The 444,857-nt window shown below is 67.2% G+C and carries 432 protein-coding genes, 5 tRNA genes, 2 pseudogenes and 2 riboswitches (2 of these 441 cut by a window edge); of the genes and pseudogenes, 213 read left to right on the top strand and 226 right to left on the bottom strand.

Annotation, left to right across the window (positions count from 1 at the left end; all coding sequences use genetic code 11):
• The 5 genes from J2W22_RS06035 to J2W22_RS06055 form a co-directional block, all read left to right on the top strand.
• On the top strand, positions 1-240 hold the end of the coding sequence (locus J2W22_RS06035) for an alginate lyase family protein (protein WP_307117343.1). It extends 1,956 nt beyond the left edge of the window; the window shows 240 of its 2,196 coding nt (coding positions 1,957-2,196); its start codon lies off the left edge, out of view; it ends in the stop codon at positions 238-240.
• Positions 241-244: 4 nt separating this feature from the next.
• Entirely contained in the window at positions 245-1,537 is a 1,293-nt protein-coding gene (locus tag J2W22_RS06040) for an MFS transporter (protein WP_307117344.1), read from the top strand.
• On the top strand, positions 1,534-2,286 hold the full coding sequence (locus J2W22_RS06045; RefSeq protein WP_307117345.1) for an SDR family NAD(P)-dependent oxidoreductase: 753 nt from the start codon (positions 1,534-1,536) through the stop codon (positions 2,284-2,286). The genes J2W22_RS06040 and J2W22_RS06045 overlap by 4 nt, the downstream gene beginning before the upstream one ends.
• 30 nt (positions 2,287-2,316) lie before the next feature.
• Entirely contained in the window at positions 2,317-3,195 is an 879-nt protein-coding gene (locus J2W22_RS06050) for a rhamnogalacturonan acetylesterase (protein WP_307117346.1), read from the top strand.
• Between the two features lie 79 nt (positions 3,196-3,274).
• Positions 3,275-4,048: a TSUP family transporter gene (locus J2W22_RS06055; protein WP_307117347.1), complete on the top strand. Its 774-nt coding sequence runs from the start codon at positions 3,275-3,277 to the stop codon at positions 4,046-4,048.
• A 418-nt stretch (positions 4,049-4,466) separates the two neighbouring features.
• On the opposite strand, the gene J2W22_RS06060 is transcribed toward J2W22_RS06055, so the two are convergent.
• Complete coding sequence (locus J2W22_RS06060) at positions 4,467-5,501, bottom strand: sugar kinase (RefSeq protein WP_307117348.1); 1,035 nt, start codon at positions 5,499-5,501, stop codon at positions 4,467-4,469.
• Between the two features lie 129 nt (positions 5,502-5,630).
• Between J2W22_RS06060 and J2W22_RS06065 the strand changes: the two genes are divergently transcribed.
• From J2W22_RS06065 to J2W22_RS06080, 4 genes are all read left to right on the top strand, one after another.
• Positions 5,631-8,513, top strand: coding sequence for a TonB-dependent receptor (locus J2W22_RS06065; RefSeq protein ID WP_307117349.1), 2,883 nt, complete (start codon positions 5,631-5,633; stop codon positions 8,511-8,513).
• A 96-nt stretch (positions 8,514-8,609) separates the two neighbouring features.
• Entirely contained in the window at positions 8,610-9,356 is a 747-nt protein-coding gene (locus J2W22_RS06070; RefSeq protein WP_307117350.1) for a FadR/GntR family transcriptional regulator, read from the top strand.
• A gap of 374 nt (positions 9,357-9,730) precedes the next feature.
• Positions 9,731-16,915 (top strand): autotransporter-associated beta strand repeat-containing protein, encoded by a 7,185-nt coding sequence (locus J2W22_RS06075; protein ID WP_307117351.1) that lies wholly within the window; start codon positions 9,731-9,733, stop codon positions 16,913-16,915.
• A 29-nt stretch (positions 16,916-16,944) separates the two neighbouring features.
• Positions 16,945-17,313: an EF-hand domain-containing protein gene (locus tag J2W22_RS06080; protein WP_307117352.1), complete on the top strand. Its 369-nt coding sequence runs from the start codon at positions 16,945-16,947 to the stop codon at positions 17,311-17,313.
• 45 nt (positions 17,314-17,358) lie between these two features.
• Here J2W22_RS06080 and J2W22_RS06085 read toward each other — a convergent pair whose 3' ends face one another.
• Complete coding sequence (locus J2W22_RS06085; RefSeq protein WP_307117353.1) at positions 17,359-18,417, bottom strand: serine hydrolase domain-containing protein; 1,059 nt, start codon at positions 18,415-18,417, stop codon at positions 17,359-17,361.
• Between the two features lie 121 nt (positions 18,418-18,538).
• Between J2W22_RS06085 and J2W22_RS06090 the strand changes: the two genes are divergently transcribed.
• Positions 18,539-19,918: a LytR/AlgR family response regulator transcription factor gene (locus tag J2W22_RS06090; protein ID WP_307117354.1), complete on the top strand. Its 1,380-nt coding sequence runs from the start codon at positions 18,539-18,541 to the stop codon at positions 19,916-19,918.
• Here J2W22_RS06090 and J2W22_RS06095 read toward each other — a convergent pair.
• The 19 genes from J2W22_RS06095 to J2W22_RS06185 form a co-directional block, all read right to left on the bottom strand.
• Complete coding sequence (locus J2W22_RS06095; RefSeq protein WP_307117355.1) at positions 19,912-20,880, bottom strand: hypothetical protein; 969 nt, start codon at positions 20,878-20,880, stop codon at positions 19,912-19,914. The two genes, J2W22_RS06090 and J2W22_RS06095, sit on opposite strands and share 7 nt — an antisense overlap.
• A gap of 67 nt (positions 20,881-20,947) precedes the next feature.
• A complete protein-coding gene (gene cobU, locus J2W22_RS06100) occupies positions 20,948-21,454 on the bottom strand; it encodes a bifunctional adenosylcobinamide kinase/adenosylcobinamide-phosphate guanylyltransferase (protein WP_307117356.1) in 507 nt (168 codons plus the stop codon).
• Positions 21,451-22,908, bottom strand: a complete 1,458-nt coding sequence (locus tag J2W22_RS06105) for a cobyric acid synthase (protein WP_307117357.1) — start codon at positions 22,906-22,908, stop codon at positions 21,451-21,453. Before J2W22_RS06105 ends, cobU begins: the two co-directional genes overlap by 4 nt.
• Positions 22,896-23,834: an adenosylcobinamide-phosphate synthase CbiB gene (cbiB, locus tag J2W22_RS06110; RefSeq protein WP_307117358.1), complete on the bottom strand. Its 939-nt coding sequence runs from the start codon at positions 23,832-23,834 to the stop codon at positions 22,896-22,898. Before cbiB ends, J2W22_RS06105 begins: the two co-directional genes overlap by 13 nt.
• The gene (locus tag J2W22_RS06115) at positions 23,827-24,789 is read right to left on the bottom strand and encodes an aminotransferase class I/II-fold pyridoxal phosphate-dependent enzyme (protein ID WP_307117359.1); all 963 of its coding nucleotides are present in this window, start codon (positions 24,787-24,789) and stop codon (positions 23,827-23,829) included. Before J2W22_RS06115 ends, cbiB begins: the two co-directional genes overlap by 8 nt.
• Positions 24,786-25,505 carry an adenosylcobinamide-GDP ribazoletransferase gene (locus tag J2W22_RS06120; RefSeq protein ID WP_307117360.1) on the bottom strand — a complete coding sequence of 240 codons (720 nt, stop codon included), beginning with the start codon at positions 25,503-25,505 and terminating at the stop codon, positions 24,786-24,788. Before J2W22_RS06120 ends, J2W22_RS06115 begins: the two co-directional genes overlap by 4 nt.
• Positions 25,502-26,056 carry a histidine phosphatase family protein gene (locus tag J2W22_RS06125; protein ID WP_307117361.1) on the bottom strand — a complete coding sequence of 185 codons (555 nt, stop codon included), beginning with the start codon at positions 26,054-26,056 and terminating at the stop codon, positions 25,502-25,504. Before J2W22_RS06125 ends, J2W22_RS06120 begins: the two co-directional genes overlap by 4 nt.
• Complete coding sequence (gene cobT, locus J2W22_RS06130; protein WP_307117362.1) at positions 26,053-27,066, bottom strand: nicotinate-nucleotide--dimethylbenzimidazole phosphoribosyltransferase; 1,014 nt, start codon at positions 27,064-27,066, stop codon at positions 26,053-26,055. The genes J2W22_RS06125 and cobT (J2W22_RS06130) overlap by 4 nt, the downstream gene beginning before the upstream one ends.
• Positions 27,063-27,470 (bottom strand): DUF1636 domain-containing protein, encoded by a 408-nt coding sequence (locus J2W22_RS06135; RefSeq protein WP_307117363.1) that lies wholly within the window; start codon positions 27,468-27,470, stop codon positions 27,063-27,065. Before J2W22_RS06135 ends, cobT (J2W22_RS06130) begins: the two co-directional genes overlap by 4 nt.
• Complete coding sequence (locus J2W22_RS06140; protein ID WP_307117364.1) at positions 27,470-28,006, bottom strand: hypothetical protein; 537 nt, start codon at positions 28,004-28,006, stop codon at positions 27,470-27,472. Before J2W22_RS06140 ends, J2W22_RS06135 begins: the two co-directional genes overlap by 1 nt.
• A gap of 14 nt (positions 28,007-28,020) precedes the next feature.
• Positions 28,021-29,982, bottom strand: a complete 1,962-nt coding sequence (locus J2W22_RS06145) for a TonB-dependent receptor plug domain-containing protein (RefSeq protein WP_307117365.1) — start codon at positions 29,980-29,982, stop codon at positions 28,021-28,023.
• 148 nt (positions 29,983-30,130) lie between these two features.
• A riboswitch (cobalamin riboswitch) is annotated at positions 30,131-30,313 on the bottom strand.
• A gap of 44 nt (positions 30,314-30,357) precedes the next feature.
• Positions 30,358-31,050: a phytanoyl-CoA dioxygenase family protein gene (locus tag J2W22_RS06150; protein WP_307117366.1), complete on the bottom strand. Its 693-nt coding sequence runs from the start codon at positions 31,048-31,050 to the stop codon at positions 30,358-30,360.
• Entirely contained in the window at positions 31,047-31,820 is a 774-nt protein-coding gene (locus J2W22_RS06155) for an ABC transporter ATP-binding protein (protein ID WP_307117367.1), read from the bottom strand. Before J2W22_RS06155 ends, J2W22_RS06150 begins: the two co-directional genes overlap by 4 nt.
• Positions 31,814-32,806: a FecCD family ABC transporter permease gene (locus J2W22_RS06160; protein WP_307117368.1), complete on the bottom strand. Its 993-nt coding sequence runs from the start codon at positions 32,804-32,806 to the stop codon at positions 31,814-31,816. Before J2W22_RS06160 ends, J2W22_RS06155 begins: the two co-directional genes overlap by 7 nt.
• On the bottom strand, positions 32,803-33,582 hold the full coding sequence (locus tag J2W22_RS06165) for an ABC transporter substrate-binding protein (protein WP_307117369.1): 780 nt from the start codon (positions 33,580-33,582) through the stop codon (positions 32,803-32,805). Before J2W22_RS06165 ends, J2W22_RS06160 begins: the two co-directional genes overlap by 4 nt.
• Positions 33,583-33,662: 80 nt before the next feature.
• Positions 33,663-34,271: a cob(I)yrinic acid a,c-diamide adenosyltransferase gene (gene cobO, locus J2W22_RS06170; RefSeq protein WP_307117370.1), complete on the bottom strand. Its 609-nt coding sequence runs from the start codon at positions 34,269-34,271 to the stop codon at positions 33,663-33,665.
• A 20-nt stretch (positions 34,272-34,291) separates the two neighbouring features.
• Positions 34,292-36,232 carry a TonB-dependent receptor plug domain-containing protein gene (locus J2W22_RS06175; protein ID WP_307117371.1) on the bottom strand — a complete coding sequence of 647 codons (1,941 nt, stop codon included), beginning with the start codon at positions 36,230-36,232 and terminating at the stop codon, positions 34,292-34,294.
• Positions 36,233-36,406: 174 nt separating this feature from the next.
• Positions 36,407-36,628: riboswitch (cobalamin riboswitch) on the bottom strand.
• A 189-nt stretch (positions 36,629-36,817) separates the two neighbouring features.
• A complete protein-coding gene (locus tag J2W22_RS06180; protein WP_307117372.1) occupies positions 36,818-37,690 on the bottom strand; it encodes a hypothetical protein in 873 nt (290 codons plus the stop codon).
• Positions 37,691-37,763: 73 nt separating this feature from the next.
• Positions 37,764-38,993 (bottom strand): S8 family serine peptidase, encoded by a 1,230-nt coding sequence (locus tag J2W22_RS06185; protein WP_307117373.1) that lies wholly within the window; start codon positions 38,991-38,993, stop codon positions 37,764-37,766.
• 83 nt (positions 38,994-39,076) lie between these two features.
• On the opposite strand from J2W22_RS06185, the gene J2W22_RS06190 reads away from it, so the two are divergent.
• Positions 39,077-39,562 carry an RNA polymerase sigma factor gene (locus tag J2W22_RS06190; protein ID WP_307117374.1) on the top strand — a complete coding sequence of 162 codons (486 nt, stop codon included), beginning with the start codon at positions 39,077-39,079 and terminating at the stop codon, positions 39,560-39,562.
• A complete protein-coding gene (locus J2W22_RS06195) occupies positions 39,559-40,248 on the top strand; it encodes an anti-sigma factor family protein (protein WP_307117375.1) in 690 nt (229 codons plus the stop codon). Before J2W22_RS06190 ends, J2W22_RS06195 begins: the two co-directional genes overlap by 4 nt.
• Positions 40,249-40,294: 46 nt before the next feature.
• Here the strand turns inward: J2W22_RS06195 and J2W22_RS06200 are convergent, their stop codons facing one another.
• Complete coding sequence (locus tag J2W22_RS06200) at positions 40,295-41,137, bottom strand: LysR family transcriptional regulator (RefSeq protein WP_307117376.1); 843 nt, start codon at positions 41,135-41,137, stop codon at positions 40,295-40,297.
• A gap of 135 nt (positions 41,138-41,272) precedes the next feature.
• Here J2W22_RS06200 and J2W22_RS06205 point away from each other — a divergent pair, with 135 nt between their 5' ends.
• Entirely contained in the window at positions 41,273-41,983 is a 711-nt protein-coding gene (locus J2W22_RS06205) for an SDR family NAD(P)-dependent oxidoreductase (protein WP_307117377.1), read from the top strand.
• A 23-nt stretch (positions 41,984-42,006) separates the two neighbouring features.
• Complete coding sequence (locus J2W22_RS06210) at positions 42,007-42,246, top strand: tautomerase family protein (protein WP_307117378.1); 240 nt, start codon at positions 42,007-42,009, stop codon at positions 42,244-42,246.
• A 56-nt stretch (positions 42,247-42,302) separates the two neighbouring features.
• Here the strand turns inward: J2W22_RS06210 and J2W22_RS06215 are convergent, their stop codons facing one another.
• Positions 42,303-43,739, bottom strand: coding sequence for an NAD-dependent succinate-semialdehyde dehydrogenase (locus J2W22_RS06215; RefSeq protein WP_307117379.1), 1,437 nt, complete (start codon positions 43,737-43,739; stop codon positions 42,303-42,305).
• 1,364 nt (positions 43,740-45,103) lie between these two features.
• Between J2W22_RS06215 and J2W22_RS06220 the strand changes: the two genes are divergently transcribed.
• Together J2W22_RS06220 and J2W22_RS06225 are read left to right on the top strand one after the other, a co-directional pair.
• Positions 45,104-45,259: a hypothetical protein gene (locus tag J2W22_RS06220; protein WP_307117380.1), complete on the top strand. Its 156-nt coding sequence runs from the start codon at positions 45,104-45,106 to the stop codon at positions 45,257-45,259.
• Between the two features lie 109 nt (positions 45,260-45,368).
• The gene (locus J2W22_RS06225; protein ID WP_307117381.1) at positions 45,369-45,875 is read left to right on the top strand and encodes a hypothetical protein; all 507 of its coding nucleotides are present in this window, start codon (positions 45,369-45,371) and stop codon (positions 45,873-45,875) included.
• An 82-nt stretch (positions 45,876-45,957) separates the two neighbouring features.
• On the opposite strand, the gene J2W22_RS06230 is transcribed toward J2W22_RS06225, so the two are convergent.
• Positions 45,958-46,131, bottom strand: coding sequence for a hypothetical protein (locus tag J2W22_RS06230; protein ID WP_307117382.1), 174 nt, complete (start codon positions 46,129-46,131; stop codon positions 45,958-45,960).
• 250 nt (positions 46,132-46,381) lie between these two features.
• On the opposite strand from J2W22_RS06230, the gene J2W22_RS06235 reads away from it, so the two are divergent.
• Positions 46,382-46,543 carry a hypothetical protein gene (locus J2W22_RS06235; RefSeq protein ID WP_307117383.1) on the top strand — a complete coding sequence of 54 codons (162 nt, stop codon included), beginning with the start codon at positions 46,382-46,384 and terminating at the stop codon, positions 46,541-46,543.
• A gap of 307 nt (positions 46,544-46,850) precedes the next feature.
• Here the strand turns inward: J2W22_RS06235 and J2W22_RS06240 are convergent, their stop codons facing one another.
• Positions 46,851-47,609 carry a Crp/Fnr family transcriptional regulator gene (locus tag J2W22_RS06240; protein ID WP_307117384.1) on the bottom strand — a complete coding sequence of 253 codons (759 nt, stop codon included), beginning with the start codon at positions 47,607-47,609 and terminating at the stop codon, positions 46,851-46,853.
• Positions 47,610-47,886: 277 nt separating this feature from the next.
• Between J2W22_RS06240 and J2W22_RS06245 the strand changes: the two genes are divergently transcribed.
• Positions 47,887-48,186: a hypothetical protein gene (locus tag J2W22_RS06245; protein WP_373422942.1), complete on the top strand. Its 300-nt coding sequence runs from the start codon at positions 47,887-47,889 to the stop codon at positions 48,184-48,186.
• A gap of 52 nt (positions 48,187-48,238) precedes the next feature.
• Here J2W22_RS06245 and J2W22_RS06250 read toward each other — a convergent pair whose 3' ends face one another.
• A complete protein-coding gene (locus J2W22_RS06250; RefSeq protein WP_307117386.1) occupies positions 48,239-48,430 on the bottom strand; it encodes a hypothetical protein in 192 nt (63 codons plus the stop codon).
• Positions 48,431-48,859: 429 nt separating this feature from the next.
• Here J2W22_RS06250 and J2W22_RS06255 point away from each other — a divergent pair, with 429 nt between their 5' ends.
• Both J2W22_RS06255 and J2W22_RS06260 read left to right on the top strand, forming a co-directional pair.
• Positions 48,860-49,918: a sensor histidine kinase gene (locus J2W22_RS06255; protein ID WP_307117387.1), complete on the top strand. Its 1,059-nt coding sequence runs from the start codon at positions 48,860-48,862 to the stop codon at positions 49,916-49,918.
• Positions 49,919-50,164: 246 nt separating this feature from the next.
• The gene (locus J2W22_RS06260; RefSeq protein WP_307117388.1) at positions 50,165-50,722 is read left to right on the top strand and encodes a glycine zipper 2TM domain-containing protein; all 558 of its coding nucleotides are present in this window, start codon (positions 50,165-50,167) and stop codon (positions 50,720-50,722) included.
• 857 nt (positions 50,723-51,579) lie between these two features.
• On the opposite strand, the gene J2W22_RS06265 is transcribed toward J2W22_RS06260, so the two are convergent.
• Positions 51,580-51,993, bottom strand: a complete 414-nt coding sequence (locus tag J2W22_RS06265) for a hypothetical protein (RefSeq protein ID WP_307117389.1) — start codon at positions 51,991-51,993, stop codon at positions 51,580-51,582.
• A 52-nt stretch (positions 51,994-52,045) separates the two neighbouring features.
• Entirely contained in the window at positions 52,046-52,180 is a 135-nt protein-coding gene (locus J2W22_RS06270) for a hypothetical protein (protein ID WP_307117390.1), read from the bottom strand.
• A 410-nt stretch (positions 52,181-52,590) separates the two neighbouring features.
• On the opposite strand from J2W22_RS06270, the gene J2W22_RS06275 reads away from it, so the two are divergent.
• The 3 genes from J2W22_RS06275 to J2W22_RS06285 are packed head-to-tail and all read left to right on the top strand — an operon-like array spanning position 52,591 to position 53,547.
• Positions 52,591-53,079: a hypothetical protein gene (locus J2W22_RS06275; RefSeq protein ID WP_307117391.1), complete on the top strand. Its 489-nt coding sequence runs from the start codon at positions 52,591-52,593 to the stop codon at positions 53,077-53,079.
• On the top strand, positions 53,072-53,344 hold the full coding sequence (locus tag J2W22_RS06280; protein ID WP_307117392.1) for a hypothetical protein: 273 nt from the start codon (positions 53,072-53,074) through the stop codon (positions 53,342-53,344). Before J2W22_RS06275 ends, J2W22_RS06280 begins: the two co-directional genes overlap by 8 nt.
• Entirely contained in the window at positions 53,341-53,547 is a 207-nt protein-coding gene (locus J2W22_RS06285; RefSeq protein WP_307117393.1) for a helix-turn-helix transcriptional regulator, read from the top strand. Before J2W22_RS06280 ends, J2W22_RS06285 begins: the two co-directional genes overlap by 4 nt.
• 454 nt (positions 53,548-54,001) lie before the next feature.
• Here the strand turns inward: J2W22_RS06285 and J2W22_RS06290 are convergent, their stop codons facing one another.
• Entirely contained in the window at positions 54,002-54,265 is a 264-nt protein-coding gene (locus tag J2W22_RS06290) for a DUF3892 domain-containing protein (protein ID WP_307117394.1), read from the bottom strand.
• 137 nt (positions 54,266-54,402) lie between these two features.
• Here J2W22_RS06290 and J2W22_RS06295 point away from each other — a divergent pair, with 137 nt between their 5' ends.
• Positions 54,403-55,257, top strand: coding sequence for a hypothetical protein (locus tag J2W22_RS06295; protein ID WP_307117395.1), 855 nt, complete (start codon positions 54,403-54,405; stop codon positions 55,255-55,257).
• A 25-nt stretch (positions 55,258-55,282) separates the two neighbouring features.
• On the opposite strand, the gene J2W22_RS06300 is transcribed toward J2W22_RS06295, so the two are convergent.
• From J2W22_RS06300 to J2W22_RS06305, 3 genes are all read right to left on the bottom strand, one after another.
• Entirely contained in the window at positions 55,283-55,858 is a 576-nt protein-coding gene (locus J2W22_RS06300) for a hypothetical protein (protein ID WP_307117396.1), read from the bottom strand.
• Between the two features lie 284 nt (positions 55,859-56,142).
• Entirely contained in the window at positions 56,143-56,373 is a 231-nt protein-coding gene (locus J2W22_RS23475; RefSeq protein ID WP_373422943.1) for a DUF6471 domain-containing protein, read from the bottom strand.
• On the bottom strand, positions 56,300-56,785 hold the full coding sequence (locus J2W22_RS06305; RefSeq protein ID WP_307117397.1) for a hypothetical protein: 486 nt from the start codon (positions 56,783-56,785) through the stop codon (positions 56,300-56,302). Before J2W22_RS06305 ends, J2W22_RS23475 begins: the two co-directional genes overlap by 74 nt.
• Before the next feature lie 405 nt (positions 56,786-57,190).
• On the opposite strand from J2W22_RS06305, the gene J2W22_RS06310 reads away from it, so the two are divergent.
• From J2W22_RS06310 to J2W22_RS06325, 4 genes and pseudogenes are all read left to right on the top strand, one after another.
• On the top strand, positions 57,191-57,376 hold the full coding sequence (locus tag J2W22_RS06310) for a hypothetical protein (protein WP_307117398.1): 186 nt from the start codon (positions 57,191-57,193) through the stop codon (positions 57,374-57,376).
• Positions 57,377-57,573: 197 nt separating this feature from the next.
• Complete coding sequence (locus J2W22_RS06315) at positions 57,574-58,095, top strand: T6SS immunity protein Tdi1 domain-containing protein (RefSeq protein WP_307117399.1); 522 nt, start codon at positions 57,574-57,576, stop codon at positions 58,093-58,095.
• Between the two features lie 92 nt (positions 58,096-58,187).
• Entirely contained in the window at positions 58,188-58,460 is a 273-nt protein-coding gene (locus tag J2W22_RS06320) for a hypothetical protein (protein WP_307117400.1), read from the top strand.
• A gap of 52 nt (positions 58,461-58,512) precedes the next feature.
• Positions 58,513-58,647 (top strand): annotated as a pseudogene (locus tag J2W22_RS06325) (IS1595 family transposase); the annotation flags it as partial.
• Between the two features lie 164 nt (positions 58,648-58,811).
• On the opposite strand, the gene J2W22_RS06330 reads toward J2W22_RS06325, so the two are convergent.
• From J2W22_RS06330 to folK, 5 genes are all read right to left on the bottom strand, one after another.
• A complete protein-coding gene (locus J2W22_RS06330; protein ID WP_307117401.1) occupies positions 58,812-59,297 on the bottom strand; it encodes a hypothetical protein in 486 nt (161 codons plus the stop codon).
• A gap of 61 nt (positions 59,298-59,358) precedes the next feature.
• Complete coding sequence (locus tag J2W22_RS06335; RefSeq protein ID WP_307117402.1) at positions 59,359-60,666, bottom strand: tyrosine-type recombinase/integrase; 1,308 nt, start codon at positions 60,664-60,666, stop codon at positions 59,359-59,361.
• Positions 60,667-60,823: 157 nt separating this feature from the next.
• A tRNA-Lys gene (locus J2W22_RS06340) sits at positions 60,824-60,899 on the bottom strand.
• Positions 60,900-60,936: 37 nt separating this feature from the next.
• A complete protein-coding gene (locus tag J2W22_RS06345) occupies positions 60,937-61,347 on the bottom strand; it encodes a nuclear transport factor 2 family protein (protein ID WP_307117403.1) in 411 nt (136 codons plus the stop codon).
• Entirely contained in the window at positions 61,344-61,811 is a 468-nt protein-coding gene (gene folK, locus J2W22_RS06350) for a 2-amino-4-hydroxy-6-hydroxymethyldihydropteridine diphosphokinase (protein WP_307117404.1), read from the bottom strand. Before folK ends, J2W22_RS06345 begins: the two co-directional genes overlap by 4 nt.
• Positions 61,812-61,834: 23 nt before the next feature.
• On the opposite strand from folK, the gene J2W22_RS06355 reads away from it, so the two are divergent.
• Positions 61,835-62,437 (top strand): uracil-DNA glycosylase, encoded by a 603-nt coding sequence (locus tag J2W22_RS06355; protein ID WP_307117405.1) that lies wholly within the window; start codon positions 61,835-61,837, stop codon positions 62,435-62,437.
• Here the strand turns inward: J2W22_RS06355 and J2W22_RS06360 are convergent.
• The 3 genes from J2W22_RS06360 to aguB form a co-directional block, all read right to left on the bottom strand.
• Positions 62,406-62,804, bottom strand: coding sequence for a GFA family protein (locus J2W22_RS06360; protein WP_307117406.1), 399 nt, complete (start codon positions 62,802-62,804; stop codon positions 62,406-62,408). The genes J2W22_RS06355 and J2W22_RS06360 overlap by 32 nt on opposite strands.
• Before the next feature lie 58 nt (positions 62,805-62,862).
• On the bottom strand, positions 62,863-63,528 hold the full coding sequence (locus J2W22_RS06365; protein ID WP_307117407.1) for a sulfite oxidase-like oxidoreductase: 666 nt from the start codon (positions 63,526-63,528) through the stop codon (positions 62,863-62,865).
• A 353-nt stretch (positions 63,529-63,881) separates the two neighbouring features.
• Complete coding sequence (gene aguB / locus J2W22_RS06370; RefSeq protein ID WP_307117408.1) at positions 63,882-64,733, bottom strand: N-carbamoylputrescine amidase; 852 nt, start codon at positions 64,731-64,733, stop codon at positions 63,882-63,884.
• A 224-nt stretch (positions 64,734-64,957) separates the two neighbouring features.
• On the opposite strand from aguB, the gene lnt reads away from it, so the two are divergent.
• The 7 genes from lnt (at position 64,958) to J2W22_RS06405 (ending at position 72,867) form a co-directional block, all read left to right on the top strand.
• Entirely contained in the window at positions 64,958-66,496 is a 1,539-nt protein-coding gene (gene lnt, locus J2W22_RS06375; protein ID WP_307117409.1) for an apolipoprotein N-acyltransferase, read from the top strand.
• A gap of 72 nt (positions 66,497-66,568) precedes the next feature.
• Entirely contained in the window at positions 66,569-67,780 is a 1,212-nt protein-coding gene (gene metK / locus J2W22_RS06380) for a methionine adenosyltransferase (RefSeq protein ID WP_307117410.1), read from the top strand.
• A gap of 173 nt (positions 67,781-67,953) precedes the next feature.
• Positions 67,954-68,715, top strand: a complete 762-nt coding sequence (locus J2W22_RS06385) for an EAL domain-containing protein (protein WP_307117411.1) — start codon at positions 67,954-67,956, stop codon at positions 68,713-68,715.
• Between the two features lie 66 nt (positions 68,716-68,781).
• Positions 68,782-69,819 carry a hypothetical protein gene (locus tag J2W22_RS06390; protein WP_307117412.1) on the top strand — a complete coding sequence of 346 codons (1,038 nt, stop codon included), beginning with the start codon at positions 68,782-68,784 and terminating at the stop codon, positions 69,817-69,819.
• A gap of 254 nt (positions 69,820-70,073) precedes the next feature.
• Positions 70,074-70,904: an EAL domain-containing protein gene (locus J2W22_RS06395; protein ID WP_307117413.1), complete on the top strand. Its 831-nt coding sequence runs from the start codon at positions 70,074-70,076 to the stop codon at positions 70,902-70,904.
• Between the two features lie 38 nt (positions 70,905-70,942).
• Positions 70,943-71,623, top strand: coding sequence for a tRNA (guanine(46)-N(7))-methyltransferase TrmB (trmB, locus tag J2W22_RS06400; protein ID WP_307117414.1), 681 nt, complete (start codon positions 70,943-70,945; stop codon positions 71,621-71,623).
• A 17-nt stretch (positions 71,624-71,640) separates the two neighbouring features.
• Positions 71,641-72,867: an aminotransferase class V-fold PLP-dependent enzyme gene (locus J2W22_RS06405; protein WP_307117415.1), complete on the top strand. Its 1,227-nt coding sequence runs from the start codon at positions 71,641-71,643 to the stop codon at positions 72,865-72,867.
• A 121-nt stretch (positions 72,868-72,988) separates the two neighbouring features.
• Here J2W22_RS06405 and xth read toward each other — a convergent pair whose 3' ends face one another.
• The 4 genes from xth to J2W22_RS06425 form a co-directional block, all read right to left on the bottom strand.
• Positions 72,989-73,762 carry an exodeoxyribonuclease III gene (gene xth / locus J2W22_RS06410; RefSeq protein ID WP_307117416.1) on the bottom strand — a complete coding sequence of 258 codons (774 nt, stop codon included), beginning with the start codon at positions 73,760-73,762 and terminating at the stop codon, positions 72,989-72,991.
• A gap of 187 nt (positions 73,763-73,949) precedes the next feature.
• Positions 73,950-74,660 (bottom strand): Crp/Fnr family transcriptional regulator, encoded by a 711-nt coding sequence (locus J2W22_RS06415; RefSeq protein WP_307117417.1) that lies wholly within the window; start codon positions 74,658-74,660, stop codon positions 73,950-73,952.
• A gap of 106 nt (positions 74,661-74,766) precedes the next feature.
• Positions 74,767-75,927, bottom strand: coding sequence for a GNAT family N-acetyltransferase (locus tag J2W22_RS06420; protein WP_307117418.1), 1,161 nt, complete (start codon positions 75,925-75,927; stop codon positions 74,767-74,769).
• Positions 75,928-75,972: 45 nt separating this feature from the next.
• Positions 75,973-76,332, bottom strand: coding sequence for a SpoIIAA family protein (locus J2W22_RS06425; RefSeq protein WP_307117419.1), 360 nt, complete (start codon positions 76,330-76,332; stop codon positions 75,973-75,975).
• Positions 76,333-76,376: 44 nt separating this feature from the next.
• Here J2W22_RS06425 and J2W22_RS06430 point away from each other — a divergent pair, with 44 nt between their 5' ends.
• Complete coding sequence (locus J2W22_RS06430) at positions 76,377-76,838, top strand: DUF2721 domain-containing protein (RefSeq protein WP_307117420.1); 462 nt, start codon at positions 76,377-76,379, stop codon at positions 76,836-76,838.
• Positions 76,839-76,958: 120 nt separating this feature from the next.
• On the opposite strand, the gene J2W22_RS06435 is transcribed toward J2W22_RS06430, so the two are convergent.
• From J2W22_RS06435 to J2W22_RS06450, 4 genes are all read right to left on the bottom strand, one after another.
• Positions 76,959-78,632: an amidase gene (locus J2W22_RS06435; protein ID WP_307117421.1), complete on the bottom strand. Its 1,674-nt coding sequence runs from the start codon at positions 78,630-78,632 to the stop codon at positions 76,959-76,961.
• A gap of 167 nt (positions 78,633-78,799) precedes the next feature.
• Positions 78,800-79,963 (bottom strand): HlyD family secretion protein, encoded by a 1,164-nt coding sequence (locus J2W22_RS06440; protein ID WP_307117422.1) that lies wholly within the window; start codon positions 79,961-79,963, stop codon positions 78,800-78,802.
• Complete coding sequence (locus J2W22_RS06445) at positions 79,956-81,632, bottom strand: MFS transporter (protein WP_307117423.1); 1,677 nt, start codon at positions 81,630-81,632, stop codon at positions 79,956-79,958. The genes J2W22_RS06440 and J2W22_RS06445 overlap by 8 nt, the downstream gene beginning before the upstream one ends.
• A gap of 294 nt (positions 81,633-81,926) precedes the next feature.
• Positions 81,927-82,676, bottom strand: a complete 750-nt coding sequence (locus J2W22_RS06450; protein WP_307117424.1) for a DUF3658 domain-containing protein — start codon at positions 82,674-82,676, stop codon at positions 81,927-81,929.
• Between the two features lie 487 nt (positions 82,677-83,163).
• On the opposite strand from J2W22_RS06450, the gene J2W22_RS06455 reads away from it, so the two are divergent.
• Both J2W22_RS06455 and J2W22_RS06460 read left to right on the top strand, forming a co-directional pair.
• Positions 83,164-85,074, top strand: a complete 1,911-nt coding sequence (locus J2W22_RS06455) for a ribonucleoside-diphosphate reductase subunit alpha (RefSeq protein WP_307117425.1) — start codon at positions 83,164-83,166, stop codon at positions 85,072-85,074.
• 67 nt (positions 85,075-85,141) lie between these two features.
• A complete protein-coding gene (locus J2W22_RS06460; protein ID WP_307117426.1) occupies positions 85,142-85,621 on the top strand; it encodes an endonuclease domain-containing protein in 480 nt (159 codons plus the stop codon).
• A 2-nt stretch (positions 85,622-85,623) separates the two neighbouring features.
• Here the strand turns inward: J2W22_RS06460 and J2W22_RS06465 are convergent, their stop codons facing one another.
• Entirely contained in the window at positions 85,624-85,887 is a 264-nt protein-coding gene (locus J2W22_RS06465; RefSeq protein ID WP_307117427.1) for a DUF2171 domain-containing protein, read from the bottom strand.
• A gap of 101 nt (positions 85,888-85,988) precedes the next feature.
• On the opposite strand from J2W22_RS06465, the gene J2W22_RS06470 reads away from it, so the two are divergent.
• From J2W22_RS06470 to J2W22_RS06495, 6 genes are all read left to right on the top strand, one after another.
• Positions 85,989-86,321 carry a hypothetical protein gene (locus tag J2W22_RS06470; protein ID WP_307117428.1) on the top strand — a complete coding sequence of 111 codons (333 nt, stop codon included), beginning with the start codon at positions 85,989-85,991 and terminating at the stop codon, positions 86,319-86,321.
• Entirely contained in the window at positions 86,318-86,539 is a 222-nt protein-coding gene (locus tag J2W22_RS06475; RefSeq protein WP_307117429.1) for a hypothetical protein, read from the top strand. Before J2W22_RS06470 ends, J2W22_RS06475 begins: the two co-directional genes overlap by 4 nt.
• A 55-nt stretch (positions 86,540-86,594) precedes the next feature.
• Positions 86,595-87,653 (top strand): ribonucleotide-diphosphate reductase subunit beta, encoded by a 1,059-nt coding sequence (locus J2W22_RS06480; RefSeq protein WP_307117430.1) that lies wholly within the window; start codon positions 86,595-86,597, stop codon positions 87,651-87,653.
• Positions 87,650-89,323 carry an ATP-dependent nuclease gene (locus J2W22_RS06485; protein WP_307117431.1) on the top strand — a complete coding sequence of 558 codons (1,674 nt, stop codon included), beginning with the start codon at positions 87,650-87,652 and terminating at the stop codon, positions 89,321-89,323. The genes J2W22_RS06480 and J2W22_RS06485 overlap by 4 nt, the downstream gene beginning before the upstream one ends.
• Positions 89,324-89,498: 175 nt before the next feature.
• Positions 89,499-90,119, top strand: a complete 621-nt coding sequence (locus J2W22_RS06490; protein ID WP_307117432.1) for an opacity protein — start codon at positions 89,499-89,501, stop codon at positions 90,117-90,119.
• Positions 90,120-90,440: 321 nt separating this feature from the next.
• Positions 90,441-91,016, top strand: coding sequence for a hypothetical protein (locus tag J2W22_RS06495; RefSeq protein ID WP_307117433.1), 576 nt, complete (start codon positions 90,441-90,443; stop codon positions 91,014-91,016).
• 256 nt (positions 91,017-91,272) lie between these two features.
• On the opposite strand, the gene J2W22_RS06500 is transcribed toward J2W22_RS06495, so the two are convergent.
• From J2W22_RS06500 to J2W22_RS06520, 5 genes are all read right to left on the bottom strand, one after another.
• A complete protein-coding gene (locus J2W22_RS06500; protein ID WP_307117434.1) occupies positions 91,273-92,223 on the bottom strand; it encodes a lipase family protein in 951 nt (316 codons plus the stop codon).
• Positions 92,224-92,385: 162 nt separating this feature from the next.
• Positions 92,386-92,883 (bottom strand): c-type cytochrome, encoded by a 498-nt coding sequence (locus J2W22_RS06505; protein ID WP_307117435.1) that lies wholly within the window; start codon positions 92,881-92,883, stop codon positions 92,386-92,388.
• 379 nt (positions 92,884-93,262) lie between these two features.
• Positions 93,263-95,362, bottom strand: coding sequence for a S9 family peptidase (locus tag J2W22_RS06510; RefSeq protein ID WP_307117436.1), 2,100 nt, complete (start codon positions 95,360-95,362; stop codon positions 93,263-93,265).
• Between the two features lie 42 nt (positions 95,363-95,404).
• The gene (locus tag J2W22_RS06515; RefSeq protein ID WP_307117437.1) at positions 95,405-96,244 is read right to left on the bottom strand and encodes a hypothetical protein; all 840 of its coding nucleotides are present in this window, start codon (positions 96,242-96,244) and stop codon (positions 95,405-95,407) included.
• Positions 96,245-96,304: 60 nt separating this feature from the next.
• On the bottom strand, positions 96,305-97,465 hold the full coding sequence (locus J2W22_RS06520) for an MFS transporter (protein ID WP_307117438.1): 1,161 nt from the start codon (positions 97,463-97,465) through the stop codon (positions 96,305-96,307).
• 101 nt (positions 97,466-97,566) lie between these two features.
• Between J2W22_RS06520 and J2W22_RS06525 the strand changes: the two genes are divergently transcribed.
• Positions 97,567-98,475, top strand: coding sequence for a LysR family transcriptional regulator (locus tag J2W22_RS06525; protein ID WP_307117439.1), 909 nt, complete (start codon positions 97,567-97,569; stop codon positions 98,473-98,475).
• 119 nt (positions 98,476-98,594) lie between these two features.
• Here J2W22_RS06525 and J2W22_RS06530 read toward each other — a convergent pair whose 3' ends face one another.
• The gene (locus J2W22_RS06530; RefSeq protein WP_307117440.1) at positions 98,595-99,338 is read right to left on the bottom strand and encodes an energy transducer TonB; all 744 of its coding nucleotides are present in this window, start codon (positions 99,336-99,338) and stop codon (positions 98,595-98,597) included.
• 123 nt (positions 99,339-99,461) lie between these two features.
• Between J2W22_RS06530 and J2W22_RS06535 the strand changes: the two genes are divergently transcribed.
• The gene (locus J2W22_RS06535; protein WP_307117441.1) at positions 99,462-99,779 is read left to right on the top strand and encodes a hypothetical protein; all 318 of its coding nucleotides are present in this window, start codon (positions 99,462-99,464) and stop codon (positions 99,777-99,779) included.
• On the opposite strand, the gene J2W22_RS06540 is transcribed toward J2W22_RS06535, so the two are convergent.
• On the bottom strand, positions 99,776-100,840 hold the full coding sequence (locus tag J2W22_RS06540; protein ID WP_307117442.1) for a DSD1 family PLP-dependent enzyme: 1,065 nt from the start codon (positions 100,838-100,840) through the stop codon (positions 99,776-99,778). The two genes, J2W22_RS06535 and J2W22_RS06540, sit on opposite strands and share 4 nt — an antisense overlap.
• An 82-nt stretch (positions 100,841-100,922) precedes the next feature.
• Here J2W22_RS06540 and J2W22_RS06545 point away from each other — a divergent pair, with 82 nt between their 5' ends.
• The 3 genes from J2W22_RS06545 to J2W22_RS06555 all read left to right on the top strand — a co-directional run bounded on the left by J2W22_RS06545 (position 100,923) and on the right by J2W22_RS06555 (position 103,125).
• The gene (locus J2W22_RS06545; protein ID WP_307117443.1) at positions 100,923-102,719 is read left to right on the top strand and encodes an aminopeptidase P family protein; all 1,797 of its coding nucleotides are present in this window, start codon (positions 100,923-100,925) and stop codon (positions 102,717-102,719) included.
• Positions 102,701-102,835, top strand: a complete 135-nt coding sequence (locus J2W22_RS06550) for a hypothetical protein (RefSeq protein ID WP_307117444.1) — start codon at positions 102,701-102,703, stop codon at positions 102,833-102,835. Before J2W22_RS06545 ends, J2W22_RS06550 begins: the two co-directional genes overlap by 19 nt.
• Positions 102,836-103,050: 215 nt before the next feature.
• A tRNA-Thr gene (locus J2W22_RS06555) sits at positions 103,051-103,125 on the top strand.
• Between the two features lie 7 nt (positions 103,126-103,132).
• Here the strand turns inward: J2W22_RS06555 and J2W22_RS06560 are convergent.
• The 3 genes from J2W22_RS06560 to J2W22_RS06570 are packed head-to-tail and all read right to left on the bottom strand — an operon-like array spanning position 103,133 to position 106,124.
• Positions 103,133-104,407 (bottom strand): adenosylmethionine--8-amino-7-oxononanoate transaminase, encoded by a 1,275-nt coding sequence (locus tag J2W22_RS06560; RefSeq protein ID WP_307117445.1) that lies wholly within the window; start codon positions 104,405-104,407, stop codon positions 103,133-103,135.
• Positions 104,404-105,009 (bottom strand): dethiobiotin synthase, encoded by a 606-nt coding sequence (gene bioD / locus J2W22_RS06565; RefSeq protein ID WP_307117446.1) that lies wholly within the window; start codon positions 105,007-105,009, stop codon positions 104,404-104,406. The genes J2W22_RS06560 and bioD overlap by 4 nt, the downstream gene beginning before the upstream one ends.
• Entirely contained in the window at positions 105,006-106,124 is a 1,119-nt protein-coding gene (locus J2W22_RS06570; protein WP_307117447.1) for an 8-amino-7-oxononanoate synthase, read from the bottom strand. The genes bioD and J2W22_RS06570 overlap by 4 nt, the downstream gene beginning before the upstream one ends.
• Before the next feature lie 172 nt (positions 106,125-106,296).
• Between J2W22_RS06570 and J2W22_RS06575 the strand changes: the two genes are divergently transcribed.
• The 11 genes from J2W22_RS06575 to J2W22_RS06625 all read left to right on the top strand — a co-directional run bounded on the left by J2W22_RS06575 (position 106,297) and on the right by J2W22_RS06625 (position 113,974).
• Positions 106,297-106,944, top strand: a complete 648-nt coding sequence (locus J2W22_RS06575) for a hypothetical protein (protein ID WP_307117448.1) — start codon at positions 106,297-106,299, stop codon at positions 106,942-106,944.
• A gap of 58 nt (positions 106,945-107,002) precedes the next feature.
• Positions 107,003-108,115 (top strand): S-(hydroxymethyl)glutathione dehydrogenase/class III alcohol dehydrogenase, encoded by a 1,113-nt coding sequence (locus tag J2W22_RS06580; protein WP_307117449.1) that lies wholly within the window; start codon positions 107,003-107,005, stop codon positions 108,113-108,115.
• A 17-nt stretch (positions 108,116-108,132) separates the two neighbouring features.
• Positions 108,133-108,531: a VOC family protein gene (locus tag J2W22_RS06585; RefSeq protein ID WP_307117450.1), complete on the top strand. Its 399-nt coding sequence runs from the start codon at positions 108,133-108,135 to the stop codon at positions 108,529-108,531.
• Positions 108,528-108,887 (top strand): cupin domain-containing protein, encoded by a 360-nt coding sequence (locus J2W22_RS06590; protein WP_307117451.1) that lies wholly within the window; start codon positions 108,528-108,530, stop codon positions 108,885-108,887. Before J2W22_RS06585 ends, J2W22_RS06590 begins: the two co-directional genes overlap by 4 nt.
• The gene (gene purU, locus J2W22_RS06595; RefSeq protein WP_307117452.1) at positions 108,884-109,732 is read left to right on the top strand and encodes a formyltetrahydrofolate deformylase; all 849 of its coding nucleotides are present in this window, start codon (positions 108,884-108,886) and stop codon (positions 109,730-109,732) included. The genes J2W22_RS06590 and purU overlap by 4 nt, the downstream gene beginning before the upstream one ends.
• A gap of 11 nt (positions 109,733-109,743) precedes the next feature.
• Entirely contained in the window at positions 109,744-110,577 is an 834-nt protein-coding gene (fghA, locus tag J2W22_RS06600; RefSeq protein ID WP_307117453.1) for an S-formylglutathione hydrolase, read from the top strand.
• Positions 110,574-111,794 carry an NAD(P)/FAD-dependent oxidoreductase gene (locus J2W22_RS06605; protein ID WP_307117454.1) on the top strand — a complete coding sequence of 407 codons (1,221 nt, stop codon included), beginning with the start codon at positions 110,574-110,576 and terminating at the stop codon, positions 111,792-111,794. The genes fghA and J2W22_RS06605 overlap by 4 nt, the downstream gene beginning before the upstream one ends.
• 94 nt (positions 111,795-111,888) lie before the next feature.
• Entirely contained in the window at positions 111,889-112,095 is a 207-nt protein-coding gene (locus J2W22_RS06610) for a helix-turn-helix transcriptional regulator (RefSeq protein WP_307117455.1), read from the top strand.
• A complete protein-coding gene (locus J2W22_RS06615; RefSeq protein WP_307117456.1) occupies positions 112,088-112,489 on the top strand; it encodes a hypothetical protein in 402 nt (133 codons plus the stop codon). The genes J2W22_RS06610 and J2W22_RS06615 overlap by 8 nt, the downstream gene beginning before the upstream one ends.
• Positions 112,490-112,514: 25 nt before the next feature.
• On the top strand, positions 112,515-113,438 hold the full coding sequence (locus tag J2W22_RS06620; RefSeq protein ID WP_307117457.1) for a TraB/GumN family protein: 924 nt from the start codon (positions 112,515-112,517) through the stop codon (positions 113,436-113,438).
• A gap of 56 nt (positions 113,439-113,494) precedes the next feature.
• On the top strand, positions 113,495-113,974 hold the full coding sequence (locus tag J2W22_RS06625; RefSeq protein ID WP_307117458.1) for a DUF1440 domain-containing protein: 480 nt from the start codon (positions 113,495-113,497) through the stop codon (positions 113,972-113,974).
• Position 113,975: 1 nt separating this feature from the next.
• Here the strand turns inward: J2W22_RS06625 and J2W22_RS06630 are convergent, their stop codons facing one another.
• On the bottom strand, positions 113,976-114,740 hold the full coding sequence (locus J2W22_RS06630) for an exonuclease domain-containing protein (RefSeq protein ID WP_307117459.1): 765 nt from the start codon (positions 114,738-114,740) through the stop codon (positions 113,976-113,978).
• A 393-nt stretch (positions 114,741-115,133) separates the two neighbouring features.
• Between J2W22_RS06630 and J2W22_RS06635 the strand changes: the two genes are divergently transcribed.
• Positions 115,134-116,336, top strand: a complete 1,203-nt coding sequence (locus J2W22_RS06635; protein ID WP_307117460.1) for a c-type cytochrome — start codon at positions 115,134-115,136, stop codon at positions 116,334-116,336.
• Between the two features lie 53 nt (positions 116,337-116,389).
• Here J2W22_RS06635 and pgmG read toward each other — a convergent pair whose 3' ends face one another.
• The 3 genes from pgmG to J2W22_RS06650 are packed head-to-tail and all read right to left on the bottom strand — an operon-like array spanning position 116,390 to position 118,884.
• Positions 116,390-117,778, bottom strand: coding sequence for a phosphoglucomutase/phosphomannomutase PgmG (pgmG, locus tag J2W22_RS06640; RefSeq protein ID WP_307117461.1), 1,389 nt, complete (start codon positions 117,776-117,778; stop codon positions 116,390-116,392).
• Positions 117,779-117,829: 51 nt separating this feature from the next.
• Positions 117,830-118,090 carry a J domain-containing protein gene (locus tag J2W22_RS06645; RefSeq protein WP_307117462.1) on the bottom strand — a complete coding sequence of 87 codons (261 nt, stop codon included), beginning with the start codon at positions 118,088-118,090 and terminating at the stop codon, positions 117,830-117,832.
• Entirely contained in the window at positions 118,090-118,884 is a 795-nt protein-coding gene (locus J2W22_RS06650) for a division plane positioning ATPase MipZ (RefSeq protein ID WP_307117463.1), read from the bottom strand. The genes J2W22_RS06645 and J2W22_RS06650 overlap by 1 nt, the downstream gene beginning before the upstream one ends.
• 79 nt (positions 118,885-118,963) lie before the next feature.
• Here J2W22_RS06650 and panC point away from each other — a divergent pair, with 79 nt between their 5' ends.
• Together panC and J2W22_RS06660 are read left to right on the top strand one after the other, a co-directional pair.
• The gene (gene panC, locus J2W22_RS06655) at positions 118,964-119,803 is read left to right on the top strand and encodes a pantoate--beta-alanine ligase (protein WP_307117464.1); all 840 of its coding nucleotides are present in this window, start codon (positions 118,964-118,966) and stop codon (positions 119,801-119,803) included.
• A 111-nt stretch (positions 119,804-119,914) separates the two neighbouring features.
• The gene (locus J2W22_RS06660; protein WP_307117465.1) at positions 119,915-120,211 is read left to right on the top strand and encodes a hypothetical protein; all 297 of its coding nucleotides are present in this window, start codon (positions 119,915-119,917) and stop codon (positions 120,209-120,211) included.
• A gap of 230 nt (positions 120,212-120,441) precedes the next feature.
• Here the strand turns inward: J2W22_RS06660 and topA are convergent, their stop codons facing one another.
• Positions 120,442-122,997 (bottom strand): type I DNA topoisomerase, encoded by a 2,556-nt coding sequence (gene topA / locus J2W22_RS06665; protein ID WP_307117466.1) that lies wholly within the window; start codon positions 122,995-122,997, stop codon positions 120,442-120,444.
• A 130-nt stretch (positions 122,998-123,127) separates the two neighbouring features.
• Here topA and J2W22_RS06670 point away from each other — a divergent pair, with 130 nt between their 5' ends.
• On the top strand, positions 123,128-124,663 hold the full coding sequence (locus J2W22_RS06670) for a DUF4403 family protein (RefSeq protein ID WP_307117467.1): 1,536 nt from the start codon (positions 123,128-123,130) through the stop codon (positions 124,661-124,663).
• Between the two features lie 145 nt (positions 124,664-124,808).
• On the opposite strand, the gene yghU is transcribed toward J2W22_RS06670, so the two are convergent.
• Positions 124,809-125,702 carry a glutathione-dependent disulfide-bond oxidoreductase gene (yghU, locus tag J2W22_RS06675; RefSeq protein ID WP_307117468.1) on the bottom strand — a complete coding sequence of 298 codons (894 nt, stop codon included), beginning with the start codon at positions 125,700-125,702 and terminating at the stop codon, positions 124,809-124,811.
• An 85-nt stretch (positions 125,703-125,787) separates the two neighbouring features.
• Here yghU and J2W22_RS06680 point away from each other — a divergent pair, with 85 nt between their 5' ends.
• Positions 125,788-126,171, top strand: coding sequence for a hypothetical protein (locus tag J2W22_RS06680; protein WP_307117469.1), 384 nt, complete (start codon positions 125,788-125,790; stop codon positions 126,169-126,171).
• Positions 126,172-126,192: 21 nt separating this feature from the next.
• Here J2W22_RS06680 and J2W22_RS06685 read toward each other — a convergent pair whose 3' ends face one another.
• From J2W22_RS06685 to plsY, 4 genes are read right to left on the bottom strand one after another with little or no spacing between them, the layout of a single operon-like run.
• The gene (locus J2W22_RS06685; RefSeq protein WP_307117470.1) at positions 126,193-126,846 is read right to left on the bottom strand and encodes a hypothetical protein; all 654 of its coding nucleotides are present in this window, start codon (positions 126,844-126,846) and stop codon (positions 126,193-126,195) included.
• A gap of 7 nt (positions 126,847-126,853) precedes the next feature.
• Complete coding sequence (locus J2W22_RS06690; protein WP_307117471.1) at positions 126,854-127,324, bottom strand: GFA family protein; 471 nt, start codon at positions 127,322-127,324, stop codon at positions 126,854-126,856.
• Entirely contained in the window at positions 127,321-128,400 is a 1,080-nt protein-coding gene (gene dprA, locus J2W22_RS06695) for a DNA-processing protein DprA (RefSeq protein WP_307117472.1), read from the bottom strand. The genes J2W22_RS06690 and dprA overlap by 4 nt, the downstream gene beginning before the upstream one ends.
• Positions 128,393-129,043, bottom strand: a complete 651-nt coding sequence (plsY, locus tag J2W22_RS06700) for a glycerol-3-phosphate 1-O-acyltransferase PlsY (protein WP_307117473.1) — start codon at positions 129,041-129,043, stop codon at positions 128,393-128,395. Before plsY ends, dprA begins: the two co-directional genes overlap by 8 nt.
• A gap of 108 nt (positions 129,044-129,151) precedes the next feature.
• On the opposite strand from plsY, the gene J2W22_RS06705 reads away from it, so the two are divergent.
• Positions 129,152-129,874: a sigma factor-like helix-turn-helix DNA-binding protein gene (locus tag J2W22_RS06705; protein WP_307117474.1), complete on the top strand. Its 723-nt coding sequence runs from the start codon at positions 129,152-129,154 to the stop codon at positions 129,872-129,874.
• Between the two features lie 337 nt (positions 129,875-130,211).
• Positions 130,212-131,024: a glutamate racemase gene (murI, locus tag J2W22_RS06710; RefSeq protein WP_307117475.1), complete on the top strand. Its 813-nt coding sequence runs from the start codon at positions 130,212-130,214 to the stop codon at positions 131,022-131,024.
• A gap of 4 nt (positions 131,025-131,028) precedes the next feature.
• Here murI and J2W22_RS06715 read toward each other — a convergent pair whose 3' ends face one another.
• Positions 131,029-131,199, bottom strand: coding sequence for a hypothetical protein (locus J2W22_RS06715; protein WP_307117476.1), 171 nt, complete (start codon positions 131,197-131,199; stop codon positions 131,029-131,031).
• Positions 131,200-131,435: 236 nt separating this feature from the next.
• Here J2W22_RS06715 and hemA point away from each other — a divergent pair, with 236 nt between their 5' ends.
• Both hemA and J2W22_RS06725 read left to right on the top strand, forming a co-directional pair.
• Positions 131,436-132,677 (top strand): 5-aminolevulinate synthase, encoded by a 1,242-nt coding sequence (hemA, locus tag J2W22_RS06720; RefSeq protein ID WP_307117477.1) that lies wholly within the window; start codon positions 131,436-131,438, stop codon positions 132,675-132,677.
• Entirely contained in the window at positions 132,677-133,204 is a 528-nt protein-coding gene (locus tag J2W22_RS06725) for an SF0329 family protein (RefSeq protein ID WP_307117478.1), read from the top strand. Before hemA ends, J2W22_RS06725 begins: the two co-directional genes overlap by 1 nt.
• Here J2W22_RS06725 and J2W22_RS06730 read toward each other — a convergent pair.
• The 5 genes from J2W22_RS06730 to J2W22_RS06750 all read right to left on the bottom strand — a co-directional run bounded on the left by J2W22_RS06730 (position 133,201) and on the right by J2W22_RS06750 (position 136,985).
• Positions 133,201-133,728, bottom strand: a complete 528-nt coding sequence (locus J2W22_RS06730) for a DUF4199 domain-containing protein (protein WP_307117479.1) — start codon at positions 133,726-133,728, stop codon at positions 133,201-133,203. The genes J2W22_RS06725 and J2W22_RS06730 overlap by 4 nt on opposite strands.
• Positions 133,729-133,936: 208 nt before the next feature.
• Positions 133,937-134,350: a helix-turn-helix domain-containing protein gene (locus tag J2W22_RS06735; RefSeq protein ID WP_307117480.1), complete on the bottom strand. Its 414-nt coding sequence runs from the start codon at positions 134,348-134,350 to the stop codon at positions 133,937-133,939.
• An 11-nt stretch (positions 134,351-134,361) separates the two neighbouring features.
• Entirely contained in the window at positions 134,362-135,024 is a 663-nt protein-coding gene (locus J2W22_RS06740; protein ID WP_307117481.1) for a class I SAM-dependent methyltransferase, read from the bottom strand.
• The gene (locus tag J2W22_RS06745; protein WP_307117482.1) at positions 135,021-136,265 is read right to left on the bottom strand and encodes a DUF3419 family protein; all 1,245 of its coding nucleotides are present in this window, start codon (positions 136,263-136,265) and stop codon (positions 135,021-135,023) included. Before J2W22_RS06745 ends, J2W22_RS06740 begins: the two co-directional genes overlap by 4 nt.
• Positions 136,266-136,424: 159 nt before the next feature.
• Positions 136,425-136,985, bottom strand: coding sequence for a DUF1579 domain-containing protein (locus J2W22_RS06750; RefSeq protein ID WP_307117483.1), 561 nt, complete (start codon positions 136,983-136,985; stop codon positions 136,425-136,427).
• A gap of 126 nt (positions 136,986-137,111) precedes the next feature.
• Here J2W22_RS06750 and J2W22_RS06755 point away from each other — a divergent pair, with 126 nt between their 5' ends.
• Both J2W22_RS06755 and J2W22_RS06760 read left to right on the top strand, forming a co-directional pair.
• Positions 137,112-137,975 (top strand): LytTR family DNA-binding domain-containing protein, encoded by an 864-nt coding sequence (locus J2W22_RS06755; RefSeq protein WP_307117484.1) that lies wholly within the window; start codon positions 137,112-137,114, stop codon positions 137,973-137,975.
• Positions 137,976-138,401, top strand: coding sequence for a hypothetical protein (locus J2W22_RS06760; RefSeq protein WP_307117485.1), 426 nt, complete (start codon positions 137,976-137,978; stop codon positions 138,399-138,401).
• 124 nt (positions 138,402-138,525) lie between these two features.
• Here J2W22_RS06760 and J2W22_RS06765 read toward each other — a convergent pair whose 3' ends face one another.
• Together J2W22_RS06765 and J2W22_RS06770 are read right to left on the bottom strand one after the other, a co-directional pair.
• Positions 138,526-138,999, bottom strand: a complete 474-nt coding sequence (locus tag J2W22_RS06765; protein ID WP_307117486.1) for a hypothetical protein — start codon at positions 138,997-138,999, stop codon at positions 138,526-138,528.
• Positions 138,999-139,250: a hypothetical protein gene (locus J2W22_RS06770; RefSeq protein ID WP_307117487.1), complete on the bottom strand. Its 252-nt coding sequence runs from the start codon at positions 139,248-139,250 to the stop codon at positions 138,999-139,001. The genes J2W22_RS06765 and J2W22_RS06770 overlap by 1 nt, the downstream gene beginning before the upstream one ends.
• 58 nt (positions 139,251-139,308) lie before the next feature.
• Between J2W22_RS06770 and rpiB the strand changes: the two genes are divergently transcribed.
• The 6 genes from rpiB to J2W22_RS06800 all read left to right on the top strand — a co-directional run bounded on the left by rpiB (position 139,309) and on the right by J2W22_RS06800 (position 143,338).
• The gene (gene rpiB / locus J2W22_RS06775; protein ID WP_307117488.1) at positions 139,309-139,761 is read left to right on the top strand and encodes a ribose 5-phosphate isomerase B; all 453 of its coding nucleotides are present in this window, start codon (positions 139,309-139,311) and stop codon (positions 139,759-139,761) included.
• Positions 139,758-141,068 carry a serine hydroxymethyltransferase gene (glyA, locus tag J2W22_RS06780; protein WP_307117489.1) on the top strand — a complete coding sequence of 437 codons (1,311 nt, stop codon included), beginning with the start codon at positions 139,758-139,760 and terminating at the stop codon, positions 141,066-141,068. The genes rpiB and glyA overlap by 4 nt, the downstream gene beginning before the upstream one ends.
• Positions 141,069-141,197: 129 nt before the next feature.
• Entirely contained in the window at positions 141,198-141,659 is a 462-nt protein-coding gene (nrdR, locus tag J2W22_RS06785; protein WP_307117490.1) for a transcriptional regulator NrdR, read from the top strand.
• 165 nt (positions 141,660-141,824) lie between these two features.
• On the top strand, positions 141,825-142,574 hold the full coding sequence (locus J2W22_RS06790; protein ID WP_307117491.1) for an RNA methyltransferase: 750 nt from the start codon (positions 141,825-141,827) through the stop codon (positions 142,572-142,574).
• A 76-nt stretch (positions 142,575-142,650) separates the two neighbouring features.
• Complete coding sequence (locus tag J2W22_RS06795; RefSeq protein ID WP_307117492.1) at positions 142,651-142,911, top strand: hypothetical protein; 261 nt, start codon at positions 142,651-142,653, stop codon at positions 142,909-142,911.
• A 133-nt stretch (positions 142,912-143,044) separates the two neighbouring features.
• Positions 143,045-143,338, top strand: coding sequence for a hypothetical protein (locus tag J2W22_RS06800; RefSeq protein WP_307117493.1), 294 nt, complete (start codon positions 143,045-143,047; stop codon positions 143,336-143,338).
• A 15-nt stretch (positions 143,339-143,353) separates the two neighbouring features.
• On the opposite strand, the gene J2W22_RS06805 is transcribed toward J2W22_RS06800, so the two are convergent.
• On the bottom strand, positions 143,354-143,656 hold the full coding sequence (locus J2W22_RS06805) for a chorismate mutase (RefSeq protein WP_307117494.1): 303 nt from the start codon (positions 143,654-143,656) through the stop codon (positions 143,354-143,356).
• A 224-nt stretch (positions 143,657-143,880) separates the two neighbouring features.
• On the opposite strand from J2W22_RS06805, the gene rpsD reads away from it, so the two are divergent.
• Complete coding sequence (gene rpsD, locus J2W22_RS06810; protein WP_183999861.1) at positions 143,881-144,495, top strand: 30S ribosomal protein S4; 615 nt, start codon at positions 143,881-143,883, stop codon at positions 144,493-144,495.
• A 153-nt stretch (positions 144,496-144,648) separates the two neighbouring features.
• Here rpsD and J2W22_RS06815 read toward each other — a convergent pair whose 3' ends face one another.
• Positions 144,649-146,637, bottom strand: coding sequence for an alpha/beta hydrolase family protein (locus J2W22_RS06815; protein WP_307117495.1), 1,989 nt, complete (start codon positions 146,635-146,637; stop codon positions 144,649-144,651).
• Between the two features lie 258 nt (positions 146,638-146,895).
• Between J2W22_RS06815 and J2W22_RS06820 the strand changes: the two genes are divergently transcribed.
• The 3 genes from J2W22_RS06820 (at position 146,896) to J2W22_RS06830 (ending at position 152,230) form a co-directional block, all read left to right on the top strand.
• Positions 146,896-149,415 carry a TonB-dependent receptor gene (locus tag J2W22_RS06820; protein ID WP_307117496.1) on the top strand — a complete coding sequence of 840 codons (2,520 nt, stop codon included), beginning with the start codon at positions 146,896-146,898 and terminating at the stop codon, positions 149,413-149,415.
• Between the two features lie 173 nt (positions 149,416-149,588).
• The gene (locus tag J2W22_RS06825) at positions 149,589-151,031 is read left to right on the top strand and encodes a CehA/McbA family metallohydrolase (protein WP_307117497.1); all 1,443 of its coding nucleotides are present in this window, start codon (positions 149,589-149,591) and stop codon (positions 151,029-151,031) included.
• A gap of 524 nt (positions 151,032-151,555) precedes the next feature.
• Positions 151,556-152,230, top strand: a complete 675-nt coding sequence (locus J2W22_RS06830; RefSeq protein WP_307117498.1) for a hypothetical protein — start codon at positions 151,556-151,558, stop codon at positions 152,228-152,230.
• A gap of 143 nt (positions 152,231-152,373) precedes the next feature.
• Here the strand turns inward: J2W22_RS06830 and J2W22_RS06835 are convergent, their stop codons facing one another.
• Complete coding sequence (locus J2W22_RS06835; protein ID WP_307117499.1) at positions 152,374-153,693, bottom strand: alpha/beta hydrolase family protein; 1,320 nt, start codon at positions 153,691-153,693, stop codon at positions 152,374-152,376.
• A gap of 101 nt (positions 153,694-153,794) precedes the next feature.
• On the opposite strand from J2W22_RS06835, the gene J2W22_RS06840 reads away from it, so the two are divergent.
• Both J2W22_RS06840 and J2W22_RS06845 read left to right on the top strand, forming a co-directional pair.
• A complete protein-coding gene (locus tag J2W22_RS06840; RefSeq protein WP_307117500.1) occupies positions 153,795-155,414 on the top strand; it encodes a M28 family metallopeptidase in 1,620 nt (539 codons plus the stop codon).
• Positions 155,415-155,433: 19 nt separating this feature from the next.
• Entirely contained in the window at positions 155,434-156,414 is a 981-nt protein-coding gene (locus J2W22_RS06845; protein WP_307117501.1) for an agmatine deiminase family protein, read from the top strand.
• A 182-nt stretch (positions 156,415-156,596) separates the two neighbouring features.
• Here J2W22_RS06845 and J2W22_RS06850 read toward each other — a convergent pair whose 3' ends face one another.
• The 6 genes from J2W22_RS06850 to J2W22_RS06875 form a co-directional block, all read right to left on the bottom strand.
• Positions 156,597-158,021 carry a PQQ-dependent sugar dehydrogenase gene (locus tag J2W22_RS06850; protein WP_307117502.1) on the bottom strand — a complete coding sequence of 475 codons (1,425 nt, stop codon included), beginning with the start codon at positions 158,019-158,021 and terminating at the stop codon, positions 156,597-156,599.
• A 194-nt stretch (positions 158,022-158,215) separates the two neighbouring features.
• On the bottom strand, positions 158,216-160,414 hold the full coding sequence (gene katG, locus J2W22_RS06855; RefSeq protein WP_307117503.1) for a catalase/peroxidase HPI: 2,199 nt from the start codon (positions 160,412-160,414) through the stop codon (positions 158,216-158,218).
• 330 nt (positions 160,415-160,744) lie between these two features.
• A complete protein-coding gene (locus J2W22_RS06860) occupies positions 160,745-161,656 on the bottom strand; it encodes a hemolysin family protein (protein ID WP_307117504.1) in 912 nt (303 codons plus the stop codon).
• Positions 161,657-161,665: 9 nt separating this feature from the next.
• A complete protein-coding gene (gene ybeY, locus J2W22_RS06865) occupies positions 161,666-162,175 on the bottom strand; it encodes an rRNA maturation RNase YbeY (RefSeq protein WP_307117505.1) in 510 nt (169 codons plus the stop codon).
• 145 nt (positions 162,176-162,320) lie between these two features.
• Positions 162,321-163,322 carry a PhoH family protein gene (locus J2W22_RS06870; protein ID WP_307117506.1) on the bottom strand — a complete coding sequence of 334 codons (1,002 nt, stop codon included), beginning with the start codon at positions 163,320-163,322 and terminating at the stop codon, positions 162,321-162,323.
• A 226-nt stretch (positions 163,323-163,548) separates the two neighbouring features.
• Positions 163,549-164,385: an oxidoreductase gene (locus tag J2W22_RS06875; protein WP_307117507.1), complete on the bottom strand. Its 837-nt coding sequence runs from the start codon at positions 164,383-164,385 to the stop codon at positions 163,549-163,551.
• A gap of 74 nt (positions 164,386-164,459) precedes the next feature.
• Between J2W22_RS06875 and J2W22_RS06880 the strand changes: the two genes are divergently transcribed.
• Positions 164,460-164,894 carry a MerR family transcriptional regulator gene (locus J2W22_RS06880; protein WP_307117508.1) on the top strand — a complete coding sequence of 145 codons (435 nt, stop codon included), beginning with the start codon at positions 164,460-164,462 and terminating at the stop codon, positions 164,892-164,894.
• On the top strand, positions 164,891-165,556 hold the full coding sequence (locus tag J2W22_RS06885) for a DUF6624 domain-containing protein (RefSeq protein WP_307117509.1): 666 nt from the start codon (positions 164,891-164,893) through the stop codon (positions 165,554-165,556). The genes J2W22_RS06880 and J2W22_RS06885 overlap by 4 nt, the downstream gene beginning before the upstream one ends.
• A 4-nt stretch (positions 165,557-165,560) precedes the next feature.
• Here the strand turns inward: J2W22_RS06885 and J2W22_RS06890 are convergent, their stop codons facing one another.
• From J2W22_RS06890 to J2W22_RS06930, 9 genes are all read right to left on the bottom strand, one after another.
• A complete protein-coding gene (locus tag J2W22_RS06890) occupies positions 165,561-166,424 on the bottom strand; it encodes a GGDEF domain-containing protein (protein ID WP_307117510.1) in 864 nt (287 codons plus the stop codon).
• A 283-nt stretch (positions 166,425-166,707) separates the two neighbouring features.
• The gene (gene miaB, locus J2W22_RS06895) at positions 166,708-168,042 is read right to left on the bottom strand and encodes a tRNA (N6-isopentenyl adenosine(37)-C2)-methylthiotransferase MiaB (protein ID WP_307117511.1); all 1,335 of its coding nucleotides are present in this window, start codon (positions 168,040-168,042) and stop codon (positions 166,708-166,710) included.
• A 121-nt stretch (positions 168,043-168,163) separates the two neighbouring features.
• Positions 168,164-169,051 carry a lysophospholipid acyltransferase family protein gene (locus tag J2W22_RS06900; RefSeq protein ID WP_373422944.1) on the bottom strand — a complete coding sequence of 296 codons (888 nt, stop codon included), beginning with the start codon at positions 169,049-169,051 and terminating at the stop codon, positions 168,164-168,166.
• Between the two features lies 1 nt (position 169,052).
• Entirely contained in the window at positions 169,053-169,475 is a 423-nt protein-coding gene (locus J2W22_RS06905; protein WP_307117512.1) for a Fur family transcriptional regulator, read from the bottom strand.
• A 127-nt stretch (positions 169,476-169,602) separates the two neighbouring features.
• Positions 169,603-170,016, bottom strand: a complete 414-nt coding sequence (locus tag J2W22_RS06910; RefSeq protein WP_307117513.1) for a MucR family transcriptional regulator — start codon at positions 170,014-170,016, stop codon at positions 169,603-169,605.
• Positions 170,017-170,125: 109 nt separating this feature from the next.
• Entirely contained in the window at positions 170,126-170,611 is a 486-nt protein-coding gene (gene rimI, locus J2W22_RS06915; RefSeq protein ID WP_307117514.1) for a ribosomal protein S18-alanine N-acetyltransferase, read from the bottom strand.
• Entirely contained in the window at positions 170,608-171,237 is a 630-nt protein-coding gene (tsaB, locus tag J2W22_RS06920) for a tRNA (adenosine(37)-N6)-threonylcarbamoyltransferase complex dimerization subunit type 1 TsaB (protein WP_307118005.1), read from the bottom strand. Before tsaB ends, rimI begins: the two co-directional genes overlap by 4 nt.
• A 1-nt stretch (position 171,238) precedes the next feature.
• Positions 171,239-171,832, bottom strand: coding sequence for a malonic semialdehyde reductase (locus J2W22_RS06925; protein WP_307117515.1), 594 nt, complete (start codon positions 171,830-171,832; stop codon positions 171,239-171,241).
• Positions 171,833-171,861: 29 nt separating this feature from the next.
• On the bottom strand, positions 171,862-172,434 hold the full coding sequence (locus tag J2W22_RS06930) for a NifU family protein (protein ID WP_307118006.1): 573 nt from the start codon (positions 172,432-172,434) through the stop codon (positions 171,862-171,864).
• A gap of 134 nt (positions 172,435-172,568) precedes the next feature.
• Here J2W22_RS06930 and J2W22_RS06935 point away from each other — a divergent pair, with 134 nt between their 5' ends.
• Complete coding sequence (locus tag J2W22_RS06935) at positions 172,569-172,880, top strand: GIY-YIG nuclease family protein (RefSeq protein WP_307117516.1); 312 nt, start codon at positions 172,569-172,571, stop codon at positions 172,878-172,880.
• A 46-nt stretch (positions 172,881-172,926) separates the two neighbouring features.
• Here J2W22_RS06935 and J2W22_RS06940 read toward each other — a convergent pair whose 3' ends face one another.
• Both J2W22_RS06940 and J2W22_RS06945 read right to left on the bottom strand, forming a co-directional pair.
• Positions 172,927-173,193, bottom strand: a complete 267-nt coding sequence (locus J2W22_RS06940; RefSeq protein ID WP_307117517.1) for a hypothetical protein — start codon at positions 173,191-173,193, stop codon at positions 172,927-172,929.
• Between the two features lie 49 nt (positions 173,194-173,242).
• A complete protein-coding gene (locus tag J2W22_RS06945) occupies positions 173,243-174,070 on the bottom strand; it encodes an aspartyl/asparaginyl beta-hydroxylase domain-containing protein (RefSeq protein ID WP_307117518.1) in 828 nt (275 codons plus the stop codon).
• 421 nt (positions 174,071-174,491) lie between these two features.
• On the opposite strand from J2W22_RS06945, the gene J2W22_RS06950 reads away from it, so the two are divergent.
• Positions 174,492-177,386, top strand: a complete 2,895-nt coding sequence (locus tag J2W22_RS06950; RefSeq protein ID WP_307117519.1) for a M16 family metallopeptidase — start codon at positions 174,492-174,494, stop codon at positions 177,384-177,386.
• Between the two features lie 182 nt (positions 177,387-177,568).
• Here the strand turns inward: J2W22_RS06950 and J2W22_RS06955 are convergent, their stop codons facing one another.
• Positions 177,569-179,350, bottom strand: a complete 1,782-nt coding sequence (locus tag J2W22_RS06955; protein ID WP_307117520.1) for an AMP-dependent synthetase/ligase — start codon at positions 179,348-179,350, stop codon at positions 177,569-177,571.
• Positions 179,351-179,400: 50 nt separating this feature from the next.
• Positions 179,401-181,119 carry a gamma-glutamyltransferase gene (gene ggt / locus J2W22_RS06960; protein ID WP_307117521.1) on the bottom strand — a complete coding sequence of 573 codons (1,719 nt, stop codon included), beginning with the start codon at positions 181,117-181,119 and terminating at the stop codon, positions 179,401-179,403.
• A 164-nt stretch (positions 181,120-181,283) separates the two neighbouring features.
• On the opposite strand from ggt, the gene J2W22_RS06965 reads away from it, so the two are divergent.
• Positions 181,284-181,862, top strand: a complete 579-nt coding sequence (locus J2W22_RS06965) for an HdeD family acid-resistance protein (RefSeq protein WP_307117522.1) — start codon at positions 181,284-181,286, stop codon at positions 181,860-181,862.
• Here J2W22_RS06965 and J2W22_RS06970 read toward each other — a convergent pair.
• Positions 181,859-182,845 (bottom strand): quinone-dependent dihydroorotate dehydrogenase, encoded by a 987-nt coding sequence (locus J2W22_RS06970; RefSeq protein WP_307117523.1) that lies wholly within the window; start codon positions 182,843-182,845, stop codon positions 181,859-181,861. The genes J2W22_RS06965 and J2W22_RS06970 overlap by 4 nt on opposite strands.
• Positions 182,846-183,128: 283 nt before the next feature.
• On the opposite strand from J2W22_RS06970, the gene J2W22_RS06975 reads away from it, so the two are divergent.
• From J2W22_RS06975 to J2W22_RS07025, 11 genes are all read left to right on the top strand, one after another.
• A complete protein-coding gene (locus J2W22_RS06975; RefSeq protein ID WP_307117524.1) occupies positions 183,129-184,016 on the top strand; it encodes a helix-turn-helix domain-containing protein in 888 nt (295 codons plus the stop codon).
• Positions 184,017-184,095: 79 nt separating this feature from the next.
• Positions 184,096-184,572, top strand: coding sequence for an SUF system Fe-S cluster assembly regulator (locus J2W22_RS06980; protein ID WP_307117525.1), 477 nt, complete (start codon positions 184,096-184,098; stop codon positions 184,570-184,572).
• Between the two features lie 2 nt (positions 184,573-184,574).
• Positions 184,575-186,038 carry a Fe-S cluster assembly protein SufB gene (gene sufB / locus J2W22_RS06985; RefSeq protein ID WP_307117526.1) on the top strand — a complete coding sequence of 488 codons (1,464 nt, stop codon included), beginning with the start codon at positions 184,575-184,577 and terminating at the stop codon, positions 186,036-186,038.
• A complete protein-coding gene (locus tag J2W22_RS06990) occupies positions 186,035-186,439 on the top strand; it encodes a hypothetical protein (protein ID WP_307117527.1) in 405 nt (134 codons plus the stop codon). Before sufB ends, J2W22_RS06990 begins: the two co-directional genes overlap by 4 nt.
• Positions 186,436-187,011 carry a hypothetical protein gene (locus J2W22_RS06995; protein ID WP_307117528.1) on the top strand — a complete coding sequence of 192 codons (576 nt, stop codon included), beginning with the start codon at positions 186,436-186,438 and terminating at the stop codon, positions 187,009-187,011. Before J2W22_RS06990 ends, J2W22_RS06995 begins: the two co-directional genes overlap by 4 nt.
• Positions 187,012-187,019: 8 nt before the next feature.
• Positions 187,020-187,763: a Fe-S cluster assembly ATPase SufC gene (gene sufC, locus J2W22_RS07000; protein WP_307117529.1), complete on the top strand. Its 744-nt coding sequence runs from the start codon at positions 187,020-187,022 to the stop codon at positions 187,761-187,763.
• Entirely contained in the window at positions 187,760-188,065 is a 306-nt protein-coding gene (locus tag J2W22_RS07005) for a hypothetical protein (protein WP_307117530.1), read from the top strand. The genes sufC and J2W22_RS07005 overlap by 4 nt, the downstream gene beginning before the upstream one ends.
• Positions 188,062-189,192: a SufD family Fe-S cluster assembly protein gene (locus J2W22_RS07010; protein WP_307117531.1), complete on the top strand. Its 1,131-nt coding sequence runs from the start codon at positions 188,062-188,064 to the stop codon at positions 189,190-189,192. The genes J2W22_RS07005 and J2W22_RS07010 overlap by 4 nt, the downstream gene beginning before the upstream one ends.
• Before the next feature lie 53 nt (positions 189,193-189,245).
• Positions 189,246-190,439 carry a cysteine desulfurase gene (locus J2W22_RS07015; RefSeq protein ID WP_307117532.1) on the top strand — a complete coding sequence of 398 codons (1,194 nt, stop codon included), beginning with the start codon at positions 189,246-189,248 and terminating at the stop codon, positions 190,437-190,439.
• A complete protein-coding gene (locus J2W22_RS07020) occupies positions 190,436-190,912 on the top strand; it encodes an SUF system Fe-S cluster assembly protein (RefSeq protein ID WP_307117533.1) in 477 nt (158 codons plus the stop codon). Before J2W22_RS07015 ends, J2W22_RS07020 begins: the two co-directional genes overlap by 4 nt.
• A complete protein-coding gene (locus J2W22_RS07025; RefSeq protein ID WP_307117534.1) occupies positions 190,912-191,265 on the top strand; it encodes a HesB/IscA family protein in 354 nt (117 codons plus the stop codon). The genes J2W22_RS07020 and J2W22_RS07025 overlap by 1 nt, the downstream gene beginning before the upstream one ends.
• Here the strand turns inward: J2W22_RS07025 and J2W22_RS07030 are convergent.
• On the bottom strand, positions 191,262-192,308 hold the full coding sequence (locus J2W22_RS07030) for a glycosyltransferase family 2 protein (protein WP_307117535.1): 1,047 nt from the start codon (positions 192,306-192,308) through the stop codon (positions 191,262-191,264). The genes J2W22_RS07025 and J2W22_RS07030 overlap by 4 nt on opposite strands.
• Before the next feature lie 100 nt (positions 192,309-192,408).
• On the opposite strand from J2W22_RS07030, the gene mgrA reads away from it, so the two are divergent.
• The 3 genes from mgrA to J2W22_RS07045 are packed head-to-tail and all read left to right on the top strand — an operon-like array spanning position 192,409 to position 196,134.
• Entirely contained in the window at positions 192,409-193,470 is a 1,062-nt protein-coding gene (mgrA, locus tag J2W22_RS07035; protein WP_307117536.1) for an L-glyceraldehyde 3-phosphate reductase, read from the top strand.
• Positions 193,467-193,934 carry a GreA/GreB family elongation factor gene (locus J2W22_RS07040; RefSeq protein ID WP_307117537.1) on the top strand — a complete coding sequence of 156 codons (468 nt, stop codon included), beginning with the start codon at positions 193,467-193,469 and terminating at the stop codon, positions 193,932-193,934. The genes mgrA and J2W22_RS07040 overlap by 4 nt, the downstream gene beginning before the upstream one ends.
• Before the next feature lie 25 nt (positions 193,935-193,959).
• The gene (locus J2W22_RS07045) at positions 193,960-196,134 is read left to right on the top strand and encodes a penicillin acylase family protein (RefSeq protein ID WP_307117538.1); all 2,175 of its coding nucleotides are present in this window, start codon (positions 193,960-193,962) and stop codon (positions 196,132-196,134) included.
• Between the two features lie 235 nt (positions 196,135-196,369).
• Here J2W22_RS07045 and J2W22_RS07050 read toward each other — a convergent pair whose 3' ends face one another.
• The 5 genes from J2W22_RS07050 to J2W22_RS07070 all read right to left on the bottom strand — a co-directional run bounded on the left by J2W22_RS07050 (position 196,370) and on the right by J2W22_RS07070 (position 199,726).
• Entirely contained in the window at positions 196,370-196,738 is a 369-nt protein-coding gene (locus J2W22_RS07050) for a ribose-phosphate pyrophosphokinase (RefSeq protein ID WP_307117539.1), read from the bottom strand.
• Positions 196,735-197,289, bottom strand: a complete 555-nt coding sequence (locus tag J2W22_RS07055; RefSeq protein WP_307117540.1) for a DNA-3-methyladenine glycosylase — start codon at positions 197,287-197,289, stop codon at positions 196,735-196,737. The genes J2W22_RS07050 and J2W22_RS07055 overlap by 4 nt, the downstream gene beginning before the upstream one ends.
• Positions 197,290-197,479: 190 nt before the next feature.
• Positions 197,480-198,043, bottom strand: a complete 564-nt coding sequence (locus tag J2W22_RS07060; protein ID WP_307117541.1) for a hypothetical protein — start codon at positions 198,041-198,043, stop codon at positions 197,480-197,482.
• Between the two features lie 14 nt (positions 198,044-198,057).
• Positions 198,058-199,125, bottom strand: coding sequence for a DNA polymerase IV (dinB, locus tag J2W22_RS07065; RefSeq protein WP_307117542.1), 1,068 nt, complete (start codon positions 199,123-199,125; stop codon positions 198,058-198,060).
• Position 199,126: 1 nt separating this feature from the next.
• Positions 199,127-199,726 (bottom strand): TetR/AcrR family transcriptional regulator, encoded by a 600-nt coding sequence (locus tag J2W22_RS07070; protein WP_307117543.1) that lies wholly within the window; start codon positions 199,724-199,726, stop codon positions 199,127-199,129.
• A gap of 171 nt (positions 199,727-199,897) precedes the next feature.
• Here J2W22_RS07070 and J2W22_RS07075 point away from each other — a divergent pair, with 171 nt between their 5' ends.
• The 6 genes from J2W22_RS07075 (at position 199,898) to J2W22_RS07100 (ending at position 210,493) form a co-directional block, all read left to right on the top strand.
• Entirely contained in the window at positions 199,898-201,082 is a 1,185-nt protein-coding gene (locus tag J2W22_RS07075; RefSeq protein WP_307117544.1) for an efflux RND transporter periplasmic adaptor subunit, read from the top strand.
• An 11-nt stretch (positions 201,083-201,093) separates the two neighbouring features.
• The gene (locus tag J2W22_RS07080; RefSeq protein ID WP_307117545.1) at positions 201,094-204,333 is read left to right on the top strand and encodes an efflux RND transporter permease subunit; all 3,240 of its coding nucleotides are present in this window, start codon (positions 201,094-201,096) and stop codon (positions 204,331-204,333) included.
• A complete protein-coding gene (locus J2W22_RS07085) occupies positions 204,330-205,745 on the top strand; it encodes an efflux transporter outer membrane subunit (protein ID WP_307117546.1) in 1,416 nt (471 codons plus the stop codon). Before J2W22_RS07080 ends, J2W22_RS07085 begins: the two co-directional genes overlap by 4 nt.
• 310 nt (positions 205,746-206,055) lie before the next feature.
• Complete coding sequence (locus J2W22_RS07090) at positions 206,056-209,145, top strand: TonB-dependent receptor (protein ID WP_307117547.1); 3,090 nt, start codon at positions 206,056-206,058, stop codon at positions 209,143-209,145.
• Positions 209,146-209,210: 65 nt separating this feature from the next.
• Positions 209,211-210,269, top strand: coding sequence for an alginate lyase family protein (locus tag J2W22_RS07095; protein ID WP_307117548.1), 1,059 nt, complete (start codon positions 209,211-209,213; stop codon positions 210,267-210,269).
• 38 nt (positions 210,270-210,307) lie between these two features.
• The gene (locus J2W22_RS07100; RefSeq protein WP_307117549.1) at positions 210,308-210,493 is read left to right on the top strand and encodes a hypothetical protein; all 186 of its coding nucleotides are present in this window, start codon (positions 210,308-210,310) and stop codon (positions 210,491-210,493) included.
• A gap of 6 nt (positions 210,494-210,499) precedes the next feature.
• Here J2W22_RS07100 and J2W22_RS07105 read toward each other — a convergent pair whose 3' ends face one another.
• From J2W22_RS07105 to J2W22_RS07120, 4 genes are all read right to left on the bottom strand, one after another.
• Positions 210,500-211,171: a Crp/Fnr family transcriptional regulator gene (locus J2W22_RS07105; protein WP_307117550.1), complete on the bottom strand. Its 672-nt coding sequence runs from the start codon at positions 211,169-211,171 to the stop codon at positions 210,500-210,502.
• Positions 211,172-211,716: 545 nt separating this feature from the next.
• Complete coding sequence (locus J2W22_RS07110) at positions 211,717-212,427, bottom strand: gamma-glutamyl-gamma-aminobutyrate hydrolase family protein (protein WP_307117551.1); 711 nt, start codon at positions 212,425-212,427, stop codon at positions 211,717-211,719.
• Positions 212,424-213,383 (bottom strand): serine O-acetyltransferase EpsC, encoded by a 960-nt coding sequence (epsC, locus tag J2W22_RS07115; protein WP_307117552.1) that lies wholly within the window; start codon positions 213,381-213,383, stop codon positions 212,424-212,426. The genes J2W22_RS07110 and epsC overlap by 4 nt, the downstream gene beginning before the upstream one ends.
• Before the next feature lie 8 nt (positions 213,384-213,391).
• Positions 213,392-214,033, bottom strand: a complete 642-nt coding sequence (locus J2W22_RS07120) for a peroxiredoxin (RefSeq protein WP_307117553.1) — start codon at positions 214,031-214,033, stop codon at positions 213,392-213,394.
• A 170-nt stretch (positions 214,034-214,203) separates the two neighbouring features.
• Here J2W22_RS07120 and J2W22_RS07125 point away from each other — a divergent pair, with 170 nt between their 5' ends.
• Positions 214,204-214,404 carry a hypothetical protein gene (locus tag J2W22_RS07125; protein ID WP_307117554.1) on the top strand — a complete coding sequence of 67 codons (201 nt, stop codon included), beginning with the start codon at positions 214,204-214,206 and terminating at the stop codon, positions 214,402-214,404.
• Here the strand turns inward: J2W22_RS07125 and J2W22_RS07130 are convergent.
• Complete coding sequence (locus J2W22_RS07130; protein ID WP_307117555.1) at positions 214,394-215,629, bottom strand: MFS transporter; 1,236 nt, start codon at positions 215,627-215,629, stop codon at positions 214,394-214,396. The two genes, J2W22_RS07125 and J2W22_RS07130, sit on opposite strands and share 11 nt — an antisense overlap.
• Positions 215,626-217,023, bottom strand: a complete 1,398-nt coding sequence (locus tag J2W22_RS07135) for a glycoside hydrolase family 30 protein (RefSeq protein WP_307117556.1) — start codon at positions 217,021-217,023, stop codon at positions 215,626-215,628. The genes J2W22_RS07130 and J2W22_RS07135 overlap by 4 nt, the downstream gene beginning before the upstream one ends.
• 83 nt (positions 217,024-217,106) lie before the next feature.
• Here J2W22_RS07135 and J2W22_RS07140 point away from each other — a divergent pair, with 83 nt between their 5' ends.
• The gene (locus J2W22_RS07140) at positions 217,107-218,093 is read left to right on the top strand and encodes a cupin-like domain-containing protein (protein WP_307117557.1); all 987 of its coding nucleotides are present in this window, start codon (positions 217,107-217,109) and stop codon (positions 218,091-218,093) included.
• Positions 218,094-218,179: 86 nt separating this feature from the next.
• Here J2W22_RS07140 and J2W22_RS07145 read toward each other — a convergent pair whose 3' ends face one another.
• From J2W22_RS07145 to J2W22_RS07165, 5 genes are all read right to left on the bottom strand, one after another.
• Positions 218,180-219,676: a tryptophan halogenase family protein gene (locus tag J2W22_RS07145; protein ID WP_307117558.1), complete on the bottom strand. Its 1,497-nt coding sequence runs from the start codon at positions 219,674-219,676 to the stop codon at positions 218,180-218,182.
• 135 nt (positions 219,677-219,811) lie between these two features.
• On the bottom strand, positions 219,812-221,755 hold the full coding sequence (locus J2W22_RS07150; protein ID WP_307117559.1) for a glycoside hydrolase family 3 protein: 1,944 nt from the start codon (positions 221,753-221,755) through the stop codon (positions 219,812-219,814).
• 116 nt (positions 221,756-221,871) lie between these two features.
• On the bottom strand, positions 221,872-224,745 hold the full coding sequence (locus J2W22_RS07155) for a TonB-dependent receptor (protein ID WP_307117560.1): 2,874 nt from the start codon (positions 224,743-224,745) through the stop codon (positions 221,872-221,874).
• 167 nt (positions 224,746-224,912) lie between these two features.
• On the bottom strand, positions 224,913-226,016 hold the full coding sequence (locus J2W22_RS07160; RefSeq protein WP_307117561.1) for a LacI family DNA-binding transcriptional regulator: 1,104 nt from the start codon (positions 226,014-226,016) through the stop codon (positions 224,913-224,915).
• Between the two features lie 80 nt (positions 226,017-226,096).
• Entirely contained in the window at positions 226,097-226,726 is a 630-nt protein-coding gene (locus J2W22_RS07165) for a helix-turn-helix domain-containing protein (RefSeq protein ID WP_307117562.1), read from the bottom strand.
• 149 nt (positions 226,727-226,875) lie between these two features.
• Between J2W22_RS07165 and J2W22_RS07170 the strand changes: the two genes are divergently transcribed.
• From J2W22_RS07170 to J2W22_RS07200, 7 genes are all read left to right on the top strand, one after another.
• Positions 226,876-228,849, top strand: coding sequence for a serine hydrolase domain-containing protein (locus J2W22_RS07170; RefSeq protein ID WP_307117563.1), 1,974 nt, complete (start codon positions 226,876-226,878; stop codon positions 228,847-228,849).
• Between the two features lie 10 nt (positions 228,850-228,859).
• Positions 228,860-229,876: a dipeptide epimerase gene (locus J2W22_RS07175; protein ID WP_307117564.1), complete on the top strand. Its 1,017-nt coding sequence runs from the start codon at positions 228,860-228,862 to the stop codon at positions 229,874-229,876.
• 148 nt (positions 229,877-230,024) lie between these two features.
• The gene (locus J2W22_RS07180; protein WP_307117565.1) at positions 230,025-232,217 is read left to right on the top strand and encodes a TonB-dependent receptor; all 2,193 of its coding nucleotides are present in this window, start codon (positions 230,025-230,027) and stop codon (positions 232,215-232,217) included.
• Positions 232,218-232,228: 11 nt separating this feature from the next.
• Positions 232,229-233,266, top strand: a complete 1,038-nt coding sequence (locus tag J2W22_RS07185) for a DUF1611 domain-containing protein (protein ID WP_307117566.1) — start codon at positions 232,229-232,231, stop codon at positions 233,264-233,266.
• Positions 233,263-234,390, top strand: coding sequence for a YkvI family membrane protein (locus tag J2W22_RS07190; protein ID WP_307117567.1), 1,128 nt, complete (start codon positions 233,263-233,265; stop codon positions 234,388-234,390). Before J2W22_RS07185 ends, J2W22_RS07190 begins: the two co-directional genes overlap by 4 nt.
• Positions 234,387-235,961 (top strand): serine hydrolase, encoded by a 1,575-nt coding sequence (locus J2W22_RS07195; RefSeq protein WP_307117568.1) that lies wholly within the window; start codon positions 234,387-234,389, stop codon positions 235,959-235,961. The genes J2W22_RS07190 and J2W22_RS07195 overlap by 4 nt, the downstream gene beginning before the upstream one ends.
• Entirely contained in the window at positions 235,958-237,145 is a 1,188-nt protein-coding gene (locus J2W22_RS07200; protein WP_307117569.1) for a dipeptidase, read from the top strand. The genes J2W22_RS07195 and J2W22_RS07200 overlap by 4 nt, the downstream gene beginning before the upstream one ends.
• On the opposite strand, the gene J2W22_RS07205 is transcribed toward J2W22_RS07200, so the two are convergent.
• Positions 237,135-237,602: an Lrp/AsnC family transcriptional regulator gene (locus tag J2W22_RS07205; protein WP_307117570.1), complete on the bottom strand. Its 468-nt coding sequence runs from the start codon at positions 237,600-237,602 to the stop codon at positions 237,135-237,137. The two genes, J2W22_RS07200 and J2W22_RS07205, sit on opposite strands and share 11 nt — an antisense overlap.
• Positions 237,603-237,728: 126 nt before the next feature.
• Between J2W22_RS07205 and J2W22_RS07210 the strand changes: the two genes are divergently transcribed.
• A complete protein-coding gene (locus tag J2W22_RS07210; protein ID WP_307117571.1) occupies positions 237,729-238,796 on the top strand; it encodes a Glu/Leu/Phe/Val family dehydrogenase in 1,068 nt (355 codons plus the stop codon).
• Between the two features lie 3 nt (positions 238,797-238,799).
• Positions 238,800-239,030 (top strand): hypothetical protein, encoded by a 231-nt coding sequence (locus tag J2W22_RS07215; protein WP_307117572.1) that lies wholly within the window; start codon positions 238,800-238,802, stop codon positions 239,028-239,030.
• Positions 239,031-239,172: 142 nt separating this feature from the next.
• Here J2W22_RS07215 and J2W22_RS07220 read toward each other — a convergent pair whose 3' ends face one another.
• Complete coding sequence (locus tag J2W22_RS07220) at positions 239,173-239,802, bottom strand: TetR/AcrR family transcriptional regulator (RefSeq protein WP_307117573.1); 630 nt, start codon at positions 239,800-239,802, stop codon at positions 239,173-239,175.
• Between the two features lie 89 nt (positions 239,803-239,891).
• Between J2W22_RS07220 and J2W22_RS07225 the strand changes: the two genes are divergently transcribed.
• From J2W22_RS07225 to J2W22_RS07235, 3 genes are read left to right on the top strand one after another with little or no spacing between them, the layout of a single operon-like run.
• A complete protein-coding gene (locus J2W22_RS07225; protein ID WP_307117574.1) occupies positions 239,892-241,361 on the top strand; it encodes an efflux transporter outer membrane subunit in 1,470 nt (489 codons plus the stop codon).
• On the top strand, positions 241,354-242,517 hold the full coding sequence (locus tag J2W22_RS07230) for an HlyD family secretion protein (protein WP_307117575.1): 1,164 nt from the start codon (positions 241,354-241,356) through the stop codon (positions 242,515-242,517). Before J2W22_RS07225 ends, J2W22_RS07230 begins: the two co-directional genes overlap by 8 nt.
• A gap of 10 nt (positions 242,518-242,527) precedes the next feature.
• Complete coding sequence (locus tag J2W22_RS07235) at positions 242,528-244,057, top strand: DHA2 family efflux MFS transporter permease subunit (RefSeq protein ID WP_307117576.1); 1,530 nt, start codon at positions 242,528-242,530, stop codon at positions 244,055-244,057.
• 17 nt (positions 244,058-244,074) lie between these two features.
• On the opposite strand, the gene J2W22_RS07240 is transcribed toward J2W22_RS07235, so the two are convergent.
• Genes J2W22_RS07240 through J2W22_RS07250 form a run of 3 tightly spaced genes read right to left on the bottom strand, consistent with a single transcriptional unit; the run spans position 244,075 to position 246,172 of the window.
• Positions 244,075-245,166 (bottom strand): HlyD family secretion protein, encoded by a 1,092-nt coding sequence (locus J2W22_RS07240; protein WP_307117577.1) that lies wholly within the window; start codon positions 245,164-245,166, stop codon positions 244,075-244,077.
• Positions 245,163-245,582: a PaaI family thioesterase gene (locus tag J2W22_RS07245; protein WP_307117578.1), complete on the bottom strand. Its 420-nt coding sequence runs from the start codon at positions 245,580-245,582 to the stop codon at positions 245,163-245,165. Before J2W22_RS07245 ends, J2W22_RS07240 begins: the two co-directional genes overlap by 4 nt.
• Positions 245,579-246,172: a TetR/AcrR family transcriptional regulator gene (locus tag J2W22_RS07250; RefSeq protein WP_307117579.1), complete on the bottom strand. Its 594-nt coding sequence runs from the start codon at positions 246,170-246,172 to the stop codon at positions 245,579-245,581. Before J2W22_RS07250 ends, J2W22_RS07245 begins: the two co-directional genes overlap by 4 nt.
• A gap of 65 nt (positions 246,173-246,237) precedes the next feature.
• Here J2W22_RS07250 and J2W22_RS07255 point away from each other — a divergent pair, with 65 nt between their 5' ends.
• Entirely contained in the window at positions 246,238-247,785 is a 1,548-nt protein-coding gene (locus tag J2W22_RS07255; RefSeq protein WP_307117580.1) for a DHA2 family efflux MFS transporter permease subunit, read from the top strand.
• A 29-nt stretch (positions 247,786-247,814) separates the two neighbouring features.
• Here the strand turns inward: J2W22_RS07255 and J2W22_RS07260 are convergent, their stop codons facing one another.
• Positions 247,815-248,186: a winged helix-turn-helix transcriptional regulator gene (locus tag J2W22_RS07260; protein ID WP_307117581.1), complete on the bottom strand. Its 372-nt coding sequence runs from the start codon at positions 248,184-248,186 to the stop codon at positions 247,815-247,817.
• Between the two features lie 99 nt (positions 248,187-248,285).
• Here J2W22_RS07260 and J2W22_RS07265 point away from each other — a divergent pair, with 99 nt between their 5' ends.
• The 9 genes from J2W22_RS07265 to J2W22_RS07300 all read left to right on the top strand — a co-directional run bounded on the left by J2W22_RS07265 (position 248,286) and on the right by J2W22_RS07300 (position 259,446).
• Positions 248,286-249,398, top strand: coding sequence for an NADH:flavin oxidoreductase (locus tag J2W22_RS07265; protein WP_307117582.1), 1,113 nt, complete (start codon positions 248,286-248,288; stop codon positions 249,396-249,398).
• A gap of 178 nt (positions 249,399-249,576) precedes the next feature.
• Positions 249,577-250,164 (top strand): RNA polymerase sigma factor, encoded by a 588-nt coding sequence (locus J2W22_RS07270; protein ID WP_307117583.1) that lies wholly within the window; start codon positions 249,577-249,579, stop codon positions 250,162-250,164.
• A complete protein-coding gene (locus tag J2W22_RS07275; RefSeq protein ID WP_307117584.1) occupies positions 250,100-251,176 on the top strand; it encodes a FecR family protein in 1,077 nt (358 codons plus the stop codon). Before J2W22_RS07270 ends, J2W22_RS07275 begins: the two co-directional genes overlap by 65 nt.
• A gap of 125 nt (positions 251,177-251,301) precedes the next feature.
• Positions 251,302-254,292, top strand: coding sequence for a TonB-dependent receptor (locus J2W22_RS07280; RefSeq protein ID WP_307117585.1), 2,991 nt, complete (start codon positions 251,302-251,304; stop codon positions 254,290-254,292).
• A gap of 102 nt (positions 254,293-254,394) precedes the next feature.
• Entirely contained in the window at positions 254,395-255,642 is a 1,248-nt protein-coding gene (locus J2W22_RS07285) for a hypothetical protein (RefSeq protein ID WP_307117586.1), read from the top strand.
• A 66-nt stretch (positions 255,643-255,708) separates the two neighbouring features.
• Positions 255,709-256,854, top strand: a complete 1,146-nt coding sequence (locus tag J2W22_RS07290) for an alkaline phosphatase (RefSeq protein WP_307117587.1) — start codon at positions 255,709-255,711, stop codon at positions 256,852-256,854.
• A 305-nt stretch (positions 256,855-257,159) separates the two neighbouring features.
• Positions 257,160-257,336 carry a DUF3606 domain-containing protein gene (locus J2W22_RS23480; RefSeq protein ID WP_373422945.1) on the top strand — a complete coding sequence of 59 codons (177 nt, stop codon included), beginning with the start codon at positions 257,160-257,162 and terminating at the stop codon, positions 257,334-257,336.
• A 278-nt stretch (positions 257,337-257,614) separates the two neighbouring features.
• Positions 257,615-258,403, top strand: a complete 789-nt coding sequence (locus J2W22_RS07295) for an alpha/beta fold hydrolase (RefSeq protein ID WP_307117588.1) — start codon at positions 257,615-257,617, stop codon at positions 258,401-258,403.
• Between the two features lie 95 nt (positions 258,404-258,498).
• Positions 258,499-259,446 carry a hypothetical protein gene (locus tag J2W22_RS07300; protein ID WP_307117589.1) on the top strand — a complete coding sequence of 316 codons (948 nt, stop codon included), beginning with the start codon at positions 258,499-258,501 and terminating at the stop codon, positions 259,444-259,446.
• Between the two features lie 9 nt (positions 259,447-259,455).
• Here J2W22_RS07300 and J2W22_RS07305 read toward each other — a convergent pair whose 3' ends face one another.
• Complete coding sequence (locus J2W22_RS07305) at positions 259,456-260,028, bottom strand: TetR/AcrR family transcriptional regulator (protein ID WP_307117590.1); 573 nt, start codon at positions 260,026-260,028, stop codon at positions 259,456-259,458.
• A 124-nt stretch (positions 260,029-260,152) separates the two neighbouring features.
• On the opposite strand from J2W22_RS07305, the gene J2W22_RS07310 reads away from it, so the two are divergent.
• Both J2W22_RS07310 and J2W22_RS07315 read left to right on the top strand, forming a co-directional pair.
• Entirely contained in the window at positions 260,153-260,980 is an 828-nt protein-coding gene (locus tag J2W22_RS07310) for an alpha/beta fold hydrolase (RefSeq protein ID WP_307117591.1), read from the top strand.
• A 70-nt stretch (positions 260,981-261,050) separates the two neighbouring features.
• Positions 261,051-261,542 (top strand): DUF302 domain-containing protein, encoded by a 492-nt coding sequence (locus J2W22_RS07315; protein WP_307117592.1) that lies wholly within the window; start codon positions 261,051-261,053, stop codon positions 261,540-261,542.
• A 53-nt stretch (positions 261,543-261,595) separates the two neighbouring features.
• Here the strand turns inward: J2W22_RS07315 and J2W22_RS07320 are convergent, their stop codons facing one another.
• Positions 261,596-262,534: an AraC family transcriptional regulator gene (locus J2W22_RS07320; RefSeq protein ID WP_307117593.1), complete on the bottom strand. Its 939-nt coding sequence runs from the start codon at positions 262,532-262,534 to the stop codon at positions 261,596-261,598.
• 135 nt (positions 262,535-262,669) lie between these two features.
• Here J2W22_RS07320 and J2W22_RS07325 point away from each other — a divergent pair, with 135 nt between their 5' ends.
• Positions 262,670-263,452: an alpha/beta fold hydrolase gene (locus J2W22_RS07325; protein ID WP_307117594.1), complete on the top strand. Its 783-nt coding sequence runs from the start codon at positions 262,670-262,672 to the stop codon at positions 263,450-263,452.
• Between the two features lie 83 nt (positions 263,453-263,535).
• Here the strand turns inward: J2W22_RS07325 and J2W22_RS07330 are convergent, their stop codons facing one another.
• The 4 genes from J2W22_RS07330 to J2W22_RS07345 form a co-directional block, all read right to left on the bottom strand.
• The gene (locus J2W22_RS07330) at positions 263,536-264,000 is read right to left on the bottom strand and encodes a nuclear transport factor 2 family protein (RefSeq protein WP_307117595.1); all 465 of its coding nucleotides are present in this window, start codon (positions 263,998-264,000) and stop codon (positions 263,536-263,538) included.
• A gap of 219 nt (positions 264,001-264,219) precedes the next feature.
• Positions 264,220-267,483 (bottom strand): TonB-dependent receptor, encoded by a 3,264-nt coding sequence (locus tag J2W22_RS07335; protein WP_307117596.1) that lies wholly within the window; start codon positions 267,481-267,483, stop codon positions 264,220-264,222.
• Positions 267,484-267,606: 123 nt separating this feature from the next.
• The gene (locus J2W22_RS07340; protein ID WP_307117597.1) at positions 267,607-268,698 is read right to left on the bottom strand and encodes a FecR family protein; all 1,092 of its coding nucleotides are present in this window, start codon (positions 268,696-268,698) and stop codon (positions 267,607-267,609) included.
• Positions 268,698-269,210, bottom strand: a complete 513-nt coding sequence (locus tag J2W22_RS07345; RefSeq protein ID WP_307117598.1) for an RNA polymerase sigma factor — start codon at positions 269,208-269,210, stop codon at positions 268,698-268,700. Before J2W22_RS07345 ends, J2W22_RS07340 begins: the two co-directional genes overlap by 1 nt.
• Before the next feature lie 255 nt (positions 269,211-269,465).
• On the opposite strand from J2W22_RS07345, the gene J2W22_RS07350 reads away from it, so the two are divergent.
• Positions 269,466-272,411, top strand: coding sequence for a M16 family metallopeptidase (locus J2W22_RS07350; RefSeq protein WP_307117599.1), 2,946 nt, complete (start codon positions 269,466-269,468; stop codon positions 272,409-272,411).
• A 73-nt stretch (positions 272,412-272,484) separates the two neighbouring features.
• Here the strand turns inward: J2W22_RS07350 and J2W22_RS07355 are convergent, their stop codons facing one another.
• The 7 genes from J2W22_RS07355 to infA form a co-directional block, all read right to left on the bottom strand.
• Positions 272,485-272,853 (bottom strand): hypothetical protein, encoded by a 369-nt coding sequence (locus tag J2W22_RS07355; protein ID WP_307117600.1) that lies wholly within the window; start codon positions 272,851-272,853, stop codon positions 272,485-272,487.
• Between the two features lie 58 nt (positions 272,854-272,911).
• The gene (locus tag J2W22_RS07360; protein WP_307117601.1) at positions 272,912-273,226 is read right to left on the bottom strand and encodes a hypothetical protein; all 315 of its coding nucleotides are present in this window, start codon (positions 273,224-273,226) and stop codon (positions 272,912-272,914) included.
• 101 nt (positions 273,227-273,327) lie between these two features.
• Positions 273,328-273,403, bottom strand: a tRNA-Phe gene (locus J2W22_RS07365).
• 30 nt (positions 273,404-273,433) lie between these two features.
• The gene (locus J2W22_RS07370; RefSeq protein ID WP_307117602.1) at positions 273,434-273,619 is read right to left on the bottom strand and encodes a DNA gyrase inhibitor YacG; all 186 of its coding nucleotides are present in this window, start codon (positions 273,617-273,619) and stop codon (positions 273,434-273,436) included.
• A gap of 2 nt (positions 273,620-273,621) precedes the next feature.
• Positions 273,622-274,566: a ribonuclease gene (locus J2W22_RS07375; RefSeq protein WP_307117603.1), complete on the bottom strand. Its 945-nt coding sequence runs from the start codon at positions 274,564-274,566 to the stop codon at positions 273,622-273,624.
• On the bottom strand, positions 274,559-275,128 hold the full coding sequence (locus J2W22_RS07380; protein ID WP_307117604.1) for a Maf family protein: 570 nt from the start codon (positions 275,126-275,128) through the stop codon (positions 274,559-274,561). The genes J2W22_RS07375 and J2W22_RS07380 overlap by 8 nt, the downstream gene beginning before the upstream one ends.
• Before the next feature lie 11 nt (positions 275,129-275,139).
• Complete coding sequence (infA, locus tag J2W22_RS07385) at positions 275,140-275,358, bottom strand: translation initiation factor IF-1 (protein ID WP_003049127.1); 219 nt, start codon at positions 275,356-275,358, stop codon at positions 275,140-275,142.
• Positions 275,359-275,577: 219 nt separating this feature from the next.
• Between infA and J2W22_RS07390 the strand changes: the two genes are divergently transcribed.
• A complete protein-coding gene (locus tag J2W22_RS07390) occupies positions 275,578-278,496 on the top strand; it encodes a VIT domain-containing protein (protein WP_307117605.1) in 2,919 nt (972 codons plus the stop codon).
• A 333-nt stretch (positions 278,497-278,829) separates the two neighbouring features.
• Here the strand turns inward: J2W22_RS07390 and J2W22_RS07395 are convergent, their stop codons facing one another.
• The 6 genes from J2W22_RS07395 to hisG form a co-directional block, all read right to left on the bottom strand.
• The gene (locus J2W22_RS07395) at positions 278,830-281,010 is read right to left on the bottom strand and encodes a sodium-translocating pyrophosphatase (RefSeq protein ID WP_307117606.1); all 2,181 of its coding nucleotides are present in this window, start codon (positions 281,008-281,010) and stop codon (positions 278,830-278,832) included.
• Between the two features lie 110 nt (positions 281,011-281,120).
• Positions 281,121-281,963 (bottom strand): thiamine-phosphate kinase, encoded by an 843-nt coding sequence (thiL, locus tag J2W22_RS07400; RefSeq protein ID WP_307117607.1) that lies wholly within the window; start codon positions 281,961-281,963, stop codon positions 281,121-281,123.
• Positions 281,964-282,129: 166 nt separating this feature from the next.
• Positions 282,130-282,591 carry a transcription antitermination factor NusB gene (nusB, locus tag J2W22_RS07405; protein WP_307117608.1) on the bottom strand — a complete coding sequence of 154 codons (462 nt, stop codon included), beginning with the start codon at positions 282,589-282,591 and terminating at the stop codon, positions 282,130-282,132.
• 192 nt (positions 282,592-282,783) lie between these two features.
• Positions 282,784-283,173: a hypothetical protein gene (locus tag J2W22_RS07410; RefSeq protein ID WP_307117609.1), complete on the bottom strand. Its 390-nt coding sequence runs from the start codon at positions 283,171-283,173 to the stop codon at positions 282,784-282,786.
• Complete coding sequence (hisD, locus tag J2W22_RS07415; RefSeq protein WP_307117610.1) at positions 283,173-284,465, bottom strand: histidinol dehydrogenase; 1,293 nt, start codon at positions 284,463-284,465, stop codon at positions 283,173-283,175. The genes J2W22_RS07410 and hisD overlap by 1 nt, the downstream gene beginning before the upstream one ends.
• Complete coding sequence (gene hisG / locus J2W22_RS07420; RefSeq protein WP_307117611.1) at positions 284,462-285,208, bottom strand: ATP phosphoribosyltransferase; 747 nt, start codon at positions 285,206-285,208, stop codon at positions 284,462-284,464. The genes hisD and hisG overlap by 4 nt, the downstream gene beginning before the upstream one ends.
• A gap of 63 nt (positions 285,209-285,271) precedes the next feature.
• Between hisG and J2W22_RS07425 the strand changes: the two genes are divergently transcribed.
• Together J2W22_RS07425 and J2W22_RS07430 are read left to right on the top strand one after the other, a co-directional pair.
• Positions 285,272-286,369: a DUF2332 domain-containing protein gene (locus J2W22_RS07425; protein ID WP_307117612.1), complete on the top strand. Its 1,098-nt coding sequence runs from the start codon at positions 285,272-285,274 to the stop codon at positions 286,367-286,369.
• The gene (locus J2W22_RS07430) at positions 286,369-286,749 is read left to right on the top strand and encodes a DUF6157 family protein (RefSeq protein WP_307117613.1); all 381 of its coding nucleotides are present in this window, start codon (positions 286,369-286,371) and stop codon (positions 286,747-286,749) included. Before J2W22_RS07425 ends, J2W22_RS07430 begins: the two co-directional genes overlap by 1 nt.
• A 253-nt stretch (positions 286,750-287,002) precedes the next feature.
• Here the strand turns inward: J2W22_RS07430 and J2W22_RS07435 are convergent, their stop codons facing one another.
• Positions 287,003-287,890 carry an alpha/beta fold hydrolase gene (locus J2W22_RS07435; RefSeq protein WP_307117614.1) on the bottom strand — a complete coding sequence of 296 codons (888 nt, stop codon included), beginning with the start codon at positions 287,888-287,890 and terminating at the stop codon, positions 287,003-287,005.
• A 101-nt stretch (positions 287,891-287,991) separates the two neighbouring features.
• On the opposite strand from J2W22_RS07435, the gene J2W22_RS07440 reads away from it, so the two are divergent.
• Positions 287,992-288,477 (top strand): hypothetical protein, encoded by a 486-nt coding sequence (locus tag J2W22_RS07440; protein WP_307117615.1) that lies wholly within the window; start codon positions 287,992-287,994, stop codon positions 288,475-288,477.
• A gap of 349 nt (positions 288,478-288,826) precedes the next feature.
• On the opposite strand, the gene J2W22_RS07445 is transcribed toward J2W22_RS07440, so the two are convergent.
• The 3 genes from J2W22_RS07445 to J2W22_RS07455 all read right to left on the bottom strand — a co-directional run bounded on the left by J2W22_RS07445 (position 288,827) and on the right by J2W22_RS07455 (position 290,792).
• Entirely contained in the window at positions 288,827-289,726 is a 900-nt protein-coding gene (locus tag J2W22_RS07445) for a pirin family protein (RefSeq protein WP_307117616.1), read from the bottom strand.
• Positions 289,727-289,806: 80 nt separating this feature from the next.
• Positions 289,807-290,505 (bottom strand): glutathione S-transferase, encoded by a 699-nt coding sequence (locus J2W22_RS07450; RefSeq protein WP_307117617.1) that lies wholly within the window; start codon positions 290,503-290,505, stop codon positions 289,807-289,809.
• Between the two features lie 2 nt (positions 290,506-290,507).
• Positions 290,508-290,792, bottom strand: a complete 285-nt coding sequence (locus J2W22_RS07455; protein ID WP_307117618.1) for a BolA family protein — start codon at positions 290,790-290,792, stop codon at positions 290,508-290,510.
• A 36-nt stretch (positions 290,793-290,828) separates the two neighbouring features.
• On the opposite strand from J2W22_RS07455, the gene J2W22_RS07460 reads away from it, so the two are divergent.
• Entirely contained in the window at positions 290,829-291,443 is a 615-nt protein-coding gene (locus J2W22_RS07460) for a J domain-containing protein (RefSeq protein ID WP_307117619.1), read from the top strand.
• Here J2W22_RS07460 and J2W22_RS07465 read toward each other — a convergent pair.
• The 8 genes from J2W22_RS07465 to J2W22_RS07500 form a co-directional block, all read right to left on the bottom strand.
• Positions 291,440-292,081 carry a glutathione S-transferase family protein gene (locus tag J2W22_RS07465; RefSeq protein WP_307117620.1) on the bottom strand — a complete coding sequence of 214 codons (642 nt, stop codon included), beginning with the start codon at positions 292,079-292,081 and terminating at the stop codon, positions 291,440-291,442. The two genes, J2W22_RS07460 and J2W22_RS07465, sit on opposite strands and share 4 nt — an antisense overlap.
• Entirely contained in the window at positions 292,078-292,866 is a 789-nt protein-coding gene (locus J2W22_RS07470; RefSeq protein WP_307117621.1) for a VOC family protein, read from the bottom strand. Before J2W22_RS07470 ends, J2W22_RS07465 begins: the two co-directional genes overlap by 4 nt.
• 185 nt (positions 292,867-293,051) lie before the next feature.
• On the bottom strand, positions 293,052-293,402 hold the full coding sequence (locus J2W22_RS07475) for a DUF1428 domain-containing protein (protein WP_307117622.1): 351 nt from the start codon (positions 293,400-293,402) through the stop codon (positions 293,052-293,054).
• Between the two features lie 23 nt (positions 293,403-293,425).
• Positions 293,426-294,079 carry a glutathione S-transferase family protein gene (locus J2W22_RS07480; protein ID WP_307117623.1) on the bottom strand — a complete coding sequence of 218 codons (654 nt, stop codon included), beginning with the start codon at positions 294,077-294,079 and terminating at the stop codon, positions 293,426-293,428.
• Between the two features lie 10 nt (positions 294,080-294,089).
• Complete coding sequence (locus J2W22_RS07485) at positions 294,090-294,569, bottom strand: VOC family protein (protein ID WP_307117624.1); 480 nt, start codon at positions 294,567-294,569, stop codon at positions 294,090-294,092.
• A 30-nt stretch (positions 294,570-294,599) separates the two neighbouring features.
• On the bottom strand, positions 294,600-294,983 hold the full coding sequence (locus J2W22_RS07490) for a DoxX family protein (protein WP_307117625.1): 384 nt from the start codon (positions 294,981-294,983) through the stop codon (positions 294,600-294,602).
• A gap of 27 nt (positions 294,984-295,010) precedes the next feature.
• A complete protein-coding gene (locus J2W22_RS07495; protein WP_307117626.1) occupies positions 295,011-295,451 on the bottom strand; it encodes a VOC family protein in 441 nt (146 codons plus the stop codon).
• Positions 295,452-295,475: 24 nt separating this feature from the next.
• Positions 295,476-296,168 carry a DUF899 family protein gene (locus tag J2W22_RS07500; RefSeq protein WP_307117627.1) on the bottom strand — a complete coding sequence of 231 codons (693 nt, stop codon included), beginning with the start codon at positions 296,166-296,168 and terminating at the stop codon, positions 295,476-295,478.
• Positions 296,169-296,327: 159 nt separating this feature from the next.
• Here J2W22_RS07500 and J2W22_RS07505 point away from each other — a divergent pair, with 159 nt between their 5' ends.
• Positions 296,328-296,960: a winged helix-turn-helix transcriptional regulator gene (locus J2W22_RS07505; protein ID WP_307117628.1), complete on the top strand. Its 633-nt coding sequence runs from the start codon at positions 296,328-296,330 to the stop codon at positions 296,958-296,960.
• 382 nt (positions 296,961-297,342) lie between these two features.
• On the opposite strand, the gene J2W22_RS07510 is transcribed toward J2W22_RS07505, so the two are convergent.
• On the bottom strand, positions 297,343-297,999 hold the full coding sequence (locus J2W22_RS07510; protein WP_307117629.1) for a hypothetical protein: 657 nt from the start codon (positions 297,997-297,999) through the stop codon (positions 297,343-297,345).
• 176 nt (positions 298,000-298,175) lie between these two features.
• Between J2W22_RS07510 and cobS the strand changes: the two genes are divergently transcribed.
• Positions 298,176-299,180: a cobaltochelatase subunit CobS gene (gene cobS / locus J2W22_RS07515; RefSeq protein ID WP_307117630.1), complete on the top strand. Its 1,005-nt coding sequence runs from the start codon at positions 298,176-298,178 to the stop codon at positions 299,178-299,180.
• A 41-nt stretch (positions 299,181-299,221) separates the two neighbouring features.
• On the opposite strand, the gene J2W22_RS07520 is transcribed toward cobS, so the two are convergent.
• The gene (locus J2W22_RS07520) at positions 299,222-299,611 is read right to left on the bottom strand and encodes a hypothetical protein (RefSeq protein WP_307117631.1); all 390 of its coding nucleotides are present in this window, start codon (positions 299,609-299,611) and stop codon (positions 299,222-299,224) included.
• Between the two features lie 136 nt (positions 299,612-299,747).
• Between J2W22_RS07520 and J2W22_RS07525 the strand changes: the two genes are divergently transcribed.
• The 6 genes from J2W22_RS07525 to J2W22_RS07550 all read left to right on the top strand — a co-directional run bounded on the left by J2W22_RS07525 (position 299,748) and on the right by J2W22_RS07550 (position 306,729).
• Positions 299,748-300,638, top strand: coding sequence for a hypothetical protein (locus tag J2W22_RS07525; RefSeq protein ID WP_307117632.1), 891 nt, complete (start codon positions 299,748-299,750; stop codon positions 300,636-300,638).
• A 43-nt stretch (positions 300,639-300,681) separates the two neighbouring features.
• Complete coding sequence (gene cobT / locus J2W22_RS07530; RefSeq protein WP_307117633.1) at positions 300,682-302,508, top strand: cobaltochelatase subunit CobT; 1,827 nt, start codon at positions 300,682-300,684, stop codon at positions 302,506-302,508.
• On the top strand, positions 302,505-302,753 hold the full coding sequence (locus tag J2W22_RS07535; protein WP_307117634.1) for a ribbon-helix-helix domain-containing protein: 249 nt from the start codon (positions 302,505-302,507) through the stop codon (positions 302,751-302,753). The genes cobT (J2W22_RS07530) and J2W22_RS07535 overlap by 4 nt, the downstream gene beginning before the upstream one ends.
• Before the next feature lie 134 nt (positions 302,754-302,887).
• Positions 302,888-305,317, top strand: a complete 2,430-nt coding sequence (locus tag J2W22_RS07540) for a TonB-dependent receptor (RefSeq protein WP_307117635.1) — start codon at positions 302,888-302,890, stop codon at positions 305,315-305,317.
• Between the two features lie 12 nt (positions 305,318-305,329).
• Positions 305,330-306,046, top strand: a complete 717-nt coding sequence (locus tag J2W22_RS07545) for a tetratricopeptide repeat protein (RefSeq protein ID WP_307117636.1) — start codon at positions 305,330-305,332, stop codon at positions 306,044-306,046.
• Positions 306,046-306,729: a Fe2+-dependent dioxygenase gene (locus tag J2W22_RS07550; RefSeq protein WP_307117637.1), complete on the top strand. Its 684-nt coding sequence runs from the start codon at positions 306,046-306,048 to the stop codon at positions 306,727-306,729. The genes J2W22_RS07545 and J2W22_RS07550 overlap by 1 nt, the downstream gene beginning before the upstream one ends.
• A 339-nt stretch (positions 306,730-307,068) precedes the next feature.
• Here the strand turns inward: J2W22_RS07550 and J2W22_RS07555 are convergent, their stop codons facing one another.
• The 6 genes from J2W22_RS07555 to J2W22_RS07580 form a co-directional block, all read right to left on the bottom strand.
• Positions 307,069-307,953 carry an FAD:protein FMN transferase gene (locus tag J2W22_RS07555; RefSeq protein ID WP_373422962.1) on the bottom strand — a complete coding sequence of 295 codons (885 nt, stop codon included), beginning with the start codon at positions 307,951-307,953 and terminating at the stop codon, positions 307,069-307,071.
• Between the two features lie 216 nt (positions 307,954-308,169).
• On the bottom strand, positions 308,170-309,090 hold the full coding sequence (locus J2W22_RS07560; protein WP_307117639.1) for a DUF4198 domain-containing protein: 921 nt from the start codon (positions 309,088-309,090) through the stop codon (positions 308,170-308,172).
• A gap of 21 nt (positions 309,091-309,111) precedes the next feature.
• A complete protein-coding gene (locus J2W22_RS07565) occupies positions 309,112-309,636 on the bottom strand; it encodes a DUF2271 domain-containing protein (protein WP_307117640.1) in 525 nt (174 codons plus the stop codon).
• 14 nt (positions 309,637-309,650) lie between these two features.
• Positions 309,651-310,310, bottom strand: a complete 660-nt coding sequence (locus J2W22_RS07570; RefSeq protein WP_307117641.1) for a PepSY-associated TM helix domain-containing protein — start codon at positions 310,308-310,310, stop codon at positions 309,651-309,653.
• A gap of 469 nt (positions 310,311-310,779) precedes the next feature.
• Entirely contained in the window at positions 310,780-315,378 is a 4,599-nt protein-coding gene (locus J2W22_RS07575; RefSeq protein ID WP_307117642.1) for an NAD-glutamate dehydrogenase, read from the bottom strand.
• A 240-nt stretch (positions 315,379-315,618) separates the two neighbouring features.
• Positions 315,619-316,896, bottom strand: coding sequence for a PAS domain-containing protein (locus tag J2W22_RS07580; RefSeq protein WP_307117643.1), 1,278 nt, complete (start codon positions 316,894-316,896; stop codon positions 315,619-315,621).
• 194 nt (positions 316,897-317,090) lie between these two features.
• On the opposite strand from J2W22_RS07580, the gene J2W22_RS07585 reads away from it, so the two are divergent.
• A tRNA-Thr gene (locus J2W22_RS07585) sits at positions 317,091-317,166 on the top strand.
• 52 nt (positions 317,167-317,218) lie between these two features.
• On the opposite strand, the gene J2W22_RS07590 is transcribed toward J2W22_RS07585, so the two are convergent.
• Positions 317,219-317,620, bottom strand: coding sequence for a MerR family transcriptional regulator (locus J2W22_RS07590; RefSeq protein ID WP_307117644.1), 402 nt, complete (start codon positions 317,618-317,620; stop codon positions 317,219-317,221).
• 65 nt (positions 317,621-317,685) lie between these two features.
• Here J2W22_RS07590 and J2W22_RS07595 point away from each other — a divergent pair, with 65 nt between their 5' ends.
• The 6 genes from J2W22_RS07595 to J2W22_RS07620 all read left to right on the top strand — a co-directional run bounded on the left by J2W22_RS07595 (position 317,686) and on the right by J2W22_RS07620 (position 326,903).
• Positions 317,686-318,075, top strand: a complete 390-nt coding sequence (locus tag J2W22_RS07595) for a hypothetical protein (protein WP_307117645.1) — start codon at positions 317,686-317,688, stop codon at positions 318,073-318,075.
• A gap of 76 nt (positions 318,076-318,151) precedes the next feature.
• A complete protein-coding gene (locus J2W22_RS07600) occupies positions 318,152-319,300 on the top strand; it encodes an efflux RND transporter periplasmic adaptor subunit (RefSeq protein ID WP_307117646.1) in 1,149 nt (382 codons plus the stop codon).
• A gap of 3 nt (positions 319,301-319,303) precedes the next feature.
• Positions 319,304-322,489, top strand: a complete 3,186-nt coding sequence (locus tag J2W22_RS07605; RefSeq protein ID WP_307117647.1) for an efflux RND transporter permease subunit — start codon at positions 319,304-319,306, stop codon at positions 322,487-322,489.
• A gap of 333 nt (positions 322,490-322,822) precedes the next feature.
• Positions 322,823-322,909: transfer RNA gene (locus J2W22_RS07610), tRNA-Leu, on the top strand.
• 165 nt (positions 322,910-323,074) lie between these two features.
• A complete protein-coding gene (locus J2W22_RS07615; RefSeq protein WP_269574007.1) occupies positions 323,075-324,340 on the top strand; it encodes a tyrosine-type recombinase/integrase in 1,266 nt (421 codons plus the stop codon).
• Positions 324,341-324,830: 490 nt separating this feature from the next.
• Positions 324,831-326,903 (top strand): catalase, encoded by a 2,073-nt coding sequence (locus J2W22_RS07620; protein WP_269574008.1) that lies wholly within the window; start codon positions 324,831-324,833, stop codon positions 326,901-326,903.
• A gap of 95 nt (positions 326,904-326,998) precedes the next feature.
• Here J2W22_RS07620 and J2W22_RS07625 read toward each other — a convergent pair whose 3' ends face one another.
• The 3 genes from J2W22_RS07625 to J2W22_RS07635 all read right to left on the bottom strand — a co-directional run bounded on the left by J2W22_RS07625 (position 326,999) and on the right by J2W22_RS07635 (position 330,042).
• Positions 326,999-327,508, bottom strand: coding sequence for a hemerythrin domain-containing protein (locus J2W22_RS07625; protein WP_307117648.1), 510 nt, complete (start codon positions 327,506-327,508; stop codon positions 326,999-327,001).
• 159 nt (positions 327,509-327,667) lie between these two features.
• Entirely contained in the window at positions 327,668-328,930 is a 1,263-nt protein-coding gene (locus tag J2W22_RS07630; protein WP_269574010.1) for a cation:proton antiporter, read from the bottom strand.
• A 20-nt stretch (positions 328,931-328,950) separates the two neighbouring features.
• Positions 328,951-330,042: an extracellular catalytic domain type 1 short-chain-length polyhydroxyalkanoate depolymerase gene (locus J2W22_RS07635; RefSeq protein ID WP_269574011.1), complete on the bottom strand. Its 1,092-nt coding sequence runs from the start codon at positions 330,040-330,042 to the stop codon at positions 328,951-328,953.
• A gap of 408 nt (positions 330,043-330,450) precedes the next feature.
• Here J2W22_RS07635 and J2W22_RS07640 point away from each other — a divergent pair, with 408 nt between their 5' ends.
• From J2W22_RS07640 to J2W22_RS07660, 5 genes are all read left to right on the top strand, one after another.
• Positions 330,451-330,579 (top strand): hypothetical protein, encoded by a 129-nt coding sequence (locus tag J2W22_RS07640; protein ID WP_269574012.1) that lies wholly within the window; start codon positions 330,451-330,453, stop codon positions 330,577-330,579.
• Between the two features lie 40 nt (positions 330,580-330,619).
• Positions 330,620-330,892 (top strand): hypothetical protein, encoded by a 273-nt coding sequence (locus J2W22_RS07645; RefSeq protein WP_269574013.1) that lies wholly within the window; start codon positions 330,620-330,622, stop codon positions 330,890-330,892.
• A gap of 168 nt (positions 330,893-331,060) precedes the next feature.
• A complete protein-coding gene (locus tag J2W22_RS07650) occupies positions 331,061-331,267 on the top strand; it encodes a cold-shock protein (protein WP_269574014.1) in 207 nt (68 codons plus the stop codon).
• A gap of 71 nt (positions 331,268-331,338) precedes the next feature.
• Positions 331,339-332,244 (top strand): transglutaminase family protein, encoded by a 906-nt coding sequence (locus J2W22_RS07655; RefSeq protein WP_269574015.1) that lies wholly within the window; start codon positions 331,339-331,341, stop codon positions 332,242-332,244.
• Positions 332,244-332,414, top strand: coding sequence for a hypothetical protein (locus J2W22_RS07660; protein ID WP_184000639.1), 171 nt, complete (start codon positions 332,244-332,246; stop codon positions 332,412-332,414). Before J2W22_RS07655 ends, J2W22_RS07660 begins: the two co-directional genes overlap by 1 nt.
• Before the next feature lie 27 nt (positions 332,415-332,441).
• Here the strand turns inward: J2W22_RS07660 and J2W22_RS07665 are convergent, their stop codons facing one another.
• The gene (locus J2W22_RS07665; protein WP_184000638.1) at positions 332,442-332,696 is read right to left on the bottom strand and encodes a hypothetical protein; all 255 of its coding nucleotides are present in this window, start codon (positions 332,694-332,696) and stop codon (positions 332,442-332,444) included.
• A 314-nt stretch (positions 332,697-333,010) separates the two neighbouring features.
• Here J2W22_RS07665 and J2W22_RS07670 point away from each other — a divergent pair, with 314 nt between their 5' ends.
• From J2W22_RS07670 to J2W22_RS07680, 3 genes are all read left to right on the top strand, one after another.
• Entirely contained in the window at positions 333,011-333,370 is a 360-nt protein-coding gene (locus J2W22_RS07670) for a hypothetical protein (RefSeq protein WP_269574016.1), read from the top strand.
• Positions 333,371-333,569: 199 nt separating this feature from the next.
• Positions 333,570-333,791: a hypothetical protein gene (locus J2W22_RS07675; RefSeq protein ID WP_269574017.1), complete on the top strand. Its 222-nt coding sequence runs from the start codon at positions 333,570-333,572 to the stop codon at positions 333,789-333,791.
• A gap of 154 nt (positions 333,792-333,945) precedes the next feature.
• A complete protein-coding gene (locus tag J2W22_RS07680) occupies positions 333,946-334,185 on the top strand; it encodes a hypothetical protein (RefSeq protein ID WP_269574018.1) in 240 nt (79 codons plus the stop codon).
• 244 nt (positions 334,186-334,429) lie between these two features.
• On the opposite strand, the gene J2W22_RS07685 is transcribed toward J2W22_RS07680, so the two are convergent.
• The 24 genes from J2W22_RS07685 to J2W22_RS07800 form a co-directional block, all read right to left on the bottom strand.
• On the bottom strand, positions 334,430-334,630 hold the full coding sequence (locus J2W22_RS07685; RefSeq protein WP_269574019.1) for a helix-turn-helix domain-containing protein: 201 nt from the start codon (positions 334,628-334,630) through the stop codon (positions 334,430-334,432).
• Positions 334,627-334,839 carry a DUF2274 domain-containing protein gene (locus J2W22_RS07690; protein WP_269574020.1) on the bottom strand — a complete coding sequence of 71 codons (213 nt, stop codon included), beginning with the start codon at positions 334,837-334,839 and terminating at the stop codon, positions 334,627-334,629. Before J2W22_RS07690 ends, J2W22_RS07685 begins: the two co-directional genes overlap by 4 nt.
• A 1-nt stretch (position 334,840) precedes the next feature.
• Positions 334,841-336,064, bottom strand: a complete 1,224-nt coding sequence (locus J2W22_RS07695) for a TrbI/VirB10 family protein (protein WP_269574021.1) — start codon at positions 336,062-336,064, stop codon at positions 334,841-334,843.
• The gene (trbG, locus tag J2W22_RS07700) at positions 336,061-337,011 is read right to left on the bottom strand and encodes a P-type conjugative transfer protein TrbG (protein ID WP_307117649.1); all 951 of its coding nucleotides are present in this window, start codon (positions 337,009-337,011) and stop codon (positions 336,061-336,063) included. Before trbG ends, J2W22_RS07695 begins: the two co-directional genes overlap by 4 nt.
• The gene (gene trbF, locus J2W22_RS07705) at positions 337,008-337,814 is read right to left on the bottom strand and encodes a conjugal transfer protein TrbF (RefSeq protein ID WP_269574023.1); all 807 of its coding nucleotides are present in this window, start codon (positions 337,812-337,814) and stop codon (positions 337,008-337,010) included. Before trbF ends, trbG begins: the two co-directional genes overlap by 4 nt.
• Positions 337,814-339,118, bottom strand: a complete 1,305-nt coding sequence (gene trbL, locus J2W22_RS07710) for a P-type conjugative transfer protein TrbL (protein ID WP_307117650.1) — start codon at positions 339,116-339,118, stop codon at positions 337,814-337,816. Before trbL ends, trbF begins: the two co-directional genes overlap by 1 nt.
• A 114-nt stretch (positions 339,119-339,232) precedes the next feature.
• Positions 339,233-339,973 (bottom strand): P-type conjugative transfer protein TrbJ, encoded by a 741-nt coding sequence (trbJ, locus tag J2W22_RS07715; protein WP_269574025.1) that lies wholly within the window; start codon positions 339,971-339,973, stop codon positions 339,233-339,235.
• 5 nt (positions 339,974-339,978) lie between these two features.
• Positions 339,979-342,417 (bottom strand): conjugal transfer protein TrbE, encoded by a 2,439-nt coding sequence (trbE, locus tag J2W22_RS07720; RefSeq protein WP_307117651.1) that lies wholly within the window; start codon positions 342,415-342,417, stop codon positions 339,979-339,981.
• Positions 342,411-342,683, bottom strand: coding sequence for a VirB3 family type IV secretion system protein (locus tag J2W22_RS07725; RefSeq protein WP_307117652.1), 273 nt, complete (start codon positions 342,681-342,683; stop codon positions 342,411-342,413). The genes trbE and J2W22_RS07725 overlap by 7 nt, the downstream gene beginning before the upstream one ends.
• Complete coding sequence (locus tag J2W22_RS07730) at positions 342,680-343,006, bottom strand: TrbC/VirB2 family protein (RefSeq protein WP_269574028.1); 327 nt, start codon at positions 343,004-343,006, stop codon at positions 342,680-342,682. Before J2W22_RS07730 ends, J2W22_RS07725 begins: the two co-directional genes overlap by 4 nt.
• Positions 343,007-343,008: 2 nt before the next feature.
• Entirely contained in the window at positions 343,009-343,995 is a 987-nt protein-coding gene (gene trbB / locus J2W22_RS07735) for a P-type conjugative transfer ATPase TrbB (protein WP_307117653.1), read from the bottom strand.
• Positions 343,992-344,393, bottom strand: a complete 402-nt coding sequence (locus J2W22_RS07740; RefSeq protein ID WP_307117654.1) for a CopG family transcriptional regulator — start codon at positions 344,391-344,393, stop codon at positions 343,992-343,994. The genes trbB and J2W22_RS07740 overlap by 4 nt, the downstream gene beginning before the upstream one ends.
• Before the next feature lies 1 nt (position 344,394).
• Entirely contained in the window at positions 344,395-346,416 is a 2,022-nt protein-coding gene (locus tag J2W22_RS07745) for a conjugal transfer protein TraG (RefSeq protein ID WP_307117655.1), read from the bottom strand.
• Between the two features lie 175 nt (positions 346,417-346,591).
• Positions 346,592-347,281: an aquaporin gene (locus J2W22_RS07750; RefSeq protein WP_307117656.1), complete on the bottom strand. Its 690-nt coding sequence runs from the start codon at positions 347,279-347,281 to the stop codon at positions 346,592-346,594.
• Positions 347,278-348,012, bottom strand: a complete 735-nt coding sequence (arsH, locus tag J2W22_RS07755; RefSeq protein ID WP_307117657.1) for an arsenical resistance protein ArsH — start codon at positions 348,010-348,012, stop codon at positions 347,278-347,280. The genes J2W22_RS07750 and arsH overlap by 4 nt, the downstream gene beginning before the upstream one ends.
• Positions 348,009-348,515, bottom strand: a complete 507-nt coding sequence (locus J2W22_RS07760) for a GNAT family N-acetyltransferase (protein ID WP_307117658.1) — start codon at positions 348,513-348,515, stop codon at positions 348,009-348,011. The genes arsH and J2W22_RS07760 overlap by 4 nt, the downstream gene beginning before the upstream one ends.
• Positions 348,512-348,916 carry an arsenate reductase (glutaredoxin) gene (gene arsC, locus J2W22_RS07765; RefSeq protein WP_307117659.1) on the bottom strand — a complete coding sequence of 135 codons (405 nt, stop codon included), beginning with the start codon at positions 348,914-348,916 and terminating at the stop codon, positions 348,512-348,514. The genes J2W22_RS07760 and arsC overlap by 4 nt, the downstream gene beginning before the upstream one ends.
• Positions 348,913-349,251, bottom strand: coding sequence for an ArsR/SmtB family transcription factor (locus tag J2W22_RS07770; protein ID WP_307118007.1), 339 nt, complete (start codon positions 349,249-349,251; stop codon positions 348,913-348,915). Before J2W22_RS07770 ends, arsC begins: the two co-directional genes overlap by 4 nt.
• 120 nt (positions 349,252-349,371) lie before the next feature.
• Positions 349,372-351,333 (bottom strand): relaxase/mobilization nuclease RlxS, encoded by a 1,962-nt coding sequence (rlxS, locus tag J2W22_RS07775; protein WP_307117660.1) that lies wholly within the window; start codon positions 351,331-351,333, stop codon positions 349,372-349,374.
• Between the two features lie 255 nt (positions 351,334-351,588).
• Positions 351,589-351,945, bottom strand: coding sequence for a hypothetical protein (locus J2W22_RS07780; RefSeq protein ID WP_307117661.1), 357 nt, complete (start codon positions 351,943-351,945; stop codon positions 351,589-351,591).
• A 220-nt stretch (positions 351,946-352,165) separates the two neighbouring features.
• Positions 352,166-352,762, bottom strand: coding sequence for a lytic transglycosylase domain-containing protein (locus J2W22_RS07785; RefSeq protein ID WP_307117662.1), 597 nt, complete (start codon positions 352,760-352,762; stop codon positions 352,166-352,168).
• Entirely contained in the window at positions 352,750-353,328 is a 579-nt protein-coding gene (locus J2W22_RS07790) for a S26 family signal peptidase (protein WP_307117663.1), read from the bottom strand. The genes J2W22_RS07785 and J2W22_RS07790 overlap by 13 nt, the downstream gene beginning before the upstream one ends.
• Positions 353,325-353,552: a helix-turn-helix domain-containing protein gene (locus J2W22_RS07795; RefSeq protein ID WP_307117664.1), complete on the bottom strand. Its 228-nt coding sequence runs from the start codon at positions 353,550-353,552 to the stop codon at positions 353,325-353,327. Before J2W22_RS07795 ends, J2W22_RS07790 begins: the two co-directional genes overlap by 4 nt.
• 108 nt (positions 353,553-353,660) lie before the next feature.
• Positions 353,661-353,960: a DUF736 domain-containing protein gene (locus J2W22_RS07800; protein WP_277768902.1), complete on the bottom strand. Its 300-nt coding sequence runs from the start codon at positions 353,958-353,960 to the stop codon at positions 353,661-353,663.
• Between the two features lie 379 nt (positions 353,961-354,339).
• Here J2W22_RS07800 and J2W22_RS07805 point away from each other — a divergent pair, with 379 nt between their 5' ends.
• Both J2W22_RS07805 and J2W22_RS07810 read left to right on the top strand, forming a co-directional pair.
• A complete protein-coding gene (locus tag J2W22_RS07805) occupies positions 354,340-354,555 on the top strand; it encodes a hypothetical protein (protein WP_269574047.1) in 216 nt (71 codons plus the stop codon).
• On the top strand, positions 354,542-354,937 hold the full coding sequence (locus J2W22_RS07810) for a thermonuclease family protein (RefSeq protein WP_307117665.1): 396 nt from the start codon (positions 354,542-354,544) through the stop codon (positions 354,935-354,937). Before J2W22_RS07805 ends, J2W22_RS07810 begins: the two co-directional genes overlap by 14 nt.
• 34 nt (positions 354,938-354,971) lie before the next feature.
• Here J2W22_RS07810 and J2W22_RS07815 read toward each other — a convergent pair whose 3' ends face one another.
• The 3 genes from J2W22_RS07815 to J2W22_RS07825 all read right to left on the bottom strand — a co-directional run bounded on the left by J2W22_RS07815 (position 354,972) and on the right by J2W22_RS07825 (position 358,180).
• A complete protein-coding gene (locus tag J2W22_RS07815) occupies positions 354,972-356,741 on the bottom strand; it encodes a ParB/RepB/Spo0J family partition protein (RefSeq protein ID WP_307117666.1) in 1,770 nt (589 codons plus the stop codon).
• 102 nt (positions 356,742-356,843) lie between these two features.
• Positions 356,844-357,242 carry a DUF2958 domain-containing protein gene (locus J2W22_RS07820; protein ID WP_307117667.1) on the bottom strand — a complete coding sequence of 133 codons (399 nt, stop codon included), beginning with the start codon at positions 357,240-357,242 and terminating at the stop codon, positions 356,844-356,846.
• The gene (locus J2W22_RS07825) at positions 357,239-358,180 is read right to left on the bottom strand and encodes an ArdC family protein (protein ID WP_307117668.1); all 942 of its coding nucleotides are present in this window, start codon (positions 358,178-358,180) and stop codon (positions 357,239-357,241) included. Before J2W22_RS07825 ends, J2W22_RS07820 begins: the two co-directional genes overlap by 4 nt.
• A gap of 718 nt (positions 358,181-358,898) precedes the next feature.
• Here J2W22_RS07825 and J2W22_RS07830 point away from each other — a divergent pair.
• Positions 358,899-359,831, top strand: a complete 933-nt coding sequence (locus J2W22_RS07830) for a helix-turn-helix domain-containing protein (protein ID WP_307117669.1) — start codon at positions 358,899-358,901, stop codon at positions 359,829-359,831.
• A gap of 278 nt (positions 359,832-360,109) precedes the next feature.
• A complete protein-coding gene (locus J2W22_RS07835) occupies positions 360,110-371,113 on the top strand; it encodes an autotransporter-associated beta strand repeat-containing protein (RefSeq protein WP_307117670.1) in 11,004 nt (3,667 codons plus the stop codon).
• A 181-nt stretch (positions 371,114-371,294) separates the two neighbouring features.
• On the opposite strand, the gene J2W22_RS07840 is transcribed toward J2W22_RS07835, so the two are convergent.
• Positions 371,295-371,486, bottom strand: a complete 192-nt coding sequence (locus J2W22_RS07840) for a hypothetical protein (protein WP_307117671.1) — start codon at positions 371,484-371,486, stop codon at positions 371,295-371,297.
• A gap of 205 nt (positions 371,487-371,691) precedes the next feature.
• Entirely contained in the window at positions 371,692-371,832 is a 141-nt protein-coding gene (locus tag J2W22_RS07845; RefSeq protein WP_307117672.1) for a hypothetical protein, read from the bottom strand.
• Between the two features lie 595 nt (positions 371,833-372,427).
• Between J2W22_RS07845 and groES the strand changes: the two genes are divergently transcribed.
• From groES to J2W22_RS07865, 3 genes are all read left to right on the top strand, one after another.
• Positions 372,428-372,742, top strand: coding sequence for a co-chaperone GroES (gene groES / locus J2W22_RS07855; protein ID WP_307117674.1), 315 nt, complete (start codon positions 372,428-372,430; stop codon positions 372,740-372,742).
• Positions 372,743-372,794: 52 nt separating this feature from the next.
• Complete coding sequence (gene groL, locus J2W22_RS07860) at positions 372,795-374,414, top strand: chaperonin GroEL (RefSeq protein ID WP_269574056.1); 1,620 nt, start codon at positions 372,795-372,797, stop codon at positions 374,412-374,414.
• 1,250 nt (positions 374,415-375,664) lie between these two features.
• Positions 375,665-376,315, top strand: coding sequence for a GAF domain-containing protein (locus J2W22_RS07865; protein WP_307117675.1), 651 nt, complete (start codon positions 375,665-375,667; stop codon positions 376,313-376,315).
• 193 nt (positions 376,316-376,508) lie between these two features.
• Here the strand turns inward: J2W22_RS07865 and J2W22_RS07870 are convergent, their stop codons facing one another.
• Both J2W22_RS07870 and J2W22_RS07875 read right to left on the bottom strand, forming a co-directional pair.
• Positions 376,509-379,442 carry a PAS domain-containing protein gene (locus tag J2W22_RS07870; RefSeq protein ID WP_307117676.1) on the bottom strand — a complete coding sequence of 978 codons (2,934 nt, stop codon included), beginning with the start codon at positions 379,440-379,442 and terminating at the stop codon, positions 376,509-376,511.
• A gap of 205 nt (positions 379,443-379,647) precedes the next feature.
• Positions 379,648-381,357 (bottom strand): histidine kinase famiy protein, encoded by a 1,710-nt coding sequence (locus J2W22_RS07875; protein WP_373422947.1) that lies wholly within the window; start codon positions 381,355-381,357, stop codon positions 379,648-379,650.
• 196 nt (positions 381,358-381,553) lie between these two features.
• On the opposite strand from J2W22_RS07875, the gene J2W22_RS07880 reads away from it, so the two are divergent.
• The 4 genes from J2W22_RS07880 (at position 381,554) to J2W22_RS07895 (ending at position 383,520) form a co-directional block, all read left to right on the top strand.
• On the top strand, positions 381,554-381,817 hold the full coding sequence (locus tag J2W22_RS07880; protein WP_307117678.1) for a DUF7662 domain-containing protein: 264 nt from the start codon (positions 381,554-381,556) through the stop codon (positions 381,815-381,817).
• A gap of 92 nt (positions 381,818-381,909) precedes the next feature.
• Positions 381,910-382,737 (top strand): TIGR02587 family membrane protein, encoded by an 828-nt coding sequence (locus tag J2W22_RS07885; protein ID WP_307117679.1) that lies wholly within the window; start codon positions 381,910-381,912, stop codon positions 382,735-382,737.
• Between the two features lie 2 nt (positions 382,738-382,739).
• Positions 382,740-383,132: a hypothetical protein gene (locus J2W22_RS07890; RefSeq protein ID WP_307117680.1), complete on the top strand. Its 393-nt coding sequence runs from the start codon at positions 382,740-382,742 to the stop codon at positions 383,130-383,132.
• A gap of 205 nt (positions 383,133-383,337) precedes the next feature.
• Positions 383,338-383,520: a hypothetical protein gene (locus tag J2W22_RS07895; RefSeq protein ID WP_307117681.1), complete on the top strand. Its 183-nt coding sequence runs from the start codon at positions 383,338-383,340 to the stop codon at positions 383,518-383,520.
• Positions 383,521-383,825: 305 nt separating this feature from the next.
• On the opposite strand, the gene J2W22_RS07900 is transcribed toward J2W22_RS07895, so the two are convergent.
• The 6 genes from J2W22_RS07900 to J2W22_RS07925 form a co-directional block, all read right to left on the bottom strand.
• Positions 383,826-384,797 carry a DUF1861 family protein gene (locus J2W22_RS07900; RefSeq protein WP_307117682.1) on the bottom strand — a complete coding sequence of 324 codons (972 nt, stop codon included), beginning with the start codon at positions 384,795-384,797 and terminating at the stop codon, positions 383,826-383,828.
• A gap of 66 nt (positions 384,798-384,863) precedes the next feature.
• Positions 384,864-385,922 (bottom strand): glycoside hydrolase family 130 protein, encoded by a 1,059-nt coding sequence (locus tag J2W22_RS07905; RefSeq protein ID WP_307117683.1) that lies wholly within the window; start codon positions 385,920-385,922, stop codon positions 384,864-384,866.
• 24 nt (positions 385,923-385,946) lie between these two features.
• Positions 385,947-386,777, bottom strand: coding sequence for a carbohydrate ABC transporter permease (locus J2W22_RS07910; RefSeq protein ID WP_307117684.1), 831 nt, complete (start codon positions 386,775-386,777; stop codon positions 385,947-385,949).
• A 23-nt stretch (positions 386,778-386,800) separates the two neighbouring features.
• Positions 386,801-387,682, bottom strand: coding sequence for a carbohydrate ABC transporter permease (locus tag J2W22_RS07915; protein WP_307117685.1), 882 nt, complete (start codon positions 387,680-387,682; stop codon positions 386,801-386,803).
• Entirely contained in the window at positions 387,679-388,968 is a 1,290-nt protein-coding gene (locus J2W22_RS07920; protein ID WP_307117686.1) for an ABC transporter substrate-binding protein, read from the bottom strand. The genes J2W22_RS07915 and J2W22_RS07920 overlap by 4 nt, the downstream gene beginning before the upstream one ends.
• The gene (locus tag J2W22_RS07925; protein WP_307117687.1) at positions 388,965-390,278 is read right to left on the bottom strand and encodes a hypothetical protein; all 1,314 of its coding nucleotides are present in this window, start codon (positions 390,276-390,278) and stop codon (positions 388,965-388,967) included. Before J2W22_RS07925 ends, J2W22_RS07920 begins: the two co-directional genes overlap by 4 nt.
• Before the next feature lie 138 nt (positions 390,279-390,416).
• On the opposite strand from J2W22_RS07925, the gene J2W22_RS07930 reads away from it, so the two are divergent.
• The 4 genes from J2W22_RS07930 (at position 390,417) to J2W22_RS07945 (ending at position 397,867) form a co-directional block, all read left to right on the top strand.
• Positions 390,417-391,487 (top strand): LacI family DNA-binding transcriptional regulator, encoded by a 1,071-nt coding sequence (locus J2W22_RS07930; protein WP_307117688.1) that lies wholly within the window; start codon positions 390,417-390,419, stop codon positions 391,485-391,487.
• Positions 391,484-392,578: an ABC transporter ATP-binding protein gene (locus J2W22_RS07935; RefSeq protein WP_307117689.1), complete on the top strand. Its 1,095-nt coding sequence runs from the start codon at positions 391,484-391,486 to the stop codon at positions 392,576-392,578. The genes J2W22_RS07930 and J2W22_RS07935 overlap by 4 nt, the downstream gene beginning before the upstream one ends.
• 131 nt (positions 392,579-392,709) lie before the next feature.
• Complete coding sequence (locus J2W22_RS07940) at positions 392,710-395,430, top strand: TonB-dependent receptor (RefSeq protein WP_307117690.1); 2,721 nt, start codon at positions 392,710-392,712, stop codon at positions 395,428-395,430.
• A gap of 580 nt (positions 395,431-396,010) precedes the next feature.
• On the top strand, positions 396,011-397,867 hold the full coding sequence (locus tag J2W22_RS07945) for a tail fiber domain-containing protein (RefSeq protein ID WP_307117691.1): 1,857 nt from the start codon (positions 396,011-396,013) through the stop codon (positions 397,865-397,867).
• Between the two features lie 246 nt (positions 397,868-398,113).
• Here J2W22_RS07945 and J2W22_RS07950 read toward each other — a convergent pair whose 3' ends face one another.
• Positions 398,114-399,721, bottom strand: a complete 1,608-nt coding sequence (locus J2W22_RS07950) for a serine hydrolase domain-containing protein (protein WP_307117692.1) — start codon at positions 399,719-399,721, stop codon at positions 398,114-398,116.
• Positions 399,722-400,066: 345 nt separating this feature from the next.
• Between J2W22_RS07950 and J2W22_RS07955 the strand changes: the two genes are divergently transcribed.
• Entirely contained in the window at positions 400,067-400,957 is an 891-nt protein-coding gene (locus tag J2W22_RS07955; RefSeq protein ID WP_307117693.1) for an alpha/beta fold hydrolase, read from the top strand.
• A 224-nt stretch (positions 400,958-401,181) separates the two neighbouring features.
• On the opposite strand, the gene J2W22_RS07960 is transcribed toward J2W22_RS07955, so the two are convergent.
• The 3 genes from J2W22_RS07960 to J2W22_RS07970 all read right to left on the bottom strand — a co-directional run bounded on the left by J2W22_RS07960 (position 401,182) and on the right by J2W22_RS07970 (position 402,903).
• Positions 401,182-401,346: a hypothetical protein gene (locus tag J2W22_RS07960; RefSeq protein WP_307117694.1), complete on the bottom strand. Its 165-nt coding sequence runs from the start codon at positions 401,344-401,346 to the stop codon at positions 401,182-401,184.
• Positions 401,347-401,456: 110 nt separating this feature from the next.
• Complete coding sequence (locus J2W22_RS07965) at positions 401,457-402,080, bottom strand: hypothetical protein (protein WP_307117695.1); 624 nt, start codon at positions 402,078-402,080, stop codon at positions 401,457-401,459.
• A gap of 589 nt (positions 402,081-402,669) precedes the next feature.
• The gene (locus J2W22_RS07970; protein WP_307117696.1) at positions 402,670-402,903 is read right to left on the bottom strand and encodes a hypothetical protein; all 234 of its coding nucleotides are present in this window, start codon (positions 402,901-402,903) and stop codon (positions 402,670-402,672) included.
• A 222-nt stretch (positions 402,904-403,125) separates the two neighbouring features.
• Here J2W22_RS07970 and J2W22_RS07975 point away from each other — a divergent pair, with 222 nt between their 5' ends.
• Positions 403,126-403,329: a hypothetical protein gene (locus J2W22_RS07975; RefSeq protein WP_307117697.1), complete on the top strand. Its 204-nt coding sequence runs from the start codon at positions 403,126-403,128 to the stop codon at positions 403,327-403,329.
• Between the two features lie 231 nt (positions 403,330-403,560).
• Here the strand turns inward: J2W22_RS07975 and J2W22_RS07980 are convergent, their stop codons facing one another.
• Entirely contained in the window at positions 403,561-404,280 is a 720-nt protein-coding gene (locus J2W22_RS07980) for a hypothetical protein (protein WP_307117698.1), read from the bottom strand.
• Between the two features lie 56 nt (positions 404,281-404,336).
• Complete coding sequence (locus J2W22_RS07985; RefSeq protein WP_307117699.1) at positions 404,337-405,785, bottom strand: thiol-activated cytolysin family protein; 1,449 nt, start codon at positions 405,783-405,785, stop codon at positions 404,337-404,339.
• 459 nt (positions 405,786-406,244) lie between these two features.
• Between J2W22_RS07985 and J2W22_RS07990 the strand changes: the two genes are divergently transcribed.
• Both J2W22_RS07990 and J2W22_RS07995 read left to right on the top strand, forming a co-directional pair.
• Positions 406,245-407,075 carry a hypothetical protein gene (locus J2W22_RS07990; RefSeq protein WP_307117700.1) on the top strand — a complete coding sequence of 277 codons (831 nt, stop codon included), beginning with the start codon at positions 406,245-406,247 and terminating at the stop codon, positions 407,073-407,075.
• Positions 407,076-407,403: 328 nt separating this feature from the next.
• Positions 407,404-407,862 carry a hypothetical protein gene (locus tag J2W22_RS07995; RefSeq protein ID WP_307117701.1) on the top strand — a complete coding sequence of 153 codons (459 nt, stop codon included), beginning with the start codon at positions 407,404-407,406 and terminating at the stop codon, positions 407,860-407,862.
• Here the strand turns inward: J2W22_RS07995 and J2W22_RS08000 are convergent.
• Positions 407,804-408,241, bottom strand: a complete 438-nt coding sequence (locus tag J2W22_RS08000; protein WP_307117702.1) for an ASCH domain-containing protein — start codon at positions 408,239-408,241, stop codon at positions 407,804-407,806. The two genes, J2W22_RS07995 and J2W22_RS08000, sit on opposite strands and share 59 nt — an antisense overlap.
• On the bottom strand, positions 408,228-409,655 hold the full coding sequence (locus J2W22_RS08005; protein WP_307117703.1) for a hypothetical protein: 1,428 nt from the start codon (positions 409,653-409,655) through the stop codon (positions 408,228-408,230). The genes J2W22_RS08000 and J2W22_RS08005 overlap by 14 nt, the downstream gene beginning before the upstream one ends.
• Positions 409,656-409,843: 188 nt before the next feature.
• Here J2W22_RS08005 and J2W22_RS23485 point away from each other — a divergent pair.
• The 5 genes and pseudogenes from J2W22_RS23485 to J2W22_RS08025 all read left to right on the top strand — a co-directional run.
• Positions 409,844-410,206, top strand: a pseudogene (locus J2W22_RS23485) (Y-family DNA polymerase); the annotation flags it as partial.
• 78 nt (positions 410,207-410,284) lie between these two features.
• Positions 410,285-411,298, top strand: coding sequence for a DUF6504 family protein (locus J2W22_RS08010; protein ID WP_373422963.1), 1,014 nt, complete (start codon positions 410,285-410,287; stop codon positions 411,296-411,298).
• Between the two features lie 247 nt (positions 411,299-411,545).
• Positions 411,546-412,049, top strand: coding sequence for an Hsp20 family protein (locus tag J2W22_RS08015; protein WP_269574093.1), 504 nt, complete (start codon positions 411,546-411,548; stop codon positions 412,047-412,049).
• Between the two features lie 64 nt (positions 412,050-412,113).
• A complete protein-coding gene (locus J2W22_RS08020; RefSeq protein ID WP_269574094.1) occupies positions 412,114-412,344 on the top strand; it encodes a hypothetical protein in 231 nt (76 codons plus the stop codon).
• A 1-nt stretch (position 412,345) separates the two neighbouring features.
• Positions 412,346-412,555: a hypothetical protein gene (locus J2W22_RS08025; RefSeq protein ID WP_269574095.1), complete on the top strand. Its 210-nt coding sequence runs from the start codon at positions 412,346-412,348 to the stop codon at positions 412,553-412,555.
• An 88-nt stretch (positions 412,556-412,643) separates the two neighbouring features.
• Here J2W22_RS08025 and J2W22_RS08030 read toward each other — a convergent pair whose 3' ends face one another.
• The 3 genes from J2W22_RS08030 to J2W22_RS08040 form a co-directional block, all read right to left on the bottom strand.
• On the bottom strand, positions 412,644-412,910 hold the full coding sequence (locus tag J2W22_RS08030; RefSeq protein ID WP_307117704.1) for a GlsB/YeaQ/YmgE family stress response membrane protein: 267 nt from the start codon (positions 412,908-412,910) through the stop codon (positions 412,644-412,646).
• An 82-nt stretch (positions 412,911-412,992) separates the two neighbouring features.
• Complete coding sequence (locus J2W22_RS08035) at positions 412,993-413,403, bottom strand: low affinity iron permease family protein (protein WP_269574097.1); 411 nt, start codon at positions 413,401-413,403, stop codon at positions 412,993-412,995.
• A 91-nt stretch (positions 413,404-413,494) separates the two neighbouring features.
• The gene (locus J2W22_RS08040; protein WP_307117705.1) at positions 413,495-414,274 is read right to left on the bottom strand and encodes a transglutaminase-like domain-containing protein; all 780 of its coding nucleotides are present in this window, start codon (positions 414,272-414,274) and stop codon (positions 413,495-413,497) included.
• A 189-nt stretch (positions 414,275-414,463) separates the two neighbouring features.
• On the opposite strand from J2W22_RS08040, the gene J2W22_RS23490 reads away from it, so the two are divergent.
• The gene (locus J2W22_RS23490; RefSeq protein WP_269574099.1) at positions 414,464-414,706 is read left to right on the top strand and encodes a DUF6894 family protein; all 243 of its coding nucleotides are present in this window, start codon (positions 414,464-414,466) and stop codon (positions 414,704-414,706) included.
• Between the two features lie 71 nt (positions 414,707-414,777).
• On the opposite strand, the gene J2W22_RS08050 is transcribed toward J2W22_RS23490, so the two are convergent.
• A complete protein-coding gene (locus J2W22_RS08050; RefSeq protein WP_307117707.1) occupies positions 414,778-415,533 on the bottom strand; it encodes a Crp/Fnr family transcriptional regulator in 756 nt (251 codons plus the stop codon).
• A 171-nt stretch (positions 415,534-415,704) separates the two neighbouring features.
• On the opposite strand from J2W22_RS08050, the gene J2W22_RS08055 reads away from it, so the two are divergent.
• The 4 genes from J2W22_RS08055 to J2W22_RS08070 all read left to right on the top strand — a co-directional run bounded on the left by J2W22_RS08055 (position 415,705) and on the right by J2W22_RS08070 (position 420,297).
• Positions 415,705-415,956: a DUF6894 family protein gene (locus tag J2W22_RS08055; protein ID WP_269574101.1), complete on the top strand. Its 252-nt coding sequence runs from the start codon at positions 415,705-415,707 to the stop codon at positions 415,954-415,956.
• On the top strand, positions 415,953-416,672 hold the full coding sequence (locus J2W22_RS08060) for a Crp/Fnr family transcriptional regulator (RefSeq protein WP_307117708.1): 720 nt from the start codon (positions 415,953-415,955) through the stop codon (positions 416,670-416,672). Before J2W22_RS08055 ends, J2W22_RS08060 begins: the two co-directional genes overlap by 4 nt.
• 481 nt (positions 416,673-417,153) lie before the next feature.
• Positions 417,154-418,053 (top strand): iron-containing redox enzyme family protein, encoded by a 900-nt coding sequence (locus J2W22_RS08065; RefSeq protein WP_307118008.1) that lies wholly within the window; start codon positions 417,154-417,156, stop codon positions 418,051-418,053.
• Between the two features lie 99 nt (positions 418,054-418,152).
• Entirely contained in the window at positions 418,153-420,297 is a 2,145-nt protein-coding gene (locus tag J2W22_RS08070; protein ID WP_307117709.1) for a catalase, read from the top strand.
• A 99-nt stretch (positions 420,298-420,396) separates the two neighbouring features.
• Here J2W22_RS08070 and J2W22_RS08075 read toward each other — a convergent pair whose 3' ends face one another.
• Both J2W22_RS08075 and J2W22_RS08080 read right to left on the bottom strand, forming a co-directional pair.
• Positions 420,397-420,624: a hypothetical protein gene (locus tag J2W22_RS08075; RefSeq protein ID WP_307117710.1), complete on the bottom strand. Its 228-nt coding sequence runs from the start codon at positions 420,622-420,624 to the stop codon at positions 420,397-420,399.
• Positions 420,625-420,695: 71 nt separating this feature from the next.
• On the bottom strand, positions 420,696-421,091 hold the full coding sequence (locus J2W22_RS08080) for a DUF3597 family protein (RefSeq protein ID WP_307117711.1): 396 nt from the start codon (positions 421,089-421,091) through the stop codon (positions 420,696-420,698).
• A gap of 129 nt (positions 421,092-421,220) precedes the next feature.
• On the opposite strand from J2W22_RS08080, the gene J2W22_RS08085 reads away from it, so the two are divergent.
• The 5 genes from J2W22_RS08085 to J2W22_RS08105 all read left to right on the top strand — a co-directional run bounded on the left by J2W22_RS08085 (position 421,221) and on the right by J2W22_RS08105 (position 423,865).
• On the top strand, positions 421,221-421,796 hold the full coding sequence (locus J2W22_RS08085; protein ID WP_307117712.1) for a DUF4142 domain-containing protein: 576 nt from the start codon (positions 421,221-421,223) through the stop codon (positions 421,794-421,796).
• A 19-nt stretch (positions 421,797-421,815) separates the two neighbouring features.
• Positions 421,816-422,592, top strand: coding sequence for a histidine phosphatase family protein (locus J2W22_RS08090; protein ID WP_307117713.1), 777 nt, complete (start codon positions 421,816-421,818; stop codon positions 422,590-422,592).
• Positions 422,589-423,473 (top strand): NAD(P)H-hydrate dehydratase, encoded by an 885-nt coding sequence (locus J2W22_RS08095; protein WP_307117714.1) that lies wholly within the window; start codon positions 422,589-422,591, stop codon positions 423,471-423,473. The genes J2W22_RS08090 and J2W22_RS08095 overlap by 4 nt, the downstream gene beginning before the upstream one ends.
• An 87-nt stretch (positions 423,474-423,560) precedes the next feature.
• Positions 423,561-423,719: a hypothetical protein gene (locus tag J2W22_RS08100; protein WP_269574109.1), complete on the top strand. Its 159-nt coding sequence runs from the start codon at positions 423,561-423,563 to the stop codon at positions 423,717-423,719.
• Entirely contained in the window at positions 423,716-423,865 is a 150-nt protein-coding gene (locus J2W22_RS08105) for a hypothetical protein (RefSeq protein WP_307117715.1), read from the top strand. Before J2W22_RS08100 ends, J2W22_RS08105 begins: the two co-directional genes overlap by 4 nt.
• Here the strand turns inward: J2W22_RS08105 and J2W22_RS08110 are convergent.
• Complete coding sequence (locus J2W22_RS08110; RefSeq protein WP_307117716.1) at positions 423,862-424,461, bottom strand: DUF421 domain-containing protein; 600 nt, start codon at positions 424,459-424,461, stop codon at positions 423,862-423,864. The genes J2W22_RS08105 and J2W22_RS08110 overlap by 4 nt on opposite strands.
• 171 nt (positions 424,462-424,632) lie before the next feature.
• Between J2W22_RS08110 and J2W22_RS08115 the strand changes: the two genes are divergently transcribed.
• Complete coding sequence (locus J2W22_RS08115; protein WP_307117717.1) at positions 424,633-426,855, top strand: hypothetical protein; 2,223 nt, start codon at positions 424,633-424,635, stop codon at positions 426,853-426,855.
• Between the two features lies 1 nt (position 426,856).
• Here the strand turns inward: J2W22_RS08115 and J2W22_RS08120 are convergent, their stop codons facing one another.
• Complete coding sequence (locus J2W22_RS08120) at positions 426,857-427,045, bottom strand: hypothetical protein (protein WP_307117718.1); 189 nt, start codon at positions 427,043-427,045, stop codon at positions 426,857-426,859.
• Between the two features lie 7 nt (positions 427,046-427,052).
• Positions 427,053-427,352, bottom strand: coding sequence for a plasmid stabilization protein (locus J2W22_RS08125; RefSeq protein WP_307117719.1), 300 nt, complete (start codon positions 427,350-427,352; stop codon positions 427,053-427,055).
• Between the two features lie 130 nt (positions 427,353-427,482).
• On the opposite strand from J2W22_RS08125, the gene J2W22_RS08130 reads away from it, so the two are divergent.
• Positions 427,483-428,265, top strand: a complete 783-nt coding sequence (locus J2W22_RS08130) for an SDR family oxidoreductase (protein ID WP_307117720.1) — start codon at positions 427,483-427,485, stop codon at positions 428,263-428,265.
• A complete protein-coding gene (locus tag J2W22_RS08135; RefSeq protein ID WP_307117721.1) occupies positions 428,262-429,380 on the top strand; it encodes a glycoside hydrolase family 130 protein in 1,119 nt (372 codons plus the stop codon). The genes J2W22_RS08130 and J2W22_RS08135 overlap by 4 nt, the downstream gene beginning before the upstream one ends.
• 27 nt (positions 429,381-429,407) lie before the next feature.
• Here J2W22_RS08135 and J2W22_RS08140 read toward each other — a convergent pair whose 3' ends face one another.
• Positions 429,408-429,608, bottom strand: a complete 201-nt coding sequence (locus J2W22_RS08140) for a hypothetical protein (protein ID WP_307117722.1) — start codon at positions 429,606-429,608, stop codon at positions 429,408-429,410.
• A gap of 233 nt (positions 429,609-429,841) precedes the next feature.
• Between J2W22_RS08140 and J2W22_RS08145 the strand changes: the two genes are divergently transcribed.
• From J2W22_RS08145 to J2W22_RS08170, 6 genes are all read left to right on the top strand, one after another.
• Positions 429,842-430,348, top strand: coding sequence for a hemerythrin domain-containing protein (locus J2W22_RS08145; protein ID WP_307117723.1), 507 nt, complete (start codon positions 429,842-429,844; stop codon positions 430,346-430,348).
• Positions 430,349-430,486: 138 nt separating this feature from the next.
• Positions 430,487-430,780 (top strand): hypothetical protein, encoded by a 294-nt coding sequence (locus J2W22_RS08150; protein ID WP_307117724.1) that lies wholly within the window; start codon positions 430,487-430,489, stop codon positions 430,778-430,780.
• Between the two features lie 119 nt (positions 430,781-430,899).
• On the top strand, positions 430,900-431,916 hold the full coding sequence (locus tag J2W22_RS08155) for an ATP-dependent DNA ligase (RefSeq protein ID WP_307117725.1): 1,017 nt from the start codon (positions 430,900-430,902) through the stop codon (positions 431,914-431,916).
• Between the two features lie 243 nt (positions 431,917-432,159).
• Entirely contained in the window at positions 432,160-432,765 is a 606-nt protein-coding gene (locus J2W22_RS08160; protein WP_269574120.1) for an SRPBCC family protein, read from the top strand.
• A 34-nt stretch (positions 432,766-432,799) separates the two neighbouring features.
• Positions 432,800-433,990, top strand: a complete 1,191-nt coding sequence (locus J2W22_RS08165) for a zinc-dependent alcohol dehydrogenase (RefSeq protein WP_307117726.1) — start codon at positions 432,800-432,802, stop codon at positions 433,988-433,990.
• Positions 433,991-433,995: 5 nt separating this feature from the next.
• Complete coding sequence (locus J2W22_RS08170; protein WP_269574122.1) at positions 433,996-434,781, top strand: SDR family NAD(P)-dependent oxidoreductase; 786 nt, start codon at positions 433,996-433,998, stop codon at positions 434,779-434,781.
• Positions 434,782-434,939: 158 nt separating this feature from the next.
• Here J2W22_RS08170 and J2W22_RS08175 read toward each other — a convergent pair whose 3' ends face one another.
• Together J2W22_RS08175 and J2W22_RS08180 are read right to left on the bottom strand one after the other, a co-directional pair.
• The gene (locus J2W22_RS08175) at positions 434,940-438,143 is read right to left on the bottom strand and encodes a helicase-related protein (protein WP_307117727.1); all 3,204 of its coding nucleotides are present in this window, start codon (positions 438,141-438,143) and stop codon (positions 434,940-434,942) included.
• Between the two features lie 131 nt (positions 438,144-438,274).
• Entirely contained in the window at positions 438,275-438,811 is a 537-nt protein-coding gene (locus J2W22_RS08180; RefSeq protein ID WP_444875415.1) for a PRC-barrel domain-containing protein, read from the bottom strand.
• 358 nt (positions 438,812-439,169) lie between these two features.
• Here J2W22_RS08180 and J2W22_RS08185 point away from each other — a divergent pair, with 358 nt between their 5' ends.
• From J2W22_RS08185 to J2W22_RS08195, 3 genes are all read left to right on the top strand, one after another.
• Positions 439,170-440,309, top strand: a complete 1,140-nt coding sequence (locus tag J2W22_RS08185) for a DUF2252 family protein (protein WP_373422948.1) — start codon at positions 439,170-439,172, stop codon at positions 440,307-440,309.
• Between the two features lie 120 nt (positions 440,310-440,429).
• Positions 440,430-440,915, top strand: a complete 486-nt coding sequence (locus tag J2W22_RS08190; RefSeq protein ID WP_307117729.1) for a hypothetical protein — start codon at positions 440,430-440,432, stop codon at positions 440,913-440,915.
• Entirely contained in the window at positions 440,912-441,328 is a 417-nt protein-coding gene (locus J2W22_RS08195; RefSeq protein ID WP_307117730.1) for a hypothetical protein, read from the top strand. The genes J2W22_RS08190 and J2W22_RS08195 overlap by 4 nt, the downstream gene beginning before the upstream one ends.
• Positions 441,329-441,557: 229 nt before the next feature.
• Here the strand turns inward: J2W22_RS08195 and J2W22_RS08200 are convergent, their stop codons facing one another.
• Positions 441,558-441,953, bottom strand: coding sequence for a BLUF domain-containing protein (locus tag J2W22_RS08200; protein WP_269574127.1), 396 nt, complete (start codon positions 441,951-441,953; stop codon positions 441,558-441,560).
• A 147-nt stretch (positions 441,954-442,100) separates the two neighbouring features.
• Complete coding sequence (locus J2W22_RS08205) at positions 442,101-442,319, bottom strand: hypothetical protein (protein WP_307117731.1); 219 nt, start codon at positions 442,317-442,319, stop codon at positions 442,101-442,103.
• A gap of 249 nt (positions 442,320-442,568) precedes the next feature.
• Here J2W22_RS08205 and J2W22_RS08210 point away from each other — a divergent pair, with 249 nt between their 5' ends.
• Both J2W22_RS08210 and J2W22_RS08215 read left to right on the top strand, forming a co-directional pair.
• The gene (locus J2W22_RS08210) at positions 442,569-444,473 is read left to right on the top strand and encodes a hybrid sensor histidine kinase/response regulator (protein WP_307117732.1); all 1,905 of its coding nucleotides are present in this window, start codon (positions 442,569-442,571) and stop codon (positions 444,471-444,473) included.
• Positions 444,474-444,594: 121 nt separating this feature from the next.
• Positions 444,595-444,857 carry the 5' portion of an error-prone DNA polymerase gene (locus tag J2W22_RS08215; protein ID WP_307117733.1) on the top strand. 3,049 nt of this gene lie beyond the right edge of the window, so the window shows 263 of its 3,312 coding nt (coding positions 1-263); it begins with the start codon at positions 444,595-444,597; the stop codon falls past the right edge of the window.

Consider the following 444,857-nt stretch of genomic DNA (forward strand, 5'->3'; position numbering starts at 1 on the left):
GGCAATTACGATGCGGGCGAGGAGAAGACGACCGCCAGCAACAGCCGGGTGAAGGGCTTCACCTATGTCCGCACCGGCGATGCCGATGTGGTGACGATCAGGCTGGCCGATGGCCGCAGCATCACGCTCGCCATCGCCTTCTCCGCCGATGCCGCCGCAGCACACTCGGCCACGGTCGATGGCCGGAAGCTCGACTGGAAGGGCCATTTCGCGCGCTTCGATGCGGGCAAGGGAAACTGAGCCGATGACCAGGGTCAAAGGGCTTCGCTGGTTCGTCATCGGCCTGATCGGGCTGGTCACCGTCATCAACTATATCGATCGCAACGCGCTCGCCGTGATGTGGCCGGCCGTCTCCAAGGACATCGGCGCGGACAAGGCGGATTATGCCCTACTCGTGACCATGTTCATGGTCGCCTATGCGTTCGGCCAGTCGCTGTTCGGCAAGCTGCTCGACCGGATCGGCACGCGGATCGGCTTCGTCATCGCGATCGCGGTGTGGTCGGTGTCGATCGGCGCGCATGCGCTGGTCCGCTCGCTGGGCATGCTGATCGGCCTGCGCGTCACGCTGGGCGTAGCCGAGGCGGGCAACTGGCCCGGCGCGGTCAAGGCCAATGCCCTTTGGTTCCCGCCGCAGGAGCGCGCCTTCGCCCAGGGCATCTTCAACGCCGGTGCGGCGATCGGCGCGATCATCGCGGCGCCTGCGGTGGCGGCGCTCTACGGCTCGTTCGGCTGGCGGACGACCTTCGTGCTGGTCGGCGTGCTTGGCTTTGTCTGGCTGATCCCCTGGCTGTTCGTCTACCGCGCCGATCCCGATCGCCATCCCTGGCTGAGCGACGAGGAACGCGCCCATATCAATGCGCGCCCCGCCACCGCGGACGCGTCGGAGAGCGAAGCGCCGGCGCCCGGCATGCTCGAGCTGCTGCGCTATCGCCAGAGCTGGGCGATCCTGCTCAGCCGCTTCTTCCTCGATCCGGTCTGGTGGCTGTTCGTCTCCTGGCTGCCGATCTACCTGGCCGAGACCTTCCATTTCGACGTGAAGCAGATCGGCATGTTCGGCTGGGTGCCGTTCGTCGGCGCGATGCTCGGCAGCCTGGGTGGCGGCTGGTTCTCCGGCGTGCTGATCGCCCGGGGCTGGGACGCGCTGGCGGCGCGCAAGCTCGCCATCGCCATCGGCTGCGTGATCATGCTGCCGGCGCTGCTGCTCACCGCGCAAGCTTCGACGCCGCTTAGCGCCGTGCTGCTGATCGCAGTGATCCTGTTCGGCTTCCAGGTGGCGATCAACAACATCCAGACCATGCCGGGCGACTATTTCGCCGGCGGCGCGGTCGGCAGCCTCGCGGGCATCAGCGGCACCGCCGCGGTCGCCGGCACGCTGATCACCACCTGGCTCGTGCCGGTGATGACCACCCAGGGCTATGCGCCGATCTTCGCGCTGGCCGCGGCGATCGTCCCGCTCGCGCTCCTCTCCATCCTGCTCCTCGGCCGCGGACTTCCGCGCGCCGCGGGCACTACCTCCCCAGAACGGAATCCAGCATGAAATTGAAGGACAAGGTCGCCATCGTAACCGGCGGCGGGCGCGACATCGGCAAGTCGGTTTCGCTGCAGCTCGCAGCGGAAGGCGCCAAGGTCGCGGTGAACTATCGCAGCGACGAAGACGCGGCCAAGGCCACCGTCGCCGAGATCGAGGCCGCGGGCGGCACTGCGATCCTGGTCCAGGCCGACGTCACCAAGCCGGCCGAAGTCGCGCGGCTGGTCGAGGAGACCACCGCCGCGTTCGGCGAGCGGGTCGACGTGCTGGTCAACGTCGCTGGCGGCATGGTCGCCCGCAAGACGCTGGCCGACATGGACGAGGCGTTTTTCGACCATGTCATGGAGCTCAACCTCAAGTCGACCTTCCTGGTCACCAAGGCGGTGCTGCCGCATCTCGGCGAGGGCAGCGCGATCGTGAACCTGTCGTCGCTCGCCGGGCGCGACGGCGGCGGGCCGGGCGCGTCGATCTACGCCACCGCCAAGGGTGCGCTGATGACCTTCACCCGCAGCATGGCCAAGGAACTGGGCCCGCAGGGCATCCGGGTCAACGCGCTGTGCCCGGGCCTGATCGGCACCAGCTTCCACGACACCTTCTCCAAGCCCGAGGGCCGCAAGGCGGTGGCCGGCAACACGCCGCTGCGCCGCGAGGGTCATCCGGACGAAGTGGCGTCGGCAGTCGTCTTCCTCGCTTCGAACGACGCCGCGTTCCTGACCGGCGTGAACATGGACATCAACGGCGGCCTCGCCTTCTCCTGAGGGACGGAAGGCCGCAACCTGGGAGGGATTATGTTCAAGACTGCACTCACGCTGGCGGCCCTGCTCGCCGTACCGGGGGCGGCCTTCGCCCAGACTTCGGAGGCCCAGCCTCCGCTCGACAAGCGCGAGAAGCGGACCGATGCGCCGCCGATCTCCGCCTACAAGATCATCCTGGTCGGCGACTCGACCATGGCGCCGGGCAGCGGCTGGGCATCGGTGTTCTGCGCCTATCACGTCAAGTCGAACGTCGCCTGCCTCAACATGGGCCGCGGCGGCCGCTCGACCCGCAGCTACCGGGCCGAGGGCAGCTGGGACATCGCGCTGGGGGAAGCCAAGGCGCCCGGCTATGCCAAGAAGTACGTCCTGATCCAGTTCGGCCATAACGACCAGTCGACCAAGGCCGAGCGCTGGACCGACCTCAACACCGATTTCCAGTCGAACCTCAGGCAGATGGTGCTCGACGTCCGCGCCGCCGGCGCCGTGCCGGTGCTGGTCACGCCGCTGTCGCGCCGCGAGTTCCGCGGCGGCAAGCTCAACAACACGCTGGCCGCCTGGGCAGATGCGGTGCGCAAGATCGGCGTCGAGACCAAGGCGCCGGTGATCGAGCTGAACCGGGACAGTGCGAAGGCGGTCGAGCAGCTCGGTGCGGTCGAAGCGATGAAGCTCGCCATGGCCGAGCCGCTTCCCGAGGAAGTCGCGGCAGGCAAGGCCGGCACCACGCTGCGCCCGCGCCCGGCCCCGGAATCGCCGCCCGCCTCGACGCTTCCGAAGACCGGCCCGCGCGGCCGGATCGCCCCGAAGTTCGACTATACCCATGTCGGCGAAGGCGGCGCCAAGGTGTTCGCCAAGATCGTCGCCTATGACCTGGCCGTCGCCATTCCCGAATTGAGCAGCCAGCTGCTCCCCTGAGCTCCGTCCCTGGAGGTGCGGTTCGACTCCCTCGGCCGCGCCTCCTTTTTTATTCGGCCGCACCGCTCTAACGGAGCGCATGCATCTGACCCCCGACATCCTTGCCTTCCTCGTCTCCATGGCGCTGCTCGCCGGCACGATCGACGCGATGGCGGGCGGGGGCGGGCTGATCTCGATCCCCGCGCTGATGGCCGTGGGCATCCCGCCGGTCTCGGCGATCGCCACCAACAAGCTGCAGAGCGCCTGCGGCACCGCCTCGGCGGTGTTCGCCTATGCCCGGGCCGGCCATGTCGACTGGCGCCGCTTCGCGCTGCCGGCGCTCGGTGCCTTCCTCGGCGCGGCGGCGGGGGCGACCACGCTGCAATTCATCGACCCCGGCTTCCTCGCCGCCTTCGTGCCGGTGCTGCTGATCCTGATGGGGCTCTATTTCCTGCTCGCCCCCAAGATGAGCGAGGCGGACCGCCATGCCCGGATCGGCACGATCGGCCTGACGCTGATCGTCTCCGGCATCGGCTTTTATGACGGCTTCTTCGGACCGGGCACCGGATCCTTCCTGACCACCGTGCTGGTCGCGCTCGCCGGGCTCGGGCTGGTGCGGGCGATCGGCAATGCCAAGTTCCTCAACCTCTCGACCAACATCGCCGGGGTGCTGGCGATGGTCGCCGGCGGCAAGATGCTGTGGGGCCTGGCCATCGCGATGGCCGCGGCGAACATCGTCGGCAACCAGATCGGCGCGCGGCTGGCGATCCGCTTCGGCGGGCGCGGGGTGCGGCCGCTCCTGGTGCTGCTCTCGGTGGCGCTGACCGCGAAGCTGCTGGCCGATCCGAAGAATCCGATCTGGGGCTGGTTCTGAGCTTCCTATGCCGCTGGCGGCGCGACTCGTGGAAGTTCACTAAGTTCATCCCCAGCACGGGTTCTTGCCGGGCCTGAATTGACACGGTTGCCGCGAATGCGCGCCATCTCGCAACATTGCTGCGCGGGCGAGGTCCTATCTTTCCTACGGTTGAAAGAGCGGCCGGGTGGTGACCCGGCCAGGGGAGTGCAGCAGGCGGAATCCTATTTTGCAAGCTGGCCCTCCCAGAGGGAGCGCTTTCCTTCCTTCTTCGTCACCCCGGCCCCCTCGGCTGCCTGCAAGGCAGGCGCTCAGGACAAGCTTGTGCCGGGGTCCACCAAGCCGCACCGGATGCGCTCGAACCTCTTGCGCATGGCTCGCCTCCCGGTGGACCCCGGAACAAGTCCGGGGTGACGGTTTGGGGTTTTTTTGGGCGCCCTCAGCGCTTCACATCCACCCCTTCGCCCGAGAAGCCCTCCACATCTGCCCGCGCGAACAGCGCCATGTCCCCCGGCACGCTGTGCTTGAGGCAGGCCAGCGCCAGCCCGAGTTCCGCGACGCGGGAAACATCCGCGCCCTCGAGCAGGCCGTGCAGCACCCCCGCCGCAAAGGCGTCGCCGCCGCCGATCCGGTCGACGATGCCCGGCATCGCGACCTCGGGCGTCTGGAAGCCGGCCTCGGGCGTGTCGATGCGCGCGGCGAGGCGGTGGCAGTCGCTGGTCTCGACCTCGCGGGCGGTGGAGGCGATCCATTTGAGGTTGGGGAAGGCGGCGAAGCCGGCCAGCGCCGCCTCGCGCCGCCGCGCCGCGCCATCGCCGGAGAAGGGCTGGCCGAGCAGCAGCGCCATGTCGCGGTGGTTGGCGAAGAACAGGTCGGCCTGGCGGACCAGTCCGGTGAGGATCGCACGGGGATCGCTGTCCCAGCTCTCCCACAGCGCCGGCCGGTAATTGCCGTCGAAGGAGATGCGCATGCCGAGGGCGCGGGCGGCGGCCACCGCATTGTGCGTCGCCAGCGCGAGATCGGGGCCGAGCGCGGGCGTGATGCCGGAGACATGGAGCCATTCGGCGCCGGCGAATGCCGCGGACCAGTCGAAGCCGGACCAGTCCTGCGTCGCGAAGGCGCTGCCGGCGCGGTCGTAGAGGATCTCCGAGGCGCGCAGCGATGCGCCGGGGGCGAGGAAGTACAGGCCCTGGCGGCCGGGCGCGCGGAAGCTGCGCGACAGGTCGACGCCCGCGGCGGCAAGCGCGCGCCACGCGCCGTCGCCCAGGCCATTGGCGGGGATCGCCGAGACCATCGCCGCGCGGTGACCGAGCGTGGCGAGCGCCGCCATCACATTGGCCTCCGCCCCGCCGACATGGAGATCGAGGCTGGCCGCCTGGGGCAGCTGGACCTTTCCTTGCGTCGCCAGGCGGGTGAGCACCTCGCCGAAACCGATGATCCGCGCTGGTCCACAGCTGGCTAGTCCGGTTGCCATCCAATCCTCTCCTCTGGTTTTGCTGCGCCGCATTAATCGGATTGGAGAATTGGTATCAAGATGACATTGACTTCATCCGGACCGGTGGTACCTAGAATTGGTATAAAAAGACGATTGGGGAGGATTCGAATGGCTTTGGGCTCCATCCGTGCGCGCGTGCGCGCCCGCTCGGCGCTGCTCACCGGCGTGTCGATCGCCGCGGCCCTGGCGGCGGTGCCGGCCTGGGCGCAGGACAGCGCGCCCGCACCAGCGGAGACGGCCGCTCCCGAGGCGTCGCAGGAAGACCAGATCGTCGTCACCGCGATCCGCGAGACGATCCAGAGCTCAATCCAGTCCAAGCGCGATTCCGATGCGATCGTCGACTCGGTCTCGGCCAAGGAAATCGGTGACCTGCCCGGCCAGTCGGTCGGCGAAGTGATCGCGACGATCACCGGCGCTTCGATCGACCGCGCCAATTACGGCCCGACCGAAGTTTCGATCCGCGGCCTCGGCTCGGGCCTGAGCATGACCACGCTAAACAAGCGCGAGGCGACCAACGGCTCGGGCGACCGTGCGGTCAATTTCGGCCAGTTCCCCTCCGAGCTGTTCAACGCGATCAAGATCTACAAGACGCAGCAGGCCGATTTGATCGAAGGCGGCGTGGCCGGCCTGATCGAGCTCGAGACGCGCAAGCCGCTCGACCACAAGCGCCGTTCGATCCAGGCGGAGATCAAGGGCAATTTCAATCCGTACCAGGACCGGATCAGCGGCTCGAGCCCGTTCGGCTATCGCGCGACGCTCAGCTATATCGACCAGTTCGACGCCGGCGACCTTGGCAGGATCGGCATCTCGCTCGGCTATCAGCGCAACGACGTGAACGATCCGGTCGAGCGCTTCTATACCAGCTCGACCTGGTTCACCTGCAACGCGGCGATCGTCTCGACCACCAACTGCACCGAAGTGACGCGCCAGCAGGGCAATTCGGGCACGCCCTATTACCACGCGTCCAACTCGTATCTCTATCGCCAGATGATCACCTCGGACCTGCGCAACGCCGTGTTCGGGGCGCTGCAATGGCAGCCGAGCCCGACGATCGACGTCAATCTCGACCTGCAATATTCGCGGCGCCAGTATAGCGAGACGCGCAACGACTTCGGCACTGCCGAGGGGCGCTACAACCTCAAGAATGTCGTGGTCGGCGACAACCACCAGATGCTCTCGGCCGACGGCACCGCAACGCTGCAGACACTGTCCGGCCTGTTCCAGCGCGACGAGAAATATCTGGGCTTCGGCGGCAATGTCGAATGGAAGCCGAGCGACCGGCTGACGGTGACTGCGGACTTCGGCTATTCGCATACCAAGCGCGTCGACATCACGCGCACGGTGCGGCTGCGCACCGATCCGCTCGACATCTATGGCGTGCGGACCGCGATCAACAACCAGCGCATTCCCTATTCGGTGGACTTCTCCAAGAGCTTCCTGCCGGTCTTCAGCTTCGATCCGCGCTTCGATCCGAACAACCACAACCTGTTCAGCGACGATACCCAGCTGACCCGCTCGCAGGACGGCCGGGAGGACGAGATCTATTCGGGCCGGCTGGACGCCAGCTACAAGCTCGACGGCTTCATCGAGCGGATCGACATCGGCGGACGCTGGGCGAAGCGGCAGTTCTTCGGCTACAGCAACGACGTGGTGACCCTGTCGGCGCCGCTGGACAAGGACCGCGAGGTCAATCTGGCCTGCCGCACGCCGTTCCCCGAGCGCAACTTCTTCGCCGATTCGCCGAACAGGCAGACGATCAGCTACGCGACCTTCGACGTGCTCTGCCAATTCCGCGGCTATCTCGGCACCGAGGATCCCGGCCCCAGCGCGGACCTGCGTTCGGTCGACAATCCGGACGTCACCGAGGAGACGCTGGCCGGCTATGCGATGGCCACCTATTCGGGCAGCCTCGGCGGCATTCCGGTGCGCGGCAATTTCGGCGTGCGCGGCGTGCATACCCAGGTGACCGCGGTGGGTCTTCGCGCCGCGCTCAAGGTCATTCCACGCGCCGGCGGCAACATCTCGCTGGAGGCCGATCCGACCAGCTTCACCGAGACCCGGATCAGCTCGGGCACGATGCGCTGGCTGCCGAGCATCAACGCGATCTTCGACGTGGCTCCGAAGATGCGCGTCCGCACCGGCATCTACCGCGCCATGTCGCGGCCCGCGCCGAGCGCGCTGGGCGCCGGCCGCCGCATCACGCTGGAAGAGGATGCGGGCCAGGGCTTCCCCTCGGTGGACGAAGCGATCGGCACGATCGTCGCCTCGGGCAGCCCGCGGCTGAAGCCGGTGATGTCGTGGAATGCCGACCTGGCGTTCGAATATTATGCCAACAAGGACACGCTGTTCGCGGCGACCGGCTATTACAAGCGCTTCACCGGCGGCAAGATGCCGATCTCGATCGACGAGACCTTCGTGGTCGACGGGCAGGATTATCTGGTTCCGGTCAGCCAGACGACCAACAGCAACGACAAGACCGACCTGTACGGCGTGGAGATCACCGCCTCGAACCGGTTCAGCTGGCTGCCGCACCCGCTCGACGGGCTGGGCGTGAAGCTGAGCTACAATTACGCCTGGTCGAACTACAAGACGCAGGACATCCGGTACGGCGACATCATCGACAGCGCGACCGGCGACGTGATCCCCGGCCTGATCCCGGCGGCGGGGCTGAGTGGCTATTCGAAGCACGTCTTCTCGGCCCAGGCATTCTACGAGATCGGGCCGATCTCGCTGCAGGGCATCTATCGCTACCGCTCGCGCTATTATCAGGCGTTCACCAGCGACAATACCCAGTTGCGCTATGTGGAAGGCAACAACACCTTCGACGTGAACCTGAGCTACAAGATCAACAAGCAGGCGGATATTCGCTTCCAGGCGCTCAACCTCTTCAACGAACCGCGGGTCGAGTACATGCCGGTGGTCGGCAGCACCCGGAACGTCGAATATTACGGGCCGCAATATTTCCTGAGCTTCCGGGTTCGTCTCCGTTAAGGCGGAGTGGAAGCAGGCTGCGGACCAATTGCCTATTCCAAAATCCCGCAGCCTGGGGCATTGCTGATCGTCAGACCAAGCTTACCCGAGGACCCAATGGCCGAACGCCGTCTCTTCCAGGATATCGCCGAGCGTATCGCGGCGATGATCGCAGAGGGCACTTTCCCTCCCGGCTCGCGCCTGCCCGGCGAGCGCGAGATGGCGGAGCGGCTCGGGGTAAGCCGGGTGACGATCCGCGAGGCGGAGATCGCGCTCCAGGCCCAGGGGCTGGTGCGGATCAAGACGGGCTCGGGCGTCTATGTCTGCGACCGCAACGAGCCGAGCGTCGGCCAGCTGCCGGTGGTGAGCGCGTTCGAGCTGACCGAGGCGCGCTCGCTGTTCGAGTCCGAGGCGGCGGCACTGGCGGCGCCGACGATCAGCGACGAGCAGCTCCAGGTGCTCGAATCGCTGGTGGTCGCGATGGACGAGGCCGAGGAGGGCAGCGCAGCGGCGACCGAGGCGGACCGCGCCTTCCACCTGACCATCGCCAGCGCATCGGGCAACCAGGCGATCATGTTCGTGATCAATACGCTCTGGAGAATGCGCACCGAGATCCCCGAGATCTGCGCGCTCCACGCCTCGGTCTGCGGGCATGACGAGGACACGCGGCATGACGAGCATGCCGCGGTGCTCGAGGCGCTCAAGCAGCGCGACTCGGCGGCGGCGCGCACGGCGATGCGCAAGCATTTCAGCCGGCTGCTCGAGGCGATGCTCAAGGCATCGGAAGAGCGCGAGATCATGGAGCTGCGCCGCAAGGCCGAGGCGAGCCGCAACCGCTTCCTGATCAGCGCGCAGCTGAGCTGAGCGGCTAGCTTCCTTCGATTGCTGCAATTTCCACGCGCGCCCGGCACGCGCCGCGGCGCGCGTTTGCTTGTGCCGGCGCCGTAAATCGGTCCGGAAATTGGTATGCGAACCAATATGCCAAATATGGACTAACCATTCTATTGACTCTGGATTGAAGCTCTGGCCTTATCCGGCATGATAAGCTGGCGCTCACCTTGGTGGGACAAGCCGGCAAGCCGCCAGGGAGAGATGCCGGATGCGGATGCGAAGATAAGCGTGCGCCCATAGGGGCCGCAGCCGGCCGCCTGCCGTGCGCTGCCCCCCGCCGACACCAGAACAGCCGGCCATCGACCGGCCTTAGCCATGCGGCATTTGCCGCGATGGGGGGATGACTCATGACCTTTCCGATCCGCGCCCGCAGCCTGCGCACCCGCCTGCTGCTCTCCGCCTGCTTCGTCGCGCTGCCGACCGCCGCGCATGCCCAGAACACGACGATCGCCTCGGGCACGACCAAGACGAGCAACACCAATCTCGATGCCGACGACACGCTGACCGTCGAGGCGGGCGGGACGATCCAGGTGACCGGCAACCGCGCGGTGACGATCAACGGCGCAAGCACCGGGACCGGCATCGTCATCACCAACAACGGCACGATCGAAGGCGTGCCGAACTCGGCGACCAATGGCCGCGCGATCAGCGGCACCGGCGGCGCGGCCAATGGCAGCACGCCCGCGCCGGTCTGGGAGCGGACGCTCACCATCATCAACACCGGCCTGATCCGCGGCGCCAACGACGCGATCCAGATCACCGCGACCGCCGCCGACACCGGGGTGATCACGATCACCAATTCGGGCACGATCCTCAGCACCGGCGCCACCAATGCCGCGGGCATCGGCCAGGTCGCGCAGGGCGTCGAGGTGACGATCCCGGGCGCGACGCTCAACCTCACCAACGCGGCCGGGGGCTCGATCACCGGTAATGAGGGCGTGCTCACCTCGGCGACTTCGACGATCGTCAATGCGGGCACGATCACCGGCACCGGCGCGGTGGTGCAGACCGGCACCAACAGCAGCGGCGACCCGGTCTACAATGCCAGCCAGGGCGAAGGCATCCGCGCCAATGGCACGCTGACGCTGACCAACGAGGCGGGCGGCACCATCAGCGGCGTCTATGGCGTCATCGGCACCGGCAACACGACCATCGTCAATGCGGGCACGATCACCGGCGGCGAGGGCGGGCTGACCACCTCGACGCTGACCCGCGAGGCGATCCGCATCAATCTGAGCGCGACGAGCACCACCAACAGCATCACCCTGGCCGCCGGCAGCGTCACCAGCGCGGGCACCGGCCCCAATGCCAGCGGCGCGGCGGTGACCTTTGGCGGCTCGGCGGCGAACGTCGCGCCGGGCACGGTCAACACCGTCACGATCGAGGTGGGAGCGACGATCAACGGATCGATCACCGCCGCCTCGAGCATCAACGCCACCGACATCCTCAACCTGACCGGCAGCGGCGCGCAGGTGCTGGGCGTGGCGACCGGTTTCGACACGCTCAACGTGCAGGGCGGGACCTGGGGCATCACCAATGGCCAGACGCTGCGGAACGGCGCGACCATCGCGGCGGGCGCGACGCTGCGCTATGACGACAGCGGCAGCTCGGGCGGGTCGGTCGCCGGCGGAATCGTCAACAACGGCACGCTGATCCAGAACCGCACCAGCACGGTGACCAACACCGGCACGATCAGCGGCACCGGCGGCGTGCAGATCGTCAACACCGGCCAGCTCGTGCTGTTCGGCCAGAACAGCTATCAGGGCGATACCCTGGTCAGCAACGGGCGGCTGCGCTCGGGCATGACCGACAACAGCTTCTCGGCCAGTTCGGCGCTGATCGTCACCGATCTCGGCGTGGTCGACATGACCGACACGACCACCACGCTGGTCGACGGCGTCTCCACCAGCACCCCGGTCGCGCGCAACCAGATCGTCGCCAACATCTCGGGCAACGGCTCGATCCGGACGAGCAGTGGCGCCTCGGGCGGGGCGATCCTGACCACCGGGTCGGGTGGCGGCAACACCGAATTCTCGGGCGTGATCAGCGGGCTCGGCGGGCTGACCAAGGTCGGTAGCGGCACGCTCACCCTGTCGGGCGCCAACACCGCGAGCGGCCAGCTCAGCGTGACCGGCGGCACCGTCGAGCTCACCCGCTGGAGCGGCGCGACCAGCGTGACCAACGGGGCGACGCTGACCGGCGCCGCGCGCATCTACGGCGTGCTCAGCGTCGGCAACGGCACGCTCGCGCCGGGCAGCAACGGCATCGGCACGCTCAATGTCGACGGGCTGGTCCTGTCCGCGGATTCGGTGCTGAGCTACGACCTGGCCGCACCCGGTACCGGCGACCGCATCCAGGTCAATGGCGACCTGACCCTCGACGGCACGCTCAACATCAACGATGTCGGCGGCTTCGGGGAGGGCGTGTACCGGCTGGTCAATTACAGCGGCGCGCTGACCGACAACGGCCTGGTGATCGGCGGCGTGCCCGCGGGCGCCAATGCCGGGCTGATGACGATCCAGACCTCGGTCGCGACCCAGGTGAACCTGGTCTATGGCACCCCTGCCGCGACCACGATCCAGTTCTGGGACGGCACCGACAATTCGGGCGACGGCGTGGCGCAGGGCGGCAGCGGCAGCTGGACCAACGGCTTCCCCAACTGGACCAACGCGGCGGCGACCGACAATAGCGGCTGGGCCGGCGCGTTCGGCGTGTTCCAGGGCGCGGCGGGCGTGGTCACCGTCGACGACGCGATCCTGTTCACCGGCGCGCAGTTCATGACCGACGGCTATGCGATCGCCGGCGGCAGCGGCACGCTGACCACCAACAGCGCGCTGACCAATATCCGCGTCGATCCGGGCGTGACCGCGACGATCAGCGCGGGCATGGGCGGCACCGGCGGGCTGCTCAAGAACGATGCCGGCACGCTGATCCTCTCCGGCGCCAACAGCTATGGCGGCAACACCACCATCCTGGGCGGCACCGTCGCGGTGCTCGGCGGCGCGGCGATCCCGGTGACGAGCAGCGTCTCGGTGGCGACGGGCGCGACGCTCGACATACGGGCGGACCAGGCGATCGGCGGGCTCACCGGTTCGGGCGTCGTGCTGCTCAGCGGCGGGGCGCTGACCACCGGCGCGCTGGGCGGCAATGACAGCTTCACCGGCACGATCGACGGCGCCGGCGGCCTGATCAAGACCGGGACCGGGACCACCATTCTCGGCGGCGCCAACAGCTATGCCGGCGGCACCAGCGTGCAGGCCGGCACGCTGGCGTTGGCGAGCGGCGGCACGCTCGGCCAGGGCGATCTCGACATAGCGGGTGCGGGCACGGTCGATCTGGGCGGCCATGCGACCAGCATCGGCGCGCTTAGCGGCGCGGGCACGCTGCAGCTCGGCGCGGGCGGCGCGCTGACCACGAGCAGCACGGCGAACACCAGCTTCACGGGCACGATCCATGGGGCCGGGGCGAGCCTGACCAAGGCGGGCAGCGGCACGCTGACCCTGGGCGGCACCAATGATTTCGGTGCGCTCGACATCGCCGGCGGCCGTGTCGTCGCCGGCACCGCCGGAGCGCTCGGCGGCTCGACGAGCGTCACGGTGAATGGTGGTGCGCTCGAACTCGGCGCCAGCCAGAGCGTCGCCGCGCTGAACGGTGGCGGCGATGTGGCGCTGAACGGCAATCGCCTGACCATCGGCGGCGGCAGCTATGCCGGCGTCGCGAGCGGCGCCGGCGGCATCACCGTGGCGGGCAATGTGACGCTGAGCGGCGCCAATGTCTATGGCGGCACGACCAGTGTCGCCTCCGGCACGCTGGTGCTCAGCGGCAGTGTTGCGGGCGATGTCGATGTCGCGAGCGGCGCGACGCTGAACGGCATCGGCAGCGCTGCGGGCACGGTCAACCTTGCCAGCGGCGCGACGCTCGAGATCGGCAGCGGCGCGAGCGCGGGCAATTTCACCACCGGCGGCCTGGCCCTGTCCTCGGGCTCGACGCTCGCTTTCGGGCTTGGCGCGGCAGGCGTCGCCGGCGCAAGCGACCATATCCAGGTCAATGGCGACCTGGTGCTCGACGGCACGCTCGACGTCACCGATATCGGCGGCTTCGGCGTCGGCGTGTACCGCCTGATCGACTATACCGGTGCGCTGACCGACAATGGCCTCGAGCTCGGCACGCTGCCGGCGGGCACCAACCGGACCCGCACCCAGGTGCAGACCGCGATCGGATCGCAGGTGAACCTAGTGGTGGCCGACAGCCTGCCCGAAGTGCAGTTCTGGAATGGCGCCAGCAGCAGCTCCAACGGCACGATCGAAGGCGGCTCGGGCTCCTGGACTGTCGGGCGCACCGCCTGGTCCGATGCCAATGGCGCCGGCAACGACAGCTGGGGCGGCCGCTTCGCCGTGTTCCAGGGCGCCGCCGGCACCGTCACCGTCGACGATGCGATCGAATTCTCGGGCATGCAGTTCATGACCGATGGCTATGTCATCGCCGCCGGCACCGGCACGCTGAGCGCGATCGAGGCGCAGACCACTATCCGAGTCGATCCGGGCGTCACCGCGACGATCGCCGCGGGCATTGGCGGCAGCGGTGGGCTGAACAAGCTCGACACCGGCACGCTGATTCTGACCGGGGCCAACAGCTATGCCGGCGCCACGACAGTCGCGGGCGGCACGCTACGCGCCGGTGGCGTGGGGTCGCTGCCGACCAACACCGCCGTGACGGTGGCGGCGGGCGCGACGCTCGACATCGCCGCGGCGCAGACCATTGCCAGCCTTGCCGGCGCGGGCAGCGTCACCTTGTCGGGCGGCGGCCTTACCACGGGCGGCGACGACAGCAGCACGCGCTTCGCCGGCATGATCAGCGGCGAAGGCAGCCTGACCAAGACGGGCAGCGGCACCTTCACCCTGGCCGGCGCGAACAGCTATGCCGGCGGCACCAGCATCCTGGGCGGCACGCTACGGCTCGACGGCGGCACCATCGGCGGCGGCGACCTTGCCGTCACGGCGGGGGCGACCTTCGACCTGAACGGCAGCAATGCCAGCGTCGCGGCGCTGGGCGGCACCGGCAGCATCCTGCTCGGCAGCGGCACGCTCAGCGCGGGCGGCACGGTCGACAGCAGCTTCGCCGGCGTGATCTCGGGCGAGGGCGGGCTGGTGAAGACCGGCAGCGGCAACCTGACGCTGACCGGCGCCAATCTCTACACCGGCCTCACCAGCATCCGCGGCGGCACGCTGACCATCGGCAGCGGTATCCTCCCGACCGGCGGGGCGGTTGCGATCGATGCGGGCGCCGCGCTCGCGCTGACCGGCGCGGTGACGCTCGGCAATCTGGCCGGCGCGGGCAATGTCGCGCTGGGCGCCAACACCCTGACGCTGGCGGCCGGCAATTATGGCGGCGTGATCGCCGGCACCGGCGGCCTCACCAAGGCGGGGACGGGCGTGCTGACCCTGGCTGGCGTCAACCTTTATACCGGCGCGACCAATGTGAGCGGCGGCACGCTGGCGATCGGGGCGGGCGGGTCGATCGCCGGTTCTTCGGGCGTTGCCCTGTCGGGGGGCGCGAGCCTCAACATCGCCGCGGCGACTGTGCCCCAGGTCCTGGCCGGGCTCACCGGCGTGGCCGGTACCAGCGTGGTGCTCGGCGCCAACCAACTGGTCGTCAGCAACGGCACGGCGAACAGCTTCGCCGGCCTGATCAGCGGCACCGGCAGCCTGGGCAAGTCGGGGGCGGGCACACTGACGCTCGGCGCCGCGAACACCTACTCCGGCGGCACGGTGGTGACTGGCGGCACGCTGGCTGCGGGCGTGGCCAATGCCTTCGGTTCGGGGGTGCTCACCGTCACTGCGCCCGGCACGGTCAACCTAGCGAACTTCGCGACCACGGTGGGCGGGCTGGCCGGCGACGGCAATATCGCGCTGGGCAGCGCGGTGCTGACCGTGAACGGCTCGGGATCGACGGCCTATTCGGGCGTCCTCTCGGGCAGCGGCCGGCTGATCAAGTCGGGGGGCGGCACGCTGACGCTGAACGGCGCCAATAGCTACACCGGCTCGACGACGATCAACGAGGGCATGCTGGTGGTCAACGGATCGCTGGCCGGCACGCTGACGATCGGCGCGAACGGGCGGCTGGGCGGATCGGGCCGGACCGGATCGCTGAGCGTCGGCGGCATCGTCGCGCCGGGCAATTCGATCGGCACGCTCAACGTCGCCGGCAGCCTGACCCTGGCGGCGGGATCGACCTATCAGGTCGAAGTGTCGCCGACCGGCATCTCCGACCAGATCATCGCCACCGGTGCGGTGACGATCAATGGCGGCACGGTCTCGGTGCTGACCGGCGGGGCGACCAATTTCCTGCCGCTCACCACCTATACGATCCTGAGCGGATCGAGCGTGACGGGAACGTTCGGCAGCGTCGTCACCGACCTTGCCTTCCTGACGCCGTCGCTGGTCTACAATGCCGCGAACGTGCAGCTGCGGCTGCTGCGCAACGATGTCAGCCTGGGCGCGGTGGCGCAGACCAGCAACCAGGTCGCGGTCGCCGCGGCGGTTAGCGCGCAGAGCTCGGGCGGGGTGTTCGACGCGGTGATCGGGCTCAATGCGAGCGACGCGCGCACCGCCTTCGACCAGCTTTCGGGCGAGGTGTTCACCGCGGGGCTCGCGGTGGCCGGGCGCGACGGGCATGACGCGGCGCGCGAGCTGCTCGCCCGTGCCGATGCGCCGCGCGGCCAGGCGAAGAGCTTCTGGATCGCCGGCGATATCGGCCAGATCAGCGCCGGTGCGCGCAGCGGCCATGCCGAGATCGAATCGGATCGCCAGACCGTCTCGGCCGGTGTCGAGGTGACCGGCGACACGCTGCGCTACGGCTTCGCCTATCGCTATGCCCGCAACGACCTCCGCCTCGATGCGCGGGGCAGCGAGGGCGTGCTGGTGAGCAATTCGGCCTATGCCTATTTCGGCTACACGCTGGGTGGCCTGCGCGTCGCCGGCGGCGTCGGCTATGCCAAGCATGCGCTGTCGACCGATCGCCGGGTGGCGTTTGGCGGACTTTCCAACCAGCTTACTTCGGACGGCGACGGCAAGAGCTTCTCCAGCTTCGGCGAGGCGGCCTGGCTGGTCCCGGTCGGCAAGGCGTTGCGGGTAGGTCCCTATGCCGGGGCGAGCGTGACCTCGGCGCGCTTCGACCGGGTGCGGGAATGGGGCGGTGCGGCGGCACTGGTCGCGGACAAGGCGCGCAGCACCACCACGCTCGCCGGCTACGGCCTGCGCGGCACCGCGGTGATCGACGGCATCACGCTGAGCGGCGACATTGGCGGGCGCTCCTATCTCGACGATCCCGAGGCGCGGCGGGTGTTCAACTTCGTTGATACCGGCAACGGATTCGAAGCGGGGGCGGGGCAGTTCGGCAAGACGACCATTAGCGGGCGGTTCGACGCTTCCGCCGCGGTCGGGCGCTTCGTGCTGGGCGTGGGGCTGCGCGGCGAGAGCGGCAGCGGCGGCTCGAGCTACGGTGTGCGGGCCAGCGCCGGTTTCCGTTTCTGATCCAACAAGCGAACCAAGGAGAGAGAAGAATGATCAAGACCGTGAAGATCGCCATTACCGTCGGCGCGCTGCTGCTCTCGGGTCAGGCGCTTGCCCAGAAGGCCGGCCAGACCCGTGCCGAGGCGCAGGCGGCATCGGCGAAGAAGTTCAGGAACCTCGATGCCGATGGCAACGGCAAGGGCAGCCCGGCCGAGCTGCTCGCCTTCATGACCAAGGCGGCGGAGAAGCGCGGCGAGACCATGGACCAGGCCAAGGTCGATCGCCGGCTCAAGCGGCTCGACACCGATGGCGACGGCAATGTCAGCGCCGCCGAGCTGGCCGCCGAGGACCTCGCCAAGTTCGACAAGGCAGACGTCAACAAGAACGGCGTGATCGACGCCGACGAAGCCGTCCAGTGACGGCGTGCCCTCCCCCGGCCACGCGCGCCGGGGGAGGGACCTGCTTCAGTTCAGGCGGAGTGCCGCCTCGGCGACTTCGTCCATGGTCTTCTGCGAATAGCCGGTGTTGTTGAGGACCACGACGCTGCCCTTGCCGTCGAGCCGGTGGCCGAGCACCGAGCGATAGCCTTCGCGGTTGCCGGTGTCCCAGGCGCAGCGGACCGACTTGCCCCCGATAACCACCTCCCGGACGCGGCCGCCCAGCGCATAGTGATCCGACTCCACTTCGATCGTGGTCAGCGCGCGGCGCGAGTCCGGGGTGAGGAAGCGCGTGTCATAGACGAGATGGGCGAAGCGCATCAGGTCGCGCGCCGTGCCGTAGAAGCCGCCGCCCGCCGCGAGATAGTCGGCGGTAGGCGAGGTCCAGACGGTGCGCGGCTCGGTCGGGCGATAGGAGGTCGCGCCGCCGAGATGCTCGAGCCGTATGGCGGGCAGGCGCAGCGGGCCGGTGACCAGCGTGCGGATCAGCGCGGGATAGGGCGTTCCCGACACGGCCTCGAGGATCGCCAGCACCAGGATCCAGTTGGTCAACGCATAGTCGAACCGCGCGCCGGGCTCGAACACCGGATCGCCCGAGGCGAACAGCTTCACCGCCTCGGCGGCGGGCATCGGCTTGCCGAGCAGGCTGGGGTCTGCCTTGACCACCGCGCCGAACTGGTTGGGGATGCCGCTGGCGTTGGAGAGCAGGTGGCGCAGCGTCACCTTCGCGCCGCTGTCCTGGCGATAGGCGGGGAGGTAGCGGGCGATCGGCGCGTCGAGCGACAGCGTGCCGCGCTCGACCAGCCGCATCACCGCGACCGAAGTGATGCGCTTCGAGATCGAGGCGATCGCCACGGGCAGGTCGATGTCGAACGCGAGGCCGATCTCGACATTGGCGAGGCCCTGGGCGGCGTGGACCTGCACCTGCCCCTTGTGGCCGAGCGCGACCAGCCCACGAAAGCCCTGCTCGCCGGCCCATTTGGCGACCAGGGCGTCGAGCCCGGCCTGCCGGACGCTTGCCGCGCGGGCAGCGACGGGCAGCAGGGCTATGCCGGCGATCATCATGCGGCGATCGATACACTTCACTCTCATACTCCTTGCGGGCCTTGCGCGATCCCGGCGCGCGCGTCAGGAAAGCGCCATGGGGCGTTCCACTCACTCCTGCGATCGACCCTGGCGGGTTGCCACCGCCAATCGGTGAACGCCCGTGCCGCTCGGTGAACGCATCCCTGAGCGCCTGCGCGCACCGCTGCTCCTGCTGGCCGGACTGGCCGCGCTACTGATCGCCGCCTGGCCGTGGCACGCTGCTTCCCCCTCGACCGCGCCGCCCTGGTGGATCTGCCCGTCACAGGCCGCTTGCCATTGGGGCGACCCGACCCGCGAGCCGCTCGCCGCACCGGTGACGGTGCTGCGGCGGGTGGTGCGGATCGACGACCCGCGGCGGACCGCGGCACTGGCGGTCGAGGTGACTGCGATGGCGAGCGCCGAGGCGCGCTGGAACGGGGGGGCGATCGGCGCCAACGGCACGGTCGGGCTGGACCGCGCCAGCGAAGTGCCGGGGCACTTCGTCGCCCGCTTCCCGGTGCCCTGGGAAGCCATGCGCGCAGGCGACAACCTCGTCGAGGTGCGGCTGTCGGCGCATCACCTCTGGGTACCCGTCGCGCGGCCGGTGCACCGGCTGGCGGTCGGGCCGCCGCAGGAGCCGCTGCGCGGGGTGCTGCGCGCCTATCTGCCGACGCTGATCGCGCTGGGGCTGCTGGCAGCGACCTTGCTGCTCCAGCTGCTCGTCCGGACCGGCCGGGCGGCGGTGCTGCTCAACGCCGCGGTCCTCGCCCAGGCGATGGCCGAGGCGTCCAAGCTGATCCTCACCTATGCCTATCCCTGGCAGGTGACCCGGCTGTTCGCGGTCGCGCTGCTCGCCGGGATCGCCGCTTTGCTGCTCGCGCGGATCGCCGGCGGACTGGCGGAGCGCCGGGGCCGGACATTGCTGGCCGTGACGGCGCTCGCGGTGGCGCTCGCCTGGCTGCTGCCCGCCTGGGACGCCAAGACCTTATGGGCATTGCGCGCCGGGGCGAGCGCGGCGCTGCTGGCTGCCGCCTTCGGGCGCGGGCCGCTGCGCGCGGTGCTGGGCGGCTATGTCCTCGCCCTGCTCTGGCTGTCGCTGACCCCGGGTTTCCTGGACTCGAGCCACTATCTGCTCGCCGCGGTCTTCTTCGCCACCATCGCCTTGCTGAAGCGCAGCGCGCCCGTCGAGACCCCCGTCGCGCCGCCCGCGCCCAGCCTCGTCGCCCTGCCGCACGGCAATGCGCAGCACCGCATCGCCGTCGACGACCTGCTCTACGCCCAGGCCGAGGACGATTATTGCCGCGTCCACCTCGCCGATGGGCGCAGCCTGCTGGTGACCGCCAATCTCGGTGCGCTAGTGCGGATGACCGCGCCGCACATGGTGCGGGTGCACCGCAGCTATGCGGTCAACGGCGCCAGGGTCGCGGTGCTGCACCGGGGCGGGCCGCTCGCGCTGGCGAACGGCGTGTCGATCCCGGTCGGCCGCACCTATCGCGCGGCGCTGGCGGCCTGGGCTCAGTAGATCGCGGGCGGGTCGCTCGCCGGGAAGCTTTCCTCAAGCGCCTCGTCCAGCTCGCGATCGAGCTCCTCGGCGCGTTCGTCGACCGGCAGCCGGCCGGCCAGCCACAGCGCCAGGTTGCGCACATAGGCGCGGACCGATGCCTGCGCCTCGGGCGAGCCGGCCAGGCCGTCGCCCGGCGCCTCGCTCACGAAGCTCGGGCAGCCGGTGGCGGGATCCCAATTATAGTCGGCGAAATGGTGGAAGGTGGATTCGGCCCAGGCCGGGCCGCCCGCTTCCGACGGTTCGAAGGCGACCGCGATGTTGAACGCGCGGCCGGTGACCTTGCTGGTGCCGGTGGCGATCACCCGGGCGGTGACGTCGTTGGCCGGCACGCCGACCGCGCCTTCGTGCGGATGCGCCGGCAGGAAGCGGATCAGGCCGGTCGGGGCATCGGCGTCGCGCAGCACCGGATGCGGATCGCCATGGATCTCGATCTCCTGGAAGTCACCGTTCGCGCCCGAATGATAATTGGGCCAGAGGATGTAGCTGGTCTCCTCGTCGTCGATCACCCGGCGGCTCTCGTCGGGGTCGAGATGCTTGCTGTGGAAGAAATGCGCCGCGCCGACGCCGCCCAACGTGCAGACCGAGCTGCCCAGGTCCATATGGTCGCGCGTCACCATCAGGCCGCGGCCGCTCTCGCGGAAGCGGCTGATCGCGGCGCAATCCTCGGGCGTCAGGCCGTCGCCGGTGTCGACCGCGAACAGCCAGAGCGCGGCATAGTCCGACTCGTCGAGCGTCGAGAGCACCGGATCGGGCGTGCCCGGCGCGGTGCGGTCGCGTGCGGTCACCTCGAACAGCGGCGCGCCGTCCTCGCCGGTCAGCCCGGCAAGATGATCGCGCAGCAGCGAGAAGCGCGAGATGTTCCAGTCATCCTCGACCGTCGGGATCGTGGTCTGGAGGAGGATCTTGATCGGCGACGCCATGCTACACTCCCAAGCTATACCTTCCGATTATCACGGCGGCCCGGAGCGCTCCAGCACTCCTAAAGGGTTACTTGACGCGCATCGGCAGGCCGGCGACGACCAGCATGACCTCGCCGGCGATGACCGCCACCGCCTGGTTGATCCGGCCGGCGGCATCGCGGAAGCGCCGGGCCAGCGCATTGTCGGGGACGATGCCCAGGCCGGTTTCATTGGCGACGAGGATCAACTCCCCCTCGAAGCGCGCGATCGCCTCGGCCAGGCCGGCAGTCGCTGCTTCCATGTCCGCATCGGCGAGCAGCAGGTTGCTGGCCCAGAGGGTGAGGCAATCGACCAGCACCACCGCGCCGGTGCCGCTCGCCGCATCGAGCGCGGCGGCGAGGTCGCGCGGCGCGTCGACCGTCTCCCAGCGCGCATCGCGATCGGCGCGGTGGCGGGCGATGCGCTCGGCCATCTCTTCATCCCAGGCCTCGGCAGTGGCGATGAAGACATGGCGGCCGGCCAGCGCCTCGGCGCGCTGCTGGGCATAGCGGCTCTTGCCCGAGCGCGCGCCGCCCAGGACAAACAGGCGAGTCACGGCACCTCCTTCGCAAGCGCGAGCAGCGCGTCCACGTCGACATGCTCTTCGAGCCGGGCGGCGATCTCGTCGAGCGCTGCATCAACATCGGCGGCATAGTCGCGCCCGCTGCCGGTCACGCCGATCCTGGCGAGCAGCGCGGTGCGCGCCTCGGGCGAGGCGAGCAGGCCGTGGAGATAGCTGCCCATCGCCGATCCGTCGGGGCTGACCGCGCCTTCGGGACCGAGGCCTTCCAGCTCGGCAAAGGGCCGGGCGGTGTCGGGGCCGCGCGTATTGCCCATGTGCATCTCATAGCCGGTGACCGGCGCGCCGAGCGCGGTGCCGGCGGCGTGGCGGAGTATCTTGGCAGGCGCCAGCTCGGTCTCGACATCGAGCAGGCCAAGCCCCTCGACCCGGCCCGGCGGCCCTTCGATCCCGAGCGGATCGGCGACGCTGCGGCCGAGCATCTGATAGCCGCCACACAGCCCGAGCACCGCGCCGCCCCGGCGGTGATGCGCAAGAATGTCGATGTCCCAGCCCTGGGCGCGGAGAAAGGCGAGATCGGCGATCGTCGCCTTGGAGCCGGGCAGCACGACCAGCGCGGCATCGCCCGGGATCGGGGTACCAGGCGGGATCATGGCCAGTTCAACGCCGGGCTCGAGCTTGAGCGGATCGAGGTCGTCGAAATTGGCGATGCGCGGCAGGATCGGGCAGGCGACCAGCTTGCGGCCTTCGCGGCGCGGCGTGGTGCGGTCGAGCACCACGGCGTCCTCGCTCGGCAGGCGGACGGTGGCGGGCAGCCAGGGCACCACGCCGAAGCCGCGCCAGCCCGAGCGGGTCTCGATCGCGCGATAGCCGTCCTCGAACAAGGCCGGGTCGCCGCGGAACTTGTTGATCAGGAAGCCGCGGATCATCGCCGCATCGGCAAGCGTCAGCACCGCGCGGGTGCCGACGATCGCGGCGATCACGCCGCCCCGGTCGATATCGCCGACCAGCACCACGGGGACGTTGGCGGCGCGGGCGAAACCCATGTTGGCGATGTCGCCGGCGCGCAAATTGATCTCGGCGGGCGAGCCGGCGCCTTCGACCACCACCAGATCGCATTCGGCGCGCAGCCGCTCGTAGCTTTCCAGCACCTCGCCGAGCAGGCTGCGCCGCGCCTCGCGGAAATTGCCCGATCCGAGCGTGCCGCGCACCTTGCCGTGCACGACCAGCTGCGAGGTGCGGTCGGCCTGGGGTTTGAGCAGCACCGGGTTCATGTCGGTATGCGGCGACACGCGGCAGGCAATCGCCTGGAGCGCCTGGGCGCGGCCGATCTCGCCGCCGTCCATCGTCACTGCGGCATTGTTCGACATGTTCTGCGGCTTGAACGGGCGCACGCGCAGGCCGCGATTGGCGAAGGCGCGGCAGAGCCCGGCGACCAGCACCGACTTGCCGACGTCCGAGCCGGTGCCCTGCAGCATCAGCGCGCCCATGCGACGGCTCCCGCGAGGATCCAGAGCAGCAGGCAGGCACGGACATAGAGGCGCAATGCGTGGGCGATGTCGCCCGAATGCGCGTCGCTGCGTCCGTCGCCGATCCAGGGCTTGACGTGCATCACGCCGTCATAGGCGATCGGGCCGGCCAGGCGCAGCCCCAGCGCGCCGGCCATCGCCGCTTCGGGCCAGCCGGCATTGGGCGAGGCGTGCTTGCCATGATCGCGCCATAGCGTGCGCCAGCCGCCCGAACCGGCGAGGCAGAGCAGCAGGCCGGAAAGGCGGGCGGGGAGCAGGTTGAGCAGGTCGTCGGTCCGCGCCGCCGCCCAGCCGAACGCGCGCCAGCGGGGCTCGCGGTGGCCGATCATCGAGTCTGCGGTGTTGATCGCCTTGTAGGTCCAGATCCCGGGCAGGCCGAGCAGGAGCAGCCAGAAGAGCGGCGCGACCACGCCGTCGCAGAAGCTCTCGGCCAGGCTCTCGATGGCGGCGCGGGCGATGCCGGGTTCGTCGAGCGACGCGGTGTCGCGGCCGACGATCCTGCCGACGGCGTCGCGGGCGGCGGGAAGGTCGTCCGTCTGCAGGGCCTTGGCGATCGGCCGGACATGGTCGAACAGGCTGCGCTGGGCGAGCGCGGGCCAGGCGAGCAGCGCCACTGCCAGCCAGCCCCAGGCGCCGAGATGGGCGAGCAACATGGACTGGACGATCCAGCCGGTGCCGGCGGTGAGGATGACTAGCAGGAGGATGGTGAGGATGCCGAGCGCGCGCCGGGCGGTGGTTCCGCGCTCGGGCCGGTTCCACAGCGCCTCGCACGCCCCGATGATCCGGGCGAACAGGCCGACCGGATGGCCGATCCGGCGATAGAGCGCGCCCGGCCAGCCGATCGCCGCATCGAGCGCCAGCGCGGCGAGCGCCACCGGCTCAGCCATGCGCAAGCGCCGCCTCTAACCGGTCGAGGCCTTCGCCGCCGGGCAGGCCGATGCGGAGCCAGCGCGGCTGCTCGGCAAAGGGGCGGGTGAGGATGGCGTGCCGGGCCAGTCGCTCGAACAGCGCCATGCCGTCCGGCACCTCGATCAGGCGGAACAGCGGGCAGGCGCCGGCCGGGCGATGGCCGGCGCCGACGAGGGTTGCGTCGAGCGCTTCCGCTTCTGCCTGAAGCTGGCTACGCATCGCTTCGATCCATGCGCGGTCGCGATAGGCGGCGGTGCCGATCGTGATCGCGGCGGCGGAAACCGGCCAGGCGCCGAGCGCGGCGCGGACCGCATCGAGGACCAGTGCGGGTCCGAGCACGAAGCCCAGCCGCACGCCGGCCAGCCCGAAGAACTTGCCGAAGGAACGGAAGATCACCAGCCGCCGCGTATCGTCGATCGCTGGGGCGAGGCTCAGCGCGGGATCGACATCGGCGAATGCCTCGTCGAGCAGCAGCCAGCCATCGCCCCCGCGGGCGTCGAGCAGTTCGAGCAGCCGGACGGGGGGCAGGGTGCGGCCGTCCGGGTTGTTGGGATTGGCGAGGATCAGCGTGCCGCCTCCCGCTTCGTCCAGCGCGACCGGCGTGGCGCCCGCGATCATCTCGCCATGGGTGCGATAGGTCGGGGCGACATAGCGGGCGGTGCCGCCGATCAGCCCGCCGAGCAGCCGCAGCCCGATCTCGGTGCCGGGCACCGCGCAGACATGGCGCGGGTCGAGCCCGAAATGGCCGGCCGCGGCGGCTTCGAGTTCCGCCAGCGCGTGCGGCTCGGGCAGGCGCTGCCAGTCGATCGCGAGGGCATGGGTGCCGGGCCAGGGATGCGGGTTGATGCCCGTCGAAAGGTCGATCCAGTCGTCCCCGCCAAATTGGCGTCGCGCCGCCTCCAGGCCGCCGCCATGCCAGGTCCAGCTGGTCATGCGATCCTCGTCAGGATCAGCGCGGCGAGCAGCAGGCCGGTCTCCGTGACCTCGATCCCGCCGCCATGGCCGTCGCCGGAGATGCCGCCGAACCTGCGCCACAGCCATGCGGCCCAGCCGAACAGCAGTAGCGGCGCGACGAGCAGGCTCGGCGAGAACCAGGCGGCACCGAGCCCCGCGAGCGTCCACAGGGCAAGGTCGATCGGGCGCACCGCATCGCGGAAGCGCGCGGCGAGGCCAGGATGGAGATCGGGCAACCAACGCGTCCAGAGCAAGGGCCCTATACGCGCGGCAAACGGGATCAGTGCGATGGCGACGAAGCCGTTGATCGAGACCAGCCCGTGGAGCAGCACCAGCTTGGCGATCAGCTGCACGCCGATCGTGACTGCGCCGAAGCTGCCGATATGCGGATCGGCGAGCACTTCGAGCACGCGCTCGCGGCTCTTGTGCGCGGCCCCGGCGGCATCGGCGATGTCGCCCAGCCCGTCGAGATGCAGCGCGCCGGTCACTGCGACCCACAGCACCAGCCCGGCCAGCGCGCCGGTCCAGGGATCGATCCGCGTGCCCGCCCAGCAGGCGCCGGCGACGAGCGCACCGAGAATCAGCCCGACTGCGGGAAACCAGCGCATCGAGGCGGCGAACTCGGCATTGCTCACCGCGATGCGCGGCGTCGGCAGGCGCGTGAGGAACTGGATGGCGATAATCAGGCCCTTCACGGGTAGATCCCAACAATCTGCGCGCTCGGCTTGTCGCCGGGCCAGACGCGCAGCGAGACCAGCACGCCGTACGGCAGGTCGAACGCCCAGAGCCGGGGCTGGTCGAAGCCGCAGAGCAAATGGAGTGCCGCCCGCATCGCGCCGCCATGGCTGACGACCAGCGTCGGCACCGGCGCCAGCGCGTCGAGCGCGTCCGAGACGCGGGCGACCAAAGCCGACCAGCGCTCGCCACCTGGCGGCGGATTGGCGTCGGGGTCTTCCCAGAAGCGGACGAGCGCGGCGGAATCGACCTGGTCCGGGGCGAGCCCGTCCCAGTCCCCGAAATCGAGCTCGCGCCAGCGCGGGTCGATGGTCGCCGGGCCGACCGCCTCGGCGGCGGCGCGGGCGCGCAGCAGGTCCGAACTGACGATCCGCTCGACGCCAAGGTCTTCCGCCTGCGCGACACAGGCCGCGATCCCCTCGGGCGTCGGCGCGCAATCGGTGCGGCCCATCAGCCGGCCGGGCAGCATAGGGGCGCCGTGGCGCAGCAGGTGGAGCGCGAAGGGGGTCACAATTGCCCGGAAACCTGCGCCTCGGCAAAGGTCGCCATCTGGTCATGCGCGGCGAGCGCCGAGCGGATCACATTGACCGCCACGGCGGCGCCGCTGCCTTCGCCCAGCCGCATGCCGAGCGCCAGCAGCGGCTCCAGCCCCAGCCTGGCGAGAAGGCGGGCATGGCCCGGCTCGGCCGAGACATGGCCGGCGATGCAGTGCGCGGTGATGTCGATATTGTCGACCGCGAGCGGCGCGATTGCCGAGCTGCTGATGAAGCCGTCGAGCACGACAGGAATGCCAAGCTGCCGGGCGCGTAGCACGGCGCCGGCGATCGCGACGATCTCGCGGCCGCCGACGCGGCGCAACGTTTCGAAGGCGTCGGCGGGCGCATCGGCGTGAAAGGCAAGCGCGCGCTCGACCACTGCGGTCTTGCGGGCGATCCCTTCGGCATCGACGCCGGTGCCCGGGCCGATCCAGTCGGCCGCCGCGCCGCCATAGCTGCGCAGGCAGAGCGCCGCTGCGGCGGTCGAGTTGCCGATGCCCATCTCGCCGACGGTGAGCAGGTCGAGGTCGTCGGTCACTGCCGCTGCGCCGGCGTTCAGCGCGGCGAGGCATTCGGCTTCGGTCAATGCCGGCGCCATGGTGAAGTCGGCGGTCGGCGTGTCGAGGTCGAGCGCGGTCACCTGCAGCTCGAGCCCGGCGGCGCCCGACAGCGCATTGATCGCGGCGCCGCCGGCCTGGAAATTGGCGACCATCTGCACGGTCACGCTTGCCGGAAAGGCGCTGACGCCGTGTACGGTGAAACCGTGATTGCCGGCGAAGATCGCGGTGCGGGCATGTTCGATCCTCGGGCGCGGATTGCCCTGCCAGCCGGCGAGGAAGATCGCGATCTCCTCCAGCCGGCCGAGCGAGCCCGCGGGTTTGGTCAGCTCGGCCTGGCGCGCACGGGCGGCGGCGATGGCGTCCTGGTCAGGCGCGCGCAGATCGGCGAGCGCGGCGCGGAAATCGGCAATCGAGGCGAAGGTCATTCGGCGACAAATCCAGGAGGCGGGGTGCGGGTGATGAAATGGCCCTTAATCCCCTCGGGCCAGGCCGAATAGGGCACCCGGCCATGTTCGCTCGCCGCATAGTGCACGGCATAGTCGAGAATGGCGCGTGCGCTGTCCTCGTCCGGGGTGAACCGGCCAAGGACATAGCCGACCTTGTCGGGCGCGCGCAGGTGCAGGGTGCAGAAATCGGTGCAGGCGAACAGGCAGGGCATCTCCTGCACGGCGATCCCGGCATAAAGCGGATCGCTCGCCTGCACGGCGCGCAGGGCGGCGACCAGCCGGGCGCCGCCGCGCATGCCTTCGCCATCGTCGCGCGCGGCGAGCGAATGGCGACAGGTGTTGCAGGCGACGATCGCCGGGCCGTCCTCGACGCGGGTGAGCATCAGGCGGCGGCCAGCCTTCCGCCGGGCGCCGGGACGCCGAGCGCCACCAGCAGCCGGTAGAAGGCGTAGAGCCCGATCAGGATCGCGCCGTTGCGGACGAACTGGTCGAACGAATAGCCGGGATGCAGGGTGATCGCCACGCCGCCCAGTACCGCCGCCCAGCAGAGCGTGACCAGCTTGCCCGCGACGAACGCTGCGACATAGGCGATGGCCAGCTTCGCGATGGTCGAGCGGAGCTTGAGGCGGTCGAGCGCCGCATAGGCGCCGATCGCCGATCCTGCCGCGGCGGTGCCGAGCCCGACGCCCCAGAGGAGCGTCTTCGGGTCATGCGGATAATGGAGGACGAGGAAGCCCACCGCCTGGTTGGCACCCCAGGCGGCGAGGGCCAGCGCGACCCCGTCGCGCCGGCGCATGTGCACCGCCGCCAGCGCGGCGAGCGCCGCGACCGGGGCCGTGCAGGCAAGGGCGAAGCTGGTCGCCATGCTCGCCAGGGTGAGCAGCATGATCCACAGCGTGGAGGCACGTGCCTGCGTCATCTTGTCTTCTCCCATCAGAAGCGCCCGCGGATGCCGGCATAGATGCTGCGGCCCAAAGTGCCGTAGCGATAGGCGGTCATGTACTTCTCGTCGAACAGGTTCTCGGCGCGCGCGAACACGCTGAGATTGTCGCCTGCCTTCAGCTCGGCGCGCAGGTCGACCAGCGTATAGTCGTCGAGCTTCGTGGTGTTCGCCGCATTGTCGAAGCTGTGCCCGGCCCAGCGCACGGCGGCGCCGGTGGTCAGGCCGAACGGGAAGGCATAGCTGATCGAGCCGTTGGCGGTGTTCTGCGGGCGGCGCGGCAGCCACTTGCCGAAGGTCACGGTGCCGGCCGAGCGATCCTCGGCGACGGTCCAGCTGTAGTTGCCGTCCAGGGTGAAGCCGCCCAGGTTGAGCGCGCCGGCCGCCTCGATGCCGTGCGCCTCGGCGCGCGAGACGTTCGAATAATAGCCGAAGCGGTGGACGGTGGGGCTGCCGGGGACGAAGCAGAGCGGCACGGTCGAGGTCGCGGTGCAGCTGTTGAAGATGATCTGGCCGGTGGTCCTGCGCTCGAAATAGGTCGCGCCGAAGGTCAGCTTGCGGCCGAACAGCTGCTGCTCGACGCCGGCTTCCCAGCCCTTGGCCTGCTCGGGATCGAGCGCGGTGTTCCCATACTCGCTGAACTGCTGGTAGAGCGACGGCGCCTTGAAGCCTTCGCCGTAATTGGCGCGGACGATCGTGCCCCAGGAGGAGCGCCACACGCCGCCGGCCTGGAACAGCGTCTGCCCGCCGAAGCGGCTGTGATCGTCATAGCGGATGCCGCCATTGAGGGTCAGGCCGGTGATCGGCTCGACGCTGAGCTGGGCATAGGCGCTGGTCAGCTCGGCGCTGCCGCGCGCGAAGGCCGGCAGCGGCGTCACCAGCGACGCGGCGGGCGAGCGGCTGCGGAAGTCCGAATTCTCGTTCTCGACGCCGAACACTGCAGAGATCTGCTTGGTGAAGGCGAAGCTGCCCTGGTACTCGAAGCGCTTGTTCCCGCCGTCGGATTCGAAGCTCAGCGGGCGGGCGCGGGTCGGGCCGTAGCTGTCGCGATCGGTGTCGGTATAGGCATAGGCGACGCGGTTGCGGAACCGGCCGTCGAGCAGCGACAGGTTGATCCCCGCATAGCCGACGAACTCCTCGCTGGTCGAATAGTCGCTGTTGTCGCCGCTGGTCGCATCGATCTCGGTGCGGCCGTTCGAATAATAGCCGCGCACCTCGACGCTGAGGTTGCTGGTCAGCGTCAGCTCGGCGCGACCGCTGGCGCTGCTGTTGTTGTAGCCGTCCGCTTCCTTGCCGCCGAACTCGGGCGCGATCGCCGAGATGCCGGCGGTGGTGAAGCGCTGGCCGCCGATGCGCCAGGCGAGCGGGCCGGTCTTGCCGCCGATCGCGGCACGGGCGCTGACCGTCTCGCGCGAGCCGGCCTCGATGTCGAAGCTGCCTTCGAGCGGCTTCTCGGGCGCGGCGGTGACGATGTTGACCACGCCGCCGATCGCCTGGCTGCCCCACAGGATCGACTGCGGGCCGCGCAGCACTTCGATGCGCGCGGTGTCGCCGATCAGCAGGTTGGCGAAATTGTAGCCGCCGCCGGTGGCCGCGGGATCGTTGAGCTTGACGCCATCGATCACCACCACGGTCTGGTCGGACTCGGCGCCGCGGATGCGCAGCGAGGTGGAGGTGCCATAGCCGCCATTGCGCGCGATGCTGATGCCGGGCGTGCGGAGCAGGATCTCGGTCGCGCCGATATCCTGGCTGCGGTCGATCGCGGCCTTGTCGAGCACGGTGATCGAGGCGGGGACCTGATCGATGTTCACCGGCGAACGGGTGGCGGTGACGACGATCTGGTCGCTGTCCTCGGTCGCGGCGGCATCGGGCGCGGGCGCCTGCTGGGCGAAGGCCGCCGGCGCGGCGGCCAGGGCGGCGAGGGAAACGGAGAGACGGAAAACGGACTTCAGCATTGTCATTCGACCCAATCGACATGCCGCGTCCGCGCGCGGACGGTGCCGGGGCCGGAGAGGGCGCGCACGACAGCGTCCGCGTGCACACGCGGCCAACTTCGTCGTCGCTCGGGTTCACCCCCGTCCGCCCGGCACACCCTGTCCGCGCGAAAGACGACCGCGACGGGCAGGTCTCCTGGCTCGCGGGTCAATGCCGGTCCGGCCGCCTTCTCGGGATCGCTCCCAATGGCATCTGGCCGATGGCTCACCGCTTACAGTTGCAGGGGCAGCCGGAGTGCATCCGTTCCCTTTTCATCCCCGTCCCCGGGGAACCTGTCGCGCCGCCTCCCTAATCGTTACGCGCGCGGCTGGCAATCGCCGCAGTGCAGCGAAAGCTCAGGCGGCCTTGAACCAGATGACCAGCGCGAAGCGTGCCCTGTTCGCGGGCAGCGTGCGGTGGGGCGTGAAGCGATCGAGCAGCAGCACGGTGCCCGCCGGGCATTCGGGCTCGAGGCGCGGCATGCCGGCGATCGCGTCCTCGGTGATGCGCAGGCCATTGTCGGTCACGCTGGCGAGCGGGGCGGGCTGGCGGCCGGGGATGATCTCCAGCCCGCCATTGCCGGGGCCGGCGTCGCAGAGCGGGATCCAGGCGGTGGTCCAGACCTGGCCGCAGGCGACGCCATCGTCGCGCGCGACATCCGAATGCCAGGCGTGGCGATGCTCGGGGAAGCTGGCGATGCTGGCGCGGATGCGGACGACCTTGCCCGCTAGTTCGCGTTCGCTGACCCGCTCCGCTTCGGCGCGCAGGCGCGGGTCGTTGGCGATCTCCTGGAGGCGCGGGCCGCGATGCGCATCGGTACAGATCGCGACGCGGAGCAGGTTGGCCTGGCTGCGGTCGCTCTCGTAAATCCGGTCGAGCCGGTCGGCGAGCGGCGCGTCGGGGCAGCTCTGCTCGTAGGGGAGGTAGAGCGCGTGCGACAGCCGGTCGATATGCTCGGCGATGTCGGCCTGGGCGGCCTCGACCAGCGCGCGATCGAACAGTGGCAGGGCGGCGTAGCCCTGCGCGTGGTAGAAGGCGGGATCGCTCATCGGCTGCGGCCCAGGGTGGTGATCGTCGGCCAGTCGCCGGTGAGCTCGACCCGGGCGTCGATGCCATAGACCGACTTGAGGTTGGCGGGGGTGAGCACCTCGGCGGGTGTGCCCTCCGCGACGACGGTGCCGCCATCGATCAGCACCAGCCGGTCGCAATAGCGCGCGGCCATGGTGAGGTCGTGGAGCACGGCGATCACCAGCCCGCCGGCGCGAGCCTCGGACTGGAGCAGCTCCATCACGTCGATCTGGTGGCCGGGGTCGAGGCTGGCGAGCGGCTCGTCGGCGATCAGCGCGGGAGCCTCCACCGCCAGCGCGCGGGCGAGCAGGACGCGGGCGCGTTCGCCGCCCGAAAGCTCGGTGGCGATGCGGTCGCGCAGGGACACGACATCGGCGCGTTCCATCGCCCGCTCGATCGCGGTGGTGTCGCCCTCGCCGATGCGGGACATCGGGGCGAGATGGGGCAGGCGGCCGAGCTCGACCAGCCGCTCCACGGTGAGCGGCCAGTGCAGCGTCTGGCCCTGGGGGAGATAGGCGACGCGCTTCGCCAGCTCGGCGCGGGGCAGGGTCGCGACATCGGAATCGTCGACCAGGATCGAGCCCTTGTGCGGCACCAGCGCCAGCATCGCGCGGGCGAGAGTCGACTTGCCGGCGCCGTTCGGGCCGACGATGCCGGTCAGGGTTCCGGGGGCGAATGCGGTGCTGGCGTTTTGCACCACGATACGGTTTCCGAGCGTGACCGCGACGTTTTCGAGGCGAATGTTCACCACAGGCGGCGCTCCCGCATCAGATGGATCAGGAAGACCGGCACGCCGAGGAAAGCGGTGACGACTCCGAGCTTGAGTTCGTTCTTGGTGTCGATCAGGCGGACGGCGAGATCGGCAAAGGTGAGCAGGGCCGCGCCGCCGATCGCCGAGGGCAGCAGGATCGCCGAGGGGCTGCGGTCGGTGAGCGGGCGGACGAGGTGCGGGACGATCAGCCCGACGAACCCGATCGCGCCCGATACCGCCACCGCCCCGCCGACGCCGATCGCAGTGCCGAGCAGCAGGCGGATGCGGGTGCGCTGGATGTCGACGCCGAGCGCCTGCGCGCCATCCTCGCCCAGGGTCAGCGCGTCGAGCGCGCGGCCGTCCCAGAACAGCAGCAGCCCGCCGATCGCGATGCAGGGATAGGCGATCCAGACATGATCGAACGAGCGGTTCTCCAGGCTGCCGAGCAGCCAGGTCATGATCTCCATCGCCGCGAACGGATTGGGCGAGAGGTTGAGCGCGAGGCTAACCCCCGCCGTGGCCAAGGTGGCGATGGCGATGCCGGCGAGGATCAGGGTGAGCGGGCTCTCCGAGCGGCCGGCGAGCACCGACAGGCCGACCAGCGAGAGCAAGGCAGCCAGCACCGACAGCGCCGGCAGCATGATCGGGTGCAGCTCGGCCAGCCCGAAATAGAGCGCGGCGACCGCGCCCAGGGAGGCGGCATTCGAGGTGCCCAGCACCGCCGGCTCGGCGAGCGGGTTACGAAGGTATCCCTGCAGCGCCGCGCCGGCCAGGCCGAGCATCGCACCGACGCCAAGCCCGAGCAGCATGCGCGGCAGGCGCAGCTCGAGCAGGATGGTGGAGGCGATCCGGTCGCCATGGCCGGTGAAGGCGGCGAACATCCGGGCGAGCGAAAGATGGACCGGCCCGAACAGGATCGATCCGATCGCGGCGACCAGGGTGAGGGCGAGCAGCCCGGTTATCAGCACGGGGCGGGAGAGGGTCATCGGGCGTGGGTCCGATCCTGAAAACGGGCCAGTTGCTGCGCCATCCCTTCAGCCGCCTGGGCATAGGCGGGGCTGCCGCACACGGTCCAGGCCTGGGGGATGGAGATGCGGGGGATGCCGGCGAGCGCGGGATGGTGGAGCATCTCGGTGCCCTGGTCGGCGATCTTGTCGGTGGCGCTCTCGACGATCAGGTAATCGGGCTGGGCCGCGACCATCTCCTCGAGGCTGAGCTGCGAGAGCGGCGGCTTGTCGAGCTTTGCCGCGAGATTCACCAGCCCCATGCGCTGCATGAGGTCGTCGATCAGCGTGCCGGTGCCGGTCATGAAGCCGCGGCGCTGGTAATAGGCGGCGACCTTGCCGCCGCCGGGCTTGCCCAGCCGCGCCAGCGCCGCCTGCATGCGCGCGACCAGCGCCTCGCCGCGCTCGGGATGGCCGACCGCGACTGCAGTCTGGCGGACCGAGGCATAGATCTGGTCGACCGTGTCGGCGGATTGGAGGTCGAGCAGATTGAAGCGATGGCCCTTGAGCGCGCGCATCGGGGCGCTGCGGCTGGCGGGCATGCCGACGACCAGGTCGGGATCGATCGCGAGGATCTGCTCGGCGGAGTTCTTGAGCACCGGCAGCCCGCGCGCCTTCGCCGCCTCGCCCGACATCTCGCTGTCGGTGGCATTGCGCGTCACCCCGGCGATCTGGTCGCGATCGGCGAGGGCGAGGACGAGCTGGTCGGCGCACAGGTTAAGCGAGACGATGCGCCTGGGCTTGGTGGCGGGTGGCATGGTCGGTGCTGGAGCGCTCGCCCACAGCGCCGCGCCGCCCAAGGCAAGTAGAGGCAAGGCCAGGAGCTTGGCCGGAGCCATCAGAACTCGATCCCCGCCTGCGCCTTGACGTTCTGCTCGCGGAAGGGGTGCTTCACCTGCGCCATCTCGGTGACGAGATCGGCGGCGTCGATCAGCGCCTGGGGGGCGTTGCGGCCGGTGATGATGACGTGCTTCATCTCCGGCTTGGCGGCGAGCGCCTCGAGCACCTCCTCGGTCGGCAGGTAATCATAGCGCAGCACGATGTTGAGCTCGTCGGCGATCACCATCCTGTAATCGGGATCCGCGATCATCCGCTTCACCTCTTCCCAGGCCTCGCGCGCCACGGCGATGTCGCGGGCGCGATCCTGGGTGTCCCAGGTGAAGCCCTCGCCCATCGGCTTGAACTCCACGAGCTCGGGGAAGCGGTCGAACACCGCCTTTTCGCCGGTGGCCATCGCGCCCTTCACGAACTGGACGATGCCCACCTTCATGCCGTGCCCGATCGCGCGCACCGCCATGCCGAGCGCGGCGGAGGTCTTGCCCTTGCCCGGCCCGGTATGGACGATGATCAGGCCCTTTTCGACCGTCTTGGTGGCGATCTTCTTCGCCTGGGCGGCCTGGACCTTCTTCATCTTGGCATTGTGTTCTTCGTCGGTGCGCTGCTTCACGGCCGCTTCCCCCTGCCTGTTCAGAACGCGACGCGCACGCCGCCATAGGCGGCGGCACCCGGGCTCGCGAAGCTGAACACCTCTTCGTACTTCACGTCGAACAGGTTCTCGACCCGCCCGAACACCGAGAAGCGCTCGCTCAGCTTGTACTGGGCATTGAGATTGACCAGCGTGAAGGGCTTGAGCGAGACGCGCACCGGCACATAGCTCGGATCGGTATAGGCGACGTCGTCGATCCGGCCATTGTAGCGCACGGTCAGCGTGGTCGAGAAACGCTCGTCCTTGCTGAAAACCGTGGCGTTGAAGCTGGCGATGTCGCCGGGGCGGCGGACTTCGATCGTGCCGTCCTCGGTCGCGTCGAGGTGGGTATAGACCGCCTCGACCTGCACCTGGCGGACGGGGCGCAGGCTGGCGGTGACTTCGACGCCGTGCTGCCTGGAGTCAGTCGCGCGGTTGGCTGGCGTCGCAGTGAAGTTCGGCGCCGGATAGCTGGTGTAGATCTCGTCCTTGAGCTTGGAATCGAAGTACGTCGCGCCAAGCACGGCCTTGCCGTCCCAGAAGCTCTGGTCGACGCCGATTTCCCAGCCCTGCGACTTCTCCGGCTTGAGGTTGGGATTGCCGATATAGGTGCCGCTCGAATAGCCGTAGAGCTCGTAATAGCCGGGGTTCTTGACGCCGGTGCCATAGGCGGCATGGACGCGCGTGTTCGTCGGCAGGCGATAGCCGGCCTGGACGCGCCAGGTGGTGGTGTCGGCGAAGCGGTTATTGTCGTCGTAGCGGATCGAAGCGCCGCCGGTGAAGCCGCCCGCGGTTAGCTCATATTGCCCGACCAGGCCGAGGTTGTCGGTGTCGCGGCGGCCGCGGAACGCGTCATAGGGCGAGCCGGTCGATGGCGCGATGTTCTGGAACTGCTCGCGCTCCCAATCGACCGCGCCGGTCAGCCGGTGGCTGACCGCGTCGGTGCCGAAGCGGAAGCTCGACACGAACGATCCCTTGTAGCGCTGGCCCTTGTCGCCATAGTTCATCCCGAAGGCATTGTAGCCCTTGCGCGTCGTGTCCGAGAACTGGCCCGACAGCGTGTTGGTCCAGCGGCCGTCGAGCGCGGTCAGCTCGGCGCTGAGCAGGCCGTAGAATGCTTCGTTGGTGAAATAGGTGCCAGGGCTGTCGATCGTGTAGCCGAAGCTCGGGCTGGCCGGATTGGCATCGCTGTCATTGGCTTCGGCATCGGTATAGCTGTAGCGCAGCACGCCGCTGAGCTTGAAGTTCTCGGCCGGGGTCCAGTTGAGCTTGGTGGTCGCGCCGACATTGTCCGAGCCCACATCGCGGCTGCCGCCGCGCGCGGTGGGATAGCCCTTGGTGTGGTACCAGCTGCCCGACACGGCATAGTCGAAATCGCCCGAGGCGCCGGCGGCGCGGGCCGCGGTGCCGAGCGTGCCGAACGAGCCGCCTTCGACCCGGGCGCTATAACCCGGCGCCTCGCGGCCCGACAGGGTGATGTAGTTGATCACGCCGCCGATCGCGTCGGAGCCGTAAAGCGAGCTCTGCTGGCCGCGCAGCACTTCGACGCGCGCCGCCGGATCGGCGATCAGCGTGCCGAGGTCATATTCGCCATAATAGGGATCGGCCGCCTCGATCCCGTCGATCAGGACGAGGACATGATTGCTCTCCGAGCCGCGGATGCGGATCTGGGTCTGGCCGCCGATCGCGCCGATCCGGCTGACCGAGACGCCGGGCACGTCGCGCAGCACATCGGAGACGATGCGGGTCTGGCGCTGGTCGAGCTGCTGCGCGGTGATCACCGTGGCGGAGGCGGGCAGGTCCTTGAGCTCGGTGCCCTCGCCCGAGCGCGAGGCGGTGACGATGATCGTGTCCTGCGGATCGCTGGCGGGGTCCTCGCTCTGGGCGAAGGCCGGCGTGGCGGCGGCGATCGCGAGCAGCGAGACGAAACGGGTCTTCAACATGGGCAGTCCCCCCGGCGCCGGTGCAACGAGGGCAGGGGCCTGCCGCGAACGGCCGGTGCGAGACGCGAGGCGGGCGCTTGGTCGCCGTCGCGCACGTACCGAAGCGGCCCCGGCCGCTTGGTCGTCGCTCAGACGGAGAGATACCGTGCCCTGGCCATCCCCTGGACCAAAGCAAGAGCGACCGTTGCGCCGGCAGGTCTCCTGGCTCGCGGGTCAGGGCGTGATGCACGGCCTTCCCGGACCGATGGTCCAGTGGCTGCTCCCTCGAATGGGGAGCCAGTGCATCGCGCTCGCCGCTTACAGTTGCAGGGACAGCCGCGGAGTTGGACGGAAGGCCCGTCCGCACCGCATTCCCGTTTAAGCCCCTTTCGGGGCACCGGCGCGATCATTTCTGTGCGGCGCGTTAGCCTGTGCCCTGTCGGGAGGGAAGTCCGAAATTCGGGTCCGGGCGGACCATATGGCACGCGTCCGGCCTGGCCCATGCCGGCAGGATCGAACAGGACGACGCGCCCGGCCAGGGGGATGGCCGGGCGCGCCTGCGGGTTTCACGATCCTTGCTGTCCGATGGGAAGACCGCGAAGCCCGTTACTCCGCCGCCTTCTTCACCTCGCCCTTGCCCATCGCGGAGACGAGGGCGTTGCCCGAGCCGCTGAAGTTGGTGGCGGGCAGGGTGGCGGTCTTGTCGCCGGTCCGGACCAGCACCTGCTGGACGACGCCGCGCGAGGTCGAACGGACCGACTGGACCGTACCGATCAGCTTACCCCGGGCATCGGTGACCGGCATGCCGGCCGAGACCGGGAAGCTGCCGCTGCCATTGGCCGCCGCCGATCCGGCCAGCGCCAGCGTGCCGCTGCCCAGCGATGCCGCGCCATTCGCCGCACCCGAGGCCGTGCCGGACACCTCCGGCGTGGCGGGTACTGCGTTGCGGGCGCGCGAGACGGTGTTGCCGGCGGTATCCCGGGTGGTGCGCACGGCGTTGCCGCCGCGGTCGCGCAGGTTCGAGGCCGCATCGCGGGTCCGTCCGACTGCGCTGCCCGTAGTGCTGCGGACCGCATCGGTGCCGATCAGCTGGGCATCGGCGCTGCCGCCGGCATTGCCCGAGGCCGATCCGCTGCCGCCGATCGTCCGGTCGCTGACACGGCTGCTGTTGGCGATGGTGGAGTCGAGCGCGCTGTCGTTCGACGCCTTCACCCGGCCCTTGCGGGTATCGACATTCCGCTCGCTGCGGGTCGAGCCGCGGACATCGCCGGTCGTGTCACTGCGAGTGGGCAGGCGGCGCATCGAGCTGTCGAGCGAGCCGTCGAGCGAACCCATGCCCGAGCCGGTGAGGCCGCCGAGCGATCCGCCGAGATTGCCGCCCAGCCCGCCGCCGCCACTGCCGCCGAGCAGCTGCGCCGAAGCCGGCGTGGCCGCGAGCGCAAGGGCGAGGAAGGCGCTGGTGCCGAGAAACCTGATCATGTCCATTCTCCCAAAATCCACTGACATCGGGAGAACGGTGGCCGGATCGCGTTTAATCCCGGCGGCCGAAAAATTATCGCGCCGGGGTCCGGCAGGCCTCGCACAGCACGCCGCGGCCATAGCTGCGGTCCGGTCCGCGCGACCCGGCATCGCGCGCCTCGCGGTCGACCCTGGCGATCGCCGCGCCGAGGCCGGCGGGGTTGGGCGTGGGATAGACGCGCGCGATCACCGCCGCGACGAAGGGCGCGGCGAAGGAGGTGCCGCGCACCCGCATCGGGCGACCGCTTCCGGCCATGGCCAGCATGTCCGCCCCCGGGGCGGCGTAATCGAGATGGGTGGCGCGCCCGGCTTCGATCAGCGCCCGCCCGCGCCCGTCCACCCCGGTCACTGCGATCACGCCGGGATAGGAGGCAGGATAGGCGGGTGGTGCTGCCGGGCCATTGTTGCCGACCGCCGCGACGATCGCGACGCCGCGCGCCTGCGCCGCTGCGATCACGCGCGCCAGCAGCGGGTTGGCGGGGCCGGTCAGGCTGATCGTCACCACGCTCACCCGGTTCTGCACCATCCAGCCGATCGCCCGGGCGATGGCGGTGGCGTTGCCGCCCGCCGGATCGCTGCCATAGACATCGGCCGAGGCGATGCGCGCACCGGGCAGGCCGCCACGCACCGTGCCCGCGCCGGCGATCAGCGAGGCGACGGCGGTGCCGTGATCATTGGCGCGAGGAGCCCCCGTGGCGAAGCCCGCCGAGAGCGCCGCGCCCGAGACGCCGCCGTCGATCACGCCGACCAACGGCCCGGTCCCCGGCGCCACCGGTGCCGCGCTGCCCGGAACGCTGCCGCTCTGGGCATGGAGCTGGTCCGCGGTCACTTCCGCGGCACCGAGCTTGCGGATTTCGCGGATCGCCTGTTTCAGCGAGCGCCCGCGGGGTGCCTCGAGCCGGGCGAAGCCGATGCCAAGCACCTCCTGCCGCTCGATCAGGCGATAGCCCTTCGCGGTCGCCGCGGCGAGCAGCGCATCGCTCGGGTCCTCGACCACCACTTCGCCTGCGCGCGCGGGGAAGCCCTGGGGATCTAGCGCGATCCGGTCGGGATGCTCGCGGACCAGCGTCGCTGCTGCCGCGCGCCTTGTGTCCTCAAGCTGCCGGGCGACGTCGCCGGTGAGTGTCTCGACATCCTGTCCGACGCGATCCAGCACGCCGCTGCCGGTGGCCGGTAGCGACGGCAGCTGGGGCAATAGCTGCGCGCGGGCCGGTGCCGCCGCGCTCAGGGCGGCCAGGCCGAGGAGCCACATGCTGCGCATCATCGCGCCTTCCTTGCACATTTTCGCGATCATGTGGATTAAACGGCGCACGCCATCCGTTTCATCCCCGGAAAAGGAATTTGGGCTTGGCGGCATTCGAGGACGACCTGCTGGCGCTGCTGCCGCGATTGCGGCGGTTCGCGCGGGCGCTCGCCCGCGATGCGGCGGATGCCGACGATCTGTGCCAGGTGGCGCTGGAGAAGGCGCTCCGCGCACGCACGTCGTGGCAGCCCGGCACCAGGATGGACAGTTGGATGTACCGGATCATGCGAAACAGCTGGATCGATACCGCCCGCAGCCGGTCGCGTGCCGCGCAGACCTTCGTCGAGGAAGAGGCCGGCGTGGCTGTCGGCACCGAGGGCGATGCCGAGGCGCGGCTGGTGCAGCACGATATCGACGCTGCGATGCATGCGCTGCCCGACGAGCAGCGCGAGGCGGTCGCGCTCGTGCTGGTCGAGGGGCTGGCCTACAAGGAGGCGGCTGAGATACTCGACATCCCGATGGGCACGCTCACCTCGCGGCTGGTGCGCGGACGCCAGGCGTTGATGGCGCGGCTGGGGGAAGCGGCATGAGCATCGATCCCGAAATGCTGATGGCCTATGCCGATGGCGAGCTCGGTCCGATCGAAGCGAAACGGGTCGAACGGGCGATCGCCGAGGATCCGGCGCTGGCGGAGGAAGTCGCGCGCCACCGCGCGCTGCGTGCAGCGCTGGGCGCCCGGTTCGCGCCGATCGCCGACGAGCCGGTCCCGGACCCGCTCGCCGTGGTGCTCCGGTCGAACGTGATCGCACTGCCGCATGCCAGGGCGCGGCGGGCAGTGCCGGGCTGGGCGCGCTGGGGAGGCGCGATCGCGGCGTCGCTCGTCCTCGGGCTTGCCATCGGCCATGGCGTGCAGGATCCGGGCTATGTGCGCACCCAGGGTGGGCAGCTCTACGCGGCTGGCAAGCTGGCCAATGCGCTCGACACGCAGCTCGCTGCCGGCTCCGGCACGGTGCGGATGCCGGTGAGCTTTCGCGACGCGCAGGGTGGCTATTGCCGGGTCTTCACCTCGCCCGTCGCCGATGGCATCGCCTGTCGCGGTGCGCAGGGCTGGGCACTTCGTCAGACCCGTCCGGGTTCCGCCCGCGCAACGACCGAATATGCCCAGGCCGGATCTGTCGATCCCGCCCTGATGGCGGCGGCGCAGGAGATGATGGCCGGCGACCCGCTCGATGCCGCGGCGGAGGCGCGCGCGCGGTCCGCGGGCTGGAGGCGTTAACAGCCGCCCCGTCAGCCGAGACCCGCTGCGCTGACCGGCCGCGGCGTCACTCGAACAGCGTGCGCGCCGCGGCGAACAGGCCGAGGACCTCCTCGACGACGAGGCGGATCGCCGGGCTGTGGCGGTCGCGGCGCCGCGTCAGGAGATAGACGTCGCGCGGCGCGGGCGCCGGGCCGATCGCGCAGGGCCGCAGGCTCGGCTCGGCCCGTCCGATATAATGCGGCAGCAGCGCGATACCGACGCCCGAGCGCGCGGCGATCGCCTGGGCATGCTGGTTGCTCGCGCGGAAGGCGAGCCGCGCGCGGGGGAAATGGCGGCTGAGCCACAGGGCTTCGGGGAGATGCGCATCCGCTTCGTCGAACCCGATGAACACCGGCGCCTTCGCGTCCCAGCGTCCGCACGCCCCTTCGGTGCCGTAATAGCCATAGCCGATGGTTCCCAGCTGCCGGGCGATGATGTCGCCATCCTCCGGCCGGCCGACGCGGATCGCGATGTCGGCCTCATGCCGCTCAAGGCTTACCGAGCGCAGGCTGGTGGCGAGATCGATGTCGAGTGCCGTGTGGCGGGAGGCGATCCCGGCCAGCCCGGCGGTCAGGAAGGCGGCCGCCAGCGCGGGCGGTGCGTTGACCCGCACCAGGCCGGCCGGCGCACCATCGCCCGCGCCGCGGATGAGCGTATCGGCGGCGCGCTCCATCTCGCTCGCCGCCTCCAGCGCATAGCCGCCGGCAGCGGTGAGCACATAGCCTTCGGGCCGCCGTTCGAGCAGCTTCTCGTCCAGGTCCGCCTCCAGCGAATGGAGCCGCCGCGCGATGGTGGCGTGATTCACCGACAGCGCCCGTGCGGCGGCCGAAAGGCTGCCATGGCGCGCAACGGCAAGGAACACCCGCATGTCCTGCCAGTCTGGCTCTGTGCGTTTTCTATCAGCCACCGTGCGAAGATAGCCAATTTTGCGTGAGGCACCAGCCTCCTAGCTCTGGGCCACGGCGCTCCCCTGGCGCCGCGGCAACAGGCAGGAAGAAACATCATGTCGGACATTCAGAAGGTCGCCATCGTGACCGGCGCCTCGCAGGGCCTCGGCCTGGGCATCGTCAACGCATTCCGCGCGCGCGGCTACCGCGTGGTCGCCAATTCTCGCTCGATCGCGCCGTCGGACGATCCCGGCCTGATCGCCATCCCCGGCGATATCGGCGATCCCGCGACGGCGAAGCGGCTCGTTGAAGAAGCCGTCGGCAGGTTCGGCCGGCTCGATACGCTGGTCAACAATGCCGGCATCTTCATCGCCAGCCCGTTCACCGACTACAGCGAGGACCAGTATCGCCAGAAGCTGCGCACCAACCTCGACGGCTTCTTCTTCACCACCCAGGAAGCGATTCGGGTGATGGAGAAGCAGGGCAGCGGCCATATCGTCCAGATCACCACTACCCTGGTGGACAATGCGGATTCGCGCATTCCCTCGGTGCTGGCCTCGCTCACCAAGGGCGGGCTCGACGCGGCGACGCGCAGTCTGGCGATCGAATATGCGGCGCGCGGCATCCGGGTGAACGCCGTGGCGCCCGGCATCATCAAGACCCCGATGAACCCGCCCGAGATGCACGAGACGCTGGCTGCACTTCACCCGATGGGCCGGATGGGCGAGATCGAGGATATCGCGCAGGCCGTGCTCTATCTCGACGACGCCAAGTTCGTGACCGGCGAGATCCTCCACGTCGATGGCGGCCAGATCGCCGGACACTGAACCCGCAACCGAGGAACAAGATCATGCCTATCGTCACGATCCAAGTCACGCGGCAGGGAACCGTGCCCGGTGCCGATCGCACTACCGACGCGCAGAAGGCTGCGCTCTACAAGGGTGTGAGCGACCTGCTGCACCAGGTCATGGGCAAGCATCCCGACGACACCTTCGTCGTCTTCCAGGAAGTCGAACTCGAGGACTGGGGCCGCGGCGGCGTGCCGGTGCGCGAATGGTTCGCGCGGACCAGGCCGGCGGGAGCGGGCTAGGACCGGGCCGGCAGCGGGGCGCGTTGCGCTTGTCGTCAACGCGCCCCGCCCGGCGCTCAGCTGATATGGACGGCCTTGGTGATCATATGGCCTTCCACACCCTCGGGCCCGTCTTCCGATCCGAAGCCGCTTTCCTTGATCCCGCCGAACGGCGCGTCAGGCCAGGAAGTGCGGACATTGTTGATCACGACCATGCCGGACTCGACCGAGTCCGCGAGCAGGTTCTGCCGGCGGCCATTCTCGGTGAAGCAATAGGCGGCAAGGCCATAGGGCAGGCGGTTGGCATGGCCGATCGCCTCCTCGACGCTGCCGAAGCGGGCGAGCAGGGCGAGCGGGCCGAAGGGCTCGTCGTTCATCGCCGCGGCCTCGATCGGCACGTCGCCGAGCACGGTCGGCTGGAAGAAGAAGCCCTCGCCTTCGCCGCGCCCGCCGCCGGCGAGCAGCGTGGCACCGACGCTGCGGGCATTCTCCACCAGCGCCTCGATCGTGCCGGGGCGGCGCGGATTGGCGGTCGGGCCCATGTTGATGCCGGCCTCGCGCCCGTCGCCCATCCTGATCCGCCCGGTCCGCTCGGCAAAGCCGGCGGCGAAGCGGTCGTAGATCCCTTCCTGCACATAGAAGCGGGTCGGCGAGACGCAGACCTGGCCGGCGTTGCGGAACTTGTGCGCGACGAGCGTGTCGAGCGTCTTCTCCACATCGCAATCGTCGAACACCAGCACCGGCGAGTGGCCGCCCAGCTCCATCGTCATCCGCATCACCGTGTCGGAGGCGAGCTTCATCAGATGCTTGCCGATCGGCACCGAGCCGGTGAAGCTGAGCTTGCGGGTGACCGGCGAGGCGAGCAGCGTGCGCGAGACGGTGTCGGGCACGCCGAACACGATCTGGCAGACATCGCCCGGAAGCCCGGCATCCTGGAAGCACTTCATCACCGCGATGGCACTCGCAGGCGTCTCCTCGCTTGGCTTCAGGATCACCGAGCAGCCGGCGGCGAGCGCCGGCGAGATCTTGCGGACCGGATTGATCACCGGGAAGTTCCAGGCGCAGAAGGCCGCGACAGGGCCGACCGGCTGCTTGAGCACCAGCGAGCGCAGCCCCGGCGCGCGCGGCAGCACCTTGCCATAGTTGCGCAGCGCCTCACCGGCATGGAATTCGAGCAGCGCGGCGGAATAGAGCGCCTCGCCGCGCGACTCCGCCAGCGGCTTGCCCTGTTCGAGCGTGGCGATCTGGGCCAGCTCCTCGGCGCGCTCGCGCAGCAGCGCGGCGGTGCGCAGCAGCACGGCGGCGCGCTGCTCGGGCGGCGTCGCGCGCCAGGTTGCGAAGCCGCGCTCGGCGGTTTCGAGCGCATCGGCCAGGTCTTGGGCATTGGCCAGCGGCAGCTCGCCGATCGTCTCGCCGGTCGCGGGGTTGAGCACCGGCTGGGTCTCGCGCCCCGCCGGGCCGCGCCACTCGCCGCCGATATAGAGGTTCAGATCGGGGAGCACTCCAGCGGTCATCTCAAAGCCTTTCGCGAACATCCGGCAATTGATTCCGGCGTGTTCCCATCGGCTTTGCTGGCGGCCTTGTCGAGAGCGGTGGCTGGGTAGCCCGTCGCGTCGACAATGTTGGGAGAGGTGGTGGGTCCGATGCCTACTGGGGGCCCGGTCAGAAATGGCTGAAATCAGCCTTCCTTCGTGCCGACGATCACAAAACTACCCCTGCCAATACCCCCGGAAAATAATTCGTATGTAGCGTGTGTTCGGTGCCTCGGAACCGGCGAACCGCCACCCGCAGCACAAACATCGTTTCAAATCTCATGAACTATGCAATGATGCTTTTAGGCGGGGGCCTTTGGTACGTGGAGTAAATGATGGTCCTCGCTCTCACCCTGGCCGGGTTAATCGCCGTGGCTGTCGTCTACGGATTGCTCGAGCGTTCCAAGCGCCTTCGTCGTGCTTCATACAAGATCGACGTGCGTCGGAGGTAGTTCCGCGGCTAACGGATGACGCACGCGTAGTTGAGAGGACGTCTGTTCTTTCGATGAGACCCGTCTATCGTGCTCTGCGCGATGATACTTCGAATCCTCCTCGCCATATCTGCATCAATCACACTCGCGGCTTGTGGTAAAAGCGAGTCCGCGTGCGAGCGCGCGACGAGAGCCACTTTATCGGCGGGGAGCGAATACCAGAAGATCGCAGCAAAAGAGGAGCCTGGGAAAACGCCCGTGATGACCTATTGGGTCATCGATTATTTTGTAACTGCGCCGAACGGAGCGCGGCGACGGGAAACGGTGCACTGCTCTTACGTTTACGATACCGGCGAGGCGATCCCGCACCGGATCGCTTCAACCCCGGCGCCGTTGTGAATAGCGGTGTAATTCACCCGCAGACATAGCCTTCGTGGAGTCCCTTTCTGCAAGCAACCCATCTGCCCGCTGAACGCCGAAGGTGAAACGTGAACTCACCATCCCTAGGCAGGTCCATGTGCGCAATGTAGCGGATCGTAAGAGTGCGCGACGGCGGGCGCCCTTTTAGGACCTTGGATATTTTCAGGTCAGCGACCATGATTGCTGACAGACTGAACTCGCTGTCGAGCGTCTCGTAATCTCGGGTGGCTACATGCCCCTTTACGATGAGATCACCAGGCCGGAACCGAGCCTTCTCCTGGGTCACTTCAGCTGGGGCTGATTGCGACAGAGCGACCGATGCGAGGGCAAGCAGGAGCTTCATAGCTGCCGGTGTAACCACGCCTTGAGGGGTTGCAAACGGTCCGATAGCCGAGCGGATTGCAGCAATCTCCATATCCCACATCCCCGCCGATCGGCGCCAATCCGGTGTGACTAATGGGTGAATTTTGATCGGGCACCGGCTATGATCGGGACATGGCTGAAGACAAGACCCCGCCTGCCGAACCCGCGGATGCCGAGCGTGAGTCCGTCAAAGACGTTTCCGAAGCTCTCAGGGAGCGTCTGGGCGAGCCAAAAAAGGTTCGCGTGCAGCTTGCCGACAACACTGCCAAAGGTCGTAAGAGCGGTTAGGCGCTAGCCAGTTGTCAATCCGACGAATGGCTTTTTGATCTCGCGAGGGACCATTGCGGATCGGAAGGCGGGCATTGCACCGGCGGCAGATACCTCGATAGTCAGCTCTATGGACTGGTCGCAAATCGCTTCCGACTTCGAGGCAGACGGTTCCCTGCGGGACATCTACATCCTCGACACCTCGTTGGAAGATTGGGCAAGCGTCTGGGCGATCCTTACGGCCGCCTCGGGCAGCCTATTGTTCAACGTGGACGGCGAGTCTTGCTCGCCACCAGTCGACGTCGGGGAGGCCTTTGCCCTTCGCCTCAACCACTCTGTAGCTGCCTCCTACACTCTCGGTAGACAGCGGCTAAACTGCCACTTCTTCACGGAGGAGGAAGTGGAGTTCGACTTTGACCCACGCCAGGTCGACGGTCCCCAAGAAGCTGAGCACCTGGAGCAATTTTTGTCTGAACTGGGACGCGCGACATTAAAGGAGGTGCGCCTGACGCTCGAAAACGCGCCGGACGCCATAATCGCTCGCTACGAACCAAGCCGCGGGCAAGTCGTGTGGATCCCCGCTGCGGCGAACGTAAAAGCGATGTCGCCCAGTCAGGCAAGCTCCGCGGGCCTTTGACCGTCTTGGCCGCGGGAGGGCGCTCCCTATACCTCTCAGCAATTGGGGCGTTGGGGATCGAGCCGGGGTCATGATCGCCGAATCAGGACGAGCCTGCTTCGTCCCGACGCTGCCTGCTCTTGGCCTCGTCCGCTCGCATCTGGTAGAGCTTGGCCAGTTCCCGGTGAATGCGCGCGGTGCTGCGCTGGCCCAACGCTTCTGCAATCTCAAGTTCTCTCGCTGCACGCGCCCGGTAATACTCAATCGCATTTGACATGGGGTCGATCTTCGTTCTCCCATCCTATTGTCCGCACGAACCTTCTGAAACATGAAGTAGTTCCGTCGGTTGGGATTGCTCACGTACTTAGGACACGGCTCGCGCAGACGGCGTCCAGGCGGGAACGCGCATGACCCGTCAACCGAAGGACATGCCTCGCCCTTTGAAGGTTGAACGAATTTGCAGATATAGTGTTTTCGCCAGAAGGAGTTGAGCCTTGAGTGCGGACCGTATTGTCGCAGTAGCCCTTTTGACCCAGCTTGAGGCAGACCGCCTCAAGGGCACTCTGGAGCATTGCTATCCGGTACCGGACGAAGGCACGTTCGATCATTTGCTGGCGCAGCTCGACGGCGTGGACATCGAGGCATTCGGCAAGGGGGTGGTGATCCGTCCCACGGTCCCGACCAGGTAGGCAGTGCCTAATCTCTGCCAACGACCTTACATATATTTGATGTCCACAGCTGGGGCGTTAGCGCTTGACCGTTCCTAGCCGGTCAAATTGTGACCGGAATGGCTGAGGATGGGTGGAAGGCCTTCCGTTGCTAAACGCCTATTCGCGCGCTTGCGGATACGTCCAAGCTTTATGTGGTCGGAAGGCTTGAAGAGGGAGCCTCCCGACCACGCGCCCGAGGGGAGCGGTCTCAACCTGCCGCCACCGCCCCGGGGGCGCGACAACCTAAGTTACACAGCGTCAACTAAATCGGCTGCGAAAGCCAGACCTAGGATAAGTCGAGCAGGCGGAGGCTTTCGTCGGACGTTGCCGGAATATGGAGGTAGTTCGGCCGAAACTCGCCGGCTGCCACTAGCCTTCGCCAGTGCAGAATGTGCGCTTCGCGATCGTGAAGGACGACGAGATTCTCTTCTCTCAGTCCTCTCAGCACCCGGTTTACATGCACCGGGGTCAAGCCGGTGATGTCCGCGAGGTGCTCCTGGGTGAGCGGCATCGGAAAAACGATCTTTCCTGCGACCTCCCGGCTTCCGGAGCGAAGCGCAAGCTCGCAGAATAGATGAGCAATACGGGTCTTCGAATCGCGCCTCCCGATGTTGACCATCCACTGCCTCGTTATGTCGGCTTCGAGGGCGGCTTCGCGCCAGAGTGCCTCTGCGACGCCCGGCAGCCGGGCTGCGACCCTCCGCAGAGCCGTTATTGGGACGCGCGCGATTGTCGTCGGGACCAGCGCAATATGACCTGATGAGGACCGCAGCTGCACGATAGAGCGAGGGTTGACCGGATCACCTGGCAAATGAAGGGCGGTCAACAGCCGTGCGCCTTCGTCCGTAATGTCGAAACGAGCGGCCAAGCCGCTCGAAACAATGTCCACGTGCTGGACGATCTTCCCTGCCTCGATGAAGGCCTGACCCGGAAGGAGTGGGCGCGTATCGTATGGAAGGCCTGCGAGGGCGGCGCGTTCGCCAGGCATGAGAAGCGTGCGCGCTGCCAGACGGGAGGTGAACGATTCGAGTGATAGTTGAGCCATGCGGCGCTCCGGATGCGGAGCCCTATCACGGACAATCTCCGCGGTCGGTGAAATAACCCAGGTTAAAATCGGTTCCCCAGAAGCCGGTATGGGAGAGAATTTGAGGTTGCTTTGAGCGTGGCCTTTTGCCGCCGTGAGCGGGCTTGCGGCTCTCAAGTCGTGCATCGGACGAGCCAAAACCTGCGGCCTTCCCCGCCGCCTGCGCTCCATCCGTGACGCGAGGCCTTCTCAAGGCTATGGCGCCAGCATGCGGGAACGACATCAGATAGCGCTTCGGATGCGCGACGTGGGTGCAACCTTTCAGAAGATCGGCGAGGCGCTCGGCGTGAGCCCGAGCCGCGCGAACGAGATCTACAAGCGGGCGCTCGTCGTGCAAGAGGAGGAAGCGGCTGGAATGGGCGTGCAGGCCATCAGGATCCTGCGCGACTATCGGGGCGATCTGCACGAGCTTGCGTCCTTCGCTGAACGAGACCCTCATGGCGCGTGCACGTTGCTGATCCAGGAGCCCAATTGCCTTCGCCGGCACGCGTATCAAATCATCGCTTGGCTCAAGGCTGGCAACCGCAAGAAGCCTTGAGTGAGGGCGGGATCGGGGACCAGGCGACGGCTACGCAGCCCGCGTCGTTAGCTCAGTGTAGGCCACTTCCATTCTTCAGCTGAGGCACAGGCTGTCCCGCTATCAACGACCGCAGCTTACGCTCGTAGTGGCGCGCAAATTCGGTGTGAATACGATAGGTGGCCGGCTCACCAGCGCGCTCAGCTTTTTCGCGTTCTTCCTCAACCCGGCGGCTGAAATATTCGATGTCCGACTTGAGTGCCATTGCGCGCTCCGTGTGCCCCCCAGAGCCCGACTCGATCCTAGCCGATGAAGCGGAAAGCCGCCATCCCGGCCCCTCCCAAGCTCCGGATTCGCATGCAAATTTCGCTCGCGACGAGGGCCGTTATTAGGCCGTGGCCCTCTAAAGCAGCCCGTCGGCTAGCGCCCCACTAGACGCCGTTCGGCTGAATGTCGCCGATCCCTAAAGCGATCGTCGCTGTGGTGCCTACGATGTCAATTTCGCCGCCGTGATGACCGCCTGTCTTCTTAGCTATAAGCTACGCTGTCGGCGACCGTCCGAATAATAGCAAGGTTTGCCCTGGGCATGTGCTATGATTCCAGCAAGGCCGAGTCCGCCATCACTCATGCGTGCGGCCGTGTGCTCTACATAGGACTTCATTCCGGAGAAACCTGGGGGCCGAAAGGACTCCACGTGCCCGACACAGCATCCGAAGCTCCCGAGCTGAGCCTCAATCTTGCCATGGCCGTAGTCGCATCGTCGCATGCGCCGGTGTTGCTCCTCGACGAGAATCGCGTTGTGGTCGGGGCCAGCGAAGCCTTTTGCGATGCCTTCGGCATCGATGCCCACACCATCGCAGGCCGTGAGTTCGCCAAGCTGGGTGCCGGCGAATGGGCTGTCGCACAGCTCCAATCGCTGCTGAAGGCGACTGCGTCCGGCTTAGCCGAAGTTAAGAACTACGAGTTCGACCTGGAGCGCGAGGGACGCGCGTCGCGCTGCCTGGTTCTGAATGCCCATAAGCTCAATTATGGCAGGGGCGAACCGGTCAGGCTTTTGCTCGCCATTGCCGACGTAACCGATGCCCGGATCGCGGAAAAGATGACCGAGGATCTGATCCGCGACAAAGGGATGCTCCTTCAGGAGCTCCAGCATCGCGTCGCCAACAGCCTTCAGATCATAGCCAGCGTGTTGATGCAGAGCGCTAAGCGGGTGCAGTCCGAGGAGGCGCGCGCACATCTGCACGAGGCCCATCACCGCGTGATGTCGGTGGCCGCCATCCAGAGGCTGCTCGCCGTGTCCTCGATCGACCGCGTCAGGCTCAGGCCATACTTGACCCAGCTGTGTGAAAGCATTGGCGCATCGATGATCCACGATCCCGGTCAGATCAGCCTCAACGTCACCAGCGACGAGAGCAGCGTGAATGCCGAGGTGTCGGTCAGCGTCGGTCTGATTGTCACCGAACTCGTCATCAATGCGTTAAAGCATGCCTTCCCCGAAGGGCGGCGGGGCAAGATCATGGTGAACTATGGTAGCCGGGGGCCCGTCTGGAGCCTGTCGGTGGTGGACGATGGCGTCGGCATGCCGAAGCAGCCGTCCGGGACGCCTAAGGCGGGCTTGGGCACCAACATCGTCCAGGCACTCGCCAAACAACTCGAGGCGCATATCACGATCTTCGACGCGACACCCGGAACGGCGGTATTGTTGGAGCATGGCGAGGGCGGTCCTGGCACAGAGCCCGTCGCCGCTGTCTAAGCATGGCCACCGCCTCGGCGGGAACTACGGCGGACTTATTGGTCAAAGGGCGGTTCGTCCTCGGCGACACGAAGCGCGCATTCGGCGGGCGCTGGAGGATGTATTCTAGCATACTCGAATAACGCCAATGATAATTATTGGCGATCGTAAAATAAAATTTGCAAATTATATTTGATTTTATTTTGGGCTTTTACGCAGGGCGAGCCGTTCAGTACCTGATTATATCCGTAGTTAGGAACAGAGATCATGAAAAACATATATCTTGCGGTCGCCATATTGGTCGTCGCGGCTCCCTCCTGGCCCGCGCTGGCACAGCCCAATCAACCTCGAAACGAACAGCGCGGGGACCTCCGCGCGGCCGATCAGGAATATCATGGGGACCGCGATGCCGACAATTCACGCGAGGGTCGCAAGGCCCAGCGTGCGTATGCACGCAACCTCGCGGAAGCCAATCGCAACGCGCGACAGGCCAATCGCGGCTGGCGCAGATACGCCAATTATGACTGGGATCGCCGCGAACCCGGAATGAACCGCTATGACGCTGGGCGCTACTATCGCAGCGGCAACTACTATCGTACCCGGACGCTTGCCGCGAACGACCGCATCTATCGCGGCCAGAACGGGCGCTATTATTGCCGTCGTTCGGATGGCACGACGGGGCTGATCATCGGCGCCGCCGCCGGCGGACTGCTCGGCAATACCCTCGTGCGCGGCGACAGTCAGGTCCTGGGAACATTGGTCGGCGCTGCCGGCGGTGCGTTTGCAGGTCGAGCGATCGAGCGGGACGGCGTTCGCTGCCGATAAAGCTAGGCATCTCACAGGGAGGATGGTGGGAAACCGCCACCTCCTTCGAGAGGCCGGTGCCGGTATCGGGTGATCTGAATCGCCCTTGCCAGACCGAGTGCAAGAACTCCAGGCGCTGGAATTACCCATCGAACTGTACCTTTTCATTACCTGCATTCTGGCCGCAGTAATCGCACTGCTTGTCAGCGTGTGTGTCTGGACGCTGTGGAATGACGCGCGCCAGCGCCGGATCGCTCGGCGAAGTGAGCTATGATGGCTGGTGATTGGACAGTCTCCTCAACATGCTCGGTGTTCGCGGGGCCACGGCCTCCGAGGCTGAACGCAATCTCGGGCAATTCTCGCCTCCTGCGGCTTCCGCAGGATTTCCGACGCCATTGCCGCCGGATCCCGGAACTCCGCTAAACGACCGCTTCCGCCGGACCGCTTGCCGATAGCGGCCAGGAAGAATCACCCCTTCTCCGCCGTTCAGGCATCGCCGGGTTGATTTAGAAGCCGCCGGGCGGCTTCCGCCCCAAACACGACGTTCAGGAGGCCAGTCCCGCCGGGAACGGCTAGGGCGATCACCGCGACCATACACCAGAGGCTGCTGCCCCCATGCATTCTGGTGCAGGTACTAGCCGAATCATGCTTGTTCCCTTTATGTTCAGCCTGTGGACTACAACGATCCTCGAGCGCTACAGCACGCACTAGCCATCCTGCGTGAGAGCATCGCCGAAGGCCCAGGGAGGCCGTTGACGACTTGCGAGAAGCTGGCGTGCCGAATGCTCCTGCCGGTCGTCGGCCGACGCGCGCTGGTACATTTCTGCGAGACGGTCGAAGGGGCGAACCCGCTCTACCGGAAGTCACACTTGGCGCTGTCATGCGCTTCCATTGAGCGCGACGTGCAGCGGTATCTCAAGACCTGCAAATAATGGGGATGAGCCGAGGGCTCGTTGCAACGACGTATGGGCAGCATCGCTCCGCTCAATCGCCAACGTCACCCGCGCCGTGTCCGCCGGCGCCATCGCGGTTGCCGCCGGATAGGTACTGCGACCCGCGGCGAGTACGCCGAAGGCCAGGCGGTCGCCATCGGCGAGTTTGGCGCGGGTCGCCGGGTCGAACGCGCCGACGCTAAAGGCTGTCATTTCCGCCACGACGGCATAGCCATTCTCTATGCTGGCTGCGCGGTCCGCCGCCTTGGCGATGCTCGCCTCGGTGGGCGGCCGCACCTCGAACGAAGCGCACGCCGAAAGGCTCGCCACGAGGGCGAGCGCGAGGAAGAACCTCTTCATGATCGTCTCCTTGGGTTGCCGCGGAACCGCGCGGCGCGGTGTCAGAGAAGGGCTAGAGCCCGATCCGCTTCAGCTCGGCCGTCACGTCGAAGCTCGGGCAGGCCTTGGCCACGTTCGGCCAGTCGCGATGGCCGCGGATGCGCGCGCCGGGATATTGCGCGCGCAGCTTGACGAGCCGCGCGGCCATGGCGGCTTCCGCATCAGCAAGGCAGAGCCTGTTCGGCCGCGCCGCCAGCACGGCACGTTCGCAGAGGCAGAGGCGGAAGCCCGGCGGCTCTCCCGGGCAAATCCGGGAAGCGCCTTCGTCATTGCACAGGAAGTGGCCCGGGTCGTCAGCACCGGCCCTGGAGGTGAGCGGATATGACCTGCTCTACCTGCCAGCACTTCCTCAGCCGGGGCGTCATCGACGCCTCGGCTGAGCCCGGCGATCTCAAGGGGCCCCGTTGGACGGGCGTGTGCCGGCGGCATCCGCCCCGGATCGAGAGCGTCACCTGGGCTGAGTCCACCCCCGAGGGGTTCTCGGTCTTTCCCCTTGTCCACCCTGACCAGCACTGCGGCGAGTTCAGCGCCGCGGTGCCGCTGTAGGAGTTCCCTGACATGCTAGGTGTTTTCGACGCCAGTCGCGGCTGGGTGCCGTTCAGCTCGATCGCCCGCGCCAAGCCGTCGACTAATCAGTACGGCACCGAGGTGGCTGATTTCATTCTTACCGATGGCACTGAGTTGAAAAACTTCGGCCCGATATGGGAGGGGCTCTGGAGGCTGCCGACGCAGCTCATCCAAGCCGAGCCGGGATGGAAACTGTGTGACATCTGGGTCGAGGGTGAGCCCGGCATGCGTCTCACGCCGATCATTGCCTGGGCATATTGTGTCGACGGAGAAATCCGTCCGGTCACGCCCTGCGGCATCAATGACGGGCTCGCCGACCCAGCAATGGGCATCTTCGTCCAGCGGCCGGATGGGGCGGTCGAGTCCGCTTCGTCCTGGGGGGATGGCGGCACATTCCACAACCCCGCGCACCTGCTCGACCACTATGTTGCTCGTGAGCAGGCTCGGCGGCGTGAGGCTGAAGGTGCTGCCAATGCCTGACCCGCGAACCTGCGCTGCGTGCGCCTGGTGGAAGAGGTCGGCACCGAAGCTGGCCAATGCCCTGCGGGATCCGTCCGCCTCGGAGGTGGTCGGCGTCTGTCACCTCAATCCCCCGGTGGTCGTGCAGGGCAACGCGGCCTTCCCGGTGACCCTCTACCCCGAGACGCACGAGAGCCGCTTCTGTGGCTCTTGGCGGGATGCTTCCGACGGCCCGACCGGAGGAGCGCGGACGGTGGTCGAGTTCAAGCCCAGGGAGGCTGCATGATGTCCGCGCAAACGCCGAATTCCGACGCCTTCGTCCGGCTTCCGCAGGTTATCCAGCGAACCGGCCTGTCGAAGGCGACCATCCGCCGCAAGGAGCTGCGGGGCGAGTTCCCGCGCCGGCATAAGATCAGCGCGAATGTCGTCGCCTGGTACGAGAGCGACCTGCAGCGGTGGCTGCGGTCGCCGATGTTTTGGGAGGGGTAGGGTGAGCCCCGCGGCGCCGGTTTAGTTTGGCGTGATGTGGCTTCTTTGTCATCAGCAGCGACAAGACGGGCTGAGCGTTCCGTCACAGCAGGTTTTACGGCCGCCAGAGCACCCGCAGACGCCCCCATGATGCGAACAGCACCCCGATTGCCGAGCCTCGGCGACCGTGGCGAACGTGCGACCCAAGCAGTCGGGCTTATAGGCGCCCAGCGACGTCCCGAGCGCTAACAGCGCGATACCTACCTTTATCATTCTCCCCTCCGTATCGTTGACGAATCTGGCCTGGGTGGATTTAGATACCGCTACGGAACCATGATGTTGGGCTTCACCGCATCGACGGCAGGCTTGCAGCTTACCCTGACCCGCTCGAACGTGCCGGGCTTATGCGCCGCCCAGCAGTCTTTGCATTGGGCGAAAGACCCGAAAAGCTGCACCGCGCCGTTCGATGTGATGACTAGCAGTGTGGCAAGTTCAAAAGGTTATTCGGCGGAAAGCTGTCCCCTTCCGTAGTAAGGTACTTCCTGCCGTTGGAGTGCTGTCTGACAAGCACGTTAACACGGTAGCCTCGCACGCTGACCCAGAAGGTATGCCCTTCCTCGATCCAGCGGATAACGTCATCAATCGGCGCTGTCTTGAAGTTGGGGCCGCCTAGACTATCAATCCTTCTATCTGCATCGCGTCCATCTGGAATGATGCAGCCTACTTGATAGTCACCCATGATCTGTCCTCCCCCGAGTCGATCGGAGAAAAATACATCACCGGTACTACTGCACAATCCTCCACGTTGACATTTGCCCTGGCCTGAGATGAAATTTGCAAGGGGCTCGGGGCGCAAAGACGAGTCAAGGGGGTGCAATGAAAGCGATAGGAAAATGGTCGCTGGCGCTTGCCAGCTTTTCGCTGGCGATGCCCGCTCAGGCAGCGCCGCGAGTTGAGATACAGCCAGTTCAGCGAGGCGAGGAAACACTGCGTTGGGACAGGGGCTTCCCCACCCTAGACCTCAAGGGGGCGCGCGGTTCCGTGCAGGTCCGCCGACTCCTCTTCGACCATGGAAGCATGGTCTTCGCAGTCGCGGTGTACAACTCGAGTGATATCGAAGCCGATTTTGACGTCGAGAACGTTGAGGTTTCGGTCGGCGGCAAGCCCCAGCGCGCGATGAGCCTCCAAGAGGTCCAGGCGAAGGCGGAAAGCCGGGCCAGGTGGTCACAGGTCGGCATGGCGCTGCTTGGGGGATTCGCTGTTGCGGGTGCTGCCAGTCAGCGTGATCATTACACCAGCACCTATCGAACTCCCCGTGGCAGTTATCGCTTCGATTACAGCACTCCTAGCACCGCGGGGCAGATTGAAGCTGCGGCTATCGCCGCTGGGACAGCCTACAGCATCAAGATGATGCGGGATCGTTTGGATCGAACCCTTGGCGAGTTGGGGGACCGAGTTGTTCAACGCACGACGGTCGGACCCAGCGAAGGTTACGGCGGCCAGGTGATTATCACGAAGGCGGTATTCTCGAAGATGCCGACCCCGGTGGAGATGGTCGTTCATTGGAACGGCGAGGACTTCCGCTTTTCGTTTCGAGCAGTGCCTTTGGGGACGCCTGATCCGACGTGGATTCGGAAGCCCCTCTCGCCGCCCGCGCCCGCGCCTCAGGCGCCGGCACCTGAGGTGCCCGTGGGGCTCGTGCCTGCTGCGCCGAAGCCGACCAGCGCCTAGGTTTACCGTATTACAGTGCCAACTTTCATAGCGCCGCTTCATCAGCGGACGGCGGTTGATCCAAAGAATCATTTTCGTCCATCTGGCGCTCAGCGTCGCAGATGGCATCCATCGCGTCTCCGCCGTCGCGGGGACGAGCTTTGTACATTTGATCCAGTCGGTGTCGCTTGCCGAACACGTCCTCGTAAACGTGCCTCACCACGAGATAGAGCGTGATCTCGTTCTTGAGCCAGCGCGCCTTATCGGCTGGGGAGAGTGTTAGGCTGCGTCGAAAAGCCCCCAATGTTCGATCGGGTCCAAGCGTCTGCCCGGGCCTACTAAGAACGCTGTTGATATCGGGCAATTGGGGAGCGTGGTCCCAATCATCAAAATAGGCGTGAATCTCGCCTTTGACGTTTCGTGCAGGAGTTTGACCGCAATTTCGTAGGACGCAACTGTAGGTTGGCTTCTCAGACTTCGGCAGGCCACTGAACCCAACAATATCTATCGCGAGATAGGCCCGTAGCTGCCGGCGAGCAGTATCGCGTGCGATGATATTGGCTTTTCTCGCCTTTTTTAGGCCGGCCCTTCCTTGGACAAGGGTCCAGAGAAGCGCAGCCAAAGCAGCACCGCTCAAGAGCGTTGCGACAATTGCCCAAGTGCCCGCTCGCCTGGCCTCATGCGCTGCTTTCTCCGCAGCGATGGCGGCGCGCCATTGGGCGCACAGATCGGCGGCGTCCTTGTCCTTGGCATGGTAGCAGGGATCGGGATCATAGCCTACGTAAGGCGTAAACTTCGGGCCTGGGCTAGGTGTGAGCGCTGGCGCTGGCTGCGCCGCTGGGATGGTATTACGAGTGCGATTGCCGCCCTCAACCTGTTTTGCTGGCGGCTGAGCACCGCATAAAATTAGCCATCCGACAAGCGCAAGGACTGCGCGCCAATTGCCTCTAGACATTGTATCAAAAAAACCGCTGTGAATTTGCTCCGGCTGATTTTGTTCCTGATGTTTGGCTCGGAGTCCACCGGTGTAGAGGCGAGGCCACTCGAGCCCCGCCCCAAATCCTCAATGCTTCGGCTTGTCAGCGCTCGTCGTGACGGCGGGCGTGAGCGCCGGTGGCGCTGCCGCGACCGTCTCATTGGCCGGAGTGGCTGGCGCCGCCTTCACGGCCACGGCCATGACAGGAGCGGGCATCGCCGGATCCGTGCCCTCAGGCAGTGCGACCGGCAACGCTTCAGCGGTATGGGCCTTGAACTCTCGTCCAGCTGGAATGCGAGCTGACTTTCCGGTCACAACGAGCAGGGGCGCGGTGAGCACGATGGCACCGACTGCTGCCAGCGTGTTGCCCTCACCCTCTTGCCGGTACTTCCCGGTAAGCGGAATGCGCCGACCGTTGAGATCGATGAAGCGCAGCTCAATGTCCATCTTCCCCGACTTGCCGAACACCGCTCGACCAGTGCGCCAGGTCACCTCACCGCGCGCCAGGGTACCCTTGGGAATTACGACGAAGCCACTGAGCATGACGTCGTGCGATACGGTGAGGTCGAACATGTCGCCCTCCTCATGTCGCTTCGAGCTAAGCTCGCTGTTCAATGTCAGGAAGATCTCGGTATTCGCCGGCAGTGCCACGGTCGGCGCGCTCCGGGCGACCGCGGCGACAGGAACTGGCGGGGCCGGACTAGCAGGAGCAGCCGATGGCACGGCCTGGGCTGCGGTCTGGGCACTGGCGATCGTCGGAACCGCAAGCAAAGCGGCGCCTATCAGGCATAGTTGTCTCATAGTCATCCCCCCGAATTATTGGGGTATCATCTCCAAGCTTCTCCGAGAGTCAATTCCGTTGTTTTGGAGTAACAATAGAGCGATGTGCCTGATGGACACGATTTCTCGCGCGGATGGGTGCCGTTCAGCGCTATCGCTCGAGTAACGATAGGCAAGGACAGGTTCGACAACGAGGTAATGGGGCTCAAGCTTCACGACGGCACGAAGCTCGAGGAGTTCGGGCCGGTGCGGGAGGCGTTCGAGCGCCTGCCTGTTCAGCTGGTGCCTGCCGAGCCGGGCTGGCAGCTCTGCCGGATCTGGTTCGGGGATGACGAGGAAGGTCCCGGCGTGGGCTTCTGCGGGCCACATCATCTGGCAGGATGAGCACCAACTTGTGGCAGAACCCGGAGCCCGAAAATTCTGAGACGAAACGTCCGAGTTGCGGTGAGAGGTAATCGTACGACCAAATTTGGCTGACGGCGAACGCGACCTTCAATTCCGATGGTTCACGTGTAACAATATTTCGCACGCCGGGAGTGGGCGTGCGTGGGTGCATCAGTATCTACAAGGAGGGAGTGGTCATGTTTGGTTGGGGGAAAAGGCCAAAGCCGGACACGGGCGCCGGAAGCCGGGAAGGTGACAGCTATTTGCAAGGCGCCTACCGCCTGCATCGCCCGGAAGATGTCGCACATTTCACGGCTCTCGCGACGGAGGCTTTCCCGGAATTCGCGGAGCGGATCAGCTGCTTTGGGGCCGACTGGCTGGGGCGCCAGTTCGCGACGGATGAAGGCAGGATCATCGCCGGCAAGCCGCTCGTGCTATTGCTCGAACCGGGAACCGGTGAAGCGCTTGAGATACCGCTCGACCGCGTTTCATTCCATGAGCAGGAGCTGGTCGAAGAGCCGGACGCCGCGGTGGCGTATTCGTTCTTCGAGCAGTGGCTCGCAACGGGTGGAATTCGGCCAGGCTATGACCAATGTATCGCCTACAGGCAGCCTCTTTTCCTCGGCGGCGCTGATGAGGTGAGCAATCTGGAGCTGAGCGACCTGGACGTCTATTGGACGATTTCAGCGCAGCTGTTGGCCGAGGCTCGAAAGCGCTGATCGAGTGCCGGCCAGCCAAAAGGTGGCTATCTGAGCTTCCGAAGGCAACGCTATTGAGGTTTTTGGGAAGGACCGCCTGCTCGAAGCAGCGAATGATTTCGACCTATCACATCATTGCGCTGGTCCTCGGATTAGCGGCGGCGGTAGCCGCAGTGGAGGCAGAGAAACTCTTACTGCCACCAGCCGGCAATCCGCGAATCTTCACCTATTTCGGGTTGCCGAACGTCGCCATCTGGTTGGCTTTCGGCTTCCTGCTCGGGTTCATTTTTAATCAGCTCGAGCTGAAAGGCGGGATACGCCGCGTTGCCGTCCTGGAATTTGTGGTCGTGCTGATTGTCTACTCGAGGTTCCGTAAGACGAGATGAAGGACAGGCATCACGCGCGCTGCGTCTACTGGTACGCAGCGGCCTTTGCCCGCACCGCCGTCTGGCCGAGTTCGAGTTCCGGTATAACAATCGCATCGCCAACGGCGTTGATGATAAGCAGCGCGCCCGCAACGCAGTGGCGGGTATCGTTGGCAAACGGCTTACCTATCAACAATCTGATATCTGAGCCTCGCAAAAGCCGAGTCGCAACTCGACAAGTTCAAGCAAGCCGCGCGCGAGCTTGAGACTGACGACGATCCTTACCGCTTCAAGAGTGCGTGGTGAGGCTGGTGGAGTAGAAGCCAGTCGCGGAGCGCGGCAAAAGCGGGGGTAAATGGGGTTCCCGAGCGGCTAGAACTGCGCGCCCGAGGCAGGGGGTGTGGGCGAGTTGAGCGGAATAATCTCCGCATAAGCCCCCCGCACTGTGCCGATGCGCCAAGCCTTGCCCATCTCTTCAAGCTGGCCATTCATCCATTCGCGCGGCGGCAGTTCCAATCCTGCCAGTAATGCGGGTGAAAGCCCATCATGGCTGAAAATGTATAGCTGGGTGAGCTGGCGGATGACGGCGCTGTAGTCATCCCCGACGTCCCCATGCGCCTCGATCTGCGGGGGCGGGCTCTCGGTAGCCTGCCGCAGCTCCGACAGCTTACGCTCGCGATCCGCTATCTGCTCGTCCTTGAGCTTCAGGCGCTCCCCGACCGTGTCGAGTCGCGCAATGAACTGCCAGCCAGCGAGCTTGTAGCCCAGCATCCCGGCCAGCAAAACTGCGATCAGGAATGTGATCGGCGCTTGCCAGATCACTGAGCTTTCCTTCGCCAGATAGGTGAAGAACTCCATGGGCTCTTCATACGACTTTCCCCCATGGTGCGTACAGGGGCCTTTAAGGCCACCGCTAGATTCACCCCGCGCGGTCCCAGCCATCCAGCAAGGTGCCAGCCGGCGGCAGCCCCTTCATCGTCTCATCCGCCCACCACCGCGCCAGCTCCCAGCGCCGCGGCATGTGCCTGGCGCGGTTGTACGCCATCTCGGCCGCAGAGATGCCCCTGGGCTTATGGGAGAGCATCGCATCGATGATGGGCCGGTCGCCCTCAAGCCCGAGTACGGTGGCGCGCTCGTTCATGATGGTCGAGAACGCGCTGCGCCAACCGTGCGGGACATGACGATTGCGGTAGCCGCACTGGTTGTAGCGATAGCCGATCGTGTTCGCGCTCATGGGCTGGTGCGTCGAGCGGACGCTGTGGAAGAGGTAGGGGAACCGTCCGGATAGCCGGTGGACCGCGCGCAGGACGTCGACCGCCTGCGGTACGAGCGGCACGATATGCTCGAATGCCTCGTCGGCCTTGTTTTCCTGCTCGAGCTTCATCCGGTCCGCGGCGATCCGCCAGATCGGCTCCGGGGCATCGCCGGCGCCGGTCGGATCAGACCAGTCGATCCCCTCGAACTCCTCCCATCGCGCGGTCGGGATCAGGCCAGGGCGGACAAAGGTGAGGCCCAGCAGCCGCGACGCGAGCTTGGTCAGCGGGCCGCCCGTCGATGCGTCGATCGTCGCGTGCAACTCCCGGAGTTCGGCGATGGTCCTGAGGCCGGGTTGGCTTCCGCCGATCGGCGTCGGCAGCATCGCCTTGAGCAGATGCCTGCCGGCGGGGTCAGCGGCGCAGAGGCCCTCGGCCATACCATATCCGAAGACTGCGGAGATGTGCTGGCGGATGCGCTTTGCCGTGTCGATGGCGCCGCGTTGCTCGACCTTGCGCAGCACGGCGAGCACCGCGGGCCCGTCGATATCGGTGAGGGGGAGCCCGCCGATCTCGGGATACACGTCGCGCTGCATCGCCTGGGCGATCTTAGTCGCGTTGACCTTGGCCCAACGCCCGAGCTGGGCTTGGTACCAGCGCTCGGCGACGACCTTGAAGGTCGCGCCGGCGGCGGCGTAAGCTGCGGCCCTGATCTTGCGCGCCTCGATCGCCGGGTCGCGATGCTCCCGGAGCAGACGTTTCGCTTCATCGCGCCGGTCGCGCGCTTCCCGCAGGGGGACCTCCGGATAGAGGCCGAAGGTCAGCAGCTTTTCCTTGCCGCCGAATCGGTATTTGAGCCGCCAGGATTTTCCGCCCTTGGGGGTAACGAACAGGTACAGGCCGCCAGAGTCAGCGAGCTTGTAGTTGCGCTCACCTGGCGCGGCCTTCTGGCATTGCTTGTCCGTCAGCGGCATGCGTACCCCCATTCCCGATTTGGGCACCCCCGGCGTTACCCCCAAGATCAATGAGCTTGGGCAGCCCGAGGTGAACCTCGTTGAAGGTCGGGAAGGGCGGATTTCTGCGGGGAAGACAATCCCGTGAACCGGGATGATGCGCCCTGGATCGGGGGTTTGGTGGGTCCGATGGGATTCGAACCCATGACCTCTCGATTAAAAGTCGCTTGCTCTACCGACTGAGCTACGGACCCACACCGGCCCTGCCCCTAGGCGGCTGGGCCGGGCGGGTCAACGGCGGGCTTCGATCCGCGTCACCTGGACATGGGCGACCTGCCAGCGGCCGTTCGTCCTGCGAAAGGTATCGGCGAAGCGGATCCGGCTCGAGAAACGCTGCCCGCCCGAAGTGCCGCTGAGCATCGTCTCGGCATTGGCGACGGCCGCATCGGGGCCGAGCGGGACGATCACGCGGTCGACCAGCACGATCGGGTCATAGCGGTCGCCCGGCGCCATCCAGCCGTCGATGAACGCCTGCTTTCCCTGCCGCTTCCCCGATCCGTCGATAAAGACCAGATCGTCGGCGATCATCGCCTCCATCGCCGCGCGGTCCTGCCGCAGCTGTGCCTGGTCGAACGCGTCGGCAAAGGCGACCAGACTCGGGTCGGGGTCCGCCAGGGCAAGTGCCAGCAACGCCAGGATCATCGCTTCCTCCTCAGCCGCGCGTATAGCTGGCGCATGCTAAGCCCGGTGACCGGATCGCGCCAGTCGGGTGCCACCTGGACCAGCGGGGCCAGGACGAAGTCGCGCTGGCGAAACAGGCGGTGGGGCACGGTCAGCCGGGGCTCGCCCCAGCTGCCGCCCGACCACAGGACGATGTCGAGATCGATCACCCGCGCCGCCCAGTTCTGCCCGCGCCGGCGCCCGAAGGCGTGCTCAATGCCCTTCAGCCGGCGGAGCAGGGCGGGGGGCGCCTCGTTGCTCTCGATCAGCGTGACGGCATTGGCGAAGCGGCGCTTGGAGGGGCCGAGCGGCGGGGTGTGGTGGATCGGCGAGGCCGCGGTCACGCCGCCCAGCGCCCGGATCGCCGCCATCACTTCCTGTGCGGGGGAGCCGTGGCGGCCCCGGCGGTTCGATCCGATCGCGATGGCATAGCTTGTCCTCGGCACGCTCCCGCGCCTATCGCGCGGCCATGTCCGCGCCAAGCCATGATTGTCCGCTCTGCCCCCGTCTCGTGTCGCTGCGTACCGAGCTGCGCGCCGCCCATCCCGACTGGTGGAACGCTCCGGTGCCCGCGCTCGGTGACCTCGACGCGCCGATCGCGATCGTCGGGCTGGCGCCGGGTAAGCATGGGGCCAACCGCACCGGCCGCGCCTTTACCGGCGACGCCTCGGGCGAACTGCTGTTCGCGACGCTGGAGAAGTTCGGGCTCGCTGAGGGCGGCGAGCCGAAGGGCGTGGTGATCCTCAACGCGGTGCGCTGCCTGCCGCCCGAGAACAAGCCCGAGCCCGCCGAGATCCATGCCTGCCGGCCGTTCCTGGCGGCCGAGCTTAGGGCACCGGTGGTGCTGGCGCTCGGCCAGATCGCGCATCAGTCGGCGGTGAAGGCGATGGGCGGCAAGCTGCCCAAGCATCGCTTCGCGCACGGCGCCGAGCATCGCATGCACCGCGGGCAATGGCTGGTCGATAGCTATCACTGCTCGCGCTACAACCAGAATACCGGCCGGCTGACCCCCGAGATGCTCGAGGCGGTGGTGGCGCGGGCTATTGCCCTGGCGAGGCCGGAAGCCCCCTGACGTCGAGCGCCCAGGGGATCGCCGAATCGCACCAGATCTGGCTGCGCGGCGGCAGGTCGGCGCGCTGGTCGACCGAGCCGAGGCGGATCGCATAGACGCGCGGGTCGGCCGGGGTGAAGGCATAGAGGCCCGAGCCGCATTCGCCGCAGAAGGCCTGGCCGCGCCGCGTGCCGCTGTCGGCGGTCTTCACATAGACCTTGGGCGTGCCGGTGACGCGGAAGTCGGCGGCGTCGACCCGCACCGAGGCACGCCAGGCCGAGCCGCTTAGGACCTGGCAATCGGTGCAATGGCAGAGCGCGACCCGGGCAGGGTCGGCCTCGGCTTCGTAGCGGATCGCACCGCAATGGCAGCTTCCGGTGATGTGCATGGGCGTGCGCATAGCCGGATGCGCGGGCCTCCGCCACGAAGATCCGGGGAGCGCTGGGCTAGGAATCCCGGCTGTAGCGCTGCTCGGCCCAGGGATCGCCGCGCATGTGATAGCCGTTGACCTCCCAGAAGCCGGGCTTGTCCGCGCCGATCAGCTCGATCTTGCGGATCCACTTGGCGCTCTTCCAGAAATAGAGGTGCGGGATCACCAGCCGGGCCGGACCGCCATGGTCGCGCGCCAGCGGCTGGCCGGCCCAGCCATGCGCGATCAGCGCATCGGGCACGGCGAAGTCGGCGAGCAGCACATTGGTGGTGTAGCCGTCATAGCCGTGGAGCATCACCGCCGCCGCCTCGTCGCGCGGCTCGACATGGGCGAGCAGGTCGCGGGTCAGCACGCCCTGCCAGTCATTGTCGTAGCGCGACCAGCTGGTGACGCAGTGGATGTCGCTCCTGAGCCGGGTCTGGGGCAGCGCCATCAGCCCGGCCCAGTCGAGCGTCACCGGCCGCGCGACCATGCCGGCCACTTCGAGCTTCCAGCGTTCGCGCGGGATGTCGGGCTGGCGGCCGAGATCGAGCACCGGCCATTTGACCGTCAGGTGCTGGCCGGGCGGCAGCCGCTCTTCTTCGGGCCGCGCGATATGGCCGGTCAGGAACTTGCCCTGCTCCGCCCATTGCTGCTTCGAGCGCGTGAGCTTGCTGTCTTCCGGGACCTCGGGATCGTCCATCTGCACGGCTCCTGATCAGGTGGCGAGGATGACTCGGGCGGGGAAGCGGCGCAAGCAACACGAAAGGGTAGGGGCGTGGCTCCAACACGGGTCGCGCCGCCGACTCGTCAAAGTACGCGAAGTACACGCCTAGAGCGGGTTTTCGCGGCGGCAAAGTTGACACAGTTCCCGCGAGCGCACCCCATCTCGCAAGATCCTTGCGCGGTCGAGTTCCTATCTTTCCTACGGCGTCAAAGAGCGGCCAGCTGCGATGCCGGCGGCTTGAGCCGAGCAGGCGAAATCCTATTTTACAAGGCGGCTGTATATCTCCTGTTCCCCGGCTTTCGCCGGGGAACAGATCAGGGGATCAGCTATCAGATATCCTGCACCAGCCGGCCGTACAGCTCCGGACGGCGGTCGCGGAAGAAGCCGAAGGCGGCGCGGTGGCGCTTGGCGAGGGTCAGGTCGAGCGTCGCGGTGATCACGCCTTCTTCCTCGCGGTCCAGCTCGGCGCGGATGTCGCCGCGCTCGTCGGTGATGAAGCTGGTGCCGTAGAAGGTCTGGCCATGCTCGGTGCCGACGCGGTTGGCGGCGACGATCGGCACGACGTTCGACACGGCATGGCCGACCATCGCCCGGCGCCACAGGCGCGCGGTGTCGAGGCTGTCGTCATGCGGCTCGCTGCCGATCGCGGTAGGGTAGAACAGGATGTCGGCGCCCATCAGCATCATCGCGCGGGCAGTCTCCGGGTACCATTGGTCCCAGCACACGCCGACGCCGAGCGTCGCCTTTTCGGGGCCGTCCCACACCTTGAACCCGGTGTTGCCGGGGCGGAAGTAGAACTTCTCCTCGTAGCCGGGACCGTCGGGGATGTGGCTCTTGCGATAGACGCCGGCGATCTTGCCGTCGGGATCGATCATCGCGAGGCTGTTGTAGTAATGATGGCCGTCCATCTCGAAGAAGCTGGTCGGGATGTGGATCTTCAGCTCGCGCGCCAGCTCCTGCATCGCGCGCACCGACTTGTGCTCGGCGGTCGGCGCGGCATTGGCAAACAGGCCTTCGTCCTCGACCCGGCAGAAATATTCGCCTTCGAACAGCTCGGGCGGCAGCACGACCTGGGCGCCGCGCGACGCCGCCTCGCGGACGAGCCGCGACACGTTCGCGATGTTCGCGTCGATATTGTCGGAAAAGGCGAGCTGCAGGGCGGCGACGGTGATCTCGGTCATGGCGCGCCATGTAGTGTGGTCGGGGGGGATTCGCTACCCGATCCATTCCGCATATCCGTCACCCCGGCCTTGTGCCGGGGTCCACCAAGCCTCTCGGACTGGCGATAGAGCCTCTTGTCCATGACTTGCCTCCCGGTGGACCCCGGCACAAGGCCGGGGTGACGAAGAGGAGCGTTTCGGCTCCAGCTACCGCAGCGGGGGAGGATCGGTTAAGCACGCACCCGATGCTCACCCGCCCCCTGCTCACCGCGCTGATCGCCGGCTTCCTTTCCGCCACCGGATTCGCCCCGCTCGATCTGTGGCCGGTCACGCTGATCTGCCTGGCGGTGCTGCTGCACCTGACCTGGCATGCGCCGAGCGCGAAGAGCGTGCTGCTGCGCGGCTGGCTGTTCGGTGTCGGCCATTTCACCCTGGGCAACAACTGGATCCAGCACGCCTTCGATTTCCAGGACAAGATGCCGCCGGTGCTCGGCTATTTCGCCGTGCTGCTGCTCGCGCTCTATCTGGCCGTCTACCCAGCGGTCGCGATGGGGCTCGCCTGGCGCTTCACCCGGCTGGTCAAGGCGCGCTGGAACGAGCCAGACCTCGGCTTCGTCCTTGCCGCCGCCGCTGCCTGGATCGTCACCGAATATCTGCGCGGCACGCTGTTCACCGGCTATCCGTGGAACCCGATGGGGGTGATCTGGGTGCCGACGCCGATCGCGCAGCTGGCGGCCTTTGCCGGCACCTATGCGCTGTCCGGACTGACGCTGTTCGTCGCGGGCGCGCTCTATCTCGCCACCCAGCACCAGTATCGCGTGTCGCTCGCCACGGCAGCGCTGCTGCTCGTCAGCGGCTTCGCGCTCAATCCGGGCCAGCCGGTGGAGGACATGACGCGTCCCCATGTCCGCGTCGTCCAGCCCAATATCGGCCAGGAGGGCGTCGATCAGCCCGACTATGCGCCGCGCGTGCTCAACAAGCTCGCCGAATGGAGCGGCGCGCCCGGTGCCGTGCCGCGGCTGGTGGTATGGCCCGAGGGCATGGTCAATTATCTGATCGAGGACGGCTATCCCCGCGCCTATTACCGCCAGGGCGATCCGCGCTGGGTGCGTGGCCGGATCGGCGGTCTGCTCGGCGCCAGGGACCGGGCGATGGTGGGCGGCAACGCCTTGTTCTTCGACGGCGAGAAGCTGACCGGCGCCGGCAATTCGGTGTGGACGGTCGATCCGGCGGGGATGCTCGGCCAGCGCTACGACAAGGCGCATCTGGTGCCCTATGGCGAATATCTGCCGATGCGCACCTTGCTCGCCCCCCTCGGGCTGGCGCGGCTGGTGATGGGCGATGTCGACTTCATCCCCGGCCCGGGCCCGAAAACGCTCGATGTCGACGGGTTCGGCAAGGCTGGGGTGGCGGTCTGCTACGAGATCATCTTCTCGGGCGAGATCATCGACCAGCGCAACCGCCCCGACTTCCTGTTCAATCCCTCGAACGACGCCTGGTTCGGCAGCTGGGGGCCGGTGCAGCATCTGGCCCAGGCGCGGCTGCGGGCGATCGAGGAGGGCTTGCCGATCCTGCGCGCCACGCCGACCGGGGTCTCGGCGATCATCGATGCGCATGGCCGGCTGGTCGGCACGGTGCCGGCGGGGCAGGAAGGCGCGGTCGAGGCGCCGCTGCCTGCGCCGCTGCCGCCGACCTTGTTCTCGCGCCTCGGCAACTGGCTGGCGCTGATCGCCGCGCTGGCTTCCGTAGTCTTGGCAATTGCCATCCGGCGCTTCGCCCGCTAGGGGCTTGATATAAGGAAAGCTTTATATGGGCATGGCAACGGCCCGGCTTTCCTCCCCACAAGAGGAATTTCCATGCGTTCCAATTATCTCTTCACGTCCGAATCGGTTTCCGAAGGCCATCCCGACAAGGTCGCCGACCAGATTTCCGACGCCATCGTCGATCTGTTCCTGTCGAAGGACCCCGAGGCCCGCATCGCCTGCGAGACGCTGACCACCACCCAGCTGGTCGTCCTTGCCGGCGAGATCCGCGGCAAGGGCATCATGGACACCGAGGGCAACTGGGCCCCGGGCGTGCAGGAAGAGGTCGAGAAGACCGTCCGCGATACCGTCAAGCGCATCGGCTATGAGCAGGACGGTTTCCACTGGGAGACGCTCCGCTTCGAGAACAACCTGCACCCGCAGTCGGCGCATATCGCGCAGGGCGTGGACGCTTCGGGCAACAAGGACGAAGGCGCGGGCGACCAGGGCATCATGTTCGGTTTCGCCACCGACGAGACCCCGGACCTGATGCCGGCGACGCTCGACTACAGCCACAAGATCCTCGCGCGCATGGCGGCTGACCGTCATTCGGGCGCCGCGCCGTTCCTCGAGCCCGACGCCAAGAGCCAGGTCACGCTGCGCTTCGAGAATGGCGTGCCGGTCGCGGCCACCGCGATCGTCGTCTCGACCCAGCACGGCAAGGGCTATGACGAAGGCGACAAGGAAGCCGAGCTCAAGGCCTATGTGAAGAAGGTCGTCGCGGACGTGATCCCGGCCGCCCTGCTTTCGGACGCCACCGAGTATCACATCAACCCGACCGGCTCGTTCGAGATCGGTGGTCCGGACGGCGACGCAGGCGTCACCGGCCGCAAGATCATCGTCGACACCTATGGCGGCGCGGCTCCGCACGGCGGCGGCGCCTTCTCGGGCAAGGACCCGACCAAGGTCGACCGTTCGGCGGCGTACATCACCCGCTATCTCGCCAAGAACATCGTCGCCGCCGGCCTCGCCAAGCGCGTGACGATCCAGCTGGCCTATGCCATCGGCGTGTCCAAGCCGCTGTCGCTCTATGTCGACACCCACGGCACCGGCACCGTCGGCGACGACAAGATCGAAGCGGCGATCGCGGGCATCGAGAAGCTGGGCGGCCTCACCCCGCGCGGCATCCGCACGCACCTGCAGCTCAACAAGCCGATCTATTCGAAGACCGCGGCGTACGGCCATTTCGGCCGCAAGCCGGAAGGCGACTTCTTCCCCTGGGAGAAGACCGACCTGGTCGAGGATCTGAAGGCCGCGCTGGCCTGATCCTTCGCTTCGAAGGCAAGCAATCGAGAGCCCCGCGCCGGACCGTCCGGCGCGGGGCTTTCTCGTTTCCGGCCAACGGATTCGCGCGAATCCCCCGTAGTCGTACGGACCGTCCTATAAAGCACTGGGCAACCGTAATTCTGCATCAGGAAGGACGGGAAAGGAGCGAGTCGGTGGAGTCGGAGAATTCGATGATGGGTCCGGAGGCAACGGCGTCGGCTGGCGCGAGCGCGGGACTTGCGATCGCCTTCCAGCCCATCGCGGAGATCGCCGGCAGCCGCATCCATGCCTATGAGGCGCAGGTGCAGCGCAACGGCGCGCCTGCCGCGCAGGATTTCGACCAGCTCTCGGCCGAGCAGCGCTGCGACGTCGATCGCCGCTGCGCCGTGGCCGCGATCCGCTGGGCGGCGACCGCGGGCTTCGCCAATTCGGGCGGCCGCCTGGCCATTCCGATGAGCGCGCCGGCGATCGGCGACCCGGCCGAGCATATCCAGCCGGCGCTGGTCACCGCCCGCCAGTACAACATCGTGCCCGAGCGGCTGGTGTTCATGCTGCACCATTACCAGGCGATCACCAGCTCGCAGCTCGCCGACATCATGCATGTGTTCAACAAGCTGGGCCCGACGGTCGCCTTCCACGGCATCGGGCCGAATGAATCGGGTCTGGCCGCCTGCGGCAAGTTCGCCCCGCACATGGTGACGATCGAGCCCGAGCTGATCACCGGTGTCGCCTCCAGCTGGTCGCGCCGCATCGCGATCGAGGACCTGGTGCGCCGCATGCAGAGCCTCAGCCTGCGCATCGTCGCGGCGGGTGTGGACAGCGAGGCGGCCTATGAGCGGCTGCGCAGCTTCGGCGTGCCTCTGGTCCAGGGCAGCTATGTCGGCGCGCCTGCCGCCGGGATCCTGCCCCAGCCGATGTCGCGCAGCGCGGCCTGATCCGGCGCAATCTCCGGCTTGCGGTTTGACCGCCATCCCCTAGCCTTGGGGCAGGGGGATATCGTCATGCGCTTCACCATCCTGTTTGCCGCCGCCTTGTGCGCGAGTGCCGTTTCGCCTGCCGCCGCGCAGGACGCGGCCCGGATCGACGTGCCGGCCGCGGCGAGCTGGAAGCATGCCGGGACCGGCCTGGTCCTGCGACCCAGGATCGCCGGCTATCCGCGCGGCACGATCGCCGATTCGAGCGGAAGCGAGCTCGATGTGATGGTGCAATATGCCGAGGGCGGGGCGACCAGCGTGACGCTCTACATCTTCCGCCCCTCGCTGATGAGCGTGCCGATGTGGTTCGACCGGTCGGAGACGCAGATCCTGCTGCGGAGCGACGCGTATGGAACGCCCGTGCCCGCCGGCCCCGCCCGCGCCTTCACGCCGCCGCATGCCGAGGCCGCCTCCGGCCTGCAGCGCGTCTATGTGCCGGGAAGCGGCGCCTATAAGAGCACCGGGCTTGCGATGATTCCGCTCGGCGAGTGGCTGGTGGCGGTGCGCGCCAGCTCGACCGAGCTCGACCCGGTTGCGCTGGATGCCCGGCTGGGCGAGATCGTCGGCGGGATCGTCTGGCCCGACAAGGTCGCGGCATCGCCGGCGGCCGTACCCGTCGCCGCCTGCGCCGGCGTGCTCGCCTATGACCCGAAGGCCAAGCCGAAAAAGCCCGATATGGCCCAGGCGCTGATGGGCGCGGTGCTTCTCGGCATTCCCGCGGACAAGATCGAGAAGGAGACGCCGGCCAAGGCGTCGCCGCCGCCGGTCTGGTGCCGCGAGGGAACGCCCGGCAGCGACTATGGTGTCTACCGCGCCGACAATGCCGCCAACGCCTATCTGCTCGCGGTCGGCGATGCCGGGGTGACCATCGGCGTCGGGCCCGCCTTCCCGCTGGAGGGCAAGAAGGTGGGATCCACGCTGAGCGTCGGCACGCTCGACCGGACTCTCATCTATCCGAACTTCGACAAGCTGCCGGCGCCCCAGGCAGCCTTCGATGCGATCCAGCGGCTCAAGCCGATATCGAGCACGACGCGGGGTAGCGGGGATCTGACGATCACCATGTGATTCGCGTTGGGCGCACCACGATTCGCGCTCCCGTCCATCGGTAGATGCCGCCATTCCGGCTATAATCTTCGAACGATCGTTTCGCAGCCGACTCTCGCGATCCCGCTGCGACTCGCGGATTCCCGTGGGGCAAGCCGAATCCGCCGGCGGCCCGCTTGGTAGAATCCCCATGGGGGGAATCCCCCTTCGGCGACGCACGGAATGGAGTTGATATCGTTAACCATCTTTAAAGGGAGGCAGAAAGGAAGCGTTCCATGTCCACCGAAGCTGCCCCGCACGCACTCCAGTCCGGTCTCGCCATCGCCTTTCAGCCGATGATCGCCACGGCGACCGGCCTGCCCTTTGCCTGGGCGGCGATCGCCTCGGCCCAGGGACGCAGCTTCGCGCAGATTGCCGCCGCGCTGGCTCCCGAGGCGCGCGCCGAACTCGAGATGGAGCGGATCAGCGCGGCGATTGCCGGTGCGCTCGATGCCGGGCTGCTCGAGGGCGAGGCGCTGCTCGCCATTCCCGTCGGTGCCGCCGGCGGCTCTCCCGACGCGCTGCTCGCCCATCTCTTCCGCACCGCGGTCGAGCACCGTGTTGCCCTCGATCGCATCGTCGTCGAGATCAATGCCGACGAGCGCGGCGATCTTGCCCCCGTCGCCGCCCTGGCCCAGGCCTGTGTCGACCGCGGCATCGCCATCGCCTTCGACAGCTTCGCCGTCGGCCCGCTTGCCGTCCGCCTGCTCGGCCGCTTCACCCCGCGCTTCGTCAAGCTCGATGCCGGACTGGTCCGCAACATCTCCGACAGCCGCTCGCGCCGGGTGATCGTCGAGGGCGTGCTGCGCCTCGCCCGCAACATGGACGTGACGCTGATCGCCAACGGCATCGTCCGCCGCGAGGACCTGGTCCTGCTGTGCACCATGGGCATCCGCCACATGCAGGGCGACTGGATCGCCCCGGCCCAGGCGCATCCGCTGCCGCGCCCGCACATCGCCCGCCGCGAGCCGCGCACCACCGTGCCGCAGCACCGCCGCCTAGCCGCGCATCAGCGCAGCGCCGCCAGCCGCCCGCCCGCGCCTTCGTCGCTCGCCCAGGCGCTCTAAAGCTTGTCCTCTCCGCCGGGGACGCTAACAGCGCTCCCGTGTCCGATCCCGTTTCCATCCGCCGTCTCTATGGCCGCCGCGCTGGCCACAAGCTCCGCCAGGGCCAGTCCGAACTCGTCGAGGCGGCGCTGCCGCAAGTGAGCGTGCCCGAGTCCGGTCCGCTCGATTCCCGGATACTCTTCGGCGACGACCGTCCGCTCGAATTCGAGATCGGCTTCGGCGCGGGCGAGCATCTCGCCGGCCAGGCGACGGCGCGCCCCGATCACGGCTTCATCGGCTGCGAGCCCTTCCTCAACGGCGTGGTCGGCGCGCTCGGCCATATCCGCGACGGCGACCTGCAGAACGTCCGCCTGCACATGGGCGATGCGCTCGAAGTGCTTGAGCGGCTGCCCGATGCCAGCCTCGACCGGCTCTACCTCCTTCATCCCGATCCCTGGCGGAAAGCGCGCCACGCCAAGCGCCGGATGGTCAATCACGGCCCGATGGACATCATCGCCGCCAAGCTGAAGCCGGGCTGCGAGTTCCGTCTCGGCACCGACCATCCGGTCTATGTCCGCTGGGCGATGATGATCATGAACCAGCGCCGCGACTTCGAGTGGCAGGCGCAGACCGCCGAGGACTTCCTCACCCGTCCCGACGACTGGCCCGAGACGCGCTACGAACGCAAGGCGCGGCGGCTGGGGCACGAGGTCTGGTACTTCCGCTACATCCGCGTCTGAACAGGGAAGGGGAGATGATGGACCGCAGGACCCTGCTCGGCGCGGCCGCCGCCGCCGCTTCCGTCCCTCCCGCCCTTGCCGCAGACGAGGACCGCTGGGCGAAGATCGCCGCCCAGTATGACATCACCCGCAAGACCGTGCAGCTCGAGCATGGCAATTGGGGGATGATGGCCAGGCCGGTGCTCGCCGCCTATCGCGGCCAGGTCGAGCGGGTGAACCGCGACACCAGCTTCTATGCCCGGCGCGAGATGCCCGGCGAGATCGAGGCTATCCGCGCCCGGGTCGCCGCCGCGATGGGCGTCTCGGTGCAGGAGATCGCCTTCACCCGCAACGCTACCGAGGCGATGCGCGCGCTGATCCTCGGCTATAACCGCCTGCGCCCTGGCGACGCGGTGCTCCATGCCGATCTCGACTATGATTCGATGCAGGCATGCATGGAGTCGCTCAAGGCCCGGCGCGGGGTGGAGGTGGTGAAGATCGCGCTGCCCTGCCCGCCGACGCACCAGGGGCTGATCGACGCCTATGACGCGGCGTTCCGCGCCAATCCGCGCCTCCGCATGGTGCTGCTCACCCAGGTCAGCCACCGCACCGGGCTGGTATTGCCGGTTGCCGAGATCGCGACGATGGCACGGGCGCGGGGGATCGACGCGCTGGTCGATGCCGCGCACGGCGTGGGCCAGATCGACTATCGGCTGCCCGATCTCGGCGCCGACTTCATCGGCATCAACCTGCACAAATGGATCGGCGCACCGCTCGGCGTAGGGGCGATCGTGATCCGCGAGGGGCGCCTGGCGGATATCGATGTCGATGCGGCCGAGCCGAGTGCGAACCCCGGCGATATCCGTTCGCGGGTTCACACGGGCACGGTCGACTATGCAGCGCAGCTCTCGGTACCCGCTGCGCTCGACTTCCAGGAGAGCATCGGGCTTGCCGCCAAGCAGGCGCGGCTGCGGGCGCTGCGCGACCGCTGGGTACGGCCGGCGCGGGAATTGGCGAACGTCGAGATCCTCACGCCCGACGATCCGCGCTGCTACGGCGCGATCACGGCGTTCCGGCTGAAGGGGCAGGTCTCGCACGACGCCAATGTCGTGCTGGCGAAGCGGCTGCTGGAGGGACACGGCATCTTCACCGTGCATCGCGACGGACTGGCGAGCGGCAGCTGCGTGCGGGTGACGCCGGCGCTGGCGACGACGATGGACGAGGTTGATCGGTTCGTGGCGGCTTTGCGGAACGTGGCGGGCTAGATACTCTTCTTTTCCCCGACGAAGGCCGGGGCCCAGTCCTTGAAAGTCACGCGCCTTTGGCGCGTCTGCGACGCGCACGCTTAGTCTGGGCCCCGGCCTTCGCCGGGAAAAGAAGAGGCACTTACCCGGAAAGCTCGACCCACACCGGCGCATGGTCGCTGGTCTTCTCCCAGCCGCGCACTTCCCGGTCGACCTCCGCGCGCTTGAGCCGCTTTGCCGCGGGCGGGTTGAGCAGCAGATGGTCGATGCGCAGCCCGGCGTTGCGGGCATGGGCGTTCCGGAAATAGTCCCAGAAGGTGTAGATCGTCTCGCCGGGATGGAGGTGGCGCAGCGCGTCGGTCCAGCCCTGGTCGAGCAGCCGGGCATAGGCGGCGCGGGCCTCCGGCGCGAACAGCGCGTCGTCCAGCCAGCGCTCGGGCTTGTAGACGTCGAGATCGGTCGGCATGACGTTATAGTCGCCCGCCAGCACCACCGGCTCGCCGAGCCCGACCAGATCGGCGGCGCGCAGCGCGAAGCGCTCCATCCATCTGAGCTTGTAGTCGAACTTGGGGCCGGGCTTCGGATTGCCGTTGGGCAGGTACAAGCCGCCGACCAGCACCCCATTTACCGCCGCCTCGATATAGCGGCTCTGCACATCCTCGGGATCGCCGGGCAGGCCGCGATGCGTCTCGACGGGATCGCAACCGCGCGCGAGGATGGCGACGCCGTTCCAGCTCTTCTGCCCGTGCCAAACCGCGCCGTATCCCGCGTCGCGGATCGCGCCTTCGGGGAATTTCTCCTGCGGCGCCTTGAGCTCCTGCAGGCAGACCACGTCGGGCCGGGCCTCGGCCAGCCAGCGCAGCAGCACCGGCAGGCGCCCGTTGACGCCGTTGACGTTGTAGGTTGCGATCTTCACGCGGAGAGATGTCGTGGGGAGGGGAAGGGTTCCCTGACCCCAATCGTCATCCCGGCGAAAGCCGGGATCTCAGGCGAAGGCGCGGGACAGAGCCGCACGAGATCCCGGCTTTCGCCGGGATGACGGATTTGGCGGCGGATGACGGCTCTTATTTGGCGCCGGGGTGACCGCTATTGGCGAGGCCAGGCTACGCCGCCTCCAGCTTCGCCCTGTCCCGGATAGTGATCCCGCGTGCGCCCATCAGGTTGATCGCGCCTTCGGCCTTGAGCTTGCTCAGCTGGCGGCTCACCGTCTCGATAGTCAGGCCCAGCACTTCGGCGATCTCGCCACGAGTGAGGGGCAGGTCGAAGGTCAGCGGGCCGAAGGCAGTGGCGCTGCAGCCATGCGAGCGATCGGCCAGGTCGAGCAGAAAGCCCGCCAGCTTCTCGCGCGCGGAGAGCCGGGCAAGCGTGAGCATCCGCCCGCGCGCCTCGTCGAGCGCGGCGAGCGTGCGCTGGAGCAGCAGCCGTTCCATGCGGACGTGATCCTCCAACACCCGCTCGAACGGGCCGCGGGGGAAGACGCAAAGCTCGACATCGCCGAGTGCGGTTATGGTGAAATCCGCGGTTTCGGCCCAGGGGCGGCCGACGAAATCGGCGGGATAGAGCAGCCCGACCACCTGCTCGCGCCCGTCGGGCGTGGTGGCGCTGAGCTTGAGCACGCCCGAGACCAGGTTGCCGCAGACCAGGCTTTCCTCGCCCGCCCATTGCAGCGTCTCGCCGCGCGCGAGCCTGCGCTTCTGCCCCAGTGTGTTCAGCGCCTCCAGCTCGACATCGTCGAGGCTGGCGCAAAGCGCCCGGTCGCGCACCGCGCAGTCGGAGCAGAGCTGGGCCGTCATGCTCGCCACTATGCCGGCCATTTGACGATCGTCAAAGCGACGGATTGTCCCAGGGGGCAGGCAAGGCGGGTCAATATCCGAAAGAGGGAAGCCGATGTACCTCTATCTAGTTAGCGCCGCCTTTGGCCTATTCGTCGCCGCGCTCGCCTGCCTGAGCATCGACGACGCCATCCGCTTCCGCCGGCGCTGATTCGCCCTCGGCACGGCCGGTGCGCTTCCAGGCCGAGCGGAGCAGCTTGCCCGCCAGCGCGTCGATCCCGGGCCGGACGAACAGCCAGTCGCGGATCGCCGGGCCCTTCTCGGCACCGATCACCTGCTTGTAGCCGCTGTCGCCGGCGCCCCAGTCGACCTTGGCGATGCCGTCCTCGATCGCGCGGACCAGGTTGCGGTAATAGAGCAGCTTGCCCGGCGAATGCTTGGCGACGCGCGGATCATAGCTGTTGGCGATGGCGTATTTGAGCGTGCCGGCGTTCATGTCGAACGAGAAGGCGGTGGGCGCGCCGTCGATGCGGAGCAGCGCGGCCCACATCATGCCGGCGATCACCGGATCCTCGGCCGCCGCGCGCCAGAAGCCGCCATGGCCCTGCGCGGTGAACTTCGCGTCGGAGCCGTCGGTCCGCGCCGCGATCCAGCTCTTCTCCTCGATCTCCGCCAGCGCATCGAACGCCGCGCCGGTCCAGCCGCTGCCGTGGACGAAGCTCCAGTCGAGTTCGCCATGGCTGCCGAGGTGCTTCTCGTGGAAACGGTTCTTCTTGAGTGTCGAGTTGCGCGGCCAGGTGCCTTCGCCCCGCGCCGCCGCGATATCGAGCAGGAAGCTGTCGGCGACGAAGCGGTCGAGCACCGCCCAACCCTTGGCCAGGGCGGCTTCCCTGAGCAGCTCGAGTCCGGGATCGCCATCATAGACTGGCCCGACGCGCAGCGAGCGCGCCTCGCGGGCAAGGCGAGGGAGCAGCGCTTCCACGGCCTCGACCCCGGCGTCCTCGCGCACCGGGAAGCTGCGGAACGGCCAGTAGCAGCCGGGCACCGAGACGAGCCTGGCCCAGGCGGGACCGGAAGCGACGATCGGCAGCGCCACCACGGCCTCGCCCTCGCGCGCCACGGTGATCGTGCGCGCGGCGCCGCCATAGGCCTTGAGCGCGGCGGCGAACCAGCCATAGCGCAGGAAACGGTGCGACGGCGCCGCGCCGATGGCGACCGAATCGATCGCACCGGCCAGCCCGTCGACGCAATCGACGGTGAGCGCCGGCGGCAGGCGCGTGAATTCCTCGAGCAGCATCGGCTTCGACATGGCCATGCTCTTAGCGCACCACCCGTTACCAAGCCGTGATGACGCTCATCCCTCCCGAACCCAGGCGCGCGCGGCCTCGATCTGGTCGGGCTTGAACAGCTTCACCTCGGCGGGGACCATCACGCTGCCTGCCCTGGTCATCATCTCGATCCAGCTGCTGTCGGTCACGATCCCCGCGCGGCGGACCTTGCTCATATGGGTGGCGCCCCAGCTGACGTCCTTCCACCAGGCGCCCAGCTCCATGCCCGAGAAATCGCGGATCACTGCGATCGCCGAGAGCGTGCCCTTGCCGGCGATCACTGCCTCCATCGCGGCGACGCCGGCATCATATTCGGCGCGGGTCACCCCGCCATCGACGAGGAACTCGACCACTCCCGCCTGCGTATCGGTCTCGAACGTCATCATGCGCACTTCACTCCTCGTTTCGCACCCGGCATAAGGCTTAACTGATGGAAGGTCCCTATCTCTCCACGGTTTCGGAAACGATCCAGGCGGCGATCGCGCCGGTGTTCCTCCTCGCGGGCATCGGGGCGTTCCTCAACGTCATGGTCGGCCGGCTGGCGCGCATCGTCGACCGGGCGCGCAACATCGAGCAGCTCCACCCGCGCTCGACCGGGCCCGAGCATGACCGCCATGTCTGGGAGCTGCGGATCATCGATCGCCGGATCGCCGTGATCAACAATGCGATCTTCCTGTGCACCGCCAGCGGCCTCGCCATCTGCCTCGTCGTTGCGATGATGTTCGTCTCGCGCCTGGCCAACTGGCATATCGGCATCTGGGTGGCGATATGCTTCATCATCTCGATGCTGCTGCTGATGGCCGGGCTGATCTATTTCCTGGTCGAGGTACGCATGTCGCTCGAGGCGATCCATGTGCGCGAGGAACTGCTCGAGCTGGACGGGAAGAAGTAATAGTCGTCATCCCGACGAAAGCCGGGATCTCGTGCGGCTCCTTCCCGCGCCTTCGCCTGAGATCCCGGCTTTCGCCGGGATGACGGTTATTTCTCGCCGCTCACCCGGCTCCGGTTGCGGTTATTTCCGCGGCCCCAGGTCCGCCGGGATCGTCGCCAGGTATTTCGGCGCGACCCGGGCGTGCGTCGCCTGCTCATAGGCATAGCCCGCCTTGAGCAGCAGCCCGTCGCTATAGGCCGTGCCGATGAAGGAGAGTCCTGCCGGCAGCCCGTTCACCAGCCCCATCGGGACGGTGAGGTGCGGATAGCCCGACACCGCGGGCAGCTCGCTGGCTGAGGGCCCCTGGAACTGGTCGCCATGCGCGGGGTCGCTGAGCCATGGCGTGCCATAGGTCGGGGTGACCAGCAGCTGCGCGTCGGCGGCCTTGAGCATCGCGTCGATCCCCTCGGGGCCGGCCATGCGCGCGGACTTCTCCCGCGCCGCCTTGTATTCGGGATCGTCGAGCCCCTTGGTCTTGTCGGCCTTGATAAAGGTCTCCTGGCCGAAGAACGGCATCTCGCTGTCCTTGTGCGCGTCGTTGAACGCGATCAGGTCGGCGAGCGTCCTGGGACTGACGCTGGCAGGGGTGGTGGCGAGATAGGTCGCCATGTCGGCCTTGAGCTCGGTATAGAGCACCAGCCCCTCGGCCTCGCCCAGGCCCTTCAGCTCGGGCATCTTCACTTCGACCAGCACCGCGCCGGCCGCGGTCAGCTCCTCCAGCGCCTTGTCGAAGCGCGCGGCGAGGTCGGCGGCCATTTCGGGCTTCCAGTATCCGACCCGCATGCCCTTCAGCGCATCGGGGGTGAGGCCGGCGGCATAGTCCTTGCGGTGCTTGTCGGCGTCCTTCGTCGCCGGATCGGCGGGATCGCTGCCGATCATCGCGCCGAACAGGATCGCCGCGTCCTTGACCGAACGCGCCATCGGCCCCGGGGTGTCCTGGCTATGGCTGATCGGCACCACCCCGGTCCGGCTGACCAGGCCGAGCGTCGGCTTGAGGCCGACCAGCCCGTTCATCGCCGCCGGGCAGACCACCGAGCCGTCGGTCTCGGTGCCGACCGCGACCGCCGCGAGGCTCGCCGCCACCGCCGCGCCCGAGCCGCTCGACGAGCCGCAGGCCGAGCGATCGAGCGCATAGGGGTTCCGCACCAGCCCGCCGACCGCGCTCCATCCGCTCATCGAGTTGTTCGAGCGGATGTTCGCCCATTCGCTGAGGTTGGTCTTGCCGAGGATGATCGCGCCCTGCGCGCGCAGCTTCGCGACCAGCGGCGCGTCGCGGCCGGTGTCGTTGTTGGCGAGCGCCAGGCTGCCCGCGGTGGTGGGCATGTTCTGCGTCTCGATATTGTCCTTGATGAGGACCGGGATGCCGTCGAGCGGCCCGAGCGTCTTGCCTGCCTTGCGCCGGTCGTCGCTGGCGCGGCCGTCATAGCGCAGGTCCTTGGCCGGGGCGGTGACGATCACCGAGCGCAGCGTCGGCCCGTCGCGGTCGAGCCTGCCGATCCGCTCGACATAGAGGTCGGCGAGCTTCCACGCCTCGACCTTGCCGGCCGCCAGCATCGCCTGCAGCTCGTCGATCGAGCGCTCGGCGACCAGGTCGGTCGCGACGTCGCCGGTGCTGACCACCACGGCGTCCGCCGGCAGCGGGGTGGGGGTGATCACCGGTGCCGCCTCGGGCGCCGGTACGGGCGCCGCATCCTGCGCCCAGGCAGGCGCCGCCCAAGCCAGAGCCACCGCCAGAGCTGCCAGTCCCGTCCGCATATGCCGTCCTCGAATCCTGTTTCGGGGACAGCCTAGCGCGCGCGCCTCCACCCCCACAACCGTCATCCCCTTCACACCGTCATCCCGGCGAAAGCCGGGATCTCAGGCGAAAGCGCGGGGAAGGAGCCGCACGAGATCCCGGCTTTCGCCGGGATGACGGATATTGGTTACCGTCCAACCTCCACGCTCGCTTCCACCGACATGCCGGGCCGCAGCCGCGCAGCCATCGGCTGGTTCGGATCGATCCGGATCCGCACCGCGATGCGCTGGGGGATCTTGACGAAATTGCCCGTGGCATTGTCGCTGCGGATCACCGCGAACTCGGATCCCGCTGCCGGCGCCAGCTGCTCGACCACGCCGGTCAGCCGCGCGCCCGCCAGCGCGTCGACCTTGAAGCTCGCCTTGGCGCCCGGCCGGATCTTCGCGGTCTGGGCCTCCTTGTAGTTGGCGGTGACCCAGAGCGTCTGCGGCACCAGCGCCATCAGCTGGGTGCCGGCGGTGACATATTGTCCCTGCCGCCCGCCGATTTCGCCCAGCTGCCCGGCGACCGGCGCGCGGATCACCGTGTTGGCGAGGTCGATCTCGGCGAGGTGCAGTGCCGCCCGGGCGGCATCGACCGCGGCGACCAGCCCGCCCTTGCTGACCGTGACGCTGCGAATGTCCTGGCTCGCTACCGCGCGCGCCGCCTGGGCCTGGGCGACCGCCGACTGGGCGGTGCGCAGGGTGGCGAGCGCGGCGTCGCGGTCGCGCCGGGTGATGAAGCCGTCCTTGGCCAGCGCGTCGATCCGCGCATAATCGGCCTGCGCCTTGGTCAGCTGCGCCTGGGCCGAGGCGACCGCCGCCTCCTGCGAGCCATAGCTCGCCGCCTTGGCGGCCGCCTGCTGGGGATTGTTGGCGAGCGCGGCCTGGGCGCTGGCGACGTTCGCCTTGGCCTGGTCGACGCGCTGGCGATAGATGCGGTCGTCGATCGTCGCGAGCACATCGCCCGCCTTCACGCTGGCGAAGTCCTGCACCGGCACTTGCGTGAGATAGCCGCTCACCTGCGGGCTGATGATCGTCACCTGGCCGCGGACATAGGCATTCTCGGTCGACTGGACATGGCCCGCAAAGGGCCAGACCCGCCACGCCATCAGCACCGCGGTGACCCCGGCCAGGATCAGCAGCGCGGCGATCCCGATCGAGAGCAGTGGCAGCCTGGGCGGAGTCCAGCGCCGCGCGACGACCTCGGGCGCGGGCGGCGGATCGGCGCCCTCGCTCACGGCAGGCGGCGGCGGTGGCGGGGGTGCCGCTGCCGGTTCCGCTGCGGGTGTCGGGGCGGCCGGTTCAGCCATTCTGCGCTCCTGCTTGTGCTTGCTGTTCGGCGGCTATCCGGGCGAGCGTCTCGCGCCGGATCCGCATGATGTGGACCGAGGCCCAGAGGATCGTTCCCGCCGCGATCGCCGCGATCAGCAGGAATGTGTCGTTATAGGCCAGGATGTTCGCCTCGCGCGTCACCGTCTGCGAGAGGATCGCCGCACCCTCGGCCTGGCGCAGCCCAGGGTCGACCAGCACCCGGCCATAGGCGGCGGCGTTCTGCTGGAGGCGCTGCGCCACCAGCGGGTCGCCGCTCATCAGCCCGGCGACGATCGCATTGTTGTGGGCATGCTCGCGGATCACCTGGAAGGTGCCGAGCATCGCCGATCCGAACAGCCCGCCCAGATTCTGGGTGATGCCGAACAGCGCCGAGAAGCTGACGAAGTGCGTCGGTCCCTCGCGCAGCGCCCGGGTCAGCCCGACCAGCAGCGCCGGCCCGATGAACAGCGCGCTGGCAAAGCCGAGCAGCGCCTGGCTGAAATACATGTCGTGCGGGCGGATCAGGTTGGTCGAATCCGAATCGAGCAGCGCGCCGACGCAGATCAGCGCCAGCGCGATCAGGATCGGCTTGCCCAGGAAGGTCGGGTCGATCGTCATCGCCCCGATGACCGCCCCGGCCAGCGTGGCGACCAGCACCACGGCGTAGAGCATCCGCAGCTGGTCGTTGCCCATGCCCACCACCGCGAGCAGCCCCGACGCGCCGATCGTCTGCTCGGACAGCACCACGCGGGCCAGGATCGAGACGAGGGCGAAACGCACTATGGCGCCGCTGCCCAGCCAGCGCGTGTTGAGCAACGGGTTCCTGCGGTTGTGCTCGATCACCAGCGCGGTGGGGATCAGGACGATCGCGCCGATCAGCGCCGGGGCGATCCACGGCGCCTCGAACCACCAGAGCGTCCGCCCGAGGCCGAGCACCGCGCAGAGCAGGGCGATGCCGGTCGCGAAGATCGGGAAGGTGACGAAGTCGAGTGGCTCGAACGCCTTCATCCGTTCGACCGGGGGCAGCACGAGCAGGCGCACGCCGGCAAGGCAGAACAGAGCCAGGCCCAGCTCGAACAGGTATAGCGACTGCCAGCGATCCGCCTCGAACACCTCGGTCGGGAAGAGCCGGGCGAGCGGCACCGCGGTCTGGGGCAGCGAGACGGCGAGGACGATGCCCTTCAGCCGGTGCTCGGGCGTCCAGGCCTGCACCATGTAGAGCAACCCGACCGTGCTGCATGCCGCCGCCGCGATCCCGCTCAGCGCACGCACCGCCACGGCGGTCGCGAAGCTGTGGGTGAAGATATGCGCCCCGGTGGTCAGCGCGAAGCCGATCAGGAAGATCTGGGTGAACAGCCGGATGCCGAACTGCTGGCGGAACTTGATCAGCAGCATGTTCGCGCAGACGTTGGTCATCACATAGACGGTCGGCAGCCACTGGATCTCGGCGGAATAGAGGCCGAGCGAGCCCTGCAGCGTGGTCAGGTTGGCGGTGACGATCGCATTGCCGAGCGAGCCCGACATGACCACCAGCACCGCGACCGAGAAATAGGCGATGCGCCGCGGCAGCGGGTGCCAGGGGGTGGGGGGCGAGCCGGGGATCGGCGAGCGCTCGTGCGGAGCCGGCTCCCATGCCGCCTGCTCCTCCACTGCACCGTTCGTTGCCATCCCGACATAATCCCTTGCAGGGCGGAACGATCCGCCAAAGGACTGCCTCTAGACTGTGCTATCCTCGCATGAATATCGCGCAATCGGCAACGCTCGGTTGCGTAAACTGCAACTGCTCTTTGGGGTGGGCGCAGCGGGAAGGGCGGAGAGTGTCGCCGCGTCGGAAGAAAGCTCTCCCCGGCGAAGGCCGGGGCCCAGACTAAACAGTGCGCGGCGAAGGCGCGCGACTTTCAAGGACTGGGCCCCGGCCTTCGCCGGGGAAAGGAAAATATCTGCCTTGGCGCACGCGTTCCACTATTCTGGCAACCGCACCTCACACCCGCGCATTACGCTCAGATCGCCTCGCCACTCCAGCACCCCGGCCTCGGCAAGATCGGCCAGGCGCGCATGCAGCACGATGTCACCCACTTGATAGAGGCCGTTGTCGGCGAAGTCTCGAAGCGCCATCCCCACGATCAGCGCCATTTTCTGCCACGCCACCGTCGCATGCTTCAGCAGGTCCGCGTCGAAATGGTCGAGCGGCGCCGACTCCAGCGCACCGTCTGCGCCCAGCACGCGCAGGGGAGCATCCTCCGCCTGAAGCCGTGCCCAGGTCGCCAGCCATGCCGCGCGCCGTGCCGCCGGCAACGGCTCCGCCCGGTCGAGATAGTCGAGCAGTTCCTCGGCGTGGAGCGTGTGCAGGCGCGGCACTTCCAGGACCAGGCAGTCCCGTTCGCCCTGATGCGACAGCCACCATAGAAAGCCTGCCACGCTCTGTGCGCTGTCGGGGGAGATCCACGCTATCGGCGGGTCGCGTGTCTCGGCCGATGTCAAGAGGACCGGCAAGCTGTCCTCGACGGCCTCTCCCCAGTCCGCATAGCCCAACACCTCTTCCACCCATGCGGCGCGCGGGCGTGCGTCGTAGTGCGCGATCGGGCCGAAGCTGAGATCGTCATAAGGCGCGACTGCGATGTCGGCACGGCGTGCCAGCGCGAGCGCCTGCTCCAGGCTGCCCCGCGCGGAGCGGCTGAAGATCACATGAAGCCGGGATTCCGGTGAAGCCATGCCCGCGCCCTAACCAGATATTGTGACAGGCTCCATCTGCGGTGCGTTTCGGCGGGCACCTACAAGCCCTTGTGGTTGTCACGATTCCTTCACACCAAAAAATTTAACGTTCCGCGTTCGTTCCCTTGCCTTTCGGAAACCCTAGGGAAGTCCGCGCGTCGCGGCATTGCAGCAGATGTGAAGGTGCCATGAGACGAGTCATTTTAGCGATGAAACGTTGTGGAAATTAACCATTTCGGGTCTTGTGTGCGGACTCGGTTTGGCACAATCTGTTGTGGTTGCACTGAGGGGCAAGCTCAAGCACTGGTGGACTCGCTGCCGCATACCCATATGCGGAAGGGACCGACTCGTGCCTGGGTCAAGGTGCGATGGACATGTTTTGTTCTTCGCGCGCGACCGCGTCGATGCTATGGTCGTCAGCCCCTTGAGTCGGGATTTGGTGCCAGCCCTGCGGGGCGGCGAGTACGCTTTGCCAGGGGTGAGAGTCATGGAATTCAGGGACACGGAAAACAGCGTGAACGATACCGTCGCCGAAGCTCCTGCCGCCGCCGCCAAGGCCGGCGCGAAGGTGCGCAAGAAGAATGATTCGAAGTCCGTCGCTCCCCGTGCCTTCGACGTCGAGGTCGATCATTCGCGCGACGCGCTGCTGACCGAGTTCGGCAAGGAAACGCTGCGCGACCGCTATCTGCTGCCGGGCGAATCCTTCCAGGACCTGTTCGTGCGCGTCGCCTCGGCCTATGCCGACGATCAGGCGCACGCCCAGCGCATCTACGACTATATCTCGAAGCTGTGGTTCATGCCCGCCACCCCCGTTCTGTCGAACGGCGGCACCGGCCGCGGCCTGCCGATCTCGTGCTTCCTCAACTCGGTGCCGGACAGCCTGAATGGCATCGTCGACACCTGGAACGAGAATGTCTGGCTCGCCTCGCGCGGCGGCGGCATCGGCACCTATTGGGGCAATGTTCGCGGCATCGGCGAGCCGGTCGGCCTCAACGGCAAGACCTCGGGCATCATCCCGTTCGTCCGCGTGATGGATTCGCTGACGCTGGCGATCTCGCAGGGCTCGCTGCGCCGCGGCTCGGCCGCCTGCTATCTCGACATCTCGCACCCGGAGATCGAGGAGTTCCTCGAGATCCGCAAGCCGTCGGGCGACTTCAACCGCAAGGCATTGAACCTGCACCACGGCGTGCTGATCCCCGACGCGTTCATGGAAGCGGTGCGGGGCGGCGAGGAATGGATCCTGCGTTCGCCCAAGGACGGCTCGGAGCGCGGCAAGGTCGATGCCCGTGCGCTGTTCCAGAAGCTGGTCGAGACCCGTCTCGCCACCGGCGAGCCGTACATCGTGTTCGCCGATCACGTGAACTCCAACATGCCGAAGCATCACCGCGATCTGGGCCTCAAGGTCTCGACCTCGAACCTGTGCTCGGAAATCACGCTCCCCACCGGCAAGGACCATCTGGGCAATGAGCGCACCGCCGTGTGCTGCCTCTCGTCGCTCAACATGGAAACCTGGGACCAGTGGAAGGACGACAAGAACCTGGTCGAGGACGTGATGCGCTTCCTCGACAACGTCCTGCAGGACTATATCGACCGTGCCGAGCCCGGCATGGAAAAGGCCGCCTATTCGGCCAGCCGTGAGCGTTCGGTCGGCCTCGGCGTGATGGGCTTCCACTCCTTCCTCCAGGCGCGCGGCATCCCGTTCGAGGGCGCGATGGCGAAGTCGTGGAACCTGCGGATGTTCAAGCACATCAAGTCGCAGGTCGATCAGGCCTCGATGGCGCTCGCCGTCGAGCGCGGGCCGTGCCCGGATGCGGCCGACATGGGCGTGATGGAGCGGTTCAGCTGCAAGATGGCGATCGCGCCGACCGCGTCGATCTCGATCATCTGCGGCGGCACCTCGGCCTGCATCGAGCCGATCCCGGCCAACATCTACACGCACAAGACGCTGTCGGGCTCCTTCTCGGTCAAGAACCCGTATCTGGAGAAGCTGCTCTCGGAGAAGAGCAAGAACTCGGATGCGGTGTGGAACTCGATCCTCGAGCAGGGCGGCTCGGTCCAGCACCTCGACTTCCTCACGCCGGAAGAGAAGGACGTCTACAAGACGAGCTTCGAGATCGACCAGCGCTGGCTGCTCGAGCTCGCCGGCGATCGCACGCCCTATATCGACCAGGCCCAGTCGCTGAACCTGTTCATCCCGGCCGACGTCGAGAAGTGGGACCTGCTGATGCTCCACTTCCGCGCATGGGAACTCGGCATCAAGTCGCTCTACTATCTGCGTTCGAAGAGCGTGCAGCGTGCCGGCTTCGCGGGCGGCGTCGAGGCCGACAACACGATCGACAAGCCGCAGTTCAACCTGGGTGAGTCGACCGACTACGACGAGTGCCTGGCGTGCCAGTGAGGCAATGATCCCTCTCCCTCTGGGAGAGGGAGGGAGCCGCCAAAGGCGGCGGAAGGGTGAGGGCAGAATGCGCCTCTATCAGGATCAACCGTCAGGCACCGTGCCGCAGCTCCGAGCGCTGCGCCGCAATGCCACGGAAACTGAGAAGAGGCTGCTTCGCGCGCTGCGTGGCGCGTTCCCCGAGAGGAAATGGCGGTTTCAGGCCCCGGTCGGGCCGTATCGCGTCGATTTCCTCTGCTTCGCCGAGCGTCTGATCATCGAGGTAGATGGCGGCCAGCATGCGGAGGCCGTCGAATATGACGCGCGCCGCACGCGCTTCATCGAATCCGAGGGTTATCGCGTGCTGCGGTTCTGGAACAATGATGTGCTGGAAAACGCCGAGGGCGTGATCGCCCAAATCTCCCTCTCCCTTTGGGAGAGGGAAGGGGCCCGCTCGGCGAAGCCGAGTGGGAAGGGTGAGGGTCGCCAATCGCAAGCTGCATCGCGCTCACCCTCACCCCGCGCCGCTGCGCGGCTTGCCCCTCTCCCAAAGGGAGAGGGGTTGTGAGCTCAAGCCTCTTCCTCGAAGATCTCGACCGCCACATCGGCGTTCGCGCTCAGGCGGACCGTGTCGCCTTCCACGCCGGCGACCAGGCCGAGCGAGATGTAGTGGTGGTGCCCGGCATGCGAGCCCTCGGCGCCTTCGACCTCGGCGCCCGAATCCTTCTTGGTGAGCTTGATCCGCTCGCCCTCGACATGGTCGACGGTGCCGACATGCACGCCGTCGGCGCCGATCACTTCCATATGCTCCTTGATTGCGCTCGCGTCGGTCATTGGGGTTCTCCTTGGGGGAATGGTGCGCACGCTAAACGCGCGCGGCCACGAAACGATGCAGCGCGGCGCGCACGCTGTCACTCACCCGAAAGGGGTATTGCATGAAGCCGTTCCGCACCCTGTCCGTCGCCGCCTTCCTGCTGCTCGCCGCCTGCGCGAAGCAGGTGCCGAGCGCGGTCCAGCCCGAGGCGCCCGGCTTCCTGCTGGGGCTCTGGCACGGCTTCATCTTCCCGGTCGCCTGGTTCCTCTCGCTCATCATCCCCGACGTTGCGATCTACGCCGTGCCCAACAATGGCGGCTGGTACGACTTCGGCTATTTCCTCGGCATCTGCGTGTTCGGCGTCGGCGCCAATCGCGGCACCAAGGTGACCAAGGTCGTCTACCGCGACCGCGTCGTGCGCGAGCGCGGCGCCACGGTGATCGACCACGAATGACCCGCAGCCTCGCCTTGATGGCCGGCATCGCCGGAGCCGCGGGTGCCGCAGGGCTGGCGACGCTCGTCCGCCCGGCGCTGGCCCGCCGCGCGTTCGGCCTGCCCGAGGGCGAGGCAGCGACCTATGCCCTGCGCATCGCCGGCATGATGCTGCTCGCGCTCGGCCTGTTCCTCGGCGGCTTCGCGGCCGTCTTCACTTTGGCGGGAGGGACGGCATGACCGGCCCGCTCGCACCCGCCCTTCCTTTTCCCAAGTTCATCCCGGAGTAATCCCCATGCCGCTTCTCGAAGCCCGCAAGACCTACAAGCCCTTCGAATATCCTTGGGCGTTCGATTTCTGGAAGCGCCAGCAGCAGATCCACTGGCTGCCTGAGGAAGTGCCGCTGGGCGAGGATTGCCGCGACTGGGCGCAGAAGCTCACCGATCACGAGCGCAACCTGCTCACCCAGATCTTCCGCTTCTTCACCCAGGCGGATGTCGAGGTGCAGGATTGCTACCACGAGAAATACGGCCGCGTGTTCAAGCCGACCGAGATCAAGATGATGCTGACCGCGTTCAGCAACATGGAGACGGTCCATATCGCCGCCTATTCGCACCTGCTCGACACGATCGGCATGCCCGAGACCGAATATGCCGCCTTCCTCCAGTACAAGGAGATGAAGGACAAGCATGATTATCTGAGCACCTTCGGCGTCGACAGCGACGAGGACATCGCCAAGACGCTCGCCATGTTCGGCGGCTTCACCGAGGGCCTGCAGCTCTTCGCCTCGTTCGCGATGCTGATGAACTTCCCGCGCTTCAACAAGATGAAGGGCATGGGCCAGATCGTCAGCTGGTCGGTCCGCGACGAGAGCCTGCACTGCGAAGGCATCATCAAGCTGTTCCACGCCTTCACCAAGGAGCGCAACTGCCTCACCCCGTCGGTCCGCGACGACATTCTCGACATGTGCCAGAAGACGGTGCGCATCGAGGACGCGTTCATCGACCTCGTCTTCGAGATGGGCCCGGTCAACGGCATGACGCCCAAGGAGATCAAGAAGTATGTCCGCTACATCGCGGACTGGCGCCTGGGCCAGCTCGGCCTCAAGCCGATCTACATGGTCGAGGAGCACCCGCTCCCCTGGCTCGCCCCGCTGCTTAACGGCGTCGAGCACGCCAACTTCTTCGAGACCCGCGCGACGGAATATTCGAAGGCCGCCACCCGCGGCAACTGGGGCGAGGTGTGGGACTCGTTCGACAAGCGCCAGAAGGCCAAGGTGGCGCCGGTCGCCAACGAGGACGCGGCCGAGGGCGGGCCGGATATGTTCTCGGGGTCGGGGATTGCGGCGGAGTGAGGATCCTGAGAAAGCCAGCCTCTTCAAGTACTGCAAATTTTGCGCTCGTTTCGGCGACGTTAAGGTGCGAAGAACGGTTGGCTTTTAACGCTAACGATATTGTTGTTCTCGTCGGCTCTAATAACAGTGGTAAATCGACTTTCCTGCGGGGAGTGAAAGATTTCATAGAGGATAGCGATAGTTACAATGTGATATTTTCTGGATTGGCCTTTTCATCGTTTTCGAAGGCTAAAATTCAGGAGAGGTTGGAAAGTTATTATCACATTTTAACTGATGGAAATCTTCGATATGTATTAGATAATCGGGGCAGTCGAGATTTCTATATACATGAAGATTCGGAAGGGCCCTCAAGCTTTAGGCTTCGCCAAGGGGCGGGGGCTTTTGTGTCTCTGCTTAATTCAGAAAAGAGACTCTCTCTTTCTAACGACGTGCAAACGATCGATTTGCTCGCAAGTAAACCGAGGCATCCTTATCATATATTTATGATAGATCCCGATAAGTTGGCGAGCTTTTCTCGGAATATTGAGGAAGCTTTCGGAGTTGGTTTCACAATTACGAGGATTGGTAATCCAATCCGGGCTTATGTTGGAACTCAATTCCGGAAATCGGATACCGTATCTGCCGACCAAGAAATCCCGAAGCAGGGGGTTTCGCTCCTTACTCAAGGGGATGGTTTGCGCAGCTACATCGGAATGCTTGCTGAGATTCAAGCTATGTCCCATCCAATTGTGTTATTGGATGAGCCAGAAGCATTCTTGCATCCCCCGCAAGCACGTCGTTTCGGTAGAACTTTAGTTCGTGAGTTCGAGGGCGATCGACAAGCATTTATAGCTACGCACAGCTCTCATATCTTACAAGGTATCCTCTCGGGCGACACGCAACGCGTTAGAGTGATAAGGCTCGATAGGAAATCTAAAGAAAAGTACGCTACGGTTCTAGAAAATAACCAGCTAGCTGCGGCTATAGACCATCCTTCTGTTGCAAATTCTAACCTTTTAGACGCTCTATTTTTTGAGCAAGCGGTTGTTTGCGAAGGCGATGCTGATTGTAAGATATTTGACTGGATTGACAGGAGAAAGCAGCCATCAGAGAGAGTTGATCGTTTCTGGTATTCGGCTGGCGGTAAGCACCAAGTTACAAAAATATCAGCGCTCCTGAACTCATTCGGAGTCGATTGGCGAGTGATTCTGGATTTGGATGCATTACAAGATTGGGGAATTGTAAGTAGTCTTGCTAAGATGAAAGGCCTTGGCCTTGATGGTTACAAGGCCCGTATTAATCACGCTCTTAAGAATGCTCAAGATTCTGATTTGAAGGTTATTCGAGAAGGTGCTCTTAGAGCTCTTCGTGATTCTTGCGATGATGAGACGGCGTTGCGCGAGGCTTCGCGCGCGATGGAAGGTAGAAAATTAAGCTCGAGTCTCAAAAGATACGGAATTGGCGCCTTTCGGAACGGGCAAGAAAGGGAGGCAGTTGAGAGTCTGCTCTCGATGCTTGAGGATCGCGGCATATGCTTGCTCCGGAAGGGTGAGCTAGAAAGCTACGCGCCTACAGTAGGCAAGCACGGTCCTGTTTGGGTGTCGAGCGTTCTGGAAACGCCAGCAATATATTCGGAGGAGATTGGCGCTTTAGGTAAGGATATCGATAAGGCGCTCTGCCCATTGAGTTAAACTATTGGCCGCTCCCAACCGTGTCCCCCACGCAACACCCCCGCAGCAATCCCGCCCACCCCGCAACCCTCTGACTCCTCGCGCATTTCCTATAATGCCCCGCCGCCAGCGTCCGCGTATCCAGGGCGGCATTGGCGGGGCGTGTGTCTGAAGTAATCACGAGGTTTCCCCCAACATGCGTATCATCCTCGCCGCCGCGGCATTCGCCGCGCTGCCCTTCGCCGTCCCCGCCGCCCAGGCCCAGGCCCAGGACACCGATGGCACCGCCACCACCACCAGCGTCGCCGAGACCGCACCCGACGGCACCCGCGCCTTCGGCATCGAGCCCTATGTCGGCATCCTCGGCGGCTATGAGCGGTTCGACGAGCAGGCCAATGCCGGCATCCCGCTCCCCGCGGACGGCAAGGCTTATGATGGCGGGCTGGTCCAGGGCGTCGCCGGCATCAACGTGCCGCTCGGTCCGGTCTTCATCGGCGCCGAGGGCAATGTCGTGAAGGGCTTCAAGGGCGATATCGACTGGGAATATGGCGCCGCCGGCCGCTTTGGCGTGCGCGGGGGCGAGAGCGGCCTGATCTATGGCAAGGTCGGCTATCAATGGGTCAATTTCGCCGCGCTCGGCGATGACAGCCGCGATTTCCACGCGATGACCTATGGCGCCGGCGTCGAGGTCGGGCCCAAGGACATCGGCCTGGGCGGCATCACCGGCAACAGCGGGGTGCGCCTGCGCATGGAGATCAACACCTTCGGCGCCGCCAAGAGCTTCCGCCCGATGGCCGGCCTGATCGCGCATTTCTAAGGCACGGAAAGGCGGCGCGGTCTTCGGACTGCGCCGCCGTTTCTGGTTCGCACGATGGTGCGACAGCATAGAAAATCACGCGGAGGCACGTAGGACGCAGGGAGGTGCGGCTCGCCGCGTCGGCGGCTCGCTCTCCGCGAACTCCGACCAGTTCCTGCCACTGAAGCGGCGCCAGACCGTGCCGCCAGCACGATCTCCGCGCCTCCGTGTGAATGCCCTTCCTTCTTCGTCGCGCTCTCGCGTGAGTCAAAAAATGCTTTCCTACACGAACCAATATGGTTATCTGACTCGACTCACTTCAAACCAGAAGGAGTCGATGCGATGGAACACAAGCCGATCCAGCCCGAATCCGAGGCTGACCCGCTAGCCAGCTACACCCCGATAGTCCTGCGCACGCGCCGCGATGGCTGGACCGCCGATCGCCAGCGCCGCTTCCTGCTGGCGCTGGCCGAGACCGGCTGCGTGTCGGAGGCCTGCTCCGCGGTAGGGCTCTCGGCACGCTCAGCCTATGCCCTGCGGCGCCGCCCGGACGCGACCGCCTTTGCCGAAGCCTGGAACGACGCGCTGCTCGTCTCCACCGCCCGGCTCACCGCGCTTGCCTTCGAACGGGCGACGCGCGGCACGGTCCGCGAATATTGGAAGAATGGCGAGCTGGTCGGCGAAAGCCGCCAGCCTTCTGACCGGCTGTTGCTGTTCCTGCTCCAGCATCTGCGCAGCGACTGGTTCAGCGGCGCTGCGGTGCGCTCGCCGGTTGCCGGCGCACGCCAGCGCCTTGATGCGGCGGTGCAGGGGCTCGTCGACAATGAGGAGCCGGGCGAGCCGTTGACGTTGCGCGACTATCAGGCCCAGCCGCCGCGCGATCCGCTCGATCCGCCGGAAGACAGCGAGGAGTGGTGATCGCGCGCGTAGAGGTCGTGAACTTAGTGAACTTCCGCGCTGGCCGGGTGGGGTCGATGAAGAAGAAAGAAGATTGGTTCACGCGAAGGCGCGGAGACGCGAAGATGTACCGCGCGCGGCACCATCCGTTCGCCGCGTCAGCGGCATTCAAAGTTCGAAGAAGGAGGGCCGCTCACGCGGCTGGGCGAAGAATCTTCGCGCCTCCGCGCCTTCGCGTGAACCCCATTCTTCTTCTTCGCAAAACTGCGCGAAAACCTCAGGCCCGCTTGCGCGCCGGGGTCTCGCCGTGATCGCAGGTGAAGCCTTCGCCCTCGCAGATCAGCCGGTCATAGCCGCTGCCCGGGCAGATGGCGTGCGCGGTCAGGATCGCCGGGGTCAGCGCCTCAAGGCCCGATCCGCGGCGGTCGAGCAGGCGGCGCACGGGGCGGCGCGAGCCGGTCCAGGCCTGGTGGCCGGCCTTGGGCGCTGGCGGCGGGGTCACCAGCAGGCCGACCGGGCGGTAATCGCCCATCGCCAGCCTGGGGAACACGCCCTTGGCGATCTTGCGCGCCCAGCCCGGCGTCGCGGGGCTCAGGGGGAGGTGGGGGACGACGTCGCCCGGCATCTCGTAGCGCAGGCAGGCGATGCGGGTGCGCTCATAGCTGGCGGCGAAATCGGCATTGCCCGCGCGCGCCGCGGCGATGGTCGCCACGCTCACCGGCAGGTCGGTCCATTCGCTCGCCTGGGCCGCGCGCACCGCGGCAAGGTTGGCGAGCGCGCCGCCCTTGGAGTGGCCGGTCAGGAACAGGTGCCGGCGCGCCTTGCGGTCGAGCAGGCTCTGGTCGAGCATCGCCTGGATCGCGGTGCGCACGCCCGGGCCGGACCCTGCGTCGCTCCACAGCCGGCGCATCGATTCGGCGAAGCCGAAATGCACGCCGCCGCCATAATGCGAATCCTCGATGCACAAGGAGAAGGCGTCGTTCAGCCAGTCGAGCACCACGTCCCAGCCGTCATGCGCGTCGCCGAAGAAAGGGGGGAGCGAGCCGCGGAACGCCACCACCACGCCTTCGGGGGTGCGGCCGACCAGCGCCTGGTCGATCTGGCGGTTGCCGATCGCAGTCTCGCGGCGCACGACGAACGGCGCCTCGATCCAGCCGACATTGCGGCCATGGACCTGCATGCCCGGCTGATAGGCCTGGCTGGACGCGTAGAGCAGGCGGCGTTTCATGCAATCGTGCATCGGTGATACTCCCCGGGACCCTATGCCTGTGCGCCACATCATGGTGAATGCACAATTAAGGTTAACACCGGAAAGTAGAGTCGCGCAGCCGGGCTTTCGCCGCGCCGAACCGTTGCGGAGCGCCCCCGCGGGAGGGGCGCCCCGTCGGGATCAATGCTTCTCGTCGGGCTTGCGATAGCTGTCGTGGCACGCCTTGCAGGCCTTGCCCAGTTCGCCGAACTGGGCGGCGAAGCCGGGCTTGTCGCCGGCCTTGGCGAGATCGGCCAGCTTGGTCGCGGCGGCGGCATAGTCGGCGGCGCGCGCCTCGAAGCCGGCGCGGTCGCTCCAGATCGTGGGCAGCGCCTCGGAGGTCGGGGACGTGCTGCCGGCGGGGAACATGCCGGGAATCGCCTTGGCCCAGTTGGCGAGCGCGCGTGCGGCGAAGCCGACCGTCTTGGGATCGTCGTCCCGGTCGATCGCGCCCTTGATCTGGCCGGTCAGCGCGGCGGAGAGCAGGAAGGCGGCGCGGCGGCCGGCGATGAGGTCGGCATTGGCGTCGGCGGTGGTCGCAGCGGGGGCGGCGGCCACGGCGTGGCTGCCCTGGGCGGTCGCCGCCATGGTGACGAACAGCGCCGCGGCGGCGCCGAGTGCAAGCGTGGTAATGCGCATCGATGGCTCCCTTGGTCGGAGGGGCACAGGCTTAGGCCGGGCGGTGGCGGCCCGCAACGGGGACGGAAGCTTGTCCATAATGGAGGAGCTTCCGTCCGAAACGGCGCGCGGATCGCCTATCGTCCCGGCGTGGCAGAAGGCGAAGCTCCTCGGGTCGAACAGGCATGCGAACGTTGTGGCGGCGTGGCCGTCACCCGCGACGCCTGGGCCGAATGGGACGTCAGTTCCCAGGCCTGGGTGCTCAGCGAAACGTTCGATTTCGCCTTCTGCCACCAATGCCACCGCGAGACACGGCTGGTGGCACGGGGAGTGGAGGCGGGGCGCTGATGCTCGCGCGCTTCCACCTCTCTCCCCACAGTCTGCCGGATCGCGGCGGGCGTCAGCCGGCGGCGCCCAGCTGCCACAGCATGAAGGCCATCTCGTCGGCGGATTCCTTCAGGCTCTCCCAGCGGCCCGACTTGCCGCCATGGCCGGCGCCCATGTTGGTCTTGAGGACCAGGACATTGTCGTCGGTCTTGGTCGCCCGCAGCTTCGCCGCCCATTTGGCGGGCTCCCAGTACGTCACCCGCGGGTCGTTGAGCCCGCCCGAGATGAACAGCGGCGGATAGGCCTGGGCGGTGACATTGTCGTACGGGCTGTAGGAGCGGATCAGTTCGAACGCCGCGGCGTCCTCCAGCGGATTGCCCCATTCCGGCCATTCGCCCGGGGTCAGCGGCAGGCTCTCGTCGAGCATGGTGTTGAGCACGTCCACGAACGGCACGTCCGCCACGACCACGCCCCACAGCTCGGGGTCGGAGTTGACCACTGCGCCCATCAGCTCGCCGCCGGCCGAGCGTCCGGCGATGGCGATGCCGCCCTTGTGGGTGAAGCCCTGGTCGATCAGCCCCTTGGCCACGTCGACAAAGTCGTTGAACGTGTTGGTCCGCTTGGTCAGCTTGCCGTCGAGATACCATTGCTGGCCCAGATCGTCGCCGCCGCGGATATGGGCAATGGCGAAGGCGACGCCGCGGTCGAGGAAGGAGATGCGGCTGGTCGAGAAGCCCGGCGGGATGGCATAGCCATAGGCGCCATAGGCATAGAGATAGAGCTTGCCGCTGCCGTCCCTCGGGAAGTCCTTGGGGTAGACGATCGACACCGGCACCTCGGTTCCGTCGCGGGCGGCGATCTTCAGCCGCTCGGTGCGGTACTTGGCGCCGTCATAGCCCGACGGGATCTCCTGCACCTTCAGCGTCTCGAGCGCGCCGGTGGCGACGTCATAGTCATAGACCGTGCCCGGCGTGACCATCGACTCGTAGCTCAGCCGCAGCTTGTCGACAGCATATTCGGGATTGTCGCCCAGGCCCGCGACATAGCTCGCCTCGGGGAATTTGAGGCGGACCGGGGCGATGGCTGCGTCGTAGCGGTGGAGCTCGATCTGATCGAGCCCGTCCTCGCGGCCCTCGACGATGAAGAAGTCGGCGAAGCAGGCGACGCCGGTCATGTAGAAATGCGGCGAGGGCGCGATCCGCTCGGCCCATTCGCCCGGATTGGCGAGGCTGGCGGTGACCAGCCGGAATTGCGGGTCGGTATCGTTGGTATGGATGAACAGCGTGTCGCCGTGCAGGTCGACATCATATTCGCGGCCCCGCTTGCGCGGGCTGACCAGGATCGGCGTGGCGAGCGGATCGCTGGCCGGGTAGAGGCGGATCTCGCTGGTCTCATGATCGCTGGTGGTGAGCAGGATCCATTTGCGGTCGCTGCTCAGCTCGGCGCCAACCGAGAAGCCGAGCTCCTCCTCGAAATAGACCGTCACGTCACTGGCCGGATCGGTGCCCAGCCGGTGAAGCTTGATCGTCCGCGTCCGCCAGTTCTCGTCGGTCACGCCGTAGAGGATCGCGTCGCCGGTGCTGGTGAAGACGATGTTGCCGATCGTGCCTTCGATCGAGACGTCGCCCCATTTGCCCGCGGCGCCTTCGATCCGCTCGCCGATCGCCTCGCCGCCGGCCAGGTCCTTGAAGCGGATCGTGTAGCGCTCCGATCCGTCGTCATCGGTCGAATAGGCCATCAGCGCGCCGTCCTCGCTGATCGTGATCGCGCCGACGCGGAAATATTCCTTGCCTGCGGCGAGCGCCGGCTCGTCGAGGATCAACTGGTCGGCGCCGCCGGCGACCGGTTTGCGCCACAGCCGCGGATATTCGCCGCCGACCTCATGGTCGCTCCAGTAGAGCCAGTCGCCGTCCTTTTGCGGTACGGAGGATTCGTCTTCCTTGATCCGCCCGCGCATCTCCTTGAACAGCGTCTCGGAGAGCGGCTTGAGCGGCTCCATCACCTTCTCGAAGAAACCGTTCTCCTCCTCGAGATAGGCGAGCACGTCCTTGTCGGTGACGGTGGGATAGCCCGGGTCCCTGAGCCAGGCCCAGGGATCCTCGATCGTGACACCGTGGGTGGTGAAGCTGTGGGGGCGGGTGGCGGCGACGGGCGGCTTGGGAAGGTCGGTCATACCCGTTCCTTAGCCCAGCCGCGGCGTCTGTCGAACCCGCCTTTAGCGTGGTTGTGCAGCGTTGGGCGGTGTCGCCATCGCCTGCCGGATCAGCGTAACCCGAAATGCCGCAATCCCTTTCACGGGTGCGCCGGCGGGATTCTTTGCGGGAGTGAACAGCTTTTGCGCGACCAGCGGATCGCAGCCGAGCTTCTCGATCGGGTCGTTCGCCGGGGCTTCTTCGCGCTTGCAGCTGATGATCGCGCCATTGGGGGCAATGGTCACGCGGAAGAGATAATCGGCATTGGTACCGCTGGAGGCGCCGGCCAGCTTCAGCAACTGATCGTTGGTCAGCCAGTCGTCACGATCCTTGATGGCGACCGGGCGGGTGCCGCCGGGAGCGAACTGGGCAGGGTCCGCGCCCCATTCGAGCAGCTGGTCGTCGATGCATTTGCGGAGTGCGGCAATGGCCTCGCCCGCCCGCGGGACGTCGAAGCTGGCAAAGCTGCGGCTGGTGCTTCCCACGCTCACCGTGCGCGCGGCGGCAAAGGCGCCGAGCATTGCCGGCTTGAACGGGGCAAGCTGAAGTGCCGGGCCCGCTGCCAGCTTGCCGAGCGGGGTTGCGGTCGCGTTGATCGGCTTGCCGCCGTCGAAGCTTAGCCGGGCGGGGAAGCCTTCCGGCTTTCCGCCCTCGGGGACGTCCCTGCCGCTGGCCAGCACGATGAACTCATCGGTACCCGGCACCGTCCGCACTGCCAGCAATGCGGGGACGGGGGTCTGGACGACACGAACTAGCGAACACTCCGCAGGGGCGACCTTCACTTCCCATTTGCCCGCGCCCTGCGCCTGGGCGGAGAGTGGTACGAGCGCGAACAGAATGGCGTTCGATGCGATACGGATCATGAGGTGCCCCTTTTCGAAGGCTATCGTTCTTCCGCAATCCGCCGCTGCCGCGCAAGCGTTTCAGGCAAGGGCGGCGGGGCGTCGCACCAGCCGCGGCGCCAGCACCATGGCAAGGCTGACCAGCGCCATGGCGGCGGCGGCGAGCGAGACTGCCGGATAGCCCAGCCCCTCGCGGATCACTTCGCCGCCCAGCGCCGCGCCGATCGCATTGCCCAGGTTGAACGCGCCGATGTTCATCGCGGAGGCAAGGTTGGGCGCCTCATGCGCGGCGTCCATCACCCGCATCTGCAGCGGCGGCACCAGCGCGAAGCTGGCGGCACCCCAGAGCGGCATCAGGATGATGGCGACCGGCAGCGAGAACATGCCGAAGGCGAAGGCGACGAGCAGCACCGCCAGCGCCGCGGTCATCGTGATCAGCGCGCCCTCGACCGACTTGTCGGCATAGCGCCCGCCCAGCCAGTTGCCTGCGGTCAGCCCGACGCCGAAGATCACCAGCGCCGCGGTCACCCAGAAGGTCGAGGCGTGCGAGGCTTCGCGCAGGATCGGCGCGATATAGGTGAACACGGTGAACATCGCGCTGAACCCGACCATCGTCAGGGCGAGTGCGAACAGCACCGGCCCACGGCCGAGCACGCGCAGCTCGGCCATCATGTCGACATCCTTCTCGGCGGGCAGGGCAGGGACGAACAGCCGCAGCGCGATCATCGTGACCACGCCGATCGCGGCGATGGCGGCGAACACCGACCGCCAGCCGAATACTTCGCCCGCCCAGGTCGCGAGCGGCACGCCGCCGATCGTCGCGATCGTCAGCCCCATGAACATGGTGGCGATGGCGCCCGCGCGCTTCTCGGGCGCGACCAGCCCGGCGGCGACCACCGATCCGACGCCGAAGAATGCGCCGTGGTTGAGCGAGGTGACGATCCGTGCGGCGAGCAGTATCGCATAGCTGTCCGACACCGCCGCCAGCAGGTTGCCGGCGGTGAAGATCGCGGCGAGCGCGATCAGCAATGTGCGGCGCGGCACCCGGCCGGTGGTGAGCGTCATCAGCGGCGCGCCGATCAGCACGCCGATCGCATAGGCGCTGACCAGCAGCCCGGCGGTGGGGATCGATACGCCGAGGTCGCCCGCGATCACGGGCAGCAGGCCCATCGGGGTGAATTCGGTGACACCGATGCCAAAGGCACCGATGGCGAGCGCAGTGAGCGCGGGACGGGAACTCATGGGGCGATGCTCCGGGGATTTGTGCGGCAGCGCAAATGGACTGGCGCGGCCACTTCCGGTAGACGGCGTAAAGGCGAAACATCTGTGCACTGGATTCACGAATGACCCGCGCCATGGCCGATCGCTCGGGCGAGATGGAAATCTTCGTCACCGCGGTGCGCGAAGGCAGCCTTTCCGCCGCCGCCCGCCGGCTCGAGCTCACCCCTTCGGCAGTCAGCCGGGCGCTCGCCCGGATCGAAGCGCGGCTGGGCGTCCGCCTGATCACCCGCACCACCCGCAAGCTGGTGCTGACGCCCGAGGGCGATGCCTATCTCCATGCCGCCCAGCGCATCCTCACCGACATCGCCGAGGTGGAGGAGGAGCTTGCCGACCAGGCCTCGCCGCGCGGACGGCTGCGGGTCAGTGCGGCGCTCGCCCATGGCCGGCTGGCGATCGTGCCCTTGCTCGGCGAGTTCGTCACCCGCTATCCGGGCATCCTGGTCGACATCAGCCTGAGCGATACGCTGGAGGATGTAGCGGGCGGCCGCGCCGATGTCGCGATCCGCTTCGGCCCGCTGGCGGACAGCGCGCTCACCGCCCGCAAGATCGGCGAGACCGGGCGCTCGATCGTCGCCGCGCCGGCCTATCTCGGCCGGATGGGCATGCCGCAGGTCCCCGAGGACCTGCACGCGCATAACTGCCTCAACTTCAACTTCCGCCGTGCGGAGCCGGTCTGGCCGTTCCGCCAGGACGGGCGCGACTATGCGTTGCCAGTGGGCGGCAATATCGAGGCGAACAATGGCGAGACGCTGGTCGAGCTGGCGCTGGCCGGGGTCGGCATCGCCCGGGTCGGCAGCTTCAGCGTGGCCGCGGACCTCGCCGCCGGCCGGCTGGTCTCCCTGCTCGATCCGTTCAACCCGGGCGACCGGGAGGATATCCATGCAGTGTTCGTCGGCGGCGCGACCCGGCCCGCGCGGGTGCGGGCGTTCGTCGAGTTTCTGGTGGAGAAGCTGGCGGCCCGAGCCTCCTAGTTCTTCGTCACCCCGGCCTTGTGCCGGGGGCCACCGGGAGGCGAGTCATGTACCAGAGGCTCTACCGGCATAGTTCGCGGCGCAGTGGACCCCGGCACAAGGCCGGGGTGACGATGGAGTCAATTCTCCGGCCGGTCATACAGCTCCCATTGCTGCTCGCCGGTCACCACATCGGCATAGGGCCTGCCGCTGGCATCCCGGCTCGGCGCGTAGCGGAAGCGCTTCTTGATCAGCCGGCACGTCGTCTCGTCGAGATCGGCATTGCCGCTCGAGCGGGTCACTTGGCAATCGGTCACCCGCCCGTTCACGCCGACGATGAAACGCAGCCCCACCGTCCCCTGCGCGCCCGCTCGGGCTGCCGCTTTGGGATAGTCGCGCCCGGTGATGTCGCCTTCGAGCAATCGCAGCGCGGTGCCGCCGCCACCGCCGGCGCCATTGCCGCGCCCGCCCGATCCGGTGCCGTTGCCGACGCCGCCAGCGCCGGTTCCCGGCCCGGCGACCGGCGCGTTGCCCGAGCTGGCGTCGCTCCCCTGGGCAGGCGTGGTCGCGGCCGGCATGGGCTGGGGCAGGACCGTCTTCACCGGCGTCGCCACTTCGGTGGCGCGGGAGACGAGATTGGGCGGGGCGGCCTTGCCCTCCTCCTTGGGCGTGCGTGGCTTGGGTTTGGGGGCGATCTCGGGCTCCGGGGGCGGTGGTGGGGGCAGGGTGAAGTCGACCAGCTGCATCGCCCGGGTCGGCACCACGCTCAGCCGCACGCCCAGTCCGTGCATCAGCATCCAGACCAGCAGCCCCACCAGGACGAGCGCGCCGAGCGCGCTGCCCAGCCGCTCGCGCGGAGAGGAAATGCCGGCTCCTTGACGCATGCCCGATCAATGCCCTGTGGGGGCCGAACGATCCCATGAACGGCTTGTTGTTTTCAGTTCATGCAACCGGGCGTACCCGGGCGCCGTTCTAACCTGCATTGGTTTAAGGAAGGGATGGAAATCATGCGTAAGCTCATTGCGGCCGTTGCCGCTCTCGCGCTGGCCATGCCCGTCGCAATGCCGATCGAGGCGGCGCAGGCTCAGAGTCACTACAAGGGCAAGTCGACCAAGGGACGTGCCTATTACAAGAAATGCCGTCGCTCGCCCGGCCATGCCGGCCTGATCGGCGGTGCCGCGGTCGGCGTGCTTGCCGGTCCGGCGATCATCGGCCACGGCCTGCTCGGCGCAGCGGTCGGCGGTGTCGGCGGTGCCTTTGGCGGCCGCGCGATCGATCGCACGATCAGCGCCAAGCACCGCTGCTATTATGTTCGCCGCCGCTAGGTAGAGCGGCCTCGCGCGGTCACCGGCCAGCTGCCGGTGACCGTGTCGCCCTCTACCAGCCAGTAGCAATCGTACAGATTCACCGTCGGGTCGCAGTGCGGCGGCACCAGTGTCGTCCGCTCCGCCAGGCCCGGCAGATCCTCCCCGATCAGCGCTCCCTGCTCGTCGCCCATGAAGGCGTAACGCGCGGTGCCTGACATGGGTACGGGCACCCCGGCATCGGTGGCGAAAGACTTCAATCCCGCATCGATCGTCACCATGCCGGGCGTGTTCGCGCTGACCACGGTGGAATCCACCCAGAGCGCCTGCTCGAAGCTCGGCCCCGCCAGCTCGCAATCGCGATATTCGCGGTCGAGGAAGATGTAGCTGCCCACCTGCAGCTCGGTCAGCACGCCCAGTTCGGCATCGATCGCGAAGGTGCCAGTGCCCGCACCCGTCACCACCGGGATCGCGAAACCTGCCGCTTCCAGTGCCGCCAGCACCGTCTGCAGATAATCGGTCTTCCCGACGATCGCCGCATGCCGGTCGGCGAAGGTGGTGATGTGCTGCTCGGCGCCGCAATAATATTGCACCCCACCCAGCGTCAGCCCGGCCGCGGCGATCGCCCGGGTGAGCTCGACGGCGGCTTCGGGGGAAGTCACGCCGGTGCGATGCTTGCCCGGATCGACATCGACGAACACCGTCACGCTGCTGCCAGCGAGCGACCGCACCACGTCGGGATGGTCCGCCACCGCCGACAACCGGATCTTGCCCGCCAGCGCCGTCAGCCGCGCGATCCCGTTCTTGGTCACCACCGGCGAAGTGAGGTGGATGTCGCCCACCCCGTCCGCCGCCAGCGCCTCGGCCTCGGCCAGCTTGGCGCAGCATATGCCCACTGCGCCCGCCGCGATCTGCCGCCGGGCGATCTTGCCGCTCTTGTGCGTCTTGGCATGCGGCCTGAGCGCCAGTCCCTTCGCCCGCGCATAATCGGCCATCGCCGCGATGTTGCGGTCCATCGCCGCCACGTCGAGCAGCAGGGCGGGGGTGGGCAGGTCGGTACGGGGCAGAGGGAAATGCGTCATCGCTTCCGACTAGCGCAGGATGTGACTTTTGCCGAATATCGGCGCAAAGCAGCCCCATAGATTCCAGCAATAGAGTAATCCCATGTCCAGCTATGCCGACCGCCTCCAGGCCCTTCGCGAACAGCTGAAGCGCGACCGACTCGATGGATTCGTCGTGCCGCTCACCGATGAGCACATGTCTGAATATGTCGGCGCCTATGCCCAGCGCCTCGCCTGGCTGACCGGCTTCCAGGGCTCGGCCGGTACCGCGGTGGTGTTGCCCGAGGCGGCCGCGATCTTCACCGACGGCCGCTACACGATCCAGGTCCGCCAGCAGGTCTCGGCGGACGAGTGGGAATATGTCGGCGTGCCGGCCACCAGCGTTGCGTCCTGGCTGGGCGCGCATGCCCCCGACGGCGGCCGTATCGGCTATGATCCCTGGCTGCACACCCGCGCCTGGGTCGAGGAAGCCCGCAAGGCGTTGGCCGAGAAGGGCGCCGAACTGGTCGCGGTGAACACCAATCCGATCGATGCGGTCTGGCCCGACAAGCCCCAGCCCTCGGACGCGACGCTCGCCGTCCAGTCCGACGATCTGGCCGGCAAGTCCTCCCCCGCCAAGCGCGCCGAAATCGCCGACTGGCTGGCCGAGCGCAAGGCCGACGCGGTCGTCCTTTCCGCGCTCGATTCGATCGCCTGGGCGTTCAACATCCGCGGCACCGATGTCAGCCATACGCCCGTCGCGCTCGCTTATGCCGTGGTCAACGCCGACGGCACCGCTGATTTCTTCGTCGCCGAGGAGAAGGTGACCGACGAAGTCCGCAAGCATCTCGGCAATGCGATCCGCATCCACGACCGCTCGGCCTTCGCGCCGGCGCTCCAGGGCTTTGCCGGCAAGCGCGTCGCCGCCGATCCGGGCAGCGCAGTCGCGGCGATCTTCGATGCGCTCGATGCCGGCGGCGCCAAGGTGCTTTCGCTGCGCGATCCGGTGATCCTCGCCAAGGCGATCAAGAACCCGGCCGAGATCGCCGGCCAGAAGGCGGCCCAGGCGCGCGACGGCGCCGCTCTCTCGCGCTTCCTGAAGTGGTTCGAGGAAACCGCGCCCCAGGGCGGCCTCACCGAGATGTCCGCTGCCGACAAGCTGCGCGAATTCCGCGACCAGACCGGCGCGCTCAAGGATCTGAGCTTCGACACCATCTCCGCCACCGGCCCGAACGGTGCGATCCCGCATTACAAGGTCACCGACGAATCGAGCCTGCCGATCGAGCTGGGCCAGCTCTATCTCGTCGATTCGGGCGGCCAGTACGCCGACGGCACCACCGACGTGACGCGCGTCATGCCGGTGGGCGAGGCGAGCGACGAGATGAAGGACCGCTTCACCCGCGTGCTGAAGGGCCATATCGCCATCGCCACCGCGATCTTCCCCGATGGCACCACCGGCGCCCAGCTCGACAGCTTCGCGCGGCGTCCGCTGTGGGAAGTCGGGCTCGATTACGGGCACGGCACCGGCCACGGCGTCGGCTCGTACCTGTCGGTGCATGAAGGCCCGCAGCGCATTGCCCAGCCCTTCTATCCGGGCGGCCAGAGCCTCGAGCCGTTGCGCGAGGGCATGTTCCTGTCGAACGAGCCCGGTTACTATAAAGCGCAGGAATTCGGCATCCGCATCGAGAACCTGGTGCTGGTCACCAAGCAGTTGATTTCGGGTGCGGAACAACAAATGCTCGGCTTCGAGACGCTGACCTTCGCGCCGATAGAGCGAACGCTGATTAAACCATCTTTGCTAACCGAGCAGGAACTGGCCTGGCTCAATGCTTATCATGCTGAAGTTCTGCGGATTTTGGGGCCGCAGCTGAGCGGGGACGAGTATCAATGGTTAGAGGCGAAGTGCGCACCCATCGGGTGATGTGGTTCCTGGCCGGCGCGGTCACGATGGCGATGTATCTGCAGGGGCCGCACGCGATCGCGCGCAACGCCTATGATGCAAGCGAACGCGTATCGCTCTGGTTCGGCTCGCTCTGAGAATCGGGGGAGTCGCCGGGCGCGGCCTGCTCGCGGGCCTGGGCCTTGCGCTTCCTCAGATTCGCCCGCAGCGCCTCCGCCAATCGGGCTTTCTTTTCCGCATCGCTCATTTTCCCGCGATAAACCGTCCGCATGCGGGTTGACAATCAGGCGTACCCAAGCACATAGGCGCCTCCCGCTTGGGACCCGGCACCTGCCGGACCGTTCGAGCGAGTGCTGCCGTAGCTCAGTGGTAGAGCGCATCCTTGGTAAGGCTGAGGTCGTGAGTTCAATCCTCACCGGCAGCACCACTCGCCCCTAGAAGGCGAACAAGTCCCCCATGCGGGGCTCCTGCTCCAGGAAATCGGTGATCGTGCGATAGATGGCGTCGAGATCGGCGTCGTCGATGCAATAGGGTGGCATCACATAGACGGTGTTGCCCAGCGGCCGGATCAGCACGCCGCGCTCGTGTGCGAAGGCCTTGAGCCGCGGTCCCACCGAGTTGAGATAGGCCGATTCGCTCGCCCCGATCTCCGCCGCGACGATCGTGCCCAGCCGGCGCGGGTTGCGAATCAGCGCATGGGTGGCGAGCCGGTCGAGCCGGTCCTGCTGGCGGTCGCCCAGATCGGCGATTCGGTCTAGCACCGGTTCCTCGCGCCAGATCGCCAGGTTTGCATTGGCGGCGGCGCAGGCGATCGGGTTGGCGGTGTAGCTCGACGAGTGGAAGAACATCCGCGCGCGGTCTTGTGAGAAATGCGCCTTGAAGATCGGCGCGGTCGCCAGCGTCACCGCCAGCGGGATCGCGCCGCCGGTGAGGCCCTTGGACAGGCAGAGGATGTCGGGGACCACGCCTGCCCGCTCGCAGGCGAGCAGGCTGCCGGTGCGGCCCCAGCCGGTCATCACTTCGTCGGCGATGAACAGGACGTCGTATTTCGTGCAGATCTTGCGCATCTCGGCGAGCAGGCTGGCCGAGTAGAATTTCATGCCCCCGGCGCCCAGCACCAGCGGCTCGACCAGCAGCGCGGCCGGCTTCTCGCGGCACTGCGCCTCGAGCGCGTCGAGCGTCGCCTGGCTCTGGCCGGGCTCGGGGAAGGGAATGGTCGATACGTCGAACAGCAGCGGCTGGTAGGGCCGGTTGAACACCCCGCGCGCGCCGACCGACATGCCGCCGATCGTGTCGCCGTGATAGCCGTGTTCGAGGACCAGGATACGGTTTCTGGGTTCGCCGCGATTGTCCCAGAAGCCTAAAGCCATCTTCAGCGCGACTTCGACGCTGGTCGAGCCGCTGTCCGAGTAGAAGACGTGCTGGAGCGGGTCGGGCAGAATCCGCACCAGCTCGCGTGCCAGCGTCTCGGCAGGCTCGTGGGTCCAGCCGGCGAAGATGATCTGGTCCATGCGCGCCGCCTGCTCGGCGATCGCCGCCATGATGCGCGGGTGGCAATGGCCGTGGGTGGTCACCCACCAGGACGAGATCGCATCGACGAAGCGGCAGCCATCGCGGGTGTGGAGCGCGGCGCCTTCGGTGCGCACGACTTCGGGGATCGGCTCGCCGAGCCCGTGCTGGGTGAAGGGGTGCCAGACGGGCGAGGTCATGCGGGGAAATCCGGAAAGGCCTGGGCAAAGGCGGCGGCGAGGGCAGGGCGGTCGAGCGAGTCGAGGATCGGCAGGCGGCCGAGCCGGCGCACGCCGCCGATCGCGGCGATGGTCGTCTCGCTGTCTTCGTTGGCCTCGCCGACGAACGCCACGCCGAGGATCGGCACGCCGCGGGCGCGCAGCGCCTCGATCGAGAGCAGGCTGTGGTTGATCGTGCCGAGCGCGGTCCGCGCGACCAGCACCGTCGGCAGGCCCCAGCGCGCGAACAGGTCGGCATAGAGCAGCTCGCGCGTCACCGGGACCAGCACGCCGCCCGCGCCCTCGATCACCAGCGGATCGATATCGGGCGGCATCAGCCGGTCGGGATCGATCGTCACCCCGTCGATCTCGGCGGCGAGATGCGGCGAGCAGGGCGTGGCCAGCCGATAGGCCTCGGGCAGCACCGTCGCGCCCGAGAGCGCCGCGACCCGCTCGCCATCGCTCCCGCCGTCGAGCCCGCTCTGGATCGGCTTCCAGTAAGTCGTGCCCAGCGCGCCGGCCAGGCCCGCGGCGAAGACGGTCTTGCCGATATCGGTATCGGTGCCGGTGACGACGATCCTCATGCCAGCCCCCCGATCGCTTCGGCCAGCGCTGCGACATCGGCGTCGGTGACGTTGAGCGTCAGCGAGATGCGCAGCCGCGAGGTGCCCGTCGGCACCGTCGGCGGCCTGATCCCGCGCACGTCGAAGCCGAGCCGCTGCAGCTCCGCCGCCATCGCCATGGTCCGCGCATCCTCGCCGATCACCAGCGGCAGGATCTGCGATCCGGTCGCCTGCACGCCCACCGGCGCGAGCAGCGCCTCGGCGCGTGCGATCAGCCCGTGCAGCCGTTCGCGCCGCGCCGGATCGGCGATCAGCCCGAGCGCCGCTTCCACCGCCACCGCCATCAGCGGCGAAGGTGCGGTCGAGAAGATGAAGGCCCGCCCGCGATTGACCAGGAAGTCGCGTACCACGCGCGGCCCGCAGAGCAGCGCGCCTTCGCAGCCCAGCGCCTTGCCGCAGGTGTGCAGCGTGATCAGGTTCTCGCGCCCCGCCAGTTCCGCCGCCAGCCCGCGCCCGTCGGGCCTGAACACGCCGGTGGCATGCGCCTCGTCGACGATCAGGATCGCGTCGTGCCGGTCGGCCAGCGCGGCGAGATCGGCCAGCGGCGCCTGGTCGCCGTCCATCGAATAGAGGCTCTCGACCGTGATCCACACGCGCCCGGTGCCGCCTTCGTGTCGCCAGTCGAGGATCGCGTCTTCGAAGTCGCCGACATCGTTATGCGCCGCGCTCCGCGCCTCGGCCCGGCTCAGCCGCATCCCCTCATGCGCGCTGGCATGGACCAGCGCATCGTGCAGGATCAGGTCGCCGCGCTGGGGCAGAGTGGAGAGCAGAGCGGCATTGGCCGCATAGCCGGTCGAGAAATAGAGCGCGCTCTCGCTGCCGAAGAAACGCGCCGCCGTCGCCTCCAGCCGCTCATGCTCGCCGTGGTTGCCGCGCAGCAGCCGCGACCCGCCAGACCCGATCGGCACGCCCGCATCGATCGCGTCGCGCACCGCCGCCGCCAGCGCGGGATCGCCGGCGAGGCCGAGATAGTCGTTGGAGGAGAAGTCCAGGCCCGCACGTTCCGCCAGGCGCCGGGATCGGCTGCGTTCGGCAAGCTCGGCTAAGTCGCGCCGCTGCGCTTCGAAAGGATCCATGCGGGGCCCATAGGCCATCCTTGCTCCCCGGCGAAAGCCGGGGCCCAGGGTTTCTCTGCCGGATCGCTTGTGACCCTAGGCCCCGGCTTTCGCCGGGGAACAGTCTTGTCATTCGTCTTGCCTGTTAACACGACGGAGTGTATTATCAATACAATACACATGGAGGCGAGAGATGCAGCGGTCCTTTGTCGGCGATCATGGAAGGCCCTTCGGCACGGTCGCCGCGCTGCTTTGCCTGTTGTTCATCGTCGCGCTGTTCGTGCTCGGCGATGTCGCGCACGACCTGGCCGGGGCGGCGGACCCGTTCGCGGCGATCGCCCGCAACCGGCTCGACATGGCCCAGCCCTATTGGGGTCTGCTGCTCGCCAACGAGATCGTCCGCTGCGTATTCGCCGGCGCGCTGCTGCTGGCGATGCTTACGCTCGCAGGCCCGATCGGCCCGCGCAGCCCGGGGCGCGACTTCGCCCTGCTCGCGGGCGGCGCGGGTGTGGTCTGCCTCGCCGTCGCCGCGCATTTCCGGATCGAGGCGGCTGCGCTGATCGGCCAGGGCCGCATCTCGCCGCGCGCCGATCTCGTCGCCGCGCTGATGCTGCTCGGTCATGCCGGCGTCGCGCTCTGGGCGACGCTGACCGTGCGCGAGGCGCGTGCCGCCGCCAGCCTGCCCGCCTGGGTACAGCTCGCCGGCCTGGTCTTTGCCGGCCTCGCCTTCACCTCGGGCTTCGTCCGCCCCTTCCTCGAGTTCGCTGGCTTTGCCGCCATCCTCTGGTGGGGCGGCGTCTTCCTCACCCTCTATCGCCCGGAAGACCGCATCCGGAGCTGACTCCCATTGCAACCCGGCACCGTTTCCCCGATCAGGCCGGCAAGCAAGGAGAAAGCCCATGAAGACCCGCGCCGCCGTCGCCTTCGAAGCGAAGAAGCCGCTCGAAATCGTCGAGCTCGATCTCGAAGGGCCCAAGGCGGGCGAAGTGCTGGTCGAGATCATGGCGACCGGCATCTGTCACACCGATGCCTATACGCTGGACGGCTTCGACTCGGAGGGCATCTTTCCCAGCGTGCTCGGCCATGAAGGCGCCGGCGTGGTCCGCGAGGTCGGCCCGGGCGTGACCAGCGTGAAGCCGGGCGATCACGTCATCCCGCTCTACACGCCCGAATGCCGCCAGTGTAAGTCGTGCCTCAGCGGCAAGACCAACCTGTGCACCGCGATCCGCGCCACCCAGGGCAAGGGCCTGATGCCCGACGGTACCACGCGGTTCAGCTACAAGGGCCAGCCGATCTACCATTATATGGGCTGCTCGACCTTCTCGAACTTCACCGTGCTGCCCGAGATCGCGGTGGCGAAGATCCGCGAGGACGCGCCGTTCCAGAGCAGCTGCTATATCGGCTGCGGCGTCACCACCGGTGTCGGCGCGGTGATCAACACCGCCAAGGTGCAGGTCGGCGACAATGTCGTGGTCTTCGGCCTGGGCGGCATCGGCCTGAACGTGATCCAGGGCGCGCGCCTGGCCGGCGCCAACAAGATCATCGGCGTCGACATCAACCCGGACCGCGAGGAATGGGGCCGCCGCTTCGGCATGACCGAGTTCCTCAACTCCAGGGGCATGAGCCGCGAGGACGTGGTCGCCGCGATCGTCGCGATGACCGACGGCGGCGCCGACTATACGTTCGACGCGACCGGCAACACCGAAGTGATGCGCATCGCGCTCGAGGCCTGCCATCGCGGCTGGGGCACCAGCATCATCATCGGCGTGGCCGAGGCCGGCAAGGAGATCGCGACACGGCCCTTCCAGCTGGTCACCGGGCGGAACTGGCGCGGTACCGCGTTCGGCGGGGCCAAGGGCCGCACCGACGTGCCGAAGATCGTCGACATGTACATGGCCGGCAAGATCGAGATCGACCCGATGATCACGCATGTCATGGGCCTGGAAGAGATCAACAAGGGCTTCGACCTGATGCACGCCGGCGAGAGCATCCGCAGCGTCGTGGTCTTCTAAGCGAAGGGAGCGGGGACATGTTCAACCACATCATGGTCGGCGCGAACGATATCGAGCGGTCCAAGATCTTCTACGATGCCGTGCTGGGCACGCTCGGCGCGGGCCAGCCGGTGCGCAACGTTGCTGCCAGCGGCCATGTCCGCCTCTTCTACCGCCACAATGGCGGCAGCTTCGGGATCAGCGAACCGATCGACGACGAGCCGGCGACCTTTGCGAACGGGGGCACGATCGGCTTCAAGTGCGAGACGCCCGAGCAGGTGAAGGCCTTTCACGATGCCGGCATCGCGCATGGCGGCACCTCGATCGAGGATCCGCCCGGCCTGCGCGACGGCGGCGCGCTGGGAGCGATGCACCTCGCCTATGTCCGCGATCCGGACGGCAACAAGCTGTGCGCGATCTGCCGCGTGCCGGCATGAGCGACGGCGCCGTCAACCTGGCGGAGAAGTTCGCCACCTTCAGCGAGCATTGGGCGCCGCGCCTCGTCGCCAGCTACAACGGCAACGACATCCGCATCGTGAAGGTGGAGGGCGAGTTCGTCTGGCACAGCCATGACGACACCGACGACTTCTTCCTGGTGCTCGACGGCATACTCGACATCGAGCTTCGCGACCGCACGGTCACCCTTGGCCCGGGCGAGCTCTATGTCGTGCCGCGCGGGGTCGAGCATCGCCCGGTCGCCCGGCACGGCGAGGTACGGATGATCAACATCGAGCCGGGCGGCACGAACAATCTCGGCGAAGGCTCTCCGCAGCGCCCGGTGGTGTCGGCATGACGGCACCGGCCTGGATCCTCACCCTCGACTGCGAGGACCGGCCGGGCATCGTCGCCGCGGTGAGCGGGTTCCTGGCGGAGCGGGACGGATTCATTCTCGACAGCCAGCAATATGCCGATCTCGATGCCGGGCGCTTCTTCATGCGCGTCGAGTTCAAGGCGGCGGGGGCGCCGTTCGAGACCGACCAGCTGCGCACGGCCTTTGCGCCCGTAGCCACGCGTTTCGGGCTGCACTGGGCGCTGGCCGAGAGCGGGGCACGCCCGCGCATCCTGATCGCGGTGTCCAAGGGCTCGCACTGCCTCAACGACCTGCTCCATCGCTGGAAGACCGATCATCTCGGCGTCGAGATCGCCGGGGTGGTCTCCAACCACGAGACGCTGCGCGACCTCACCGAATGGCATGGCCTGCCCTTCACCTTGCTGCCCGAGGGCAAGGACGCGCAAGAAGCGGCGCTGCTCGCCGAGTTCGACCGGGCGGGCGCCGATTACCTGATCCTCGCGCGCTACATGCAGATCCTGTCGTCGGGTCTTGCCGACCGGCTGGCGGGGCGCTGCATCAACATCCATCACAGCTTCCTGCCCGGCTTCAAGGGGGCGCGGCCCTATCACCGGGCGCATGAGCGCGGCGTCAAGCTGATCGGCGCCACCGCGCATTTCGTCACCAGCGACCTCGACGAGGGGCCGATCATCGAGCAGGCGGTCGAGCGCGTCGATCACCGCGCCTCGGTAGACGACATGATCCGTATCGGCCGCGACATCGAGGCCCAGGTGCTCGCCCGCGCGGTGCAATGGGTGGGCGCGCGCCGCGTCTTCCTCAACGGCAACCGTACCATCGTATTTCGCTGAAAAGGCCGCCCATGGAACAGCTCTCCTCGAACAAGTCGCATGGCGGCATGCAGGGCGTGTACCGCCACGCCTCCGCGGTCACCGGCACCGACATGACCTTCTCGGTCTTCGTGCCCGATCATGCGCCGGGGGCGAAGCTGCCGGTGCTGTGGTTCCTCTCCGGCCTCACCTGCACCCATGCGAACGTCACCGAGAAGGGCGAGTATCGCGCGGCCTGTGCCGAGCATGGCGTGATCCTGGTCGCGCCGGACACGAGCCCGCGCGGCGAGGGCGTGCCCAATGACGAGGCCTATGATTTCGGCCAGGGCGCCGGCTTCTATGTCGATGCGACCGAAGCCCCCTGGGCGACGCATTTCCGGATGCGGTCGTATATCGAGCAGGAGCTGCCGGCGCTGATCGGTGCGGAATTCTCCGCCGACATGGACCGCCAGGGCATCACCGGCCATTCGATGGGCGGCCACGGGGCGCTCACCATCGGCCTGCGCAATCCCGGCCGCTTCCGCTCGGTCTCGGCCTTCTCGCCGATCGTCGCGCCCAGCCAGGTGCCCTGGGGGCAGAAGGCGCTGGCCGGTTATCTTGGTGAGGACCGTGCGGCCTGGCGGCCCTATGACGCTGTGGCGCTGATCGAGGATGGCGCGCGCGTCCCCGAGCTGCTGGTCGATACCGGCAGCGCCGACCAGTTCCTCGACGTCCAACTCAAGCCCGAGCTGCTCGAGGCCGCCTGCCGCAATGCCGGCATCGCGCTCACCCAGCGGCTCCAGCCGGGCTATGACCATAGCTATTATTTCGTCTCGACCTTCCTCGGCGATCATGTCGCCTGGCATGCGGAGCGGTTGAACAAATGAAGTTCGACGTCCTCATCGTCGGGGCCGGCCATGGCGGCGCCCAGGCCGCGATCGCGCTGCGCCAGAACAAGTTCGAAGGCAGCATCGCGCTGCTCGGCGACGAGCCCGAGCTGCCTTATGAGCGGCCGCCGCTCTCCAAGGAATATCTGTCGGGCGAGAAGGCGTTCGAGCGGCTGCTGATCCGCAACGCCGCTTTCTGGGAAGAGCGCCAGGTGACGATGCTGACGGGGCGCACCGTCACGGCGGTCGATTCCGTAGCGCACAGCATCACCGCCGATGGCGAGACGATCGCGTACGGCCAACTGGTCTGGGCGACCGGCGGCAAGCCGCGCCGCCTGTCGTGCGACGGGCATGACCTGGCCGGCATCCACACGGTGCGCACCCGCGCCGATGTCGACCAGATGATGGCCGAGCTGGACGGCGTCACCCGCGTCGCGGTGGTCGGCGGCGGTTATATCGGGCTGGAGGCTGCCGCCGTGCTCGCCAAGCTCGGCAAGCAGGTCGTGGTGCTCGAGGCGCAGGACCGTGTCCTCGCCCGCGTCGCCGGCGAGGCCCTGTCGCGCTTCTTCGAGGCCGAGCATCGCGCCCACGGCGTCGACGTCCGGCTGGGCGTGCAGGTCGAGGCGATCGAGGGCGAAACCAGCGTCACCGGCGTGCGGCTGGCGGGCGGCGAGGTGATTCCCGCCGAGATGGCGATCATCGGCATCGGCATCGTTCCCGCGGTCGAGCCCCTGCTTGCGGCAGGGGCCGCGGGCGGCAACGGCGTGCTGGTCGACGACCAGTCGCGCACCAGCCTGCCCGATATCTTCGCGATCGGCGACTGCGCGCTCCATGTGAACCGCTATGCCGCCGACAGCGCGATCCGGCTCGAGTCGGTGCAGAACGCCAACGACCAGGCGACGGTCGCGGCGAAGACGATCTGCGGGGTCGAGGCGGGCTATGACTCGGTGCCCTGGTTCTGGTCGAACCAGTACGACCTCAAGCTCCAGACGGTCGGCATCTCGGCCGGGCATGACGCGGTGGTGGTGCGCGGCGATCCCGCGGCGCGCAGCTTCTCGCTGATCTACCTCCGCGCCGGCCGGGTGATCGCGCTCGACTGCGTCAATGCGGTCAAGGACTATGTCCAGGGCCGCAAGCTGGTGGTGGAGGGGCTCGCCCTAAATCCCGCCGCGCTGGGTGACACCAATGTGCCGCTCAAGGAACTCGCCGCCAGCTAGTCCTGACAATATGTCAGGTCTTGTTGACAATCACATTCGACTCGCTATGTAAGGTGTGCCTGACAGAAAGTCAGGACATGGGAACAGCAACAGGATGCGAAATCGCCTGAAAGTGCTGCGCGCCGAACGCGACTGGAGCCAGGCGGAGCTTGGCGGTCGGCTCGGCGTGTCGCGCCAGGCGGTGAACGCGATCGAGACGGGCAAGCACGATCCTTCGCTGCCGCTCGCCTTCAAGGTCGCGCGCCTGTTCGCCATGCCCATCGAGGAGATATTTTTCGATGACGAGTCGGGGGATGGCTGAAGGTCCGGGCGAGCGCGCCGAGAAATCGCGCAGCAACCGTTTCTGGGGCCTGATGGGCGGCTTCATGCTGCTCGGTGGTGTGATCGGCGCTGCGCTCGTCCTGCTCGAGCGCGACGGCGCGTTGCCCGGCTGGGCGGCGATCGGAATCGTAGTGCTGCTGGTGATCGGCCTGGGCGGTGGCAGCTGGTATTTCTACCGCGGCATCGACGAAGTCGAGCGAAGCGCCAATCTGTGGGGTGCCGCGGTCGCGCTGCATTTCTACCTGATCGGCTATGCCTCCTGGTATTTCCTGTGGAAGGGCGCGCTGGTGCCCGAGCCCGATCATGAGGCGCTCTTCATCGCCACACTGATCGTCATGACCCTTGCCTATCTTTGGAAGAAAGTCCGGCCCTGACGGCCGCGCAATGTGGAGTGAATTCATGATGTTGAAGAAGAAGCTGCTCACTGCCGCGGCCGGCCTGGCCGTCGCGCTCTCCTTGCCCGTCGCTGCCCGTGCCCAGGCCGCGCCGGCCCCCGCGGCCCCGGCGACCAAGGATGCCGATCCGGCACTCTGGGTGGTCAAGGATGCCGATACCACCATCTATCTGTTCGGCACCGTCCATGTCCTCAAGCCCGGCCTCAGCTGGTTCGACGAGGCAGTGAAGGCCGCGTTCGACAAGAGCGACACCGTCGCGCTCGAGATGGTCATGCCCGATCCCGCGACGATGCAGGGCGTGACCATGCAGGCGGCGATGGCCCCGCAGGGCGATCCGGCGCTCACTGCCAAACTGCCCGAGGCCACCCGCCCAGCCTATGCCGCCGCGCTCACCAGCGTCGGTATCCCCGCTTCGGCGCTGGATCGCTTCGAGCCGTGGTTCGCCGCGATGACTCTCGCCATGGCACCGCTGCCCAAGCTCGGCTACGACCCCAGCAGCGGCGCCGAGATGACGATCACCGCCGCCGCCAAGACTGCCAACAAGCAGCTCATCGGCCTCGAGACCTTCGAGCAGCAGATCGGTTTCTTCGACAAGTTGCCGGAGGACGTGCAGGTCAAGTTCCTCGTCAACACGGTCAACGAGTTCGCCAATGTCGGTCCGGTGCTCGACAAGATGGTCGCGCAGTGGAGCGCCGGCGATCCGGATGCGCTGGGCAAGACGATGAACGAGGAAATGCGCAAGACGCCGGAGGTGGCGAAGGTGCTGCTTTCGGATCGCAACGCGCGCTGGGCGGACTGGATCAGCGAACGCATGGCCAAGCCTGGCACCGTGTTCATTGCGGTCGGCGCCGGGCACCTCGCCGGTAATGACAGCGTTCAGACCTATCTGGCCAAGCACAATCTGAAGGCCGAGCGCATCCAATATTGATGTGACCGGTTGAGCCGGGCAGGGAGCGTTTGCCCCCTTCCTGCCCGGAGACCCCAATGGCCAAGCCCCGCCCCCTTCTCGGTCTGCTCGCCGGCGTTGCCGCCGGCCTCGTCGCCTCGGCGGCGATGGCGGCCGTCCAGGCCCAGGCGAGGAATCTGCTGCCGGACGAAGGCGGGGACGAGGATCCGGCGACGGTGAAGGCAGCCGACGCGGCGAGCGAGGCGATCCTCGATGCGCCGGTGCCCGACGACTATCGCGAGCAGGCGGGTCAGGCCGTCCATTACATCACCGGCGCGGTGCTCGGCGGCATCTACGGCGTGATCACCGAATACAAGCCTGAGGCGAGCGCCGGTTTCGGCAGCGCTTACGGCATCGCCACCAGCGCCCTGCTCGACGAGGCGGCGGTGCCGGCGGCGGGCCTGGCCCCCGCCCCCGACGAGACCCCGCTGGCGGCCCACGCCTATGGTGCGGCCTCGCACCTGGTCTATGGCCTGGTTCTCGAAGGGGTACGCTGGCTGATCGCCGGGCGGCGCTAGCTCAGAACAACAGCCTTTGCGCCGGCGCGTCCGGCCCCACCGGCGCCCCACCGCGGCGGCGGGCGAATTCGGTCTGCGCGGTGAAGCGGATGTCCTCGTCGCGGTCGTTCATGAAGGCGGCGAGCGAGTCGTCATCGATCTCGCTCCATTCCTTGCCGCGATCGGGGCCGTAGCGGACGCGCGGCAACAGCCCCGGCGACTTCGACCATTCGATCAACTGCGCCACGCTCGCCTCGTTGAGCATGTCGCGCAGGTGATGCGCGGTCACATAGGCATCGGGGAAGGCACGGTGCGCCGGCAGGCCGCGCTCATGCTCCAGACCCACCGGATTGCGGAAATAGCGGAGAAACTGGTTCGAGAAGCCGCCGCTGTCCGGCCACAGCCGCAGCGCGCATTTCCAGGTGCAGATCCAGTCGGCACCGCGGGTGAGGGCCGGGGTGCAATATTGCTCCTCGAAGCTCGCGCGGTGCGCTGCCAGCGCCACCCGGCGCGGCCAGGGATCGAGGATCGGCCGCGCGACGTCGTGCCACCAGGGCGCATCGGCGACGTCCTCGTCGCGGATATGGTGGATCGCCATGGTAAGCGGCGGGATCGGCCGGCCGGGATTGACCAGGCGGTTGCCACCCTCGCCATAGAGCTCCCAGCGCCCGTCCTTGCCGAGCGCGACGTCCTGCCAGCCGATCTCGCACACGGCGTGCGCCGGCGGCTTGTCGCCGGTGGTCTCGAGATCGATGACGCGGATGATGGGCGGGTGGGATGACGCCATGAGGGCGCATGTGGGGGCTGGGGCGCGGAAATGCGAGTCAAAAGTCCCAGGTCGAGATACCTGGGGGCGGGGAGCAGGTTTTCCGCAATTGTAAGAATCACCATCAACCCGCTGATAAACGGAAATATAGCAAGTAGCGTTCAATGATCTGAAATGAATTCATTCAGGTTTTTCATGAAGAGATAATTGCGATAAGGTTCTGGATGTCTGTTCAAGGGGGTGGGCATGGCATATTCAAAATGGATTCGTAATTACGGACTGATTTCTGCAGCCGGAATTTCTCTTCTCTTGGGGCTGTACTCTACTTCGGCGGTTTCCGCGGAAGAAGAGCCTATTGCCTATATCGGGCATGGCGCATTCTTCGATGCCCGGGGCAAGCAGATCGAACCGACGATGGAGTTTCTCCAGAAGGCGGAGCGCTGGTACGAGAAGAAGCTGCTCTCGACCAACGCAAAGTCCGCCGAGTTCGAAGGCAAGGCGCGCGAGGTCACGCGCGGTCTCGACCTCAGCCCCTATGAGCGACTATTCGCGCGACAGGCGGTGTTGAGCTGGATGGCGAGCAACTCCGCGCTGGAGGGTGTCGCCGGCGAGACGCTCGGCAAGCTGCGGGCGCTCGAGTACCGGATGCGCCGCACGCTGTCGCAAAAGGGCATGAAGGCGCTGTTCAACACCGGAGGCGGGCCAGTCAATCTCCAGCTGTTGAGCCGTATCGATGCGCTGCCCAGGGCAAAGGCGTCGGCAATGAAGAGCCTGATGGCGGGGGAGGCCGCCGCCGGGGTCCGCGAGGGCAAGGACTATGTCGACGATTGTGCGGCAGCGGGCGTACCGATCCCTCCGCCGATCGGGCGGATGGCCGCGCCGGGCGTTGAGGGCTGGAAGGTCGAAGGCATGCTGCCGACGGCAAGCCAGTTCATCGTCGGTACGCCGGCCGAGCTGCGATCCTACGAGAATTCGCAGGGCATGTGCTATGCGCTGCCCCGGTACGAAGATGAGAGCATGTCGCAGGTGTCGCTCGATGGCGTGGTGTGCCTCAGCAAGACTACAGGCAAGAGCTGCTTCTGGGACAATCAGATGAACAAGCTGGGCTTCCCGTTCGCGCCAGGAACGGTGATCCCGATCGGCTATCCGGATCTAGCGGTGAATTCTGATGGCCTCTACCAGGCCGGCGGCGCCGAATTGGAGCAAGGCTCGGGGGGCGTCTGCACCAGCTGCCACGCCGGCGAGAATCCCTTCATCGTCCATCCCAAGCTGGAGCTTCGCCCCGGCTTCACCTGGGGCAGGCTGCAGAACAGCATGCCTGCCTTCGCGCCGGTGCGGTTCACGCCGATGGTGCCGGCATCCTGGCCTCAGAACGAGGCTTCCGCGCCGGATGACATGGTGCTGGCGGCCTGTGCCGGCTGTCACAGCCCCGATGGCGAGAAGGGGCGGCTGCCGGCGCTATCCCCGGCACTGCGTGGCTATTGCTTCACTATCCTGCCCCAGGCGTTGGAAAAGACCATGCCGCCCAACAAGCCGGGCAGCCAGGCCGACACGGCGGACGTGCGGGCCTATATCGCGCTGTGCGGGCCACCACCGCCGCCGGAAGACGGCAAATAAAACGCCCTGCACGGGCCGGTGCGCCAGAACCGTCCCGTGCAGCGTTGCGTCGCTCAATGCCCCACCGTCTCCCCGCGCACGACGCCGCTCTTGCCGAGCTGGTCGTCGATCTGCGCGAGCAGGCGGTCGAGGCCGGCCTGGTCCTTCGCCTCGGCGCGGGCGACCAGCACGTCCTGGGTGTTCGACGCGCGGAGTAGCCACCAGCCGTCGGCAGTGTTCACACGGGCGCCGTCGGTGCGGTTGACGTCGGCACCCTCGGCCTCGAGCCGGTCGAGCACCTCGTCGACCACCGCGAACTTGCGGCTCTCGTCGACCTGGAAGCGCATCTCCGGCGTGTTGACCAGCCTGGGCATCTCGTCCTTGAGCTGGGTCAGCGACTTGCCGATCACATGCACCGCCTGGATCAGCCGCACAGCGGCGTATTGCGCGTCGTCGAAGCCGTAATAGTCCTGGGCGAAGAAGATGTGGCCGCTCATCTCGCCGGCGAGCGGCGCATGGGTTTCCTTCATCTTGGTCTTCACCAGGCTGTGCCCGGTCTTCCACATCAGCGGCTTGCCGCCCAGCTCCGCGACTCGGTCGAACAGCATCTGCGACGCCTTCACATCGGCGATGATCGTCGCGCCGGGCTCCACGCGGAGAACAGGTTCAGCCAGAATGGACAGAAGCTGATCGCCCCAGATCACACGGCCTTGGCCGTCGATCGCACCCAGGCGGTCGCCATCGCCGTCAAAGGCAAGTCCGAAATCGAGCTGCTTCTCCGCGACGAGCTTCTTCAGATCGGCGAGGTTCTTCTCCTCGGTGGGATCGGGATGATGATTGGGGAAATTGCCGTCCACATCGGTGAACAGCGTGTGGTGCTCACCGGGCAGCAGCTTCACCAGCTTCTCGATCACCGGGCCGGCGGCGCCATTGCCCGTATCCCATCCGACGCGATAGGCGCCGCCGGCAAATCCCGCGAACAGCCGGCTGACATACAGGTCCTCGACGTCCGCCTCGGTCACCGTCTCGGTGCCGTCGCCTTCGTCCCAATCGCCTTCCGCCGCCATCTTGCCGAGAAGCTGGATCTTCTCGCCGAAGAAGCTGGCGTGCTGAAACACCATCTTGAAGCCGTTATAGTGACCGGGATTGTGGCTGCCGGTTATCTGGATGCCGCCATCAACCTCCAGCGTAGCCTCGGCATAATATAGCATCGGCGTCGGGCCCATGCCGGTGCGCACCACCGAGCAGCCCGAGGCGGTCAGGCCTTCGATCAGCGCAGCCTCGAGCGCAGGGGAGGAGAGGCGGCCGTCGCGGCCCACCGCGACGCGGGTGCCGCCGGCGCGGCGCAGCAGGGTGGCGAAGCCGCGGCCGATCGCGCGCGCGTCATCGGGGCCGAGGGTCTCCCCCACGATCCCGCGAATGTCGTACTCGCGCAGCGAAGTGGGGTCGAAACGATGCGTCATGATGCCTCCCGGGGAAATCCTGCGCGCCTAAATCGCGAGCAGGGGGAAAGTTCAATTGCGACTGCGCAGCAGCGTGTCGCGCGCCGCGTTTATCCGGCGCGTCAGCTCGGCGGAACCGCCCTTGTCGGGGTGAACCGCCGAAACGAGCCGCCGGTGCGCCGCACGGATCGCGTCGGCATCGGCTTCGCCCGAAACGCCCAGGATCGCGCGGGCCTCGTCCTCGGGCATGCGCGGCGGCGCCGAGCGCGGCTTCAGCACGAGCTGGTAGAGCGCGTAGAGAATCGCCGCCGCGATAAGCAGCTTGAACAGCATCAGGCGAACAGCGGCATGGTGACTTCGGGCAGCGCCAGCCCGGCCATCATTTCGCGCAGCTCCTGCCGCGCGGCGACATGCGCCAGGCCCATCTCGCCGAACTCGCGGCTGTCGAGCATGGTCAGGCCCTGGGGGAACAGCTCGCGGTAGATCACGCGCTCGGACAGGCCGGAGATCACCCGGAAGCCGACGCGCTTGGAAAGCTGGTCAATTGCCTCGGACACGCGCTTCATGTTGCGCGCCTCGATGTGCTGCATGCGGTTGCGCAGGACGACCCAGTCGATCGTCTCGCCGTCGGCCTTGGCGCGGCGCTTGCGCGATTCCCAGATCAGCTCGGAATAGAAGCTGGGGCGGACCACCTTGAACGTGTCCGGGTCCACCTGGCCGATCAGGTCGAAATCGACGAAGCTGTCGTTCATCGGCGTGACCAGCGTGTCGGCATTGGTCACCGCGATGCGCGCGAACTTGTCGTCACGGCCCGGGGTGTCGATCACCAGGAAGTCGGCGCCTTCGCCCAGCTTGTCGAGCGCCTCGGAGAAATAGGCCATGCTCTCGCCGTCATGCGTGTCATAGACCGGCATCGGCAGCGGCTTGCCCATCCGCTTGGCGGTCGCCGCGCGGTTGTCCAGATAGCGGCCCATGGTGCGCTGGCGGTGGTCCAGGTCGAAGCACGCGACGCGCGCGCCCTTGGACGCCAGCGCGATCGCCGTATGGACGGCGGTGGTGGACTTTCCGGTGCCGCCCTTCTCGTTCGCGAACACCAGAACGTGCAGCCGCTTCGACCCGTCGCTCAAAGTTCCAACATCCTTTATTGATCGAACCGCCTCCCCCCCATAGAAGGCCGCGCTTCCGTCTTATCGAAAGTGTTAACGCGTGCAAACAGTCCGTCAGCTCGAAGACCTTCGCGAGGCGACCGCCGCCTGGCGCCAGGCAGGCGAGCGTATCGCTCTCGTTCCCACCATGGGCGCATTGCATGACGGGCACATGGCGCTGGTCGAAGCGGCCAAGCGCGCCGCGAACCGCGTTATCGTCTCGATCTTCGTCAACCCGAAGCAGTTCGGCGCGAACGAGGACCTGGCGAAATATCCGCGCAAGGAAGCGGCGGATTCGCGCATGCTCACCGGCGCCGGCGTCGACCTGCTGTGGATGCCGCCGGTCGAGGTCGTCTATCCCGATGGCTTCGCGACCAACATCTCGGTCTCGGGCGTGAGCGAACTGCTCGAAGGCGCGCACCGGCCCGGCCATTTCGACGGCGTCGCCACCGTGGTCGCCAAGCTGTTCAACCAGGTCCAGCCCGACATCGCCCTGTTCGGCGAGAAGGACTGGCAGCAGCTCGCGGTGATCCGCCGCATGACGACGGACCTCAACCTGCCCATCGAGATCCAGTCGGTGCTCACCCAGCGCGAGGATGACGGCCTCGCCCTCTCGTCGCGCAACGCCTATCTGATGCCAGAAGAGCGCGCCAAGGCCGTGGCGCTGCCGCGGGCGCTGGGCGCCGCCGCCAAGGCGATTGCGGAGGGTGGCGATGTCGAGGCGGCACTGGCCCAGGCGCGCGAGGCGCTCGCCGCCGCCGGCTTTGAGATCGACTATGTCGCGCTGGCCGATGCCGAGACGCTGCAGCCCGCCACCGCCTATGAAGCCGGCAAGCTCCGCCTGCTCGCCGCGGCGAAGCTCGGCGCCACCCGGCTGATCGACAATATCGCGGTACCCTGAAGAAGTACGGACCTGAACAAATACAGTTAACGCTGTTAACCATTTGTTGTCGGTTTGGCTGCCAAACCCCAAGCCACCACAAGAGGGTGTGGTGAACAGGGGTTAAGCGACATGGGCAGCAGCCTTAAGAGTGCGCGTTTCCTCGTCGAGAGCCGGCTGCGCGATGCGGCCCGCGGCGACGCCAACGCGTGTTACGATCTGGGTATGGTCTATTCGAGCGGCGCCGACGGCGTCGGCGTCGATCTGATCGAGGCCCATAAGTGGTTCAACATCGCCGCCGTCACCGGGGACAGCCGCGCGCAGGAATGCCGCGCCGAGATCGCAGAGGACATGACCGCGCGCGAGATCATCGAAGCGCAGAAGGCCGCGCGTGCGTGGCTCCGCGGCTTCGAGGTGCGGGCGGCGTAATTCTCCTTCTCCCCTTCCGCTTGCGGGAGGGGCCGGGGGAGGGGCTATCGCAACTCCGCCCGAGGTGATGGGAGGCCACGCCCTCCCCTGACCCCTCCCGCAAGCGGAAGGGGAAGTTCGGTTTCTCCGTCACGGCTTCCACCACGCGTCATCCCGGCGAACGCCGGGATCTCAGGCGAGGGACGTTGGAAAAGAGCCGCACGAGATCCCGGCCTTCGCCGGGATGACGGCTATTCCTTGGCAGCAGCCTTCTTAGCCGCCGGCTTCTTCGCTGCGGCCTTCTTCGGCGCCGCAGCCTTCTTGGCAGGCGCCTTCTTCTTCCCCTTGCCCTTGGCCGGACCCGCCGCCGCGCGGGCGTCGATCAGCTGGGCGGCTTCCTCGAGCGTCAGCTGCTCCTTGTCGATCGACTTGGGCAGCGTGGCGTTGGTCTCGCCGTCGGTGACATAGGCGCCGTAGCGGCCGTCCATCAGCTTGATCTCGGCCTCGGTGCGTGGATGCTTGCCGAGCACCTTCAGCGGTTCGCGCGAAGCGCCGCGGGCCGGACGGCCCGAATTCGCCGCCGCCTCGGCCAGCTTGACCACCGCCGCGTTCATCCCGGTCTCGAACACTTCCATCGTGCCCTGCAGCCGGGCGTATTTCCCGTCATGCGCCAGATACGGCCCGTAGCGGCCGATCGAAGCGGTGATCGGGTTGCCCGTCTCGGGGTGGTCGCCGATCACGCGCGGCAGCTTGAGCAGCTTCAGCGCCAGCTCCAGGTCGAGCTCGACATCCTTGGGGATCGAGGCGCGCGCCGCTTCCTTGCCTTCGCCAAGCTGGATGTACGGCCCGAACCGGCCCGACTTGCGCTCGACATTCAGGCCCGTGTCCGGATCCTGGCCCAGCACTTCCGGCCCGCTGTCCTCGCCGCTTTCCCCGCCCGGCTGGGCGAAGCGCCGCGTGTATTTGCACTCGGGATAGTTGGAGCAGGCGATGAACGCGCCGAACTTGCCGCCGCGCAGCGCCAGCCGGCCATTGCCGCAGTTCGGGCACAGCCGCGGATCGCTGCCGTCCGCCTTTTCGGGGAACAGGTAAGGCGCCAGGAACTCGTCGAGCGCCGCCGTGATGTCCGACGGCTTCTGCTCCATCACATCGGCCGTGCGCGGCTTGAAGTCGCGCCAGAACGCCTCGAGCACTTCCTGCCACTGGGCGCGGCCGCCCGACACGTCGTCCAGCTCCTCCTCCAGCTCGGCGGTGAAGTCGTAGTTGACGTATTTCTGGAAGAAGCGCTCGAGGAACGCGGTCAGCAGCCGCCCGCTCTCCTCGGCGAAGAAGCGGTTCTTCTCGAGGCGGACATAGGCGCGGTCCTTGAGCACCTGGATGACCGAGGCATAGGTCGAAGGCCGGCCGATGCCGAGCTCCTCCATCCGCTTGACCAGCGACGCTTCGCTGAAGCGGGGCGGCGGCTGGGTGAAATGCTGCTCGGCGTTGACCGCCTTCTTGGCCGGCGTCGCGCCTTCGCTCATGCGGGGCAGGCGGCGCGAATCCTCATCGCCTTCGTCGTCGCGGCCTTCCTCGTACAGCGCGAGATAGCCGGGGAAGATCACCACCTGGCCGGTGGCGCGCAGCCCGTGCTGGCTGGTGCCGTCCTCCAGATCGATCGTCGTGCGCTCCATCCGGGCCGATGCCATCTGGCTGGCGAGCGCGCGCTTCCAGATCAGCTCGTACAGCTTGGCATGATCGCCCGAGCCCGCGCGGTCCTTGGAGAAATCGGTCGGGCGGATCGCCTCGTGCGCTTCCTGGGCGTTCTTCGCCTTGGCGGTGTAGATACGCGGCTTGTCGGGCACGTACGACCCGTCATAGCGTGTCGCCACGGCCTTGCGGGCGTCCTGAATCGCGCTCGGGTCCATCTGGACGCCGTCGGTACGCATATAGGTGATCGCGCCGTCCTCGTAGAGGCCCTGGGCGATCCGCATCGTGTGGCTGGCCGAGAAGCCCAGCTTGCGCGCGGCTTCCTGCTGCAGCGTCGAGGTGGTGAACGGCGCGGCCGGGTTGCGCATCGCCGGCTTGGTCTCGACCGAGACCACGGTGAAGCGGCCTTCCTCGACGGCCTTCTTCGCCGCCTCGGCCGTCTTGCCGTCGCCGATCGACAGGCGATCGAGCTTGTCGCCCTTATACTTGACCAGGCGGCTGACGAACGGCGTGCCGTCCTGCTCCATGTCGGCGGTGACCGACCAATATTCCTGCGGCTTGAACCCTTCGATCTCGCGCTCGCGATCGACGATGATGCGCAGCGCGACCGACTGGACGCGGCCCGCCGACTTGGCGCCGGGCAGCTTGCGCCACAGCACCGGTGACAGGGTGAAGCCCACCAGATAATCGAGCGCGCGGCGGGCGCGATAGGCGTCGATCAGGTCGGTATCCAGCTCGCGTGGATGCTCCATCGCGGTCAGGATCGCCGGCTTGGTGATCGCGTTGAAGGTGACGCGCTCCACTTCCTTGGGCAGCGCCTTCTTGTTGCGCAGCACTTCCTGCACGTGCCAGCTGATCGCCTCGCCTTCGCGATCAGGGTCGGTCGCGAGGATCAGTCGGTCGGCCTTCTTCGCCTCGTCGGCGATCGCCTTCAGCTGCTTCGATTTGTCGGCATAGGTTTCCCACTCCATCGCGAACCCTTCCTCGGGATCGACGGAGCCGTCGCGTGCCGGCAGGTCGCGGACATGGCCGTAGGAGGCGAGGACGCGGTAGTCCTTGCCGAGATATTTCTCGATGGTCTTCGCCTTGGCCGGCGATTCTACGATGACGAGCTGCATGGGGGGTAAGCGTTCCTCACGTGTACGCGTGTAAGGTGGGGAGGGGCAGAGGGGGCCGTCAAGCCGGTTGATCTGGAACTTGGTAACGCTTCGCGGGTATCACTTCGCCACGCCCAGGGGGAGCCAAACTTTGCCCGAGGACATCGCCGCACCATCGCCTCGCCGCCCGCACCGGCTGCTTTGGATATTCGGGACCGTCCTTGCCCTGCTCGCAGCCGGTGCTGGCGCGGGCTTCTTCTGGCTCCGCGCGAAGCTCGATGTCAAAGCCGAGCCGCCGCCCCGCGCCAGCGACGCGATCGAAGTGCCCCGCCAGGTCTCGGCGCTCGACGTGCCGCTCGACGTCAACGTCTCGGTCCTCAGCCGCGCGCTCGAGAAGTCGGTGCCGCGCACGCTCTGGTCGATCGACCAGCATGTCGACAAATGCGTGCCCGCCCAGCGCGTCAAGCTGTTCAAGGCGAAGCTCAAGGTCAGCCCCGATCTCGGCTGCGACGTGATCGGCACCGTCACCCGCTCCGCCATCCGGCTGCGCGGGGTGGGGGACGAGATCGTCGCCGACATGCCGATCCGCGCGACGATCGCCGCGCGCCATGTCGGCGGCTTCCTCAAGGGCGAGACCGCGACCGGATCGGCCATGGTCCATGCCCGCATCCGCCTGTCGGTAAGCGACAATTGGCAGCCCCGCGCGACCATCCGCCTCGCCTATGACTGGACCACCCCGCCGGGCATCGACTTTCTCGGCCGCCGGATCACCTTCACCGACAAAGCCGACGCGAAGCTCGGCCCGATCGTCCGCGATCTCGAACGCACGCTGCCGCGCGAGATCGCCCGGGTCGACATCCGCAGCCGCGTCGCCGACGCCTGGCGGCAGAGCTTCACCATCCTCCAGCTCAACCAGGAGAACCCGCCGGTGTGGATGCGGATCACCCCGGAGAAGCTCAGCTATGGCGGCTATCGCCTGACCGGCAACCGCCTGCGCCTCGGCCTTGGCCTCGCCGCGCTCACCGAGACCTTTGTCGGGCCCAAGCCCGAGGATCCCAAGCCCATCCCGCTCCCGCCGCTCGGCCACGACGCCAGGGGATCGAAGCTGCAATTCTTCATCCCCGTCATCGCCGATTATGCCCAGCTCGAGCCGGTGCTCCAGCGCGCGCTCGACAAGCGGGCCAAGCGCCCCTTCGAGCTGCCCCGCATCGGCCCGGTGGAGGCGCGTTTCAGCGGGGTGGTGATGTACGGCACCACCAACGGCCGCATCGCCGTCGGCTTGACCATCGCCGCGCGCCCGCAGAGCGGCGGCGGCGAGACGCATGGCCGGGTCTGGCTCACCGCCCGGCCGGTCAACGCCCCGGGCTCGCAGCGCGTCCATTTCGAGGACCTCTCCGTCTCGGGCGAGACCGACCGGATGGCCGGCGACCTGGTCGTGCTGCTCGCCCGGAGCCCGGGCGTGGCCGAGACTTTGGCGGAATCGCTCACCCAGAACTTCACCCATGATTTCGACAAGCTGCTCGGCAAGATCCGCCGCGCGATCGTCAGCAAGCGCGCCGGCGCCTTCCTCATCCGCGCCGACCTGGCCGAGGCCCGCAACGGCACGCTCAAGGCGAGCGGGCAGGGGCTGTACCTGCCCGTCTGGGCGGAGGGCACGGCGCGGGTGGAGTATCTGCCCGGCAGATAGCATGCGCTCATTCCCAACTCCCCTCCCTGGAAGGGAGGGGCTGGGGGTGGGTGGATGCATGCGATACGGTGGGGTGGCACCTGCGTCCGCAGTACGCCCGGACGCGACCCACCCCCGACCCCTCCCTTCCAGGGAGGGGAGGTTTCTACGCCAGCATCTTCGCCCGCACCGCGTCGATGTCCGCCGCCGAATGCCGCTCGGCGAGACGGAACTCCTCCGGACCCGAGCCGCGATTGACCAGCCGTCCGCGCTGTACCGCCTCGCGCTCGCCGACCTCGGCGACCCAGCGGTTGAAATGCTCATACTCGCCGACATTCAGGAACTCGGCGGCACCCGCATAGGCGTCGCCGCGCGCCACGCCGCCATACCAGGGCCAGATCGCGATGTCGGCGATCGTGTACTCGTCGCCGGCCATGAACCGGTTCTTCGCCAGGTGCGTGTCGAGAACGTGCAGCTGGCGCTTCACTTCCATCGCATAGCGGTTGATCGCATATTCGATCTTGAACGGGGCATAGGCGAAGAAATGGCCGAAGCCGCCGCCCAGGAACGGCGCCGAGCCCATCTGCCACATCAGCCAGCTCATCGTGGCGGCGCGCTTCGCCGGGTCGGTCGGCAGAAAGGCGCCGAACTTCTCGGCCAGATAGACCAGGATCGCGCCGCTCTCGAACACGGTGATGTTGGGCGAGACCGAATGGTCGACCATCGCGGGGATCTTCGAGTTCGGATTGATCCCGACGAACCCGCTGCCGAACTGGTCGCCCTCGCCGATATTGATCTTCCAGGCGTCATACTCGGCGCCCGCATGGCCGGCGGCGAGCAGCTCCTCGAGCATGATCGTCACCTTCTGGCCATTGGGCGTGCCCAGCGAATAGAGCTGGATCGGATGTTCGCCGACCGGCAGCACCTTCTCGTGCGTCGCGCCCGAGACCGGCCGGTTGATGTTGGCGAACTGGCCGCCGCTCGGTTGCTCCCAGGTCCACACCTTGGGCGGGACATAGCCGGCAGGCTGGTTGTTGGCGGGATCGGATGCGTCGGCCATGTCGATAGTCTCCCCTGGGGATTGCTGCGGGCATGTAGGAACGGCTCCGAAACTTGCCAGTCCCCCGCGCTTGAATCGCGTGCGAATGGCTGTCAGCCTGCGATGGGACTGGGGGAGGGATGCGATGAAAGGCCGGCATCTGCTGCTTGTTGGCGCGCTCGCCATGCTGGCCGCATGTGCTGCGAGCCATAGTGGCAAAAGCTTCACGATTCCCGCGAGCGAGATCACCACCGGCTGGACGAACGCGCTTTACCGGGAAATGGCTCGAGCCGCCGAGGACGGAACCGATCCCTCATGGAATATCGTGCCCAGCTTCTCGGATGCGCGATGCCGATGGACCGTCCCGGGGCGCGAGGCGATGTGCCGCTACACGTGGTGCAGCCGTCTGCACTGCCGGCCGCAGCTCACCGGCAGCGAACCCGAACACCGGACCACCAGGACCGAGCATGGCTGGGACTTCGGCCTCTAGCTGTGCCCGGCCGCTGCTCCCTCAGGCGAAGACCTGTTCGAGATCGTTCGACGGGCCGCGGGTCAGCCGATGGATCGCCACTGCCGTGTGCCAAGTCAGGGCCTGCGCGGTGTAGACCATCAGGTTCGAGAGCAGCGCCAGCCCGATCGGCACTGGGCCATATTCGGGATAGAAAAACACAGTCCCGAGGAACAGCAGCATGGGCACGCCCGACACCAGCATGGCAGCCGAGATCGGCACCACCAGCGGCTGCGTGCGCGACCAGCTCTCCCGCATCGCCTGACTGCTGGTCATGCCCTCGCCGACGATGAGCGGCGCCACGATCGACCAGCGCGCCCATAGATAGATGCCGGGCAGGATCAGGAAGAGGAAGCCGATCGTGATACCCAGGCCGCTGAGGATCAGCGCGAGGACGAAGGACCCGCCCCGCCCGCGCCGTCCTTCCGCATCGAGCAGTCCGGCGCCCCGCAGCGCGCCGCGGGTCACGCCATATTGGGCAAAGATCGTACCGATCCCGATGGCGAGGTTCAGCCCGGCGCCGTCCGAACCGATCGCATCGGCCGCGGTGCCCAGCAGCACCAGCACCAGCATGACGGCAAGCGTGGTCGGCAGGTTCGTGCTGAGCAGCGCAAAGCTGTTCCGCACGATCAGCGCGGTGTCGATCTTCTGTTCCATATCCCCCTCAGTTCCCTGTTTGGCCTGGCTGCCCGGGTCCGCCCATGCGGCGGATTCTGCGCCAGAGCAGGCGCGGCCCCCACTCCAGTGCCATCGACAGGGCGGAGCGTTTCCTCGTGTCGCCCTCGAAGCGATAAAAGGCCGGCTTGCCGTCATGGAATATCTCGTGCGTGAGCGTCAGGCCCTCCGCGTCGAACAGCCCCGCGCTGACCGCAATCTCGGGGCCGAGCGTCGGGCGATGGAAGATGCTGCTCCCGCACTTCTCGCAAAAGCCGCGCTCGGCAAAGCCCGATGCCTGGAAGGTGCGCAGGGTCTCGCCCGCAATCTCCGCCTCGGGCGCCTGGATCGCCATCCAGGGGCCGCTGCACCAGCGTCGGCACATCGCACAATGGCAGGCGCCGACCGCGCTGCGTTCGACGGGAACCGAGGCGCGGACGCCGCCGCACAGGCATCGGCCGTGGCGACGGGCCTCGCTCATGCCAGGCTCACCCGGCCGCCGGCGTGCCGCTCCAGCCGCCCGGCCAGTTCCAGCTCGAGCAGCACGGTCTGCACCACCGCGGGCGCCAGTCCCGATTGCCGGATCAGCTCGTCGACGCTGACCGCCACCGGCCCGAGCAGCCCGGTCACCGCGCGCCGATCGGCATCGCTGGCATCCTCGGGCGGCGGGCCCTGCCAGCCGCTCGCCGGCGCGCGCACCGCGCGGGGATCGATCGGGCGTACCATCTCGAGGATGTCGTCCACGCCCTGCACCAGGGTCGCGCCCTCGCGGATCAGCAGGTTGCAGCCCTGCGCGCGCGGATCGAGCGGCGATCCCGGCACCGCCATCACGTCGCGCCCGGCTTCGCCCGCGATCCGCGCGGTGATCAGCGAGCCCGATCGCGGCGCCGCCTCGACCACCACGGTGCCGAGCGCGAGCCCGGCGATGATCCGGTTGCGCGAGGGGAAGAAACGGGCGAGCGGCTCGGTGCCCGGCGGCTGCTCGGCGAGCAGCAGGCCCTCGCGGGCGACGCGCTCCTGCAATTCGCCATTCTCGGGCGGGAAGGCGATGTCGATCCCGCTGGCGATCACGCCCACCGTGCCGCCGCCCAGCGATCCTACATGCGCCGCCGTGTCGATCCCGCGCGCCAGGCCGGAGACCACGGTGACGCCCGCCTCGGCCAGCCCCAGCGCGATCTGCCGGGCGAAGCGGCAGGCGGCGGCGGAGGCGTTGCGCGCGCCGACGATCGCCACGGCCGGCCGGTCGAGCAGCTCCGTCCGCCCGCGCAGGATCAGCGCCGGCGGGGCGCTGTCCAGCTCGGCGAGCAGCGGCGGATAGCCGTCATCATCGAGGAAAAGATAGCGCGCGCCCAGCCGCTCCACTGCGGCGATCTCGCGCCGGACAGCGGCGGCATCGGCGATCACCGGCGCGCGGCCGCCGCCCCGCGCCGCCAGCATCGGCAGTGCGTCGAGCGCCGCCTCGGCGGTGCCGAAGCGCACGACCAGCTGGCGATAGGTTACGGGGCCGATATTGGCGGAGCGCAGCAGCCTTAGCCGTGCCTCGCGCCCGTCAGGCACTTTTCTTGCCGCCGCTCTTACTGCCGCCGACGCGCGGTTCGGTGCCGTTGAGCAGCCGATCGATATTGGCGCGATGCTTCCACAGCACGATCATCGTCAGCGCGAGCAGCATCAGCACCAGTTCGATCCGTCCGAAGAATGCGGCGCTCACCGGCGCGCTGATCGCCGCGCTCATCCCGGCGAGCGAGGAGATGCGGAGCGCCGCGAGCAGGCCGAGCCAGACGACCGCGAAGACGATGCCCGAGGGCCAGTGGAGCGCGAGCACCACGCCCATCATCGTCGCCACGCCCTTGCCGCCGTTGAACTTCAGCCACACCGGGTAGCAATGGCCGATGAACGCGGCCAGGCCGCCCAGCACGCCGCCGCCGGGCAGGATCGCGCCGGCGATCAGCACCGCCGCCGCGCCCTTGGCCAGGTCGAGCAGCAGGGTCGCCGCCGCCAGTCCCTTGCGGCCGGTACGCAGCACATTGGTCGCGCCGATATTGCCCGAGCCGATCTGGCGCAGGTCGCCGGCGCCGAAGAAGCGGGTCAGCAACAGCCCGAAGGGGATCGAGCCCAGCAGATAACCGAGCAGCAAGACCCCTGCGGGAACCAGCCATGGAATATCGTTCGTCAAAGGATCCCCCTGCGCACCGGTCAACATAGTGGGTTGCTGCGGGTGCGCAATGTGGATGGGGTACCAATCGCTCCGACTTGGGCGAAACTCGACTTTCGCCTAGCCTCGGGCGCCAATGGGGGCGGGGAGTTGCGCGTGCTGGACGATCGAATGCGGGCGGCGATCGCCCGGCTGACCGAGAATGAGAAGGAATGCCTGCGCCGCCGCCTGCTGCCCCAGACCGCCAAGGAAATGGCGATCGATCTCGGCGTCTCGCCGCATGCGGTCGAGAAACGGCTCAAGATGGCGCGCACCAAGCTGGGCCTGTCCTCCTCGCTCCACGCCGCCCGGCTGCTCGTCCAGGCGGAGTCCCATGCGTTGGTACCCCATGCGCCGGACCTCGTGCTGTCTGAGGATCGATTTCACATCACTCTCCTATCCGGCGGCAGGCGCCGGTGGTGGATTGGAGGTATCACGGCAATGAGCATCACGATCGCGGCGGCCCTCGCCGTCACCCTGGCCGGCGTGCCGGCACCGCAGCAGCAGGGCGCACCCGCGCCGCAGCAAAAGGCGAAGATGTACGACGGCCCCTTCGTCCCGGCGACGCCCGAGCAGGCCACGGCCTTCATCGCGGCGAGCTTCGTGACGATGGACAGGGACAAGTCCGGCTATCTCGAAGCCGGCGAGGCACCGCGTGCCTCCGTCAGCGTCAATCATGGTCCGCGCAAGGACATAGGGGTGGAGCAGGGCGGCCGGATGTTCCTCGCCCGCTTCGATACCAATGGCGACGGCAAGGTGAGCAGGGACGAATATATCGCGACGCGCCGCCCGATGGTCCTCGCCATGGGCATCCCGGCCAACTGGAAACCGCGCAACTGATTGCCGTGCGAGGACGGATCGGCATTCCAGTCCAGGGATGATGCCCGCGCAAAAAGCCTCGTCACCCCGGCCTTGTGCCGGGGTCCACGGTGCAGCACGCGTTGAACTGGAACCTCGAGCCCTGCCCCCGCCGCTCGGTGGACCCCGGCACAAGGCCGGGGTGACGGTAGGATGAGGGCGATGGCAGCTTTTCAATACTGAATGTCGATTTGGCCTGGTTCCTCAAGGTCGAAGGCCAAGCACGGCGTCTAGCAAATTGAACCTCGGATCCCCCCAGGGGGTGTTCCCAAACTCGGGGCGGTTGACGCTCACCCGTCGCGGAGCCATGCCCGCGGCGATGACCGACGACCGCCCCATATTGTTCTTCGATTCCGGCGTGGGCGGGCTCTCGGTGCTCGCGCCCACCGCCGCGCTGCTCCCGCATGCGCCTCTCGTCTATGTCGCGGATTCGGCTGGCTTTCCCTATGGCACGCGCAGCGAGGGCGAGATCGCCGCGCGGGTGCCGGCGCTGCTCGGCCGCTTGGCGGAGCGCTATGATCCGCGCCTGATCGTCATCGCCTGCAACACTGCCTCGACGATCGCGCTCCACCATGTCCGCGCCGCGCTCGACGTGCCGATCGTCGGCACCGTCCCCGCGATCAAGCCGGCGGCGGCGATCAGCCAGACCCGGGTGATCGGCGTGCTCGGCACCGAGGCGACCGTCCGCCAGCCCTATGTCGACGATCTCGCCGCCCGCTTCGCCGGCGACTGCACCGTGCTGCGCCATGGCTCGGCCGAGCTGGTCGAGATCGCCGAGGCCTCGCTGGAAGGGGTGAAGCCGCTGCCCGAGCGGATGCGCGCGGTGCTCGCCGGCCTGTTCGATCAGCCGGGCGGAGAGCGGATCGACGTGATCGTCAACGCCTGCACCCATTTCCCGCTGGTCGAGGCCGAGCTGGCGGCCGCCGCGCCGCATCCCGTCCGCTTCGTCGATGGTGGCCCGGGTATCGCCCGGCGAGTCGCGCACCTCACCAAGGGCCAATCCTGGCCCCATGTGGTCGGATCGGCGTCAGCGTTGTCGGGGAAGGCGGTGTTCACGGCGCGCAGTGCCCGGACCGATATGCTGGCGCCCGCCCTGGCGCGCTACGGCCTGGTCGAGATCGAGTCGCTCTAGCCGGTCAGGCGTGAGCGGAGGGCGCTCCGACGACATGGATGTCGCGCAGCCGGGCCGAATAGCGCTCGGCCATCTCCTGATGGACGCGCCGCGCGGTCATGTCGTCGCTGCGTTCGGCATGCTCGCGCTCCTGCCGTTCGCGCATGGTGAAATATTCTATGTCTCTGGCGCTCATATGGTGGTGCTCCTTGTACAAGCGGGAGCGCGCTAGGTCTCTCAGCCGCGGACTCGCTTGATAAGCCGACTCGCCCGCGATGATCCTTGTTTACCACATCCGGCTCGATTCCCGCAGCAAACCCTCTCAATTTCGGACCAACCGGCTTTTGTCTTGGATCAAAGGTGTTCCGGACCGCACCGATTAGGCAATATGTCCAACTGGAAATCGCCGTATTTTGACGGTAGGAACGCCTGATGCACAGCGCAGACAGCCACGCGCCCGTCGACTATGGCCGGGTCTTCACGTCCGCGATCGACCGGCTGCACGCCGAGGGCCGCTACCGCGTCTTCATCGACATTCTGCGCAACAAGGGCATGTTCCCCAATGCGCGCTGCTTCGCCGGGCACAACGGGCCGAAGCCGATCACCGTCTGGTGCTCGAACGACTATCTGGCGATGGGCCAGCACCCCAAGGTGATCGCGGCGATGGAGGAGGCCCTTCACGATGTCGGCGCCGGCTCGGGCGGCACGCGCAACATCGGCGGCAACACCCATTATCATATCGAGCTCGAGCAGGAGCTCGCCGATCTCCACGGCAAGGAGAATGCGCTACTCTTCACCTCGGGCTATGTCTCGAACGAAGCGACGCTTTCCACCCTCGCCAAGGTGCTGCCGGGCTGCATCGTCTATTCGGACGAATTGAACCATGCCTCGATGATCGCGGGCATCCGCAATTCGGGCTGCGAGAAGCGCGTCTTCCGCCACAACGACCTCGCGCATCTCGAGGAATTGCTCGCCGCAGACGATCCCGGCGTGCCCAAGCTGATCGCGTTCGAGAGCGTCTATTCGATGGACGCCGACATCGCCCCGATCGCCGAGATCTGCGACCTGGCCGACAAGTATAACGCGCTGACCTATCTCGACGAGGTCCATGCCGTCGGCATGTACGGCCCGCGCGGCGGCGGCATCTCGGACCGCGAGGGGCTGGCCGACCGGCTGACGATCATCGAGGGCACGCTCGGCAAGGCGTTCGGCGTGATGGGCGGCTATATCGCGGCCGACCAGATGATCATCGACGTGATCCGCAGCTATGCGCCAGGCTTCATCTTCACCACCTCGCTCTCGCCGGTGCTGGTCGCCGGCGCGCTGGCCAGCGTGAAGCATCTCAAGGGCTCGTCGGAAGAGCGCGAGGGCCAGCAGGCCGCTGCCGCCAAGCTCAAGGCGATGATGGCCGAGGCGGGGCTGCCCGTCATGGCCTCGACCACGCACATCGTGCCGCTGATGGTCGGCGATCCGGTCAAGGCCAAGAAGATCAGCGACATCCTGCTCGCCGAGTACGGCGTCTACGTCCAGCCGATCAACTATCCCACCGTGCCGCGCGGCACCGAGCGCCTGCGCTTCACCCCCGGCCCCGCGCATGACGAGAGCATGATGCGCGAGCTGGTCGATGCGCTGGTCGAGATCTGGGGCCGGCTGGAACTGCGCCGGGCCGCCTGATGCGCTGGAGCAAGCTCCGCCAGCTGGTGATCGAGCGCTTCGCCGAGCCGCTGCAGGGCAGGCTCGACATCCATAGCGCCGCTTATGGCAATTGCAGCTGCGGCCATGCCTGGCTGACGCTCGACGGCGATGTGATCGCCAATTTCTGCACCCGGGCGAACGGCAATGCGGAATATGTCATCCCGCGTCAGGATGGTGACTCGCCCATCAGGTACGCAGCCAACACCATGTATGACGAGCAGCTGACCGCCTATGGCGAGCGCAGCCGTCAGGATGTGTACCGGACGCTCTGGGACTTCGTGCACAGCGTGCCGGTCGAGGAAGCGTTGGCGAGCGACGACATGCTGTTCCAGGCGCTGGCGATCGTCGATGCCCGGATCGGCAAGCGCCGGCTCGCGCAGTTCGATCCCGACAAGCTTCATCCGCTCTGCGGCTACCTGCTGATGCTGCGGCGGGGCGAGGCCGATGGCCTCACGCCCGCCGACTATGCCGCGCTCCGCCGGGAGGCAGCAGCCGAGGCCGCCTAGGTTTCCCTTGGCCGCGCCGGCAGGAACCGGCTGTTGCGCAGCAGCGCGGCCGAAACCAGCGACACCAGCACGCCCACCGGGAATATCTCGACGAACGTCATCGGCAGCCGGAACAACGGGTTGTGATAGGCGGTGCGGAACGACGCCATCTCCGCCTGCGCCCTGGCCAGCTCCGCGCCGCTCTTGCCGTCGAGCATCGCCCCGGCGAACTTGTCGATGAACGCGTCGATGCCGATCGTCGCCAGCGCCAGGTCCCAGCACAGCGCATAGACAATGCCCGCGACCAGGCTGATCGCCAGCCCCATGCCGAAGGCTGGCCAGAAGCGGATCACCCCGCCCTGCGCCACGTCGCGCTGGCGCTTGATCGCGATGAAGATGGCGCTCAGCCCGATCAGCATGATCAGATAGCCGATCGCCATGCCGTACTGGCCGGTGGCGCCTTCGAAGTTGAGCACGATGACGGAGAGCAGGCCGCCGGCGATCAGTCCGCCGATCACGCCGTGGGTCAGGATGGTGCGCAGCATGGTCGTCCCCCTTGGGTTCAGGTTGCGCCCCGATCAGCCGCGCCGCAAGCCGCTGCGGCAATCCCCCGAAAGGATGATTTGCGTGAAACGGGGTCCAACTCGCTCCCCTTCCGCTTGCGGGAGGGGCCGGGGGAGGGGATGTGACGAACGCGGGAGTGGTCTTGGTAGACAGTCCCTCTCCTGACCCCTCCCGCAAGCGGAAGGGGGATTAGCGCACGATCCCCAGTTCCCGCGCTCGCGCCACGGCGTCCCCGCGCCGCTTCGCGCCCAGCTTCTCCAGCAGCCGCGCGACATGCGTCTTCACCGTGTTCAGCGACACACCCAGCCGCTCGGCGATCTCCTGGTTCGATCGCCCGGCGAGCAATTCCTCCAGCACCTGCAGCTCGCGCGGCGAGAGCCCCAGCACCGCCACCGCCTGGGGATTGCCGTCGAACGCGCGCGGGGCCGGCCGGGCGATCCCGCGCGCGCCGAGCCATACGCCCAGCACCAGGAAGCCGCCCGCGATCAGGAAGACATAGACGTCGCCGATGTGCGAGCGCACCAGCCGCTGGTAATCGAGCCATTGCAGCAGCAGCGTCCCCGCCGCCAGCAGCGTGCCGTACAGGACGATGCGCTTCCACATCGTCCCCGCCCTCAATCCCGCGTCAGCGTCGCGCTCCACACATAGCCGCGCAAGGTCGAGCGGAAGTCGAGCCGCAGTCCCTGCTCCTCGGCGACGCGCTTGAGCACCGCCGGCAGCGTGTCGCGCGGGAAAACGTGGAAGTCGTTCAGCGACTTGAAGTGCAGCCGCTTGGCAAAGCCCGGCAGCCGCTCATATTGCCCGAAATCGACGATGTGCAGGCTGCCACCCGGCGCCAGCGCCTTCGCGCCCAGCTCGATCGCCTCCACCCAGGGTGGGATCATCGAGAGCGTATAGCTCATGAACACCCGGTCGAGCTTCTCGACGCCGAACAGTGTCTGCACGTCGAACGCGCCGGCATCGGCCTGCGCCAGGGTGATCTTGCCGCTCAGGCCATTCTTCTCGACCGAGGCGCGTGCCGTCTCCAGCATCGCCTCGCTGATGTCGAAGCCATAGAAGCGCGCCTCGGGGAAACGCTTCGCCGCGACGATCAAGTTGCGCGCCGTGCCGCAGCCCACCTCCAACACCGTCCCGCCCCTGGGCGGGTTCAGCCCGCGGATCAGCGCGTCGCGGCCCAGCAGGTAGAACTTCCGCGTGAAGTCGTAGAAGTGGCGATGGAGCGCATAGGTCGCGTCCATCAGCCCCTTCTGGTCGGCGCCCCCGGTTGCAGCGCTCATGCGTGCGGCTTCAGCGTCCAGACGTGGGTCGCGCCATAGACCGACGAACGGTCGCGGCGCGTCCAGTCGTCGAGCTTGGCCTGGTCCTCATATTCCCACTGGCTCATCAGCTCCTCGGGGATATGGCCCTTCACCACATCGGGGATCGCCGCGGTGCGATAGAGCACGCGCGCGCCCGGCTTGGCGGTGCGGGTGATCTCGCCCCAGATGCGGGTGAGCTGCTCGTCGGTCATCCAGTCCTGCGCATCGAGCAGGATGTAGCGGTCGAGCGACTGGGCCGGCATCGTCTCGAGATAGTCGGCATAGTTGGTGTGGCGGATCTCGACGCGGTTGGCGCGCTCGCGCACCACGTCCCAGTTCTTCGCCTCGAGATACGGCGGCAGCGGCGCGTCTGGACCCTCGCCATAGCCGCGGCCAAAGGCCTGCCAGGCGTAGAAATTGTCCTTCAGGTCGAAGTCGCAGGCGAGCTTGCGCAGGCGGCTCTTGAGGGCGCCGGTGATGCCGGCCTTGTCGTCGATCTTGAGCAGGTCGTACTGCGCCGGCGGAATGCCGAAGCCGAACAGGGCGGCGGGCTGGTCGACCAGCCAGCGCAGGAACTTCTTCTCGAAGAACGGCTCGAAGCGCGTCTCGAAGATGTGGCGCTGCTCCTCGATGTTCTTCGCGGCGAGGATCTCGCGCGGATCGATCCCGTAGCGGTGCGCCAGCCAGTGGACGAAGCCGATCAGCCGGCCAAGCAGGCCGTATTTGTAGAAGCCATGCTTGAACGCCTCGATGCGGCGCGTGCCGTTCAGGCCGCGGCGCTCCCAGTAATCGCGATAGGGCGCATCGAGGTGCGGCGCGATGAACTGGCGATAGGCCTCGACATTCTCGGCCTTGTTGGCCTGGCCGAAGAAGCGGTGGAACGAAGCATAATCGGGCAGGTTCAGCGCCGCCTGCTTCTTGAGGTTGTTGAGCGCGATATGTGCCGGATTGAGATCGACCGCGGTGATCTTCGCCGGGTTCGCCGTCAGGTACGAGAAGACGTTGCACCCGCCCGAGGCGATCGTGACCATGTGGTGGTCCGGCTGGAGCTGCAGCGCCTCCATGTCGATCACCGGGTCTTCCCAGATCTGCGGGTAGACGAGGCCTCTGAACGCGAAGGTGAAGGCGCGCTCGAGCAGGCCCTCCTTGGTCATGTGCTCATGGCGGTGCACGGCGCCGCGGACGGCGACATTCTTCGGCGTCTTGGTAATCGAACCCATCAATAGCTCCTGGACGCCCCGGCGGACGAGCGGTGGTCCGCCACGCCCTATTACCCCTTTGTGACGAACCGGCGTCACTCTAGGGTCTATCCCCTGTGCCCGCAACGCCTCGTCGCGGGCACTCCCGGGGACGCCCCTAGGGTCAGGAGCCCAGCAAAATCAATCCCGTGTCACGCTGCCGGCGACCGGCCAGTCGCTGTCGCCGATGCGCTTGAGCACCATCTTGAAGAAGGGGCGGGCCGGTTGGCCCTCCGCGAGGAAATCACCGGTCTCGGTCCAGGTCGTGCCGTCGAAGCTCGCCTTGTACCGGACCTTGGCATTGGGACCGGCCGGCACTTCCCAGGCGTAACCCTTGTCGAGCACCGTCATCGGGAAGTTGCCCGATCGCCCGCCGGTATAGCTCTGCATCGAAAAACTCTGGGTCCGCGCGTCGTAGGAGACCACGGCGAAGGCGTTGAACGGCACCTTGCCGGCGTCGTCGAACGATTTGCCTTCGATCACCGTCACCGTGCCGTCGAGCAGCGTGCCGACGCGCTCGGTATGCACCACCACCTTCTCGCCGGCGCTCGGCATCAGCATCCGCGCCTCGCCGCGCCATTTGCCGTGCATCCAGTCGAGCCTGTGCATCGCCGCGGATTGCTGTGCCATCGCGGCGGTGTCGGTCTGCTGGGCGTGGGCGGCGAAGGGCAGGGCGAGGGCTAGGAGCAAGGCTCCGACCATCGGGCGCCTCCCATAACCGTCATCCCCGCGAAGGCGGGGATCCAGGGTTTCTCTACCCGTTCGCCTGTGACTCTGGATCCCCGCCTTCGCGGGGATGACGAAATTGAAGAACATGCGGGTCTCCCGTTGTCGTCGGACGCATCGCATGGCAGCCTCTCCGCCATGCCCGCCGCCCGGTCGCTCCGCACTGGCCCCGCCGCCCGCTCGCCGGGCAAGCGCGGTTTCGCGAAGCGCGCGTTCGGCTTCGCGAAACGTGCGCTGCCGAAAGCGCCGGTGCCGGGCTTTCCTCTGCTCTGGGTCGCCTGTCTTGCCGCCGCGGCGCTGATGATCGTCACCGGCGGGTTCAACACCGGCGCGCTGCCGCTCGGCCAGCGCACCGCCTTCTGGCTGCTGCTGATGGGCTGGAACGCGCTCAAATGGCAGGCGCTGTTCGCCTGGGGCGTCCGCAAGCCGAGCGACTGGCCGCGCGTCGCGCTGCTCGGTGCCATCCCGCTCAACCTGCCGTTGCCGCTCGAGATCCCGCTCGTCGGCGCGCTGATCGGCCGGAGCATGCGCGTGATGCCGCTCGACGTCTGGCTGCGCGCGGCGGCGATCAGCGTGGTGATCTTCGCCGTCTGCGCGCTGGTCGCCTGGATATTGCTGCGCCGGATGCGCCCGGTCCGCGCCGAAACCGGGCTGCTCGCCCGCACCCGGGTCCGCGCCGAGGACCTCGCGGGAATCGAGGCCGAGGACCATTATTGCCGCGTTCACCGCCGCGACGGGACGAGCGCGCTGCTCCATTACCGTTTCGGCGACGCGCTGGACGAAGTCGCCGGCATCGACGGTCTCCAGGTCCATCGCGGCGCCTGGGTCGCGGCGGAGGCAGTCGAAGGCGCCGAGCGCGACGGCCGCAAATGGCGCCTGCTGCTTGCCGGCGGCGGCAGCGTGCCGGTCAGCGCGACCTATGTGGCGGCGGCAAGGGCGCGGGGGTGGCTGCGGGGGCGGGGGTAGATGCTAGGTGCCATTCTCAACGCGTTGCGCGGCTATCGGCGTGTCTTCCTGCCGCTGGAGGCCGCCATCCTCGCCGAGGTCCGGTCCTCTCTTCCCGAGCAGGTGCATCCCGCATTCGATGATCGCCTTGCCCGGATCAACATGATCCAGCCCATTCTCGGCGGGCGAGAGGTCAATCTCTATGAGCGCCGCAACGGCGTGATCCTGTTCCCCGCGTCGAGCCGAATACTATCCGCCGACGCCTCGCTCTGCATCGCCACGGTAGAGCTTCTCTCATCTGATCCCATGTCCCGGCTGAAGGCACGGCTCTATTGCGGGCGCGGCGTCCTCACCTCGCTCGAATTCGACCAGCCCAGCGAACACGCGGAACTCGAAACCGTCACCGCGATGAAGGTGCAGGTGACGCCGAAATTGCCCTGGAACTGACGGAGGGCGCTGGCAGCAAGAACCAAGCTGATCCCCGGCGAGGGCCGGGGATCAGCTTGCGTCAGTGGTAACCGCGCGTTGTTGCGTGGCCTTGTGCCGGGGTAGCGGTTGGAGGTGAAGGACTTCAGTCCCGGCAATAGCCCTCGCCGGTATGCACGGTCAGGCAGTCCTTCTTGCCGGCGAGGTACTTCAGCCCCGTCGCATCGCCATCGCTAGCGTGGAGCGTCTGCTCGCCATCGGGCCGCTTGAACGCGATGCCCGCGCTGGTGCCCTTGCCGTCGAACGATCCCTTGTCGTCGAGCGTGTATTGCATCTCGAGCTTGTAGGTCCCCGGCTCGGCGCCCTTGGCGACGACCAGATAGGTCCCCTCGACGCCCTTCCACCGCCCGACCCAGTCGTCGCGGTCGACCGGCTTGCCGGACACTTCCTTTTTCAGGTCGGCAGCGCCCTGCTCCACGGCATTGGCGATCGACCCGCCCACCGCCACTGCGGCATTGCCGGCGGTCTCGGTGGCATTGGCCGTCGCGTCGGCAGCCTTGTCGGCGGTGTTGCACGCGGCGAGCGCCAGCGCCGGCGCGAGGATCAGCAGCGCGCGCATCAGCGAGTCGCCTCGTCGATCGCATTGCCGACATGTTCGGCGCGGTTGCCGATGTCGTCGGCGGTGTTGTCGAAGGCGTTGCCGGCATCGTCCGCCGCGGCGTCGATGCTGTTCCCCAGGTCGTTCGCGGCGTTGCTCAGCGAGTCGCCGGTGCGATCCAGCGAGTTGCTCAGATTGCTCTCCGCACTCGGCGAGCAGGCCGCGAGGCCCAGCGCGAGGGCGGGAAGCAGGGCGAAAATCGTCTTGCGCATGTTTCTCTCCGAATAGTCGGTCTAGCCAGCCGGTCCCGCGCGGCGTAGGGGAGCGCGCATGCCACACACCATCGCCATCGCATCGGACCATGCCGCCTACGCAATGAAGGCAGAACTCGCCGAATGGTTGCGTAACGAAGGGCACGAAGTGCTCGATTTGGGCACGAACGGCCCCGAGAGCGTCGATTATCCCGATTACGGCTATCGTCTCGCCAAGGCGATCGAGGATGGCCGGGCCGAGCGCGGCGTCGCGCTCTGCGGCTCGGGCATCGGCATCTCGATCGCGGTCAACCGCAATCCGGCCGCCCGCTGCGCGCTCGTCTCCGAGCCGCTCTCGGCCAGCCTTGCGCGCCAGCACAACGATGCCAATGTCGTCGCCCTCGGCGCCCGCCTCGTCGGCATCGAGATGGCCAAGGCCTGCATCACCACCTTCCTCGCAACCGAGTTCCTCGGCGACCGCCACCAGCGCCGGGTCGAGAAGCTCAGCCACCCCGAAAGGAACCCCGCATGAGCACCAATCCCGTTAGCAATGGCGTGCAGCCGGACGGTTTCTTCACCCGCGGCCTCGCCGAGGCCGATCCCGCGGTCTTCGCCGGCGTCGAGCACGAGCTGAAGCGCGAGCAGTATCAGATCGAGCTGATCGCCTCGGAGAACATCGTCTCCAAGGCAGTGCTCGAGGCCCAGGGCTCGGTCTTCACCAACAAATATGCCGAGGGCTATCCCGGCAAGCGCTACTATCAGGGCTGCCACCCCTCGGACGAAGTCGAGCAGCTGGCGATCGATCGCGCCAAGCAGATCTTCGGCTGCGACTTCGCCAACGTCCAGCCGCACTCGGGCGCGCAGGCGAACGGCGCGGTGATGCTCGCGCTCGCCAAGCCGGGCGACACGATCATGGGCCTCAGCCTCGATTCGGGCGGCCACCTCACCCACGGCGCCAAGGCGGCGATGTCGGGTAAGTGGTTCAACGCGGTCCAGTACGGCGTCGACCCCGTCACCCACCTGATCGACTTCGACGAGGTGCTGGCCAAGGCCAAGGAGAGCCAGCCGCGGATCATCATCGCCGGCGGCTCGGCCTATCCGCGCCACATCGATTTCGCGAAGTTCCGCGCGATCGCCGATGAAGTCGGCGCGATCTTCATGGTCGACATGGCGCACTTCGCCGGCCTGGTCGCCGGCGGCGTCCACCCGACGCCGTTCGGTCACGCCCATGTCGTTACCACCACCACCCACAAGACCCTGCGCGGCCCGCGCGGCGGCGCGGTATTCACCAATGACGAGGCGATCGCCAAGAAGATCAACTCGGCGGTGTTCCCGGGGCTCCAGGGCGGCCCGCTGATGCACGTCATCGCTGCCAAGGCAGTCGCGTTCGGCGAGGCGCTCCAGCCCGAGTTCAAGAGCTATGCGGCGGCGATCGTCGAGAATGCCAAGATCCTCGCGGCCACGCTCAAGGAGCGCGGCGCGGCAGTGGTCTCGGGCGGCACCGACACGCATCTCGCGCTGATCGACCTCACCCCGCTGGGCGTCACCGGCAAGGATGCCGACGAAGCGCTCGAGCGGGCGGCGATCACCTGCAACAAGAACGGCATCCCCAACGATCCGCTGCCGCCGGTCAAGACCAGCGGCATCCGCGTCGGCTCGCCGGCGGGCACCACCCGCGGCTTCGGACCCGCAGAGTTCCGCGAGATCGGCAACATGGTCGCCGACGTGCTCGACGGCCTCAAGAAGAATGGCGAGCAGGGCGACGCCCAGGTCGAAGCCAATGTCCGCGAGCGCGTCCGCGCGCTGTGCGAGCGCTTCCCCATTTATCCGGAGCTTTGATGGCTAATCTCCCTCTCCCCTCTGGGGAGAGGGCAGGGGAGAGGGGCATGAGCCGAGACCTCTCCTCTCTGCCCCTCTCCCTCCGCCGCTTCGCGGCTCCTCCCTCTCCCCAGAGGGGAGAGGGATAAGATGCGCTGCCCCTTCTGCGGACATGAAGACAGCCAGGTAAAGGACAGCCGCCCCACCGAAGACGGGGCGGCGATCCGCCGCCGGCGCCAGTGCGAGGCCTGCGCCGCGCGCTTCACCACGTTCGAGCGCATCCAGCTGCGCGAGCTGACTGTCCTCAAGAGCGAGGACAAGCGCGAGCCGTTCGATCGCGACAAGCTGGTCCGCTCGATCTCGGTCGCCACCCGCAAGCGCCCGGTCAACAGCGTGCAGATCGAGAAGCTGGTCTCCGGCATCCAGCGCCAGCTGGAGACGATGGGCGACACCGAAATCCCCTCGCAGAAAATCGGCGAGCTGGTGATGCAGGGGCTGAAGGGCCTGGATTCGGTCGCCTATATCCGCTTCGCCAGCGTCTATAAGGACTTCCGCGAGGCCAAGGACTTCGAGGAATTCGCGGGCAATGTGAGCGAGGTGGGGAAGGGGTAAGCCCCTTTTCGTCATCCCGCGAAAGCGGGGACCCATCTCCCGGACTATCCGGCCACGTACCGGTTATATCTGCCGATAGCGCAGGAGCTGGGTCCCCGCTTTCGCGGGGATGACGGTTGTTGGTACTAGTGCCAAGTTGAAGAGATCGAAGCAGTGAGCAAAGCCGTGGCCCCACCCCCCGTCATCGTCCTCGTCCGCCCGCAGCTCGGCGAGAATATCGGCAAGGCCGCGCGCGCGATGCTCAATTTCGGGCTGGTCGAGATGCGCCTCGTCGCCCCGCGCGACGGCTGGCCCAATCCCAGCGCCGGTCCGGCCGCCTCGGGCGCCGATATCGTGCTCGAAAAGGCCCGGGTCTATGAGACCGTCGCCGATGCCGTGGCCGATTGCGCGCATGTCTATGCCACCACGGTGCGCAAGCGGGGCGTCACCAAGCCGGTGATGACCCCCGAAGAGGCCTCGCACGAGATCCATCGCGAGGAAGGCCGCTCGGCGATCCTGTTCGGGCCCGAGCGCTCGGGGCTCGAGACCGACGACGTCGCCGTCGCCCGCACCATCGTCACCGTGCCGATCAACCCCGAGTTCGGTTCGCTCAACCTCGCCCAGGCGGTCATCCTCGTCGCCTATGAATGGTCGAAGCACGTGCCGAGTTCGGCAGAGGGCGGCGTGAGCCTCGCCCAGCCGACCCAAGAGGAGCTCGATCCCCCCGCGCCGCAGGAAGAACTCGACGGGATGATCGGCCAGCTCGATGCGATGCTCGAGGAATCTGGCTATTATTTCCCGCCCGATCGCGTGCCTTCAACCAAGCGTACGTTGCGCACTTTGCTCACCAAGCCGCGCTGGTCGAGCCAGGAACTGCGCACCCTGCGCGGCGTGCTCTCGGCCCTCGAAGGGAAGAAGCGCCACCGCAACGGCTGACACATTACTGCAATATGCTTCCGCTTTTCGCTGGCGTGAAACCGCGATACGCTCGGTGAATCTTGGGAGGGGCCCGATGCGTTTTGTTACCTTTGCTGCCTTGCTTGCCCTGTCTGCACCGGCATTGGCCCAGCAGACCGATACCGCGCCTGCGCCTGCCTCGCCGGTGAAGGAAAAGAAGATCTGCCGTGCTCTCGATGTGACCGGCTCGATCATGTCGAAGCGTACCTGTCATACCCGCGAGGAATGGCGCCAGATCGACGATTCCAATGGCGACAATGCCCAGCGGACGCTCGGCAATCGTCGGGCGGGCGCAACCGGTCTCGACCCGAGCTGAGCCGGCGCCACCTTGGCGACATAGGTGGCATTCGATTTGCTGATCCAGGATCGTCCCGCCAGACGACGCGGACCTGTTATCCGAACCGACGCCCGGCAGTGCGGGCGTTCTTGCTATTGCGGAGACTTGCCAGATGCGTTTCGTTACCGCGCTTACTCTCCTTGCTCTGGCGGCGCCCGTCGCCGCGCAGGAAGCTCCAGTCTATAGCGGCCAGGCCAGCGCCCCCGCCAAGGCCAAGAAGAGCAAGAATGACCCGGACAAGGTTATATGCCGCAGCGTCGCATCGACGGGCAGCCTGATCGTCGGTCGCAGCGAATGCCATACCCGCGCCGAATGGGAGCAGCTGACGCGCGAGACGCGCGAGGCATTGCGGGGGCGCGGTGCGACCGTGCCGGCTCCGCCGATCCGCCCCGGCGGCGGCGGTTGAAACCGGCAACCGTTTTCAGCGCCGGTCGAACGCCTCGAGCTCATAGGCGATCGAGGCTTCGACCAGTAATTCCCAGATCTCGCCGATCGCCGCATCGGGGATGCCCGCGGCCCGGGCATGGGTGCGGGCATTGGCGATCACCTGCGCCTTGCGGGCTTCGTCGCGGACATGGCCGCGCTCGGGCTTGATGCGGGCGGCGGCATCCATATAGCCGAAGCGGCGCTTGAGCAGCTGCACCAGCGCCGCGTCCACCGCATCGACGCCGGCACGGACTTCCAGCATCGTCGTGCAGGCTTCGGGGTCGAGTATCTCTTGCATCGCCGTTCCTTGGCGGCGCGGGGAGGCGCTGTCCAGCATGTGCGGTAATTCGTCCTCGAGACGGGCTCGTGGAGGCCCGGAGAACTTGACTCCAGCCCCCCGCGCCGCTAACCGCGCGCCTTCGCAATGGTCCCGCACCCCGGTGAAGCGGTGGCCCTGCCTCTCTTCGAGAACCGCAGGCGGATACCGGGAATACCGTTGTTAGCGATTGCAAGGATTACAGAATGTCGAAGCGTTCCAGCGCAAAGTACAAGCTTGACCGCCGCATGGGCGAGAACATCTGGGGCCGTCCCAAGTCCCCGGTGAACAAGCGCGAATACGGCCCGGGCCAGCACGGCCAGCGCCGCAAGGGCAAGATGTCGGACTTCGGCATCCAGCTGCGCGCCAAGCAGAAGCTCAAGGGCTATTACGGCGACGTCACCGAGAAGCAGTTCAAGAAGGCGTATGAAGACGCCTCGAAGATGAAGGGCGATACGTCGCAGAACCTCATCGGTCTGCTCGAGCAGCGCCTCGACATGATCGTCTACCGCGCCAAGTTCGCGCCGACGATCTTCGCGGCCCGCCAGCTGGTCAACCACGGCCACGTCCTGGTCGATGGCGAGAAGTGCAACATCGGTTCGCGCCGCATCAAGCCGGGCCAGACCGTGTCGCTCCGCCAGAAGGCGCAGGAAATGGCGCTGGTGATGGAGGCGCAGAGCCTCGCCGAGCGCGACATCCCCGATTACGTGTCGCCGGACGGCGCCTCGAAGATCACCTTCACCCGTGTGCCGACCCTCGACGAGGTGCCGTACCCGGTGAAGATGGAGCCGAACCTGGTCGTCGAATTCTATTCGCGCTAAGCTTCGCTCCCTTCGGGAACGGAAAAGAGGGCGGTCCTTCGGGGCCGCCCTTTTCGTTTGCGCCGTCTCCCGTTCCCAGCCCGTCATGCCGCCCTACAACCGTCATCCCGGCGAAAGCCGGGATGACGGTTGTAGGGCGGACGACGATCGTGGTCAGGGCTTCGCCGGCAACCCCAGCGCTGTCCGCAGGAACGTGTCGCTCTTGTCGAGCATCTGCGTCCGCGCCTGATCGTCGTCGAGCTGGTGGTCGAGGCCCTTGAACTCGACATATTCCACCCGCTTGCCCGCATCCTTCAGCCGATTGGCCATCAGACGCGATTCGCCTACGCCGACGTTCAGGTCCTGGTTGCCATGGAACAGCAGCACCGGTGCCTTGATCTTCTGGGCATTCTGCGCCGGTGAGCCTTCGCGCACATGCGGGCCGTTGCCGATGAACCGGCTGACGATATTGGCGCTGGTATAGCCCATGGCCTCGTTGCGCAGCGATTCCAGGTCGGTCACCGGCGCGATCGCCACGATTGCCTTGAACAGGTCGGGGTCCAGGGCGGGGCTTTGCAGCGCGGCATAGCCGCCATAGGACCAGCCGACGATCGCCAGCTTGTCCGGCGCGGCGATGCCCTGCTTTATCAGCCAGCGCCCGCCATCATTCACGTCGCCCACCGCCGTCCGCCAGGACTGGAAGCCGTTCTTCTGGAACCAGCTATCGCCATAGCCGGTCGATCCGCGGAAATTGGGCTGGAGCACCGCGAAGCCCCGCGCGGCATAGAATTGCGCCAGCCAGTCGAAGCCCCATTCGTCGCGCGCGCCCGGTCCGCCATGCGGCATCACGATCGCGGGCAGGTTCTTGCCGTCGCTGCCGGCGGGCAGGGTCAGATAGCCGGGGATCTGCGTGCCGTCCGCCGCCGGGAAGGTCACCGGCCGCATCTCGGCCAGCTTGGTCCGGGCGAGCTGGGGCCGCTGGTCCAGCACCTCGGCCAGGTGCCGGCTGGCCTTGTCATAGACATAGTAGGTGCCCGCATCGGTATCGCCGCCGGCGTAGAGCAGCAGCTTCTTCTCGTCGGCGCTCGCATCGACGAAGCTCACCATCGGCTTGCCGGGCAGCGCCTTGCCCAGTGCGGTGCGCAGCTTCTGCAGCTCGGGGTCGAAGAATTCGGTGACGCGGTGGTCGGTTGCATAGCTCAACCCGACCACGCGGCGCTGGCGGCCGATGCGGACCAGCCCGTCGACATCGACCTCGGGATGCGCGAACACCAGCTTGCGGGTCAGGCTGCCGTCCAGCGCGATGCTGTAGAGCGCCCGCCGCCCGTCCTTGTTATCGAAGCCAAAGACGACATTGGTGTCGCGATCGACCGCATAGGGGTTGAAGCCGGTATAGTTGCCGCCGCCACCGTCGGTCACCAGTTCGCCCAGCTTCTTCCACTCGCGATCGTCGGCGGTGCGATAGCTGTAGACATAGCGGCCGGTGCTCAGGCCCCCGTTGCTCTCGTCCTCGATGCCCATGATCCGGACATTGCCGTGCCCGTCGCTGATGAACTCGGCGACGTTGCGCCGGGGCAGCTCGACGATCTTGCGCTTGAGCGAGGTCGCGTCGACCAGTTCCACCGCCAGTCCCTCGCGGGTGTTGGCGGTGTGGGTACCGGTCGAATATTCGGGCACGAACACCCGCGTCATCAGCACCGATCCGTTCGAGCCGTCCGGCCCCCAGTCGATGATGTCGCCGCCCGACTGCATGATGTTCAGCGCATTGGCATTCTCGCGCCGGCTGAGCAGCTTGAGGTCGGACCCGTCGGCGTTGAGCGAGACCATCCGGGTGAAGCTCAGCTTCTGGTCGAGCTGCTGGATCATGTAGATGTTGCACACGATCCGCGTCGTGCTCGCCCAGCGGCAGCTACTGAGCTGCTCGGGGTCGCCCGTCGCGGTGAGCACCACCTTGTTCGCGCCGGTCTCGAGATTGGCCACCACCAGCGCGTCGCCACGTCCGCTGATCGGCTGGATCATCGCCACTTGGCTGCCGTCGGGCGACAGGCTGATCTGCTGGATGAACTCGCGCGCCCCGAAATTGCGCGCGTCCTCGCTCTGCGCGAAGGCGAGCGCCGGCATGGCCGAGGCGGCAAGCAGCGCCCCGCGAACGATATTCTTCATGAACCCCCCAAGATTTCTCGGGCCTGAGCCTAGCTGGCGCGCCGGCTTTGGCAATGTCTTGAAAGCACCGCGGCGGTGTGGCAGGGGGATCTTGTCCATGCACCCTGTGACAGGGTCTATAACTTGCTGATATTACTGTCATAATATCGCAAGCCAGGCGTCATCCCGGCGCCTTGGCCCTGCCGCCACATCGCAACATCCCCGGCCTAGCGGCGCCCCGAGCAGTCCTTCGCTGCCCATCGACCAAGGGGATTATCCATGCAGATCAGCCGCACGCTGACGCGCACCAGCTTCGCCGCCCTCCTGCTGACCGCCAGCGCCCCCGCGCTCGCCCAGGCGCAGGAGGCGGCCGCCACCGCCACCGCCGCCGCCGACACGCCCCACGAGGAGATCGTCGTCACCGGCCGCGCCGGCGCCGGCGAGCGCACCAAGCTCGACACCAGCTACGCCGTCACCACCCTGTCGAACGACATGATCCGTTCGCGCGCGCCGTCGAGCGTGACCGAGACGCTCAAGTCGGTTCCCGGCTTCTGGGTCGAGGCCTCGGGCGGCGAAGGCTCGGGCAATGTCCGCGCCCGCGGCATTCCCGTGGACGGCTTCGGCTCGATCAACCTGCTCGAGGACGGCCTGCCGGTGCAGCACGATCCCGCGCTCGGCTATCTCAACGCCGACCAGGCCTTCCGCCTAGACGAATCGATCGACCGGATCGAAGTCGTCCGCGGTGGCCCGTCCTCGGTCTTCTACTCGAACGCCCCCGGCGGCGTGGTCAACTACATCACCCGCCGCGCCGGCGATTCGCTCACCGGCAATGCCCGCGTCCTCTACGGCCCCACCGCCGAGCTCTACCGCTTCGACGGCTGGATCGGCGCGCCCCTCGGCGACGGCCTCAAGCTCGGCGTCGGCGGCTTCTACCGCAGCGAGCAGGGCGTCCGCGATCCCGGCTTCACCGGCAACAAGGGCGGCCAGGTCCGCGCCGACCTCGTCAAGGAATTCGACGGCGGCTCGCTGACCTTCAGCTACAAGCATCTCGACGACAACGCGATCTTCTATACCGGCATCCCGCTGACCAAGGACCGCAACGGCGACGTGGTCGGACTGCCCGGCTTCGATCCGCATTACGGCACCACCGCCAGCCCCGCCTCGGCCCACCTGACGCTCAAGAGCGCAACCGGCCTGGTCGATTTCGACAACACCAAGGGCACCGACATCCGCCTCGACCAGGGCTCGATCCTCACCGACTACGAGTTCGCGCCGGGCTGGAAGCTGACCAACGGCATGCGCTACCGCGACAGCTACACGGTCCGCAACGGCGTCTACCCGACCTCGGTCAGCACTGCCGCCTCGTTCCTCACCAGCAACCGCGCCGCCCTGCTCGCCGCCTTCCCGGGCGCGACCGACGTGCAGATCCGCTACGCCGACAACGGTCAGGCGTTCAACGTTGCGAACCAGAACGGCAATGGCGACATCTTCATCAACGCCGCCCGTCCCGTCACCGTCTGGGAGCGCGAGTTCCTCAACGACTTCCGCATCGCCCACAAGTTCGAGGCGGCCGGCACGCATGATTTCGCGGTCGGCTTCTACTACGCGAACATCGACGAGACCTTCAGCCGCTACTCGGCCTCGACCGTGCAGGACGTCTCGAACAATTCCCGCCTGCTCGACGTCGTCGCGGTCAACGCCGCCGGCAATGTCGTCGGCTCGCTGACGAAGAACGGCGTCGCCCGCTACGGCTCGGAATTCGCCAACGGCACCGGCAGCCAGACCACGATCGCGCTCTACGCCTCGGACGAGTGGCAGATCACCCCGACCTTGCGCATCGATGGCGGCATCCGCTGGGAGCAGATGAAGGCCCGCGGCGCGCAGGAAGGCCAGAAGACGGTCAATCTCGGCGACGCCACCACCCTGGCCGACGATCAGGTGCTGACCGGTAACGGCATCTACACCAACTTCAACCGCAAGTTCGACGATGTCGGCTACACCGCCGGCATCGACTGGCAGTTCGCGAAGATCGGCGGCGCCTTCGCGCGCTACACCCATGCCTTCCGCATGCCGAGCGTCGGCAGCTTCATCACCAGCGCCACTGCCCAGCCGGTGATCCAGGGCATCGATATGTGGGAAGGCGGGCTCAAGCTCTCCACCCCGCTGGTCAGCGTCTATGCCACCGGCTTCCTCACCGATTTCGACTCCTATTCGATCGGCAACTTCGTCTTCGCTCCGCCGCCCGCCAGCGGCGTGATCCAGCAGACCGTCTATACCGACACGCGCGCCTATGGCGTCGAATTCGAAGGCGTGATCCGCCCGGCCAAGTGGTTCGACCTCACCGTCCAGGCGACCTGGCAGAACCCGACCTTCCGCAACCTGCGCTACAATGAGAGCACCACGGTCGGCGGCGTCGCCACGCTGGTCCCGCGCGACTATTCGGGCAACCAGCTGCTCCGCGTGCCCAAGATCGCGCTGCGTGCCACCCCGGCGGTCACCCTGTTCGACGGCCGCCTGCGCGCGCAGATGGACGTCGAGCATTACAGCGATCGCTATGCCGATGCGGCCAACATCTCGAAGCTGCCGGCCTATACGGTGATCAACGCCAGCATCAGCGTGCGCGCCACGAAGAACATCCGCGTCTGGGCCTATGGCGACAACCTCACCAACGCGCTCGGCCTCACCGAAGGCAATCCGCGCGCCGGCGAGCTGACCAGCGGCCAGGCCAACGACCTGCTGTTCATCGGTCGCCCGATCGTGGGCCGCAACATCCGCTTCGCCGTCGACTTCTCGTTCTGACCTTTCTTTATCCTCCCCCGGAAACGGCGTTTCCGGGGGAGGGGGACCATGCGAAGCATGGTGGAGGGGGTCTACGACGCTGGTTGCTAAGCCCCCTCCACCACGTCGCTTCGCGACGCGGTCCCCCTCCCCCGGAGCCGAGGCTCCGAGGGAGGAAATTATTGGAATTCACCATGCTCCGCCTCCTGCCCGCGCTGGCCCTTCTCCTCCTCCAGACCCCCGCGCATGCCCAGCAGGCGGACCAGGTCGCCACCGGCGAGATCACCGGCGCCGATCACGAGACCTACAAGCAGATCCCCTTCGACGTGCCCGAGGGCACCGAGCGGATCACCGTCCGCCTGACCTATGACAAGGCGAACAAGACCGTCGTCGATCTCGGCGTGTTCGATCCGCAGCGCTTCCGCGGCTGGAGCGGCGGCACGCGCGACCGCTTCACGCTTTCCGCCAGCGACGCCTCGCCCGGCTATCTCCCCGGCGCGCTGCCCGCCGGCCGCTGGCACGTCCAGTTTGGCGTGCCCAATGCCCGCAAGGACGCGCATAGTCCCTATAAGGTCGAGATATTCCTCGACCGCGGCACCGTCCGCAACGCCAGCGCCGCCATCGCCGACGCGCCGATCAAGGCTGCCCCCGGCTGGTTCCGCGGCGACCTCCACATGCACGACGCCCATTCGGACGGCAGTTGCGTCAGCAAGGCGGGCAGGAAGATCCCGTGCCCGCTGTTCCGCACCGTCGATGCCGCGGCGAATGCCGGGCTCGATTTCGTCGCGGTCACCGACCACAACACCGTCTCGCATTTCGGCGGGCTGCGCGAGCTCCAGCCGTACTTCGACAACATCCTGCTGATCCCGGGTACCGAGGTCACCACCTTTGGCGGCCATGCCAATGCGATCGGGCTCACCCGCTGGGTCGATTTCCGCATCGGCACGCCGGGCGTCCCCAATGTCGCCGCGGTCGAGAAGGCCGTCGCCGATGCCGGCGCGATCCTCTCGATCAACCATCCCGGCCTGCCTTCGGGAGAGGCCTGCATGGGCTGCGGCTGGGTCTGGCCCGACACCGACTGGAACGGCATCACCGCGATCGAGGCGATCAACGCCAACACCGTCAACACGCCGCTCTCGGGCATCGGCTTCTGGTACAGGCAGCTCAACGCCGGCCATCGCCTCACCGGCGTGGGCGGCAGCGACAACCACAATCCCGATGCGGAAAAGGGCCGCGCCGGCATCGGCCGCCCGACCACCGTCGTCCATGCCGAGGCGCTCTCCACCCCCGCGATCCTGGCCGGCATCCGCGCCGGGCGGGTCTTCGTCGATGTCGAAGGCACGCGCACCCGCATGCTCGATGTCGAGGCCGTCTCGGGCCGCACCCACGCCCTGATGGGCGAGGCGCTCACGCCCGGCGCCAAGCTCGACGTCACCGCGACGATCGCCGGCGTCGATGCGGGCAAGGCCGTGCTGATCGCCAATGGCACCGAGGCCCAGTCGCTCCCGCTGGCGCCGAGTGTCACCTTCCATCTCGACCGCAAGGCCGCCTGCGGCTGGATCGCGGTCAACGTGACGACCCAGGACGGCAAGCTCCTGCTGGTCGGCAACCCGATCTACGTGCGCTGCGGGCGCTGAAATTCCTCCCCCGGAAACGGCGTTTCCGGGGGAGGGGGACCGCCGCCGAAGGCGGTGGTGGAGGGGGTCTGCAACGGCTGCCGTAAAGCCCCCTCCACCACGACGCTGCGCGTCGCGGTCCCCCTCCCCCGCAGCTGCGCTGCGAGGGAGGATCTTCACCATCATCCCGGTCCCATCATCGTCATCCCGACGAAAGTCGGGATCTCATGCGGCTCCTTCCCCGCGTCATCGCCTGAGATCCCGGCTTTCGCCGGGATGACGGAAAGGGGCGCGCCGCCGCCTTTCCACAAAATCTACTCAATCTGGCGGAATCACCCCGCCATCCCCGCCAGTCCGACCCAAAATGGCGCTACCTCCGCTGCCCTGGCGCTCCACCGCGCTGTAACCCTCCCGGCAAAACAAGGTCGCGCATCGCATCTTCGCCCGCCTTGCCCGGCGGGCATGGGGGTGCTCATGAAGCGCGCGGGGCGGGGCCTTGGGGGAAAGGCCCCGCCCCCAGCGCCGGAGTCCGGGGGGGACTTGATTTGGGGCTGATCCATCGGGACGTCGATCCCGGTCATCCGGCATTGCCGTCGCTGCTCGCCCGGCTGGGCGCGGCCGATGTGCTCGCGGTGCCGCGCTATCCGCTGCCCGGCAGCCGCCAGGGCCGCTGCTACTGGAACGTGCGCGATCAGGTGCGGGCGCAGGGCGGCAGCTGCCTGTTCGGCTGGATGCTGGTCGAGATCCCGGGCGTCGTGCTGTTCGGCTGGCATCATGCGGTGTGGCGTGCGCCTTCCGGCCAGCCGACCGACATCTCGCCGCACCCGCTCACCGGCTGGGGCGTGGGCAGCACCGCCTTCGCGGTCGATCCGGTGCAGGACCATCCGCTCGACTGGCCGCCGGGCCTGCCCCAGGTCTTCGAGCCGCTGGTCCAGGATCCCGCGCTCGACCGCTTCATCGCCGCCGAGGCCGAGGTCCATACGCTGCGGTCCCGCTACCGCGATGCCGAGCAGGCGATCCCCTCGGCCACCTGTTATGACGGTGATGCGGAGTTGATCGTCCATGTCGAGACGGTCGCCGACATGGCCCGGCTCAAGAAGCTCGAGCGCCGCTATTTGCCGGGCATCCGCACCGCCGAAGCCCGCCGCGACGCGCTGATCCCCGCACTGGCGGCGCTCCAGGACGCAGCGCTGGAGGGGACGGAACGCCTGCGGGCGTGAGGGCAACACACCACCGTCATCCCGGCGAAAGCCGGGATCTCAGGCGATGGCGGGAAAAGAGCCGCGCGAGATCCCGACTTCCGTCGGGATGACGAAGGGGAGGGCGTAGGCCGTCTCTTACGAGCCTCGAGCGCCTCACCAACTCACCGCCCCAATTCCCGCACCGCGAACGCGATGAAGCTCGGCCAGTTGTCCCGGTTGTTATGCCCGCCGCGATGCTGCCGGAACGCGAGCGTCCCCCCGGTCACCGGCGTAAGCTCCGGCGGGAACACCGTGGAACTCAGCCCCTTCGCCCCGCGGATCGTCCAGGCCGGCGACGCCGCCACCGCCGCCAGGAAGCTGCCCCTGGGGTCGACCCAGCCGTCCCCCGTGTCCACCGTCCCCGCCCCGATGAACAGCGGGCGTGGTGCCGAGAGGGCGATCAGCATGTGCGCATCCACCGGCAGGTCGAACTCGGTCTTCGGCCCGGCATATTTCAGGAAATTGCCGGCGAACCAGTGATACTCGCCCCCGGCGGCGAGGTTGCCCATCCGCTCGCCGAAGTTGCGGCGATAGAGCGCCGCGCCGCCCGCGCCCGAGGAGCCGACGAACCCGATCGCGAAGTGCGGGTCATAGGCCATCGCCACCAGCGCCGCCTTGCCGTAGCGCGACAGGCCTTCGATGCCGATCCGGCGGGCGTCAACTTTCGCGTCCGCAGCCAGCGCTTCGCGCGCGCGGCTCGCACCCCAGGCCCAGGCGCGCAGCACGCCCCAGTCCTCGGGGCCGCGCGGGCGCCCCTGCAGCGAGATGCCGATCACCCCGGTCTTCAGCTCCCCGCCATTGTCCGCCTGGATCGAGCTCGCCACCACCACGGCATAGCCGAAGCCGTGCTTGAGCAGCTGCTCGGTATAGGGCGGGCCGGGATCGGCGGGGCGGGGCGGGCCGGGGAATTTGAAGCCCTCGGGAAAGCCGAAACTGAGGATCACCGGCACGCGGCGGTCGCTTTCGGGCAGGGTGTAGCGGACGGCAATGGTGGTGGAGGCGCGCGGCCAGGCCCGGTTGTCCGCCACGCCCTCGATCCAGCGTTTGGTCACCGCGATCCCGGCCTCGACCGCCTTTTCCTCGCGGACGAGATTCCACGTTATTTTCGGGGCGGTTAGCGGCACGCGGCCATAGATCTCGCGGTCGAACAGCTCGACGATCTCGCGGCGGCGGCGGTCCCAGTACTTGCTGTTGCGGACGGGGAGGCCGGCGTTCGTACGCAGCAGAGGCGGAAGTTCGGGGGTGCCCGCTTTCGCTTCGTCATAGTTGGCGGCATTGGGTGCGTTCGGGTTGAAACCGTCTGCGCCGGCACGGATTTCCCCGATTCCCAGCCGGTCGAGCATCGCCTGGCGATCGGCGTTGGCGGCGGTGTAATCCTGCTGCTGCGCACTCGCGGGCAGGGCGAGTGCCAATATCGGCGCACAGAGCGTCCACAAGCGCATGCATCCCTCTCCTATGTTATCGCTACCAAGGCTGCCTCGCATTGCGGTCGGGCGCAACCCTTGCCAACATCCGCCCACGAATGTTCCGCAAAGGGGATCCCATGCGCCACCTGCTCACCGCCGCCCTGCTCCTCGCCGGCACTGCGGCCAACGCCCAGACCATCTCGGCCGACACGATGAAGGAGGTGACCAAGGAGCTCTCCTCGGACGCCTATGAGGGCCGCGCGCCGACCACGCCAGCGGAGGACAAGACGATCGCCTATATCGTCCAACGCTTTGAAAAGGCTGGGCTGAAGCCGGGCAACAAGGGCAAGTGGACCCAGGACGTGCCGCTGGTCGAGATCACCGCCAGCAATGTCCAGCCTTTGGTCTTCTCGGGCGGCAAGGCGCCGGTCAGCCTCGACTATCGCAAGGACATGGTCATCGCCACCTACCGGGTGGTCCCCAAGGTCGCGGTCAAGGACAGCGACGTCGTCTTCGTCGGCTACGGCATCAACGCCCCCGAGCGCGGCTGGAACGACTATGCCGGGCTCGACGTGAAGGGGAAGACGGTCGTCATCCTGGTCAACGACCCCGACTATAAGTCCCCCGAAACCAAGGGTTTGTTCGAGGGCAAGGCGATGACCTACTATGGCCGCTGGGTCTACAAGTACGAGGAGGCCGCGCGGCAGGGCGCGGCGGCGGCGATCATCGTCCACGACACGTACCCGGCCGCCTATGGCTGGGGCGTGGTCCAGTCCTCCTGGACCGGCCCGCAGCTTGAGCAGGACACGCCGGGCGACCACATGGACCAGAGCCAGGCGATCGGCTGGATGCAGCTCGACAAGGCCAAGGAACTCTTCGCCGCCGCCGGCAAGGACTTTGACGCGCTGGTCGCCTCGGCCGGCAAGCAGGACTTCAAGGCCGTACCGCTCGGCGTAAAGGCCTCTGTCAGCTGGGATAATTCGATCAAGCGCCAGGCCTCGAAGAATGTCGTCGGTATCCTGCCGGGCACAGCGAAGCCCGACGAGGTCGTGCTCTATTCGGCGCATTGGGACCATCTCGGCCGCTGCGACGCGGTCAATGGCGACGACATCTGCAACGGCGCGGTCGACAATGCCTCGGGCATCGGCGGGCTGGTCGCGCTCGCCGAGGCGCATGCCAAGGCCGGCCCGGCCAAGCGCAGCGTCGTCTTCCTGGCGGTCACCGCCGAGGAATCGGGCCTGCTCGGCAGCAAGTTCTACGCCGAGAACCCGGTCTATCCGCTCGCCAAGACGGTGGGCGGAGTGAACATGGACTCGCTCAATGTCCTTGGAAAGACGAAGGATTTCACGCTGGTCGGGGCCGGCAAGTCCGAGCTCGAGGACCTGGTAAAGCCCTTTGTCGCGGTGGAGGGCCGGGTGATCGTTCCCGAGGAGCGGCCCGAGGCGGGCGGCTATTACCGCTCGGACCATTTCAGCTTCGCCAAGCTCGGCGTGCCGATGCTCTATGGCGAGAGCGGCGACGACCTGGTCAATGGCGGCAAGGAAGCAGGCAAGAAGGCTGCCGAGGACTATACCAGGAACCGCTATCACAAGCCCCAGGACGAATATGATGCGAACTGGGACTGGAGCGGCGCGGTCTCGGACCTGAACATCTATTACGGCCTGGGCCGCCAGCTCGCCGAGGGCGCGGCCTGGCCCAACTGGTACAAGACCGCCGAATTCCGCGCGGTCCGCGACAAGTCTCGCTCCGGGCAGTGAAGGGGACTATGGGGGCGGAATGACGATTCCGCCTCCCCCCAAGCCCGAATGGGCGCACCACCACGCCGTGTGGATCGGCTTCCCCAGCCATCCCGAACTCTGGCTCGACGATCTCGCCTCCGCGCGCCTCGAAGTCGCCGCCTTCGCCAAGGCGGTGCATGCCGAGGGCAAGGGCGAGCAGGTGATCCTGGTCGCCGCCAACGAGGAATCCGCCAAGGCCGCCAAGCTGCTCGCCGGCAACGCTGCCAAGGTGGTGATCGAGCCGTTCGGCGACATCTGGCTGCGTGATACCGCCGCGATCATCGGCGGCAACGGCACCGCGCATGACTTCCGGTTCAACGGCTGGGGCGGCAAGTACGACCTCGAGGGCGATGACGATATCGGCCACCGTCTTGCCGAGCGCGCCCAGATGCGCGTCGAGGACCATGGCTGGGTGCTCGAGGGCGGCGCGATCGACGGCGATGGTACCGGTCTGGTCGTCACCACCGAGCAGTGCCTGCTCAACCGCAACCGTAACCCGCAGCTCAGCAAGGCCGATGTCGAGGAGATGTTGCTGAAGGACCTGGGCTATACCCAGGTGCTGTGGCTCGGCGACGGCCTGCTCAACGACCATACCGACGGCCATGTCGACAACCTCGCCCGCTTCATCGGCCCGAACCGGCTGCTGATCCCCGAGGGCGCCGAGAACGACCCGAACTGGCGCATCTACCAGGACGCCGCGGCCCGCGCGGAGCGTGCCGGCGTCGAAGTTGTCCGCTTCCCCTCGCCGGGCCGCGTGCTCAACGAGGATGAGGAGATCATCCCGGCGAGCTACATGAACTTCTACATCGGCAATGCCGCGGTGGTGGTGCCACTCTACGGCCAGGAGAATGACGTCGCCGCCGTGGACAAGCTCGCCGAGCTGTTCCCCGGCCGCGCGATCATCGGCCAGCGCGCCGACCATATCCTGACCGGCGGCGGCAGCTTCCACTGCATCAGCCAGCAGATTCCGGCGTCCTGAGGCGCCGAGACAGCCTTCACTCCGGCCTCGCGCCGGGGTGAAGGAGCCTGCACGGCAGCGCAGCGCGCAACTGCGCGATCCCGTTTCTTGACGGCTTCACAGAGCGGCGGGCGCCAGGCCCGACCGCGTGAGGCAAGCAGGCAAAATCCTACATTGCAAGCCGCGCGCTGCGCCTGCCGGATTTACTTGGCGGCGGGCGCCCCGGCGATCGGCGCGCCTGCGGTGCTGCTCACCCGCCAGATCACATTGCCGACATCGTCCGCCACCAGCAGCGCGCCGCCGGCGTCGGTGATCACGCCGACCGGGCGGCCCTGCACCGTCTTGCCGTCCTTGGCGAGGAAGCCGGTGAGCAGGTCGACCGGCTTGGCGGTCTTGAGCGGATAGCCATTGTCGCCGAAGGGCACGAAGACGAGCTTGTAGCCCGAGGGCGGCTCGCGGTTCCACGAGCCGTGCAGCGCGACGAAGGCGCCATTGGTGAACTGGCCGCCGAGCTTGGCATCGGCGGCGAAGGCGAGGCCCAGCGGGGCGGTATGGGCGCCGAGCGCGAAGTCCGGGCGCTTGGTATATTCGCGCAGGTCCGGCCGCTCGGGCGTCACGCGCTTGTCGATATAGCCGCCCCAGTAGTTCCACGGCCAGCCATAGAAGGCGCCGAAATCGACCTGGGTGAGATAGTCGGGCGGCATGTCCGAGCCGAGCATGTCGCGCTCATTGACCACGGTCCACAGATTGCCGGTATGCGGCTCGAAGGCCATGCCGTTCGGGTTGCGCAGGCCCCAGGCATAGACGCGCGAGGACTTGGTCTCGGGCACCACCTCGAGGATCGCGGCGCGGGTACGCTTGGCGGCGTCGAGCTGCTTGGCCACGGCGAAGGGCGAGTCGGCGGTGTAGATGTCGCCTTCCTTGTCGAGCCCGTTCTCGGCGATGTTCGACGAGGAGCCGACCGCGACATAGATGCGCTTGCCGTCGGGCGAGGCGAGGATGTTGCGGGCCCAGTGATTGCCGCCGCCGGCCAGGTCGATGATCTTCTCGACCTTGACAGCGATCCTGGTGTCGCCGGTCTTGTAGGGGAAGCGGACCAGCGCGTCGGTGTTGGCGACGTAGAGCCAGTCGCCGACCAGCGCCATGCCGCTCGGCGAGTTCAGCCCTTCGAGGAAGGCCGAGCGCTGGTCGGCGACGCCGTCGCCATTGGTGTCGCGCAGCAGGGTGATGCGGTTGGCCGAGGGCACGCCGGCGCCGGCGCGGTTGAGCAGGATGCCCATGATCCAGCCGGTGAACCCGCCGCTCTCGCGCGGGGGCGAGTTGGTCTCGGCGACCAGCACGTCGCCGTTCGGCAGGCGATAGAGCCAGCGCGGGTGATCGAGCTTGTCGGCGAAGGGGGCGACCGAGATGCCCGCGGGCGCGGTCGGTTTGGCGCCGTTCGCCCAGCCGACCGGCTTGGCGATGCGGACCGTCGGGATGTCCTGGTAGCGCGCCTCGCTCAGCTGCGGGACCACGCCGGTCACCGCGGCTTCGGAGAGCTTGGCCTTGTCGGGCTGGGTCGCCCAGATGAACAGGCCGATGAGCACCACCGCGAGGATGGCAAGGACGATGAGGATCCGCTTGAGCATTGCGGAAGGATAGGGGCGAGGAGGGGGGAAGCCAATTCCCTAATTCCTCCCCGGAACGGGGAGGGGGACCGCGCCAGTAAGGGCGTGGTGGAGGGGGCCCGCCCTCCACCAGCGTGTCATTCGAGGAGAGCGGGCCCCCTCCACCATTGCTTCGCAATGGTCCCCCTCCCCGTTCCGGGGAGGATTTTACCGGGTCACTTCAGGTCGAAGCGATCGGCATTCATCACCTTGGTCCAGGCGGCGACGAAGTCCTTCACGAACTTCTCCTCGTTGCCGTTCTCGGCATAGATCTCGCCGACTGCGCGCAGTTCCGAGTTCGAGCCGAAGATCAGGTCCGCGCGGGTCGCACGCCAGGTCTCGTGACCTGCCGTGCGGTCGGTGGCGACATATTCGTCATCGCCTTCCCCGGCAGCCGCCCAGACATTGGTCATGTCGTAGAGGTTGACGAAGAAGTCGTTGGTCAGCTGGCCCGGACGCCTGGTGAAATGGCCATGGCCGCGCTCGCCGTGATTGGCGCCGAGCACGCGCAGACCGCCGATCAGCACGGTCATCTCGGGCACCGAGAGGCCGAGCAGCGAGGCGCGGTCGAGCATCATCTCCTCGACCTTCACCGCCAGCTTCTTCTTGCCGACATAGTTGCGGAAGGCGTCCGCCTCGGGCTCCATCACCTCGAAGCTCTCGGCGTCGGTCTGCGCCGCCGTCGCATCGCCGCGCCCGCCGGTGAACGGCACCGCGACGCCGAAGCCGGCATCCTTGATCGCCTTTTCGAGCCCGACCACGCCGCCGAGCACGATGGCATCGGCCAGCGACAGCGAGCCGCGAAGCCCGTTGAGCGTATCGATCACCTTGGCGAGGGTCTCGGGCTCGTTGACTTCCCAGTCCTTCTGCGGGGCCAGCGCGACGCGCGCGCCATTGGCGCCGCCGCGGAAGTCCGACTTGCGGAAGGTGCTGGCCGAGGCCCAGGCGGTCTTGACCAGCTGGCTGACGGTGAGGCCGCTGCCGGCGATCTTCGCCTTCACGGCGGCGACGTCAGCGTCGGAGGGCATGGTGCCCGCCGGGATCGGATCCTGCCAGATCAGGTCTTCGGCGGGGACTTCCGGTCCGAGGTAGCGGACCTTGGGCCCCATGTCGCGGTGGGTCAGCTTGAACCAGGCACGGGCGAAGGCGTCCTTGAACGCTTCGTGATCGTTGCGGAACTTCTCCGAGATCGCCCGGTAGGCCGGATCGCGCTTGAGCGCCATGTCGGCGGTGGTCATCATCGTCGGGACCTTGCGGCCCGGGACATGTGCGTCGGGCGCCATGTCCTCTTCCTTCTGGTTGATCGGCTGCCACTGGTTGGCGCCCGCCGGCGACTGCACCAGCTCATAGTCATAGTCGAGCAGCAGGCGGAAGAAGTTCTCGCTCCACTCGCGCGGGGTGTTGGTCCAGGCGCCCTCGATGCCGCTGGTGACGGTGTGCTCGCCGATGCCGCCGCTCTCATGGCCGCTGACCCAGCCAAAGCCCTGCGCGACGAGATCGGCGCCCGAAGGAGCCGCGCCGAGCAGCGAGGCGTCGCCATTGCCATGCGCCTTGCCGAAAGTGTGGCCGCCGGCGGTGAGCGCGACGGTCTCCTCGTCGTTCATCGCCATGCGCGCGAAGGTCTCCTTCATGTCGCGCGCCATGCCGGCATCGTCATGCGGATTGCCCTGCGGGCCTTCGGGATTGACGTAGATCAGGCCCATCTGGATCGCGGCGAGCGGGCCTTCGATCTCATGGAAGCCATGCTCGGGGGCGATGCGGGTCTGGACGCCTTCGTTGACCCATTTGTCCTCCGAGCCCCAATAGATGTCGCGCTCGGGCTCGAACACGTCGGGGCGGCCGCCGCCGAAGCCGAACACCGGCCCGCCCATGCTCTCGATCGCGACATTGCCGGCGAGGATGAACAGGTCGGCCCAGCTGATATGCTTGCCGTATTTCTGCTTGATCGGCCACAGCAGGCGGCGCGCCTTGTCGAGATTGCCGTTGTCGGGCCAGCTGTCGAGCGGAGCGAAGCGCTGCTGGCCGCTATTGGCGCCGCCACGGCCATCGGCGGTGCGATAGGTGCCGGCGGCGTGCCAGGCCATGCGGATGAAGAAGGGGCCGTAATGCCCGTAATCGGCCGGCCACCAGGGCTGGCTGTCGGTCATCAGCGCGGTGAGGTCGGCCTTGAGCGCGGGATAATCGAGCTGCCTGAAGGCTTCGGCATAGTCGAAATCGGCGCCCATCGGGTTGGAGGAGCCGTTGGGGTTGAGGATTTCGGTGGCGAGCATCTCGGGCCACCAATCCTTGTTGGTGCGGCCGAGCAGCGCGCGTGCACCGCCAGCGCCATGCATCGGACAGCCGCCGCCGTCGATCGATCCAGTCTTTGCGTCCATCTCCCAAGCTCCTTGCTGATTGCGGCTCAAGGGATGCCACCCCGGATGCAATCGAAGAAATGGATTAGTTGATGATCACTGATCGACCGGGTGATTTTTACGACATGTGGTTGTCACCATTTCCGTCATCCCGGCGGAAGCCGTGATCTCGTGTGGCTCCTTCGCCGCGCTTCCGCCTGAGATCCCGGCTTTCGCCGGGATGACGGTTTGGGGCCGGGATGACGGTTTAGGGTGGGGCGGCGATACTGAAGCGTTGGGTGGGGCGCTGCGGTCTCGCGTGCATCGACCCACCCCCGACCCCTCCCTTTCAGGGAGGGGAGCCTGTAGGGATCACTCCTCCGCCAGCGCCTTCTCCGCAGGCGGATGCAGGCGCAGCCGGGTGACGCGCTTGGGATCGGCCTCGACGATCTCGAGCTTCCAGCCGCTGTCATGCTCGAGGCATTCGCCGGCCTCGGGCACATGGCCAGCGAGCACGAAGGCGAGGCCGCCGAGCGTATCGACATCGCCGTCCACCTCGGCAAGGCGCGGGTCGACCGTCTCGGCGACGTCCTCGAGGTCGGCGCGGGCATCGGCATCCCAGCCGCCGCCGTCGATCGGCACGAGCAGCGCGGTCGGCGCCTCGTCATGCTCGTCCTCGATCTCGCCGACGATCTCCTCGATCAGGTCCTCGATCGTGATCAGCCCCTCGGTGCCCGAATATTCGTCGAGCACGATGGCGAGGTGCGTCCGGCGCCCGCGCATCTGGGCGAGCAGGTCGAGCGCGCCCATCGACTGGGGCACGTAGAGCGGCTGGCGGATCAGGCCGGTCAGGTTCGCCGGGTGCGGCGCGCCGCTCGCCAGTATGTTGAACACGTCCTTGATGTGGACCATGCCGATGATGGTATCGAGCTCTTCGCGATAGACGGGCAGGCGGCTGTGTCCGGCCTCCTCGAACAGCTTCACCAGATCGGCGAAGCTGGTCTCCTCGTCGACCGCGATGATGTCCGCCCGGGGCACGCCGACATCGCCGGCATCGCGCTCGCCGAAATGGAGCAGGTTCTTGAGCATCTGGCGCTCGATCGGCGCGAGATCGCCAGCCGGGCCCCTGCCGCCCTCGTCCTCATGCTCGTCGATCGCATCCTCGATGCGGTCGCGCAAAGTCTCTTCCTGGTCATCACCGAACAGGAGGGTGCGGATGCCGCGCCATATCCCGCCACCTTCGTGGTTGTCGCCGTTGCTGGTGCTACTGGGGCCCTCGGGCATGTTCGGTGTTCAATCCTCGCGTATTAGATAGGGGTCGTGAAGGCCGAGTTCGGCGAGCGCGGCGCGCTCCATCTCCTCCATCGCCTCGGCCTCGGCGTCGTCCATATGGTCATAGCCTAGCAAATGCAGCAGGCCGTGGACAATCAGGTGCGTGGCATGATCTTCGATCCTGACCTTGCGCTCGACGGCCTCGGCCGCGCAGACGCCGTGGGCCAGCACGATGTCGCCGAGCAGCACCTCGCCATCGTCGCTGTTCTCGGTCACCGCTTCCATCAGGTCCGGCTGGATCATCGGGAAGGACAGCACGTTGGTCGGCTTGTCCTTCTCGCGGTACTGCCGGTTGAGGACATGGACCTCTTCGTCGGACGTGAAGCGCACCGCGACTTCGATCGTCGCGGGGTGATCGAGCCACTCGAGATAGGGCGTTTGGCGGAGCGCGGTCTCGGCAGCGCGGATGGCGAGAGCTTCCCAGTCTGCGTCCGGCCAGGGGGATTCGACGAGGGCGGCGACGTCCAACACTTACTTCCCCTCCCTTTCAAGGGAGGGGAGCGAGAGGTGGGTGGCGTCCTGGCGATACTGAAGATGGGTGGCCATGCCGCCGCCGTAGCGCGTGCATCGACCCACCCCCAGCCCCTCCCTTTCAGGGAGGGGAGTTTTTCGCCCTTCAAGCATTCGGGCCCTCATAGGCTTCGACGATGCGGCCGACGATCGGGTGGCGGACGACGTCCGCGGTCGAGAAGCGCGAGAAGGCGATGCCTTCCACGCCCTCGAGCCGCCGGGTCGCGTCGTTGAGGCCCGAGGCGGGCGGGCCGCCGGGCAGGTCGACCTGGTTGGGATCGCCGCAGATCACCATCCGGCTGTTCTGGCCGAAGCGGGTGAGGAACATCTTCATCTGCGCCGGCGTGGTGTTCTGCGCCTCGTCGAGGATGACGAAGGCATCGGCGAGCGTGCGGCCGCGCATGAAGGCGATCGGGGCGATCTCGATCTCGCCCGAGGCGATGCGCCGCTCGACCTGCTCGGCGGGCAGGCAGTCATAGAGCGCGTCGTAGATCGGGCGGAGATAGGGATCGACCTTCTCCTTCATGTCGCCGGGCAGGAAGCCGAGCCGCTCGCCGGCCTCGACCGCCGGGCGCGACAGGATCAGCCGCTGGACGCTGCCGGTGATCAGCTGGGCGACGGCCTGGGCGACGGCGAGATAGGTCTTGCCGGTGCCCGCCGGCCCGAGCGCGAAGATCATGTCGTGCGAGACCAGCGCGCGCATATATTGGGTCTGGGCGACCGAGCGCGGCACGATCGTCTTCTTGCGCGTGCGGATCATGATCTGGGGCGGGGCATTGCCATTGTCCGCCTTGATGATGCCGGTCAGCGTCGGCTCGCTCGACATCGCGATCACCGCGTCGATCAACCCGGTATCGACTTCCTCGCCGCGGATGACGCGAGCGTGGAGCTCCTGCAGCACCTCGCGGGCATGGGCGACGGCCTCGGCCGACCCTTCGATCTGTACGCGCTGGCCGCGGGCATGGATATAGACGCCCAGCCGCTCTTCGAGGGCGAGGATGTTGCTGTCGAACTCGCCGAAGAGCTGGGGCAGGAGCTGGGGCTTGTCGAAGTTCACCTCTACCCGGGAGCGTTCACCGGACTGGGCTGGGACAGGCTTGCGGCTCATGCGGCTCCTTCGCGCGGAAAAATGTTGAATCTCTTGATAGGCGAACGCGTGCGCGCGATCGCTGACGGTGCAACGCGCGTAGCGGCGCTGCGTGTCAAAGCGAAGACGATGCGGGCGGTTCCCTTGCGCATGCGATATGGGGAGAGTGACAGAGGTTTTCCAACTTGGACAGGGGAAAAGGCGCGGCGGAGCGCAAGCCGGCCCCGCCGTGGCGCGCATGCAACGCTCAGGCGATCTTGCCCGACTGGCTCATCCGCCACATCAGTGCGTCCTTCCAGCGATCGGGCAGCCAATGGGCGAGGAAGAGGAAGACCTTCGCCCCGCCGCCGGTGCCGTAGCGGATGCGCGGGCGACGCGCGGCAGCGGCCCTGGCGATGGTGTTGGCGACGACTTCGGGCGGCGAGGCGAAGCTCATCGCGTCGGCATTGCCGAGCAGCGCGGCATATTTGCGTGCCCAGGGGGCATAGGCGCTGCTCCCGCCCGAACGCTCGACCAGGCTCTGGTGCGCGATGCCGGCCCATTCGGTGCGGATCGCGCCGGGCTCGATCACCACGACGCGGATGCCGAAGGGGCGGAGTTCCATGCGCAGACAGTCCGACAGGCCCTCCACCGCGAACTTGGTGGCATGGTACCAGCCGCCGAACGGCTCGCCGAACTTGCCGCCGATCGACGTGACGTTGACGATCGTCCCCGATTTCTGGGCGCGCATCAGCGGGGTGACGAGCTGGCAGAGCCGGGCAAGGCCGAAGACGTTCACTTCCATCTGGCGGCGGGCTTCCGCCATCGGCACGTCCTCGATTGCGCCATAGCTGCCATAGCCGGCATTGTTGACGAGCAGATCGAGCCGGCCGGCGGCAGTGCGGATCGTCTCGACCGCGGCGAGGATCGAGGCATCGTCGGTCAGGTCGAGGGCGATCAGCTCGGCGCCGAGGCGGGCGAGCGGCGCCATCCGGTCGAGGCGGCGGGCGGCGGCGAAGACCCGGTAGCCGTCCTGGATCAGGCGCTTGACGGTGGCTTCGCCGATCCCGGCCGAGGCGCCGGTGACGAGGGCGGTTTTCTGCATTTCTGGCTCCGGTTGCGAGGTGGAGCCCAGCCATATAAGTGTGGACCATAGTCCATGGTCAAGGGATGAATCGCGTGCTGATCTCCGAATTCGCCAGGCGCGCCGGCATGAGCACCGACACGGTGCGCTTCTATATCCGCAAGGGGCTGCTGGCACCGGCAACGGGCGTGAAGGGCGGCTCCAACCCGTACCAGATCTTCACCGAGGAGCATCTCGAAGCGGCGCGGATGGTGCGGATGGCGCAGAGCCTGGGCTTTTCGCTGCGCGAGATCGCGACGCTCTCCGCCGAATATTATGCCGGCGGGATGACCCCCGAGCGCAGCCTGGAGCTGATGCGGATGCAGCTCGCCCGGCTGGAGGAAAAGGCGGCGCAGTTGAACGCGATGGTCGACTATACCCGCGCCAAGGTGCGCTGGCTGGAGGCTGGGCAGAAGGGCTCGGAGCCGGTGTTCGGCGAGTTCGAGGGCTGCTGGGCCGAGCCGGTCACCGCTGCGGAGCGCGCGGCATGAGGGTGCTGGCGCTGCTCGCGCTGGCTCTTGCGCCGATGCAGGACGATGTCGTCGCGCAGCGCGCGGCCGAATGGGAAGCGGCGGTCGCCGAGGTCGAGGCGCAGCCCGAGCCCGAACATCCGACGCTGGCGCAGAAGGTCGCCAGGCTGGTCGCGCTCGACGAGGTCACCCGCCAGCATATGTGGCGCGCGGACGATCCGGCGCTCGCCCCCGATCAGCAGCGCGCGCTCGGCCTAAAGATCGGGACCCGTATGGCCGAGATCGATGCGGCCAATACCGCGGCGCTGAAGCTGTTGCTCCCCGCCGATGGCTGGTTTCGTAACAGCCGCGACGGCCGGCAGGTGACGCACGGCGCCTGGCTGATCGCCCAGCATAGCCCGGACAACGCCTTTCAGATCGGGGTGATCGGGGCGATGGGCAAGCGGTTGAACGCGGGCGACGTCGACGCGATGGACTTCGCGCTTATCACGGACCGGGTGCTGGTCCGCCAGGGTGGGCTGCAGGTCTTTGGCAGCCAGGCGGGTTGCATCCAGGGCCGCCTGGCGATCCTGCCCATTACGGTTCCCGACAAGGTGGACGAGCGCCGGGCAAGGATCGGTTGGGCCAAGACGCTGGCCGAGACCAAGGGCGACCTCGAGATCGGCAAACCCTGCGCCTTATAGGCGCTCAGGCGTCGAGCATCCGGGCCTCGTCGATCTCGATGCGGTCGCGGCCGGCGTGCTTCGCGGCATAGAGTGCCTTGTCGGCGCGCTGCATCGCCCCGGCGATCTGTTCGGGGCCGTGCAGGAAGGCGAGGCCGCAGGAGAAGGTGACCGGCTCCTCCGGATTGGGGCCGATCGGATCGGCGTGGAGCGCGGTGCGCAGCCGCTCCATCAGCGCCTGCGCCTCGCGCGGGCCCATGCCGGGGATCAGGATCGCGAACTCCTCGCTGCCCCAGCGCGCGACGAGGTCTGAGCGGCGCATCGTCTCGGTGAGATGATGGGCGAATTCCTGGAGGACCAGGTCGCCTTCGTCATGGCCGAAGATGTCGTTCATCCGCTTGAAATGGTCGATGTCGACCAGCGCCAGCGTCGCCCGGGTGCCGGTGCGCAGATGGGCAGCGGCATCGAGGAAGCCGCGGCGGTTGCGCAGGCCGGTGAGCAGGTCGCGCTCGGCGGCGTCGCGCAGCTGGCTGATCCGGCTGTTGGTGGCGATCGCGGCAAGGCCGACGCTGTCGAGCAGCTCGCCGGCAAGGTCGCGGCCGCCGGCGGGGACGCTCGCCACCGGCTCGCCGTCCTGCACCGCGCGCAGCATCGCCGAGGCCTGGCGGATCGGGGCGAGCAGCGCGCCGAGTGCAGCGATCGCCGAGAGCGTGCCGGCGAGCGTGGCGAGCAGCAGCGGCACGAACACCTGCCAGTGCCATTCCCCGAGCAGCGCCTGGCTGGCGATGAAGGCGATCAGCGGTAAATGCACCGCGGCGAAACAGATGGCGAAGATGCGCAGATGGAAGTGGCGCGGGAAAAGGAACCGCGTCGCGAGATAGAAACGCATTCTGTCGTCCCCTCTTTTCTCGTGTCACCCGGCCGGAGGGCGGGGGCTGGAGGGAGAGGGGCTAGATTTGCGAAGCTTACCCGTAGTTTACGGGGGATCGTTAACGCGTTCGGATGAGCGGGTATGGCGGCGGTTGGAGCGAGTGTGGCGCTTTTTCCTCAGCCCCTCCCCCGACCCCTCCCGCAAGCGGAAGGGGAGCGATTGTTGCCAGCGCTACCCTCACTCGTTCCCCTTCCGCTTGCGGGAGGGGTTAGGGGAGGGGAAATAACAGCCGGCCTCGACCTCAGGCCGCTTCGCGCACCACCTGAGTGCCGGTGAGCGAATTGCCGAAGCCCTCGGCGATCTCGACCTCGACCATGTCGCCGATCCTGGCATCGGTATTGAGGTACACCGACTGGAGCCAGGGCGACTTGCCGAGCATCTGGCCGGGCAGCTTGCCCTGGCGCTCGATCAGCACCTGGCAGGTCTTGCCGGTGGTAGCCTGGTTGAAGGCGAGCTGGTCGCGGTTGAGCGCGGCCTGGAGGCGCTGGAGGCGCTCGTCCATCACCGAAGCGGGCACGAAGACGTCGCTCATCTCGGCGGCGGGCGTACCGGGGCGGGGGCTGTACTTGAAGCTGAAGCACTGGGCGTAGCCGACCGCGTCGACCAGGCTCAGTGTCTCCTCGAACTCGGCGTCGGTCTCGCCGGGGAAGCCGACGATGAAGTCGCCCGACAGCGCGATGTCGGGGCGGGCGGCGCGGACGCGGTCGAGGATCTTCAGGTAGGAATCGCGGGTGTGCGACCGGTTCATCGCCTTGAGGATGCGGTCGCTGCCGGCCTGCACGGGCAAATGCAGGAAGGGCATCAGCTTCTCCACCTCGGCATGGGCGCGGATCAGGCCCTCGCGCATGTCGTTGGGATGGCTGGTGGTGTAGCGGATGCGGTGCAGCCCCTCGATCCGGTCGAGCGCGTGGATCAGGCCGTGGAGTCCGGTGCCGGCCTCGTCGTCCCAGGCATTGACGTTCTGGCCGAGCAGAGTGATCTCGCGCGCGCCGGCATCGACCAGCGCCTTCGCCTCGTCGACGAGCTCGGCGAAGGGGCGGCTGATCTCGGCGCCGCGGGTATAGGGCACCACGCAATAGGTGCAGAACTTGTCGCAGCCTTCCTGAACGGTGAGGAAGGCGGTGGGGCCGACCTTGCGGCGCTTGGGGAGCGTGCCGAACTTGCTGAGCGCCGGCATGTCGGTGTCGAGGCTCGCCTGGCCGCTGGCGGCCTTGGCGATCAGGTCGGGGAGGTTGTGATAGGCTTGGGGGCCGACCACGACATCGACCTTGGCGCGGCGGACGATCTCCTCGCCTTCGGCCTGCGCCACGCAGCCGGCGACCGCGATCATCGGCTCGGCGCGGCCGAGCTCGCGCGCGCCCTTCCGCAGGCGGCCGATGTCCGAATAGACCTTCTCGGTCGCCTTTTCGCGGATGTGGCAGGTGTTGAGCACGACGAGATCGGCGGCCTCGCCCTCGGCGGCGGCGGTCATGCCCTGTGCGGCCATCAGCTCGGCCATGCGCTCGCCGTCATAGACGTTCATCTGGCAGCCGAACGACTTGACGTGGAAGGTCCTGGGATTCTTTGGGGCGTTCATCGCGGCGCCTGTACACCAGCCGTCACCCCGACGAAAGTCGGGGTCTCGGGCGGCTCCTGTTCCGCGCCTTCGCCTGAGATCCCGGCTTTCGCCGGGATGACGATTTGGGGCGGGAGAATGGTTAGGAAGTAGCCCCCGGCTTCGGCTTGTAGCCGATCGGGTCCTCGGCGAAGCGGAAGGTGCGCAGGGGATGGCCGAGCGTCTTGACCAGCGCCTCCTCGATCCGCCGGCGGCTCTCCGCGGCGATCACCTTGCGGCCCGGGAAGTCGCGCGGGTGGAAGGGCTCGAGGAAATGGACGTCGAGGCGGAAGCTGCCCTTGCGGCTGAGGATACGCTTCGCGTTGTTGAGGCCGGTCTCCTGGCCGATCCAGCAGATGTCGTCGGCCGCTGCGCCGTAATAGAGCATCACCGGCTGGACCATCACGCCGGGCGGCGGCGGCTCGAGCACGCGGAGCATCGGCGTCTTGAACGGCAGCAGCGACTTGCCGTCGGTGGTGGTGCCTTCGGGGAAGACGGTGATCGCCCAGGTCTCGGCCAGCGCGTCGCGCAGCTCGTTGATCTGCTCGGCGACGCCCAGCCGGTTCTCGCGCTTCACATAGACGGTGCGGTTGAGCCCGGCGAGCCAGCCGACCACCGGCGAGCTCTGGATTTCCGCCTTGGCGATGAAGGCGGTGCCGCTCGCGCCGCCGAGCGCGAGAATGTCGATCCAGCTGAGATGGTTGGAGATGTAGAAGACGTCGCGCTTGAGATGCGTGCCGATGCGGTTGACCCGCGCGCCGCAGATCCGCGCCGCGGTCGACAGGAAATAGCGCGGCCAGGGCGAGGGCAGGCGGACCAGCCGGAAGAGGTAATGGAGCGGCACCAGCACCAGCAGCGCCAGCACGAGCAGCGCGACGCGGCGCCACAGCCGGAACTGGCCGCGCAGGCTCAGCGGGGTGTCATGGCCCTGGATAGCCTCCTCGCGGAGGCGGGCGGCGCGTTCGGCCCGGGTTTCGCCCGCAGGCGCCACCTCAGTTCTTGCGGTCGAGCGCGACGCCGTAGAGCTCCATGCGGTGATCGACCAGGCGGAAGCCAAGCCGCTCGGCGATCTGCTTCTGGAGCTGCTCGAGCTCCGGATCGACGAACTCGATCACTTCGCCGGTCTCGACGTTGATCAGATGGTCGTGATGCGCTTCGGGCGAAGGCTCGTAGCGGGCGCGGCCGTCGCCGAAATCGTGACGGTCGAGGATGCCGGCCTCTTCGAACAGGCGCACGGTGCGATAGACGGTGGCGATCGAGATACCCGGATCGATTGCCGAGGCGCGCTCATAGACCTTCTCGACGTCCGGATGGTCCTCGGCATCGGAGAGGACGCGCGCAATCACCTTGCGCTGTTCGGTGATGCGCAGCCCCTTTTCGTGACAGAGCGCTTCGAGATCGATCTTGCGAGCCATGGCCGCGATGTAGCGTGGGCCGGGCCAAGTTGGAAGACTGTGGCCGCGAAAAGGCGTGAACGCGAAACGAAAAGGCCGGCCCGGAGCGATCCCCGGGCCGGCCTTCTGTATTTCAGTCCGTTGCAGCTCAGCGCTTGCGGCGCTTGGTGCCCAGGCCGATCTTCTTCGCCAGGCTGCGGCGCTGCTCGGCATAATTCGGGGCGACCATGGGATAGTCGGCCGGCAGGTTCCACTTGGCGCGGTACTGCTCGGGGGTCATCTGATAGTGCGTCATCAGGTGGCGCTTCAGCATCTTGAGCTTCTTGCCGTCCTCGAGGCACACGATGTAGTCGGGCTTCACCGAGGCGCGAATGGAGACGGCCGGCTCCTGCTTGACTTCGGGCTCGGCGACGGTGCGGCCAAGACCCGAAAGCGCGCCATGCACGTTCTGGATCAGAGTCGGAAGGTCGGAGACCGCAACGCTGTTGTTGCTGACATGTGCTGCAACAATATCCGCCGTCAGCGTGACCAGCGTTTCATCAATCTCAGCTTGCGTTTCCATTTTTATCCTTTCGACCCGAATAAGAACGACTTTTACACGTCGCCCGGAAACATCCTATCGGACCGTTTCGGTTCAAACGCAAGACCATAATTGCGCGTTTCCGTAAGTCTCAGTCCAGGTCCTTGATGTCGCGTGCATAAGTATGCGCGTCGAACAATTGCCCGCTACGTCCCCGATAGTAATCCCGACGCTCGCCGACCTTTTCGAAGCCTTCGCGACGGTAGAGCCATACGGCATCGTTTCCTGAACGAACCTCAAGATGGATGCGCGCCACGCCGCGGCCGCGCGCTTCTTCGATGACGGCGCGAAGCAGCGCGCCGGCGACACCGCGGCGGCGGGCGGCAGGGCGGGTGGCGAGGAGCAGCAGCTCGGCCTCATCGAGCGTGACCCGGGCCAGCGCGAAGCCGACATCCTGCCCGTCGATGCTGGCGATCACCAGCCAGACGCCGGGCAGCGAGAGCATGCCCAGGCACTGGGCGCTGGTCCACGCCTCGCCATAGCGCGCGTCGAACGCGTCCTGCATGATGATGTTGACGTTGTAGAGGTCCTGCGAGCCGCCTTCGCGCAGCTCGACCAGGTTGACCGTACCGCTCACGCCAGCCCTCGCTCGGCCAGGGTCTTGGCGTCGGGCGCGCGGCCGTAGATCGGGCGGGCGGGAAGCGTGGTGAAGCCCGGAGCGAGCAGCCGGGCGTCGGCGGCGGAGGGCAGGGTCTCGCGCAGGTCCAGCCCCTCGGCCAGCGGGGCGAGATGGCGCACGCCGCTGCCGAAGGCCGGGCGGCCGGCCAGTGCCTCGAGCGCGGCGGCGGGAACGAGCGAGCGGAACGGCCCGTCCTCCCCGAAAGGCTGGGAATGGAACGCCTGCATGAACACCTCACCGTGCCCGCCTTCGAGCACCACGGCAAGCTGTGGCATGTCCGCATTGCCGGCAAAGCCGGACGCAGCGAGCAGCGCGAGCGACGAATAGCCGCGAACCTCCGCGCCCCAGCCGATCGACAGGCCGAGCGCGGCGGCCAGGCCGACGCGCACGCCGGTGAAGCTGCCGGGGCCGACATCGACCAGGATGCGCGCCGCGCGGCCCTGGCCGGGCAGCGCGGCGATCATCGGCACCAGCCGCTCGGCATGGCCGCGGCCCACCACTTCATGGGCCGCGGCGATCACCGTCGTTCCGTCGAGCAAGGCGACCGAGCAGGCTGCGGTCGCGGTCTCGATGACGAGAGTCAGATCAGAGGACGCGATTGAACCGCTCGAATTCGGGGCGGGGGAGTCGATCGAAGATGGAGGAAGGGTCGCCATGTCCCAGCGTGGAAATGAAGTTGGACTTCACATTGGGCTGGTCTGCAAAAAACGCTTCGTCAACCTTGGCGTTGTCGAAACCCGACATCGGGCCGGTATCGAAGCCGAGCGCGCGGGCGGCTAGCAGTAGGTATGCGCCCTGCAGCGACGAGTTGCGGAAGGCCGTGGTGTAGCGGGCTTCCTCGGTCGGGAACCAGTCCTTGGCGGTCGGCGCGTGCGGGAAGAGCCAGGGCAGCTGCTCGTTGAACGCCAGGTCCATGCCGATGATCACGGTGGCGGGCGCCTTGCGGATCTTGTCGGCATTGGCGGCGCTGGCGAACTGGGCGAGCTTTTCCTTTGCTTCGTCGGTGGTCAGCCAGACGAGTCGGGCGGCCTGGTTGTTCGCCGAGGTCGGGCCCATCTTGGTGAGCTCGTAGATGGCGCGGATGTCCGCCTCGGTCACCGGGGCATCGGTGTAGCCATTGTAGGAACGCGCGGTACGGAACAGCTTGTCCAGCGCCGCGTCGTCGAGCGGAGTGGCCATTGAGATAGTCCTTTCGTGGGCGTGTGGGCTCAGACGGCCCGGACTTCAGTGACTTCGGGGACGTAGTATTTCAGCAACTGCTCGATGCCGTTCTTGAGCGTGGCGGTCGAGCTCGGGCAGCCCGAACAGGCGCCCTGCATCTGGAGATAGACCTTGCCGGCGTCAAAGCCGCGATAGACGATGTCGCCGCCGTCATTGGCGACGGCGGGACGCACGCGCGTCTCGATCAGTTCCTTGATCTGCGCGACGATCTCGGCGTCTTCGGGATTGTCGCCGAAGTCGGCGCTCTCGGCGGGGACGCTGAACCCGGCGGCGGCGGCATGGAACAGCGGCATGTTCGCAGCGAAATGGTCGAGCAGGATGCCGAGCACGTCGGGCTTCACGTCGCGCCAATCGGAACCGGGGGCGATGGTGACCGAAATGAAGTCGCGGCCGAAGAACACGCCGGTCACGTCGCCCAGGGTGAACAGGGCAGTGGCGAGCGGCGAGGCCTCGGCCTCCTCGGGCGAGGCGAAGTCACGGGTGCCGGCGTCCATCACGGTACGGCCGGGCAGGAACTTCAGGGTCGCCGGATTGGGCGTGGCTTCGGTCTCGATCAGCATAGCCGCCATTTGGGCGCTCGGAGGGCGGGGATCAAGCGGGGAGGGGGAAACGAAAGGTTTCCTGGTGTGAGGGCCGACCAACTATCCGTCACCCCGGCCTTGTGCCGGGGTCCACTGCCCGGCAAGCTTCAAGCATGGGGCGGGAGCGGCAACCTTGCGTCTACATCCTGGCGAGTACGCGGAACGGCACGCTCTATACCGGCGTCACGTCCGATCTGCTTGGGCGTATCTACCAGCACCGCAACGGCATCACGAAGGGTTTCGTGGCGGAGCATCGCACCTATCGGCTGGTCTTCTACGAGATGCATCAGGAGATGGAGACCGCGATATGCCGCGAGAAATCCATCAAGCGATGGAAGTGGGATTGGAAACTCAACATTATCGAGCGCGACAACCCGCATTGGGATGACCTAGCGGTGGCGCTGGGGTTCGAGCCTTTGCCATAGGATGCGCGGCACCGTGGACCCCGGCACAAGGCCGGGGTGACGATTATTACTGTGCGTCCTCATGCGAAGTCGCGTCGCTCACGCTCTGGTCATGGCCGCTCTTGTCGCTGAAGAAGGCGGCGGCGAACAGGCCGCAGCCGAGCAGGGTGGAGATGAACACGCCGCCGATCGTCGCCGCGATCGCCGACGGGTAGAGCGCGTCGTAGAGCGAGAGATACCAGAGCGCGCCTGCGACCATCACCACGCCGGCAAGCGCGATCCAGAAGATCATCCGGCGAAATTCGGTCCAGGCCCTGGTGCGTTCGCTAGCCATGTCGGCAACTCCTTGGTTGCGGCGCATGTGGGTGTGGCGGCCCGGTCTATCAATTGGACGTATTGCCCACCTGGTTCCACCGGGTCAGATTCGCGCGGGCATCCTGGACGAAGGCCGAATGGCGGATCCAGGCGAGGAACTTGTCGACGAACCAGCGGCCCGGCTGGCGCAGCGGGCGGCGGAACTGGATGAGCAGCACGACGCGGGTGCCGCTGGTGTCGTTCCATACCTCGTGATCATAGGTGTCGTCGAACACCAAAGTCTCTCCCTCGGACCAGCGCAGGATGCGATCGTCGAGGCGCATGCGGGCATCGCCGTCGCGCGGCACGACCAGGCCAAGATGGCAGGTGATCAGCCCCTTGGTGACGCCGCGATGCGCCGGGATATGGGTGCCGGGCGCGAGGATCGAGAAGAAGGCGCTGTTGAGGCCGGGGATCGCCTCGACCAGCCGGGTGGTCACCGGGCAGCGATCGAGATTCTCCTGCACCAGATAGCCATAGCCATAGAGGAAATAGCTGCGCCACTTGTTCGCCGGCGCGATCGCGCGGTGGTCGGGCGAGACCTGGGCGAGCGAAGGCGCGCGATTGTCGAGCGCGGCGGCGATCGCCTCGGCGCGGATCGCCTGCCAGTTGGCGCGCAGCGCCTCGGTCCAGGCAAAGTCGCGCACGTCGAGCACCGGCTCGGTCGAGACCAGCGAGAAGCGGGCGATGAACCGGTCGAAGGTGCCGCGCAGATATTTGCCATATTTGATCAGGAAGGGGCGGTCGCGCTCGGCGCGCAAAGGCGCGTCGGGCATCACTGCCCCCGACATGACCGTGAGATCGGGAATCATCTCGCGCGCTTCCGCCGCTTCGACTTCGCCCGCGTCCCGCCACATTGCGCTGCCCCGCGCGCTCGGCTCGACCTTCACTGCACCTGACCTTGCTGGGTTCGTCACCTGTTCGTCCGCGAGTCGCGCCCGCATCTTGGCTGGATAAGCGGCGCATGGGTCGAAAACATGGCCCTGCCGCGGCGCACAAGGGCGGGTTCGTGACGCAGGGGTAATGTATCCGAACTCCTTCTCCCCCTGTGGGAGAAGGAAGGGGCCCGCTCGCGCAGCGAGTGGGAAGGATGAGGGGGCTGAGACCAACACCCTGTCCCCCTCACCCTTCCGCCGACTTCGTCGGCTCCCTCCCTCTCCCACAAGGGGAGAGGGAGATGGTCAGGCCGCCCGTGCGCCGCACATTCTCAACACCACGTACATCCGGGGGAAAGGTTCGCGCTGGCATGCCCGGCGCTTCGCTCCTAGATGGACCTCTATGCACTCTTTCCTGCGTGCGCCTCTCGCGCTCCTCGCCCTTGCCTCGCTCGCCCCGGTGCTGCCGGCCCAGGCCCAGCAGAATACCAACCCCCCGGGCGTGCCCGACACGCAGACGGTGGGGCGCCCGGTCCAGACCGCGAAGGACCCGTGGCTCTACGAGAAGAGCGACCTCGTCCATGACGATGCGTGGAAGTTCGGCCGGCTGCCCAACGGCCTGCGCTATGCCGTGCGCAAGAACGGCGTGCCGCCGGGCCAGGTCTCGGTGCGCGTGCGCATGGATGTCGGCTCGCTGATGGAGCAGGACAGCGAGCGGGGCTTCGCGCACCTGCTCGAGCACCTCTCCTTCCGCGGATCGGTGCACGTGCCCGATGGCGAATCGAAGCGGATCTGGCAGCGGCTCGGCGTGACCTTCGGCTCCGACTCGAACGCGAGCACGACCTTCACCGCGACCACCTACAAGCTCGACCTGCCCAATGCGACGCCGGCCGGGCTCGACGAGAGCTTCAAGATCCTGGCGGGCATGATGTCCGGCCCGGACATCACCCAGAAGATCCTCGATTCCGAGCGCCCGGTGGTGCTGGCCGAGCAGCGCGAGCAGCCAGGGCCGCAGGTCCGCCTGCAGGACGCGATGCTCGACCTGATGTTCGCCGGCCAGCCGCTGTCGCAGCGCGAGCCGATCGGCACGGTCGAGACGCTGAACGGCGCGACGCCGGCGAGCGTGCAGGCCTTCCACGATCGCTGGTACCGCCCCGAGCGCGCCACCGTCATCGTCAGCGGCGATGTCGATCCGGCGCTGCTCGAGCAGATGGTGGTCAAGCATTTCTCCGACTGGAAGGGCACCGGCCCCGCGGTGCCGACGCCGGACTTCGGCAAGCCGGTGGAAGGCAAGCCGGTCGCCGCCAGCATCGTCGAGCCGGCGCTGCCGGTGCTGACCACCATGGCGATCGTCCGCCCCTGGACGGTCGATGGCGACACGGTGATCTTCAACCAGAAGCGGATGATCGACCTGGTCGCGATCCGCATCATCAACCGCAGGCTCGAGACGCGGGCGCGCTCGGGCGGCACCTTCATCGCCGCCGGCGCGGACCTGAGCGACGTCGGCCGCTCGGCCAACATCACCACGGTGCAGGTGCTTCCGGTCGGGGACGACTGGGAGGCCGCGCTGCGCGACGTGCGCGCAGTGATCGCAGATGCCCAGGCGACCCCGCCGACCCAGGCCGAGATCGACCGCGAAGTCGCCGAGATCGAATCGTCGATGAAGCAGCGGATCAACACCGCGCCGGTCGAGGCCGGGGCCAAGCTCGCCGACGACCTGGCCGAGGCGGTGGACATCAACGAGACGGTGACGACGCCTGAATTCTCCTACGCGATCTTCAAGGGCGCGGTGGACGGCAAGATGTTCACCCCCGCCACGGTGCTCGCCTCGTCGAAGACGGTGTTCCAGGGCACCGCGACGCGCGCGATGGTCAATCTCCACACGCCCGACGCGACGATCACCGCCAAGGTCGCCTCGGCGCTCGAGGCCAATGTCGCGGCGAACGCCAGGCGCAAGCTGGTCGGCAATGTCAGCTTCGACGCGCTGCCCAAGCTCGGCGTCCCCGGCAAGGTGGCGACCCGCGAGCAGATCCTGCCCGGCACCGGCATGGAGAAGCTCGTCTTCGCCAATGGCGTGACCATGCTGATGCGCCAGGACCCGTCCGAGACCGGCAAGGTCTATGTCAATGTGCGCTTCGGCCGCGGGCTTTCGGGCCTGTCCCACACCGCCCAGACCCCGGCCTGGGCCGGCGAGGGCGCGCTGATGGCGAGCGGCGTCGGCAAATATGGCCAGGACGAGATCGACGCGCTGACCGGCCGCCGCCAGATCGGCGCCGATTTCGACATGGACGACGACGCCTTCACGCTGAAGGCGCAGACCACCAAGGACGACCTGACCGACCAGCTCAAGCTGCTCGCCGCCAAGCTCGTCGCGCCGGGCTGGGATCCCAATCCGGTGCTCCGCGCCAAGGTCGCGACGCTGTCCGGCTATGCCAATCTCTCCTCCTCGCCCGACGCAGTGCTGAGCCGCGATCTTGAGCGGCTGCTCCACAATGGCGATGCGCGCTGGGGCATCCCGCCCCGGGCGACGATCGAGGGGACGACCCCGGCGAGCTTCCGCAAGTTCTGGGAGCCGATCCTGGCGAGCGGGCCGATCGAGGTCGAGGTGTTCGGCGACATGGATGCCGAGGCGACGGTGAAGGCCGTGGCCGCCACCTTCGGCGCGCTGAAGCCGCGCCTGGCGAGCAAGGCGCCGCTCGCGCCGGTCGTCTTCCCGGCGCATGTCGAGACGCCGGTGACGCTGACCCACAAGGGCCAGCCCAACCAGGCCGCGGCGGTGATCGCCTGGCCGACCGGCGGCGGCACCGACAATGGCGGGATCACCGAGAGCCGCAAGCTCGAGGTGCTCGCCGCGGTGTTCCGCGACCGGCTGCTCGATCAGCTGCGCAGCCAGGCGGGCGTGAGCTATTCGCCCCAGGTCGCCAGCCAGTGGCCGCTCGGCCTGCCGGCGGGCGGCAAGGTCATGGCGCTCGGCCTGGTGCCGCCCGACAAGGTCGACTTCTTCTTCGAGCTGTCGCGCAAGATCGCGGCGGACCTCGTTGCCAAGCCGATCGACGCGGACGAGCTCAACCGCGCGCTGACGCCGCTCAAGCAGCAGATCCTGCGCATGTCCTCGGGCAACATGTTCTGGATGCGCCTGGTCGAGGGCGGCACCTATGATCCGGCGCGGATCGCCGGCGTCGAGACGCTCGCCGCCGATTATTCGCGGGTGACGCCGATGGACGTGCAGGGCCTGGCGATGAAGTATCTCCGCCCGGACAAGGACTGGACGCTGAAGGTGGTGCCGGAGAAGAAGTGAGGCTTCGGGCTATCGGGTAAAGGAAAGGCCGGGGAGCGATCCCCGGCCTTTTTCATACCGTCATCCCGCCATTACACCGTCATCCCGGCGAAAGCCGGGATCTCAGGCGGAGGCACAGGGAAGGAGCCGCACGAGATCCCGGCTTTCGCCGGGATGACGATTGGGGGGCGGAGAGCGCCGTCTTACTTGTACAGCCCGTCCAGCCGTTCCCCATATGCTGCCTTCAGCACATGCCGGCGGATCTTCAGCGACGGCGTCAGCTGCTCGTTCTCGATCGTGAACGGCTCGTCGGCGACGATGAACTTGCGGACCCGCTCGATCACCGACAGGTCCTTGTTGACCCGCTCCACTGCCGCGCCCAGCGCCGCCTTGTAGTCGGGGTCGTGGGCCAGTTCCTTGAAGTCGCACTTGGTGGCGGTGTGGGCGCACCATTCGGCGGTCCATTCGGGATCGGGGACGATCACCGCCGACATGTAGGGCTTCTTGTCGCCGGCGATCATCGCCTGGACGATCTCGGGCTGCAGGGTCAGCATGCCCTCGACCTTCTGGGGCGCGACATTGTCGCCCTTGTCGTTGACGATGATGTCCTTCTTGCGATCGGTGATCTTGATCCGGCCCTTCTCGTCGATATGGCCGATGTCGCCGGTATAGAGCCAGCCGTCCTTGAGGACGCGCCTGGTCTCCTCCTCGTTGCGCCAATAGCCGTGCATGACCAGCTCGCCGCGCACCAGTATCTCGCCGTCATCGGCGATGCGCACCTCGACGCCTTCCAGCGGCGGCCCGACCGTGTCCATCTTGAGGCCCGCCTTGGGCCGGTTGCACGAGATCACCGGGGCGGCCTCGGTCTGGCCGTACCCTTGCAGGAACGTGATGCCGAGGCTCTGGAAGAAGATGCCGACCTCGGGGTTGAGCGGCGCGCCGCCCGAGACCATCGCCTTGATCCGCCCGCCGAACTTCTTCGCGAGCTTCGGCTTGAGCGTGGCGCCGAGCAGCAGGTTCATCGGCAGGTCGCCGATTCCCGATTTGCCCGCCGCCTTGCGGCCGCCGATCGCCACTGCCTTGTCGAGCAGGAAATTGGCGAAATTGCCCTGTTTCTCGACCTGCTTGACGATGCGGGTGCGTAGCACCTCGAACAGGCGGGGCACGACGACCATCAGCGTCGGCCGCACTTCCTCGATGTTCGAGGCGAGCTTCTCCAGCCCTTCGGAATAATAGATCTGCGCGCCGAGCCCGATCGGGAAATACTGCCCGCCGGTATGCTCATAGGCATGGCTGAGCGGCAGGAAGCTGAGGAACACTTCTTCCTCCCAGCCGAAATCCTCCGAGATGATCGCGCAGCACGCCTCGACATTGCTCAGGATCGCGCCGTGATGCTGCATCACGCCGCGCGGAGAGCCGCCGGTGCCGCTGGTGTAGATGATGCAGGCCAGGTCCTCGCGGCGGAAAGTGCAGCTCACCCCGCGCGGATCGGTGTCGTGCTTCGCGATCAGGCCGTGCCAGTCGTGGAACTCCAGGCTGCCCTGCTGGCTGATGCGCAGGTCCTCGAGCCCGATGATCATCCGCGCGGTCGAGGCGCGGATCGCTGCCGGCAGCAGCGTCTTGGCCAGCTTGCCGTTCGAGACGATGATCGCGCAGGCGCCCGAATTCTCGATGATGTGCTGGTGGTCGCGCTCGGTATTGGTCGTGTAGGTCGGCACGGTCACGCAACCGGCGGCCATGATCGCCAGGTCGCTGATGCAGAATTCCGGGCGGTTCTCCGAGACCAGCATCACCCGGTCGCCGCGCTTCAGGCCGAGCGCGGTGAGCGCCGCCGACAGGCTCGCCACCTGCCGGGCGGCTTCCGCCCAGCTGGTCGGCTGCCACTTCCCATTCGCCTTGTGCCAGAGGAAGGGCGCATCGCCCTTTTCCTTCGCCCGCGCGAAGAACATCTGGACCAGGTTGTCGAACCGTTCGAGCCTGCGCATTCTCTCTCCCCATTGCGGGCGCCCCTTTGGAGCGTCCCGCCTTGCCCCGACTATTCCGACGGCCGGTTCGGCTGCGCGCCCACGCGGCTGATAACGGTCGTATGGCCCTGTTGGTCCATCACGACGCCTTCACTGCGCGGATCGGCGCCGCCGGTCCAGCGGCCATTCACCCGCTCGACCGCATTCATCTTGAGTCCGAGCGGGGCCGACTGGACCTTCTCGCCCAGCGCCTGCAGCGCAGGAAGCATCGCGTCGAGCTGGGTGCCCTTCTCGGCATAGGCGGTCGGGCCGGGCGCATAGAGCAGGCCCAGCGCGATCGCGTCCTGTGCCGACAGCTTCCAGTCGACCACGCCGATGATGCCCTTCGCCACCTGGGCAATGATCGTCGAGCCGCCGGCCGCGCCGATCGCCAGGCGAACCTTGCCATCCGGGCCATAGACGATGGTCGGCGCCATCGAGCTGCGCGGGCGCTTGCCGCCCTCGACCCGGTTGGCGACCAGATAACCGTCCTTCTCGGGCACGATGTCGAAATCGGTGAGCTCGTTGTTGAGCATCGTGCCGTCCACCGACAGGCCCGAGCCGAAGGCGCCTTCGATCGTGGTCGTCACCTGGGCGACGTTGCCGGCCTTGTCGACCACCGAGAGCGAGGTGGTGCCGGGCACTTCCTGCGGCTTCACCGCGATGCGCTTCGGGGCGCCGGCGGGCAGGCCGGCCTTCACCTCGGCCATCGAGCGGTCCGGGTTGATCAGCGCCGAGCGACCGGCGAGGTAGCTGCGGTCGAGCAGCCCGGCGATCGGCACCTGCACATAATCCGGATCGCCGACATACATGTCGCGGTCGGCATAGGCGAGGCGCGAGCTCTCGGCGAACAGGTGCCAGGCGACGGGATTGTCCTTGCCGAGCCTGGCCATGTCGAAGCGCTCGAGCTGGGCAAGGATCATCATCACGGTGACGCCGCCCGAGGAGGGCGGGCCCATCGAGCAGATCTTGTACGCGCGGTACTTGCCGCACAGCACCGGGCGATCCTTGGCCGCATAGGAGGCGAGGTCACCGGTGGTCATCTTCGACGGGTTGCGCGCGGCGTTGTTGACCGTGGCGACCAGCTTCTCGGCCTGCGGGCCGACATAGAAGCTGTCGGGGCCGAGCCTGGCGACGCGCTCGAGCAGATCGGCCTGGGCGGTGTTGCGGACATGCGCGCCGGCGGGCATCGGCTTGCCGGCGGCGTCGTAGAAGATCGCGCGGACGCCGGCATCGACATGCGGGCCATAGCTGCGCAGCGCATTGCCGAGCCGCGAGGAGATATCGAAGCCGTCGCGGGCAAGCCGGATCGCGGGCTGGAACAGCCGGGCCCAGGGCAGCTTGCCGCCGCGCTGATGGGCAAGGGCCATGGCGCGCAGCGTGCCGGGCACGCCGACGCTGCGGCCGCCGGGCACCGCCGCCATATGGCTTAGCGGCTGGCCGTCGGAGGCGTAGAACCAGTGGTCGGTCGCGGCCATCGGCGCGGCCTCGCGCCCGTCGACCGTGGCGATCTTGCCGGTCTTCACATCGTACTGGAGGATGAAGGCGCCGCCGCCGATGCCGGCGCTCTGCGGCTCGACCACGTTCAGCGCGAGCATCGTCGCGATCGCCGCGTCGGTGGCGCTGCCGCCCGCGTTGAGGATCTCGGTGCCCGCGGCGGCGGCGCGGGAATCCGCCGCGCTGACTACGCCCTGGGCGGAAGCCGCAACCGGCGCGGCGACGAGGGCGAACAGCAAAAGCAACTTCTTCATGGCACTAGGCCTAGCGGGCTTTGGCCGGAGCGCAAAGACGCTACGTCGGGCGTCATACAATCGGATGATTGCCTGGGGGTATAACCAGGCGCAATCTCCCGGGCAGGGAAAGCGCGGGTATCCGCCCATGCCGGACGGCCACGCGCTTCCATGGAGGGCTCGCCATGACCGACACTGCCAGCTTCGCATCCACAACTCCTTCGCTGCTGCGCGCGCTTGGCAAGCGCTGGTGGCTGTTCGCGTTGCGCGGTGCCGCCGGCATCGCCTTCGGCTTCCTCGCGCTGCTCTGGCCCGGCCTCGCGCTGCTTACCCTGGCGCTGGTCTGGGGCGCCTATGCGCTGGTCGATGGCTGTTTTGCGCTGGCCGCGGCGATGTCGGGCATGCGCAGCGGCGACACGCCGCGCTGGTGGCTGGTGCTGACCGGCCTGGCCGGGATCGCCGCAGGCCTGCTCACCTTCATCTGGCCGGGCATCACTGTGCAGGTGCTTCTCCTCCTGATCGCTGCCTGGGCGATCGTCACCGGCATGATGGAAGTCGCCGGCGCGGTCGCGCTGCGCAAGGAGATCGAAGGCGAGATCTTCCTGATCCTCGCCGGGCTGATCTCGATCGCCTTTGGCGTGGTGATCCTGGGCTGGCCGGCGGCGGGCGCGCTCAGCCTGGTGCTGCTGGTCGCTTGGCTCGCGATCATCGGTGGCGCGGCCTATATCGGCCTGGCGCTCCGCCTGCGGAAGCTGGCGCGCTAGGCAAGCGCCCTGGCGATCGCGCGGGCCAGGCCGGGGCCTTTGAACACCAGGGCCGAATAGACCTGGACCAGTGTGGCGCCGGCATCGATCCGGCGCTTCGCTTCGTCCGGGCTATCGATCCCGCCCGCCGAGATCAGCGGCAGCGCGCCTGCGGCGATCTCCGCTGCCTCGACCAGCTTGGTGCGCGCCAGCTCGGTCAGCGGCTTGCCTGACAGGCCGCCGGCCTCGCCCGCATGCGCCGAGCGCAGCGGCGGGCGCGAGATGGTGGTGTTCGAGACGATCAGCGCGTCGACATGGTTGTCGAGCGCCGCCCGGATCGCGCCCTCCAGCCCGGCACGGTCGAGATCGGGGGCGACCTTCAGGAACAGCGGGACCTTGCCGCGCGCCGTATGGCTGGCGGCGAGCAGCTCGTCGAGTGCCGGGCGAGACTGGAGGTCGCGCAGGCCCGGGGTGTTGGGCGAGCTGACGTTGATCGTGATGTAGTCGGCATGCGCGGCGGCCTTGCCGACGCCCAGCGCATAGTCCGCCACCCGGTCGTCGCTGTCCTTGTTCGCGCCGACATTGATGCCGAGCACGCCCTTGCGCGCCTTCAGTTTCGCGATGCGCGCCAGCGCCGCGTCGATCCCGCCATTGTTGAAGCCCATGCGGTTGATCACCGCCTCGTCCTCGGCAAGCCGGAACAGCCGCGGCTTGGGGTTGCCGGGCTGGGGGCGGGGAGTCAGCGTACCGACCTCGACTGCGCCGAAGCCCAGGGCGAACAGTCCCGGGATCGCCTCGGCATCCTTGTCCAGCCCTGCCGCGAGCCCGATTCGGTTGGGAAAGGTCAATCCTCCCAAATGGATGGGAGATCGAACCATATCGGATCCAAAAACGGTTCCGATCGAATCCCACAGCGCCAGCGCGCGGATCGCGGCGCGGTGCGCCTTTTCGGCATCGAGCGCGAACAGCGCGGAACGGAGCGGATAGGCCATGGACGCGGCCATTCGCACCGCTTTTCCTCTCCGTAAAGCTGCGTATGTCGATTCCTTGCAATACGCATGCCGGGGCCTCGGCTAGGAAAGTGCTGCGACCCGAGGGGTTTCCGCTCAATGGGGGAACCCTTTCCTTTTGGCCCGGTTGGCTTAGGCTGACCGGGCCACTTTTCTATTCCGCGACTGTGCGGTATATTTGCGTGGAAAATAAGGAATCCGAGGAGGGGATAATCTCGGATCAACAGGGCAAGAGATGCGGGGCGCAACCAGGATGAAACCGGCCCAACCGGCCGCCATGAACGACCGCGATCCGCGGCCGCAGATCGAATTCCGCAAGGCGGAAGGCGCGCTGATCCCGCATGTCGAATCCTATTATCTCTATCGCTACGACGGCGGCGAGATCGAGGGGATCGAGCGCGTCGACCTCGGCCAGCTCCGCTTCCTGATCCAGGGCAGCGGCACGGTCCATTTCCCCGACGGCCATAGCGAGAGCACCAAGAAGGTGATGATCAACGGCCCGGGCACGGCCGCCGCGACCTATCGCATGCAGGGGCCGTTCCAGTGCTTCGGCGTGTCGCTGCGCGCGATCGGCTGGAAGGCGCTGATCGGCCTGCCGGCCTACAAGGTCACCGATCACATCGTCGATGGCGAGAAGCTGTTCTGCGAGCAGGCCGGCCTGCTCTGGCACCGCCTCCACAAGATGGAGACGCTGGAGGAGATGATCGCGGCGATCGAGCCGCTGCTCCGCATGCGCCAGCAGGAAGTGAAGCCGGTGCCGGCCGCGCATCTCGTCTTCCTGCGCGCGGTGCGCGAATGGGCGGCGACCAAGGATCCGACGATCGACGATCTCTATGCGCGCATCCGCAAGAGCTCGAACATCGGCGAGCGCCAGGTCCAGCGGCTGTGCAAGGACTATTTCGCCGGCAGCCCCGCGCATCTGAAGCGCAAGTTCCGGGCGATCGGCGCGGCGATGCGCATCTATCAGGGCGCGAGCGTCGACGAAGTGGTCGAGCCCTTTTCCGACCAGTCGCACATGATCAACGAGGTCCGCCAGTTCACCGGCCACACCCCGACCTCGCTGCGCGCACGCATCGATCCGGTGCTGGCGCTGACGCTCGACAACGAGACCTTCCATTTCCTGCCCGACGTGATCCCCGAATCGGTTGACCTTCGCCGCCGTTGAGCCCATTTGCCCAATCGGAACGAATTTGTCCGATTGAGCCCGTGGCGCGATTGCGCCCGAGGCGGCCAAGGGATTTGAAGTGCGCCTGTCGAGCCTTGCCGACTATGCGGTGGTGATGATGTCCGCAGCGGCGCGCCATTGCGGCGCGACGTGCCGGCTCAACGCGACCACGCTTGCCGAGGATACCGGCCTGCCGCTGCCCACGGTGCAGAAACTGGTGAGCAAGCTTTCCGGCGCCGGCCTGATCGAGAGCGCGCGCGGCACCGGCGGGGGCTTCCGCCTGGCACGGCCCGCCGCGGCGATCAGCCTGGCCGACATCGTCGAGGCCGTCGAAGGCCCGATCGCGCTGACCTCCTGCGTCGATGCCGGCAAGCAGGATTGCTGCGTGCAGGACAGCTGCAAGGTCAAGCCGCACTGGAATGTCGTGAACGGTGCTGTAAAGGGCGCGCTCGCGGGCATCTCCCTCGCCCAGATTTCCAGCGCTCCGGCCCAGGCCGAAGCGCCACATCCGGCAGATCAGATCCGGACCCCGGCGCTGGCCGGGGAGCAGGTGTAAGCATGGCTACGAAGAACGCGGAAGCACTGGCAGCCGCCAACAAGAAATATGAGTGGGGCTTCGCCTCGAACGTCGAGCAGGAGTTCGCGCCCAAGGGATTGAGCGAGGACACGGTCCGCTACATCTCGGCCAAGAAGGGCGAGCCCGAGTGGATGCTCGAATGGCGGCTCAAGGCGTTCCGCATGTGGCAGGAGATGACCCTGCCCGAATGGGCGAAGCTGTCGATCCCGCACATCGACTATCAGGACGCGTATTACTACGCCGAGCCCAAGCAGAAGAAGACGATCAGCTCGCTCGACGAGCTCGATCCCGAGATCCGGCGCACCTATGAGAAGCTGGGCATTCCGATCGAGGAGCAGAAGGTCCTCGCCGGCGTCGAGGGCGCGCGAAAGATCGCGGTCGACGCGGTGTTCGACAGCGTCTCGGTCGCGACCACCTTCCGCGAGGAGCTGAAGGCCGCCGGCGTGATCTTCCTGTCGATCTCGGAAGCGATCCGCGAATATCCCGAGCTGGTGAAGAAGTGGCTCGGCAAGGTCGTGCCGGTCCGCGACAATTTCTATTCGGCGTTGAACAGCGCGGTCTTTTCCGACGGCACCTTCGTCTATGTACCCGAGGGCGTGCGCTGCCCGATGGAGCTCAGCACCTATTTCCGCATCAATGCCGAGAATACCGGCCAGTTCGAGCGCACGCTGATCGTCGCCGACAAGGGCGCCTATGTCTCGTACCTCGAGGGCTGCACCGCGCCGATGCGCGACGAGAACCAGCTCCACGCCGCGGTGGTCGAGCTGGTCGCGCTCGACGATGCCGAGATCAAGTACAGCACGGTGCAGAACTGGTATCCGGGCGACGAGAATGGCGTCGGCGGCATCTTCAACTTCGTGACCAAGCGCGCGCTGTGCGCCGGCACCAATTCAAAGGTGAGCTGGACCCAGGTCGAGACCGGCAGCGCGATCACCTGGAAATACCCCAGCTGCATCCTGCAGGGCGACGGCTCGGTCGGCGAATTCTATTCGGTGGCGGTCACCAACGGCCACCAGCAGGCCGATACCGGCACCAAGATGCTGCACATCGGCAAGAACACCAAGTCGACGATCGTCTCCAAGGGCATCTCGGCGGGCAGGTCGAACAACACCTATCGCGGCCGCGTGCTGGTCAACGCGGCGGCGGAGAATGTCCGCAACTTCACCCAGTGCGACAGCCTGCTGCTCGGCGACCAGTGCGGCGCGCACACCGTGCCCTATATCGAAGTGAAGAACCCGAGCGCGCAGATCGAGCATGAGGCGACCACCTCGAAGATCAGCGAGGACCAGATGTTCTACGCGATGCAGCGCGGGCTGGACCAGGAGGCTGCGGTGGCGCTGATCGTCAACGGCTTCGCCAAGGAAGTGCTGCAGCAGCTGCCGATGGAGTTCGCGGTCGAGGCGCAGAAGCTGCTGGGGATCAGCCTGGAGGGTTCGGTCGGGTGATCTTGCTTGCGTTGTTCCTGATGCAGGCAGCGCCGGCCCAGCCGGGCGCGCCACAGGCGGTCGAAGCGGGTTTCTACGCTCCGGAATCGCTTACCCCGGCAATCGAGACCTATCTTGGTTGCCTTGGCCCGACGATGCAGGGGATCAGCCGAAAGGCCGGCCCCCAGTTCACCGATGGCATGCGCAAGGTCATCGACCAGACACTCGAGCGCTGCGCGCCCAGCCGCGCAAAGGCGCGCCGCATGGCGCTGCGACTGATCGAGGATGACCGGAAGGTGAGCGCCGCGGACCGCGAAGCGACGGTCGACCATACGCTTGGCGAGATCGATGCGGTGTTCCGTCGCATGCCCGATCAGTTGCCGCCCGAAGGAAAGCCGGAAGCGGAGAAGGCCAGGCCGTGATCCTCGCCGCCGCCCTCCTGCTCCTCGCCCAGGACGTGCCCGCCACCCAGGCGGTCGGCACGCCTGCGGAGGACGAAGCGAACATCGTCGTGCGCGCCACCTTCGGGCGCACCACGATGCTGTTCGACAAGGGTTCGGACGGTCGGCTGCGCAACTGCCGGGTGATGGTCTCGAGCGGCAGCCAGCGGCGCGACAGCAATGCCTGCCAGGCGACCCCGGTCTGCTATGCCAGGACAGCCGACGAAGTGACCGATTGCCGCGAGTTGAGCGTGCTGGAGCAGGCCGCCGCCGCAGTGTCCGCGCCGCCGCCGATACCGGCGCCGGGCAAGGCGCAGGTCTTCGAGCTGCCCAAGCTGGTTCAGCCCAAGGCGGCGCTGCCCAGCTCCGCGATCGGCCCCAATGCCGCCACCGAGGAAAGCCGCGAGACCGAGCGCCAGCGCGTCAAGCCGATCGCGCCGCCGGTGAACCCGGCCGCGGACGGCCCGGTGGTGCGCTTCACCACCGGCAACCAGCCCCAGCGCGACGATACCGACAAGTCAGAAAAGGGGCCGATTTTCGGGCCCAAGGAATGAACGACAGCATGTTGAAGATCACCGACCTCCGCGCCGAAATCGACGGCAAGGAAATCCTCAAGGGCCTGAGCCTGGACGTGAACGCGGGCGAGATCCACGCGATCATGGGCCCGAACGGCGCCGGCAAGTCGACGCTCGGCTACACGTTGGGCGGCAGACCGAACTACGAACCGACCGGCGGCAGCGTGACGTTCGACGGGCAGGACCTGCTCGAGCTGGCGCCGCACGAGCGCGCCGCGGCCGGTCTGTTCCTCGGCTTCCAATATCCGGTCGAGATCCCCGGCATCTCGAACCTGCATTTCCTGCGCGAGGCGCTGAACAGCCAACGCCGCGCCCGCGACGAGGCCCCGCTCTCGGGTGGCGAGTTCCTCAAGCTCGCCCGTGCCCAGGCCGATGCGCTCGGCATGGACGTCGAGATGCTCAAGCGCCCGGTCAATGTCGGCTTCTCGGGCGGCGAGAAGAAGCGCAACGAGATGGTCCAGATGGGCATCATCGGCCCCAAGCTGGCGATCCTCGACGAAACCGATTCCGGCCTCGACATCGACGCGCTCAAGGCGGTGGGCGAGGGGATCAACCGGATCATGCGCGCGCCCGACAAGGCGGTGCTACTGATCACCCACTACCAGCGGCTGCTCGATTATGTGCAGCCGGACTTCGTCCATGTCCTCGCCGATGGCCGCATCGTCCGCTCGGGCGGACCCGAGCTCGCGCATGAGCTGGAGCGCGAAGGCTATGGGATCCTGGCGGCGTGATCCTGTCCCTGATCCTGGCGCTGGCGGTGCAGGAGGCGCCGCAGGACGAGCTCAACATCGAGGTCGTCGGGCGTAAGCTCGCGGCGATCTCCGCGACGGTCAGCCAGGGTGCGGGCGGCAAGCTCGGCTGCGCGCTGAGCGAATCCAGCGGTTACGCGAAGCTCGACGAACAGCTCTGCCGCACCGCGACTGCCTGTGTCCGCAAGGGCGCACGCGATTCCGCGGGCGTGAAGGCCTGTATCGACAAGCGCAAGCCGGCGCTGCTCGCCGACTTCAAGCGCAGCTGGAGGGCCGGCCAGTGACCACGCTCGCACTCCCGACGCCGCGCATGGAGGAATGGCGCTGGGCCGATATGGCGGCGCTCAAGGCCGCTGCCGACAGCCCACGCGCCGACACCGCGATCGATCCCGGCACGCTGTTCCTCGACATCGAAGGCCCGCGCCTGTTGTTCGTCGATGGCTGTTTCGAGCCGGCGCATTCCACGCCGGGCCCGGTCCAGGTGACCCAGCAGCTGGCCACGACCGATCATCCGCTCGGCAGCCTCACCGATGGCGAGGGCTGGTCGCTGCATCTCGGGCCCGAACATGCCGCGACGTCGATCCAGATCGTCCATATCGGCACCGGCGGCGAGAGCCATGTCCCCGCCCGGCTGATGCTCGACGAGGATGCGGTCGCCTCGGTGATCGAGACCTATGCCGGCTCGGGCTGGGCCAACCGGCTGACCACGCTCTGCCTCAAGCGCGGGGCGCGGCTGATGCGTTCGGTGCGGCTGGTGCAGTCGGACGGCTTCGTCTCGCTGCGCGACGAGGCCGAGGTGGGCGAGGCGGCGAGCCTCGTCTCGATCTTCCTCGGCGCCGGCGGCATGGGCAGCCGGATCGACGGATCGCTGCTGATCAACGGCAAGGGCGGTTTCGCCGAGATGGGCGGCGCGCTGCTGACCTCCGGCAGCCAGAAGCAGGAAGCTGCGGTCGCGGTGCGCCATGAGGATGTCGAGGGCACCTCGCGCCAGCTGTGGCGCGCGGTGGCGGCGGACAAGTCGGCTGCCGGCCTCGCCGCCCGGGTCGAAGTGGCGCGCGGCGCGCAGCAGACCGATGGCGAGCAGTCGCTGCGCGGCCTGCTGCTCCAGCGCTCGGCAACGGTGAACCTCAAGCCCGAGCTCGAGATCTTCGCCGACGACGTGAAGTGCGCCCACGGCGCCACGGTCGGCGAGCTCGACAAGATGGCTTTGTTCTACCTGCAGAGCCGCGGGATCGACAAAGGCCGCGCCCAGGCGCTGCTCACTCGCGCCTTCGTGGCGGATGCGCTCGCCCGCATCGGCGAGGACGCGGTGCGCGAGGCCTTCGCGGCGGATGCGGATGCGTGGTTGGAGGCGGCGCTGGGGTCCCCCTCCCGCTTGCGGGAGGGGTTAGGGGAGGGGATGTCCGCATGACCTCGCTTCCCGAACAGGCCCTCCCCCGACCCCTCCCGCAAGCGGAAGGGGAGATGCGTCCCCTCGACCTGCTCGCCGATTTCCCGGCGATCCCGCGCGGCTGGCATTATCTCGATACCGCCGCGACCTCGCAGAAGCCGCAGCCGGTGCTCGATGCAATCAACCGCGCATATGGCGAGACCTATGCCACCGTGCATCGCGGCGTGTACCAGCGCTCGGCCGACATGACGCTCGCCTATGAGGCGGCGCGCAAGCGGGTGGCGAAGTTCCTCGGCGGGCGCGAGGAGGAAGTCGTCTTCGTCCGCGGCGCGACCGAGGGGATCAACCTCGTCGCGCAATGTTGGGCGGGCACCCAGCTCAAGGCCGGCGACCGCATCCTGCTCTCCACGCTCGAGCATCATTCGAACATCGTGCCCTGGCAGATGGTCGCCGAGCGGGTCGGCGCCGAGATCGACGTTGTGCCGCTCACCGCCGACCAGCGCATCGATCTCGACGCGATGGCGGCGATGCTCACCGATCGCCACAAGCTGGTCGCGCTCGCCCATGTCTCAAACGTGCTGGGCTCGGTGCTCGATGCGAAGCGCGCGACCGCGCTGGCGCACAAGGTCGGGGCGAAGATTCTGCTCGACGGCTGTCAGGCGGTGCCGCGCATGCCGGTGGACGTCGCCGAGATCGGCTGCGATTTCTATGTGATGTCGGGCCACAAGCTCTACGGCCCGACCGGCATCGGCGCGCTCTGGGGCCGTTACGAGCTGCTCGACGCGATGCCGCCCTATCAGGGTGGCGGATCGATGATCGACCGGGTGACCTTCGCGAAGACCACCTATGCGCCGCCGCCGGGCCGGTTCGAGGCGGGGACGCCGCATATCGTCGGCGTGGTCGGGCTGCATGCGGCCATCGATTATGTGGAGGGCATCGGTCTCGAGCGTATCCATGCGCACGAGACGGCGCTTGTCACCCAGGCGCGCGAGGCGCTGTCGCAGCTCAACTCGGTCAGGCTGTTCGGCCCGGCCGACAGCGCGGGCATCGTCAGTTTCGCGGTCGAGGGGGTGCACCCGCACGATGTCGCCACCATATTGGATGAAGCCAATGTCGCGATCCGCGCCGGGCATCACTGCGCACAGCCGCTGATGGACAGCCTGGGCGTGCCGGCGACGGCGCGGGCGAGCTTCGGGGTTTACAACGGCGCGAGCGACATCGCCGCGCTGGTCGCTGGAATAGAACGGGTCACAAGGATCTTCGGATGAACGAAGAACGCAAGATTGAAGTCGAGGAAGTGGAGGCCGTGGCGGCCCCGCCCAAGGCGCGCGTGGACGACGCGGTTGAAACCGCCACGGAGACGTTCGAGCGCAAGCGCGACTATCTCTCGGGCTTCCTGTCGCAGAAGCCGCAGGCGCTGTCGGGCACCGAGCCGGGCGGCGAGCTCTATGAGGCGGTGATCACCGCGCTCAAGGAGATCTACGATCCCGAGATTCCGGTGAACATCTATGATCTCGGCCTTATCTACGGCGTCGACATCACTGCCGAAGGCCATGCTGCGGTGCAGATGACGCTGACCACGCCGCATTGCCCGGTGGCGGAATCGATGCCCGGCGAAGTCGAGCTGCGCGTCGGCTCGGTGCCGGGGATCGGCCATGCCGAAGTCAACCTCGTCTGGGATCCGCCATGGGACCCGCAGAAGATGAGCGACGAGGCCAAGCTCGAACTGGGGATGCTGTGATGACCACCGCCACCCGCGCCCGCCCCGCCGCGCTGATCCTGACGCCGGCCGCCGAGCAGCGCATCGCCGACCTGATGGCCAAGGCGCCCGCCGATGCGGTGGGCGTCAAGCTGTCGACTCCGCGCCGCGGCTGCTCGGGGCTCGCCTATTCGGTCGATTACGTCACCGAGGCCAAGCCGTTCGACGAGAAGATCGAGACGCCCGGCGGCACCTTCTATGTCGACGGCAGCTCGATCCTCTATCTGATCGGCTCGACGATGGACTGGCAGGAAGACGACTTCACCGCCGGTTTCGTGTTCCAGAACCCGAATGCCAAGGGCAGCTGCGGCTGCGGCGAGAGCTTCACCGTCTAGGCGGCGCGCCGCCGGCGCATGCCCGCGGCCATGTCGGCATAGAGCTGCGCATCGTCGTCGATGCCGAGCGTCTGGTAGAACATCGCGAGGTTCTGCGCGGCGAGATGGCTGCCGCAGCCCTCGACCGAGCCGTCGAGATCGGGCCGCTCGCCGATCTCCAGGCAGCGCTTCCACGCGCTCTCGACGATCGGCAGCAGCTCGCTCATCGCGATCGCCGGATTGCGGCTCGCCCAGTCGAGATAGAGGTCGGCGACGGCGAAATAGAAGTCGGGCGAGCGCTGCCAGTTGCGGTGCTCGAGGTCGGCGAACGCCAGCGCCTCCTCGAACCGCTCGGCCCGCTTGAGCGCCTGCAGCGTCGCCACGACAGTGCCGTGGCGCCATGCCGTGCCGGGCGCGCCGGTGCGGTGCGCGGTGAGCAGCGCGTCGGCGGCCTGGCCGGGCCGCTCGCGCACCAGATGCTCGCGGCCGAGCTGGTACCAGAGATAGGAGTCCTCCGGCGTCACAGCGAGCTCGGCACGCAGCAGCGCCTCGTTGCGGCCGTCCTTGCGGGCGAGCTGGGCTTCCTCGAAGCCGTCATGGCGGAGCGCAAGCGGCAGCGGCACCAGCGGCAGCGGCGAGACCGGCAGCTCGTGGATGCGCCCCTGATAGCGCACGCCGCGCGGCAGGAGTCGGGGCGACAGGCGGCGCGTGGCGGGGGCGTCGTCCTGGCTGCGATTGACCAGTTGCATGCAGCCCAGGAAGCGCGGCGGCGCGACCGAGGCGGGCGGAAGCGTGGCGGCGCCGAGCGCGGCGGCGTCGTCTTCGATCCATTCGTCGGCGTCGAGGATCAGGTTCCAGTCCGCGTCGGAATGGTCGAGCGCGGCGTTGCGGGCCGCCGAGAAGTCGTCACACCATGTGAAATGATGCACCGTCGCGCCGCAGCGCTCGGCGATCGCCACCGTCGCGTCGGTCGAGCCGGTGTCGAGCACGATCATCGCATCGACATGCGGGCGCGCGCTTTCGAGGCAGCGCGCAAGGCAGCGTTCCTCGTTCCGCACGATCATGACGAGCGCCAATCGGGGCATTTGCATGGAGTCCTTCACTGCTGGCCGGGATTCATTATAGGACGCCGCGAAGCCGAAGCGCGCCACGCGGAGAGACCAGATGCCCCATCCCCAGCCCTACACTGCCGATCCCGCCCGTTATGACGGCCGCATGCCCTATCGCCGCTGCGGGCGCTCGGGGCTCGACCTGCCGGCGATCAGCCTCGGCCTCTGGCAGAATTTCGGCGGCACCGATGTGTTCGAGACCGGCCGGGCGATGCTGCGCCGCGCGTTCGACCGGGGCGTGACGCACTTCGACCTCGCGAACAATTACGGCCCGCCCTATGGCTCGGCAGAGGAGAATTTCGGCCGCGTGATGGCGACCGACTTCGCGCATCACCGCGACGAGCTGATCGTCTCGACCAAGGCGGGCTGGGACATGTGGCCCGGGCCCTATGGCGATGTCGGTGGCAGCAAGAAGTACCTGATCGCCTCGTGCGACCAGAGCCTCAAGCGGATGGGGCTCGACTATGTCGACATCTTCTATTCGCACCGCGTCGATCCGAAGACCCCGCTGGAGGAGACGATGGGCGCGCTCGCGCAGCTCCACCGCCAGGGCAAGGCGCTCTATGTCGGCATCTCCAGCTACTCGCCGGAGCTGACCCGCCAGGCCGCCGCGATCCTCGCCGAGCACAAGGTGCCGCTGCTGATCCACCAGCCGAGCTATTCGATGCTCAACCGCTGGGTCGAGGCCGAGCTGCTGAACACGCTCGGCGATCTTGGCACCGGCTGCATCGCCTTCTCGCCGCTCGCCCAGGGCATGCTGAGCAACAAGTATCTCAACGGCGTGCCCGAGGATGCGCGGGCGGCCAAGGGCGGCTCGCTGAACCAGCGGCTGCTGTCGGACGACAATATCGAGCGCATCCGCGCGCTGCACGCCATCGCCCAGAAGCGCGGCCAGACGCTGGCGCAGATGGCGATCGCCTGGGTGCTGCGCGACCCGCGCGTCACCTCGGCGCTGATCGGCGCACGCACCGTCGAGCAGCTCGACAACTCGCTGGACGCGGTCAACAATCTCGACTTCAGCGCGGAAGAGCTGGCCGAGATCGACGCGCATGCAACCGATGGCAGCCTGGATCTTTGGAAGGTCTCGTCCAGCATCGAGGAACTCCCCCAGGCATGAGTGTCGCGTTTCGCCGCGAGAGCGACGAGGAACACAAGGAACCGAAGTTCGAGCTGCCGCTGCCGCCGGGACCCAACATGGTCACGGCGCGCGGCCTTGCGCTGATCGAGGCGAAGGTCGCCGAGCTGGAGGCCGCGGTCGCGGCGGGCGGTGAGGAAGAGGCGCTCGAAGGGCTGAAGCGAGAGCTGCGCTACTGGAACACCCGCCGCACCACGGCGCAGATCGTGCCGGCGCCCGAGGAAGGCGTGGTCGGCATCGGATCGCGGGTGCGGATCAGGATGGCCGGCAAGGAGCGGGTGATCGACCTGGTCGGGCATGACGAGGCCGATCCTGCTGCGGACCGGCTGTCCTTCCAGGCCCCGCTCGCCAAGGCGCTGATCGGTGCCGAGGAAGGCGAGAAGGTCGATTTCGCCGGCAAGGCGCAGGCAATCGAGATCATCGAGATCGAAACGATTCCGGACTGAGCGAAACGCGGTTTAGGGTGGGCGCATGACTCGCCTGCTCCTCGCCGCTGCGCTGCTCGCGTCCACCGCCGCCAATGCCCAGACCGATGCCGAACGCTGGAAGGCGAGCGCGGCGCGGGTGACGATCACCCGGGACGATTGGGGCGTGGCGCATATCAACGGCAGGACCGACGCCGATGCGGTGTTCGGGATGATCTATGCCCAGGCCGAGGACGACTTCAACCGGATCGAGACCAACTATCTGGTCAGCCTCGGCCGGCTCGCCGAGGCGGAGGGCGAGGGGGCGATCTGGCAGGATCTGCGCCAGCGGCTGTTCGTCGATCCGGAGGTGCTGAAGGCCGATTATGCGAAGAGCCCGGCATGGCTCCGCAAACTGATGCAGGCCTGGGCGGACGGGCTGAACTATTATCTCGCCACGCACCCGCAAGTGAAGCCGCGAGTGCTCACGCGGTTCGAGCCGTGGATGGCGCTGAGCTTCTCCGAAGGGAGCATCGGCGGCGATATCGAGCGGGTGCCGCTCAGCCAACTCGAAGCGTTCTACGGCAAGCAGAAGCAGGCGATGACCAATGCCGAGAAGGACCTGCTCTACAAGGAGCCCAAGGGCTCGAACGGCTTCGCCATCGCGCCGAGCCATACGAAGGACGGCCATGCGCTGCTGCTGATCAACCCGCACACCAGCTTCTTCTTCCGCTCCGAGCAGCAGGTGACGAGCGGCGAGGGGCTCAACGCCTATGGCGCGGCGACCTGGGGGCAGTTCTTCATCTACCAGGGGTTCAACGCCAGGGCCGGCTGGATGCACACGTCGAGCGGCGTCGACAATGTCGACGAGTTCGCGGAGAAGATCCTCGCCAACGACGATCGTTCGCGCTTCCTCTATTGGTATGATCATGCAATCCGCTCGGTGACGGCGAAGACGATCGCGCTTTCCTATCGTGCTGCGGACGGCACCCAGGCGCATCGCAGCTTCGCCACCTATGCCACCCATCACGGCCCGATTGTCCGTGAGACCGCGGACGGCAAATGGATCGCGGTCTCGCTGATGAACAAGCCGGTCGAGGCGCTGCAGCAGAGCTTCCTGCGCACCAAGGCCAGCGATTATGCGAGCTTCCTCAAGGTTGCGGAGCGCAAGGCCAACAGCTCGAACAACACGCTGTTCGCGGACTCGAAGGGCGAGATCGCTTTCCTGATGCCGCAGTTCATGCCGGTGCGCGACAATCGCTTCGACTATCGCAAGCCGGTGGACGGCAGCGATCCGGCGACCGACTGGAAGGGGCTGCATAGGCTCGCCAGCCTGCCCAAGGTGGTGAACCCGAAGAATGGCTGGGCCTATAACTCGAACAACTGGCCCTGGAACGCGGCAGGCGCAGACAGCCCCAAGGCGGCGGACTATCCGCGCTATTTCGACCAGGCCGGTGAGAACCCGCGCGGCGCCCATGCGCTGCGGGTGCTGAACGCGCGCCGGGACTTCACCCCCGAGACGCTGCGCCAGGCGGCCTATGACAGCTTCCTGCCCGCCTTCGACCGGCTGCTGCCCGGGCTGGTCGCGGCCTGGGAGAAGCTGCCCGACGGCGATGCCCGCAAGGCGAGGCTCGCCGAGCCGGTGGCGCTGCTCAAGACCTGGGACCGGCGCTGGGCCGCGGACTCGGCGGCGACCTCGCTGGCAGTGTTCTGGGGCGAGGCGCTGTGGGCGCCCTCGGCCGCGCCGGCCAAGGAGGCGGGGCTGTCGGTGTGGGACTGGATGGCCGAGCGTGCGACCGACGCGCAGCGGATCGACGCACTCGCCTCGGCGGCGGACCGGCTGACCCAGGACTTTGGCAGCTGGAAGGTCGCCTGGGGCGAGATCAACCGCTTCCAGCGCAATGACGGGGCGATCGTCCAGAAGTTCGACGATGCGAAGCCCAGCATCCCGGTGCCCTTCACCTCGGCGCAATGGGGCTCGCTCGCCTCGTTCGGGGCGAAGCGCTGGCCGGGGACGAAGCGCTATTACGGCACGCTCGGCAACAGCTTCGTCGCGACGGTGGAGTTCGGGCCGAAAGTGAAGGCCTGGGCTGTCACTGCGGGGGGCGAGAGCGGGTATCCGGAGTCGAGGCACTTCAGGGATCAGGCCGAGCGCTATGCGGCGGGCGACCTGCGGCCGGTGTATTTCTACCCCGAGGATTTGAAGGGGCATGTCGAGCGGGTGTACCGGCCGGGGGAATAGGGCGTTCCTACATCCGGCGGGGCGCCGGCAGGCCAAAGGACATGAAGTACACGCCAAAAGCGGGTTTTCGCGCTCGGAAGTTCACCAAGTTCGCACCATTGGCGGTTCCTCCCGCGCCAGCCGCACAACATCCTTGCGCGTGCGGGATCCTATCTTTCCTACGGAATCAAAGAGCGGCTGGAGCAGAGCTCCGGCCGGTTGAACCAAGCAGGCGAAATCCTATTTTGCAAGCCGCTCAGGCTGCGGCCCAATGATCGAAGGCCTCGCGCTGGAGCCTGTCGACGAACGCCCGTGCCTCCGGGCCTTCCCAGGGGCCGGCATGCCCCTCCAGCGAGGCGCGCGGACTGACCCACCAGCCCTGGCCGGGCATGCCGTCGGATTCGCGGACGACCAGCACGGCGAGCTCGGGCTCACCCTTTGCCGCGGCATCGTCGTCGATCGCGTCGAGCGTCTTGCACAAGGCACGCATCAGCGGGCGGGTGAAGCGGTGGCCGAGCAGCGCCAGCATCTCGGAATAGCTGACCGCGCGGCGCTCGCGGGCCGCCTCGATCAGCAAAGCGCGGACATGGGCGATGTCGGAGACCGGGATCGGATCGCCGGTCATGGCGCGAACGGCTTGCTGAGGAAGCGCGAGCCCGCCTCGCCGAAGCGCCACGGCACGTCGACCGCCTTGCTGATCCCGATCCGCACGCCGACCGCGACGGTGCGCGGGGCATCGGCGTCGCGCAACTCCAAGGGCGGCGCGTCGATCGGAGCGCCGTCCAGGCTGTGGTCGACGGCCAGCGCCTGGCAGAGCCGGCCCGGTCCCGAGCAGAGCAGCCGGATGTCGCCGGTGCCGCGGCGCTCGACCATTTGTTCGATGCCGTGGCGCGGCTCGATCGCGCGGATCAGCACCGCGCTGACGGGGCTGCACACGAAGTTCATGCACCAATGCAGGCCATAGATGCGGTAGATATAGGCATGGCCGGGCGGGCCGAACAGGACGGCGTTGCGGGCCGTCGGGCCGCGAAAGCTGTGCGAGGCGGGGTCGCCCGCGTCATAGGCCTCGGTCTCGACGATCGGCCCGCCGACGCCGTCGACCAGAACCTCGACGCCGATCAGCGCGCGGGCGACGGTTATCGCGTCGCGCTCGAAGAAGGTGCGGTCCAGTGTCATTGCAGACTTGCATCCGGGCGTTTCGAGGCGGTCTATCCGGGCCTCGAGGGTCTGAAGATCCTATCGAATAGTTCGGCACTTATCCCTTTGAGGCAAGGGGGCGTCATCCCCGCGAAGGCGGGGATCCAGGGTGGCGGAGCGCAGTCCCTCGTGACTCTGGATCCCCGCCTTCGCGGGGATGACGAACACACTAGCTGACGCTCAGCGTATCGATTCGCTTGACGACCCATGAGCCATCACGCCTCTTTTCCAGAAGCACCCAACTCGTGCCTCCCGCCAGAGGGCCATAGTAATCGCTGGTCGTCAAAGCTGCGGTGCGGCCATCCCGGTCTATCACGGGCATCGACATGGTCAGGACGCCGAAGGGATAGCGTGTTGTTGTTGCCGGGTCGGCCAACCGGTCGATCTCTGCGTCGTTGTGCAGGATGCCCGCGCCATCGAGAAGCGCACGCAGATTCGGGCAACTCGTGACCGGGCTCAGCCTACGGACCTCGGTTTCCGCCAGCACAAGGCGGAGATCCTGGCTGCCGACGAATTCCGGATGCTCGCGAACGATCGCCTCGATTTCCTTGCGCTTGGGAAGCATCAGCCCCCTGGGGCCGTGCGCCACTGCGATCGGTCCGGAAGCTTCCTTCAGGAAATGCCGGGCATAGGCCTCGGCGACCTTGCAGCCTTCGCCGAGATTGCCGCCCGACAGGAAGCTGCATCCTGTGAGGGAGAACAGCGCAAGGAGAAGGGCGAGCCGGGGCATCATCGCAATGCCTATAGTCAAAACGGCAGTTCCTCGCCCAGCCGTTCCTCGAAGTTCGATACCGTCACGCCGACCAGCCGGATCCCCTTGGGCGTGGGCAGCACCGAGCGGATCAGCGAGAGGCTCATTTCGCGCAGCGCCTCGCGGCGGTCGACCAGGCCGGCGGTGAGGCTGCGGCTGCGGGTGATGATCTGGAAGTCGGCATATTTCACCTTCACCGTGACGGTGCGGCCGAATTCCTGCGCCTTTTCGCACCACAGCCAGACTTCCTCGGCCATCTCCAGCACGCCGGCCTCGATCTCTTCGTTCTCGGTCAGATCGGTGTTGAAGGTGGTCTCGGAGCCCGAGGATTTGCGGATGCGCTCGGCATCGACCGGGCGGTCGTCCTCGCCGCGGGCGATCGCATAATACCAGTCGGCCGAGCTGCCGAAATGGGCGCGGAGGAACTCGATCGGCTTGCTGCGCAGGTCGGCGCCGGTCTCGATGCCGAGGCCCTGCATCTTGCGCGCGGTCACCGGGCCGACGCCGTGGAAGCGCTTGACCGGCAGGGTCTCGACCCAGGCGGCGCCCATATCGGGCGTCACCGCGAACTGGCCGTTGGGCTTGCGCTGGTCCGAGGCGAGCTTGGCGAGGAACTTGTTGTACGAGATGCCGGCCGAGGCGGTGAGGCCGGTCTCTTCGAGGATGCGCGCGCGGATCTCCTTGGCGGTGGCCCAGGCGGTCTCGATCCCGCGCAGGTTCGCGGTGACGTCGAGATAGGCCTCGTCGAGCGAGAGCGGCTGGATGATCGGGGTATAGTCGGCGAAGATCGCGTGGATCTGCTTGGAGACGGCGCGATAGACGTCGAAGCGCGGCTTGACGAAGACCAGCTCGGGGCAGCGGCGCAGCGCGGTGACCGAGGGCAGGGCGGAGCGCACCCCGAACTTGCGCGCCTCATAGCTGGCGGCCGCGACAACGCCGCGCGCCGCGGCATAGCCGACCGCGACCGGCTTGCCGCGCAGCGCCGGATCGTCGCGCTGCTCCACCGACGCGTAAAAGGCATCCATGTCGACATGGATGATCTTGCGGACCGGCGCTTGCGCCATGTCAGTCGTCCATCGGCTCCAGGGCGGCGGCGAAGATGCGGGTGAGGCGCTTCTCGAATCGCGCATCCTCTTCGGGGGTGCATTCGAGCGTGTCGATCGAGAGCATGTTGTGCATGATGCCCATGCCCATCAGCACCGCCAGCGCCATCGCCGCGCGCATCTCGCGATCCTCGCCCTCCAGCTCCTGGGATACGGGATCGAGGATGTCGGCCTGCACCGCGTTATGGATGATCTGCCCCGCCTTGGGCGAGCCGATCGAATGGAGCAGGATCAGGATGCGCTCGATATGGATGTCGCGCTCGCCCGGCGGCGCATCGTCCTTTTCGAGGAAGAGCTGGGCGAAATGGCGGGCGAGCGTCTCGCGCGTCGCGCCGTCCATGATGTCCTTCTCGTCATCGTCGCGCAGCGTCTCGCGGAACAGGGCTTCCTTGCTGCCGAAATAGCGGCTGACCAGGGCGGGATCGACGCCGGCATGGCCTGCGATCTCGCGCAGGCCGACATTCTCGTAATTCTCGCGTGCGAAATGCTTCCGTGCCGAGGCGAGAATGGCCTGGCGCGTCGCAACGGCATTGCGATGCCGCGACGGAACCGGTGGGATCATGGACATTTTCCCTAACATGGTGGTGAACATAGTCAACCGCCGTGGACATATGTCACCAGTCGTTGACAAGTTCCCAGAACCTGCTTAGCGGGACCAAATCGGAAGTCGTTCGTTTCCAGCAACGACACCGCGGAGGATGTCCGGCCAAGGGCACGGATTGAGGGATCGGAAATGCATTCGAAGAACCGCCAGCTGCTCATCCCGGCTCTCGCAGCCGCGCTTGCCCTTTCCGGCTGCGGCGGAGGCGGTGCGCAGCCGCCCCAGCAGGGTGCGCCGCCCGTCACCGTCTCCGCGCCGCTGGTGCAGGACGTGGTAGACTGGGACGAGTTCGTCGGCCGCTTCGAGGCGATCCAGAATGTCGAGGTGCGCCCGCGCGCCTCGGGCTATCTCCAGGGCGTGTGGTTCAAGGACGGCCAGTTCGTCCGCAAGGGCCAGCTGCTCTTCACCATCGATCCGCGCCCGGCCCAGGCCGCGGTGTCGCAGGCCGTGGCGCAGGTCGCCCAGGCCAAGGCGACGCTCGCCAACGCCCAGACCGAATATGCCCGCTCGGAAGCTTTGGTCGCCCAGCGCGCCGCCAGCCAGGAAGAGCTCGAGCAGCGCCGCGCCGCGCTGCGCTCGGGCGCCGCGCAGGTGGCCGCCGCCGAGGCGAATCTGCGCGCCCGCCAGCTCGACCTCGGCTTCACCCGCGTCGTCGCGCCGCTGAGCGGCCGCATCTCGGAGCGCAAGGTGGACGTCGGCAACTCGGTGGCCGCCGACCAGACGGTGCTGACCACGATCGTCTCGGTCGATCCGCTCCACTTCGTCTTCCAGGGCTCGGAAGCTTTGCTGCTCAAGTATCAGCGCCAGGGCACCGGCACGCAGGACGGTACGCCGGTGAAGGTCAAGCTCAGCGACGAGACCGACTACACGCATACCGGCTCGCTCGACTTCGTCGACAATGCGCTCGACGCCGGTGCCGGCACGATCCGCGCCCGTGCGATCATCGCCAATCCGGGCGGCTTCCTGAAGCCCGGCATGTTCGGATCGGCCCGGCTCGAGGCGAGCAAGCCCTATCCGGCGCTGCTGGTGCCGGACACGGCGGTGATGGCCGATGCGGCCCGCCAGATCGTCTTCGTCGTCGACAAGAGCAACACGGTGACGGCGCGCCCGGTGCAGACCGGTCCGCTGCGCGGCAACCTGCGCGTGATCCGCTCGGGCCTGACCAAGGATGACCGGGTCGTGATCGACGGCACCCAGCGCGCCCGTCCGGGCGTCAAGGTCACGCCGCAGCCGGGCAAGATCACCGAGACGCCCGCCGCCTCGGTGCCGCCGTCCGATCAGCCCGCCGGCACCGCCCAGCCGGCCGGCAACCGCTAAGGATCGCGGCCATGAGCGAACCCCAGGCCCAGAAGCCCGAGGCGCAGACGCGCAGCGGCTTCTCCAGCTTCTTCATCGACCGGCCGATCTTCGCGGCCGTGATCTCGGTGTTCATCACCCTGATCGGCGCCTTCTGCTATCCGCTGCTGCCGCTGTCGCAATATCCCGAGATCGCCCCGCCGACGATCGCGGTGAGCGCCTTCTATGCGGGCGCCTCGCCGGAGATCATCGCCGAGACGGTCTCGACGCCGCTCGAGCAGGAGATCAACGGCGTCGAGGGCATGCTCTACATGAGCTCGTCCTCGACCCAGGGCGCATCGACCGTCACCGTCACCTTCAAGCCCGGCACCGACCTGGATGCCGCGCAGGTGCTGGTGCAGAACCGCGTCAACCTGGCCGTGCCGCGCCTGCCCGACCAGGTCCGCCAGATCGGCGTGACGGTGAACAAGCAGGAATCGGGCTTCCTGATGATCGTGGCGCTCACCTCGCCCGACAACAGCCTCGACGTCGACTATATGGGCAATTACGCCAACACGGTGATCCGCGACCGGCTGCTGCGCCTCGAGGGCGTCGGCACGGTGCAGATCTTCGGCGGCGGCAACTACTCGATGCGCGTCTGGATCGATCCGGACAAGGCGGCGGCGCGCAACCTGACCGCGGCGGAGATCGTCACGGCGCTCAAGGCGCAGAACATCCAGACCGCCGGCGGCGCGCTCGGCTCGGCACCGACGGGCAGGGACAATCCCTCGTTCGAAGTGCCGGTGGACGTGCAGGGCCGCCTCGCCACGGTCGAGCAATTCTCCAACATCACGGTCAAGGCCGACCCGACCGGCGCGGCGCTCACCAAGCTGGGCGACGTCGCGCGGATCGAGCTGGGCAGCCAGGATTATTCGATCCGCGGCTCGTTCGGCGGCAAGCGCGGCATCGCGCTCGCCATCGTCCAGCAGCCGGGCGCCAACTCGCTGAACGCGGCGGACCTGGTGCTCAAGGAGATGGACACGCTCAAGAAGGACTTCCCGCAGGGCCTTCAGTACACCATCCCCTACAACCCGACCGAATATGTCGCGGCATCGGTGGAAGCCGTGCAGCACACGCTGCTCGAAGCGGTGGTCCTCGTCGTCGTCGTCGTGGTGATCTTCCTCCAGACCTGGCGTGCGGCGGTGATCCCGATCGTCGCCATCCCGATCGCGCTGGTCGGCACCTTCGCGGTGCAGCTCGCGCTCGGCTATTCGATCAACTCGCTGTCGCTGTTCGCGCTGGTGCTCGCGGTGGGCATCGTGGTCGACGACGCGATCGTCGTGGTCGAGGCGGTGGAGAAGCATATCCGCGAGGGCAAAAACCCGCGCGAGGCGGCGCACCTGACGATGAAGGAAGTGTCGGGCGCGCTGGTCGCGATCGGCCTGGTGCTCGTCTCGGTGTTCATCCCGACCGCGATGGTCGGCGGCATCCCCGGCATCTTCTACCGCCAGTTCGCGGTGACGATCGCCGCGGCCTCGGCGATCTCGCTGCTCGTCTCGCTGACCCTGTCGCCGGCGCTCGCCGCGCTGCTGCTCAAGCCGCACCAGCATATCGACGCGGACAAGGGCCCGCGCTGGATGCGCCCGATCCGGGTCGGCGCGGACAAGTTCAACCAGGGCTTCGATTGGCTGTCGGACCGCTATGGCCGCGTCACCGGCCGGCTGATCCGCATGGGCCTGATCATGATGCTGATCTATGCGGGCCTGCTCGCGCTGACCGGCTGGCGCCTGACCGCCACGCCGACCGGCTTCATCCCCGAGCAGGACCAGGGCTTCCTGATCGGCGTCGTCCAGCTGCCGCCGGGCTCGTCGCTCGACCGCACCAGCGAAGTCGTCGACAAGGCCTATGACATCGCCGCCAAGACCGACGGCGTGATCGACGGCGCGGCGTTCGCCGGCCTGGACGGCGCGAGTTTCAGCCAGGCATCGAATGCGGGCGTGTTCTTCATCAAGCTGAAGGACTGGTCCGAGCGCGGCAAGAAGCAGAGCGCGGAGGCGCTGGCCGGCCAGCTGACCGGCGCGATCGCCGGGCAGATCAGCGGCGCCAACATCTTCATGATCGCGCCGCCCGCAGTGCAGGGCCTGGGCAACGGCTCCGGCTTCGTGATGATGATCGAGGACCGGGCGGCCAATGGCGGCTGGCGCGGGCTCGAGGGCGCGACCGGCGCGATGATGGGCGCGGCGATGCAGGAGCAGAAGGTCACCCAGGTCTTCTCGCTGTTCAACACCGCCAATCCCAAGATCCGCGCGGATGTCGACCGCGACAAGGCGCAGATCCTCGGCGTCGATCCCAGCCAGGTGTTCGACGCGATCGGCACCTATGTCGGCTCGACCTATGTCAACGACTTCAACCTGCTCGGCCGCACCTTCCGCGTGACCGCCCAGGCGGAGCCGCATGCGCGCGACGACCTCGCCGATCTCGGCCGCCTGCAGGTGCGCTCGTCGAGCGGCCAGATGGTGCCGGTGTCGGCGGTGGCGACCTTCCACCGCGACTCGGGCTCGTCGCGCGTGGTCCGCTACAATTTGCTGCCCGCAGTGGAGCTGCAGGGTGCCGCGGCGCCGGGCGTCTCCTCGGGCGATGCGCTCGCGGCGATGGAGGCGATGGCCAGCAAGGTGCTGCCGCAGGGCTATGGCTATGAATGGACCGGCCTTGCCTATCAGCAAAAGGCGGCGGGCAGCTCCTCGGCGCTGATCTTCGTCCTCGCCGTGGTGTTCGTCTTCCTCGTGCTGGCCGCCCAGTATGAAGCGCTGACGCTGCCGCTCGCGGTGATCCTGATCGTGCCGATGTGCATCCTGGCGGCGCTGCTCGGCGTGAACCTGCGGGGGATGGACAACAACATCCTCACCCAGGTCGGCCTGGTCGTGCTCATCGCGCTCGCGGCGAAGAACGCGATCCTGATCGTCGAGTTCGCCAAGCAGGGCGAGGAAGAGGGCATGAACCGGTTCGACGCGGCGATCCATGCCGCGCGCTCGCGCCTTCGTCCGATCCTGATGACCTCGTTCGCCTTCATCTTCGGCGTGGTCCCGCTGGCGATCGCCAGCGGCCCGGGCCAGGAGATGCGCCAGTCGCTCGGCACCGCCGTGGCGTTTGGCATGATCGGCGTCACCGTCTTCGGCCTGATCTTCACCCCGATCTTCTATGTGCTGCTGCGCAAATGGGGCGGCGGGAAGGTCAGCGCGAACGCGCCTTCGGTGCCCGAGACGCCTGCAACCGCGACGGGAGAAGCGCAGTGAAGCGTAGCATCATCCTGCTCGCCGCCGGCCTGACCCTGTCGGGCTGCGTGGTCGGCCCCAACTATGTCTCGCCCGCGCCCAAGGCGCCGGCCCAGGGCGACCTCAGCCAGGCGAGCGCGCCGGGCTTCGTGCCCGACGAGCCGCCGGCGGACTGGTGGAAGCTGTTCGACACGCCGGTGATCGACCGGCTGGTCGGCGAGGCGCTGAGCGCCAATACCGACCTGCGCGTCGCCGAGGCCAATTTGCGCCAGGCGCGGGCGGTGCTGCGCGAGACGCGCTCGCAGCGGCTGCCGAGCACCACGGTCAACGCCCAGGCGACGCATGCCCGTACCCCGGGCGCGGCGATGGGCATCCCCAACGCCTCGTTCGAAGGCGAGACCTACACCGTCGGCCTCGACGCCAGCTATCAGGTCGACCTGTTTGGCAAGATCACGCGCGCCATCCAGGCCGGGCGCGCCGATGTCGAGGCCAGCCAGGCCGCCTATGACCTGACCCGCGTCACCGTCGTCGCCGAGACGATCCGCGCCTATGCGGACGCCTGCGCCGCCGGCCAGCAGCTCAAGGTCGCCTCGCAGACGCTCAAGCTGCAGGAAGACACGTTCGACCTGACCCGCCGGCTCGAGGCCGGCGGCCGCGGCACCGGGCTGGAGACGGCCCAGGGCGGCGCGCTGCTCGAGCAGACCCGCGCCACCGTCCCGGTGTTCGAGGCGCAGCGCAAGGCGGCGCTGTTCCGTCTCGCCACGCTCACCGGCAAGCCGCCGGCCGAGGCGCCGACCGACGTTGCCGGTTGCGAGACGGTGCCCGTCGTGAAGCAGGCCATCCCGGTCGGCAATGGCGCGACGCTGCTCGCTCGCCGTGCCGATGTCCGCGCTGCCGAGCGCCGCCTGGCGTCGGCTACGGCGCAGATCGGCGTCGCGACCGCGGACCTCTATCCGAACATCTCGATCGGCGGTTCGATCGGATCGACCGCGCTCGATCCCAAGGACCTGTTCAACAGCTCGAGCTTCCGCTTCAGCGTTGGGCCGCTGCTCTCGTTCAGCTTCCCGAACATGAGCGTCGCCCGCGCGCGTATCGCCCAGGCCAGGGCAGGGGCGGATGCGGCGCTCGCCACGTTCGACGGCACCTGGCTCACCGCGCTGCGCGACACCGAGACGGCGCTCGCCAGCTATGTGGCGCAGGGCCAGCGGGTCGAGGCGCTGCGCCGCGGACGCGACCAGAGCGCCGAAGCCGCCCGCATCGCGCGGCTGCGCTACCGTGCCGGTGCCGAGCCGTTCCAGACGGTGCTCGATGCCGAGCGCTCGCTCGCCAACAACGAATTGTCGCTGGCGCAGGCCGAATCGGACTTCTCCGACGCCACCGTAACCCTGTTCCTCGCCCTTGGCGGGGGATGGCAGCAGTCTCCCCAGGGCTGAACTGCCACCCCTCGCCCCCGCGCCCCGCGTGCCTTTCGGCGCGCGGGGGCGCGGCTGTTTCGGCCGCCTGACGGCGCCGAACGCGGTTTTCTACCCGAAAGTGTAGCTGGACACAGCCCGCTTGAGCGTGACCATTTGGCTCGCTGCGGAGGCGTTTTCGCGCCTTTCGCTCCCTGTGCCCGACCAATAATGCAATGTGGCCTGACCATTCTATTGACACTTGTCGCGGTATCAGCCTTATTGGCCTGACACCGGTGGCCAGCATGGACTGGCAACGCACAAAAGCCGGGGACAGACGGGGAGGAGAGTCATGCGACGGACTACTCTATTTGCCAGTTCGGCGCTTTGCGCCGTCCTGATGGCGGCGCCTGCGCTCGCCCAGAATAGCAGCACGAATACCAGCAACGGCACCGACGGCCAGGCCAGCCCGCCACAGGCGGCGGAACCCACGCCTTCGGACCAGATCGTGGTTACCGGTTTCCGCCGGGCCTATGCCGATGCGCTCAACATCAAGCGCGAGTCCGATCAGATCACCGATTCGATCTCGTCCGACGGCCTGGGCCGCTTCCCGGACCTGAACGTCGGCGAGGCGGTGCAGCGCATCCCGGGCGTGCAGATCAACCGCGAGGCGGATTCGCGCAACGCGACGATCTCGCTGCGCGGCCTGCCGGGCTCGTTCGCGCGCACCACGCTGAACGGCGGCGGCTTCGCCGACCCGATCCTGGGCAGCGCGACCAACACTTCATCGACGCCGCTCGGCGCGTTCAATTCGGACATCTTCTCGGCGATCACCGTGATCAAGTCGCCCTCGGCGGCGAACCTTGCCGGTGGTCTTTCGGGCAATGTCGACCTGCGCATCGCCTCGGCGCTGAGCCGCAAGGCCGGCGGCTGGGCCAAGGCGTCCTATGAATATAACGACCTGGGCGACCTGGGCAGCCCGGCGATCTCGGCCGGCTACAATGCGCACATCACCGACAATTTCGCGGTGTTCGGCGTGGTCGCCTGGAAGGACGAGAAGTTCCGCCGCGATTCGATATCGGTGAACAGCTGGGCCAACCGGCTGGGCTCGATCCAGGTCGGCAACCAGGCGGTGCCGGCGTCGAACCCGACCTATCAGGCGCTGATGGCGCAATATCCGGGCGGCGTTTACTATCCCACCCAGGTCCGCCAGTTCGTCCGCCTCAACAAGGGCCATCTGCTGACCGGTGCGGCCGGTTACGAATGGCAGGCGACCGACAAGATCAAGTTCGGCGCCACCGGTTTCTATACCGAGCGCAACCTCGACCAGGGCACCAACCACCTGCTCTATATCGATACCTCGGCGGGCAATAACGGCACCGGCGCGCTGGGGCCGACTTCGGCGGTGGCGCATTTCACCAGCCTCGGCACGCCCTATGTCGTCCAGACCCCGAACGGGCCGCGCGCATACATCAACAAGTTCACCGCCGAGAATCTGCAGACCTTCGATTCGATCCGTTCCGAGCCGGCCAAGCAGAAGACCTGGGCGATCAACCCGACGATCGAGTTCAAGGACGATCAGTGGCGGGTGACCGCGCAGGGAACGATCTCGCGCGCGCAGGTGCTCGCCAACCAGATCGAGCTGGACATCATCCAGAATCCGTACCGCAATCTCAGCGGGCTGAACGGCATCACCGCCTCGGTCTATACCGGTGGCACGAGCCTGCAGAACGCGCAGTTCATCCTCAACACGCCCAATGCCTCGCACGTCCCGACCGGGGGCTATCCGCTCGCCTCACCGGCCAACCAGGCGACCCAGGCGGGCGCGCAGATGCCGGGCGCGCCGGCGAACACGCTGGGCGACCGCTTCGGCGTCACCGGCACCAACGGCCAGTCGTGGAACGCGCTCGACGCGATCCAGCTCGATATCGAGCGGAGCTTCGCGAACAGCTTCGTCTCGGGCTTCCAGGTCGGGCTGCGCTACGAGAACAACGAATATACTTCGATCGGCTCGCGCAACACCTCGATCGGCGCGATGACCGGCAATGTCACGCCGGGCATGTCGCTGGTGAACCCCTATGTCGGCGACTTCTTCGGTGGCACGGCCCCCGGCTACACCACCAACTGGCGCGACATGAACGTCAACCAGGTGCTGGGCGCGATCACGCCGGTGGTGCTCACCCCGCGCCCCTCGCAATTCGCCAACGGCCTGCCGACGCAATTCGCCTATGGCGCGCAATATGGCGTGTTCCTCACCCCATACGGGCTGGTGAACAACTACTGGGATCCGAACTACTGGAACAACAACTTCACCAACAGCAAGGAGGTCATGTCGGCCTATGCGATGGCGAAGTTCGACGGCGACCTATTCGGCATCCGTATCCGCGGCAATGTCGGCCTGCGCTACGAGACCACGACGCAGAAGATCGATGCGCTGGATTGCCGCAACTGCAGCGCCGGCCTGTCGCTGCAGCCGGGGCCGGTCAACCACAGCATGTCACGCCGGCTGTACAAGGACGATTACGATTATTGGCTGCCCTCGGCGATGTTCGCCGCGGACCTGACCAGCAAGCTCGTCCTGCGCGGTGCCTATTACCAGACCTATGTCCGCCCGCAGCCGCGCGACAATGTGCCGGCGACCTCGGTGCAGATCCCCGATCCGGCCGTGGTCGGCACGCCGACCTACAACGTCATCATCGGCGCGACCAACCTGAGCCCCTACACCGCGGATTCCTACGACCTGTCGCTCGAATGGTATAACCGCCCCGGCGGGGCCTTCGCGGTGGCGGTCTATCAGAAGGACATCCAGGGCTATGTCGGCCCGATCACCGATCGCCGCGTGCTGTGCCCGACCAACGGCCAGTATAACGGCATCGATTTCGGGCTGGGCCAGCTCCAGGACGACGGGGTCAACTGCAACATCGTCGGCAGCCCGACGGGGGCGCGGGTCCAGGCCAGCGGCATCACCAACCAGAACCCGATGCGCGTGCGCGGCGTCGAGGTCTCGGTGCAGCAGAACCTCGATTTCCTGCCGGGCTTCCTCAAGTATCTCGGCGGTGCGGCCAACTACACCTATACCGAGATCAGCGGGAAGGACACGCAGGGCAATCCGATCACGCTGCCCAGCGTCGCCAAGCACAACATCAACCTGATCGGCTATTACGAGACCAAGCTGTTCGGCCTGCGCGTGGTGTTCAACCATCGCGGCAAGTACGACCTGGCCGCCGGCAACAGCTTCGTCGGCGACGCCCGCACCGTGAAGGCGCGCAGCCAGCTCGATGCCTCGGCCTCGCTCAACATCATGAAGAACTTCTCGATCTCGCTCGACGCGTTCAACCTGACCAACGCGACCCGATCGGAATATGAGAGCGATCCGATGCTGCCGCGCCGTATCGACTATGACGGCCGGACCTATACGCTGACGATCCGCAGCAGCTTCTAGCGTCCCCTGACGCGGAGCGGCTATCTTCCGGCCGCTCCGCACCCCTTTCGGCGAGTCCCGTCCTGATGAAGCTTCTCCTCTCCAGCGCCGTCGCCCTGCTCGCGCTCGGTGCCGTTCCCGTGTCGGCGCAGGACAATGCGATCCTTGGCCCGGGCTTCGCGAAGAATATTCCCGCGAGCGATCCGGTGGCACGGCAGGTGATCGCCCGCGCCGATGCGGCGCTGGAGCGGGCGCCTGGCGCGATCCCCCAACTCCACACCGAAGGCACGCTGCCCGGCAAGGGCATCCGCGAGATCAGCCTCAAGGCCAAGCAGGACCAGCCGATCGTCATCGCGCTGGCGCTCGCCTGGCGGCTGACCGGCGACCGGCGCTATCTCGACCAGGCGGGCCGCTATCTGGAGAATTGGGCGGACGTCTACCAGATGTCGTTCAACCCGATCGACGAGACCGGCTTCGATGCGCTGATCCTCGCCACCGACCTGAGCGAGGACGACCTGCCGCCCGCGCTCAAGGCCAAGCTGGACGGCTTCTGGCGGAGGATGGCCAAGGGCTATCTCGATGCGATGGACGGCGCGCCGAAGAATTCCCACACCAACTGGCAGAGCCACCGCATCAAGCTGGCGACGATGGCGGCGTTCGAGGTCGGCGACGCGAAGCTGATCGAGCGCGCCCGCGCGGCGTTCCGCAAGCAGGTGGCCGGCAATATCCGACCCGACGGATCGGTGTTCGACTTCTACGAGCGCGATGCGCTCCATTATGTCACCTATAATCTCGATCCGATGCTGATGGCCGCGCTTGCGGCGCAGGCGCATGACCAGGCCTGGTACGACTGGAAGAGCCCGACGGGATCGAGCCTGGCGGGCGCGGTCAAATGGCTGGAGCCCTATGCGCTGGGCGAGAAGACCCATAGCGAGTTCGCCAATTCGAAGATCGCCTTCGACCGCGAGCGCGCGGCGGCCGGGCAGAAGGAATATGCGCCGCATCCCTGGGATCCGGGCAATGCCGTGAACACCTACGCGCTCGCCGCGGCGATCACCGGCATCCCCTATCGCGACTTCGCCGCCAAGCTTGCGGAACGCACCGGCCGCAAGCCGATCGACTGGGTAACGCTGATCGGGCGCTGAGCGGGAACCATCGGCGGGCGCCGCTGGTAGGAGCCTCCATGGAACCGCAGGAATCGCCGCCGCTTACGCCTCGTCGCCGGCGCGGGCTGGTGCTCATCCCGATCATCATCCTCGCGCTGGTGGTGGTGATCTTCGTCGGCCTGAACCTGAGCCACTACAAGCAGGTGGAGCAGGGCGAGGCAGTCGGCAACGCATCGGGCGTGCCGGGGCCGGACAATCGCTGACTTGGCCTAGCGGCGCGGGTGCATCGACAGCGATACGCGGAAGGGCGCCCAGCCGATCCGGCTGGCGAGCGCTTGCGGATCGGAGAGGACGAGATAGCCGGCGGCCCAGAGCGCCTCGTCGTCCTGCCGCATCGTCTTGACCACGCGGTTCACATGGACCGGGGTGAGCCCGGTCACGTCGGCGACCAGTTCCTGGGTGAGCGGATGCTCGAAGGCGTTGCCCCGAGTGAGGCCCGCCATCGACAGGCGCTCGAACAGCTCGAGGAAGAGATCCGCCAGCCGCTCGCTGGCGTTCATCCGGCCCAATCGGGTGATCTGGGCGAGGAGGAAGGCCTCGTCGAGCGCATGGCTGGTCGCATAGACGCATTCGAGCGAGGGGAAGTCCTGGGCGGACGGCGCCGAGCATATCTCCAGATCGGTCAGCGCCATGATCGTCGAGGTGGCGAGCGGCTGGGGCTGGTAGCAATGGCCGATCAGGTCGCCGGGGAGCAGCAGGCCCATGATCTGGCGGCGGCCATCGGGCAGGATGCGGATGCGCGCGGCCCAGCCCGACAGCAGGATCTGCGGCTCCATCACCGGCTTGCCCTCGGAGAGCAGCTCGTGTCGGACCGAGATACGGCGCGCGCGGCGTGCGGCCTCGTGCAGCGCGGCGCCAGCCGCTTCGTCGAACGTCCCCAATGCGGCCAGCCTGCGCAGGGCCGGGAGCGTGGGAGGCGGAGCAATGGCCGCCTGGCTCATGCGGCGGCTACCGGGGTGTGGCGCGGATGCCCGGTCGCGAGGGCGCGTACCGTTTCGAGGCCCTTTCCTGGCATCTGCTCATCCCCCTTCCGCGCCCCGTGCCGCGATCCTGTCCTGCGGCAACGAACGTCCCCATTCCGCATCCCGAGCTGGCCAGGCAGTGCCTCGATCAGCCCGCGCCCAAAGCTTTGAGGTCCGGGCTGAACCGGGAGGGGGACGCCCTCTCGCGTCCATCTAGGGTCGAGCCGAGGCAGCGCACCACAACCCATGTTGGTGCTCCTGTTTATGTCGCGCTGCCGCCAGCGCGGCCTTGGCCGATCTTCGATCGCATTGGCAGCGAGACATTCGGACGCCGCACCTGCGGCTCTGCGCGAACCGGGCGCGCGCTTCGGCAGGCACCGATCGGGATCGGGCATCGTCGCCTGCCTTGCAGGCTCAACGCATGGTGCCTGGCTTTGGACCCATCAAGGTCCGGATGCGACCGATCAGGCGGCCAGCGCCTCGCCGATCAGGCGGAAGAAGGCGCGACTGCCGGCCTGCTGCTCGACATGCCATTCGGGATGCCATTGCACCGCCAGCACCGGCGCGCCGTTCGGGCGGGCGGAGAAGCCCTCGACCAGCCCGTCCTCGGGCGAAAGCGCCTCCACGTCGAGCCCGGTGCCGAGCCGGTCGATGCCCTGACGGTGCACCGAATTGACCGCGAGCCGCGTCTCGCCGGTCGCGGCGGCGAGCACGCCGGTCTCGGTGAGCGTCACGTCATGGCCGTGGGTGAACAGGCATTCGAACGGCCGGCTGTCATCCTCGAGATGATGGCCGTCGAGATCGCCACGCAGCGTGCCGCCGAACAGCACGTTTAGCTCCTGCAGCCCGCGGCAGATGCCGAACACCGGGCGACCGGCATCGATCATCGCCCCGGCCAGCGCCAGCGCAACCTCGTCGCGCTGCTCGTCGAGCGGCGTCTGGTCCCAGCTGCCGCCATAGCGATGCGCCGCGACGTTCGAGCGCGAGCCGGTGAGCAGCAACCCGTCCAGCCGGCGCGCGATCGACCGGGCGTCGAGCGTGTCGGCGAGCGCCGGCACCAGCAACACGGTCGCGTCGGACAATCTGGAAAGCGGCGAGATGAAGCGGCTCGCCACCGCCTGGATCGGCCGCTCCGAGACTTCGTTGCAGCAAAGCACGCCGATCAGCGGTTTCATGCGCCATGCTCCGCCAGCCGGGCGCCGACATGATCCGCACCGCTGTCGTCGAGCCGCACCGCGCCGGGCTGCACGACCACGCTGCCCGCGGGGACGTCGTCGAGCAGCCAGACATTGCCGCCGATCGTGCTGCCGCGCCCGATCGTCACCCGGCCGAGGATGGTGGCGCCGGCATAGACGATCACGTCGTCCTCGAGGATCGGGTGCCGGGCGAAGCGCTCGCGCGGGCCGGCCGGTGCCAGGCCGAGCGGGCTGCGGCCCCCAAGGGTAACATGCTGGTAGAGCCGCACGTTGCGGCCGATGATCGAAGTCTCGCCGATCACCACGCCGGTGCCGTGATCGATGAAGAAGCTGTGCCCGATCACCGCGCCCGGATGGATGTCGATGCCGGTGCGGGCGTTGGCGAGCTCCGAGACGATCCGCGCGACGATCACGGCGCCGAGCGCATGAAGCTCGTGGGCGATGCGGTGATAGCGGATCGCCAGCGCGCCGGGATAGGAGACGAGGATCTCATCGACGCTGCGCGCGGCGGGATCGCCGACGAATGCCGCCTCGACATCGGCGTCGATCGCCGCGCGGATCTCCGGCAGGGTCGCGGCGAACAGGCGGACGATTGCCTCGGCCTGGTCGGGATCGAAGGGCTGGTCGGACTCGCGCTGCCAGTAATCGAGCTCGTTCCCGATCTCCTGGCCGAGCAGGCGGAATGCCTGGCCGAGATGCCCGGCGACGAAATCATCCTCGCGCGCCAGCCCGCCGCCAAAGCCGCCGAGCCGGGCGGGGAAGAGCGCCGCCGAAAGATGCTCCACCGCCTCCGCCAGCACGGCGGGGGAGGGGAAGCGCGTCACCGCATGGCGCCCGGCCTGGCGATCCCGCCAGGCCGAGCGCGCCGCATTGAGCGCGGATACCGCACCGGCGATCTCCGCCGAAAATGGCGACGAGAGAGGAGATGCCGTCACGGGTTCGCTCAATGCGCGATGTCGGGCTGCGCCACGGTGCGCAGATAGGAAGTGTGCTCGGTCCAGCCGGCGGGGAAGAGCGCACGCGCCTCCTCGGCGCCGACCGAGGGGAGGATGATCACGTCCTCGCCCCGCTGCCAGTCGGCCGGGGTGGCGACCTTGTGGTTGTCGGTCAGCTGCAGGCTGTCGATCGTGCGCAGAATCTCGTTGAAGTTGCGCCCGGTCGAGGCGGGATAGGTGAGGGTGAGGCGCACGCGCTTCTGCGGGTCGATCACGAAGACGGTGCGCACGGTCACCGTGTCCGAGGCATTGGGATGGATCAGGCCGAGCAGCTCGGAGATGCGCCGGTCGACATCGGCGATCAGCGGGAAGTTGAGCGAGGAGCCTTGCGTGCGGGCGATGTCGTTCGCCCAGTCGAGATGGCGGTCGACCGGATCGACCGACAGGCCGATCACCTTGACCCCGCGCCTGTCGAACTCGGGCTTGAGCCGGGCGACGGTGCCCAGCTCGGTGGTGCATACCGGGGTGAAGTCGCGCGGGTGCGAGAAGAGCACGACCCAGTCCTTGCCCGCCCAATCGTAGAAATTGAGCGTGCCGAAGGTCGATTCCTGGGTGAAGTCGGGGACGGTATCGAAGAGCTTGAGCGACATCGGGTCACCTTTGGCTGGGAGTCTCAGGCCGGTTTATGGGCGCTAGAATATCCCACTGAATTGGTAGGTGAATAAACAAATGCTTCTGCGGGGGCATGGCGAAACTAGGCTGTGGATAGCGCGTCGCCGGCACTGGACAGCCGCCGCGCCGGCTGGCTACGGGCCGCCAAATGCCTGTCATTGCCACCGTCATGAATTCGACCACCGGTCAGCCGATCCAGAAGATGAGCTTCGGCCGCATGCCCAAGCCCTGGGCCTCGTTCAATCTCGAGACCGGCGAGCTGGTCGCGATCGACCGCGTCGATATCGGCAAGCCCGCGCCCGGCAAGGTGGTGGTGCCGGTGCACGTCTGGGTCACGCCTAAGAAATAGCCTGGCGCCCCGCCGCCCGGGCAAAGCCCAGGATGTAGAGATAGGCGAGGGCCGGCACTGCGAAGGCCCAGCCGAGCCCCGCTGCGTCGGCGATTCCGCCGGCGAGCAGCGGCAGCGCCGCGCCCGGGCCGACCGCGAGGATGAGCAGCCCCGAGGTCGCCGCGGCCGGTGTGCCCGAACGCTCGAGTGTCAGCGCGAAGATCGTCGGGAACATGATCGAGTTGCACAGCCCCACGGCGAGCAGGCACCAGGCGCTGGCCGGTCCCGGCAATGCCAGCGAGGCGAGGCAGAGCGCTGCTGCGGCGGCGCCGGCAAGCGCGAGCAGGCGCGGTGCGGGCACGAAGCGAAGCAGCCAGCTGCCGAGGAACCGCCCCGCCAGCGAGCCGCCCCAATAGAGATTGGCGACCCGGGCGCCGGCTGCGTCGAGTGGCAGGCCCAGCGTGTCGACCTGGGCAAGATAGAGGATCAGCGTGCTGCCGATCGTCACCTCCGCTCCGACATAGAGCGCGATGCCGAGCGCACCGAGCAATGCCCAGCGCGAGCGCAGCGCGGCGAGGGCGCCGCCGGCGGCGGGCGGCTCGGGGATATGCGCGGCGGCGATGCTGCGGCGGGCGAGGAGCGACAGCAGGGCGAGGCCGGCGAGCAGTAGCGCCATGACCAGATATGCCTGGGCCATCGCGTCGATGCCGGCGGCACGTTCGGCGGCGGAGCGGATCGGCGCGGCCGACTGGAACACCGGCCCGGCCAGCACGAAGCGCGCGCCGAAATGGACGCCGCAGACGACGCCGAGGGCGTTGAACGAATGGGCGAGGGTGAGCCGATAATGGCTATGCTCGGGCGGGCCGAGTGCGGCGGCGAGCGGATTGGCGGCGACCTGGAGCAGGGTGACGCCGCTCGCCAGCACGAAGATCGCGCCAAGCACCAGGGCGAAGTCGGGCAGCCAGCGTATGCCCTGCATCGCCAGGCACCCCGCCGCCATCCCGGCCAGCGCCAGCCAGATCGTCTGCACCGCGCCGGCCCGGGCGAGCAATGAAGCGGCGGGGAGCGACAACAGCGCGAAGGCGAGGAACGAAGCGATCTGGGTGAGCAGCGCCTCGGTATAGCTCAGCCCGAACACCCGCCTCGCCGCGGCGATCAGCGGATCGTTGTTCGCGCAGATGAACCCCCAGCCGAAGAACAGCGCCGTGACGCTGGCAAAGGCGAAGCGGGCCGGGCGTGCGCTCAACGCGGCTTGCGCCACCGGAAGGTCGCGGCGCCCTGCGCGGCGAGGCGATAGGCGAAGTGGTTGCCCTCGGCCGAGACGGTGAGGTCGCGCGCCTGCTTGCCGGCATTGAAGGCGATCAGCACGCGGGTGCCGTCGGGATTGGCATAGGCGACGGTCTCGATCCCGCCCGGCTCGCTGGTCGCCGCGATCCGCGTGGCGTCGGGGCGGACGAAGCGCGAGGCCTGGCCGAGGGCATAATATTCGGGATTGCGGGTGATCGCGCCGGTCCTGCTGTCGATCGTCACCACGCCGCGGCAATCGCCGCAGCCGCCGAGATGCGGCCCGTGATTCTCGTCGAGCGCGAGGTTCCACATCAGCACGCCGCGCGCCCAGTTGAGGGGGGCGCCCATCACCAGGGTGCGCAGCGTCCAGCTCCAGCTGTCCGCCCAGGCGCCGGACCAGTTGCCGCCCGAGCATTCGGTGAAGAACACGTCCTTGCCGGGATAGGCCTCGCGCACCTTGGTCTGCGCCGAGACGTCACCGCCATAGCAGTGCCAGGCGACCCCCGCGACATGGCGGTTGGCGGCCGGATCGGCGAGGACGCCGAGCGGATGCTCGGGTTTATCCCAGTTATGGTCCCAGTCGAGGATGCGGGTCTTCAGCCCCAGTCGCGCGAATTCGGGGCCGACATGGTCGCCGATGATCCGCGCGCGTTGGGCGGCGCTCAGGCGCATGCCGGGATAATTGTCCGGCTCGAAATCGGGCTCGTTCTGGATGCTGAGATAGTCGATCGGCCCGATCGCGGCGCTGAAGCCCTGCACCGTCCGGCCGAGATAGCGGGCGAAGGGGGCATAGGCTTGCTCCTTGAGCGTGCCCTTCACCAGCGAGTCGGTCGATTTCATCCAGCCCGGCGCGCTCCACGGCGAGATCATCACCGCGAGCTTGGGATTGATCGCCCGGGCGGCGCGGGCGGTGGGGAGGACATCCTGCCGCGCGGGCGCGATCGAGAAATGGGCGAGGGCGGGATCGGCCGCGCCCTTGGGCATGTCGTCATAGCTGTAATGGCTGCGCGAGAAGTCCGAGGCGCCGACGGTCAGCCGGGTGAAGGCGAAGCCCAGGCCTTCGCTGCCGAACAGCTCGCGGAGCAATGCGGTGCGCTGGCGGGGGCTCAGCTTGCGCTGGATCAGATATGCCGAGGCATCGGTGATCGCGGCGCCGAAGCCGACCATCTTCTGGTAGCGCTTCGCCGGATCGACCGCGATCGCGCCGGTGGCGCCGCGCTCGAGCGGGACCGGGGCCTGCCGGGCGAGCAATGCCGACTTGTCGGGCAAGGTGAGCCAGACCTCGACCTGCGGCCGGGGCGCGGGCGCCGCGGCGGTGGCGGCGAGGAGGGCAAGGGCGGGCAGCAAGCGCATCATTTCTCTCCTCGGCAGGGCGTCGGCAAGGGGGTGGTGCGTGCATCGACGCAGGGAAATCGGGCTGTTAGGCTTGAGCGATCATGACACCCATCCGCATCCGGCACGACGTCACGCCCGAAGCCTTTCAGGAGATCCGCGCGGCCGGCGAGCCAGTGGTGATGCAGGGACTGGCGGCGGACTGGCCGCTGGTGCGCGCTGCCGACGCCGCCGACTTTCTGCGCGGGCTCGCCTTGCCCGGGGCGGTGCACTTCATGCGCGCGCCGCCCGAGGTCGATGGGCGCATGCATTACGGCGCGACGATCGGCTCGCGCAATTTCACTCGCGAGGAGGCGAGCTTCTCCGGCTTTCTCGATCTGCTCGCTGAGCAGGCCGGGAAGGAACGGCCGGACGCCATCGCCTTGCAGGGGCTGCCCGCGCCGCAGCTGATGCCCGGCTTTGCCGAGGCGCATCCGATGGCCCTCGTCCCCGGCGTCTCGCCGCGGCTGTGGATCGGCAATGCCGCCAAGGTCGCGATCCATCACGACCCGACCGAGAACATTGCCGTGGTCGGGGCCGGCCGCCGCCGCTTCACTTTGTTCGCGCCCGACCAGGTGGGCAATCTCTACATGGGCCCGTTCGACCCGACCCCGGCGGGCGTGCAGGTGAGCATGGTCCATCTGACCGCGCCCGATCTCGAACGCTATCCGCGCTTCGCCGCGGCGATGGCGGCGGCGCGGGTCGCCGAGCTCGATCCGGGCGACGCGCTCTACATCCCCTATCAATGGTACCACCATGTCGAGGCGCTCGACCGGTTCAACGTGCTGGTGAACTATTGGTGGGACCCGGTCGCCGACGCCTCGCCCTGGGAGGCGATGATGCACGGCTTCGTCAGCCTGCGGAGCCTGCCGCCCGACCAGCGCCGCGCCTGGCGGGCGATGTTCGACCGCTATGTCTTCCTGACCGACGGCGATCCGGGCGCCCACCTGCCGCCCGAGGCGCGCGGGGTGCTCGGCGCGACGTCGCCCCAGGCGATCGCGCAGATGCGGGCGATGCTGTTCGACGGGCTGCGGAAGCGGTTGGGGCGGTAGGAGGGGCCTTCTGCTCTTCTTCGTCACCCCGGCCTTGTGCCGGGGTGACGGGATGGATAGGGAGCCTCCCGGCTTCCGCAGGCGGCTCAGGCCGCGCATGTCTTCGCCACGAACTCGGCATGGCTCGGCATCACGGCGACGCATTTGGCGATCACCCGCTGGACGTTGCCGAGATACTCCTCGACCTGCGCCTCGGGCCGGATGTCGACCAGCGGGTCATAGCCGCGCGGGATCACGCCCTGGCCGAGGAACACCTGGATCCAGCTCTCCTCGGTGAACAGCTCGTCGTCCTCGCGGAAGACCCGGCCATTGGCGGCGAACAGGTCGATCTTGCGCCGAAGCGTGTCGGGCACCTCCATGTCGCGGCACTGGCGCCAGAAGGGCGTGTCGTCACGCTCGGTCGCCTTGTAGTGGAGGATGATGAAATCGCGGATCCGCTCATACTCGAAGTCGGTCTGGCGGTTGAACTCGGCGATCGTCGCGGGATCGAAGCCGCCATCGGGGAGCAGCCGGACGAGCCGGATCACCGAGGACTGGATCAGGTGGATGCTGGTCGATTCGAGCGGCTCGAGGAAGCCCGAGGCGAGGCCGATCGCGACGCAGTTCCGGTTCCAGATCCGCTTGCGCTTGCCGGTGGTGAAGCGAAGGCGATTGGGCTCGGCGAGCTGCTCGCCGTCGAGGTTCGAGAGCAGCTGCGCCTCGGCTTCTTCGTCCGAGATATGCGCGCTCGAATAGACATGGCCGTTGCCCGTGCGGTGCTGGAGCGGGATGCGCCATTGCCAGCCGGCGGTGCGCGCGGTGGCGCGGGTATAGGGCGTGAAGGGCTCGGTCCGCGCGCAGGGCACGGCGATGGCGCGGTCGCAGGGCAGCCAGTGCGTCCAGCTTTCATAGCCGGTCTGCATCGCCTGCTCGATGATCAGCCCGCGAAAGCCCGAGCAGTCGATGAACAGGTCGGCGGCGATCGTCTCGCCGTCCGCCATCGTCACCGATTCGACGAAGCCGTCCGCGCTGCGTAGCGTGACGTCCGCCACCTTGCCCTCGCGCCGGATCACGCCGCGCGCCTCGGCATAGCTGCGCAGGAACCTCGCATAGAGGCCGGCGTCGAACTGGAAGGCATGGGCGATGTGGCCGATCGGGCTCTCGGCCATCTTGGGATCGGCGCGCAGGAACTTGTTGGCGCGCGCCGCGGCGCTGTTGATCGAATAGGCGGAGAAATCGGCGGCGCGGCCCTGGGGGCGCATCTTGAGCCAGTACTGGTGGCAGCGCAGCCAGCCTAGGTCCTGGCCGATCACGCCGAAGCTGTGGAAATAGGCGTCGCCCAGCCGCGTCCAGTCAACGAACTCGATGCCGAGCTTGAAGCTGCCCTGGGTGCGGCGGACGAAGTCGTTCTCGTCGATCTCGAGCAACTCGTTGTACTTCTTGATCGCCGGGATCGTCGCCTCGCCGACACCGATCGTGCCGATCTCCTCGCTCTCGATCAGGGTGATCTCGTACAGCCCCTGGAAGAGCTTGCCGAGCAAGGCGGCGGTCATCCAGCCCGCCGTGCCGCCGCCCACGATCAGGATGCGCTTGATCTGCTGCATCGCTTTTCATCCCCTGTTGTCACCCCGGCCTTGTGCCGGGGTCCACTGTGCCTCGCGGGCCGGCGTGGAGCCTCTTGTCCGCAGCTTGCCTCCCGGTGGACCCCGGAACAAGTCCGGGGTGACGGGGGAGGGTGTTCAGCACGTCGCCGGTAGCGCCGGCTCCGGCAGCGCGCCGGTGTTGGCCGGCCTGGCGTAACTCAGGCCGTAGCCGCGGGCGAACTGCACCACCTCGCCCGGCCCCTCGCCGGTGGAGCAGGCCGAGCCCGGCCAGGCGAAGGACAGGCGGCCGGTGAAGTCGTGGCGCCTGCCGACGAGCAGGTCGGCCAGGCCCGCGCCTTCGGTGCCGGGCAGGAAGGCGGCGACAAAGGCGTCGGACAGGTTGATCAGGTCGTTGGCATAGGCGGGGCGGCCCGAATAGAGCAGCGAGACCACCGGCACGCCCTTGCCCGAGACGCGGCGGAGCACCGCGAGATCGTCGGGGTATAGCGCGCTGTGCGCCACCGGCTTCGGCGCGCGGACATCACCATGATATTCGGCATAGGGCGTCTCGCCGATCACTGCGACGACCGCGTCGAACTTGCTCGGGTCCACGCCCTTGCCGTCCGCGTCGAAGGTGACGTTCGAGGCGCCGAGCGCATCGCGCAGCGCGGCGAGCAGGGTGGTGCCGCCCTTGAAGTCGCGGTTCCGGTTCTCGGTGCCCTGCCAGGTGAGCGACCAGCCGCCGGTCTGGTTGGAGAGGCTGTCGGCGCTGGCGCCGACTACCAGCACGCGCTTGCCCGGCGCGAGCGGTAGTGCGCCCTGGTTCTTGAGCAGCACCACCGACTTGCGCACCGCCTCGCGGCCCAGGTCGCGGGCGTCGAGCGCCTCGGCCCTGCCGGCATAGGCGCTGGTGTTCGGATTGCGGTCGAACAGCCCGGCGCGCAGCTTGATGCGCAGGATGCGGGTGACCGCGTCATCGATGCGCGCCTCGGCGATACGGCCCGCGCGGACATCGGCGACGGTGTTGGCGATGAACGCCTTCCAGTCGTCGGGCACCATGATCATGTCGATCCCGGCATTGACCGCCTGGGGGCAATGATCCTTGGCGCAGCCGGGCACCTGCTGGATGCCGTTCCAGTCGGAGACGACGAGGCCGTCGAAGCCGAGCCGGGCCTTGAGCACATCGGCGATCAGCTCGCGATTGCCGTGCATCTTGCCATAGTCCTTGCCGGCGCCGGTGTCGTTCCAGCTGTTGTACGAGATCATCACCGTCTGCACGCCGGCCTTGAGCGCGGGATAATAGCCGGCGCCCTGGACCTGGATCATGTGGGTGCGCGCGGCGCGGTTCTCGCCCTGGTCGATGCCGTCGAAGGTGCCGCCGTCGCCCAGATAATGCTTGGCGGTGGCGACCACGTCGCCGTCGCCGGTCAGCCCGCCCTGCAGGCCGCGGACCATGGCGCGCGCATAGGATGCGACGAGCGCCGGATCGCTCGAATAGCTTTCATAGGTGCGGCCCCAGCGACGGTTCTCGCCCACAGCCAGCGTCGGCGCGAAGACCCAGGAGATGCCGGTGGCGCGCACCTGCCTGGCGGTGGCGCGACCGATCCGCTCGACCAACGCGGGGTCATGCGCCGCGCCCAGGCCGATATTGTGCGGGAACAGCGTGGCGCCGGCGACATTGCCATGGCCGTGGACCGCGTCGGTGCCCCAGATGACGGGCACCTGCACCGCCATGTCGGTCGACATCGAGGCGCGGTAATAGGCGTCGGACAGGGCGGTCCAGTCGGTGACCGCAGCGTCCTTCTTCTGCCCGGGCCAGGCGCCGCCGCCGTTGAGCACCGAGCCGATATAATAAAGGCGCACCTCGTCTGGGGTGATCGAGCGGATGTCCGCCTGGGTGATCTGGCCGATCTTCTGCTCGAGCCTCATGCCCCTGAGGATGGTCGCGATCCGCGCCTCCATCGCCGCGTCGCGCGGCGTGGGGGAGCGCAGGGCCGGCCAGTCCTTGCCGTGCCAGAGCAGGTCGCCGCCCGGACCGGTGCCGGCGCAGCTCGCCAGCAGGGGGAGGACCAGCCAGAGGCCGGATCGCAGAGCTTTCATGTTCGACACTCGTACTGGGGGCCGAGCCTGCGGCCGCGCGGATAAAAGAGGGGAGGCGCCGGCATTGCCGTGCACCTCCCCTCGAACGCCCGGAAGGTCGACCCGGGGGGAGGAAATCAGAAGCGGTAGCTCATCCCGAGCAGGAACTGCCGGCCGTATTTCTCATAGGTCTCGGGCAGCGGCGTACCGTCGGTGGTGTGCGTGCCGCCGGTGTCGAGGCCGAGCCGGGTGCGATAGGGCGAGTCGGTGACGTTGCTCACCTGGAGCAGCACCCCGAGGCCCTTCAGCGCCGAGCTGTCCGGGAAGGTATAGCCGATCTGCGCGTCGAGCTGCTTGTCGGCGAGGATCTCGGTATAGCCCCGGTTGGTGAACAGCTGCACCGTCTCGCCCTTGAAGGCAGAGCGGAAGCGATAGCTCGCCCGCGCCTGGAAGCCCCATTTCTCGAAATAGCCGGTGACGTTGTACACGGTGCCCGACAGGCCGGGGATGCGCACCACGTCATTGGTATCGGTCGGATTGAGATTGGCCTCGGTGTACGAATAGCTGCCGGTAAAGCCGAATCCGTCGAGCGCGGGGATCAGGCGCCCGATCTCGAACGCGCCGCTGACCTCGATGCCCTTCAGATTGCCGCCGGGCCCGTTCGCCGGCATCGTCACCTGCCCGAACGGGCTGATGTTGACTCCGGCCGGGATCAGGTTGGTCGGGATCGGCAACCCGGTGAAGTCCACCACGAAGTTGCGGTTATAGATGTAGTTGTCGAGCCATTTGTAGAAGCCGGCGACGCTGATGTAGGTCGCCTTGCCGACGTACCATTCATAGGCCGCGTCCAACGCCTTGGCCCGCCAAGGCTGGAGGTTAGGATTGCCGCCGCTCGCCGACCAGGGGTTCACCGTTCCGCCCGGCTGGCAGGGCGAGGGCGTGCCGCTGCACGGATTGGTGTTGAAGCTCGGCGTGAAGTTGGCGCGCATGTCATCCATGCGCGGCCGCGCCAACACCTTCGACGCGGCAAGGCGGAAGCGGTGGCCGCCGCCGAGGTCGTAGATCAGGTTCACGCTCGGCAGCACGTCGGTATAGCTGTCGGTCTCGAATACCTGCGACAGCGCGATCGGAGTGAGCGTCTGGTTGATCCGCAGGCCCGAGGACGACTGGAACTGCTGCACCACTTGCACGCCGACATTGCCGCGCAGCCGGCCCCAGTCGATGTTCGCCTTGGCCTTCCAGCTGATGACGTCTTCCTTGATCTTCCACGTCTTGTCGAAGTGGTTGGCGTCCTCCAGCGGGGTCTTGTTGTAATAGTCGTCGAGCGCGGCGGGCACGTTCCAGGCGATCACGTTGCCGAAGCCGACGAAATCGAGCGAAGTCGGGTCGAGCAGGTATTGCGACCCGATCAGCACCTGCTGGCGGCCGTTCTTCAGGTTGAGATCGAGCTCGTCGACCGTCTTGTGCTTGTTGCGCTGGGTGTAGTTCACGCCGAGCTCAATGCCGCTGAAGAAGCCTTCGAGGTCGTGGCTCAGCGAGAGATCAACGGCGCCGAGCTCTTCCTTGACGTGCGGCGACTTGAGCAGGCCGTCATGGCCCCAGCCGCCCCAGGGCGCGCGGTCGCCGAGCGAGACCTTGCTGGCATCGGCATAGTCGAGCCCGAAATCATAGGACGGGAAGGCGCCGTCGACCGGGAAGGAGAAGTCGTAGCTGTCCGGCGTGCGGGTCTGGAACGGGCCCGCGCCATAGCCGCTGTACGTCTCGATATAGGTCTCGTCGCGCTTGTTGGTCGAATAGCTGAGGTCGGCGACGAAGCGGGTGCGGTCGTCGAGCTTGAACTCGTTGTTGAGCCCGATCGCGAACAGCTCGTCCTCACGGGTGTTCATGTCGTTGCGCAGGATCGGAATGGCGTTGGTGACGTGGCCCGACGTGGCGAGCTGCGATCCGCCCACCGTGGTGGTGCCGATATTGGAGAAGGTCGCGCTGTCCGCCCAGCCGTTCGAGAACCACTGCGCGCCGCGGATCACTTCCTTCTGCTTGAAGCGCGAATAATAGAGGTCGAGCACGCTGTGGACGGTGTCGCTCGGCTTCCATTCGAGCGTGCCCATCACGCCGTCGCGCTGGTTGCGGCGATTGGTCGCCCAGGCTTCCTGGCCGTTCAGCTGCAGCGCGGCATCGGCGGAATCGGGGGTGACCGTGTCGGGCGAGCAGGACGGGGGAAGCGCGGTCCCCGGCTCGCACACGCCGCCAAAGGCTTCATAGCCATAGGCCTTGTAGTGATCGACATGGCTCGGCGAATCGAGATGGGCATAGCCGATCGACCAGCCGAGCGTGCCGCTGGCATTCTGGTCGATATAGCTCGCCGTGCCGCGCCAGCCCCATTTGGAGAAGTCGGCGTTCCGGCCGCCATCGGCATCGAGCTCGCCGCGGAGGTTGAGCGCGATCACACGCTTGCCGAACGCGAGTGGCCGCACGGTGCGCAGGTCGGCGCTGCCCGACAGGCCCATGCCGGCGATGCTCGCATCGGGCGTCTTGTAGACGACGACGCTCGACAGCAGCTCGGACGGATATTGATCGAACTCGACGGCGCGGTTGTCGCCCGAGCTCGCCTGCTGGCGGCCGTTGAGCAGGGTGGTGGTGAAGTCGGGCGCCAGACCGCGGATCGAGATGACCTGCGCGCGGCCATTGACGCGCTGCGCGGCGAGGCCGGGCAGGCGGGCGATCGACTCGGCGATCGAGACGTCGGGCAGCTTGCCGATGTCCTCGGCCGACACCGCCTCGACGATCGAGGTCTGGTCGCGCTTGATGTTGATCGAGTTCTGCAGGCTGGCGCGCAGGCCGGTTACGACGATCGCATCCTCTTCGGCCGGCTGATCCTGGTTGGCGGCGGTGCCGCTGTCCTGCGCCCAGGCCTGCACTGGCAACGTTGTCGCCAGAGCCAGCGTCGAAATGGTCAGCCCGAGATTGATCTTCGCGCGATTCATTACGCGCAACTGCGGAAGCTCCGCCATCGCCTCTTCCCCTCTCCTGTTAAGCGGCCGTTATCGACCGTCTTGTCCCCTGCGGCGCCTCAAAACTGGAAGCGCTTCCAATTGGTATCATCGCGTCGCGCGAAATTGTCAACGCGTTACGGAAAACGCGTGCGGAGGAAGTTGGTGCCGGGGCCCCTGTGTCGGGTTCAGGCGCGGGGCGAAGCGACCGATTCGCGCAGGACGAGATGGTGGTCGATCACGTCGAATCCAGGGGTGCCGGTGCCGTGGCCGCGCAGCAGCGTCTCGATCAGGCGCTCCACCGCGCGCGAGGCGATGCGGCGGATCGGCTGGTGGATGGTGGTGAGCGGCGGCCAGATATAGGCGGCGACCGGCGCATCGTCGAAGCCGACCACCGAGAGGTCGCCGGGCAACGTCAGGTGCATGCGGTGCGCGGCGAACATCGCGCCGACCGCCATGTCGTCATTGGCGCAGACGATCGCGGTGGGGCGCTCGGGCCGGGCGAGCAGCTCCTCGGCAAGCTCGACGCCCGAGCGGAAGCTGAAGTCGCCGCGCAGGGCGATCACCGACTCCTCGCCGATCCCGACTTCGGCAAGTGCGCGCAGGAAGCCGCCATAGCGCATCTCGGCGGCGAGATGCCCTTCGATGCCGAGCATATAGCCGAAGCGGCGGTGCCCGGCGGCGACGACATGGCGCGCGATCTCGTATCCGGCGGCCGCCTCGTCGAAGCCGACGCTGGGGAGCAGCGCGCGGACTTCGTCGCTGGGCGAGATGCACACCAGCGGGCAGCCCTGCGCCATCAGCCGGCGGACCAGCGGCAGGTTGGCGGAAAGCGGCGGCGACAGGACCATGCCCGCGCTGCGGCCCGAGGCGAACAGCTCGACCAGCCGGTCGTCGCGGTCCTCGTCCTCGATATGGAGATTATAGGTGGTCAGCTCGAAGCCCGCGGCGGCGGCGGCGCGCAGCGCGCCCAGCTCGATCGCGGCGAAATAATAGCTGTTGGGTGGCGCGTCGCGGGCGTTGCAGTTGATCAGGGTGAGTGTCTTGCTGGTCCTGCTGGCGAGGTTGCGCGCCTGCGGGTTGACCCGATAGTCGAGCGCCTCGACTGCGCGCATCACCCGGTCGCGCATCCGGTCGCTGACATGCGCCTGGTCGTTGAGCGCGCGCGACACGGTGGCGCGGCCGACCCCGGCCAGCGCCGCGACATCGTCGATCGTCGGCGCCCGGCCGTTGCGGCCGGCATCGGAACCGAGTGCGCCCGGAATTGGCGAAGGTTTGGACAGCGATGACATTTCTTCGCCGCGATGGGTGGCACAGGCGCTGGCGGAGCGGCAACCTAAAATGCGTGTCCCGCTCGTGCCCCGGGAATCGCCTAGCCGTGCAGGTTGAGCAGCGAATCCATCAGCCCGTCCTCGGCGCTGGAGCAGACGCCGAGGATCACCGCCTCGTCGCAATCCTCGCCGGTGACATAGCCGTGGCCCATGTTCGAATCGATGTAGATCGACTCGCCGGCCTTGAGCGTGACTGGATCGTAGAATTCGGTGTGCACGACGATGCTGCCGCTGACGACATAGATATATTCCTCGCCCGAATGATGGACGAGGTCGCCGAACTCCTCGGCGGTCTTGGCGCGGACCTTGGTGATCACCGGGATCATCCGTTTCCGACGCAGCTCGGTGCAGAGATAATAATAGTCGTAGTTCGCGGTGTTCACCCGCACCGCGCGATCGAGATCGCCGATGCTGCGCCGCGCGGTCACCTGGGTCTCGGGCGCCGAATCATTTTCGGCGAACAGCTCCGACATGCGGATGTTGAGGCGCTGGCTGAGCTGGAGCAGCTTGTCATAGGTCAGGGTCAGCCGGTCATGCTCGACCTTGGACAGGGTCGACACCGGAATGCCGCTCTTCAGGCTCATCTCCTTGAGCGTCCAGCCATTCCTTGCACGCAGCGCCTTCAGCAGCGTGCCCAGCGTCGGATGTTCGGCCTTCAGCTTCGTTGCCATGCGGCACCTCGGTTTGACATTTCTCTGAATAGGATCATCATGTCCCAATCAGGCGTATCTGTTTACATATCACAGCCTAGCCGCAGACACATACCGGCGCAATCGACATGCCGGAGTCCTGGCCAGGGAAGAGGGAGGACGACGCGCTCATGTGGAAACGTTCGCTCGGGGTGTTGGCAGCGGGGCTGCTCGGCATCGCCATTTCGGTGCCGGCCTTTACCCAGGCACCCGCACCGCTCACGCCGGTAGCGCAGACCAATGCGCCCGCGCCGACGGCCCGGCCGGCGGTCGCGCCGAATCTGACCAAGGCGGATGCGGATGCCTGGCTCGACGGCTTCATGCCCTATGCGCTGGCCCGCGGCGATGTTGCCGGCGCGGTGGTGGTGATCGTCAAGGACGGCCAGGTCGTCACCCAGCGCGGCTTCGGCTATGCCGATGTGGCGAAGCGCAAGCCGGTCGACCCGGCGACAACGCTGTTCCGCCCCGGCTCGACCTCGAAGCTCTATACCTGGACCGCGGTGATGCAACTGGTCGAGGCAGGCAAGCTGAACCTCGACGCCGATGTGAACCAGTATCTCGACTTCAAGATCCCGGCCTATCAGGGCAAGCCGATCACGCTGCGCAACATCATGACGCACACGGCCGGGTTCGAGGAGATCATCAAGGGGCTGCTGACCTTCGACAAGCCGGTCCCCAGCCTGGGCGACGTGCTCAAGCACCGCATCCCCGAGCGGATCTATGCGCCGGGCACCACGCCGGCCTATTCCAACTATGCCACCGCGCTGGCCGGCTATATCGTCGAGCGCGCCTCGGGGCTGAGCTTCGACGACTATGTCGAGAAGAACATCTTCGGCCGGCTGGGCATGCAATATGCGAGCTTCCGCCAGCCGCTGCCCGCCAATCTCAAGCCGTTCATGTCGCAGGGCTACGAGCTCGGCTCGGGCCCGGCCAAGGGCTATGAGCTGATCGGCATGGCACCCGCCGGCGCCTCGGCGATCAGCGGCGGCGACATGGCCAAGTTCATGATCGCGCACCTGGCCAATGGCGGCCCGCTGCTCAAGCCCGAGACCGCGAAGCTGATGCACGGCCCGCAGGCCAGCGCGATTCCGGCGATCAACCAGATGGCGCTCGGCTTCTACGAGCAGCGGATCAACGGGCACCGGGCGATCGCGCATGGGGGGGATACGGTTTACTTCCACAGCGACCTGTGGATCTTCCCCGAAGACAATGTCGGGCTGTACATTTCGATGAACAGCGGCGGCAAGGACGGGGTCACCCGCGTGCTGCGCGGCTCGCTGTTCGACGAGTTCGCCGACCGCTATTTGCCCGATCCGAACAAGGCGCCGCCCAAGGAGCTGCCCACCGCCAAGGAGCATGCCAGGCTGCTCGTCGGCACCTGGACCAACAGCCGCCGGATCGATTCGAGCTTCGCCAAGATCATCGGCCTGATCGGCGACACCAAGGTGACCCTCGACGCCGAGGGGCGCCCGGTGATCCCGGCGCTGACCAGCCCGGGCGGTGCGCCGCGCAAGCTGATCGAAGTCGCGCCCTTCGTCTGGCAGGACGCCTATGGCCATGAGAAACTCGCCGCGCAGGTTGTCGACGGCAAGGTCGTGCGCTGGAGCTTCGGCGAGGTCTCGCCCTTCATGATCTGGTACCGCACGCCCGCCGCGCTCGACTCGGCCTGGCTGCTGCCGGCGGTGCTGTTCGGGCTGGGCGTGGTGCTGCTCACCGCGCTGTCCTGGCCGGTCGGCTGGTTCGCGCGCCGCCGCTATGCCGCGCCGTTCAAGCTCGAGGGCGAGGCGAAGCGCACCTACCGCGTGCTGCGCGGCTTCGCCTGGCTGGTGCTGGCGGTGTTCGTCGGCTGGTTCCTGATCATCAGCGGGCTCGAGAATTTCGAGAGCCATGGCTCGACCGACTGGCTGATCCTGCTCGTCCAGTTCGTCGGCACCTTGGCATTCTTCGGGATGTTCGGCCTGTCGGTGTGGAGCGCCTGGCTGACCTGGCGCGACAAGCGCGGCTGGTTCGCCCGGATCTGGAGCGTGCTGCTCGTGCTCGGCAGCTTCTTCATCCTGTGGATGGCCTTGGTCTACAAGCTGGTCTCGTTCGGGACCGAGTTCTGAGGACGTGGTGATGCGCCGCGTGCTCGACGTGACGGTGGAACGGCTGCCCTTCGCCAAGCCGTTCCGCATTTCCGGCCATGTCTTCACCGAGTCTCCGGTGGTGGTTGTCAGCCTGTCTGACGGCCTCCACACGGGGCGCGGCGAGGCGAGCGGCGTCTATTATCTGGGCGATGACGAAGCGACGATGACCGCCGCGCTGGCAAGCGTGCGCGAGGGGCTCGAACGCGGCATGACCCGCGCCGAGCTCCAGCACGCGCTGCCGGCCGGGGGCGCGCGTAACGCGGCGGACTGCGCGCTGTGGGAACTGGATGCGAAGCGCGAAGGCGTGCCGGTTTGGAAGCTCGCCGGCCTGCCCGAGCCGCGGCCCTTGCTCACGACTTTCACCTTGGGCGCCGACGATCCGGCGGTGATGGCCGAGGGCGCGCGGGCCTATGCAGATGCCCAGGCGCTCAAGCTCAAGCTGACCGGCGAGCTCGATCTCGACATCGCGCGGGTGCGGGCGGTGCGGGCGGCGCGGCCGGAATGCTGGATCGGCGTCGATGCCAATCAGGGCTTCAAGGCCGACGAGCTCGATCCGCTGGTCGCGGTGCTGGTCGAATGCGGGATTGCGCTGCTCGAGCAGCCGCTGGCGCGCGGGCGGGAGGCGGTTCTGGACGGATTCAGAACGCCGATCCCGATCGCCGCGGACGAGAGCGCGCTGACGCTTGCCGATGTCGATGGACTCGTCGGGCGGTTCCAGACGGTCAACATCAAGCTCGACAAGTGCGGCGGGCTCACCGAGGCGATCGCGATCGCAAGGCGGGCGCGGGCGCTCGGGCTCGACGTGATGGTCGGCAACATGGTCGGATCAAGCTGGGCGATGGCGCCGGCCTGGCTGCTTGGCCAGCTCTGCGACGTGGTCGATCTCGACGGGCCGACGTTCCTGGCCGCCGACCGCGATCCCGGCATCGTCTATCGCGACGGCCATATCGATTGCCCCGCCGCGGTGTGGGGAAACATTGCGAAGGTCGCGCACGCGGCATCGTAACATAATTGCAAATTAGGTTGACTCTTCTCCAATCAGGATAATAGCATCCTGATCAGGCAAAGAGAGGGCCGGTAAGCGCCAAAGCGCGCACGGCCGCCACCGCCCCGAACCGGGCGGGTGACATCGAACTCCGAGGGGGAGACCGACGATGACGCGCATGACCAACCGGGCCAGTCTGTTGATTACCGTCGCGGCGGGAGCGCTGCTGCTGCCCGTCGCCGCCTTCGCGCAGGATGCGCAGCCGGCAACCGCCCAGACGCCCGTCGCGGGCGACGACGAGATCGTCGTCACCGCGCAGAAGCGCGAGGAGCGGCTGCAGGACGTGCCGATCTCGATCAGCGTGGTCGGCGGCGAGCAGATGCAGCAGAGCGGCGCATCGCAGCTTGCCGACTATGCCGCCTATGTCCCGGGCTTCCAGGTCGACAATGCCGGTTCGCCCGGTCGATCGACCCTGTCGCTGCGCGGCGTCGCGCCGATCGGGCCGAGCGCCACGGTGGGCATCTATCTCGACGACGCCCCGATCGGCTCGAGCGGCATCTACAACCGTGCCCAGACCTTCTCGCTCGACCTGCTGCCCTATGACGTGGAGCAGATCGAAGTGCTGCGCGGCCCGCAGGGCACGCTCTACGGCGCCAGCTCGATCGGCGGCCTGCTGAAATACGTCACGGTGCAGCCCGACCTCAACAAATTCTCGGTCCGCGCCGGTGGCGAGGTGTTCACCATCGCGCATGGCAGCGATGCAGGCTGGGCGGCGAGCGGGCTGGTCAATGTGCCGATCGTCGCCGACAAGCTGGCGATCAGCGGCAGCTACGCGCGCCGCAAGACGCCGGGCTTCATCGACAATGTGCTGACCGGCGAGAAGGACGTGAATTCCGCCGTCCAGCAGGGCGCCCGCGTCGCGCTGCTGTGGAAGCCGGACACCAAGTTCACGCTCAAGCTCAGCGGCCTGTGGCAGCGCACCGAGTCGGACAATTTCGGCATCCTCTACGAGACCCAGGGCAGCCCGGTGCCGCTGGCGCCCGGCGCGTCGTGGCTCAGCACCAACTCGCAGCTGCCCGAGCCCTTCCACAGCGACTTCAAGTTCGTCTCGGGAACCGCCAGCTACGATCTGGGCTTTGCCGAGCTGGCCTCGACCACTTCGTACAGCGAGCTGAAGATTCTCGAGACCAGCGACGCCTCGCGCGTCTATGGCGTGATCTGGGGCGGCCTCGCCAATTATCCGGCGAACCTGCACCAGAAGAAATGGACCGAGGAGGTCCGCCTGACCTCGGCATCGAGCAACCGCTTCGAGTGGCAGCTCGGCTTCTTCTACACCGACGAGGACAACAACCACAGCCAGGTCGTCCGCGCGCTCGACGCCAATGGCCAGCCGCTCGCGCCGTTCGATCCCTTCGCGATCGTCGGCTTGCCCAACACCTACAAGGAATATGCGGTCTTCGGGAACGCGACGGTCAAGTTCGGCGAGGTCTTCCACGTCACCGGCGGGCTGCGCTGGGCGCGCAACGACCAGACCTTCACCCAGAGCACGCAAATCCCGCTGCTCGGGCTGAACAGCGGCGGCGACGGTTCGTCGAGCGAGGACATCGTCACCTGGAGCGTCAGTCCGCAGGTCAACATCAACCGCGACACGATGCTCTATGTCCGCGCCGCCAGCGGCTATCGCCCCGGCGGCCCGAACATCGCGCTGCCCGGCTTCCCGGCTACGGTCACCTCGGAAAAGGTGACCAGCTACGAGGCGGGCATCAAGGCCCGCTTCCTCGACCGCAAGGTGACATTCAACGCCGCTGCCTTCCTGCTCGACTGGAACGACCTGCAGGTGGCCCAGGCCTTTGCCAATGGCATCAACGGGCTGGTCAATGCCGGCACGGCGCGCAGCCAGGGCGTCGAGGCGCAGCTGCTGATCCAGCCGGTGCCCGGGTTCAGTGTCGGCGGCAATTTTGCGTACACCGATGCCAAGTGCACCCAGACCACGCCGAACTGCACCGATGGCGACCAGCTGCCCAACGTGCCCAAGCTCGCCGCGGCGATGACCGCGGACTATGACTGGGCGCTCGGCGGATCGACCCGTGCGCATGTCGGCGGCGCGGTACGCATCGTCGGCGACCGCATCTCGGCGGTGGCGAGCGATCCGCTGTCGGTGCCGGTCGACGGCTATGCCACCTTCGACCTCAACGCCTCGGTGACGTTCGACAGCAAGTGGACGCTGCGCGCCTATGCCCGCAACCTGACCGACAGCCAGGGGCGGATCACCACCAGCGTTGCCACGGTCAATCCGGGTTACCTCTCCACCGTCCCCGTCCAGCCGCGCACGCTTGGCCTCGCGCTCGACCTGGCATTCTGATCGGAACGCACATGAACGCGCCCTTCGCCGCGCGCGGCACCGCCACGGCGCTGCCGCAGCCCTATCTGCTCTTCCTCGGCGACACGACCGAGCCCGGCTTCGCCAAGACCGCGTTCGGCCTGCGCGACTGGGCCGGCGAGAAGTGCGTGGGCGAATATGCGTGCGGCGCCACCGTCTCCACCGGCCTGCCGCGCCTGACGCCGGCCGAGGCGGTGGCGAAGGGCGCGCGCGGGCTGGTGATCGGCGTCGCCAATCCGGGCGGAGTGATCCCGCCGAGCTGGCGCACCTCGCTGGTCGAGGCGCTGGAGGCGGGACTCGACATCGTATCGGGCATGCACGTCCGGCTCGCCGACATCCCCGAGGTGGCCGAGGTGGCGGCGCTGCTCGGGCGGCGGCTGATCGACATCCGCGTGCCCCCGGGCGACATCCCTGTCGCCACCGGGCGCAAGCGCAGCGGCAAGAGGCTGCTCACCGTCGGCACCGATTGCGCGCTCGGCAAGAAATACACCGCGCTCGCCATCGCCCGGGCGCTCGAGGCGCGCGGGATCGATGCGGACTTCCGCGCGACCGGCCAGACCGGGATCATGATCGCCGGCGGCGGCATGCCGATGGACGCGGTGATCTCCGACTTCGAGGCGGGCGCAGCGGAGGTACTTTCGCCGGATGCAGCGCCCGGACATTGGGACGTGATCGAGGGCCAGGGATCGCTCGCGCATCCGGCCTATGCCGCGGTTTCGCTCGGTCTGCTCCACGGCAGCCAGCCGGACGTGTTCGTGGTCTGCCACGAGCCCGGGCGCAGCGTGATGCTCGGTACGGCAGGCTACAAGGTCGCGACGATCGAGGAGATCATCGACCTGACCACCGCGCTCGGCAGGCGGACCAACCCGAACATCCGCTGCGGCGGCGTGAGCTTCAACAGCTCGGCGCTCGGCGAGGCCGAGGCGGCGGCGCTGATGGAAGCGGAGAGCAAACGCCTTGGCCTGCCCGTCGCCGATCCGGTGCGCGGCGGGCCCGCCTTCGACGCACTGGTCGAAAGCTGCCTGGCATGAGCGCGCCGGCGGCAGGGTCGAGCTGGTTCCAGCGCTTCCTGCTGCCGGGCTTCGCGATGAAGGCCGTCATCATCGGCGGCGGCTATGCGACCGGGCGCGAGCTGGCGGAATATTTCCTGCCCGCCGGACCCTGGGGCGGGCTGGCCGGGATGCTGCTGGCGATGCTGCTGTGGAGCGTGATCGCAGCGGCGACCTTCGCCTATGCCCGGATGGTCGGCGCGCTCGACTATCGCGCCTTCTTCGCTGACCTGCTCGGGCCCGCCTGGATCGCGTTCGAGGGGGCGTACATCCTGTTCGTCGTGCTGATCCTCGCGGTGTTCGGGGCAAGCGCGGGGGCGATCGGCGCGGCGATGTTCGGCTGGCCGGTGTTCGCGGGCACGATGGCGCTGGCGCTCGCCATTCTTGCCACCGTGACGCTCGGCAATGCGGCGGTGGAGGGCGTGTTCAAATACGTCTCCTTCCTGCTCTATGCCGTCTATGCGATCTTCCTCGCGCTGAGCCTGTGGCGCTTCGGCGACCGCATCGCGGATGGCTTCGCGACACCCGCGCCGTGGAGCGGCTGGGCGAGCGGCGGGCTGACCTATGCCAGCTACAACATCATCGGCGCGGTGGTGATCCTGCCGGTGCTCCGGCACCTGACCAGCACGCGCGACGCGGTGATCGCGGGCCTGATCGCCGGGCCGCTGGCGATGCTGCCGGCGATCCTGTTCTTCACCTGCATGATCGCCTTCTATCCGGGAATCGGCGCAGAGACGCTGCCTTCGGACTTCCTGCTGCGCCAGCTCGATGTGCCGCTGTTCCACTGGGCGTTCCAGATGATGATCTTCGCCGCCCTGCTCGAGAGCGGGGCGGGCGCGGTGCATGCGATCAACGAGCGGGTGGCGGGGGTGGTGCGCCGGCGGCGCGGCGTGGCGCTGGGGGCAAAGGCCCGGGCCGCGATCGCCGGCGTGCTGCTGCTTATCTGCATGTTCGTCGCAGACCGGGTCGGGCTGATCGCGCTGATCGCCAGCGGCTACCGGTTGCTCGCGTACCTCTTCCTCGCCGTGTTCGTGCTGCCGCTGCTGACCATCGGTCTGGCACGACTGCTCCGGCGCCCCGCCCTTCCCCAGGAGATTGCCGCATGAAGCTGCGCCACCTGCTCACCCTGCCGTTGCTCGCGCTCGCTACCCCGGCGCTGGCCGATCCGCCCGGCGGGCTCGACGCCAAGGTGGAGGCGCTGCGCAAGGCGAGCGGGGCGCCGGGCATCGCCGTCGCGATCGTCGAGCATGGCAAGACGACCCTGGCCAAGGGCTGGGGATTCCGCAAGCTGGGCGAGCCGGCAAAGGTGGATGCCGACACGATCTTCCAGACCGGATCGACCGGGAAGGCGTTCACCGCCGCCGCGCTCGCCATCCTGGTCGACCAGGGCAGGATCGGCTGGGACGACAAGGTGATCGACCACATGCCGTGGTTCCGCATGTACGATCCCTGGGTGACGCGCGAGATCACGATCCGCGACCTGCTCGTCCATCATTCCGGGCTCGGGCTGGGGGCGGGGGACCTGCTGTTCGTTCCGCGCGGGAGCCTGTCGCGCAAGGAGACGGTGAAACGGCTCGCCTTCATCAAGCCGGCGACCAGCTTCCGCTCCAGCTATGCGTACGACAACATCCTCTACATGGTCGCGGGCCAGCTGATCGAGGAAGTCAGCGGCAAGAGCTGGGAAGACTTCATGACCAGCGAGGTGCTCAGGCGCGGCGGCATGGCGACGGCGACCGCGACCTATGAGGCGCGCTGGGCGACCGCCGACCGCGCCTTCCCGCATGCCCGGATCGGCGGCGCGGTGCGCGGGGACGGGCCGAATTCGGTGCTCGACGAGCGCGAGGAGCTGGGCCGGGCGGCGATGCCGGCGGGCGGGCTGGCGCTCAGCGCCAACGACTTGGCGCAATGGCTCAAGATCCAGCTCGGCCACGGCGCGCTGCCGGGCGGCGGGCGGCTGTTCAGCGAGGCCCAGGCCGCGGAGATGTGGAAGGGCGTCACCGTCCAGCCGCTGACGCCATACCCCGGCAGCCTCGCGCCGCTTAGCCCCAAGTTCAGCACCTATGCGCTCGGCTGGGAGGTCGAGGATTACAAGGGCGCGCGGATCATCTCGCATGGCGGCGGGGTGTTCGGATCGATCACCCATGTGATCCTGCTGCCCGACCAGGATGTCGGCATCGCGGTGGTGGTGAACTCGGAGGACGTGGCGCTGCTGCGCGGCGTCGCGCACCTGCTGGTCGACCATTATCTCGGGATACCCGACCAGGACTGGCCGAAGCGGTTCGGTGAGTTCATGACCGCGAGGATCGAGGGCGGCAAGGCGGCGCTCTCGGCGGTCAAGGCCGCGCCGGCCAAGGTCGGGCCCTCGCTGCCGCTCGAACGCTATGTGGGGACCTATCGCGATCCCTGGTACGGCGATGTCGCGGTGACCCAGGGTGTCGATGGGCTGCGGATCGACTTCACGACCACGCCGCGCATGGCGGGCAAGCTGGTCCATTGGCAGTACGACACCTTCGTCACCCGCTTCGACGACAAGGCGATCGAGCCGGCCTATGTGACCTTCGCGCTCGATGCCGATGGCAAGGTGGCACGGGTGACGATGAAGCCGGAGAGCCCGATCGCCGACTTCAGCTATGACTATCGCGATCTCGATCTGCGGCCGGTGGAAGACAAGAAATGACCAAGCGTCTCGCGTTGCTCGCCCTGCTCCTCTCCGGCTGCGCGGCGGCGCCCGTGGCCCAGGCGCCCGCGCAAAAGGCGCACAAGGACTTCCTCGTCCTCGACACGCATCTCGACACGCCGCTGCACTTCGCCCGGGCGGGGTGGAGCTTCGACGGGCATCATGATCCGGCGACCGATCTGGTGCAGGTCGACATGGAGCGGATGGCGGCGGGGGCGCTCGATGGCGGGTTCTTCGCCATCTATACCGAGCAGGGGCCGCTGACGGCCAAGGGCTATGCCGATGCGCTGGCCTATGCGCGCGGGCGATCCGACCTGATCGATTCGACGCTGGCGAAGTTTCCGGGGAAGATCGGGCGGGCGCTGACCCCGGACGATGCGCTGCGGCTGAACCGCGAGGGCAGGCTGGTCGCGTTCAAGAGCATGGAGAACAGCTACGAGCTGGGCGAGGACGTCGCGCTGCTCAAGGAGTTTTACGACCGCGGCGTGCGGCTGGCCGGGCCGGTGCACGCGGCCAACAACCAGTTCGCCGACAGCTCGGGCGATAAGCCGAAATGGAACGGCCTCTCTCCCCTCGGGCGCAAATGGGTGGCGGAGATGAACCGGCTGGGCATGGTGATCGACGCCAGCCATTCGTCGGACGCGACGTTCGACCAGATGCTGGAGCTGTCGAAGACGCCACTGCTGCTGTCGCATTCCAGCGGGCGCTGGGCGTTCGACCATCCGCGCAACCTGGACGACGGGCGCATCCGCAAGCTGGCGGCGAAGGGCGGGGCGATCTGCGTCAGCACGATCTTCCTGGCGAACATGAACATGACGCCCGAGCGCGCGGCGCTGTTCACCCGGTACGAGCATATCTCGGACCTTTCGCCCGAGGAGCAGGTGGAGCTTGCCCGCAAATGGCGGGAGCTCGACAAGACCCAGCCGATCTGGGGCAAGGCCGATTTCGAGCGCTACATGGAGATGGTGCTGCACGTCATCAAAGTCGCCGGCGTCGACCATGTCTGCTTCGGGGCGGACTGGGACGGCGGCGGCGGGCTGCCGGGGATCGCCGACATCTCGGCGCTGCCCAAGGTCACCGAGCGGCTGCGCAAGGCGGGGTACAGCGACGCGGACCTCGAGAAGATGTGGAGCGGCAACATCCTGCGCGTCGTCGGAGAAGCGCAGAAGGCGGCTAGGGAATAGGCAGCGCGGTCGTCGCCTTCACCTGGCTTAGCGCGACGGTCGAGTTGATCTCCTGCACGCCGGGCAGCTTGGAGAGCTTGGTGAAGAAGAAGCGCTCATAGGCCTCGATGTCCGCCGCGACGATGCGCAGCATGAAGTCGAACACGCCCATCAGAACATAGGCCTCGAGCACCTCGGGGAAGGAGCGGATCTGCGCGGCGAACTCGTCGAGATTGGCGCGGCCGTGGGCGTTGAGCTTGATCTGGGCGAAGATGTGGGCGTTGAGCCCGACCTTCTGCCGGTCGACCAGCGCGACGCGGCGGGTGATGATCCCGTCCTTCTCCAGCCGGTCCACCCGGCGCCAGCAGGGCGAGCTCGACAGGCCGACGATCTCGCCCAGCTTCGCCGTTGGCATCGAGGCGTCCTCCTGGAGGACCTGGAGGATCTTGCGTTCGAACGGGTCGAGGTCGGCGGGCAAATCTATCCTCCAATGTGGCCAACATAGGTCAGATCATGCTGATCTTGTGTCAAAGGCCGCGAACAAGGCCACATTCTCCCGCAAATCCATGGAAGAGTCACCTCAGGATTTCAGGAGCCCTTTCCCATGGTCGACACCGTCTGCGATACCGCCACCCCGCCCGAGAGCGTGCACGTGCTGCGCGACGAGGAGAGCGGGCTGAACGGGGTCATCGTGCTGCACTCGACCCGGCGCGGGCCGGCGGCGGGCGGGTGCCGGCTGTGGCGCTATGGCGACCATGCCGCGCTGGTCGGCGACGCGATGCGGCTGGCCGAGGGGATGACCTACAAGAACGCGATGGCCGACCTGCCGCTCGGCGGCGGCAAGGCAGTGCTCAACCTGCCAGAGGGCGATTTCGACCGGCGCCGGCTGTTCGCTGCGTTCGGCCGGGCGGTGGCGCGGCTGGAGGGGGCCTATGTCACTGCCGAAGATGTCGGCACGAGCGTTGCCGACATGGAGACGGTGCGCGGCGAGACCCGCCATGTCGCCGGCCTGCCCCCGCGCGACGGCAGGCCCGGCGGCGATCCCTCGCCCTGGACCGCGCGCGGCGTGTTCCTGGCGATGGAGGAAGCGGCGCGGCGCCAGCTGGGCAGCGAGCTCAGGGGCGTGCGCGTCGCGGTGCAGGGGCTCGGCAATGTCGGCTCGGCGCTGTGCGGGATGCTCCACGAGGCGGGCGCCCGGCTGATCGTCGCCGAGCCGCGCCCCGGCGTCGCCGCCGAGATCGCCTGCCGCTACGATGCCGAGATCATGGGACGCGACAGCATCCTCGACGCGCGCTGCGCGATCTTCGCCCCCTGCGCGCTGGGCGGGGTGATCGACGGCGACAGCGTCGCCCGGCTGCGTGCCCGCATCGTCTGCGGCGCTGCCAACAACGTGCTGGCCACGCCCGAGGATGGCGACCGGCTCGCCGATCGCGGCATCCTCTATGCGCCCGACTATGTCGTGAATGCCGGCGGGATCATCAGCGTCGCCGGCGAATATCTCGGCTGGAGCATCGACGAGGTGGCGACGCGCGTTCACGCGACCGGGTTGCGGCTCGGCGCCGTGCTGAGCCATGCCGGGCGCGAGGGACTGGCGCCGCACCGCGCCGCCGACGCGCTGGCCCGGGCGCGGATCACCGCCGCGCCGCTTGCCCCGGTACGCGAAGCTGCCTGAGCCGTGCGTCTCGACATCGTCGGCGAATCGAGCGCCGCCTTGCTCTGCCGGCTGGTCGGTCTCGCCGCGCAGCACGATCTGGCGGCGCCTGACATGGAGGTGCGCGTGACGGATGGCGGCATGACCGTCCGGCTCGATCTTGAGCTGGAGGGCGCGCCCGGCGTGATCGTCGCGGAGAAGATGCTGCGCTGTGTAGGTGTCGAGGCGGTCAGGCTCGACGGGGTGCTGCTGTAGTTCAGCAGGATCGTCACCCCGGCCTTGTGCCGGGGTCCACAGTGCCGCACGCGCTGACCTAGAGCCTCGAACCCTGCACCCGCCGCCCGGTGGACCCCGGCACAAGGCCGGGGTGACGGTGGGATGGGGTGGCGGAACCCCCTCACTCCGGCGCGAAGGCGCGCAGGAAGATGTCGGCCATCTCCCCGGCCTCGTGGTCGCGCTCGGCGGCCGATAGCGCATGTCCCCAGATCATCCGCTGCTGCACGCCGAGGCAGAGCGAGGCGAGCACGCGGGCGGCGAACAGCGGCTCGGCGCGGCGCAGCTGCCCCGCATCCATCGCGCGCTCGAAGAACGCGGCCAGCATCTGCTGGGTGGGCAGGGGGGCGCGGCGATAGAAGATGTCGCCGATCTCGGGAAAGCGGGCGACTTCCGAGGCGATCAGCCGGTGAAGTCGCAGTCCGTCGGGCGAGCAGACCTTGGCGAGGAAGCCCTTGCAGAACTGGCGCACCGCCGCGCCGACATCTTCGCCGGGCTTGAGCACATCGGCGAGCTGGGCGCGATACTCCTTGGTCGCGTCGTCGAGCACCGCGGCAAACAGCTCTTCCTTGGACGGGAAATAGCTCCACAGCGTGCCCTTGGACCCGCCCAGCTCGGCCGAGATCGCCGACATCGATGCGCCCGAATAGCCCTGGTCGAGGAATACGCGCTTGGCGATCGCCAGGATCGCCTCGCGGCGTTCCTCCTTGCGTGCCTCACGCTTGCCGGGCGCCTTCTCCGCTATTCTTGTCATAACCGTACTATAGGGTACGATTTTGGGTTGACAAGATGCCGGGTCGCGCCCATTTGCGACGCCGTACCAGACAGTACGGTATTTAAATCATGACTCGATTCTTTCTTCGCCCGCTGCTGCTCACCGCGACCGCCGGGACCGCGCTTCTTTCCGCCTGCGCGCCAGTGCCGAACCTCGGTGCCCGCCCCGAAGTGCGTGCGGCGACGGCCTATGCCGCCGACCAGTCGCTGGCTGCCAGGGCCGATGCCTCGAACTGGCCCGCGAACGACTGGTGGAGCGCCTATGGCGACGCCCAGCTGAGCAGCCTGATCGCCGAGGGCCTGGCCGACTCGCCCGATCTCGCCGCTGCCGCCGCGCGGCTACGCTCGGCCCAGGGCTATGCCCAGCAGGCCGGCGCCGCCTTGCTCCCGTCGGTCGGCGTCCAGGCCGGCGCGACCGAGGGCAAGCAGAGCTACAACAACGGCATCCCGCCGGCCTTCGTACCCAAGGGCTGGAACGACAGCGGCCATGTCGATGCGAATCTGAGCTTCGATCTCGACCTGTGGGGCAAGAACCGCGCGTCGCTCGCCGCCGCCACTTCGGATGCCGAGGCCGCACGGATCGAACTCGAGCAGTCGCGCCTTGTCCTCTCGACCAACATCGCCAGCGCCTATGCCGATCTCGCCCGCCTCGCCGCGCAGCGCGAAGTCCAGGCCAAGGCGCTCGAGCTGCGCACCCAGACGCAGAAGCTGGTGAGCGACCGCGTCACCAACGGCCTCGATACCCGCGCCGAATTGAAGCAGGCCGATGCCGCTGTTCCCGCCGCCCGCGCCGATCTCGCCGCGACCGACGAGGCGATCGGCCTCACCCGCAACCGCATCGCGGCGTTGCTCGGCAAGGGCCCGGACCGCGGCCTCACCATCGCGCTTCCCGTCGGCCCGGCCGAGACGCACGGGCTTCCCGCCGGCGTCACCACCGACCTGATCGGCCGCCGGCCGGACATCGCCGCCGCCCGCGCCCGGGTCGAGGCCGCCGCCAGCCGCATCAAGGTGGCGCGCGCCGACTTCTACCCCTCGGTCAACCTCAGCGCGCTGATCGGCTTCCAGTCGTTCGGCATCGGCAACCTGTTCAAGAGCGGATCGACCTATGGCTCGGTCGGCCCCGCCGTCAGCCTGCCGATCTTCCGCGGCGGCGCGCTTGCCGGCCAGTACAAGGGCGCGCGTGCCGGGTTCGACGAAGCGGTCGCCACCTATGATTCGACCGTCACCACGGCCTATCGCGAAGTGGCCGATGCGGTGACCAGCAAGAACGCCCTGGTCACCCGTCTCTCCGAGAGCCGCCAGGCGCTGAGCGACTCCGAGGCTGCCTATTCGATCGCCCGCCAGCGCTATGAAGGCGGGCTCTCGACGTTCCTCGACGTGCTGACCGCCGAGCAGAGCGTGCTGCAGAACCGCCAGATCGTCGCCGACCTCCAGGCCCGGGCCTTCACGCTCGACGTCCAGCTGGTCCGTGCGCTGGGCGGCGGCTTTTCCACCAACACCGCGGCCGCCGCCGCAACCAAGGACTCGACCCATGGCTGATGCCGAACCCAATCTCCATGTCGCGAACGCCGCGCCCGAAGCCGCTGCTCCGGAAGCCCCGGCCAAGCCGAACCTGCGCAGGCGCCTGCTGACCGGCATCGCCGGCGCGGTGCTGGTCGCCGGCGTCGGCTATGGCGGCTGGTATGCGCTGGTCGGCAGTCACTATATCAGCACCGACAACGCCTATGTCGGCGCCGATACCGCCAGCGTGACGCCGATGGTCGCCGCGCAGGTCGCAGGCGTCGCGGTGTCCGATACGCAGGTGGTGAAGAAGGGCGATATCCTCGTCCAGCTCGACGACAGCGATGCGCGGATCGCGCTCGCCCAGGCCGAGGCCGATCTCGCCAAGGCCCGCCGCCAGTACGGCCAGACCTCTGCCACGAGCGCTGCGCTCGCCGCGCAGGTCCAGGCCCGCGGTGCCGCTATTTCCCGAGCCCGTGCCCAGCTCGTCGCCGCCGAGGCGGATTACGAGAAGGCGCGGGTGGGCCTCGCCCGGCGCCAGCGCCTAGCCCCCAATGGTGCGGTGTCGGGTGAGGAGCTTACCTCGGCGACCAACGCCTTCTCCTCGGCCAAGGCCAATCTGGAGCTGGCACGCGCCGGTGTGGCGCAGGCCAACTCGACCCGCGGCGCCGCCAGCGGCGAGCTGGCCGCGAACAACGCGCTGATCAGCGGCACCACCGCCAATTCGGCACCCGAGGTGCTCGCCGCCCAGGCCAGGGTCGATCAGGCCCGGCTCGACCTGACGCGCACCGTGATCCGCGCGCCGGTCGACGGCGTCGTCACCCGCCGCGCGGTCCAGGTCGGCCAGCGCGTCGCCCCGGGCGCGCAGCTGATGCTGATCGTCCCGGTCGGCCAGCTCTATGTCGATGCGAACTTCAAGGAAGGCCAGCTGACCAAGGTGAAGGTCGGCCAGCCGGTGACGCTCAAGTCCGACCTCTATGGCGGCGGCGTCGAGTATCACGGCAAGGTCGTCGGCCTGTCGGGCGGCACCGGCTCGTCCTTCGCGCTGATCCCGGCGCAGAACGCCACCGGCAACTGGATCAAGGTGGTCCAGCGTCTGCCGGTGCGCGTCGCGCTCGACCCGAAGGAACTCGCCGCGCATCCGCTGCGCGTCGGCCTTTCCATGGACGCCGAGATCGACGTCTCGAAGAACTGAGGATCGGGCCATGAACGGCAAGGCCGAGGAAATGGCGCCGCTGAAGGGCGTGTCGCTGATCCTTGCGGGCGTGGTGCTCGCGCTCACCAACTTCATGGTGGTGCTCGACACCACCATCGCCAACGTCTCCGTGCCGCACATCGCCGGCAGCCTGGGCATCTCGGGCAGCCAGGGGACGTGGATCATCACCTCCTATGCCGTGGCGGAGGCGGTATGCGTGCCGCTCACCGGCTGGCTCGCCGGCCGCTTCGGCACGGTGCGCACCTTCACCTTCGGGATGATCGGCTTCGGCGTCTTCTCGGTGCTGTGCGGCCTGTCGAGCTCGCTCGGCATGCTGGTCGCCTGCCGCATCGGCCAGGGCCTGTGCGGCGGCCCGCTGATGCCGCTCAGCCAGACGCTGCTGATGCGCATCTTCCCGCCCCAGCAGCGCGCCCAGGCGATGGGCGTCTGGGCGATGACCACCGTCGTCGCGCCGATCCTCGGCCCGATCCTCGGCGGCACCATCTCGGACAGCTGGTCGTGGCACTGGATCTTCTTCATCAACATCCCGGTCGCCGCGCTCTGCGCCTTCGGTGCGATGCGCCTGCTGTCGAAGGTCGAGACCCCGACGAGCCAGCTGCGCGTCGACCGGGTCGGCCTGATGCTGATGCTGCTGTGGATCGGCGCGCTGCAGATCATGCTCGATCTCGGCCGCGAGCATGACTGGTTCAACGACGGTACCATCGTGATGCTCGGCGTGATCGCGCTGATCGGCTTCCTGGTGTTCCTTGCCTGGGAAGGGACCGAGGACCAGCCGATCGTCGACCTGCGGGTGTTCCGCCACCGGGGCTTCACCGTGGCGGTGGCATCCCTGTCCTTCGCCTTCGCGACCTTCTTCGCCTCGGCGGTGATCATCCCGCAATGGCTGCAGACCAGCATGGGCTACACGGCGACCTATGCCGGCTATGCCACTGCCTTTACCGGTGTGGCGGCGGTGATCATGTCGCCGATCGTCGCCAAGCTCAGCACCAAGGCCGATCCGCGCGCTTTGGTCTGCTTCGGCATCCTCTGGCTCGGCTTCACCTCGCTGCTCCGTGTCCACTGGAACAGCCAGGCGGACTTCTGGAGCCTCGCCTTCCCGCAGATGCTCCAGGGCATCGGCATGCCCTTCTTCTTCATCCCGCTGACCACGCTCGCGCTGGGCTCGGTCAAGCCGGAGGAGACGGCGTCGGCGGCGGGCGTGATGAGCTTCCTGCGGACGATGGCGGGTGCGATCGGCACCTCGATCGCGACCACGGCCTGGGACGACAGCGCCCGGGTCGCGCGCAGCGAGCTTGCCTCGAAGCTCAACAGCGACGGCACCGTCAATGCGCTGGCGGCGCAGGGCTTCTCGCTCGACCAGGCGCGCGCCTCCATCGCCCAGCTGGTCGACAAGGAGGCGTTCGCGCTGGCGACGAGCCATATCTTCCTGCTCTCGGCGATCGTCTTCGTCGCCGCGGCGATGATCATCTGGCTGACCCCGCGCCCGACCCGCGCGGTCGGCCCCGGGGCGGCGCACTAAAGGCGGCGGCTCGCGGCCTAGCGCGCGAGCCGCACCGTCACCGTGGTCGACAGGCCGGGCCGCAGCCGGGACAGCGCCGGCTGGTTGGCATCGAGCGCGATGCGCACCGGCACGCGCTGGACGATCTTGGTGAAATTGCCCGATCCCGGCTCGAACGGCAGCAGGGTGAATTCCGATCCCGATCCCGGCGCGAAGCTCTCGACATGGCCGGTCAGCACCGCGTCGCCCAGCGCATCGACATGCACCCTGGCCGGCTGGCCGGCGAGCATGCGCGCGGTCTGGGTCTCCTTGAAATTGGCGACGACATAGAGCTGGCGGCTGGGCACCAGGGTCAGCAGCCGCGTGCCGGGCTGGACGAAGTCGCCGGGCTGGGCGCGGCGATTGCCGACCACGCCGCCCACCGGCGCGCGGACCAAAGTGTAGCTCTCGTCCTGCTCGGCGAGGCGCAGCGCGGCGCGGGCGCGCTCGGCGCCGGCCCGGGCACTTTCCAGCGCGGCGAGCAGGCTGTCCTTCTGCGCGATCGTCACCCCCGCCTTGTCCTGCGAAGCGGCGAGGCTGGCGCCGCTCTGGCGCGCCTTGGCCCGCGCGTCGAGCAGCGCCGCGTGGATGCGCTCGGCATCGCGGCGGGTGGCGAAGCCCTGGGCGAGCAAGGCCTGGTAGCGGGCATCATCGGCCTCGGCGCGCTGAAGCTCGGCCGAGGTCGAGGCGATCGCGGTCCGCACCACCGCGACGTCCGCGCTCGCCAGCCTTGTCTCGGCGCCATGCGACTTGATCGCGGCGAGTGCGGCGGCGACTGCGGCATCGGCGTCGCGCACCGCAGCGCGCGCGGCATCGAGCCGGGCGGCGAACTCGCGGTCCTCGATCCGAACCAGTGGGTCGCCTGCCTTCACTTCCTGGTTATCGCGGACCAGCAGCTCGGCGATCTGCCCGCCGATCCGCGCCGAGACGATCGTGCTGTCGGCGCGCAGATAGGCGTTGTCGGTGGTCTCGCTCGATGCCGGGCTGGTGATCCACAGCGCGCCGCTGGCGGCGAGCAGCACGGCGACGCCGCCGGCAAGGGCAGCCTTGGGCAGCTTGCGCCGCTTGCCGGTCTCGGCCTGCTCGCTCATTGGCTGATCACCAGCAGGGTGGAGGTGGCGGAGGCGAGCAGCCGGCCCTCGGCATCGACGAGCTTCGCCTCGGCAAAGGCGACCCGGCGGCCGATCGACAGGACCGTGCCGGTCGCGCGGACCGGGCCGGTATTCTCGGTCATCGCGCGGTGATAGGCGATCTTGAGCTCGAGCGTGGTGTAGCTCTGCCCCTCCGCCAGCGCGCTGTGGGTGGCGATGCCGCAGGCCGAATCGAGCAGGGTTGCGGCATAGCCGCCATGGATCGTGCCGAGCGGGTTGTAGGCGCGCCGGTCTGGCACGCCCTCGAATACCGCATGGCCCCTGGCGACCTCGACCAGCGCGAAGGCGAGCGTCTCGCCGATCGGCGGCTGCTTGCCGGCGGCGAGCAGCGCCTGCACCTGTTCCAGCCCGGTCATTGTGCGGCTTCCAGCCTGTAGCGCGTGCGGATCGCAGCGGCGGAATCGGCGAGGATCGCGTCGGACTCGGCGGGGTCGGCCACGGCGCGGGACAGCAGCAGCGCGCCGGCCAGTTCGGACAGCATCGAGCGGCCGGCCAGCTGCGCATCGGCGACGCCATGCCGCTCCAGCGTCTCGCCCAGCCAGCCGGACAGCGCGGCGATGCCCTGGCCGAAGCGGGTGCGCGCCTCGGGCTCGAGCCGCGCCATGTCGCCCGAAAGCGCCGCCACCGGGCAGCCGCGGCCGCGCGCATCACGGTGCCGGGGGGAGAGGTAGAAGCCGACATACTTGTCGAGCGCCGCGCGCGGGTCGGTCTTCGCCTGGTCGCGGTCGAAGCGGTTGCGGGCCTCCTCGAACATCACTCCGATCGCCTCGGCGACCAGCGCGTCCTTCGATCCGAAATGCGCATAGAAGCCGCCATGGGTCAGCCCGGCCTGCTTCATCAGCGCGGCCACGCCGACGCCTTCCGGCCCCCTGGCGCGGATCGCCGAAGCGGCTTCCTTCAGGATCTTCTCCCGCGTCTTCCCGCGGTGCTCGGCATCGTAGCGCATTGCGCATCCTTGTTTTATATTACGACTATCATATAATGATCCTCACACCCGTTCAAGAGGCCCGGATGGCGCAGACGATCGATCCCCAGGCGCTGCCCGACAGCCGCAAGTTCCTGATCTTCGGCGTGATGGCGTTCGGCCAGTTCATGGCGCTGATCGACATCCAGATCGTCGCCGCCTCGCTCAACGAGGTGCGCGCCGGGCTGTCGGCGAGCTCGGACGAGATCAGCTGGGTGCAGACCGCCTATCTGATGGCCGAGCTGGTGATGATCCCCTTCGCCGCCTTCCTCGCCCAGGCGCTGTCGACGCGATGGCTGTTCGCGCTCTCCGCCGGACTGTTCACTCTGGCGAGCGCGCTGTGCGGCCTGGCGTGGAGCATCGAGTCGATGATTGCCTTCCGTGCGCTTCAGGGGTTCGTCGGCGGGGCGATGGTGCCCACCGTGTTCGCCACCGGCTTTGCGATGTTCACCGGCAAGCAGCGTGCGATGATCCCGGCGATCCTCGGCATGGTGTCCGTCCTCGCGCCGACCCTGGGGCCGACGCTGGGCGGCTGGATCACCGATGCCGCCGGCTGGCGCTGGATCTTCTACGTCAACATCCTGCCCGGCGCCGCGGTGACCGCGCTCGCCCTGTTCTGCATCCGGGTCGACCTGCCCAATCTGGCGATGCTCCGGCGGATCGACTGGATGCACCTCGCCGCCATGGCGGTATTCCTGGGCGGCCTCGAATATGTGCTGGAGGAGGGCCCGCGGAACGACTGGTTCCAGGACCGCGCCATCGCCACCGGCGCCTGGCTGAGCTTCGTGGCACTCCTGCTGTTCCTCGAGCGCTCGTTCCGCTCCGAGAACCCGATCGTCAACCTGTCGCCCTTCCGCAAGCCGACCTTCGTCTTCGCCTGCGTGTTCAACCTGGTGATCGGCTTCGGCATCTATTCGGCGACCTACCTCGTCCCCGTCTTCCTCGGCACGGTGCGCGGCTACAACGCGGCGGAGATCGGCACGACGGTGTTCATCGCCGGGGTGGTCCAGATGCTGGGGGTGCCGATCGCGGCAGGCCTGTCGCAGCGGCTCGATCCGCGGATCATGATAACCTTCGGGCTGAGCCTCTTCGCCGCGGGGCTGTGGCTGTTCAGCTTCATGACGCCCGAATGGGGGTTCCACGCGCTGCTCTGGCCGCAGGCGGTGCGCAGCTTCGCGATCATGCTGTGCATCGTGCCGAGCGTGAACCTGGCGCTGGCCGGGTTCGAGGGGCCCGAGCTGCGCTACGCCTCGGGCCTGTTCAACCTGATGCGCAACCTGGGCGGGGCGATCGGCATCGCGCTGGTCAACACCTGGCTGCAGGACAATGCCCGGCTCCACATGCTGCGCCTGGGCGAGGCGCTGGGCGTGGCGGGCCGCACCAGCGGCGAACTGATCGAGAACCTCGCCGCCTATGCCCGCAGCTACACGCCCGACAGTGCCGAGGCGCTGCTGATGGCGCAGGGCGTGGCGGGCCGGCTGGTCCAGCGCGAGGCGATGACGCTTGCCTTCAACGACGTGTTCCGGGTCATGGCCTTCCTGTTCCTCGCCGCGCTGGTGCTGGTGCCGTTCTGCCGGCGGCCGAAGGTCTCTTGAGCCCTCTCCCCGGAGGGGGAGAGGGAAACCTAAGCCGCCGCCCGCGCGTCGAATGCCTGGCGTGCCTCCTCGACCATCGCGAGATGCTCGAACGTCCAGACGTGCAGCGCCTTGAACGGCCCCTGGAGCGAGCGGCCTAGCGGGGTGATCTCATATTCCACCGCCACCGGCGACAGCGGCAGCACGCGGCGCAGGATGATCCCGTTGCGCTCCAGCCGGCGGAGGCACTGGGTCAGCGCCTTCTGGGTCACGCCCTCAAGGTGGCGCTTGATCATATTGAACCGCAGCGGCCCGCCATCCAGCACCGCGAGCACCATCATCGACCATTTGTCGGCGATCTGGTCGAGCAGCTTCCGGCTCGGGCATTCGGCCGAGAAGCGGGTGGGATCGCAGATGGGCAAAGTATCCTCCGATATACCTGGGCGATTGCAGGTGCGTTCTTGCGCCCAAGTTTACATCATATACCTAGTCTCGTCCAACCAACATGGATTTCACGCCCCATGCCCGACAGCGATACCCTGTTCCGCCCCTTCGAACTTGGCAGCCTCCGCCTCGAGAACCGTATCGTCATGGCCCCCATGACCCGCAGTTTCGCGCCCGAAGGTATCCCCGGCGAACCGAACGCAGCCTATTATCGCCGCCGGGCCGAAGGCGGCGTCGGCCTGATCCTGTCCGAGGGCACGGTGATCGACCGCCCGGCATCGCGCAACGAAGCCGGAATCCCCTTCTTCCATGGCGAGCGGGCGCTGGCCGGCTGGCAGGGCGTGATCGACGCGGTGCACGGCGCCGGAGGCAAGATGGGCCCGCAGATCTGGCACACCGGCTCGACCCGCAGCCAGGGCGGCTGGGAACCGGAGAGCCCGGTCGAGAGCCCCTCCGGCCTGCTCGGTCCGGGTACGCCGCGCGGCGAGGTGATGAACGAGGAGGCGATCGCCGACACCGTCGCCGCCTTCGCCCGCGCCGCGGCCGACGCTAAGCGCCTCGGCTTCGACCTGGTCGAGCTGCATGGTGCGCATGGCTATCTGATCGACCAGTTCTTCTGGTCGGGCACCAACGAGCGTGCCGATCGCTATGGCGGCGCCTCGATCCGCGAGCGCGCGCGCTTCGCCGGCGAGGTGATCGCGGCGGTGCGTGCGGCGGTCGGCCCCGATTATCCGCTCGCGCTGCGCGTCAGCCAGTGGAAGCAGCAGGACTTCGCCGCGCGCCTCGCCGAGACGCCGCAGCTGATGGAAGACTGGCTGCAGCCGCTGGTCGAGGCCGGCGTCGATATCCTCCACTGCTCGCAGCGGCGCTTCTGGGAGCCCGAGTTCCCGGAGATTGACGGCGAGGAAGGGCTGAATTTCGCCGGCTGGGCGAAGAAGCTCACCGGCGCCGCGACGATCAGCGTCGGCTCGGTCGGCCTGTCGGGCGAGTTCATCGCGGCGTTCGGCGGCGAGGCCTCGACCAGCGCGGGGATCGAGAAGCTGATCGCGCGGATGGAGCGCGACGAGTTCGACCTGATCGCCGTCGGCCGCGCGCTGATCAGCGACCCGAACTGGGTCGAGAAGATCCGCACCGACGATACCGGCAGCCTGAAGGGATTCGATCGCTCGGTGCTCGCCGAGCTGGTTTGAGCCGAAAGGGGCGGGGCGGCTCCATAGTCGCTCCGCCAACACAGGCGGCTCCCTGCTCCGCCGTCCGATCGCGTCCGCGGTCATCAACATGTCATGCCAGGCGTCTTTGAGAGGCGCCTCCATGCCTTCGCCGATTCGGCCGGCGGCAATCCCGTGGGTCACGAGCGGCTGATATCGAATGGATGAGGATCTCGTCTCAGCCTGGATCGGCAGGGAAATCCTCCCGCATGAGCGGGGAGTGCGTAGCTGGCTTGCCCGCCGCTGGGGGCATGTCCTCGATCCGAACGACGTTATCCAGGAAGCCTATTGCCGGATCGCTAGCCTGGGTTCCGTCGATCATATCCGCAGCCCGATGGCCTATTTCTATCGGACCGCCCAAACGGTGGCCGCGGACATCATGCGTCGTTCCGGCGTAATTAATTTCACGTCGATGACCGAAATCGAATGGTTGAACGTCATGGATAGTGCGCCACTGGCAGATCGAACGATAGCAGCGGCGCAGGAAATCGAGCGAGTGAACGGGGTGCTGTCGGAATTGTCCGATACCGCCCGGAAGGCGATCGAGCTGCGACGGATAGAAGGCGTATCGCAAAGAGAGACGGCGGAGCGCCTGGGCGTGAGCGAGGATGTCGTACGGAATCATCTTGTGCGCGGCGTGCAGAAGGTCCTCCAGCGGCTGGCGGCCCAGGACGCCGAGATGAGTGGCGACGCGCGGGAGACTATGGAACAAAAGGCAGAAGCGGTTGATACCTCCCGGTCTCTCTAACAGCATCGACGACCAGGCCGCGCATTGGGCGGTCGAGGCTGGCTATGGCGACATGTTGCCGGAACGCCGGGCGACGCTGGATGCCTGGCTGGCGGCCGATCCGCGCCATCGGGGCGCGTTCGTGCGCGTCCGCGCGGCGATGCATGTGATGGAAGGTGCGGTCGTCGGCGCGCCGGCGGCTCCGGCATCGCCCGTGGCGGCCCGGACAGCCTCCGTGTTCGACAGCGGCAACAGCGGCGGCCACGCTGCCGGCGACCATGCGCGTCCGCGCAGAGGCCTGATCCGATGGGGCGGACGCGCCGCCGCGATCGGCTCAGCGCTGGCCGCGTCCGTCGCGGTGCTGGTGACCGCCGGCGTGCCGGTTTTCGGCCCCTTCAAGCTTGTCGAACCTGCCAGCGCCGAAGAGGTAGTGATGCTTCAGGACGGCTCGATGGCTACCTTGCGGCATCACGCGAAAATCGAGGTCCATCTCTCCGCCAATTTCCGCAATGTGATCCTGCTCAATGGGGAGGCGCTGTTCCGGGTGGCGAAGGATAAGGCACGCCCCTTCGTCGTCCGATCCGGCGAGGTGTTCGCGCAGGCGACGGGCACCGTCTATTCGGTCGCCCGGGTCGGCGCGACCGGCGGCACGGTGAAGGTGAAGCAGGGCAGCGTGCTGGTCTGGTCGCGCGACGAGCGGGATCAGGCCGTGTTGCTGCACGCCGGCGATGCAGTGACGCTCGACCTGGGGCAGCCGCAGCCGGCGGCCTCCAGGACGGTCGCCAGGCCCGCGCTGCCACCCCCCGATCTCGCCCAGATCTCGCTCGACAATGTGCCGATCAAATCGGCCGTGGCCCGCTTCAACCGCGTCAACAGCATCAAGATCGTCATTGCCGATCCGGAAATCGCCGATACGCGGATCGTCGGCTTGTTTGGTGCGAACGATGTCGAGGAATTCGCGCAAGCAGCCGCGGCGTTGTCCGGCGGGAAGGTCGAGCGCAGTGGAAGAATTATTGTAATAAAACCTAAATAAAACTGCCACTAGAAATTAATTTTCCATTTCGGACCGAAATCGAAAAATCCCCCGTCATTCGCTTTGAACGCATCAAGCGTCGGGGAACTATGATGAACGCTCACTTACATCGATCCGTTGTTTCCATGGCGGCGGTCGCCACGGCGATCGCCATACCTGCCATGGCCCAGGCGCAGACCCGCAGCTTCAACATCCCGGCACAGTCCGCATCGAGCGCGGTTCTCGCCTTTGCCCGCCAGGCCGGCATCCGGGTGATCGTCGCGGGGCGCGATACCGATGGCCGCACCACCAACGCCGTCCAGGGGGATCTCGAGACGCGCGAGGCGCTCGACCGGCTGCTCGCGCGGACCGGCCTGATCGTCCGCTCCTTCGACAAGGGTATCGCGATCCTGGGGGTGTCGCCCGATCAGACCGCGGCCACGGAAGCGCCCGCCGAGGATATCCAGGTCACCGGCACCCGCATCATCCGCAACGGCTATGACGCGCCGACGCCGACGACCGTGCTCGGCGAGGAGGAGATCCGCCGCAAGGCGCCGGAGAATATCGCCGATGTCGTCACGCTGCTGCCGGGCGTCGCCGCGGGCAATTCCCCCGCGCAGAATACGGGCACCACCAGCTCGGGCTATACCGGCGTCAATTCGCTGAACCTGCGCAACCTCGGCTCGAGCCGGACGCTGGTGCTGCTGGACGGCCGGCGCCTGCCCGCTGCCACGGTCAACGGCTCGATCGTCGACATCAACGTCATTCCCAACGCCTTCATCAAGCGGGTCGACGTGGTGACCGGCGGCGCCTCGGCGGCATGGGGCTCCGATGCCGATGCCGGCGTCGTCAACTTCGTCCTCGACAAGGATTTCACCGGCGTTCGGGGCAAGATCCAAGGTGGCGCCACCACCGAGGGCGACCGCAAGAACTATACGCTGTCCCTGGGTGCCGGCGCCAGGTTCGCCGGCGATCGTGGCCACCTGCTGGTTAGCGCCGAGCATTCCTATATCGAGGGCATCGATGGCCTGCCCCGCGACTGGTATACCGGCTATCGGACCTTCGCCAATCCGAACTGGACGGCGACCAACGGCCAGCCCAGATATCTCTCGCTAGAGCATGTCGGCTATGCATCGATCACCCCGGGCGGCGTCGTCACCTCGGGGCCTTTGCGCGGCGTCTATTTCGGCCAGAACGGCACGCCGGGGCAGCTCAACTACGGCACGCTGCTCACCTCGGACACCTTCGTCGGCGGCGACTGGCAATATACCGACTGGTCGAAGAACACCCAGTCGTTCCTGAACGCCAATTCGCGCCAGAGCGCCTTTGCCCGCGTCAGCTTCGATGTGAGCGACCGCGTCCAGCTGTTCGGTCAGTTCCTCTTCACGCGCTCCCACGTGACTTCGGCGGCACCGCCGACGATCGCGGGCAACACCGTCCGCCGCGACAATGCCTTCCTGCCCGAGAGCATCGGGCTGCGCATGGATCAGCTTGGGCTGACGACGCTCAGCATCGGTTCGTCGAACGCGGATCTCGGCAAGCGCACCTACAGCAGTGACCATTCACTCTACCAGTATCTCCTCGGCGCCAACGGGTCGGTCGGCCTGTTCGGGACCGATTTCACCTGGGAGGTGTCGGGCTATCGCAGCATCAGCAAGATCGGCCAGGACGTGCTGGTGCCGATCAGCGCCAACTTCACCAAGGCGCTCGATGCGGTCCGCGGCCCCAATGGCACGATCGTCTGCCGCTCGACGCTCACCGATCCCACCAATGGATGCGCGCCCTATAATCCGTTCGGCGTCGGCGTGAACAGCAGCACCAGCATCCAGTATTTCATGAGCACCGACTGGGTCCGCCAGACGATCCATCAGGACGGTTTCGCCGGCACGCTGCGCGGCGAGCCCTTCTCGACCTGGGCCGGCCCGGTCTCGATCGCCACCGGCGTCGAATATCGCCGGGATTCAGCGGAGGGCACCGCCAATCCCATCGGCCTGGCCGACGGCTTCGGCAACGCGAACTACAAGCCGATCCACGGCTCGGTGAACGTGAAGGAAGGGTTCGCGGAGGTCGTCGTTCCGCTTCTCAAGGACATGTTCTTCAAGTCGCTCGACTTCAATGGCGCGGTGCGCGCTACCGACTACAGCTCCTCCGGCTTCGTCACGACCTGGAAGACGGGCCTCACCTTCGCGCCGATCGACGATGTGAAGATCCGCTTCACCCGGTCGCGCGATATCCGTGCGGGCAATCTGTCCGAACTGTTCGCCGCCGGCTCGACGGGGTCCGCCGTTGCGTCCGATCCGTTCCTCGGCGGACAGACCTATACCGTCCAGCAGGTCACCACCGGCAATCCGACCATCCGTCCGGAGAGGGCCGATACGATCACCTTCGGTGCCGTGGTCACGCCGCGGGCCATTCGCGGCCTGTCGCTGTCGGCGGACTATTGGGACGTGAAGATCCGCGATGCGATCACCACCGCATCGAGCAGCTCGACCGTCGACCAGTGCTTCAAGGGCGACCAGGACCTGTGCGACAACATCGTCCGCGGCGGCGACGGCAAGATCAAATACATCTATGTCCGGCCGGTGAACCTCGACCTGTTCTGGGCGCGCGGCATCGATTTCGAGGCGAGCTATCGGGTGCGCATGTCCGATATCGCTGCGTCGCTGGGGTCCGGGAGCCTCTCGATCCGGGCGCTCGGCACCCTCAACCTCAAAAATGGTAGCGAGAGCGGTATCACCGGCATCTTCAATTCCAGCCTGCGGGAAGGCGGCGCGCCGCGCTATCGCTATCTGATCGACCTTGCCTATCACACGGGATCGTTCGACGTGTCGCTGACCGGGCGCGGGATCAGTGCGGGCGTCCGCGATGCCACCTTCATCGAATGCACCGCCAATTGCCCGGGCGGGAACAACACGATCAACATCAATCGTGTCGACGGCGCCTTCTATATCGATGGCTCGGTGAGCCATGCCATCGCCAAGGGCGTCGAGGGCTTCTTCGTCATGACCAATATCGCCAACCGCTCGCCGATTCCGTCGGCCGACGGGCCGGGGTTCAGCTCGGCGCAGTTCGGGTACAACCGCACCTATTCCGACACCGGCCGCGCCTTCCGCGCCGGCATCCGGTTCGAGCTTTAGGCCGCGGACGGGCAGGCGTCCTTCCCGAGGCGATCGGGAAGGGCGCCGCTGCCCGCACGCCGGGCACCACCAGGAATTTCCCCGAGAATCCGGAGCATATCGATGAAGCGCAGAGAGTTCATGCTTGCCGCGACGCTGTCCCCTTTCGTCCCATTGCGGGCGATCGCCGCCGAACGCGAGGTGAAGCCCGATCTGGTCGGCACGCCCTTCCTGCAGCGCTGGCCCGATGGCCCCTATGCCCGGAACATCTGGGCGATGCAGGTCTTCGGCGGCCGCTTGTTCCTGGGCGCGGGGAACAGCTCGAACTTCGGGCCCTCGTCCAATGCCGGGCCGGTTCCGATCCTGTCCTATGACGGGAGGAAGTTCACCGAGGAATATACCGTCAACGACGAGCAGGTCGCGCGCTTCTACCAGGCGGGCGATGTCCTCTACGTTCCCGGCCACGATCCCCGCGACGACTGGTCCTATGGCAATCTGTATCGGCTGGCCGGCGGCGCATGGACCAAGCTGCGCAACATCCCCCGCGGCATCCACGTCTATGACATCCGTCACCATGCCGGGCGGCTGGTCGCCGTCGGCGGCGCCTATGGCCAGCCGCTTTCCGCATGGATATCCGAAGACGAGGCCGCCAGCTGGCAGCCCGCGGCGCTGATCCCCAACCCCGCCCTGGCCCAGTCGCTGGTCCCGCTGGGCAGGGCCACAAAGGTGCTGGGTCAGGACACCCAGGTCGTCGGCCGGTTCTGGACGCTGTTCGAGATCGGCGACTCGCTCTATGCGAGCACGTCCGCGCCGCTGGGAAGCGTCCAAGACGATCCCCATCCGCGCATGGCGACGCTCTTCCGCTTCGACCCGGCGCAGAACGGCTTCCAACCGCTCGCCTTGGGCCATTCGTCCGCCCTGTTCCCGGACACGCCCGCCACCGGCGCCCAGGTCGGGCTGGTCGAGCGCTGGGCCAGGCTCGGCAAGGAAACCGCCTATATCGGCGGCTGGCAGCATAACGACCATCAATGGCTGCCGATCGGCCTTTATGCGGCAAGCTCGGCCGACAATGCGCGGCGGCTGCAGCTGCCGGCATCCGAGCAGCCTCGGGACCTGCTCGTCGAGAAGGGGCGGCTCTATTGCCTCTCCTCGCGCGCGGAAGGTCCCGACCGGTATCGCGTCTCGGTCACGCGCTTCGGCCGCGATCTCAAGGCCGGAACGGTGGTGCTCAGCTTCCCTGCGCCTACCTTCGCGCGGTCCTTCGCGCTGTTCCAGGGCCGCTTCTATTTCGGGCTGGGCACCGAAACCGGCACGGGTGCGGCGCTGTCCGACGCGGCAGGCACGATCCTGAGCACGCCCTTCGTCCCGTGATTGTAGCCTGAGGCGGTCACACGAGCATTCGGAACCCGCGAACCACATATTTCCAAGGAAACAGCCATGTCACGAATGATTGGACGTCTTGGCCGGCAGGTCGCCCGGCACCTCATCGGCAGATCGTCCGTCGTGGCGCTCGTCGCGGTCGCTACGACGCTTTGCCCGGGCAGCCCAGTCCAGGCCCGGCCAGCGCGGAACGTGATCCTGTTCCTCGGCGATGCCGGGGGCCTGCCGACGCTGAGCGCCGCCGGCATCTACGCGCATAACCGCCCGCAATCGCTGTTCATCCAGTCGATGCCGCATATCGGCCTGTCGGACACCTCAGCGCTCAATCACTGGGTGACCGATTCCGCGGCCGGCATGACGGCGATCGTCACCGGCCGCAAGACGAACAGCGGCATGAACTCCGTCGTTCCCGCGGGCGACGGGACCGGCGTCACCCCGGTGAAGACGATCCTCGAATATGCCGAGCAGCACGGGCTCTCCACGGGCGTGATCACCAACATGCCGCTCTGGGACGCGACGCCGGCTGCCTGCTACGCGCATGTCGCCAGGCGCACCGACAAGGACGAGATCTTCCGCCAGCTCCTCGCGCCGCGCTTCGGCGACGGCGTCGACATCCTGATCGGCAAGGATCGCGCCTCCGCCGATGCCGCATTCACCAAGATGGGGACGACCACCGAACAGGCGTTCGTCCGTGCCGGCTATCTGTTCGGCCGGGATCCGTCGATGCTGACGCCACAGACCCGCCGCGCAGCGATCATCCGCGACGAAGACTATGCGCCGATCCCCGCAGTGCAGGCGACGATCGCCAGCCTGAGCCGCAATCGGAAGGGCTATTTCCTGATGGTCGAATGGGACATGCACACAGACAGACTCCAGGACGGGCTGCGGCACGCTGTCGAGATGGACGACATGATCCGCAAGATCAGCGCCACGGCGGGCAAGGACACGCTGATCCTGTTCGTCGCTGATCATTCCTATGATCTCAAATTGCTGTCGGGCACGCGCGACCGTCCACTCGCGGAGCAACTGGCATCGCCTGCGGGTGGCCGGCCCGTGATCGCCGCCGACACCAGGGGCGCGCATGCCGGCGAAGAGGTCGTGGCGGCTGCCATGGGGCCCGGCGCGCAGGGCGTGAAGGGGTTCTTCCCCAATACCTGGCTGTTCAGTGTCATGATGTCGGCCTTCGGGTGGAAAGCCGACTGAGGCGCAGCATGCCGTCAGCCCGCGGCAGGCCGCAATACGGCGTGTCGCGGGCCAAGGCGAGCCGCGAGCCCTGCGGCCATCCTCCGCCCAAGCCGATCATTTGCCGGGTGGCCTGGTGCGGATTGGAGATATCCTTCCCTGACACTCCGGTCTTTCGCGACTGCAGCATTTTTTAGCCTCTGCGGATGTGGTTTCGGGCTCCCCCGGCGTCTCCATGCCGAGGGAGACGAATGCGTCGGCCGAGACCTCGGCATGAGGGCGGCACGCACGGTGATCCCGTCACCAGATGCAGGGTATCTTCGTAAATGGTTGCGCAGCGTGAATTTAGTGGCCGTGGTCATATCGACATCAATGATGATTCGGAAATGAGCTACTGGACGCACCAGTTGTCCGTAACGCCGGCGCAACTATTCGCGGCGGTGTGCGCAGTAGGGACTTCAACTCGGCTGGTAATCCAGTATCTCGGCATCGCCTCCGCCTGAACGCGCTGGCTTTGCCATGGCGTGTGAGCCTGCGCCGCTTCCTCACATGCATCGTTGCACCCCTTGAGACCTATTCGCCTCCGGACCGTGCCGCAGGCCGATGGCCCTGCCTGCAATCCCGGGAAGCAACGCCACGGCCTCCCGCCCGCAGGTTCGATCCTCATTCCGGACGATCGATCATGGATTCGGGAGGCCGCGGCATGGGTTCAAAAACGGCCCTGCGATACTCCTCCGATCACAGCATCACTGGGATGCTTCAGTATCGAAGGACTAGCAAAATGAAGATGTTGATCGCCTCCGCCGCCGCTTCCGTCCTTGCAATCGGCGCCAATGCGCAGACCGTCGAGAAGCCCGCCATCGTCCTGGTGCACGGCGCTTTCGAGAACGACCAGGTCTGGGGCCATGTCAGCGCGAAGCTGCAGAAGGACGGCTACCAGGTCGTCGCCGTCGACCTGCCGGGCCGTCCGGGCAATCCCGCGACGCCCGACAAGGTCAGCCTGGACCTGTACCGCGACACCGTCGTCAAGGCGCTGGGTTCGATCAAGCGTCCCGCCGTCGTCGTCGGCCACAGCTTCGGCGGCATCGTGATCTCCGCGGCGGCCGAGAAGGCGCCGAAGAAGATCAAGACTTTGGTCTACCTCGCTGCCTATCTGCCGCAGGACGGTGACTCGCTGGTGTCGCTTGCCCAGCGCGATCCGGATGCCAAGGTCGGCCCGCACCTGCAGATCCAGAAGGAGAAGGGGCTGGCCTCGATCGAATATTCGGCCCGTGCCGACCTGTTCGCCAATGACGGCCCCGATGGCCTGCGCAAGGCGATCCCCGACCTGATCCTCGACGAGCCGCTGGCGCCGCTCGCAACGCCGGTGAAGGTGACTGCCGCCAATTTCGGCAAGGTCGACAAGGTCTATATCCACACTGCGATGGATCAGGTCATCAGCCCGGCCTTCCAGGCCAAGATGGTCGCCGCGACCCCGGTCCGCGTCGAATACACCCTGCAGACCGGCCATACGCCGTTCCTGACCAATCCGGACGGCCTGGCCGATGCGATCGAGCGTGCCGCCCAATAAGGCGCGGCCGATCCATGGGCCCGAAAAGGGGCGGGAGATCATGATCCTCCCGCCCCATGATCGGCGCGACGCTCTGGACATTGAAGAGGACTGACATGCTGCGCACTGCGATCAACCTTGCTACCGCCTTTGCCCTGGCTGGCACTCTGGTTGCCCCGTCCGCCGTCGCCCAGGAGGCGCCGCGCGACGCCGAGATTGCGCCGGAATTCCGGCTGAAGGGCGAGGCCGTCTCGATCCCCTTCGTGATGGTCCGCGAGTTCCCGTTCGTGGAGGCCGAGGTCAACGGGGTGAAGGGCAAGCTCCTGCTCGACACCGGCGCGCTCGAGGCACTCAGTCTGAACCACAATCACCTCAAGCTGCCCGAGGGCCGCGTTCTCCGGCGCGGCAATTTCGCCAGCGGCCAGAGTTTCGAGATCATCCTGCGCCCGAGCGTCGATAATGTTCGCCTGGCTGGCGGGCCCGCCTATGGCCGCGTCACAACCGTCCGCAGCCAGGACGCCGCGCAACTCGAGCGTATCACCCCCGATTTCCTCGGCTGGCTCGGCCATTGGTACTGGGAAGGCTATGCCGCAAAGTTCGACTACAAGGCGTTGAGGGCGACCTTCTACAAGGGCGGTCCCAAGGCATTTCTGAAGGGTGAGACGGTGGTCGCCGCCATTCCCTTCGAGACTCGCAACCGGCCCAATGTGCCGGTTCTGACGGCCAGAATCGGCGATATGGACTTCGAGACACTTCTCGATACGGGCCAATATGGCAATATCTACGCCGATGCCGCGACGCTCGAGCATCTCTCCGCGATCGGGGCGATCAAGCCCGCAACGGGCGCGGAAGGCGCCTTCGACATCAAGGCGGTCCGGTTCAGCAAGGGCCCGGCGATTCCCATGGCCAAACTCGGAAGCCATTCGATCGAAGGAGCGGCACCCTTCGCCAAGGCGATCGGTGTGGATTCGTCTCGGATTTTGAGCCTGGGATACGCTTTCCTGCGGCAGTACAAGACCGTTTGGGACTATTCGAACAAGACGCTCTACCTGCTGAAGCCCTAGGGCGCCGTTTTAGGAGTCAATGAGCGCGAGGGCGGCGTTCAGGGCGTGCTCGATCGGTCGGCGTGCCTGATCGCTGTCGACCATCGCCCGGGAGACCTCGATCGCACCGATCATCGTGGCGACGATATTCCAGGCACGCTGCTCGCGATCGGCTTCGGCGCCGCCCAGGACTGCGGCGATCTTGCCGACCAGCTCGACCATGCGGCGCTGATAGGCCTCGCGGACCGCAGGCCCGACACGGGCCACGTCCGCGCTCAGCGTGGGCATGACGCAGCCCAGCGCCGGATTCTCGCGATGGTAGAGGCTGACATATTCGTGCAGCCACGCCTTCAGCTGCTCGCGCCGCTCGGCCACCGTGCCGGCGGCTTCGACAAAGGGCATGCCCAGATACGTGTCGATCACGCCCTCGAGCAGCGCCTCCTTGTTGGCGAAGTTCGAATAGAAGGCGCCCGAGGTCACGCCGGCCGCCGCCGCCAGCGCATCCACGCCGACCCCGTTGAAGCCCTTGACCCTAAGCGTCTCCGCGCCGGCCCGCAGGATCGCATCCCTGGCCTTCGCCTTCTGGTCTGCCGGGTATCTCATCTCAATTCTCTCCAGAACATCACGTCGTCCTCTTGAACATAGGATAACGACCGTTATATAACGATCGTTATCCTATGGGCGCAACCCCGTGCCCGACGGTGACCCAATCGAAAGGACCAGGATCATGAGCTTCAACACCGCACCGACCGAGACGATCGACGTGGAAGGCACGAACTTCCTCTACAGGCAGGCAGGGGAAAGGGGCGGCGTGCCCGTCATCCTGCTCCATCATCTGACCGCGGTGCTCGACGATTGGGACCCGGCACTGGTCGATGGGCTGGCCGTTGATCGCCACCTCATCGCGTTCGACAATCGCGGGGTGGGCGGTTCGGGGGGCACCACGCCCAATTCGGTCGAGGAAATGGCGGCGGATGCGATCGCCTTCATCCGCGCCCTCGGCTTCACCAAGGTGGACCTTCTGGGCTTCTCGCTGGGCGGCTTCGTCGCACAGGCCATTGCGCAGCAGCAGCCGGATCTCGTCCGCAAGATGATCATCGCCGGCTCGGCCCCGGCGGGCGGCGCAGGCATTTCCGACATGGGCGCGGTCCTGCAGGATGCGCTCGGCAAGGCCGGCGCGGCCGGCAAGCACCCGAAGCACTTCCTCTTCTTCTCCCAGACCAGCAACGGTCAGGAAGCGGCCAATGCCTTTCTCGCCCGCCTGGCCGAGCGCAAGACCGATCGCGACACGCCGATCAGCAACGAGACGATCGGTGCCCAGCTGACCGCGATCCACGCCTGGGGCCAGGGCGACCCTTCGAGCCTGAACAAGACCGCGCATCCGGTCCTGGTCGTCAACGGCGATGACGACGTGATGGCGCCGACGATCAACTCGTTCGAGCTGGCCCGCCGCCTCCCCAATGCCGAGCTGAGCATCTTCCCCGATGCCGGCCACGGCGGAATCTTCCAGTACCACCAGGTGTTCGTCCAGCAGGCGCTCGCCTTCCTGGCCTGAGCAGCCGGCCGAGGCGGCTGTCCCCATGCCGCCTCGGCAGCGCTCGAACCCACTTCCAAAGGAGCCAATCATGCACACCGCCCAGGTCACGTCGCGCACGATCGCCGTGGAGCACGTCAGGATTACCTCGATCCACCCCTTCGCGCAGGTCCGCGCCGCGCTGGAAGCGCAGCTTCCGCAGCTCGATCCGAGCATCATGGGCCTGCTCGCCAGCGGAGACGAGGATGCCGTGAACTATCAGGACGCGCACGGCCCGACGCTTTCGATATTCCTGACGCGCGAGCATGGCGACCTGCTCGCGATCGCCGGCGGGAAGCGCAATGCCGTCCAGTTCGAGATCGGCAATCCGATCATAGCATCGAAGATGACGCGCCACGATCTCGCGGCTTCGCTCTACGCGCCGCTCCGCGTCGCGTTGTTCGAAACCCCGGAAGGCGAGGCCGTCTTCGAATATGACAAGCCTTCCACCCTGTTCGGCCAGACCGGTAACGCGCAGGTCACCGAGGTCGCGCTGTTCCTCGATCGCGAGCTGGAAACGGCGCTTGTGCGGGCAGCCGGTTGAGCGGTGCCCGGACATGGCCGCCCGACGACGCGCATCGCCGGGCGGCCCTGCCATCAGACCTGCAATTGCTGCTGCTGCCTCGTCTCGCTCGGCGCATATCCGAAATGCGTCTTGAAGGCCCGGCTGAACGCCGCATCCGAGCTATAGCCGCATCGATACGCTGCCTCGGTGACCTTCAGCCCGCCGCCGCGAAGCAGGTCCGCCGCTATCGTCAGCCGCCATCGCGACAGATAGCGCAGCGGCGGCTCGCCCACCACCGCGTTGAAGCGCTCGGCAAAGATCGAGCGCGACATCATCGCCACCTTGGCGAGCGATTCCACCGTCCAGCGATCGAAGGGATTGGCGTGCATCGCGCTGAGGACGCGGCCGATGCGTTCCTCGCCCAGGCCGCCCAGCCACCCCGTGCGGTTCGCCTCGGCCGCCGCCCAGCTGCGCAGCGTCCGGATGACGAGAAGGTCGATCAGCCGCGAGATCATCAGCGAGGAACCCGGATTGGGCTGCTGCGCCTCGGCGACGAGGAAATGCGATATCGCCTCGAGCCAGGGCGGCGCCCCGGCATCGCCGCGCGGGATCAGGATGACAGGCGGAAGCGCGGACATGATCGCGGGCAGGGGGCTCCCCTCGAGGCTGAAGAAGCCGCTGACCAGATGCGCGGCGGTACCCCCGCCGCCATGCCGGAGGACCAGTTCGTCCCGGTTGAAATGGTCCCTTGCAACCGTGCCGATATCCCGTGCCGGTGACTTCAGCATATCGGTAATCACATGCCCGTCGCCCAAGGGCAGCAGGACCAGATCGCCCTGCTTGATCCGGACGGGTGCTCCGCCGACGGGCGTTACCCAGGCCTCTCCGCGCTCCACGAAATGGAAATGCGCAGGCCCGGCTGGAAAGTTCAGGCCCCAGGGCTCTCCGAGGAAGGCGGTATAGACCAGTTCGCCGCGCAGCCGGATCAGGGTGAGCACTTGTGACAGCACGTCGTTCCGCGCGGCCGACATTCCAAAATTTTCCGTCATTCCGGACGATCCATCATGCAATCCGGAGGCCGCGGCATGTCCGGTTCCCCTCGGTCAGCTTAGTTTTTGCCCATCGGCTCACTCCCCTAGAACCGATTGCTGCGAAGGAACAATGACATGAAATCCGAAAATGCGACGCCCGCTTCCGCGAACCTCTCCAACTCGATCGCGCCGAACGCACAACCCCCGATCGTCCTCGTCCATGGCGCCTTCGCCGATGCGCCGGGCTGGGGACATGTCGCCGGCCGGCTGAGCGCCGCCGGGCGCGAAGTCCGCAGCATCGACCTGCCCGGCCGTCCGGGCAATCCTATGGCGCCGGATCAGGTCACGCTCGATATGCACCGCGACGCGCTGCTCGCGGCCCTGGACGAACTCGGCCGGCCCGCGGTCGTCGTCGGCCACAGCTTCGCCGGAATCGTCATCGCCGCGGCGGCCGAGCAGGCGCCGGAGAAGATCAGGACGCTCGTCTTTGTCGCCGCCTATCTGCCGCAGGACGGAGAATCGCTGGTATCGCTGGCGATGACCGATCCGGACGCGAAGATCGGCGCGCACCTCAAGATCGAGCCGGAGAACGGCGTCGCCATCGTCGAATATTCGGCCCGCGCCGAGCTCTTCGCCAATGATGGGTCGGAGCCGCTCAAGGCGAAGCTCCCGGATCTGATCCTCGACGAGCCGCTGAAGCCGCTGGGCACCCCGGTGCAGGTGAGCGACGCCGGCTTCGGCAAGGTCGACAGGATCTATGTCCACACCAGCCTGGACCAGGTCGTCAGCCCGGCGCTTCAGGCCCGGATGGTCGCAGCGACGCCGGTTCGCAAGGCAGTGACGCTGGCGACCGGTCACCTGCCGTTCCTCACCGATCCGGATGGGCTGGCCCAGGCGATTGCCCAGGCTGCGGAGTAATCGATCCTGGCCGAAGACATGGGAAAGGGGCAGGCCGCCACGCGACGGCCTGCCCCTTCTTGCTGCCCCCGTCTGGTCTGCCATCAAAGGCCCAGTTCGCTCAGGCCCGGATGATCGTCGGGGCGGCGCCCCAACGGCCAGTGGAACTTGCGATCCGCTTCGGCGATCGGATGCTCATTGATGCTTGCGAGCCTGAGCTCCATCAGCCCCTCGGCATCGAATTGCCAATTCTCGTTGCCATAGGCACGGAACCACTGGCCGTTATCGTCGCGATATTCATAGGCGAAACGCACCGCGATGCGGTTGCCGGCATGGGCCCATAGTTCCTTGATCAGCCGATAATCGTGCTCGCGGTTCCACTTGCGTGTCAGGAACGCTTCTATCTCGGCACGGCCTACCGGAAACTCCACGCGGTTCCGCCAGCGGCAATCCGGGGTGTAGGCCAGCGCCACCCTGGCCGGATCGCGGCTGTTCCACCCGTCCTCCGCGGCCCGGACTTTCTCGATCGCAGTCGTCTCGGTGAAGGGCGGGAGCGGGGGACGGGGCATATTATTTCTCCTGAGAACCAGGCCGGGTGCCGGGAGGCACGGATGTATCCGAGGGGATATCCTCCATCCACCGAGATGTGACGACTGCTCTCCGGATGGTGATTCGCACGAAAGAGCGAAGCGCAGGACGATCGCTTTCGTTTTGGAATCCCCTGGTCCGCGGCACCTTGCCTGCTTCTGAGGATCCGGCGGCGGGAGGGGCGCCGCCGCCGGAAAGCTTCAGAAGCGCTGCGTCAGGTTCATGTTGAACGTGCGCATCCGGGGATCGCCGTTCGGAGCGTAGCCCGAGGTGCGGGTCACGTCATAGGGCGGGCGCTTGTTGAGGACATTGTTCAGGCCGATGCTGAGCTCGGTCTTCCTGAACAGCTTCACGCCGCCATAGATGTCGAAATAGGTCGATGCCTCGACCCGGCTCGATCCCTGCTCCAGCACCACCGTGTGCAGGTTGTTGACATAATAGCCGCTGAAATGACGCGCCCGTACGCCGAAATTCCACTTCGGCGTGGAATAGTTGGCAGACAGGACGCCCTTGAACTTCAGGCTGTCGCCATTGCTGTAGAAGTTCGCGGTGGAGACAACGCCGGTGAGATCGCGCGGCGCCGCCGAGGGAGTCAGCTTGCTCGTGATATTGAGCAGCAGCGTCGCGCTGCCGCTGATCGTGAGCTGGCCTTCTCCGATCTGCGTCTGATAATCGCCCGAGAAGTCGAGGGCTTCGCTGGTGTAACGCGAAAGGTTCGCCGTGGTCGCATCGACATAGATGATTGGACCGACGCTATAGGGATCGCCGGCCGGCACCGGCCCGCGGCGGAACCGTTCCGGAAAGGCCGCCATGAAATCGGCCAGCGCGGCCAGCTCCTGCGGCGTCGTCGCGTTGAGCAGCGACTGCGGATCGTAATAGCCGTTGTTGATCACGATCCGCGTCCAGTCGGCCCGCAACGTCAGCCCCTTGATGAAGCGCGGTGTGAGGACGGTGCCGAAGGACCAGCTGTCCGACTTTTGCGGATCGATGTTCGGATTGCCGCCGTTCAGGCCTTCGACCAGATAGAAAATGCCGAAGATCGAGGTGCCGATCCGCTCGTTGCCGCGCAGCGGATCCCGTGCGGCGACGGACAGGGCGTTGGTGAAGCCGAGGGTCGACAGGCCGGTGGACGGCACGATGTTGTTGAGCTGGGGCGGCGTGTAGCCGGTCGAATAAGAACCGCGAAAGGCGATGTCCGGCGTCACCGACCATTTCGCCGCGACCACGGGATTGATCGAGTGGTTGCGCGCCGTGCGATAGGGGATCGTCACGCCGGGCGCGGGGCAGGGCGAGTCTTCCTCCGCCGGGGTCAGCACGCCGGGGTGGCCGCTTACGCACTGAAAGGTCCTGTTCGTGCCGACCCCCTCATAGGCGTCGTAACGACCCGACAGGCGTAGTTCGAAGCCATACATCAGCGGCACATGGTTGTCCGCTCCCACGACCGGCAGCACCAACTGGCCATAGGCACTCTTGGTGTCGAGGCTACGCTCGGGCGAATAGGAGACGGTCGCCGAGCCCGGGCCGTCATTATAGGCGATGCTGTCGCCGAGCCATTGCCGCTGCTTCTCGATGGCCAAGGTCAGCACCGGCTTGCCGCCCCATAGCCGCGCGAAGCCGATCGGGCCGGCGAGCGTCAGCTTGTACGAGGTGTAGCTCGACTTGGAGGGCGAACGTCGCGAATAATGGCCGCCGGTATCATATTGATAGGCGAGCGGGTAAGCGAGCGTATCGAGCAGCACGTTGATCGACGGGTTGGTGACCAGCTGGGCGTAATAGGTCGCATCGAGCTGGCGCTTCGAGTTGTAGGAACTCGAGGTGCTCGTGCTCGTATTGACGTCGAAATTGGCCTGCCAGTGCCAGGGCAGCTTGACGATCGCGCCGCCGATCAGCTGCACGCTCTCCGACTTGGACTGAAACCGCACGAACGGCTCGTTCGAAGGAAAGGAGACGTCGATCGCGGTGGTGAAGGGATTGAGCGGATTGCCGGCCGCCAGCGAGAGGCCGTTCGGCACCGGCGAGGTATCCGAGCTGGCCTCGACCCGTGAATAGGCTGCCGAGCCGTAAAGGCTGAGCCAGTTGGTCACGTCGCTGCGCAGCGTCGCCGTGCCGTTCCAGACCGTGCTGCCATAGGTGAGGGCGACGCGGTCGCCCAGGATCGGGCCCTGGCCGCTGTCGTTCGGGCTCGGCGCGACATTCTGGCGGCCGGCATTGGCGAGCAGCGCGCTGGCACCATCAAGGGCGATGCCGCGATAGCCTGCGGGGATATAGGTGATCGCCGAGCCCAGCGCGGTCACGCCGTTCACGGCATATTGCGGCCGCAGCACCAGGTTCGAGCCATTGCTGGCGCGAATGTTGGGCGTGGTCGAATAGATGAGCGGCGCGGTTTCGAGATATTTCGGGTTGTTCTTCAGGATGAACGCCAACCGCTCGTTGATGAAGTCGGTATCGCCGGCATAGAGCGGGTCGGCCTTCTTCCAGCTGCCGCTCAGCGTGAGCGTGGTCTTGGGGAGCAGGGGAAAGGTGGCATTCACGCTCAGCCTCCGCTCCAGCGCAGCGCCCTTGGTGGTGCCGCCCAGATAGGCGCTCGTCTCGATGCCGTGAAAGTCGCGGCGCAGGACGATGTTGATCACGCCGCCGACTGCGTTGCTGCCATATTGGCCGGCCGCCGACGAGGCGAGCACCTCGACGCGTTCGATCTGCTCGAGCGGAATGCCGACCACCGAGGACTGGGTGAAAGTCCCCGCGACGCCGCTATTGGGTTCGGCATAGCGGCGGCCGTCCACCAGGATCAGCGTACCGTCCAGGCCGATGCCGCGCAGGTTGATCACCGAGTCGCGCGATGTGACGCCGCCGCCCTGGGCGGACGTGCGGACGCTGGTCATCGCGCCCAGATTGTCGCGAAGAAAGTCCTCGAGGTTCGATGCGCCCGAGCGCTTGATCTGCTCGCGGGAGAAGACCGTGTAGGGCTGCGCCTCGTCCTCATTGTGCGGAATGTCGGCGTTGAGCGTGAGCGCGCGGCGCCCGGTCACCAGGATTTCGGGGATGCCGGGATCGCCGTTCACGAAACCCTGGTCGCTCGCGGCGTCCGCCGCGTAGCGCCGGACTGTGTCGACCGCCGCCTTGGTCGGGCCGCCGACCACATAGGAGCCGTTCTGCAGCCGCTGGACACCCAACAGGGTGCCGCGCAGCAACCGGGCCAGCGCCTCGTCGATGGTGAAGTTGCCCCGGAGACGCGAAACCTTCCGGCCGGCTACCCGGTCGGGCAGGAACGCGATCTGCACCTTGGCCTGGCGGCCCAGCGCGATCAGCGCATCGCCGAGATTGCCGGCGGGAATGTCGATGTCGATCGACTGGCGGGCGGCTGCACTCTGCGCCGTCGCCGTGCCGCCCTGCAACGCGCAGCTCGCGGCGCCGACGGCAAGCGCCATTTTCAGAACCCGCACCTTGTTTGCGAAACCAGCCATCCTAACCCCCTGTGTCTTTTTCCCCCGGGGCCATCGCGGCCCCTGGAGCTTCAGACGAAGGTCAGAAACAAATCCACATCGGACCGGTAAAAAAATTGTCGCAAAAGCCGACGCGGCGCAGGGTCACTGCGCCGCGCGCGCGCTCGGATAGAGTTCGATTTCACCGCGATTGGTATCGCGCGCCGCAACCGGCAGCATCGTCGACACCAGATCCGCAAAGGCATTGGGATCGCCGGTCTTGTAGACCCCGCTGATCCGCATCTGGCCCACCCGCGCATCCGAGATCACGATCGGCTTAAGCGAATAGCGGTTGAGCTCGGCCACCGCCTGGGAAACCGGTGCATCGTCGAACTCGACGAGCTGCTGCCGCCAGAGCAGCTGGCGATTGACGTCCACCGCATGGACCTCCGGCGCGCTGCGCATGGTGACGGTGAATTGCTGACCCGGCGTGAGATAGGTGGGCACCTGCGCCGCGGGAGCGGCCGTGCCACCGGTCGCGGCGCGCGGCGGATCGATCACCACCTTGCCGCGCATCAGCGTGACATGAAGCTGACCGCGGCCGATCTGCACCTCGAACACCGTGCCGAGCGCCGTGACAACGCGGCCACCCGCGGCGACCGAGAAAGGACGCTTCGGATTGTGCGCGACGTCGAACAAGGCCTGGCCGCGGACCAGCCGGACGATCCGCCGGTCGGGACGGAAATCGACAGTGATCTGGCTGCCCGTATTCATCGTCACGCGCGACCCGTCGGCAAGCACGAGTACGCGCTGCTCGCCGATCGCGGTGGCATAGGCCCCGCTCGCGGCAGGCGCGGCGACTTCCGGGATGCTGGGTTCGGCCTTGGCGATCTGCGGGGTCGTCGGCTGCGGAGCACCTCCGGGCTGACCGAGCAGGGTGAAGCCGAGGACTCCGGCGATGCCGGCCGCGATCGCCCCGCCCGCCGCCCAGGGCAGCCAAGGCCGGCGCGTGCGGTGAGCCTGCGCTTCCTTGCGCAGCGCCTCGAGCCCGGAAAGATCGACACCATCCAGATCGTCGAACACGTCGAGCGCGTCGCGCGCGCGCGCATAGGCATCGGCGCTGCCCGGCTCGGTGAGCCAGGCGTCGAACTCGGCCTGCTCGGCGGCATCGAGCGAGTCCGCATCGTCGCGCACCGCCCAGTGGGCCGCGCGGTCGAGCGGCGTATCTGCCCTGTCGGGGACAAGTCGCGGACCCATCACTCCTCAAGCCCCCTTGCCAGATGCGCGACCGCGCGCTCCATATGCTTCTCGACGGCGCTGACCGATATGCCGAGCTGCGCCGCTATGTCCCTGTATTTGACACCTTCCAGACGTCTAAGCACGAAAATAACCCTGGTACGCTCAGGCAGCACCTGCAGCAATTCAATCACGCGTGCGAGGCGCTCTCGCTTCATCAGGACGTGTTCGGGCGAGAAATCCACATCGCCGTGCAACGCTTCGTCGAAACTTTCGTGCGCATCGCCGTGTCGGCTGCTGCGATTGCGAAGATAATCGGCGAAAACGCTGCGCGCCGTCTGGAACACATAGCCGCCGAGATGGTCGATCGACTCGATCTCGCCGCGCCGCAGCAGGCGCTCGAACACCTGCTGAGTCAGATCCTCGGCCGCGCCGGCATCGGGAACGCGCCGGCCGAAATAACGGAGCAGGGACGCGCGATAGTTCCGGTGCAACGCATCGAACGAGACGTTGCCCGGCGGATCAGGCGACAATTCCCCGCGTGCGGCCAGCGGTGATCTCCTTGCGCAAATCTGTAACAATGAATGAACCAAATCGGAGCGACGTCAAGCCGTGCATCTCCGCAGATCCTCACGCGCGTGCGGGATGCACATAAGGTGCAAAAAAATGGGCCGATCCTGAATTTTTCGGGATCGGGATGGGGAATCCCGATCGGCGTCCGTCTTGCCTGCTGATGGAGACGGCGCGCGACAAGATGGCGCCGGCTGCCAGTCAGGGAGGGTAAGTTAATGCGGAATTCTGGTCGCGAGCGCCTGCTCATCGGCGCGTCGGTGGTGAGCCTGTTGCTGGGAACAGGGGCGTTCGGCGAAGACCGGACGGGCGCGCAGGCGCCGGCAGCCGCCGCGCCGCATGTGGTTCCCGATCGCGGCGCGCCACAGGACGCCGCCCGTGCTCAGGACGCCACTCCGCCTTCGCAGCCCTGGGCGCACGAAAAGAGCGACGTGCCGGCCGATCCTTCGATCCGCTTCGGCACCCTGCCAAATGGCGTGCGCTACGCGATCAAGCGTAACACCACGCCGCCGGGCCAGGCATCGGTCTGGCTGCGCATCGATGCCGGCTCGCTGGTGGAAAAGCCGAACCAGCGCGGCCTTGCCCATTTCATGGAGCATATGGCCTTCAACGGCACGGCGGACATTCCGAAGAACGAGCTGATCCACAAGCTCGAGCGGCTCGGCCTGCAGTTCGGCGCGGATCTCAATGCCGCTACCTCGTACGACCAAACCTTCTACCGGCTCGACATGCCGCGCGTGGACGACGAGAAGCTGAGCGCGGCGCTCCACGTCCTGCGCCAGCAGGTCTCGGCCGCGACGATGGATCCCAAGGACATCGACGACGAACGCGGCGTGATCGCGGGCGAGGAGCGGCTGCGCAATTCGCCGGCGGCAAAGGTGGGCGAGAAGCAGCTCGCGCTCCTGGGCAATGGCACGCTGCTGCCCACCCGCTCGCCGATCGGCGACATGGAGGTGATTCGTACCGCGCCGCGCGAACGCTTCGCCGACTATTACGCGACCTATTACCGGCCGTCGCGCGCAACGGTGATCGCCGTCGGCGACTTCGACGTCGATGCGATGGAGGCGAAGATCAAGCTCGCCTTTGCCGATTGGCGCCCCAAGCTGCCCGACGGCCCCGAGCCCGAACTCGGCAAGATCGTCAAGCATGCCCAGGAAACGCGGGTCTATGTCGAACCGAGCCTTAGCCCGCAGGTTTCGATCGCCTGGGTCAGCCCGCCCAAGCTGGCCGAGGACAATCTCGCCAATCGCCGCGCGGATTGGGTGCGCGAGATCGGCCTCGCGGTGCTCAGGCGCCGCTTCGGCGAGATGGGCAATGCCGACAACCCGCCCTTCAACACTGTCGAGACGATCGATTCCGATCTCTTCCGCAGCTTCCATCTGGCGACGGTCTCCGCGTCCTATTTCCCGGGCAAGTGGAAGGAAGCGCTGGCCAGCATCGAGCAGGCTGTGCGCCAGTTCGGCCAGTTCGGCGTGACCCAGGCCGAGATCACGCGTGAGCTCAACACCTTCCGCACCCGCATGGAGGGCGCGGTGAAGAACGCCGCGACCCGCAACACGGTGCAGCTGGCCGCCAGCATCGAGAACAACGTGAACGCGCGCGAAGTCACCACCACGCCGGAAACCGATCTGGAGATCTTCGAATCGGTCGCCGGCAAGGTCACCCCGGCGCAGGTCAACGAGGTCATCAAGACGATCTTCGTCGGCGAAGGGCCGATCGTGACGCTCAATTCGACCACCCCGGTCGACGGCGGAGAGGCGACACTCGCCGCCGCGTTCGACGCTTCGAAGCAGGTTGCGGTCGCGCAGCTTCAGCCGCCGGTGGCCAAGGCCTGGGCCTATACCGACTTCGGCACGCCCGGGCAGGTCGTCAGCCGCACCGGCCCGGACAAGCTCGGCGCGATGACGGCGACCTTCGCCAACGGCGTCAAGGTCACGGTCAAGACCACCGATTTCAGCAAGAATTCGATCCAGGTCGGCCTGCTGACCGGTATCGGCGAGCGCAATTTCTCGCCCGACAAGCTGGACGTGCGCGCCGCCGCGGTCGGCAACCTCGTGTCGGGCGGCCTGAACAAGATGACCTTCGACGAGGCGATTCGTTCGCTGAACGGCCATTCCGTCGGTGCGGGTCTCACCACGCTGGGGCAGCGTTTCCTCTTCTCGGGCAATACCCGCCCGGTCGATCTCAACCTGCAGCTCCAATATATGGCCGCCTTCATGACCGACGCGGCGTACCGCTCCGCGCCGTTCGCCAAGGCATTGGCGGGCGTGCCGGTGGGCTGGGCGCTGATCAACGCTTCACCGGAGGGCGTCTACGGCCTCAAGGTGGCGCCGCTGATCGCCGGCGGCGACCAGCGTCTTGCCAAGGTGCCGCCTGAAGTGGCCAGCAGCTGGACGATGGATTCGGCGCGCGATGAAGCGCGCGCGATGCTCTCCAAGGGACCGATCGAGATCGTCATGGTCGGCGAAGTGACGCTGGATCAGGCGATCAACGCCGTCGCGCCGACGTTCGGCGCGCTGCCGCCGCGGCCCGACTATAACGCCCCCGCCCCCGGCTCCGACCAGCGCCGCTTCGCCGCGCCGACTCCGACGCCGCTCACCTTCACGCATAACGGTCTGAAGGAGCAGTCGCTGGGCGTGGTGGCATTCCCGACCGTCGACGTCACCGGCAACCGCAAGCTCGCGCGGCAGATCGGCGTGCTCAAGGCGGTGGTCCAGCTGCGCGTGCTCGACGTGATCCGCGAGGAAGAGGCGCTGGCCTATTCCCCGGGCGTGAAGGACGACTACTCGCCTGACTATAAGGGTTTCGGTACGCTCGAGATTCAAGCGGCGACCGCGCCCGACAAACTGCCTGCCTTCTATGCGGCGGTGGAGCGGATCGTGCTTGGGCTTCAGACCAAGCCGGTCACCGCGGACGAGCTTCAGCGCGCCCGCCAGCCGATGATCGAGCATGCCCGGCAGAGCATGAACACCAACGGCTTCTGGTTCAGCGCGCTGCTCGGCCAGGACTATCGCCCTTCGAGTGCCGATGACGCGCTCACGGTCGAAGCCGATCTGAACAGTGTCACCCCGGCGATGATCCAGGCGCTTGCCCGCCAGTATCTGCGCATGGACAAGGCGTTCAAGGCCTCGGTACTGCCGGGCGCCCAGGCCGAAGGAAACTAAGTGACGAAGCCGGCGGTATCCGGTTCGGATATCGCCGGCTTCTCGCTGCCATCTCCAAGCCGGGCCTATGCCCCTATGTGCCCGGCCATTCGTCGAGAACGCCGTCATGCGCGCGCTCGAGCCCGGCATATGCATCGTCCGGGCGTGGCTCCACCCGACCCTGGAAGCAGGCGACCTCCTGATGCGTGGTGCCGAACACGTCCTGATAGTCGGCCACGATCCTGACCGTCACGGCGATGAAGGCTGACTGACGGATCGAGGCAATGACTTCGGGGTCGTTCCGTTGCCGCAAGGCCAGGGGAGGCGATGTCCAGGAGTCCGCGGACGGGAGATCCTGGCGCCAATGCGACCTTTCCAGATCCGGCTCGCCGCCCAGGGTCAGGCTGCGCTGCTCGTCCTCGCCATGGATCACGACGAGATGTGCGTTGTAGAGCCAGCGCAACCGGGTGAAAGCCCGGAGTTCTGGAACTTCACTCTGGCCGTCAGATCGCCATGCTCGCTTAGCCGGCACTCCACGGACTGGACCACGACATAGGCCGCTGCCCTTGCATGAAGGCGATGATCAAGCCGATCAGGGCGGCGCCACTCGCCGCCAGCGAGCCGAAGGATAGCCAGAGCGCCCATCGGGCGACAGTGGTTGCGCCTTCCGTCGCGATGGCCGATCGCAGCGCTGTGCAGTCCGCCCACCGGTCTTTCCCGGGCAGATGCCCGCATATCGCCGACATGTCGTCCGGCGCGGGCGGCGTCTGCTGCCCCATCAGGAAGCCGATCCCGATGGCGATCGTCAGCGCCAGGGAGATGCCCAGGATAGGCATGACCCAATCCTGTTGATCTGGCCCGTTCGGTTTCGTCATGCCGAAGGAGCGCGGAACGCTTCTGGGCGGGAAACCCGAATGCGGGTACGGCTATTGGAAAATGGTGCCCGGGGACGGAGTCGAACCGCCGACACTGCGATTTTCAGTCGCATGCTCTACCAACTGAGCTACCCGGGCACGCCCGGCGAGTGCCGGGGAGCGGGCCTCTTAGTATCGCGAATCGGGGCTGTCCACCCCTGAATCTGCATTGGGATCAACTGCCTCGCCGGGGATGCGATAGCCCTCTCCCAGCCACTGCAGCAGGTCGCGGTCCTTGCAGCCGCGGCTGCAGAAGGGCTTGTGCGCCGGATCGATCGCCTGCCCGCATACGGGGCAGCTCTGGTTCTTCGTCATTTTCAGTCCTTAGCAAACGTGAATTCGGTCACGCCGCCGATTCGCCGCGCCAGCTCCGCGGTCCAGCCCGGTCGCTGGGCGAGGCGGCGCGCGATGTTCCTGGTCACCATATGGGTAGCCGGTGGCGGCGGGGGAAGCCGCTCGATCCGACGCAGCTCCGCGCGCGTCCCGGCGCCGGCCAGGTCGGCGCGCAGCAATTCGGGCAGCGAGGGGCGCAGGCGACGGCGCACGATCTGGAGGAAGCCGAAGCCGTTCACCGCGGTCCGCTCGAAGGGCTGGGGCAAAGCGGCGTCGATCGCCTCGGCCACGGCATTGCGGGCGCCCTTGCCGCTGAGGGTGGGGAAGTCGATGCCGATCGAGCCGGCGATGCCGTGGCGCTCAATCGCCCGCGCCACCGCATGGGCTGCTGCGACCGCCAGCGTGTCGAGCGGCCCGTTGCCGTCGACATCGAACAGCGCCATCGCCGGGGTGGGCGAGAGCCGCAGTGCGCCGCCGGCAAAGGCAATCTCGCCGGTGATCGCCTCGTCGAGCACTTCCGACCAGCCGGCTTCCTCCAGCGCGTCCGGCTCGTGCGCGCGCAGCGTGCGGACGGGCAGGCCGGTGGCGGTGATCCGCTCGAGCAGGGTCGGGCCGTCGGACAGCAGCTCGTCGCTCGGCACGGCCTTGGGCAGCTTGGCGCGGCCGGGCTCGGGGATCGCCTCGCGGGTGATCTTTACGCGCAGCTTCGCGCCTTGCGTGACTGCCTTAGGGATATGGTTGCACAGCGCCTCGCCGCCGCCGTCGAGGGCGACCAGCTTGGCGGCCTTGTCGACGAGCCGGGCCTCGAGCACCGCATCGACGCGCGGGCTCGTGCCTTCAAGCTCGATCCGGGCCTTCCAGATGCTGCCGCGCGAGACGAGCGCGGCGCGGTTCTCGCCGATCCCGGCTTCGTAGAGCCACTCAGCCAAGGGAAAGGCCGGCGCTTTCCAGCAGCGCGCGCGTCTCGAACACGGGCAGACCGACCACGCCCGAATGGCTGCCGGCGAGATAGCGGACGAATGCCTCGGCCTTGCCCTGGATGGCATAGCCGCCCGCCTTGCCCATGCCTTCTCCGGAAGACACGTACCAGTCGATCTCGGCATCGGTCAGCCGCTTGAAGGCGACGATGGTGTCGGAGATGCGGGTACGCGCCTTGCCGTCCGCACCGATCAGGCAGATCGCGGACAGGCAATGATGGCGCCGGCCGGAGAGCAGGCCGAGCATGCGGCGCAGGTCCGCCTCATCCTCTGGCTTGCCCAGGATGCGCTTGCCGACTGCGATGGTGGTGTCGCCGGCGAGGATCAGCTCATCCGCGGCGCGCTCGACGGCATGCGCCTTGGCGATCGCGACGCGCAGCACATAGGCGCGCGGGCTCTCGCCCGGGCGGACATCCTCGTCCACGTCCGGAGCGGCGATGCGCGCGGGCTCGGCCCCGATCCGCCGAAGCAGATCGAGCCGTCGCGGGGACGTGGATGCCAAAACGAGCCGCACGGGCGGACCGCTTATTTGAAGCGGTAGGTGATACGGCCCTTGGTCAGGTCGTAGGGCGTGAGCTCGACGAGCACTTCGTCGCCGACCAGCACGCGGATGCGGTTCTTGCGCATCTTGCCGGCAGTGTGGCCGAGGATCTCGTGATCATTCTCGAGCCGGACACGGAACATGGCGTTGGGCAGAAGCTCAACGACCTGGCCCCGCATTTCAAGCAGTTCTTCTTTGGCCAAAAATTACCTCATGGGATAAGCGCGCGCTGAAAGTGGCGGTGCCTTTACTCCGGTGCGCAGCAAAAGGGAAGGAGGCGCGGCGCGCGCAGTCGCACGCCGCTATCGCCCCAATATGGGCGCAACTGCCTGGTTTTGCCAGCGCAGCGCTGCGAGATACTTCTTCCAATCGGCTGATTTCTACGGCATGATACATAGTTACATAATCCGGAGGAGGGACGGATGATCGTGCGCTGGGCTTTGGGCTTGTTGTGTCTTCTGGCGCCGGTCGCCCTGTCGGCGCAGACCGCGCCGTCCAAGGGCAGTCCGAGCCTCACGGCGCTCGCCAACGGCATCCGGGACGAAGCGCATGCCCGCGACATCGCGCTGAGCCGGCTCGACATCGCCGTCACGCTGCGCGGCGGCATCGCCGAGACGGTGGTGACCGCGAAGTTTGCCAATGGCGGCAAGGAGCCGCTCGAAGGCGATTTCCGCCTCGCGCTGCCCGCCGACGCCGTGGTCACCGGCTATGCACTCGACATCAAGGGCAGGCTGCTCGACGGCGTGCTGGTCGATCGCGGCCGGGCCAAGGCGGTGTACGAGACCGCGGTACGCGGCCGGATCGACCCGGGCCTGGCCGAGGTCGAGCCTGAGGGCGTGTTCCACACTCGCGTCTTCCCGATCCCCGCCAAGGGCAGCCGCACGATCCGGCTGCGCTATGTCGCGCCGGTGTTCAACGCGCATCGCGGCGAGGACGTCTATGTCCTGCCGCTCGACCTGCCGGCCCCGGGCGAGGGCTGGTCGATCAGCGTGCGGGCCGAGGGTGTGGGCGCCGCGCCCAGCCTGACCTGGCCGGGCCGCGAGCCGATCGCGATGGCCCGCGAGGGCACGGCGTTCGTCGCACGCGAGGAAGACAAGCGCGCACTGAACGGGCCGCTGATCCTCGGCCGCCCGGCGCTGCCTGAGGCGCTGGCCAGCCGCAACGCGCTGGGCGAGCGCTTCGTCCAGCTTTCGGGCACGGTCCCGGCGGGCGCGGCGGACACTGCCGAGCGCGTGCGCATCTATTGGGACCGCTCGCGCTCGCGGCTCGGCGACCACAAGGACGAGCTGATGTTGCTGCGCCGCGTGCTCGCGGGGCTCAAGCCGCGCGAGATCGAGGTCGTCACCTTCAATTCTAGCGGGGCCGAGCGGCGCAAGGTCGCCAGCGCCGATGCCGCGATCGCGCTGCTGGAGGGCGTGCGCTATCGCGGCGCGACCAATTTTGCGCCACTAGCGGGCGACCTGGTCCGCGCCGATCGCTGCCTGCTCCTCACCAACGGCAAGTCGGCGGTCGACCGCGACGCCAAGGCAGACCTGCCTTGCCGGGTCGATGCGATCACCACCTCGAAGAGCGCTGACATGGCCTGGTTGCGCCATTTCGCGACGCTGCATGGCGGGCGTGCCTGGCGGCTCGGCGACGATATCGGCGAGCTGGAGAAGGCGCTGGTGCGCACCGTGCCGACGGTCACCGCGGTCCTCGACGATCAGGGCCGGCGCCTGTCCTTCGTGCCGATCGAGAGCAGCAACGGCCAATGGCTGGTCGCCGCGCGCGCGCCCGACCGGGGCGGCGTCCGCGTGCTGATCGGCGGCACCGAGCAGCGCCGCTCCGTGCCCGAGGCGGCTGACTTCGCTGGCGAGAGCGCGCTGATCGCAGTCGATACACTGGCGACCTTGGGTGCCACCGAGCGCCGCGCCGACTATGTCGCGCTCAGCCGCCGCTACGGCGTGGCGAGCCCGAGCCTGTCCTTCCTCGTCCTCGAAACCCCGCAGGACTATGTCAACGCGGATGTCGCGCCCCCGGCCAGCTATGACGGCGAGGATCTGGCCAGCTATCGCGCGGCGCGGGAAAGCGCCGACAAGGAAGCGGCGGAAGCGAAGCAGGGACGGCTCGAACAGGTCGTCGGCCTGTGGAACGAGCAGGTCAGCTGGTGGCAGCGCAAGTTCGATCCCATGGCCCGGCCCAAGCGGGAGCGGGACGAGCGCCAGATAATCCCATCCCCCGCTATGTCCGCGCCGGCCCCCGAGCCCACGCCGACTCCCGAGCCGATGCCGGCGGACGATAGCGACGCGATCGTGGTGACCAGCCAGCGCGCTCCGGCGAGCGAGGCGGCGGCGAGCCCGGTCACCGCGGTCACTGCGGAAGACATCGGCAGATTCCCTGACACGGCATCCTCGGGCCCGCGCATCGAGATCGACGCCTGGCAGCCCGAGCGGCCCTATCTCAAGGCGTTCGATGCCGCGCCCGCCCGCTTCGACGCGCTGTTCCTCGAGCAGGAGAAGCTCCACGGCACGCTGCCGGCCTTCTATCTCGACACCGCCGAATGGCTGCGCCGCCATGGCCGCGCGGGCGAGGCGCGCGAGATGGTGCTGGCCGCGCTCGACCTGCCGGTCGCCAACGAAGTGACGCTCGGCCTCGTCGCCGCACGGCTCGAGCGCTACGGCGCGTGGGACCGGGCGATCGAGCTGCGCGAACGGGAAGCGGCGCTCGATCCCACCCGCCCGCAGCCCAAGCGACTACTTGCATTGGCGCTCGCCCGCCGCGCCGAGGCGGTGCCGGCGCATGCTCGCGCCGATCTCGAGCGGGCGATCGCGCTGCTCTCCGAAGTGGCGCTCACGCCCTGGTCGGACGCCTGGGCCGGCATCGAGACGATTGCGCTGATGGAAGCCAATGCGCTGATCCCCAAGCTGCGTGCGTTGGGCGGCGACACCGATCTCGACCGGCGGCTGATCGCGCTGCTCGACGCCGATATCCGGGTGATCGCCGAGTGGAACACCGACGCGACCGACCTCGACCTGTGGGTCGACGAGGCCAATGGCGAGCGGGCGATCTACAGCCATCCGCGCACCGCGATCGGGGGGCACCTCTCCAACGACATGACCAGTGGCTATGGCCCGGAGGAATATTTCATCCGCCGGGCGCCGCGGGGCACCTACACGATCCGCGCCAATGTCTTCGCCGGCGACCGGATCGATCCGAACGGTCCGTCGGTGGTCACCGCGCACATCATCCGCAATTTCGGCCGGCCCAACCAGAGCGACGAATCGGTCGATATCGAAGTGCTGGGCGACGACAAGGAAGGGCGGCTGATCGGCCGCGTCGTGGTCGGCGCGAAGCCGAAATGAGCGGGGGCGTGGCGGTCCGCTCGGGCGGGCGCGCCGATCTCGGCGGCATCACGCTCGTGGTGCGCTTCGGTTAGGCCGAGGCGCTGGTCAACGCGGGGCCGCAGGTGGAGCTGTAATCGGAGGCAAATACGCTTCGCTCGAAACAGGCTCCCCCTTCGTCATCCCCGCGCAGGCGGGGATCCAGAGCCAGGAAGGACATCGCTTTGCCACCCTGGATCCCCGCCTGCGCGGGGATGACGACGTATCTCAATGGTGGGCCCGGAATGAGCGCCAAAGAAAAGCCCCGCCCGGAGAGGTTCCGGGCGGGGCCAGTATCGGGTCCTGCCGAAAGGATCAGCCGGCGGCGTGGCCCGCGAGTGCCGCGAGCAGCAGCAGCGCCACGATGTTGGTGATCTTGATCATCGGGTTCACCGCCGGACCGGCAGTGTCCTTGTACGGATCGCCCACGGTGTCGCCGGTCACAGCCGCCTTGTGCGCGTCCGATCCCTTGCCGCCGTAATTGCCGTCCTCGATATACTTCTTGGCATTGTCCCAGGCGCCGCCGCCCGAGGTCATCGAGATGGCGACGAACAGGCCGGAGACGATCACGCCGAGCAGCATCGCGCCGACTGCCGCGAAGCCCTGCGACTGACCGGCGACCGCGGTGATGATGAAGTAGATCGCGATCGGGCTGAGCACCGGCAGCAGCGACGGGACGATCATCTCCTTGATCGCCGCCTTGGTGACGATGTCCACCGTGCGGGCATAATTGGGGCGGCTGGTGCCGGCCATGATGCCCGGATCGTCGCGGAACTGGTTGCGGACGTCCTCGACCACCGAACCCGCCGCGCGGCCGACGGCGGTCATGCCGAAGGCGCCGAACAGATAGGGCAGCAGCGCGCCGAGCAGCAGCCCGACGATGACGTACGGATTGTTCAGGCTAAAATCGACCGGGACGTCAGGGAAGAACTCCTTGAGGTCGGTCGTATAGGCACCGAACAGCACCAAAGCGGCGAGCGCGGCGGAGCCGATCGCATAGCCCTTGGTCACCGCCTTGGTGGTGTTGCCCACCGCGTCGAGCGCGTCGGTCTTGTGGCGGACCTCGTCCTCCAGCCCGGCCATCTCGGCGATGCCGCCGGCATTGTCGGTCACCGGGCCATAGGCGTCGAGCGCGACGACCATGCCGGCCAGCGCCAGCAGCGAGGTCGCGGCGAAGGCCACGCCGATGATCCCGGCGATCTGATAGGCCGCGATCACCGCGACGACGATGACGAGCGTCGGCAGCGCGGTCGACTCAAGGCTGATTGCCAGGCCCTGGATGACGTTGGTGCCGTGGCCGGTCACCGAAGCCTTGGCGATCGACTTGACCGGGCGATAGTTGGTGCCGGTGTAATATTCGGTGATCCACACCAGCAGGCCGGTCACCGCCAGGCCGATCATCATGCAGATGAACAGGCTCATGCCGGTGAACTGCGCGCCCGAGGCGAGGCCGAGCGCCGCCTCGGCGGTGACATGGTCGTTCGCCTCGAGGAAGGCGGTCGGATCGACCGGCAGCGCGCCGATCGTCGCGTTCATGTCGCCCAGCGTGTACTGGGTGACCAGGTAGATTGCCGGCACCGAGAGGATCGCGGTGGTCCAGAAGCCCTTGTAGAGCGCGCCCATGATCGACTGGCTCTTGCCGAGCCGGACCATATAGGTGCCGATGATCGAGGTGATGATGCACACGCCGCCGACGATCAGCGGCAGCGCCATCAGCTTGAGCAGCTGCTCGGACGCGAGGTTCTTCACCAGCAGCGCGATCGAGACCATGGTGAGGCCGAGCGTCACGACATAGGTCTCGAACAGGTCGGCGGCCATGCCGGCGCAGTCGCCGACATTGTCGCCGACATTGTCGGCGATCACCGCCGGGTTGCGGGGGTCGTCCTCGGGAATGCCCGCCTCGACCTTGCCGACCAGATCGGCGCCGACATCGGCGGCCTTGGTGAAGATGCCGCCGCCGAGGCGCGCGAAGATCGAGATCAGCGAGGCGCCGAGCGCCAGCGCGGTCAGCGCGAGCGTCACCGCGCGCGAATTGGGCGCGAGGCCGGCCGGGCCGGTCAGGTACCAGAACAGTACGGCGATCGCGAGCAGGCCGAGGCCCGCCACGAACATGCCGGTGATCGCGCCCGAGCGGAAGGCGAGGGTGAGTCCGCCCTGCAGCGAGCCGCGCGCGGCCTCTGCGGTGCGCACATTGGCGCGGACCGAGATGTTCATGCCGATATAGCCGGCGACGCCCGAAAGCACCGCACCGGCCAGGAACCCGATCGTCGGCAGCGTGCCGAGCGTGAAGAACACGACCACGGCGACGATCACGCCGACGATGCCGATCGTGGTATATTGCCGGCCGAGATAGGCCTTGGCGCCTTCCTGGATGGCAGCGGCGATGCTCTGCATCTTCTCGTTGCCCGCCGGCGCTTTCAGCACCTGCTGGCTGGTCAACAAGCCATAAAGCACTGCGAGCACGCCGCAGGCTATGGCGATGTACACAATCGTCATGCGTTCAAGCCCTTCCCCTATTGGATATCGAGCCGCGCCGGTCTGTGTCGCCGGATTTAAAAGGCCCGGTATGGGGAGGCTATAGAGGGTATAGCCTGAGCGCAAGCCGCTCAGCGATGCTGGTATCCCAGTGCGATTTCCGGGACTTGGCCGTCGAGTATCAGGGGTGCCTTGCCCGCCGCCGCCATCGCGCCGATCCGCGCGGCTGGCACCGGCGGGACGAAATCGGCGGGCGCGGCGAACAGCAGCTCGTAATCGTCGCCCCAGGTCACCGCGCGCAGCGGATCGGCACCGGGGGCGAGCGGGACTTTGCTCAGCACGATGTCGGCGGTGCAGCCGCTCGCCTCGGCCATGCGGCTGGCGTCGAGCAATAGCCCGTCGGACACGTCCATCATCGCGGTCACATGCCCCGCCAGCGCGCGGCCATCGGCCAGCCGGGGGCGGGGGCGCAGATAGGCGGTGCCCTTGCCGCTCTCGAACCCGAGCATCGCCGCGCCGACGGGCCCGGTGATCCACAGCCCGTCGCCCGCCCGCGCGCCGTCGCGCCGGGGCACGGGCGTCACGGTCGCCCGGCCGATCGCGGTGCAGCCGAAGGTGGCCGGCGATACCGAGATGGTGTCCCCGCCGAGCAGCGGCACGTCATATTCGGTGAGGATCGCGCGCAGCCCCTCGACGAAGCGCTCGGCGCCTTCGATCAGCACCGCGCCGATAAGCACGCCCATTGGCTCGGCGCCCTTGGCGGCGAGGTCGGACAGGTTGGTCGCGACCAGCTTCCAGGCGATGTCGAACGGATCGGTGCCGGGGCGGTAGTGGACGCCCTCGGCGATCGCGTCATGGGTGAGGATGAGCGTCTCGCCGCCGATGGCGAGCGTCGCCACATCGTCGCGCAGCCCCTCCGACCCGGGGTGGAGCGGCAGGGTGCGCAAGGCGGCGATGAACTGGGCCTCGTTCATGCGCTTTCCTCCCTCGGAGCGGAGCTCCGGGGGAGGGGGACCGCCGCCGAAGGCGGTGGTGGAGGGGGTAAAGCCCCATGCACCGTCGCCCGTGGAGAAGCCCCCTCCACCATTCGCTGCGCGAATGGTCCCCCTCCCCCGCTTCGCGAGGGAGGAGAAAAGGTGTTCAACCCCGCACTTCCTTGGCGACGGCGTCGAGGATGCCGTTGACGAAGCCCTTCTCGCGGCGGTCGTAGAAGGCGTCGGTGACGTCGAGATACTCGCTGATCGCGGCGCCGACCGGCACATCCTTGCGCCCCATCAGCTCATAGGTGCCGGCGCGCAGGATCTGGCGCATCGGCTTGTCGAGCCGGTCGAGCGTCCAGTCGGCGGTCAGCTTGCCGGCGATGATCCGGTCGATCTCGTCGCGGCGCTCGCTCACCCCGGTGACGATGTCGTCGAAGAACGCGATGTCCGCCTCGGCATATTCGACGTCCTCGATCGTCGCCCCCAGGCGATGATTGTGGAACTCGTGGAGCAGCGCGGGAATCGAGACCGCTTCCATTTCGTGCTGGTACAGCGCCTGCACGGCGGCGAGGCGCGCCGCGGCGCGCGCCTTGGAACGGGACTTTGCTTGATGGCTTGGCATGGTCCGCCCCATAGGTCGCTTCGGGCGAGTTGGCAAAGGTGCGTTGCATGGCGGTGGTTCCGCGCCTGTACGCTGAACTGTCACCCCGGCCTCGTGCCGGGGTCCACCGGGAGGCGAGTCATGGGCATGAGGCTCTACGGCAGCGCGCGAGGCACAATGGACCCCGGCACAAGGCCGGGGTGACGGATTGAATTAACCCCGCGGCCACGCCTTCAGCGGCTCGCGCCCGGCATAGGCGACGCTCTCGTCATTCCCCGCCTGCACCTCGATCACATGCTCCGGCCCGAACGGCACCTCGGTGCCCAGCCAGAACTCGTCATTCTCGTCGATCTCGGGCTCGTTATCGAGCAGCCCGAAATAGCCGCCATCTGCGGCTTCGCGCACCACCACCCACATCCGCTCGACGATCGGCTCGTCATCCTCCTCAACTGCGATGACGAAGATCAACTTGGCGAAGTCACCCGGCCGCAGACCGGTACGGGTCGCTTCGTCGGGGATCTCGAAGCTCTCGGGGTGGAGCAGATGGCGCTCAAGGCCGCTTTCGAGGCACCAGCCATCCTCATCCAGATCGGGTGTGCGCATCACTTGCTCCTCAGACGGATGGCGACCGACTCGGCATGCGCCGGCAGCCCCTCGGCATGGGCGAGCGCCACCGCGGCCGGGCCGATCGCCGCCAGTCCGGCCTGATCGAGCGACAGGAAACTGGTGCGCTTCATGAAGTCGAGCACCGAAAGACCCGAGGCGAAGCGCGCCCGGCGGCCGGTCGGCAGCACATGGTTCGGCCCCGCGACATAATCGCCCACCGCCTCCGGCGTGTAGCGGCCGATGAAGACGGAGCCGGCATGGCGCACCATGTCGAACAGCCCCTCGGCCTGGTCGCAGGCCAGCTCGAGATGCTCGGGCGCCAGCCGGTCGACCAGCGGCATCGCGCTGACCAGGTCGGGCACGACGATGATCGCGCCATTCGCGTCCCAGCTCGCCCGCGCGGTCTGCTCGGTCGCCAGCTTGGCGAGCGCGCGCTCGACCGCTTCGGCGACCTTGTCGGCGAAGGCCGCATCGTCGGTGAACAGGATCGACTGGCTGGTCGGGTCATGCTCGGCCTGGCTGAGCAGGTCGGCGGCGATCCAGTCGGCGTCGTTCTTGCCGTCCGCGACCACCACGATCTCGCTGGGGCCGGCGACCATGTCGATGCCGACCACGCCGTAGAGCTGGCGCTTGGCCTCGGCCACCCAGGCATTGCCCGGGCCGGTGATCACGTCGACCGGCGCGATCTTCTCGGTGCCATAGGCGAGCGCGGCGATCGCCTGCGCCCCGCCGACGCGCCAGATCTCGTCCACCCCGGCGAGATGCGCGGCGGCCAGCACCAGCGGGTTGACCTCGCCGTTCGGGGTCGGCGTGACCATCACCAGCCGGCCGACCCCCGCCGCGCGCGCCGGCAGCGCGTTCATCAGCACCGAGCTGGGATAGGCCGCGCGTCCGCCGGGAACATAGACGCCGGCGGCATCCACCGCCCGCCAGCGCGCGCCCAGCCGGATGCCGGCGGAATCGATCTCGTCGCGATCCTCGGGCTTCTGCTTGGAATGGTAGATGGCGATCCGCTCGGCGGCGAGCTCGAGCGCGTCGCGCAGTTCGGGGGTGAGCCCTTCCCAGGCGGCCAGGCAATCGGCGCGGTCGAGCTTCCAGCCCTGGGCATCGAGGTCGAACTTGTCGAAGCGCTGGGTGAGGTCCCTGAGCGCCGCATCGCCCTCGGTCCTGACCTTCGCGACGATCGTCGCAACGTCGCGCGCGACATCCTCGTCGGCCTCGCGCCGGGCGTTGACCAGATCGGTGAAGGCGGCGGCGAAGCCGGGGTCGGAGGCGTTCAGGCGGATCAAATTCCCCTCCCGCTTGCGGGAGGGGTCAGGGGAGAGGCTATCCCAACCTCGCCCAGATCAGGCCCTCCCCCGACCCCTCCCGCAAGCGGGAGGGGAGAGACAGCCTTCCTGAACTTGTCGACCAGCGGCACGACATCCGTCGCCCGCGTCTTGAACGCGGCGCGGTTGACCACCAGCCGGCTGCTCACCTCGGCGATCACCTCGACCTCGACCAGCCCATTCTCCTTGAGCGTCCGCCCCGAGGAGACCAGGTCGACGATGCGCGGCGCCAGCCCCAGCACCGGGGCCAGCTCCATCGCGCCGTTGAGCTTGATGCACTCGGCCTGCACCCCGCGCGCCTCGAAATGGGCGCGGGTGATGTGCGGATACTTCGTCGCGACGCGGACATGGCTCCAGCCGCGCGGATCGTCCTTCTCCGCCAGGTCCGCCGGCTCGGCGACCGAGATGCGGCAATGGCCGATACCGAGGTCCACCGGCGCGTAGAGCTCCGAATAGTCGAACTCGGCAAGCACGTCCGACCCGACGATGCCCAGCTGCGCGGCGCCATGCGCGACGAAGGTCGCCACGTCGAACGCGCGCACGCGGATCAGGTCGATCGCCGGCGTGTTGGTCTTGAAGCGCAGCGCCCGCGAGCGCTCGTCCGAAAAGTCGGGCTCGGGGATGATGCCGACGCGGGCGAGCAGCGGCAGCGCCTCGTCGAGGATGCGCCCCTTGGGGACGGCAAGGATCAGCGGTTCGGTCATCGAAGCCGGGGCTTTACTCGGGGCACCCCCAAGGCGCAACAGAGCGGCCGCGGAGGGTTTCTAATGGCCAGTGAAGAGAATAACCGCAGCGCGTTTCGCATCCAGGAATTCTATTGCCGCAAGATGGATGCGCCGATCTACGCGGCCATCTGCGCCGCGATCGCCGACGGGCTCGACCGCGGCAGCGAGACCGGGCGCAAGGTGCTCGACTGGCCGGGCGAGCCGACTCGCGATGCCCTCCCGCTGCGATTGATCGGCGGGCTCCACGCGCTGGTGCTGGCCGGCAAGGACGCGGAACTGGCCGAGGTCTTCGCCGGCCGGCTGGAGGGCACGGCGCTGCAGGCGGCGCTCAACCGCGTGCTCGCCCGCAACGATGCCGCCTTGCTCCCCTGGCTCGACGGCCCGCCCCAGACCAACGAGCCCGGCCGTTCGGGCGCGCTGATCGTCGGGCTGCTCGAAGTCGCGCGGCGGCTGGGGCCGAAGCTGGAGATCGTCGAGATCGGCTCGAGCGGCGGGCTCAACCTGCTGATCGACCGCTATCGCTTCGACCTGGGCGGTGCGCTGCTCGGCCCGGCCGACTCGCCGGTGATCATCGCCCCCGCCTGGCTCGGCGACCCGCCCGCACTGCCCGAACTGGAGATCGTCTCCACCCGCGGCTGCGACATCCAGCCGCTCGACGTCACCGACCCTGCGGTCGAGGCGCGGCTGTCGGCCTATGTCTGGGCGGAGACGCCGATGCGACTGGAGCGGCTGCAAAAGGCGATCGGCATGATCCGCAAGCAGGGCGTCCGTCTCGACCGCGCAGATGCCGCTGACTGGGTCGAGGCGCGGCTGGCCGAGCCGCAGGAGTCGGGCGTCACCCGCGTGCTGATGCATTCGGTCGTCTGGCAATATGTCCCCGATGCCAGCACCGCGCGCATCCGCGCGGCAATGGAAGCGGCCGGTGCGGCGGCTACGTCCGAACGCCCGCTCGCCTGGGTCGCGATGGAGCCCGATCGTGCGCTTGGCGAGCAGGTGGTGAGCGTGCGGACCTGGCCCGATGGCGGCTCGCGCATCACGGTCGCCACCGCGCACGCCCATGCCGCCTGGGTCCGTCCGGGCGCGGAGCGCAGTTCCGAACAGGGCATTCTCCTCGATGCGGCGGCGGAGGTGCGGATCTGATGAAGTCGACCAATTATCGCGACACGCTGATCACCGCTTCGCCGGACAGCCCGGTGTCGGCGGGGACAATCCCCGAGAAGCCCGGCACGGTGGCCGCGGTCCAGCATGCTCTGCTGGCCGAGCCCTATTCGATGACCAGCGACGACCTGCTCTTCGCCGCCTATCGTGAGCGCGGCGGCGACAAGGATCGCGACGAATTCTTCGCCAAACCCCAGGCCTGCCTGCGCGCCTCGCCGCTGGTGAAGCAGTTCGGCTGGGGCGTGCATCATGACGGCGAGGGGCGGATCGCGCTGCTCGGCATGGAGAGCGCCGACTATCGCCGGCTGTTGGAGGATCCCGCCGTTGCCAAAGCGCCGGGGATGCGGCGGAGTCGATCCTGATCCGCCATCCCGGCCGCCCCAATCGTCATCCCGGCGAAAGCCGGGATCTCAGGCGAAGGCGCGGACGGCAGGACAAGAGCCGCAGGAGATCCCGGCTTTCGCCGGGATGACGGGTGTAGTTGCAAGGTAGGATTTCGCCTGCTCTGGTCGCTGGATGGCGTGGCACGCACTTCGATTTCGGGGTGATTCGGATCGATGCGCAGGGCGCCCGGGCAAAGTGAAACGACTTGCCGCGACTCCCTTCACTTTGCGGTCAGGCGAGCCACTCCAATATCGCCTCGGTCACCAACTCGGGCTTCTCCCAGGGCACGAAATGCCCGGCATTCGCGATCTTCACCACGGTGAGGTCCGGCACATAGCGATCCAGCCCGTCGAGCTGCACGGGCAGCAGCGCGGTGTCCTTCATCGCCCAGATCACCAAGGTCGGCTGGGTCACCGGCGGGAAGGGCGCGTCGAGCCATATCGGGCGTTCGGGCGTCTCGCCGGGCGCGGGCACCAGCACCGCGCTGCCGCGGTACCAGTTGAGCATCGCAGTCAACGCGCCCGGCGGGCTCCATTCGGCCAGATAGGCGGGCTTTTCCGGCTCGAGCAGCGCAGCATCGGTGTATTTGGCGAAGCTCTGGTCGAAGAAGGTCTCCAGCCCGATCCGCTCGACGAACTGTTCGAAGTCGGGGTTGCGGAAGGCGGTCATGTACTGGCTCGCCGCGCGCTGGTCGGGGTCGTCGAACAGGCTGCGCTGGAAGACCAGGGGGTGCGGCGCGTTGACGATGATCAGCCGGGCGATGCGCTGCGGGTTCTGCAGCGCCGCCATCCAGGCGATCGCGCCGCCCCAGTCATGCCCGATCAAGGTGAACGGCCCGATGCCGAGATGGTCGGCCAGCGCGAGCAGGTCGCCCACCGGCTTGTCCGGCGTGTAATTCTCCACCCCTTCCGGCTTGGAACTGTGGCCGAAGCCGCGCTGGTCGGGCGCGATGACATAATGGTCGCGGGCCAGCGCCGGGATCTGGTTGCGCCAGGTGCGGTGCGATTCGGGGAAGCCGTGGAGCAGCACCACCGGCGGGTTGGCGGGATCGCCCGCGATCGCCACGTTCAGCTCGACGCCGGTGGGCAGCGTGATGCGCTGGAGTTCGAACTCGGCCATGTCGCCTCTCCCTTTTCGGCCGAGCCTAGCGAACATGCGACGACCTGCAAGGACCCGATGGTCGCCGCGGACGTTGAGCCGCGGGACGAGAGGAGAGGGACATGCTCGCATTGCTGCCGTTGATGCTGGGGCTCGCCCTGCCGGACGGGTTCGTGACCAAGAACATCAACAGCCTGGACGGCGAAGTGCTGGCGCTGCTCGGCCCGGGCTTCGTCAGCGCGCCGCGGCCGGGCAAGCTGGCCTATAGCTGCCCCGATTGCGCCGGCCAGCCGATTCTCGGCATCGAGTTCGGCCGCCAGGTCGACGGTACCGAGGGGCGGGTCCGCTCGGGCGAGACGAAGATCGAGGACCTGCAGGCGCAATGCCAGGCGCGCAGCCCGGAGTGCAGGATCGAGGCGCTCGATGCCGGCCCGGCTGTCGGCTGGGTGAGCAGCTATGCGATCGGCAGCGACCAGGGCGCCACCGCGATACTGATCCGCGACGGCGACCTGCTGACGATCCGCTCGGTCGCCAACGACGCAGGCATGGCCCGCGCCAATCTCGACAAGCTGCTGCCGCTGGTGCGGGAGAAGATTGTCGGCCCATAGGCGTCGCCGCGCCCCACAACCGTCATCCCAACCAGTCCGTCATCCCGACGAAAGTCGGGATCTCAGGCGAAGGCGCGGGAAGGAGCCGCACGAGATCCCGGCTTTCGCCGGGATGACGACCTTGAGGCAGCCGGGATGACAGATTCGCCGGGGGCGACGGGCTGGCCGGGGTTATGGTTACGCGGAAGACCGAGCCGCCCCCTTCCCCTTGGTCCGGCTGGTCAGATGGAACTGCCAGCACCGGTCGCAGCGATAGGGCCGAAGCTCCCAGCCGCTCTTCGCGATCGCCGCCAGCGCTTCCTCCCGCGTGGGAAAGCGCGCCTTGCGCCGACAGACGCTCAGGCGGGTGCTAGGGATAGCTCACCGTCTTGGGCACTTCGGGGATCGGGATGAATTCCTTGTCGTCGCCCGGCACCTTGGGGAAGTTGCCGGCCTTCCAGTCTTCCTTGGCCTGGTTGATCCGGTCGCGGCTCGACGAGACGAAGTTCCACCAGACATGGCGCGGCGTGGCGAAGTCCTCGCCGCCGCAGAGCGCTACCCGGCCGCCGCCGGCAGAGCGCAGGATCGCAGTGATGCCCGGGCGCAGGATGTAGAGGGTCGCTATTTCCATCTCGATCCCGTCGATGCTGGCATCTCCATAGGCGAGATAGACGGCACGCTCGGTCGCCGACGGATCGATCGGCACCGCGCCGCCTTCGGCCAGCTCGATATCGGCATAGATGGTCTGGGCATAGGTGGTGGTCGGCGCCTTGGCGCCCCACAGCTCGCCCATGATCACCCGGCAGCGCGCGCCCGGTTCCTCGACGATCGGCAGGTCGGCGGCGCTGACGTGCTCGAAAGCGGGGTTCATCTCTTCCCGGTCCTCGGGCAGCGCGAGCCAGGTCTGGATGCCGGAGAGCTCGGGACCCTTCTCCCGTTCGGCGCTCGGCGAGCGCTCGGAATGGACGATGCCGTGGCCGGCGGTCATCAGGTTCACCGCGCCCGGCTCGATCGTCGCGAAGGTGCCGAGCGAGTCGCGATGGTCGATCGCGCCGGCATAGAGATAGGTCACCGTCGCCAGGTTGATGTGCGGATGTGGGCGCACATCGATGCCGGTGCCGACGGTGAGGCGCGCCGGGCCCATCTGGTCGAAGAAGATGAAGGGTCCGACCATCGTCCGCGGCTTCGACGGCAGCGTGCGGTGGACCTTGAAGCCGCCCAGGTCATGGGTGGTCGGCGTGATGATCTGGGTGAAAAGCTCGTCGGTCATGAATGGCCCTCTCGTCCCTGAACATCTAGTCTGCACCCTGTGCGGCGGACAGCCATAGTTTGGAAACCCACCCTTTCGGGTCAGGCCGCATCCAGCTCGGGATAGTGGCGGAAGATGCCCTGGGTGTTGAACGGGATGCGCCGCGCGCTGCTCAGATAGGCAGCGATTCCCGGCAGGTCCGCCACGCGGTCGCGGATCGCAATCAGCCTGGGATAATCGCCCTCGATCGCAGCCATCCGCCGGGGGAACATGTAGCGCAGCCCCTCGACCAGCTGGAAGATCGAGGTGTCGCCGTACGACCAGCGCGTGCCGGCCAGCCACTCGCCCTCGACCGAACGCTCGAACCAGTCGAGGAACTTGGGCATGCGCTCCTCGCGGAATTCCTCGGCGAAGCGCGCGGCCTCGGGCCTCTGGTCCTCGTAATAAAGGCCGGTGCCGACCGGGTGATGGACCTGGTGCACCTCGGCGACGAAATCGGTGACGGTGAGCTGGACCTCGTGGATCCAGATGCGGGTGGCGGCATCCTCGGGCGCCAGGCCGTGGCGGTCGCCCAGCCAGAGCAGGATGTTGGCGACCTGCGCGATCACCTGGCTGCCGGTGTCGAGATAGGGCGGGGCGAAGGGCGGGCGCCGGTCGCGCGCCTGCATGTCCGCGACCAGCGCGTCGCTGCCCTGCTCGCGGGCGACATCGACATAGGCAATCCCGGCCGCCTCCATCGGCAGCCGGACGAACTCGCCCCGGCCCTGGATTTCCGCCCAGTACCAGAGCTTGTACTTCATGCTTATTCTCCCGGCGCCCGCGCCTTGATCGCCAGCGCGTGGATGCGGCCGGTGAGCAGGTCGGCGAGCAGCTTGTTGACCATGCGCTGCCGTCCAACGCGCGAGAGGCCGGCAAAGGCTCCGCTCTCGACCACCACGGTCCAATGCGATTCGCCGGTTCCGTCATCGCCGAGATGCCCCGAATGATGATGGCTGTCGTTGATCACCTCGAGATGCGTCGGGGAGAGGCCGGCGGTGAGACGGGCAGCGATGATGTCGGCGAGTCCGCCGCTGGAAGGGTTCGTCATCGCGCCTATATAGGCGGTTTGCGCAAGGGAGGTCACGTGGCTGAGAGCCAGCCCAAGAAGGACAGGCCGAATGCACGCTTCCACGGCCGGGTGGAGGCGCAGGGGAGGCTATGCTCGGAGCCGGGCTGCAACGAGCCGGGCGAATTCCGCGCGCCGGCGACGGGCAGCCGCGCCACGTTCGACGGTCCGGGCGAATATCGCTGGCTGTGCCTCGATCACGTCCGCGCGTTCAATTCGGGCTACAATTTCTTCCAGGGGATGAGCCCGGACGAGATCCACGACGCCCAGCGGCCCTATGCCGGCTGGGAGCGCGAGACGCGTGCGTTCAGCGGCAATGGCGGTGCCGACCGTCCGCCGCGCTGGGCCGATTTCGCCGACCCGCTCGATGCGATCGGCGCACGGTTCCGCGACCGCATGAAGGACCGCGGCGAGCGCAAGGACGGCAGGCCGCTGTCCGGGCAGGATCGCGAGTCGCTCAAGATCCTCGACCTCGAGATCGACGCCGACCGCACCGCGCTGCGCAAGCGCTATTCCGAGCTGGTCCGCAAGTTCCACCCCGACCGCAACGGCGGCGACCGCAGCCATGAGGGCCGGCTCCAGCGCGTGATCGAGGCGTACCAGCACCTGAAGAAGGCGCCTGCCTTCGCCTAAGGTCGCGTATTCACCGCCAGCTGGTCCGCGAACGCGCGCCGGTATGCCGGTCGCGCCTCGCCGCGGGCGACATAGGCGGCGAGCGTCGGATAGTCGTCGAGCATGCCCGACGGCCGCAGCCGGAGCAGCACCGAGACCATCATCAGGTCCCCCGCGCTGAACGCGCCGTCGAGCCATTCGGCCTCGCCGAGCCGCGCGGCAAGCTGGTCGAGCCGGGGCCGGATGCGCGCCTGCACCAGCGGCAGTCGCTCCGCCGCCCAGGGCTTGTCGCCCTCGAATATCCGGGCGGTTACCAGGTCGAGGATCACTGGCTCCACCGTGTTAACCGCCGCGAACATCCAGGCGATCGCCCGCGCCCGGGCGTCGGCATCCCCCGGGAACAGCCCGGGAAAGCGCTCGGCCAAATGGAAGACGATCGCGCCGGTCTCGAACAGCGCGAGATCGCCTTCCTCCAGCGTCGGAATCTGGCCGAAGGGATGGATCGCCAGATGCGCCGGTTCCTTGAGCGCGGCGAAACTGACCAGCCGCACGTCATAGGGCTGGCCGACCTCCTCGAGCGCCCAGCGCACCCGCGTGTCGCGGGCCAGCCCCTTGCCGCCATCGGGAGAACGATCGAAGGCGGTGATGGTGATCGTCATCCGCTCTTGCCCGGCGAGACGAAGCCGCAGGTCACGCCTTCGGGATCGACGATGTTGATCACCCATTCGCCGCCCGGCACCTCGTGCGGGCCCCAGATGACCTTGCCGCCGCCGGCCTCCACCTTCGCCTGCGCCTCGGTGATGTCGGGCACGCGGAAATAGAAGCCCCAGCCGGCGGGCGTGCCCGGCTGCGCCTTCATCACCGCGCCGACCGCCTCGCCCTTGCTGTCGCCATTGGCGATGAAGCTGTACTCGCCCATCTCGCCCATCGGCATGGAGCCGACCTTCTCGATGGCGAACAGCTTGGCGTAGAAGGCGAGCGCTGCGGCATCGTCGGTGGTCAGCAGCTCGTTCCAGGCGACATGGCCGAAGCCGGTGCGCTGATAGGCGGTGCTGCTTTCGGGCGAAGCGCCGCGCATCACGTAGAAGGGAATGCCCTGCGGATCGGCGACCATCGCCAGCCGGCCCACCTCCGGAATGTCGAACGCGGGAAGATGGACCTGCCCGCCCTCCGCCACCACCGAGGCGACCGAGGCATCGACGTCATCGACGCCCAGATAGCCGAGCCAGACCGGCTTGGCGCCGCCGGCGATCATGTCGGCATTGAGTTGCATCACGCCGCCCGCCTGGCCGTCCCCGGCATTGATCATGCGATAGTCCATGCCGCCCGGAGGCGCCTCGGCGTCGATGTTCCAGCCACAGACCGAGTCGTAGAACGCCTTGGCCTTGCCTGCGTCCTTGGTCAGCAGCTCGTACCAGATGAAGCTTCCATGCGCGTTGGACATGATCTTTCCTTTCATGCCTCCCTCGCGAAGCGGGGGAGGGGGACCGCCCGCCGCAGGCGGGTGGTGGAGGGGGCGCCGCGTCGGCGGCAAATGTCCTGGTCATCGCGAGGGGCTTTCCCCCTCCACCACGCGCTGCGCGCGCGGTCCCCCTCCCCCGGAGCTGCGCTCCGAGGGAGGATCGGGCATCACGCCTGGGTATCGACGATGCTCTCGAAGCCGCCCCAGAACATGCGCTGGCCGTCGAACGGCATGGGCTCGGGCGGCTTCATCCGCTCGTCGGCCATCACCTTTTCCCAGCCCGCGTCGCGGGTCGCCTTGTCGGGCCATTCGATCCAGGAGAAGACCGGCGTCTCGTTCTCCTCGGCCTTCACCGCCATGTAGAAGTCGGTCACCTTGCCGCGCGGCACGTCATGGCCGAAGCCTTCCACCACGCGCAGCGCGCCATGCTCCAGGAAGATCGGGGCGGCCTTCCTCGCCATCGCCAGATAGGCCTCCCGGTCGCGCGCCGGCGCGACGAAACCGTCGATATAAGTCATTTCACTCTCCTCTATTATCTCTGTCAGGCCGCGACCGGCGCGGGCTGGAAATCGGCGAGTTGCGCGTCCATCGCCCGCCGGAAGCCGGGCCGCGCCATGCCGCGCTCGACATAGGCGGCAAGCGCCGGCCGGCTGCTGATCAGCTCGCTGCCATCGGCATTGCGCAGCACCGTCACCATCGCGATGTCCGCCACGCTGAACTCCCCGACCAGCCAGTCGCGGTCGCCCAGCGCATCGGCCAGCCGGTCGAGCCGCTTGCCGATATCCTCGATCAGGCTCGGCTTGCGCAGCTTCGCCCATTCCTCGTCCTTGGAGAACAGGGTGACGTTGCCCAGCTCGAACAGCCCGGGCTCGACGCTGTTGAGCGACGCGAACAGCCAGGCGAGGGTCGTCGCCCGCTGCTGCGGATCGCGCGACAACAGCCTCGTGTCCTTCTCGGCCAGATGGAGCAGGATCGCGCCGCTCTCGAACAGCTGGATCCCGGCATCGTGCAGCACCGGCACCTGACCCCAGGGTTGCTCGTCGAAATAATAAGCCGGCTTGGGCGGGACCGGACTGATCAGCCGCGTGGTATAGGGCTGGCCGATCTCCTCGCAGGCCCAGCGCGGCCTGAGGTCGCGGACATAGCCGCGGGCGAAGTCCGGCACCCAGTTGAAGCCGGTGATCTCGATGGTCATGGCTGCCTCCTTAACCTTTCGCCGCGGCTTCCACCGCCGCGATGTCGATCTTCTTCATCGTCATCATCGCCTCGAAGCCGCGCCGCGCAGCCTCGGGATCGTCGCCGAAGTTGATCTCGATCAGCCGGCGCGGGGTGATCTGCCAGTTGAAGCCCCATTTGTCCTTGCACCAGCCGCACATGGACTCCGCGCCGCCATTGCCGACGATGGCGTTCCACAGCCTATCGGTCTCTTCCTGGTCCTCGGTGAGGATCTGGAAGGAGACGCTCTCGTTCGGCTTGAAGTTCGGCCCGCCATTGAGGCCGGCATAGCTGCGCCCGGCCAGGGTGAACTCGACGACCAGCGCCGCGCCTTCCTCGGTGCTCGGATTGTCGCCGGGCGCGCGGTACACCTTGCCGACCTGACTGTCGGGCAGCAGCGAGACGTAGAAGTTCGCCGCCTCCTCGGCCACATGGTCGAACCACAATACGGTCGTGATCTTGTCTGCCATCGGTCCTCTCCTCTGGACTCTTGGGGATTGTCAGCCGGCGATCGGGATCAGCGCGCGGACGCGGGGATCGCGGAACCACAGTCCGCCCCAGGCGAGCACGCCCAGATAGACGCCGAACAGGGTGTGGCTGAACAACGGGCTGCCCACCCGCCAGTGCATTGCGACGGCACCGCCCAGATAGCCGGTGAGCAGGATCGCCCCCAGCACCGCGGTGCGCGGCACCGCATAGAGCAGCGCGCAGACCGCCAGGATCAGCCCGAGCTGCTGGTAGAGTCCGGGCTCGCCCGGGATGCCGAGCGGCGGGCTGTAGGCGATCATCGTCGCCGGTGCGATCAGCTTGCCGCCGGCGTCCATCGCCAGGAACAGGAGGACGAGGCCGCTCAGCACCCATCCGATGATGTTGTCACGCTTCATGCCGCGTCTCCCTGGTCCCGCGCTTGCTCAGGCCGGCTCGTGGGCCGGGCCTTCGGGGAAGGCGGCCATGGCGGCTTCCATGTCCATGAACATCGGCTCGAAGATATGGCCGTCCGGATCCTCGAAGCTGCGGCCGTACATGAAGCCCATGTCCTGCTTCTCGCGCACGTCCGCCTTGCCGCCGGCCTTGCCCGCCGCCTCGACGATCGCGTCCACCGCCTCGCGGCTGTCGCGCGAGATGCAGATCAGCGCCTCGGTGACGCTGTGCGCATCGGCGATCTGCTTCGGGGTGAAGGTCTGGAAGAAGTCCTTCGACAGGATCATGAACACGATCGCGTCGCTCAGCTGCATGGCGGAAGCCTGCTCGTTGCTGAAGCGCGCGTCCTTGGTGCAGCCGATCGCTTCGTAGAAGGCCGTCGACTTGGCCACGTCGCTGACGGGCAGGTTGACGAAGATCATCTGGGTCATGTTGCTCTCCTCGGGGGTATTTTCTCAGTAGGTGAGGGAAGGGTACCAGTCGGTGCCGCGGCCCTCGGGTGTGCAATCGAGTATCGTCCACAGCGGCATCAGGTCGGGCGCGCCGCGCGGGTCCTGGCCGGGGTCCATGCTTTCGGAGCCCATCTCGCCGGCCCAGAAGAACCGGATCGTGCCGTCGCGCCGGGTGAAGACCAGCAGCTGCGGGATGTCGCTGCCGTCCGGCGCGATCGCGTTATAGTCGCCGCTGAAGTCCTGGTCGCCGTCCGAATAGAGCGGCAGGTGCTGCCAGCCGCGCTCGGCCTTGAACGCCTTGAGCTTGTCGATCGGCGAGCGTGCGGTCACCGCGAAGCCGACCCGCTGCGCGATGTCGGGCGTCTCACCATCCCAGGCCGAGAGCAGCGAGGTGCACATCGGGCAGGGCCGCTCGCGCTCCGGGCCGAACATCCAGGTGTAGACCACCAGCGTATCGTGGCCGGCGAACAAGTCAGCCAGATGAACCGGGCCGTTCTCGCCCTGGAAGACATAGTCCCGGGTCACCTCCGGCCCTGCCGGCAGTGCGCGGCGCTGCTCGGCCACGCGCTCCAGATGACGGCGCAGTTCGATCTCCTCGGCGAGCAGCGCAGTGCGCGCGGCGCGATATTCGGGGGACTCGCCCGGCCAGCGCGAAGTCTCGCGCGCGGCCAGTTCGGCGGCAGGTACCAGTGTCATCGGACTAAACCTCCACTTCGGGTGGCCAGCGAATCGCTTTCTTGATCCTGATGCCCGACTCGGTTATTAAAAGCAACCATGGAGTCACAAAAAGTAACTAGCAACGATTTCGCCAAGGCGCGCCGCTGGTATCAGGACGCGTGCGGGACGGCGCTCGCAATGGATCTCATTGGAGAACGCTGGTCGCTGCTGATCGTTCGCGAATTGCTGCTTGGGCCGCGTCGTTTCGGCGAAATCCGCGGCGCGCTGGAGGGATTGAGCGCCAATATCCTTACCCAGCGGCTCGAAGGGCTGGAGAAGGGCGGCATCCTGCGCCGCAGGCAGCTGCCCTCGCCGGTCAACGCCCAGGTCTATGAGCTCACCCGCTGGGGTGCCCAGCTCGAGGAGCCGATCTTCGCGCTCAGCCGCTGGGCGGCAGGCTCGCCCGCCCATGACGTCACGCTGCCGCTCAGCAACGGCGCCTTCATGCTGTCGCTCAAGACGATGATCGCGCGTGACAAGGCGCGGGGCATGTCGGTCGATCTCGGCTTCCGGGTGGGCGGCGAGCCGTTCCGCGCGCATATCCTGGATGGCGGGCTGGTGATCGAGCGCCGCGATCCCGCCGGCGCCGATGTGGTCTTCGAAGGCGTGCCGACCCCGCTCGCCGCGACCTTCTACGGCCCGTTGCCGCTGACCGAGTCGATCCGCGAGGGACGGGTGTCGGTGACCGGCGACCTCGCGCTGGGCCAGCGCTTCGTCGATCTGTTCGGGTTGCCGAAGTTCGAGAATGACTGCCCAGCAGAAGCCAAATAACCGTCATCCCGGGCCCCAATCGTCATCCGTCCCCAATCGGCGCTCACCCCCAATCGTCATCCCGGCGAAAGCCGGGATCTCATGCGGCTCTTGTCCCGCGTCCCGCGCCTTCTCCTGAGATCCCGGCTTTCGCCGGGACGGGAAGAGGAGGGGTGACGGCTGCCTTGCAAAATAGGATTTCGCCTGTTGCACTCCCGCAGCCGGATCATCGCCCGGCCGCTCTTTAACCTCGTAGGAAAGATAGGATCACAGCCACGCAACAATGCTGCTAGATGCGAAGCCTCCGCGGGAACCGTGTCAACTTAGGCGCCGCGAAAACCTGCTTTGGGCGTGTACTTCGTGTCCTTTGGCGAGTCGGCCCTGCCCGCACGGTAGGAAAGCGTCAGACCCGGTTGCAGAAGCCCGGCTTGCGCTCGCCCGCGTCCCAGCAGCCGTCGAGGATCATCGTCTTCAGCGTCTCGCAGCCGCGCTGCGGCCCGCACTGGCCGTCGGGATTGACCACTGCGCATTGCCGGGCGAGCAGCGCCGCCTTCTGCCAGCCGATCTTCGAGGCGCAGGTCGGGCCGTTGTCGCGCCAGTTCCAGCGCTTCTCGCGCGGACGATAGTGCACCGGCCGCGGGCGAGGCGGGGCGGGGCGCCATTCGGGCTCGGGCGTCCAGCGCTGCGGGCCGCGCAGGTAGCGGCGATAGGCGGTGGCGACGCACTCGGCGGTCTCGCAGGCGTCGCGCTCGCTCGCCAGCGCCTGGAGCTGCTGGCGCTGCACCCAGAGCTGCTGCTTGCTCGCGCCCTGCCGGTCCTCCGCCCATTGTCCGGCCAGGGTGCGGTGCAGCCAGTTCAGGCCCTTGTTGTCGCAGACCAGCCACTGGCCGCGGCGCAGCCGGCCCTCGCAGCTGGGATAGACGGCCAGCCACTCCGGCTCGCGGTCGATCGGGCGGGCAACCGGGGGCGGGGGACGGTGCGGTGGCGCCGCCGGCTGCTGGCCCCAGTCGCACGCCGCCAGCGGCGCGAGCAGCGCCAGGAACAACAGCTTCCCGTTCATCGACTTCCCCAAGAATCGGTGTTGGTACGCGACCGTTGCTTTGACGTCATGATCCCATGAAAGCCGATTCGAGGAAAGGGCTTGCGACCGGGGCGGCCGATCGTGCGTTTTGCGCGAAGCCCGTTGCAGTGCGGCACGGGAGCTTCTAGTCGCTCTCGCGACGGAAGGACGAATAGATGGCGGACATCCCCAACACCCAGCCCGACAGCCGGGAAACCACGATCCTCGAAGCGCCCGACAAGATGGTGAAGGTGCGCGACCTGTTCGGGATCGACAGCGACCTCGAAGTGCCCGCGTTCAGCGAGGCGGACGAGCGCGTGCCCGATCTCGACCCGGCCTATGTCTTCGATCCGGATACGACGCTCGCGATCCTGGCCGGCTTCGCCCACAACCGCCGCGTGATGGTCCAGGGCTATCACGGCACCGGCAAGTCGACGCATATCGAGCAGGTGGCGTCGCGCCTCAACTGGCCGTGCATCCGCATCAATCTCGACGCGCATATCAGCCGTATCGACCTGATCGGCCGCGACGCGATCGTGCTCAAGGACGGCCAGCAGGTCACCGAGTTCCGCGAGGGCCTGCTTCCCTGGGCGCTGCAGACCCCGACCGCGCTGGTGTTCGACGAATATGACGCCGGCCGCCCGGACGTGATGTTCGTGATCCAGCGCGTGCTCGAGACCGAGGGCAAGCTGACCCTGCTCGACCAGAACCGCGTGATCCGCCCCAACCCCTATTTCCGCCTGTTCGCCACCGCGAACACCGTGGGCCTGGGCGACACCAGCGGCCTCTATCACGGCACCCAGCAGATCAACCAGGGCCAGATGGACCGCTGGAACATCGTGGTGACGCTCAACTACCTCCCCGCCGCGGTCGAGGCACAGATCGTGCTGGCCAAGTCGGGCGACTTCGACAAGCCGGGCGGCAAGGAGCTGGTCGAGAACATGGTCCGCGTCGCCGACCTGACCCGCAAGGGCTTCGTCAACGGCGACATCTCGACCGTGATGAGCCCGCGCACCGTGATCACCTGGGCGCAGAATGCCGAGATCTTCAAGGATGTCGGCTTCGCGTTCCGGCTGAGCTTCCTCAACAAGTGCGACGAGGCGGAGCGCGCGCAGGTGGCGGAGTACTATCAGCGCGTGTTCGGCAAGGACCTGCCGGAGAGCGTGGTCGGCAAGGCCTGAGCGACCGGGCCGACGTTCCGCGCCGCCGCGCGGTGCGGGCGTCAGGCCGTGCCGGCCCCGCGATCGCGCGGGTTGAACTCGGCGATCAGCGCCATGGCCAGCCACACCGCCAGCGTCGGCTGGAGCTTGGGCGGCAGCTGCGCACCGGGCGAGACCATCGTGCCGAGCACATAGGGCAGTGCCGCGATGAGGGCGAAGGCGAGGATCGAATAGGCGATCCGGTGCCGGCTCGACGAGACATAGAGGATGGTGATCACCATCGACGCCGTGGTGAACAGCACCAGCACATAGTCCTTGGTGCTCAGAGTCTCGGTGGTCGCCATCACGAAGCCGAGCACCGCGCCGAAGAAGATGCCGAGCCCGCTGAGGTTCGCACTATACTCGCCATGGCTCATCCGGCCGACAAGGCCGATACGATCGAGAAACTTCATCTGATCCCCCTGGTCGCCAACCATGGCGTCCAAGGGATGCCAAGGCAATCGTGATCGGCGTTGCCTTTGGGATTGGCGGCGGGCAGGATCGTTGCGGGGACAAGCGTGGGTCATGCACGCGGCAAAAGGGGGAATCATGATCCGGAACTGGAAGGGGCTCGCCATGCTGGCGGGTGTGCCGATGCTTGCGGCTGCTGCTCCGGCCGGCGGCGGCACCATGCCGGTATATCCGCTGCCTGACACGATGTGGCCCGATCCGGCCGCGCCGATCGGCAAGGTGCTGACGCTGAAGCCCGGCGAGGAGTTGATGCGCGCCTCGGTCAAGCAGACCCAGAAGCTCACCCTGCTTGCGCCGGTGAAGGTGTCGATCGACAAGTTCACGGACGAGATCGCAACCGGCGAGGAACTGACCGCGGTGATCGCTCCTCCGGAGACGCAGGAAAGAGTGGGCGGCAAGGGGCTCTATTTCTGCGGTCGCGACCAGCGCGGCCGCTCGGGGCTGGGCGCGGCGCTGCTCGGCGGGATCGGTGCCCGGTTCATGCCGATCGTCCGTTTCTGCTTCATCGATGGCGACAAGGACGGCAAGCTCGACCAGGTCTTCCTCGCCGGTGCCAAGGACAAGGCGCTGCAAAAGGCGATTTCGATCGAACCGGTGGCGTACAAGATCGAATATCTGGTGCCGCGCGATGCGGGCCAGTATCTTCGGCTGCGCTATCGGAAACATATACCCGAGAGCAACAAGGTGCAGCTTGAGCTCGAAGTCTATGACGGCGGCAAGAAGCAGAGCTTCGACTATGTGCTGTACGACGGCTTCGGTGGCCCCCTGCAGCGCGAATATGCCTATCTTCTGACCAATCCGAAGAAGGTCCCCTATCCGGCATTCTTCAACAATGTGATGGGCGCGATCGTGCGGGTCGACGGGGTCGATGCCGATGGCAATGCGCGCTTCGTGGTCGAGCGCAATTTCCGCCCGACCCTGTTCCGTCCGGTCTCGATCCAGGTGCAGTACATTTACATCTACATCTAGTCGGAGGCTTGCATCGAGCGGCCAAGCTTCCCAAAGCGGAAACATGGCTGCCGACTCTCCTCTCGACCGGTTCCGCAACGTCCTTGGCGGCACCGCCCGCGCGCTTTCGGGCGAGCGCGAGGCCGAACTGAGCTTCACCGGTGAGGCGCCACGCCAGGATGGGCGCCAGATCAAGGTGCCGGCGCCGTCGCGCGGCCTGCCCGCCGAGGAAGTCGCCGAGGCGCGCGGCTTTGCCGACAGCTTCGCGCTGCGCATGCGCCACCACGACAATGCGCTCCACCTGAGGAGCGCGCCCAAGGAGCCGGTGGCGCGCGCGGTGTTCGACGCGGTCGAGACGGCGCGGGTCGAGGCGCTGGGCTCGCGCGGCTATGCCGGCATCGCCGCCAATCTCGAACATGCGCTCGAGCTCAAGCTGCGGGCCGACCCGATCAACCGGGCGCGCAACCGCGAGGAAGTGCCGCTTTCTACCGCGCTCGGCCTGATGGTCCGCGAGCGGTTGACCGGCCGCGAGTCGCCGGCTGCCGCGGCGCTCGGCATGGCGCTGATCCGCGACTGGATCGAGGAGCGCGCCGGCTCGGACCTCGACGCGCTGGCGCTGGCGATCGACGACCAGCGGGCCTTTGCCTCGCTCACCTCGAAGCTGCTCCAGGACCTCGAGCTGACCGAGGGCGATCTCCTCCCCGACGAAGCCGATGAGGGCGGCGGCGAGGACGAGGGCACCGACGACCAGGAACAGCCCGGCGACGAGGAAGGCGAGAGCGAGTCGAGCCAGAGCGAGGGCCAGGCCGAGGCGCGCGGCGAGCAGCGCGAGTCCGACCAGGGCGAGGAAGGCGAGCAGCAGCAGTCCGACGCGATGGAGGATGGCGACGGCGAGCCCGGTGACGAAGGCGAGGAGGGCATGATGCCCGTCCGCCCGAACCGTCCGTGGAGCGACCTGCCGCCGCAGTTCGAATACAGGCCCTACACCACCCAGTTCGACGAGGTCGTCGCCGCTACCGATCTGTGCGACACCGAGGAGCTGGATCGCCTCCGCTCCTATCTCGACCAGCAGCTCGTCCATCTCCAGGGTGCGGTGACCAAGCTCGCCAACCGGCTCCAGCGCCGGCTGATGGCACAGCAGAACCGCAGCTGGGACTTCGACCAGGAAGAGGGCATCCTCGATGCCGCCCGGCTGGCCCGCATCGTCGTCAATCCGATGCTGTCGCTCTCATACAAGAGCGAGAAGGACACCGAGTTCAAGGACACGGTGGTGACTTTGCTGATCGACAATTCGGGCTCGATGCGCGGGCGGCCGATCTCGATCGCGGCGATCAGCGCCGACATCATGGCGCGCACGCTGGAGCGCGTTGGGGTGAAGACCGAAATCCTCGGCTTCACCACCCGTGCCTGGAAGGGCGGGCAGAGCCGCGAGAAATGGCTGGCCGACGGCCGCCCGGCCCAGCCCGGCCGCCTCAACGACATCCGCCACATCGTCTACAAGCAGGCCGACGAGCCGTGGCGCCGGGCCAAGAAATCGCTCGGGCTGATGATGCGCGAGGGGCTGCTCAAGGAGAATATCGACGGCGAGGCGCTGCTCTGGGCGCACCAGCGGCTGATCGGCCGCAGCGAGGATCGCAAGATCCTGATGGTGATCTCCGATGGTGCACCGGTCGATGATTCCACCCTGTCGGTGAACTCGGGTTCCTATCTCGAGCGCCACCTGCGCCAGGTGATCGGCTGGATCGAGACACGCTCCCCGGTCGAGCTGGTCGCGATCGGCATCGGCCACGACGTCACCCGCTACTATCAGCGCGCCGTGACGATCATGGATGCCGAGCAACTCGCCGGCACGATGGTCGAGCAGCTGGCGGCGCTGTTCGATACGGAATGAAGGTCGAGCCGCCCCCTGGCGGTTTCGAGGGGCCGGTCAAGCGGTCGGTCACCATTGCCGGGCACCAGACCTCGATCAGCCTTGAGCCACTGTTCTGGGATGCGCTCGAAGCGGCTGCCGCCAAACGGTCGCTGCCGCTCAACGCGCTGGTCGCGGCGATCGACCACGCCCGGATCCAGGGCGAGGACCCGCCCAATCTGGCCAGCGCAATTCGGACCTGGCTGCTGGCGCAACCGCGCGCCTGACCTCCCCATGCAGACCCGGCGGTAACGGTTTGCAACAATTTCGCGACAAAGTTGCGAACCGCTCTCATTAGCATTGACTCTGAGAACGCCTCGCAATAGCTGGCGGCGAAACAATCCGCTAAGGGGGTTACCCAGTGAATCTTTCGAACGGCGCCGCAGCGCCTGCTTTCCTCGCGCTCGCCTGTGTCGGCTTCGTCGCCAGCGCGCCCGCCCATGCCGCGACCGATGGCCCCGATGCCAAGACTCCCGCCGCGGCCGAGGACGATCAGGACCGTGCCGGGCAGGATCACATCACGGTCAACGGCCAGATCTATCAGCCGAAGCAGGAAAGCCCGAAGAACACGCGTCCGCTGCGCGACACGCCGCAGACGGTGACCGTGATTACCGCCGAGGTGATGGAGCAGCAGAACATCCTGTCGCTGCGCGATGCGCTGGCGACGGTGCCGGGCATCACCTTCGGCGCCGGCGAGGGCGGCAGCGGCTATGGCGACAGCATCAACCTGCGCGGCTTCAGCGCCAACAACGACATCACGGTCGATAACGTCCGCGACAGCGCGCAATATACCCGCTCGGACAATTTCAACATCGAGCAGATCGAAGTCACCAACGGCTCGAACTCGGTCTATTCGGGCGGCGGCTCGGTCGCCGGCAACATCAACCTGGTCAGCAAGCGCCCGACCGGCCGGGATCATTCGGTCGTGCAGGCCGGCGTCGGCACCGACGATTACTACCGCGCCACTGCCGATATCGAGCGCAAGCTGAGCGATAGCGTCGGCGTTCGCCTGAACGCCATGTACCACCACAATGACGTGCCCGGCCGCGAAGTCGAAAATGCCAAGCGCTGGGGCGTGATGCCCTCGGTCACCTTCGGCCTGGGCGGCCCGACCAAGCTGACGCTGATCTACCTCCACCAGGAGGACAACAACATCCCGCAGTTCGGCGTGCCCTATGTCAGCAGCGTGACCAATGGGTTCACCGGCCAGGTGCCCGGCACCAGCCGCAGCGGCTATTACGGCTTCCGCAACCTCGACAAGCAGGACAGCAATCTCGACCAGGCGACGGCGATCATCGAGCATGAGCTGAGCAGCACGATCTCGCTGCGCAACCTCACCCGCTATCAGGACGTCGAGCAATACTCGATCGCCGACGGTCCCGAGGGCACCTTCTGCCTGCCGAGCGGCTTCACCGCGGCGGGCCTGGCCTGCACCACGCCGGGGCTGTTCACGCCGAGCGGCGGCTCGCGCGGCAACACCCGCGATACCCGCAACCAGATCATCTACAACCAGACCGACCTCAAGGGGACGTTCGACACCTTCGGCATCGAGCACAGCTTCGACCTGGGCTTCTCGATGTCGCGGGAGTTCTATGACCTGCGCTCGGGCAATTCGCAGCGCGCCGCCAACGGTGCGACCGTCACCATCCCGCCCTATGCGTGGAACGATCCGAACCTCAACGACCGCAACGTCTATAGCGGCCCGGTGAACTTCATCGTCGGCTCGCGGAGCCATGCCGAGATCGCCAACAAGGCGGTCTACCTGTTCGACACGATGAAGCTGTCGAACCATTTCGAGCTCAACGGCGGCGTGCGCTGGGAGCGCAACATCGGCGAGAACACCGCCTATACCATCGCGACCAGCGGCGCGGCGCTCGGCCAGATCACGGCGGTGACCCGGACCGGCAACCGCGACAGCCTGTTCTCCTACCGGATCGGCGCCGTCTACAAGCCGGTCGAGGCGGTCAGCCTCTATGTCGCCTATGGCAACTCCAAGACCCCGTCGCAGAGCACGGTCAACGGCAGCTGCTCGGCAACGGGCGCGTCGCAGACCTGCAACGTCAAGCCGGAAGGCGCCAAGAACTACGAGATCGGCGGCAAGGCCGAGCTGTTCCATGGCGGCCTGCTGCTCACCGCCGCGCTGTTCCGCACCGATCGCGACAGCTACAAGGTCGCCTCGAACGACCCGACCGTGCCGGACCAGCAGCTCGACGGCCACTCGCGGGTCGACGGCATCGCGCTGGGCGCCACCGGCCACATCACCTCGGCGTGGCAGATCACCGCGAACTACACCTATCTCAAGAGCAAGCTGATCCAGTCGCTCTCCAACGAGTGCATCGCGCGTCCCGGCCCGGTTTCGACGACGGTCGGCGGGGTGACGACGATCACCAATCCCTGCGGCAACTCGACCGCGGTGCTGGACCCCGCAAAGGGCGCGGCGCTCAACCAGACGCCGAAGCATTCCGGCAGCATCTATACCGCCTACAGCTTCCCGTTCGGCCTCACCGTCGGCTATGGCGCGACCTATCAGGGCCGGTTCGCGATCAACCTGCCGGCGCTGACGACGCCGCTGGTGGCGGGCAGCTCGACGCTGACGCCGGTGCTCTATTCGAAGTCCTATCTCGTCCACAATCTGACGCTGGCGTACGACATCACCCATGCGCTGCAGGCGCAGCTCAACGTCAAGAACATCGGCGACAAGCTCTACTACACCCGCATCCGCGCCAATAATGGCTGGGCGACCCCGGGCGACGGCCGGTCGGCTGTCCTGACGCTGAGCTACAAGTTCTGATATAGCCAAGGCATGACGCAGCTCGATCGACTGTCGAGCGAAGACATCGCCGCCCGCCTCTCCGGTTCGCCGGAGGCGCGGGCGGCGTTGATTCGCGAAGGGGCACAGGCCGGCCTGGCAGAGGCGCAGGCGGTGCTTGGCCAGATGCTGCTCGACCAGCAGAAGCCGGCCGAGGCGTTCGGCTGGTTCTGGAAGGCGGCGCAGCAGGGCCATGCGATGGGGCTCAACATGCTGGGGCGCTGCTATGACCTTGGCTGGGGCACGCCGGTGGACAAGCTGCGCGCGGCGGAGTGCTTCCGTGTCGCTGCCGAGGCCGGGCTCGACTGGGGCATGTACAATTACGGCTCGGCGCTGGCGCTCGGGTCCGGCTTGACCCAGGACAAGGCGGCCGCGCTCGGCTGGTTCGAGAAGGCTGCCGCGATGGGGCACGCCAAATCCGCCAACTTCGTCGGCAGCTTCCATGAGGAAGGCACGATCGTGCCGCGCGACATGGCGGCGGCGGCGGCCTGCTATGCCCGGGCGGCGGAGGGCGGAGACTTCCGCGGCATGTTCAACCATGCCCGGATGCTCGCCGAGGCGGGCGACATCGACGGCGCGTTGCTGTGGATCGAGCGGTGCGGGGCGGAGGCCAAGCCCGTGTTCCGCGACAAGGCGCTTGCCTGGCTGGCCCAGGTCCCGGACGTGCGCCTGCGCACCGAAGGCACCGCCGCCTTGCTGAAGGAACGCTGATGCTGATCGCCATCCCCGAGCTGTTCTCGCCAGCGCAGGTGGCCGAGCTGCGCGGCATCATCGACGCGGCGGAATGGGTGGACGGCAACGCCACCTCGGGCGCGCAATCGGCGCTCGCCAAGCAGAACGAGCAGTTGCCCGAGGGCAGCGAGGCGCATCGCCGGGCCGGGGCGATGGTGCTCGACGCGCTGGGCAAGTCGCCGCTGTTCTTCGCCGCCGCGCTGCCGCTCAAGGTCTTCCCGCCGCTGTTCAACCGCTATGGCGGCGGGCAGAAGTTCGACACCCATGTCGACAATGCCGTGCGCATCCAGCGCGGCACCGAGTTCCGCATCCGCAGCGACCTGTCGATGACCGTCTTCCTCGAGGATCCCGCGGCCTATGACGGCGGCGAGCTGCTGATCGAGGGCCAGTTCGGCGTGCAATCGGTCAAGCTGCCGGCGGGGCACGCGATCCTCTATCCCTCGTCGAGCCTGCACCGGGTGGCGCCGGTGACGCGCGGGCGCCGGGTGGCGAGCTTCTTCTGGATCCAGTCGATGGTCCGCGACGACAGCGCGCGGCGCATCCTGTTCGAGACGGACCAGGCGGTGCAGCGGCTGGTCGGCACGCTGGGCAATGACGACCGATCGGTGATCGAGCTGACCGGCGTGTACCACAATCTCCTGCGCCGCTGGGCCGACGCCTGAGCCAAAGTCCACGAAGTACACGCCAAAGGCGGGTTTTTGCGCGCGGAAGTTCACTAAGTTCCTGCCAGTGAGCCTCGCCACGAGCCTGGTGCGCAACATGCTTGCGCAGGCGTGATCCTATCTTTCCTACCGGGTCAAGGAGCGGCCGGGCGGGGGCTCGGCTGCGGGAGCCAAGCAGGCGAAATCCTATTTTGCAACCTAGTCGTCATCCCGGCGAAAGCCGGGATCTCAGGCGATGGCGCGGGGAAGGAGCCGCACGAGATCCCGGCTTTCGCCGGGATGACGGTTTGGGGGCGGGACGGCGATTGGTGGGCGCCGGGACGACGATTGGGTTGGAGGCTAGAGCATCGCCTGCAGTGCGGGGGAGAGATGCTCGGTGAAGCCCGCGCCGTCGCGCACTGCCATGTGCGCCGCGAGGCCCTCGCGTTCCGCCAGCGCCATGCCGTCCGGGCCCAGCACGCTGAGCGCCGTCGCCCAGGCATCGGCGAGCATGCAGATCGGGTGCAGCACGGTTACCGACGCCACGCCATCGTCGAGCGGGCGGCCGGTGCGTGGGTCGATTGTGTGGGCATAGGCGCGGCCGGCATGGGCGAAGCTGCGGCGATAGTCGCCCGAGGTGGCGACCGACAGGCCGTGCAGCGCGGCGCGGATCGGGGCGAGGCGGCTGCCGGGCGGTGCCTCGAGATCGACCCACCAGGGCTGACCGTCCGGCTTGATGCCCTCGCCGCGCAGCTCACCGCCGACCTCGACCAGGAAATCGCGCAGCCCCATGCTGCGGAGCATCTCGGAGACGCGGTCGACGCCGTGGCCCTTGGCGATACCGGAGAAATCGAGTCTCGCCTCGGCGGTGCGGCGGGCGCGGCGGTCGTCCTGCTCGACATGGGCGCGGCCGGAAAGGGCGCGGGCGGCGGCGATCTCGCTGTCGCCCGGCAGACCCTCGCGCGGGCCGGGCGGGCCGAAGCCCCAGAGATCGACCAGCGCGCCCATCGCGGGATCGAAGGCGCCATCGCTCTTCTCCGCCACGTCGAGCGCGGCGGCTAGGACATGCGCGAAGCCGATCGGCAGGGGCTGCCAGCGACCGGGGGTGCTGCGGTTGAAGCGCGAGAGATCGGAGTCCGGCGCCCAGTGGCTCATCTCGGCGACGACGCGGTCGAGCTCGGCCTGGATGGCGCCGGCCACGCCCTCGGGCGCAGCGACGATGCGGGCGGACCAGCTGGTGCCCATGGTCTGGCCGGCGCAGGCGACGACCGGGGCGCCCGCCTGGCGGCGATGAAATGCCGCCGGGGAGAGGGCGGGGGGGATGGCTATGCGGGGTTCGGCGTTCACTTCTTCACCGTCATCCCCGCGAAGGCGGGGATCCAGAGCCAAATAGCGGCTCGCTTGTGACTCTGGATCCCCGCCTTCGCCGGGATGACGAGAAAGGGGAATGACGGAATGGCTTTACGGCGCCAGCACTTCGAGCGTGGTGACATAGCTCACGCGGGCGCGGACCGGGCCCATCGGACGGCCGCCGGGGCCACCCGGGCCTGCCTGCGGACCACCCGCCGGCGCCGCGCCCTGGCCGCCGCCCGGAGCGCCCTGCGGACGCGGACCGCCGGCACCCGGGCCCTCGGGCCGCTCGCCGCCCTCGTTGACCATCACCCAGTACATGCCGGGCTGGCCCCATTTGATCGAGACCTTGCCCTCGGCATCGGTCTTGAGGATCTGCTCGTGCAGCGCGTCGCGGTAGCGGATGCCGCCCGGGATCACCGTGACGGTGAGGCCGGCGCCGGGCTTGCCGTTCTTGAGGAACTGGAAGTTGCCGGGCTCATTGGTGACTAGGTCGTTCGGGTGGGTGACCGGCACCAGCTCGATGCCCTTGCCGCTGGTCTTGAACACGGTGTTGGTCGGCGCGCCCTGGGTGATGAAGATCTCGTTGCGCGAGACATTCTCGGCAGTCTGGACGTCGGTGGCACCGGCGGGAATCGCCGCGGCGAGATTGGCGGTGTTGGTGCCGCGCGGCAGCATCTTGCGCTCGCCGTTCAGCACATAGCTGCCGAACACGCCTTCGTTGACCACGGCGACCTTGTAGGTGCCCTGCTGGGTGAGGTGCAGGTCGAAGGTCGCGCGGAACTTGCCGACATTGTGGTTCTCGACCTTGCCCTCGGTGCCGTCGGGCTGGGTCACCACCGGCACGGCGCGCATCGGCTGGTGATCGAAGAAGAACAGGTCGTTCGACACCGCGGCGTCGACGGTCACCCAATTGTCGGTGCCAGAGACGGTGGTCGAGCTGGGCAGCATCCACTGGCGGTGGGCGATGGCGGCCGGGGCGGCGATCGCGATGACGGCGGCTGCGGCGAGAAGCGGCTTGCGGAAGTTCATTGCTCTATTCCCCCTGAGAGATCAGCGCTTGATCGAGACGGTGACGGCGCCGAGCTCGCTCGCGCCCTTGGCGCTGGCGGTGACGGCCTTGCCGTTCCAGGTGAAGGGCACGGTGACGACCTCGCGGCCGCCGACTTCGCGCGCGGCCTCGACCAGCAGCTTGTAGTTGCCGGGGGCGAGCGCAGGCAGGCCGCCCTTGCCGCCGGCCAGCGCGATCTTGTGCGTGCCCGCGCCCTTGGTGGCGCCGGTGACGCCGTCCGCCGGGAAGGTCATGCCGCGGCCGACCACGCGCCACCATTGGCGCATGTCGCGCAGCCACTTGGTGCCGGCGCCCTCGGCGCTGCGCCCGTCGAAATCATACCAGACCTGGAGCGTGCGCGGGGCGGCGCCCTCCTTCTCCAGCCAGATCGCGACATAGGGCTTGTGATATTCGGCGACGCGGAGCTGCGGGATGGTGACCGACAGATCGAGCGTCTGAGCGCCGGCGGCGCCGGGCAGGCCCGCGCCGATCGCCGCGAGCGTGAGGCCGGTGATGCGATACTGCATGGATTTGGGCTCCCCTAGTGGATCAGGAAAATGGCGATGAGCGCCGGGATGACGAGGCCGGCGATGACGATCGGCCAGGTGCTCTTGCGATGCTTCGAATGCATCCACAGCAGCACCAGCCCGGTGAGCGTGAAGACGATGCAGGCGAAGACGAAGATGTCGATGAACCACTTCCAGGCGGTGCCGGCGTTGCGGCCCTTGTGGAGGTCGTTCAGATAGGCGACCCAGCCGCGCGAGCTGACTTCGCTGGTCACCGCGCCGGTATCGCGGTCGATCGAGATCCAGGCGTCGCCACCCGGGCGCGGCTTGGCGAGGTAGATCTCACCGGCCGACCATTCGGCGGTGCCGCTCGCGTCGATCTTCACCTGGTCCTGCACCCATTTGGCGACATCGGCCGGGATCGGCTTCTTGCTGTCCGGCTGGTCGTCGGCCTTCACCTTGGCGAGCAAAGGCGCGGGCAGTTGGACGGCACGGTCGACCGACTTGGGCGAGGCCTCGATCTCGGCGGCATGGTTGAGCGTGAAGCCGGTGATCGCGAACAGCAGCAGGCCGACAAGGCTGATCGCCGAGCTCATCCAGTGCCAGGTGTGCAGCTGCTTCAGCCAGAAGCTCTTGCGGGCGCGCTTGGCTTTGGCCTTGGCCAGTTCTTCTGCCTGGGCGGTGGGGGCGTGCATTTTGGGTGGGTGGTTCCGAACGATTCGATCTCGGTCGGATAACGCGAACGATTCGCAATTGCAAACCTGATGCGGGTGCCGGGGGGGATCGATTCCGCGCCGTGCGGAGGCTGGGCGCAGCGGAAAAAGATGGCCCAGAGTCCAATGCCCCAATGGCATGGAATCCAAGGCGTTTCTCGCTAATGCAGCAAAGATGCGCCGCAGTGCAGCGACGAATGTTTCTTGCCGTGTTCCAAGAAATTACGCAGCATCCTTCCAGATAAAGACTTGGGAGGACTGGATGTCGGCACTGTATCTTGGTCTTGCGGTGGTTTGCGTGGTCGGGGTTTCGGCCTGTCTGGGAGGCATGTACCTCATCCTACGGAGCACCCCGGCGGTGCGGCGACCCGACGAAGCCTGAGTCTTCGGGGCATGAAAAACCCGGCCGGTCGCAAGGACCGGCCGGGTTTTTCTTTGCCCGTAGCTTGGCTTAGCGGCCGAGCAGCACGCGGGCCTGGCCGGCGATCTGGGCGAGCATCGCGGCATTGGGCACCGCCGACTGGCGCGCGCGGCGGACCAGGGCGGCGAACTGCTCGACCCGGCCGGCATTGGCGGCGAGCCAGGCATCGACCGCTTCCTGCGGCACGCCCTTCTGGCCGCGGCTGAGGAAGTCGAGCCGGATCTGCTGGAAGTCGCGGGCGAGGCCGGCGATCAGCAGCCGCTCCCACACATCGCCGGTGGTGATGCGCGCGGCCGTCGACTGGGCCCAGTCGAGCCCGAGCGCCTGGCCGAGCGAAGTGAAGGCGCGGGTGAGCGGGGTAACCTCGACGCCGAGGCGGACGCTGAGATCGGCCAGGCCGACCGCGCCGTCCAGCTCGAACAGCTTGACCACTTTGGCGACCAGCTCGCTGGGCGCGCCGGCGGCTTCGAGCCGCGACGAGATGCGGTTCGACTGCGCCTTGACCTCGTCCAACAGGAGCCCCTTGGCAGCCTTGTCGAGTGCATCGATGCCGGGCTTGAGGCGGGCGATCACCTCGGCCGGGCTGGCGCCCGGCGGGGTGACGCGCAGCAGGTCAGCGACCTGGCCGCGCACCGCGACCGCCATCTCGTCGAGCAACGCGATGCGCGCGCCTTCGGAGATCGCCGCGGTCTCGACCGCTTCCCACAAGGCGGGCAGGCAGAACAGCCGCTCGGCGACGACGAACATCGCCGCGATATCGGCCATCGCCGCGCCTTCCTCCTCGGCCAACTCGAACGGGTGGAGCACGCCGAGGCGGTTCACCACGCGGTTGGCGAGCTTGGTGGCGACGATCTCGCCGCGCAGGCGATGTTCTTCGATCGCCTTGCCGAAGCGCGCCTGCATCGCCTTGGGGAAGGCATTGCACAGGTCGCTCTCCAGCGCCGGATCCTGGCCGAGCGCGGTGTGCTCGATCGCGTCCTGCAGCGCCAGCTTGGTCGAGGCGAGCAGCACGGCGAGCTCGGGGCGGGTGAGGCCGCGCTTGTCCTGGGCGCGGCGCAGCAGCTCCTCGTTGCCGGCCAGCCCCTCGACCGCGCGGTCGAGCCGGCCCGAGCCTTCGAGGATCTCGATGACGCGGACATAGGAAGGCAGCGCGACATAGCCGTCATTCTCCATGAAGGAGAGCGCGAGCGTCTGGAGGCGGTTGTCCTCGAGCACCAGGTGCGCGACGTCGTCGGTCATCGAGACGAGGAGCTGGTTGCGATCCTCGAACTCCAGCCGGCCCTCGATCATCTCGCGGTTGAGCGCGATCTTGATGTTGACCTCATTGTCCGAGCAGTCGACGCCCGCCGAATTGTCGATGAAGTCGGTGTTGATGCGGCCGCCGAGCGAGGCGAAGGCGATGCGCGCAGCCTGGGTGACGCCCAGGTTGGCGCCTTCGCCCACGGCCTTGCAGCGCAGCTGCTCGGCATTGACGCGGAGGCGGTCATTGGCCGGATCGCCGACATCACCGTGGCTCTCGGAAGCAGCCTTGATGTAGGTGCCGATGCCGCCGAACCAGAGCAGCCCGACCTGGGCCTTGAGGATCGCCGAGATCAGCGAGGTCGGGTCGATCTCGGCGACGTCGAGGCCGAGCAGCGCCTGGACTTCGGGCGAAAGCGGGATCGACTTCTCGGTGCGCGGGAAGACGCCGCCGCCCTTGGAGATCAGCGCGGGGTTGTAATCCGCCCAGCTCGACCGGGGCAGCGCGAACATGCGGTCGCGCTCCTTCCACGATGCTGCCGGATCGGGATCGGGATCGAGGAAGATGTGGCGGTGGTCGAAGGCGGCGACCAGCTTGATCGACTTGCTGAGCAGCATGCCGTTGCCGAACACGTCGCCCGACATGTCGCCGCAGCCGGCGACGGTGACCGGCTCGGACTGGATGTCGGTGCCCATCTCGAGGAAGTGGCGGCGGACCGAGACCCAGGCGCCCTTGGCGGTGATGCCCATCGCCTTATGGTCATAGCCGACCGAACCACCGCTGGCGAAAGCGTCGCCCAGCCAGAAGTTGCGCTCGATCGCGATCGCATTGGCGACGTCGGAGAAGGTCGCGGTGCCCTTGTCGGCGGCGACGACGAAATAGGGATCGTCCCCGTCGAGGATGCGGACGCTGTCCGGATGGACGACGGTGCCCGAGACGATGTTGTCGGTGATCGACAACAGGGTGCGGATGAAGATGCGGTAGCTCTCGGTGCCCTCGGCGAACCAGGCGTCGCGGTCCACGGTGGGCGAGGGGAGCTGCTTGGGATAGAAGCCGCCCTTGGCGCCGGTCGGCACGATCACTGCGTTCTTCACGCGCTGCGCCTTCATCAGGCCGAGGATCTCGGTGCGGAAGTCGTCGCGGCGATCGGACCAGCGCAGGCCGCCGCGCGCGACCGGGCCGGCGCGCAGGTGGATGCCCTCGACGCGCGGGCTGTAGACCCAGATCTCGCGCCAGGGGAGCGGCTGGGGCAGGCCCGGCACCTTGGCGGAGTCGAGCTTGAAGGCCAGCGCCTCCTTGGCGGCGGGGGCATAGGCGTTGGTGCGCAGGGTCGCCAGGACGACGCCGCGGATGGTGCGCAGGATGCGGTCGTCGTCGATCGCCTGGACCTGGGCGAGGCCGGTCTCGATCGCGGCGGATGCCGCCTCGATGGCCGCTTCGTCGCCGGCGCGCGCCGGATTGTGCGCGGCGTCGAAGCGCTCGATCAGTGCATTGGCGACCTTGGGCGCGCGACGCAGCGCGTCGACCACCGTCGCCATGCCGAAGTTCATGCCGGTCTGGCGCAGATAGCGGAACCAGGCGCGGAACAGGATCACCGAGGCGGGCTTCATGCCGCTCTCGACGATCAGCCGGTTGAACGCGTCATTCTCGGCATTGCCCTCGAGTACCGCGGCGAGCGCTTCCTCGATCACCGAGACGTCGCCGCTCAGGCCGGTGGCGGCCACGGCGAAATCATGGACGAAGGCGCCGCCGCTGAGCGCGGTCGGCACTTCCTCGATCACGCGGAAGCCGAAATTCTCGAACGCCGGCACCGCGTCGGACAGCGCCAGCGCGCCGTCCTGGGCGTAGAGCTTCACGCGATATTCGCCGGGCTTGCCGTCGATCGCGGTGATCCGCGCCGAGCGGTCGCCGGGGCCTTCGAGCTTGGCGAAGCAGAGGATGTCGCGCGCCGCCTCTTCGGGGGTGCTGGTGGTGCGATAGGCGGGCGGGAAAGCCTGGGCGTAGCGCAGCGCGAGCCGTGTCGCGCCGGTCGGCCCGGTATCCTCCATCAAGGCGGCTTCCACCGCCGGCACCCAGCCGCGCATCATCCGCTCGAGCTGGCGGTCGAGCGCCTCGGCATCGGGCATGGTGCCGCCGGCGCGCAGATCGAGCGTGTAGCGCAGCAGTGCCACTTCGCCGTCTTCCAGCGCGATCGACCAGTTGATGATCTTGGCGTGGCTCGCATCGGCGAGCAGCTCGCCCACCGCCTCGCGCCGGGTGGTGGTAACTTCGTCGCGCGGCAGCCAGACGAACGCGAACAAATGGCGGCCGAGCAGGCTCTTGACCAGCGCGAGCTTGGAGCGCGGCCGATCGGCGACCGACATCGAGGTGAGCACGAGATGCTCGAGCGAATCGGCATCGAACGCGGTGGTGAGGTCGTGCGGCAGCGCGGTGAGCGCGTGCGCCATCGCCTTGCCGGTATGGCCCTTGGGATCGAAGCCGAACTTGCGCTCCAGCCCTTCCAGCCGCGCGCGCAGCACCGGCACTTCGTCGGGATCGGCGAACAGCGCGGCGCTGGTCCACAGGCCGGCATGGATCGACAGGCCGGTCACGTCGCTGCCGGTGGTGATCGGCACCGCGACGATGTCGAGCGGCACGCGGCGGTGGACCGGCGAGATCGAATTGGACTTGAGCAGCAGCGGCGCCTCGCCGCCCTTCTTGAAATAGTCGATCGCGGCCTTGCGCGAGGCCTCGGCGAGGATCGGCGTGTCGAGTTCGTGCCGGGCGAGGCCGAGCTGATCGGACACGTCGCCATTGGTACGCCAGGTCTCGTGGCCGAGCAGCGTCATCGCGCCTTCCTGGAACCAGCGGAGCAGCTTCGCACCTTCGCGCGAGCCGATCGTGGCGGCATCCGCGCCCATCGCGCCCTGCAGCGCGCGCCAGTCGTGCACGGCGTCGCGAACCTGGGCGAGGGTGCGCTCCAGCTCGACGACCAGGCTGCGGCGCGCGCGCGCATCGGCACGGTCCATCTCGATATAGATCATCGATTCGCGCTTGCCGGCGCCGATCGATTCGAGCTTGCCCGATGCCTCGCGCTCGACGGCGATGACGGGATGGATGATGCGGTGAACGGCAACGCCGTAGGTCGCGATCGCGCCCGAGATCGAATCGACGAGGAAGGGCATGTCGTCATTGACGACGGCGAGCCGCATCCGGCGGCTCTCCTCGCCCTGGAAGGTCTCCAGCGCGACCTTCGCGGTATCCGGCGGCCGGATGGCGGCGGCTTCCGCGACGAAATTCGCCGCCTCCGCGCGCTCGGCCTCGCCGAAATCTTCCAACTCTCCCGGCAGCGCTCCCTCGAGCAACCGCGCTTCGAACGCCTGCGTCAGCGACGTCATCATGCTTTTCATGAGAGTGAGGCCTACGCCTCTGCGGTGACCGGCTCAAGACTCTCGCGCAAGAAAATTACAATTTTGCGGAGAATGACCGGAAGGCGCACGAAAGTGTCGGGGTGGTTACCGTCATCCCCGCGAAAGCGGGGACCCATCTCGCGGCCTATCCGCGAGTACGGCAGGCATATTCGTTGCGCGCACAGGAGACAGGCCCCCGCTTTCGCGGGGGTGACGACGGGAACTGCGATGCAGGCAGGCTCAGGCCGCGGCCTTGCGTACCGCGCGTTCGGTGAGCGGGCTGTCCTCGACCCGGGCGACGATATCGAGGCCCTTCTTGCCGGCGCGGGCGAGCAGCACGACGAACTCGCTGTTCGTCGGCATGTCGACCGTGATGTCGATATGGGCGAGCGGCGGGCGGCTGCGCAGCTCGGCGGCGATCTGGGCGAAGGTGTCGGGCTTCGGCGCCGGGCGGCGATATTCGCGCTCGGCCTTCACCACGCCCTTGATCCCGCCCTCGGCCGAATCGAGGAATGCGTCGAGCCCGCCCTGCGGCACGTCTGCGCGCTTTGCATGGCTGAGCACCGCGGCGAATTCGGTGACGCGGGTCTTGTCGTAATCGGCGCCGAAGACGAGCTTCACGGCCGGGGTCATCGGCGCGCGGGCCTGGACGGTGAGGCCGGCATCGGCGAGCAGCTCGGCATAGGTCTCGCCATCCTCGTCGGCGGCGAGCGCGAAATCATAGGCGCGGGCGAGGGCGCGGTAGAGCGCCGAGCGGCTGCGCGTGTCCGATGCACGGGCGGCAGCGGCCGATTCGCGGGCGAGCAGCAGCTTGTCGGCCAGGCTGGCATCGGCGCGGACCGGCGATTCGGCGGGCGTCTCCTCGGCCGGGGCGCTGGGCGCGAAGCCGGCGCTGGGGCCGTCGGCCCAGACCGGGGCGGCGACCAGACTGCGCGGCGCGGTGCGGCGGGCTTCCTCGACTTCGGCTTCCAGCTTGGCCTGGGTCTCGGCGTCGACCAGCTCCTTCCAGTTGATCACGCCATAGATGAAGTCGATCGTGTCCTCATCGGAGGAGAAGGGCATCAGGATGCCGCGATAGAGCGTGTTGTGCCCACGCGTGCCGACGAACTCGGCCTCGAAGCCGATCGGCGCGCGATTCGCGATGATCTGCAGATAATGGTCGGTCAGGCGCGAGAGCAGCGAGCGGCTGGGCACCTGGGCGACATGGGTGATCGAAGTGTCGAGCCCGGTCTCCTCGCGCAGCGCGCGGCCGAGGAAGCGAATCGCCGGATCGTCGACGCCCTTGGAGAAGTCGAGCAGCACGCTGTGCGCGCCGAAATCCATGATGTTGTCCGGATCAAGATCCTCGATCGACGGATAGGCGCGGCCGTGGAGCAGCGAGACCCAGTGGTTGTAGGCGCGCACGTGCATGCGGCGCTCGTCGGTGCCGATTTCGAGCGGGCGATCGTTGACGGCCTCGTCCGGCTCTCCTCGCGGGTTCGAGTCGAGCGGGTGATTGCTGCCGCGCGCCATGTCCATGCCAGATGCTCCACTCGGGGCGAACGCGCCCCCTTATTTGTAGAACGGCTTGTGCACGCCCTGTGGTAAACGACGCGTAAAGGCGGTGCTTTTACGGAGGTTTTGGCGGCAAGGGTTTCGCAACGCTTGTCAGCTACAAAACATGCTGGTAAGCGCGCCGCTCCTTCGGGGGTGGAAGCACTTCCGTTCGGTTGGCCGCCTTAGCTCAGCTGGTAGAGCATCGCATTCGTAATGCGGGGGTCACAGGTTCGAGTCCTGTAGGCGGCACCATTTTCCATACAGCGTTGGAACAAGGACGGGCAGCACCGCACGGTCGCGAGCGTCAGGCCGGGACGCGTCGCGGGGAGAGCGCCTCGATGATGCGGCAATCGGCGATCGTCGGCCCCTTGCAGCCTTCCAGGCGGCGGACCAGCTCTTCCCGCAGTGCCTGCAGGTCCGCCAGCTTGCGGTCGATCTCGGCGACATGGGCGATCGTGATCGCGTCCACCTCGCTGCAGGGCGCGTCGCGGTCGTCGGCCAGCCGCAGCAGCGTCCGCACCTGGTCCAGCGTGAAACCGAGATCGCGCGAGCGGCGGATGAAGGACAGCCGGTCGAGATGCGGCTGCTCGTAGATCCGGTAGTTGCCGCCGTTGCGCGCGGGCGCCGGGATCAGCCCCTCCGCCTCGTAATAGCGGATCGTCTCCACCTTGGTGCCGGTGGCGCGGGCCAGGTCGCCGATCTTCATCCTTGACCCTCTAGTCACTTCAGGGTGCACGGGTCGAGCCCGAAGCGCCGACTCAGGGGATGCCGATGGCCGATGATTGCCGCGCGATGACATTGCGATCCTCAGCGGCTATGCCGGGGGCGATGCTGCGACGCGCATGGGTCTTGCTCCTTTGCCTGCTGGCGTCGTCGCTGATGGCGACGGCGACCGTGCACGCGCAGGAGAACTATGGTGCGACCCCGGCCAGCTGCGAGGGCGCCGCGCACGTCGAAGGCGATGCCGATCAGGTTCCCGCCGATGGCGACCAGCCCTTCCCGCATCATCATGCCACCTGCCACGGGCACAGCCTGTCCGCCCCCACTGCTTCCCCGGCCTTCCTTCTGGTGACGAACAGGGGCGAGAGGCCCAGCGCGTCCAGCATGTCCCGGCTTGCGAAGCGCATGATCGATCCCGCCCTGGAGCCTCCGCGCGCCTGACCCTCGGGCCCTCGCGCCCGTCGTCAATTTTCAAGGCTCGCTCGGCGCGACTCTCCGCCGATCCAGGGAAGAAACCATGCAACGCATCTTTGCGGCATTGCCGCTCCTGTTCACGCTCGCCGCCTGTGGGGGCGAGGGAAATCCGTCCGGCGCTCCGGAAAACCACGCCGAGGCCGAGGCCGGCCACATGGCGGAAGGCGTCGTCACCCTGACGCCGCAGCAGATCGCGACGGCGGGCATCGAACTCGTTCGGCCGACCCTCGGCGGCGCCGGCGGCGCGATCGAGGCCCCCGCCATGATCGAAAGCGATCCCGACCTGACCCGCGTGGTCGCTGCCCCGATCGAGGGCCGGGTCGTCGCGCTCACCCGCAACCTTGGCGATCAGGTCCGGCGCGGCGAGACGCTGGCGGTCCTCGAAAGCCGCGAGGCTGCGTCGATGCAGGCGGAGGTCGAGAAGGCGGTCTCGCGGCTGAAGCTGGCCCGCGCCACGCTCGACCGCGACGAAGCGCTCTACAAGCGCGGGTTCCGGCCCCTGCGCGAAGTCCAGATCTCGCGCGCCGATTTCGAACAGGCCGAAACCGGGCTGCGGCTCGCCCGGCAGCAGCTCGCCGCTTCGGGCGTGCGCGGCACCAGCCTCAACCGGATCGTCGTCGCTGCACCGATCTCGGGCCGGATCGTCGCCCGGAGCGCTTCGCTGGGGCAGGTGTTCATGGCCGATGCGGCCGAGACCGAGCTGTTCCGCATCGCCGATACCGGCCGGCTGAGCGTCACCCTGTCGCTCTCCGCGGCGGATGCCGCGCGCGTCAAGCCGGGCGCCCCGGTGGAGGTCAGCGCAACCGGCCGGCGTGCGACCGCCAGCATCCGCTTCGTATCGCCCGCGCTCGATCCGCAGACCCGGCTGGTGCGGGCCATCGCCCGGCTCGACAATCGCAGCGGGACGTGGCGCGTCGGCGAGACGGTCAATGCCGCCGTCCAGCTTCCCGGCGGGGGCGGCGACGGCGCGCTGCGCGTGCCGACCACCGCGGTGCAGACCGTCGAAGGCAAGGCGATGGTGTTCGTCCGCACCGATAGCGGCTTCCGCGCCACGCCCGTCACGCTGGGGCGGCAGGATGGTGCCGCGGTGGTCGTGACCGGGGGCCTCACCGGGCGCGAGCAGATCGCCGCGACCAACAGCTTCACCCTGAAGTCCGCGCTCGGTGCCGCCGAAGCCGGGCATGAGGACTGAGCGATGATCGGCAAGCTCGTCAGCTGGGCCGTCGACAAGCGCTGGCTTGTCCTGTTGCTCACCGCCGTCGCCGCGATCATCGGAGCCGCCAGCCTGTGGCGCCTGCCGATCGACGCCGTGCCCGATATCACCAACAACCAGGTGCAGGTGAACGTCCTCGCGCCTGCCCTGTCGCCCGAGCTGATCGAGAAGCAGGTCGCCTTTCCGATCGAGACGGCGCTGGCCGGGATCAAGGGGCTGGAGAACACCCGCTCACTGAGCCGCAACGGCTTCGCGCAGGTGACCGCGGTATTCAGCGATTCGACCGACATCTATTTCGCCAGGGCGCAGGTGCAGGAGCGCCTGACCGCGGCGCAGGAGACGCTGCCCGCGGGCGTCAGGCCCGAGATGGGGCCGATCGCGACCGGCCTGGGCGAGGTCTATATCTGGACGCTGCGCTATGCCGAGCGCGGCCATGCCCAGCACCGCCCCGGCGAACCGGGCCTGCAGCCCGACGGCAGCTATATCACGCCCGAGGGCGACCGGCTGGCGAACGAGGCCGACAAGGCGACCTATCTCCACACCGTGCAGGACTGGATCGTCGCGCCGCAGGTGAAGGCGGTGGACGGCGTGGCGGGCGTCGATTCGCTCGGCGGCTATGAGAAGGAATATCTCGTCGTCCCCGATGCGCAGCGGCTGGCGGGGCTCCGGCTCTCGCTCGCCGATCTCGCGGCGGCGCTGGAGCGCAACAACGTCGCCACCGGCGGCGGCACGGTCAACCGGAACGGCGAGGGGCTGGCGGTGCGTGCCGATGCCCGCATCCGCAGCCTTGCCCAGCTGCGCGACCGGGTGATCGCCACTCGTGACGGCGTGCCGATCACGCTCGGGCAGGTCGCGGAGGTGCGGCTCGGCCAGGGCGTCCGCATGGGCTCGGGATCGGAGAATGCGAAGGAAGTCGTCACCGGCACCGCGATCATGCGGATCGGCGAGAACAGCCGCACGGTTTCCTCGGGCGTCGATGCCAAGCTCAAGACGATCGGGTCCGCACTGCCGCGGGACATCGTGATCGAGCCGGTGCTCGACCGGACCAAGCTGGTCGATGCGACCATCGCCACCGTCGCGCGCAATCTCTCCGAGGGCGCGCTGCTGGTGATCGCGGTGCTGTTCCTGCTGCTCGGAAACCTGCGCGCGGCGCTGATCGCGGCGCTGGTCATTCCGATCACCATGCTGATGACGAGCTTCGGGATGCTCCGTGTCGGCGTATCGGCGAACCTGATGAGCCTCGGCGCGCTCGATTTCGGGCTGATCGTCGATGGCGCGGTGATCATCGTCGAGAATGCGCTGCGGCGCATCGCCGATCGCCAGCATGCCGAGGGCCGGGCGCTCACGCTGCCGGAGCGGCTCGAGGTGATTGCCGCCGCCGCCCGCGAGATGATCCGTCCCTCGGTCTATGGGCAGGCGATCGTCATCCTCGTCTATGTGCCGCTGCTCACCCTGAGCGGGGTCGAGGGGCGGACCTTCGAGCCGATGGCGCTCACCGTGATCATCGCGCTGGCCTGCGCCTTCCTGCTTTCGATCACCTTCGTGCCGGCGGCGATCGCCTGCCTGTTGTCGCGGCCGGTCGCGGAGAAGGAGAACCGTATCCTCGCCTGGCTGCGCCGGCGCTACGAGCCGGGGCTGGACCGTGCGCTGCGCTGGCCGAAGCTGGTGATCGGTATCGCGATCGGCGCGGCGGCGCTCGGTGGGCTGGCCTTCACCACCCTGGGCCAGGAGTTCCTCCCCCAGCTCGATGAGGGCGATGTGCTGGTCTCGGCCTTCCGCGTGCCGGGCACCTCGGTCGAGCAGAGCCAGGCGATGCAGTTCCAGATCGAGCGCGCGTTGCGTGGCATGCCCGAGATCCGGACGGTGTTCTCGCGCACCGGCACCGCGGAGGTCGCCTCCGATCCGATGCCGCCCAACGCCACCGACACCTTCATCATGCTCAAGGACCGCAAGGACTGGCCCAACCCGTCGGAGCCGAAATCTTCGGTGGTCGAGCGGATCGAGGCGCGGCTCGCGAGCGTCCCCGGCCATGCCTATGAAGTCACCCAGCCGATCCAGATGCGCTTCAACGAGCTGATCGCGGGTGTCCGCTCGGACGTTGCCGTGAAGGTGTTCGGCGAGGACTTTGCCGAGATGAACGCCACCGCGGCGAAGATCGCCGCGGTGCTGCGCCGCACGCCGGGGGCACAAGATGTGAAGGTGGAGCAGACCGAGGGCCTGCCGATGCTCGACATCGCCTATGCCCAGGACCGCGCCTCGGTGGTGGGCGTCAGCGCCCAGGATGTGGCCGATACCGTCGCCATCGCCGTGGGCGGCCGCGAAGCGGGCAGGATCTTCGAGGGGGATCGCAGTTTCCCCGTCATGATCCGCCTGGACGATGCCAGCCGCGCCAATCTTGAGACGCTGGGGCAGACTCCGGTGCCAACGCCCGGGGGCGGCTTCGTGCCGCTTGCCTCGGTCGCCGATATCCGGCTGGTCGATGGGCCGAACCAGATCAGCCGCGAGAACGGCAAGCGCCGCGTGGTGGTACAGGCCAATGTCCGCGGCCGCGACGTTGCCGGCGTCGTCGCCGATGCCCGTGCGGCGATCGGGCGTGAGGTGCAGCTGCCGGCGGGTACCTGGCTGGAATGGGGCGGGCAGTTCGAGAACCTCGCCTCCGCGCGCGACCGGCTGATGCTGGTGGTGCCCGGCTGCTTCGCGCTGATCCTGCTGCTGCTGTTCGGGGCACTGGGCAATCTCCGCGATGCCGCGATCGTGTTCACCGGGGTTCCGCTGGCGCTTGTCGGTGGTGTGCTTGCCCTGCTGCTGCGCGGCATGCCGTTCTCGATCTCCGCTGCGGTGGGGCTGATCGCCCTGTCCGGCATCGCCGTGCTCAACGGACTGGTGATGCTGACCGCGATCCAGCAGCTCGTCGCCGAAGGACGCGATCGCGCGACGGCGGCGCGGGAGGGGGCGCTCGCCCGCCTGCGGCCGGTGGCGATGACCGCGCTGGTGGCGAGCCTGGGCTTCGTGCCGATGGCGCTCGGCCATGGCGCGGGTGCCGAGGTACAGAAGCCGCTGGCGACCGTTGTGATCGGGGGGCTGATCAGCGCGACGCTGCTGACCCTGTTCGTGCTGCCGACACTCTACGCGAGATTCGGCCAGGGGCGACGACGAGCAGGTGATTGAGGTGTGGCGCGGGTGGTGGTGCGTTCATTTCAGCCCTGATGTGCCACTACCCATGTCCCGGCGCCGGACCAAGAGGCCGAGCTCGATCTCGGCAAGCCCACCACGTTCGGCGTCTCCTGTACTAGCGCCTATGGTACGCACGCGACCGGGCACGGCGGAGGTGTGTCGATCAACCTATGGTTCGAAAGCAAGCCATCTCCGGATCCGGTCGACAACGCGTCCGACAGCGGTGGATAGGTCCGGATTTGCGCAGCGCAATAAAATGATCCCAAAATGTTTTCGGGGATGTTGACAGCGGATTGGGTCCCCCGTAGAGGCGCTCGCCTACCCCGTGCCCAGATGGCGGAATTGGTAGACGCACCAGCTTCAGGTGCTGGCGCTCGCAAGGGCGTGGAGGTTCGAGTCCTCTTCTGGGCACCATTTTCCCCGTCCGGTGACGTCCATGAGCGTCGCGTAAGCGGCTGGGGAAAAACGCTTTTTTCAAATATCTTTCCGACGAGATTTGGGCGGGTCCGCCGAGATACCACCAATTTTGGTGGTATAAATCGGCCGTGGATTCGCCCGTTTTCGGACGGAGATACCACCATGGCACTTACCGCACTTGCCATCAGAAACGCCCAGCCCAAAGCGAAGCAATACAAGCTCGGCGACGGGCGTTCCCTCTTCCTCCTGGTGATGCCGAACGGCGCCAAATACTGGCGCTTCCGCTATCGCTTTCTCGACAAGCAGAAGGTTCTCGCGATCGGCGTATGGCCCGAGGTCAGCCTGGCCGATGCTCGCGCCAAGCGCGACTCCGCGCGCAGGATGATCGACGACGGCGTCGATCCGATGGTCGAGAAGAAGCGCCGGAAGCTTCGCGCCCAGATTGACGCGAACGTCACCTTCAAGGGCGTCGCTGAGGAATGGTTCGTTAAGATCACGCGAGAAGAGCGCGCCGAGGTGACGCTCAGCAAGGTCCGCTGGCTGCTGGAGAAGGTCTATCCGTTTCTCGGCCACCTCCCGCTTCATGAGATAGAGGTGCAGGAGGTGCTCGCCGTCCTGCGCAAGATCGAGGCGACGGGCCATTACGAAAGCGCGCGCCGTATGCGCAGCGTGATCAGCCGCGTGTTTCGCTATGGCATCGCCACCGGACGGGCGAAGGTTGATGTCGCGCGCGACCTGCGCGGGGCGATCATCGTTCCCAAGACCAAGCACTTCGCCGCGATCACCCGCCCCAAGGAAGTCGGGCAGCTTCTGCGCGACATCGACGATAGCGCGGGCAGCGCGATCACGAGGTTCGCCCTTCGCATGACGCCGCACGTCTTCGTGCGCCCTGGGGAGCTGCGCCGGGCCGAATGGAGCGAGTTCGACCTCGAGCGTGCGGTGTGGTCGATCCCGGCCGAGAAGATGAAGATGCGTTGGCCGCATCAGGTGCCGCTTTCGCGCCAGGTGCTCGACCTGCTCGACGAGATTCGGCCGCTGACCGGCCATAGCCCTTATGTGTTCCCGGCACTTCATACCTGGAAGCGCCCGATGTCTGAGAATACCGTCACGTTCGCGTTGCGGCGTATGGGCTACAGCGGCGACCAGATGACTGCGCACGGCTTCCGCGCCATGGCGGCAACGCTGCTGAACGAGATGGGACTATGGAACCCCGACGCGATCGAACGGCAGCTCGCCCACTTGGAGAATAACGGCGTGCGACGCGCCTATGCGCGAGGCCAGTACTGGGAGGAGCGCGTGCGCATGATGCAGCACTGGTCGGACTATCTCGACCAGCTTCGGGGCAGCGATGACGGCGGTACGTTTGCCGACGACAGCAAAGTGGTCACGGTCGATTTTGGTGGTCGATCGAGGCGATCATCGCGATGAGCAAGCAGATTTCGCCGTCGGTGCGAGCCGACGGCGGCTTCGCGCCCCAATCTCGGACGTTCGGCTTGACAGCCGACAAACCCGAAAGCCGTCTTTGTTTAGGCGATGGCTGAAAGGCCCGTGGCCTACTGCCGCCTAACCTGTTTGATGGCCCGTCTTTGCGGGCTGCGGTTTTCAGGTCAGCGCGCCTAAGTTACGCTACCGATCACATACGCACCAAATCATACAGGCTGAGTGAGTGCGCAGGCCGGTGTCGTGGCGAACGCTAAAGGTCAGTCGACCCATTATCGGCGACCCGCTGCCGCGCCAATGCCAGCACAATCTCACGCAACTGCCGAGCCCGCGTCAGCTTCATGCATACTGGCTCGTATCTTCGCACTTCAGCTCGACCTCCACGGGGGAATCGCATTAATCTGCAGCAAGTTCGCCAAATCGACGGACCCTTGGTGCGGCACCGCCGGTTGAACCTCCGACAATCAGGAGCGGGCACATGGCGACGAATACCAGGCAAAGCGGCGATGGCGGCGAGACACACCAGATCGCCGGTGACGGCACGGAGGTGCTCACCACCAATCAGGGCATTGCGGTTTCCGATAACCAGAACAGCCTGAGGGCGGGCCTGCGCGGCCCGACGCTACTGGAGGATTTCGTCCTTCGCGAGAAAATCTTCCACTTCGATCATGAACGTATTCCCGAACGCATCGTCCACGCCCGCGGCACCGGTGCGCATGGCTTTTTCGAAGCGACCGACGATATCTCGGACCTGTCCAAGGCAGCGCTGTTCACCAAAGGCGAGAAGACCGAGGTCTTTGTGCGCTTCTCGACCGTCGCCGGTGGCGCGGGATCGGTCGATACGCCGCGTGACGTCCGTGGCTTCGCGGTCAAATTCTACACGCGCGAAGGCAATTGGGACCTGGTTGGCAACAACATCCCGGTCTTCTTCATCCAGGACGCGATCAAGTTTCCCGACCTCATCCATTCGGTGAAGATGGAGGCGGACCGCGCCTATCCGCAGGCCGGCTCCGCGCACGACACCTTCTGGGACTTCGCGTCGTTGATACCCGAGACGACGCACATGCTGTTCTGGGCGATGTCCGACCGCACCTTGCCGCGCTCGCTCCGGATGATGGAGGGCTTCGGCATCCACACCTTCCTGCTGGTCAATGCAGCCGGCAAGGCCAGTTTCGTCAAGTTCCACTGGAAGCCGAAGCTCGGGATCCAGTCGACGATCTGGGACGAGGCGCTCAAGCTTCAGGCCGCCGACAACGACTATCACCGTCGTGACCTGTTCGAAGCTATCGACACGGGTGATTTTCCCGAATGGGAGCTCGGCATCCAGGTGTTCGATCAGGCATTCGCCGATGCCCAGCCCTATGACGTACTGGACTCCACCAAGCTGATCCCCGAGGATGATATTCCCGTGCGGATCATCGGGCGGATGGTGCTCGATCGGAACGTCGATAACTTCTTCGCCGAGACCGAACAGGTCGCCTTCTGCCCCGGCAACATCGTGCCCGGCATCGATTTCTCCAACGATCCGCTGCTGCAGGGGCGCCTGTTCAGCTATCTCGACACGCAGAAATCGCGGCTTGGCACCGCCAATTTCCACCAGATCCCGGTCAATGCGCCCCGCTGCCCGATGGCGAACTTCCAGCGCGATGGCATGATGCAGATGGCGGTGCCCAAGGGGCGCGCCAACTACGAGCCCAACAGCCTTGCGGCGCATGGCGAGGAAGGCGGGCCGCGCGAATGTCCCGCCAGCGGTTTCGCCACCAGCACCGCGCCTACCGGCCGGGACGAGACAGGCGACAAGCTGCGCGTACGGAGCGAATTGTTCGCCGACCATTACAGCCAGGCACGGATGTTCCTCGCCTCACAGACCGAAAGCGAGCAGGCGCATATCGCCTCGTCCTTCGTGTTCGAACTCTCCAAGGTCGGGTTGCTCGACCAAGTACCGGGCCGGATGGTCGCCAATCTTCGCAATGTCGATGAAGCGTTCGCCAAACGGGTGGCTGACGGTCTCGGTATCCCGCTGCCGCCAAAGGCCACGGCCGCGCGCGAACCGGTTGAGATCGCGCCGTCCGATGCGCTGTCGATCCAAAAGAACATGAAGGACACGCTCGAAGGCCGCGCGATCGGCGTGCTGATCGCAGACGGTACCGACGCCGCCGACCTGAGCACGCTCATCGGCGCGATCGAGAAGGCCAAAGCCAAGGCCGTGATCGTCGCACCCAAGGTGGGCGGCGCGACCTTGTCCGACGGCAAAGTGCAGAAGGCCGACGGGCAACTCGCAGGGACGCCATCGCAGATCTTCGACGCGGTGGCGGTGGTGCTTTCGGAAGAAGGTTGCGCGGCACTGATGAACGAAGGTGCGGCAGTCGAATGGGTGATGAACGCCTTCGGTCACCTGAAGGCCATCGGCGCCAGCGACGCGGCAAAGCCGCTGCTCGACAAGGCCGGTATTGAGCCCGACGATGGCGTTACCGGCTTGGATGACGGGTTCGTGCCAGCCGCAGCAAAACGCTTCTACGCTCGCGAGCCGGGTCTCAGAACGCTCGCATAACGAAGCGCCGACGCTGCGATCGAAGCAGGTGGAAATGATACGGGCGGGCAAAGGGTTCGCCCGCCCGTATCACGAGGCGTCTTTGCAGTTTGCGATCAGACCGTGACGTCGGTCATCGTGGTAAGCTCCGGCTTCGGCAGCCCACTCGCCTTATAGGTGGCGAGCAACTCGGTCTTGCGGGCGAGCAGCTGTTCGCCCAGCGCGTCCATATCCAGCCCGGCCTTGCGCGCCTGGGCGAACATGCCTTCCATGCGCTGCTCTTCCTCGCCGACATGGTGCTCGATCTGCTCGGACAGCACCTTCACCTTGGCATCGTAGAAATCGTCACTCGGCGCGCCGGCTTCGATTTCGGCAATTAGCACCTTGGCGCCGTCATGCTCGACATAGGCTTCCTTGAGCAGGTCTTCCTCGATCTTGCCCTCGCAGGCCGGGTAGAAGATTTCCTCCTCGATCTTCGCATGGACGGTCAGCTCCATGCAGATCTGCATCGCGATCTTCTGCTTCTTGCCGTCGCCCGAAGCTCCTTCGTACTGCTCGAACAACGCTTCCACGGTACGGTGATCGGCCTTGAGAAGGGCGATTGCATCTTTCTTGGTGTCAGCCATGTTATTTCTCCTGAGACGAAGATCAAACAGGATGAAAAGAATATACGTTCCAAGAAATTTCCTGTTGCGAGTCGTTAGCATCTCATAGGGATCGCAATTATCTATTTGACTGATCTGGATCATTATTTTCAATTGCAGGCTTATCGACTAGCCACATTACTAATCTGAACCAGCAGTTTTCCTACGCTGCCACCGGTCCATCAGCTGGAGTGACGGGGTCACCGTGATCCCGTGCAGCAGGATCGAGGCGAGCACCACCGCACCGACCGTCGCCCAAAGGCGGCGCGGATCGGGGAAATTCGCGTGGTTTAGGGCGAAGGCCAGATAGTAGATCGATCCCATGCCGCGGATGCCGAAGAAGGAAATCACCAGCTTCTCCCGCCAAGGCAATCTCGTCCCCGCCAGGCCGATCATGCCCGCCACGGGCCGCGCGACGAGCAGAACTCCGGCCACGAAAAGCAGCATCGGCCAATCGAACGGCGCGAGCAGCCCGCTATAGGTCACGATGCCGCCGAACAGGACCAGCAACGACATCATCAGCAGCCGCTCCGCCTCTTCGGCAAAGCCATGGAGCCGCTCCTGATAGTCATGGTCCCGGCTCGCGTTGCGCAAGGCGAGTGCCGAGACGAAGACCGCCAGGAAGCCGTAACCGCCTAGCATCTCGACCACGCCATAGGCGAGGAAGGTGGCGGCCAGCGCGACGAAGCCGTCGCCAGTGCGGGAGATGTTGGCGCGGTTGGGAAGGTGGAAGGTAAGATAGCCCAGCCCCCGCCCGATCGCATAACCGGCGGCCACGCCGAGCAAGGTCTTCCAGAGCAGGTCGCGTGCCAGCCAGGTGAGAGCATCTCCCGCACCGAAGCTCGCCGCGCTCAGCGCGATCGCCAGATAGACGAACGGAAATGCCAGGCCGTCGTTGAGACCGGCTTCCGAAGTTAGAGCGAAGCGCGCTTCGTCCTCGCCGCCTTCCCCGGGACCATTCACCTGGACGTCGCTCGCCAGCACCGGGTCGGTGGGTGCCAGCACCGCGGCGATCAGGAGCGCGGCAGCAAGGCCGAGACCCAATATCCCCGAGGCGAGACCGGCAACGATCAGCATGGTGATCGGCATGGCGATGCCCAGCAACCGCCAGGTCAGCGCCCAGCGGCGCAGGCCAATCAGCCGGTCGATCTTGAGACCCGCGCCCATCAGCGAAACGATAACGACCAGCTCGCTCAGCCGCTGTACCGTCACCGGGAAGGCAAGCGGGTGGACTGCGAAAGGGCGCAGCGCCGGAAGTGCGAACAGTGCTGCGCCGGTGGCAACGCAAAGGATGGGAAGCGACAGCGGCATCTTGCGCAGCAGCATCGGCAACCACGCTGTCATCAGCACCAGCACACCGACCCCTGCGATCAACTGGATGTAGAGGTCGTGCGGTGGCTGCATGGAAGCTCCTTCCGGCGCGATCAGCGCATCAACCCGGCTGCCCTCAGCGCTTCCTCGATTATCCGCCCGACTCCCGTGCCGGTATCTGCCTTGTCGAGCTGCCTACCCTCTATCCTGGCGGTTTCCCGGACCCGAGAAGGCGCGCGTGCGGCCCCGGTCCCGATCAGCCCCCAGAAGCGCGCGATATGGCGCGTGGAGGATATGCCGGCTTCCAGCATATAAGGTCCCGGCACTCCGCAGGCGTCGGAGCCCGAGGTGCTGAGCGGCGTGCCATGCCCGAGCCCGGCAATGCGATATTCCTCGATCACTTCGCGGCCTGCGGCGTCCCGCCAGAGGCGATGGGTATGGCCTTCGACGGCATCGGTTTCGCAGGGAGACTCTGCAACGCCGTGCAGCCGGCGCCACTGCTCGAGGATGAGCGCGGCATTTGCGGGGCTGACCGTCATGTCGCTGATGCCGTGCCATATCGAAATACTTGGCCATCGGCCGGCATGGGCGGACGCCGCCGTCACCAGCGCTCCCAGCGCGGCCCCGCTCGGACCGCCCTGCGCGCGCATGCGGTCCAGAGCCTGTGGGATCGACTCCGCGGTGCCATAGGGCAGACCGGCGATGATAGCGCCGCCGGCGAAGACCTCCGGATAGGTCGCCAGCATCACCGAGGTCATCGCACCGCCGGCGGAGAGGCCGGTCACGAAGACGCGAGCCGGATCAAGCCGGTGTGTGGCGATCATCGCCGCCACCATCTGGCGGATCGACAGCGCCTCGCCGGCGTCACGCCGGGTGTGGTCCCGGCTGAACCAGTTGAAGCAAAGGTTCGCGTTATTGGCGCGCCGCTGCTCAGGGAAGAGCACCGCAAAACCCTGTTCGTCGGCCAGTTGGGACCAGCCCGAGCCGCGATCATATGCGGCGGCATCCTGGGTGCAGCCGTGCATCACGACGACGAGCGCTGCATTTTCTCCCAGGCTCGCCGGCACATGGCAAAAGGCTCGCAGTGCGCCGGGGTTGGACCCGAAGTCGCGCAGTTCCGTGAGCCGGCTCGCACCCGTCGGGATGATATTCTGCCCGGCGCGCAACGCATTGAGGTGCTTTATCGTGTCGTTCAGGGGTCGCATTTGGCGTTCTCCTGGCCACGGCGGAAGCCCTGACAATGCAGCAACCGTCCCTGGCCAGGCCAATTGCTGCAGCGCACAATATCAGGCCGACTGTGGCCGGGCACAACCCATGCTGGCTGAGAAACTGCGATTTACCGGGGTCGGGGTGGCGTAACCGCCATTGGCACCCCACATAACTTGTATCGCACCGCCTGCCATGAGCCTGGGTGCGACTGAGAGTTCATGCTCCCGCTCTGACGTGGAGCACCTCCATGCAGATTTTCCTGATAGTTGCGCCCAGCGCCGAGCACGCGCGACCAAGCGGCGCGCCTCCTTGCCCAAGCCCTGGCACCCCGACGCAAATGCGTCCGCGGCCTCGCTTGTCCATTCGCTTCACACGCATCTGAAACCGTCAGGAAGGAACTTTGCATGGCCAAGGGTCAACGCCGAAGCAACAAAGAGGCTCGAAAGCCCAAAAAGGTCGCGGCGCCGAAACTGGTGCCGGTCAGCGCAGCCTTGAAAGGCACACCGCTGGTGCAGCCTCTCAAGAAATCGTGATGCCAGACAGCGTCGCCTCCTCAAGCGGAAAGACCGATCCATGCAACCGACTGCCATTTTCTGCCGCGCGGAAGAGGCGCGCCAGCGCGCCCTGGCCGGCACAGCCAAGCTCGAGAACGTAAAGCGCATTGCGATTGTGGCAGCAGCCGCATGGGCAAAGGAAGGCGCTGCCGCCGAACATCGCGAGGCCCGCAAGCTGCGCTCTCAGGAAATCGCCCGGGCTGGGGTGATGAAGGACGAACCGGCGTTCATGGAAGATCGCAACTTGAGCGAAAATCCGGATCGCGCCCTCTATAATCGCGAATTTGCATAGGGATATATCTGGTGTAGCCATTGTAATGCCAACCAGATCGACCATCTTAGACTAGCTGTCGTCGCTTGCGACGGAAATTGATGCCTTCGGGCGGATCTTCCTTTTCTCGCTTCCTGGCTCGGATTGCATTTGCGGTCCGGCACTTCATTTTTGCGAAAGGAACAGATCATGCCTGTCGGCACCGTTAAATTCTTCAATAGCAGCAAGGGCTATGGCTTCATTTCTCCCGAGGACGGTGGAAATGACAGCTTCGTGCATATCAGCGCCGTCGAACGCGCCGGCATGACGACGCTCCAGCAAAGCCAGCGCCTCTCCTATGAGGTGGAATCGGATCAGCGCGGAAAGACGTCGGCAGTGAACCTGCAGGAAGTCTGATGCCGCAGTGCGGCAGCCCGGAATTCGGTCTGCCGCACACTGCTCGCGCTAGCCAGCAAGGGTGAGCGTGTATGCGCCTGCACATCTCCCACACCACAAGCTACACCTATCGCGATCCGGTCGTGCTGCTGCCGCATCGCGTGATGTTGAGCCCGCGAGCCTCCCCGGTCCTCAACCCGATCGTCACCCAGCTTCACTGCACGCCTGCCGCCGAACTGGCATGGACACAGGATGTGTTCGGCAATTTGATCGCCACCGCATCCTTCTCGCACCTGGCCACCCGGCTCGAAATCCACAGCCTGCTGGTGGTCGAGCAGACCGCCGATGCCTGGCCCATTTTCAATATCGCACCGCACGCGCATAGCTACCCCTTCCGCTATTCCGAAGAGGAACAAAGCGATTTGGGTGGGCTGCTGGCGCCGGTCCATCCCGATCCTGGCGGCCGCCTGGCGATCTGGGCTCGCGCATTGGTTCGCTCCGACCCCACCGACACGCTGGCCCTGCTTCAGGATGTGAGCGCCGCCAGCCGGAACGGCGTCGCCTATGCCGCGCGCGAATCGGAAGGGACGCAGCTTCCCGGCGCCACGCTCGATCTGGGATCGGGCTCCTGCCGGGACATCGCCATGCTCTTCATCGAAGCGGTGCGGCACCTGGGCTTCGCCGCCCGCGCAGTGTCCGGCTATATCTTTGACCCGCTGACAGATGACCCCGGCGGAGGGGAGCGCCAGCACGGCGCAACCCATGCCTGGGCAGAAGTCTATCTACCCTGTGCCGGATGGATCGCCTTCGATCCAACCAACGGCCGCATGGGAGAGGCCAATCTAGTGCCCACCGCAGTCGGACGCGACATCGCCCGTCTGCGCCCCGTGGAAGGGCATTATCTCGGCCCGGCTGCAGCTTTTCTCGGCATGACGGTGGAGGTCATGGTTTCCGCCGATCCCCTGCAAAGCACTGCGAGCAACCCAGGAGGTGCATGATGGAACCCAGACTGATCGCCGCCTACAGCCTGATGCTGGTCATCACCCTGCTGGTCGCAGGTTTCATCGCGTACCGCATCTATCATGGGCGTGCCCGTTCCTATCACCGGCGGTTGCGGAAAGAAGCACGGATCCATGCGGGGCGCCACCGCGGCGAGCCACACCCTTGATCCGCGCGGTCGATTAGCGCTCCGAGATCACGACGCGGACAATAGAGCTTCGGTACGCATCGCCGCGAGTTGCGCCGTCAACTGCCGCAGGACGCGTGCGCGATGTTGGTAGGTGTTATGCCGGACGCCCATCCGCCCGGCGACATAATCCCGCGAGAAGGAGGCAGACATGTCGCGAAGGCTTGCTTCCAGTGCATCGGCTTCCAACTGGAGGGCCGTCGGATCGGTCGAACGCGTTGGTGTTCGCATATTCGCGCCCGTAATCGGCGGGTAGATGCTCATGGTTTGTCTCCGTCACTGAGCGGGAGCGCGAAGCATCTCTCGGTCGCGGCCGGGCTCGTGGCAGGTGGCGCGATAATCCTGATATGGGGGCTGCGGCCGGATTACCAATGGATGCCGATACTGTGGCTAACATTCTGACGGAAAAGCCCTAGCCCGCGACCGCTCCTCATGCTGCCGGCAAGTATTCCGGCACGCATCATGGCCAGGCAAGGCGAATGCATGTACAAAGCGCGGATCGTCGACTCATCCGCTTCGCAAGCGCGCGACGCCCGAGAGAAATTCAATTGCTCCCGCTTGCCCACGGGAGAAATCATGTGTCGACCAATTCCATATTCTGCGAACTGAAGCGGCCCCATGCCGCGGTCACTGACCTGCCTGCAGATGTTTCGGAAGCACTTCTCAGCGTCTCCGCCGCAAACGATAGCGGCCGCCCGGAGGCGGACGGACAATGCTATTTCGAAATCTATCGTGCCGATGAGGTGCGTCTTACCTCCATCCTGATGGCGGGCGGCGACTGGCGGTGGCAATTTCGCTCGGGATCCGGTGCGCTGCTGGCGACCTGTGCCGGCTATACGAGCGAACAGGAATGCACCACGGCCGTAGTGGCTCTTCGCAGCGGCGCCGGTAGCGCGACGATCCTGGGCGGAAGAGGTGCCAGTCTGGGATTTAGCTGACTTGGAGTGACCATACCGGGCCGCCCAGGATCATCAGGCCTGTGCATCCGCCCACGCCACCATGGAGGCAGCTCGGTTCCGTTCATCGTTCTGGCGGCTTCCTGTCCCGCGCGGCCGACGCGAGCCGCCTGTTACAAACCAACTCTGCTTCGCCGAGAAGTAGGGCGGATACAGTCAAGAAGCTTGAAAGGAAGCCTCCATGTCCCGCGCGTTGAACATTGATGCCACCGTTGCCGATGTAACGGCGATGTCGGCCAAACATGCCGCCGTCATCAGTGCAATCGAGCCGTTGCTGCCGCGGGGAACCCACGTCGTCTTCATGAACGCCAAAGATGCAGCCACTATGGCGCAAGCCTATGGCTCGCGCGTCCTCAGTGGAGCGGTTAAGCGTGCCCCTTGGGCGTCGCGCCGAGACATTTAATCCCGCCCCATCTCAAGACCGGTGGATTACGGAAATGCGCATCATTTGATTATATTTAATATGATAATTGTGATATGCTGTACCCATAAAGGGCGACTCGCCGGGCAACCTTGACTTGAGATCATCGTGCTCCGTTTTCACGGGAGCGTGCACGATGACTATGGAATATTACACAAGGCGGCTGAAGGAATCTTTGGCTGCGGCGAAGGCTGCGACAGAGCCCACTTCCCGGATCGCCCATGAAGGTATGGCAAAGGCCTATCGCGGATTGTTGGACGCCGTGGTGGTTCCTCTGGGGCAAACCTGGCGCAAGATCCGCCCTGAAACGCGCGACGATCAACTGCGCAAGGCGCTTGACGATTGGGAAAATGAAGGTGGCGGGAATCGCAAATAGTTCAGCCGTTCGGGTCTAATGACTTTCTGTCTCCGCAAGTGTTAGCTTCCTGATCTGAGAAGGATTGTGAGAAGCTTCTGAAGTCCGACGCTAATGGTCGTTCGGCTGGCCCTCTCCCTAATGGCAGCTATTGCGGACTGGCTTCCAGGAGCGGTCAGGCAGCAAACGGCCCACTACCGGTCGTTCAAGCGCCCGTGCCTCCGGCTGCCGTCAGGCCCGTACATGGCCCGCCAGCGCATAGAGGTTAGCTCCGCTCGAACAGCCGCTTCAGGCTGGGATAGAGGATGAAGGTCGATCGCCCGATCTTCACCGTCTCGATCGTCCCATCGCCGATGAGCTCGTAGATCGTAGAGCGACAGATGCCGGTGATCCTGACGGCGGTGGAAATCCGTACGCTGATCGGCTCCAGCGTTGCTTCATCGGGCTCCAGAGCATGCCGGCTCATTTCGACCTCCCCTTGCTGAACGCGCGATCGCTTTCGAGGAACGCCGCGAGTATCGCCGGGATGAGATCCGCGATCGGCTCCTCCCGGCCATAGGCCTGGGCGTAAAGCGCCGCATATGCGACGAGCGCCTGATGGAGGTCCGGCATCACCGAGATGCCGAGCTTGACCGGCATGCGATCGGGAAGTTGCGCAAGTTTGAGTTCGGGCATCTTATTGCTCCTGGCCGGGCCATGGCGCGAGGACGATGTCCTTGTGCACCACGACGCGGAGTGGCCAGCCGGGCCGCACCTTGATGGTCGGCTGGACGTTGAGGTTCTTGGTGACGATCTGGTCGCCGGCGCGCGACGTGCCCTGCTGTGCGGATTCGCGGATCGCGCGGACGAGATCGCTTTCGCGGTCGCCCAGGCTCAGCTCGGTCCCGACGCCGAGCAGCGTCGACAGCGCCACGCCCTTGAGCAGCTGCCAGGTGTGGGCATCGACCTTGTCTGCAAGGCCGGCATAGCCGGCCATGTCGGTCGCGGGCACATTGTCGATCCGGATCGAGCTGCCGTTCGGCAGGACGATCCGCTGCCAGACGACCAGAGCCCGGCTTTGCCCATAGGCCACGACGCTGTCGTAGCTTCCGATCAGCCGGGCACCCTGCGGAACCAGCAGGATATGGCCGGTAGCGCTGTCATAGGCGTTCTCGGTCACCTGCGCGGTGACGAGCCCGGGCAGGTCCGAGTTGAGACCGGTGACGAGGCTGGCGGCGATGATGCTGCCCGCACTCAGCGTATAGGGTGATGGCGATGCCATAAGCGCATGCGGATTGATGTCGCCGGTCTGATCCTTTCCGGCGAGGAAGTCGGCCTTGCGCTGCTGGCTGCCCGGATCTCGCGCCGGATCGACCGCGATCGTCCCCGATGGCGCCTCCCGCGCCGGAACCGCGCCCGGTGCAGCGGAAGCTGGAGCAGCACCGGTTGCGTGCTCGGCAGCGCCGAGCTGCATCATGATGCCGGATTCGCGGGCCGCCTTGCGCTCGGCGAGAAGCCGCTGTCGCTCGGCTTCGGCCGCCTGCGCGGCCTGGTCCGAGGAGCCCGGGGTCGGCAATCCGCCAAGCGCCTCCTGCCGGCGCAGGATCGGACGCCCGAGATCGCCGGGGAGCGGCGGCCCGAGCCTGGGCACATCGCCATAGCCTTTCGGCGCGCCGGCGAGGGCGTCGTCGGGCGCATGGTTGGCGATGTCCTTCTGGTCCTCGGCACCGGCGACGATCCGGAAGGTCGCGGGCTTGAGCGCAACCCAGGTGACCCCGACGATCGCCGTCGATCCCAGCGCCGCGATCGCGATGATCGCGCCGCGACGGAAGCGGATGATCCGGTTCGGGCGGCCGCGCAGCACCAGCGTCTCGGGATCGAGCTTGGGCGAGGTCGCCGCGGCAGGAACGGTCTCGCTCATGATGCCCTCCGCTGCCGCCGGCTTCGGTCGGCGCCGAGCCGGACGATGCGGACCACGGCCTGTTTCTTCGTGCCCAGCCGAAGCTCGGCGGCGTCGAACAGCCGGTCGACCACATAGAAGCGGCCAGCCATGCGGTAGTTGACGAGCTGCGCATCGCCCCTGTTGCCGATGACGAACAGCGGCGGCGCCTCGCCGACGCCGACGCTCGCCGGGAATTCGACGAACGTCTGCCGCCCGTCGTCGAATGCGCGCAGCGGCCGCCAAGCCGGCCTGTCGCCGGTCACCGCATAGCCGAAGTCGAGCCGCTCGACAGCGAGGCCCGAAGCGACCGGCCTTGCCGCTTCCGCCGACGCCTGCTGGCGGCGGATCGCGATCATCTCGTCCTGCGGATAGGTCCAGGACAAGGCAGCCATGGCGGTGGCCGGCGTGCTGTCGAGCTGGAGATGATAGGCGCGCCGGTCGGTCGTGATGACGAGGTTGGTCGAGAGCCCGGCGGCGAACGGCTTGACGAGGATATGGACGCGCCTGCTCTCGCCGGAACCGCTGGTCGTGTCGCCGACGGTCCAGCGCGCCGTGTCGCCCGCCGCCACCGAGACGATCGCCTCTCCGGGCTGCAGGGCGATGTCGCTGACCCGCTCGGGCGCGGCGAACAGGCGGTAGAGGACGCCCTCGCCATAAGGGTAGACCTGCACGGCGTTGACGAAGGCCGGTGCCGCGGGCTCCTGGGTAGCCTTCGCATTCGCAGTGCGAACCCGAAGCTCGGCTGGCGACGGCTTGTGGCGACGGGGCGCCACGGGAGGAGGCACTACCGACGGGGGAGCGATGGTAGTCGCGACCGGCGGCGAGCTGGGACTCGCCGTGGCGGCCTGAGGCGGCTGGGGCGGCGAGGTTTGCGCGAAAGCGGGCACAGCGACGAGCGCGCTCGCCGCAAGCAGGATGCGGTTCATGGGCGGTTCTCCGGTTGGGCTTGGGAGGGCTGGCCGAGGCGGGGATCGAGTGGCGATCCGCTGGGCACGCCGGGATCCGGCACGGGCGTCGGCGCCGTGCCCGACGAATGGTCGGCAGGCGTCTCGAGCTCGCGGCTCCAGTCGATCGCATCGACATAGAGGCCGAGCGGGTTCCTGCGCAGCGTCTCGGCGTCGCGCGGCGGCTTGAGCACGACGGTGACGATCGCGGTCCAGCGCGACGTGCCTGAAAGGCTCCCGCGGTCATAGGCGCGCTCGGCCCATTTCACCTGGAAGCTCGTCGCAGACGCGCGGACGACGCTGGTCACCTGGACCGATACGGTCTTGTCGCCGACATCGGCGAACGGGTTCGCCGAGCGGGCATATTCGCCGAGGAAGATGGCGCCGCGCTTCGACGCGAAGTCATAGGCCTGGAGCCAGTTCTCGCGCATCAGCACCGCGTCGAGCGACCGTCCACGGATGTCGGTGACGAAGCGCGCAAGGAACCAGGCGAGTTGGGGGTCGGTCGGCCGGTATTCGGCGGTGGCGGGAGACACTGCCTGTGCCTGGCCGAGGCTGTCGACCGCGACGACATAGGGGACGACGCGGCTCTGCATCGACTGCCAGACCAGCGCGCCGGACAGGCCGGTCGTCAGCGCCAGCCCGCCGAACGCCATCAGCCGCCAGTTGCTCGCCTGGGCCCGGGCGGAGCCGATCCGCTCGTCCCAGAGCTGGCCCGCGCGGCGGTACGGTGTCTCGGGTTCGTCCGTGCGCCCGTAGCGCTGGACGGCACGTTTGAAGCGCATCAGTCCTTCTCCTTGATGTCGGGGGTCGCGCCGCCGCCGCCGCGATCCGAACCCTGGAGGGCGTGGATCGCCGCTTGGCGATGGTGACGGCGGGATTGCGTGTTCTGGAGGTCGCGCGCCCAACCCGGCATGGCGTTAGACGCAGGAGCCGCCGCTTCCCCGGGGTTGGCCTGCGCGCCCGTCGTCCCGGCATTCCAGGCAGCGCGCTGGCCTTCGGCCGTCGCCGCGCGGAACCCGAGCCCGCCGCTCATGCGCTGGGCGACCGCACCGCGCGCGGCGCTCGCGACGCCGCCCATGCCGGCCGCGACCGATTTCGATCCGGAGGTCTCCTGGCCGAGCTTGTACGCGGTCGAGGCTGCCGACCCCATCGAGGTGCCGGCGCGGATCGCGCCGAGCCCGGCACCGGCCAGCCCCTTCGCCGCAGCCATGCCCGCGCCGCCGGCGACCGCGAACCCGCCTGCCGCGAGCGCCGTGGTCGCGACCGCAGAGCCGGCGCCGAGCTGCGGCGCGCCGGAGGCGAGCCCGGAGGCGATGCCCGGCCCGAAGATGCCGAGGCCGAACAATGCGAGGCTCGCGAGCACGAGGCTCATCGCCTGGCCGATATCGGGCTCCTTGCCCTGGAGCGCGGAGGCGAACTCGGTGAAGAAGCCCGACCCGATGCCGACGATCACCGCGAGCACCATCACCTTGATGCCCGACGAGATGACGTTGCCGAGCACGCGTTCGGCGAGGAAACTGGTCCGGTTCCACAGCGCGAACGGCACGAGGATGAACCCGGCGAGCGTCGTCAGCTTGAACTCGAGGATGCAGACGAACATCTGCACGGCGAGGATGAAGAAGGCGACGATCACGATCACCCAGGCGATCAGGAGCACCATGATCGTCATGAAGTTCTCGAAGAAGGTCGTGAAGCCGAGCAGGTCGCTGGCCTGGTCGAGCAGCGGCCAGGCCGCCTGGAACCCGGTGCCCGCGAGGCGGCCCGGGCGGAGCAGGTCGTCGGCGGAGAGCGTTCCCCCGCCGGCGGTCAACCCTGCCTGGGCGAAGGAGCGGAAGATGATGTCGGCGAGCGTGGAGAAGCGGTTCAGGATCAGCGCGAACACGCCGATATAGAGGATCTTCTTGAGGAAGCGGCCGATCATGTCGTCCTCGCCGCCCATCGCCCAGAACAGGCCGGCGAGCGTGATGTCGATGCCGATCAGCACGGATGTCAGGAAGCCGACATCGGGCCCGAGCAGGCCGAACCCGCTATCGATGTAGCGGATGAAGTCGGCCATGAACCGGTCGATCACGTTGAGGTCGTTCACGGGTTCTTCCTTGGATCTGGGTGCCGCGGGGCCCGGCCAGGGGGAGCGATTGGCCAGGGCCCCGCGGGCTGCGACCGCGGCGGCAGGGGGCTTGGTCCGCCGCGGCCGGTCTCGCTATTGCCGGGGCGTGTAGGCGGTGCCGGTGCCGAGGAACCTGCGCGTCGCGGCGCGCGACGCCTCGGACTCGGTCAGCTGGCGCTGCTTCTCGAGCGCGTCGGCACGGAACTGCGCGGCCATCATCTGCTGGAGGGCCATGCCCTGCTTGGCGGTGAGCGCGAGCAGCTGGTTGGTTGCCTGGCCGACGGCAAGCGCGCCTTCCGCGCCCTGGCTGCGCGCCGCGATCTCGGCCAGCGCCTCGGCATCCTCGCGCGCCTGCTGCACGATACCGCTCTGGACGGTCATCGTCCGGCGCAGGGCGTCGGTGCTCGCGTCGTAGCGCGCACGGGCCGCCTGCAGCCGCTGGTCGCGTGTCGAGGCGGGATCGAAGCTGCGCGGATAGAGCGACTTCAGCCTTGCCTCGAGCTGGTCCACCTCGAAGTCGACGCTCTGCGCCTGCTGCATCAGCCGGTCGATACCGTCGAGCTTGTCGAGCAGCGCCTGGAGCTGCGGAAAGGCGATGCCCTTCAGGTTCCTGTCCAGCCGGAGCAGCATCTGCGCCTCGTTCTGGAGCGACTGGATCTGGTTGTTGACCTGCTGGAGCGTGCGCGCCGCGGTCAGGACGGTCTGGCTGTAATTGGTGGGGTCGAACACCGTGATCTGCGCGTGTGCGCTGGTCACGAAGCCCATCGTCAGCGAGCCCAGGGCGCCGAGACCCAGCGCCGTCGCGATCAGGTTCTTGCGGGTGAGGATACGCATCAGGTCTACTCCTTCGCTTGGGGATCGGGGAATTGGGCGAGCAGCGCCGCGGCCCAGTCGAGCCCGGCCTCCTCGAGGAAGCGCGCGGCGAATCCGGCCGGACCGTGCGCGGCGAGCAGCGCGTCGATGCGCGCCTGCGTGGCGGGATCGGAGGCGCCGCACAGCGCGAGCGCGATGGGCCCGAGACCCAGCTCGAAGAGGCGGTTGCCGGCCGCGGACTGGAGGTAATAATGCCGCTTGGGCGTCGCGCGGCTGACGAGCTCGATCTGCCGGTCGTTGAGCCCGAACCGCTGATAGGCCGCACGTCCCTGCGGCTCGATCGCCGCGGCATTGGGAAGCAGGATGCGCTGCGGGCAACTCTCGATGATGGCGGGCGCGATGCCGCTGTCGGCGATGTCGGCGAGGCTCTGGCTCGCGAAGATCACCGCGACATTCTTCTTGCGCAGCGTCTTCAGCCACTCGCGGATGCGCGCGGCGAACAGCGGGTGGTCGAGGAACTTCCAGGCCTCGTCGAGGATCAGCAATGTCGGGCGTCCGGTGAACCGCGCCTCGAGCCGGTGGAAGAGATAGGTCAGGACCGGCGCGACCACGCTGCCGGCGCCCATCAGCGCCTCGGTCTCGAAGCACTGGACGTCCGCCATGTGCAGATCGTCCTCGGCCGCGTCGAGCAGCCGGCCGAACGGGCCCTCGAGTGTATAGGGCGCGAGCGCTGAGCGGAGCGCCGTCGACTGGAGCAGCAGCGACAGGCCGGTGAGCGTCCGCTCCTCGCACGGTGCACTCGCCAGGCTGGTCAGCGCCGACCAGACTGCTTCCTTCACCTCCGGCGTGACCACGACCTTCTCGTGGGCGAGCAGCGCGGCGATCCACTCCGCCGCCCAGGCGCGCTCGCCGGCATTGTCGGTCCCGGCCAGCGGCTGGAACGCAATCGTCTCGCCGGCGTCGCCGCCGAGCCCGAGGCCGTGATGCGCACCGCCCATCGCCAGCATGGCCGCGCGCGCCGAGCGGCCCATGTCGAAGAGGTAGAGTTGGCTCCCCGAATAGCGGCGGAACTGGAGCGCGATCAGCGCGAGCAGGACCGACTTGCCGGCACCCGTCGGCCCGACAATCATCATGTGTCCGACGTCGCCGACATGGGTCGACAACCGGAACGGGGTCGACCCGCTGGTCTCGGCATGGAGGAGCGGCGGCCCATCGAGATGCCGGTTGCGAGCTGACCCCGCCCAGACGCTCGACAACGGCATCAGGTGTGCGAGGTTGAGCGTATGGACGAGCGGCTGCCGGACATTGGCATAGGCCTGCCCGGGCAGGCTCGAAAGCCAGGCCTCGACCGCGTTCAGCCCCTCGCGGATGCAGGTGAAGCCGAGCCCGTTGACGATCCGCTCGACCGCGCGGACCTTGTCCTCGACGCGGGCGCGATCCTCGTCGGCGACGGTGATCGTCGTGGTGAGGTAGCCGAAGGCGACATGGTCGCCGCCCAGCGCCTGGAGCGCGAGATCGGCGTCGGCGGTCTTGTTGTCGGCGTCGCTGTCGAGCAGCTGGACCGGCTGGTTGTAGATCACCTCGCGCAGCATCGCAGTGACCGACTTGCGCTTGTTGAACCATTGGCGGCGCAGCCGCGTCAGCGCCTTGGTAGCGTCGGTCTTGTCGAGCGCGATGAACCGCGTGACCCAGCGATAGCCGAAATCCTGGTGGTTGAGCGCGTCGAGGATCCCGGGCCGGCTGAGGCCGGGGAAGCCGAGGATGGTCAGCGTGCGCAGGTGCAGGCTACCGAGCATCGGCTCGAGCCCGCCGGTCAGCGGCGTATCGGCGAGCAGCCCGTCGAGATACATCGGCGTCTCGGGCACGCGCACGCCGTGGCGTCGCGTCGAGATCGTGCCGTGAAGGAAGGAGAGCGTCTCCGCATCGTCGAGCGCGGCGATCTCGGGCATGAAGCCCGAGAAGAGATCGAGCGCGCGATCGGTCTCCGCGACGAACCCGGCCAGCGCTTGGCGCCAGTCGCGGCCCTGCGGCGCATCGGCACGCTCGACCAGCGCGCGACCGGCGCTGTCCGCCTGGTCGGGCGGCGGCAGGAAGGTCAAAGTGAGATGGTAGCGGCTCTCGAAATGGGCACCCGCCGCCTCGAACGACGCGCGCCGTTCCTCGTCGACCAGCCAGGACGCCGCGTCCGGGAAGCCGCTCGCCGGATAGCCCGGTGCCTCGCGACGCTCGGCCTCGATGTGCAGCGCCCAGCCCGAGCCGAAGCGCTTGAGCACATTGTTGGCGCGTGCACACGTCGAGACCAGCTCGGCCTCGGTCGCCGATTCAAGGTCGGGACCGCGGAAGCGCAGCGTGCGCTGGAAGCCGCCGTCCTTGTTGAGCACCACGCCGGGCGCGACCAGCGCCGCCCAGGGGAGATGATCGGCCAGCCGGTCGGCGCGGTTGCGATATTCGCGCAGGTTCAGCATGCGAGATATCCCCGCTGGAGCAGGTGGCGCGCGAGCACCGAAGCGAAGTCCGGGTCGCGCTTCGCCGCGAAGACCGCGATGGTGTGGCCCACGGCCCAGACCAGCACGCCCGCGATCCATTGCTGGAGCCCGAGGCCCAGCGCGGCGGCGACGGTGCCGTTGACGATCGCGATGGCGTGCGGCGCGCCGCCGAGCAGGATCGGCTCGGCGAGCGACCGGTGGAGCGGCGCCTCGAACCCGTCGAGATGCTGGCCGTCGCCGATCATGCCAGCAGCGCCCCGCCGCCGAACGAGAAGAAGGACAGGAAGAAGCTCGAGGCCGCGAACGCGATGCTCAGGCCGAAGATGATCTGGATGAGCCGGCGGAAGCCGCCGGCCGTCTCGCCGAACGCCAGCGTCAGGCCGGTCACGATGATGATGATCACCGCGACGATCTTGGCGACCGGGCCCTGGACCGACTCCAGCACCTGCTGGAGCGGCTCCTCCCACGGCATGCCGGTTCCGGAGGCCCAGGCCTGCCCGGCGGCCAGGACGGCGATGGCGGCGCCGGCCAGCAGGCGCGGCTTGGCGGGCAGGTCTATGGTCTTCATGGTCAGGCTCCTTGGCTGGTGGGAAGGTGGAACGGGGCGAGCGCGTAGGCGCCGGTGTCGGGATCGACGCCGACGACGCGCGCGATCGCGTCGACCGAGCGGTGGGCACCGCGTCCGGCGATGAAGACGACGAGGTCGATCGCCTCGGCGACGAGGCGGCGGGGTACGGTGACGACCGCTTCCTGGACGAGCTGTTCGACGCGGTAGAGCGCAGCCTCGGCCGAGTTGGCGTGGACGGTCGCGATCCCGCCGGGGTGCCCGGTGTTCCAGGCCTTGAGCATATCGAGCGCCTCGGGTCCGCGGACCTCGCCGACGATGATCCGGTCCGGGCGGAGGCGGAGCGTCGAGCGCACCAGGTCGGTCATCGACACGATTCCCGGGCGGGTGCGCAGCGCCACCGTGTCCGGCGCCGGGCTCTGCAGCTCTCGCGTATCCTCGATCAGGATGACGCGGGCATCCACCCAGCGCATCTCGGCTAGCAGCGCGTTGGCGAGGGTCGTCTTGCCCGAGCTCGTCCCGCCGGCGATGAGGATGTTGAACCGCTGGGTGACCGCCGCCCTGAGCGCGTCCGCCATCGCGGCGGACATGATCCCGTCCGCCGCATAGTCGTCCAGCGTGTAGAGACGCTGGGCGGGCTTGCGGATCGAGAAGCAGGGCCCCGTCGAAACGGGAGGCAGCACGCCTTCGAAGCGCTCGCCGGCCCGGCCGTCGAGATGCGCCGGCAGCTCGGCCGAGATGATGGGCTGCCCGGCATGGACCTCGGCGCGGGCATGGCTCGCGACCAGCCGGACGATCCGCTCGACCTGCGATGCCTCGAGGACGACGCCCGTGTCGATCCGGCCTTCGCCGAGCCGGTCGAGGCGCAGCGACCCGTCGGGATTGACCATGACCTCGATCACTTGGCTGTCGGCGAGCGCCGAGACGATGTCGGGACCCATCGCGGTGCGCAGCATCGCGCGCCGGCGGTCGGACGAGAGGATCTCGCTCATCGCTCCTCCTCCGCAGGAAGGAGCGTGCGCCTGCCGGTCGCGACGGCGCGGCCGACCTGGGTGACGAACGCCTCGAAGCGCTCGCGCGCGAGCGCACGGCCCGCTACGTCGTTCTCGGCGAGCGGCGCCTGGATCGCGAGCTCGAACCGGATGAACAGCGCGAGCGTCTCGAGCACGACATGGCCGTCGCGCTCGATGCGGCCGAGCGCATTGGACATCCGGTCGAGCCGCAGCGCGAAGCGGTCCTCCAGCTCGGACGCGCCGCGGCGGTTGAGCCAGGCGGTCACCGCATCGGCGAGGATCGCGGACTTGGTCGCGCCGGGCGCTGCGGCAAGCGCCTCGAGCCGATCGCTGACCGGCCTCGGCAGGAAGAGCTGGTGGCGGACGCGCTCGGCCATCTCAGAAATCCAGCTCGAGATTGCCGGGCCGCCTGTCGGCCATGTCCAGCGCATAGGCGCGCCGCGCGGTGCCGGTCGCGGCCTGGTCCATCGCGCGCTTGTCGGCGGCAGGGTCACTCTCGTCCTCGCCCAGCCCGAGCGGGTCGGCAGGCGCCAGATCGACAGGGGTAACGGTTACGATCTCCTGGGCGGGATGGCGCGCCTGCTCGAGTCCGCCGGCCTCCTCCTCGTCTTCGGGTGCAGCCTCGGCGAGCCGCGCATCGACCGGGCGGACCCGGTCCTGCCAGTCATGGGCGCGGTGGGGCGGTAGGTCGGCTGCCCTGCCGCGTCCGAGCGTCGGGGGCGGCAGCACGCGCGCCTTGAACTGCGCATCCTCGAAGTAGCGCAGCTTCCGGGCGCGGACCGGCGGATGCCCCGCGACCAGCACGACCTCGTCGGTCGGCGGCAGCTGCATGACCTCGCCGGGCGTCAGCAGTGCGCGCGCGGTCTCCTGGCGGCTGACCATGACGTGCGCGAGCCAGGGCGCGAGGCGGTGGCCGGCATAGTTGCGCATGGCGCGCTGCTCGGTCGCGGTGCCGAGCGCGTCGGAGATCCGCTTGGCCGTCCGCTCGTCGTTGGTCGCGAAGGCGACGCGGACATGGCAGTTGTCGAGGATGGCGTTGTGCTCGCCATACGCCTTCTCGATCTGGTTCAGGCTCTGCGCGATCAGGAAGGCGCGGACACCGTAGCCGGCAAGGAAGGCGAGGCTCGTTTCGAAGAAGTCGAGGCGCCCGAGCGCCGGGAACTCGTCGAGCATCATCAGCAGCCTGTGCCGCCCGGGCGTGCCGGCGGCATGGAGCTGCTCGGTCAGGCGCCGGCCGATCTGGTTGAGCACGAGGCGGATCAGCGGCTTGGTGCGGCTGATGTCCGAGGGCGGGACGACCAGGTAGAGCGATACCGGATGCCGTGCGGCGACCAGGTCCTCGACCCGCCAGTCGGACGCGGCGGTGACGGCGGCGACGGTCGGATCGCGGTAGAGGCCGAGGAACGACATCGCCGTCGACAGCACGCCCGAGCGCTCGTTGTCCGACTTGTTGAGCACCTCGCGCGCGGCCGAGGCGACGACGGGATGCACCAGCGGCATCTCTTCGGTGCCGAGGTGATTGGTCGTCATCATCGCGCGCAGCGTGGCGACGAAGGGGCGCTCGGGGTCGGACAGGAAGGTCGCGACACGCGCTAGCGTCTTCTCCTCCTCGGCGTAGAGGATGTGGAGGATCGCGCCGACCAGCAGCGAATGGCTGGTCTTCTCCCAATGGTTGCGGCGCTCGAGCGCACCCTCGGGATCGACCAGGATGTCGGCGATGTTCTGGACGTCGCGGACCTCGTCGGCGCCGCGACGGACCTCGAGCAACGGGTTGTACCGCGCCGAGCGCGCATCGGTCGGGTCGAACAGCAGGCAGTGCGAGAAGCGCGCGCGCCAGCCGGCGGTCAGCTGCCAGTTCTCGCCCTTGATGTCGTGGACGACCGTCGAGCCGGTCCAGCCGAGCAGGGTCGGTACGACCAGGCCGACGCCCTTGCCGGAGCGCGTCGGCGCGAACGCCATGACATGTTCCGGTCCGTCATGGCGCAGGTAGCGCGAAGCGGCGCGGCCGAGGAACACGCCCGCATCCGCCGCCAGTCCCGCGGCGGCGATGTCGCCGGGACCGGCCCAACGGGCCGAGCCATAGGTCGTGACGTTGCGCTGCTGGCGTGCCCGCCAGACCGAGCCGGCGATCGCCGCCCCACAGCCAAGAAGGCCGCCCCCGGCGGCGATCGCACCGGCCTCGTCGAAGACGACCGGGGCATAGGCGTCGAAATGGAACCACCAGGGGAAGAGCGACCAGGGGGCATAGACGGGCGTTTCGCCGAGCCGGAACCAGGGCGTGCCGAGCTCGGGCTGATAGGCGAGCGACGCCGCCGCCCACTGGGTCGCGAACCAGATGCCCGCGACGACGATCGCGGCGACGACCAGCATCTGGCCAAGGAGGAGCTTCGTCGGTGTCATGCGGGCCTCCGCCCGCACGACTCAAGGGCGCGGGCTCGGCCTCAAGGGTCGCCGGATTCCGGGTCCGGCATCAGGCCCTCGCTGGTGACTCGGCGTACCTCGCTGGTGCCAGTCGGCCCCCCGCCGCCGCGTCGGCTCGAAACAGGTGCGGCGGATTGCCGGTTTCCGAGCCGCCTTAAAGCGAAGACTCGATGCGCCTCTCGTGCGATCCCGGAAGCAGGAGGCGGGCGGCCGCCGCGCCGAGCAGGGCCCCGGCGAGTTGGAAAAGGACGAACATCGGCACATCGCGCGGGGCGATGCCGGAGAAGCTGTCAGTAAGGCTTCGCGCGACCGTGATCGCGGGGTTGGCGAAGCTGGTCGACGAGGTGAACCAGTAGGCGGCGACGATGTAAAGCGCGACCGCGGCAGGCACCGAGGAAGGGCGCTGCCTTGCGGTGCCAAGAATGGTGAGGACGAGACCGAAGGTCGCGACAGCCTCGCCGGTCCATTGTCCCGGTCCGGCCCGCAGATGCGTCGAGACCTGCAATACGGGCACGTCGAACATGAGATGCGTCAGCCACGCGCCGGCAATGCCGCACAGCAGCTGGGTCAGCGCGTAAGGCGCGGCGTCGCGCCACTCGAGCTCGCCGCGAAGCGCCATGACGAGGGACACGGCCGGGTTGAGATGGGCGCCGGAAATCGGGCCCAGGATCGTGATCAGCACGAACAGCATGGCACCGGTCGCCACGCTGTTCGCAAGCAGCGCCACGGCGACGTTCCCGCCCGCGAGGGGCTCCGCGATGATCCCCGATCCGATCACTGCCGCGAAGAGCATCGCCGAGCCCAAGCCTTCGGCTAGCAGGCGGCGCGCGAGCGGCTCGGTCATTCGGCCGCCGCCGCCGGCTCGGCGAGGGCGGCAAGATGCTCGGCACCCGCCGGGGGACGGCCCTCGGCACGGCGCTCCGAATAGCGATCGGTCAGATAGGCGCTGCGATCGCGGGTCAGCAGCGTGAACTTGACCAGCTCCTCCATCACGTCGACGACGCGGTCGTAGAGCGGGCCGGGCTTCATGCGGCCGGCATCGTCGAACTCGGAATAGGCCTTGGGCACGCTCGACTGGTTGGGGATGGTGATCATCCGCATCCAGCGGCCGAGCAGGCGCAGCGTGTTGACCGCGTTGAACGACTGGCTTCCGCCGGAAACCTGCATGACGGCGAGCGTGCGCCCCTGGGTCGGGCGGATGCCGCGATCCTCGAGCGGCAGCCAGTCGATCTGTGCCTTGAGGATCGCCGTGATCGCCCCGTGCCGCTCGGGCGAGCACCAGACCTGCCCCTCGGACCAGAGCGAGAGCGCGCGCAGCTCGGCGACCTTGGGATGATCGCTCGAAACGCTGTCGGGCAGCGGCAGGCCGGCGGGGTCGAACACTCGCGTCTCGCACCCGAAGGCCTGGAGCAGCCGCTCGGCCTCGAGCGTCAGCAGCTTGCTGTAGGAGCGCTCGCGCAGCGATCCGTAGAGCAGCAGGATGCGCGGCGGATGCGAGGCGCCCTCGGGGGCATGGAGCACGCGCGACAGCGCCGGATCGACAAAGGCCGGATCGACATTGGGAAGCGCGCTCATGCGGCGGCGCCGCCACCCACGGCGCGCTGCATGTAGACGGTGTCGAGCAGCCGCCCGAACTTGCGACCGACCTCGCGCATACGCCCGGCATGGACGAACCCCAGCCTGGCATGGAGCGCGATCGAGGCCGGCTCGCCACCGCCGATCACCGCGATTATCTGCTCGAAGCCTGCCCGGCCCGCGCGCTCGAGCAGCGCGCCCAGCAGCGCCGTGCCGATTCCGCCGCCGAGCGCATCGGGCGCCACATAGATGCTGTTCTCACAGGTCGTGGCATAGGCCGGGCGGTCGCGGAACTGCGTCGCATAGGCATAGCCGGTGACCGCACCGTCGCGCTCGCTCACGAGCATCGGCCAGCCCCTGGCGCGGATATCGAGGATCTTTGCCCGCCAGCTGTCGACGGACGGGGGTTCGGTATCGAAGGTCGCGGTGCCATGTAGCACATGATGCGCGTAGATCGCCGCGATCGCGGGCGTGTCGTCCGGACGGGCATCGCGCACGATCATGCGCGCACGACCTCGCCGTCTTCCTTGACGAAGTCGGCGGGCAAGGGATCGGGCAGGATCTCGAGCACGATCTCCGAGGGGCGGCACAGGCGCGTGCCGAGCGGCGTCTCGACCAGGGGGCGGTTGATGAGGATCGGATGGGCCAGCATCGCGTCGATCAGTTCCGCATCGCCCAGACTCGCATCGTCGAGCCCCAGCCCGCCATAGGGCGTGCCCTTCTGCCGCAGCAGCGCGCGCGGCGTCAGACCGGCGGCGTCGATCAGCGCGACGAGCCTGGCGCGCGATGGAGGATTTTCGAGATACTCGACGACTTCCGGCTCCGTGCCGGTCGCCCGAATTATCGCCAGCGTGTTGCGCGAGGTGCCGCACGCCGGATTGTGCCAGATGGTGACCTTGCTCATGCCGCGTCCTCCCGGGCGACGGTCGCGCACGCTACGGTCGGGGTGCAGGAAGCGCCGCCGCAGCAATTCTCCGTCAGGAAATCGATCAGGCCGGTCATCGCGACATAATTTGCCCGGTAGATCTGCGAGCGTCCCTGGCGCTGCTGCTCGATCAGGCCGGCACGCACCAGATGCATCAGGTGGAAGGACAGCGAGCTGGCCGGCAGGTCGAGACGTTCGGCGATCGCGCCGGCGGACAGGCCGGGCTCGCCGGCCTGCACCAGCAGGCGATAGGCGGCGAGCCGGTGCTCCTGGGCTAGCGCGGCGAGCGATTCGACGGCATCGGATGAGGTCAACATCCTTCGATGATTATCGAAGAGTCTTTGGCCTGTCCAGACGCTTCGAGAAAAGTCGAACGATTGCCCTCAAGGGCGCGTGATCGATCCGGCGGCACGCGTACGACCGCCGCTTTTAGGTCACGAAATGTCCGGGCCGCCCCGTGCCCTGCCGAATCGCCAGTTGATCCCGTCGCTTCGCAAGATGCCGGCGACCGGCTTGCCCAGCTGACGTTCGAGCACCGGTCGCCATCGCACCAAGGTGAACTCGCGGCTGCGCTCGACCAGTGCGTAACGCTCGCCCGCCGCCTCGATCTGCCGGGTCAGCCGCCCTTCGATGCGCGCGCCTCGTACGGCCTCGACATGGGTCTTGCCGAGTTCGTCCGTCAGCTCGCGGGCGATCCGTAGCAGCTCGCGGCGCTGCAGCAGGGCCATCGCCCCTTGCTTCAGGCTGACGCCATTGCCCACCTCGTCTGCCAGGCCCTGTTCGACCAGCCATTGCCGGCGCGCGGCGAGCGCGTCGCGAACCTCCCGTCCGAACCCGGCGTCGCGCGCGACGAGCCTCTCCTCGCCGGCGAGCGTGCGGTCGAGCCAGGTGGGGCCGTCGGCGCTCGCCAGGCGCTCGATCGGCGCGGTGGACAGGGTCTCGATCGCGACCGGCCGGTCGCGGAGCTGCCGCGCCTCGTAGGCAGCCGCTTGCTCGACATGGTTCTCCCGGATGGCCCAGCTCCCGTCCGGTAGCCGTTCGGAGAACCCCGCCCGCCGCAACGCCTCAAGGCGACGGACATGCGCTTCGGCGAACGCCCGGCTGGCCCGCGGGTCGTGCTCGAGATGGTGCGCCACCGAATAGCGCCCGTCATGCGACGCGGCGACCGAGGCGATCGTGCGATCGACCTCGCGGACATCGGCCGTGCGCGGCGCCACGCGGACGATCGCTCCTTCCGGGGTAGCCTCGGTCGCAATGGCGCGGCCGATATCGAGATAATGCGCCCGCCCGTCGATCCCGTCGACGATCAGATAGTGGCGATCACGGTGCTCGTCGGAAGACCCTCGCCGGACGACACGGCCGATGACCTGCTCCCGCAACTCGCCCTCGATGACCCGGTCGGCCTGCGCCCGCTCGAGTCGGCGCGCGGTCAGCTCGCGCTGCATCAGCCGGATGATGTCGCCGCGCTCGCCCATGCGGCGCAGTGTCTCCTCCAGCCCGTCGGCGAGCCGCCAACGCCCGCTGCCCAAGTCCTCGGCCAAGCCCATCGCGGAGAGCTTGCGCAGCCTGCCCGTGGCCACCGCCTGCTGGAACGGATCGTTGTGCGCGGGGCCGGTGATCCGGTCAGCATCCATCCGGCTAAGGAGCCGGCGGTCGATCGCGGTCAGTCGCTCCTGCTCGACATCGTGGCGCAGCCGGTCCTGGATCTCGCGATCGGTGCGGGGGCCGAGGTCGAGCGTGGCGAGCTCGGCGGCGCGCTCGCGAAGCCCGTGCGCGATATATTCGCGGGCGATGACGAGGTTCTGCCCCTGGTCGTCGATGCCGCGCAGCATGATGTGGGTGTGCGGATTGTCGGTGTTGAAGTGATCGACCGCGACCCAGTCGAGGCGGGTGCTGAGGTCGTGCTCGGCCTGCGCCATCAGCCGGCGGACATAGGGCTTGAGGTCGGGATATTCCGCGCCGTCCTCGGCCGAGACGATGAAGCGGAAGTGGTGGCGGTCGCCGGCGCAGCGATCGAGGAACGCCTTGCCGTCGGCGGCGTCGATATCGCGCCCATAGAGCTCGCCGGGATTACCATCGCGCGTCACGCCGTCGCGCTGGATATAGCGCAAGTGGGCGCGCGCCGCCGCGAGGCCGGTGACCGCCATCCTGACCAGCCGTACCTTGACCATCGCGCGCCGTGCCCGGGCCCCGGCGAACCGGTCGCGGCTCGACAGCAGCCGGCCGATGCCCGCACCGCGGCCGATCCGGCTGCCATCGAAGCGCCGCGACAGTACGCCAGTCTTGCTGCCCGCGAGGCGCGCTGCGGCGAGGACGCGCCCGCCATATTTGACGAGGCGCTTGGCGTCCTTCGCGCCAGGCTTGCCCAGCCTGGGCGTGAACTCGTCCTCGCTCACCGCCGGCCTCGCGGAGTCTCGCGGAAAGGCACCAAAAACGGCGGATTTCCGCCAGTTGCCAAAAGCCTGTCTCGCGCCGTTGCCGCCGAGTCTCGCGAAAAAAGGATGTGCAGACAGTCACTTGAGCAGGGTCGCGAGACACTGCCTTTATCTTGTTTTCCCTGTCTCTCCTGCCTGCCTCTCACAAGGCGCAAAAAGAGAGCCGGGACACGCTGCCTGTGCCGCAGCGCATCCCGGCCCGAACCGAGAGCTATTTCACGCATCCGCGAACGCCCTTCGCGCCTGCTCCGCGCGTCCGAAGCTGCGCTTGCCGAGCATCCCGCGCGCGTCGCCATCGCCGTCGACGAGCATCACTGCAACGAACCAGCGCCCGTCGATCCGCCCGAGAATACGCACCCGGTCGAGCTCGATTTCGCTCTCCTCACCGCCGAAATAGCCGCCGAGCCAGCGCTCCTCGACCCGTGCGTCCCAGAGAAAATCGGCCTCCTCGGCATCAAGGAAACGTTCCGCGAGCGCTACCCCCGCCTGCCGTCCGAACTCGATCTCGAGCCCCGAGACCAGTGCCGCCATCACGCGATCGGCCGCGTCCGAGATGGATTGAACCTGTGCCATGATCAGTCTCCGCTTGCGGTCCTCGCCATCGAGGACAGCGTCTCGAAGACGGACGGCGAAGCGGCGGTCAGGGCCGCCGGAGCGGGAGCGGAGGCGCCGCGAAGCGGACATGGGGGGAACCGATTTGCGTAGCAAATTGGGGGGTGCCCATGGGCCTTGAGGGCCGCTTTGCCGCCCGTCATGCTGGGACTTCACGACGACCCCTTCCACCCCCGCCATGTCACGGCACCTCGCGGCGGAGCACGAATATCGCCGGCGCCTGGCTCGGAGCGGGGACGGAGGCGTTTGGTGCGGGCGCCTCCCGACGAACCAGGAACAACGTCTCGGGTAGTCGGGTCGCTACCTCGACTGGCGCTGGCGCAGCACCAGTGACGCGCCGCAGATAAACCATGGTCTCGGTCGGCAACTTTGCCTCGCCGGCGAGCCAGGCGGCGTAGCGCGCCGGCCCTGCATTGTACGCGCCGAACAGCCCAGGATAGCCGAAGCGGTCGTACATGCGCCGCAGATAGCCGGCCCCCGCGACGATATTGTCGGCGGGCAGGTCGGGATCGTCGCCGAGCCCGAGTTCGCGCCGCTGTTCGTCCCACGTCGGCGGCATCAGCTGCATCAGCCCGATCGCGCCCCTGGGGCTGCGGATCGGTCGCCCGTCGAGGGTGGTGCGGCCGGCGCTCTCGGCAAGCATCATCCGCGCGATCCAGTCTTGAGGTACGCCGCAGCGTGCCGCGGCGGCATCGATCTCCGCCGACCAGCGCGACACGCCACTGGCCGGATCGGCCAGGACCAGCATGCCGGCGAGTGCAAGGCTCAGCGCCGCCATATCAGCCTCGCCCGGCCGACCAGATCGCGCCCCGAACTGATCCCGAAATAGCGTCCGTCGAACGAGCCCGGCGCATCCGTCAGCAGCAGATATTCCTGGCCGAGCAGGCGCCGGCAGCCCTGCCACCAGGGCAAAGCGCGGCCGCTCGGATCGCGTGGCAGGCGGGTCGCGACGCGCAGGCCATTGACCGAAATCTCGGACCCCGACGCGCAGACCAGGTCGTCGCGTGCGGCGGCGACACGCTTCACCAGCGGGACGTTGGCAGGGAGGTAATGGCGCTCAGCGGCAAGCGCGCGCCAGCGCGGCGGCGCCCAGGCGATCGCCATCTCGCCGCGGGCGGGCGCGTCGCCGGGCCATACCCAATAGAGCCCAATCGGCGCGCTGGCGCTGGCGTTCCACACCAGTCGCGGGGCCGGACCATAGACGGGCGGCACCGCGAGCAACACCAGCGCGGCACCGCCGAGGATGGCGAGGCGCAGCCGGTGGAGCTCGCGCTGGCGATGGCTATGCCGAGCTTCACCCCAGGCGAGCAGCGGTGCGTCGCCGGGCGGGCGTCGCCGGATCATGGCCGGATTCCGCGCGCGCTGTGCTCGCGGCTCCAGGCGTCGAGGTCGTCGATATGATATTGGACGAAGCGGCAGTGCCGGCGAAACACCGGCCCGTCACCCCGCACGCGCAGCCGCTTCAGCGAACGGCTCGACAGGCCCAGCCAGGCGGCGGCCTGCTCGGTATTGAGGAAGGGCGAGCCGCGTTTGGCGCTGCTTGCCCGGTCGATATCGTCGCCGTCCATGCGCAATTCCTCGGATGCCTCGAACGGCACCCGGGATGGCGGGCGAGGCACCCCGCGAGGAGTGTCGAAAACGGCATCTGCCGAATTCGACACTCCCCGTGCGCATGCTCAGCGCGACCAGATCAGGTTGTGCGTGCCGTGCTCGCCCTCGACCAGGGTCGCGTAGATCGGCGCGGGCAGCGACGGATCGTCGAGCTTGACCGAGACATAGGGCCGGTCCTCGCGCGAGGTCTTGGTCCAGCCGGCGCCGAACTCGACATTGCCCGAGTTCATCACCCGGTAGTCGGGTGCCTTGTCATTGTCCTTGGTCGCGGGCCGGATGCTCGCCTTCACGTTGAGCGTCAGGGTCCGGATGGTGCCGGTGAATACGCCGGAGTCGTCGCGGGTGAAGCTGCCGATGGTGGCCATGATCATTCTCCTTGGATCTCGAAGCCGCGCCAGTGCGGCCTCGATGGCGTCGATCCGGCACCGGCGGCGCCCGGGATGCACCCGGTCCGCAGGGCAGGGCCGCAGCGCAGCGAAGGGCGGCCAAAGCCGGCTTTCTTGCCTCGCGAGGAAGGCGCAGGGAGAAGCCCGAAGCCGGGGAAGAAAGCCGGCGACGCCGTTGCTGGCCCAGGGCGCGCGGTGCCAGACGGCCATCGTGAAGAGGGCACGTGCGGCTTTCGGGAATCCCGGGCGTGATGTCCGCACCGCAACAGGTACGCCGCGCACGAACCATCCAGCTTGCCGTCGCCGGCCCGAACCCACTAGATGCAAAGGACAATATGGCAGGGCTGAGGGAAGCGACATGACGACATCGGACCAGGTCCGCGCCCTGATCGAGCGGCTGGCGCCCGAGCCGGTATGCGACGACTGCATCGCGGAGCGGCTGGCGTTGAGCGTCCGGCAGCACGCCAATATCAGGACCCGCGAGCTCGCAGGCGTAGGCGGGTTCGAGCGCCGAAAGGATGTCTGCTCGCTGTGCGGGGAGACCAGGATGGTGATCCGGCGTGGCGCGCATTGAGGCGCTCGCCATTGCGGCGCTGCTGTTGATCGCCGCCGCGCCCGCCCCGCAATCGGGCGTCGTCGCCTGGGTGACCGATGGCGATACCTTCCGGCTGGAGAGCGGCGAGCGCATCCGCATCGCCGGGATCGACGCGCCCGAGACGCAACCCGGCAACGCCAAGTGCAGCGCCGAGCTGGCCCGCGGCAAGCAGGCGACCCGGGCCGCGATCGTGCTGCTCAAGGGCCGGACGGTCGAGATCGAGCGGGTGGGGCGTAGCTACAACCGCTCCGTGGCCCGGGTACGGCTCGACGGCCGGGACCTCGCCGCGACGCTGGTCGACAAGGGAATCGCGCGCTGGTGGCCGCGCGGGAAGGCGAAGCCCGATTGGTGCCGGGGCTAGGAAAAAGGGGCGGCAGGACGCCGCCCCTCGAAGGTCAGGCCGCGAGCGGCTGCGGCTGCGACTCGGGCACGTGCGCCGCGAGCGCCGCCTCGACCTCGGCACGCATGGCGACCGTGCCGACGCCGCCACGCGCGGTATAGGCGCTAGGCGGGAAGGCCATCCAGCGCGGCATCCAGTGCTCGACCTTGGCGCGTCCTCCGGCACCGGCCAGATGGTCGGCGACGATCCGGCGCAGCGTCTTGCCGGTCTCGCCGGCATTGGCATCGGCGACGGTGGCGCCGGCCACGTCGGCGACGATATGCGCCAGCACTTCCCTGTCGCGGACCAGTTCGAGGAAGGCGGTATCGGCCTGCCACCAGTCCGCCATGCGGACACCGAGCTCCGACCCGACTGCCTCGACCGCCGCGCTCCCCGCGGCGAGCGTCTCACCCATCAGCACCGCGATCACGTCCATCAGCTTGGCATCGGGCAGGTCGAGCAGGGCGAGGAAGACGCCGACGACGCCGTGTCCGCCATGCCCGCCCCGGATCGTCGGGGCCTCGGGATCGAAGCCGAGCACCGCCAGCATCCGCCGCCGCTTGGCGTCGAAGACCGTCTCGCCCCGGCAGGTCTCGACCGACTCCGCGATGGCGTCGCTACGCGCCAGTTGCGGCTCGGCCTCGACCCGCCAGAGCGGCGAGCCGGCGATGGCGTGCGCGACCATCAGCCGCAACGCGACCTTGGGCCGCGACAGCAAGGCGGCGCGCACGGCAGCATGGCGATGCAGGTCGATATAGACCTGCAGCGGCCCGCTGACTTCCGGCCGAACCGGCCTGGCCTGCGCCGCCTCGGGCGTCTCGCCGCGTTCAATGCGCTTGACCTCTTTGCGGGTCAGATAGCCTTCGTGGAACACGACCTCGCCATTGGCGCGGACCTCGATATAGACGCGGCCGCCCTTGCGCTTCGGGGTCTTCACCTGCTCCCAGCCCTGATACTGCTGCGTGGGGCCGATAATCTCGACCGCGCTCCAGCCGGCCTCGAGATAGGCTGCCCGCCGCGCCTCGATCGCCGCATTCTGCGCGGTCCAGAAGGCGTCGGGGTCCGCGACATAACGCTGCTCGGCGAACAGGTCGGCGACCAAAGCGAGCCCGCTTTCCTCCACGTCGAACAGCGCATGGTCGGCGCTGATCGCTTGCCCGCCGAGCAGCCAGCCGCGCAGTTGCCAGCCGGTCGGACAATGCGCTTGCGGATCGTCCCACAGCGCCAGCCAGTCGCGCTGCCGCGCCTTGCTGGCAAGCGTCAGGTGGCGCACCGTCGCCGCATCGATCTTCTCGCGGCGGTAGAGGTCGCGGATGCGCGGCAGCAGATTGCCGAGCGCCAGCGTCCGCCGCACCGCGAGCACCGGTAGCGCGAAGGTGTCGGCGATCTCCTCGGGCGAGCGGCCCTCGCGGACCAGCCGGACGAAGCTCTCCCAGCGCGTCACCTCGTCGGGGTCGAGCCGCGCCATGTTCTCGATCAGCGAGGCTTCGACGGCGGCGGCATCGTCGCCGGCCTCGAGGATCGCGCAGGGGAAGAGGAAGGGCTCGGGATCCTGGCCGTCGGCGTCGGCGCGCTCGGCCGCGACGATTTCCCCGGCGCGGAAGCGCCGGGCGCCTGCGAGAATGCCGAACCGGTCTTCGTCGCCGGGCCGGACGATCAGGGTCTGGAGGATGCCGCGCTTGCGCACGCTCGGCAGGATGTCGGAGACGTCCGGCGGGCGCTTGGCAAAGCGCATGTTCGCCTTGTCGACATAGAGCTTGTCGAGCGGAAGGAAGTCTAGTTTCATCGGTCTTGCTCCTTGTGGGCGCCGGTCCCGTGCATCTGGACAGTGAGCGGGGCCGGCTTCGGTTATGCGGCGGAAGCGGCGCGCCGCGCGCCTTTCGCGCCGTCATTCTGGCGGCGGAAACCGGTCGGACAGGTCGGATGCGGTGCGGCGCGCGCGCCGCAGGAGCGCCTCGGCCCAGAGGATCGACCCCGCCTTGCGCGCCCATGCGGCCCAATCGGTCAGCGGCAGGGCGGTCGCGAAATACAGGTCGCGCTCGATGCGTAGCCCATAGGGCAGGCGCAGCGCCTCGATCTCGGACAGCGAGAACCAGCCGAGTTCCGGGCAGCCGAAGCCGAGGTCGGCGAGGCCGAACAGCGCGTCGCCGTCCTCGGCCAACTCGCTCGCCAGCCATGTCGCGGCGGAGAGGGGATGGAACAGCTTGACCAGCGGGCGCGTGTACGTCGCCTCGCTGCGATATTGCGCGCGGAGCGCGGCGCGCAGCTCGGGGGTGAGCAGGCTCATGCGGCCTCTCCCAACACAGGAGATTCGGCCCCAAAGGCGAGCAGATAGTCGGCGGCCTTGCTGGCGAGACTGGCGGCGCGGAAGATCGCGCGATTGTCGGCGCGCAGCACCGCGAGCCACGACCCGAGATAATCGGCATGGCGGACGCTCGGCTGGATTCCGAGCGCGGCGCAGAGAAACGCCGAGGCCAGCTCGGCGACCAGTTCCTCGCGGGCATAGCCGGCGCTGCCGAACGGGTTGGAGAGGTCGCGCGCCAGCCGCGAGGCGTGCCCGGTCCAGTGGCCAAGCTCGTGGAGCGCGGTGCGGTAATAATCGATCTGGTGGCGAAAGGCGGGCTGCGGCGGCACCCGGACATAGTCCTCGCCCGGCGCATAATAGGCCTCGGCCCCGCCTATCCGGAAGTCGGCTCGGCAAGCCGCTATCAGCGCCTCGGCGACGGGCACAAGCTCGCGCTCGGGAAGCGGCGCGGCGCCTGCCAGCATGCGCTCGGGCAACCCCGCTACTTGCGCGACGTTGAACACGGTGAAGCGCTTGAGGAACGGCACCGTGCGGGCCGCGTCGCCCTCGGCAGCGGCGCGTTCCTTTTCCGCCTCGGGGCTGAACCTGTCGGCATAGACCACGCCGACGCCGTGCTCGCCCTTGCGGACGCAGCCGCCGGCCTCGATGGCCTGCCGGAAGGTCAGCCAGCCCTGCGAGGCATAGCCGCGCGCGAACCCCTCGCCCCACAGGATCAGGACGTTGATCCCGGAATAGGCGCGGTTGGAGGCGGCGTTGCGCGGCAGCCTCGGCGCGGCAGCGGTGCTGTCCCAAGGCTGCACCCATGGGAAGCGCCCGGCCTCCAGCTCGGCGACGATCCGTGCCGTCACCTCGTCATAGAGCGAGGCGCGCGCAGCGCCTCCAGCATCTCCCCCCGCGCGACGCCCGCGAACCCTGCCCATGCCCAGCCTCCTCGACCAAAAAGCCACACCCGGCCCTGCGAAAGCGGGGTGGGCGGCGAGGACGCCCGCACGGGCCCGCGGCACAGGGCAGGGCGCACCGCAGGCCGGAACGTGAGTGGAGGACCCGGACCGCAGGCCGGGTTGCGCCCTGGCCGCGCGGGCCCAGAAGGGCGTGCCGGCCACCTCGCTTGCGCCAGGCCGGACATATAACGCCGGCGCTACCAGCGCCGACCACACTCCCGCGCCAGCGATCGTCACCCGAAGGGACGGGGACGCGCGCAGCGCGGCCCGGCGGCTTGCCGTAGAGCGCGGTCGCGGAACAAAGCGATGTCAGAAAAAAGAGGAGACGCACCCTTGCCGACACCGCAGGCGGGGCGGCGTGCGCGCGCGAGCTGTGCGTTAGCCGCCGCCGCGCCCCCCGGTTCAAGGCAAGCGCGCATGCGCGGGCGTACATCAAGGCGCGGACCCCGGGGGCTTCCCAGCCCCCTGTACGCCCATTATTCCCGCGCGCCCTCGACATCGCCCGCGAGGCGCCGAGAGCCAAGGGTCAATCGGCTTTCCGCTTCAGGACCAACGGGTTGGACAGCAGGGGGATTGAGCGGCCTCGCTTTGCGGGGCAAGCTGCGGCATGGCCCAACGCGCTTCCCGCATTCCGCTGATACGCTTCTCGACGGACGACTTCCCCGCGTGCGAGCGTTTCGCAGCCTGGCACCGTGCCATGGCACCGATGTTCGAGATTCCCGCGTGTGGGGATGCATCCGAGTTCCGCGGCACCGCCTTCACCTATCTGATGGGACGGATCGCGTTCGGCGGTACCGATGTCGATGCGCTCGCCTATTCGCGCACAGCCGCCAAGATCCGCACCGATGGCATCGACCATTATCTGATCCGGCTCGATTTCACGCGGGAGAACCCCGAAGGGCTGCTCTTCGTCATCGACCTGGGCCAGCCGATCGAGCTGCCGCTCGCTCCCATGCACTGCCTGTGCATCTTCGTGCCGCGCGACATGGTCGACGGCGCGATGCATGGCATCTCCGCGCTGCACGGCCGGATCGTCACCGGCGCGCGGGGACGGATTTTCGCCGACTATATGAAGGTGCTGGCGAGCCAGGCGAGCGGGCTGGACAATGCGGATGGCCCGGCCATGGCCGACAGCATGATCGCGATGATGCGATCCTGCCTCGAGCCGCGCGAGGGCACCGAAAGCCAGACGCGCAGCGTGCTGGACGCCACACAGCTGGGTCGCGCACGGCGCTTCGTCGATGCGCATCTGACCTCGGCGGACCTCGGCCCGGAGATCATGGCGGAGGGCCTGGCGATGTCGCGTGCCAGCCTCTACCGGCTGTTCCGCCCGCTCGGGGGCGTCGCCCGCTTCATCCAGCAGCGCCGGCTCCAGCGCATCCACGACCTGCTGTCGAGCGCGGAGGAGCATCGCCGGATCAGCGAGATCGCGCTGACCTATGGCTTTCCCGACGAAGCGAGCTTCAGCCGGGCCTTCCGCCGCGAATATGGCTACACCGCCAGCGAGGCGCGCGCGATGCGCGGGCTCCAGAAGGTCGACCGGCTGGCCGGTGACCCGGAGAAGCTGGCCTTGTCGCCGCCCGAGCGGATGATGATGTGGGGCGACTGGATGAACCGGCTCGCCGAATAACGTCCTAATCGGCGCGGATTTTTTGCGCCGCGTCTCAGTCCTTTGGTCCTGCGTCTCAACTTCTTGCGCCTCGATTGACTTGGGGACCCGCGTCGATCCACTTCCCTGATCGTCTGAACGGCTGATCGAAACGGGGGATCATGCGACACGACAGCAAGGCTGGCGCCGTGCCTGCACGCGGCCGCCATCCGCTGGGCGCGGCCTGACCACCCGACCGACGGATTGTCTTTTCGCAAACCCATACCGGAGCGCCTGTCCGCGCGCCCGAAGGAGTCCGCATGCCTACGCTTCGCCGCACCGTCCGCCGCCCGTTCACGCCGGCGCGGGTACGCCACGGCCTGCTCTGCTCGAGCGCGCTGGTTGCCGCAGCGCTGGCCCTGCCGGCGCATGCGCAGTTGGCCGCGCTACCGCGCGATGGCGGCGACATCCTGGGGGAGAACCCCGGCACGGTGATCGATAGCACCGCCGCCAATGGAGGCGTCCGGCTGCTGGGAACGACCGGCGAGGTGGTGCTGACCAATGTCGTAATCCGCAACACCAGTGGTTCCAACCCGGGCGGCAATGTCCGTCCCCAGGATGGCTATTATCAGCTCTCGGCCACGGGCGATGCCGCGGCGACGCTGCGCGGCAGCACCCGCATCTCAAGCACCCAGACCATCGGTGGCGATGGTGCCGCGATCTTCATCGATGGCGCGGACAAAGGCGCCGCGACGCTGACGCTCGATAGCGGAAGCCACAGCTTCACCAGCTCGGACCAAGGAGTTCGCCTGCGCTCCACCGTCGGCGCCGCCAGCCTGATCAACACCGGAAGTCTCAGCATTACGGCGCCTAACGGTATCGATGCGGCCGGCCGCGGCGTCGACCTGCTGCTGGGCCAGGTCGATATCCAGGGAAATTACGGAATCCGAGCGAGCGCCGTTGGCAATGGGTCGGTTTCGGTGGTGACGCGGGGTGGTACCATACGCGCGCTCGAAAGGGGGATCATGGCCAGCGTCCGGGGGCCATCCGCCAACGTCGCCGTGGACCTGCAGGGCGCGATGCTGATCACCAACACCAACATGGGCGGCTTCGGCCTGAACCTCGATTATGAAGGAACCGGCGCTTCGGATACCGGCGCGATAACCGTGACCACCAGCGCGGGCGGCACGATCGATGCCTTGGGGCCTGCCCGCACCACCGGCAATGTCGGAATCTCGGCTGATTCTGATTCGGGCTCTGGCGGCGTCAACCTGGACATCGGCGCGGCCATCGGCAGCGCCAGCTTCAATCTCGGGATAGGCATCAGCGCAGGTACCGCCGCGACTTCGAGCGGCAAGGTTTCAATCAGCACGACCGCAAGCATCACGGCCGTGACGGGTATCTCGAGCGGTTCCGGCGCTGCCGCGGGGAACAGCATCGCCCTGGGAGGCGACCTCACCGCGACCAGATCAGCCGTTATCATATCGCGCGGTATCGGAGCCTACGACATCAGCATAGGCGAGGGCGTCACTGTCCGGGGCAATCTGGGCAATACGGGCATGGGCACTATCGTGACCCTTGGCGGATCGATCGACAACAGCGGCATCATCCGCAACGGTGCCGACGAGAGCCTCGGCAACGGCGCGGCGATCCAGCTGGGCACGTCCGGCGGCCCGCTTACCATCACCAACCGGGCCGGCGCGACGATCCAGGGCGGCAGCCGCGCGATCTCGCTCCAGGGCGCCGCCACGCACGCCATCGACCTCCAGCTCGGGTCGAGGACCATCGGCGACATCGTCGAGGCGGGAAGCGGCGCCAACACGCTGATCATTGCCGGCCGGCTCGACGGCCGCTTCGACGCCAGCGGCACCTCCGCGGATTTCGTCACGCTCGAGGCGACCGGTTCGCTTGCCGGCGCCAATCTGGGCACGGGCGACGACACCTTCCTCTACCGCGGCGGCGATCTCACCGGCCAGGTCGATGGCGGTACGGGTACCGACACGCTGGCGATCGATGTCGGCGACGGCATCACCGCGCAGATCGACGTCACGGGATTCGAAATCCTCGACCAGCGCTCGGGCATCGCCGCGATCGGGGGGGCGATGGCGAGCCTGACGCGCATCGAGGTGGGCAGCGGCACCATGGACTTCCTCGACGGCCGCAACCTGACCGCCGACATCCACGTCAATGGCGGATCGATCCGCGCGGGGGCGGCGGGCGCGTTCGGCACCGGCACGATCCATCTGGTCGATCCGACGATCCAGCTCAGCGCCAATGGCAGCTATGGCAACGACATCGTGCTCGAGGCAATCGACCCGGTGAACGATCCCTCGCGGATCCTCGTCGATGCGGGAATCAGCGCCTATCTCAACGGCCGGATCAGCGAGACCGGCAGCCAGCCGCTGGTGATCGGCGGTGGCGGCACGCTGACGCTGACCAATGCCGCCAACAGCTGGACCGGCACGACCACGATCGACGCCGGCACGACGCTCGTCTCGCTGACCCCCGGCACGCTGGGGCCCGACGGCACCACCGGAATTGTCAACAACGGCACGCTCGTCTTCGACTGGAGCGGCTATGGGGGGCATCTCTCGGCGATATCCGGCAGCGGGGCGCTCGTGAAGCGCGGCACCGGGGCGCTGACCCTTGCGGCGAACAACGGCTATGCCGGCGGCACCACCTTGGAGAACGGCAACCTGATCCTGGGCGGCAGCCAGGCACTCGGTGCCGGTGCCCTGACGCTCACCGGCGGTACGCTGCAGCTGCGTGGCTATACGCAGGCCGCGTCGGCGCTCTCTGGCACCGGCGGTATCCTCCTGCTGCAGGCCGGAGTGCTGGACCTCAACCAGGCCGGCGACAGCGTCTATGCGGGCTCGATAGACTTCAGTGGCGCCGACTATGCCAGCACGCTCAACAAGCGCGGCGCCGGCGCGCTGACGCTCTCGGGCGTGCTGACCGGAGGCTTGGGCACGATCAACCTGGATGGCGGCACGCTGACCCTGAGCGGCAACAACGATTTCACCGGCGAAGTCTATCTCCGCGCCGCGACGCTGCGCCTTTCCGGAGACAATGCGCTGGGACGGGCCGACCTGTTCACCAGCAGCAGCCTCGGCCGGATCGAGGCCGTCGGCAGCCTGACGCTGTCGAACGACCTCTATCTCGGCGGCGCGCTCGGCACCCAGACGGTCATCTCGGTCGATGACGGCGAGACGCTGAGCCTTGCCGGCCAGATCAACGGCAACCGACCGATCGTCAAGCAGGGGGGCGGCACGCTCGCCTTCTCGCGGACCAACTACATGGCGTCCAACATGCTGCTCCAGCAGGGCGGCATCGCCGTCCTGGCCAACCAGGCGCTCGGTACCGGATCGGTGACCGCCTCGGACGGCACGCGGCTGGTGCTCGCGGACGGCATCAATGTGGCACAGAACGCGCTGGTCCTGAACGGCAACCTGGCCGTCGATGTCGCGAGTGGCGCCGCGCACATCAGCAAGGCCGTCTCGGGAAGCGGCAGCCTGACCAAGACCGGCGACGGCACGCTCTATCTGGACGTACAGAACAGCTTCACCGGCGGCATGCATTTCGACGCCGGCACCACCGTTCTAGGGGTCACCGGCACGCTGCGCGGATATACGCCGATCGACTTCAACGGCGGTACGTTGGTCGTCAATCAATTCGGCACGATCCTTGGCCCACTCACCGGCACTGCCGGCGCGATACAGCTCACCAACGCAAGCTATGGCATCGTGATCGAGCAGGACGCCGACACCCGCTATGCCGGCACGGTCGGCGGGGCCGGCTTCTTCGCCAAACAGGGTAGCGGCACCCTGACCATGGCGGGCGAGATCAGCGGCGACGACGTCTGGGTTCGCTCGATCTGGGGCACACTCGTGCTCGACGCGGCCAACAGCTATGGCGGCGGCACCGAGATCAACAATGGCTCGAGACTGATCGTCGGCAATGACGCGGCGCTCGGCACCGGCGACCTCGTCGCCGCGATCCTCGAGGCGCAGCTCGAATCGAACAGGAGCGTCACGCTCGCCAACAACATCTTCATCGAGCGGAACGACTCCACCTACGGCAATCTTGCCATCGGCGGCGATCACGACCTGACGCTGACCGGGACAGTGGCCGAGCGCGGCACCGGCTATGGCGGCGTGCTGATCAAGCGCGGCGGCGGCACGCTGACGCTGGCGGGCCATAACAGCTATACCCAGGGCACTGTCCTCGAGCGCGGCACGATCGTCGCCGGGACAGACGATGCCTTCGGCACGGGCACGGTCCATGTCGTCGGTACCGGCACGATCGCGCTCGGCAACGGACGGGTTATCGCCAATGCCATCGATCTCGTTCGCGATAGCGGCCAGGGCTATGACGGCCAGCTCACCGTGGACGTGGCGAGCGGCAGCGCCGTGCTGTCCGGGCCGATCGGCGGAGACGGTTCGCTCAGCGTCAGCGGCGCCAGCCTGCTGCTTGCCGGCGATCTCTCCTATACCGGCGCGACGACCCTGCGCGGCGGCGCAAATCTCACGCTGGGCGGCAGTGGCCTGGTTTCCGGCATGCTCGGTCCGGTCACGATCGACGACGGCATCTTCACGGTGGATCGTGCCGGCGATGTCGTCATCGAGCAGATCGACGGCGCGGCCGGCAGCTTCGTCAAGACGGGTAGCGGCACCACCAGCCTGTGGCGCGAAGGCAGCTTCACCGGCGATGTGACCCTGGCCAACGGCACGCTCAAGCTCAGCGATCCCGGTGCGATCGCCCAGGCCCGCTCGGTGTCGCTGACCGGCGCGGATACGGCCATCGACCTGTCGGTGCTCGATGGTTTCGCCGCCGCCGCGACGCTGCACAATCTCTCTGGCGTGGCGGGCAGCACGATCGGGCTGGGCTATAGCGGTGTCCTGCTGATCGACAACGACCGCGAGACCGAGTTCGCCGGCACCATCCAGGGCACCTTGGATCCGGCATGGGTCGGCCGGGTATTCGCACTCGGCACGGGTACGTTGACGCTGAGCGGCGCAAATAATCTGCGCGAAGTCGATATCGAGAACGGCACGGTCAAGATGGCCGGGGCGGGAACGCTCGGCGAGAATGCCTGGGTGTCGATGTGGGATTCGACGCTCGACCTGTCGGGCGTCACCGGCGGGCAGTTCGCGATCGGCGGGCTGAGTGGCGGCCCCAGCACCATCGCGCTCGGCGCGACCACGCTGACGATCAACGATGGCGGGGACATCTACGAAGGCACGATCACCGGCACCGGCGGGCTGCACCTCGTCTCGGGCTGGCTCGGGCTCACCGGCGCACACGACTATACCGGCGAGACGGTGATCGATGCGGATGCGGCGCTCTACACCGCCGCCGCCCAACTCGCGAGTTCGGTGCGGGTCGAGGGCACGCTCGACATCTCGCAATATAATTTCTCGAGCAGCTTTGGCGGGCTCAACGGCAAAGGCACGGTCTCGCTCGGTGGCAACGAGCTTATCCTCACCGGCGGCGGCGACTTCGGCGGTGCGATCGAAAGCGAGAGCGCGGGGATCACGCTGCTCGCGGGCAGGCTGAACCTGTCCGGCACCAACTATTTCGGCGGCAGCGCGGGCATTGCGGAGGGCGCGACGATCGCGCTGATCGGCAACGGATCGATGGCGAACGCCACGCTCGACATGAGCGGCACCTTCGACATCAGCGCCGCCACCGTGCCGGTGTCGCTCGCGGGCCTGTACGGCAGCGGCAGCCTGGCGCTCGGCAACGGCCAACTGACGCTTCGCGGCGACAGCGAGTATTCGGGCACGATCTCGGGCGGCACGCTCGCCATCGCCTCGGGCACGACGCTCCATCTGGGGGGCGGGGCATCTTCGGACGGCACGCAACTGGAGGTGCGTGGCACGCTCGACCTCGGCCTGATGAACGGCGATATCGGCTTCGTCGGACTGACCGGTGCCGGCTCGATATCGCTTGGCGCGCATGACCTGCTGAGCGGCGGCGGAACCTTCGAGGGCACGATCGACGGGCTGGGCGGGCTGCGCGCGCAGGCGGGCGTGGTCACGCTCACCGGCGCGACCTTCTATACCGGCGCCACCACCGTCGATGCCGGTGCGACCCTGCGCCTCGACGGCGGCACGCTCGCCAGCGATACGATCGTCGCCAATGGCGTGTTCGACGCTGCCGGCGCGGGCGCTGCGCTGACGCTCGCCAGCCTCGGCGGCACGGGTTCGGTCCAGCTCGGCGGGCATGCGCTGACGCTCACCGGCGCGAGCAGCTTCGGCGGCACGATCTCGGGCAGCGACACCCTCTCGGTGCTGGGCGGCGCCACGCTGGCGCTGACCGGATCGGCGGCGATCACCGGCGCGCCCGTGCTGCTCGGCGGCACGCTGGACCTGCGCGGCGCAGGCGGCGACATGGCGATCGCGCTGGGCGGCAGCGGCTCGGTGCTGCTGGGCAGCCATGCGCTGGTGCTGGGGGGCGAGAGCGGCGACAGCGCCTTCGCCGGGGTGATCTCGGGCACCGGCGGCCTCACCAAGACCGGCACGGGCACGCTGACGCTGTCTGGGACCAATCTCTATACCGGCCTCACCCTGGTCAGCGCGGGCACGCTGCGTATCGGCGGAGTGAATGTGCTCGCCGACGACTCGCTGCTCGAGGTGCGCGACGGGGCGACGCTCGACCTCAACGGCTATGACGAAGTCGTCGCACGCTTCGTCATCCAGGGCAACCTGATCGGCGGCGGCACGCTGCGCGCCAATGAATATGTCCTCGACGGCGGCATCATCGATCATGCGCTGGGCGGCGGCCTGCTGGACCAGCGCAGCGGCACGACGCTGCTGACGGGCCCGGCCGGGGCGCTCGACATCCGCGTCAATGGTGGCACGCTGCGGCTCGGCGCGAGCGAGCGGCTCGCGGATAGCGCGACGCTGCTGGTCCGGGCCGGCGGTACGCTGGACCTGGGCGGGTTCGACGAGACGGTCGGCGCAGCCTGGATCGCCGGCACGCTCGCCGGTAGCGGCACGCTGACCGCGGGCAGCTACACCTTCGACGGCGCGACGATCCTCGCCAAACTGGGCGCTGGGGAAGTGGTGCAGCACTCGGGTGTATCGACCCTGCTCGGCCAGGCCTCCGGTTCGGCTCGGATCGAGGGCGGCACGCTCCGCATCGGCGATGGCGGAACGACCGGCGCGCTGGTGGGCGACATCGCGGTCGATGGCGGCATTCTGGCATTCAATCGCGCTGACGCAGCGACCTATGCCGGTAGCCTGTCCGGTGCGGGTGCGATCACTCAGGCGGGTGGTTTGCTGACGCTGAGCGGGAACAGCAGGGACTTCACCGGCACGATGACCGTCTCGGGCGGGTTGGCCGTAACCGGAAGCTTCGGCGGTACGGGCTCGACCCTCCGCATCGATAGCGGCGGCCTGTCGGGAACCGGACGCATCGGCGGCGTGGTCGCGCTGGCGGACGGTGCGCATCTGGTCGGCGCGCAGGGCAGCACCCTGTCGCTCGGTGCGCTGACGCTGGGCGCGGGGTCGATCGTCGACGTGACGCTGGCCCAGGCATCGACGAGCGCGCTGTTCGACGTGGCGGGCAACCTGACGCTCGACGGCACGCTCAACGTCACCGCCGCGCCGGGCTTCGGGGCCGGCGTCTACCGGCTGTTCGACTATGGCGGCACGCTCACCGACAATGGCCTGGCGCTCGGGGTGGTAGCCGGTTCGTCTGCCGATGGGCTCTCTATCCAGACCGGCGCCGCCGGCCGGGTCAACCTGGTCAATAACGCCGGCGTCGCGCTAGCCTTCTGGGACGGCGGCATCGCCGCGCAGCATGACAACGGCACCGTTGAGGGCGGTGCCGGGACCTGGAGCCTGGGTGGACGCAACTGGACCGACGCCAATGGCAGCGTGAACGGTGCGATGACGCCGCAACCGAGCTTTGCCGTGTTTCAGGGCATTGGCGGCACGGTGATGGTCGATAATGGTGCTGGCCAAGTCTCGGTCCTCGGCATGCAGTTCGCCTCCGGCGGCTATATGCTGGCCGGCGGCGCGATCGCCTTGTCGGGACCGAGCGCGACGATCCGCGTCGGCGACGGAAGCGCGGCGGGGGCGGGCATTACCGCCACGATCGCGGCTGCGCTCAATGGCAATTCGATGCTGGTGAAAGACGATCTCGGTACGCTCGTGCTGGCGGGCGCCAACGGCTATTCCGGTGGAACCCTGGTATCGGCCGGCACGCTGGTCGGCGACACGCGGTCGCTTGTGGGCGCCATCGCCAACAATGCCGCGCTGGTGTTCGATATGGGTCGGGACGGCATCTATGCCGGTGCGCTCACCGGCACCGGCATGACGACCAAGGCCGGGCAGGGCATTCTGACCCTCACGGGCACCAGCACGACCGACTGGACGGTCTCCGGTGGCAGGCTGGTGGCGAGCAGCGCCTCGCTCGCCGGCGACGTGGCGCTGGCGGCGGGGGCCGGCCTCACCTTCGACCAGGCGGCAGCCGGCACCTTTGCCGGAAGCCTCTCCGGCGCCGGCGCGCTGACCAAGACGGGCGCGCTGCTCACTCTTAGCGGCGACAGCGCGGCGTTCGAGGGTGCCGTTACCGTCGCCAGCGGTGGCCTCACCGTGACCGGCACGCTCGGTTCGGCCAGCTCGACCGTGGCGGTCGCGAGCGGCACGCTGGCGGGCACCGGCACGATCGGCGGCGCGGTGACCATTGCCGATGGCGCGCATCTCGCCGGCAGCCAGGGTGGAACGCTATCGCTCGGCGCGCTGGCGTTGGGTTCGGGTGCGATCGTCGATGTGGCGCTGTCCCATGCCTCGGACATCGCGCTGTTCGGCGTTGCCGGCAATCTCACGCTCGACGGCACCCTCAACGTCACGGCCGCACCGGGGTTCGGCGCCGGCATCTACCGGCTGTTCGACTATGGCGGCACGCTCACCGACAAGGGCCTGGTGCTCGGTAGCGTGGCCGGCGCCTCGGCCGATGCCCTGACGATCCAGACCGCGCTGGCGGGACAGGTCAATCTGCTCAACAGCGCCGGTGCGACGCTTGCCTTCTGGGACGGCGGCGATAGCGCGCTCCACGACAATGGCGCGGTCAATGGCGGTTCCGGCACCTGGGACGCGGGTGGCCGCAACTGGACCGATACCGGCGGCACGCTCAATGGACCGATGCAGCCGGTGCCGAGCTTCGCGGTGTTCGGCGGCACGGCCGGCACGGTGACGGTGGACGGCCACGTCTTGACGACCGGCATGCAGTTCGCCACGACCGGCTACACAGTGACCGGCGGTACCGTCGCGCTCTCGGGCGACCGCGCAACGATCCGGGTCGGCGACGGCAGCGCGGCGGGCGCCGGCTTTACCGCCACCATCGGCTCGGCGCTCACCGGCGGCGCCGCCCTGGTCAAGACGGACCGGGGCACGCTCGTGCTGACCGGCGCCAACAGCTATACCGGCGGCACCGTGATCGAGGCGGGCACGCTGGTCGGCGACACCCGCTCGATCCAGGGCAATGTCACCAACAATGCGAGCCTTGTGTTCGACCTGGCCAATGCCGGCAGCTATGGCGGCAGCGTCAGCGGCACCGGCGTGACGACCAAGGCCGGGCAGGGCGTGCTGACCCTAGCCGGCGCCAATGCCGGCGACTGGGGCGTCACCGGCGGCAGCCTGGTCTCCACGACGGCCCTGTTTACCGGCGATGTCGATCTGGCGGCCGGCACGAGCCTCACCTTCGACCAATCGGCGGCGGGACGCTATGCCGGGACGCTCACCGGCACCGGCAGCCTCGTCCTGCGCGGCGGCGGGGCCGTTTCGCTGACCGGCAATTCCTCTGGCTTCCAGGGAATCACGACCGCCGGCGGCCTGGTCTTGGTCGATGGCATGCTCGGCGGTACGCTCGACCTGCTCGCGGGGGGGCGTCTCCAGGGCACCGGCACGATCGGGTCGGGACGGATCGCCGGTACCATCGCGCCGGGCAATTCGATCGGGACCCTGAACGTCGCCGGCAACCTCAGCTTGCTTGCCGGCAGCAGCTATGAGGTCGAGACCAATGCCGCGGGACAGAGCGACCGGATCGTCGTAGCCGGGACCGCCTCGATCCAGAGCGGGGCGGTGGTCCGGGTGCTGGCGGCGGAAGGCAATTACGCGGCCAACACCAGCTACACCATCCTGACCGCGGCGGGCGGGCTCTCCGGCACATTCTCGAACGTGACTTCGAACCTTGCCTTCCTCACGCCGAGCCTGGCCTATAGCGCCAACGCCGTGACGCTGACCCTCAGGCGCAACATGATCGACTTCGCGGCGGTCGCGCAGACCCGAAACCAGCAGGGCGTGGCGCCGGCGGTGGAGGCGCTCGGGCTCGGCAACCCGCTCCATGACGCCGTCGTCGCGCTCGCCGCGCCGGAAGCACGACGCGCCTTCGACCAGCTCGCGGGCTCGGACTATGCCAGCATGCGCGGGCGCCTGATCGAGGACAGCCGCTTCGTGCGCGACGCGCTGCTCGCGCGCGGCGAACTCGCGGGCGAGGAAGGCCCCGCCGCCTGGGGCACGGCGCTCGGCAGCTGGGGTTCGACGCGGGGCGGGGCGCTCGCGCAGGGCTATGATCGCGACCTCAAGGGACTGGTTGCCGGCTTCGATGCCGCGCTTGGCGGCCATTGGCGCGCGGGCCTCGCCACCGGCTACAGCACGACCGACCTGCGGACCGGCAGCGCCACGCACAAGGCGGACAGCTATCATGCCGGCGGCTACCTTGCCGGCGGCTACGGCATTGCCTCGATCCAGCTGGGCGCGGCCTATGCATGGAATGATGTCCGCTCGCAGCGCCGCATCGCGTTCGGCGGTCTCGCCCAGGGACTGGGCGACCGCTACCGCGCTGATACCCTGCAGCTGTTCGGCGAAGTCGCGGCCAGGGCCGATCTGCGCGGTGTTACGCTCCAGCCCTTTGCCGGCTTGGCCCATGTCCGCCTCGGGGGCGCGGAAATCGCCGAGCATGGGGGTAGTGCTGCGCTTCACGGCGGCACGCGGGACGAGCGCATGACCTATGGCACGGTCGGCCTGCGCGCGAGCACGGCGCTCGACCTTGGCCGCACGGTGTTGCGCTTCAAGGGATCGACGGCGCTACGCCATGCCTTTGGCGACACGCTGCCGAGCGTGGATTTCGGCTTCGCTGCCGGTCCCGGCTTCGCCGTCGCGGGCAACGCATTGGACCGCGACAGCGCGGCGATCGATGGCGGGCTGGAGCTCGATCTCTCCCGGCGTGTCACGCTCGAAATCTCCTATGCCGGCAACCTTGGCGAGCGGACGACCGATCACGGCGCCCGTGCGGCGCTGCGCCTGCGATTCTAAGCTGCGGTATGGCGCGGCCCGCCGACGCCGACCCCGGGCGATCGCGCGCCTCGGCGTCCGGCCCGGGCCTTCCCGAGGCTGGCTCGCGGTTTCGGCGTCTTGTCTGGCGCCGACCTTGCGGTTGAGGCGCATGCAGGACAGCCCGCGTTACTTTACACCAGCTGCTGGCCGGGTGCCGGCTTCAGGCGATCGCGAGCAGTGCGTGCTTGATATCCTCGAGCGAACGGAATCGAACGAGGCCACCGGCTGGTCCCTCCGGATGCAGGGAGAGGGGAGATTGCAGCCGATCGCTTTCGATCGCTTCCACCAGTTTCTCCCACTCCGCCGGCGTCAGTGCGAAAAGAGTCGATACCTCACCGCCAATTTGTTTCATTGCCACTCCCTGTCCTGTTTCCGCGAACCCGCCCAAGGCCAAGTTCGCGCCATCCGATGCCGAGGACGGCCGGTGCGTCCGCGCACCCCTCACCGTAGATCGCTTCTCATGCTACCAGCACCGGGCGGTCTGTCCGCCCCCAGGCCCTCGCCGGAGCCAACTCGGATCCGGCGCATTGGATTTCAAACACCCCGTCCACGACGCATCACTCGGCAGGGCGAGTGCGCTGGTCATGCGCCACCCGGAGGAAATGGAGCGCCGCCGCGATTTGCTGGCGCCATTGATCGAGAAACTCGAACAGCGCCGGAAAGTCCGGCGCCCGATCGTTCTGCTGCCAGACGAACAACTGAAGCCGGAAGGGCGCGCCGGGCGGTAGTAACGGACCTCGGCGGCAGTGCGCCCATGGCCGTCCGACCGTGCCATGAAGATGTTGTCGGTCATCGTCCTACGCCATCTGCACGAATGTGCGGGAGACCGAGGTCACCCGAGGACCGCAGCGCCTTTTCGGCTCTCATTCGCCTCTTTGCGCCTAGTGGCACCCGCGGTGCCGGCACGCAGGGGCGCGCAGAGCTGTCGGAAGCCCAACGCGCCAGGATCGCGCGTTTCACTTCGGGCTCCGGGCTCGGGTGGTGCGCGAATTCGAACGGGTGAAGAATGCGGGAGACGGGTTGCGACATGATCGTCCTCCTTTCCTTGGTCGCTCCTTTCTCGTGGCCTTCTGGCCGGGCAGAATTTTGGTGGATTGCGCGCCCTCGTCAAGGGCTTGGCTTGCGCCAGGTGTCCAGGATCGGAGGGTTTTATGCCGCGTTCTCACCGGGTGAAAAAAATCGGCGCTCCGGGTCTTGAACGGAAAAATCGAGGTTCCTAATTCGCCGCCGCCCGCCGCTGCTAGGGAGCGTCGGGCACATTGACATCATGCTTTTGCAACTGGAGGTTTTGCCATGCATTTCCGCCCCTTGCACGACCGTGTGGTCGTCCGCCGCATCGAAGCCGAGGAGAAGACCTCGGGCGGCATCATCATCCCCGACACCGCCAAGGAAAAGCCGCAGGAAGGCGAAGTCATCGCCGTCGGCCCGGGCGCGCGTGACGCCAATGGCACGCTCGTCGCCCTGTCGGTGAAGGCCGGCGACCATATCCTGTTCGGCAAATGGTCCGGCACCGAGGTCAAGATCGAGGGCGAGGACCTGCTCATCATGAAGGAGAGCGACATCCTCGGCGTGATCGAGGCGCAGGCCGAGCTCAAGCAGGCTGCGTGATCGCCCGATCCCTCAACATCTCAGGAAGGACATAAGAAAGGAGTTAGCCAAAATGGCTGCCAAGGAAGTGAAATTTGCGTCGGACGCGCGTGATCGCATGCTGCGCGGCGTGGATACGCTTGCGAATGCAGTGAAGGTCACGCTGGGGCCGAAAGGCCGCAACGTCGTGATCGAGAAGAGCTTCGGCGCGCCCCGCATCACCAAGGACGGCGTGACGGTCGCCAAGGAGATCGAACTCGCCGACAAGTTCGAGAATATGGGCGCGCAGATGCTGCGCGAGGTCGCCAACAAGCAGAACGACAAGGCGGGCGACGGTACCACCACCGCGACCGTGCTCGCCCAGGCGATCGTTCGCGAGGGCTCCAAGGCGGTCGCCGCGGGCATGAACCCGATGGACGTCAAGCGCGGCATCGACCTGGCGGTCGGTGCGGTCGTCAAGGATCTCGAAGCGCATGCCAGGCAGGTCAGCGCCAATAGCGAGATCGCCCAGGTCGCGACCATCTCGGCCAATGGCGACGAGGAAGTCGGCCGCATCCTGGCGGCGGCGATGGAGAAGGTCGGCAACGAGGGCGTGATCACCGTCGAGGAGGCCAAGAGCCTCGAGACCGAGCTCGAGACGGTCGAGGGCATGCAGTTCGACCGCGGCTATCTCTCGCCCTATTTCGTCACCAACCCCGAGAAGCTGCGCGCAGAGCTCGACGACCCCTATATCCTGATCCACGAGAAGAAGCTCGCCAACCTCCAGGCGCTGGTGCCGCTGCTCGAGAAGGTGGTCCAGTCGGGTCGCCCGCTGCTGATCATCGCGGAGGATGTCGAGGGCGAGGCGCTCGCCACGCTGGTGGTCAACAAGCTGCGCGGCGGCCTCAAGGTCGCCGCGGTCAAGGCGCCGGGCTTCGGCGATCGCCGTAAGGCGATGCTCGAGGACATCGCCGTGCTCACCGGCGGCAACGTGGTGAGCGAGGATCTCGGCACCAAGCTTGAGAATGTCACCATCTCGATGCTCGGGCGCGCCAAGAAGGTGGTGATCGACAAGGACAACACCACGATCATCGACGGCGTCGGCACCAAGGCCGACATCGACAGCCGCGTTGCCCAGATCCGCCAGCAGATCGAGGCGACCACCAGCGACTATGACCGCGAGAAGCTGCAGGAGCGGCTTGCCAAGCTCGCCGGCGGGGTCGCGGTGATCCGGGTCGGCGGCGCGACCGAGGTCGAGGTGAAGGAAAGGAAGGACCGCGTCGACGACGCGCTCCACGCCACCCGCGCCGCGGTCGAGGAAGGCATCCTGCCGGGTGGCGGCATCGCGCTGCTGCGCGCGCTGAAGGCGCTCGATGGCCTCAAGGCGGCGAATGACGACCAGCAGTCGGGTATCGACATCGTCCGCAGGGCGCTGCGCGCGCCCGCGCGCCAGATCGCCGACAATGCCGGCGAGGACGGCGCGTGGATCGTGGGCAAGCTGCTCGAGAGCGAGGACTATAACTGGGGCTTCAATGCCGCGACCGGCGAATATCAGGACCTGTTCGCGTCGGGCGTGATCGATCCGGCCAAGGTCGTGCGCACCGCGCTCCAGGACGCCGCTTCCGTGGCCTCGCTGCTGATCACCACCGAGGCGCTCGTCGCCGAGTTGCCGAAGGAGGAAAAGCCGGCAGCGATGCCCGCGATGGAGTATTGAGCGCTTGGGCCCGGCCGCTTGGCCGGGCCCATTTTGAATGGACGCACATCTTACCGTCCCTGGGGCGATATGGCCGCGAAATATCGGCCGGCCATCCCTTGGGTCGTCGAAAGGAAAGCGGCCGCACGGCCCACATGGGCGCCGGAGCCAAGGCGGGCACCCATGGTCGGGACCACCGATCGCGAGATCAGCAGCGACAGCGGATTGCGTGAGCCCTTGATCCAGGAACCCGACAAGGGCGGATCGCAGGAAGAATTCAAGCCAGGGAGAAAGCCGGACAGGACGCGAGGGCAAACTACACGTCCTGTCCGGATACAGGGACGGTGGTGACCGGACCCCATATGCGATGCCGTCTCCTTCCCAACGATGCGGCGCGGCTGCGGTTCCGGCCGCTGACCGGCGGCCCCAGGGCCGGCTGAGATAGCCCGCCTGCCTGACCCGGGTTGAAGCAGGGGAACATGCTTCTAATACGGCCCGCCGGACTTCGCGACCTCGGCGCGCCTCCGCGCAGCGCGTTCAGCCCTGCGCCGCTCTTGGCCAAAGCACCGATTTTCGCGCCTGATCGCGACGACGGTTTATCGCATCTCTATTTCGTGGCCCTCCGCGTTCGGGCGGCGGGATGAAGGAGGGGTTGCGATCGCCGAGCCCGGCACCGGAAGCGGGCGGCTTGAACTAGGCCGCAGACTCATAAATGCGGCCTTTCGGCAAACGCTCCAATGTCGGCCGTTGAGCGAAGAGGCGGCCGATCCAGAAGCGGTCAGGCTGTAAACGCCCCAATAACAGGCGCTATGTTTGTGACTGGCAGTCGCGAGGGTTGCCGCCTCCAAGCCTATTACTCCCGAGGTACCGGGCTGACATGCCAACCTCGCGCATCGCGCGCGCGGCCTCTCCAGCACGAAGCAGACATAGGGTCGCCAGCCAAGCGTGATGGCGTGCCTCGGATTGACCGCCCATTTCTTCCGCGGCCTGAAAATGACGATCCGCCAAGGCACTATAATAATCCACTGCATCGATCTTCATGGCATGCTCCAGTGCCCCATTTCATTTCACCGTTCTCAAGCAACAACCCAGCTTAGATGAGCCGATGCGAGCTAGTCTCATGCACACGCCATGTTTTTCAAATCTGTAAGATTGCACCCGTTACATTACTGAGTTGCTCAGGAATGCTTTGTTACGTGACATCGCCCCTGCTCATGAATTGGGCAAAATACTCAACCCAGGGGCGTCGGGATCGATTAAGGAATTTCGAATTGATCGAACAGGCTCGCGCATGTAACCAAGCGGAACTCGCAGAGCTGCGGCGTCAGGCGCGCGTGCTGACGAGCGGCGTGTTTGGCATGAGCGGCGACGCCGAGCTCTCCCAAATCGTTGAGCGGGTCGCCGCAGAGACCGGTTTTCCCTTTTCTGCAGTGTCTATCGTGGACCGCTCGACTCTGTGGCTGGCCGTCGCCTACGGCTTCGATCCCAGGGAGTTCGCCAGGCCCGACAGCTTCTGCGACGCCGCGATTGGAGTTCGCAATTACGCGCCTTTGTGTGTCCCCGATGCTTGGCACGAGCCACGCTTCAAGTTCGCTCCCGCCGTGCTCGAGATGAACGTGCGTGCCTATTTCGCCGCACCTCTGGTTACCAGCGATGGCTTTGCGCTGGGTACATTATGCCTTCTGGACCAGAAACCCAGGACCATGGACGCGAACGGCCTCGAACTCCTGAAATCCCTCGCAAGCCAGGCGACCGAGGTGATCGAGCGCGAGGCAAACGCGCTGGCATACGCCAAACATGCCATGGCCGAGCTCAGTACCCGTATCCGCTTCGCAGTTGCGGACCAGAATGACTCTGAGGTGGCCGTGCTCGACGAGGAACTTCGTCGGATGGAGGCGAAATTTGGGACTCATTGGAAATAGAAGCTCTGGCGCTGGCCGCGTGTAGCGCGCAAGAACGGCTGCCTTTTCGGGGATACGCCGGGAACTGTCGGGCGGCAGTCCACCCAATCAGCCGATTGACCGGGGATGCCGAATGCAGTCGTTTGTCGGTTCACGACCTGGCCTGCATGCTGCGTGGGATCCGAGTCTCGCGGCGTGCCGGAGGGACACCAGATTAGAGGCCAATTCCGGCCAGCGCATCCTGCAGTTCGCTCGCGCGAAACGGCTTGGTCAGCCGTGGCAGGTCGGGGGCAATCCCTTCGACATCGGCATAGCCCGACACGATCAGGCAGGGGAGCCCAGGCCGTATCCTCCCTACTGCCCTGACGAGCTGGGTCCCGTCCATGCCCGCCATGAGATGATCGGTCACGAGCAGGGCGAAATGCTCGCCCGCCTTGAGCAGGTTGAGTGCTGCCTGCGCCGATTCCGCCTCCACCACGTCGAACCCGCATTCCTCGAGCATGTGCGCCGTACTCGCACGAACTGCTTCCTCGTCATCGACGAGCAACGCCGTACCCCGCGGTCCGGCGCGAGCGATGGCCTCGTCGGAGCCGGCGGGCGACGGTATCGCGGCCTCCGCTGCGGCTGGAAGCCAGATCTCGACGTTCGTGCCGAGTCCCGGCGTGCTGAGGATGCGAAGGCCGCCGCCCAGCTGCTGCGCCAGTCCGTGAACCATTGAGAGCCCGAGACCCGTGCCTTTCCCAATCCCCTTGGTGGAGAAGAAGGGCTCGATGGCGCGCGCCAGCGTGTCCGAGTCCATACCAATCCCGCTGTCGGCCACCGAGATCATCACGTAGCGGCCGGGCCGCAGTTCGCCTTGCTCCTTGCCGCGCACGTCCCGCACGGTGGCGCCGATGCGAAGCGTCCCGCCCTCGGGCATCGCGTCGCGCGCGTTCACGCTCAGGTTCAACAGGGCCATCTCGACCTGGTTATAATCCGCCATCGCTGCGGGCAGATCGCTGGCCGCCTCGACCCGCACCTGAATCTGCGGGCCCGTCGTGCTCGCGATCAGGTCGCCCATGCCGGCGACCAGCGCACCTACGTCGATGGCGGTCGGCTGGAGCGGCTGGCGCCGCGCAAAGGCGAGCAGGCGCTGCACGAGGGTCCGCGCCCGCTCCGCCGACTGCAGCGCGCCCGCCACGAGCCGCTGCTCGCGCTCGTTGCCGAGCTGCTTGCGGCTGAGCAAGTCCAGCGAGCCGATGATGGGCGTCAGCAGATTGTTGAAGTCATGGGCCACGCCGCCGGTGAGCTGGCCGAGTGCCTCGACTTTCTGGGACTGGCGCAGCTGCTCTTCCGCCTGGGACAGCCGTCGCTGCTCGGCCATCCGCTCGGTGACGTCGTGCACGATCTGATAGGCGCCGATCCGCTGGCCCGAGCGGTCGCGCAGCACATTGAAGGTGATCTCGAAGAAGCGTCGCTCGCGCCCCGGGTCTCCGAATTCCTCGACCATGGTGAATTCCTCACCGGCCAGCGCGCGTCCCCAGGTCCGGCGCACCTGCTCGCGATGCTCCGGCAGGTGATCGAGCGCGTCGAGCATCGAGGTGCCGACGCTGGGCCGGATGCCATAGACGGCCTCGAAGGCCTTGGCGGCGGCGCGGTTCACCGCCAGCCAGCGATAGTCGAGATCGGCGACGAGGATGATCGCCGTGGTGTTCTCGACCACGTCGGCGAGCAGCTTGCGCTCGGCCAGTCCCTCGGCGACGCGTTGCTCGAGCGTCTGGTTCAGCTCGAGCAGCGCGCGCTCGGTCCGCTTGCGCGTCGTGATGTCGATCGCGGTGCCGATGATACGGACGCACCTGTCCCCTTCGAAGACGCCGCGGCCTTTTGCGGCGACCCAGCGGACGATACCGTCCTCCTTGCCGATCGTGCGATACTCGACGTCGTAAAGGGCACGCCGCGCCGGATCGGCGGCGGCGCCATAGGCCGCCACGGTCGCCTCAAAGTCCTCAGGGTGCAGCCCGGCGTAGAAATCCTTCATCGAGACAGGCACATCGGGAGAGATGCCGAACATCCCCTTCACCCGCGCCGGCCAGAACAGGGTGTCCGCGACCGTGTCGACGTCCCACTGCCCGATTTCGGCGGCATCCAGCGCCAGGCGAAGTTGCTCCTCGCTCGCGCGAAGATTGGCCTCGGCCGCGACCCGCTCGACATGTGCCCAGGATCGGCTCGTGACTTCGCGCATCACGGTCAGGTCATACTCGCTCCAGCGACGCGGCACTCTGTCATGGATGGCCATCAGGGCGGTCAGGCGGCCGTTCTTCACCAGCGGCATGCAAAGGGTGGCGGCGACACCGATGTCCTGGAAGGTCCTGGCCTCCTCGGGCGCGATTTCGACAAGGTTGTCGTTGATGACCAGCGGCCGGCCGGCGCCCAGCTCGCCGACCGCCAGCCGTCCGAAATCGGCCAGGCTGTAATGGCCCAGGATCGAAGGCGAGCCTTCGGCATGCCAGTTGCCGCGAATGGTGAAGCCATCCGCATCGGGATCCATGTCGGCATAGGCGCAGTTGGTGACGGACAGGTGCGACGCGATCATGCGCACGGTGACCGACAGGACCTGCTGCGCGTCCTGCAGCGGCGCGACCGCCTGGCCTAGCTCGTCCAGGAAGCGATAGAGTTCCTCGCTCCGCGCAAGCCGCCGCTCGGCAAGAATCCGCTGGGTGATATCGAAGACCAGCGCGAGCATGCCAACCGCCCGGCCGGTCGCATCGCGCACGGGAAGATATTCCAGGTCCATCCAGACCTGTTCGGGGCGGCCATGCCGCCAGAGCTCCAGCTCCTGGGCGTGAAAGCTGAGGGATTCGCCCCGCATCGCGGCATCCAGCACGCGCGCATTGAACGCGTGCGCCTCGGGCCAGACATCGAGCAGCTTGCCGCCGAGCGCCGCGGGATGGCGCGGGCCGCAGATCTCCGCATAGCCGTCATTGTAGAGGAGGACGCCGTCCGGCCCCCAGAGCAGGGCCATGGGCACGGGGGACGCCAGCACGATCTGGACATGGGCGAGCAGCGCGCTCGGCCAGTCCTCGATGGCGCCGAGCGGCGTTGCGCGCCAGTCCATCGAGCGAATGCGCTCGCCGGTATCCCCGCCGCCAACAAGGCCGGAAGATGTCACGATCTCGCTATCCCCCCTGGCCGGCGCGATCGCCTGCCGCCGATCCGCTCTTTGTTACAGCGTCGCGGTCCATGCGCCAGCGAGGCGCGCTGGCCCATCGCCGGGACAAGTCCGGGCGCGGGCGCGCGGCGGCCCGGATGCGGACCACCAGGCGGCAGGCATCCTCTGAAACGCCGCCTTGGCGTCCAGCGCGCATACCACACCCTCAGCCTTCCTTGTGGCCGAAGCCCCGTTCGACGGGACGTTCGCCGGGTGAATGGCGATCAAGCGCCACCCGGATGCGATCCGCCAGTTCCTGGCGGCGATAGGGCTTGCCGATCACGTCGAGACGGCTGCCCCGCGGAATGTCCGCGACCAGGTCCTCGTTATAGCCGGTGGTCATCAGGATGGGCGTTTCGGGCCGCAGCGCATGGAATTGCTCGACCAGTTCCAGGCCGCTCATGCCGCCAGGCATCACGATGTCGGTAAACAGGAGGTCGACCGGACGGTCTCCCAGCAGCGCCAAAGCTTCTTCGCCGCTCGATACGACCAGCACCGTGTAGCCGAGCGCCTCCAGCTGCTCCTGGGCAAGTGCGCGGACATCGTCGCTGTCCTCGACAAGCAGGATCGTCTCGCTGCCACCGGTGCTCGCCTTGTCGACACGCGGCGCGGGCGCGGCGACGCTCTGCGTTCCGGCCACCGGGAACAGCATGCGCACGGTGGTGCCGCGCCCCGGCTCGGAATCGATCTCGAGGCGCCCGCGCGACTGCTGGAGGAATCCGTGGACCATCGCGAGGCCGAGCCCGGTACCCCGCTCGCTGCCCTTGGTGGTGAAGAAGGGTTCGGTGGCGCGCTGGCGCACCTCCTCGCTCATGCCACTGCCCTCGTCGGTGATCGCGAGCACGACATAGTCGCCCTCGGGCAGCTGATGCGCGGCGGCATTGCCGTTGAGCTTCCACAGTTCGGTCGCGATCGTCACCTTGCCGCCCTGGGGCATGGCGTCGCGCGCGTTGAGCAGGACATTGAGGACGGCCATCTCGAGATGCGTCGCATCGATGTCGATCTCGGGCAGCCGGCGCTCGAGCGCAGTGACCAGGCGAACCTGCGCGCCGACGGTGTTGTCGATGAGGTCGCCGAACTCGTGGATCAGGGTGTTGAGGTCGGTCCGCCTGGGCTCGAGGCGGGTCTTGCGGGCGAAGGCGAGCAGCTGGCGGGTCAGGCGCGAGCCTCGATCGGCGGCGCGCGCCGCGTTGGCGACCAGCCGGTGCTGCCGATCGGTGAGCGCGTCGCCCTGCAGCATGTCGAGGTTGCCGGCGACGACCTGGAGCAGGTTATTGAAGTCGTGCGCGAGCCCGGCGGTGAGCTGGCCGATGGCCTCCATCTTCTGCGCTTGGCGGAAGGCCTGCTCGGAGGAACGACGGCGCGTCACGTCGAGCTGGCTGGCGAAGAAATATATCAGCTGGCCGTCGGCATCGTAGACGGGAGCGACGAACACCGCGTTCCAGAAGGCCGAGCCGTCGCGGCGATAGTTGAGGATCTCGATCGATATCGCTTCCTCGGCGGCGATCGCATCGCGCAGCTCGCGGACGGTCTCGCGATCGGTGTCGGTGCCCTGCAGGAAGCGGCAATTGCGGCCAACGACCTCGGCCTCTTCATAACCGGTCAGGTCGAGAAAGGCCTTGTTCGAGAAGACGATCGGATTGTCGTCCTGCCGGGGGTCGGTCAGGATCATCGGCATGCGCGTCATCTGGAGCGCCGCGAAGAACACGGTGCCGCGCTGGTCGAGGCCGGGCTCGGCAACGGTCGAGCGCTTCCAGTGCTGCTGCCCCTTGTTGCCCGTGGGGCTGTACGACGTGGGGTCCTTGAGATTGCCCGCCGGCTCGCCGGTCGCTTCCTGGGCAGTGTCGGCTTCGCCGCTGTCCTTGCTGCTCACCATTGTCCTCGAAGAAAAGTCTATGGCAAGAATGTTCCCGGAGCGTTTCGGTTTCCATGCGCGCGCAAATCCGCCGCAAGGTCCGCCACGGGCGACCGCCATCGAACCGGGAGACCGACACCGCCGCGGGCCTTCCCCGCAAGGCGGGGCCTCACGCGAGAATCGTGGCGCACCCGCCGGAAGGGCTTTCGCCGCCGGCATGCCCCGCTATCAGCCGGCCATGGCAAAGTACGATCCCCTCCGCGATCACCTCAAGTCCGATGGCAGGCCGCTGATCACCCTCTCGTTCACGACCATCTCCCGCCTGGTCGGCGGCCTGCCTGATTCCGCCTCGGACTACCGGTCGTGGTGGTCCAACCAGCGAGGCAGTTCGCGCTATGTCCAGGCGCGCGCCTGGCGCGATGCCGGCTATATCGCCGAGCCGGACCTGATGAGCCAGATGGTGCTGTTTCGCAGGGGCTGATCCCGGCGCCTGCCCCCGCCGTTTCGGCTTGGGCAATGTCCGGGCACGGGGAACGAAGGCATGGCACCGGCATTGTCCTGACGATGACGTCGTTGGCGGCACAACTGAACCGGGACTATGCGATCGGGCTGGCACGTGCCTTTGCCGGTGCGATCCTTTTCGGGCTGCCGCTGCTGATGACGATGGAGATGTGGGCGATCGGCCTGCACATCGCGCCGGCGCGCCTGTTGCTGTTCCTGCTCTTCAACTTCGCGGTGCTGGTGGTGCTGTCGCGCTTCGGGGGCTTCGAGCGGACCGCGACGCTGACCGAGGACGTGCTCGATGCCCTGGCGGCCCAGGCGGTCGGCATGATCGCCTCGATCGCGATCCTCGCCCTGTTCGGGCTCCTGCGCCTAGATCTCCCGTTCGACGCCGCGCTCGGGCAGGTCGCGATCCAGTGCGTGCCCGCCAGCTTCGGCGCGATGATCGCGCGCAAGCAACTGGGCTCGGGCGAAGGGGACGAGGACGAGAGCCTTGCGCATCGATCGGCCGGCTATGCCGGGCAATTGTTCCTGATGCTCACGGGCGCGCTGTTCTTCGCCTTCAACGTCGCACCGACCGAGGAGATGATATTGATCGCGTACAAGATGAGCGCCGGACATGCCCTGGCGCTCGTTCTCGCCTCGCTCGTTCTGCTGCACATCCTGGTGTTCACGGTCGGACTGGCGGGACAGGAAGCCGGCCCGGAAGGCGCTGCGCCCCTGCGCCTGTTCCTGGTCTTTACCGTTCCCGGCTATGCCATCGCGCTGCTGGTCAGCCTCTATGTGCTTTGGACCTTCGGCAGCCTCGACGGGCAGGACAGCTTCACCATCGCGCGCATCGTCGTCGTGCTCGGCTTTCCCGCCGCGACCGGGGCCGCGATCGCGCGGCTGGTGGTCTGACCATGGCAAGGCGCGAACCGCATGCACGAACCTCGGCGCTCGAATGGGCATCGGCGGCGCTCGGCCTGGCCGTGCTGCTGCTGGTGTTCGGCGTGATCGGCGCCGACCTCCGGCGCGGGGGCGCCACCCCGCCGGCGATCACCGTCGAGGTGCGTGAAGTAGCAGCATCGGGGCAAGGGTTCGTGGTCGTATTCGAGGCGATCAACCGCGGCGGCACCGCTGCTTCGGTAGAGATCGAAGGCACGCTGTCCGTCCCCGGCAAGCCGTCCGAGACGGCAAGCGCGACGCTCGACTATGTCGCGGCTGGCGCCCGGGTCGAGGGCGGGCTCATGTTCGCACAGGACCCGCGCCAGGGCAGGCTCAGGTTGCGGGCGCTCGGCTATCAGGACCCGTGACGGACCGCCGCCCTGCTCTCGGGCATCGGGGGAATTCCTCATCCGCTGGTCGGCCGCGCGGCGCCAGGCACCGACGAACCGGCGAAGCACGATTAGCAGCGCGCCGAAGGGCAGGCGCCGTTCGCTATGCCCGTCCGGCGCTGCCTTGGGACCCTGCCGCCTCTGAAGCGTTGGACCTGTACGCAGTTGCACGGAGAGGTCTCAGATGCGCGACGATCAGGAACGAGGCGGCGGAGCAAAGCCAGGCGACACACCCGCTGACACGCAGGAAATGAATGACGAAAACACAGCGACGCGGTCCGGCAAGCAGCAGCCCGCCGACGACGGCCTCAAGCCCGAGAACGTTAACCCGCTCGCACCGCCGATCAACATCGAAGGCGGGGGCTGAACCGACCCGTCAGCCGGAAGGGGAAGGCACTCCCACGGCGACCAGACCCGGCAAGGCACGGGCGTCTCGGATTGGCCCTTATTCCGGGGTTTCAGTCCCTGCTGGCAGGCACGATGGCGGCAAGACGGCCTGCTCGGGGGGGGGCGGTACCAGGACCGCGCAAATGGACAGAAGTCAGCTACTACGATCCGGCCCGCGGCCGGGAAACTCTTTCTTCGAGACTCCCGGCCATCATTAAAGGGCGCAGTCGCTTTGCCCTTGCACCCGCACGAGAGACTGGGCCGCACTGCCTGAGGCTTGCTAGGTCAAGCGCGGACCTTTCGGTCCACTTCCCGGTCCGCGCGATCATGCGGCGTCCAGTTCCCTGCTGATCTCGGCTGAGAAAAAGGATAGGGGATTTCGAGCCAGTGCGCCTCAGCATCGGACGTGCCGGCGTATAGTCTGGTTACCGGCCCGATGCATTCGATCCCCGACGAGAACACGACATCGGCGAGGTCCGGCCGTTTCGCCGCGCCGGGTGAGAACTGATTGCGAGCGGCGATGATCCGATAGTCACGCCACCGGCGCGTGGCGGGATCGAATGTGAACGCGATCGCATGGTAGCGGCGATGGCCGGTGCTATCGTCCTCCTCGAAATAGGCGGCGTGTGCGACGATCCCGATTTCGCCATTCTCGAGCAGATGTGTTTCGTTGGCGCCGCCCCAGTCATGCGGATGGAACATGTCCTCGATCATCGGCGCGCCTTCGATCGCCTCGACGGTCAGGTCGTCGAGAGTTGGCACCTCGGTGTAGCCGATCATGCCGCGCTCGCCCCACAGCCCGCGCGGGCGGGTGAAGATGCCCACCCGGCCATCGGACAACTCGCACAGGCGAATGTCTTTCATGCCCATGGGCCCGGCGAAGAACCGGCGTAGCTCAAAGATGTTCTGTCCCCGGTAGAATACGGTGCGCCATATCAGCCCGATCTGCTCATGGCTGATCTCGACGCCGCCAAAGACAATCTCGCCGGCGACCTGGGTGACGAACGGATCCTGCAGCTTCAGATGCGGCGCGCCATCGATCGGGTGCCAAACCTCGCCGCACTCCTCGAAGAAGATCGCGGTCGAGTCCTCGCTGTCGCGGCGCTCCACCCGGCCGGCGATCACCCTGCGCCCGGCGGAGTGAAAGGGAGCGGTGATGTTGTAGACGTCGCGCCCATCGACACCGGTGAAATGCAGCTTTGCGGTCAGCGGCGCCTGCGCGGAAGCTGCGGCAAAGGCGTCGTAGTGCACGCTCACGCGCGTGATGCTCCGGCGATCCACGGTCGTTCTTCTCCCTGAAATCAGTTTGTCGGCGCTTCGGCGTCAGACGCCCATCGCTTCCCAAAGATCGGCGAGCGCCATCGTGCCCAGCGCCATCACCCGGTCGGCGGCGCCATAATAGACCCGCAGTTCCCCTCCCTCGATCAAGGCTCCGCAGCTGAACAGGACATTGTCGAAGAAACCGTGCAGTTCGTAGGATTCGGTCGGCTCGGCGAGCGGGTGGGCGAGGCGGGCGCGGACGATGCGCGGATCCTCGATATCGAGCAGTAGCGCACCCAGGCTGTAGCGCTGACCGGCATCGACGCCGTGATAGATCTGCAGCCAGCCCCTGTCTGTCTCGAGCATCTGGGCCCCGCCGCCGATCTTGTTGCTTTCCCAGCCTGTCCCCAGGCACCCCGCGAGATGCTGATGCGCGCCCCAGTGGATCAGGTCGGGCGAGCGGGCTATCCAGATTTCCGGCGCTCCGAAGTGGAGCGGGGCGGGCCGGTGGAGGCACCAGTAGCTGCCGTCGATCCGGCGCGGGAACAGGCAGACGTCGCGATTGTCGGGCGCGTGGATGATGCCAAGCCGCTCGACCCGCAGGAAGTCGTCGGTCACCGCGAGCGCGGTCGCGATGCCGAGGTCGGACACGGCGGTGTAGTTGATATAGCAGCGCCCCTCGATCACCGTGAGCCGCGCATCCTCGCAACCATAGCGCTCCGTCGCGTCGGCGGGAAAGAGCAGCGGCGTGTCCGCGACGGTGAAGTGTACGCCATCGCTGCTCCGGGCGATGCGCAGATGCGACATCGAGGTGAGGTGGACGCGGCGCGGGTCGGCGCGGGAAACGATCACTCGTGGATCCGAAAAATCATAGTCCGGATCTTCGGTGCGAAAGGTTCGTGTCGTGCAGCGCCAGCCATCGCCCAACTGCTCGAGCAGCGGCACCCGGACTTCGCCCGCACCCGCGTGCGCCACGCTCTCCGCGATGCGCACAAGCATGATCGTCTCGCCGCCCATGCGGGCGACGCCGGCGTTGAAGGTGCAATCGACTTTCCAGTCCGGTCGGCTGGGCCGAACATCCTCGGGGGCCAGGATCGGGTTGTCGGGCCAGCGCTTCAACATGCAGTTTCCTTTGGGCGTGGTGCGTTACTTAAGCGTCAGGGACATGCCCTGCAGGAAGTGGCGGCGGAACAGGACGAAGAGCAGCACCAGCGGCAGCGTCTGGAGCACCGCGCCGGCCATTACCGGACCGGCATAGCCGCCATATTGCTTGCTGAAGGTCGCGAGCAGTACCGAAAGCGGCATGCGGTCGGTGTCGGAGATCGCGATCAGCGGCCACAGGAAATTGTCCCAGGTGCCGGTGAAGGTAAACAGGGCGACGATGGCGATGATTGACTTGTTGAGCGGTGCGACGACCCGAGTCACGGTCTGCCACAGGCTGGCCCGGTCGAGCCGTGCGGCGTCGAAATATTCCTCGGGCATCGCCTTGAACGACTGCGCCATCATGTAGATGCCCCAGCCCGACATCATGAAGGGCAGGATCAACGCACCCAGCGAATTGAGCAGGCCGAGCTGCTTGATCAGGACGAACAGCGGCAGGATGAACATCGTCGTCGGGATGACCATCTGCAGCAGCAGGAAGTCGCCGAACAGCTTGCGTCCGGGGAAGCGCAGGCGCGCCAGCGCGAAGGCGATGAATGCCGAGGAAAGCAGGACCGACAGGGTGACGCTGACGGTCACCAGAAGCGAGATTCCCATCGCCTGGAGGAAGGGACGGTCGAGCTTGTCGGCGGTGGCGAACAGAAAGCGGAAATTGTCGAGGGTGAAGTCACCCTCGAACAGGCCGGTATTGTAAATCTGCGCGGTCGGCTTCAGCGCGGCGGCCACCATCCACAGGAAGGGATAGAGCCAGGTCAGCGCCAGAGCATAGATGCATACCGTCGCGGCCCAGCCGCGGGGGCTGCGGGATCGCAGCAACTTCCCGATCCGCTCCGCCGCCCTCATGCAAGTGTGACCTTTCTTTCGAACAGACGCCGGGCGATCACGATCAGCGCGTAGCTCGCGACCGAGACGAGGATGCTCATCATCGCCGCATGACTGGGCTGGAGCCGGCGGAAAGCGGTTTCGTAGATCATCATCTGCGGCGGCATGGTGCTGTCGCCGGGGCCGCCACCGGTGATCAGGAACGGCTCGGTGAACAGGCCGAACGACACCAGGATGGCGAAGACCAGCACCATCATCAGCTGGGCGTTGAGCAGCGGCAGGGTGATGCGCGCCAGGCGGGTGAGCGGCGAGGCATGATCTAGCCGCGCCGCGTCGTAGATGTCCTTGGGGATCGTCAGCAGGCCCGAATAGAGGATCAGGCCGTAATAGCCGACGAACTTCCATGCGACGACCAGCGCGATGGCGAGCATCGCCAGCGTCGGATGCGTGGTCCAGGGAATCCGGATGCCGAGCCAGTCGAACAGCAGCGCGTTGAGCGGCCCGGTCGAGCTGAAGATCTTGGTGAAGACCAGCGACAGGGCGACGCCCGACGACACGTTCGACAGGAGGAAGCACAGCGCCACGAACGCCTTGCCCCGGCCGACATGCTGCAGACCGAAAGCGACGACCAGTGCGCCGCCGAACGCAATCGGCACGTACATCACCAGAAAGCGCAGCACATTCAAAAGGGACTGGAGGAATTGCGGGTCCTGCAAGGTCATCACCAGATTGCGCGTGCCGGTGAAGATCGGCTCGTCGAAGAAGCGCCATTGGGTGACCGACAGCCGGGCGAGCCAGAAGAAGGGATAGACCCAGAAGATCGCGGTGAAGACCATGTAGGAAAGCGCGAGCGACAGCCCGATCCAGGATTCGCGCGAGAGGCGGCGGCGCCGATTCACATCTGCACCTTGAGCATCTGATCGGTCTGCGCGACTGCCTGGGCGAGCGCTTCTTCGGGGGACTTCTGGCCGGTCATGAGGGGCTCGACCAGTCGGCCGGTCATGATCTTCTGGATGTCGATCGTATATTCCGAAAGCGCCGGCGGCCGGGCGTTCGAGACATGCGCGGCATAGGCGCGACCGATCGGGCTGGTTCGGTAATAGCCGGCGAAATGCGGATTATCGAGCAGGTCGCCGCGCGCCGGCGAAAGGCCGGTTCGCTGTAGCCAGAGCAGGTTGAGATCTTCCTCGCCCAATACCCAGGCGAGGAAATCGAAGGCTTGGCGCCCGACCTTGCTGCTCTTGAAGATCACCACGCCCTTGCTGTCGGAGAAGGTCGCGCCCGGCCCCGGCGATGCCGCGGTCCGGGCGATCATCGGCCCGACCTCGATGCGCGCCAAGGTTTCCGGATAAATCCGGGCGAAGCGCTCGACGTCCCAGGGACCGCGGACGCCGCCTGCGGCGAGGCCGGAGACGAGCGGTTCCTCGGCATCGAAGTCGAGCGCGGTCCAGCCCTTGCGGAACATGTGGTTCATGAAGCCGGCCGCCTGGCGGCCGGCGGCATTGTCGTAGAGCGCCCGCGCGCCCTCGAGATAGGGCTGCCCGCCGGATGCTGCATAGTAGAAGGAGATGAAGTCGAACCAGCGATCCGCCCAGGACCGGCCGGCGGCCACCTGCATGCCGTAGCGCGACCGCGCGCGGCCATAGCGTTCGCAAAAGGCATAGACGTCTTCATAGGTCCGCGGCGGTGCCGTGAAACCATGCGCCTCGAGCAGGTCGGCGCGCCACCAGATCAGCGTGGGGCTAGAATAGATCGGCAGCGCGCTGACCTTGCCATCCTGCGTCCAGCCCGGCGTGATTTCGGCCATGTGGCGCCGGGCGATCAATGCGCCATAGCCGGGCATGGCCGCCAGGTTCTCGACCTGGCCGAGCGCCGCCAACTGGACGGCGAAGCCCGAAAAGACGTTGGTGCAGAGATCGGGCTCGTTGCCCGAGACCAGCGCCGACAGCACGGTATCCTCCGAGCTTCCGGCGGTGGGAATGGTGGTGAAGCTGACCGGGAGCCCGCGCCCGAGCGCATTCCAGCGCGCGACCGCGATCTTCCAGAACCCTTCTTCCGCCTCGTTGGGCGCGACCCAGAGGCGGATCCGGTCGGTGCGCTTTTCGGCGTTCTTCGGCGAACAGCCCGCCAGCAGCGCCGCGCTGCCGGCAAGCCCCAGCCGCAGCATGGCGCGCCGGGCGATCATGGTAGCGCCACGCCTTCGAGCGCGCGCAGCGCCATCAGTCCCTCGACCGTCGATTCCGCGCCGGAATTGGGATTGGCCGAGCCCGCCGCGACGATCCCGTCGAGCATGCGGCCGCGGGCCGGGTCATAGACCGGCACGCCGGCGTCGTTGCTGCCCGAGAACCAGGCGCCGAGGCGGCGGGCGGTGTCGCGGTAGCGCGCCTGTCCGGTCACCCGATAGGCTTCCATCGACGCCAATATCATCGGGCTCAGCCCATAGGCGATCTGCGGAAAGCGGCGGATATCGGCGGCCTCGGTGCGTTCGCCCGACCGGCGTAGGGTGAAGCTGGCCAGCATGCCGTGGCGGAGCAGATAGGAGTAGAAATGATCGACCTCGGCGAGCGCGCTTGCGATGAAGTCGCGGCGGCCGAACAGCGTGCCCGCACGCAGCAGCGCATAGGCCTGGGCATTGCCCCAGCCATGCCATTGGTTGCGCCAACTGAGATGGGCGCCGTGCGGGAAATGCGCCGCGTCGCCGGCCTGCATCCGCACCAGCCCTTCGCCCAGCCGCTCGGCGAGTGCGCGGGCGCCGGCGTCGCGGGTTCGCTGGTAATAGGGAAGGAGGCCAAGCAGCGCGGTCGACGCGGCATCCGCACCTGAGCCGAAGGGCAGCCAGCCAGGCACCTCGACCCCATCGAAACTTTCCAGCTTCCGACCGGCGGGCAGGTCGCGCTTCAGGTTGGCGACAAGCCGAGCCGTTGCCGTGCGCATGCGCGTGGCCGTGTCCGACTTCGCCGGCAGGCGACGGAGCGCCGCCTCCAGGCCCCAGAGTGCCCGCAGCGACCACCAGTTGAGCTCGGCGCGCGAGGTTCGGTACTCGCGATTAATCCGGCCGCCCGCCCAGATGAAATTGTGGAAATAGCCGTTATCGGCCTGCATCCGGAGGACGAACCGCGTCATCAGCTCGAGCTGGCGCAGCCGGCCGGCGTCCAGCCGTGGTTCCGCTGCCAGCAGCACCATCGCGCGCGCCACGTCATCTACGCAGGCATAGCCCTCATTGGGTTCGATCGCGAAGCGATAATCGGGCGCCTCGCTGTAGATGTGTAGCACGCCGACCCGCTCGCCCTCGACCGTCGCTTCGGCAAACAGATGATCCAGATGCGCGAATGAGACTCGTGGTGCGCTGTAGTTCGCCACGGCGTCGGTCGCGGCCGGCGGATGTGGGCCGGCGCAGGCGAAAAGCGCCAGCGCCAGGAGCGAGACCGCGGGACGGATCGCGCGTGCACCGTGCCGCGATGCGCTGTCTTCCTGGGCTCTGGACGCGGTGGCCATCGATGCGGATCGCTCCCCTCCAGCCCTTGATTAACAAGTGGCTTGTTAAACGATAAACAAGCGCGGTTGTCTGTGTCAAGCTGGCGAGCTAGGCTTGGCCAGAACATCCGGTAAGAACAGATGGGCAGGAGAGCAACGGTGCGGGCGAAGCGGGCCACACTCAAATCGATCGCGTCGGAGCTCGGCGTCACTCCGACTTCGGTTTCCAATGCCTACAACAACCCGGCCAAGGTCTCCAAGGCGCTGCGCGACCGCATCATCGCCCATGCCCGGGCAGTCAATTATGACGGCCCCAACCCGACGGCGCGCTCGCTGCGCACCGGCCGCTGCGGCGCGATCGGCGTGCTGTTCAACGACCAGTTGAGCTACGCCTTCACCGATGCGCACGACATCACCTTCCTGCGCGGCATTTCGACGGTGTGCGAGGAGGAGGGGGCCAACCTCGTGCTCATCCCACTCAAGGACAAGCATCCAGAGCAGCGCGACACGCTGACCGCCATCGTCGACGGCTACATCCTCAACGCCCCCTATAAAAATCATCCGACGATCCGCCAGGCGCTGGCGCGCGGCCTGCCGACGGTGGTCGTCGATTTCGACGCGCCCGATCTCGCCAGCGTGCAGACCAATGACCGCGAGATGATGCGCGAGGTGGTCGGGCATCTGCTCGGCCTCGGACACCGCAATCTCGCCATCGTGACCTTTCCCCGGTCGGAGGATCATGGCGAGATCTTCTCGCTCGCGCATGATTTCCCCGACGACAGCCATGTCGTGCACGAACGTATCGCCGGCTGCCGCGATGCCCTCGATGCCGCCGGGGTTGAACAGGCTGGCGTGCTGGTCTGTGAGACGATCAACAGCGAGGAAGGCGGGCAGCGCGCTGCCGAGCGACTGCTGGGGCGACGCCCCGACCTGACCGCCCTGATATGCTTTTCCGACCGGCTGGCGCGCGGCGCGATCGCCCATTGCGAGGCGCACGACCTAGCGGTGCCGGGGCGGATCTCGGTCACGGGCTTCGACGGGCTCGATCCGCCCGGCCGCCCGCCTGAGATGTCACGGCTGACCACCGTGCGGCAGAATGCGTTCGAGAAGGGGCGCCGGGCAGCCGAGATCCTGCTGCGGGAGGATGCGTCAGTGGGCAGGTTCGGCGTCGAGGCCGAGCTGGTGATCGGCGATACCAGTGCCGAGGCTTGGAAGATGCGCGACGCATGACGGCATTGATCCTTGCGGGACTGGGCAAGTCCTATGACGGTGTGGAGACGATCCGGGGCATCGACCTGGAAGTCGCCGCGGGTGAGTTCGTCGTCCTGGTCGGCTCGTCGGGATGCGGCAAGTCGACCGTGCTGCGGATGATCGCCGGGCTCGAGCAAGTCTCGGCCGGTTCGATCCGGATCGGCGGCGCCGATGTCACCCATGCGCCCGCCGCGGCGCGCGGCGTGGCGATGGTCTTCCAGTCCTATGCACTCTATCCGCACATGACGGTGCGCCAGAATCTCAGCTTCGGGCTGCGCAACATGAAGGTGCCGCGCGACCAGATCGCCGCGCAGGTTGCGCATGCGGCGGAAATCCTCGAACTCGAAGACTTGCTCGACCGGATGCCGCACCAGCTTTCCGGCGGGCAGCGGCAGCGCGTGGCGATCGGCCGGGCGATCGTGCGCGATCCGACGATCTTCTTGTTCGACGAGCCGCTGTCGAACCTCGATGCCGATCTTCGCGTCCGGATGCGGCACGAGCTCGCCCGGCTGCACAGGCGGCTGGGCGCCACGATGATCTATGTCACCCACGACCAGGTCGAGGCGATGACGCTGGCCGACCGGTTGGTCGTGCTCGACAAGGGGCGGATCTCGCAGGTTGGCACGCCGCTGGAGATTTACGAGCGGCCGGCCAATGTCTTTACCGCCGGCTTCATCGGCAGTCCGCGCATGAACCTGCTCGATGCGACCGTGGTCGGACACCACGGCGGCGATACGTTGTTCGAGGTTGTCGGCGGCATCCGCTTCGCCAAGGCCTGTGGCGAAGCGCTCCACATTGGCGACCGCGTCACGATCGGACTACGCCCCGAGCATGTTCGAACCGGGCAGGACGGCGACGGGATCGCGCTCGCGCTGCGCGTCGAGGCAGTCGAGGCGCTCGGCCATTCGACCTTCCTCTACGCGCATCTGGGCGGCGTCGGGGAGTTCCGCGCGAAGCTGGACGGCCATCATGCCGTGCCCGTCTCCGGCGCGCTGACCCTTTACGCCGATCCGGCCCGGATCCTGCTGTTCGATGCGGCGGGACAGGCGATGGCTTCCGGGACCTACTGACGCGTTCGTGCGTAGTGCGCTCGATCTGCCTGCTTGCCGTCTGCTTGGTTGATCGTTTAACAAGAGCAATCTCCGGGGAGAGAGTCCGCAAAGACGGGCAGCGCCACCGGAGGAAAAAGAGGAGGATAGCCATGAAGCCCAACAAGCGTTTCCGCTTCGTCGGCATGACTGGAATGGCGACGATTCTGATCGCCACGGCGCCCGCGATGGCTGCCGGCAATCCCGTCGATGCGCGCGATATTCGGCCCCAGGATACCCCCACGCCGCCGTCCGCGAGCGCGCAAGCCCCTGCGCAGTCGAGCGACGAAGAGCAGGCGATCATCGTCAACGGCCTGCGCGAGAGCCTCAGGCGCGCGGTCGATATCAAGCGTTCGGCCGACAACATCGTCGACTCGATCGTGGCCGACGATATCGGCAAGCTTCCCGACCAGAACATCGCCGAGGCGATCCAGCGCATCCCGGGCGTCACCATCTCGCGCGACAATGGCGAGGGGCAGTTCATCACGGTGCGCGGCCTGGGGCCGGCATTCAGCACCGCCCTCTATAATGGCCGTATCCTCGCGACCGAGAACCAGGGGCGCGAGTTCAGCTTCGACATCCTGCCGGCCGAGCTGATCAACCGTGTCGATGTGTCGAAGACGCCGACGGCCGCACAGGTCGAAGGCGGCATCGCATCGACCGTCGACATGTATACCGCGCGGCCGTTCGACTTCGGCAAGACCAAGCTCGTCGTCTCGGCGCAGGGCAATTACGACAAGCTGCGCGGGCAGATCTCTCCCCAGGCCTCGGGGCTGTTCAGCACCACCTTCGGCGGCGGCAATTTCGGTGTGCTGGCGGCGTTTTCCTATATCGACCGCAAGATCGAAGGCCGCCGGATCTTCACCGACGGGTGGGAAGCCAATCAGAGCCTCGACTTCGACCGCGACGGCACGCCCGAACATAGCGGCGTGTCGCTCCCGACCTATGTCGAATACGGCGTCAACGCGACCAATCGCAAGCGGATCTCCGGGCTGCTGACTCTCCAGGCGAGGCTCTCCGACAGTCTGGTCTTCACCGCCGACGGTCTTTATTCGAAGCTCGACGTCAACGACGATAACAAGGTGTTCTTCGTCTATGGTGGTCCGGGCGACGTGCGCGCCGGCACGGTGGATTCGAACAACACGCTCACCAGCTACACGGGCATTGCCTCCGGGCCGATGGTCACCAACCAGATCCGGCCGCGCCTCGCCCAGACCTACCAGGTCGGCGGCAATCTGGAATGGAAGCCGGATGGCCCCCTGTCCGGATTCCTTGATGTTTCCTGGTCCAGGGCCAAGGACGAGACCGGCGGCAACCAGGCCTGGTTCGAGAGCAATCTCGCTGCCCCTGGCTATTCGCCTGCAGCGGTGCAGATGCAGCTTCAGAACGGCCTGCCTGTCTATACCGGGCTGGGCAACTTCCTCGACACGACAAATGCCCGGCTCGGCTACATCACCTTCGAAGGCGTCAGCGTTTCCGATGAAATCTATCAGATCAATTCCGAGCTGAAATATGATTTCGACGGCGGGCTGCTGCGCCAGATCGCGCTGGGCGGCAATTATTCGGACCGCAAGAAGGAGCGCTTCTCCTACAAGACACCGGATGCGCTGCAGAGCGTGTTCGGCGGGATAGCGGTGCCGCAAAGCGTGTTCGGCACGCCGGCCGACGCCAGCGACTTCCTCGGGCTAAACATGTTCCCCAACGGCTTCCCTGCCTATAGCGCGAGCGATATCGCAGCCTATCTGCTCACCGACCAGGCGATCAACGCGACGTCCAATCCGGCGGCCACGCGCGCCGCGCTCGCGGCAAACGGCGGCACGCTCGACGTGGCACTAGTGCCGAGCAACAGCGGCTCGGCACAGGAGCGCACCTTTGGCGGCTTCGCCCAGGCATCGTTCGGCGGCAGCCTCGGCTCGCACAAATGGTCGGGCAATATCGGCGTGCGCTACACCAATACCAGGGTGACGTCGCGGGGGTTCGGCCAGGAGATCCTCAGCATCACCACGCCGCCCGGCCTCGATCCGGTCGTCAACCTGTCGGACCCGCAGCCGATCGTCGCCAAGGGCGCGTACAGCCAGTGGCTGCCCAGCGCGAACGTCAAGTTCGATGTCGCCAGGAACCTGGTGTTCCAGGCCGCCGTGGCGAAGACCCTGACCCGGGCGACGCTCAGCGACCTCCTGCTCATCCGCAACATCAACCCGCGCCCGCGCGAACGGGCGATCACCGATGGCAATCCCGGCCTGCTGCCGATGATCGGGTGGAACTATGATGCGGCGCTGACCTGGTATCTGGACAAGTCGAGCTTCCTGAGCGTCGCGGCCTTCGCCAAGGACCTCGACAATATCTCGGAAACGGTGACGACCAACATCCAGATCCTGGGGCTCGATTTCCGCCGCACCCGGCCGGAGAATGTCGGCAGCGACAGCTACAAGGGCATCGAGTTCTCGGGTCAGTACACCTTCAGCGGACTGCCCGCGCCGCTCGACGGCCTCGGCATCCAGGCCAATATCAGCCTGGTGGAGCCCAAGGGCACGACCTACAATGTCGTCGGCTTCTACGAGAAGGGGCCGCTGCAGATGCGCCTGGCCTATAACTACCGCAATGCCTATGAGCAGACGGCCCAGGGCAATCGCGGCCAGCCGGTCAATGTCGATGCATACGGGATCTGGGACGCCAGTATCAACTTCGCGCTGAACGACCATGTCACGCTGTTCGCCCAGGGGCTCAACCTGTTCAACGAGAAGACCTTCACCTATTCGGTCTTCAAGGAACGCGTGATCACCTACGAGACGTACGGCCCGCGCTACGCACTGGGTATCCGTGCGAACTTCTAGATCGTCCCTCGCATCCTCCAGCGGCCGCCGGTGGCGGCCGCTGGAGGCGCACCGATCGGTAGCCAGCTGCGCCTAGGCCAACGAGTTTCGATCGTGGACATCGACGATGATGACTGCGTCATTCTCGTGGAGCAGTCGGCAGGGCTGGGGCCGGTATCGCTTGGGCGCCCCACGGCCCTGCGCCGGGGAATTCGATCATCGAGGACCGATGCGTGCTCCGCCGCCTAGCAGCGCCCCGATCGGAAATGGCCGGAATCAGCCCTCCCCGGCACCTCGGCCCAGAAGCTAGGCCGTAAACTCATAAAACGACCGCTCTTGGCGAGAGCGCTAAACGTCCGACATTGGGTGGTTTCCTGTCCGTCGGTTCTCGGAACGATACTCCATTGAAGCAGACGTTCAACCGAGCAGCGGCATCGGTGGTCTATCGGGTTGTTGCCAGAGCCCGAGGCAAGCATCCGCTGCAGGCGGTGATTGTCATTTCACGCCTCGTTCGCCGTCATCACCGCATGAGACTTGCAATGTAGGATTTCAAATGTTCCGTGTATGTTCTCGACCTTTCGAGATCATAGGAGAAGCGATCATGGCTTTTGTAACGGACACGGACCTTGGAGCGTCGGGCGCCGCCCAAGGAGCAAATATGGTCGGTTTTGTTCAAGATGGCGCCGGTGCCGTTGCCCGGACAGCGATGGCAAAACTGAGAGAGACGGTATCGATCGCCGACTATGGCGGAGTGACGGGTGGCAACCTCAACCTGCCAGTGGCGACCGCCCTGTCTGCGATCGGAACCGCCAACCCGGTGCGACTGATCTTCCCGCGCGGAAACTATACGATTGACGCCCATGTTGATTGGAGTCCCTATCGCAACGTCACTTTCGTGGTCGAGCCGGGCGTCTCCATCAATCATGGAGCGAACGACATCACCTTCCCCGAACGCGTAGAGATCGGGCTCGGTGTCAGCTTGATCGGCGCGGGCAAGGTGACGCAGAAGAACAAGGATGAAACGCCGCTCGCCGTGACGCCGGGCGGCTATATCGCTCTCGGTAACGTCGCGCAGGGCCTCGGCGCGCTGTCCGCGAACATTGGCGGGCACAACAATTTTGCCTTTGGCGTCGATGCGCTCAGCAAGGCGCAGCATGTTCGCAGCGCCATCGCGATCGGTAACAGCGCGCAACAGAACATCGTCGGCGATGCGACCGGTGCGCGAGCAATGGTGGGCGCAGGTGATCCGCTGAGCTTCTTCGCCAACGGCGATGCCTGCGTCGCGATCGGCGATTTCACGCTTCGCAAGAACCTCACCGGCACGGAAAGCATCGCGATCGGGGTAAATACGCTCCTGGAGCAGACGGCAGGTCATTGTAACGTGGCCGTGGGCGCGCACAGTCAGATCAATGGCGCCGACACCGGCTATAATTGCTCGCTGGGCGGCTATTGCCTCGTCAACAACCAGAGCAAGAACAACGTCGCGGTCGGCTGGGCTGCGCTCGAAGGGCAAACACTTGGCGCCAATATCGCGATCGGCCATTCCGCGATGAACGGCAACAAGACCGGCACGCGCAACGTCGGTATCGGCTCTCTGGTCATGCTTGATGGGCAGACCGGCACGGACAACGTCGCAATTGGCCAGGAAGCCGCAAAGAACATGGTCGAGCCGGTTCAGTGCACGATCATCGGCTCCTATGCTGGCGGCTCGGGCGGTGGTTCCGTCACGAACTTGACCGCGGTGGGTTATATGGCGGGACTCACCGTCACGGGTGCAGGAATCAGCAACACTGCGATCGGCGTCAATGCGCTGACGGGCGTAACGACCTTCGAGAATTGCTTTGGGCTCGGCGCGAGCGCCACGGTCACGGGTTCCAATCAGGGGCAACTCGGCAGCAGCAACGTAACCGTCTATGCCTATGGTGCGATCCAGAACCGCTCCGATATCCGCGACAAGGAAGACGTGCGCGACACGGTGCTTGGGCTCGACTTCATCATGGCGCTGCGCCCAGTCGACTTCCGATGGGATCGCCGCGACGAGTATCGCACGGATCCGCCATCGATGCCTGATATCGAGCGGCCGAACGTGCCTGCCCCGATCGAAGGAAGTCCGACCTACGTGGAGGACATGCGGGCCTTCACGAAGATCATGATTCCTTATGAAGCGGCGATGGCGCGCCACCGCGAGGAGATGCTGGCATGGGCCGAAAGCAACAAACTCGCCAACATCACAAAGGACGGATCGAAGAAGCGCAATCGCTACCACCACGGCCTGATCGCGCAGGAAGTCAGGGCGGTGCTTAGCGAGCAAGGTATCGACTTTGGCGGCTATCAGGATCACTCCATCAACGGCGGTGATGACGTGCTCTCGATCGGCTACGAAGAACTGATCTCGCCGCTCATCAAAGCGGTGCAGGAACTGACCGCAAGAGTTGAGGCCCTCGAAGAATCTTCCTAGTCTTGGAGCTCACACCCCCGTGGAAAACATTTTGCACGGGGGTGCTGTGACGCTTGGGGTGCCATCACTGCATTGAGCAGCTTTGGGGTATTGCGACAAGCACCGTGTATGGCCGGCTTCGGGGCGATAGCCGCCCGGCCGCTTTTTGGTGCGGCCGTCCTACCGCTGGACGGCCGACGTTGGGTGGTTTGCGGACAGGCCGCTTTTAGATCGCATTTGTGGTTTCCGGCCTGATAGGACCCTTGGTCAGCGCTTCGCGTCCGCGACCAGGGCGAGCTTGCGGCGAAACTCCACGCTGTCGTTCATGTTGCGGGAAATTCGCGCCGAGTGCCACAGATGCCGCCGTCCGACTTCCAGCTGGCCGCCGGCGATTTCATGGGTGCCGAGCCGTTCGCACGCTTGCGCCTTCATTGGTTCGTCGTCGAAGCCGTCGCGGTCGCATAGCAGCGCATAAAGCTTCATCGCGCCAGCGCCATCGCCCATCTTCTGCAGCGCTTCGCCACCCCACAGGGGGACGACCGGGCGGCGGTCGGCATCCAGATCGAACCGCGCGAGCAGCTGGCGCGCCATCGGAGCAAGCGCCGGCGAAGTGACGTTCGACAACAGCCGCAGCATATAGACATCGGGCCGCGCGAACCGCTCGGGCGCCACGCGCGCCAGCAGTTCGGCGAGCGCCACCGCGCGGTCACCGCCCTGGCCCGTCATGCGCGCCCGAAATGCCTGGAGCAGCGCCTCGTCCAGTAGCTGCTCTATTACCATAGGCGCCGGCTTCGTGCCGATCGCACGCGCAACCTCCGCCAGCGACCGGTCGAAATCGATGGCCTCGCCGCCCGCTACCCAGCCGTCGAAAAAGGCCAGGCCGAACGGCTGGCGTAGGACCTCTGCATAGTCGAGCTGCGCTAGCGCCGAGGGTGTGTCCGCATTGGCGAGGAAGATGAAGGTCAGCTTTTTGTCGGGGACGCGCAGGAACAGGGCGGATTCGGCTTGGCCATAGCCGAACACCCAGTGCAGCCGCGTTCCCACGCTGGACTGGGTGAACCAGCCAAAGCCATAGGGATGCCCGTTGCGCGGCGTCGTCAGACGGTCGTAGGCGGCCTGGCCGATCAGCGCGTTGCGGTCGAGCGCGGCCGCGTATTTGGCGAGGTCGTCGATCGTCGAGATCAGGCCCGAGGCCGGATAGGCCGCATCCCAGTCATAGGGCCTCTCTATATAGTTCCAGCCGGTCGCGGAGGCCACGGCTTCATAGCGCCGCACGGCTCGCGCGGCGAGCGGACTGTCCTTCTGATAGCCCGTCATTGTGTCGGTCATGCCGAGCGGCCTGAGGATCCGCTGGCGGTTTTGCACGACATAGCTCTGCGGCGATTCCATCCCACTGATCTTGTCGAACACGCCGGACAGGAGGTTGAAGCGCGCGCCGTTGTAGAAATAGGTCTCGCCCGGGCGCCCGCCCGCACTCATGCTGAGCACGTCGCCGAGTGTGATGTTGGGGTCGCCGATGCCTTCCGGCGGATGCCAGCCGGTGTTGAGCGGATAGGCGAGCAACGGATCGTCCAACCGGATCCTGCCTTCCGCCTCGAGCTGGCTGAGGATGATCCCGGTCATCGACTTGGTGACTGAGGCGATGCCGAACAGCGAATTGGCCTTCACCGGCGCGCCAGAGCCCCGGTCAGCGACGCCTTCTTGGTGGCGATAGACGATCCTGCCGTCGCGAACGACGGCGGCGCTGAAGCCGGGAAGCTGGAGCTGGACCGCGATGCGGTGCAGCCGGGCGGTGAAGGCAGCTTCGCTGGGCTGCGCTTGAGTCGGCGTCGCGAAGGCGAGCGCCACCGCCGAGATCCAGAACCGCGCATGCATGATCTCTCTCCCCAACCCCGATTCGGTGCCGAAACATGCCGCACTATGAAACCGGTTACAATCTCGCGTTGACCTTGCCGCGGTGAGAGGTCCGGAGGGGGCACCGAATGGCAGCTAATGGACCCAGCTGCGCCTAACCCCGCACGACGACGCTTGGGGCGTTTGCAGCCTGGCGGCTTTTGGATCAGCCGCCGCACCGCGGAACGACCGCCATTGGGTGGAGAGCGGATTGGCAGATCCTGGGTGGAATGCGGACAGGCGACTTTACGGATGATGTCTTCGAAAGCGGACATTGTCATTGGTCCGTGCGGCCGCTTATGGTTTTGCTTTCGACCGGGATCCAGCATGCTTAAGACACTCGTCGCCAAGCTCATAGCCTGCGTTGCGCTCCTCTCGGCCGCAACAGCTGCTAACAGCGACGACAAGGCCATCGATGGCCGTTTCGATGTAGGCGGGCGCTCCATACGTCTAGCCTGCAAGGGCGCAGGCAGCCCTACCGTGGTGATCGACGCGGGAATGGGAACGGCGCCTGTCGAAGACCCGGGCTGGAACGCCATCGCGGACCAGGTGGCCCCGGTTACGCGAGTTTGCCTATACGATCGGGCCGGGCTCGGCGGGAGCGATCCGGCACCGGCGGGGTCGCGCTCCAGCCTCGATTTCGCAGCTGATCTGCACGCCGCGCTGTCCGCCGCCCGGATAAAGGGGCCCTATCTTCTGGTCGGCCATTCGGTAGGCGGGCTCCACGCGCAGGTGTTCGCCGCCAAATATCCATCCGACACCGCCGGGCTCGTATTGGTGTCCACGACGCATCCCGATCAATTTTCGAAATGGCTCGCGCTGTTGCCCGCGCCCGCCCAGGGCGAGGAAAAGGCCGTCACCGAGGCACGCTCTTTCCTCCTCAGCATGCAGACGGATCCCAGCAAGAACGAAGAACGGCTGGATATGCGGGCAAGTGCCAGGCAGGCACATCTCCTCACTTCGCTCGGCAGCAAGCCGGTCATAATCGCCACGCACAGCCCGCGCTTCCGGATGGTGCCCGGATTGTCGGAGCCGCTCGCCGTCAAGCTGGAAGACGCAACGCAGCGCATGCAGCGCGGATATCTGTCGCTGTCGACCAATGCACACCAGAACGTCGCCGAACGCGCCGGTCATGGCCTGCCGCACGAAGCACCGAAGTTCGTAGTCGATAACATCCTTCAAGGTGTAGCGGCGGTCCGGGAGCGGGCAGTTCGATAATAGGGTTGCGCGGCCGTCGCGCCCCGAGTCCCGGCGCGAAAGCGTTTCACCTAATGGCCGGGATTGAGGCGCTTGCGGCCTGACCGCTGGCGGATCGGCACCCCCCGGCCGCGAACGGCCGGGAATGGGGGTGGATTGCCGCTGGACCGTTCTCGGTGTCACCCTTGATTAGTCAGACACTCCAAGGGCCATCTTGTGCGCTACGCGCGACCAGCCCAGGGCCTCTATTTCCAATGAGCCCCAAACTTCGCCTCCATCCGACGAAGTTCCTCATCGAGCACGGCGACCTCAGCGTCGTTCTGGTCCGCAACCGCGAAGCGGATGCGGGTAGTAAGCTCAGCGATCGCATATTTTGCGTACGCGAGCGCATTTGCCTCGCGCTCGATCACCTCTGTCGCTTGGCTGGCGAGGGACTTCAAGAGTTCAAGTCCGTTCGCGTCGACGGTCCGGGGTTTCTGATCCAGAAGGCATAATGTACCCAGCGCAAAGCCATCGCTGGTTACGAGAGGTGCGCAAAATAGGCACGCACATTCATCTCAAGCACCGCGGGAGCGAACTTGAAGCGTGGCTCGTGCCAAGCATCGGGGACACATAACGGCGCGTAATTCCGAACGCCGATCGCGGCGTCGCAGAAGCTGTCGGGCCTGGTGAATTCCCTGGGATCGAAGCCGTAGGCCACGGCGAGCCACAGCGTGGAACGGTCGACGATAGACACTGCGGAAAAGGGAAAACCCGTCTCTGCGGCGACCCGCTCAGCGATCTGGGAGAGCTCGGCGTCGCCGCTCATGCCAAACACGCCGCTCGTGAGCACGCGCGCCTGACGGCGAAGCTCTGTGAGGCCCGTCGGGTTATATTCGCGAGCTTGCCCGATCAATGCGAAATTCCTCAATCGATCCCAACCCCTAGCGGGCTTGATCTTCGCGCAGCCTGCGATCAGCCTCATCGGCGCGCAACTGATAAAGCTTGGCAAGCTCCCGGTGGATGCGCGCTGTTGCGCGCTGACCCAACGCTTCTGCAATCTCAAGTTCTCTCGCTGCACGCGCCCGGTAATACTCGATTGCATTTGGCATGAGGCCGGTCTTCGTTCGTCCTTCCTATTCTCCGCATTAACCTTCTGAAACATGAAGCAGTTCCTGGTGGTTGCGGTTCTTCGCGCACCTTGAACACGGCTTGTCGCAGGCCTCGAGGCCGATCGTCTCACGGGCACTCTGGAGCATGTTAACCCGTCATGGACGAAGGTACGTTCGACCATTTGTTGGCGCAGCTCGAAGGCGTCGATCTCGAGGCCTTCGGCAAGGGAGTTGTGATCCTCCCATGATTTCGGCCAGGTAGACGGTACCCAGTCCCGCGGCGCGCAGAACCGGGATGGGAGGTGGCCCTCAACTAGGGCGCTAGAGGGGGCGTGGGTCTTCCTGCGCCTTGAATTGCCAATATTCGGCACGTTCCATCTCGGCGCCGCCTCGGAAAGCGTAACCCACCAGGCGCTGCAGATTTCGCGCGCAGTGCACCGCAGACTCAACGGTGTGTTCCGTCCCATGATCACATCGCCCGAGCCGTGCCAGGGATCTCAAGGAAAAGAGCAGGTCACCGGTCACGACCACATCTCCACAAACCTCGCACTATTTTATTCAGTGGAGTGCAGGTTCGCAACGGGGCGCCCGTGTGGGCGCGTGTAGTCGTACCGTTGCGATCGTGACGGGGCATGCTCGAGGCTATGCCCCGATATGCGGGAGCGACATCAGATCGTGCGCGCGAAGGGGAGCGACCTTCCTGAAGATCGGCGAGGCGCTCGGCGTGAGCCGGCGCCGCGCGAACGGATCTAAAAGCGGACGCTCGCAGCGCAGGAGCAGGAAGCGGCCGGAATGGGCGTGCAGGCCATCAGGATCCTGCGCGACTATCGAGGCGACCTGCACGAACGCGTGTCCTTCGCTCAGCGAGACGCTCATGGCGCTGCACGCTGCTGATCCAGGAGCCCAATTGCCTTCGCCAGCATGCATACCAATTCATCGCCTGGCTCCGGGCTGGCAACCGCGAGAAGCCTTGATCAGCCGTCCAACCTGTTCCCACCGTCATCGCCACGAGGCAAAGTTGCGAGCAGCCTGGCCGCTCACCATATCGCCGGATCGCAGAGACTGCATAGCTCTACTTTGAAGAAGGAGGGTTACTCGATGCTGGTGGCGGCACAACAGGCGATCGTGCGTAAGGCCGGAGCTGCGAAAGCTGTGGTCCTACTTGCAGGTCAAGCTAAAGAAATAAGCCTCATCGTGAAGTCGGCCGATGAATTCGGTATCTCAGCGGAGCCCATTGCCGGAGATTCACGCGTCATCGTCATTCCGTGGTCGGCGATTACATCGCTATCATTCGAAAAATAGGTCTTGGCTGCACCGCGGCGAGCAATGGACCTTCGACGCTAACCCTGGTCAGGCCGCCGGCACCGCGGGGGCAACCAAGGCAGCCCCCGGATCCCGACGGCTGCCAGGGACGATCGCTTCATGGTCCCGTCGGTGGCGACGAGGCCCCATGGCGGATACACAGATGCAGGTGGTGCCGCGCGCGCAGGCCGGCAGGACGTCCTTCGTGCCGAACAACCCGCGCGGGCTCGGTCAACGGCGTTTGCGCGCGGCGCGTTTGGCGGGCGGCGCGGCCTTCTGGTCCTTCGGCGCGAGTGCGACGCCGAGGCGACCGGCCAGGTTTCGGCCGATCGCGGCGATGCTCTCCTCGCCCTGGCGCGTCAGGAGCGGCGGCGCGGAGAAGGTTCGCGCCGTAAGCAGGACGACCACGTGCTTCGAGCCCGTAAGCCGCTTGACCGCCGGCACCTGGGATTCGTGAATCTGGCCGGCCCGATCGACGATCTCGCCGACTCCCTCGATCGTATCCCTGACGAGGCCGGCGAGCCCCGGGGGCCCGGCAAAGCCGGTGAACGGGGTCACGAAGCTGGTGAGGACGCCGTCGAAACTGTACGTCTTGTCCGGGATGAAGACATGCGCGTGATAGTCGCTGGGGATGTCGACTTCATTGACGCGAATGACCTGTTCGTCCGGCCCGCCATAGGGCGAAGGCACGAACTCCTCGATCTTCGCACCGGCGGCGATCCCGCTCCAGACGAAGCGTTCGTCGTGACCGGCCATTTCGCGAAGCACCGCCTCCAGCGCGTGGGTGCCGCGGCCCTCGAAGACGACGTCCTTGAAGAGAAGGTTGTGGCGGCGCAGGACGGTGAGCGATCCGCTTCGCCTGCCACCCTTCAGCCACCGGGGCCCGAACGCGATTCCTGGGAGCGCTGCGGCCTGGTCGGACACGACCCAGCCATATCGAACCTTCGCCATGAAGTTTCTCCTTTCCTTCGCCCGGGATTGGGCGGTCACGCATGCGATCGAAAAGCTCAGCAGGTGCCGGATTGCGGCTGCACGGTCGTCCCGGCGATGCGCAGGCAGGTCCCTGCGCGCCGCCTCGCAACCTCATTCCAGTAGCCAGCCTGGCGCCAGTCATTGTGGAAGAAATCCAGCTCGCCCAGCACGGTGAGACCCCGGGCGTCCGCGGGAACGGAAATGGTGCGCCGCCAGCCCGCGGTCTGGACACCGCTATGCCAGCTTCTGTCCTCGGTCTCCTCGCCGACACCCCGCGGCTGCTGCCATCTGACGATGAACCGGCCCCGGTACCCGCCGTCGTGGCGCAGCTCGATCGCGTAATTGTCGAGGGTCCTGCAACTCGGTACCGCGAAGGGACCATCGTAGCGGGCATGGGCCAGCTCGCCGGTCAGCAGATTGACGGTATAGCCGATCGGCAGGCCCGGATTGTCCCGGGCGAGCTGGCTGCCGCTCTCGATGATGTCCTTCACCTGCCGGTCGTTGTCCGGACCCTGGGCGACGACCCGCGCCGCATGTTCGGCGCCGCCGCCAAGGACGATGACCCCGAACCGCGAATTGTTCGCCACGCGCCGGGCGTGCGCGTTGACCTGCCCCTCGGCGCCGGTCCCGCCCGTCGCATAGTCGAGCGCCGCCTTCGCATCCGCTTCGCTGACCGAGGCCTCGGTCTCCATGCTGACCAGGATGAGCCGGCCATAGGCGACGCTGCTCACATAGCCGGGCAACCGGGCAGGGCCGAAGTCGCTGCGCAGCCGCGCGAGGCCGACATCCCTGCGGAAGAAGCCTGCGACGTTGCGCGGGCGGTCGACCCCGACGGTATAGAAAACCTGCCGGAAGACCGCGAGGTAGGTCGCCCTGGACTGGTCGCTCGACGCCGAGAGCATCGCCGAAGCCCTGCCCCCGGCCCATTGCGCGCTGAAGCCCAGGCCCGCCGCGGCCTGCTGCGCGTTGTAGGAGCGCGTCCTGCGGTAGCTGACGATCGCCGGCGCCCGATAGCCTCGCCCGGCCGGGCCCGAGAGCCAGGCGCTGACGATGCCGTCGACCGCGGCATGGACGGTGCCCGCACTCGGCTGCTGGACCAGGAACCGCGCATCGGCGCCGAGGCCGGGCAGCGAGATGTTCAGGGCGAGGGGCGGGCGCGGGTAGCTGGTGACGGTCGGCCGGCCCTGGGCGAGCCGCTGGTCGACGGCCAGGATCGCCCCGGGGTAGATCCGGTTGGTGTCGGCGGACAGGATCGCAAAGGAATCCTCGAGCTGGCTGCCGCTGAGCTCCTGCGGTTCACAGACGATCGTCTGTACCTGCGTCTCGCGGCGGGAAGCGGGCGGCACGGCCGGTGCCGAGAGCGACAGCAGCTGGGTCGCATCGCGCGGGAGGCCGAGCAGGAAGGACTCGACCGGATCGGCGACCTGGGCCGCGACGCCCGGGGCCAGGGCGAGAAGCATTGTCGCTGGCAGGATGGCACGCATGAGTGGCTGTCCTTTCATCGGTTGGAGCGGGCGGACGGCACAGCCGCCCCATCAGGTGTTCACGCCGGCAGCAAAGCGCCCGGCGCGGCGGGCGCCAGTCCCCGCGCCGCACGGGACCTGCCCCTGCTGCGCGGCCGCATGGTCAGGTCCGGCGCTGCCGGCGCACCCCTCGGCAATACGCCGGTCCAGTGCTGCGGGCGCGGCTGCACGACCCTGTCCGCGACCCGCCAACAGGTTCGGCAATAAGGGGCCGGGGTGATCAGCAAGCAGTGCTTAAGGCCCTGCCAATCATCAACTGCTCTGGCCCGGCTTTCCGGCGGGCAATATTCTTGGTCGACCGGCACATGCTACGTGCGGAGGACCGATCTGCAACGTAACTTTGGTGGCATATCCTCCCTCCCAGGCGACGCGGCAGCCACCATCGCGCCCGAGCTTGCGTTCGCGCGCGCGGCGGAGTGGATGGAAGAGGTCGCTCGCCTTTTCTCGCATCCGGCGTTCGGTGCGGCGCTGGTCCGGCTCGGCGGCAACCTGCTCGCGATCTCCGAGGCGAATCGGGCCTGCGCCCGCGCGATCGGGCAGCATCGCCGCTACGGCGTCGCGGCGCTGGTCGTCTATTTCGACCGGCGCTTCCGAAGCGGGCTCGGGCCGGCGCCGACCCGGGCGATGCTGACAGGGCTGGCGCAGCGGGCGGGGCTGGGCACCCGCCGGGGCATCGGGGCGATCCTCGACGTGCTGCTGCACTTCGGCTTCGTCTGCGAGGCGGCCCTGCCCGATGCCCGGTCGCGCCGCCTGGTCCCGGCCGCGCCGCTGACCGATTATCTCACGGCCGGGCTCGCCGCCCGGCTCGACGCGGCGGCCCTGCTCGGCCCCCTGCCGTCCGCCGCGGGGCAGCCCGATCGGATATTGCCGGTCTATCTCGACCAGCTGGTCGCGCCGCTCCTCGCCGAGAACCGCATGCCGCGGCAGGCCTTTCCCGAGCTGGCGCCCTTCGCCGACCGCGTGGCGGGATATATGCTGCTCTTCCATCTGCTGGCGTTGTCGGAACAGTCGCCACCGGGCGCGCCGGTCGCGATCCGGGTCGGCGATCTCGCACGCCGGCTCCACGTCTCGCGCATGCAGGTGGCGAAGATCCTGGCGGCGGCGGCGCGAGCGGGCCTGTGGACGACCCATGCCGGGCCGGCCATAATCTGGAACCCGGAAATCCATCACCGGCTGAGGCTGTTCGCCGCGGTCGAGCTGGCGCGGGCGACCTGCGCGGCACGGACATGCGACTTTGCGATGCAGGGATAACCCTCGCGATACGAACAGCTCGCTGGGTTGGGGCGCAGCCGTAGAGCGGAGTCGCACCAGCGATCCAACAAGCACGCACCTTGGCCGACACCGCAGGCGCGGCGGCGTGCGCGCGCAGACATGTGCGCCCGCCGCCGCCGCGTCCCCGGTCCAAGGCAAGCGTGCCGCGCGGCCCAAACCAAAGCGCAAACCCTGCCGGCTGCGCAGCAGCCGCAGTGTGCGCCCAACCAAGGCCGCGCCCGAAAAGGATCGCCGCGAGGTGCCAGCCTCCCGACCAAGGGACCTTCAGTCCACGCGCTTCGTCGACCCGAAAACCTCAGGAGGCACCATGGACACCGCCGGGACCACGCCGATCGAACGCATCGCCCGGGTGCCCGCCGCCCATGCGCTGAGCAGGAACGCCGAAGGCGACAACCCGTCCGCGGGAGAGGCGGTCAATGCGCTCTGGCCCGACCACGCCGACGTCGCCTTGGCTGTGCTCAAGGCGCTACGCGAACCCAGCTCCAGAATGGCCGAAGCTAGCGACCCTGCCATCTGGGAGCGGATGGTCATCGCCGCGATGGAGGACGAACCCGCCGCAGCCGAACCGCGGGTCACTCGTTCGCCGCCGCTGCGACTGAAGCAGCTCGGAGCCCGTAGTACCGACAAGCAAGTTATTACGCCGATTTCGGCGCACCCAGTTACCGACGGTTATCGTCAGGTCAGCCCTTGGGCCGCGAAAGACCGCCTCAGCCGAGAAAAAGATGCTCGTGAAGCGCTTCGGCCTCCGAGGCTGTCAAACGCGTAATGACCTGCGGCGGATGAAAGCCCGCGCGAAGCGCTTTTAGGGCTTGCATCGAAACTGGGTGGCCAACCGCCACTTCCTCCAAAACCAGGCCGTAAGCCGTCCGCGAGCCGTCGAAATACTGATCAAAATGGGTTCGCGTCAGCCCGGTTCGCGACCCACATGCCAGCCATACCTCAGCAGGATCGCCCTCGACGATCTCGGTAACCCTAGCGATACCGCGAACCTCGCCGACCGGCTTTGTGACGTAGATCCAGAGGCGAGCGCCGAGCTTGATCGGTGGAATTTTCCGCCGGACCTCGACTGATTTCGAACCGTTGAAGATGGCGTCGGCGAAGGTTGGACGAATGGATATCAAAAGTTCGTCGTCAACCGATACCACGGAGCCATCCTTGAGTGAGAATCTGCGTAATCTTCTCACTGGAGAGCGAGACGGCGGAGATAAGGTTGGCGTTACCGGCCGCGCCAATCGACTTCAGATAGCGCAACGGAACCGGCATCGGAAGGGCGAATAGGTTGTCGAATGTCGTGATCAGGATATCGTCTCGGGCGGAGAGCGCATCTACATCATCTACCACCAGCCGCCTCTGGTCGTCGGCCGAGAGCTCGGCCTTGGGCTGCAGGGTCCGATCGACAATGCGGGCTATCGCCACGACTGCGCCGCGGCCACCTGTACGACTGGATTCGTAGAACAGGATCGGGGCATCCACCGTCATGAGCTGGGCATTGCGTGGGGCGCTCGCATAGGCGCGACGCGCGAGAAAAGCCGCATCCTTCGCTTCTACGAAGGCGAAGGCGTGTTGAGGGGCGGTGCCGAGCAACTCATCCGCATAGACCCTGGCGATCGGAACGATCACTCCACTCGCGCCGGGCCATATCACGACCGTGGGCGAAAGAAGATCGCCGAGCTGCGAGGCGGGATAGGCGAGCGCCTCGCCCCCTGGTGATACGAGCGGAATCTCTGTGCTCTCGAGCGCCGTTTCTGGCATCGTGCCCGGCAAAGAAAAGCCGGTTCTTCGTCGCGCCTCAGCCGTACATTCTGCCCAATTGACCGTCGTCAACGGTCGACCGATCGCGATCTTCTGAAACACTCCGCCAGATCGGGAGCGGATGAATCCTCGCGATTGGGCAATGCGATTTACGCTCGATTGACCCGGGATATGGACCAACTCGATCGCAGCTGGATGTGCGGCGGCCGCGTCGCGCGTCAGCCGGTCGATCAGGTAGTCTGCGAACAGGCCGGCATCGGGCTGGTCCTCGCGGGCATGGACCAGCATTTTTGCAATCGGCTGCATGTCTTGCGACACGAGCAGTACGCCGATCGCGAGCAACTCGTTAGCGGCTCGGATAGCGCCGGCAACGCGGACCATACCGTGGAGAGGTGAACGGGAGAATTCACGCGCGGTGCCGGCAAGCTCAGTCATCGACGCTACATAGGCCGCGATTTCCGCGCCGCTGGCCTCGCCAAAGGAGAAGCCTTCCCCAGACCTCGCCGCCGGTGCCGCGCAACCGATCTCGCCAGGGAGAAGCGACGCGATTTCATCGACGGAAATGACATCGATCCCGACCTGGTCGAGTAGCGTCCCGCTTGCAGCGAGGAGTGTTCCATCTCGTGTGATGAATGCAGATGCGCGCGATAGGGCGGCGTGCGCAATATGCGCCGCATCGCTCAGCGACTGGGCGCTACCCGCGGAGGAGCGGCCTGGATCCGCAAAAACTATCTGGTGGATACGTGCGGCAAGTTCCTCGCACTGTTCACGATCTACCGACGGCAGACGCGGCAGACGAAGCGCCATTTGCAGGACGGGGTCGTTCGTCTGTTCGGATGAGGTGCGTTTCAATTCGAGGGCAAATTCGTCCGAGACGGTAAGACGGATCTGGTGCGCCAGTGCCGCGCCAAAGAGCGCCCGCGCCTTTTCGGACTGACGGCGGTCTCGAACCAGGTCGAAATAGACATTGAGATCGAAGGCATAAAGCGGGTCTTCGCCTGCGGCCGCTCGTCACCGCGCTCCCCGATCATGGCCGCAAGATCGTAGCCGCGATCGATCCCGCTGCGCGCAGCTTAGGCATAGCGCCCGGCATGACCGTCACCAGGGCGCGCAGCCTGGCGCCCGGGCTGATGGTGGTCGATGCCGATCCGGAAGGCGATCTCGCCGCGCTCCGGCGCCTCGCCTTGTGGTGCTCGCGCTATTCCCCCGTCGTCGCCCCCGATCCGCCCCGGGGCGTCTGGATCGACGTCACCGGCTGCGCGCCGCTGTTCGGTAGCGAGCGCGCGCTGCTCGAGGACCTGCACCGCCGCATCGCCGGCGCCGGCTTCGCGGTACAGGTCGCGGTGGCCGATACGCCGGGCTGCGCCCATGCGGTCGCCCGGCACGTGCTTGCCGGCCGGCCGGTCGCGATCCCCCCTGGCGACCAGCGCAAGGCGATGGCGCTGCTGCCCCTCGCGGCGCTGCGGCTCGAGGCGCAGCTGGTCGAAGGGCTGCGCAAGCTCGGCTTGGAGCGGATCGAGCAGATCCTCGCGACGCCGCGCGGCCCGCTCGCCCGCCGGTTCGGCCGGGTGCTGCACCAGCGGCTCGACCAGGCGCTCGGCCACGCGCCCGAGCCGATCGAGCCGATCTTCGCGCCGCGGGTGCCGCGCGCCCGGCGCGCCCTGCTCGAGCCGATCGCGACGCCGGAGGCGTTCGGCCGGGTGATCGGCGATCTCGTGGGCGACATAACCGCGCAGCTCGTCCGGCTCGGCAAGGGCGCGCGCCGGCTCGACTGCCATTTCCAGCGCGTCGACGGCCAGACGCAGGCGATCCGCGTCGGTACCGCCGCGCCGACGCGCGACGCTGCCCATCTCGCCCGGCTGCTCCAGGCGCGTATCGACCAGATCGAGCCGGGGCTCGGCATCGAGGCGATGACCTTGGTAGCGCAGCTCGTCGAGCCGCTGGCCGCCGCCCAGGCCGATCTTGCCCGCGCCGGCCGTCGCGAGGCGGACGTGGCGGGCCTGGTCGACACGCTCGCCAACCGCTTCGGCGAAGCGAGCCTTCGCCGCGCCGCGCCCTTGCCGGGCGGCATGCCCGAGCGGTCGGTGGCGACCTTGCCCGCGCTCGCCCCTGCCGCAGGCGCGCGCTGGGCCGACGACCTGCCGCGCCCCGGCCGGCTGATCGATCCACCCCAGCCGATCCAGGTGACGGCGATGCTGCCCGATCATCCGCCGGCGATGTTCGTCTGGCGACGCAAGCGCTACCGGGTGGTCCAGGCCGACGGGCCCGAGCGCCTGCACGGCGAATGGTGGCGCGAGGGCGGCACGGAAGCACGGGCGCCTTATTCGGTGCGTGATTATTTCCAGGTCGAGGTCGAGGGCGGCGGGCGCTACTGGCTGTTTCGCCTCGGCGACGGCGAGCGCGGCGCCACCGGCCCGATGACCTGGTTCATCCACGGTGCCTTTGCCTGATCGTGCCGGGACGGGCCAGGTGCCGGAACGACAACGGCCCGCCCCGGCAAGCGCAGGCGCGCCGCCTGCGTCCTCGCGACGGGCCCGGCGATGCCGCAAAAAATTCTCCGAAAGAGGTCTTGAAGCCGCCTTTGCAAAAACCATCTTCGCGTCGCCGGACGCGAAAACTCGGTCCGGCAGGACCTGAGGGCACCGGCTCTCTCCCGGTGCGCCTCGTGCTCAAATTGCTCATATGGAGGATTTGGATATGAGGACTTTCGACTTTTCGCCCTATCGCCGCTCGACGGTCGGCTTCGACCGTCTGTTCGACCTGCTTGAGGCAGGCGCGCGCGGCGAGACCGACAGCTACCCGCCGTTCGATATCGAGCAGGCCGGTGAGGACCGCTATCGCATCACCCTGGCGGTCGCGGGTTTCCGCCCCGACGAGATCGAGATCGTGGCGCAGAGCAACCAGCTCAGCGTGACCGGCCGCAAGGAAGAGGAGGAGGGCGACACCGGTCGCTTCCTGCACCGCGGCATCGCCACGCGCGCCTTCGAACGCCGCTTCCAGCTGGCCGACTTCGTCGTCGTCGAGGATGCGCAGTTCGACAACGGCCTGTTGCGGATCGCGCTCAAGCGCGAAGTCCCCGAGGCGATGAAGCCCCGGCGCATCGCGATCGGCGGCACGGCTTCCGCGCCCGCCAACGATCGGCTGGAGGGCCCTTCCACGCCCGTAAGCGAGGCCGAGCCCGCAGACCGCGAAGCGGCGTAAGCCGACATGCCCGCCCGGCAAGGGCGGGCATGCCCCGATCGACCGCATCGAGGAGGATTCGACGATGACCGTCCATTTCCTGGGGCTGCTGCGCGATCCGCGGGAACTGGTCGAGCACCCGCAACTCGAGCCCGAGGTCAAGCGTGCCATCCTGGCGTCCTGGGCTTCGGACGCCCACGCCGTCCGCTCGCAACCCAGGCTGCGCAAGCCGCCCGAGCTCAGCGATCCCGTCCCCGTGGGCGAGCTGCTCGCGGCGCTCCGCCAGCTCGACGCGGGCCAGCCCGGAGCCGCCTGACATGCCCGGGACGATCGCCCCGGAGATCGTCGCGTGCATCGCACGCGGCGGCCAGCCCAGCGAGGCCGATCTGCAGCGGGTGGCGGCGCACATCCGGCGCGATCTCGAGACCGCGCTCGGGTTCGGCAGACGGCCCGGACCATCGGCGCCGGATCGGGTCGCCACCGAGGCAATCCGCGCGGCGCGTGCCGCGCTGGAAGGTGCTCCCTGAAACAGGACGCCGGCTGCCTTAGGCAGCCGGCGTCCAGTCTTTCGGAAATAGCGCGTCGCCGATATCGTCCGCGCGTCGCGCCGCGCCGTCAGCGAAGGCTGCCGCGCCGCACCAGGTTGACGATGCCGAGCAGCACGACGGCGCCGAGCAGCGAGACCAGGAACGAGGTCACCGTCAGCGGTGCGTTGTTGATCGAGCCGCCGACGACGATGAGGGCGCCGATAAAACCGATAAAGGCGCCGACGATCCCCACCACGATGTTGAGGAAGACGGCCGGCTGTGCATCGGTCCGCATGATCATGCTCGCGAGCCACCCGATCACGCCGCCCACGACCAGCCACAAAATGAATCCCATCGATCTTCTCTTTGCGCAAGGCGAGACGCGCCGGCCATGGTGCAGGTTCCCGCACGCCGGAGCCCGATGCCGGACGGCGCCGTCAATAGCGCGCCAGCAGGCGCTCGACCGTCGGGCGGGTCGTCGTCTCCTTGCCATGGTCCTGGGCGATGTCCTTCTCGAGCGCGTCGCGGATCTCGCAGATCTGCGCATCGGTCAGGTGCTCGATGCCGACGAACTCGCCGCGCGCCTTGTCGACGGCGCGCAGCAGTTCGTCGAGCTTGGCCTGCATCGCGGCGCCGTCGCGGTTCTGGCTGTTCTGGATCAGGAAGACGGCGAGGAAGGTGAGCACGGTCGTCGCGGTGTTCACGATCAGCTGCCAGGTGTCCGAATAGTGGAGCAGCGGACCGCTCGCGGCCCAGAGCAGCACGAACGCGACCGAGATGATGAAGGCCAGGGGATGCCCCATCAGCGAGGCCGAGCGGCTCGCTACGCGCGTGAAGAATTGGTCCATCTTTTCCTCCTTGCTCAGGTGGAAGGAGCAACGAAGCGTCATTCGCGCCGGTTTCACCCGGCGAACGGGTCGCCACCGCTCTCTTGCGCCGTCACTGGGCCGGTTTGACCGATACGGACTGGTTCTCCATCACCGCCTCGCCAAAGGCGGTCAGGAACGCGACGTCGGCGGCGTCTCGACCGATGCCGATCTTTGCCATCTCCGCCTCCGTCGCCATGCCGGTCGCGTCGAGCAGGTGCCATTCGCCGCCGAGGAATATCTCGGCGACCGCATGGAAGTCCTGAGGCTCGACGCCCAGGGCGTAGACACTCGCGATGCGCGCGGGAATGCCTGCTGCGCGGGCGAGGGTGATCAGGACGTGCGCATAGTCGCGGCAGACGCCCTCGCGCCGGATGAACGTATCGGCGGCGGTGGTCTCGGTATTGCTTACCCCTGGGACGTAGCGAAAGTTGCGCTGGATCCAATCGCGCATCGCGAGCACCCTGGGCCCGCCATCGATACTACCGAACTCAGCGGCCACGAAGCTCTGGAACTGGTCGGCGGGACAATAGCGCGACGCCATCAGATATTGGACCGTCTCGCCGGGCAGCTGGTGGGGCGGCACGATCGCGAGGTCGGCGCACTCGGTCAGCAGCCGCTGGAGGGAGACTATAGCGCGGTAGCTGACAAGGAGCCGGCCTTCCGCGCGCACCCAAATCCGCTCGCCGATGCCGTCTTGTGCCGGGACGCGCGCGAAATGCGCATGCGGCGAAACCTCGATATGCGCCTTCTCGACGCACTGTTCGGGGATCGCCGCCGCCTCGAGCTGCAACAGGATGTCGGTCGGCTGGGCCAGCCGGTAGGCGATCTCGGTATGGATATCGATCTTCATGCGCGCCGCAACGCGCCGGAATTGGCTTGGGACCCGGCCGACACGGGTGCGGCGTAAAATTGGCTGAAAGACAGTGGCCCCGAGATTTGCGAAAGGTCCGCGAGAAGCGTTTGCAGACACGCCCGCCTGATAACTCGAGGCTAAGCCTGCGGTGCTGCAACCGATTGATTAATTGCGCATTGTGTCGGCATGCCCCTCTATCATTTCCAGGTCGCCCGCCACGGCGACGCCGAGATTTTCGGACGTGAGAGCCATGATTGCAGGGACCTGCCGGCGGCGCTGAGGAAGGCGCATTCGCGCGCTCGTGCGTTCCTGCGCCACTACGCCCGCTGCCGGCCAGAGGAAGTCCGGGGAACCCTCGATATCCAGGACGCAGGCAACCATGTCGTTGCGCGTATCTATCTCTCCGAGTTGGCGCACCAGATCTCATAGCGGGCACCGTCCTCGGCAGAGGCCGACCGGCGATCGTCAGTTGAGGATCGCCTGGCCCTTGCCCTCGGCGGTCATTGCGCCGTGGCCGGAGAAGCTGCCGCGGGACCTGCCCGCAGATAGTCGCCCTCGAATTCCGCGGCGCGCGCGAGGCGCGGCCAATCTGGAACCTCGATGATCCGTCCGCGCGCGATCGCCAGGCCCTCGGCGCGCAGATCTTGAAAGGTTCTGCTTACATGCACGGGCGTCAGGCCCAGGACATCGGCCAAGAGCATCTGCGACGCATCGAGCCGAAAATGCTGCCGCGACCCTAGGCCAGTAGCCTCCAGGCGCAGGCCCATCTCGCAAAGCAGATGGGCAAGGCGTGTCCGGGCGTCGCGTCGGCCCAAGCCGACCAGCCATTCCGCGGTGATTCCCGCCTGCACCGCCGTCTCGCGCCACAAGGCCCACGCGACCGCGGGATATTCCTGCGCGATCCCTAGTACGGCGCTACACGACAGGCTCAGTGCCAGCGTGTCGCAGCCGGTACCCACCTCCCAGCCGCGTCGTATCCCGATCGCCTTATCGAGTCCGCAAAGGTCGCCAGGGACGTAGAGCGCTGCGACCTGGCGTCGTCCGCCGGCGAGCTGGCGGACGCCGGCCAGCAAACCCTCAATGACGAGGTAGAGGCGATCGTCGCCGTCGCCCTGCGTAATCTGGGCAGCGGCTCGGCAACGAACGACTGTACCGGAAAGCGCCAGGATAGCCTGGCGCTCGCATGCACCCAGCCCGTGCTGCGCGGCAAGACGCTCGGCCACGCGCTCCAGCGCAAATTTTCCAACTCCCTGCATGCGCGCACCCTAGGGGCAAGATCGGCGCCCCTGTCGCGCTGCTTCCCGTTTGGGCGGGAGTAATTCCACAACCTGGGTTGGTTTCAGCCGGCAAACGCAGCGCGCGCAGCTGCATCTGCTGGATCCGACGAAAGCTTGAAACCTCTTGCTTTCGAGGAAGTTATCGCCGCCATGCGGTATTTCTTCCATATCCAGAACGGCAATGGCTGCACCCGGGACGAGGAAGGCCAGGAATTCGTAGATCTCGATGCGGCCCGCCAGTCCGCGCTGACGGGCATCCGGTCGGTTCTCGGAGAGGAACTGATGCGTGGCATCGTCGACCTCTCCGGACGCCTGGATATCTGCGACGCGGACGACAGGGTACTTCTGTCGATTCCCTTCACAGAGGCCGTCCTGGTCCAGCGAACGCGGATGGAGCAATGATCGAGAAGCATCTCCGGATGCTCCGGGTCCGCGACGATGTCTCGCTCGAGGAAGAAGCTGTGCTGCTTGCGCTGATTTCCGAGACGCGCGAAGTGCCGGCGAAGACGAATTTCATTCGCGCCGGGCAACGCTTGTCCAGCTCGACCTTGCTGCTCGAGGGCATGATGTGCCGTCACAAGGACCTACGCGAAGGCGAGCGCCAGATCACTGATTTGCATCTCGCCGGCGATTTCGTCGACCTGCACGGCTTTACCCTGAAGCGCCTGGATCATCACCTGATGACGCTGACGCCGTGCAAGGTCGCTATCGTACCGCACGAGCGCCTGAAGTCGCTGTCGGAGCACCATCCGCACCTTTCGCGCCTATACTGGTTTTGCACCAACATGGACGCGGCGTCGCACCGCGAGTGGGAATTGTCGCTCGGTCGCAGGATGGCGATCGCTCGCGTCTCGCACCTGCTGTGCGAGCTTCGCATCCGCTTCGAACTGGTCGGCATGACAAATGGCCCCGCCTTCGCACTTCCCCTGACCCAGGTCGAACTCGCCGAATGTGTCGGGCTGACTCCCGTCCACGTCAATCGCATCGTCCGACAATTGCGCGAGCGCGGACTCGCCGATGTCCGGCGCGGCCACGTTAAGATACTGGACCTGCCGGGACTGGAAACGCTTGCCGAGTTCGACCCGAACTATCTCTATCTCGAGAAATTGCCGCGTTGAGCCCTTTTGACGCCTGAAGCGGGACGTGGCACCTGCAGCGGCCAAGCCTTGCGCGGAAGACGGCGGCGACCCGATCGATCGCGGGATATGCCTTGCGCTCGCTTGTCGGACTGGCGGCGTGGAGAAGATGACAGCCCTTCAGGCTCGATTGCGCAGCCTGCTCCCGAGACTACCCTGGGCCGGTGCAGGCGGGTTAGCTTCGCGTATCAGTGCCTCGACTTCGCCATCGTTGCCTTCGGGCCGGAATCCAGCCCAGCATTTTATTGAGCGACACTGCCATCCTTTCGGGATCGCACGCGGACACGCGCATGGGGCTTGAGCGTCCGCGTCACGAAGCCCTAGCCGCGCGTCTCGGGCAAGCCGTCGCCGCCGCGCCGTTCCGATCTAATAATCCATGTTATCAAATGCTTGAAACCGCACCGTAATGGGGAACGGCGGAGATGGCGACACGTTCAGCGAGCAGGAAATCCCGGAGATGATGATGCTTGCCACCGCCGACCGACGAACCCAGCGCGGTTCGCAGTTCCTTACCGACAGCTTCCAGCGCGGACTGGCGCACTGGAATCGCGAGCGGCTTGCGCCCGGGCTCGCCGACGACGACTGGCAGAAGATTTTCGAGCGCGACGTCAAGATGCAGCGGCTCGAGGGCGGTTTCCTTGAGGAGCTGCGCGCCGAGGTTTCCGAGGAAGCGGCAGCGGCGCCGACCGATGTCGAGGGCTTTGTCGCCTGGTTCGAAGGGCTGAAGGCGACCGGACCCGGCCAAGGTGATCCGCTGTTTCCGTGGCTGGCGGAGACGGCCGATCGCGACCAGCTTCGCTGGTTCTTCGAGCAGGAGGCCGCCGGAGAGGCGGGGTTCGACGATCTGGTCGCGATGACGCAGGTGAAGCTGCCGGTGCGCCCCAAGCTTGAGCTCGCCCGCAACTATTGGGACGAGATGGGGCACGGTACCCAGAAGGGCATGCACGGGCCGATGCTCGACGCGCTGGTCGAGACGCTCGAAGTCGCGCCGGTGATCGAGAACACCGTGTGGGAGAGCCTGTGCCTCGCCAATGCGATGACAGCGATGGCGACGCAGCGCCGTTATGCCTGGCATTCGGTGGGCGCGCTTGGCGTGATCGAGCTGACCGCGCCGGGCCGCGCCGCGCTGGTGGCCGAGGGGCTCAAGCGCGTCGGCCTGAGCCCGAAGGAAGCACGCTATTTCACACTGCACGCGGTGCTCGACGTCAAGCACAGCGAGGATTGGAATCGCGAGGCGATCCGCCCGGCGGTGGAGGAGGATCCGCGCCGCGCCACCGCGATGGCCGAGGGTGCGCTGATCCGCCTGCGCTGCGGCGAGCGCTGCTTCGCGCGCTACCGCGCGCAGTTGATGCCCGGCGCCTGACCGGTCCCGCCGGGCGATCCCGGCGATCGACGAACGAACGACGTCACCGGGCACCCAGGCAATCGGCGCCGGGCGCCCGGCTCAAAGGGAGATGCGGAGATGGTCAAGGGAACGAACGACAAGCTGGTCGGCGATGCGCCGGCCGAGTTCGAGACGAAGCGCGGCAATGGCGGCGAGCTCCACCAGCTCGCTGGCGACGAGGGCGCGCTCACGACGCAACAGGGCGTGGCGGTCGCCGACGACCAGAACACCCTGCGCCTCGGCGCGCGCGGACCGGCGCTGCTCGAGGACTTCCATTTTCGCGAGAAGATCTTTCACTTCGACCATGAGCGCATCCCCGAGCGCGTCGTCCACGCCCGCGGCTACGGCGTGCATGGCACCTTCACGCTCACCGAGTCGCTCGAGGAATTCACGACCGCGCGCATCCTGACCGAGGTCGGCGAGAAGACGCCGATGTTCACGCGCTTCTCGACCGTGGCCGGCAGTAAGGGCTCGTTCGACCTGGCGCGCGACGTGCGCGGCTTCGCGTGCAAATTCTATACGAAGGACGGCAACTGGGACCTGGTCGGCAACAACATCCCGGTCTTCTTCATCCAGGACGCGATCAAGTTTCCGGACCTGATCCACGCCGCCAAGCCGGCGCCCGACCGCAACTTCCCCCAGGCGCAGACGGCGCACGACAATTTCTGGGACTTCATCAGCCTCACGCCCGAGGCGATGCACATGATCATGTGGACCATGTCCGACCGTGCGATCCCGCGCTCGTTCCGCTTCATGGAAGGGTTCGGCGTCCACAGCTTCCGGCTGATCAACGCCAAGAGCAAGTCGACCTTCGTCAAGTTCCACTTCAAGCCGCGCCTCGGCCTCCAGTCGGTGCTGTGGAACGAGGCGGTCAAGATCAACGGCGCCGATCCCGATTTCCATCGCCGCGACCTCTGGGACGCGATCGACATGGGGACGCCGCCCGAATGGGACCTGGGCGTACAGCTGTTCGACGAGGCGTTCGCCGAGCACTTCGAGTTCGACATCCTCGATCCCACCAAGATCATCCCCGAGGAGCAGGTGCCGGTGCGGATCGTCGGCAGCTTCGTCCTCGACGGGCTGGTCGACAATTTCTTCGCCGAGACCGAGCAGGTCGCCTTCTGCACCCAGAATGTCGTGCCGGGGATCGGCTTCACCAACGATCCGCTGCTCCAGGGCCGCAACTTCTCCTATCTCGACACGCAGCTGAAGCGGCTGGGCTCGCCGAACTTCACCCATATCCCGATCAACCAGCCGCGCGGCTGCCCGGTCCACAATTTCCAGCAGGACGGGCACATGGCGATGCGCAACCCCAAGGGCCGCGCCAATTACGAGCCGAACAGCTGGGGCGGGCCGCGCGAGGACCCCAAGGCGGGCTATCGCCATTTCGCGGCCGAGGAAGCGGGCGAGAAGGTCCAGCTTCGTCCCGAGAGCTTCGCCGATCATTATAGCCAGGCGCGCCGGTTCTTCGTCAGCCAGACCCCGATCGAGCGCAAGCATATCGGCGATGCGCTGGTCTTCGAGCTGTCCAAATGCGCACGCGTCGATATCCGCGAGCGGATGGTCGGCCATCTGCGCAACATCGACGCGGCACTCGCCAGCACCGTCGCCGCAGGGCTCGGGCTCGCCAAGCTGCCGCCGGCGGCGAAGGCGGCGGTCTCGCCGCGCGACGACCTGCCGCCTTCCGATGCGCTCAGCATCGTCAAGCGCGCGCCCGGCAGCTTCGCCGGACGCAAGCTCGGCATCCTGGTCAGTGACGGCGCGCCGGCCGCACTGCTCGCCGCACTGGTCAAGGCAGTAGAGGCGCTTCCCGCGAGCTACGAGCTCGTCACTCCGAAGGTCGGCGGCGTCGTCCTCGACGACGGCACGCTGGCGCAAGGCAAGCAGAAGATCGATGGCGGCCCCTCGGTCCTGTACGACGCGGTGGCGCTGCTGGTCACCGCGGAGGGCGCGGCACAGCTCGCGCGCGACGGGGCGGCCCGCGACTTCGTGGCCGATGCCTTCGGGCACCTCAAGTTCATCGGCTACACGCCGGACGCGATGCCGCTTCTCGCCAAGGCGGGAATCGCGGAGGCCGACATGGACGAGGCGCTTGTCCAACTCGAGGGAGCGGCGTCCGCCAAGGCCTTTCTCGACGCTACCGGGCAGCTTCGCTTCTGGGAGCGCGAGTTCAAGGTCGACCTCGATGCCGAGGCGTTCCTCGAGAACAACCCCATTGAATAGGGTGGCGCGTGGGACGCGCCGCGCGGCGCGTCGCTTTGGCAACCAAGTCGATCGCCGGGAACCGGCCCGCTGCCTGGATATCGCCGGTAGGGCCCGTAACTATGGCGTGGTGCCCTGCGCCGAGGGCGGACGTCCTGTGCGTCGGGCCGTCTCGCCGCGCGCGCGCCGCGCCGTGTCGCGCAGCTGCCGCCGGATCGTTGGCCCGACCAGATGAGAGGCGACGTGCGAATACCCCTCGGCGGTGAGCTTGCGCTCGATTTGGTCGATGCGCTCGAACTCACCGGTTCCGGCGAGTTCGAGCGCCCGTTGGATCAGGTTCTTTTCCATGCTCGAAGCTCTGCCGCCGGAGCCGAGCTCGCGCGCCAACCCAGGTTAAGAAAGGCCGGGCAAGGACCCGGTCAGCCGCGCAGGCTGTCGGGCACTACGCCGCCATTTTCGGCGAGCTTCGCCATCACTGCCTTGTGCAGGGCGATATTCTGCTCCGCGCTGCCTTTTTCGCCGGCATGGACGCCCAGTTCCTCTCCGAGCGCCTTGCGCGCCTCGAGGCTCGAATCGAGATCGAGCAGCTTGAGCAGGTCGACGATGGAGGTCTGGTAGTTGCCGCCGCCGCCCTTCATCTCCGCCATCTCCGAAAGTACGGCGCCGACATCGACGGCCGGATTGGGCGCGGGCGTCGCGTTGGGAGCCGGGGCGGGCGCCGGCGACGCGGGGCTCGGGGCCGGCGCCGGTGCGGACGCAGGCGTAGCGGCCTTGTGACCGAAGATCTTGTCCTTGATGCTGCTGAAGATGCCCATGGCCTGCTCCTTGTCTCCTGGCGTCGGGCGAGAAAACGCGGAACCGCTTCAAAGGGTTCGCGCGGAACGCGCCGGAAATGCGGGCGTTGGAGGAGCGAGCCCGCAAGGGGCGACAATCGGGAGGCAAGGATGCACGCAGTTCGTTGGATGACGCTTGGCGCCGCGGCGCTGGCACTCGCAGGCTGTGGTTCGAAGACCGAGACCAGCTCCACGGATACCACGACCGTCACCGCCAATAGCGATGGCACGATGGCCAACGACATGGCGATGGTCCCTGCCGCCTCGGCCGGAGAGACCTTCGCCAATGCGGCGGCGGCAAGCGACGCTTTCGAGATCGCGACGTCCCAGCTCGCCGATGCGCAGGGCGCTTCGGCCAAGACCAAGAAGTTCGCCGCCGACATGATCAAGGCGCACACCGATTCGACCGCCAAGCTCAAGACCGCCGCGAGCGCCGCGACGCCGGCGATCGTTCCCGATGCCACGCTCACCGCCGAGCAGCAGCAGGTACTCGACTCGCTCAAGGGCGTGAAGGGTGCCGATTTCGACAAGGCCTATGCGACGGCCCAGGTCGATGCTCACCAGAAGACGCTCGATGCGCTCAAGGCCAATGCCGGCGACAACGCCGTACCGCAGTCGCTGCGGGACTTCGCGGCCAAGCTGATCTCGACCGTCGCCGCGCACCTCAACATGGCCAAGTCGCTCTGACCGACGGCCTCGCGAGGCAATGCGCGAGTCCGCCCCACGCTGGCCCCTGCAACTCTGGCTGGTCCGCCACGGCCAGAGCGCGGGCAATGTCGCGCGCGACGAGGCGCATGCGGCCGGTCTCGAGCGCATCCCGCTGACGCTGCGCGACGTCGATGTCCCGCTGTCGGCGCTCGGCGAGCAGCAGGCGGAGGCGCTCGGCCGCTGGTTCGCGCGCGGCTGCGGCAACGGCCTGCCCGACGTGATCCTTTCCAGCCCCTATGTCCGCTCGAGGGACACGGCCCGCCGCTTCCGCGACGCGGGCGGTGCGGAGCCAGAGGAGCCGGTCTGCGTCGACGAACGGCTGCGCGAGAAGGAGTTCGGCATCCTGGACGGGCTCACCACCGCGGGCGTCGCAGCGCAGGAGCCCCAGCAGGCGGAATTTCGCCGGCTGCTCGGCAAATTCTACCATCGTCCGCCCGGCGGCGAGAGCTGGGCAGACGTGATTCTCAGGCTGCGCAGCCTGCTCGATACCGTGTCGCTCCACTACGGCGGGCGCCGCGTCATGATCGTCGCCCACCAGGTCGTAGTGCTGTGCCTGCGCTACATCCTCGAGAATATGAGCGAGGAGGAGATTCTGGCCGTCGACAGGCTCGGCGATGTCGCCAATTGCTCGGTGACCGAATATCTCTTCGACGCATCGTCGGGCAAGGACGGCGGGCTCGTGCTGGTCCGGTACAATGAAGTGGCGCCGATGGAGGAAGATCCCGCGGCGCAAGTGACGCGCGCGCCCGACGCGCGCGTCGCCGCACGCGGATGAGCCCGCTCGATTCCGCCTGGCTGGCGGCGCATCCGCTGCCGGCGATCGGGCAGGAGACCGACAAGAATGCGCGCGGGCGCATGCTCTGCGCCGGCGGTTCGCTGGCGGTTCCGGGCGCACTCGCGCTTACCGGCGAGGCGGCGCTGCGCGCCGGTGCCGGCAAGGCGCTGCTCGCGGTGCCGGAGCCGGCGCGGCTGGGGCTCGGCATCGCCATGCCCGAAGCCGCCGTCTTCGCGCTCCCGACGAATGACGAGGGCGAGTTGGCCGGCAAGGCCGGCGAACGGGTCGCTGGCCTGCTCGATCGCTGCGACAGTCTGGTGCTTGGTCCGGGCATGGGCGAGCGATCTGCCGCGGCTACGATCCTGCGCCATATCCTTGCCGAGGCGCGCGCCGACCTTCCGATCCTGCTGGACGCCGCCGTTATCGCGGGCGCGCGCGGATGCGCCGACGCGGTCCGCGCCCGCGATGGCAAGGTGGTGCTGACGCCGCACCCCGGCGAGATGATCGCGCTGATGGAGTGCGACGCGGCCGAGCTTCGCGATGCGCCGGACGCGCTGGCGCGCCGCGCCAGCGCGCATTTCGGTGCGGTCGTGGTGCTCAAGCAGGCCGAGACCTGGATCGCGGCCCCGCATGGGGAACTGTTTCATTATCGAGGCGGCGGCCCGGGCCTCGCAACCGCGGGATCGGGCGACGTGCTGGCCGGGATACTCGGCGGCCTGCTGGCGCGCGGTGCGGCGCCTTGCCTGGCAGCCGCCTGGGCCGTGTGGCTGCACGGCGAGGCCGGACGCTTCCTCGCCGAGGAGTCCGGCCCGATCGGCTTCCTCGCCCGCGAGCTTCCGCCGCGCTTACCATCGCTGCTCGCCACGTTCGGCACGCGATGAAAATTGCGGCGGGGCACGGACCCCGGGGAAATTCCGGCGGGTTGAACCCTGGTGCACATATTCTGTGCTTGACGAAAGGATGACGCGATGGACAGGCAGATTTCCGAACCGCCCGCCGATGCCGGGCAGGACAAGGATGACCAGACGCCGGGCGGCCTTCCGCCGGAGCCGGTCGAGGACCGCCCGGGCGTGGGCAGCGTGAAGCCCGAGGACTATGCTGAGCCCGCCAAGGGAGACCAGGCATGACCGACAAGCGTAATGAGGGACCGGGCGAGGCGGAGCGCGCCAACCCGGGCAGCACCGACGTCGATCCGACGAACAAATCCTCGCAACAGCCCGCCGAGGGGGCCGACGATGTTCCGCCCGAGCAGCCGGGCTCGCCGCGCGGCTAGCGACGCCGCTTTTGCACGACGCTGAGCTTTCCGCTGCTCTCAAGCGTCGCCAGCGCGACATCGTCGATATCGCGGATCTGCTCGCTGCGAATTCCCTGGGCAAGGTCCTGGTCCGACAGGTTGGCGCGCCGCATCGCCCTGGCATCGACCTTGCCGTCCTCGACGAGCGTGATCGGTCGCGACTTGACCAGCGCGGCGACCCAGTGCCAGCGCATCGCGACAAGGGCCAGCAGGCGGTGCAGGACCACCAGGGCCAGCGTCGCCGCAAGGACGGGGAAGAACGGCGCCTTGCCCGTCATGACTCGACTGATATTGGATCCGACGATCAGCGCGACGACGATGTCGAGCGGCGAGAAATGCGCGAAGGTCCGGCGCCCCGCGATCCGCACGCACAGGATCCCGAAGGCGAGGAGCGGCAGCACCCGGAAGCAAAGCTGCAGTGCGCTGGCCCCCTCGTCGGGCCCGATAAGCTGGCGAAACCATTCCATGCCCGGCCAACGCCCGCGAATTGGCGCGGGTTTCACGCAAGCCGGAACCGCGCCCGATCGGCAGGGTTCTCGCGCAAAAGCATCGGGAGGCTGTCGAATGATGTACATGCACGCGATCGACGAACCCGGGTTCATCCGTCCGGGCTCGCCGAGGGTTCGAGCGCCAAGCCTCGGAACCGTACGACGTTCGGGTCGCGCGGCGGCGGGCCGTACGCCTGTCCGATTTACCCAGGTGTCTCGGCAGCCTCGCCGCGCCGGCCGGCGGGAGGTCGCCTAGCCATGCACGGACCTAGCCATGACGCGGTTGCCGGCGCCACGCCGGGCGCGGTGCTGCTGCGAGAGGAGCTGCGCCGCGGCACGATGTCAGAGCTTTGCCAGTTGTCGCTCGGCACGCGGACGATCTCGCTCGCGGCGGGCCATGACGCGGTCTGGGTGATCGTGCGCCGCCCGGGCCGCGGCGGCATCGCGATGCGGGCGGCCTTCTGTCCGGCGGGCTATGAGGAAGCGCGAACGCTGCGCGCGCGGAAGGGCGAGGCGGCGCGGATCGAGGTCAGGAGCCCGATCGGTACGCACAGGATCGCGGTGCGCCTGATCGAGGGCGCGATTCCGGTACTGCAGGTGGCGACGAGCCTCGAGGCCAAGGTCCCGTTGCTTACCTCCTTCGTGCCGCGCGACTTATATCCGCTCGACGCGCACGACGATCCCCTGGGTGCGGTCGGGCAGGTCGAGGCGGCACAGCGCGGCTTCAACACCGGCGCCATCTATTTCCGCTTCGAGGAACCGGACTTCGGCAGCGTGCTCTATTGCCAGGACCTGACCCGCCTGAACCGCTACTTCGCCCTAACCGATACCAAGCCCGACGGCGCGGTCGGCGGCGTCTGGCCCGAGATCGGCTATCTCCTGCCGACGCCGCCGCAGCGCGGAACCCCGCCGGTCGATCCCTTGCCCGCGGGCGAGGAGGTTCTCCTTTCCCACGCCCTGATCGCCTTCCACGACGACAGCGACGGTGACGAGCAGGCGATGGCGCAGCGCTATCTCTCGCTGCTCGGCGCCGTGTTCGGCCAGATCGAGCAGCCCGACATCGCCTATCGCGACTGGACCGCTCGCGCCGAGGATTCGCTGCGCGACCTCGCCCGTTCGCCCAAGGCGACGATCCGCCATTATGGCCATAGCTATGTCCATCCCTATACCGCCGCCGAATATCCGGATTCGATGGTCCAGCTCTCCGTGCTGAGCGCGATCCGCGACTGGGAGGTATGGGCCGGCGGGAAGGCCGCCATCGGTGTCGACCTGGCGGCCGGGCTCGGCAAGTTCTACGATCCCAAGCTCGGAACGCTGCGCCGCTACCTGCCCAATGTCGGCAAGGACAAGGACAGGAATGCGGTCGACAGCTGGTATCTCTATCATCCGCTGTCGAAGCTCGGGCGCCTCGCCATCGACGGCGACAAGCCGGCGTTGCGGCTGTTCAGCAAGTCGCTCGACTACGGAATCCGGGCTGCCCGCCACTTCGAGTACAGATGGCCGATCCAATATGACGTGCGCGACTTCAAGGTGCTGCAGGCGGCGCGCGACGATGCCGGGCTAGGCCAAACCGATGTCGGCGGCATGTACGCCTATGTCATGCTCCAGGCCTTCGAGCTGACCGATGAGTGGCGCTACCTCGACGAGGCGCGCGCGGCGATCGACGCGGCGCGCGAGATGCGCTTCGAGCTCAACTACCAGGCAAATCTGACCGCCTGGGGGGCCGCCGCCTGCATTCGGCTATGGCGGATCACCGGCGAGGAAACCTATCTGCGCCAGAGCTATGTCTATCTGGCGAGCTTCTTCCACAACACTGCGATGTGGGAATCGGAGATCGGCCATGCCCGCCACTATCGCAACTTCCTCGGCGCGACGGCGCTCCACGATGCGCCCTATATGGCGATGTACGAGTGCTTCGACAGCTTCGCGGCGTTCGAGCGCTATCTGAAGGACGCCGGCCCCGAGCTCGATCCCGCCGCGAAGCTGTTGATCTGCGAATATTGCCGCTACGCGCTCGACCGCGCCTGGTTCTACTATCCCGACGCGCTTCCGGAAGACGCGATCGCGCCGAAGCAGCGCCCGACCAACGGCCATATCGACCGCGCGCTCTCCTTCCCGGTGGAGGACCTGTATGTCGACGGGCAGCCGGCGGGGCAGGTCGGGCAGGAAATCTATGGCGCGGGCTCGGCCTTCGTCTTCGCCAGCCGCGCCTTTCACCGCGTCGAGGGTGCGCCCTTCCTGCTGTTCTGCGATCACTTCCTGCTCGGCCTGGACCGCCCGGGAGAGAAGGCTCTGCGCTTCCAGCTCGCGGGCAGCCCAGGCCGCGACGCTCGGCTCAGCCTGATCCGGGCGGGAAGCGCCGGGCTACCGGAATTCACCCTGTCGGCGCACGGCGGCAAGGCGTTGCGGCCGCGGCACGCGTCCGCGGGCCGCATCGAGTATCACGTTCCGGCGGACGCGACGATCGAGTTGCTCTGGTAGGCTAGGCGCCAAGCCCGGTCTTCATCGCGGCAAGACGCTGCTCATAGGCTTCGGCGAGCCGGCGATGGGCATAGGCCACGCCCATATCGTCCGCCTGCTCGGCGCGCGCGCGTTCCTCCCGGGCGCGCCGCTCGAGATAGTCGCGGTCCGCCACGTCGCCCGCCCGGCGGTCTCCCCATGGGTCGCTCATCGCCGCCTCAATGCGCGTGCGCCTGGTGGCGGTGGGTTTCCCAACCCTTCTTCGCCGCCGCCGAGCGCTTTGCCGCGCTTTGCGAGGCGCCGCCCTTCTCGCCGCCCTTGCGCGCGCTGTCGTGATTCTCCTGCTTGCCGCGTCCCGAGCCCGATTTCTTGCCGCCGCCGGACTCCTTGTTGACGGTCGCCCAGGCGCGGCGCTCGGCCTCCTCCTTGCCGACGCCGCGGTCCTCATAGCCTTCCTCGATATGCTTGGCCTTGCGCTTCTGCTTGTCGGTGTAACTGCTCTTGTCGCCTTGGGGCATGATCGCTCTCCCATCGTCTAACCGACTGCAACAACGCCCGATTTCAGCGGCCAGTTGCGCGCCATAACCTGGGTTATGCCGGGAACCCGCGCGTGTCCCTTTGGTTCGAGCCGGGAAGGAGAATGCAGCCATGACCGAGATTGCCGACCCGCCGGCCCGCGACCTTTCCGACGCGCATACCGAGATGCCGAGCCTCGAGGGGCGCAAGGCGATCGTCACCGGCGGGACCACCGGCATCGGCCGGGCGATCGCCGTGCTGCTCGCGTCCGAAGGTGTCGACGTGTTCATCTGCGGCCGCGATCCGCAGCATCTCCAGGACGGGCTCGGCCGCATCCGCGAGGTCGGCAAGGGCGACGGCATCAACATCGACCTCGCCGACCCCGACGGCGTCGCCCGCTTCGTGGAGGCGGCGAAGGACTATTTCGGCGCGTTCGACATCGCGGTCGTCAATGCGGCGATCCCGGCGCAGGGCGTGACCAAGATGAACGCGGAGGAGCTCCGCTATGCCATCGCCACCGACTTCACCGCCTATCTCGCGAGCGTCGATGCCGCGGCGGAGGTGATGCAGGACCATGGCGATATCGTCCTGATCGGCTCGATGAGCGCGCATGTGCTGGGGCCGGATTCCAGCGTCTATGCCGGGATGAAGGCCGGCATCGCCGGCTTTGCCGAAGCGGTGCGCAAGGAGCTCGGCCCCAAGGGAATCAAGGTCGCGCTGGTCGAGCCCGGCAAGACGGGCGCCGACTTTCAATATTCGAGCTTCACCGCCGAGGAGCAGGCCGAGCAGATCAACAAGGAGTGGATGTTGCGCGCCGAGGATATCGCCGTCGGGGTCCATTACGTCCTGACCCAGCCCCGGCGTGCCGTCGTCCAGCAGGTGACGATCGCGCCTCGCACGCAGGACAAGGAATGAGCAGCTTCCCGGTCGACCGGCTCGTCTTCGGCCCCGACGACATCGACCTGTCGCGCTCTCCGCTGGCGGGGCATTTCGATGCCGAGACCTATGTGCTCGGCGCCTTCAACCCTGCGCTGACGCGGCTGCCTAACGGCAACCTGGCGATCTTCGTCCGAGTGGCGGAGGCGCTCCGCAATCCGATCGTCGAGGGCAAGATCCACGCAATCCGCTGGCACGAGGGCCGCTACGTCCTCGATCCCTGGCCGCTCGAGCTGGTCGATACCGGCGATCCCCGCAAGTTCCTGATCCGCGGTGGCCGGTGGAAAGTGATGGCGCTGACTTCGCTCTCGTGGATCCTGCCGGTGGAACTGACGCCGGATGGCCTCGAGATCGTCGAAGTCCATTACGACAAGGCGATCGCACCCCAAGGCAGCTTCCAATGCTATGGCGTGGAGGATGCGCGGGTGTCGAAAGTCGGCGATCGCTGGCTGATGACGACCTGCTCGGTGAGTCCCGAGCGCCACTCGACGACGCTGTACAGCTCGCAGAACGGCCTCGACTTCACCTTCGAGGACGTGGTCCTCGACCACCAGAACAAGGACATGCTGATCTTCGAAGGGCTTGTGGACGGCAAATACTGGGCGCAGACGCGGCCGCTCGGCGATCTCTATTTCACCTATCCCCCGGGCAGCGAATGGCGCGGCGGCCCGTCGATCAATCTCGCCACCTCGCCCGACGCCCTCCACTGGAAGCCGCACCGCGAGCCCGGCATCCGGCCGCACGCGGCGACGATCGCCACAGCGCGGATGGGCGGTGGCACACCACCGATCCTCACCGATGCCGGCTGGCTGACCTTGTGGCACGGCGTCGAGCCCAAGGAGATCGTCGGCATCTACCGGACCTATTGGTCGATCCTCGACCGCGACGATCCCGCCCGGGTGTTGCGCACCGAGCATATGCCCTTGCTCGAGGCGGCGCCCGAACTGACCAGGCCGCTCGAGGAAAAGATGTATGTCCGCGACGTGGTGTTCACCACCGGCATCGCGGATGCGGGCGACCATTATGTCGTGGCGTCGGGCGAGGCGGACCTCGCATGCCGCATCACCCACATCCCCAAGAGCAGGTTTGCATGAAGGGTCGGCGCGGCATCGCCGCGCACGTCAGCGCCGGCGGACGCCCCGCAGTCCGTTGATCAGCGCCATCGCGGCGATCCCGATGAATGCCGCACTGGTCCAGGGACGCGCCTTGGCGAAACCCTTGGCCTTTTCCGTCAGCGGCGCATCGCCGGCGAAATGCTTGACGATGTCGTCGGTCAGCGCGGTCTTGCTGTTGGATTGCGGGGCGGAAGCGTCGTCGGTCATGCAAATCTCCTTGGAACACCGGCGGATAACGCGGTCGCCGCCTCGAAGTTCTCTCCGGCTAGCGGCGGAGCGACTATTGCCTGCCGAGGGCCGGTCGACGCTGGCCGTATCTGCACCGCTGAGGCGAAAACACGATGCTGGAAAGACGCCCGCCTTCCAGTTGCAATCGATTCGCAGGCGGAACCGAACGCAATTCCGGACCGCTTAGATCGCGCGCAAGCGGGAGATCCAACATGGCTGAATTCACGGACGCAATCGCACTGCTCAAGGCCGATCACCGCAAGGTCGAAGCCTTGTTCGAGCAATATGAAGGCACCAACGGTGCCGCCGCGAAGAAGAAGATCGCCCATCAGATCTGCGTGGAGCTGAAGGTCCATACCGCGATCGAGGAGGAGATCTTCTACCCGGCGTTCAAGGGCAAGATCGAGGACGATATCCTTGAGGAAGCTTATGTCGAGCATGACGGCGCGAAGGTGCTGGTCAACGATATCGAGGCCGGAGATCCCGGCGACGATTTCTACGACGCCAAGGTCAAGGTGCTCTCCGAGGAGATCAAGCACCATGTGCACGAGGAGGAGATGCCCTCGGAGGGCATGTTCGCCCAGTGCAGGGCGACCGATGTCGATCTCGTCGCGCTGCGCGACGAGATGCTGTCGCTGAAGCAGAGCCTGCTTGCGCAGGAGGAAGCGTCGGGGCTTCCCGTGGCGAAGCCCCGGGCCGTGAATTTGATCACCGCCTGAGCAGGACCGGATGCGGGCGCCGGTTCGCCCGCACCCTAAGTGCTTGCTGCCGAAGATCGCGAAAGGCCGGCTTGCGAAACGCTCGGCGGGAAATCCGCCCGGCAAGATGCCGAGGCCGAGACGGAAATGGAGAACGCCATGGATCGCGAATCCCCGTTGGAAGCGTTGGGCATCGGCTTTCGCCTCTGGCAGCTCGGCGTCGAGGCGAGCATCGTGATCGGCCTGCGGTCCTGGAAGATCGCGAGCGGCGGGAGCGGCGCCGGCGCCGAGGCGAGCCGCATGGTGTCGGAGAAATGGCTGGCACTGGTCGACGCCAATACCCGCCTGCTGACGGGCAGCTATGGCAGCTCGCCGCACAGCGTGGCCGATGCTTTGCTGCGTCTTTATGGCGGCAAGGTCCGCGCGAACCGCAGGCGGCTCACCCGGCGCTGACCCCGATCGCGCAGTATCGCGAAAAGCTTTCGCAAATTCGCAGGCATCCGCACCGACCTGGAAACGGCGCCGGCGTGGCAGGAACGGGCGCGGCGCTCCGATCGTTGCTCGGCGCGATCATGAAGTCGCGTTCGATTCCGCAGCCGATGGAGGCAGTGCTGGCCGACGACCTGCCTACGGGCGGCGGCTGGCAGTTCGAGCCCAAATGGGACGGATTTCGCGCGCTTGCGCTGCGCGAGGGAGAGGAGGTCGAGCTCTGGTCGAAGTCGGGCAAGCCGCTCGGCCGATATTTTCCCGACATCGTCGATATGCTGCGGGGCCTTGCGGCGAAGCGCTTCCTTCTCGATGGCGAGCTCATCATTCCCGTCGGGGACAGCCTGTCCTTCGCGGCGCTCCAGGCCCGGCTCCATCCGTCGGCTTCCCGTGTCGCCAAGCTGGTCGCCGAGGCACCCGCACAGTTCATGCTGTTCGACTGCCTGCAGGTCGGCGAAACGTTCCTGGCGGACAAGCCGCTCGTCGAAAGGCGCGCTGCGCTCGAGGCATTCCACGCGGCGCATGCATTGCCCCGGCTGATGCTGTCCCCTCGGACCGAGGAAGCGCAGGTGGCACGGAACTGGCTCGCCGGAAGCGGCGGCGCGCTCGACGGCATTGTCGCGAAGCCGCTGGGCGAACCTTATCGTGCCGGCGAACGCGCTATGCGCAAGGTCAAGCAATTAAGGACCGCCGACTGCGTCGTGGGTGGCTATCGGCAGGGCGCCAAGGGAAGCGTGTCCCTGTTGCTCGGTCTCTACGACGAGGACGGATTGCTCGATCATGTTGGCTTCACCTCGAGTTTCGCGGCCGCCGACCGAGCTGAAATCCTGCAAAGGGTGACCGGAGCCGTGGGCGAGCCGGGCTTCACCGGCGACGCACCCGGCGCACCGAGCCGGTGGAGCGGGGTTGCCAAGCCTTATGTGAAGCTGCGCCACGCGCTGGTGGCCGAGGTGGTCTACGACCAGGTCAGCGCAGGGCGCTTTCGCCATGGCACGCGGTTCCTGCGCTGGAGGCCCGACAAGGCACCGGCGCAATGTACGCGAGACCAGTTGATACGCGAACTCCGGCCCGCCGAGTTGGAGGTGATCCTGGCCAAGGCGTGATCTATCGGTCGAATCGCCCCGGGGCGGACGATCCGCAGGCGCGCGGCGCGAGCGGTCACCGCCGACATGTCATTTGGTCAAGGCGCGCCGCAGGCCGATCGGGCATGACAGGCAGTTCCGCGCGAAACCCAGGCTGAACTGTGGCGACAGATGGAAAGCGGCGCGCGACGGACGGATCGATGCAGGCCGGAACGGCGCGAATAGCGCATTGTTCTAACGAGATAATCTCCCGGAGAGACGAAGATGGGCGAGACTCTCGACACGCCGCAGCGCGACGATGCGCCACTGGCGACTTCCAAGGATTCGGCCGCGGTCGATGCGGCGACCGATACGCTGATCGACAAGCCTGGCCAGGGTGACGCCGACGTGCTGGTCGGCCGTACTGTGACGATCAACCGGCCGCGCGAAGAGCTGTTCGCCTATTGGCGCGACTTCGCCAATCTTGCGACGTTCATGGAGAATGTCGAACGCATCGACGTGCTCGATGACAGGCGCTCGCACTGGGTCGTCAAGGCCCCCGGCGGCAGGACCGTCGAATGGACCTCGGCGATCACCGAGGAGCGGGACGGCAGCTTCATCGCCTGGGCTTCCGAGGATGGCGCCGACGTGCCGAACAGCGGTCGCATCGACTTTCGCGATGCGCAAGGTGGTCGCGGCACGATCGTGACTGCGACGATCCTCTACGATCCGCCAGCCGGCGCGATCGGCAAGCTGATCGCGAAGATGTTCCAGCGCGAGCCGGCCATTCAGGCGCGCCGGGACCTGCGCCGCTTCAAGCAACTGATGGAAACCGGCGAGATCGCCACCGGCGCGCGCAACAAGCGGCTCCAGGACGAAGGGAAGAACTGATGCGCGCGAGTCTTTTTGAAGAGGGAGCACGCTGATGCGCGCACTGGCCTGGCACGGAAAGCACGACGTCCGCGTCGATACGGTCGACGATCCCGAGATCCTCAACCCGCGCGACGCGATCATCAAGGTGACCTCGACCGCGATCTGCGGATCCGACCTTCATCTCTACGACGGCTACATCCCGACGATGATGAAGGGCGACATTCTCGGCCATGAGTTCATGGGCGAGGTGGTCGAGGTCGGTCCCAAATCGACGCTGAAGATGGGCCAGCGCGTCGTGGTGCCGTTCACCATCGCCTGCGGCAGCTGCTACCATTGCGGCAAACACCAGTACTCGGCCTGCGATAACGGGCTGCCCGCCGATAACCAGGATATCGCCCAGGAACTGTACGGGCAGCCGATGAGCGGGCTGTTCGGCTATAGCCACATGACCGGCGGCTATTCGGGCGGACAGGCCGAATATGTCCGCATTCCCTTCAGCGACGTCGGCCCGCTCGTCATCCCCGAGGGGATCGAGGACGAGAAGGTGCTGTTCCTCTCCGACATCCTGCCGACCGGCTGGATGGCGGCGGAGAATGCGCAGATCGAACCCGGCGACACGGTGGCGGTCTGGGGCTGCGGCCCGGTCGGGTTGTTCGCGGTCCAGTCGGCCTTCCTGATGGGGGCCGAGCGCGTGATCGCGATCGACCATTTTCCGCGCCGGCTTGAGCTCGCGAAGAAGTTCGGTGCGGAGACGATCAACTTCGAAGAGACGCGCACCTACGAGGCGCTGATGGAGATGACCGGCGGCATTGGCCCCGACGCGGTGATCGACGCGGTCGGGCTCGAAGCGCATGGCTTCTTCGTCGACAATGTGATCGACCAGATCAAGGCAAGCACCTTTCTCGGCACCGATCGCATCCACTCGATCCGTCAGGCGATCCACGCCTGCCGCAAGGGCGGCCGCGTCTCGATGCCAGCCGTCTATGGCGGTTTCGTCGACAAGTTTCCCCTGGGAGCCTTCATGGAGAAGGGCCTGACGCTGAAGACCGGCCAGACCCATGTCCAGCACTACATGCCGGCGCTGCTCAACGCGATCCTGGAAGGCAAGATCGATACGACCTTCCTGATCAGCCACACGCTGCCGCTCGAGGACGCGCCCAAGGGCTACAAGATGTTCCACGACAACCAGAACGAAGTGACCAAAGTCGTGCTCAAGCCCGGCCTGGCGCTGGCAGCGGAGTAGGGAAAATGGCGAACAAACTCGCGATCGTGACCGGTGCCTCCACGGGGATCGGGTTCGAACTGGCGACACTCGCGGCGAAGGAAGGCTATGATCTGATCGTCGTCGCCGACGAACCGCTAATAGATGCGGCGGCAGCGGACTTCCGGCAGTTCGGCACCGAGGTACAGTCGGTGCAGGCCGACCTCTCGACGCTCGACGGCGTCGAGGCGCTGCTCGCGACAGCTGCCGGCCGCGCCATCGATCTGGTTTGCGCGAACGCGGGCATTGGCACCGGCGGTCCCTTTCTCGAGCAGGACGTCGCGGCCTGGCGACATTCGATCGACACCAACGTCACCGGCACCGTCTATCTGCTCCAGAACGTCCTGCGCGACATGGTAGCCCGAGACAGCGGCAAGGTGTTGGTGACCGGCTCGATCGCCGGATACATTCCCGGGAGCTTCAATGCCGTGTACAATGCCACCAAGGCGTTCATCGACAATTTCACCGAGGCGCTGCGCAACGAGCTCAAGGACGCCAAGGGCGTCACGCTGACCACGCTGATGCCTGGCGCGACCGACACCGAATTCTTTGCACGTGCCGACATGCTCGACACCAAGGTCGGCCGGGACGATTCCAAGGCCGATCCTGCCAAGGTGGCGAAGGACGGCTGGGATGCGCTGATGGCCGGCAAGGGTCATATCGTGTCGGGCCTCGCCAACAAGCTGCAGGTGGCAGCTGCAGGGATCGCGCCGCAATCGGTGCTGGCGGAACTGCATCGGGGCATGGCCGAGCCTGGTGCCGATTCCGACTGACTAGATCTGGCCCAGGGTGGCGAGGCAAGCTTCGAGGACTTCGCGGCGAAGCCATCGCTGGCGCCGGCAAGAGCCGATCGCGAGGACGGCTAGCCCGGGGCGAAGTCCGGCAATGGCGTCCGGGTCGCGACCCACTTCGCCGTTAGCCGGGCCTGGCCTTACCGAACAGGGTCCGTGGCTCCGCCCTCGCCGGCCTCGCGGATCGTCGCGAGCAATTCCTCTATCCGCTCGAGCCTGGCGAGCGGATCCTCGATGCGATCCCTTGCGATCAGCCGGTCGCCCTTCCGCTCGAGCGCGAGGGCCTCGAACGCGCGACCGCTATCGGGTCGCGGCGTCAGCGCGATCGCAGCCGGCCCGGCATCAATGCGGGCGATGCCTGCCGAGCGCGCTTCGGTTCGGACGCGGGCGATCGCAAGCAATGTCCTCGCTTCGGGAAGCAGCGATCCGAACCGATCTTCCAGCTCCTCCTCGATCCGATCGATCTCGCCCGACGATCGCGCACGGGCGAGCCTGATATAGAAAGTGATCCGGATCTCAGCTTCCGGAATCAACAATCCCGGGAGCCGGCCCTCGATGCCGAGGCGAAGATCGGGCGTCCAGCGCTCCACGGATTCGCCGCGCGCGGCGCGAAGCGCCGCCCCCAGCAGATCCTGATAGAGGTCTATGCCGATCAGCTTCATATGGCCGGCCTGTGCGTCGCCCATGAGGTCGCCCGCGCCGCGCATGTCGAGGTCCGCCGCGCTCACCGCGAAGCCTGCGCCGAGCCGATCGAAGGCCTCGAGCGTCCGCAGGCGCTTCAACGTTCGCGGCGCCAGCGCCTTGTCCGGGTCGGTCAGGAGGATGACCTGGCCACGGCGTCCGCCGCGACCGACGCGTCCGCGCAGCTGGTGGAGCTGGCTCAGGCCGAACCGGTCCGCCCGCCAGATCACCATGGTGTTCGCGCGCGGTACGTCGAGGCCGGCCTCGATGATGTTGGTCGCCAGCAGGACGTCGCCGTCGCCCCGCGCGAAGCGGACCATGGTCTCGTCGATCTCCGCCGCGCCCATCTTGCCATGGGCAGTCAGCACCTCGAGTTCCGGCACGAGCTCGCCGAGAATTGTGGCGAGCGGCGCCATGTCCTCGATACGCGGCACGACCACGAAGCTCTGGCCCGCCCGGCTGCGCTCGCGCAGCAGTGCCGCCCGTATCGCGGCCTTGTCGAACGCGGTGACCGCAGTGCGGATCGGCTGCCGCCGCGCTGGCGGCGATGCGATGATCGAGAGCTGCTGGATGCCGACAAGTGCGCTTTGCAGCGTGCGCGGGATCGGAGTCGCGCTCAGCGAGAGCGCATGGCCTGCCCCCAGCTTACGAAGGCGTTCCTTGTCGGCTGTGCCGAACCGCTGCTCTTCGTCGATGATGACCAGGCCTAGCCTGTTGTAGGTGACGCCCTTGCCGGCCACGGCGCCCGTGCCGACGACGACCCGGATCGAGCCGTCCGCGATGCCGGCTCGGACGCGCCTGCGCTCGGCCGGCGTGGAAAGCCGGGACAGACCCGCGACCTCTATTCCGGTTCCCTCGAACCGCGCGGCGAAATTTTCAAGGTGCTGGCGCGCGAGCACGGTGGTGGGGGCGGCGATCGCGACCTGATATCCCGCGAGCGCAGCGAGCGCGGCCGCGCGCAGCGCCACCTCGGTCTTGCCGTATCCAACATCGCCGATGACGAGGCGGTCCATCGGCTTTCCCGAGGCGAGATCGGCGCGCACCGCATCGATCGCCCTGGCCTGGTCCCGCGTCTCGGTGAATGCGAATCCGCCGGCGAATTTCTCATACTCAGCCGAGTCCGGCGCGAGCACCGGCGCCGTTCGCCCGGCGCTCGCCGCTGCGATCTCGATCAGCCCCGCTGCGGTCTCCGCGATCGCGGCGTCGATCGCGGAACGGCGCTTCTCCCAACTGGAACCGTCGAGCCTGTCCAGCGTCACTGCGTCGGCGTCCGCGCCGTAGCGCCACAGGCGATCGGCCTGGCCGATCGGCACGAGCCGCATTGCGCCCCCTGCATATTCGAGTGCGATCGCTTCCGTGTCCCCTGCCGGCGAGGCTCCGAGCCCATGGACGCGGCCGATGCCATGGTCCTCATGGACGACGACGTCGCCGATGCGGATCTCGTCCAGCGCGAAGACCAATGCCTGGTGGCTGTCGGCGATCTCATCGCCGCGTTCCGCCCGGCTGCCGAGCAGATCGGCGGCCGCAACGGCAACCAGATTGCCGCGGCGGAAGCCGCGGTCCAGGGGCACTTGGAGGGCGAGAAGGCGGCCAGGCTCGGCTCCGACGACGCTCGCCCAGTCCGGCATGTCCGTGATCTCGGCCCTTGCCGCCTTGGCGACGCGTGCGCGAAGAAAGCGCAGGTCGCGGGCGGTTCCGAGGATCGCCAGGGTGCCACCCCCCGCGAGCAGCGCGCGCGCGAATGCTCCAAAGGCGCGCATTGGGGATCTTTCCTCCACGAACCGGGGGACGGGAGCCGGTTCGGCTTCCAGCTCTATAGCCTTGCGCTCCGCGATCGCTGCGGACCAGTCGCGATCGCCGACGACGTGCCGGCGCGCCTTGCCAGGACGCCTCCGCTCGGCATCCGCGACGAGGGCGAGCAATCGACGCCGGCGCTCCTCCGCGCCGGTCTCGATCGCGAGCCGGGCGCCCGGGAGGTGATCGACGAGCGAGACGCCTTCGTTCCCAATATCCGGCTCGGCCACGCGCCCAAGCTCGCGCGCGTCGAGTTCCTCTACCGAACGCTGGTCGATCGGATCGTAGCTCCGGATGGAAACAATCACGCCATCGACAATCTCGACGCGCAGCGGAAGCTCGGCATCGGCCGGAAACACGTCGAGGACCTGGCCCCGAAGCGCCACTTCTCCCGGTTCGTCGACCCGTTCGTCGCTGACATAGCCAGCCTCGACGAGGCCGTCGAAGAGGCTGGCCAGGTCCACTGCCTCGCCGCGGACAACCCTGGGCGGCTCGGCATCGAAAGCCTGTGGCGGCGGGTAGCGATGGCCGAGCGCCTCGCCGCTGGTCACCAATGCGATCCGGCGCTGGCGCTCGTGCGCCTGGGCGAGGCGGAGGCGGCGCAACGCAGAGACGCGTTGCCCGACATTCACCGGGGATGCCGGCGCGTCGTCGCCCGGAATCGCGTCGCTGCCGGGGCAGTAGATGATCTCTGCTTCGGTGAGAGCGTCTAGCGTCCGGGCAAGCGCCGCCGCCCGCTGTTCATCGCCAGCGGCGACGATGACGTCTTCCAAGGCAAGGATCTCGGCCAACTGGGCCGCGGCCGCGCCGATCGGGGCGGGGCGCACCTTATCGGGGGTAGCGAGGGCGCGGACCGCAGGCTCGGGCATGGATGACACGCTGTTCTACCTTTCGGATGGGAAGGTCATGCCAGCCGGAGGCTGGGCAAGCGTCCTCCGGGGAGCCGCATCCCCACGCGCTGGGCGCAGACGGCGAGCCGCACCCGAGCGGCCGATGCCGATCACGACGCATGGTCCAGCACGACTTTCACGGGCCAGTCGCCGCCGTCGAGCGGCTCGATCGCGTCGAAGAGGTTGCGCGGCATATCGAGCGCCAGGAAGTCGCAGCCGAAACGGATCGCCTGGCGCGGCACTGCGCGCAGCGCCTCGCCAATCCCGGCGGGCGGTCCGCTCGCCACTACCACATAGCTGATCTCGCCGGTCGCGCATTCGACAAGCCCCTCGACCGCCTTCCCCACGCGGTCGCCGACGCTGTCGACGACAGGCATCCCGGCCAGGCCGGTGGCAGTGAATAGCGATGGCGCGGCGGCGCGCCGGCTCGCCTGGGAGGCGGACTTCCCGCCATCCTCATAGACGCGCTGGCGGCCCAGCCAGCGCCAGATCCCCACCGCGTTGACGAGCGTCAGGAAGCAGTTGGTCGCGAGCAAATTGGTCTGTCCGCTGGAAAGGCCGACCGTCGCCCAGCCGAGCGATCCGACGGTGAAGACGACGAAGCCCCATCCCGTCAAACGGGCACCGAGGTTCGCGGCGGTCATCATCGCCGCGATCATGGTCGCGCAGGGCGCTACCCAGCCAGCAATCGCAATAAGCGTGGCGACCTCCCATGATAGTCCGGTCGCGACGCGCAGGTCGCGGCCTTTGCCAAAGTGGCGCGTCGCCCTATGGCGTCGGTGCGCTGCTCAACTCGAAAGCGGGCACGGCGTTCCTCAGAAATCTCGCGCTCGCTCAGGCACTTGCTTCAGGTTAAACCCCTAGGCGACGGTTGGGAGCATGGTTGCAGCAACAGTTTGTTACAACCCGGCCGCTCGGGCGTTGCAGCGTTTCCCAATGAGGAAGCCAGATTTGCCGATGCCACTCCCAGCCGACCGCAAGACCATGTTGGAAAGTCGCCGCGCCATGAAGATGGCCCGGTCCGCGCACGCCTTCGTCCGCGGCAACACCGCCAAATTCTACGAATGGCTGGCGGCATCGCCCGCCGCGCGCCGGGTCCCGCAGGGGCCGGCGATATGGATTTGCGGCGACTGCCACCTCGGCAATCTCGGACCGCTCGCCAACGAACTGGGCGACGTGGAAATTCAGATCCGCGACCTCGACCAGGCCGTCATCGGAAATCCGGCCCACGACCTGATTCGCCTGGGCCTGTCGCTCGCGACGGCGGCACGCGGTTCCGATCTTCCGGGTGTCGTGACCGCTCGAATGATGGAGGAAATGGTGGATGGCTATGGCGCGGCGCTGCGCGATCCCGATCGGGACGACCCCGGTGTGGAGCCCGAGCTCGTCCGCAGCGTCAAGCGGCGAGCGCTGGGACGCCGCTGGAAACACCTTGCCAAGGAGCGCCTGGACGCGATCGAGCCGAGGCTGCCGCTGGGCAAGCGCTTCTGGGCGCTGGACCCCGACGAGCGTGCCGCGCTGCAAAGCCTGTTCGAGGATGGCGATGTCGCGCGGCTGATCCTGTCGCTCGACCGCAAAGGGAAGGCGCGCAGCGTCCGGCTCGTCGATGCAGCCTATTGGATGAAAGGCTGCAGCTCGCTCGGGTCGCTGCGTTTCGCGGCGATCGTCGGCTTGGAGACGGGCAAGGGGAAATCGGAATACGCCTTGATGGATTTGAAAGAGGCGGTCGAGCCGATCGCGCCGGCCTATCGGGGCGCCCGCCTGCCCAAGGACCAGGGGGAAAGGGTTGTCACCGCCGCGAAGGCACTCTCGCCTCACCTCGGCTCGCGCATGATGCCCGTGCATATGCTGGGCCGCAGCCTGGTGCTGCGCGAACTGGCGCCCCAGGACCTCAAGATCGAAGTCGAGCAGTTCAGCCAGGGACAGGCGATTAAGGCTGCACGCTATCTCGCCTTCGTGGTGGCCAAGGCGCATGCGAGGCAACTCGACGCCCATGACCGCAAGGCGTGGGGGGAGGCGCTTGACGCCGACCGGCGCGGATTGATCGACGCCCCCTCTTGGCTCTGGGAGAGCGTCGTTTCCCTCGCAGGGAGCCACGAGGCGGGGTATCTTGAGCATTGCAGGCGCTACGCGCTGGCCGCCTGACGCACGCCCTTCCTTGCGATCGTCGCGTCCCCGGTGGCGGACGGCCTGACTCTGCCGGCGAAAGGGAACTGGGTGCATTCGCGTCGGTTGGAAGCGCGAATTCCGACGGGAGCAAATCACATGACGACGACTCCGACAGAAGCCGCCGGCGCCGCCGCGGCGCCCGAGGCGCCCGAGGCGGCGTCGCCCTCGGCACTGTCTCACATCGCCAGCCGCATCGGCACCTCGAGCAATGCCCTTGTCGACCAGGGTATCGCGCGGCTTGGCCGGATTGCCGAAGAGCGAAAGGCAGGAGCTGCCGATGCCATCGGCACCGTCGTCGAGATCGTGCGCCAGTTCGGCGACGATGCCGGGGAAAGATTTGGCGATACTGCCGGAAGCGCCGTCCATCGTGGTGGAGACGCCCTCGATCGGCTCGCGAAGACGGTGCGGAACACGCAACTGGACGAAATCGCCGTCGGCACGCGGCGCGTCATCGGGCGCAACCCGGTGATCGCGATCGGCGCGGCCTCGCTGCTGGGCTTCGCGGCCGGACGCATTTTCAAGGCCGGGCTGGTTCGGTCCGGGTCCGGTAGCCAGGCACGCGCAAAGGAGGCGCTCGCATGACCCGTCAGACCGCTACGAAGCTCAACGCCGCCACGAGCCAGGCACGGGGGGCGCACAAGGCACGCCGCATCGACACAGGCCGCGCCGTGATCGCCGGCGCTGGCGGTCGCCTCGGCCGGCTGGCATCGGCAGGTGCGCGGCAGGTCGCGGAAAATCCGATTACCGCCGCGCTTGGTGCCGCCACGATCGGCGCCGGAATCGCGCTGCTGTTGCCCGTAACGCGCCGCGAAGCCGAGGTTCTCGGTCCGCTCGCGGACACGCTGGAGGACGTCGCGCGCGGCGCCACGGAGAGTGCGATCGATATCGGCCGGCAGGAAGTGAAGGAGTTGGCGCAGACTGCGATTGCGGGCGTCGGTGGCGCCATGGTCGAATCGATGCTGGCTGGCGACACCGCCACAGGCGGCAAGTCCTAGCGTTGTGTTTCGCCGGTGCCGTGGGGACTTCGGTTGCCAGCCGTTGCTGCCCATTCTGATGACGACCGGCTATAACGAGGATCTTGTCGCGGATATTCCGCGCGGCACACAGCTCGACGTGGTCGGCAAGCCCTATCGCAAGGGGAGCTAGCGGACCGGGTTCGGATCGCGCTCGACCGCCGCAGCAGCCGGCGCGGGACGATATGGGCGACTTCGGACCCAAGGAGGGCTAGGCGGCGTCTCGCACGTCGACCAGCCCGGCGAAGGTGCCGCGGATCGACGGATCGGTATCCCGGCAAAGTGCGGCGATACGGCCGCCGAACTGGTCCTGCGTCTCCTGGAAGCTGCGGCGGGCCATCGACCATTCGCCGAATTCGCGCCGCGTGGTTTCGCGCCGCGAGAGAAGCACCAGCGCATGGTGGCGAGGGTCGGCGATGATGCGAAGGAAGACGTCCTCGACCGCGGTCTTCGGTCCTTCGAGCGCCTGGAGAAACCGACGCCCATCGGTGTAGAGAAGGCCGGTGATCTCGTCGCGCGCATTGTTGCGCTGCGCCTGTGCAAGGAGCTGGTCGAGATCGATGACTTCGTTCTTGCGCGCCGAGCTGATGTAGAGAAGTTGCAGCATCGAATTCTCCTTGCAGAAGTCATCTGGGCGCTAACCACCTAATAAATCACGAATTAACCCAGATCAGGCTCGGGCCGAATGTAGTGCCGGGGAGCGCGCGCGATTGGGTAAGAGACTCGGCCTGGCAGCAGGCCGGCCGAGCGGAGATCATGTCTCGCCGTGCGACGCCGGATCGGCAACCAACAGGACGCCGCGGTCGGATGCGGCCAGCTCGACCTGGTCGAGTTGGCGCAAAAGATCTTTGAACCCTTCGTCGGCCGGCACGGGTATCGCGCCCCGGAAGCTCGCTCCCAGCCGGTCCAGGTCCTGCCGGGTAAGCAGACCAATGGCGACGATTCGAGAATCCGACACAATGATTTCCTGCACTTAGCTGCCTTCAGGGCATGCTTTCCAGGCGGTGATATCAACCCCTTGGCAACGCGCACGTTCCGCCCACAGCCATAAGCGGCCCGCCGTTCTGAGCCATGCCCGCCTCTCGGAGCCGCTCTGGCCGCTACGCATCCTTCGGCCCGGAGGAGCCGGACAATCTCCAGCAATCTCCGCCTTCTAGCGGGATTTGCGCGGCCGCGCCCATGCGCGCTATGGCGGCGCAGCGCCTTCTTTTCAGGAAATAATATGGTCCAATCGCCGCTCGAGGATCCTGTCGCAAACCGGTTCGAGATACTGGTCCAGTCGGTGATCGACTATGCGATCTACATGCTCGATCGCGAAGGCCGGATCGTCACCTGGAATGCGGGTGCCGAGCGGCTCAAGGGCTATGTCGCGGAGGAGATCGTCGGCGAGCATTATTCGCGCTTCTTCACGCCGGAGGATCGCGCGGCCGGGCTTCCCGCCAAAGCGCTCGCCAATGCGGCCGACGAGGGGCGATCGGAGGTCGAGGGCTGGCGGGTGCGCAAGGACGGCAGCCGGTTCTGGGCGCATGCGGTGCTCGACCCGATCCGCGCCGAGGATGGGACGCTGGTCGGGTTCGCCAAGATCACGCGCGACATCACCGAGCGGCGCCAGCTCGAACAGGCGCGCCTGGCCAGCGAACTGCAATTCCGCATGCTCGTACAGGGCGTGCACGACTATGCCATCTACATGCTCGATCCGGGCGGGCGCATTACCAGTTGGAACGCCGGCGCCCGCGCGATCAAGGGCTATGAGGAGCAGGAGGTGCTGGGCCAGCATTTCTCGCTCTTCCACACCGAAGACGATCGCGTGCGGGGCACGCCGGCCATGGCGCTCGAGACGGCACTGCGCGAAGGCAAGTTCGAGGCCGAGGCTCGCCGGGTCCGCAAGGATGGATCGCTGTTCTGGGCCCATGTCGTCATCGATCCGATCTACGACGAGGCCGGCACCCATATCGGCTTCGCGAAGATCACGCGCGACGTGACCGAGCGCAAGCTCGCGCAGGACGAACTGCGCGACACCCAGGCCGCGCTCCTCCAGTCGCAGAAGCTCCAGGCACTCGGCGAGCTGGCTGGGGGTATCGCGCACGACTTCAATAATCTGATGACCGTCATCCGCGGCTCGACCGATTTCCTTCTGCAGCAGCCGGACCTGCCCGCGGAGAAGCGTAACCGCTATCTCCACGTCATGCTGGAGACCGCCGAGCGCGCCGCCAGCCTGACCTCGCAGCTCTTGGCCTTTGCGCGGCGCCAGCCGCTCGAGCCCGAGGTTCTTGATCTGAGCGTGCGTCTCGATGCGGTGGCCGAGATGCTCCAGCGTACGCTGGGCGGCAATGTCGCGCTCGAGCTCGACCTGGCGCCGGCGCTCTGGCCGGTCGAGATCGATCCGACGGGACTCGAGACTGCGTTGCTCAACGCGGTGCTGAATGCGCGCGATGCGATGCCGAACGGAGGCCGGATCCGTCTCGTGACGAGCAACCTGTCGCGGCCCGAGGGCGACATGGTATGCCTTGCGATAAGCGATACCGGCGAGGGTATCGCGCCCGAGAAGCTGGAGCGCGTGTTCGAGCCTTTCTTCACGACCAAACCGGCCGGAAAGGGCACCGGGCTCGGCCTGTCCCAGATCCATGGGTTCGCCGTGCAATCCGGGGGTTCCGCAACGATCGAATCGGAGCTCGGCCAGGGCACGACGGTCCGCATCCTGCTGCCCCGGACCGACAAGCCGGCGCAAAAGGCGGCAGAGCTCGATCCCCAAGTCTCGATTTCCGCCGGCCTCAAGGTGCTGCTGGTCGAGGATAGCGACCATGTCCGCTATTTCGCGCGACAGCTGCTAGAGGATCTTGGTTGCGAGGTGGTCGAGGCTGCGAGCGGCGAGGAAGCGCTCGAGCGCCTGAAAGACAACTCGGTCGACCTGATATTCTCCGACATCGTCATGCCGGGCATGAACGGCTTGGAATTGGCCAAGCGCGTGCGCGAGCAGAACGATCGGGTCGCGGTGCTGCTGGCGAGCGGCTATAGCAGCAAGCAGTTCATTCCGGCGGACCAGCGGGAATTTCCCATTCTTCGCAAGCCATACAAGCTCCAGACGCTTGCGGTGGCGATCCGCACGTTACTGGCGCAGGGCAACTAGGCGGCGGTCGACCCCGGACACCACCGTCGGTTCGGGGCGATGGGCAGAGAGGATCGAGGAGAGATTCGACCCGGCCGGCAAGAACATATAAGGAACATCGTTCCTCTTGCCGACTCGTCCCATGTCCAGCCCTTCTTATGTCGAACTCCAGGTAACCACGCATTTCAGCTTCCTGCGCGGTGCCTCCTCGCCTGAGGAATTGTTTGCCGCAGCGGCACTGCTAGGTCTCCCCGCGCTCGGTATCGCCGATCGCAACTCGGTCGCGGGAATCGTTCGCGCCTGGGACGCCCAGAAGGCGACCGGCGTGCGCTCCATCGCCGGCTGCAGGCTCGATCTGGCCGATGGCACTGCGCTGCTCGTCTATCCGACCGACCGGGCCGCATG

Source organism: Sphingomonas kyeonggiensis (assembly GCF_030812785.1).
Lineage (GTDB): Bacteria > Pseudomonadota > Alphaproteobacteria > Sphingomonadales > Sphingomonadaceae > Sphingomonas > Sphingomonas kyeonggiensis_B.

What these genes read in the sequence shown, in the direction of transcription:
- J2W22_RS07125 (WP_307117554.1), top strand. Translation starts at nt 214,204, where the DNA reads ATGCCTGTCATTGCCACCGTCATGAATTCGACCACCGGTCAGCCGATC.
- J2W22_RS07285 (WP_307117586.1), top strand. Translation starts at nt 254,395, where the DNA reads ATGAAGCGCAGAGAGTTCATGCTTGCCGCGACGCTGTCCCCTTTCGTC.
- J2W22_RS07640 (WP_269574012.1), top strand. Translation starts at nt 330,451, where the DNA reads ATGGCCAAGGGTCAACGCCGAAGCAACAAAGAGGCTCGAAAGCCCAAA.
- dinB (WP_307117542.1), bottom strand. Translation starts at nt 199,125, where the DNA reads ATGGCGCAAGCGCCGGTCCGCAAGATCATCCATGTCGACATGGATGCC.
- katG (WP_307117503.1), bottom strand. Translation starts at nt 160,414, where the DNA reads ATGGACGCAAAGACTGGATCGATCGACGGCGGCGGCTGTCCGATGCAT.
- J2W22_RS06455 (WP_307117425.1), top strand. Translation starts at nt 83,164, where the DNA reads ATGGAATTCAGGGACACGGAAAACAGCGTGAACGATACCGTCGCCGAA.
- plsY (WP_307117473.1), bottom strand. Translation starts at nt 129,043, where the DNA reads ATGTTGACCGGTGCGCAGGGGGATCCTTTGACGAACGATATTCCATGG.
- J2W22_RS06185 (WP_307117373.1), bottom strand. Translation starts at nt 38,993, where the DNA reads ATGATGCGCAGCATGTGGCTCCTCGGCCTGGCCGCCCTGAGCGCGGCG.
- sufB (WP_307117526.1), top strand. Translation starts at nt 184,575, where the DNA reads ATGGCTACGAAGAACGCGGAAGCACTGGCAGCCGCCAACAAGAAATAT.
- J2W22_RS06330 (WP_307117401.1), bottom strand. Translation starts at nt 59,297, where the DNA reads ATGGAGTTCTTCACCTATCTGGCGAAGGAAAGCTCAGTGATCTGGCAA.
- trbG (WP_307117649.1), bottom strand. Translation starts at nt 337,011, where the DNA reads ATGAACCGCATCCTGCTTGCGGCGAGCGCGCTCGTCGCTGTGCCCGCT.
- J2W22_RS06635 (WP_307117460.1), top strand. Translation starts at nt 115,134, where the DNA reads ATGGAGTTTCTCCAGAAGGCGGAGCGCTGGTACGAGAAGAAGCTGCTC.
- J2W22_RS06850 (WP_307117502.1), bottom strand. Translation starts at nt 158,021, where the DNA reads ATGCTCAAGCGGATCCTCATCGTCCTTGCCATCCTCGCGGTGGTGCTC.
- J2W22_RS06405 (WP_307117415.1), top strand. Translation starts at nt 71,641, where the DNA reads ATGGACCGCAGGACCCTGCTCGGCGCGGCCGCCGCCGCCGCTTCCGTC.
- J2W22_RS06365 (WP_307117407.1), bottom strand. Translation starts at nt 63,528, where the DNA reads ATGGACGATCCCGAGGTCCCGGAAGACAGCAAGCTCACGCGCTCGAAG.
- J2W22_RS06630 (WP_307117459.1), bottom strand. Translation starts at nt 114,740, where the DNA reads ATGGCGTCATCCCACCCGCCCATCATCCGCGTCATCGATCTCGAGACC.
- J2W22_RS07360 (WP_307117601.1), bottom strand. Translation starts at nt 273,226, where the DNA reads ATGCCTATCCTGGGCATCTCCCTGGCGCTGACGATCGCCATCGGGATC.
- J2W22_RS07055 (WP_307117540.1), bottom strand. Translation starts at nt 197,289, where the DNA reads ATGACACTGGACCGCACCTTCTTCGAGCGCGACGCGATAACCGTCGCC.
- J2W22_RS06725 (WP_307117478.1), top strand. Translation starts at nt 132,677, where the DNA reads ATGCGCTGGAGCAAGCTCCGCCAGCTGGTGATCGAGCGCTTCGCCGAG.
- J2W22_RS06205 (WP_307117377.1), top strand. Translation starts at nt 41,273, where the DNA reads ATGTCGGACATTCAGAAGGTCGCCATCGTGACCGGCGCCTCGCAGGGC.
- J2W22_RS06500 (WP_307117434.1), bottom strand. Translation starts at nt 92,223, where the DNA reads ATGAAACGCCGCCTGCTCTACGCGTCCAGCCAGGCCTATCAGCCGGGC.
- J2W22_RS07955 (WP_307117693.1), top strand. Translation starts at nt 400,067, where the DNA reads ATGCTTAAGACACTCGTCGCCAAGCTCATAGCCTGCGTTGCGCTCCTC.
- J2W22_RS07425 (WP_307117612.1), top strand. Translation starts at nt 285,272, where the DNA reads ATGGCCAGTGAAGAGAATAACCGCAGCGCGTTTCGCATCCAGGAATTC.
- J2W22_RS06805 (WP_307117494.1), bottom strand. Translation starts at nt 143,656, where the DNA reads ATGCAAGAGATACTCGACCCCGAAGCCTGCACGACGATGCTGGAAGTC.
- J2W22_RS06220 (WP_307117380.1), top strand. Translation starts at nt 45,104, where the DNA reads ATGGCTGAAGACAAGACCCCGCCTGCCGAACCCGCGGATGCCGAGCGT.
- J2W22_RS08125 (WP_307117719.1), bottom strand. Translation starts at nt 427,352, where the DNA reads ATGCCCCAAGGCGACAAGAGCAGTTACACCGACAAGCAGAAGCGCAAG.
- J2W22_RS08110 (WP_307117716.1), bottom strand. Translation starts at nt 424,461, where the DNA reads ATGTACATCATTCGACAGCCTCCCGATGCTTTTGCGCGAGAACCCTGC.
- J2W22_RS07990 (WP_307117700.1), top strand. Translation starts at nt 406,245, where the DNA reads ATGGAAGAGGTCGCTCGCCTTTTCTCGCATCCGGCGTTCGGTGCGGCG.
- J2W22_RS06535 (WP_307117441.1), top strand. Translation starts at nt 99,462, where the DNA reads ATGCGTAAGCTCATTGCGGCCGTTGCCGCTCTCGCGCTGGCCATGCCC.
- J2W22_RS06195 (WP_307117375.1), top strand. Translation starts at nt 39,559, where the DNA reads ATGAGCATCGATCCCGAAATGCTGATGGCCTATGCCGATGGCGAGCTC.
- J2W22_RS07605 (WP_307117647.1), top strand. Translation starts at nt 319,304, where the DNA reads ATGATCGGCAAGCTCGTCAGCTGGGCCGTCGACAAGCGCTGGCTTGTC.
- J2W22_RS08175 (WP_307117727.1), bottom strand. Translation starts at nt 438,143, where the DNA reads ATGCCCGAGCCTGCGGTCCGCGCCCTCGCTACCCCCGATAAGGTGCGC.
- J2W22_RS08090 (WP_307117713.1), top strand. Translation starts at nt 421,816, where the DNA reads ATGCGCGAGTCCGCCCCACGCTGGCCCCTGCAACTCTGGCTGGTCCGC.
- J2W22_RS07895 (WP_307117681.1), top strand. Translation starts at nt 383,338, where the DNA reads ATGCGCGACGATCAGGAACGAGGCGGCGGAGCAAAGCCAGGCGACACA.
- J2W22_RS08170 (WP_269574122.1), top strand. Translation starts at nt 433,996, where the DNA reads ATGGCGAACAAACTCGCGATCGTGACCGGTGCCTCCACGGGGATCGGG.
- J2W22_RS07520 (WP_307117631.1), bottom strand. Translation starts at nt 299,611, where the DNA reads ATGAAGTTTCTCGATCGTATCGGCCTTGTCGGCCGGATGAGCCATGGC.
- J2W22_RS07225 (WP_307117574.1), top strand. Translation starts at nt 239,892, where the DNA reads ATGACTCGATTCTTTCTTCGCCCGCTGCTGCTCACCGCGACCGCCGGG.
- J2W22_RS06875 (WP_307117507.1), bottom strand. Translation starts at nt 164,385, where the DNA reads ATGCAGAAAACCGCCCTCGTCACCGGCGCCTCGGCCGGGATCGGCGAA.
- J2W22_RS07995 (WP_307117701.1), top strand. Translation starts at nt 407,404, where the DNA reads ATGGACACCGCCGGGACCACGCCGATCGAACGCATCGCCCGGGTGCCC.
- J2W22_RS06520 (WP_307117438.1), bottom strand. Translation starts at nt 97,465, where the DNA reads ATGAGTTCCCGTCCCGCGCTCACTGCGCTCGCCATCGGTGCCTTTGGC.
- J2W22_RS08165 (WP_307117726.1), top strand. Translation starts at nt 432,800, where the DNA reads ATGCGCGCACTGGCCTGGCACGGAAAGCACGACGTCCGCGTCGATACG.
- J2W22_RS07070 (WP_307117543.1), bottom strand. Translation starts at nt 199,726, where the DNA reads ATGATCCCACCGGTTCCGTCGCGGCATCGCAATGCCGTTGCGACGCGC.
- J2W22_RS07015 (WP_307117532.1), top strand. Translation starts at nt 189,246, where the DNA reads ATGCGTCCCCTCGACCTGCTCGCCGATTTCCCGGCGATCCCGCGCGGC.
- J2W22_RS06575 (WP_307117448.1), top strand. Translation starts at nt 106,297, where the DNA reads ATGCAGCGGTCCTTTGTCGGCGATCATGGAAGGCCCTTCGGCACGGTC.
- J2W22_RS07170 (WP_307117563.1), top strand. Translation starts at nt 226,876, where the DNA reads ATGTGGAAACGTTCGCTCGGGGTGTTGGCAGCGGGGCTGCTCGGCATC.
- J2W22_RS07310 (WP_307117591.1), top strand. Translation starts at nt 260,153, where the DNA reads ATGAGCTTCAACACCGCACCGACCGAGACGATCGACGTGGAAGGCACG.
- J2W22_RS23490 (WP_269574099.1), top strand. Translation starts at nt 414,464, where the DNA reads ATGCCCCTCTATCATTTCCAGGTCGCCCGCCACGGCGACGCCGAGATT.
- trbJ (WP_269574025.1), bottom strand. Translation starts at nt 339,973, where the DNA reads ATGCGTATCCTCACCCGCAAGAACCTGATCGCGACGGCGCTGGGTCTC.
- J2W22_RS08070 (WP_307117709.1), top strand. Translation starts at nt 418,153, where the DNA reads ATGGTCAAGGGAACGAACGACAAGCTGGTCGGCGATGCGCCGGCCGAG.
- J2W22_RS06735 (WP_307117480.1), bottom strand. Translation starts at nt 134,350, where the DNA reads ATGTGGAAGCGCATCGTCCTGTACGGCACGCTGCTGGCGGCGGGGACG.
- J2W22_RS06605 (WP_307117454.1), top strand. Translation starts at nt 110,574, where the DNA reads ATGAAGTTCGACGTCCTCATCGTCGGGGCCGGCCATGGCGGCGCCCAG.
- J2W22_RS07785 (WP_307117662.1), bottom strand. Translation starts at nt 352,762, where the DNA reads ATGGCGGCGCTGAGCCTTGCACTCGCCGGCATGCTGGTCCTGGCCGAT.
- J2W22_RS07280 (WP_307117585.1), top strand. Translation starts at nt 251,302, where the DNA reads ATGGCGGCGGTCGCCACGGCGATCGCCATACCTGCCATGGCCCAGGCG.
- J2W22_RS06175 (WP_307117371.1), bottom strand. Translation starts at nt 36,232, where the DNA reads ATGTTGAAGACCCGTTTCGTCTCGCTGCTCGCGATCGCCGCCGCCACG.
- J2W22_RS07555 (WP_373422962.1), bottom strand. Translation starts at nt 307,953, where the DNA reads ATGGGCACCAGCTGGTCCGCCCGCATCGTCGCTGCGCCCGAGGGCGTG.
- rpsD (WP_183999861.1), top strand. Translation starts at nt 143,881, where the DNA reads ATGTCGAAGCGTTCCAGCGCAAAGTACAAGCTTGACCGCCGCATGGGC.
- J2W22_RS07970 (WP_307117696.1), bottom strand. Translation starts at nt 402,903, where the DNA reads ATGAGCGTCTCGCTGAGCGAAGGACACGCGTTCGTGCAGGTCGCCTCG.
- J2W22_RS06745 (WP_307117482.1), bottom strand. Translation starts at nt 136,265, where the DNA reads ATGGGTTCGATTACCAAGACGCCGAAGAATGTCGCCGTCCGCGGCGCC.
- J2W22_RS07800 (WP_277768902.1), bottom strand. Translation starts at nt 353,960, where the DNA reads ATGGCCACCATCGGCAGCTTCACCCGCGACGACTCCGGCGTATTCACC.
- J2W22_RS06140 (WP_307117364.1), bottom strand. Translation starts at nt 28,006, where the DNA reads ATGACGCAGGCACGTGCCTCCACGCTGTGGATCATGCTGCTCACCCTG.
- J2W22_RS08025 (WP_269574095.1), top strand. Translation starts at nt 412,346, where the DNA reads ATGCCCGGGACGATCGCCCCGGAGATCGTCGCGTGCATCGCACGCGGC.
- J2W22_RS07480 (WP_307117623.1), bottom strand. Translation starts at nt 294,079, where the DNA reads ATGACCATCGAGATCACCGGCTTCAACTGGGTGCCGGACTTCGCCCGC.
- J2W22_RS06305 (WP_307117397.1), bottom strand. Translation starts at nt 56,785, where the DNA reads ATGTTCGACCTCACCGTATCGCACGACGTCATGCTCAGTGGCTTCGTC.
- purU (WP_307117452.1), top strand. Translation starts at nt 108,884, where the DNA reads ATGACGGCACCGGCCTGGATCCTCACCCTCGACTGCGAGGACCGGCCG.
- J2W22_RS06245 (WP_373422942.1), top strand. Translation starts at nt 47,887, where the DNA reads ATGCGCGACGTGGGTGCAACCTTTCAGAAGATCGGCGAGGCGCTCGGC.
- J2W22_RS06820 (WP_307117496.1), top strand. Translation starts at nt 146,896, where the DNA reads ATGCAGATCAGCCGCACGCTGACGCGCACCAGCTTCGCCGCCCTCCTG.
- J2W22_RS08195 (WP_307117730.1), top strand. Translation starts at nt 440,912, where the DNA reads ATGACCCGTCAGACCGCTACGAAGCTCAACGCCGCCACGAGCCAGGCA.
- J2W22_RS07595 (WP_307117645.1), top strand. Translation starts at nt 317,686, where the DNA reads ATGGCCGATGATTGCCGCGCGATGACATTGCGATCCTCAGCGGCTATG.
- J2W22_RS07290 (WP_307117587.1), top strand. Translation starts at nt 255,709, where the DNA reads ATGTCACGAATGATTGGACGTCTTGGCCGGCAGGTCGCCCGGCACCTC.
- J2W22_RS06560 (WP_307117445.1), bottom strand. Translation starts at nt 104,407, where the DNA reads ATGACCTCGCCCGTCTGGCACCCCTTCACCCAGCACGGGCTCGGCGAG.
- J2W22_RS07235 (WP_307117576.1), top strand. Translation starts at nt 242,528, where the DNA reads ATGAACGGCAAGGCCGAGGAAATGGCGCCGCTGAAGGGCGTGTCGCTG.
- J2W22_RS06050 (WP_307117346.1), top strand. Translation starts at nt 2,317, where the DNA reads ATGTTCAAGACTGCACTCACGCTGGCGGCCCTGCTCGCCGTACCGGGG.
- J2W22_RS07155 (WP_307117560.1), bottom strand. Translation starts at nt 224,745, where the DNA reads ATGGCGGAGCTTCCGCAGTTGCGCGTAATGAATCGCGCGAAGATCAAT.
- aguB (WP_307117408.1), bottom strand. Translation starts at nt 64,733, where the DNA reads ATGACCGAGATCACCGTCGCCGCCCTGCAGCTCGCCTTTTCCGACAAT.
- J2W22_RS06240 (WP_307117384.1), bottom strand. Translation starts at nt 47,609, where the DNA reads ATGGCTCAACTATCACTCGAATCGTTCACCTCCCGTCTGGCAGCGCGC.
- J2W22_RS07495 (WP_307117626.1), bottom strand. Translation starts at nt 295,451, where the DNA reads ATGACCCAGATGATCTTCGTCAACCTGCCCGTCAGCGACGTGGCCAAG.
- J2W22_RS07440 (WP_307117615.1), top strand. Translation starts at nt 287,992, where the DNA reads ATGCTCGCATTGCTGCCGTTGATGCTGGGGCTCGCCCTGCCGGACGGG.
- J2W22_RS07525 (WP_307117632.1), top strand. Translation starts at nt 299,748, where the DNA reads ATGATCCGGAACTGGAAGGGGCTCGCCATGCTGGCGGGTGTGCCGATG.
- J2W22_RS06580 (WP_307117449.1), top strand. Translation starts at nt 107,003, where the DNA reads ATGAAGACCCGCGCCGCCGTCGCCTTCGAAGCGAAGAAGCCGCTCGAA.
- J2W22_RS07075 (WP_307117544.1), top strand. Translation starts at nt 199,898, where the DNA reads ATGCATTCGAAGAACCGCCAGCTGCTCATCCCGGCTCTCGCAGCCGCG.
- J2W22_RS07730 (WP_269574028.1), bottom strand. Translation starts at nt 343,006, where the DNA reads ATGAAGACCATAGACCTGCCCGCCAAGCCGCGCCTGCTGGCCGGCGCC.
- J2W22_RS07745 (WP_307117655.1), bottom strand. Translation starts at nt 346,416, where the DNA reads ATGACACCGACGAAGCTCCTCCTTGGCCAGATGCTGGTCGTCGCCGCG.
- J2W22_RS06730 (WP_307117479.1), bottom strand. Translation starts at nt 133,728, where the DNA reads ATGCTGCGCACCATCCTGACCCACGGCGTGATCGGCGGACTGATCGCC.
- J2W22_RS07295 (WP_307117588.1), top strand. Translation starts at nt 257,615, where the DNA reads ATGAAGATGTTGATCGCCTCCGCCGCCGCTTCCGTCCTTGCAATCGGC.
- J2W22_RS07565 (WP_307117640.1), bottom strand. Translation starts at nt 309,636, where the DNA reads ATGCAGTATCGCATCACCGGCCTCACGCTCGCGGCGATCGGCGCGGGC.
- J2W22_RS07140 (WP_307117557.1), top strand. Translation starts at nt 217,107, where the DNA reads ATGACACCCATCCGCATCCGGCACGACGTCACGCCCGAAGCCTTTCAG.
- J2W22_RS07575 (WP_307117642.1), bottom strand. Translation starts at nt 315,378, where the DNA reads ATGAAAAGCATGATGACGTCGCTGACGCAGGCGTTCGAAGCGCGGTTG.
- J2W22_RS07725 (WP_307117652.1), bottom strand. Translation starts at nt 342,683, where the DNA reads ATGATCGGCGACGGCCAGCATCTCGACGGGTTCGAGGCGCCGCTCCAC.
- J2W22_RS06860 (WP_307117504.1), bottom strand. Translation starts at nt 161,656, where the DNA reads ATGCCCGAGGGCCCCAGTAGCACCAGCAACGGCGACAACCACGAAGGT.
- J2W22_RS08075 (WP_307117710.1), bottom strand. Translation starts at nt 420,624, where the DNA reads ATGGAAAAGAACCTGATCCAACGGGCGCTCGAACTCGCCGGAACCGGT.
- J2W22_RS06570 (WP_307117447.1), bottom strand. Translation starts at nt 106,124, where the DNA reads ATGGATCCTTTCGAAGCGCAGCGGCGCGACTTAGCCGAGCTTGCCGAA.
- J2W22_RS06265 (WP_307117389.1), bottom strand. Translation starts at nt 51,993, where the DNA reads ATGAAGAGGTTCTTCCTCGCGCTCGCCCTCGTGGCGAGCCTTTCGGCG.
- J2W22_RS07175 (WP_307117564.1), top strand. Translation starts at nt 228,860, where the DNA reads ATGCGCCGCGTGCTCGACGTGACGGTGGAACGGCTGCCCTTCGCCAAG.
- J2W22_RS06425 (WP_307117419.1), bottom strand. Translation starts at nt 76,332, where the DNA reads ATGATGACGTTCGAGACCGATACGCAGGCGGGAGTGGTCGAGTTCCTC.
- J2W22_RS07300 (WP_307117589.1), top strand. Translation starts at nt 258,499, where the DNA reads ATGCTGCGCACTGCGATCAACCTTGCTACCGCCTTTGCCCTGGCTGGC.
- J2W22_RS06935 (WP_307117516.1), top strand. Translation starts at nt 172,569, where the DNA reads ATGGGGCGGGAGCGGCAACCTTGCGTCTACATCCTGGCGAGTACGCGG.
- J2W22_RS06840 (WP_307117500.1), top strand. Translation starts at nt 153,795, where the DNA reads ATGCGCCACCTGCTCACCGCCGCCCTGCTCCTCGCCGGCACTGCGGCC.
- J2W22_RS07270 (WP_307117583.1), top strand. Translation starts at nt 249,577, where the DNA reads ATGGATGAGGATCTCGTCTCAGCCTGGATCGGCAGGGAAATCCTCCCG.
- J2W22_RS06445 (WP_307117423.1), bottom strand. Translation starts at nt 81,632, where the DNA reads ATGGCAACGAACGGTGCAGTGGAGGAGCAGGCGGCATGGGAGCCGGCT.
- J2W22_RS07590 (WP_307117644.1), bottom strand. Translation starts at nt 317,620, where the DNA reads ATGAAGATCGGCGACCTGGCCCGCGCCACCGGCACCAAGGTGGAGACG.
- J2W22_RS06450 (WP_307117424.1), bottom strand. Translation starts at nt 82,676, where the DNA reads ATGGCTTCACCGGAATCCCGGCTTCATGTGATCTTCAGCCGCTCCGCG.
- J2W22_RS07600 (WP_307117646.1), top strand. Translation starts at nt 318,152, where the DNA reads ATGCAACGCATCTTTGCGGCATTGCCGCTCCTGTTCACGCTCGCCGCC.
- J2W22_RS08120 (WP_307117718.1), bottom strand. Translation starts at nt 427,045, where the DNA reads ATGAGCGACCCATGGGGAGACCGCCGGGCGGGCGACGTGGCGGACCGC.
- J2W22_RS08065 (WP_307118008.1), top strand. Translation starts at nt 417,154, where the DNA reads ATGCTTGCCACCGCCGACCGACGAACCCAGCGCGGTTCGCAGTTCCTT.
- J2W22_RS07880 (WP_307117678.1), top strand. Translation starts at nt 381,554, where the DNA reads ATGCCCCGCTATCAGCCGGCCATGGCAAAGTACGATCCCCTCCGCGAT.
- topA (WP_307117466.1), bottom strand. Translation starts at nt 122,997, where the DNA reads ATGCAGCTCGTCATCGTAGAATCGCCGGCCAAGGCGAAGACCATCGAG.
- J2W22_RS07430 (WP_307117613.1), top strand. Translation starts at nt 286,369, where the DNA reads ATGAAGTCGACCAATTATCGCGACACGCTGATCACCGCTTCGCCGGAC.
- J2W22_RS06545 (WP_307117443.1), top strand. Translation starts at nt 100,923, where the DNA reads ATGTCCAGCTATGCCGACCGCCTCCAGGCCCTTCGCGAACAGCTGAAG.
- J2W22_RS08030 (WP_307117704.1), bottom strand. Translation starts at nt 412,910, where the DNA reads ATGGGATTCATTTTGTGGCTGGTCGTGGGCGGCGTGATCGGGTGGCTC.
- J2W22_RS07580 (WP_307117643.1), bottom strand. Translation starts at nt 316,896, where the DNA reads ATGGACATGGCGCGCGGCAGCAATCACCCGCTCGACTCGAACCCGCGA.
- J2W22_RS06160 (WP_307117368.1), bottom strand. Translation starts at nt 32,806, where the DNA reads ATGACCCTCTCCCGCCCCGTGCTGATAACCGGGCTGCTCGCCCTCACC.
- J2W22_RS07245 (WP_307117578.1), bottom strand. Translation starts at nt 245,582, where the DNA reads ATGACCGGGCTGGAACAGGTGCAGGCGCTGCTCGCCGCCGGCAAGCAG.
- J2W22_RS06885 (WP_307117509.1), top strand. Translation starts at nt 164,891, where the DNA reads ATGAGGGTGCTGGCGCTGCTCGCGCTGGCTCTTGCGCCGATGCAGGAC.
- J2W22_RS07230 (WP_307117575.1), top strand. Translation starts at nt 241,354, where the DNA reads ATGGCTGATGCCGAACCCAATCTCCATGTCGCGAACGCCGCGCCCGAA.
- J2W22_RS07255 (WP_307117580.1), top strand. Translation starts at nt 246,238, where the DNA reads ATGGCGCAGACGATCGATCCCCAGGCGCTGCCCGACAGCCGCAAGTTC.
- J2W22_RS23475 (WP_373422943.1), bottom strand. Translation starts at nt 56,373, where the DNA reads ATGAGACGGTCGCGGCAGCGCCACCGGCGCTCACGCCCGCCGTCACGA.
- J2W22_RS08155 (WP_307117725.1), top strand. Translation starts at nt 430,900, where the DNA reads ATGAAGTCGCGTTCGATTCCGCAGCCGATGGAGGCAGTGCTGGCCGAC.
- J2W22_RS08095 (WP_307117714.1), top strand. Translation starts at nt 422,589, where the DNA reads ATGAGCCCGCTCGATTCCGCCTGGCTGGCGGCGCATCCGCTGCCGGCG.
- J2W22_RS07550 (WP_307117637.1), top strand. Translation starts at nt 306,046, where the DNA reads ATGCTGATCGCCATCCCCGAGCTGTTCTCGCCAGCGCAGGTGGCCGAG.
- J2W22_RS08100 (WP_269574109.1), top strand. Translation starts at nt 423,561, where the DNA reads ATGGACAGGCAGATTTCCGAACCGCCCGCCGATGCCGGGCAGGACAAG.
- J2W22_RS06355 (WP_307117405.1), top strand. Translation starts at nt 61,835, where the DNA reads ATGTCCGCGCCAAGCCATGATTGTCCGCTCTGCCCCCGTCTCGTGTCG.
- J2W22_RS07435 (WP_307117614.1), bottom strand. Translation starts at nt 287,890, where the DNA reads ATGGCCGAGTTCGAACTCCAGCGCATCACGCTGCCCACCGGCGTCGAG.
- J2W22_RS07980 (WP_307117698.1), bottom strand. Translation starts at nt 404,280, where the DNA reads ATGGCGAAGGTTCGATATGGCTGGGTCGTGTCCGACCAGGCCGCAGCG.
- J2W22_RS07840 (WP_307117671.1), bottom strand. Translation starts at nt 371,486, where the DNA reads ATGAAACAAATTGGCGGTGAGGTATCGACTCTTTTCGCACTGACGCCG.
- J2W22_RS07135 (WP_307117556.1), bottom strand. Translation starts at nt 217,023, where the DNA reads ATGCGCTTGCTGCCCGCCCTTGCCCTCCTCGCCGCCACCGCCGCGGCG.
- J2W22_RS06440 (WP_307117422.1), bottom strand. Translation starts at nt 79,963, where the DNA reads ATGGCTGAACCGGCCGCCCCGACACCCGCAGCGGAACCGGCAGCGGCA.
- J2W22_RS07470 (WP_307117621.1), bottom strand. Translation starts at nt 292,866, where the DNA reads ATGTCCAACGCGCATGGAAGCTTCATCTGGTACGAGCTGCTGACCAAG.
- J2W22_RS07935 (WP_307117689.1), top strand. Translation starts at nt 391,484, where the DNA reads ATGACGGCATTGATCCTTGCGGGACTGGGCAAGTCCTATGACGGTGTG.
- J2W22_RS07305 (WP_307117590.1), bottom strand. Translation starts at nt 260,028, where the DNA reads ATGAGATACCCGGCAGACCAGAAGGCGAAGGCCAGGGATGCGATCCTG.
- groES (WP_307117674.1), top strand. Translation starts at nt 372,428, where the DNA reads ATGCATTTCCGCCCCTTGCACGACCGTGTGGTCGTCCGCCGCATCGAA.
- J2W22_RS07210 (WP_307117571.1), top strand. Translation starts at nt 237,729, where the DNA reads ATGGTCGACACCGTCTGCGATACCGCCACCCCGCCCGAGAGCGTGCAC.
- J2W22_RS07340 (WP_307117597.1), bottom strand. Translation starts at nt 268,698, where the DNA reads ATGGGTCCGCGACTTGTCCCCGACAGGGCAGATACGCCGCTCGACCGC.
- J2W22_RS06685 (WP_307117470.1), bottom strand. Translation starts at nt 126,846, where the DNA reads ATGGAACAGAAGATCGACACCGCGCTGATCGTGCGGAACAGCTTTGCG.
- J2W22_RS07820 (WP_307117667.1), bottom strand. Translation starts at nt 357,242, where the DNA reads ATGAGCCTGCTCACCCCCGAGCTGCGCGCCGCGCTCCGCGCGCAATAT.
- J2W22_RS07080 (WP_307117545.1), top strand. Translation starts at nt 201,094, where the DNA reads ATGAGCGAACCCCAGGCCCAGAAGCCCGAGGCGCAGACGCGCAGCGGC.
- J2W22_RS06505 (WP_307117435.1), bottom strand. Translation starts at nt 92,883, where the DNA reads ATGCGCATTACCACGCTTGCACTCGGCGCCGCCGCGGCGCTGTTCGTC.
- J2W22_RS07750 (WP_307117656.1), bottom strand. Translation starts at nt 347,281, where the DNA reads ATGACCGAGCCGCTCGCGCGCCGCCTGCTAGCCGAAGGCTTGGGCTCG.
- J2W22_RS06280 (WP_307117392.1), top strand. Translation starts at nt 53,072, where the DNA reads ATGCCTGACCCGCGAACCTGCGCTGCGTGCGCCTGGTGGAAGAGGTCG.
- cobT (WP_307117362.1), bottom strand. Translation starts at nt 27,066, where the DNA reads ATGACCTTCGCCTCGATTGCCGATTTCCGCGCCGCGCTCGCCGATCTG.
- J2W22_RS07060 (WP_307117541.1), bottom strand. Translation starts at nt 198,043, where the DNA reads ATGATGCCCCGGCTCGCCCTTCTCCTTGCGCTGTTCTCCCTCACAGGA.
- J2W22_RS06065 (WP_307117349.1), top strand. Translation starts at nt 5,631, where the DNA reads ATGGCTTTGGGCTCCATCCGTGCGCGCGTGCGCGCCCGCTCGGCGCTG.
- J2W22_RS07985 (WP_307117699.1), bottom strand. Translation starts at nt 405,785, where the DNA reads ATGCGTGCCATCCTGCCAGCGACAATGCTTCTCGCCCTGGCCCCGGGC.
- J2W22_RS07510 (WP_307117629.1), bottom strand. Translation starts at nt 297,999, where the DNA reads ATGAACGGGAAGCTGTTGTTCCTGGCGCTGCTCGCGCCGCTGGCGGCG.
- J2W22_RS07110 (WP_307117551.1), bottom strand. Translation starts at nt 212,427, where the DNA reads ATGAAACCGCTGATCGGCGTGCTTTGCTGCAACGAAGTCTCGGAGCGG.
- J2W22_RS06285 (WP_307117393.1), top strand. Translation starts at nt 53,341, where the DNA reads ATGATGTCCGCGCAAACGCCGAATTCCGACGCCTTCGTCCGGCTTCCG.
- J2W22_RS07825 (WP_307117668.1), bottom strand. Translation starts at nt 358,180, where the DNA reads ATGGGCAGGGTTCGCGGGCGTCGCGCGGGGGGAGATGCTGGAGGCGCT.
- J2W22_RS07905 (WP_307117683.1), bottom strand. Translation starts at nt 385,922, where the DNA reads ATGTTGAAGCGCTGGCCCGACAACCCGATCCTGGCCCCCGAGGATGTT.
- bioD (WP_307117446.1), bottom strand. Translation starts at nt 105,009, where the DNA reads ATGAGGATCGTCGTCACCGGCACCGATACCGATATCGGCAAGACCGTC.
- J2W22_RS07635 (WP_269574011.1), bottom strand. Translation starts at nt 330,042, where the DNA reads ATGCGACCCCTGAACGACACGATAAAGCACCTCAATGCGTTGCGCGCC.
- J2W22_RS07370 (WP_307117602.1), bottom strand. Translation starts at nt 273,619, where the DNA reads ATGACGAAGAACCAGAGCTGCCCCGTATGCGGGCAGGCGATCGATCCG.
- J2W22_RS07410 (WP_307117609.1), bottom strand. Translation starts at nt 283,173, where the DNA reads ATGCGCACACCCGATCTGGATGAGGATGGCTGGTGCCTCGAAAGCGGC.
- J2W22_RS07330 (WP_307117595.1), bottom strand. Translation starts at nt 264,000, where the DNA reads ATGCCCCGTCCCCCGCTCCCGCCCTTCACCGAGACGACTGCGATCGAG.
- J2W22_RS06230 (WP_307117382.1), bottom strand. Translation starts at nt 46,131, where the DNA reads ATGTCAAATGCGATTGAGTATTACCGGGCGCGTGCAGCGAGAGAACTT.
- J2W22_RS07890 (WP_307117680.1), top strand. Translation starts at nt 382,740, where the DNA reads ATGGCAAGGCGCGAACCGCATGCACGAACCTCGGCGCTCGAATGGGCA.
- J2W22_RS06800 (WP_307117493.1), top strand. Translation starts at nt 143,045, where the DNA reads ATGCGTTTCGTTACCGCGCTTACTCTCCTTGCTCTGGCGGCGCCCGTC.
- J2W22_RS06760 (WP_307117485.1), top strand. Translation starts at nt 137,976, where the DNA reads ATGCTAGGTGCCATTCTCAACGCGTTGCGCGGCTATCGGCGTGTCTTC.
- J2W22_RS06415 (WP_307117417.1), bottom strand. Translation starts at nt 74,660, where the DNA reads ATGGCCGGCATAGTGGCGAGCATGACGGCCCAGCTCTGCTCCGACTGC.
- J2W22_RS07780 (WP_307117661.1), bottom strand. Translation starts at nt 351,945, where the DNA reads ATGGCACAGGTTCAATCCATCTCGGACGCGGCCGATCGCGTGATGGCG.
- J2W22_RS06815 (WP_307117495.1), bottom strand. Translation starts at nt 146,637, where the DNA reads ATGAAGAATATCGTTCGCGGGGCGCTGCTTGCCGCCTCGGCCATGCCG.
- J2W22_RS07965 (WP_307117695.1), bottom strand. Translation starts at nt 402,080, where the DNA reads ATGTTTCAGAAGGTTAATGCGGAGAATAGGAAGGACGAACGAAGACCG.
- J2W22_RS07675 (WP_269574017.1), top strand. Translation starts at nt 333,570, where the DNA reads ATGTCCCGCGCGTTGAACATTGATGCCACCGTTGCCGATGTAACGGCG.
- J2W22_RS07040 (WP_307117537.1), top strand. Translation starts at nt 193,467, where the DNA reads ATGAGTGTCGCGTTTCGCCGCGAGAGCGACGAGGAACACAAGGAACCG.
- groL (WP_269574056.1), top strand. Translation starts at nt 372,795, where the DNA reads ATGGCTGCCAAGGAAGTGAAATTTGCGTCGGACGCGCGTGATCGCATG.
- J2W22_RS07560 (WP_307117639.1), bottom strand. Translation starts at nt 309,090, where the DNA reads ATGAACTTCCGCAAGCCGCTTCTCGCCGCAGCCGCCGTCATCGCGATC.
- J2W22_RS07450 (WP_307117617.1), bottom strand. Translation starts at nt 290,505, where the DNA reads ATGAAGTACAAGCTCTGGTACTGGGCGGAAATCCAGGGCCGGGGCGAG.
- J2W22_RS06910 (WP_307117513.1), bottom strand. Translation starts at nt 170,016, where the DNA reads ATGGAAACGCAAGCTGAGATTGATGAAACGCTGGTCACGCTGACGGCG.
- J2W22_RS08055 (WP_269574101.1), top strand. Translation starts at nt 415,705, where the DNA reads ATGCGGTATTTCTTCCATATCCAGAACGGCAATGGCTGCACCCGGGAC.
- J2W22_RS08160 (WP_269574120.1), top strand. Translation starts at nt 432,160, where the DNA reads ATGGGCGAGACTCTCGACACGCCGCAGCGCGACGATGCGCCACTGGCG.
- J2W22_RS07445 (WP_307117616.1), bottom strand. Translation starts at nt 289,726, where the DNA reads ATGACCGACGAGCTTTTCACCCAGATCATCACGCCGACCACCCATGAC.
- J2W22_RS06215 (WP_307117379.1), bottom strand. Translation starts at nt 43,739, where the DNA reads ATGACCGCTGGAGTGCTCCCCGATCTGAACCTCTATATCGGCGGCGAG.
- rpiB (WP_307117488.1), top strand. Translation starts at nt 139,309, where the DNA reads ATGCCACACACCATCGCCATCGCATCGGACCATGCCGCCTACGCAATG.
- J2W22_RS06070 (WP_307117350.1), top strand. Translation starts at nt 8,610, where the DNA reads ATGGCCGAACGCCGTCTCTTCCAGGATATCGCCGAGCGTATCGCGGCG.
- J2W22_RS06290 (WP_307117394.1), bottom strand. Translation starts at nt 54,265, where the DNA reads ATGGGTGACTATCAAGTAGGCTGCATCATTCCAGATGGACGCGATGCA.
- J2W22_RS06135 (WP_307117363.1), bottom strand. Translation starts at nt 27,470, where the DNA reads ATGCTCACCCGCGTCGAGGACGGCCCGGCGATCGTCGCCTGCAACACC.
- J2W22_RS06795 (WP_307117492.1), top strand. Translation starts at nt 142,651, where the DNA reads ATGCGTTTTGTTACCTTTGCTGCCTTGCTTGCCCTGTCTGCACCGGCA.
- J2W22_RS07395 (WP_307117606.1), bottom strand. Translation starts at nt 281,010, where the DNA reads ATGACGATTGTGTACATCGCCATAGCCTGCGGCGTGCTCGCAGTGCTT.
- ggt (WP_307117521.1), bottom strand. Translation starts at nt 181,119, where the DNA reads ATGAAGAAGTTGCTTTTGCTGTTCGCCCTCGTCGCCGCGCCGGTTGCG.
- nusB (WP_307117608.1), bottom strand. Translation starts at nt 282,591, where the DNA reads ATGCCAAGCCATCAAGCAAAGTCCCGTTCCAAGGCGCGCGCCGCGGCG.
- J2W22_RS07090 (WP_307117547.1), top strand. Translation starts at nt 206,056, where the DNA reads ATGCGACGGACTACTCTATTTGCCAGTTCGGCGCTTTGCGCCGTCCTG.
- glyA (WP_307117489.1), top strand. Translation starts at nt 139,758, where the DNA reads ATGAGCACCAATCCCGTTAGCAATGGCGTGCAGCCGGACGGTTTCTTC.
- J2W22_RS07645 (WP_269574013.1), top strand. Translation starts at nt 330,620, where the DNA reads ATGCAACCGACTGCCATTTTCTGCCGCGCGGAAGAGGCGCGCCAGCGC.
- J2W22_RS06260 (WP_307117388.1), top strand. Translation starts at nt 50,165, where the DNA reads ATGAAAAACATATATCTTGCGGTCGCCATATTGGTCGTCGCGGCTCCC.
- J2W22_RS06585 (WP_307117450.1), top strand. Translation starts at nt 108,133, where the DNA reads ATGTTCAACCACATCATGGTCGGCGCGAACGATATCGAGCGGTCCAAG.
- arsC (WP_307117659.1), bottom strand. Translation starts at nt 348,916, where the DNA reads ATGAGCAAGGTCACCATCTGGCACAATCCGGCGTGCGGCACCTCGCGC.
- miaB (WP_307117511.1), bottom strand. Translation starts at nt 168,042, where the DNA reads ATGAACGCCCCAAAGAATCCCAGGACCTTCCACGTCAAGTCGTTCGGC.
- arsH (WP_307117657.1), bottom strand. Translation starts at nt 348,012, where the DNA reads ATGAGCGCGCTTCCCAATGTCGATCCGGCCTTTGTCGATCCGGCGCTG.
- J2W22_RS06660 (WP_307117465.1), top strand. Translation starts at nt 119,915, where the DNA reads ATGGGCAGCAGCCTTAAGAGTGCGCGTTTCCTCGTCGAGAGCCGGCTG.
- J2W22_RS07485 (WP_307117624.1), bottom strand. Translation starts at nt 294,569, where the DNA reads ATGGCAGACAAGATCACGACCGTATTGTGGTTCGACCATGTGGCCGAG.
- J2W22_RS07690 (WP_269574020.1), bottom strand. Translation starts at nt 334,839, where the DNA reads ATGCCCGAACTCAAACTTGCGCAACTTCCCGATCGCATGCCGGTCAAG.
- J2W22_RS06475 (WP_307117429.1), top strand. Translation starts at nt 86,318, where the DNA reads ATGACCCGCAGCCTCGCCTTGATGGCCGGCATCGCCGGAGCCGCGGGT.
- J2W22_RS07325 (WP_307117594.1), top strand. Translation starts at nt 262,670, where the DNA reads ATGAAATCCGAAAATGCGACGCCCGCTTCCGCGAACCTCTCCAACTCG.
- J2W22_RS08180 (WP_444875415.1), bottom strand. Translation starts at nt 438,811, where the DNA reads ATGATGACCGCCGCGAACCTCGGTGCCCGTTTGACGGGATGGGGCTTC.
- J2W22_RS06945 (WP_307117518.1), bottom strand. Translation starts at nt 174,070, where the DNA reads ATGTGGCGGGACGCGGGCGAAGTCGAAGCGGCGGAAGCGCGCGAGATG.
- J2W22_RS06435 (WP_307117421.1), bottom strand. Translation starts at nt 78,632, where the DNA reads ATGCGGACGGGACTGGCAGCTCTGGCGGTGGCTCTGGCTTGGGCGGCG.
- J2W22_RS08185 (WP_373422948.1), top strand. Translation starts at nt 439,170, where the DNA reads ATGAAGATGGCCCGGTCCGCGCACGCCTTCGTCCGCGGCAACACCGCC.
- cobT (WP_307117633.1), top strand. Translation starts at nt 300,682, where the DNA reads ATGGCTGCCGACTCTCCTCTCGACCGGTTCCGCAACGTCCTTGGCGGC.
- J2W22_RS07760 (WP_307117658.1), bottom strand. Translation starts at nt 348,515, where the DNA reads ATGATCGTGCGCGATGCCCGTCCGGACGACACGCCCGCGATCGCGGCG.
- J2W22_RS06930 (WP_307118006.1), bottom strand. Translation starts at nt 172,434, where the DNA reads ATGCTGATCGAGACCGAAGCCACGCCCAATCCGGCGACCCTGAAGTTC.
- J2W22_RS06345 (WP_307117403.1), bottom strand. Translation starts at nt 61,347, where the DNA reads ATGATCCTGGCGTTGCTGGCACTTGCCCTGGCGGACCCCGACCCGAGT.
- trbB (WP_307117653.1), bottom strand. Translation starts at nt 343,995, where the DNA reads ATGAGCGAGATCCTCTCGTCCGACCGCCGGCGCGCGATGCTGCGCACC.
- J2W22_RS08190 (WP_307117729.1), top strand. Translation starts at nt 440,430, where the DNA reads ATGACGACGACTCCGACAGAAGCCGCCGGCGCCGCCGCGGCGCCCGAG.
- J2W22_RS07545 (WP_307117636.1), top strand. Translation starts at nt 305,330, where the DNA reads ATGACGCAGCTCGATCGACTGTCGAGCGAAGACATCGCCGCCCGCCTC.
- J2W22_RS06610 (WP_307117455.1), top strand. Translation starts at nt 111,889, where the DNA reads ATGCGAAATCGCCTGAAAGTGCTGCGCGCCGAACGCGACTGGAGCCAG.
- J2W22_RS07145 (WP_307117558.1), bottom strand. Translation starts at nt 219,676, where the DNA reads ATGCAGCAGATCAAGCGCATCCTGATCGTGGGCGGCGGCACGGCGGGC.
- J2W22_RS06540 (WP_307117442.1), bottom strand. Translation starts at nt 100,840, where the DNA reads ATGACGCATTTCCCTCTGCCCCGTACCGACCTGCCCACCCCCGCCCTG.
- J2W22_RS07680 (WP_269574018.1), top strand. Translation starts at nt 333,946, where the DNA reads ATGACTATGGAATATTACACAAGGCGGCTGAAGGAATCTTTGGCTGCG.
- J2W22_RS06390 (WP_307117412.1), top strand. Translation starts at nt 68,782, where the DNA reads ATGCGCTTCACCATCCTGTTTGCCGCCGCCTTGTGCGCGAGTGCCGTT.
- J2W22_RS07695 (WP_269574021.1), bottom strand. Translation starts at nt 336,064, where the DNA reads ATGAGCGAGACCGTTCCTGCCGCGGCGACCTCGCCCAAGCTCGATCCC.
- J2W22_RS06460 (WP_307117426.1), top strand. Translation starts at nt 85,142, where the DNA reads ATGCGCCTCTATCAGGATCAACCGTCAGGCACCGTGCCGCAGCTCCGA.
- J2W22_RS07650 (WP_269574014.1), top strand. Translation starts at nt 331,061, where the DNA reads ATGCCTGTCGGCACCGTTAAATTCTTCAATAGCAGCAAGGGCTATGGC.
- J2W22_RS07455 (WP_307117618.1), bottom strand. Translation starts at nt 290,792, where the DNA reads ATGACGAACCCTTCCAGCGGCGGACTCGCCGACATCATCGCTGCCCGT.
- J2W22_RS07390 (WP_307117605.1), top strand. Translation starts at nt 275,578, where the DNA reads ATGATCGTGCGCTGGGCTTTGGGCTTGTTGTGTCTTCTGGCGCCGGTC.
- J2W22_RS06870 (WP_307117506.1), bottom strand. Translation starts at nt 163,322, where the DNA reads ATGAGCCGCAAGCCTGTCCCAGCCCAGTCCGGTGAACGCTCCCGGGTA.
- J2W22_RS06495 (WP_307117433.1), top strand. Translation starts at nt 90,441, where the DNA reads ATGGAACACAAGCCGATCCAGCCCGAATCCGAGGCTGACCCGCTAGCC.
- J2W22_RS07805 (WP_269574047.1), top strand. Translation starts at nt 354,340, where the DNA reads ATGACGACATCGGACCAGGTCCGCGCCCTGATCGAGCGGCTGGCGCCC.
- J2W22_RS06145 (WP_307117365.1), bottom strand. Translation starts at nt 29,982, where the DNA reads ATGCTGAAGTCCGTTTTCCGTCTCTCCGTTTCCCTCGCCGCCCTGGCC.
- J2W22_RS07795 (WP_307117664.1), bottom strand. Translation starts at nt 353,552, where the DNA reads ATGGACGGCGACGATATCGACCGGGCAAGCAGCGCCAAACGCGGCTCG.
- J2W22_RS06320 (WP_307117400.1), top strand. Translation starts at nt 58,188, where the DNA reads ATGATTTCGACCTATCACATCATTGCGCTGGTCCTCGGATTAGCGGCG.
- J2W22_RS06045 (WP_307117345.1), top strand. Translation starts at nt 1,534, where the DNA reads ATGAAATTGAAGGACAAGGTCGCCATCGTAACCGGCGGCGGGCGCGAC.
- J2W22_RS07150 (WP_307117559.1), bottom strand. Translation starts at nt 221,755, where the DNA reads ATGAAAGCTCTGCGATCCGGCCTCTGGCTGGTCCTCCCCCTGCTGGCG.
- J2W22_RS07180 (WP_307117565.1), top strand. Translation starts at nt 230,025, where the DNA reads ATGACGCGCATGACCAACCGGGCCAGTCTGTTGATTACCGTCGCGGCG.
- hisG (WP_307117611.1), bottom strand. Translation starts at nt 285,208, where the DNA reads ATGACCGAACCGCTGATCCTTGCCGTCCCCAAGGGGCGCATCCTCGAC.
- J2W22_RS06095 (WP_307117355.1), bottom strand. Translation starts at nt 20,880, where the DNA reads ATGGCGTCGCCGATCAAGATCCTCCTCCAGACCACGATCCCGACGGTC.
- J2W22_RS06275 (WP_307117391.1), top strand. Translation starts at nt 52,591, where the DNA reads ATGCTAGGTGTTTTCGACGCCAGTCGCGGCTGGGTGCCGTTCAGCTCG.
- J2W22_RS07095 (WP_307117548.1), top strand. Translation starts at nt 209,211, where the DNA reads ATGAAGCTTCTCCTCTCCAGCGCCGTCGCCCTGCTCGCGCTCGGTGCC.
- J2W22_RS07920 (WP_307117686.1), bottom strand. Translation starts at nt 388,968, where the DNA reads ATGATCGCCCGGCGCGCCATGCTGCGGCTGGGGCTTGCCGGCAGCGCG.
- J2W22_RS07655 (WP_269574015.1), top strand. Translation starts at nt 331,339, where the DNA reads ATGCGCCTGCACATCTCCCACACCACAAGCTACACCTATCGCGATCCG.
- J2W22_RS06210 (WP_307117378.1), top strand. Translation starts at nt 42,007, where the DNA reads ATGCCTATCGTCACGATCCAAGTCACGCGGCAGGGAACCGTGCCCGGT.
- J2W22_RS06150 (WP_307117366.1), bottom strand. Translation starts at nt 31,050, where the DNA reads ATGAGCGATCCCGCCTTCTACCACGCGCAGGGCTACGCCGCCCTGCCA.
- J2W22_RS07620 (WP_269574008.1), top strand. Translation starts at nt 324,831, where the DNA reads ATGGCGACGAATACCAGGCAAAGCGGCGATGGCGGCGAGACACACCAG.
- J2W22_RS06420 (WP_307117418.1), bottom strand. Translation starts at nt 75,927, where the DNA reads ATGTCGAAGCCGATGCTGCTCGAGGAATTCACGCGCCTGCCGCCGGCG.
- J2W22_RS06395 (WP_307117413.1), top strand. Translation starts at nt 70,074, where the DNA reads ATGTCCACCGAAGCTGCCCCGCACGCACTCCAGTCCGGTCTCGCCATC.
- J2W22_RS07335 (WP_307117596.1), bottom strand. Translation starts at nt 267,483, where the DNA reads ATGGCTGGTTTCGCAAACAAGGTGCGGGTTCTGAAAATGGCGCTTGCC.
- J2W22_RS06165 (WP_307117369.1), bottom strand. Translation starts at nt 33,582, where the DNA reads ATGCCACCCGCCACCAAGCCCAGGCGCATCGTCTCGCTTAACCTGTGC.
- J2W22_RS06620 (WP_307117457.1), top strand. Translation starts at nt 112,515, where the DNA reads ATGATGTTGAAGAAGAAGCTGCTCACTGCCGCGGCCGGCCTGGCCGTC.
- J2W22_RS08085 (WP_307117712.1), top strand. Translation starts at nt 421,221, where the DNA reads ATGCACGCAGTTCGTTGGATGACGCTTGGCGCCGCGGCGCTGGCACTC.
- J2W22_RS06055 (WP_307117347.1), top strand. Translation starts at nt 3,275, where the DNA reads ATGCATCTGACCCCCGACATCCTTGCCTTCCTCGTCTCCATGGCGCTG.
- J2W22_RS06490 (WP_307117432.1), top strand. Translation starts at nt 89,499, where the DNA reads ATGCGTATCATCCTCGCCGCCGCGGCATTCGCCGCGCTGCCCTTCGCC.
- J2W22_RS08140 (WP_307117722.1), bottom strand. Translation starts at nt 429,608, where the DNA reads ATGACCGACGACGCTTCCGCCCCGCAATCCAACAGCAAGACCGCGCTG.
- cobS (WP_307117630.1), top strand. Translation starts at nt 298,176, where the DNA reads ATGGCGGACATCCCCAACACCCAGCCCGACAGCCGGGAAACCACGATC.
- J2W22_RS07475 (WP_307117622.1), bottom strand. Translation starts at nt 293,402, where the DNA reads ATGACTTATATCGACGGTTTCGTCGCGCCGGCGCGCGACCGGGAGGCC.
- trbF (WP_269574023.1), bottom strand. Translation starts at nt 337,814, where the DNA reads ATGCGCTTCAAACGTGCCGTCCAGCGCTACGGGCGCACGGACGAACCC.
- J2W22_RS07350 (WP_307117599.1), top strand. Translation starts at nt 269,466, where the DNA reads ATGCGGAATTCTGGTCGCGAGCGCCTGCTCATCGGCGCGTCGGTGGTG.
- J2W22_RS08145 (WP_307117723.1), top strand. Translation starts at nt 429,842, where the DNA reads ATGGCTGAATTCACGGACGCAATCGCACTGCTCAAGGCCGATCACCGC.
- J2W22_RS07660 (WP_184000639.1), top strand. Translation starts at nt 332,244, where the DNA reads ATGGAACCCAGACTGATCGCCGCCTACAGCCTGATGCTGGTCATCACC.
- J2W22_RS07220 (WP_307117573.1), bottom strand. Translation starts at nt 239,802, where the DNA reads ATGACAAGAATAGCGGAGAAGGCGCCCGGCAAGCGTGAGGCACGCAAG.
- pgmG (WP_307117461.1), bottom strand. Translation starts at nt 117,778, where the DNA reads ATGACGCATCGTTTCGACCCCACTTCGCTGCGCGAGTACGACATTCGC.
- fghA (WP_307117453.1), top strand. Translation starts at nt 109,744, where the DNA reads ATGGAACAGCTCTCCTCGAACAAGTCGCATGGCGGCATGCAGGGCGTG.
- J2W22_RS08105 (WP_307117715.1), top strand. Translation starts at nt 423,716, where the DNA reads ATGACCGACAAGCGTAATGAGGGACCGGGCGAGGCGGAGCGCGCCAAC.
- J2W22_RS06225 (WP_307117381.1), top strand. Translation starts at nt 45,369, where the DNA reads ATGGACTGGTCGCAAATCGCTTCCGACTTCGAGGCAGACGGTTCCCTG.
- J2W22_RS06715 (WP_307117476.1), bottom strand. Translation starts at nt 131,199, where the DNA reads ATGAGCGCCAGAGACATAGAATATTTCACCATGCGCGAACGGCAGGAG.
- J2W22_RS07830 (WP_307117669.1), top strand. Translation starts at nt 358,899, where the DNA reads ATGGCACCGATGTTCGAGATTCCCGCGTGTGGGGATGCATCCGAGTTC.
- J2W22_RS06470 (WP_307117428.1), top strand. Translation starts at nt 85,989, where the DNA reads ATGAAGCCGTTCCGCACCCTGTCCGTCGCCGCCTTCCTGCTGCTCGCC.
- J2W22_RS07315 (WP_307117592.1), top strand. Translation starts at nt 261,051, where the DNA reads ATGCACACCGCCCAGGTCACGTCGCGCACGATCGCCGTGGAGCACGTC.
- J2W22_RS06965 (WP_307117522.1), top strand. Translation starts at nt 181,284, where the DNA reads ATGACCGACACTGCCAGCTTCGCATCCACAACTCCTTCGCTGCTGCGC.
- J2W22_RS06835 (WP_307117499.1), bottom strand. Translation starts at nt 153,693, where the DNA reads ATGCGCTTGTGGACGCTCTGTGCGCCGATATTGGCACTCGCCCTGCCC.
- hemA (WP_307117477.1), top strand. Translation starts at nt 131,436, where the DNA reads ATGCACAGCGCAGACAGCCACGCGCCCGTCGACTATGGCCGGGTCTTC.
- cbiB (WP_307117358.1), bottom strand. Translation starts at nt 23,834, where the DNA reads ATGGCTGAGCCGGTGGCGCTCGCCGCGCTGGCGCTCGATGCGGCGATC.
- J2W22_RS06970 (WP_307117523.1), bottom strand. Translation starts at nt 182,845, where the DNA reads ATGGCCGCGTCCATGGCCTATCCGCTCCGTTCCGCGCTGTTCGCGCTC.
- J2W22_RS08040 (WP_307117705.1), bottom strand. Translation starts at nt 414,274, where the DNA reads ATGAAGATCGATATCCATACCGAGATCGCCTACCGGCTGGCCCAGCCG.
- J2W22_RS06615 (WP_307117456.1), top strand. Translation starts at nt 112,088, where the DNA reads ATGGCTGAAGGTCCGGGCGAGCGCGCCGAGAAATCGCGCAGCAACCGT.
- J2W22_RS07120 (WP_307117553.1), bottom strand. Translation starts at nt 214,033, where the DNA reads ATGTCGCTCAAGCTCTTCGATACCGTCCCCGACTTCACCCAGGAATCG.
- J2W22_RS07835 (WP_307117670.1), top strand. Translation starts at nt 360,110, where the DNA reads ATGCCTACGCTTCGCCGCACCGTCCGCCGCCCGTTCACGCCGGCGCGG.
- J2W22_RS08130 (WP_307117720.1), top strand. Translation starts at nt 427,483, where the DNA reads ATGACCGAGATTGCCGACCCGCCGGCCCGCGACCTTTCCGACGCGCAT.
- J2W22_RS07925 (WP_307117687.1), bottom strand. Translation starts at nt 390,278, where the DNA reads ATGGCCACCGCGTCCAGAGCCCAGGAAGACAGCGCATCGCGGCACGGT.
- J2W22_RS07465 (WP_307117620.1), bottom strand. Translation starts at nt 292,081, where the DNA reads ATGACGATCACCATCACCGCCTTCGATCGTTCTCCCGATGGCGGCAAG.
- J2W22_RS08015 (WP_269574093.1), top strand. Translation starts at nt 411,546, where the DNA reads ATGAGGACTTTCGACTTTTCGCCCTATCGCCGCTCGACGGTCGGCTTC.
- J2W22_RS23480 (WP_373422945.1), top strand. Translation starts at nt 257,160, where the DNA reads ATGGTTGCGCAGCGTGAATTTAGTGGCCGTGGTCATATCGACATCAAT.
- J2W22_RS08050 (WP_307117707.1), bottom strand. Translation starts at nt 415,533, where the DNA reads ATGCAGGGAGTTGGAAAATTTGCGCTGGAGCGCGTGGCCGAGCGTCTT.
- J2W22_RS07490 (WP_307117625.1), bottom strand. Translation starts at nt 294,983, where the DNA reads ATGAAGCGTGACAACATCATCGGATGGGTGCTGAGCGGCCTCGTCCTC.
- J2W22_RS06975 (WP_307117524.1), top strand. Translation starts at nt 183,129, where the DNA reads ATGAACGACCGCGATCCGCGGCCGCAGATCGAATTCCGCAAGGCGGAA.
- J2W22_RS06515 (WP_307117437.1), bottom strand. Translation starts at nt 96,244, where the DNA reads ATGATCCGTATCGCATCGAACGCCATTCTGTTCGCGCTCGTACCACTC.
- J2W22_RS07265 (WP_307117582.1), top strand. Translation starts at nt 248,286, where the DNA reads ATGCCCGACAGCGATACCCTGTTCCGCCCCTTCGAACTTGGCAGCCTC.
- J2W22_RS06360 (WP_307117406.1), bottom strand. Translation starts at nt 62,804, where the DNA reads ATGCACATCACCGGAAGCTGCCATTGCGGTGCGATCCGCTACGAAGCC.
- J2W22_RS06625 (WP_307117458.1), top strand. Translation starts at nt 113,495, where the DNA reads ATGGCCAAGCCCCGCCCCCTTCTCGGTCTGCTCGCCGGCGTTGCCGCC.
- J2W22_RS06105 (WP_307117357.1), bottom strand. Translation starts at nt 22,908, where the DNA reads ATGGGCGCGCTGATGCTGCAGGGCACCGGCTCGGACGTCGGCAAGTCG.
- J2W22_RS07665 (WP_184000638.1), bottom strand. Translation starts at nt 332,696, where the DNA reads ATGAGCATCTACCCGCCGATTACGGGCGCGAATATGCGAACACCAACG.
- J2W22_RS06940 (WP_307117517.1), bottom strand. Translation starts at nt 173,193, where the DNA reads ATGGCTAGCGAACGCACCAGGGCCTGGACCGAATTTCGCCGGATGATC.
- J2W22_RS07940 (WP_307117690.1), top strand. Translation starts at nt 392,710, where the DNA reads ATGAAGCCCAACAAGCGTTTCCGCTTCGTCGGCATGACTGGAATGGCG.
- J2W22_RS07045 (WP_307117538.1), top strand. Translation starts at nt 193,960, where the DNA reads ATGACTCGCCTGCTCCTCGCCGCTGCGCTGCTCGCGTCCACCGCCGCC.
- J2W22_RS06740 (WP_307117481.1), bottom strand. Translation starts at nt 135,024, where the DNA reads ATGAGCGCTGCAACCGGGGGCGCCGACCAGAAGGGGCTGATGGACGCG.
- J2W22_RS07100 (WP_307117549.1), top strand. Translation starts at nt 210,308, where the DNA reads ATGGAACCGCAGGAATCGCCGCCGCTTACGCCTCGTCGCCGGCGCGGG.
- J2W22_RS06465 (WP_307117427.1), bottom strand. Translation starts at nt 85,887, where the DNA reads ATGACCGACGCGAGCGCAATCAAGGAGCATATGGAAGTGATCGGCGCC.
- J2W22_RS07505 (WP_307117628.1), top strand. Translation starts at nt 296,328, where the DNA reads ATGGATCTCATTGGAGAACGCTGGTCGCTGCTGATCGTTCGCGAATTG.
- J2W22_RS07685 (WP_269574019.1), bottom strand. Translation starts at nt 334,630, where the DNA reads ATGAGCCGGCATGCTCTGGAGCCCGATGAAGCAACGCTGGAGCCGATC.
- J2W22_RS07025 (WP_307117534.1), top strand. Translation starts at nt 190,912, where the DNA reads ATGACCACCGCCACCCGCGCCCGCCCCGCCGCGCTGATCCTGACGCCG.
- J2W22_RS08210 (WP_307117732.1), top strand. Translation starts at nt 442,569, where the DNA reads ATGGTCCAATCGCCGCTCGAGGATCCTGTCGCAAACCGGTTCGAGATA.
- thiL (WP_307117607.1), bottom strand. Translation starts at nt 281,963, where the DNA reads ATGAACGAGGCCCAGTTCATCGCCGCCTTGCGCACCCTGCCGCTCCAC.
- J2W22_RS06200 (WP_307117376.1), bottom strand. Translation starts at nt 41,137, where the DNA reads ATGCGGGTGTTCCTTGCCGTTGCGCGCCATGGCAGCCTTTCGGCCGCC.
- trbE (WP_307117651.1), bottom strand. Translation starts at nt 342,417, where the DNA reads ATGCTGAACCTGCGCGAATATCGCAACCGCGCCGACCGGCTGGCCGAT.
- J2W22_RS06510 (WP_307117436.1), bottom strand. Translation starts at nt 95,362, where the DNA reads ATGACCGACCTTCCCAAGCCGCCCGTCGCCGCCACCCGCCCCCACAGC.
- J2W22_RS06770 (WP_307117487.1), bottom strand. Translation starts at nt 139,250, where the DNA reads ATGCGCAAGACGATTTTCGCCCTGCTTCCCGCCCTCGCGCTGGGCCTC.
- J2W22_RS07160 (WP_307117561.1), bottom strand. Translation starts at nt 226,016, where the DNA reads ATGTCATCGCTGTCCAAACCTTCGCCAATTCCGGGCGCACTCGGTTCC.
- J2W22_RS06680 (WP_307117469.1), top strand. Translation starts at nt 125,788, where the DNA reads ATGGCTGTCAGCCTGCGATGGGACTGGGGGAGGGATGCGATGAAAGGC.
- J2W22_RS06430 (WP_307117420.1), top strand. Translation starts at nt 76,377, where the DNA reads ATGGAAGGTCCCTATCTCTCCACGGTTTCGGAAACGATCCAGGCGGCG.
- J2W22_RS06180 (WP_307117372.1), bottom strand. Translation starts at nt 37,690, where the DNA reads ATGATCAGGTTTCTCGGCACCAGCGCCTTCCTCGCCCTTGCGCTCGCG.
- J2W22_RS08010 (WP_373422963.1), top strand. Translation starts at nt 410,285, where the DNA reads ATGGCGCTGCTGCCCCTCGCGGCGCTGCGGCTCGAGGCGCAGCTGGTC.
- J2W22_RS06845 (WP_307117501.1), top strand. Translation starts at nt 155,434, where the DNA reads ATGACGATTCCGCCTCCCCCCAAGCCCGAATGGGCGCACCACCACGCC.
- J2W22_RS07500 (WP_307117627.1), bottom strand. Translation starts at nt 296,168, where the DNA reads ATGACACTGGTACCTGCCGCCGAACTGGCCGCGCGCGAGACTTCGCGC.
- J2W22_RS07020 (WP_307117533.1), top strand. Translation starts at nt 190,436, where the DNA reads ATGAACGAAGAACGCAAGATTGAAGTCGAGGAAGTGGAGGCCGTGGCG.
- J2W22_RS06825 (WP_307117497.1), top strand. Translation starts at nt 149,589, where the DNA reads ATGCTCCGCCTCCTGCCCGCGCTGGCCCTTCTCCTCCTCCAGACCCCC.
- J2W22_RS07815 (WP_307117666.1), bottom strand. Translation starts at nt 356,741, where the DNA reads ATGAAACTAGACTTCCTTCCGCTCGACAAGCTCTATGTCGACAAGGCG.
- J2W22_RS06925 (WP_307117515.1), bottom strand. Translation starts at nt 171,832, where the DNA reads ATGGCCACTCCGCTCGACGACGCGGCGCTGGACAAGCTGTTCCGTACC.
- J2W22_RS07250 (WP_307117579.1), bottom strand. Translation starts at nt 246,172, where the DNA reads ATGCGCTACGATGCCGAGCACCGCGGGAAGACGCGGGAGAAGATCCTG.
- J2W22_RS07950 (WP_307117692.1), bottom strand. Translation starts at nt 399,721, where the DNA reads ATGCATGCGCGGTTCTGGATCTCGGCGGTGGCGCTCGCCTTCGCGACG.
- J2W22_RS07240 (WP_307117577.1), bottom strand. Translation starts at nt 245,166, where the DNA reads ATGAGCGAGCAGGCCGAGACCGGCAAGCGGCGCAAGCTGCCCAAGGCT.
- J2W22_RS07570 (WP_307117641.1), bottom strand. Translation starts at nt 310,310, where the DNA reads ATGCACGCCCCCACCGCCCAGGCAGAAGAACTGGCCAAGGCCAAAGCC.
- J2W22_RS07615 (WP_269574007.1), top strand. Translation starts at nt 323,075, where the DNA reads ATGGCACTTACCGCACTTGCCATCAGAAACGCCCAGCCCAAAGCGAAG.
- J2W22_RS07195 (WP_307117568.1), top strand. Translation starts at nt 234,387, where the DNA reads ATGAAGCTGCGCCACCTGCTCACCCTGCCGTTGCTCGCGCTCGCTACC.
- J2W22_RS07050 (WP_307117539.1), bottom strand. Translation starts at nt 196,738, where the DNA reads ATGACCGGCGATCCGATCCCGGTCTCCGACATCGCCCATGTCCGCGCT.
- J2W22_RS07535 (WP_307117634.1), top strand. Translation starts at nt 302,505, where the DNA reads ATGAAGGTCGAGCCGCCCCCTGGCGGTTTCGAGGGGCCGGTCAAGCGG.
- J2W22_RS07200 (WP_307117569.1), top strand. Translation starts at nt 235,958, where the DNA reads ATGACCAAGCGTCTCGCGTTGCTCGCCCTGCTCCTCTCCGGCTGCGCG.
- murI (WP_307117475.1), top strand. Translation starts at nt 130,212, where the DNA reads ATGACCGACGACCGCCCCATATTGTTCTTCGATTCCGGCGTGGGCGGG.
- sufC (WP_307117529.1), top strand. Translation starts at nt 187,020, where the DNA reads ATGTTGAAGATCACCGACCTCCGCGCCGAAATCGACGGCAAGGAAATC.
- J2W22_RS06955 (WP_307117520.1), bottom strand. Translation starts at nt 179,350, where the DNA reads ATGCGCAGGCTCGAACGGTTCGACAACCTGGTCCAGATGTTCTTCGCG.
- J2W22_RS06250 (WP_307117386.1), bottom strand. Translation starts at nt 48,430, where the DNA reads ATGGCACTCAAGTCGGACATCGAATATTTCAGCCGCCGGGTTGAGGAA.
- J2W22_RS06525 (WP_307117439.1), top strand. Translation starts at nt 97,567, where the DNA reads ATGACCCGCGCCATGGCCGATCGCTCGGGCGAGATGGAAATCTTCGTC.
- J2W22_RS07030 (WP_307117535.1), bottom strand. Translation starts at nt 192,308, where the DNA reads ATGATCGTGCGGAACGAGGAACGCTGCCTTGCGCGCTGCCTCGAAAGC.
- J2W22_RS08135 (WP_307117721.1), top strand. Translation starts at nt 428,262, where the DNA reads ATGAGCAGCTTCCCGGTCGACCGGCTCGTCTTCGGCCCCGACGACATC.
- J2W22_RS06335 (WP_307117402.1), bottom strand. Translation starts at nt 60,666, where the DNA reads ATGCCGCTGACGGACAAGCAATGCCAGAAGGCCGCGCCAGGTGAGCGC.
- J2W22_RS07320 (WP_307117593.1), bottom strand. Translation starts at nt 262,534, where the DNA reads ATGTCGGCCGCGCGGAACGACGTGCTGTCACAAGTGCTCACCCTGATC.
- yghU (WP_307117468.1), bottom strand. Translation starts at nt 125,702, where the DNA reads ATGGCCGACGCATCCGATCCCGCCAACAACCAGCCTGCCGGCTATGTC.
- J2W22_RS06315 (WP_307117399.1), top strand. Translation starts at nt 57,574, where the DNA reads ATGTTTGGTTGGGGGAAAAGGCCAAAGCCGGACACGGGCGCCGGAAGC.
- lnt (WP_307117409.1), top strand. Translation starts at nt 64,958, where the DNA reads ATGCTCACCCGCCCCCTGCTCACCGCGCTGATCGCCGGCTTCCTTTCC.
- J2W22_RS06480 (WP_307117430.1), top strand. Translation starts at nt 86,595, where the DNA reads ATGCCGCTTCTCGAAGCCCGCAAGACCTACAAGCCCTTCGAATATCCT.
- mgrA (WP_307117536.1), top strand. Translation starts at nt 192,409, where the DNA reads ATGCCCCATCCCCAGCCCTACACTGCCGATCCCGCCCGTTATGACGGC.
- J2W22_RS08005 (WP_307117703.1), bottom strand. Translation starts at nt 409,655, where the DNA reads ATGGCGCTTCGTCTGCCGCGTCTGCCGTCGGTAGATCGTGAACAGTGC.
- J2W22_RS06310 (WP_307117398.1), top strand. Translation starts at nt 57,191, where the DNA reads ATGGGGCTCAAGCTTCACGACGGCACGAAGCTCGAGGAGTTCGGGCCG.
- J2W22_RS06270 (WP_307117390.1), bottom strand. Translation starts at nt 52,180, where the DNA reads ATGGCCGCGCGGCTCGTCAAGCTGCGCGCGCAATATCCCGGCGCGCGC.
- J2W22_RS06645 (WP_307117462.1), bottom strand. Translation starts at nt 118,090, where the DNA reads ATGCTGTTCAAGCTGCTTATCGCGGCGGCGATTCTCTACGCGCTCTAC.
- J2W22_RS06295 (WP_307117395.1), top strand. Translation starts at nt 54,403, where the DNA reads ATGAAAGCGATAGGAAAATGGTCGCTGGCGCTTGCCAGCTTTTCGCTG.
- J2W22_RS07975 (WP_307117697.1), top strand. Translation starts at nt 403,126, where the DNA reads ATGCTGGTGGCGGCACAACAGGCGATCGTGCGTAAGGCCGGAGCTGCG.
- J2W22_RS08115 (WP_307117717.1), top strand. Translation starts at nt 424,633, where the DNA reads ATGCACGGACCTAGCCATGACGCGGTTGCCGGCGCCACGCCGGGCGCG.
- J2W22_RS07165 (WP_307117562.1), bottom strand. Translation starts at nt 226,726, where the DNA reads ATGGCAACGAAGCTGAAGGCCGAACATCCGACGCTGGGCACGCTGCTG.
- J2W22_RS07185 (WP_307117566.1), top strand. Translation starts at nt 232,229, where the DNA reads ATGAACGCGCCCTTCGCCGCGCGCGGCACCGCCACGGCGCTGCCGCAG.
- J2W22_RS06890 (WP_307117510.1), bottom strand. Translation starts at nt 166,424, where the DNA reads ATGCGTTTCTATCTCGCGACGCGGTTCCTTTTCCCGCGCCACTTCCAT.
- J2W22_RS07625 (WP_307117648.1), bottom strand. Translation starts at nt 327,508, where the DNA reads ATGGCTGACACCAAGAAAGATGCAATCGCCCTTCTCAAGGCCGATCAC.
- J2W22_RS06075 (WP_307117351.1), top strand. Translation starts at nt 9,731, where the DNA reads ATGACCTTTCCGATCCGCGCCCGCAGCCTGCGCACCCGCCTGCTGCTC.
- metK (WP_307117410.1), top strand. Translation starts at nt 66,569, where the DNA reads ATGCGTTCCAATTATCTCTTCACGTCCGAATCGGTTTCCGAAGGCCAT.
- J2W22_RS06765 (WP_307117486.1), bottom strand. Translation starts at nt 138,999, where the DNA reads ATGCGCGCGCTGCTGATCCTCGCGCCGGCGCTGGCGCTCGCCGCGTGC.
- J2W22_RS08020 (WP_269574094.1), top strand. Translation starts at nt 412,114, where the DNA reads ATGACCGTCCATTTCCTGGGGCTGCTGCGCGATCCGCGGGAACTGGTC.
- J2W22_RS07740 (WP_307117654.1), bottom strand. Translation starts at nt 344,393, where the DNA reads ATGGCCGAGCGCGTCCGCCACCAGCTCTTCCTGCCGAGGCCGGTCAGC.
- J2W22_RS07790 (WP_307117663.1), bottom strand. Translation starts at nt 353,328, where the DNA reads ATGATCCGGCGACGCCCGCCCGGCGACGCACCGCTGCTCGCCTGGGGT.
- J2W22_RS07630 (WP_269574010.1), bottom strand. Translation starts at nt 328,930, where the DNA reads ATGCAGCCACCGCACGACCTCTACATCCAGTTGATCGCAGGGGTCGGT.
- nrdR (WP_307117490.1), top strand. Translation starts at nt 141,198, where the DNA reads ATGCGCTGCCCCTTCTGCGGACATGAAGACAGCCAGGTAAAGGACAGC.
- J2W22_RS07945 (WP_307117691.1), top strand. Translation starts at nt 396,011, where the DNA reads ATGGCTTTTGTAACGGACACGGACCTTGGAGCGTCGGGCGCCGCCCAA.
- J2W22_RS06590 (WP_307117451.1), top strand. Translation starts at nt 108,528, where the DNA reads ATGAGCGACGGCGCCGTCAACCTGGCGGAGAAGTTCGCCACCTTCAGC.
- J2W22_RS08150 (WP_307117724.1), top strand. Translation starts at nt 430,487, where the DNA reads ATGGATCGCGAATCCCCGTTGGAAGCGTTGGGCATCGGCTTTCGCCTC.
- J2W22_RS06040 (WP_307117344.1), top strand. Translation starts at nt 245, where the DNA reads ATGACCAGGGTCAAAGGGCTTCGCTGGTTCGTCATCGGCCTGATCGGG.
- J2W22_RS08060 (WP_307117708.1), top strand. Translation starts at nt 415,953, where the DNA reads ATGATCGAGAAGCATCTCCGGATGCTCCGGGTCCGCGACGATGTCTCG.
- J2W22_RS08080 (WP_307117711.1), bottom strand. Translation starts at nt 421,091, where the DNA reads ATGGGCATCTTCAGCAGCATCAAGGACAAGATCTTCGGTCACAAGGCC.
- J2W22_RS06080 (WP_307117352.1), top strand. Translation starts at nt 16,945, where the DNA reads ATGATCAAGACCGTGAAGATCGCCATTACCGTCGGCGCGCTGCTGCTC.
- J2W22_RS07190 (WP_307117567.1), top strand. Translation starts at nt 233,263, where the DNA reads ATGAGCGCGCCGGCGGCAGGGTCGAGCTGGTTCCAGCGCTTCCTGCTG.
- J2W22_RS06750 (WP_307117483.1), bottom strand. Translation starts at nt 136,985, where the DNA reads ATGGTCGGAGCCTTGCTCCTAGCCCTCGCCCTGCCCTTCGCCGCCCAC.
- J2W22_RS06690 (WP_307117471.1), bottom strand. Translation starts at nt 127,324, where the DNA reads ATGAGCGAGGCCCGTCGCCACGGCCGATGCCTGTGCGGCGGCGTCCGC.
- J2W22_RS06905 (WP_307117512.1), bottom strand. Translation starts at nt 169,475, where the DNA reads ATGGCTCGCAAGATCGATCTCGAAGCGCTCTGTCACGAAAAGGGGCTG.
- J2W22_RS08035 (WP_269574097.1), bottom strand. Translation starts at nt 413,403, where the DNA reads ATGGACCAATTCTTCACGCGCGTAGCGAGCCGCTCGGCCTCGCTGATG.
- J2W22_RS07875 (WP_373422947.1), bottom strand. Translation starts at nt 381,357, where the DNA reads ATGGTGAGCAGCAAGGACAGCGGCGAAGCCGACACTGCCCAGGAAGCG.
- J2W22_RS08200 (WP_269574127.1), bottom strand. Translation starts at nt 441,953, where the DNA reads ATGCTGCAACTTCTCTACATCAGCTCGGCGCGCAAGAACGAAGTCATC.
- J2W22_RS06115 (WP_307117359.1), bottom strand. Translation starts at nt 24,789, where the DNA reads ATGACCAGCTGGACCTGGCATGGCGGCGGCCTGGAGGCGGCGCGACGC.
- J2W22_RS06950 (WP_307117519.1), top strand. Translation starts at nt 174,492, where the DNA reads ATGCACTCTTTCCTGCGTGCGCCTCTCGCGCTCCTCGCCCTTGCCTCG.
- J2W22_RS06530 (WP_307117440.1), bottom strand. Translation starts at nt 99,338, where the DNA reads ATGCGTCAAGGAGCCGGCATTTCCTCTCCGCGCGAGCGGCTGGGCAGC.
- J2W22_RS06060 (WP_307117348.1), bottom strand. Translation starts at nt 5,501, where the DNA reads ATGGCAACCGGACTAGCCAGCTGTGGACCAGCGCGGATCATCGGTTTC.